Origin of the sequence: Nocardioides sp. NPDC127503, assembly GCF_040302165.1 — a bacterium.
Taxonomy (GTDB): Bacteria; Actinomycetota; Actinomycetes; order Propionibacteriales; family Nocardioidaceae; genus Nocardioides.
This window is the reverse complement of the sequence record NZ_JBEORH010000008.1, coordinates 1-326,031: the sequence shown is the minus strand read 5'-3', so window position 1 is coordinate 326,031 and position 326,031 is coordinate 1. Positions and strand designations below refer to the sequence as shown.

291 protein-coding genes, 1 tRNA gene and 1 pseudogene are annotated in these 326,031 nt (G+C 69.1%); 116 read left to right on the top strand and 177 right to left on the bottom strand.

The features are described from left to right. On the bottom strand, positions 1-264 hold a 264-nt coding region (locus tag ABTW65_RS19700), incomplete at its 3' end, for a hypothetical protein (protein ID WP_350663163.1). A gap of 67 nt (positions 265-331) precedes the next feature. Next, the gene (locus ABTW65_RS19695; protein ID WP_350663161.1) at positions 332-1,696 is read right to left on the bottom strand and encodes an RDD family protein; all 1,365 of its coding nucleotides are present in this window, start codon (positions 1,694-1,696) and stop codon (positions 332-334) included. Positions 1,697-1,809: 113 nt separating this feature from the next. Between ABTW65_RS19695 and ABTW65_RS19690 the strand changes: the two genes are divergently transcribed. Continuing rightward, on the top strand, positions 1,810-2,697 hold the full coding sequence (locus ABTW65_RS19690) for a spermidine synthase (RefSeq protein ID WP_350663159.1): 888 nt from the start codon (positions 1,810-1,812) through the stop codon (positions 2,695-2,697). 193 nt (positions 2,698-2,890) lie between these two features. Then, positions 2,891-3,061: a hypothetical protein gene (locus tag ABTW65_RS19685; protein ID WP_350663156.1), complete on the top strand. Its 171-nt coding sequence runs from the start codon at positions 2,891-2,893 to the stop codon at positions 3,059-3,061. 88 nt (positions 3,062-3,149) lie between these two features. On the opposite strand, the gene ABTW65_RS19680 is transcribed toward ABTW65_RS19685, so the two are convergent. Further along, the gene (locus ABTW65_RS19680) at positions 3,150-4,643 is read right to left on the bottom strand and encodes an amidohydrolase (RefSeq protein ID WP_350663154.1); all 1,494 of its coding nucleotides are present in this window, start codon (positions 4,641-4,643) and stop codon (positions 3,150-3,152) included. 54 nt (positions 4,644-4,697) lie between these two features. Further along, on the bottom strand, positions 4,698-6,248 hold the full coding sequence (locus ABTW65_RS19675; RefSeq protein ID WP_350663152.1) for a helicase HerA-like domain-containing protein: 1,551 nt from the start codon (positions 6,246-6,248) through the stop codon (positions 4,698-4,700). Positions 6,249-6,298: 50 nt separating this feature from the next. On the opposite strand from ABTW65_RS19675, the gene ABTW65_RS19670 reads away from it, so the two are divergent. Together ABTW65_RS19670 and ABTW65_RS19665 are read left to right on the top strand one after the other, a co-directional pair. Next, positions 6,299-6,592: a type II toxin-antitoxin system VapB family antitoxin gene (locus ABTW65_RS19670; RefSeq protein WP_045551249.1), complete on the top strand. Its 294-nt coding sequence runs from the start codon at positions 6,299-6,301 to the stop codon at positions 6,590-6,592. Between the two features lie 28 nt (positions 6,593-6,620). Further along, complete coding sequence (locus ABTW65_RS19665) at positions 6,621-7,136, top strand: LytR C-terminal domain-containing protein (protein WP_350663150.1); 516 nt, start codon at positions 6,621-6,623, stop codon at positions 7,134-7,136. A 123-nt stretch (positions 7,137-7,259) separates the two neighbouring features. On the opposite strand, the gene ABTW65_RS19660 is transcribed toward ABTW65_RS19665, so the two are convergent. Beyond that, positions 7,260-8,750: a potassium/proton antiporter gene (locus tag ABTW65_RS19660; protein WP_350663148.1), complete on the bottom strand. Its 1,491-nt coding sequence runs from the start codon at positions 8,748-8,750 to the stop codon at positions 7,260-7,262. A gap of 52 nt (positions 8,751-8,802) precedes the next feature. Between ABTW65_RS19660 and ABTW65_RS19655 the strand changes: the two genes are divergently transcribed. The 5 genes from ABTW65_RS19655 (at position 8,803) to ABTW65_RS19635 (ending at position 13,972) form a co-directional block, all read left to right on the top strand. Further along, the gene (locus tag ABTW65_RS19655; RefSeq protein WP_350663146.1) at positions 8,803-9,978 is read left to right on the top strand and encodes a pyridoxal phosphate-dependent aminotransferase; all 1,176 of its coding nucleotides are present in this window, start codon (positions 8,803-8,805) and stop codon (positions 9,976-9,978) included. A gap of 199 nt (positions 9,979-10,177) precedes the next feature. Next, a complete protein-coding gene (locus ABTW65_RS19650) occupies positions 10,178-10,540 on the top strand; it encodes a hypothetical protein (protein ID WP_350663144.1) in 363 nt (120 codons plus the stop codon). After that, the gene (locus ABTW65_RS19645; RefSeq protein WP_350663142.1) at positions 10,537-11,418 is read left to right on the top strand and encodes a hypothetical protein; all 882 of its coding nucleotides are present in this window, start codon (positions 10,537-10,539) and stop codon (positions 11,416-11,418) included. Before ABTW65_RS19650 ends, ABTW65_RS19645 begins: the two co-directional genes overlap by 4 nt. Continuing rightward, entirely contained in the window at positions 11,415-12,746 is a 1,332-nt protein-coding gene (locus ABTW65_RS19640; RefSeq protein WP_350663140.1) for a hypothetical protein, read from the top strand. The genes ABTW65_RS19645 and ABTW65_RS19640 overlap by 4 nt, the downstream gene beginning before the upstream one ends. A gap of 134 nt (positions 12,747-12,880) precedes the next feature. Then, positions 12,881-13,972 (top strand): hypothetical protein, encoded by a 1,092-nt coding sequence (locus tag ABTW65_RS19635; protein ID WP_350663138.1) that lies wholly within the window; start codon positions 12,881-12,883, stop codon positions 13,970-13,972. 90 nt (positions 13,973-14,062) lie between these two features. Here the strand turns inward: ABTW65_RS19635 and ABTW65_RS19630 are convergent, their stop codons facing one another. Then, positions 14,063-15,058: a MerR family transcriptional regulator gene (locus ABTW65_RS19630; protein WP_350663135.1), complete on the bottom strand. Its 996-nt coding sequence runs from the start codon at positions 15,056-15,058 to the stop codon at positions 14,063-14,065. 145 nt (positions 15,059-15,203) lie between these two features. Continuing rightward, positions 15,204-15,692 carry a MarR family winged helix-turn-helix transcriptional regulator gene (locus ABTW65_RS19625; RefSeq protein ID WP_350663133.1) on the bottom strand — a complete coding sequence of 163 codons (489 nt, stop codon included), beginning with the start codon at positions 15,690-15,692 and terminating at the stop codon, positions 15,204-15,206. 40 nt (positions 15,693-15,732) lie between these two features. Between ABTW65_RS19625 and ABTW65_RS19620 the strand changes: the two genes are divergently transcribed. The 3 genes from ABTW65_RS19620 to ABTW65_RS19610 all read left to right on the top strand — a co-directional run bounded on the left by ABTW65_RS19620 (position 15,733) and on the right by ABTW65_RS19610 (position 19,400). Continuing rightward, positions 15,733-16,644 carry an EamA family transporter gene (locus ABTW65_RS19620; RefSeq protein WP_350663131.1) on the top strand — a complete coding sequence of 304 codons (912 nt, stop codon included), beginning with the start codon at positions 15,733-15,735 and terminating at the stop codon, positions 16,642-16,644. Positions 16,645-16,654: 10 nt separating this feature from the next. Beyond that, entirely contained in the window at positions 16,655-18,163 is a 1,509-nt protein-coding gene (locus ABTW65_RS19615) for a spermidine synthase (protein ID WP_350663129.1), read from the top strand. 460 nt (positions 18,164-18,623) lie between these two features. After that, positions 18,624-19,400 carry a GntR family transcriptional regulator gene (locus ABTW65_RS19610; RefSeq protein ID WP_350663128.1) on the top strand — a complete coding sequence of 259 codons (777 nt, stop codon included), beginning with the start codon at positions 18,624-18,626 and terminating at the stop codon, positions 19,398-19,400. Between the two features lie 38 nt (positions 19,401-19,438). Here ABTW65_RS19610 and ABTW65_RS19605 read toward each other — a convergent pair whose 3' ends face one another. The 4 genes from ABTW65_RS19605 to ABTW65_RS19590 are packed head-to-tail and all read right to left on the bottom strand — an operon-like array spanning position 19,439 to position 22,548. Continuing rightward, positions 19,439-19,798 carry a hypothetical protein gene (locus ABTW65_RS19605; protein ID WP_350663126.1) on the bottom strand — a complete coding sequence of 120 codons (360 nt, stop codon included), beginning with the start codon at positions 19,796-19,798 and terminating at the stop codon, positions 19,439-19,441. 56 nt (positions 19,799-19,854) lie between these two features. Continuing rightward, positions 19,855-20,262 (bottom strand): hypothetical protein, encoded by a 408-nt coding sequence (locus ABTW65_RS19600; protein ID WP_350663123.1) that lies wholly within the window; start codon positions 20,260-20,262, stop codon positions 19,855-19,857. A 49-nt stretch (positions 20,263-20,311) separates the two neighbouring features. Further along, positions 20,312-21,673, bottom strand: a complete 1,362-nt coding sequence (locus ABTW65_RS19595) for a vWA domain-containing protein (RefSeq protein ID WP_350663121.1) — start codon at positions 21,671-21,673, stop codon at positions 20,312-20,314. Next, entirely contained in the window at positions 21,670-22,548 is an 879-nt protein-coding gene (locus tag ABTW65_RS19590; RefSeq protein ID WP_350663119.1) for an AAA family ATPase, read from the bottom strand. The genes ABTW65_RS19595 and ABTW65_RS19590 overlap by 4 nt, the downstream gene beginning before the upstream one ends. Before the next feature lie 157 nt (positions 22,549-22,705). Here ABTW65_RS19590 and ABTW65_RS19585 point away from each other — a divergent pair, with 157 nt between their 5' ends. After that, positions 22,706-22,993, top strand: coding sequence for a hypothetical protein (locus tag ABTW65_RS19585; protein WP_350663117.1), 288 nt, complete (start codon positions 22,706-22,708; stop codon positions 22,991-22,993). Between the two features lie 2 nt (positions 22,994-22,995). On the opposite strand, the gene ABTW65_RS19580 is transcribed toward ABTW65_RS19585, so the two are convergent. Together ABTW65_RS19580 and ABTW65_RS19575 are read right to left on the bottom strand one after the other, a co-directional pair. Continuing rightward, entirely contained in the window at positions 22,996-23,697 is a 702-nt protein-coding gene (locus ABTW65_RS19580) for a winged helix-turn-helix transcriptional regulator (RefSeq protein ID WP_350663116.1), read from the bottom strand. A 101-nt stretch (positions 23,698-23,798) separates the two neighbouring features. Beyond that, the gene (locus tag ABTW65_RS19575) at positions 23,799-24,473 is read right to left on the bottom strand and encodes a winged helix-turn-helix transcriptional regulator (protein WP_350663113.1); all 675 of its coding nucleotides are present in this window, start codon (positions 24,471-24,473) and stop codon (positions 23,799-23,801) included. Positions 24,474-24,526: 53 nt separating this feature from the next. Between ABTW65_RS19575 and ABTW65_RS19570 the strand changes: the two genes are divergently transcribed. The 8 genes from ABTW65_RS19570 (at position 24,527) to ABTW65_RS19535 (ending at position 31,204) form a co-directional block, all read left to right on the top strand. Then, positions 24,527-25,315 (top strand): DUF899 family protein, encoded by a 789-nt coding sequence (locus ABTW65_RS19570; RefSeq protein ID WP_350663111.1) that lies wholly within the window; start codon positions 24,527-24,529, stop codon positions 25,313-25,315. Positions 25,316-25,325: 10 nt separating this feature from the next. Beyond that, positions 25,326-25,739, top strand: a complete 414-nt coding sequence (locus ABTW65_RS19565; protein ID WP_350663109.1) for a VOC family protein — start codon at positions 25,326-25,328, stop codon at positions 25,737-25,739. Positions 25,740-25,770: 31 nt separating this feature from the next. Next, positions 25,771-26,412: a PadR family transcriptional regulator gene (locus ABTW65_RS19560; RefSeq protein WP_350663107.1), complete on the top strand. Its 642-nt coding sequence runs from the start codon at positions 25,771-25,773 to the stop codon at positions 26,410-26,412. A 149-nt stretch (positions 26,413-26,561) separates the two neighbouring features. Then, positions 26,562-27,569, top strand: coding sequence for an ATP-binding cassette domain-containing protein (locus tag ABTW65_RS19555; protein ID WP_350663106.1), 1,008 nt, complete (start codon positions 26,562-26,564; stop codon positions 27,567-27,569). Continuing rightward, on the top strand, positions 27,566-28,348 hold the full coding sequence (locus ABTW65_RS19550; protein ID WP_350663104.1) for an ABC transporter permease: 783 nt from the start codon (positions 27,566-27,568) through the stop codon (positions 28,346-28,348). The genes ABTW65_RS19555 and ABTW65_RS19550 overlap by 4 nt, the downstream gene beginning before the upstream one ends. Positions 28,349-28,515: 167 nt before the next feature. Further along, a complete protein-coding gene (locus tag ABTW65_RS19545; protein WP_502890618.1) occupies positions 28,516-29,238 on the top strand; it encodes a response regulator transcription factor in 723 nt (240 codons plus the stop codon). Continuing rightward, positions 29,235-30,656, top strand: a complete 1,422-nt coding sequence (locus ABTW65_RS19540) for a sensor histidine kinase (protein WP_350663101.1) — start codon at positions 29,235-29,237, stop codon at positions 30,654-30,656. Before ABTW65_RS19545 ends, ABTW65_RS19540 begins: the two co-directional genes overlap by 4 nt. Before the next feature lie 11 nt (positions 30,657-30,667). Beyond that, positions 30,668-31,204 (top strand): hypothetical protein, encoded by a 537-nt coding sequence (locus ABTW65_RS19535; RefSeq protein WP_350663099.1) that lies wholly within the window; start codon positions 30,668-30,670, stop codon positions 31,202-31,204. A 112-nt stretch (positions 31,205-31,316) separates the two neighbouring features. Here ABTW65_RS19535 and zwf read toward each other — a convergent pair whose 3' ends face one another. Continuing rightward, complete coding sequence (gene zwf, locus ABTW65_RS19530) at positions 31,317-32,774, bottom strand: glucose-6-phosphate dehydrogenase (protein WP_350663097.1); 1,458 nt, start codon at positions 32,772-32,774, stop codon at positions 31,317-31,319. Positions 32,775-33,152: 378 nt separating this feature from the next. Here zwf and ABTW65_RS19525 point away from each other — a divergent pair, with 378 nt between their 5' ends. After that, the gene (locus tag ABTW65_RS19525) at positions 33,153-33,440 is read left to right on the top strand and encodes a hypothetical protein (protein WP_350663095.1); all 288 of its coding nucleotides are present in this window, start codon (positions 33,153-33,155) and stop codon (positions 33,438-33,440) included. Positions 33,441-33,443: 3 nt separating this feature from the next. On the opposite strand, the gene ABTW65_RS19520 is transcribed toward ABTW65_RS19525, so the two are convergent. From ABTW65_RS19520 to ABTW65_RS19510, 3 genes are read right to left on the bottom strand one after another with little or no spacing between them, the layout of a single operon-like run. After that, a complete protein-coding gene (locus ABTW65_RS19520) occupies positions 33,444-34,697 on the bottom strand; it encodes an anthranilate synthase component I family protein (RefSeq protein ID WP_350663093.1) in 1,254 nt (417 codons plus the stop codon). Beyond that, a complete protein-coding gene (locus ABTW65_RS19515) occupies positions 34,694-35,266 on the bottom strand; it encodes an anthranilate synthase component II (RefSeq protein ID WP_350663091.1) in 573 nt (190 codons plus the stop codon). Before ABTW65_RS19515 ends, ABTW65_RS19520 begins: the two co-directional genes overlap by 4 nt. Further along, on the bottom strand, positions 35,263-37,203 hold the full coding sequence (locus ABTW65_RS19510; protein ID WP_350663089.1) for an anthranilate synthase family protein: 1,941 nt from the start codon (positions 37,201-37,203) through the stop codon (positions 35,263-35,265). Before ABTW65_RS19510 ends, ABTW65_RS19515 begins: the two co-directional genes overlap by 4 nt. A gap of 94 nt (positions 37,204-37,297) precedes the next feature. Between ABTW65_RS19510 and ABTW65_RS19505 the strand changes: the two genes are divergently transcribed. Together ABTW65_RS19505 and ABTW65_RS19500 are read left to right on the top strand one after the other, a co-directional pair. After that, positions 37,298-37,798 carry a SigE family RNA polymerase sigma factor gene (locus ABTW65_RS19505; protein WP_350663088.1) on the top strand — a complete coding sequence of 167 codons (501 nt, stop codon included), beginning with the start codon at positions 37,298-37,300 and terminating at the stop codon, positions 37,796-37,798. Continuing rightward, positions 37,795-38,415, top strand: a complete 621-nt coding sequence (locus ABTW65_RS19500) for a hypothetical protein (RefSeq protein WP_350663087.1) — start codon at positions 37,795-37,797, stop codon at positions 38,413-38,415. The genes ABTW65_RS19505 and ABTW65_RS19500 overlap by 4 nt, the downstream gene beginning before the upstream one ends. Positions 38,416-38,500: 85 nt before the next feature. On the opposite strand, the gene ABTW65_RS19495 is transcribed toward ABTW65_RS19500, so the two are convergent. The 3 genes from ABTW65_RS19495 to ABTW65_RS19485 all read right to left on the bottom strand — a co-directional run bounded on the left by ABTW65_RS19495 (position 38,501) and on the right by ABTW65_RS19485 (position 41,967). Then, a complete protein-coding gene (locus tag ABTW65_RS19495; RefSeq protein WP_350663086.1) occupies positions 38,501-40,690 on the bottom strand; it encodes a HelD family protein in 2,190 nt (729 codons plus the stop codon). Between the two features lie 133 nt (positions 40,691-40,823). Next, positions 40,824-41,096, bottom strand: a complete 273-nt coding sequence (locus ABTW65_RS19490) for a hypothetical protein (RefSeq protein ID WP_350663085.1) — start codon at positions 41,094-41,096, stop codon at positions 40,824-40,826. Between the two features lie 103 nt (positions 41,097-41,199). Further along, positions 41,200-41,967, bottom strand: coding sequence for an enoyl-CoA hydratase family protein (locus tag ABTW65_RS19485; protein ID WP_350663083.1), 768 nt, complete (start codon positions 41,965-41,967; stop codon positions 41,200-41,202). A 19-nt stretch (positions 41,968-41,986) separates the two neighbouring features. On the opposite strand from ABTW65_RS19485, the gene ABTW65_RS19480 reads away from it, so the two are divergent. Continuing rightward, complete coding sequence (locus ABTW65_RS19480) at positions 41,987-42,568, top strand: protein-L-isoaspartate O-methyltransferase family protein (protein ID WP_350663081.1); 582 nt, start codon at positions 41,987-41,989, stop codon at positions 42,566-42,568. On the opposite strand, the gene ABTW65_RS19475 is transcribed toward ABTW65_RS19480, so the two are convergent. Continuing rightward, positions 42,565-43,722, bottom strand: coding sequence for a YihY/virulence factor BrkB family protein (locus ABTW65_RS19475; protein WP_350663079.1), 1,158 nt, complete (start codon positions 43,720-43,722; stop codon positions 42,565-42,567). The genes ABTW65_RS19480 and ABTW65_RS19475 overlap by 4 nt on opposite strands. Positions 43,723-43,797: 75 nt before the next feature. On the opposite strand from ABTW65_RS19475, the gene ABTW65_RS19470 reads away from it, so the two are divergent. Then, the gene (locus tag ABTW65_RS19470; RefSeq protein WP_350663077.1) at positions 43,798-44,358 is read left to right on the top strand and encodes an RDD family protein; all 561 of its coding nucleotides are present in this window, start codon (positions 43,798-43,800) and stop codon (positions 44,356-44,358) included. 62 nt (positions 44,359-44,420) lie between these two features. Next, a complete protein-coding gene (locus ABTW65_RS19465; RefSeq protein ID WP_350663075.1) occupies positions 44,421-45,113 on the top strand; it encodes an RDD family protein in 693 nt (230 codons plus the stop codon). Positions 45,114-45,174: 61 nt separating this feature from the next. On the opposite strand, the gene ABTW65_RS19460 is transcribed toward ABTW65_RS19465, so the two are convergent. The 7 genes from ABTW65_RS19460 to ABTW65_RS19430 are packed head-to-tail and all read right to left on the bottom strand — an operon-like array spanning position 45,175 to position 54,125. Then, positions 45,175-46,344 (bottom strand): acyl-CoA dehydrogenase family protein, encoded by a 1,170-nt coding sequence (locus tag ABTW65_RS19460; RefSeq protein WP_350663073.1) that lies wholly within the window; start codon positions 46,342-46,344, stop codon positions 45,175-45,177. Next, a complete protein-coding gene (locus ABTW65_RS19455) occupies positions 46,341-48,257 on the bottom strand; it encodes an acetyl/propionyl/methylcrotonyl-CoA carboxylase subunit alpha (RefSeq protein WP_350663071.1) in 1,917 nt (638 codons plus the stop codon). Before ABTW65_RS19455 ends, ABTW65_RS19460 begins: the two co-directional genes overlap by 4 nt. A 5-nt stretch (positions 48,258-48,262) precedes the next feature. Beyond that, entirely contained in the window at positions 48,263-49,849 is a 1,587-nt protein-coding gene (locus tag ABTW65_RS19450; protein WP_350663069.1) for an acyl-CoA carboxylase subunit beta, read from the bottom strand. A 10-nt stretch (positions 49,850-49,859) separates the two neighbouring features. After that, positions 49,860-51,011, bottom strand: a complete 1,152-nt coding sequence (locus tag ABTW65_RS19445; protein WP_350663067.1) for an acyl-CoA dehydrogenase family protein — start codon at positions 51,009-51,011, stop codon at positions 49,860-49,862. Beyond that, complete coding sequence (locus tag ABTW65_RS19440; RefSeq protein ID WP_350663065.1) at positions 51,008-52,726, bottom strand: acyclic terpene utilization AtuA family protein; 1,719 nt, start codon at positions 52,724-52,726, stop codon at positions 51,008-51,010. Before ABTW65_RS19440 ends, ABTW65_RS19445 begins: the two co-directional genes overlap by 4 nt. Next, entirely contained in the window at positions 52,723-53,529 is an 807-nt protein-coding gene (locus ABTW65_RS19435) for a TIGR03084 family metal-binding protein (RefSeq protein ID WP_350663062.1), read from the bottom strand. The genes ABTW65_RS19440 and ABTW65_RS19435 overlap by 4 nt, the downstream gene beginning before the upstream one ends. Continuing rightward, positions 53,526-54,125: a TetR/AcrR family transcriptional regulator gene (locus ABTW65_RS19430; RefSeq protein WP_350663060.1), complete on the bottom strand. Its 600-nt coding sequence runs from the start codon at positions 54,123-54,125 to the stop codon at positions 53,526-53,528. The genes ABTW65_RS19435 and ABTW65_RS19430 overlap by 4 nt, the downstream gene beginning before the upstream one ends. 114 nt (positions 54,126-54,239) lie before the next feature. On the opposite strand from ABTW65_RS19430, the gene ABTW65_RS19425 reads away from it, so the two are divergent. Then, positions 54,240-54,599, top strand: coding sequence for a VOC family protein (locus ABTW65_RS19425; protein WP_350663058.1), 360 nt, complete (start codon positions 54,240-54,242; stop codon positions 54,597-54,599). A 97-nt stretch (positions 54,600-54,696) separates the two neighbouring features. On the opposite strand, the gene ABTW65_RS19420 is transcribed toward ABTW65_RS19425, so the two are convergent. The 4 genes from ABTW65_RS19420 to ABTW65_RS19405 are packed head-to-tail and all read right to left on the bottom strand — an operon-like array spanning position 54,697 to position 58,781. Then, positions 54,697-57,372, bottom strand: coding sequence for an ABC transporter permease (locus ABTW65_RS19420; protein ID WP_350663056.1), 2,676 nt, complete (start codon positions 57,370-57,372; stop codon positions 54,697-54,699). After that, complete coding sequence (locus ABTW65_RS19415; RefSeq protein WP_160025865.1) at positions 57,369-58,091, bottom strand: ABC transporter ATP-binding protein; 723 nt, start codon at positions 58,089-58,091, stop codon at positions 57,369-57,371. The genes ABTW65_RS19420 and ABTW65_RS19415 overlap by 4 nt, the downstream gene beginning before the upstream one ends. Next, positions 58,084-58,224, bottom strand: a complete 141-nt coding sequence (locus ABTW65_RS19410; RefSeq protein ID WP_350663053.1) for a hypothetical protein — start codon at positions 58,222-58,224, stop codon at positions 58,084-58,086. The genes ABTW65_RS19415 and ABTW65_RS19410 overlap by 8 nt, the downstream gene beginning before the upstream one ends. Continuing rightward, positions 58,221-58,781 carry a PadR family transcriptional regulator gene (locus tag ABTW65_RS19405; protein WP_350663051.1) on the bottom strand — a complete coding sequence of 187 codons (561 nt, stop codon included), beginning with the start codon at positions 58,779-58,781 and terminating at the stop codon, positions 58,221-58,223. Before ABTW65_RS19405 ends, ABTW65_RS19410 begins: the two co-directional genes overlap by 4 nt. A gap of 184 nt (positions 58,782-58,965) precedes the next feature. Between ABTW65_RS19405 and ABTW65_RS19400 the strand changes: the two genes are divergently transcribed. Next, a complete protein-coding gene (locus tag ABTW65_RS19400) occupies positions 58,966-61,788 on the top strand; it encodes a M4 family metallopeptidase (RefSeq protein ID WP_350663049.1) in 2,823 nt (940 codons plus the stop codon). A 45-nt stretch (positions 61,789-61,833) separates the two neighbouring features. On the opposite strand, the gene ABTW65_RS19395 is transcribed toward ABTW65_RS19400, so the two are convergent. The 4 genes from ABTW65_RS19395 to ABTW65_RS19380 all read right to left on the bottom strand — a co-directional run bounded on the left by ABTW65_RS19395 (position 61,834) and on the right by ABTW65_RS19380 (position 67,415). Next, positions 61,834-63,237, bottom strand: a complete 1,404-nt coding sequence (locus ABTW65_RS19395; protein ID WP_350663167.1) for a DUF4232 domain-containing protein — start codon at positions 63,235-63,237, stop codon at positions 61,834-61,836. A gap of 141 nt (positions 63,238-63,378) precedes the next feature. Next, positions 63,379-65,538: a 3-hydroxyacyl-CoA dehydrogenase NAD-binding domain-containing protein gene (locus ABTW65_RS19390; RefSeq protein ID WP_350663047.1), complete on the bottom strand. Its 2,160-nt coding sequence runs from the start codon at positions 65,536-65,538 to the stop codon at positions 63,379-63,381. 18 nt (positions 65,539-65,556) lie between these two features. Further along, positions 65,557-66,768 carry an acetyl-CoA C-acetyltransferase gene (locus ABTW65_RS19385; protein ID WP_350663045.1) on the bottom strand — a complete coding sequence of 404 codons (1,212 nt, stop codon included), beginning with the start codon at positions 66,766-66,768 and terminating at the stop codon, positions 65,557-65,559. 53 nt (positions 66,769-66,821) lie between these two features. Further along, positions 66,822-67,415 (bottom strand): MerR family transcriptional regulator, encoded by a 594-nt coding sequence (locus ABTW65_RS19380; protein WP_350663043.1) that lies wholly within the window; start codon positions 67,413-67,415, stop codon positions 66,822-66,824. 134 nt (positions 67,416-67,549) lie between these two features. On the opposite strand from ABTW65_RS19380, the gene ABTW65_RS19375 reads away from it, so the two are divergent. Beyond that, entirely contained in the window at positions 67,550-68,698 is a 1,149-nt protein-coding gene (locus ABTW65_RS19375; protein WP_350663040.1) for an acyl-CoA dehydrogenase family protein, read from the top strand. On the opposite strand, the gene proC is transcribed toward ABTW65_RS19375, so the two are convergent. The 3 genes from proC to ABTW65_RS19360 form a co-directional block, all read right to left on the bottom strand. Continuing rightward, positions 68,699-69,487: a pyrroline-5-carboxylate reductase gene (gene proC / locus ABTW65_RS19370; protein ID WP_350663038.1), complete on the bottom strand. Its 789-nt coding sequence runs from the start codon at positions 69,485-69,487 to the stop codon at positions 68,699-68,701. 66 nt (positions 69,488-69,553) lie between these two features. Then, complete coding sequence (locus ABTW65_RS19365) at positions 69,554-69,958, bottom strand: DoxX family protein (RefSeq protein ID WP_350663036.1); 405 nt, start codon at positions 69,956-69,958, stop codon at positions 69,554-69,556. A gap of 74 nt (positions 69,959-70,032) precedes the next feature. Continuing rightward, on the bottom strand, positions 70,033-73,449 hold the full coding sequence (locus tag ABTW65_RS19360; protein ID WP_350663034.1) for a bifunctional proline dehydrogenase/L-glutamate gamma-semialdehyde dehydrogenase: 3,417 nt from the start codon (positions 73,447-73,449) through the stop codon (positions 70,033-70,035). Positions 73,450-73,531: 82 nt separating this feature from the next. On the opposite strand from ABTW65_RS19360, the gene ABTW65_RS19355 reads away from it, so the two are divergent. Then, complete coding sequence (locus ABTW65_RS19355) at positions 73,532-74,449, top strand: LysR family transcriptional regulator (RefSeq protein WP_350663032.1); 918 nt, start codon at positions 73,532-73,534, stop codon at positions 74,447-74,449. Between the two features lie 10 nt (positions 74,450-74,459). Here the strand turns inward: ABTW65_RS19355 and ABTW65_RS19350 are convergent, their stop codons facing one another. Beyond that, positions 74,460-75,128, bottom strand: coding sequence for a TetR/AcrR family transcriptional regulator (locus ABTW65_RS19350; RefSeq protein WP_350663030.1), 669 nt, complete (start codon positions 75,126-75,128; stop codon positions 74,460-74,462). 95 nt (positions 75,129-75,223) lie between these two features. Next, on the bottom strand, positions 75,224-76,738 hold the full coding sequence (locus tag ABTW65_RS19345; protein ID WP_350663027.1) for a flavin-containing monooxygenase: 1,515 nt from the start codon (positions 76,736-76,738) through the stop codon (positions 75,224-75,226). Between the two features lie 273 nt (positions 76,739-77,011). On the opposite strand from ABTW65_RS19345, the gene ABTW65_RS19340 reads away from it, so the two are divergent. Then, positions 77,012-77,827, top strand: a complete 816-nt coding sequence (locus ABTW65_RS19340) for a hypothetical protein (protein ID WP_350663025.1) — start codon at positions 77,012-77,014, stop codon at positions 77,825-77,827. A gap of 75 nt (positions 77,828-77,902) precedes the next feature. On the opposite strand, the gene ABTW65_RS19335 is transcribed toward ABTW65_RS19340, so the two are convergent. Continuing rightward, positions 77,903-79,081, bottom strand: coding sequence for a CaiB/BaiF CoA transferase family protein (locus tag ABTW65_RS19335; protein ID WP_350663023.1), 1,179 nt, complete (start codon positions 79,079-79,081; stop codon positions 77,903-77,905). Between the two features lie 196 nt (positions 79,082-79,277). On the opposite strand from ABTW65_RS19335, the gene ABTW65_RS19330 reads away from it, so the two are divergent. Both ABTW65_RS19330 and ABTW65_RS19325 read left to right on the top strand, forming a co-directional pair. After that, entirely contained in the window at positions 79,278-80,663 is a 1,386-nt protein-coding gene (locus tag ABTW65_RS19330; protein ID WP_350663021.1) for a serine/threonine protein kinase, read from the top strand. Between the two features lie 168 nt (positions 80,664-80,831). After that, positions 80,832-82,280, top strand: a complete 1,449-nt coding sequence (locus ABTW65_RS19325) for a glyceraldehyde-3-phosphate dehydrogenase (RefSeq protein WP_350663019.1) — start codon at positions 80,832-80,834, stop codon at positions 82,278-82,280. A gap of 22 nt (positions 82,281-82,302) precedes the next feature. On the opposite strand, the gene ABTW65_RS19320 is transcribed toward ABTW65_RS19325, so the two are convergent. Then, positions 82,303-83,079: a hypothetical protein gene (locus ABTW65_RS19320; protein ID WP_350663017.1), complete on the bottom strand. Its 777-nt coding sequence runs from the start codon at positions 83,077-83,079 to the stop codon at positions 82,303-82,305. 275 nt (positions 83,080-83,354) lie between these two features. Between ABTW65_RS19320 and ABTW65_RS19315 the strand changes: the two genes are divergently transcribed. Both ABTW65_RS19315 and ABTW65_RS19310 read left to right on the top strand, forming a co-directional pair. After that, complete coding sequence (locus tag ABTW65_RS19315) at positions 83,355-85,355, top strand: NADPH-dependent 2,4-dienoyl-CoA reductase (protein ID WP_350663015.1); 2,001 nt, start codon at positions 83,355-83,357, stop codon at positions 85,353-85,355. Positions 85,356-85,372: 17 nt separating this feature from the next. Next, the gene (locus tag ABTW65_RS19310) at positions 85,373-85,792 is read left to right on the top strand and encodes an HIT family protein (protein WP_350663013.1); all 420 of its coding nucleotides are present in this window, start codon (positions 85,373-85,375) and stop codon (positions 85,790-85,792) included. Here ABTW65_RS19310 and ABTW65_RS19305 read toward each other — a convergent pair. Beyond that, on the bottom strand, positions 85,789-87,039 hold the full coding sequence (locus tag ABTW65_RS19305; RefSeq protein WP_350663012.1) for a glycoside hydrolase family 1 protein: 1,251 nt from the start codon (positions 87,037-87,039) through the stop codon (positions 85,789-85,791). The two genes, ABTW65_RS19310 and ABTW65_RS19305, sit on opposite strands and share 4 nt — an antisense overlap. A gap of 15 nt (positions 87,040-87,054) precedes the next feature. On the opposite strand from ABTW65_RS19305, the gene ABTW65_RS19300 reads away from it, so the two are divergent. From ABTW65_RS19300 to ABTW65_RS19285, 4 genes are all read left to right on the top strand, one after another. Next, positions 87,055-87,738, top strand: a complete 684-nt coding sequence (locus ABTW65_RS19300) for a pirin family protein (protein WP_350663010.1) — start codon at positions 87,055-87,057, stop codon at positions 87,736-87,738. 157 nt (positions 87,739-87,895) lie between these two features. Beyond that, positions 87,896-88,693: a hypothetical protein gene (locus tag ABTW65_RS19295; RefSeq protein ID WP_350663008.1), complete on the top strand. Its 798-nt coding sequence runs from the start codon at positions 87,896-87,898 to the stop codon at positions 88,691-88,693. Positions 88,694-88,885: 192 nt separating this feature from the next. Further along, positions 88,886-89,416: an NfeD C-terminal domain-containing protein gene (locus ABTW65_RS19290; protein WP_350663006.1), complete on the top strand. Its 531-nt coding sequence runs from the start codon at positions 88,886-88,888 to the stop codon at positions 89,414-89,416. Positions 89,417-89,430: 14 nt separating this feature from the next. After that, the gene (locus ABTW65_RS19285; protein WP_350663004.1) at positions 89,431-90,933 is read left to right on the top strand and encodes a flotillin family protein; all 1,503 of its coding nucleotides are present in this window, start codon (positions 89,431-89,433) and stop codon (positions 90,931-90,933) included. A 260-nt stretch (positions 90,934-91,193) separates the two neighbouring features. On the opposite strand, the gene ABTW65_RS19280 is transcribed toward ABTW65_RS19285, so the two are convergent. The 3 genes from ABTW65_RS19280 to ABTW65_RS19270 all read right to left on the bottom strand — a co-directional run bounded on the left by ABTW65_RS19280 (position 91,194) and on the right by ABTW65_RS19270 (position 96,458). Next, on the bottom strand, positions 91,194-92,993 hold the full coding sequence (locus ABTW65_RS19280) for a penicillin-binding transpeptidase domain-containing protein (protein WP_350663002.1): 1,800 nt from the start codon (positions 92,991-92,993) through the stop codon (positions 91,194-91,196). A gap of 196 nt (positions 92,994-93,189) precedes the next feature. Next, positions 93,190-94,242, bottom strand: a complete 1,053-nt coding sequence (locus ABTW65_RS19275; protein WP_350662999.1) for an SGNH/GDSL hydrolase family protein — start codon at positions 94,240-94,242, stop codon at positions 93,190-93,192. Between the two features lie 125 nt (positions 94,243-94,367). Further along, entirely contained in the window at positions 94,368-96,458 is a 2,091-nt protein-coding gene (locus tag ABTW65_RS19270) for an MMPL family transporter (RefSeq protein WP_350662997.1), read from the bottom strand. Between the two features lie 87 nt (positions 96,459-96,545). On the opposite strand from ABTW65_RS19270, the gene ABTW65_RS19265 reads away from it, so the two are divergent. Together ABTW65_RS19265 and ABTW65_RS19260 are read left to right on the top strand one after the other, a co-directional pair. Further along, on the top strand, positions 96,546-96,866 hold the full coding sequence (locus ABTW65_RS19265; RefSeq protein ID WP_008356007.1) for a PadR family transcriptional regulator: 321 nt from the start codon (positions 96,546-96,548) through the stop codon (positions 96,864-96,866). Positions 96,867-96,990: 124 nt separating this feature from the next. Further along, entirely contained in the window at positions 96,991-97,629 is a 639-nt protein-coding gene (locus ABTW65_RS19260) for a permease prefix domain 1-containing protein (RefSeq protein WP_350662995.1), read from the top strand. 193 nt (positions 97,630-97,822) lie between these two features. Here ABTW65_RS19260 and ABTW65_RS19255 read toward each other — a convergent pair whose 3' ends face one another. From ABTW65_RS19255 to ABTW65_RS19240, 4 genes are all read right to left on the bottom strand, one after another. After that, the gene (locus tag ABTW65_RS19255; protein WP_350662993.1) at positions 97,823-99,679 is read right to left on the bottom strand and encodes a DEAD/DEAH box helicase; all 1,857 of its coding nucleotides are present in this window, start codon (positions 99,677-99,679) and stop codon (positions 97,823-97,825) included. 82 nt (positions 99,680-99,761) lie between these two features. Next, a complete protein-coding gene (locus ABTW65_RS19250; RefSeq protein ID WP_350662991.1) occupies positions 99,762-100,574 on the bottom strand; it encodes an MOSC domain-containing protein in 813 nt (270 codons plus the stop codon). Positions 100,575-100,597: 23 nt separating this feature from the next. Continuing rightward, positions 100,598-102,421 (bottom strand): glutamine--fructose-6-phosphate transaminase (isomerizing), encoded by a 1,824-nt coding sequence (gene glmS / locus ABTW65_RS19245; protein WP_350662989.1) that lies wholly within the window; start codon positions 102,419-102,421, stop codon positions 100,598-100,600. Between the two features lie 26 nt (positions 102,422-102,447). Next, positions 102,448-102,711 (bottom strand): hypothetical protein, encoded by a 264-nt coding sequence (locus ABTW65_RS19240; RefSeq protein ID WP_350662987.1) that lies wholly within the window; start codon positions 102,709-102,711, stop codon positions 102,448-102,450. Positions 102,712-103,246: 535 nt separating this feature from the next. On the opposite strand from ABTW65_RS19240, the gene ABTW65_RS19235 reads away from it, so the two are divergent. After that, positions 103,247-103,861: a YceI family protein gene (locus tag ABTW65_RS19235; RefSeq protein ID WP_350662985.1), complete on the top strand. Its 615-nt coding sequence runs from the start codon at positions 103,247-103,249 to the stop codon at positions 103,859-103,861. Positions 103,862-103,942: 81 nt separating this feature from the next. Here the strand turns inward: ABTW65_RS19235 and ABTW65_RS19230 are convergent, their stop codons facing one another. The 3 genes from ABTW65_RS19230 to ABTW65_RS19220 form a co-directional block, all read right to left on the bottom strand. Continuing rightward, positions 103,943-104,431: a hypothetical protein gene (locus ABTW65_RS19230; RefSeq protein WP_350662983.1), complete on the bottom strand. Its 489-nt coding sequence runs from the start codon at positions 104,429-104,431 to the stop codon at positions 103,943-103,945. Positions 104,432-104,853: 422 nt separating this feature from the next. Continuing rightward, entirely contained in the window at positions 104,854-106,494 is a 1,641-nt protein-coding gene (mctP, locus tag ABTW65_RS19225) for a monocarboxylate uptake permease MctP (protein ID WP_350662981.1), read from the bottom strand. Next, on the bottom strand, positions 106,491-106,745 hold the full coding sequence (locus ABTW65_RS19220; protein WP_350662979.1) for a DUF3311 domain-containing protein: 255 nt from the start codon (positions 106,743-106,745) through the stop codon (positions 106,491-106,493). Before ABTW65_RS19220 ends, mctP begins: the two co-directional genes overlap by 4 nt. A 198-nt stretch (positions 106,746-106,943) precedes the next feature. On the opposite strand from ABTW65_RS19220, the gene ABTW65_RS19215 reads away from it, so the two are divergent. The 3 genes from ABTW65_RS19215 to ABTW65_RS19205 all read left to right on the top strand — a co-directional run bounded on the left by ABTW65_RS19215 (position 106,944) and on the right by ABTW65_RS19205 (position 111,171). Next, on the top strand, positions 106,944-108,755 hold the full coding sequence (locus ABTW65_RS19215; protein ID WP_350662977.1) for a flavin-containing monooxygenase: 1,812 nt from the start codon (positions 106,944-106,946) through the stop codon (positions 108,753-108,755). Continuing rightward, positions 108,752-109,768 (top strand): SMP-30/gluconolactonase/LRE family protein, encoded by a 1,017-nt coding sequence (locus ABTW65_RS19210; protein WP_350662975.1) that lies wholly within the window; start codon positions 108,752-108,754, stop codon positions 109,766-109,768. The genes ABTW65_RS19215 and ABTW65_RS19210 overlap by 4 nt, the downstream gene beginning before the upstream one ends. A gap of 89 nt (positions 109,769-109,857) precedes the next feature. Beyond that, positions 109,858-111,171, top strand: a complete 1,314-nt coding sequence (locus ABTW65_RS19205) for an exo-beta-N-acetylmuramidase NamZ family protein (RefSeq protein WP_350662973.1) — start codon at positions 109,858-109,860, stop codon at positions 111,169-111,171. A 29-nt stretch (positions 111,172-111,200) separates the two neighbouring features. On the opposite strand, the gene eda is transcribed toward ABTW65_RS19205, so the two are convergent. Together eda and edd are read right to left on the bottom strand one after the other, a co-directional pair. Next, complete coding sequence (gene eda, locus ABTW65_RS19200) at positions 111,201-111,830, bottom strand: bifunctional 4-hydroxy-2-oxoglutarate aldolase/2-dehydro-3-deoxy-phosphogluconate aldolase (RefSeq protein WP_350662970.1); 630 nt, start codon at positions 111,828-111,830, stop codon at positions 111,201-111,203. Then, complete coding sequence (edd, locus tag ABTW65_RS19195) at positions 111,823-113,703, bottom strand: phosphogluconate dehydratase (protein WP_350662968.1); 1,881 nt, start codon at positions 113,701-113,703, stop codon at positions 111,823-111,825. Before edd ends, eda begins: the two co-directional genes overlap by 8 nt. Before the next feature lie 107 nt (positions 113,704-113,810). Here edd and ABTW65_RS19190 point away from each other — a divergent pair, with 107 nt between their 5' ends. Then, complete coding sequence (locus ABTW65_RS19190; protein ID WP_350662966.1) at positions 113,811-114,974, top strand: ROK family transcriptional regulator; 1,164 nt, start codon at positions 113,811-113,813, stop codon at positions 114,972-114,974. 3 nt (positions 114,975-114,977) lie between these two features. On the opposite strand, the gene ABTW65_RS19185 is transcribed toward ABTW65_RS19190, so the two are convergent. Beyond that, on the bottom strand, positions 114,978-115,649 hold the full coding sequence (locus ABTW65_RS19185; RefSeq protein ID WP_350662964.1) for an SIMPL domain-containing protein: 672 nt from the start codon (positions 115,647-115,649) through the stop codon (positions 114,978-114,980). A 117-nt stretch (positions 115,650-115,766) separates the two neighbouring features. Between ABTW65_RS19185 and ABTW65_RS19180 the strand changes: the two genes are divergently transcribed. Beyond that, positions 115,767-116,999, top strand: coding sequence for a low temperature requirement protein A (locus ABTW65_RS19180; protein ID WP_350662962.1), 1,233 nt, complete (start codon positions 115,767-115,769; stop codon positions 116,997-116,999). A 64-nt stretch (positions 117,000-117,063) separates the two neighbouring features. Here the strand turns inward: ABTW65_RS19180 and ABTW65_RS19175 are convergent, their stop codons facing one another. The 6 genes from ABTW65_RS19175 to ABTW65_RS19150 form a co-directional block, all read right to left on the bottom strand. Further along, entirely contained in the window at positions 117,064-117,897 is an 834-nt protein-coding gene (locus ABTW65_RS19175; protein WP_350662960.1) for a PadR family transcriptional regulator, read from the bottom strand. Positions 117,898-118,051: 154 nt separating this feature from the next. After that, entirely contained in the window at positions 118,052-119,356 is a 1,305-nt protein-coding gene (locus ABTW65_RS19170) for a mechanosensitive ion channel (RefSeq protein ID WP_350662957.1), read from the bottom strand. Positions 119,357-119,594: 238 nt separating this feature from the next. Beyond that, complete coding sequence (locus ABTW65_RS19165) at positions 119,595-121,523, bottom strand: M3 family metallopeptidase (RefSeq protein ID WP_350662955.1); 1,929 nt, start codon at positions 121,521-121,523, stop codon at positions 119,595-119,597. A 72-nt stretch (positions 121,524-121,595) separates the two neighbouring features. Then, entirely contained in the window at positions 121,596-121,958 is a 363-nt protein-coding gene (locus ABTW65_RS19160; protein ID WP_350662953.1) for a YciI family protein, read from the bottom strand. 97 nt (positions 121,959-122,055) lie between these two features. Then, the gene (locus tag ABTW65_RS19155; RefSeq protein WP_350662951.1) at positions 122,056-123,294 is read right to left on the bottom strand and encodes an RNA polymerase sigma factor; all 1,239 of its coding nucleotides are present in this window, start codon (positions 123,292-123,294) and stop codon (positions 122,056-122,058) included. A gap of 7 nt (positions 123,295-123,301) precedes the next feature. After that, on the bottom strand, positions 123,302-123,676 hold the full coding sequence (locus ABTW65_RS19150; RefSeq protein ID WP_350662949.1) for a YciI family protein: 375 nt from the start codon (positions 123,674-123,676) through the stop codon (positions 123,302-123,304). Between the two features lie 150 nt (positions 123,677-123,826). Between ABTW65_RS19150 and ABTW65_RS19145 the strand changes: the two genes are divergently transcribed. Beyond that, complete coding sequence (locus ABTW65_RS19145; RefSeq protein ID WP_350662947.1) at positions 123,827-125,164, top strand: MFS transporter; 1,338 nt, start codon at positions 123,827-123,829, stop codon at positions 125,162-125,164. On the opposite strand, the gene ABTW65_RS19140 is transcribed toward ABTW65_RS19145, so the two are convergent. The 7 genes from ABTW65_RS19140 to ABTW65_RS19110 all read right to left on the bottom strand — a co-directional run bounded on the left by ABTW65_RS19140 (position 125,078) and on the right by ABTW65_RS19110 (position 132,624). Next, positions 125,078-125,974, bottom strand: coding sequence for an alpha/beta fold hydrolase (locus ABTW65_RS19140; RefSeq protein WP_350662945.1), 897 nt, complete (start codon positions 125,972-125,974; stop codon positions 125,078-125,080). The genes ABTW65_RS19145 and ABTW65_RS19140 overlap by 87 nt on opposite strands. Positions 125,975-126,159: 185 nt before the next feature. Continuing rightward, positions 126,160-127,227 carry a glycosyltransferase family 2 protein gene (locus tag ABTW65_RS19135; protein ID WP_350662943.1) on the bottom strand — a complete coding sequence of 356 codons (1,068 nt, stop codon included), beginning with the start codon at positions 127,225-127,227 and terminating at the stop codon, positions 126,160-126,162. 56 nt (positions 127,228-127,283) lie between these two features. After that, entirely contained in the window at positions 127,284-128,639 is a 1,356-nt protein-coding gene (locus tag ABTW65_RS19130) for a purple acid phosphatase family protein (RefSeq protein ID WP_350662941.1), read from the bottom strand. 110 nt (positions 128,640-128,749) lie between these two features. After that, on the bottom strand, positions 128,750-129,655 hold the full coding sequence (locus ABTW65_RS19125) for a pseudouridine-5'-phosphate glycosidase (RefSeq protein ID WP_350662939.1): 906 nt from the start codon (positions 129,653-129,655) through the stop codon (positions 128,750-128,752). Beyond that, entirely contained in the window at positions 129,652-130,590 is a 939-nt protein-coding gene (locus ABTW65_RS19120; RefSeq protein ID WP_350662937.1) for a carbohydrate kinase family protein, read from the bottom strand. The genes ABTW65_RS19125 and ABTW65_RS19120 overlap by 4 nt, the downstream gene beginning before the upstream one ends. A gap of 94 nt (positions 130,591-130,684) precedes the next feature. Then, positions 130,685-131,953, bottom strand: coding sequence for an alpha-hydroxy-acid oxidizing protein (locus ABTW65_RS19115; protein ID WP_350662935.1), 1,269 nt, complete (start codon positions 131,951-131,953; stop codon positions 130,685-130,687). Continuing rightward, a complete protein-coding gene (locus ABTW65_RS19110) occupies positions 131,950-132,624 on the bottom strand; it encodes a TetR/AcrR family transcriptional regulator (protein ID WP_350662932.1) in 675 nt (224 codons plus the stop codon). The genes ABTW65_RS19115 and ABTW65_RS19110 overlap by 4 nt, the downstream gene beginning before the upstream one ends. A 73-nt stretch (positions 132,625-132,697) precedes the next feature. Here ABTW65_RS19110 and ABTW65_RS19105 point away from each other — a divergent pair, with 73 nt between their 5' ends. Then, positions 132,698-133,585, top strand: a complete 888-nt coding sequence (locus ABTW65_RS19105) for a sterol desaturase family protein (protein WP_350662930.1) — start codon at positions 132,698-132,700, stop codon at positions 133,583-133,585. On the opposite strand, the gene ABTW65_RS19100 is transcribed toward ABTW65_RS19105, so the two are convergent. From ABTW65_RS19100 to ABTW65_RS19065, 8 genes are all read right to left on the bottom strand, one after another. Next, complete coding sequence (locus ABTW65_RS19100) at positions 133,548-134,162, bottom strand: hypothetical protein (protein WP_350662928.1); 615 nt, start codon at positions 134,160-134,162, stop codon at positions 133,548-133,550. The two genes, ABTW65_RS19105 and ABTW65_RS19100, sit on opposite strands and share 38 nt — an antisense overlap. Then, on the bottom strand, positions 134,159-134,959 hold the full coding sequence (locus tag ABTW65_RS19095; RefSeq protein ID WP_350662926.1) for an HAD family hydrolase: 801 nt from the start codon (positions 134,957-134,959) through the stop codon (positions 134,159-134,161). Before ABTW65_RS19095 ends, ABTW65_RS19100 begins: the two co-directional genes overlap by 4 nt. Further along, positions 134,956-135,468: a GNAT family N-acetyltransferase gene (locus ABTW65_RS19090; RefSeq protein ID WP_350662924.1), complete on the bottom strand. Its 513-nt coding sequence runs from the start codon at positions 135,466-135,468 to the stop codon at positions 134,956-134,958. Before ABTW65_RS19090 ends, ABTW65_RS19095 begins: the two co-directional genes overlap by 4 nt. A 14-nt stretch (positions 135,469-135,482) precedes the next feature. Next, positions 135,483-136,340 carry an HAD family hydrolase gene (locus ABTW65_RS19085; protein WP_350662922.1) on the bottom strand — a complete coding sequence of 286 codons (858 nt, stop codon included), beginning with the start codon at positions 136,338-136,340 and terminating at the stop codon, positions 135,483-135,485. Beyond that, entirely contained in the window at positions 136,337-137,608 is a 1,272-nt protein-coding gene (serS, locus tag ABTW65_RS19080) for a serine--tRNA ligase (protein ID WP_350662920.1), read from the bottom strand. The genes ABTW65_RS19085 and serS overlap by 4 nt, the downstream gene beginning before the upstream one ends. A gap of 53 nt (positions 137,609-137,661) precedes the next feature. Beyond that, positions 137,662-138,354, bottom strand: coding sequence for a peptidoglycan-binding domain-containing protein (locus ABTW65_RS19075; protein WP_350662918.1), 693 nt, complete (start codon positions 138,352-138,354; stop codon positions 137,662-137,664). A gap of 100 nt (positions 138,355-138,454) precedes the next feature. Next, the gene (locus ABTW65_RS19070; RefSeq protein WP_350662916.1) at positions 138,455-140,830 is read right to left on the bottom strand and encodes a calcium-binding protein; all 2,376 of its coding nucleotides are present in this window, start codon (positions 140,828-140,830) and stop codon (positions 138,455-138,457) included. 162 nt (positions 140,831-140,992) lie between these two features. Then, entirely contained in the window at positions 140,993-143,128 is a 2,136-nt protein-coding gene (locus ABTW65_RS19065; protein ID WP_350662914.1) for a calcium-binding protein, read from the bottom strand. A 372-nt stretch (positions 143,129-143,500) separates the two neighbouring features. Here ABTW65_RS19065 and ABTW65_RS19060 point away from each other — a divergent pair, with 372 nt between their 5' ends. Next, a complete protein-coding gene (locus ABTW65_RS19060) occupies positions 143,501-145,072 on the top strand; it encodes a bifunctional phosphatase PAP2/diacylglycerol kinase family protein (protein WP_350662912.1) in 1,572 nt (523 codons plus the stop codon). A gap of 408 nt (positions 145,073-145,480) precedes the next feature. Here the strand turns inward: ABTW65_RS19060 and ABTW65_RS19055 are convergent, their stop codons facing one another. Then, positions 145,481-145,891: a DUF4446 family protein gene (locus ABTW65_RS19055; protein ID WP_350662910.1), complete on the bottom strand. Its 411-nt coding sequence runs from the start codon at positions 145,889-145,891 to the stop codon at positions 145,481-145,483. 24 nt (positions 145,892-145,915) lie between these two features. Here ABTW65_RS19055 and ABTW65_RS19050 point away from each other — a divergent pair, with 24 nt between their 5' ends. The 8 genes from ABTW65_RS19050 (at position 145,916) to ABTW65_RS19015 (ending at position 153,053) form a co-directional block, all read left to right on the top strand. Beyond that, complete coding sequence (locus ABTW65_RS19050) at positions 145,916-146,755, top strand: prephenate dehydratase (protein ID WP_350662908.1); 840 nt, start codon at positions 145,916-145,918, stop codon at positions 146,753-146,755. Between the two features lie 3 nt (positions 146,756-146,758). Next, the gene (gene larB / locus ABTW65_RS19045) at positions 146,759-147,433 is read left to right on the top strand and encodes a nickel pincer cofactor biosynthesis protein LarB (RefSeq protein ID WP_350662905.1); all 675 of its coding nucleotides are present in this window, start codon (positions 146,759-146,761) and stop codon (positions 147,431-147,433) included. Beyond that, positions 147,430-148,653, top strand: coding sequence for a nickel pincer cofactor biosynthesis protein LarC (gene larC, locus ABTW65_RS19040; RefSeq protein WP_350662903.1), 1,224 nt, complete (start codon positions 147,430-147,432; stop codon positions 148,651-148,653). The genes larB and larC overlap by 4 nt, the downstream gene beginning before the upstream one ends. A 120-nt stretch (positions 148,654-148,773) precedes the next feature. Beyond that, positions 148,774-149,376 carry a TMEM165/GDT1 family protein gene (locus tag ABTW65_RS19035; RefSeq protein WP_350662901.1) on the top strand — a complete coding sequence of 201 codons (603 nt, stop codon included), beginning with the start codon at positions 148,774-148,776 and terminating at the stop codon, positions 149,374-149,376. A gap of 25 nt (positions 149,377-149,401) precedes the next feature. Continuing rightward, positions 149,402-150,604 carry an arginine deiminase gene (locus ABTW65_RS19030; RefSeq protein ID WP_350662899.1) on the top strand — a complete coding sequence of 401 codons (1,203 nt, stop codon included), beginning with the start codon at positions 149,402-149,404 and terminating at the stop codon, positions 150,602-150,604. A 104-nt stretch (positions 150,605-150,708) separates the two neighbouring features. Further along, positions 150,709-151,080 (top strand): Crp/Fnr family transcriptional regulator, encoded by a 372-nt coding sequence (locus tag ABTW65_RS19025; RefSeq protein ID WP_350662897.1) that lies wholly within the window; start codon positions 150,709-150,711, stop codon positions 151,078-151,080. An 80-nt stretch (positions 151,081-151,160) separates the two neighbouring features. Further along, a complete protein-coding gene (locus tag ABTW65_RS19020) occupies positions 151,161-152,099 on the top strand; it encodes an adenylate/guanylate cyclase domain-containing protein (RefSeq protein ID WP_350662895.1) in 939 nt (312 codons plus the stop codon). A 93-nt stretch (positions 152,100-152,192) separates the two neighbouring features. After that, on the top strand, positions 152,193-153,053 hold the full coding sequence (locus ABTW65_RS19015; protein ID WP_350662893.1) for an AraC family transcriptional regulator: 861 nt from the start codon (positions 152,193-152,195) through the stop codon (positions 153,051-153,053). A gap of 107 nt (positions 153,054-153,160) precedes the next feature. On the opposite strand, the gene ABTW65_RS19010 is transcribed toward ABTW65_RS19015, so the two are convergent. From ABTW65_RS19010 to ABTW65_RS18990, 5 genes are all read right to left on the bottom strand, one after another. Continuing rightward, complete coding sequence (locus tag ABTW65_RS19010) at positions 153,161-154,099, bottom strand: DUF5926 family protein (protein ID WP_350662891.1); 939 nt, start codon at positions 154,097-154,099, stop codon at positions 153,161-153,163. A 44-nt stretch (positions 154,100-154,143) separates the two neighbouring features. Continuing rightward, entirely contained in the window at positions 154,144-154,914 is a 771-nt protein-coding gene (locus ABTW65_RS19005) for a glycerophosphodiester phosphodiesterase family protein (RefSeq protein WP_350662889.1), read from the bottom strand. Positions 154,915-154,995: 81 nt separating this feature from the next. Further along, positions 154,996-155,355 carry a DoxX family protein gene (locus ABTW65_RS19000; RefSeq protein WP_350662887.1) on the bottom strand — a complete coding sequence of 120 codons (360 nt, stop codon included), beginning with the start codon at positions 155,353-155,355 and terminating at the stop codon, positions 154,996-154,998. A 56-nt stretch (positions 155,356-155,411) separates the two neighbouring features. Further along, a complete protein-coding gene (locus tag ABTW65_RS18995) occupies positions 155,412-156,128 on the bottom strand; it encodes an SDR family NAD(P)-dependent oxidoreductase (RefSeq protein ID WP_350662885.1) in 717 nt (238 codons plus the stop codon). Continuing rightward, positions 156,125-156,895 (bottom strand): hypothetical protein, encoded by a 771-nt coding sequence (locus ABTW65_RS18990; RefSeq protein ID WP_350662883.1) that lies wholly within the window; start codon positions 156,893-156,895, stop codon positions 156,125-156,127. Before ABTW65_RS18990 ends, ABTW65_RS18995 begins: the two co-directional genes overlap by 4 nt. 193 nt (positions 156,896-157,088) lie before the next feature. Here ABTW65_RS18990 and ABTW65_RS18985 point away from each other — a divergent pair, with 193 nt between their 5' ends. After that, a complete protein-coding gene (locus ABTW65_RS18985) occupies positions 157,089-158,489 on the top strand; it encodes a lytic transglycosylase domain-containing protein (protein WP_350662881.1) in 1,401 nt (466 codons plus the stop codon). A 9-nt stretch (positions 158,490-158,498) separates the two neighbouring features. Here ABTW65_RS18985 and curA read toward each other — a convergent pair whose 3' ends face one another. Further along, the gene (gene curA, locus ABTW65_RS18980; protein ID WP_350662879.1) at positions 158,499-159,515 is read right to left on the bottom strand and encodes an NADPH-dependent curcumin/dihydrocurcumin reductase; all 1,017 of its coding nucleotides are present in this window, start codon (positions 159,513-159,515) and stop codon (positions 158,499-158,501) included. 65 nt (positions 159,516-159,580) lie between these two features. On the opposite strand from curA, the gene ABTW65_RS18975 reads away from it, so the two are divergent. The 6 genes and pseudogenes from ABTW65_RS18975 (at position 159,581) to ABTW65_RS18950 (ending at position 164,583) form a co-directional block, all read left to right on the top strand. Further along, complete coding sequence (locus tag ABTW65_RS18975; RefSeq protein WP_350662876.1) at positions 159,581-160,471, top strand: amidohydrolase family protein; 891 nt, start codon at positions 159,581-159,583, stop codon at positions 160,469-160,471. Beyond that, a complete protein-coding gene (locus ABTW65_RS18970) occupies positions 160,468-161,001 on the top strand; it encodes a cysteine dioxygenase (protein ID WP_350662874.1) in 534 nt (177 codons plus the stop codon). The genes ABTW65_RS18975 and ABTW65_RS18970 overlap by 4 nt, the downstream gene beginning before the upstream one ends. 196 nt (positions 161,002-161,197) lie before the next feature. Then, a pseudogene (locus ABTW65_RS18965) lies at positions 161,198-161,920 on the top strand (ABC transporter ATP-binding protein); the annotation flags it as partial. A gap of 335 nt (positions 161,921-162,255) precedes the next feature. Next, entirely contained in the window at positions 162,256-162,912 is a 657-nt protein-coding gene (locus tag ABTW65_RS18960; RefSeq protein ID WP_350662870.1) for an ABC transporter permease, read from the top strand. Further along, entirely contained in the window at positions 162,909-163,628 is a 720-nt protein-coding gene (locus tag ABTW65_RS18955) for an ABC transporter permease (protein ID WP_350662868.1), read from the top strand. Before ABTW65_RS18960 ends, ABTW65_RS18955 begins: the two co-directional genes overlap by 4 nt. A 28-nt stretch (positions 163,629-163,656) precedes the next feature. Then, on the top strand, positions 163,657-164,583 hold the full coding sequence (locus tag ABTW65_RS18950; RefSeq protein WP_350662866.1) for an ABC transporter substrate-binding protein: 927 nt from the start codon (positions 163,657-163,659) through the stop codon (positions 164,581-164,583). Here ABTW65_RS18950 and ABTW65_RS18945 read toward each other — a convergent pair. Further along, positions 164,576-165,151 carry a TetR/AcrR family transcriptional regulator gene (locus tag ABTW65_RS18945; RefSeq protein WP_350662864.1) on the bottom strand — a complete coding sequence of 192 codons (576 nt, stop codon included), beginning with the start codon at positions 165,149-165,151 and terminating at the stop codon, positions 164,576-164,578. The genes ABTW65_RS18950 and ABTW65_RS18945 overlap by 8 nt on opposite strands. A gap of 141 nt (positions 165,152-165,292) precedes the next feature. Here ABTW65_RS18945 and ABTW65_RS18940 point away from each other — a divergent pair, with 141 nt between their 5' ends. From ABTW65_RS18940 to ABTW65_RS18930, 3 genes are all read left to right on the top strand, one after another. Continuing rightward, positions 165,293-165,865 carry a hypothetical protein gene (locus tag ABTW65_RS18940; protein ID WP_350662861.1) on the top strand — a complete coding sequence of 191 codons (573 nt, stop codon included), beginning with the start codon at positions 165,293-165,295 and terminating at the stop codon, positions 165,863-165,865. Position 165,866: 1 nt separating this feature from the next. After that, positions 165,867-167,321: a dihydrolipoyl dehydrogenase family protein gene (locus tag ABTW65_RS18935; protein WP_350662859.1), complete on the top strand. Its 1,455-nt coding sequence runs from the start codon at positions 165,867-165,869 to the stop codon at positions 167,319-167,321. A gap of 158 nt (positions 167,322-167,479) precedes the next feature. Continuing rightward, positions 167,480-167,716 (top strand): DUF7218 family protein, encoded by a 237-nt coding sequence (locus ABTW65_RS18930; protein ID WP_350662857.1) that lies wholly within the window; start codon positions 167,480-167,482, stop codon positions 167,714-167,716. A gap of 54 nt (positions 167,717-167,770) precedes the next feature. Here the strand turns inward: ABTW65_RS18930 and ABTW65_RS18925 are convergent, their stop codons facing one another. Continuing rightward, positions 167,771-170,062 (bottom strand): choice-of-anchor J domain-containing protein, encoded by a 2,292-nt coding sequence (locus tag ABTW65_RS18925; protein ID WP_350662855.1) that lies wholly within the window; start codon positions 170,060-170,062, stop codon positions 167,771-167,773. Between the two features lie 154 nt (positions 170,063-170,216). Beyond that, on the bottom strand, positions 170,217-171,413 hold the full coding sequence (locus tag ABTW65_RS18920; RefSeq protein WP_350662853.1) for a DUF8462 domain-containing protein: 1,197 nt from the start codon (positions 171,411-171,413) through the stop codon (positions 170,217-170,219). A gap of 205 nt (positions 171,414-171,618) precedes the next feature. On the opposite strand from ABTW65_RS18920, the gene ABTW65_RS18915 reads away from it, so the two are divergent. Further along, positions 171,619-172,482, top strand: a complete 864-nt coding sequence (locus ABTW65_RS18915; protein WP_350662851.1) for an Fpg/Nei family DNA glycosylase — start codon at positions 171,619-171,621, stop codon at positions 172,480-172,482. A 9-nt stretch (positions 172,483-172,491) separates the two neighbouring features. Continuing rightward, positions 172,492-172,818 carry a rhodanese-like domain-containing protein gene (locus ABTW65_RS18910; RefSeq protein ID WP_350662849.1) on the top strand — a complete coding sequence of 109 codons (327 nt, stop codon included), beginning with the start codon at positions 172,492-172,494 and terminating at the stop codon, positions 172,816-172,818. Here the strand turns inward: ABTW65_RS18910 and aat are convergent. Then, complete coding sequence (gene aat, locus ABTW65_RS18905; protein WP_350662847.1) at positions 172,815-173,543, bottom strand: leucyl/phenylalanyl-tRNA--protein transferase; 729 nt, start codon at positions 173,541-173,543, stop codon at positions 172,815-172,817. The two genes, ABTW65_RS18910 and aat, sit on opposite strands and share 4 nt — an antisense overlap. Positions 173,544-173,599: 56 nt before the next feature. Between aat and ABTW65_RS18900 the strand changes: the two genes are divergently transcribed. Together ABTW65_RS18900 and ABTW65_RS18895 are read left to right on the top strand one after the other, a co-directional pair. After that, a complete protein-coding gene (locus ABTW65_RS18900; protein WP_350662845.1) occupies positions 173,600-174,298 on the top strand; it encodes an EcsC family protein in 699 nt (232 codons plus the stop codon). Positions 174,299-174,384: 86 nt separating this feature from the next. Next, positions 174,385-174,987, top strand: a complete 603-nt coding sequence (locus tag ABTW65_RS18895; RefSeq protein WP_350662843.1) for an AAA family ATPase — start codon at positions 174,385-174,387, stop codon at positions 174,985-174,987. A 4-nt stretch (positions 174,988-174,991) separates the two neighbouring features. Here the strand turns inward: ABTW65_RS18895 and ABTW65_RS18890 are convergent, their stop codons facing one another. From ABTW65_RS18890 to ABTW65_RS18845, 10 genes are all read right to left on the bottom strand, one after another. After that, a complete protein-coding gene (locus ABTW65_RS18890; protein ID WP_350662841.1) occupies positions 174,992-176,188 on the bottom strand; it encodes a hypothetical protein in 1,197 nt (398 codons plus the stop codon). Between the two features lie 12 nt (positions 176,189-176,200). Beyond that, on the bottom strand, positions 176,201-177,328 hold the full coding sequence (locus ABTW65_RS18885; RefSeq protein ID WP_350662839.1) for a hypothetical protein: 1,128 nt from the start codon (positions 177,326-177,328) through the stop codon (positions 176,201-176,203). Beyond that, entirely contained in the window at positions 177,328-178,437 is a 1,110-nt protein-coding gene (locus ABTW65_RS18880; protein WP_350662837.1) for a hypothetical protein, read from the bottom strand. The genes ABTW65_RS18885 and ABTW65_RS18880 overlap by 1 nt, the downstream gene beginning before the upstream one ends. Positions 178,438-178,537: 100 nt before the next feature. Continuing rightward, positions 178,538-179,476: a hydroxymethylglutaryl-CoA lyase gene (locus tag ABTW65_RS18875; protein ID WP_350662835.1), complete on the bottom strand. Its 939-nt coding sequence runs from the start codon at positions 179,474-179,476 to the stop codon at positions 178,538-178,540. Between the two features lie 72 nt (positions 179,477-179,548). After that, on the bottom strand, positions 179,549-181,732 hold the full coding sequence (locus ABTW65_RS18870) for a carboxypeptidase regulatory-like domain-containing protein (RefSeq protein WP_350662832.1): 2,184 nt from the start codon (positions 181,730-181,732) through the stop codon (positions 179,549-179,551). A 360-nt stretch (positions 181,733-182,092) separates the two neighbouring features. Then, the gene (locus tag ABTW65_RS18865) at positions 182,093-183,958 is read right to left on the bottom strand and encodes an acetyl/propionyl/methylcrotonyl-CoA carboxylase subunit alpha (RefSeq protein WP_350662830.1); all 1,866 of its coding nucleotides are present in this window, start codon (positions 183,956-183,958) and stop codon (positions 182,093-182,095) included. 20 nt (positions 183,959-183,978) lie between these two features. Next, positions 183,979-185,508, bottom strand: coding sequence for a carboxyl transferase domain-containing protein (locus ABTW65_RS18860; RefSeq protein ID WP_350662828.1), 1,530 nt, complete (start codon positions 185,506-185,508; stop codon positions 183,979-183,981). 76 nt (positions 185,509-185,584) lie between these two features. After that, positions 185,585-186,148: an SACE_7040 family transcriptional regulator gene (locus tag ABTW65_RS18855; RefSeq protein WP_350662826.1), complete on the bottom strand. Its 564-nt coding sequence runs from the start codon at positions 186,146-186,148 to the stop codon at positions 185,585-185,587. A gap of 34 nt (positions 186,149-186,182) precedes the next feature. Then, a complete protein-coding gene (locus ABTW65_RS18850) occupies positions 186,183-186,869 on the bottom strand; it encodes an SWIM zinc finger family protein (RefSeq protein WP_350662824.1) in 687 nt (228 codons plus the stop codon). Further along, positions 186,866-189,568 (bottom strand): DEAD/DEAH box helicase, encoded by a 2,703-nt coding sequence (locus tag ABTW65_RS18845; RefSeq protein ID WP_350662822.1) that lies wholly within the window; start codon positions 189,566-189,568, stop codon positions 186,866-186,868. The genes ABTW65_RS18850 and ABTW65_RS18845 overlap by 4 nt, the downstream gene beginning before the upstream one ends. Before the next feature lie 108 nt (positions 189,569-189,676). On the opposite strand from ABTW65_RS18845, the gene ABTW65_RS18840 reads away from it, so the two are divergent. From ABTW65_RS18840 to ABTW65_RS18825, 4 genes are all read left to right on the top strand, one after another. Then, the gene (locus ABTW65_RS18840; protein WP_350662820.1) at positions 189,677-190,384 is read left to right on the top strand and encodes a molybdopterin-dependent oxidoreductase; all 708 of its coding nucleotides are present in this window, start codon (positions 189,677-189,679) and stop codon (positions 190,382-190,384) included. A 55-nt stretch (positions 190,385-190,439) separates the two neighbouring features. Beyond that, entirely contained in the window at positions 190,440-192,047 is a 1,608-nt protein-coding gene (locus tag ABTW65_RS18835; RefSeq protein WP_350662818.1) for a DHA2 family efflux MFS transporter permease subunit, read from the top strand. Positions 192,048-192,103: 56 nt separating this feature from the next. Then, complete coding sequence (locus ABTW65_RS18830; protein WP_350662815.1) at positions 192,104-192,880, top strand: endo alpha-1,4 polygalactosaminidase; 777 nt, start codon at positions 192,104-192,106, stop codon at positions 192,878-192,880. Between the two features lie 104 nt (positions 192,881-192,984). Continuing rightward, the gene (locus ABTW65_RS18825) at positions 192,985-193,527 is read left to right on the top strand and encodes a hypothetical protein (RefSeq protein ID WP_350662813.1); all 543 of its coding nucleotides are present in this window, start codon (positions 192,985-192,987) and stop codon (positions 193,525-193,527) included. An 81-nt stretch (positions 193,528-193,608) separates the two neighbouring features. Here ABTW65_RS18825 and ABTW65_RS18820 read toward each other — a convergent pair whose 3' ends face one another. The 5 genes from ABTW65_RS18820 to ABTW65_RS18800 form a co-directional block, all read right to left on the bottom strand. After that, on the bottom strand, positions 193,609-193,977 hold the full coding sequence (locus ABTW65_RS18820; protein WP_350662812.1) for a DUF3592 domain-containing protein: 369 nt from the start codon (positions 193,975-193,977) through the stop codon (positions 193,609-193,611). A gap of 8 nt (positions 193,978-193,985) precedes the next feature. Continuing rightward, positions 193,986-194,471 (bottom strand): hypothetical protein, encoded by a 486-nt coding sequence (locus tag ABTW65_RS18815; protein ID WP_350662810.1) that lies wholly within the window; start codon positions 194,469-194,471, stop codon positions 193,986-193,988. Next, entirely contained in the window at positions 194,468-196,081 is a 1,614-nt protein-coding gene (locus ABTW65_RS18810; RefSeq protein ID WP_350662808.1) for a hypothetical protein, read from the bottom strand. The genes ABTW65_RS18815 and ABTW65_RS18810 overlap by 4 nt, the downstream gene beginning before the upstream one ends. Then, the gene (locus tag ABTW65_RS18805) at positions 196,081-196,530 is read right to left on the bottom strand and encodes a hypothetical protein (RefSeq protein WP_350662806.1); all 450 of its coding nucleotides are present in this window, start codon (positions 196,528-196,530) and stop codon (positions 196,081-196,083) included. Before ABTW65_RS18805 ends, ABTW65_RS18810 begins: the two co-directional genes overlap by 1 nt. A gap of 477 nt (positions 196,531-197,007) precedes the next feature. Next, positions 197,008-198,351, bottom strand: a complete 1,344-nt coding sequence (locus ABTW65_RS18800) for a hypothetical protein (RefSeq protein ID WP_350662804.1) — start codon at positions 198,349-198,351, stop codon at positions 197,008-197,010. 137 nt (positions 198,352-198,488) lie between these two features. Between ABTW65_RS18800 and ABTW65_RS18795 the strand changes: the two genes are divergently transcribed. Next, positions 198,489-199,097: a hypothetical protein gene (locus ABTW65_RS18795; protein ID WP_350662802.1), complete on the top strand. Its 609-nt coding sequence runs from the start codon at positions 198,489-198,491 to the stop codon at positions 199,095-199,097. Between the two features lie 15 nt (positions 199,098-199,112). Here the strand turns inward: ABTW65_RS18795 and ABTW65_RS18790 are convergent, their stop codons facing one another. The 3 genes from ABTW65_RS18790 to ABTW65_RS18780 form a co-directional block, all read right to left on the bottom strand. Continuing rightward, positions 199,113-199,493 (bottom strand): hypothetical protein, encoded by a 381-nt coding sequence (locus ABTW65_RS18790; protein WP_350662800.1) that lies wholly within the window; start codon positions 199,491-199,493, stop codon positions 199,113-199,115. Positions 199,494-199,561: 68 nt separating this feature from the next. After that, positions 199,562-200,851: a cytochrome P450 gene (locus tag ABTW65_RS18785; protein WP_350662798.1), complete on the bottom strand. Its 1,290-nt coding sequence runs from the start codon at positions 200,849-200,851 to the stop codon at positions 199,562-199,564. After that, positions 200,838-201,143 carry a hypothetical protein gene (locus ABTW65_RS18780; protein ID WP_350662797.1) on the bottom strand — a complete coding sequence of 102 codons (306 nt, stop codon included), beginning with the start codon at positions 201,141-201,143 and terminating at the stop codon, positions 200,838-200,840. Before ABTW65_RS18780 ends, ABTW65_RS18785 begins: the two co-directional genes overlap by 14 nt. Before the next feature lie 164 nt (positions 201,144-201,307). Between ABTW65_RS18780 and ABTW65_RS18775 the strand changes: the two genes are divergently transcribed. Together ABTW65_RS18775 and ABTW65_RS18770 are read left to right on the top strand one after the other, a co-directional pair. Beyond that, positions 201,308-202,510 carry a sensor histidine kinase gene (locus ABTW65_RS18775; RefSeq protein ID WP_350662795.1) on the top strand — a complete coding sequence of 401 codons (1,203 nt, stop codon included), beginning with the start codon at positions 201,308-201,310 and terminating at the stop codon, positions 202,508-202,510. Then, positions 202,507-203,199, top strand: a complete 693-nt coding sequence (locus ABTW65_RS18770) for a response regulator transcription factor (RefSeq protein WP_350662793.1) — start codon at positions 202,507-202,509, stop codon at positions 203,197-203,199. The genes ABTW65_RS18775 and ABTW65_RS18770 overlap by 4 nt, the downstream gene beginning before the upstream one ends. A 9-nt stretch (positions 203,200-203,208) precedes the next feature. Here the strand turns inward: ABTW65_RS18770 and ABTW65_RS18765 are convergent, their stop codons facing one another. From ABTW65_RS18765 to ABTW65_RS18750, 4 genes are all read right to left on the bottom strand, one after another. Then, a complete protein-coding gene (locus ABTW65_RS18765; RefSeq protein WP_350662791.1) occupies positions 203,209-205,293 on the bottom strand; it encodes a RecQ family ATP-dependent DNA helicase in 2,085 nt (694 codons plus the stop codon). Positions 205,294-205,423: 130 nt separating this feature from the next. Beyond that, positions 205,424-207,061, bottom strand: a complete 1,638-nt coding sequence (locus ABTW65_RS18760) for an ABC-F family ATP-binding cassette domain-containing protein (protein ID WP_350662789.1) — start codon at positions 207,059-207,061, stop codon at positions 205,424-205,426. Positions 207,062-207,623: 562 nt separating this feature from the next. Beyond that, complete coding sequence (locus tag ABTW65_RS18755) at positions 207,624-209,309, bottom strand: M4 family metallopeptidase (protein WP_350662787.1); 1,686 nt, start codon at positions 209,307-209,309, stop codon at positions 207,624-207,626. Between the two features lie 162 nt (positions 209,310-209,471). Then, positions 209,472-211,424, bottom strand: coding sequence for a M13 family metallopeptidase (locus tag ABTW65_RS18750; protein WP_350662785.1), 1,953 nt, complete (start codon positions 211,422-211,424; stop codon positions 209,472-209,474). A 199-nt stretch (positions 211,425-211,623) separates the two neighbouring features. Between ABTW65_RS18750 and ABTW65_RS18745 the strand changes: the two genes are divergently transcribed. Then, positions 211,624-212,556, top strand: a complete 933-nt coding sequence (locus tag ABTW65_RS18745) for a DUF559 domain-containing protein (protein ID WP_350662783.1) — start codon at positions 211,624-211,626, stop codon at positions 212,554-212,556. A gap of 108 nt (positions 212,557-212,664) precedes the next feature. On the opposite strand, the gene ABTW65_RS18740 is transcribed toward ABTW65_RS18745, so the two are convergent. Then, the gene (locus ABTW65_RS18740) at positions 212,665-213,885 is read right to left on the bottom strand and encodes a M15 family metallopeptidase (protein WP_350662781.1); all 1,221 of its coding nucleotides are present in this window, start codon (positions 213,883-213,885) and stop codon (positions 212,665-212,667) included. 61 nt (positions 213,886-213,946) lie between these two features. Next, positions 213,947-214,519, bottom strand: a complete 573-nt coding sequence (locus tag ABTW65_RS18735; RefSeq protein ID WP_350662779.1) for a TetR/AcrR family transcriptional regulator — start codon at positions 214,517-214,519, stop codon at positions 213,947-213,949. 122 nt (positions 214,520-214,641) lie between these two features. On the opposite strand from ABTW65_RS18735, the gene ABTW65_RS18730 reads away from it, so the two are divergent. Continuing rightward, the gene (locus tag ABTW65_RS18730; RefSeq protein WP_350662777.1) at positions 214,642-215,208 is read left to right on the top strand and encodes a TetR/AcrR family transcriptional regulator; all 567 of its coding nucleotides are present in this window, start codon (positions 214,642-214,644) and stop codon (positions 215,206-215,208) included. Positions 215,209-215,233: 25 nt separating this feature from the next. Further along, on the top strand, positions 215,234-217,573 hold the full coding sequence (locus tag ABTW65_RS18725; protein ID WP_350662775.1) for an MMPL family transporter: 2,340 nt from the start codon (positions 215,234-215,236) through the stop codon (positions 217,571-217,573). Positions 217,574-217,597: 24 nt separating this feature from the next. On the opposite strand, the gene ABTW65_RS18720 is transcribed toward ABTW65_RS18725, so the two are convergent. Then, the gene (locus ABTW65_RS18720; protein ID WP_350662773.1) at positions 217,598-219,019 is read right to left on the bottom strand and encodes a fatty acid desaturase; all 1,422 of its coding nucleotides are present in this window, start codon (positions 219,017-219,019) and stop codon (positions 217,598-217,600) included. A gap of 88 nt (positions 219,020-219,107) precedes the next feature. Between ABTW65_RS18720 and ppgK the strand changes: the two genes are divergently transcribed. Beyond that, positions 219,108-219,863, top strand: coding sequence for a polyphosphate--glucose phosphotransferase (gene ppgK / locus ABTW65_RS18715; protein WP_160025998.1), 756 nt, complete (start codon positions 219,108-219,110; stop codon positions 219,861-219,863). Positions 219,864-222,026: 2,163 nt separating this feature from the next. Here ppgK and ABTW65_RS18710 read toward each other — a convergent pair. The 5 genes from ABTW65_RS18710 to ABTW65_RS18690 form a co-directional block, all read right to left on the bottom strand. Next, on the bottom strand, positions 222,027-222,641 hold the full coding sequence (locus ABTW65_RS18710) for a nitroreductase family protein (RefSeq protein ID WP_350662770.1): 615 nt from the start codon (positions 222,639-222,641) through the stop codon (positions 222,027-222,029). Positions 222,642-222,683: 42 nt separating this feature from the next. Further along, complete coding sequence (locus tag ABTW65_RS18705) at positions 222,684-223,319, bottom strand: YitT family protein (RefSeq protein ID WP_350662768.1); 636 nt, start codon at positions 223,317-223,319, stop codon at positions 222,684-222,686. A gap of 85 nt (positions 223,320-223,404) precedes the next feature. Then, positions 223,405-224,817 carry a Re/Si-specific NAD(P)(+) transhydrogenase subunit beta gene (gene pntB, locus ABTW65_RS18700; protein WP_350662766.1) on the bottom strand — a complete coding sequence of 471 codons (1,413 nt, stop codon included), beginning with the start codon at positions 224,815-224,817 and terminating at the stop codon, positions 223,405-223,407. A gap of 2 nt (positions 224,818-224,819) precedes the next feature. After that, positions 224,820-226,349: a Re/Si-specific NAD(P)(+) transhydrogenase subunit alpha gene (locus ABTW65_RS18695; protein ID WP_350662764.1), complete on the bottom strand. Its 1,530-nt coding sequence runs from the start codon at positions 226,347-226,349 to the stop codon at positions 224,820-224,822. A 212-nt stretch (positions 226,350-226,561) separates the two neighbouring features. Then, positions 226,562-227,551, bottom strand: a complete 990-nt coding sequence (locus ABTW65_RS18690; protein ID WP_350662762.1) for an aldo/keto reductase — start codon at positions 227,549-227,551, stop codon at positions 226,562-226,564. 102 nt (positions 227,552-227,653) lie between these two features. On the opposite strand from ABTW65_RS18690, the gene ABTW65_RS18685 reads away from it, so the two are divergent. Continuing rightward, positions 227,654-228,508 carry a helix-turn-helix transcriptional regulator gene (locus tag ABTW65_RS18685; protein ID WP_350662760.1) on the top strand — a complete coding sequence of 285 codons (855 nt, stop codon included), beginning with the start codon at positions 227,654-227,656 and terminating at the stop codon, positions 228,506-228,508. Here the strand turns inward: ABTW65_RS18685 and ABTW65_RS18680 are convergent. Both ABTW65_RS18680 and ABTW65_RS18675 read right to left on the bottom strand, forming a co-directional pair. Next, a complete protein-coding gene (locus ABTW65_RS18680) occupies positions 228,480-229,679 on the bottom strand; it encodes a glycosyltransferase (protein WP_350662758.1) in 1,200 nt (399 codons plus the stop codon). The two genes, ABTW65_RS18685 and ABTW65_RS18680, sit on opposite strands and share 29 nt — an antisense overlap. Next, positions 229,676-231,661, bottom strand: a complete 1,986-nt coding sequence (locus tag ABTW65_RS18675; protein ID WP_350662756.1) for an ArnT family glycosyltransferase — start codon at positions 231,659-231,661, stop codon at positions 229,676-229,678. Before ABTW65_RS18675 ends, ABTW65_RS18680 begins: the two co-directional genes overlap by 4 nt. A gap of 342 nt (positions 231,662-232,003) precedes the next feature. On the opposite strand from ABTW65_RS18675, the gene ABTW65_RS18670 reads away from it, so the two are divergent. The 4 genes from ABTW65_RS18670 (at position 232,004) to ABTW65_RS18655 (ending at position 237,429) form a co-directional block, all read left to right on the top strand. Beyond that, positions 232,004-233,278 carry an HNH endonuclease signature motif containing protein gene (locus tag ABTW65_RS18670; RefSeq protein ID WP_350662754.1) on the top strand — a complete coding sequence of 425 codons (1,275 nt, stop codon included), beginning with the start codon at positions 232,004-232,006 and terminating at the stop codon, positions 233,276-233,278. A gap of 842 nt (positions 233,279-234,120) precedes the next feature. Further along, positions 234,121-235,470 (top strand): FAD-dependent oxidoreductase, encoded by a 1,350-nt coding sequence (locus ABTW65_RS18665; protein ID WP_350662752.1) that lies wholly within the window; start codon positions 234,121-234,123, stop codon positions 235,468-235,470. Between the two features lie 125 nt (positions 235,471-235,595). Then, the gene (locus tag ABTW65_RS18660) at positions 235,596-236,357 is read left to right on the top strand and encodes a Clp protease N-terminal domain-containing protein (protein ID WP_350662749.1); all 762 of its coding nucleotides are present in this window, start codon (positions 235,596-235,598) and stop codon (positions 236,355-236,357) included. Positions 236,358-236,439: 82 nt separating this feature from the next. Beyond that, complete coding sequence (locus tag ABTW65_RS18655; protein WP_350662747.1) at positions 236,440-237,429, top strand: hypothetical protein; 990 nt, start codon at positions 236,440-236,442, stop codon at positions 237,427-237,429. Between the two features lie 57 nt (positions 237,430-237,486). Here ABTW65_RS18655 and ABTW65_RS18650 read toward each other — a convergent pair whose 3' ends face one another. The 10 genes from ABTW65_RS18650 to ABTW65_RS18605 form a co-directional block, all read right to left on the bottom strand. Beyond that, a complete protein-coding gene (locus tag ABTW65_RS18650) occupies positions 237,487-238,380 on the bottom strand; it encodes a hydroxyquinol 1,2-dioxygenase (RefSeq protein ID WP_350662745.1) in 894 nt (297 codons plus the stop codon). After that, entirely contained in the window at positions 238,380-239,432 is a 1,053-nt protein-coding gene (locus tag ABTW65_RS18645; RefSeq protein WP_350662743.1) for a maleylacetate reductase, read from the bottom strand. The genes ABTW65_RS18650 and ABTW65_RS18645 overlap by 1 nt, the downstream gene beginning before the upstream one ends. A gap of 26 nt (positions 239,433-239,458) precedes the next feature. Beyond that, a complete protein-coding gene (locus ABTW65_RS18640) occupies positions 239,459-241,249 on the bottom strand; it encodes an FAD-dependent oxidoreductase (RefSeq protein WP_350662741.1) in 1,791 nt (596 codons plus the stop codon). A 118-nt stretch (positions 241,250-241,367) separates the two neighbouring features. After that, positions 241,368-242,219, bottom strand: coding sequence for an alpha/beta hydrolase family protein (locus ABTW65_RS18635; protein ID WP_350662739.1), 852 nt, complete (start codon positions 242,217-242,219; stop codon positions 241,368-241,370). A gap of 193 nt (positions 242,220-242,412) precedes the next feature. Continuing rightward, positions 242,413-243,432 (bottom strand): branched-chain amino acid ABC transporter permease, encoded by a 1,020-nt coding sequence (locus ABTW65_RS18630; protein ID WP_350662737.1) that lies wholly within the window; start codon positions 243,430-243,432, stop codon positions 242,413-242,415. Next, positions 243,429-244,295, bottom strand: coding sequence for a branched-chain amino acid ABC transporter permease (locus ABTW65_RS18625; RefSeq protein ID WP_350662735.1), 867 nt, complete (start codon positions 244,293-244,295; stop codon positions 243,429-243,431). Before ABTW65_RS18625 ends, ABTW65_RS18630 begins: the two co-directional genes overlap by 4 nt. After that, complete coding sequence (locus ABTW65_RS18620) at positions 244,295-245,014, bottom strand: ABC transporter ATP-binding protein (protein WP_350662733.1); 720 nt, start codon at positions 245,012-245,014, stop codon at positions 244,295-244,297. Before ABTW65_RS18620 ends, ABTW65_RS18625 begins: the two co-directional genes overlap by 1 nt. Continuing rightward, on the bottom strand, positions 245,011-245,748 hold the full coding sequence (locus tag ABTW65_RS18615; protein ID WP_350662731.1) for an ABC transporter ATP-binding protein: 738 nt from the start codon (positions 245,746-245,748) through the stop codon (positions 245,011-245,013). The genes ABTW65_RS18620 and ABTW65_RS18615 overlap by 4 nt, the downstream gene beginning before the upstream one ends. Next, the gene (locus ABTW65_RS18610; RefSeq protein ID WP_350662729.1) at positions 245,745-247,037 is read right to left on the bottom strand and encodes an ABC transporter substrate-binding protein; all 1,293 of its coding nucleotides are present in this window, start codon (positions 247,035-247,037) and stop codon (positions 245,745-245,747) included. Before ABTW65_RS18610 ends, ABTW65_RS18615 begins: the two co-directional genes overlap by 4 nt. Positions 247,038-247,193: 156 nt before the next feature. After that, positions 247,194-248,168: a helix-turn-helix domain-containing protein gene (locus ABTW65_RS18605; RefSeq protein WP_350662727.1), complete on the bottom strand. Its 975-nt coding sequence runs from the start codon at positions 248,166-248,168 to the stop codon at positions 247,194-247,196. 138 nt (positions 248,169-248,306) lie between these two features. On the opposite strand from ABTW65_RS18605, the gene ABTW65_RS18600 reads away from it, so the two are divergent. Further along, entirely contained in the window at positions 248,307-248,837 is a 531-nt protein-coding gene (locus tag ABTW65_RS18600; protein WP_350662725.1) for a Dps family protein, read from the top strand. Positions 248,838-249,010: 173 nt separating this feature from the next. Here the strand turns inward: ABTW65_RS18600 and ABTW65_RS18595 are convergent, their stop codons facing one another. The 4 genes from ABTW65_RS18595 to ABTW65_RS18580 form a co-directional block, all read right to left on the bottom strand. Then, entirely contained in the window at positions 249,011-250,279 is a 1,269-nt protein-coding gene (locus tag ABTW65_RS18595; RefSeq protein ID WP_350662723.1) for an NAD(P)/FAD-dependent oxidoreductase, read from the bottom strand. Next, positions 250,276-250,638, bottom strand: a complete 363-nt coding sequence (locus ABTW65_RS18590; protein WP_350662721.1) for a non-heme iron oxygenase ferredoxin subunit — start codon at positions 250,636-250,638, stop codon at positions 250,276-250,278. Before ABTW65_RS18590 ends, ABTW65_RS18595 begins: the two co-directional genes overlap by 4 nt. Positions 250,639-250,724: 86 nt before the next feature. Beyond that, entirely contained in the window at positions 250,725-251,588 is an 864-nt protein-coding gene (locus tag ABTW65_RS18585; protein ID WP_350662719.1) for an alpha/beta hydrolase family protein, read from the bottom strand. Positions 251,589-251,779: 191 nt separating this feature from the next. Next, on the bottom strand, positions 251,780-252,949 hold the full coding sequence (locus ABTW65_RS18580) for a glycoside hydrolase family 19 protein (protein ID WP_350662717.1): 1,170 nt from the start codon (positions 252,947-252,949) through the stop codon (positions 251,780-251,782). Positions 252,950-253,115: 166 nt separating this feature from the next. On the opposite strand from ABTW65_RS18580, the gene ABTW65_RS18575 reads away from it, so the two are divergent. The 3 genes from ABTW65_RS18575 to ABTW65_RS18565 all read left to right on the top strand — a co-directional run bounded on the left by ABTW65_RS18575 (position 253,116) and on the right by ABTW65_RS18565 (position 256,313). Further along, positions 253,116-254,276, top strand: coding sequence for an ROK family transcriptional regulator (locus ABTW65_RS18575; RefSeq protein ID WP_350662714.1), 1,161 nt, complete (start codon positions 253,116-253,118; stop codon positions 254,274-254,276). Between the two features lie 73 nt (positions 254,277-254,349). Then, positions 254,350-254,760, top strand: coding sequence for a hypothetical protein (locus ABTW65_RS18570; protein WP_350662712.1), 411 nt, complete (start codon positions 254,350-254,352; stop codon positions 254,758-254,760). Beyond that, positions 254,757-256,313: a multicopper oxidase family protein gene (locus ABTW65_RS18565; protein ID WP_350662710.1), complete on the top strand. Its 1,557-nt coding sequence runs from the start codon at positions 254,757-254,759 to the stop codon at positions 256,311-256,313. Before ABTW65_RS18570 ends, ABTW65_RS18565 begins: the two co-directional genes overlap by 4 nt. Positions 256,314-256,333: 20 nt before the next feature. Here ABTW65_RS18565 and ABTW65_RS18560 read toward each other — a convergent pair whose 3' ends face one another. The 7 genes from ABTW65_RS18560 to ABTW65_RS18530 all read right to left on the bottom strand — a co-directional run bounded on the left by ABTW65_RS18560 (position 256,334) and on the right by ABTW65_RS18530 (position 263,593). Further along, the gene (locus ABTW65_RS18560; RefSeq protein ID WP_350662708.1) at positions 256,334-256,720 is read right to left on the bottom strand and encodes a DoxX family protein; all 387 of its coding nucleotides are present in this window, start codon (positions 256,718-256,720) and stop codon (positions 256,334-256,336) included. A gap of 87 nt (positions 256,721-256,807) precedes the next feature. Continuing rightward, the gene (locus ABTW65_RS18555; protein WP_350662706.1) at positions 256,808-257,278 is read right to left on the bottom strand and encodes a carboxymuconolactone decarboxylase family protein; all 471 of its coding nucleotides are present in this window, start codon (positions 257,276-257,278) and stop codon (positions 256,808-256,810) included. Between the two features lie 85 nt (positions 257,279-257,363). After that, complete coding sequence (locus tag ABTW65_RS18550) at positions 257,364-258,245, bottom strand: sigma-70 family RNA polymerase sigma factor (protein WP_350662704.1); 882 nt, start codon at positions 258,243-258,245, stop codon at positions 257,364-257,366. Between the two features lie 85 nt (positions 258,246-258,330). Next, positions 258,331-260,037 (bottom strand): cation:proton antiporter, encoded by a 1,707-nt coding sequence (locus ABTW65_RS18545; protein ID WP_350662701.1) that lies wholly within the window; start codon positions 260,035-260,037, stop codon positions 258,331-258,333. Positions 260,038-260,076: 39 nt separating this feature from the next. Then, positions 260,077-262,344 (bottom strand): heavy metal translocating P-type ATPase, encoded by a 2,268-nt coding sequence (locus ABTW65_RS18540; RefSeq protein WP_350662699.1) that lies wholly within the window; start codon positions 262,342-262,344, stop codon positions 260,077-260,079. Between the two features lie 75 nt (positions 262,345-262,419). Beyond that, the gene (locus ABTW65_RS18535) at positions 262,420-262,626 is read right to left on the bottom strand and encodes a heavy-metal-associated domain-containing protein (protein ID WP_350662697.1); all 207 of its coding nucleotides are present in this window, start codon (positions 262,624-262,626) and stop codon (positions 262,420-262,422) included. A gap of 55 nt (positions 262,627-262,681) precedes the next feature. Next, complete coding sequence (locus ABTW65_RS18530) at positions 262,682-263,593, bottom strand: DUF8832 domain-containing protein (RefSeq protein WP_350662695.1); 912 nt, start codon at positions 263,591-263,593, stop codon at positions 262,682-262,684. 146 nt (positions 263,594-263,739) lie between these two features. On the opposite strand from ABTW65_RS18530, the gene ABTW65_RS18525 reads away from it, so the two are divergent. The 4 genes from ABTW65_RS18525 to ABTW65_RS18510 all read left to right on the top strand — a co-directional run bounded on the left by ABTW65_RS18525 (position 263,740) and on the right by ABTW65_RS18510 (position 269,249). Continuing rightward, the gene (locus tag ABTW65_RS18525; protein ID WP_350662693.1) at positions 263,740-266,808 is read left to right on the top strand and encodes an AfsR/SARP family transcriptional regulator; all 3,069 of its coding nucleotides are present in this window, start codon (positions 263,740-263,742) and stop codon (positions 266,806-266,808) included. A gap of 57 nt (positions 266,809-266,865) precedes the next feature. Further along, the gene (locus ABTW65_RS18520; protein WP_350662691.1) at positions 266,866-268,305 is read left to right on the top strand and encodes an MFS transporter; all 1,440 of its coding nucleotides are present in this window, start codon (positions 266,866-266,868) and stop codon (positions 268,303-268,305) included. Between the two features lie 62 nt (positions 268,306-268,367). Then, entirely contained in the window at positions 268,368-268,589 is a 222-nt protein-coding gene (locus ABTW65_RS18515) for a heavy-metal-associated domain-containing protein (protein WP_350662689.1), read from the top strand. A gap of 318 nt (positions 268,590-268,907) precedes the next feature. Then, positions 268,908-269,249, top strand: coding sequence for a hypothetical protein (locus ABTW65_RS18510; protein ID WP_350662688.1), 342 nt, complete (start codon positions 268,908-268,910; stop codon positions 269,247-269,249). A 193-nt stretch (positions 269,250-269,442) separates the two neighbouring features. On the opposite strand, the gene ABTW65_RS18505 is transcribed toward ABTW65_RS18510, so the two are convergent. The 5 genes from ABTW65_RS18505 to exaC are packed head-to-tail and all read right to left on the bottom strand — an operon-like array spanning position 269,443 to position 273,751. Further along, on the bottom strand, positions 269,443-269,565 hold the full coding sequence (locus ABTW65_RS18505; protein ID WP_350662686.1) for a hypothetical protein: 123 nt from the start codon (positions 269,563-269,565) through the stop codon (positions 269,443-269,445). Positions 269,566-269,589: 24 nt separating this feature from the next. Further along, on the bottom strand, positions 269,590-269,862 hold the full coding sequence (locus ABTW65_RS18500) for a hypothetical protein (RefSeq protein ID WP_350662684.1): 273 nt from the start codon (positions 269,860-269,862) through the stop codon (positions 269,590-269,592). A 7-nt stretch (positions 269,863-269,869) separates the two neighbouring features. Continuing rightward, positions 269,870-271,843: an acetate--CoA ligase gene (acs, locus tag ABTW65_RS18495; RefSeq protein WP_350662682.1), complete on the bottom strand. Its 1,974-nt coding sequence runs from the start codon at positions 271,841-271,843 to the stop codon at positions 269,870-269,872. Beyond that, positions 271,818-272,228 (bottom strand): DUF779 domain-containing protein, encoded by a 411-nt coding sequence (locus ABTW65_RS18490; RefSeq protein WP_350662680.1) that lies wholly within the window; start codon positions 272,226-272,228, stop codon positions 271,818-271,820. The genes acs and ABTW65_RS18490 overlap by 26 nt, the downstream gene beginning before the upstream one ends. Next, positions 272,228-273,751, bottom strand: coding sequence for an acetaldehyde dehydrogenase ExaC (gene exaC, locus ABTW65_RS18485; RefSeq protein ID WP_350662678.1), 1,524 nt, complete (start codon positions 273,749-273,751; stop codon positions 272,228-272,230). The genes ABTW65_RS18490 and exaC overlap by 1 nt, the downstream gene beginning before the upstream one ends. Before the next feature lie 156 nt (positions 273,752-273,907). Here exaC and ABTW65_RS18480 point away from each other — a divergent pair, with 156 nt between their 5' ends. Genes ABTW65_RS18480 through ABTW65_RS18465 form a run of 4 tightly spaced genes read left to right on the top strand, consistent with a single transcriptional unit; the run spans position 273,908 to position 278,447 of the window. After that, entirely contained in the window at positions 273,908-275,119 is a 1,212-nt protein-coding gene (locus ABTW65_RS18480; protein ID WP_350662676.1) for a helix-turn-helix domain-containing protein, read from the top strand. Between the two features lies 1 nt (position 275,120). Next, positions 275,121-276,359 (top strand): iron-containing alcohol dehydrogenase, encoded by a 1,239-nt coding sequence (locus ABTW65_RS18475; RefSeq protein ID WP_350662674.1) that lies wholly within the window; start codon positions 275,121-275,123, stop codon positions 276,357-276,359. Positions 276,360-276,369: 10 nt separating this feature from the next. Continuing rightward, positions 276,370-277,737: a MadS family sensor histidine kinase gene (locus ABTW65_RS18470; protein WP_350662671.1), complete on the top strand. Its 1,368-nt coding sequence runs from the start codon at positions 276,370-276,372 to the stop codon at positions 277,735-277,737. 20 nt (positions 277,738-277,757) lie between these two features. After that, complete coding sequence (locus tag ABTW65_RS18465; RefSeq protein WP_350662669.1) at positions 277,758-278,447, top strand: MadR family response regulator transcription factor; 690 nt, start codon at positions 277,758-277,760, stop codon at positions 278,445-278,447. A 15-nt stretch (positions 278,448-278,462) separates the two neighbouring features. On the opposite strand, the gene ABTW65_RS18460 is transcribed toward ABTW65_RS18465, so the two are convergent. From ABTW65_RS18460 to ABTW65_RS18390, 15 genes are all read right to left on the bottom strand, one after another. Further along, a complete protein-coding gene (locus ABTW65_RS18460) occupies positions 278,463-279,065 on the bottom strand; it encodes an acetate uptake transporter (protein ID WP_350662667.1) in 603 nt (200 codons plus the stop codon). A 244-nt stretch (positions 279,066-279,309) separates the two neighbouring features. Beyond that, complete coding sequence (gene mftM / locus ABTW65_RS18455) at positions 279,310-280,230, bottom strand: mycofactocin oligosaccharide methyltransferase MftM (RefSeq protein ID WP_350662665.1); 921 nt, start codon at positions 280,228-280,230, stop codon at positions 279,310-279,312. Beyond that, positions 280,227-281,744 (bottom strand): VWA domain-containing protein, encoded by a 1,518-nt coding sequence (locus tag ABTW65_RS18450; RefSeq protein WP_350662663.1) that lies wholly within the window; start codon positions 281,742-281,744, stop codon positions 280,227-280,229. The genes mftM and ABTW65_RS18450 overlap by 4 nt, the downstream gene beginning before the upstream one ends. 18 nt (positions 281,745-281,762) lie before the next feature. Further along, positions 281,763-282,944, bottom strand: coding sequence for an AAA family ATPase (locus ABTW65_RS18445; RefSeq protein ID WP_350662661.1), 1,182 nt, complete (start codon positions 282,942-282,944; stop codon positions 281,763-281,765). A gap of 94 nt (positions 282,945-283,038) precedes the next feature. After that, positions 283,039-284,331 carry an NDMA-dependent methanol dehydrogenase gene (mdo, locus tag ABTW65_RS18440; protein ID WP_160026054.1) on the bottom strand — a complete coding sequence of 431 codons (1,293 nt, stop codon included), beginning with the start codon at positions 284,329-284,331 and terminating at the stop codon, positions 283,039-283,041. Between the two features lie 101 nt (positions 284,332-284,432). After that, complete coding sequence (mftF, locus tag ABTW65_RS18435; protein ID WP_350662658.1) at positions 284,433-285,851, bottom strand: mycofactocin biosynthesis glycosyltransferase MftF; 1,419 nt, start codon at positions 285,849-285,851, stop codon at positions 284,433-284,435. Further along, positions 285,848-286,543, bottom strand: coding sequence for a mycofactocin biosynthesis peptidyl-dipeptidase MftE (gene mftE, locus ABTW65_RS18430; protein ID WP_350662656.1), 696 nt, complete (start codon positions 286,541-286,543; stop codon positions 285,848-285,850). Before mftE ends, mftF begins: the two co-directional genes overlap by 4 nt. Continuing rightward, a complete protein-coding gene (gene mftD / locus ABTW65_RS18425; protein ID WP_350662654.1) occupies positions 286,527-287,729 on the bottom strand; it encodes a pre-mycofactocin synthase MftD in 1,203 nt (400 codons plus the stop codon). The genes mftE and mftD overlap by 17 nt, the downstream gene beginning before the upstream one ends. After that, a complete protein-coding gene (gene mftC, locus ABTW65_RS18420; protein WP_350662652.1) occupies positions 287,726-288,946 on the bottom strand; it encodes a mycofactocin radical SAM maturase in 1,221 nt (406 codons plus the stop codon). The genes mftD and mftC overlap by 4 nt, the downstream gene beginning before the upstream one ends. Further along, positions 288,943-289,227: a mycofactocin biosynthesis chaperone MftB gene (gene mftB, locus ABTW65_RS18415; protein ID WP_350662650.1), complete on the bottom strand. Its 285-nt coding sequence runs from the start codon at positions 289,225-289,227 to the stop codon at positions 288,943-288,945. The genes mftC and mftB overlap by 4 nt, the downstream gene beginning before the upstream one ends. Then, positions 289,227-289,319, bottom strand: coding sequence for a mycofactocin precursor MftA (mftA, locus tag ABTW65_RS18410; protein WP_141802062.1), 93 nt, complete (start codon positions 289,317-289,319; stop codon positions 289,227-289,229). The genes mftB and mftA overlap by 1 nt, the downstream gene beginning before the upstream one ends. Positions 289,320-289,408: 89 nt before the next feature. Beyond that, a complete protein-coding gene (locus ABTW65_RS18405; RefSeq protein WP_350662647.1) occupies positions 289,409-290,338 on the bottom strand; it encodes a 2-hydroxyacid dehydrogenase in 930 nt (309 codons plus the stop codon). A 32-nt stretch (positions 290,339-290,370) separates the two neighbouring features. Then, complete coding sequence (locus tag ABTW65_RS18400) at positions 290,371-291,330, bottom strand: sugar kinase (protein WP_350662645.1); 960 nt, start codon at positions 291,328-291,330, stop codon at positions 290,371-290,373. Then, positions 291,327-292,070 (bottom strand): fumarylacetoacetate hydrolase family protein, encoded by a 744-nt coding sequence (locus ABTW65_RS18395; RefSeq protein WP_350662643.1) that lies wholly within the window; start codon positions 292,068-292,070, stop codon positions 291,327-291,329. Before ABTW65_RS18395 ends, ABTW65_RS18400 begins: the two co-directional genes overlap by 4 nt. Continuing rightward, entirely contained in the window at positions 292,067-293,350 is a 1,284-nt protein-coding gene (locus tag ABTW65_RS18390; RefSeq protein ID WP_350662641.1) for an MFS transporter, read from the bottom strand. The genes ABTW65_RS18395 and ABTW65_RS18390 overlap by 4 nt, the downstream gene beginning before the upstream one ends. 146 nt (positions 293,351-293,496) lie before the next feature. Between ABTW65_RS18390 and ABTW65_RS18385 the strand changes: the two genes are divergently transcribed. Further along, positions 293,497-294,285, top strand: a complete 789-nt coding sequence (locus ABTW65_RS18385; protein ID WP_350662639.1) for an IclR family transcriptional regulator — start codon at positions 293,497-293,499, stop codon at positions 294,283-294,285. Here the strand turns inward: ABTW65_RS18385 and ABTW65_RS18380 are convergent. Continuing rightward, entirely contained in the window at positions 294,266-295,084 is an 819-nt protein-coding gene (locus tag ABTW65_RS18380) for an alpha/beta hydrolase (protein ID WP_350662638.1), read from the bottom strand. The genes ABTW65_RS18385 and ABTW65_RS18380 overlap by 20 nt on opposite strands. 31 nt (positions 295,085-295,115) lie before the next feature. Between ABTW65_RS18380 and ABTW65_RS18375 the strand changes: the two genes are divergently transcribed. Next, positions 295,116-295,673 carry a PadR family transcriptional regulator gene (locus tag ABTW65_RS18375; protein ID WP_350662636.1) on the top strand — a complete coding sequence of 186 codons (558 nt, stop codon included), beginning with the start codon at positions 295,116-295,118 and terminating at the stop codon, positions 295,671-295,673. Here the strand turns inward: ABTW65_RS18375 and ABTW65_RS18370 are convergent, their stop codons facing one another. The 4 genes from ABTW65_RS18370 to ABTW65_RS18355 form a co-directional block, all read right to left on the bottom strand. Beyond that, positions 295,674-296,282, bottom strand: coding sequence for an MBL fold metallo-hydrolase (locus tag ABTW65_RS18370; protein WP_350662634.1), 609 nt, complete (start codon positions 296,280-296,282; stop codon positions 295,674-295,676). It lies immediately after the preceding gene. Further along, complete coding sequence (locus tag ABTW65_RS18365) at positions 296,282-297,382, bottom strand: S-(hydroxymethyl)mycothiol dehydrogenase (RefSeq protein ID WP_350662632.1); 1,101 nt, start codon at positions 297,380-297,382, stop codon at positions 296,282-296,284. The genes ABTW65_RS18370 and ABTW65_RS18365 overlap by 1 nt, the downstream gene beginning before the upstream one ends. Before the next feature lie 107 nt (positions 297,383-297,489). Further along, positions 297,490-298,512 (bottom strand): 2Fe-2S iron-sulfur cluster-binding protein, encoded by a 1,023-nt coding sequence (locus tag ABTW65_RS18360; RefSeq protein ID WP_350662630.1) that lies wholly within the window; start codon positions 298,510-298,512, stop codon positions 297,490-297,492. 3 nt (positions 298,513-298,515) lie between these two features. Continuing rightward, positions 298,516-299,748 carry a cytochrome P450 gene (locus ABTW65_RS18355; protein WP_350662629.1) on the bottom strand — a complete coding sequence of 411 codons (1,233 nt, stop codon included), beginning with the start codon at positions 299,746-299,748 and terminating at the stop codon, positions 298,516-298,518. Positions 299,749-299,888: 140 nt separating this feature from the next. Here ABTW65_RS18355 and ABTW65_RS18350 point away from each other — a divergent pair, with 140 nt between their 5' ends. After that, positions 299,889-300,827, top strand: coding sequence for a helix-turn-helix transcriptional regulator (locus ABTW65_RS18350; protein WP_350662627.1), 939 nt, complete (start codon positions 299,889-299,891; stop codon positions 300,825-300,827). A gap of 5 nt (positions 300,828-300,832) precedes the next feature. On the opposite strand, the gene ABTW65_RS18345 is transcribed toward ABTW65_RS18350, so the two are convergent. Then, positions 300,833-301,378 (bottom strand): TetR/AcrR family transcriptional regulator, encoded by a 546-nt coding sequence (locus ABTW65_RS18345; protein ID WP_350662625.1) that lies wholly within the window; start codon positions 301,376-301,378, stop codon positions 300,833-300,835. Between the two features lie 79 nt (positions 301,379-301,457). Further along, positions 301,458-302,639 (bottom strand): cytochrome P450, encoded by a 1,182-nt coding sequence (locus tag ABTW65_RS18340; protein ID WP_350662623.1) that lies wholly within the window; start codon positions 302,637-302,639, stop codon positions 301,458-301,460. 196 nt (positions 302,640-302,835) lie between these two features. Between ABTW65_RS18340 and ABTW65_RS18335 the strand changes: the two genes are divergently transcribed. Both ABTW65_RS18335 and ABTW65_RS18330 read left to right on the top strand, forming a co-directional pair. Further along, the gene (locus ABTW65_RS18335; RefSeq protein ID WP_350662620.1) at positions 302,836-304,389 is read left to right on the top strand and encodes a sodium-dependent transporter; all 1,554 of its coding nucleotides are present in this window, start codon (positions 302,836-302,838) and stop codon (positions 304,387-304,389) included. Continuing rightward, a complete protein-coding gene (locus ABTW65_RS18330; RefSeq protein WP_160026071.1) occupies positions 304,386-304,517 on the top strand; it encodes a methionine/alanine import family NSS transporter small subunit in 132 nt (43 codons plus the stop codon). Before ABTW65_RS18335 ends, ABTW65_RS18330 begins: the two co-directional genes overlap by 4 nt. An 88-nt stretch (positions 304,518-304,605) precedes the next feature. Here the strand turns inward: ABTW65_RS18330 and ABTW65_RS18325 are convergent, their stop codons facing one another. The 3 genes from ABTW65_RS18325 to ABTW65_RS18315 form a co-directional block, all read right to left on the bottom strand. Beyond that, positions 304,606-305,052 (bottom strand): cupin domain-containing protein, encoded by a 447-nt coding sequence (locus ABTW65_RS18325; protein WP_350662618.1) that lies wholly within the window; start codon positions 305,050-305,052, stop codon positions 304,606-304,608. 65 nt (positions 305,053-305,117) lie between these two features. Beyond that, positions 305,118-307,667, bottom strand: coding sequence for a helix-turn-helix transcriptional regulator (locus ABTW65_RS18320; protein WP_350662616.1), 2,550 nt, complete (start codon positions 307,665-307,667; stop codon positions 305,118-305,120). A 55-nt stretch (positions 307,668-307,722) separates the two neighbouring features. Next, the gene (locus ABTW65_RS18315) at positions 307,723-308,094 is read right to left on the bottom strand and encodes a DoxX family protein (protein ID WP_350662614.1); all 372 of its coding nucleotides are present in this window, start codon (positions 308,092-308,094) and stop codon (positions 307,723-307,725) included. A 135-nt stretch (positions 308,095-308,229) separates the two neighbouring features. Between ABTW65_RS18315 and ABTW65_RS18310 the strand changes: the two genes are divergently transcribed. Next, entirely contained in the window at positions 308,230-309,030 is an 801-nt protein-coding gene (locus tag ABTW65_RS18310; protein ID WP_350663165.1) for a CPBP family intramembrane glutamic endopeptidase, read from the top strand. On the opposite strand, the gene ABTW65_RS18305 is transcribed toward ABTW65_RS18310, so the two are convergent. Next, complete coding sequence (locus tag ABTW65_RS18305; protein WP_350662612.1) at positions 309,005-311,344, bottom strand: sulfatase-like hydrolase/transferase; 2,340 nt, start codon at positions 311,342-311,344, stop codon at positions 309,005-309,007. The two genes, ABTW65_RS18310 and ABTW65_RS18305, sit on opposite strands and share 26 nt — an antisense overlap. Before the next feature lie 468 nt (positions 311,345-311,812). On the opposite strand from ABTW65_RS18305, the gene ABTW65_RS18300 reads away from it, so the two are divergent. Continuing rightward, positions 311,813-313,708: a hypothetical protein gene (locus ABTW65_RS18300; RefSeq protein ID WP_350662610.1), complete on the top strand. Its 1,896-nt coding sequence runs from the start codon at positions 311,813-311,815 to the stop codon at positions 313,706-313,708. Positions 313,709-314,061: 353 nt separating this feature from the next. Here ABTW65_RS18300 and ABTW65_RS18295 read toward each other — a convergent pair whose 3' ends face one another. Genes ABTW65_RS18295 through ABTW65_RS18285 form a run of 3 tightly spaced genes read right to left on the bottom strand, consistent with a single transcriptional unit; the run spans position 314,062 to position 315,402 of the window. Continuing rightward, complete coding sequence (locus ABTW65_RS18295) at positions 314,062-314,637, bottom strand: class IV adenylate cyclase (protein WP_350662608.1); 576 nt, start codon at positions 314,635-314,637, stop codon at positions 314,062-314,064. A gap of 49 nt (positions 314,638-314,686) precedes the next feature. Continuing rightward, the gene (locus ABTW65_RS18290; protein ID WP_350662606.1) at positions 314,687-314,980 is read right to left on the bottom strand and encodes a hypothetical protein; all 294 of its coding nucleotides are present in this window, start codon (positions 314,978-314,980) and stop codon (positions 314,687-314,689) included. After that, a complete protein-coding gene (locus ABTW65_RS18285) occupies positions 314,953-315,402 on the bottom strand; it encodes a helix-turn-helix domain-containing protein (RefSeq protein WP_350662604.1) in 450 nt (149 codons plus the stop codon). Before ABTW65_RS18285 ends, ABTW65_RS18290 begins: the two co-directional genes overlap by 28 nt. A 181-nt stretch (positions 315,403-315,583) precedes the next feature. On the opposite strand from ABTW65_RS18285, the gene ABTW65_RS18280 reads away from it, so the two are divergent. Next, entirely contained in the window at positions 315,584-316,708 is a 1,125-nt protein-coding gene (locus ABTW65_RS18280) for a hypothetical protein (protein ID WP_350662602.1), read from the top strand. 123 nt (positions 316,709-316,831) lie between these two features. Here ABTW65_RS18280 and ABTW65_RS18275 read toward each other — a convergent pair. Then, a tRNA-Leu gene (locus tag ABTW65_RS18275) sits at positions 316,832-316,915 on the bottom strand. A 243-nt stretch (positions 316,916-317,158) separates the two neighbouring features. Between ABTW65_RS18275 and ABTW65_RS18270 the strand changes: the two genes are divergently transcribed. The 7 genes from ABTW65_RS18270 to pknB are packed head-to-tail and all read left to right on the top strand — an operon-like array spanning position 317,159 to position 325,908. Further along, positions 317,159-317,866 carry an FHA domain-containing protein gene (locus ABTW65_RS18270; protein ID WP_350662600.1) on the top strand — a complete coding sequence of 236 codons (708 nt, stop codon included), beginning with the start codon at positions 317,159-317,161 and terminating at the stop codon, positions 317,864-317,866. Next, the gene (locus tag ABTW65_RS18265) at positions 317,863-318,345 is read left to right on the top strand and encodes an FHA domain-containing protein FhaB/FipA (RefSeq protein WP_141802030.1); all 483 of its coding nucleotides are present in this window, start codon (positions 317,863-317,865) and stop codon (positions 318,343-318,345) included. Before ABTW65_RS18270 ends, ABTW65_RS18265 begins: the two co-directional genes overlap by 4 nt. Continuing rightward, positions 318,342-319,676, top strand: coding sequence for a PP2C family protein-serine/threonine phosphatase (locus ABTW65_RS18260; RefSeq protein ID WP_350662598.1), 1,335 nt, complete (start codon positions 318,342-318,344; stop codon positions 319,674-319,676). The genes ABTW65_RS18265 and ABTW65_RS18260 overlap by 4 nt, the downstream gene beginning before the upstream one ends. Beyond that, positions 319,673-321,103, top strand: coding sequence for an FtsW/RodA/SpoVE family cell cycle protein (locus ABTW65_RS18255; protein ID WP_350662596.1), 1,431 nt, complete (start codon positions 319,673-319,675; stop codon positions 321,101-321,103). Before ABTW65_RS18260 ends, ABTW65_RS18255 begins: the two co-directional genes overlap by 4 nt. Next, positions 321,100-322,566, top strand: coding sequence for a peptidoglycan D,D-transpeptidase FtsI family protein (locus tag ABTW65_RS18250; protein WP_350662594.1), 1,467 nt, complete (start codon positions 321,100-321,102; stop codon positions 322,564-322,566). The genes ABTW65_RS18255 and ABTW65_RS18250 overlap by 4 nt, the downstream gene beginning before the upstream one ends. Next, positions 322,563-324,107: a protein kinase domain-containing protein gene (locus ABTW65_RS18245; RefSeq protein WP_350662591.1), complete on the top strand. Its 1,545-nt coding sequence runs from the start codon at positions 322,563-322,565 to the stop codon at positions 324,105-324,107. The genes ABTW65_RS18250 and ABTW65_RS18245 overlap by 4 nt, the downstream gene beginning before the upstream one ends. Next, positions 324,100-325,908 carry a Stk1 family PASTA domain-containing Ser/Thr kinase gene (pknB, locus tag ABTW65_RS18240; RefSeq protein WP_350662589.1) on the top strand — a complete coding sequence of 603 codons (1,809 nt, stop codon included), beginning with the start codon at positions 324,100-324,102 and terminating at the stop codon, positions 325,906-325,908. The genes ABTW65_RS18245 and pknB overlap by 8 nt, the downstream gene beginning before the upstream one ends. Positions 325,909-326,031 lie beyond the last annotated feature (123 nt).

Sequence of the window (326,031 nt, the reverse complement as noted above, 5' to 3'; positions counted from 1 at the left end):
CATGTTGACGACCGCGGCCGCGAAGCCCGACCCGATCGGCGCGTCACCGATGGGTACGTCGGGTTCGAGCGGCTCCATCCGGTCGGCGGTCGGCGGGGCGACGGCCAAGGTCAAGATGTCCTGCTCCCCGGCGATCACGGAGCGCGCCGGGTCCGCGTCGGCGATGTGCCGAGCGACGTCTCCCGCGGTGGCCGTGGAGTCAGCCGTGACGATCACATCCGCCGGCGCGACCCCGGGCCGGTGCAGTGTGAGCTTGACCTTCATCCTTCGTTCCCCTCGTCAACGTGCCAAAAGTCAATGCATCGAGATCGTGCGGCGGCCGGCGCGGCGGTCACCCGCGACGCACCAGGGCCGAGCGGTCGCCGAACCGGATCATTGCGCCGACCGGCGCCAGCACCGGCTCCCAGGCGTTGAGCCGTCGGGTGGCACCCTCGTGGATCACCACGGTGCCGTTGGTCGAGCCTCGGTCAGTGACCTCTACGCCATCGCCGCTGGGGCGCAGGGACAGGTGGGTCTTCGAGACCGACACGTCGATGATCGAGACGGTACGCGCCCCCAGCGTGTTCTCCGTCAGAGCCGGGTCACGACCGACCAGCACCAAGCCGGCCACCGGGATCCGCTCACCGGAGTCGACCTTGAGCATGATGCCCCGCTCGCGCGGCTGCGCCGGAGGCTGCTGGCCGCCGGACGTGGGCAGCGGCGTGGGAGCCGGGGTCGGAGCCGGCGTCGGGGTCGGGGTCGGGGCGGGCGCCGCCGGGTGCGGCGTGGGCTGCGGCGTCGGGTAAGGCGTGGGCGTCGGGGTGGGAGGCGGCGGGGGAACCGTCTGACCCTGGTTGGGGGTCACCGCGCGCGAGGGCGGGATCGACGGGGTCACCGGCTTCGGTGCCACCGGTCCCGACGGCGGTGTCGCGAGCGAGCCGCCCGCGGAAGCACCGGGCTCATCGTTCCTCGCCTTCGGACGGGAGACGCCGAGCACACCGGCGCTGACCCGCCCCGAGGGACGGTAGCTGCCGGTGTCGTGATCGTTGGGGGTGGTGAGCGAGGGCAGCGACTTCCGCTGCGCGACGGGCGCGGCCGCGACCGTCTTCCGGGCGATGCGCATCCGCTTCTCGTCGTACGGGTCCAGCCCCTCGCGGACGTCGACCATCCAGAACTCGGCGACCTTGTCGTGCCAGCCGCGGCTCCGCTGCTCCTTGTCGAACAGCGGCGAGGCGAGGAAGACGATCGGAGCGATCGGGATGATCCCGGAGCCCCAGAGCACCAGAGCGCGAAGGAAGGCGCGGCCGACGCCCGGTCGCTCGAGCGTCTTGACGTTGATCGAGCGGATCCCGGCGAGGGACTTGCCCAGCGTGACCCCGCGGCGGCCGTGGAAGACGATCTGGACGATGACGTAGATCAGGCTCAGCAGTACGGTCGCGCCGCCCGCGATCGCCGCGAGCATGAAGTCGGGGTGGCTCAGGAACCGGGCGAAGCCGAACTTGCCCTGGACCAGCTTCAGCAGCAGCGGGAGCGTGAAGACGAGATAGGGCACCTGCAGAAGCAGGTAGCAGACGATGTCGACGGCGGCCGCGACGGCACGGCGGCCCAGCGGCGCGTCCTTCAGCCCGAGCGAGGCGGCGTAGGCCGGGTCCGGCTTTCCGTCGGCGGTGAGACCCTCGATCCGGTCGTCATTTTCGGCGACCTCCCATATCTCCACCGCAAGAACTCCCTCACGCCCGATGTCCGAGTATTTTCGGCGCTGATCAACAACGCCAGAAGGCTACCGGAATGTCCCGGCTCGGGCGCGATGGTGTCTGGCAGGATCGACGTATGTCAACACCCTCCGGGCCATCAGGGAGCCTCGAGTGCATCGTCTTCTCGGACGGCAGCACCGCCGATCTCGTACGCAAGGATGACGGCTGGGCCATCCAGATCGACGGCGTCGCGCAGTCCCACCTCGGGGAGGACCCGGCGCAGCCGCCGAAGCTCGCCTCGATCCGGTGGATGCTGGCTGCGCTCGGGGATCAGGCGCCCCGCGGCGTCGCTCACCTGGGCGGGGCGCTGCTCGCCCTTCCCCGTGCGGTCGCCCACCGGTGGCCCGCGGCCACGCAGACGGTGGTGGAGCTGGAGCCCGCGCTGGTCGAGCTCATCAGGTCACGCTTCCCGCTTCCTTCCGGGATCACCATGGAGACCGCCGAGGCGCGCTCGTGGCTCGAGGCTCACCCTGGCTCGGAGTACGACGCCATCGTCATCGACATCTTCGCCGGCAACCGGATCCCGCCAGCGTTCACCTCGCTGGAGTGCATGACCGCGGCACGCGACGCGATGCGCGAGGAGGGTCGGCTGGTGCTGAACTCCGTCGCCGGCCCCGAGCTGCTCTTCACCCGTCGTGAGCTCGCTACGTTGCGTACGGTCTTCGGGCATGTCGCGATGATCGTGCAGGGGTCAGCGCTCGCGGGAGCGAGGTTCGGCAACGCCACGCTGATCGCCTCGGCGGTCCCGATCGACGGCGAGGCGATCCGCTCAGCGCTCGCCGGCGACCCGTCGAAGGGCGCGCTGGTGACCGACCTCGACCCGATCGTCGACGGAGCCGACCCGATCAGCGATGCCGACCAGATCTGGTCCCCGGAGCCGAACCTTCCCGACGCGAGCGCCGCGCTGCGGCTCCTCGAGCAGGCCCGCCAGGCCGTCGACACGCTCAGATCCGCCGCTGACTGAGGCTCCATCGCCTTTGTCTAGCGAGATTCGGCCCTATCGCTCGGCAGATACCGCGACAGGCATCGCCAGCCATTTCTTTTACCGAAACCGGCTTGTAACGTTCAAACAACCTGCTTGCGACTTGCGGGCGGGATGCTTGATGCGCAGGACAAACCACGATGCACACCATCTATCCGTTGTAGGGGGGACCTCGATGGAAACACTCACCGCCACCCAGCCTGAGGCCAACATTGCCGCGAAGCAGCACAGCCTCAAGTTCCGTCACGCCAGTGCCCTGACGAAGCTCATGGACGAGCGCCAGGACCTGCGCGGTGTTCACGTGTTCGCCGACTTCGTCGACGACTCGGTGCGCTGGTCTGCATGACCAGCAGCTAAATGGGGGGATCACCGATCCCGTTGCGCAAGGCCCGGCCGATGACGGCCGGGCCTTCGCTTGTCTTCAGGATCTGCGGCTAGGAGCTGCGGTGGACGATCCGGCCGCCGACCGTGGTCAGCACGACCCCGCCATGGGCGATCGCGGCTAGATCGCCGACCGAGGCCCGGAGCGGATCGATGTCGAGCACGGCCAGGTCGCCGCGAGACCCGGGAGCGACCGTGGGCTGACCGTCGACCGACGCCGCCAACGCCTCCTGGGCGGTGAGCGCCTGCTCCGGATGCCACGGCTCCTTGCCGTCACGCGAGCGACCGACGGCGGCCGCGATGGCCAGCCACGGGTCGAGCGGCGCGACCGGAGCATCCGACCCGAGCGCCACCCGCACGCCCTCGTCGAGCATCCAGCGGGTCGCGAAGCAGCGGTCCTCCCGTCCCGGCCAGACGTCCTCGGTCATCTCGCGGTCGTCGAGGATGTGCGCCGGCTGCACGGATGCGGTGATCCCGAGTCGAGCCATCAGCGGCAGATCCTCGCGACGTACGAGCTGGGCGTGCTCGATGCTGCCGCGCGCACCCGTCATCGCGTACGCCGCCAGTGCCTCCGACACCGCCCGGTCACCGATCGCGTGCGTGGCCACCTGGAGGCCGGCCGCGTGTGCCTTCCCCAGGAGCCCGTGCAGTTCGTCAGGTGCCTGGTTCGGCGCTCCACAGCTGTCCAGGTCGTCGGCGTACGGGTCGCAGCACCAAGCCGTCCGCGTGCCCAGCGAGCCGTCGCTGATGATCTTCAGCGGTCCCATCGTCAGCCGGTCCTCGCCCGGGAGCAGCCGGTCCCCCGTACGCAGCCCCTCGGCGATCGCCTCGTCGAGCTGGTCGGCATAGGTCGCGACCCGGACGCGGACCAGGTCGCAGCCGGCCGCCCATCGCGACCGCCAGTCGTCGAACCGGATGCCGACCTCGAAGTCGGTCACCCCGACCACCCCGAGCGCGGCGGTCCGGGTCAGCATCCGGCGGTAGGCCGCCGGCGTGCTCCCGTTGGACTCGAAGAGCTCCGCGACCCGCGGATACGTCTCGTACCACTCGGTCTCCTGCACCATGTCCTCGCGGCGCGGCAGGTCCACGGCGTCGAGCGCGGCGGTGTTCAGCCAGGCATGGTGGAAGTCGTGGTTGACCAGGATCGCGGGGATGCCGCCGGTGACCGAGTCGAGCTCGGAGACGGTGCCCCAGCGGTCCCAGGTGCCGGCCGAGTGGCCCATCCCGACGATCGCCTCACCGGGCTCGATCTCCCGTGCAGCTGCGGCCACCCGCGCCAGCGCCTCGGCAGGCGAACGGGTGCCGTGCAGGTCCAGCCTGCTGGCCCGCAGCGTCCACTGGCCGAGGTGGGTATGGGCGTCCCACAGACCCGGCACGAGCCAGCGGCCACCGGCGTCGTACGCCTCGACTCCCGCCGGTCGGGACAGGCCTTCTCCGACCGTCGACACGACACCGTCGGCGACGAGAACGTCAACCACCCCGGCGGGCGCGTTCGCCCGGGGTGAGAGCGGAACGATGCGTACGTTCCGGAGGAGAAGGTCGGGCATGAGCAGACGATAAGGATTCTGCCCATGCCCGAGCCAATCAGAAGGCCACCGGGCTCAGCGGCGCTTGAAGATTCCTCGGACGAGCTCCCTGGCGGCCGTGCGCGCGGCCTGCTTGAAGGCGGTCGACTTCACCACCGTCTCGATCATCGAGTCGTCGTCGTCACGCGACCGGGACCTCGATCCCGAGGACTTCTTCGGGGCGGCCTTCTTGGCCGCCTTCTCCTCCGCCTCGGCCGTGCGGGCGGCCTCCGCAGCGTCCGTCTTCGCCTTGAGTTGGTCGACGGCGGACTCGACCTCGACGGCCGCTGTGTACTTCGCCGCCAGCGTCGACGCCGCCACGGCAGCTTCCATCGCGGCGGCCTCCGCCGGGCCCATCAGCGACTCGGGGGCCCGCAGCCGCGTCCAGGCGACCGGCGTCGGCGCGCCGCGCTCGTTCATGACGGTCACGATCGCCTCGCCGATCCCGAGGGTCTGGATGACAGCGCCGAGGTCGTCGTAGGAGGAGGTCGGGTAGGTGTTGACGCTGGCCTTCAGGGCCTTGGCGTCGTTCGGCGTGGCGACCCGCAGCTGGTGCTGGATGCGCGAGCCGAGCTGGCCGAGCACATCGTCGGGGACATCGGTCGGCTTCTGGGTGACGAAGAAGACCCCGACGCCCTTGGAGCGGATCAGCCGGACCGTGTTGGTGATCTGGTCGAGGAACGCGTCGGAGGCGTCGTTGAAGAGCAGGTGCGCCTCGTCGAAGAAGAAGACCAGCTTGGGCTTGTCGACGTCACCGACCTCGGGCAGTGCCCGGAAGAGCTCGGCGAGCAACCACATCAGGAAGGTCGAGAAGATCGCCGGCCGGTCCTGGAGGTTGGGCAGCTCGAGCAGCGAGATGATCCCAGCGTCCCCGTCGTTGCGTACGAAATCCGTGACGGCGAAGGCCGGCTCACCGAAGAACTCGTCGGCGCCCTGGTCAGCGAAGGCGATGAGCGTACGCAGGATCACCCCTGTCGTCGCGGACGAGAGCCCGCCCAGGCCCTTGAGATCGGCCTTGCCCTCGTCGGAGACCAGCCACTGCAGCACCGCCCGCAGGTCGTCGAGCCCGACCAGCTTCAGGCCGGCCTTCTCGGCGTAGTGGAAGACGAGGCCGAGCGATGACTCCTGGGTCTCGTTGAGATCCAAGACCTTGGACAGCAGCGTCGGACCGAAGGCGTCGACCGTGACCCGGACCGGGATGCCGGTGCCCTCGCCACCGAGCGCGAAGAACTCGACCGGGAACCCGCGCGCCTGCCAGGCCTGTCCGACGGAGGCCGCCCGTGCGGTCAGCTTCTCGCTCGACTCGCCCGGCGCGGACAGACCGGAGAGGTCGCCCTTGATGTCGGCTGCGAACACCGGGACCCCCGCTGCGGAGAGCTGCTCGGCCAGCAGCTGCAGGGTCTTCGTCTTGCCCGTGCCGGTCGCGCCAGCGACCAGCCCATGCCGGTTCAACATCCCCAAAGGAATGCGAATCGGCGTCTCCAACAACGTCTCAGCGTCCGCCATCAGGCCCCCGAGCTCGAGGGCGGAACCCTCGAATTGGTAGCCGGGCCCGACCGCTTCTGAGAGAGCAGCAGCATCCGTCATGACCAGGACTCTATGTTGGGATTTGGTCAGGGGACGATACAGTCACGAGGGTGATCTTCAAGCGTGTCGGCGATTCTCGCCCCTACCCTGACCATGGTCTGACGACCAAGGGGTGGGCCGCGCTGCCTCCTCGAACGGTCCGTCTCGACGAGCTGGTGACGACGAAGGACACCCTTCAGCTGGTGGCTCTGCTCAACGAGGACTCGACGTTCTTCGGCGACCTCTTCGCCCATGTCGTGGAGTGGAACGGCGAGCTCTACCTCGAGGACGGGCTCCACCGGGCGCTCCGCGCGGCGCTCCAGCAGCGCAACGTGCTGCACGCCCGCGTGCACAGCCTCGGTTAGGGCGTGCCGAGCGGTTAGGCTCGGCTTCATGCTCGATTCGGCCCTCACGGGACTTCGTACGTTCATCATCCTCGCCGTCCTCGCGGCAGCGGTCGCTCTGGCCGGTGCCTGGGGATGGAAGGCGATGACCGCACCCTTCCCGCAGAAGGTCGAGGTCGGGCCGTGCGTGGACGCGCCGGTCAAGAAGGGCTCCGAGGTCTACCCGTCGCAGGTGGTCGTGACCGTGCTGAACGCGAGCACGCGCGCCGGGCTCGCCACCCGGGCGATGACCGACCTCGTCGACGCGGGCTTCGTCAAGGGGTCCACCGGCAACGCGCCCAGCGGCACCAAGCTGAAGACCGTCGAGGTCTGGACGCCCGACAAGAACGCTCCCTCCGCTGCGCTCGTCGCGAGCTGGCTCGGCGACGCGAAGATCGTCGAGAAGAAGTCCGACATCCCGGGCATCGTGGTCGTCACCGGCGAGAACTTCCCCGAGGTCACCGGCGGAGAAAAGACCGTCACCGCCAAGACGGACGCCACGATCTGCAGCCCTCCGGTCGAGTAGCCGCGCCCGCGGATCTGCGAGGTAGGAATACCCGGTTAACCGGGTATTCCTGCACTTCTCTGGCATTGCAACACCTGAGAAGTGCAGGTTTCACCGGTTAACCGGGTACTCCAACCCAACCCATCAGCGCAGCCAGCCGGCCAGCCGTCCCTTTCGGCTGACCATCTCGAGGCGCCGCTCCGCGAGCTCACGCTGGTGGCGGGGTACGACGACCAGGACGACGTCGCGAGCGCGGAGGACCGTGGTCTCCTCCGGAACCAGGGTCCGCCCGTCGCGAATCAGCAGCGACACCGACGATCCCGTGGGCAGCCGGAGCTCGCTGACCTCGACGCCGTGCAGGCGCGACTCGGGTGGGATCCGGAGCTGGATCAGGTCTGCCGCGATCTGCTCCAGCGGCGCGACGTCGAGGTCGAGCGAGCGCGGGTCGTTGGGGCGGGCGACGTCGAGCACCCGGGCGACCCACGGCAGCGTCGGGCCGGTCAGCAGCGTGTAGACGACGACCATCACGAAGACCAGGTCGAAGAGCTCCTCGGCGCCCTCGACGCCCGCGGCCAAGGGGATGGTGGTGAGTACGACCGGCACCGCGCCACGCAACCCTGCCCAGGAGACGAAAACGGTCTCCCGCCATGTCATCCGGGAGACCACCGTGCTGACCAGCACGGATGCGGGCCGGGCGATGAAGGTCAGGATCAGGCCGGCGGCAAGGGCGAGGCCGATCGTCTGGAGGTCGATACGCCCCGGGGAGAGGAGCAACCCGAGCATCACGAAGAGCCCGATCTGGGCCAGCCAGGCGACGCCCTCCGCGAAGGACTTGGTGGCGCCGCGGTGGGGCAGCTCGGAGTTGCCGAGCACGAGTGCGGCCACGTAGATCGCCGCGAACCCGGACCCGTGCAGCCATGCCGCTCCGCCGTAGGCCAGGAAGGCCAGCGTCATCACCGCCAGCGGATAGAGACCGGCGGAGGGCAGCGCGGCCCTCCGCATCAGCCATGCCCCACCGAACCCGACGAGCAGGCCGACCACGATGCCCAGCAACAGCTCGCCGACCACGATCCCGGCCACGACCACCGGATGGTGCTCAGCGATCGCACCACTCGCGATCAGCGTCACGATCACCACGGTCGGAGCGTCGTTGAGCCCCGACTCCGACTCGAGGACACCGGTCAGCCGCTTGGGCAACGGCACCACCCGCAGCACCGAGAACACCGCAGCCGCGTCGGTCGGCGAGGTCACCGCCCCCAGCAGGAACGCCAGCTGCCAGGAGAGTCCGAGCAGGTAGTGAGCACCCACCGCGACGATCCCGATCGAGACCACCACCCCGACCGTCGCCAGCATCAGCCCGAGACCGAAGGCTGGACGTACGTCCTTCCACGACGTCGTCAGACCACCTTCGGCCAGGATCAGCGCCAGCGCCCCGAAGCCGACCGCGTGCGCGAGCTGGGCGTCGTCGAACCGGATCCCGAGCACCGACTCACCGAGCAGGACGCCCATCAGCAGGTAGATCAGCAGCGACGGCAGCCCGGCCTTCGTCGACATCCGCACCGCGAGGATCGCCAGGAGCGTGACCAGGGAGCCGATCAGCACGAACAGGTCGAACTGATGGACGTCGAAACTCATGTACGCCGGGCCCCCCTCCGACCTATGGACCTGCATCCTAATGTTTGCCCCTATGGACCGCCTGACTGTCGCCCAACGCGCGAACGTGCCTCCTTTTCACGTGATGGACATGCTCGAGCGGGCGGCGCAGCGGCAGCGGACGTACGGCGATCTCATCTCGCTCACCTCGGGGCAGCCGTCCACGGGGGCGCCGCAGGCGGTCAGCGCCGAGGCGGTGCGGCTGCTGCAGAGCGGTGACCCGCTGGGCTATACGCCGGCGACCGGGATCCTGGAGCTGCGTCAGGCGATCGCGGGGCATCATCGGGCGTGGCACGGGATCGACGTCTCCCCCGACGACGTCGTCGTGACCACGGGCGCCAGCGGTGGCTTCCTGGCGACGTTCCTGGCGGCGTTCGACACCGGCGACCGGGTGGCGATGGCCCGGCCGTCCTATCCCTGCTACCGCAATGTGCTCGCGGCCCTCGGGTGCGAGGTCGTGGAGATCCCGACCGGTGCGGCCGAGCGGTTCCAGCCGACCGTGGAACAGGTGCGGGAGCTCCACGAGCGTGTCGGTCTGAAGGGGCTCGTGGTGGCCAGCCCTGCCAACCCGACCGGCACGATGCTGCTGCCCGAGGAGCTGGCCGCGCTGGCTCGCTACTGCGAGGAGGCCGGGATCCAGCTGATCTCCGACGAGATCTACCACGGGCTGACCTACGGCGGGGACGGCAGCCGTGGCCGCAGCGCCTGGGAGACCTCGCGCGACGCCGTCGTGTTCGGCTCGTTCTCCAAGTACTTCTCGATGACCGGGTGGCGCATCGGCTGGCTGCTCGCGCCCGCCCATCTGCGACGTGCGATCGACGTGCTGGTCGGCAACTTCACCATCTGTCCGCCGACGCTCGCCCAGCATGCCGCGGTCGCGGCGTTCACCCCGGACGCGTACGCCGAGCTCGACAGCCACGTGACCCGTTATTCGACCAACCGCGGGGTCCTCCTCGACGGCCTCCGCTCCCTCGGCGTCACCGAGATGGCGCCGGCCGACGGCGCCTTCTACGTCTACGCCGACGTCAGTCGCTGGACCGACGACACCATGGCCTGGTGCCACCAGATCCTCGACCGTACGGGCGTCGCGATGGCTCCCGGGATCGACTTCGACCCGGTCGACGGACACCGCTTCGTACGTCTTTCCTTCGCTGGGTCGTCGACCGAGATCGAGCAGGGGCTGAACCGCCTGTCCACGATCCTGACCTGACCTACGCAGCCGAGGCGTCAGTTTCTGAGCGCGAAGGGTCGATTTTTGACGTCGAGTGGGCCATTTCGACGTCAAAAATCGACGTCTCGGCGCCAAGAACTGACGTCTCGGCGGACGGGGTTTGAGAAAGTTCGGGATTTTACGTTTAGAAATCGCTCCAGCGGGTAGGACCATCACAGAGACCTGTCCAAGGAGGGATATGTACGGCGACAGCGACGTGATCCGCCGTCGGGTGAGCCGTCTGCGAGAGCAGGCGGACGACATCCGCGCGAGTGCCGACAAGCTGGTGGTGCAGTCCGAGGCCGTGCCGTGGCACGGCCGGGCTGCCGAGTCCCTCCGTGGGCGAATGAAGGAGCGGGCCACTGCGCTGCGGAGCTCGGCCGAGAAGCATGATCGTGCGGCCGACGCTCTGGCCAAGCACCTCAAGCAGGTCGACCTGTTCAAGGAGCAGATCGCCGAGGCCGAGGCGCGCGCTGAGGTGCTGACCACCGACGGCAAGCTTGATGGATTCGAGGCCCCTGAGCCGGGCCACAAGGACTGGCTGGAGGTCACCTTCCGATGACCACGATCGACCTGGGCCCCGCTCCGGCGGCGCCGACCGAGCCATGGGCAGGGGTGCCCCGGCGGGTCGGCCTGACCCTCCCCGAGCTCACCCACGCCTGCGAGACCATCGGGGCTCCGCTCCCGTTCGAGGTCGCGACGCACCGCGACGAGGGGCTCGACGCCCGGTTGGGGCGGACCCGCTCGGCAGCCGAGGCCGAGGCCCTGGCCCGCGCCGTCGCCGGCTTCGGTGAGGGCAGCACCTCGCTGCAGCGCCGCGACCTCCTCGACACCGACGGGACCCTCGACACCGGGATCGCCGGCGCGCTGGGGCTCCTGGCGACCCCCGAGGTGGTCATCGATCTCGATGTCGTCGTCGACGGCCTCCGCGGCCGCGCCTGGCATCGCCAGAAGGGTGAGGCAGCCGCCTCGCTCGCCACCGTGGACGGGCTCGTCTTCGAGCTCTCCTGGTATCCCTCCGCGGCCTGGGCGGCCGAGCTCGGCCGCACCGCGACGCTGCCGGGTGACACCGCCCGGCTGACCTCGACGGTGCCCGAGCAGCTGGAGGTCCCGTTCGCGACCGCCGACGCCGTCTTCGAGGCGCTGCGCACCGGACGCGGCGACCTGGTGCCGGTGCTGACCGAGGGCGACGTGGTGGTCTCGAGGGCCCTCGAGGCGCTGTCCACCGAGGCCCACGGCCGGCTGCGTGCCATCGTCGCGACCACCGCCGACCCGGAGAACCCGCTGATCGGCACGGTCTCCTGGACGCTGGTCAACGACGGCTGGCGTTCGATGCGTACGGTGTCGCTCGATGGAGAGCTGACACTGCTGATCACCAGCGTGGAGCCCTCCGAGCTCGCCGCAGACCTTGCCCCTGTTCTCGCGGAGGTGGCCCGATGAGCTCTTCTACGTCCAACGATCCGATCAACCGCCTGGGACCGATCCCGGGTGGCGCCCCCGACTCGGTGCCGCCGCCTGCGGGCCCGGAGGACAAGTACGAGCAGATCCTCGGCCTGGCCGGCTCCATCGGCGACGCCGGCGCGCAGTTGCGCGAGTGGGCCGAGCTCGGCGCTGAGATCCTGGCCGACGACGACGTCACCTCCTCCGCCGAGCTCTCGGCGAAGACCTGGGAGCCGGCCGAGGAGGAGATCCGGGCCGCGACCTCTGAGAAGAGTGGCGTCCTCGGGCTCGGCCAGGCACTCGAGGCCGACGCGCTCTCGGTCCGGGCGACGGTGCAGACCTACCGCTGGATCGATGAGCTCCAGGCCGCTGCCCGCAGCACGCTGGGCGCCATCGCGGCCAACGCGCTCGACTACCTCGCACCCGAGGTCGAGCTCGGCGGGTCGCTGCTCTCCGCCGGCCTGATCGAGACCGACGCGCTCGACCGTGAGGGCGTCACCGCCTACCTCGGCGAGCTCGCCCAGGGTCATCCCGAGCTGATGGACCACATCGCCACCGGCGGCGGGCTGCTCGAGTCGCTCGAGCTGCGCTCGCTGCTCACCGCCGACTTCCCGCGCGGTGACGACGCTGGGGCGGCCATCGCGGGCGCGCTTCGTGCCGCTGGCATCGACACGTTCGCGACCGACGCCGGGCACGCACTGCGTGACGTCGGCGGGGCCTTGGCCTCCACCGAGGAGGACACCCCGGCCGGCGACGTCACCGCCGCCACCCCGGCCACCATCGAGGAGCTGATCCGCACCCTCGAGGCCACCGAGACCGGTGTCGCGGTCCAGAAGACGGCGCCCGGTCGCTACATCGCCTATCTGCCGGGCCCGTACGCCGGCAGCCGGCGTCTGCGGCTCGTCTCCGGTGACCTCTCCGACTACATCGTCACCGCGTCACGGACCATCGAGGAGGCTGTCGAGGCCGGCTCGCACGTGATGCTCGTCGGTGCCGCGGCCGGGGGAACCGCCGCGGCCGCGCTCGCGGCGACAGCCGGGGCTGCGTACGTCGTGGACCAGGTGGTCACCGTGGGTGCTCCTGGCGCGGCAGCGCCGCGGGTTCCGGAGACCACGCGGGTGCTGTCGCTGGAGGACCGCTCCGACCCGGTCGCACTCCTCGGCGGGCTCATCAACGCGGGTGTCGGACACCGGTTCACGGTCGTCTACGACGGCACCGCGGCTGAGGAGAGTCACTACGTGGCCGGCGGTCGGGCTGCGGACAACGCCGCCCACGACGAGCTCCGTGACGAGATCGGACGGATCCGCAGTCTGGGATACCTCGGCTGACGCCGGGGGCTTGCCACGGGGACGTGAGTCGATACGGTGTAGGTCGCCCTCGGCTCCATCCCCGACCTCACCTGTGCTCGGTCACCGGCCAGTCGATCGCGGAGGGCACTCTGACGCCTACCTGATCGGTCCCTGTGAAGTCCATCGTCGTCCACGCCGGCCTCCCCAAGACGGGCACCTCCGCGGTCCAGGCGTTCTTCAGCACCCATACGGAGACGCTCGCGAAGGCCGGCATCTTCTACCCGCAGCACACCGTCGACCAGAACGGCATCAGCGCCGGCAATGCCGGGTCGCTCATGGAACGCTCGGGCCATCTCTTCGTGGCCTCGCCCCGCGAGGTCGCCAGGACGCTCGAGGAGTTCGAGGCCAGCGGCTGCCACACGCTGCTGCTCTCCTCCGAGGCGTTCCTCCCCGAGCTGCCCGGGATCGCCGAGCTGCTGCCGCCACAGACCCGGTTCGTCCTGTACGTCCGCGACCCCCTCGCCTTCCTTGAGTCCGACTACAACCAGCGGGTCAAGCGGATCGGTCATCTCGAACCGTTCGCGGCGGCACCTGATGCGTACGGCGGATGGCTGGGTCACGAGCACCTCTACAACGCGCTCGGCTCCGAGGCGGTGCGCTCCCGGCTCGTCCTGCGGCCCTACCTTCCCGAGCTCTTCGTCGGCGACAGCCTGCTCACCGACCTGCTCGACACCGCCGGGATCGACACCGCCGAGCTCGGCGACCTGTCCTTGAGGCGGGTCAACCTCTCCTACTCGCTGCACGCGCTCGAGATCAAGCGCGCCCTCAACGTCCTCCCGCTCGGGCCGCAGCTGCAGGAGCGCCTCGACATCCACCTCCAGTCCTGCCCCCTCGGGCCGACGACCTACACCCTCATGCCTCCGGCCGATCACGAGCGGCTCCGGAAGGTCGCCGACGACGAGCTGCGCGCGCTCGCACTGAGGTACGACATCGACTCCCTCGAGCCCATGCGGGAGCTGTTGCGCGAGAAGCCGCAGAAGCCCTTCCACCCGCAACAGCTCACCGACGACGAGGTCGACGCAGTCGTACGGCACATCGCCACCGTCGGCAAGCGGCTCACCCGCCGGATCGCCCAGACGCTCGCCGAGCACCCCGAGATCGAGCTCGTCTACCCCTCCCTGCGCGACTCGTTCGCCGCCGCTGCCGCCGAGCTGGGCGAGGAGCCCACTGCGCCGAAGCGGCGCTGGTGGCAGCGGCGGCCCTGAGCGGCGCGCGTTGGGATACCCGGTTAACCGGGTATCCCTGCACTTCTCAGGTGTTGCATTGCCAGAGAAGTGCAGGAAAACCCTGAGAAGTCAGGACAGATCGACGACCACGATCGTGTGGTTGTCCGGCTCCCCGGCGGCGACGACAGCAGCGGCGACCGCGTCGGCGACCGACTGCGGGCCGGCCTCGGCGGTGATCAGCGCACCCAGGTCGTCCACGTAGGAGTGGACGCCGTCGGTGGTCAGCACCAGCCGGTCGCCGGGCAACAGCTCGACGGACATCTCGTCGGCGACGACGCCGGGCACGAGGGCGCGGTTGAGCAGCGCCCGGTGCTCGTGGGCGCGAGCCTCGTCAGCGGTCAGCTGGCCGGCCTCGACCATCGCAGCGACGACCGTGTGGTCGTGGGTGACCTGGCGTACGTCTCCGTCTCGGACCAGGTAGACCCTCGCGTCGCCGATGTGGGTGATCCGCGCGGTCGAGCCGTGCAGGTCGACGGCGGTCAGGGTGGTGCCCGACTTCGGCACCTCCGCGAACACCTCCTGGATGGCCGCCCGCAGCCCGCCACCGGCGTACGCCGTCAGGGCCGCCCCGGCAAGATCGTCGCGCTCACCCGTGCCGTCGGCGACGGCGATGAGCTCGGGGGTTACCAGGACGGCATCCTGCTGGCTGGACCGGCGACCGGTCTCGTAGCTGACGCCGAACTCGGCGTGCAAAGTTTCGGTTGACGTAGTCATCTGACGTGCCTCGCTCCTCAATCGGTGGACGAGGACGGAGACCATCTTGCGGCGCGTGGCGGTGTCGGCCTCGACCTGGCGCCAGTAGGTCTCGACCTCGACCGCCGCGAGTGCGGCGGGCATGTCGATGACCTCCCGGATCCGGGCCAGCGGCATCCCGACCAGACGCAATGAGGCCACCAGGCGTGCGCGTTCCACCTGGTCAGGCCCGTAGCGGCGATAGCCGGAGACCGCGTCCACCTCGGCAGGAAGCAGCAGACCGAGGTCGTCGTACAACCTCAGTGCCTTCGGCGTCAGCCCGGTCTCCCGGGCGAAGTCGCCGATGTTCACAAGCCCTTCCAGCCCGCTCATGCGACCGCTCCCGTGGCGCAAGCGCCAGCATACGAGAGCGGTCGCCTGAGACTTGTGATCGCTCGCTGACGCTCGCTCATGTTCACCATCCTCCCCGGTGAAGGTCACCGGTGGAAGCAGATTGGTGCTTCCCCCTGGGTCAACCTCAAGCCCCCGTCTGCTCGGCCCACTTCTCGAGCAGCCGGGCAAGCGACCGCCGCTCGGCCGCGGTGAAGACGGCGAGCAGGCGGTGCTCGTTGGCGATGTGGTCGGTGAAGGCCGCGTCGATCAGCTCGCGACCGCGGTCGGTCAGCGCGATCCGGCGACCGCGACCGTCCTCGTCACGACGGTCCCGGCTGACCCAGCCCTGGGCCAGGCAGCGGTCGACCCGCTTGGTGACCGCCCCCGAGGAGACCATCGTCTGCTCGCCGAGCTCCTTCGGAGTCAGGGCGTACGGAGCGCCTTGCCGTCGCAGCGTCGCCAGCACGTCGAACTCGCCCTCGCCCAGTCCATGCTCGGCGTAGATGCTGACCAGCTCGTCGGTGAGACGCAGCGCGAGACGGTGCAGCCGGGCGATGACGGCCTGCGGAGTGACGTCGAGGTCGGGGCGCTCGCGCTCCCATTGCGCCATCACGGTCGAGACGTGGTCTGCCATGACCTGGAATATATCTCACGCGGAAACTATTATACTTTCCATGGAAAGTAGATTCGTGACCCTCGCGCTGACCGCGATCGCCCCGGTGGCATGGGGGTCGGGCTACTTCGTCACCGCGACGTTCCTGCCGCCCGACCGGCCGCTGTTCGGTGCCGTGGTCCGGGCGCTGCCCTTCGGCCTGCTGCTCCTGGCGCTCCGGCCGGGCCTGCTCCACGGCTCCTGGTGGTGGCGTACAGCAGCGCTCGGACTGCTCAACTTCGGGGCGTTCTTCGCCCTCGTCTTCGTCGCCGCCTACCGGCTCCCGGGCGGCCTCGCCGCGACCCTGACCGCGGTCTCGCCGATCGTGGTGATGCTGCTGGCCTGGGCCTTCGCCGGCGAGCGACCACGGGCCGGATCGCTCGCGGCCGGCGTCGTCGGCGCGATCGGCGTGGCCCTGCTGGTGCTTCGCGGCGGCGCGAGCCTCGACCTGATCGGCGTCCTGGCCGCCTTCGCCTCGGTCGCCGTCTTCTCCACCGGCTTCATCCTCGTCAAGGTCTGGCAGCCGCCGGTCGGACTGCTCACCTTCACCGCCTGGCAGCTCGTCCTCGGCGGCCTCATCCTCGCTCCAGTCGCCCTCCTCGTCGAAGGCCCGCCGCCCGCTCTCGACCTGCCGGCGATCGGCGGCTACGCCTACATCGGCATCGCCGGCACGGTGATCGCCTACGCGGTCTGGTTCCGTGGCGCCCGGCGGCTGCCCGCCGCCGCGGTGTCGCTGATCGGCCTGCTCAACCCGGTAGCCGGGATCCTGATCGGCCTCGCCTTCGCGGGCGAACACCTCACCCCGATCAGCGGGCTCGGGATGGCGCTGGTGCTCGGTGGCGTACTCCTCGGACAGCCTGCGGTGCTCGACCGGTTCAAGGCCAGACGCAGCCCGGAACCGGCCTCGTGTGCGGACGTTGGAGCAGCGGGATAGGTTCACCTCCATGAAACTGCGTGCACGTGCGCTCGAGCTTCTCGTCTTCACCGTCGGTGCCGGCACCCTGGGATCGGAGATGGCCGCGGCTCGGCTGCTCGCTCCGTGGTTCGGAGACTCGACGATCGTGTGGGCCAACACGATCGCGACGGTGCTGGTCGCGCTCGCGATCGGCTACTCCGTCGGCGGCAGGATCGCCGACCGGAACCCGCACCCCTCCGGCCTGGCCAAGATCGTGCTCGTCGCCGCGGCTCTCCTGGCCGCGGTGCCGTTCATCGCCGACCCGTTCCTCCCGCTCGCGGTCAGGGCGGTCGACCAGCTCAGCATCGCCACGTTCGCCGGCTCGCTGGTCGGGGTCGGCGTACTGCTCGCGATCCCGCTCTTCCTGCTCGGCATCGTCAGCCCGTACGCCGTCCGGCTGACCGTCGAAGCGGTCGAGGACGCCGGCCACGCGGCCGGGCGCCTCTACGCGATCTCGACGGTCGGCTCCCTGGTCGGCACCTTCGCCGCCTCGCTGCTGCTCATCCCGGTCGTCGGGACGCGGCGTACGTTCCTGATCTTCGCTCTCCTGATGGCGGTCTGCGCGATCCCGCACCTGGTCAAGCGCCGACTGCCGGCCGCGGTCGTGCCGGCGGTGATCCTCGCCCTGATCGCGCTGCCCACCGGGTCGATCAAGACGCTGACCAGCAACGGCGGCGAGGTGATCTGGGAGAAGGAGACGGAATACCAGTACGCCCGCGTGGTCGAGTACGACGACGGCAGCCGCTACCTCGAGCTCAACGAGGGCCACGCCGTGCACTCGGTCTACAACAAGGGTGAATGGCTCACCGGCGCCTACTGGGACGAGATGCTCTCGCTGTCGTACGCCGGCGCGGAGGCCCCGAAGTCGGTGGCGATCCTGGGCTCGGCCGCCGGGACGACCGCGCGCCAGTTCGGTCACTTCGCCCCCGAGACCCGGGTGGACGCCGTCGAGATCGACGAGGACGTCACCGAGGTCGGCCAGAAGCTCTTCGACCTCGAGGACCAGCCCAACCTCCACCTCCACACCGCCGACGCCCGCCCGTGGCTGCAGAAGCAGACCCGGAAGTACGACGCGATCATGGTCGACGCCTACCACCAGCCCTACATCCCGTTCTACCTGACCACGAAGGAGTTCTTCGCGCTGGCGAAGTCCCACCTGAACCCGGGCGGGGTGCTCGTCGTGAACTCAGCCCACCCGGAGGGCTCCACAGCGCTGGAGAAGGTCCTCACCGCAACGCTGCGAACCTCGTTCGGCGAGGCCGTGTGGCGGTCGGACTCCGGCCCGACCAACACCCACCTGATCGCGACCGTCGACCCGGATGCGGATCCCGAGGCCAACCTCATCGCCACCGCGAAGTCGCAGCCCGCCGACCTCGCCGGCACCCTCACCGACTCCGCCGCCCGGCTCGAGCCGGGCATCCGGGGCGGGACGGTCTACACCGATGACGTCGCGCCGGTCGAGTGGCTCACGGACCTCAGCCTGCTCGAGGTTGCCTGACCCGCTCGGGCGCTTCACCTCACCGATCGGCGTCTTGCGCAGGCAGCCGACGCAGACCTGATCGGGCGCGACCTTGCTGAGCCTGCGCGGCGGCAGCACGTGCCAGGTGCCGAGGCGGCGGCCGCACACGGTCTGCACGTACCCATGGCTCCTCTTGACCGAGCGAAGGTGCCAGAAGCTACCCCGGTCGGTCCGGTAGACCAGCGGGTCTTTGGCCAGGACCGGCGGCCGCTCGCTGGACCCCATGCTGAGTCTGTCGTCTACGAACACGAATTCCCCCCAAGGAATGTCGATGGTCTCGTCGTTGAGTGCCTCGAGACGCCGGGGTCACAGCCGGGCTGAACGCCCAACGTCCCGAGACACGTTCGACCATAAGTCCACTCATTGCAACGGGTCAAGGCGGAAAGGGTGGGGCTATGCGGCTATTCGGGATCTGTACGCCTTAGTAACGTGTTCTCCCATGAGCAATCCCCGTCCGCGCGGCCTGCCGAAATACCTCCACGTGGCCGACTATCTACGGGCCCAGATCGACGACGGCACCTACCAGCCCGGCGAGCGTCTACCGACCGAGCCCGAGCTGATGGACACCTTCCCCTACGACCGCGCCACGATCCGGCGAGGCCTGGCGGTGCTCCGCAACGAAGGCCTGATCACCAGCGAGCAGGGCCGTGGTGTGTTCGTACGCGACGCCACCAAGACCCGCTACGACCTGATGAGCATGCTGATCACGGACCCGAGCCACCCGGCGAAGCCGGACGCGGCCTACCACCAGCCGCCGCGCGGCCCGGACGACGGCATCTCGGTCGAGCACGCTTACGAGGTCATCGCGGCCGGCGAGAAGCTCGGGGAGGCCTTCGACCTCGACCCGCGCAGCGAGCTGCTCAGCACCACCTACACGTTCTTCATCAGCGGTGACACGGCCGAATACCGCACCACGGCCTACATCCCCTATCCGCTGGTCATCGACACCCCGCTGGCCACCCCGTCCGACGACTGGCCGCAGCCGCCGATCAAGGACCTGCTGGCCACGGTCGGGGTGAAGGTCACCACGGTCGCGATGGACATCGAGTCGCGGATGCCGACGCCGCAGGAGACGTACGACCTGCAGATCCCCGACGGCACCCCGGTCCTCTCCGACCGGCGCCGGTTCCTCGCCGACGACCGGGTCGTGTGCGTCACCGACTCTGTCGGGGTCGCCGACCGGATCGTCTACGGGCTCGACCTGAAGCTGCAGTGACAGCTGTTGGCAGCGGGCTTGCTGGTCGGCGAGGCCGACTATTCGTCGTCGAACTGCCAGCCCGCTCCCTCGAGAAGCATCCTGGCGTCACGAACATCCTGCGAGTCAGCAAGCCTCTCGTGTGCATCAATCGCCTCACGCAGGAGTTCATGCCTGTCGCCGCCGAGCACGTCCTCCAGCACGATCGCCAAGTTGCGGTCTGACATGTCGTCGTACACAGCGGCGAGCATCGCAGCACGTCGTCGCTGATCTGCTGTTGCTAGACCCTGACGACGGAGCAGGTTCGCCGGCACCCGCAGAGACGTCGGTAGCGCCATCCTCACCATCCACTCCAGAAGTCCGGATTCATGCTCTCCAACCGCACAGAATACGGAGGATCTGAAGAGTGCCAGGCGCACCAGGTACGCCTGGCACTCCCCAGGTCAGCGGTCGACACGCCTCCTCATCACCGAGTTCACGTGCGCCAGGCGATCCGGTAGCAGTTTGCTGCCGCGTCAAATGCCACGTCGACCTCATGGGCATTGATATCGAAAACACTCTCCGCCCACCGGCAGATCGCAACGGCAAGGCCTTCGATCTGGAAGTCGGTATCTACGAACGTGACATCTTCGATCGTCACCCGAATAGGCCTTCCAGTTGCCCGAAGGACGTCGAGGGCAATCCTCGCCCAGCCGGCCCGCAAAGCGTCTTGGTACTCCGTCGGCAGCTCGGCTGCCGTCCCCGCGAAGTCAAGAGTTGTCTTCAACAAGTCGCGGTATGCGCCCTCGGCGTCGGTGTGCCTCGCCACCGCCGTGATCGAGATCCAGATTCCCCACGCCGCCTCGAGCACCTTGTAGACGTACGTGCTCCGCGCCTCCTCCATCACGCCCAACTCTCGGTCTTGAACGATCCCGTCAACGGCACGGCCAGCGTTACGCCAGGTCGTGGACGAACTCGGAGAGCTGAGTGAGGTTGCGGCACTCCCGCATCTCGATGATCGAGCCGTAGCGCGTCGCCTCGGAGTCACCGGTGTCCCACTGCGTACGGACCTCGGGGTTGAGCCAGTGGGCGTGCCTGCTCGCGTCGGCCATCGCGCGCAGCGAGTCGACGGCGAGGTCGGAGTAGTTGGACCGGGCGTCGCCGAGGATCAGCAGCGACGACTTCGGGCCGAGGGCGTCGGCGTGGCGCTCCTGGAAGAGCGAGAAGGCGCGGCCGTAGTTGGTGCGTCCCATCCGGGCCGCGTGCTCGGTCGCCTTCGTCAGCTCGGTCATCGTGTCGACCAGGTCGGCGCCGGGCTTGAAGTAGGACGTGACCTCGTGGATCTCGTCGACGAAGGTGAACGCGCGCACCTTGCCGAACTGCTCGCGCAGCGCGAAGACGAGCATCAGCGTGAACGTCGCGAAGTTGGACACCGAACCCGACACGTCGCACAGGATCACCAGCTCGGTGCGATGCGGCCGCTTCGGCCTGAAGCGCAGGTCGACGGGAACCCCGCCGGTGGACATCGAGGACCGGAGCGTACGCCGCAGGTCCACCGCTCCTCGCCGGCGCGCGTGATGCTCCTGGGTGAGCCGGGTCGCCAGCCGGCGCGCCAAGGGGTAGATCTCGCGCCGGAGCGCCTCCAGGTCGGCCCGCCGCGCGTGCAGGAAGTCGAGCTTCTCGATGGTGGGGCGTACGGCGATCTTGGCGATCTGCTCGGGGCCCTTCTCCTCCGCTATCCGGCGGCGGGCGTCGGCCTCCACCAGGCCCGAGAAACGGTCCACCCGACGGGTGCCGACCCGGGCAGCCTCCTCATCGGTCCAGCCGCCCTGCTGGAGCCCCTCGATGAGCCTCGAGGTGAGCTCGTCGGTCGAGAGCCGGCGCAGCGCGGTGTAGGACGACCACGAGCTCAGCCCGGGGCCACGACCGGGCATCGCACCGAAGCGCGCCACCGCCTCGGCGGCCAGCTGACGGAGCATCTCGACGTCGTCGGCCTCCAGCGCCTCGCTCAGTCGCGAGGTGAACTCGGAGAGCGCCTCGGGCCCGTCCTTCGCCACTCCGGCGGCCTCGGCCTCGGCGTCCATCCCCGAGCCGACCATCCGCGGGAAGTAGAGCTCGAAGAGCCCGTCGAAGGTGGCTCGCTGGTTGGCGCGCTTGACCAGGGTCGCGGCGTACGCCTCCTTGACCTGGGTCCGGTCGTTCCAGCCGATCAGGCCGAGGGCGGTGACAGCGTCGAGGCCCTCGGAGAGCGACACCGGCAGCCCCGCTCCCCGAAGTGCTTCGAGGAACTCGATGTGCCGGTCGAGGAGAGTCACCTCTTCAACCGCAGCTCTCGGACCGCGCGGTCGACGTCGGAGGAGTGCTTGAGGACGACGCCGAGGGTGTCGGCGACGGCCTTGTCGGAGAGGTCGGTGATCTCCAGCGCGATCAGGGTGCGCGCCCAGTCGACCGACTCGGCGATCGAGGGCGACTTCTTGAGCTCGAGCTCGCGCAGCCTGCCGACCACGGAGACGAGCTGACGCGCCACCTTGTCGTCGAGCCCGGGCACCTGGGAGAGCACGATCTCGCGCTCCCGGTCGGCTTCGGGGTAGTCGAGGTGGAGGTAGAGGCAGCGTCGCTTGAGCGCCTCGGAGAGCTCGCGGGTGGCGTTGGAGGTGAGCACGACCAGCGGGCGGCGGGTCGAGGTCATCGTGCCGAGCTCGGGGATGGTCACCTGGAAGTCGGAGAGCACCTCGAGCAGCAGCCCCTCGACCTCGACGTCGGTCTTGTCGACCTCGTCGATGAGCAGCACCGTCGGCTCCTCACGGCGGATCGCGGTCAGCAGCGGCCTGGTCAGCAGGAACTCTTCGGAGAAGATGTCGTCGTGGGTCTCCTCCCACGCCTGGCCGTCGTTGGCGGCCTGGATGCGGAGCAGCTGCTTCTTGTAGTTCCACTCGTACAGCGCGCGGGCCTCGTCCAGGCCCTCGTAGCACTGCAGCCTGACCAGCTCGGCCCCCGTCGCGCGGGTGATCGCCTTGGCCAGCTCGGTCTTGCCCACACCGGCCGGTCCTTCGACGAGCACCGGCTTCTCGAGCGCCCCCGCGAGGTAGGTCGTCAGCGCGGTCGAGTCGTCCGCGAGGTAGCCGACGTCTCCCATACGGGTGACGGCCTCGGCGGGCGAGGAGAACCAGGAAGACGTACGCGAAGGCATGACGCGACACTAGCGACTCTGCCCCTGGTCTGCGCCCGGTGTCCGGATGGGACGTTCGTCATAGTGACCATCGGACCCGTTACCGTCGGGGCCATCTGTCGTTGTGGTAGGCGTGCACTCGGACACTCCGCGACATCTGACGCTGGTCGTCGTCGCCATGAAGGTATGCGCTCTGACCGCGCTGGCAGCCTTCTGTCTGGTTGCCATCACCACGCCGTCCGAGCCCCGGTCGCTGGCGAAGCGGGAGCAGCCCGAGCTCGCCGCGATGCTCGAGCAGCACCGCTGCGTGGCTCCGCCGACGATCGCGCCCTGGCGCCGGGAGAGCGCCATCATCCGCACCCCGCTCGGCGATCTGAAGCATGTCCCGCTCGACGTCGGTCAGCTGATCGAGGAGGGCAAGGCCCGGGGCGAGCTGATCGCCTTCTGCGCCGACCCCGCCCCCTAGGTTCAGCTGGCCTGGGCGAGTGTGTCCGCGAAGAGCCCGAGCACGCGGTCGAGCGCAGCGCGGTCACCCTCGACCTTGAGCCCGGCCTCGGCGATCGCCGCGTCCACGGGGAAACCCATGAACACGACGCCGGTCCAGGCCGTCGAGTCGCCCGCGATGGTGACGTCGGCGTCCTCGAGCGTGCCCTCGGCGAGGTCGAACTGGTTGCCCTTCCAGACGAGCCGGAACTGCTGCGGGTCGGCGTCCGGACGGCGGGCGTCGGTCAGCTCCCAGGCGACGCTGATCGGCTCGGGGGTCGTCGCGCTGCCGGGGGGCACCATCGTGCGCATCGCCACCATCACACCGCTGGGCGTCATCCCGGCGGACATGATCGGGAAGCGGGTCGAGCCGTGGGCCCAGCGACCGAGCGCTCCGAGGATCGTCTCGAGCTCGCGGCCCCACGGGGTGAGGGCGTAGGCCGTCGTCTTGGTGATGTAGCCGAGCTCGGTCTCGACCACGACGCCGGCGTGCTCCAAGAACAGCAGCCGGTCCTTGAGCTCGTCGGTGCTGACGCCGATCACGGAAGACTCCAGGTCACGTGCCGTACGCGGCCCGAACATCAGCTCGCGCACCACGATCAGGCTCCACCGGTCACCGATCAGGTCCAGTGCGTGCGCGGCCGCGCACGCGTCTCCCAGGTCCCCGTAAGTCAGGTTCAGGGTCACGTCGATCCTCTCCGAGTCATTCGATCGCATCGAGCGTAGTGAGCCCGAACTACGGGTCGTCAGAGCCAGAAGTCCCGGCGTGCCTGCTGAAAGTGCTGTGGCTAGGCGATGGCGGCGTACGCAGCAGCCACCCGCTCCACGGCCCGCTGGTCTCCCTCGACGGCCATCGAGCCGACCGAGCTCCCGGCGAAGACGACGTCGGCCCATGCCGACGAGTCGCCGGAGACGGTCGTCGCGGACTCGTCGTCCGCACCCTCGGTCAGCTCGAAACGGTCCTCGTCCCAGTGCAGCCGGTAGCGGCGTACGCCTGCGGCGGGACGCCGCTCGTCGTGCAGCTCGATCGCGATCTGGACGGGGCCGTCGCCCCACTCGGCCATCGTGGCGTAGGGGGCCATCGTGCGCATCGCGACGATCACCCCGTCGGGGGTCATGCTCCCGTCCACCGGGAAGCCGGGCGAGCACTGCGCCCAGTGACCGAGCGACCGCATCACGTCTTCCAGCCCCTGGCCCCACTCGGTGAGCCGGTAGACGCGGGTCTGGCCGAGATCGTCGAGCCGGGCCTGCTCGACGACACCGCTGTCCCGCAGCGCCTTCAGTCTGGAGGTGAGTACGGCAGGCGTGATCCCCACAACTGCCGAGGCCAGGTCGGCGAACCGGCGCGGACCGAGCAACAGCTCGCGGGCGATCACCATGCTCCACCGGTCCCCGATGACGTCCATGGCGTGCGCGGTCGCGCAGGCATCACCCAGGTCGGCGTACGTCTGCTTCTTCGGCATCGATCCTCCAAACTCTCTTCACAAGAGTATCAACTATGTTTAACGTAGTCAGCATGACCATCTCACTTCCGACCGTCGTCGACCGGACGACCTATCTGCACGAGCGCGATGCGCTCCTCGACCGCGAGAAGGCGCACACGCGTGAGGGCGACGCTCTCGCCGCTGCGCGCCGAAGGCTCCCGATGACCGAGGTCGACGCGGCCGCACCGCTCGCCGGCGCCGCCGGACGGGTCAGCCTGCTGGGCGCCTTCGAGGGGCGTACGCAGCTCTTCGCGAGCTACCACATGTGGCACAACGGCCATGCCGCCGCCGACCAGTGCGAGGGGTGCACGTTCTTCAGCGGCGGCGTGAGCGAGCTCGGCTACCTGCACGCGCGCGGGGTGACGTACGCAGTCTTCTGCCAGGGGCCCTACCTGGAGAGCTCTCGCTACCGGGACTTCATGGGGTGGGAGATGCCGTGGTACTCCGTGCCCGAGGAGTCGTGGGACGTCCTCGACGCCCGCGGGTTCTTCGGCGGCAAGGTCTGCTACCTGCGCGACGGCGACCGGGTCTTCGAGACGTACCGCACGACCGGTCGCGGCGTGGAGCCGATGTCGCCGTCATACGGGATCCTGGACATGACCGTCTACGGACGGCAGGAGACCTGGGAGGACTCACCGGAGGGCTGGCCGCGGCGTACCGGCATCGACGGCAGCCAGTTCCGCAGTGAGGAGGCCGCCACGACCAACCACCGCGCCGGCGTGAACGGTCGCCCGACGGCGCAGTGGTCGCGGCTCGCCGCCGGGCGCGACGACGATCTCGGATCGGACACCGCCCCAGCCGCCGACCACTGTTGTCACTGAGGAGATCGGGATGCGTACGACGATCGCACTGCCCACTCGGGACCGCGCCCGGTCCCATGTCTTCCTGCGTGACGGCCTCGGCCTCGAGACTCCGGGCGAGCTCGCCGACGACGGGGTCCCTGAGCCGTTGCGGGCGACCCTGTCGGACTCCTGCGAGGTGATGATGATCCCCACCGGTGGGTTCAAGTGGGTCACCGGCCAGCTCGACGACGAGCCGATGGACGCGGCGACGCTGCTTTCGGAAGGTCCGAAGCAGTGCCTGGTCACCATCGAGCTCGGCTCGCGCGACGACGTCGAGGCGCGCTATGCGGCCGCTGTGGCTCTCGGCCGCGGCATGATCGAGCCGGAGTCTGCACCGTGGGGTGAATACCGTGCGGTCGTCGCGGACCCCGACGGACACCTGTGGCAGCTGACGTCGCGCTGAGGCCCGGTCTTGCCGCCCCTAGAATCTCCCTATGGCCGGAGACGACACACGGATGCTGCTGCTGGGAGCAGTGGCGCTGTTCGAACCCGTCAACGGCTACCAGATCCGGCGCGAGCTGATGTCGTGGCAGGTCGACCAGTGGGCCAACATCAACCCGGGCTCGATCTACCACGCGCTGACCTCGCTGACCGAGAAGGGCCATCTGACCAGGCACGATCTGGTCGACAACGGGCGAGCGGTCGCGGTCTACGAGATCAGCGCCAGCGGTCGGGCAGAGCTCGAGCGCCTGGTCGCCCGCTCGCTGCAGGCCGTCGACGTCTACAACGGCGTCTCCTTCTACGCCGCGTTCTCGCTGGCGCCGCTGCTGGAGCGTCCCGCCGTCATCCAGCAGCTGAGTGTCCGCCTGCAGGCTCTGGAGCGCACCGACAAGGAGCTCGACGCCGCGATCCGGGCCAACACCCACGTGGCGCCGCCCCACACCGGTGCTGCGCTGCGCCTTCAGCTCGACAAGCTCCGCTCCGAGCGGGCGTGGCTGGTGGAGGTCCTGGACGACGTACGCAGCGGCAAGTTCGCCTTCGCCGGCGACGCTCCCGGCTGGACGCCGGCCGAGGACGACCCGGGATGGCAGATGGACGCCGACCGGAAGCGCTACCGGGAGATGCTGCGCGGCTGAGCCGTCGCGGGTCCCGCCGAATTGGTTTGACATCGCGGGATCAAAATTGAACACTCACGGCATTCAAGTTTGAACACCCAGGTAAAATCGGGTGATTGTTGTCGATGGTCCGTGCTTGTCTGGGACTTGCACGCACAAGGGAGTGACACATGATTCACGCACGCGGCCTGAGGCATACCTTCGCCTCCGGCCATGGCAAGCAGAAGAAAGAAGTCGTCGCGGTCGACGGAGTCGACGTCGAAGAGGGCGAGGTGGTCGGCTTCCTGGGTCCGAACGGCGCCGGCAAGACCACCACCCTGCGCATCCTCACCACCCTCCTCAAGCCCACGGCAGGCACCGCCACGGTGGCGGGCTTCGACGTGGCCAAGCAGTCCGTCGAGGTCCGGCGGAGCATCGGCTACTGCTCTCAGGTCGGATCGACCTTCTCTGGCGCCTACGCCGGCGACGAGGTCGTCGACCACGGCATGCTCTACGGGATGTCCAAGAAGGACGCGGTCGCCCACGGGCAGGCTCTCTTCGAGCGGCTTCAGCTCGACGGGCTCTGGCGCCGCAAGCCCCGCAACATGTCCGGCGGGCAGAAGCGCCGCCTCGACATCGCGATGGCGCTGATCCACGCCCCCAAGCTGGTCTTCCTCGATGAGCCCACCACCGGCCTCGACCCGCAGGCGCGGGCCAACCTGTGGGACCACATCGCCTCGCTGCGTACGGACCACGGGGCCACGGTCTTCCTGACCACCCACTACCTCGACGAGGCCGACACCCTCGCCGACCGGGTGATGGTCATCGACCAAGGCCGCATCGTCGCCAACGACACCCCGGAGAACCTCAAGGCCGCCGTCTCCGGCGACCTGGTCTCGCTGGAGGTCGCCACCGACGAGCAGGTCGCGATCGCGCGCGACAAGCTCGGCTCGATCTCGGAGACCGTCGAGGTCGACGAGCGACTGGTCAGCGGCCGTGTGCCGCGGGCCGGGAAAGCAGTCCCCGGGCTGCTGCGCGATCTGGAGTCCAACGGGGTCTCGCTGGAATCGATCGAGGTCGCCCGACCCACCCTGGACGACGTCTTCCTGACGCTGACCGGACGATCGCTGCGCGACGCCGACTCAGGCACACCCGAGGCCGAAGAGGCCGCCGACCAGACCCAGGAGGCCCGGTCATGACCGAGTTCCAACAGCCCGTCCTCAAGTCCGGCTTCTTCCGGGAGTCGATGGTCGTCTTCAACCGCCAGCTGCGGATGAACCTCCGCAACCCGGCCTGGGTGCTCATCGGTGTGATGCAGCCGATCCTCTACCTGGTGCTCTTCGGCCCGCTGCTCGAGCCGCTCATCGAGGAGCTCGGTGGCAATGCGTACAACTGGTTCGTCCCCGGCATGCTCGTCCAGCTCGGCATCTTCGGCGCCATGTTCGCCGGCTTCTCGCTGATCGGCGAGTGGCGTGAGGGCGTCATTGAGGCGGAGCGGGTCACCCCGGCGTCGCGTGGCGCGCTGCTGTTCGGGCGTCTCTACCGCGACCTGCTGCAGATCCTGGTGCAGGCGATCATCCTGGTCGCCCTCGGCCTGGTGATGGGCATGGACTTCAAGCCGGTGGGGATCCTCGTCGGGATCGCGATCACCGTAATGATCGGTGGCGCCGGTGCCGCCGCCTCCAACGCGTTCGCGCTGCTCGTGAAGAGCGAGGACGTGATGGCGCCGGTGACCAACATGCTGCTGATGCCGATCCTGCTGCTGTCGGGCATCTTCCTGCCGATGAGCTTCGGTGCCGCGTGGCTCGAGACGCTGGCCGACGTCATCCCGACCAAGCACATCGTCGACGCGGTGCGAGCCTCGTTCTTCGGTGACCTCGGAGTGGCCGACATCGGCTGGGGCGTCGGCTGGACCCTCGGCCTGTTCGCGCTCGCGGTCTGGTGGGGCATCTCCACCTTCCGCAAGGAGAACGCCTGACTTATCAGGTCTTTCCTGCACTTCTCGGGTGTTGCATTGCCTGAGAAGTGCAGGCCCGAAAAATTTGTAGAGGCCGGTTAACCGGGTATTCCGACACGCGGGCCGATCTCGCGGAAACACCAGCGTCCTCTCAGCGGTGACTCAGCGAGGGGTGGCAAGGTAGGAGTGTGAACAGCCCTGCCACCCCGAGCGACAGCCCCGGCGACAAGCCGCACGTGCTGGTCGTCGACGACGACAAGGCCGTGCGTGAGTCGCTGCGCCGGTCGTTGGAGTTCAACGGCTACGTGGTCGCCCTGGCCGGCGACGGCGCCGAGGCGCTCGCCGGCATCGCCAACCATGATCCCGACGTGGTCGTGATGGACGTGATGATGCCCCGCCTCGACGGCATCGAGGCCACCAAGGCGCTGCGAGCAGCCGGCAACGACGTACCGATCCTGGTGCTGACCGCCCGCGACGCCGTCGGCGACCGGGTCGACGGCCTGGACGCCGGGGCCGACGACTACCTCACCAAGCCGTTCGCGCTCGAGGAGCTGCTGGCCCGGCTGCGTGCGCTGCTGCGCCGGGCGGCCCCGATCGGCGAGGACGACGAGGAGACGCTGCACTTCGCCGACCTGTCCATGAACACCACCACCCGCGAGGTGACCCGGGGCGAACGCGCCATCGAGCTCACCCGCACCGAGTTCACGCTCCTGGAGATGTTCCTGCGTCGGCCCCGCCGCGTACTCGATCGGTCCTTCATCCTCGAAGAGGTGTGGGGCTACGACTTCCCGACGACGGCCAACTCACTGGAGGTCTACGTCGGCTACCTGCGCCGCAAGACCGAGGCCGAGGGTGAGGCCCGGCTGATCCACACCGTACGTGGCATCGGCTACGTCCTGAAGGAGTCGTGAGCAGCGCCGTGACCACGCCGGCAGCCAGCTCGCGCTACCGCGGCTCTCTGGCGGGCCGGGTCACCCTGCTGACGACTCTCGCGGTCGCCGGCTCGATCGCGCTGATCGCGATCGGGCTCTACTTCGTCGTACGCATCCAGCTGCAGGCCAACATGGACGAGTCGCTGCTGAAGCGAGCCACCTCCGCCGCAGCCAACACCGCGTCGATCCAGGACGCACGAACAGGGGCGGCCTTCCCGACCTGGGTGCTCAACGCCGGCGACATCCAGGTCGCCGAGGTCGACGACTCGCACAACTACTGGTCGCCGACGCTCGGCACGTTCCCGCGGCCCGGCGCGCCGGAGGAGGCGGTGGCCAAGCGCGAGGCCAAGCAGTCGGTCCGTACGGTCTCCACCAAGGTGGGCGTCTTCCGGGTCGTCACCGTCCCGATCCCCGAGAGCAACTCCGCGCTGATGCTGGCGCAGTCGCTGGGGCCACAGCAAGAGATGTACAAGCGACTCGGGCTCGTCGTGCTCTTCTTCGGCGCCGCCGGGGTGGTCGCCGCAGCGTTCGCGGGCTGGCTCGTGGCAGCGGGCGGACTGCGACCGGTGAGACGGCTCACTGCCTCGGTCGACCGGATCGCGACCACCGAGGACCTCACCCCGCTCCCGGTCGAGGGCGACGACGAGATCGCCCGGCTGGCCACATCGTTCAACCGGATGCTGTCCGCCGTCTCCGCCTCCCGGGACCGGCAGCGACAGCTGGTGGCCGACGCCTCGCACGAGCTGCGTACGCCGCTGACCTCGCTCCGCACCAACGTCGAGCTCCTCACCCAGGCCGATGCCTCGATATCGGGCGAGCAGCGAGCTGAGCTGCTCGGCGACATCCGTGCCCAGATCGAGGAGCTCACCAATCTGATCGGCGACCTCGTCGAGCTGGCCCGCGACGCGCCGGCCGAGCCCACGCTGGAGACGGTCGACCTCTCCGAGGTCGTGGACCGGGCGCTCTCGCGTGTCCGTCTGCGCGCACCGTCGGTGACCTTCTCCGAGGAGATGGCGCCATGGTGGGTCATGGGCGACACCAGCTCACTGGAGCGCGCGGTCACCAACCTCCTCGACAACGCCGCCAAGTGGTCGCCGGAGTCGGGCACGGTGCACGTCTCGCTCCACGATGGCGTGCTCAACGTCGACGACGAGGGGCCGGGTATCGCCGAGGACGACATCCCGTACGTCTTCGACCGGTTCTACCGCTCCACGGAGGCCCGCTCGATGCCTGGCTCGGGGCTCGGCCTCGCTATCGTCCGGCAGGTCGCCGAGCGTACCGGCGGGTCGGTCTCCGCAGCCCGCTCCCCGCACGGCGGTGCGCGGATGACCATGCGCCTGCCCGGCTCCGCCGCTCCCAAGCCGACAGAACCGCCCACGGCGGTGCTGAACAATTGAGGGTTGAACCTTTGAAGTACGCCGTTCTGGCGCCCAGTCTGGTGGCGCTGCTCTTCCTCGCTGCCTGCGGAGCCGAGGAGCCCGCCGCTCCGTCAGCGTCCGCCTCCGCATCATCCCCGGAGCATGCCTCCAAGGAGACGTTCAACCCCTGCGACGGGCTCGACATCGCCCCCGTGGAGAAGGCCCTCGGCGCCCAGCTCCGCGTCGAAAGGGGCACCTCGGCGGCACCCCGCTGTGCCTTGCTTCCCGAGAAGTCGGGCGGGACTGCGTACGAACTGAACTACCTGCCCTTCAAGGGCACCCTCGCGGAAGCGTGGAAGACCATGGACGTGAAGTCCGGGGACGTCAGCGAGCCCGACGTCAAGGGCGCCGATGACGCCCGGATGGTCAAGCAGCAGGGCGTCAACTCGTACGCCGTCACCGGCTTCGTCCAGAACGGCACCCTGATCCAGAGCTTCAACTCCGTCGACCTGGAGCCCTACGACGGCGACGCCATCGACCGCGCCGCCCAAGCCCTCCTCGAGCAGCTGAGCGCGAACGCCCCGTAGCCGAGACGTCGGCCCCGTCGTCCGAGACGTCGCGCGCGCCGGTCGAGACGTCACGCAGGTGCCAACTCGGCCGACCGGACTGACGTCTCGGCCGACGTACGCGCCGTTTCGGCTAGTGCTTCTTCGTCTCGCGCCAGGAGCGCTCGAAGGGGAGGCGCCAGGCGTGCGGGGCGATCAGCTGGTGGATCGAGTTGGGTCCCCAGGAGCCGGGGGCGTAGAGGCGCACGGGCGGAGGGTTCTCGAGGAGCGGCTGGGAGATCTCCCAGAGCGTCTCGATGCCCTCGGCGGTGGTGAAGAGCGTGTGGTCGCCACGCATGGCGTCGTGGATGAGGCGTTCGTACGCCTCGAGGACGCCGGTCGAGGAGGTCGTCTCCTGGGTGGCGAACTGCATGGAGAGCTTCTCCAGCTTCATGCCGGGCCCGGGGCGCTTGCCGTAGAACGACAGCGACATCTTCGACTGGTCGGCGAGGTCGAAGGTGAGGTGGTCGGGGCCCTGGGTGCCGGCGCCGGAGTTGGACGGGAACATCGTCAGCGGCGGCTCCTTGAACGCGATCGAGATGATCCGCGCGCCCTCGGCCAACTTCTTGCCGGTGCGCAGGAAGAACGGCACGCCGGCCCAGCGCCAGTTGTCGATGATCACCTTCATCGCGATGAACGTCTCGGTGTCGGAGTCGTCGGCGACCTCGTTCTTGCCGCGGTAGCCGGAGTACTGACCACGCACCACGTTGCGCGGGTCCAGCGGCTGGATCGACCGGAAGACCTTGTTCTTCTCCTCGCCGATCGGGTCGGGAGCAAGCGAGGTCGGCGGCTCCATCGCCATGAACGCCAGCACCTGCATCAGGTGGGTCACGACCATGTCGCGGTAGGCGCCGGTGCTCTCGTAGAACGCGGTCCGTCCCTCCAGACCCAGCGTCTCGGGGATGTCGATCTGGACGTGGTCGATGAAGTTGCGGTTCCAGATCGGCTCGAAGAGTCCGTTGGCGAAGCGGAAGGCCAGGATGTTCTGCGCGGCCTCCTTGCCGAGGAAGTGGTCGATCCGGAAGATCTGCTCCTCGGAGAAGACCTCGTGGATCTTGGCGTTGAGCTCCTTGGCCGACTCGAGGTCGGTGCCGAAGGGCTTCTCCATGATGATCCGGGCGCGCTCGACGAGGTCGGCCTCCTCGAGCTGACGGATCACGTCCTGAGCGGCCTTGGGCGGGACGCTGAGGTAGTGGAGGCGGCGTACGTCGCTGCCGAGCCCCTGGAGCTTCTTCTCGGCGAGCTTCACCGCGTCGGCGAGCGCGTGCGGGCCCTCCTTGGTCGAAACGTAGGAGAGCATCCCTCCGAACGCCTCCCAGCGCTCGTCGGTGATGTCGCCCTTGCCGAACTCCTCGCAAGCCTCACGAGCGAACTCCATGAACTGCTCGTCGGACAGATCCTCGAGTGACGTGCCGACGATCTGGGCATCCGTCATCAGCCCGGCCTCGTTGAGTCTGAGCAGGCCAGGCAGGAGTTTGCGGCGCGCCAAATCACCGGTCGCACCGAAGAGCACGATCACATGTGGCAGGGCTTTGTCGTCGATGGTCGCCATGATGGGTCCACGGTAGTCCTCGTTTTATGAACGATCCAATAGCTGGTGACCACGTCCACGATGTACGGCACAAAAATTTTCTTGTCTGCCACTCCGGACCCTCCTGGCGGACGCGCCACACCATGAACGGGTACGGGTTTTGTACGGGAGTCAGAGGAACGGCCCCTGGTCCATAGTCACGAGTTCACCAGTGCCATATCGATCCACCGTCCAAGAATTGAGGGCTCGTTGAATACCCACGTCCGTCGGAACCCTGGCCGCGCCTTGGCCGGCCTCCTCGTCTCGCTCATGATCGCGCTCGGGACGCTGGCCGCTTTGCCTCAGCCCGCTAGCGCATCGGGCTGGGGGACACTCAGAACCACGACGGTCGACAGGGCCTTGTCGTCGACCTCGTGGACCGCTCTCGGCTCGTCGTTCTCGACGAGGGCGGACATCCGCTACCGCTACTGCGTTCGCATCAAGGGCAACGGCACCGCCAACCTGCAGCCGCAGGCCTTCGGGACCACGGTCACGGTGAACAGCGACTCGTACGTGACCCGGTGCACCATCTCCCACAGCGGCGGCGCCAACACTTTCCAGGCCATGGCCTCCCGGATCGGCAGCGGCTCCGTCCGCATCTACTCGATCTCGTGGCAGCGCTGGTACAGCGGCGCCGTCCCGGTCTGATCGTCAGTCTGGAAGGCCGAGCGCGGCGCGTACGCGTTCGGCCTTCCAGCCAGCCTCGGCTGCTTCCTCGTCCGGATCGGATCTGACCGTGATCCCGCCACCGGTGCCGACCTGCCAGGTGGCGGTGTCGTACGTGGTAAGGGTGCGGATGATGACCCCGAGGTCGGCCGGGCCATCGCCCGAGATCCAGCCGAAGGCCCCCGAGTAGGCGGAGCGGGGGCCGCCGAGATGTTCTTCCGCTCGCGCGATGACCTCCATCGTGCGGAGCTTGGGGGCGCCGGTCATCGAGCCGGCGGGGAAGAGCCGTCGCAGCGCCTCGACCGTCGATATTTCGTCCCGGAGATGGCCGCGAACCGTCGTGACGAGCTGGTGCACGCTCGGGTAGGACTCGACCTTCATCAGGTCCGGCACCTCGACCGTCCCCGGCTCGCAGACCATCGCCAGGTCGTTGCGGAGCAGGTCGGTGATCATCAGGTTCTCGCTGCGGAGCTTGGGATCGGTACGCAGCAGCTCCGCGTTGGCCGCGTCCTCCGCGTCGTTCGCGCCCCTCGGGGTCGTGCCCTTGATCGGTCTCGTCTCGATCACGCGGTCGGCATCGATCAGGGCGTACCGCTCCGGGCTCGAGCTCAGCAGCCACGCGGCGTGGCCGGCCACGTCGTGCTGGAGGAAGCCGGCGTACGGCGCCGGGTTGATGCTCCTGAGTCGCAGGTAGGTCTCCACCGGGTCGGCCTCGGTGTGGACCGTGGTCCTGTAGGTCAGGTTCGCCTCGTAGGTGTCGCCGGCGTGCAGTGCTTCCTGGACCTGGTCGAAGGCGGCGGCATACGCCGTTGGTACGACGGGACGTTCTTGTCGGTCTACGTGTGGGTGGCCGACAAGATCGTCCCGTCGAACCGCTTGCTCGTGGTGGAACATCCGCACGTGGGACGGCCTCATCCAGACGGCATCCGGAACGTCGCCCGAGGGGGCGGCGGGGAGATCGGGCCGACAGGCGTAGCCGAGGTAGCCGAACCACTGCTCCCCCGGGCCGACCTCGCGCTCGAGAACCTGCCAGATGTCGTCGCCGATGACCTCGGAGCGGCCTCCGGCGTGGCGCAGCACCTCACGGCGCGCTGCCGAGTAGGTCAGCGAGACGTCGTCGTTCTCCAGCCAGCCGATGAGCGACCGGGTGCCCGACCACTCACGCGCGCCACCACCATCGAGCCACACACAGCGGGGGTGGGCCGCGGCGACCTCGGCGAAGAGATCCTCGACGCTCATCGTGGCCCCGGTCGACCCAAGAAGTTCGCGACCATCGCCGCACCGTGCTGCGAGAGCACCGACTCGGGGTGGAACTGGACGCCCTCCAGCGGCAGCAGCCGATGACGTACGCCCATCACGACCCCGTCCTCGGAACGGGCCGTCACCTTCAGGACGTCAGGCACGGAAACGGCCGCCAGCGAGTGGTAGCGGACCGCTTCGAGTGGCGACGGGATGCCTGCGAAGACCCCGCGACCGTCATGCGTCACCCGAGCGACCTCACCGTGGGCAGGCTCGATCCGGTCGACGACGCCGCCGTAGGCAGTCACCAGCCCCTGCATCCCCAGGCAGACGCCGAGGACGGGCCACCCCGCGTCCAGGAGTACGTCCCGCCCGACCGCGAAGTCCGCGGGGTCGGCCGGGTGGCCGGGCCCGGGCGAGAGGACCACATGGGTGTAGCCGGCGAGGTCCCCGAGCTTCACCTCGTCGTGCTCCACGACATCCGGAAGGGCCCCGGTGACCTGCGCGATCATGTGGACGAGGCTCCACACGTAGGAGTCGTGGTGGTCGACCACGACGACTCTGGTCATTGGGCGAGCAGATCGCTGACGACGTCGTGGATGAGGTCGTAGCCGCGCTCGGTGAGGACCGACTCCGCGTGGAACTGGATGCCGGCGTAGTGGGGCCCGGAGAGGGCGTGGATGTCACCCGTCTCGGGATCTGCATCCACCGACACCCCCGCGGGCAGCTCCGTGGAACCCACCCGTCCGACGAAGGTGTTGTAGAAGCCGACCCGCTCGCGGCGCGGCCGCCCACCGAACCCGAGACCGACGCGGGTCTGGGTGCCCTGGAAGACGATGTCCTTGTAGTGCAGCCCGATCCCGAGCTGGTGGCACAGCGCCTGATGGCCGAGGCACACCGCCAGGAACGGCTGCTCGGTCTCGAGCAGAGACGCAACGGCGGCGCGCAGCTTGGCCATCTTCGGGTCGGAGCCATCGCGCGGGTCGCCCGGGCCCGGCCCGACGATGACGAGATCAGCACCCTTGAAGGCACCGTCCTCGTAGTCCTCGTGCCGGACGACCGACGACGTCATGCCGAGCACCCGGAGGACGTGGCGCAGCATGCGTACGAAATCGTCCTCGCCGTCGAGGATCACCGCGTGCTTCCCGGCGAGGTGGGCCGAGGGCTCCTCGTCGCCCTGGTCGGTGAGCCAGAACGACGACAGTCGACGGTTGCGGGCGGCCAGGGTCAGCAGCAGGTCCTCGTCGTTGACCAGCTCGGAGACGTCCTGCGCGAGCGCGGGCGCGGCCGGCACCAGCCCGAAGGCCGACAGGATCCCGCCGGCCTTGGCGTGCGTCTCCGCCACCTCATATACAGGGTCGGAGTCGCGCACCAGCGTCGCGCCGGCGCTCACCTTCAGCCGGCCGTCGACAGACACGTCCGCGGTGCGGATCACGATCGGCGAATCGACCGTCGGCGCACCGGACTCGTCACGGCCGAGCAGCGCGAGAGCAGCGCCGTAGTAGCCACGGCCCTCCGGCTCGTACTTCTTGATCAGCCGGCACGCGTTCTCCACCGGCGAGCCGGTGACGGTGGCGGCGTACATCGTGTCGCGCAGGATCTCGCGCGGGTCGCGCGCCGAGCGGCCCGCCAACAGATACTCGGTGTGGATCAGCCGCGACATCGGCTTCAGGAACGGCCCGAGCACCTGGCCGCCTTGGTCGCAGATGTCGCACATCATCTTGAGCTCCTCGTCGACCACCATGAAGAGCTCGTAGACCTCCTTCTGATCCTTCAGGAAGTCGGTCAGCTGCCCCTTGAGGTCGTGGGCGATCTTCTCCGGGCTGCCCTCGAGGTCGCGCGGCAGCCGGAACGTACCGGAGATCGGGTTCATCCGGACGTCGCCGCCGTGGACGCTCACGTGCCGCTCGGGCGAGGCGCCGATGAGGTAGCGGTCGCCGGTGAAGAAGCAGTAGGTCCAGTACGCCCCGCGCTCGCGCTCCAGAAGGCGACGCAGCACGGTGAGCGCGCGCTCGTGGTTCCAGTCGTCGAGCTGGGCCCGGTAGTGGCGGCCGATCACGAAGTTGGCGCCCTCGCCCTGGCCGATCTCGTCCTCGATGACGGTCTTGACCAGGTCGGCGTAGGTGTCGTCGTCGACGTCGAACCCGCCGCGGTCCACGAACTCCACCGGGACGTCGGGAAGCGCCTCGATCACCTCGGCGACGGAGAACTCCCACTCGCGCTCCACGTCGACGACCACCAGCGGGGTGCCGTCGTCGTGGGCCTCGAAGCCCCGCTCGCTCACCTGCCGGAACGGCACCGCGAGCAGCCGGTCGGCGACCTTCCCCGGCTCCGGGGTGCCCTCCTCGAGAGGTACGTCGAGCAGCGACTCGACCACGGACCGGGTGCCCGCCAGCATGCCGACCGTGTCCCGGTCACCCGCCCGCGAGGAGCGACGGATGATCGCCCACGCCTCGTGCCCCGTGATCTCCTCGATCGCGGTCCGGGCGGGGCTGTTGGTCGTCATGGGATGAGCCTAATCCGCGCGCTGACGCGTGACCCATTCGATTCGGATGGTGGGCCCGTGCAACCCAACGGTGCCCCGAATCCGTTGACAGTGCGTGAGACGTTCCCAAGACGCCGAATTCGGGGCCTTCGTACGCCGCCACCGAGCGCCGCTCGTCGGCACTGCCCGGCTGCTGACCGCCGGCGACGCCCACTTGGCCGAGGATCTGGTCCAGTCGACCTTGGTCAAGGTCTATCTGGCCTGGGGGCGAGCGTCCCAGCATCCCGCTGCGTACGCTCGCCGCACCCTGATCAACTGCCTGACCGACCACCGCAGGCGCCCGTTCTTCCGGCGGGAGCAGGGCGCCGTCTCGCTGCCCGAGGCGCCGGTCGAGGATCCGGCGATGGTCGATCCCGAGTTGGTCGCGGCGCTGGCCGAGCTCCCGCCCCGCCAGCGCGCGGCTGTCGTGCTCCGCCATGTCCACGACCTCTCGGTCGAGGAGGTCGCCGACGCGCTCAGCTGCTCGACCGGAACCGTGAAGTCCCAGACCGCACGCGGCCTGGACAAGCTCCGGGCGCTGCTCAACCCCACCCAACTGACAGGAGACTCCCGATGAACGACGTGATCGACCGCCTCGCCCGCCTGACCCCGTCCCCGTCCGCCTCGACGGCTGACGATGCCGCGGCCGACCTTCGCCGTGGCCACAAGGCGCTCTCCCGGCGCCGGATCAAGCGCGCCGCTCTCGGCGGCGCCGCGCTGACTCTCGCGGTCGGCGGCGCCTTCAGCGGGATCGCCCTGACCTCCGGCAACGACGGCGTCCCGACGGTACAGGCCGCCGACAACGTACGTCTGGTCGACTACGACGGCACCCAGATGCCCGGTTTCACCGTGGCGAAGGTGCCCGAAGGATTCGTACTGCAGGGATCCGACCAGTACGTCCTCGCCGTCGCCCGCCCCGACGACGACACCACGGTCAGCGACTTCCGCGACAAGATCGTGGTGACTCTGGAGGCGAGCAGCTCCGAAACCGGGGGCTCGACCGACACCACAGTCAATGGCCAGCCCGCCACCCTCGTCACCACTCCCGACGGCGCGACGATGCTCAAGTACGCCTACCGCGACTTCACCGTCGTCATCCAGATGTGGAGCACCGTCCACCTCACCGACGAGCAGCTCGTCGAGTTCGCCGAGGGCGTCGAGGTCACCGCCGACGCCAAGCCGTCCCACGGCTGACCTTCCGTCGAGCGCTGCACTAGCCGATGACGCCTTGTGAATCCTTCACAAAGCGTCATCGGCTAGTGCAGTCAGGGCCGCTTGCTCAGGAGACGGTGGTCAGCAGCTGGGTCGCACGGGTGAGGACGACGTAGAGCGTGGCGCGGCCGGTGGCCGACTCGCGCTCGATCTCGTCGGGGCTGACCACGACGATGCCGTCGAACTCGAGGCCCTTGGTGTCCAGGCCGGTGAGGACGACGATGCGGTCCTCGCCGGAGGGCACGGAGGTCGGGTCGGCAGCAGAGGCGGCGGCGCTGGGGGCGTCGTCCGCGAACTCCGACCAGGACGCCAGCCACGCGTTGACGTCGGAGCGGCGCGCGACCGGGACCACGATGCCGACGGTGCCGCTGACCTGCGACGCGATCTCGCCGACCGCCTCCCGGGTGGCCTTCTCCAGGTCGACCGAGTGCTCGATGACCCGCGGCTCGACGCCGGTGGAGCGGACCGCGGTGGGAAGGTCGGCGTTGAGACCGACCCGCTCGGCGTAGGCCGCGGCGAAGTCGTAGATCTCGGCCGAGTTGCGGTAGTTCGTGGACAGGTGGAACGCGTGGACCGGCTTGCCCTCGAGCGCCTTGGCCCGGGCGGCGTCGGACTCCTCCGCCACCGGCCACGAGGACTGGGCGGGGTCACCGACGATGGTCCACGAGGCCGTACGTCCCCGGCGACCGACCATCCGCCACTGCATCGGGGTGAGGTCCTGGGCCTCGTCGATGAGGATGTGGGCGAACGGGTCGTCGTCGATCCGGTACGTCGGCGGGCGCCAGCCCCGCCCCGAGGAGAACTCACGGTCGGAGGCGGTCATCAGCTCGGCGATGTCGATGCCGCTCTGGTCGGCGTCCCGTTCGTCGGCGACCTGCTCGGGGATGTCGCCGATCGCGTATCGGAGCTCGTCGAGCAGCGGAATGTCCTCGATGGCCAGATCGGCGTCGGTCAGGCCGCGACCGGCCCACGACTTGAGGAGCAGCTGCTGCTCGTCGTACGTCAGGACTCCCTCGGAGACGCGAGCGAGGAACTCCGGCTCGCGGAGCCAGCCGAGCACCTCACGCGCCTCCAGCGCCGGCCACCAGGCGGCGGCGAACTCGAGGAAGGCGGGGTTGTCGAGCATCTCGTCGTTGAAGACCTCGCGACCTCGCTCGCGGCCTCGCTCGCCGCGTACCTGACGCCAGAGGATGTCGAGAAGCATCTGAGGTACGCGACGCAGCTGCTGGTTGCGGCGGCCCTGGCTCATCAGCTGTCGCCGCAGCTCACCGAGCCGCTTGCCGTCCAGTCGCAGCGAGTCGTCCCGGTAGAAGACCTTGAACTCGCGCGGGGAGCCCGGCGCCTGCTGGCGCGAGGCACGGCGCAGCACCTCGGCCATCCGGACCGAGCCCTTCACGTCGGCGACGGCGGGGTCGTTGTGCCAGGTCGCACGTACGCCGTCCACGACCTCACCCAGCGAGCGCAGCGCGACCGCGGTCTCACCGAGGCTCGGCAGGACGCGTTCGATGTAGCGCATGAAGACACCCGACGGCCCGACGATGAGCACGCCACCGGACTCGTAGCGGCGACGCTCGGTGTAGAGCAGGTAGGCGGCGCGGTGGAGAGCCACCACGGTCTTGCCCACGCCGGGACCACCGGAGATGGTCGTGACGCCCTTGCCCGGCGCGCGGATGGCCTTGTCCTGCTCGGCCTGGATGGTCGCGACGATGGAGTGCATCGTGCGGTCGCGGGCACGGCTGAGCTGGGCGATCAGCGCGCCCTCGCCGACGATCGGCAGGTCGGCACCGGTGCGCTCCAGCGCCTCGGCGTCGAGCAGCTCGTCCTCGACACCGATCACGCTCTGCCCCTCGGAACGGAGCACCCGCCGCCGGATCACCGACCGCGGCTCGACGGCCGTGGCCTGGTAGAACACCGCAGCCGCCGGCGCCCGCCAGTCGATCAGCAGCGAGTCACGCTCGGCGTCGCGCAGACCGATGCGGCCGACGTAGCGCGGCTCCGTGTCGACGGACGGGTCGAGGTCGAGGCGGCCGAAGACGAGCCCCTCGTGGGCAGCGTCGAGCTGCGCGATGCGTCGCGCAGCCTGGAAGGCGAACGCGTCGCGCTCCACCAGACCGCCCTCATGCCCCAGGGCCCCACGTTCGCGGCCCTCGTTGGCCAGCTCGTGCGCAGCGCGCGCCGACTCTCCCAGCTGGAGGTAGACACGATCTACGAACCCCTGCTCCTGAGCGATCTCGCGCTCAGCCAGCTTGTCGTTCAACTGGATGTTCCCCCGTCACAAAGATTCACACCCGCCGTGCGCCCCCCATGGCGCACGGCAAGGAGACAACTCTACCCCCGACGTGGTGCTACGGGGGCAGCGGTGCCGCCAGTCGACCACCGTGGCGAACCGACTAGCCGCCGACCCAGCCCTCGACGTGGTCGATGACCGCCAGGTTGATCTCGATCGTGCCGTCAGCGGGGACGTACGGCGATCCGTCCTTGTGCAGCGCCCGCAACGTGATCTTGTGTTTCCCTGGTCCGCCGAGCACGACCGACCCACTGCCGTTGCCGTGGTAGTTCGCCCGCGGCTCGGTGCACCATCCGGCGCTCTCCTGGTCCCAGCCATCGGCCGACATGTAGACGTGCAGATCGCCCGGAATCTCGAAGTCGCAACCCAACTCCACCCGAAAGTTGTCGAGCGTGGTGGTGAACTCGATCGTGTGGCCGGCCGGGTCGAGCAGCTCACGTGCGTCCGCGCTCTCCCAACGAGCGACGACCTCGCTGGCACTACTTCTTGCGCGACAAGAAGGCGGTCATCGCCTCGCGAGCCTCGTCGGAGCCGAAGAGGCGGGCGGAGAGGGCGGCCATCTCGTCGCCGCCGGCGTCGATGTGCTCGACCAGGCCGCGGACCATGAGGCGCTTGGTCTCGCGCAGGCCCTGGGGGGAGCCCTCGAGCAGGGAGGCGGTGATGGCGGCGACCTCGTCGTCGAGCGAGGCGGCGGGGACGGCGGCGGTCAGGATGCCGATGCGGGCGGCCTCGGCGGCGTCGAACTTGTCGCCGGTGAGGAAGTAGCGGGAGGCGGCGCGGGCGTCGATCCGGGGCAGGATCGAGAGGGAGATCGCGGCGGGTGCCAGGCCGAGCCGGACCTCGGTGAGCGCGAACGAGACGGTGTCGGCGGCGATCGCGATGTCGGCGGCGGCGACGAGCCCGAGACCACCGGCGCGTACGGGTCCCTGGACCTTCGCCACGACGGGCTTGGTCAGGGCGACGATGGTGCGCTGGAGACGTACGATCCCGCGGGTCCCCTCCTCCATCGGCACCGTCGCGGCCTCGGAGAGATCGGCGCCGGAGCAGAAGACGGTGCCCGTCGCCTGGAGCACGACCGCCTTGACGGAGGTGTCCTTGTCGGCCGCGTGCAGCGCCTCGAACAGCTCGGTGACCAACTGTCGGGAGAGCGCGTTGCGGTTGGCCGGCGAGTCGAGGGTGATGGTGGCGACACCATCGGTGACGTCGAGGTGGACGAGTTCAGCAGTGGTTTCAGGCGACTCAGTCATGGGGCAGACATTACGGTGCTTGACTGGAGGGGTGGACGCGGTCCTCGATGCGTTTTCCGCCATCCCCCGGGAGGGCTTCCTTCCTCCCGAGGAGCGGGGCTTCGCGGGCTTCGACGAGCCGCTTCCCATCGGCCACGGCCAGACCAACTCGCAGCCGCGGACGGTGGCGGACATGCTTCATCTTCTCGAGGTCGCACCGGGCGACAAGGTGCTCGACGTCGGCTCCGGCTCGGGCTGGACCACCGCGCTGCTGGCCCACCTGACGGGTCCCGAGGGCAGCGTCATCGGGGTCGAGCTGGAACCCTCCCTGGTCAGGTTCGGCCGCCGGAACCTGACCGCGACCGACCAGCCGTGGGCCCGCATCGAGAAGGCGAAGCCCGGGGTTCTCGGGTGGCCCCAGGAGGCTGCGTACGATCGCATCCTCGTCTCCGCCGAGGCCGAGGCCCTGCCGCGCGAGCTGATGGACCAGCTCGCCGCACCCGGGCGGATGGTGGTGCCGGTCGCCGGCCTGATGATGCTGGTGGAGCGGAACGCGACGGGCCCGGCGCGACTCAGCAGGCACGGCTGGTATCGCTTCGTGCCGCTGCGGAGGAAGCTTTAAGAACTCGTACGCCGCTTCGACTCGTCCTCATCGGGGTGCGGCACCGCGCGCAGCTGGCCCGGCGGCACCGGGGGCGGCGGCTTGGTCGGCGGCAGCGGCCGGCTGAACTCGTCGTGGCGACGGATCCGCCTCGCGGTCTTGCGGAGCCAGGAGGGGTCCATGACGATCTCGTGACTGTCGCCATCCGGACCGTCGAAGGTGACCGCGACCGTCTCGAAGCCCTTGTGACGCTGCATGAGGGCATAGCTCGCGTAGGCGCGGCGGTCGGCCTCGGTCAGCTCGACGTCGTCGGTGAAGAGAGTCAGCAGCGCTCGCGGCCACAGGTGACGGGCGAAGACGACGTTGACCTCGATCGAGATCACCACCATCAGCGCCGCGATGTAGAGGAAGGCGACCAGACCGAGGACCAGCGCGAAGGTCTGGTTCATGCCGCGGGTGGCGGCGAGCACGTGCTGGACGAACTCCGCGCCGGAGTACTGCAGCACCTGCCACAGCATCGCGAACGTGAACGCGCCCGGGAGGGCGTGCCCGAGGGCGTGGTCGCGGGTGGTGGCCATCCGGAAGACGACGCAGAGCATGCCGGTGACGATCACGACGGTGCCGAGGATCACCAGCCAGTAGCCGACGTCGACCGCCTTGAAACCGAGGAAGTCGGTGCGGCTCAGCAGCAGGGACAGCGCGGTCACCGAGAGGATGGCCAGTCCGCCGGCGGCAAGCATGAACAGCGCCCGCACCCGCAGAAGGATCGGGTTGGGGCGGCTGTTGCGCGGCACCGACCAGGCGGTGTTCACAGCGTTCTGCAGCGAGAGGCCCAGGCCGAGCGCACCGTAGAGGGCGGTGATACCACCGATGACGATCGCGCCGGTCGAGCCGGTGAGCTCCTTGCGGCCGAGCTGGTCGCCGATGATCGGGAATTGCGCCAGCGCCGTGTCGAGCACCGCCTCCTGCAGGCTCGGGTTGCCCTCCAGCACGAAACCGAGGATCGAGGAGGCGAGCAGCAGGATCGGGAAGACCGCCACGAAGGCGTAGTAGGTGATGATCGCGGCGAGGTTGTTGCCCTGGTCCTCGTAGAACTTGTAGACGACAGCCAGCGGGAACGCGACCGGCGGGAACCGGCGCTGAGCCCGATCCATTGCCGTCGCCGCTCCAGCCATAAGGGTCAGGCTAACCCCTGTTTGACCCGATAGATTGAACGTCGGCCAGGTCAGCAGGCCATCACACTCGAGGAGATGACCCACCAGATGTCGAACTTCGGCCCGCCGCCCGGGCCGCCGCCAGGCGCACCGCAGGACCCCACTCGTGGACCGGGCGAGCAGCCCCAGGCCCCGCCGTGGGCACAGCAGTCGTACGTTCCCACCGGCCCTCCGCTGGCGACCTGGGGCCGCCGGGCCGTCGCTGCGCTGATCGACGCGGCCCTGCTGATTCCGTTCTATCTGGTCGCTGGCGTGGGCGGCGGGTTGTCGCAGGAGTCCGGCTTCTTCGTCACCATCTTCGGCCTCCTGGTCACCCTGGTCGGCTGGTTCGGGTTCATCGGCTTCGCCGTCTGGAACCACGTCCTCAAGCAGGGCCGCACCGGCTACACCATCGGCAAAAGCGTCCTCGGGATCAAGCTGGTCCGCAAAGAGTCGCAGGCGACGATCGGCGTCCCGATGGCGCTGGCCCGGCAGCTGCTCCACGTCCTCGACGCGTTCTGTCTGATCGGCTATCTGTGGCCGCTGTGGGACAACAAGCGGCAGACCTTCGCCGACAAGCTCGTCAGCACGCTGGTCGTGGTGGAGCCTCGGTCTTAGCCGCAGCGGGCTCAGGGCGTGTGCGCTGACATTTACGTTGAGTTGTGGCCATACTCGGGCCCATGTCTAACTACGGCCCGCCTCCTGGCGCCCCGCAGGACCCCTCCGGCCAGCCCCTGCCGCCGACTCCGCCGCCCGCCCCGGCCTACGGTCAGCCCAGCGCTCCGCCGCCTCCGCCCGCGCAGGGCTACGGCGCTCCTGCCGCTCCCACCGGCTACGGCGCCGCCCCGGCCGGCTACGGCTATGGAGCCCCGACCCCGCCGTACGCCTCCTGGGGCGCACGCGCGGGCGCCTTCATCATCGACGGACTCGTCGGCGCGGTGGCGATGATCCCGTTCTGGATCGGCTACGGCCTGCTCATCGGCGGAGCCGCCGCGGGTGGTGTCGCGGAGTATGACCCGAACACCGGCATGTACACGGACGCCGGCGAGCCCAACGGGGCGCTCATGGCCATCGGCGGGCTCCTCATGTTCATCGGCTTCCTCGTGTCTCTCGCCTACCTGTTCTGGAACTACGGCCTGAAGCAGGGCAAGACCGGCTACTCGATCGGCAAGGGCGTCCTCGGGATCAAGGTCGTCAAGGAGGCCGACGGCCAGGTCCTCGGCACCTGGTTCTCGATCGGGCGCTTCTTCGTCCACTATCTCGACCAGCTCGCCTGCTACATCGGCTACCTGTGGCCGCTGTGGGACGACAAGCGTCAGACCTTCGCCGACAAGATCCTCAGCACCATCGTGATCATCGAGCCGAAGAAGTAGAGACAGACGTACGCAACAGGGCCGGTCGCTCGCGACCGGCCCTGTACTCATTTCGGCGTGCTCAGTAGGACTTCGGGAGTCCCAGGGTGTGCATGGCGATGTAGTTGAGGATCATCTCCCGGCTGACCGGGGCGATCCGGCCCAGGCGGGCGGCGACGAGTTGGTTGGCCAGGCCGTACTCGACCGTCAGGCCGTTGCCGCCGTGGGTGTGGACCGCGGCATCGGTGGCGTTGCAGGCGACCTCGCCAGCGGCGTACTTGGCCATGTTGGCGTACTCTCCGGCACCGGCGTCGTCGCCGGCGTCGTAGAGCGCGGCGGCCTTCTGCCACAGCAGGCGAGCCTGCTCCAGCTCGATCTTGACCTTCGCGAGCGGGTGGGCGATGCCCTGGTGGGAGCCGATCGGGGCGTCCTTCCAGACCGACCGCGACCCGGCGTACTCCACCGCCTTGGCGAGAGCGTAGCGCGCCATCCCGCAGGAGAGGGCGGCGCCCATGATGCGCTCGGGGTTGAGGCCGGCGAAGAGCTGCCAGATGCCGCCGTCCTCGTCGCCGACAAGGGCGTCGGCAGGGAGACGTACGTCGTCGATGAAGAGGGTGAACTGCTTCTCCGGCGCCTCCCAGGCCATCGGGATGACCTGCTTGGTGAAGCCCTCGGAGTCGGTCGGGACCACGAAGAGCGCGGGCTTGAGCTTGCCCGTCTTGGCGTCTTCCGTGCGGGCGACGATGAGGACCGAGTCGGCCTCGTCGACACCCGAGATGAAGGTCTTCTGCCCGTTCAGCACCCAGCTGTCGCCGTCACGCTTGGCGGTGGTGGTGATCTTGTGGGAGTTGGAGCCGGCGTCGGCCTCGGTGATCCCGAAGGCCATCAAGTGCGAGCCGTCGGCGATCGCCGGCAGCCAGCGCTTCTTCTGCTCGTCGGTGCCGCAGCGGCCGATGATGCTGCCGCAGATCGCCGGGCTGACGACCATCATCAGCAGCGGAGCGCCGGCGGTCGCGGCCTCCTCGAGCACGGCGGCCAGGTCGCTCATGCCACCGCCACCACCGCCGTACTCCTCGGCGATGTTGACGCCGAGGAACCCGTTGCGGCCCATCTCGAGCCACATCTCGGTCATCTTGCCGCCCTCGCGGGCCTGCTTGGCGACGAAGTCGTGGCCGTACTTCCCGGCCAGCTTCGCGACGGCCTCTCGCAGCGCCGCCCGTTCCTCGGGTTCAGTGAATGCGGTCGTGGTCATGCTGTCTCCTCTACGACGGCCAGCACCTCGCCGGCGGCGACCTGGGTTCCTGGTTTGACGTTGATCTGGGTGAGTACGCCGTCGGTGGGCGCGGTCACCGTGTGCTGCATCTTCATCGCCTCGAGGACCAGCAGCGGCTGGCCCTCCGTGACGCTGCTGCCGGACTCGGCGAGCACGCTGATGACCGACCCCGGCATCGGCGCCAGCAGGCTTCCGGGCTGGGTCTGGGTCGCGGGGTCGGTGAACCTCGGACGCTTCCGCAGCGCGGTGTGGCCGAACGAGGAGTCGACGTCGATCCGGTCGCCGTCGATCGAGACCTCGTACGTCGTGCGTAGGCCGTCCTTCTCGAGCACAACCCGCTCCCGACCTGCATCGATGACCTCGAAGCCGTCGATGCGGTAGCCGTCGCGGGTGCCGTACCACTCCACGACGAGGCCGTCCGCGGAGTCATCCTCGAAGACCGTCCGCTGGGGCTGGCTGGTGACGTTGCGCCAGGCGACCGGGAGCCCCGGGCGACGGGTCCCTTCGGCCAGCGCGACCGCCGCCGCGACAGCTGCACCAGGGTCGTCGACCGTTGAAAGAAAATTTTCTTTCGCGAGCAGAGCGGTCGTGACCTCGCCGCTGCGGAACGCATCGGAACCGAGGATCCCGATCAGCTGCTCCCGGTTGGTCACCAGGCCGTGGATCTTGGCCGTACGCAGCACCCCGACGAGCCGCCGGATCGCTGCCTCGCGCGTGGGCGCGTGCACGATCACCTTCGCCAGCATGGCGTCGTAGAAGGTGCTGACCTCCGAGCCTGACGCGTAGCCGGCGTCGATCCGGGCGTCGCCGGGGCGGTGTATCGAGCTTGTCGAGATGAACTCCAAGGTCGTCAACGTCCCCGACTGCGGCTGATAGTCCGCGGAAGGATCCTCGGCATACAGCCGCACCTCCACCGCATGCCCGTCCACGCTGGTGGTCGAGCTTGTCGAGACCTCTTCCAGCGACCCCTCGGCCACCGCAATCTGCAGCTCCACCAGATCCACCCCGTGCACCAGCTCGGTCACCGGATGCTCCACCTGAAGCCGCGTATTCATCTCCAGGAACCAGAACCGCTCCGTGGCGGCGTCGTAGAGGAACTCGACGGTCCCGGCGCCGCGGTAGTCGATCGCCGCGGCAGCGTTCCGGGCGGCCTCGTGGAGCGCCGCCCGGACGGTGTCCGGAAGCAGCGGAGCCGGGGACTCCTCGACGACCTTCTGGTGGCGACGCTGTACCGAGCAGTCGCGCTCGCCGAAGACCGCGACGTTGCCGGCGCCGTCACCGACGACCTGGACCTCGACATGGCGGCCGGCCTCGACGTACGGCTCCACGAAGACGGTCCCGTCCCCGAAGGCGGACGCGGCCTCGGCCTCGGCCTTGGCGATCTCGGCGCCGAGAGCGTCGAGGGAGCGGACGATCCGCATCCCGCGCCCACCCCCACCGGCGGAGGCCTTGACCAGCAAGGGCAGGTCGGACTCGACCGGTGAGGCCGGCGCCTCCAGCACCGGGACCCCGGCGGCAGCCATGATCTTCTTGGCCTCGATCTTGGAGCCCATCTGCTCGATCGACTCGGGCGCGGGCCCGATCCAGACCAGACCGGCCGCCTCGACGGCGCGGGCGAAGTCGGCGTTCTCCGACAGGAACCCGTAGCCCGGGTGAATCGCGTCGGCACCGGCCACCTTGGCCGCCTCGATGACGAGGTCAGCGCGGAGGTAGGTCTCGGCGGGGGCGTTGCCCGGGAGACGTATGGCATGGTCCGCCTCCGCCACGAACGGCAGGTCCGCGTCGGCGTCGGAGTGCACCGCGACGGTCCCGATGCCGAGCTTCCGGGCGGTGCGGAAGACGCGCGAGGCGATCTCGGCGCGGTTGGCGACCAGAATTCGACTGATGGTCATGGCTCTCACATCCTGAAGACGCCGAAGTTCATGGCGCCTTCGATCGGTCGGGTGGCGATGGCGGAGAGGCAGAGGCCGAGGACGGTACGGGTGTCGCGCGGGTCGATGACCCCGTCGTCATAGCCGAGTCCGCTCAAGAACATCGGCAGCGACTGCTCCTCGACCATCCCTTCGACCATCTCCTTGACGCCCTTGAAACCCTCGGCGTCGAAGATCTCGCCCTTCTTCTCCGCGGACTCGCGGGCGACGATCTCCATCACGCCGGCGAGCTGGGCCGGCCCCATGACCGCGGACTTGGCCGAGGGCCAGGTGAACAGGAAGCGGGGGTCGTACGCGCGCCCGTTCATGCCGTAGTTGCCGGCGCCGTAGCTCGCGCCCATGATCACGGTCAGGTGCGGGACGGTGGAGTTGGAGACCGCGTTGATCATCAGGGCGCCGTGCTTGATGATGCCGCCCTGCTCGTACTCCGTGCCGACCATGTAGCCGGTGGTGTTGTGCAGGAACAGCAGCGGGGTGTCCTTCTGGTTGGCGAGCTGGATGAACTGCGCCGCCTTCTGGGCCTCCTCGCTCATCAGTACGCCGCGGGCGTTGGCGAGGATGCCGATCTCGTAGCCGTGCAGCCGCGCCCAGCCGACGCAGAGGCTCGATCCGTAGAGGGGCTTGAACTCGTCGAACGCGCTGTCCTGACGGTCCTTGGCGTTGTCGGGCCCGGTGCCGTCCACGATCCGCAGGATCGCCTCGCGCGGGTCGAAGGGCTCCTTGAGGTCGGTCGGGATCAGATCGAGCAGGCCGTCCGGGTCGAGGTCGGGCTCGTAGCTCGCCTTCGGCTCGGGACCGCGCTTGCGCCAGTTGAGCCTGGCCACGACGCGTCGCGCCTGCCGGATGGCGTCGTGCTCGTCGACGGCGAGGAAGTCGGAGGAGCCAGAGATGCGCGAGTGCATCTCGGCGCCGCCCAGCGACTCGTCGTCGGTGTCCTCGCCGGTGGCCATCTTCACCAGCGGCGGGCCGGCCAGGAAGACCTTGGCGCCCTCCTTGACCATGATCACGTAGTCGCTCATGCCGGGGACGTACGCACCACCGGCCGTGGAGTTGCCGAAGACCACCGAGACGGTCGGCTGCTTGCGGGCGGAGGACCGGGTGAGGTCGCGGAAGCCCTTGCCGCCGGGGATGAAGATGTCCTTCTGGGTGGGCAGGTCGGCGCCGCCGGACTCGGTCAGGTTGATCGTCGGGAGACCGTTCTTCTCCGCGATCTCGGCCGCCCGGAAGGAGCGCTTGAGGGAGTAGGGGTTGAGCGCCCCGCCCTTCACCGTCGGGTCGTTGGCGACGATCATGCACTCGACGCCCTCGACCACACCGATGCCGGTGATGATCGAGCCACCGACCGGGAAGTCGCTGCCCCAGCCGATCAGCGGCTGGGTCTCCAGGAACGGGCTGCCCTCGTCCAGCAGCAGCTCGATCCGCTCGCGGGCGAGGAGCTTGCCGCGGGCCTTGTGGCGGGCGACGTACTTCTCGCCGCCTCCGGCGGCCGCCTTGGCGTGCTCCGCGTCGAGGGCCTCGATCTTCTCCAGGAGAGCCTCTCTGTTGCCGGTCATGCTGCCCACCTCATCGGTCCAGTCCCAACAGCTTGGCGGCCAGGTCGGTCATCACTTCGGTCGCTCCTCCTCCGATCGGCAGGATCCGGGCGTCGCGGTAGTGCCGCTCGACCTCGGTCCCGTGCATGTATCCCGTCCCGCCGTGAAGCTGGACGGCCTGGTCGACGACCCAGGTGCAGGCCTCGACCGCTGTCTGCTTGGCCAGCGCCGCCTCGGCGATCGTGGCCTGGGTCGACCCTTCGCGGTCGTAGCGCGCGACCACGGCGTGGGTGTAGGCCTTGGCGACCTCGACCTGCCGGTGCATCTCGACCAGCTTGTGGCGTACGACCTGACGCTTGATCAGGGGCTCGCCGAAGGTCTCGCGCTGGCGGCAGAAGTCGGCGGTGAGCGCCAGGCAGCGCGCGGCGGTGCCGTAGCCCTGCACGGCCAGCGCGATCCGCTCGGTCACGAACGCCTCAGCGATGTAGATGAAGCCGGCGTTCTCGTCGCCGACGAGGTTGGCGGCGGGGACGCGTACGTCCTCGAAGGCGAGCTCCGCGGTGTCGGAGCAGTGCCAGCCCATCTTGGCCAGCTTGCGCGTGACCGTGAATCCACCGGTGGTCGAGCCTGTCGAGACCTCCTTGTCGATCACGAGCAGGCTGATCCCGCCGGCACCCGGGCCACCGGTGCGGACCGCGGTGGTGACGAAGTCGGCGCGTACGCCGCTGGTGATGAACGTCTTGGCGCCGTTGACCACGAACTCGTCGCCGTCGCGAACGGCGGTGGTGCGCAGGTGGGAGACGTCGGAGCCGCCGTCGGGCTCGGTGATGGCGAGGCTGCCGATCTTCTCCCCGGCCAGCGTCGGCTTCACGTAGGTGTCGATCAGGTGGGGCGAGCCGTGCTTGGCGATGTGGGGCAGCGCGATCCCGTGGGTGAACAGGCCCGCGAGCAGCCCTGACGAGGCGCCCTCGGACATCATCCCCTCGGTCACCGCGACGGTGTCGGCCAGTCCGCCGCCCTCGCCGCCGGCCTCCTCGGGGAACCCGATCCCGAGAAGGCCCTGCTTGGCGGCGGCCTTGTGGACCTCGCGCGGAATCTCCTGGTTGTCCTCCCATTCCTGCAGGTCAGGGAAGACCTCACGGCGGACGAACTCGGCGCCCAGCTGGAACAGATCCTCGCTCACAGAAGCCCCTCCGGAATGTCTACAAATCGGCTTCGCGCCCACTCGCCCAAGCCCTTCGCCTGCGGGTCGAACCGCGTCGAGGCGGCCACGCCCTCGCCGAGCAGGTCGTGGATGACGATGTTCACCCCGCGCAGATGTGGCAGCGGCGTGATGTCGATGGCGAGATCCTCGGCCTCGGGCAGCAGCTGCCGCACCCACTCCGGGGTGACGGTGTCCAGCAGCCACTCGACGGCCGCATCCGACTTCCCCTGCGGCACCCAGAGCCCGAGGTTGGCATCGCCACCCTTGTCCCCGGATCGCGCATAGACCAGCTCCCCGAGCGCCCGCCGAGACGTCGCTCCGGTCGGCCGAGGCGTCGCTCCCGTCGGTCGAGAGGTCACCTTGTCCGACGTCCGTGACGTCTCGGCCGACGGGCGTGACGCCTCGGCATAGGCGAGGGGTGCAGGGACCTCGTAGGTCGAACCGTCGGGGAGGTGGACGGTCTCCGGGGCGCGGTCGCGCCGGACGTACGCAGCCTTGTAGATCCCGAACGGAGACGGCCGTCCCGGGGGCGCAGTGACATGGAAGCCCGGGTAGGAGGCGAGCGCCAGCTCGATGGCCGGTGCCGTCAACGCGCGGCCGACCGCGTCGGCGTCCGCCGCCCGCGCAGAGAGCCGCAGGATGCAGGCGGCTCCCTCCTCGGTCGGCGAGTCGGGCGCGGGTACGCGGTAGGTCGACCAGGTGTAGTCCGGCCCGATCGGGAGCTCGGCGTCGAGCTGGTCACGCAGCCAGGCGGCCTTGGCGTCGATGTCGAGCCCGGTGAGCACGAACTCGGTCGAGTTGCGGTAGCCCCCGAGCGAGTTGACCGCGACCTTGAGGGTCGCAGGCGGCGGGGTGCCGGTCACGCCCGTGATCGCGACCCGGTCGATCCCGACCTCCTGGAGCCGGATCGAGGTGAGGTCGGTGGTGACGTCGGGGCCGAGGTAGTGCGGACCCTGGATCTCGTAGAGCAGCTGCGCGGTGACCGTGTCGACCGTGACCGTACCGCCGGTCTCGTCCTGCTTGGTGATGATCGAGGAGCCGTCGACGGCGATCTCGGCCACCGGGAAGCCCAGCGGCCGCGCCCGAGCCTGCGGCGACATGGTCAGGAACCCGGAGAAGTTGCCGCCGGTGGCCTGGGTGCCGCACTCGATCACGTGCCCGGCGACCACGGCGCCCGCGAGCTCGTCGTAGGAGTCGCGCTTCCAGCCGTGGTGGGCGATCGCCGGCCCGACGACGACCGACGCGTCGGTCACCCGGCCGGTGACGACGATGTCGGCGCCGGAGTCGAGCGCATGCGCGATCCCGAAGGCGCCGAGATAGGCGTTGGCGGTCAAGGCGTCCGGGTGGGAGTCGAGCCGGCCGCGGAGATCGTCGCCGTCGACGTAGGCGACCTTCGCCCGGGTGCCGAGCGCCTCGATCGCCTTCGCCAGCCCCGCCGGGTTGAGACCGCCGGCGTTGGAAACGATCTTGACGTCTCGCTGCAGAGCGAGGTCGATGCTGTCGGCGACCTGACGCAGGAAGGTCTTGGCGTAGCCCGTCGACGGGTCCTTGAGGGCGTCCTTGCCGAGGATGAGCATGGTGAGCTCGGCGAGGTAGTCGCCGGTGAGTACGTCGAGCCGACCGCCCTCGAGCATGTCGCGCATCGCCGAGAACCGGTCCCCGTAGAAGCCGGAGCAGTTGCCGATCGTGATCATCGCGCGTCCCCTTCCGGGGTGCGTCCGGAGCCGGCGGGGCCGGCGAACGCCTGGGCGATGCTCAGCCACTTCTCGGCGTCGTCCCCGGTGGCCTCCAGCGCGGTGTCGTCGCGGTGGATGCGCTGGGTGACGAGGCGCGCGAAGTCGTACGCCGGGCCCTGGACGCTCTGCGCCGCATCCTCAGGCCCCCACTCCCAGACCTCACCGGACGGCGCGGTCAGCTCGATCCGGAACGGGTCGCTCGGCGGGGTCAGACCGTGGACGCCGTAGGAGAAGTCGCGGGTGCGGGTGCCGAGGTGGCAGACGTGCTTGATGCGGTCGCTGGGCTCGTAGGTCAGACCGAGCGCCTCACGTACGTCCAGGCCGTGGGCCCAGGTCTCCATGAACCGCGCGGTCGCCATCGAGGCCGGCGACATCGGCGGCCCGAACCAGGGCAGCTTCTTCCCCTCCGGGACGTCCGCGAGCGCCCCGGCGAGCTCGCCACGTACGCCGTCCCAGTGCTCCAACAGGTCCGTCGCCGGCATCGTGGCCATCGCCAGCGCAGCCTCGTCGACGTAGCCCTCGGGGTTCTTGAGCGCCTCGGTGACCAGCTCGTCCCACGCGGTCGCGTCACCCGCCACCCACTCGGTCGCGGCGAGCGCGGCCTCGTCGGTCCAGGCCAAGTGGGCGATCTGGGCGGCGACGTCCCAGCCCGCGGCCGGCGTCGGCTCGCGCCAGCCCGCCTCGCTCAGGCCCGCCACCACCTGGCGTAGCTCGAACCCCTCCATGGAGAGGTTCTCGAGAAGTGAATCCAGCAGGCTCATCGCAGCTCTCTTTCCAGAACCTCGGCCCAGTGGTCGAGGATCCGCTCGCGTCGGGCGGCGTCGTCGGTAATCGTGTCAGCCAGACCCAGGCCGCGGACGAGATCGAGCGTGGCCTGCACGAGCTCGCGCACGCCGGGCTTCTTCTCGTCCACGTCGAGCAGCTCGATCGTGGCCCGGTGGAGCTCGCGGCCGATCCGCTGCTCGAGCGGACCCACCGCCGCGGCCAGCTGCTCGTCGGTACGCGCCGCCACCCACAGCTCCAAGGCAGCGGCGAAGACCGGCGAGGTGACCTGCTCGGCGAGCATGGCGAGCACCTGTCGCGTACGCCGCCCGCCCTCCGGGAGCGCCCGGGCAGCCTCCTTCAGCGCCTCGCCACGGGCCTCGGTGATGTGCTCGACCGCCGCCACGACCAGGTCGTTCTTGGCCGGGAAGTGGTGCAGCTGCGCCCCGCGGGAGACCCCGGCGCGCTGGGAGACGAGCGTGGTCGAGGTGCCGGCGAAGCCACGCTCGACCAGCAGCTCGACGGTGGCGTCGAGGAGGCGGGCCCGCATCGCGCGGGTGCGCTCCTCCTGAGGTACGCGGGTGGCCTGACTCACAGACAGGCACTCTGCCGCGCCAGAAACAAACAGTCAACCCTGACTTTATATTTCTGAGACGACGTCACCACAGGCGGAAGCGGAACGTCCGGAACCGCTCGTAGCGTCGGCGCCATGGCTATCGCACGCAATCCTCAGTGGGTCATCGACTGTCCCGACACGGCAGCCCTGGCCGCCTTCTACGCACACCTCCTCGGATGGGAGTCCAAGGTCGACGACGACGGCGGCTGGGCCAGCGCCTGGGGCGACGGCGGATCGCTGGACTTCCAGCGCGTCGACAACTACCAGGCTCCGCAGTGGCCAGGCCAGGACGTACCTCAGCAGACGCATCTCGACGTCACCGTCGATGACCTCGACGAGGCCGAGGCAGCGACCCTCGCCCTCGGCGCCACCAAGCACGAGGTCCAGCCCGGCGAGTCCTTCCGCGTCTTCCTCGACCCCGCCGGCCACCCGTTCTGCCTCTGCAGGGCCTGACGCCGAAACGTCACCCGCACCGGCCGAGAAGTCACGTACGCGGATCGAGTCGGCACCAACGTGCCAACTCGATCCGCGGGAGTGACGCCTCGGCGGGCTATTCGACCCGGGCCACCATGGGCAGGCGACCGCGGGTGGTGACCGCGACGATGAGCGCGATCACCAGGGGTAGCCCGACGACCACGATGCCGACGAGGTCCCACGGGATCTCGAGGTAGTGCGCGGCGACGCTGTCGCGCTCCGGCCAGCCCTCGGTGGTGATCGGAAAGCTGATCGCGATCCCCGGAACGAACCCGATCAGCGCGCCCGGGACCGCCCCGAGGAGCGTCACCACCAGAGCGTACGAGGCAGCGACCCCTCGTCGCGTACGCGTCTTGGCTCCGACCGCTGACAGGGTCGCCAGGTCGGGGCGGGCGTCGTTGAGCGCCAGGTGCGTCGCGGTCAGCGCGCCACCGATCATCAGCACGGCCCCCAGGGTGACCAGGAGCAGCCAGACGATCACGGCAGTGTCCGTCTCCTGGTAGCCACGCTCGATCAGGATCGTCGTGGGAAACTGCGCGGCGGCCAGGGCCTCATCGAGGTCCGTCTCGGCGGCGGCGCTGATCCGGGCGTTCTCGATGTAGAGACCCAGGACCTGCGGTTCGACACCGAGCTTCTTCACCATCGCAGGCGTCACGACCGCGTACGCGGGCGCGGTCCGCTCGCCGACGTCGAGGTAGCTCGCCGGCACGTCGACCGTGACGGCGTCGCGATCCGTCTGCTCCTCCTCGGACCACTCCTTGATGACCAGGCGCGCGGACCGCTGCGAGGACACCAGCTTGTCGTCGGTCGTGAACACCACCGCACCGGAGGACCGCAGGGTCTCCACGGCAGCGGCGGACTCGCGCTCGGAGAGCGACCGCGCCACCGCTGCCGGCAGGGTCCCGTCGGCCCCGGCGACGACGAGGTCGCCGAACTCGCCGATGGCGGTGTCGATCGGGATCGCCCGACCATCACCGGTCTCGACGGCGACGTACCGTCCGTCGGCGTCCGATGTCGCGCCGGTCGTGAGTGATGCGGTCGCCCCGGGGATGGCCTTCTCGACCTGCGCGGCGATGTTCTCCCACCGCGATCTCGTCTCGTCCGGGTCGTCATCGCCCTCGGTGGAGCTGTGTCGCGGATGCACCACGGCGTCGCCGATCGAGAAGGAGGGAAGGTAGCTCTCCTGGTTCTGCTCCTGATCGCTGCTGAACGCGATCCCGAGCGTGACCACGCCGACCACCGTCACCGCGATCGCACCGGCAGCCGGCACCGTCCGGGTGCGGTGCCGATCGGCGTCGCGGGTCGCGAACCGGATCACCAGTGGCATCCGAGCACTGAACCGCGCGGCCGCGGACACCAGGGCGGGCAGGATGAACAGCACCCCGGCGACACAGAGCAGTACGCCGAGAGCGATCGGGATCCCGCTGAGAGCGTTCCGCGTGCCGAACGCCGCCAATGCGACTCCCGCCGCCACCAGCACGAGGCCGATGATCGGCGAGCGCCGCGAGGGCAGGCTCTCGGACCGCCGCCCGGACAGTACGCCCACGACGTTCTGCCGCGAGGCGATCCAGGCCGGCACGATCGCCGCGCAGATCGCGGCCGCGAAGCCGATGACGGCGACCGCCAGGACCTGCAGCCACGGCACCTCGAACGGGCCGAACCAGGCCGAGACCTGATCCTGAGCGAGCGGCTGGAGCAGTCGTGCCAGCCCGACCCCGAGGACCGCACCGACGACGGCTGCCACCGCACCGATGACGATCGCCATCCCGAGCAGGACGCGCCGGGACTGACGAGCGGTCCCTCCCGAGGCCGCGATCAGGGCCAGGTCGCGCGCCTGGCGGCGGGCCGCGACCGCGAACGCCGGCCCGGCCAGCAGGACCACCTCGAGGATCACCATGACCACGATGAGGACGAGGACCACGAGCTCGGACGGGTCCGGCGCGCCCATGGGCGGACGGATCTCCTCGTCGGCCGCGCGGGCCGCCGCCGGCGGGTCCATGACGACCGAGCGGGAGAGCACGAAGGCACCCGCCGCGTTCAGGTCCTCGATGTCGGACCAGGTCACCGGTCCGCCCCCGACGAGCCAGGTCGAACGGTCGCTGGTGTAGTCCACCGGCAGGTCCACTCCGGCGATGAAGGGGTCGTTGCGTACGTTCGCCGACTCGACGATCCCCACGACCTTGCGCGTCTCATCGATGTCGCCGTTCGGGATCAGCAGCTCCTCACCGACGCCCGGACCCCGGAACGCGAGGTTGGAGTTGACCACGACCTCGTCCGGGCCCTGCGGGAGCCGGCCCTCGGTCAGCCGGGCCAGCCCGGCGGCGAGCGGATCGTTCAGGTCGGTCTGCAGACCACTGGCCCAGGTGACACCCTTGTCGGTGCGTACGTCGAAGGTCCGGTCCTCGGCCTCGAGCAACGGGCGGTCCCCGATGACGGCCTTCACCCCGGCCGCGTCGAGCGGGTCGGCATCGGACTCATCGAGCCATTCGGACGCGTTATCGGGGTCGATGCCCTGCCGCACGACAGCGGAGCCCTGGACGTCGATGCTCGCCGCAGCCTCGGTGCCGAGCCGGCGGTCGAGGCCTTCCACGGTGTCGACGTCATAGGTCCGGTACGTCACCGCGACCGCGGTCACGCCCGCCACCGGCAGCGCGATCATCAAGATGACCAGCAGGCTGCGCCACTTCGCCCGGCGGGCCTCCCGCTGCCCGATGCGCAGGGCGAGACGCCAGCCGGCCAGACGCCCACTCATGCCTCGACCTCGTCCACGAGCGCCAGGTTCGGCGTCTCGCCGGCCTCGTCGACGACGAGCCCGTCGCGCACGTAGATCACCCGGTCGGCCCAGCTGGCGTAGCGCGGCTCGTGGGTGACGAGCACACCGGCCGCGCCCGCGTCGCAACGCGCACGGATCAGCTTGAGGATGTCCTCGCCGGTCTCGGTGTCGAGGGCCCCGGTCGGCTCGTCGGCCAGGATCAGGCGACGCTCGCCGACGATCGCACGGGCGATCGCGATCCGCTGGCGCTGCCCACCGGACATCTCGTCGGGGAACCGGTCGGCGAAGCCGTCGAGCCCGACCTCCTCGAGCGCCGTCCTCGCGGCGGCCTGAGCCGCGCGCCGACCGGCGCCGTCGAGCTCGAGCGGCAGGGCGACGTTCTCGGCGGCGGTCAGCGCCGGGATCAGGTTGAAGTCCTGGAAGACATAGCCGATCGACGTACGCCGCAGCTTGGCGCGCCCACTGACCCCGGCTTCACCGAGATCCTGGCCGTCGACCTCGACTGAGCCCGACGTCGGCGAGTCGAGACCGCCGGCGATGGTCAGCAGCGACGACTTCCCGGAGCCGCTCGGCCCCATGATGGCGACCAGCTCACCGGCGTACGCAGCGAGGCTGACGCCACGCAGGGCGTGCACCTCGGCGGCGCCGGTGCCGTGGACGCGGCTCACGTCGGTGAGCCGGAGGACGGGTTCACTCATCGGTGGACTCCTTGGTCGAGGTGTTGACGGGCGTGGCGTGGACGCGGCGGCTCAGCCGCTCGCGGGCGTCGGCGAGCCAGCGATCGCTGTCGTGGCTGAGGCGGCGCAGGTCGTGGGCGAGGGCGGCGTTCATCGCGCCCCTCCTTCGGTGGAGTCGGCGGGCTCCGGAGCGGTGCTCGTGGACGCCGCCCGGCGGAGCCGGGACTCGCAGTGGTCGAGCCAGCGGATCTCGGCCTCGGCCGCGAAGATCAGTCGATCGAGGACCAGTCCGCCGGCGAGGTCGTCACCGGCGCCGGACCGCGACTGGCGGCGGTATCCCTGAAGCGCCTGCATCGTCGCGTTGCGCTGCTGCTGGACGACCTTGCCGACGTCCACGCTCGGCACCGCGACCGCCACCGCGAGCTTGATCGCGAGCTCGTCGCGCTGCGGCTGCGTACGCTCCACCGGGGTGTCGAACCACCCCTTCACCTCGACCCTGCCGGCCTCGGTGAGCTGGTAGAGGGACCGTCCCTCCGCGTCGGTCCCTCCAGCCTCGACGAGGCCGTCACGCTCCAGTCGCGCCAGGGTCGTATAGACCTGCCCGACGTTCAGCGGCCAGCTCGCGCCGGTGCGCTGCTCGAACTCGGCGCGCAGCTCGTAGCCGTAGCGCGGCTTCTCCAGCAGCGCCAGCAGTGCGTGTTTCACGGACACTCGATCACCTCCCTTGATTACTTACTGAGTATGTATATACCGAGTATGTACCCCTTCGCAAGACACCGAATTGAGGGAGACGACACCCACGACTGCCTGGGAGACTTCTCCCGCTGGTTCGGGCCGGCGGTCTTGTCGGCCCGTGAATCTCCTCCGGGCCGCTCCCACTCCCGAAGGAGTCGAAGTGTCACCTCGTAGACGCGTCGTCGCCCTGACCGCGACCGCACTTGCCCTCGGCGGGCTCAGCGTCATTCCGATGGCCCCGCCCGCCTCCGCCGAACCCGACCCGATCACGTCCTACCAGGACCGCGCCGGCGTCCCGCTGAGCATCCATCGCACCACCGACGGCACGGCCGACTTCATCGGTTCGAAGTCGGAGGGCGCCGAGCCACTGGGCGTCACCGTCAAGCCCGCCAAGGCGGCCAGGACCCAGCTCGACCGCGCCGGCAAGGCGTTGGGCACCGACAAGACCGACCTGCGCGAGACGACGACCAGCAAGGCCGTCGGCGGCGGGTCGGTGACCAGGTTCGAGCAGTACGTCGACGACCTCCCGGTCCTCGGCGGCGAGGTCGTCATCGGCCTGGACAAGGACCGCGGCCTCACCTCCGCGACCACCAACCTCTCCGACGCCACGGTCGCCGAGGTCACGCAGCCGGACGAGTCCAAGCGCGCGAAGGCCAAGGCAGCAGCGAAGGCCGTGGTCGCCAAGTCCAACCACGGGGCCACCGGCCTCACCGTGAGCGACGAGGGCACCTGGCTCTACGACCACGACCTGGTCAGGGGACCGGAGATCGGCGAGACCAGCGTCTTCCGGTTCTCGGTGACCAACGGCTCCACCATCCGTGAGACCGTGCTCGTCCACGCCGGCACCGGCCGCGTACTCATGCACATCAACGAGATCGCCCACGCCAACCGCCGCATCTGCGACAACGCCAACGTCCGCGCCGCGGCGACCGGTTGCGCGGAGACGAGCACCACGGTCAAGCGGCGCGAGGGCGATGCGCCATCCGGGATCGCCGACGTCGACAAGACGTACGACATGCTCGGCGCGACCTCCGACTTCTACGCCTCCCTCGGGCTGGACCTGACCGACGAGATCGGCTGGTCCAGCGGCGCCACTGGCAAGGCGGTCACCGCCACGACCCGCTACTGCGAGCTGACAGAGCCGGGCTACACGCCACCGTGCCCGATGGACAACGCGTTCTGGAACGGTGAGCAGATCTACCTCGGCCAGGGCCTGGTGGTCGACGACATCGTCGGTCACGAGCTGACCCACGGCGTGATCGAGAACAGCTCGAACCTCTTCTACTGGTACGAGTCGGGTGCCATCAACGAGTCGATGGCCGACATCATGGGCGAGATCGTCGACCACCGCTACGCGACTCCGGGCGACTCCCCGACCGACTGGCGCGTCGGCGAGGACTCCTCCTTCGGCGCGATCCGCGACCTCGCGAACCCGACGACGCACAGCCAGCCCGACCGAATGACCAGCTCCCTGTGGGATGCCGACGACCTCACCTACTACGCCGACGGCGGCGGGGTGCACACCAACAGCGGCGTCGGCAACAAGACGGCGTACCTCATCTCCCAGGGCGGCACCTTCAACGGTCGCACCGTCACCGGCATCGACGGCGCCGACCCGACACTGCAGAAGACCGCGACGCTGTACCTCTACGCGATCCAGCACCTCGTCTCCGGAAGCCAGTACGCAGACCTGCGCCGTACGCTGGCCAACGGCTGTTCCGCGCTGGTGGCCGCCGGCACCGCCGGCTTCACCCTGGACGACTGCGCCCAGGTCAACCTCGCCACCGACGCGACCGAGCTGGCCAAGTCGCCCACCAAGGCGGGCGCGACGCGGCCCGCGGAAGCGCCGAACACCTGCCCCGCCGGGAGCACCGGCAAGGCCTCGATGGCGAACCCGTCGCTCAGCCGCGGTGTCCTGTGGAACCAGGCGCCCGACGCTGCGCAGGGTATCCCCGCCAACGACCGTGATGGCAACGGCTCCGACTTTGGCTGGGATCCCAACCCGGAGACCTACGGCGACCCGACGTCGAGCGGCCTGACGACGGCCGCGATCAACCTGCCAGCCGGCAAGCGGACCTATCTGCGGTTCAGCCACTGGTACCTCTTCGACTGGTACACCGGCAACGTCCCGGGCTATCCGGCGCCGGAGTACTACGACGGCGGCGAGGCGCGCCTGCTGGTCAACGGGGTCGCGACGGCGCTCCCGTCCACGGCCTGGGTGAACGGCCCGAAGCAGAAGCTGCTCCTCAACAACCCCGCCAAGCCGATGACCGGCTTCGGTGGCGACTCCAACGGGTGGATGAGCTCGCGGGTGGACCTGTCCGCCTTCGCCGGGAAGTCCGTCCAGTTCCAGTGGGTCGTCCGAGGAGACCAGACCGTGTCGCAGATCGGCTGGTTCATCGACGGGCTCGAGCTCTACACCTGCAACCCGCAGACGATCGTGAGCACCGCGCCGCCGACGATCAGCGGCTCCGCGCGGGTCGGCTACACCCTGACCGCGACGAAGGGCTCCTGGAGCCCGACCGCCACGACTGTGAAGTACCAGTGGCTGCGCAACGGCGTCGCCATCCCGGGCGCCACGGCGTCGACGTACAAGCTCACCGGCTCCGACCACACCAAGGAGATCCGGGTCCGGGTGACGGCGTACTCCTCGTCCTGGCCCGCCGCCAACCCAGGAGTCCGGGCGAGCGCCGCGACCGCGAGGATCGCGGCCGGCTATCTCACCGCGGCCACGCCGACCATCGGCGGCACCCGCAGGGTCGGCTATCTGCTCACCGCCTACCCCGGCAGCTGGAAGCCTTCGGGGATCACGTTCTCCTACCAGTGGCTGCGCAACGGTGTCGCCATCTCGGGTGCCACCGGGAAGACGTACCGCCTCCGGTCCGTCGACCGCAATGACCGCATCCGCGTCCGCGTGACCGGCCGCAAGGCCGGCTACTACACCAAGACCGCGACCTCAGCGGCGACCAGCACCATCCGCTGACCCGCTCCGACCCGGCGATGGCGGCGCTCAGCCGTCATCGCCGGGTCAGCCCGGAGTGCCCTGAGCCCAGGGACTGATCCGCACCTCGGCCCCGTCGAGGATGTCGAGATCGCTCGGCGCGCCCGGCCAGCTGACCGGGATCCTGACCGGCTTGCCGCCCGGTAGCGCGGTCACCCGGAGATCGGTGGTGACGTCGGGGTCGTTCGCGGTGGACATCGCCTGCCAGTCGATCACCGCCGTCACCGACTCCCCCGCGGGAACGACGACGCGCTCGGGCACCATCGACGGCTCGTACGGCTTGGTGGTCACCCCGGTCTGCGCAGCGCCTGCGGCATTCAGGAACTCGACCCCTGGTACGCCTTCGATCGCGCACGCCTGCCCGCCGGCGTTCCGCGCCCGGATCCACGCCTGCCGCGAACCCGCAGCGGCATCGTGTCCGCCGAAGGTGACCTCGAGATCCGGCACCCGGCACGACGGCGCCGCCGGGTCGGCGGGCCAGGGCTCGGCGTCGCCGAACGGCGGCATCGTCGTCCGCGGTGGGGTCGTGCCACCGACCCATCCTTCGACCTCGCCACCGCGCGTGCCTTGGACCGTGTACGCCAGCGGCTTCCCTGAACGCCCGGGATAGCCGTCGTAGGCGGTGAGCCACCGGCTGACGTCGTCGATCAGGCGGTCGCCCTCGGCGGCCTCGACCAGGACGATCAGCGGTTCGAAGGGAGCCGACAGCTGAGCGGAGGTCACCGACGGGCGCTCGGAGGCGTCCACCACCAGCCTCACCGCGACCGGATCGGGCAGCTCGTTCGACCGGTACCAGGCATGGCCGCCGAAAAGGTCCACCGGGCGCTGCGAGCTGCGTGCGACTGTGGCGAGGGCGGTCAGCGCGTCCTTCGGCGCCCGCACGTCGGCCTTGGCAGGGCTGCCGGCCCCCTCGCCGGAGACGCTCAACGACACTGATGTGGCCCCGGCTTCGCGCAGCGCGACGGCATCGGCGAGCGCGTCACCGACGGCGTCGAACGGGTCCCGCCCGCTCGCGCCCACTGAGCCCTCGGTCGTGCCCAACGTGAACACTGTGCTGATCCGATCAGCGGGTGCATCAGGCACGAGCCGAGCGATCTCGGGCTCCAGCAACCGGAGCACCTCCTGGCCGGCCGCGGCCGCCTCGGCCCCGGACAGGTCGTCCTCCAGGGTCACCTCGACGCGGACCGAGTGCTCCCAGCGGTCCTCCTCGCCGAAGTCCTCCCCTGGAACGCGACGCGACTCGTCGACAGCCACCACGTCGCGTACGCCGGAGACGGACCGCCATTCGTCGGAGAGCTCGAGCGCCGGCGCCTTGGACCCGCCGTCCCGATCCCAGACCATCACGGCCACACACCCGATCACGGCCAGCGGGACGACCGCGCCGATCACGCCCGCCACCCAGAACCCGCGCCTTCGCGTCCTGCCCGGCATCGCCACGTACGTCCTCCTCGGTCTCTGCGGAAGGTAAAGAGTGGCACGGGCCTAACCGCGACATCCCCGCAAATAGCGAACCGGCACGGTTCCTTCACAGGATCCGTGCCGGTTCACCACATTGCCGTGGCTGAGCTTGGGTCAGGCCGGGAAGCCTTCACCCTTCGCCGCGAGGTCGCGGAGGTACTGCGTCGGGCGGAACCGCTCGCCGTACGTCTCGGCCAGCTCGTCGGCACGAGCCAGGAAGGCCTCGATGCCGATCGAGCCGTCAGCGGCCTCGTAGCCTGTGATGAACTGGGCCGCACCACCGGTCTGCGGCGGGAAGCCGATGCCGAAGATGGAGCCGATGTTGGCGTGCGCGGCGGAGGTGATGACCCCCTCCTCGAAGCACTTCGCCGTCTCCAGGGCCTCGATGAAGAGCATCCGCTCCTCGGCGTCCTTGAGCGAGATCTGCTTCTCGGCGACCGGGAACACGCTGCCGAGGTCGGCCCAGATCGAGCCGCGCTTGCCGTCGGTGTAGTCGTAGAAGCCGGCGCCCTTGAGCTTGCCGGAACGACCCGCCTCGATGAGCGGCGTGAGCACCTTCTCGGTGGTGGTCAGCTCCTCGACGCCGGCGGCCTCGCGGGTCGTACGAGCGATTTTGACCATGAGCTCGTGGTTGAGCTCGTCGGCGATCTGCAGCGGCCCGACCGGGAACCCGGCCTGGGTCGCGGCGCGCTCGAGCGAGTAGGGCGCGAAGCCCTCGGCGAGCAGCTCCAGACCCTCCTGGATCTGGGTGCCGATGACGCGCGAGGTGTAGAAGCCGCGGCTGTCGTTGACGACGATCGGGGTCTTCTTGATCTGCTGGACGACGTCGTACGCCTTGGCCAGCGCGACGTCGTTCGTCTCGGCGCCCTTGATGATCTCGACCAGCGGCATCTTGTCGACGGGCGAGAAGAAGTGCAGACCGATGAAGTCGGCCGGGCGGTCGATCCCCTTGGCGAGCTCGGTGATCGGCAGCGTCGAGGTGTTGGAGCAGAGCACCGCGTCCTCGTTGACGAACGGGGCGATCTCGCTGAAGACCTTCTGCTTCAGCGCGACGTCCTCGAAGACCGCCTCGACGACGACGTCGACGCCGGCGAAGTCCTCCGGGGCGACCGTCGCGGTGATCCGGTTGAGGATCTCGTCGGCCTTCTCCTGGGTCAGCTTGCCGCGCGAGACCGCCTTCTCGTTGAGCTTGGCGGTGTAGGCCTTCCCCTTCTCGGCCGACTCGATGGCGACGTCCTTGAGGACGACCTCGGCACCGGCCCGGGCGAAGGAGTACGCGATGCCCGCACCCATCATCCCGGCGCCCAGCACGCCGACCTTCGTCGCGGTGAACTTCTCGACGCCGTCAGGACGCAGCGTGCCGGCGCCGATGGCGCCGAGGTCGAAGAAGAACGCCTGGATCATGTTCTTCGACTGCTGGCCGGTGACCAGCGAGGTGAAGTAGCGCGACTCGATCCGGGTGGCAGTGTCGAAGTCGACCATCGCACCCTCGACCGCGGCCGACAGGATCGCCTTCGGGGCGCGCATGTCGGACTGCTTGAGCTGCTTGCGCAGGATCGGCGGGAACGCGGGCAGGAAGCCAGCGAGCGCCGGCGAGGTCGGCTTGCCACCGGGCATCTTGTAGCCGGGCTTGTCCCACGGCTGGGCGATCTCGTCGGGGTTGGCCTTGATCCACGCCTTCGCGGCGGGAACGAGCTCCTCGGGGGAGGAGACGAGCTCGTCGACCAGACCCTTCTCCTTCGCGGCGGCCGGCTTGAACTTGGTGCCCTGACCCAGCACGTCCATCAGCCCGGTCATGATGCCCAGGAGGCGTACGACGCGGGTGACGCCACCGCCGCCCGGGAGCAGACCGAGGGAGACCTCGGGCAGGCCGATGTCGTAGCGGGCGTCCAGGGCGATGCGGTGCTGGCAGGCCAGCGCGATCTCCAGACCGCCACCGAGGGCGGCGCCGTTGATCGCCGCGACGACCGGCTTGGGGAAGGTCTCCAGCTTGCGGAGGGTCGCCTTGATCGACTCGACCTCCTCGAAGACCTGGGCGCCGTTCTCCGGCCGCACCTGGATCATGTTCTTGAGGTCACCACCGGCGAAGAAGGTCTTCTTCGCGGAGGCGATCACGACGCCGGTGACGCCGTCCGCCTCGGCGTACAGCTTCTCGACGGCCTCCGCCATCGAGGTCTTGTACAGCTCGTTCATGGTGTTGGCCGACTGGTTCGGGTCGTCCAGGGTCAGCGTGACGATGCCGTCGGCATCCTTGTCGTACTTGACTGCGCTCATAGTTGTTCAGATTCCCTTTCAGACCAGCTCGACGATCGTCGCGATACCCATGCCGCCACCGACACACAGCGTGGCGAGGCCGCGCTGCTTGCCCTGACGCTCGAGCTCGTCGACCAGGGTGCCGAGGATGATGGCACCGGTCGCGCCCAGCGGGTGACCCATGGCGATCGCGCCGCCGTTGACGTTGGTGATCGACTCGTCGATGCCCATGTCCTTCATGAACCGCATCGCGACCGCGGCGAACGCCTCGTTGATCTCGAACAGGTCGATGTCGTCGACGGTGAGACCGGCCTTGGCCAGCGCCTTGCGCGAGGCCGGAGCAGGACCGGTGAGCATGATCGTCGGGTCAGCGCCGGAGACGGCGGCCGAGATGATCCGGGCACGCGGGGTGAGCCCGTTGGCCTTGCCAGCCTCCTCGGAGCCGATCAGCATCAGCGCGGAGCCGTCGACGATGCCGGAGGAGTTTCCGGCGTGGTGGACGTGGTCGATCTTCTCGACCCAGTGGTACTTGGCCAGCGCGACGTCGTCGAACCCGGCCTCCTGGCCCTGCTGGAGGAAGGACGGCTTGAGGCCGGCCAGCGTCTCAGCGGTGGTGCCGGGACGGATCAGCTCGTCGTGGTCGAGCACGGTCAGACCGGTCTGGTCGACGACCGGGATGACGGCGTCCTTGAAGTAGCCGTTCTCCCAGGCGGCGGCCGCTCGGGCGTGCGACTGGGCGGCGTAGCGGTCGACGTCCGCGCGGCTGAAGCCCTCGATGGTCGCGATCAGGTCGGCGCCTATGCCCTGCGGGACGAAGCCGGTCTTGAGCGCGGTGTCGGGGTCCTGCGCCCAGGCGCCGCCGTCGCTGCCCATCGGCGCCTTGCTCATCGACTCGACGCCACCGGCGAGGATGAGGTCCTCGAACCCGCCGCGTACGCGGGAGGCGGCCTGGTTCACGGCCTCGAGGCCGGAGGCGCAGAAGCGGTTGAGCTGCACACCGGCGGTCGTCTCGGGGAGACCGGCCTTGATGGCGGCGGTCTTGGCGATGTCACCGCCCTGCTCGCCGACAGGGGTGACGACACCGAGGACGACGTCGTCGATCCGCTCGGGGTCGAGGTTGGGGTTCCGCTTGCGCGCCTCGTCGATCAGGCCGACCACCAGGTCGATCGGCTTGACCTCGTGGAGCGCTCCGGTCTTCTTACCCTTCCCGCGCGGCGTGCGCAGGTGGTCATAGATGAATGCTTCAGCCATGCGCCGATTGTGACACTAAAACTGTCACAGTCAACAGGGTGTTGCCCAAAGCTTCACGACAGATTGCGAGAAATCGTGCGGTTCACCGCGTCCTGGAAGCTCACCACGATGGCCTCCGTGGTCAGCTGCCGCAGCCGCGGGAGCACCTCCTCGAGATGCTCGGCCTCCTCGGGGCTGTGGTGGGTGCGCCGGAACGGGTCGACCACCTGGTCGCGCAGGATCTTGTTGAGCTCGTCCGCGAGCTCCGCCATGAGGCGTGAGGTCGCTGCGTACGCCGCCGCCAGCGCGTCGCGGGGCAGGCCGAGCGCGATCAACTCACGTCCGATCCGGGCCTGGATGTCCTCGGTCGGCTCCGTGGCCCAGGACGTGATCATGGCGCGCTGCATCGCGAGATCTTCCCGGGTGGTCTCAGCGGGGAGCCGGGCGAGGTAGCGCTCGATGGCCTGCAGGGTGAACCCGTGCTCCTGGAGCGCGGTGACCATGTCCAGGCGAGCGCGATGCTCGGGACCGTAGTAGGCCACCCGCCCGCGGCGGATCGGCGGCGGGATCAGCCCGAGGCTCGCGTAGTAGCGCGTCGTACGCACCGACAATCCCGTGGCGGTCGACAGCTCATCGATCGTCATCAGTTCCTCGGTCGTCTCGGTCATGTCAGGGACCGTAGACCAAACTGTTGCGACTTCGCCAGTGTTACTGTCACAGTTGCTCCGTCGCCGACCACGACAATGCGGTCTGCCTCACACTGGTGAGGCATCATTAACCGGTACGTCTACGGAGGAGTGTCATGCCCGAGAAGCCCACCATCTACGAAGCTGAGCACGAGGACTTCCGTGCCACGGCCAAGGCCTTCTTCGAGAAGGAGGTCGTGCCCTTCCACGACGAGTGGGAGAAGGCCGGCATCGTCCCGCGCGAGCTGTGGAAGAAGGCCGGCGACACCGGGCTGCTCTGCTTTGACGTCGACGAGGAGTACGGCGGTCCCGGCATCAAGGACTTCCGGTTCAACTCGGTCCTTCACGAGGAGATGGCGAAGATCGGCGCCAGCGGGCCCGGCTTCTTCGTCCACACCGACATCATCGTCCCCTACATCTCCCACCTCGGCACCCCCGAGCAGAAGGCCCGGTGGCTGCCCGGCTGCGTCTCCGGCGACATCATCACCGCCGTCGCGATGACCGAGCCGGGCGCGGGCTCGGACCTCCAGGGCGTACGCACCACCGCGGTCGACAAGGGTGACCACTACCTCCTCAACGGCTCGAAGACGTTCATCTCCAACGGCATCAACGCCGACCTCGTCATCGTGGTCGCCAAGACCAACCCCGAGGCCGGCGCCCACGGCATCTCGCTGCTCGTCGTCGAGCGCGGCATGGAGGGCTTCGAGCGCGGCCGCAACCTCGACAAGATGGGCATGAAGGCGCAGGACACCGCCGAGCTCTCCTTCACTGACGTGGTCGTACCGAAGGAGAACCTGCTCGGCGAGGAGGGCTCCGGCTTCGTCTCGCTGATGACCCTGCTGCCACAGGAGCGCATCTCGGTCGCCTCGATCGCGGTCGCCGCGGTCGAGCAGGTCCTCGAGCTCTCCCTCGACTACGCCCGCACCCGCGAGGCCTTCGGCCGCCCCATCGGCCGCTTCCAGAACACCGCGTTCACGCTCGCCGAGATGGCCACCGAGGCCTACCTCGCCCGCCTGTTCCTCAACGACGCCGTCACCCAGCTCAACGCCGGCACCGCCGACACCGTCCTGGCCAGCATGGCGAAGTGGTGGACCACCGAGCTGCAGAAGAAGTTCGTCGACCAGGGCGTCCAGATCCACGGCGGCTACGGCTACATGATGGAATACCCGATCGCCAAGGCGTTCGTCGACAGCCGCATCCAGACCATCTACGGCGGCACCACCGAGGTCCAGAAGCTGATCATCAGCCGCCACCTCGGGCTGTAGTCAGGACAGCTCTTTGGAGCGTACGTAGGCGGCGCGGGTGGCCTCGAGGAAGGCCGCCCGCAGGCCGTTCTGCTCCAGCGCACCCAGCGCGGCGGCGGTCGTGCCACCCGGGGAGGTGACCTGCTCGCGGAGGATCGCGGGGTGGGTCCCGCTCTCGAGCAGCTTGGCGGAGCCGGACAGCGTCTGGATGACCAGCGTGGTCGCGTCGTCCCTGGTCAGACCCAGGTGGACGCCGGCCTCGATCCAGGCCTCGGCGACCATGAAGACGTACGCCGGACCGGAGCCGCTGATCGCGGTGACGGCGTCGATCTGCGACTCGGGCACGGTGACGACCTTGCCGACAGCGCCCATCAGGTCGGCTGCGGCCTCGATGGCTTCCGGCGTGGCCTTCGCGCCACCGGCGACCGCGGACATCCCTTCGCCGACCAGCGCCGGAGTGTTGGGCATGACGCGTACGACCGAGACGCCGTCGGGCACGGCCGGCTCCATCGCCGAAGTCGGGACACCGGCGGCCAGCGACACCACCGTGGTGCCCGCGCGCAGCGCGGACGCGATCGACTCCAGCACCGGCACCACGCCATAGGGCTTCACGCCCAGCACCACCACGTCGGCCTCGGCCACAGCCTCGGTGGCCGGCAGCGTACGGATCCCGTGCTTCTCGCGGAGCGCCGCCGCCTGCTCCTCGCGCGCCTCCACGACGATCACGTTTTCTGGAGCGTGACCGGCATCGAGAAGTCCGGCGAGGACAGCCCCGCCCATGTTGCCTGCACCGATGATCGCGATGGTCATGCTCGCCAGTCTGTCAGAGCGGATGACCTGCGGAGATATGGCCCCAGACGCCCATCAACCGCGAGTTCAGTCGCCGTTTCTCGGACGTCTCCACCAGCCGCCGCCGAACAGGGCCCAGACGACGAGCAGGGGTTGGAAGAAGAGCCGGATCAACCGCTTGCCGTCGGTGTCGAGACCGAACGCGTCGACGCCTTCTACATATTGCGCGATGTTGCCGGGGAAGATCGCCACGAAGAACGCGGCAAGCAGCGCTCCGACGAGGCGTCGCTTGCTCGGCAGCAGGACGAAGGCCAGCCCGAGCCCGATCTCGACGACACCCGAGCCGACCACCGTCAGGTCCTCATCGACCGGGAACCAGTCGGGCACCTGCGCTCGGATCTCTTGTCGCTGAGTGGTCAGGTGCGCCACCCCGGCGCCCGCCATGATCACGCCCAGCAGGATGCGCGCTGTAGTCCGCGCGGTCGAGGTCATCGCACCACTGTAGGAGAACGCGCAGGAGCTCGACGGGGTCGACCACTGCTGGTCGACCCCGTCAAGGCTTCACTTCAGAAGAGGTTCTCCACCAGCGGGGTCGGGGAGCCGAAGCGGTGGGCGGTGATCGAGACGGCCTGCTCGTGCAGGAAGGTGAGCAGCTCGACCCGGCCGGCCTCGACGACGGGCTGGGCGTAGAGGGCGACATCGACGCGGCCCTGGCTCGCCTCGGCGAAGGCCTCGCGCGATTCACCCAGGAGACGTACGCGGCTGGGCGCGTGCGGCCCGGAGAGGAACGACGCCCACGCGGCCTCGTCCTCGACGACGTACGTCGCACCGGTCGCGCGGACCAGCGAGGCGGTCTCGTCGTCCAGCGCCGTGGCGACGGACACCGTGACCGGAGCGCCCGCGGCGACACCAGCGGCGAGAACCCGCAGCAGGTGAGCGACCGGTCCACCCTCGTACCGGATCGTCACCGGCACCGGCGAGTAGCGCAGCACGTTGACCTCGGCGGTCAGTCGCGAGACGTCCCGGGCGGCACCGAACTCGCGCTCCCAGGCGAGAGCGTCCGACCCGGCCGCACGCTTGAGCATCTCGATCTCGTCCAGCTGCAGCCGGCCGGCCCAGTCGACGAGCGACCGTACGGCAGGCGCCGGCGTCGCGAGCTCGGTGGCGGGAGCCGACGCCCAGTCGCTGAGGCCGACCAGGTAGTTGGGCCCACCGGCCTTCGTCCCGGCGCCCACTGCCGACTTCTTCCAGCCACCGAACGGCTGGCGGCGCACGATCGCCCCGGTGATGCCACGGTTGACGTAGACGTTGCCGGCTTCGACGGAGTCGAGCCAGTGCGAGATCTCGGCGCGGTCGAGGCTGTGGATGCCGGCGGTGAGGCCGTAGTCCACCTCGTTCTGGATCTCCAGTGCCTCGTCGAGCGAGGAGGCGGAGATCAGGCCGAGGACCGGACCGAAGTACTCGGTCAGGTGGAACTCGGAGCCACGCTTGACGCCGGTCTTCACACCCGGCGACCAGAGCCGCCCGGTGTCGTCGAGCTGACGCGGCTTCACCAGCCACGTCTCACCCGGAGCGAGCGTCGTCAGCGCCTTGAGCAGCTTGCCGGAGGCGGGCTCGATGACCGGGCCCACCTGCACCGTCGGGTCGGTCGGGTAACCCACGCGAAGCGAGGTCACCGCGTCGATCAGCTGGTCACGGAAGCGCCGCGAGGTCGCGACCGAACCGACCAGGATGCCCAGCGACGCCGCCGAGCACTTCTGCCCGGCGTGGCCGAAGGCGGAGTAGACGAGGTCCTTGACGGCCAGGTCGAGGTCAGCGTCCGGGGTGACCACCAGCGAGTTCTTGCCGGAGGTCTCGGCCAGCAGCGGCAGGTCCGGGCGGAACGAACGGAAGAGCTCGGCCGTGTCGAACGCACCGGTGAGCACCAGCCGGTCGACCAGCGGCGAGGCGATCAGGGCACGACCGACCTCGTTCTCCGGCACGTGGACCAGCCGCAGCACCTCCTTCGGCACCCCCGCTGCCCACAACGTCTCGACCAGCACCGAACCGCAGCGCTTCGCCTGCGGAGCCGGCTTGATCACCACGGCCGACCCGGCCGCGAGCGCCGCCGCAACGCCACCGGTCGGGATGGCGAGCGGGAAGTTCCACGGCGGGGTGACCAGGGTGAGGCGTACGGGCACCTGGCGCGCGCCGTCGACCGTGTCGAGCTCCTCGGCCAGGGTCGCGTAGTAGTTGAGGAAGTCGATCGCCTCGGAGACCTCGGGGTCGCCCTGGTCGAGCGTCTTGCCACATTCGGAGGCGCCGACCTCGAGCCACTCGGCCCGGCGCCGCTCGACCTCGACGGCGGCGGCCCGCAGCACGGCGGCCCGCTCGGCGCCGGTCTTTCGGCCCCAGTCGGCCTGGGCGCCGACGGCACCCTCGAGCACCGACTCCACGGCCTCGACCGAGTTCAGCGTGTGGTCGGCGACGAGCTGGTCGCCCAGCGTCGAGGAGCCAACCCGGGCGATGATCGCCTTGCCCCACTCCCGGTTGCCCGGCAGGTGCGGGTCGGTGTCGGGGGCGTTCTCGAACACCCGGGTCAGCGGCGCCGCATCGACGGGCTCACGCCGGTCCTGGATCCGGTTGGGCGCGGGCACGGACTCGTCGACGGCCGCCAGGGAGCGTACGAACCGGTCCTTCTCACGCTTGTAGAGAGCCTCGGAGGAGTTGAGGTCGAAGACGGCCGACATGAAGTTCTCGGTGCTGGCGCCCTCCTCGAGGCGACGCACGAGGTAGGCGATCGCGACGTCGAAGTCCTTGGGGTGCACGACCGGCACGTAGAGCAGCAGGCCACCCACGGTCTCGCGGACCGCCTCGGCCTGGCCCTCGGCCATACCCAGCAGCATCTCGAACTCGACCGAGTCGCGAACCCCGCGCTGACCAGCCAGGATCCAGGCGTACGCCACGTCGAACAGGTTGTGGCCGGCGACGCCGACGCGCACGTTGTCCATCCGCTCGGGCGTCAACGCCCAGGACAGCACCCGCTTGTAGTTGGTGTCGGAGTCCTGCTTGGTCGACCAGGTCGCGACGGGCCAGCCGTGCAGCGACGCCTCGACGTGCTCCATCGGCAGGTTGGCGCCCTTGACGAGCCGCACCTTGATCGGCGCGCCCCCACGCGCACGCCGAGCAGCCGACCACTCCTGGAGCCGCATCATCGCCGACATGGCGTCGGGCAGGTAGGCCTGCAGGACGATGCCCGCCTCGAGGTCGGCCAGCTCGGGCCGGTCGAGGAGCCGCGTGAAGACGTCGATGGTCATGTCGAGGTCGCGGTACTCCTCCATGTCCAGGTTGATGAACTTCTTCGTCCCGGCGGCCGAGGACGTCGCCGCGTAGTTGTAGAGCGGGAGGAGCCGCTCGACCACATGCGCGACCGCTTCGTCGTACGCCCAGACCGCGTGCGGCGCGACCGGCGAGGACACCTTCACCGAGACGTAGTCGACGTCGTCGCGGGCCAGCAGCTTGCGGATCCCGGCCAGGCGCCGATCGGCTTCCTTCTGACCGAGGACGGCCTCGCCGAGGAGGTTGATGTTCAGGTTGACGCCGCGCTCGCGGATCCGCTCGATCTGCTTGCCGAGCCGCGCGTCGGAGGCGTCGATCAGCAGGTGCCCCACCATCTGCCGCAGCGCACGGCGCGCCACCGGAATGACGAACCACGGTGCGACCAGCGACATCAGCGCGCCGAGCTTCACGCCCAGCTTCAGGTGCCAGGGCAGGAACGAAGGGACGTTCCCGGCCAGCTCACGCAGGCTGGCCGCGGCCACGCGTACGTCCTCAGGCCGGATCACCCGGTCGACGAAGCCGACGGTGAAGTCGAGGCCGGCCGGGTCCTTGAGGACATCGGCGAGGCGCTGCGCGGCCGGGGCGGCGGGCTTGGTCGAAGCCTTCGCCAGCCAGCCGCGAACGAGGTGGTCGACCTCGGAGATGAGCGCGTCATTGGTGGTCATAGAGCCGAGTATGCGACCGAAGTCACGTAAGATAAAGCGATGTTTCTTGGAGATTATTCATAAGCAAATCTGAAGGGAAGAGATGCTCGACGTCCGCCGCCTCCGACTGCTCGCCGAGCTCGCCGCGCGCGGGACCCTTGCCGAGGTCGCCGAGGCCCTCCACCAGAGCCCGTCATCGGTCTCCCAGCAGCTCGGCCAGCTCGAGCGCGAGGTAGGGGTGCCGCTGCTGCGCAAGGCCGGCCGACGGGTCCAGCTCACCGCCGCGGCCGAGGTCCTCGTCGAGCACACGACCGAGATCCTAGCCCGGCTCGAGGCGGCCGAGGCCGCGGTCACCTCGCTCAGCGACGAGACCGCCGGCACGGTCCGGGTCGCCGTCTTCCAGTCCGTGGCCCTCGCCTATATGCCGCAGGCTCTCGCCGACCTGACCCGGCGCCATCCCCGGCTGCGGGTCATGCTGTCCCAACGCGCGCCCGAGCAGGCGCTCAACGACCTCGCCCTGCGCGAGCTCGACCTGGTGGTCGCCGAGCACTATCCCGATCACGGCGCACCGCACTTCGACGGTCTCGACCGGCAGCCGCTCACCACCGACCGGCTCCGGCTCGCCGTCCCGCCCGAAGGCTCCGGAGAGATCTGGGACGACATCACCTCGCTGGCCGACGCCGGCCGCGTCCCGTGGGCGATGGAACCGCCAGGCACGGCGTCGCGCCACTGGATCGAGGAGCAGTGCCGGCGGGCAGGCTTCGAGCCCGAGGTCCGCTACGAGACCGACGACGTCGAGGCCCATGTCGCGCTCGTGGAATCCGGCAACGCCGTCGCCCTCCTCTCCGACCTGATGCGCGTACGCCACCGGACGGCCGTGCGGCTCATCGATCTGCCGGATTCGCCGCGCCGTACGGTCTTCACCGCGACCCGGACCGCGATCGCCGACTCCCCGGGGATCATCGCCTGCCGTGCCGCGCTGGCTCGCGTGGTGCCCGCGGACCTGACGCTGCCCGCCTGAGTCGGCTCGATCAGCCGAGGAGTTCCTCGAGCGGCTGGTCGTGGTCGATCGAGAGCCCGTACGCCGTCGTGCGGGTGTCGATCATCGCCAGGACCGCCTCGGTGACGACCGAGGTCAGGTGTTCGGCGTCGGGGATGCCCTCGCCGAGGTGGACCCAGCGGCGTACGGCACCGAAGACCATCCCGATCAGGCCGTAGATCAGGGGGTCGACGGCCTTCTTGTCGACCTCGGAGACCTCCACGCCGGTCAGCTCGAACGCGGCCAGGATCAGCTCCTTGATCCGCTCCGCGATCCGGTCGAGGCCCTGCTGCAGCGGACCGGTGCCGTTGGGCGCGGTGTCGACGTCGGCCACTTGGTGCAGGAGCGGGTGCTCGAGCGCCCAGTTGACGTACGCCCCGACGGTGCGGGAGATGATCTGCCGGATCGATCCGGTCAGCTCCATCGCCGGGAAGAGCTTGGCCCACAGTCCGTCGAGGATGTCGGCCTGGATGGCGAGGTCGAGCTCACGCCGGTCGGCGAAATGGCGGTAGACCACCGATCGGGAGAGCCCCGCGGCTTGGCCGATCGCCTGCAGGCTGACGTTGACGCCGTCGGTCTCGATCAGACCGATCGCGGCATCGACGATGCGCTTTCGTCGGTCGTCGTTGTGACGCTTCCAGCGAACTGCCCTGCCATCCATGGTGGGACCATCGTAGTCCCACGTACTTCACGCCGGGACCGGAACGCTTGTCACAGTAATCACAGGCCGGCGCCACAGCGCCGGCCTGCGGGGGCTCAGGCGAACCGGATGACGCCGTCGGCGACCGGCGACCCGAGCGCCTTCATGTCCACGAGATAGTTCTGCTTCGCGGTCCACGGCGACCGGTCACCGGCCTTCGGCATGAGGTCCAGCGAGCGCTGGATGTAGCCGGAGGCCAGGTCCATGAACGGCCGCTCCTCGACACTCGGGTCGCGGGTGACCGTGGCGACGTCGTAGCCGTTCTCCCCCATGAAGTCGAGCAGCCGGATCACGTAGTCGGTGACCAGGTCGGCCTTGAGCGTCCAGGAGGCGTTGGTGTAGCCGATCGTGTAGGCGAAGTTCGGGATCCCGGTGATCATCAGGCCCTTGTAGGCCATCTGCTCGGGCAGGCTGACCTGCTCACCGTCGACGGTGTAGTCGAGGCCGCCGAAGAGCCTGAGGTTGAGGCCGGTGGCGGAGATGACGATGTCGGCCTCGAGCGTCTCGCCCGACTCGAGCTCGATGCCCTTCGGCACGAACGTCTTGATCCGGTCGGTCACCACCGCGGCGTACCCCTCGCGGATCGACTTCATCATGTCGCCGTCGGGGACGAAGCAGATGCGCTGGTCCCACGGGTTATAAGGCGGGTTGAAGTGCTTGTCGACGTACGCGATCGCCTCGTCCTTGGTCATGCCAGGACGGCCGCCGCGGGCGGTGAGGCCGTTGATCCACTGGTCGCGGATCACCTTCTTGACGACACCGGGGGCCCGGCGGGCGAGCTGGTAGGTGCCGACGGTGAGGGCGATGTTCTCCCAGCGAACGGTCTCGTGGCCGAGCTTCTCGCGTACGCGCTTGAACGGCAGCTTGCTGAGCAGCTTGAACGGCGCCGTGTTCAGCAGCGAGGCGATCGCGTCCTGACCCGGGCGGGAGAGGATGTAGGTCGGCGTACGCTGCAGCATCGTCACCTTCTCGGCCCGGTCGCTGCCCTCGCCCGCCAGGTTGGGCAGGAGAGTGACGGCGGTCGCGCCGGAACCGATGATGACGACCTTCTTGCCCGCGTAGTCGAGGTCCTCGGGCCAGTGCTGTGGGTGTACGAAGGTGCCTTCGTAGTCGTCGAGACCGGCGAACTCCGGCTGGTAGCCGTTGGCGTAGTCGTAATACCCCGAGCAGTTCCACAGGAAGCCGGCGGTGATCTCGGTCGGGCCGTCGGAGGTCTCGACGGAGACCGTCCACTGCTTGTCCTCGGTGCTCCACGCGGCACCGGTGACCTTGTGGCCGTAGTGGATCAGCTTGTCGACGCCGTAGTCCTTCGCCGTCCGGCGGAGGTAGTCACGGATCTGGTGACCGTCGGCGAGCGCCTGCGCGCTCTCCCACGGTCGCCACTTGAAGGCGAAGGTGAACATGTCGGAGTCGGACCGGATCCCCGGATAGCGGAAGAGGTCCCAGGTGCCGCCACTGGCATCACGCTGCTCGAGGATCGCGAGCGTCTTTCCAGGAAGGCGCTCACGGAGCTGTGCGGCCGCTCCGATGCCGGAGACGCCGGCACCGATGATCAGTACGTCGACATGCATGTGGGCCAGGTTACCCGGGAGTACGTGTTTGCGACACCCTGTACCGCGAACTTTTGCAAGCATTTTGGATCTCCACCGCTGATCAACGGCACGAAAACAATCGCCACCCCGGCACCACATCCGCGCGCGTAGTCACTACGCTGCAGGCTGCAGCTGTGGGGGCGGCGAAGCATCCACAGCGATTTCGGGGTCACTCACCCATCGCTTTCGGTGGGCTGAGGCTGCATGCGGACCGCACGGTGCGGTCGATGGTCTTCGAAAGGTTTTCCAGTGTTGAGTTTCGTACGCGCCGGCGCGATCGTCGCTGGCGTCACCCTTGCCGGTCTCTCCGCAGCCCCGGCGTTCGCAACCGGTGACCCGGCTGGCAACAACGGCACCGTCAAGATCGAGGAGCACATCGCTCCCGACGACGCGCCCGACACCACGCCGGAGAACGACCCCCACCAGGAATGCACGTTCAACATCGAGTGGTACGGCTTCGACGAGGGCAAGGACATCATCTCGAAGGTCTCCTTCGACCTGCAGGCGCCGACCCTCGACGGTGAGCTCACGGTCGACGGCCCCGCAGAGGTCTTCGTCGGCGGCGACTCCGCCACCGGCGCCGGCACCGACGACGGCCTCGACGGCAGCGAGACCTACACCCTCAACTCGACCGGTGTCGCGCACCCGCAGCAGGGTTACCACGTGAAGGTCACCGTCCACACCCCGGGCAGCCAGGGCAACGACACCAAGTCCAAGGTCTTCTGGTTCGAGAACTGCGTCACGGAGACCGAGTCCCCCTCGCCGTCCCCGTCCGAGTCTCCTTCGGAGTCCCCGTCGGAGACCCCGACCGAGGAGCCTTCCGAGACGCCGACCGAGGCCACCCCGGTCTCCGACGAGACCGAGCCCGCTGACGAGGAGTCCTCCGAGGCGCCCGTCACCGACTCCGAGGTCCCGACCAACATCGACGCCGGTCTCGCCGGTGAGAGCGACTCCGCCGTACCCGCGATGTGGCCGCTGCTGGCCATGCTCGCCGGCGCTGCCGCTGCTGGCACCGCGCTCGTCGTGGTCCTGCGTCGCCGCGCTGCCGCTCTGGTCCACAAGGACTGATCGAACCCGCGCCACATAGAACGGCGCGGCGTATGACCTTCGGGTCGTACGCCGCGCCGTTTCTGCGTCCGGTCGTCAGTCCTGGAACGCGGCGCCCTTCTCGATCAGGGCGTCAGCGTCCTCGATGCCCCACGCGGCGAGGGCCTCGCGGGTGTGCTGACCCGCGCTGGCGGCCGGTCCCGCACCCAAGGTGGAGGTGGTCCGGCTGAACCGCGGAGCGGGGGCGGGCTGGGTGACGCCGTGGTGGGTGACGTACGTCTGGCGGGCCTGCAGGTGCGGATGCTCAGCAGCCTCGGAGGGGGTGAGGACGGGGGCGACGCAGGCGTCCGTGCCCTCGAAGATCTCGGCCCACTCGGCCATCGTCTTGGACCCGAAGGTCTTGGTGAAGAGGTCGCGCATCTCGTCGTAGCGCTCCATCTCGTACTGCCCCGGGCAGACCCCGTCGAGCCCGAGCCGAGTGACCATCTCAGCGAAGAACTTGCCCTCCAGCGCACCGACCGCGACCTGTCGGCCGTCGGAGGTGTCGTAGAGCGCGTAGAACGGCATCGCGCCGTCGAGCAGGTTGCTCTGCCGCTGCTCGTGCCAGGTGCCGGAGGCGAGCATCCCGGAGATCATCGTGGCGAGGTGGGCGGTGCCGTCCACGATCGCGGCGTCGACGACCTGCCCCTGGCCGGTGGTCTTGGCCTCGACGAGCGCGGCCAGGATGCCCATCACCAGGTAGGTCGATCCGCCACCGAAGTCGCCGAGCAGGTTGAGCGGGAAGTGCGGACGGGCCCGGTCCTGGCCGAGCCCGTTGAGCACGCCGGTGGTGGCGATGTAGGTGAGGTCGTGTCCGGCGGACTGGGCCAGCGGACCGTCCTGGCCCCAGCCGGTCATCCGGCCGTAGACGAGGCGCGGGTTGCGCTCCAGGCAGGTGTCGGGGCCCAGGCCGAGACGGTCGGTGACGCCGGGGCGCAGCCCTTCGATGAGTACGTCTGCGGTCTCCACCAGGCGCAGGACGGTCTCGACCGCATCCGGGTTCTTGAGGTCCAGCGCGATGCTCGGGCGGCCACGGGTGAGCAGGTCGCCGGCACCGCCGCCGAGCACGTTGCCGCCCGGCCGGTCGACCCGGATCACGTCCGCACCCATGTCCGCGAGGAGCGTGCAGGCGTGCGGCCCCGGCCCGATCCCCGCCAGCTCGACGACCTTGACCCCGCGGAGGGGACCGGTGCCCTGGCCCAATGTCACTGTGGATTTCTCCGTCGACTCAGTCATGAACTCGATCCTTCCAGAGTCCGGAACGCACCGCCCGGCGTGACCTGATCGCGGAGCCGAGTCCGATACGCTCCGAGACACACTCGCCGGTGCCACAGGAGCAGAGAAGTTGTCTCGGGAAATCCCCACATCCCCCCAGTCCGCAGCCCCCCAGGCCAGCACTGTCAGCCCGCTGACCGCGAACGATCCCCGCGAGATGGGTCCGTACGTGCTCACCGGCCGCCTCGGCCACGGCGGCATGGGCGTCGTCTATCTGGGCGAGGACGCGAACGGGATGATGGCAGCGGTGAAGGCGATCCTTCCCGAGCTCACCTCCGACCCGGGCTTCCGCGCTCGGTTCGAGCGGGAGATCCAGGCCGCCAAGAGGGTCGAGAGCCGGTTCACCGCGAGGGTTCTCGACGCCGACCCCGATGCCGAGCAGCCCTGGATGGCGAGCGAGTACGTCGCTGACCCGCCGCTCAACAAGCTGATCAGCTCCGGCCAGCGCCTGCCCGAGATCGACGTACGCCAGCTGGTCGCCGGTGTCGCCGAGGCCCTCGCCGCGGTGCACGCTGCCGGTCTGGTCCACCGCGACATCAAGCCGGGCAACATCCTCTACGGCGCCACCGACCCGTGCGTGATCGACATGGGCATCGCCCGCTCCGTCGACGGCACCGCGCTGACCCAGACCGGCAAGGCGGTCGGCACCTACGGCTACCAGGCGCCCGAGCAGGTGCAGACCGGCACCTTCTCCAGCGCCGTCGACATCTGGGCACTCGGTCTGGTCGCCTTCGTCGCCGCAACCGGCCGCTGGCCGTTCAGTGGCGAGATCGGCTCGATGGGACACCTCCTCAAGGGCGAGTCGCCCAACCTGAGCCTCTGCCCGGTCTACCTGCGGCCGCTCGTCGCCGCGTGCCTGGCCGAGGACCCGGCCGGACGCCCCTCCGCCGCGGACATCCTCGCCACCAACGGCGACTGGACCCTGCTGCCGGCCCCAGTCACCTCGGAGGAGGCGACCAGCGTCGGTACGCTGCCGCCGGCCTTCACCACCGGCGGGATCGCCCGCCCGCCGCACCCCGCCACGGCGTCGTCCAACACCGCCGACCTGCCGACGATGGCGCCCACGTTCGCCGAGCCTGCCCAGCCTTCCGGCCGGCGCTGGAAGGTCGCGGTGTTGGCCGCTGCCGCCGTCGTCCTGGTCTCCGCCGGAGTCGCCGTCGCCGCCAACCCCGGCCTCCTGCCCGGCCAGGACGACACACCGAAGGTCGGTGAGGTGACCCCGTCTGCCGAGCCGACCACCGGCGAGAGCAGCACGCCGCCGACCACGCCGGTCGGCGGCTCGGTCGAGACCGGGACGGACCCCGGGCTGAACGAGGAACCCGACGACGAGGGCGCGGAGAACGGCGGCGAGATCGCCCCCAGCGACGGTACGGAAACCGGCGACGCGACGCCTTCTGAAACACCGGACCCGAGCGCGACGGCCCCCAGCGACCCGGCCACCGACCCGGCCACCGAGACGCCGACGGCCGAGCCGACCGAGACCGCGACGGTCGAGCCGACCGAGGATCCCGTCGAGGATCCGACGGCGACCGCAACTCCCTGACGGACGTACCTGACTCGTTCTGAGGGGCCGCTCGCAGGGGTCGAAGAGACCCCGGTCACACCGTGTCCAAGGTTGGATCGATCAAGGTGGCCGGGGGTCCCGCCACGCCGATAATCGAGCCTGGCGGGGTGTGCCGTCCCTTCTTCCCGAGCAACCGAAAGTTGAGCTGTGAGCGACACCGACGAGACCTTCAACGACTGGCAGCACCGCGAGGAGCTCGCGGAGACGATGATCCCGATCATCGGCAAGCTCTACCGCGAGAAGGATGTCACCATCCTGGTCCACAGCCGTTCGCTGGTGAGCAAGTCCGACATCTCGATCCTCAAGGCGCACCGCTTCGCGCGCCAGATCGAGGGCGAGGAGCTCTCGGTCACCGAGACGTTCCCGCTGCTCCAAGCGGTCGCCAAGCTCGACCTCGGCCCCTCGAAGATCGACCTGGGCCTGCTCGCCGTCCAGTACGCCGAGGACGAGCGCGGTCTCTCCGTCGACGACTTCGTCGCCGAGAAGCTGTCCGGCGCCACGGGCGAGAACAAGCTCGAGCGCAACGGCGGCCAGGACGTCGTCCTCTACGGATTCGGCCGGATCGGCCGGCTCGTCGCCCGCCTCCTCGTCGAGAAGGCCGGCTCGCGCCACGGTCTGCGGCTGAAGGCCGTCGTTGTCCGCAAGGGCGGCGAGGACGATCTCATCAAGCGCGCCTCGCTGCTGCGTCGCGATTCGATCCACGGCCAGTTCGCCGGCACCATCACGGTGGACGAGAAGAACGGCGTGATCATCGCCAACGGCAACCCGATCCAGTTCATCTACTCCAACGACCCGACGACGGTCGACTACACGGCGTACGGCATCAAGGACGCCATCCTCATCGACAACACCGGCAAGTGGCGCGACCGCGAGGGCCTCTCGCAGCACCTGCGTCCGGGCGTCAAGAAGGTGCTGCTGACCGCGCCGGGCAAGGGCGACGTCCCCAACATCGTCCACGGCGTCAACCACCAGACCCTCACCGGCGACGAGAAGGTCATCTCCTGCGCCTCCTGCACGACCAACGCGATCGTGCCGCCGCTGAAGCTGATGGAGGACCGCTTCGGCATCGTCCGCGGTCACGTCGAGACGGTGCACTCGTTCACCAACGACCAGAACCTGCTGGACAACTATCACAAGGCCGACCGTCGTGGCCGCTCCGCACCGCTCAACCTGGTGCTGACCGAGACCGGTGCCGCTTCCGCCGTCGCCAAGGCGCTCCCGGACCTGAAGGCGAAGATCACCGGCAACTCGATCCGCATCCCCACCCCGGACGTCTCGATCGCGATCCTGTCGCTCTCGCTCAAGAGCGAGACCTCGAAGGAAGAGGTCGTCGACTATCTCCGCGAGGCCTCGCTCACCGGCGAGCTGCGCCGCCAGGTGGACTTCACCACCGCCCGCGACGCGGTCTCCTCCGACTTCATCGGCTCCCGTGCCGCCTCGATCGTCGACGGCAACGCGACCATCGTCGACGGCGACTCCGCCATCCTCTACGTCTGGTACGACAACGAGTTCGGCTACTCCTGCCAGGTCGTCCGCACCGTGCAGTCGATCTCCGGTGTCGAGTATCCGACCTTCCCGGCCCCGGCTGCTGTCTGAGTAACCCGGAACGGAACAGTTTCTACGCTGCCCCGTCTCGTCCGGTCTCCGGATGAGGCGGGGCAGCTTGGCCCCAAGCCCGAAGGATGGCGTCAGGGTCGGTCAGGCCGACCTGCGCCACCTCGCGCAGCGCCGGGGCGGACCGGAGCCACATCTCGTACTCGAGCTGCTCCTTCTGCTTCTCCGCATCGACCCTGAGCCAGTCGACCTCGCGCAACGGCCCGTTCGTCGGCGCACCCCAGACCGTCACCGTCGGTCCGTGCTCGAGGGGCAGCCAGGTCTCCTTCATCGCCTCGAACCAGTCGCCCGGCGGTTCGACCCGGAACGTACGCGGCGGGGTGCTGCGGTTCGCCGCTGATGGTGCACCTTCGTCGTAGGTGTGGCCTACCACCTCCGCTCCGAACACCACCCAGCTGGCGACGGTCGCGACCAACGGGAACCGGCCGCCGTCCAGGCAGCCCCACCGGTCCAGCATCGCGCCGAGGAAGAACGGCACGTACCAGTTGCGTCGCACGACCTCGGCCTGCTCCTCCCAGGTCCGCGAGAGGTCCAGCTTGCGATCACGACCGAGCCTGACGATGAGCGGCCGGACCGTGTCCAACGTCTGGTCCGTGCAGCGCGGTCGCGCCAGCAGCCCGGCGAGCTTGGCCACGTCATAGACGATCGAGCTGCCCACCTTCTGCCCAGGGCCGGCGAGGCCGGTGGTCAGGACCCTGTTCGCCTCGACCTTCCCGATCATGTGCAGCTCGCAGATCCGACGTATCGCCTCGCGCGTCGTGATTAGTGTGGTGGCCCCCATGTGCAGGGACGCTATGAAGGGATGCCGCCCCCGTGCGACCGAAATCAAGACCCTGTGGATAACCCTGTGGAAACCACCTGGGTGCGGCCAGCCAGGAGGCCGGATCCGCTCCTTTTACAAGACGATGACGCCTTGTGAATCATTCACAAAGCGTCATCGTCTTGTAAAAGGAGCACGCATCGACGTTGGGCTCAGGAACGGACCCGCGCAAGGAACACCGCCGTAAATGAAACGGGCACTGGCCGCTTCTTATTACTCATGAGTAGCATACGTCCATGGCGTACGAATCCCTGCTCTCACCGATCACCATCGGGTCGCTCACGCTGCGCAACCGAGTGGTGATGGGGTCGATGCACACCGGCCTCGAGGACCACGCGTGGGACATCCCGAAGCTGGCCGCGTACTTCGCCGAGCGGGCACGCGGCGGCACCGGGCTGATCATCACCGGCGGCTACGCACCGAACAAGCGCGGCTGGCTCAAGCCCTTCGCCAGCGAGATGAGTTCCCGACTGCACGCCGCCCAGCACCGCCGGGTCACCGGCGCGGTGCACGAGGAGGGCGGCGCGATCGCGATGCAGGTGCTGCACGCGGGTCGGTACGCCTACACGCCGTTCTCGGTCAGCGCCTCGGCCGTCCAGGCGCCGATCAACCCGTTCAAGCCCGCGGCCCTCTCCGACAAGGCCGTGGACGCGACCGTGAACGACTTCGCCAAGAGCATCTCGCTGGCGAAGAAGGCCGGCTACGACGCGGTCGAGATCATGGGGTCGGAGGGCTACCTGATCAACCAGTTCCTCGCCGAGCGGACCAACCAGCGCGAGGACCGCTGGGGCGGCACCGCGATCAACCGGATGCGGTTCCCGGTGGAGATCGTGCGGCGTTCGCGCGAGCTGGTCGGTGACGACTTCCCGATCATCTTCCGGCTCTCGATCCTCGACCTGGTCGAGGACGGCCAGACCTGGGAGGAGACGATCGAGCTCGCGTACGCGCTCCAGGACGCCGGCGTCTCGGTCTTCAACACCGGCATCGGCTGGCACGAGGCGCGGGTGCCGACCATCATCACCCAGGTCCCGCGTGGGGCGTGGCTGGACATGACCGCCCGGCTCAAGGCCGAGGTGTCGGTCCCGGTCTGCGCCTCCAACCGGATCAACACTCCCGAGCTCGCCGACGGAGCGATCGCCGAGGGCAAGGCCGACCTGGTCTCGATGGCACGCCCGCTGCTGGCCGACCCCGAGTTCGCCAAGAAGACCGCCGAGGGCCGCACCGACGAGATCAACACCTGCATCGCCTGCAACCAGGCCTGCCTGGACCACGCCTTTGCCAACAAGGCCGCCTCCTGCCTGGTCAACCCGCGCGCCGCGCGCGAGACCACGCTGGTACTCAAGCCGACCAAGCTCAAGCAGACCGTGGCCGTGGTCGGCGCCGGCCCGGCCGGCCTCGCCGCCGCCACCTCGGCCGCCGAGCGCGGCTTTGCGGTGACCCTCTTCGAGAAGTCCTCGCAGCTCGGAGGCCAGTTCCGCCTCGCGATGGCGGTGCCCGGCAAGGAGGACTTCAAGGACACCCTGCGCTACTTCACCCGGCGCCTTGAGGTGCTGGGCGTCGAGGTACGTCTCGACACCGAGGCCACCACCGCCGACCTGGAGCCCTTCGACCACGTCATCGTCTCCACCGGCGTCACGCCGCGCCTGCCGCAGATCGCCGGCTCCGAGGACGACCGGGTCGTGACGTACGCCGACGTGCTCGCCGGCCGGGTCGTCCCGGGCCGCCGCGTCGCGGTGATCGGCGCCGGCGGCATCGGCGTCGACGTCTCCGCCTGGCTGACCCATCAGCCTGAGAGCCTCGAGGAGTGGAAGGCCCGTTGGGGCGTCGGTGACCCGGCGACCTTCCGCGGCGGTCTGACCACGCCGGTCCTGGAGGCACCGGCTCGCCAGGTGACCCTGCTTCAGCGCAAGGCCACCCCGATCGGCATCGGCCTCGGCAAGACCTCCGGCTGGGCCCACCGTGCCCACCTGAAGCAGGACGGCGTCAAGCAGGTCAGGGGTGCGACGTACGACAAGATCGAGGCCGGCGACGACTCCCTCACCCTCCACTACGCCGTCGACGGCGAGCCCCGCACGCTCGAGGTCGACCACGTGATCCTCTGTGCGGGCCAGGAGTCGGTGCGCAACCTCTGGTCCGAGCGGGAGAACTGGCACCTCATCGGCGGCGCCGACGTCGCCGCCGAGCTCGACGCCAAGCGTGCGATCAGGCAGGGCACCGAGGTCGCCGCGGGCTTGTGACCCGATAGCCTCGGAATATGAGCGATCCCGACTGCCTGTTCTGCAACATCGTCGCGGGCAACATCCCGTCCACGAAGGTCTACGAGGACGAGGAGACGTACGCCTTCACCGACATCGCGCCGGCGGCCGAGGGCCACACGGTGGTGGTGCCGAAGACGCACACCAAGGACGTCCTGGAGGCCGACCCCGCGGTCTTCGCCGCGACCGCGAAGACCGCCCAGGCGGTCGCGAAGCGGGCGGTCGACGTGCTGCAGGCGGACGGGGTCAACGTACTCAACAACTGCGGGCCAGCCGCGTGGCAGACGGTGTTCCACCTGCACTTCCACGTGATCCCGCGCTACACCGACAAGACCAAGGACTCGCTCACGCTCCCCTGGGTGCCGCACCCGGGCGACATGGACGCGATCAGGGCCATCGGCGAGAAGCTCGCCTTCTAGCCCGTCGGGGCGCCCTCGGCGTGGGCGGCGACCAGGTCGGCGTACCAGCCGAAGGAGCGTTTGGGCGTACGCACCCCGGCGGCGTCGACGTGCACCAGGCCGTACTTCCCGCCCACGCCGTCCTCCCAGTCCTTGCCTGTGAAGGGTGCTTCCCAGCCATCACGGTCGAGCAGGGTGTAGGCGTAGAAGCCGCGGATGTCGACACCGCGCTCGATCGCGGCCGAGACCGCCTCCAGGTGGGCCTCGAGGTAGTCGATCCGGGCCTGGTCGTCGACCTCGCCGTCCACCATCGGAGCGTCGTACGCAGCACCGCACTCGGTCACCACGATCGGCGGCATCGCGGCGCGATAGCGGGATCGAGTGATGATCAGCCACTCCCGCAGGGCGGTGGGCACCACGCCCCAGCCGGTGTCGGTGGCGGGGTAGCCGACGAGCGGCACCATCCGGAACGGGATGTCGTCGCCCTCGGCCGAGGCGCCGATGCGCTGCGGCGCGAAGAAGTTGACCCCATAGAAGTCCAGGGGTGAGCGGATCACGGCCATGTCGCCCGGCATCGTGACCTCGTCGGCGAGACCGGCGATGTCACGGGGATAGCGGCCCATCAGCATCGCCTCGAGAGGCACCGCGTTCCAGGCCAGGTCGATCAGCTTGGCCGCACCGACGTCGGCAGGATCTTCGGAGAGCGGCCAGATCGGCTCGTGGTGGTTGGCGCACCCGACCGACTCGACCCCGGCGGCGCGCAGCACCTGGACGCCGCGGCCGTGGGCGAGGAGCAGGTGGTGCATCGCCGCGACGACTCCCCAGCCCGCGCGGCGGCCGGGCGCGATCGTGCCGAGGCCGTAGCCGAGGTAGCCGGCCACGTTGGGGTCCTGCACCGGCACCCACTCCGGGACCCGGTCGCCGATCAGGTCCGCTACCCCCTGGGCGTAGTCACCGAACGCGTCGACCGTGGCGCGGTTGAGCCAGCCACCGTCGGCGGCCAGCGTCTCCGGCAGCTCGCCGGCGTAGAGCGTGGCCGACGGGCGAAGACCAGCCTCGAGAAGCTCGTCGACCAGGCGGTCGTAACGAGCGCGGGCATCGGGATCGAAGGCACCGCGCCCACCCGGCTGAAGCTCACGCCAGGAGACCGCGAACCGGTATCCCGGCGCACCGAGACGTTGAAGCAGCGCAACATCCTGCTCGCCCCCCGGCCGGGTGGCGTCTGCAGTGCCGAACACGAAGCCAGTCGGGAACTTGGGAAACGCCACGGCACAATCATGACTGTGACTGCCCAGATCCGCCGAGGAAACGCCCGATTCACGGAACGTCCCCCCGGCCTCCGGCCAGGAAAAATTACCTGGCACACCTACTCATTCGGTTCCCACTACGACCCCCAGCGCGTCGGCTTCGGCCCGATCGTGACCTACGACGAGCACCTGCTGGGCAACGGTGAGGGGTTCGAGACCCATCACCACGCCGGCGTCACGATCGTGACCTGGCCGCTGTCCGGCGAGGTGACCCACACCGACTCGACCGGCGCCACCGGCACCGTCGCGCCCGGCCAGGTCGGCGTCTTCACCACCGGCGACGGTGTCGACCACTCCGAGTTCGCGTCGGCCGCCGGCACCCGGTTCATCCAGGTCTGGATCGCCGGCAGCACCGGCGCACCGGCCTACGCCGTCCACGACGTCGCCGCCGTGGAGGGCCAGTGGGCCGAGGCGGTCCGCATGGACCAGGGGACGCTGCGGGTCGGCCGCGTCGGCACCGACGGCCCCGGCGAGATCACCCTCCCGGAGGCCAGACTCCGCCATCTTCACGTCGCCTCCGGCGCCCTCCTGCGCAGCGGGATGGCCGAGCCGCTCACCGCCGGCGACGCCTTCGAGGTCACCGCCGGCGAGGATCTGCCGCCGGAATTCACGGTCAGCGCAGGCGTGCCGACCGAGCTTCTGCTCTGGTGCTTCGACTAGCGCGCGGATGCGCGCGTTGACGCTTCTCATACCCAGTTTGGGGGATCGGCACGAGAACGCGAGGTGCAGTTCTTTACCTTGCATGCAGGTTGTGCCGCAGGCCGGCTTCTCGAGGTATCTGGCCCCCTAGACATTCAAACGGGTTCAAAGGAGAGTCATGCTCAAGAAACTCATGGGACAGGTCCCCACCATCGTCATCGCAGCGACGACCGCGGCGATCTTCGGCGGTGGGGGTGCGTACGCAGCCGCGCAGATCACCTCGGCCCAGATCGCCGACCAGACCATCCAGTCGCGCGACATCGCCGCGGCGGGTGTCGGCACCTCCGAGGTCCGTGACCAGTCCCTCGTGTCCGGCGACATCGCCGAGAGCGGTGTCGGCACCTCGGAGATCCGCAACGGTTCCATCACCGGCGCCGACATCAACGACACCACCGAGAAGAGCCTCAAGGGCGCCAAGGGCGACCCCGGTGCACCTGGCGCACCCGGCGCACCGGGAGCTCCCGGCACCGACGGCGCGGATGGTGTCGTGGAGCCGATCTACTCGGCCAGCGCCCCCAAGGCCGTCACCAACGTCGGCGGTTCGTTCGGCAAAGCCCCGGACGTGCGCGCCACCGAGCTCGCCACCGTGAACCTCGCCGCTGGCAAGTACGTACTGACCGCAGAGGGCTTCTTCATCAACAACAAAGCCACGTCCGGCGACACCCGGATGCAGCTCGCCGTGCGGGTCCAGGACGGCTCGAACGCCGGCTGGGGCCAGGACCTCGGCACCTGCTTCACCGGCGCGATCAGCACGCTGGCCAACCGTGAGTCACACTGCTCGTCCACCCGCGTGGTCGAGCTGGACCAGGCCGCCGAGGTCAAGGTGTACGCCTTCGGCTACGCCGACGACCAGGGCAGCGCTGACAGCGGCGCTGTCGACGCCAAGTCGTTCGTGACGGTCCTGCCGGTTCAGTGACCTGATCCACCCTCGCCTGCCCGGCCTGTCCTCTGAGGAGGCGAGCCGGGCAGGCTGTTTCATGCAGCACCGACCGAGCTTCTGCACTGGTCCTCAGACCAAGGCGGATAAAGCGCGGACAGGCCGGGAAGCGACGGATAAAGTCCGCACCAGACTGCTGCTCAGTGTGGAGACTCTGCCGAAAGGTTTGGTGTGACGACGTTCCTGATCATCGGAGCCGTCGGGCTGGGCCTCCTGCTGGTGTCGCTGGTGATCGGCGACCTCCTCGACGGCTTCCTCGGCGGCCTGCTGGACTGGCTGGCGAGCGACTCGTACTCCACGGCCGCGCTGGCCGGATTCGTATCGGCGTTCGGGTTCGGCGGTGCCATCGCCCACGGGCCGCTGCACCTCGGCCTGGTGCCGTCCATCCTGACCGGCTCCGTCGTCGGAGCGCTCTTCGCCTGGTTCACGTTGTGGCTGACTCGCCTGCTGAAGGAGGACCAGACCGACGCGGCGCCCTCAGGGGAGGACGCCGTCGGCCTGGACGCTGCCGTGATCACCACGATCCCGGCGAACGGGTTCGGCGTGGTGCGGGTCGCCCTCGGGGGCCACACGGTGACCTACAACGCCAAGGCGCCCGGCACCGACGAGGCGATCACGCCCGGCACCGCCGTGCACGTGACCGGAGTCCTCTCACCGACGGCAGTCACCGTCGCGCCGACGTGGCGCGAGATCACCTCCTGACTGAAGGAATCCTCATGGAACTGCTGGTGCCGATCGCCGGCCTTGTCGTACTTCTCATCCTGCTTCTGCTGCTGGTAACCAGCCGCTACAAGGTCGCCGGTCCCAACCAGGCCTTCATCGTCACCGGCCGCAAGGGCAAGGCGGTGCTCAACCCTGAGACCGGCCAGCTCACCACCGACCTGTCCGGCCAGAAGGTCGTGCTCGGCGGCGGCGTCTTCGTGGTGCCGTTCGTCCAGAAGCTGGCGACGATGGACCTCTCCTCGCGCCGGATCTCGGTCCAGATCCGCGGCGCGGTCTCCGGGCAGGGCATCAAGCTCAACCTCGAGGGTGTCGCGATCGTGAAGGTGGGCGGCAACGCCGACCAGATCCGGCTGTCCGCACAGCGCTTCCTCTCCCAGCAGGAGGAGATCGAGCCCTTCACGCAGGAGGTGCTCGCCGGCGCGCTGCGTTCGATCGTCGGCGGTCTGACCGTCGAGCAGATCATCCGTGACCGGGCCGCGTTCGCCCAGCGGGTCGCCGACGAGTCCGAGTCGTCGCTCACCGGTCAGGGCCTGATCCTGGACACCTTCCAGATCCAGGACGTCACCGACGACGGCTCCTACCTCGCCAACCTGGGCCGCCCCGAGGCCGCCCGCATCACCCAGGCCGCCTCGATCGCCGAGGCCGAGGCCCGCCGTGCCGCCGAGCAGGCCCGGATCAAGGCCGAGGAGGAGATCGCGGTCGCCCAGCGCGCGCTCGCGCTCAAGCAGGCCGAGATCAAGGCCGAGACCGACGCGGCCACCGCCAACGCCGCCGCCTCCGGCCCGCTGGCCCAGGCCGACCGCGACCAGGCCATCCTCACCGAGCAGGAGAAGGTCGCCGTACGCCAGGCGGCGCTGACCGAGCGCCAGCTCGAGACGCAGGTTCGCAAGCCCGCCGACGCGGAGCGCTACCGCGTCGAGCAGGAGGCGGAGGGTCGCCGCAGCTCCGAGATCGCCGCCGCGGAGGCCCGCAAGGCGTCCACCATCGCCGCAGCCGAGGCCGACGCCGAGCAGGCCCGACTCTCCGGCGAGGCCGAGAAGGCCCGTCGTGCCGCTCTGGCCGAGGCCGAGGCCATCGAGGGCGCCCGGCGCGGTGACGCGCAGAAGTCGCTGCGTCTGGCCGGCGCCGAGGCCACCCGCGCCGAGGGTGAGGCGAGCGCTGCCGCCACCCTGGCCGTCGGTCACGCCGAGGCCGAGGCGATGGAGAAGCGCGCCGCGGCGTTCGCGTCCTACAACGACGCCGCCGTGCTGCAGATGCTCATCGAGGTCCTGCCGCAGGTCGCCAGGGAGGTCGCCGCGCCGATCAGCGCCATCGACAACCTCACCGTGCTCTCCACCGAGGGGGCCGGCGCCATCCCGAAGCAGGTCAACGACAACGTCGTCCAGACCCTCAACATGCTCAAGACCACGACCGGCGTCGACCTCGGCGCGATGCTCCGCAAGGCCGCCGACACGACCTCGGCGAACGGCACCGTGGAGATTCCGGCCGGTCAGTGACCGATCCACACCTTGCTAACACCCGGTCACAGATCCGGTAGAAAAGGGACATAAACGTGACAGCCAGGAACAAGTCTGGTTATGTATCCACGTCGACGTAGGGAGGGAGCACTCCAAACCTCGACCGGGCCTCGCGGCCGAAAGGCCGCCAGGCTCGCCCCTTGAGCTTTCTCTACTGTTCCCCCCGTCGGTAGAGAAGCACCGAGGGAAATTGATTGTGGCCCGGCCTCACGGCCGGGCCACATCTTATTTGCCGGTCTCTAACGCTCGTTGACCATGCGGAAGAAGGCCTCGACGAGCGGGCCCGAGGTGGCGGCACCGTTCTCGCCCTCGTCGACGTAGACGGCCACGGCCAGGTCGCCCTGAGCAGCGATCATCCAGGTGTGCGTCAGGCGCTTGCCGTTGCGGTCGAACTCGGCCGTGCCGGTCTTGGCGATCACCGGCTTGCCCGGCACGTCTGCCAGGCCGCTGCCCGTGCCGTCGGTGACCACACCCCGGAAGATCGTACGCAGCTGCTCGGCCTCGTCGGCGGCGAGCGGCTCGACACCAGACGGCTTGGCGACCTGGCCCTCGACGAGGGTCGGGATCACGGTGTGACCGGCCTGGATGGAGCCGATGACGGCGGCCATCACGAGCGGCGAGGCGAGCACCTTGCCCTGTCCGATCAGGTCGGCGGCGTGCTCGGTCTCGCCCGCGGGCTCGGGGATCTGGCCGAAGTAGGAGGTGAAGCCGGCGTCGCGGTCGATCCCGAAGCCCAGCGAGGCGGCGGCCGAGGCGATCTCGGCGTGGCCGACCTCGCCGGCCACGCCGACCATGGCGGTGTTGCAGGACTCGGCGACGGCGTGGGCGAGCGTGATCTCGCCGAGGGCCGACTTCGGGTACCACGAGTCGTTCTTGAAGGTCTTGCCGTCGACGGTGGTCTTGGCCGGGCACTTGACCTGGCTCGTGGCGTTGAGCCCCTTGCGCAGCAGGGCCAGCGTGGTCGCGGCCTTGAACGTCGAGCCCGGAGCCGCCTGGCCGTAGGTGGCCAGGTTCATCTTGTTGTCCTCGCCGTTGGCGGCGACCAGCACGGCACCGTCGCTGGGCCGGATCGCGACCAGGGCGCTCTCGGGCTTGACGCCCTTCAGGATCTTCTCGGCGTTCTTCTGCAGCCGCTCGTCGAGGGTGACGGTCAGCGACTTCCCATCGATCGGGTCGGTGCTGTAGAGCCTTTTGAGCACCTCGCCCTCGTCACCGAGAACCGCGACCTGCAGTCCGGGCTTGCCGCGCAGCTGCTCGTCGTAGCGCGCCTGCAGGCCAGAGAGCCCGGCGAGATCGCCCGGGAGGTAGGTCCCGGGCTTCTTCTTCATCATCTCCGCCGTCACCTCACCGACGATGCCGACGACCGGCGAAGCGAACTCCTTGGTCGGGCCGAGCGGGAGGGTCCGGTTGAGCATCGCGGCGCCCTTGATCTTGGCGATCTTCGCGGCCTTGGCCTTCGTCATCATCGGCTTGCGGATCGAGAGCGCCTCGACGAACGCCTTGTCCCCGGCAGCCTTGACGCGCTTGGCGTAGCGCTTCGGGTTGATGCCGACGATCGCGGCGACGTCGCGGGCGGCCGCGGGAGCCGCCACCGGGTCGATCAGGGTCTTGTCGATGCCGACCGTGACGACCGGCCGATCCGCGACCAGGGTCGCTCCCGACGTACTCAGGATCTCGCCGCGCTGCTGCTGGACGGTCTCGACGTGGAGGCTGCGTCCCTCGGCGAGCGTCGGGGCGACGACCGTCGGCTCCCAGACGAACTCCCACTTCTCATCGGTCTTGCGGAGCTCGACCTCCGACTCGTAGGTCCAGCGGCCGCCCGGCAGTCCCCACGCCCAGGTGAGCGTCGACGTCGCGCTGTCGGTGCCGTGGCCGGAGAAGACCGGCTTGGTCGCGGACACGTCGGGGGCGCCGAGCTTCCCGAACAGGTTGCCCGTCAGATTGCTGTAGTCGGTTGCGACGGCAGCGGGGTCGGTCTTCGCCACGAAGTCGACCTTCGTGAAGGTGCCGGACTCCAGCGCCGTGGTCAGGGTCGACATGCTCGGACCCGGTTCCTTGGCCCCACCACATGCGGCAAGCAGCGGTAAGGCAACAGCAAGGGCCGCTATGCCCCGGGAGACTCGCATGGAACGGTTCTATCAGCCTTGCCCCCAAGATTGGGTTACACCCGTCCAACGCGGAGGTTGTGAAGCCGAGAGTGACCGGCGGGTCGCTCCCGGCTTCACAACCGTCCGATCAGTGCGTCGCCAGCCAGGCGTCCAGGTCGACGCCGCGCTGGTCGGCGAGCTTCTCCAGGCGCTCACGAGTCGGCGGCTGGAACACCTTCGGCTCGATGTGGCGGTCGAGAGCGGCGTACTTCCTCTGCTTGGCGGCCTGTGCGGGACCGGTCGCCTCTGCCGCGGCGAGCACGGCCGGGGACACGGTGACCGCGGCGCCGGTGAGCGGCGAGCTCACCAGAGGGGTGTAGCCGTCACGATGGCCGGCGGTGTTGGCGTGGTAGGACTCCTCGATCGGGTTGGAGAGCCCGTTGACCCACTCCGGGTTGTCACAGACCGCGTGTCCGGTGAACCGGCTGATCGGGTTGACGTAGCCGAACCCGGCGGCACTCGCCCGCGAGGCCGTGGTGTTGTTGAGGAGCACCGCGGTGTCGTTGAGGATCGCCTCGTCCGACGGGCTGAACCAGGTGAACGCGTTGCAGTCCTCGCCCATGAACAGCTTCGGATAGCCCACGACCACCACCTTCGCGCTGGGTGCCGCCGTCCGGATCCTCGAGTAGAGCGTCCCGAGGCTGGCCGGAAGCGTGTTGCGGATGTAGTTCTGCGCACCCGCGACCGCTCCCGCGCAGTCGCTCGCCCAGGCGGGGAGAGCGCACTCGGTGATCACGTCGGCGAAGCCGGCGTCGTTGCCACCGACGGAGATGGTCACGTAACGGGTCGAGGTGGACAGTGCGCTGAGCTGGCTGTTGGTGACGTCGGCGACGACCGCGCCCGAGCAGGCGCGGAAGTTGAGGCTGTAGCTCTTCGCCGCGGCGACCAGGCTCGGGTACGCCAGGGTCGACCGCATGCATTGGCTGCCGTCGGCGATGTAGCTGCGGGTGCCTACTCCAGAGGAGTAGGAGTCACCCAGAGCGACGTAAGGCTCCCCGGCTGCTGAAGCGAAGCCCGAAGCAATGGGGTTCGCGGTGGCCGGGGAGCCTGGGGCGACGGCGAGGCCGGCGCCGAGAAGGGCGATGGATGTGAGGGAGACCGCGAGGCGGACTTTGGACAGGCGGAAGATCAAACCGTTCATGGCAACTCCCGAAAGCCGGGGACCGCTGGGGGCGGCCCTTCTATTCGGTTGTACGCGCCCTTACTTCCACCCGCAGGAAATTAGTTTCACGTCTTAGTAACTGTCCGGAACCCGCTTACCTGAGTTCATCCGACGTTCTGCAGGCGCGGCAGGAGCCGGTCGAGCCACCGCGGCAGCCACCAGGCGCCGGGACCGAGCAGCCGCATCACCGCCGGCACGACGAGGCACCGCACGAGGACCGCGTCCAGCAGCACCGCCACCGCCATCACGAAGCCCATCTCCTGCAGCATCCGGTCCGGGCTGAACCAGAAGGCGCCGAAGACCACGACCATGATCGCGGCGGCCGCGGTGATGACGCCGCCGGTGTGCGCCAGCCCCTCCCGGACGGCCTCCTGGGCATCGCCGCTGCGCAGCCACTCCTCGCGCATCCGCGAGATCAGGAAGACCTCGTAGTCCATCGAGAGCCCGAAGACGATCGCGAAGGTCATCACCGGCAGGAACGCCTCGATCGGACCAGGCTCGACCCCCAGCAGCCCCTCCTGGAAGACGTACGTCATCGCCCCCATCGAGGCGCCGATCGAGAGGAGGTTGAGGATCGCCGCCTTGATCGCCACCGCGACGGAGCGGAAGACGCACATCAGCAGCAGCGCGGAGAGCCCGACGACGAGCCCGATGAAGAGCGGCAGCTTCTCCCCGACCGCGTCGGAGTAGTCGATCAGCGCCGCGGTCGAGCCGCCGACCAGGACGTCGTCGCCGAGATCCGTGCGGAGGTCCTTGACCAGCTCGGTGGTCGCGGCATCCTGCGGGCCGGTCTCCGGGAAGGCGATGGAGGTGTACACCGCACCGTCGGCCGACGGCTGCGGCGGCGTCACGGCGGCCACACCGGCGTACCCCTGGACCTTCTCGTACGCAGCAGCCGCCCCCTCCTGGGAGCCCTCGGTCATGACGATGAGCGGGCCGTTCGCGCCGGGGCCGAACTTCTCGCTGACCAGGTCGTACGCCTTCCGCGTGGTCGAGGAGGTGTCGTCGTTGCCGGCGTCGGCGAAGCCGAGCTGGAGGCTGAGGACAGGGGCAGCCAGCGCGCCGAGCACGACCACGGAGACGACCAACGCGGCCCACGGGTGTCGCTGGACGCCGGAGGCCCAGGCGCGCCAGCGCTGGCCGGGCTCGCGCCGTGACCGGGCCGCGTGCTTGCGTACGGACTTCTCCAGGCGCTTGCCGAACAGGGTCAGCAGCGAGGGCAGCAGCGTGACCGCGGCGATCATGGTCATCAGCACGGTGAGCGCGACGCCGAGCACGACCCCCTGGATCGAGGTCAGCTGCAGCACATAGAGGCCGCAGAGCGCGAGGATCACGCTGACGCCGGCGAAGAGGACCGAGCGGCCGGCGGTGTCGATCGCGGTCGCGGTGGCGTCCTCGCGGGTGGCACCGCCGAGCAGCTCGCTGCGATAGCGCGAGAAGACCAGCAGCGCGTAGTCGATGCCCACGCCCAGCCCGACGATCATCAGCATCGGCGCGGTGTAGTCCGGGATCGTGGTCAGGTGCGAGAGCAGCGTGACCACGCCGAAGGTCGTGCCGACCGCGAAGATCGCGGTGATCAGCGGCAGGCTCGCCGCCAGGAACGAGCCGAACATGAACAGCATGATCACCAGCGCGGCGAGCATGCCCATCCCCTCGGAGCTGCCACCCTCGCCTTCGTTCACCTCGCGCATCGAGTCGCCGGCCATCTCGACCTGGAGGTCGTCGGTCGACGCCTCGGCCGACAGCTCTAGGAACGGCTCATAGGCGCTCACGGGGAGCTCGCCGGCCTCGGCGTCCATCACCACGGTGACCAGCGCGGTCGTACCGTCCTCGCTCACCGACCCGCGCTGCGGATCGGCCGCCTCGACGGACTCGACATGAGGCACCGCGGCCAGGTCCGCGAGCAGATCGTCGACGGCCTGCTGATCCGTGTTCCAGCCGCGCTCGTCGTGGATGACCGCGCGCACCTCGTCGCCGTTCGATCCGCCGTGCTCGGCCTGGAGGTCGGCCAACTCCTGTGACTGGGTGCCGGGGATGTCGAAGGAGTTGCGATAGTCGTCGCCGATGCTCTGCGCCGCCACCGTCACGCCCACCAGGACGACCACCCACAGCAGCAGCGCGGTCCAGTGATGGCGTTGGGAGAAGGACGCCAGTCGCCGCAGCGGACTGGGTCTCGTGATCGTCTGAGTGGTCATCATGTCTCCTGTCGTGTCTCGCCTGGCTATAGGTAGCCTGGCAACATGTATGGAGACAATGTACGACGGACTGTGTAGGCTGTCTACATGAAAGCCGACGCCCTCCGTGGCCACCTCGACTCGCTGATCCTGGCCGTCGTCGAGAAGCAGCCCCTCCACGGCTACGCGATCATCGAAGCCCTGAGCGCGCGCAGCGGTGGCGAGCTCGACCTCCCCACCGGCACCATCTACCCCGCGTTGCGCCGCCTGGAGAAGGCCGGCTACCTCGACAGCTCCTGGTCCGAGGTCGGCGGCCGCAAGCGCCGCACCTACGAGCTCTCCTCCGCCGGCCGCAACGCCCTCGCCGCCCACCGCCAGGAGTGGCGGACCTTCGCCAAGGTCGTCTCCGGCGTACTCGGCGAAGCCTGACCCTGCCGAGGCGTCACCCCCGCCGGCCGAGACGGCACTTACGTCGGCCGAGTCGGCACTTCTGGCGAGTCATTCAGGGAGTTCCCTGATGTGGCCGATACCGCCGAGGACGGAAGATGGGCACATGAGCGCCGTCGACGTCTACCTTGCGGACCTGCGCGCCGCGATCCCCGGCCCGAGCTGGACCAGGCGCGACCTCCTGCGCGAGGCCGGCGACCACCTCGAGGACGCCACCGACGCCTACACCGCAGCGGGCTACACACCCTCCGAGGCCGAGGCGCTCGCCCTGCGCGACTTCGGCTCCGTCGACGACATCGCTCCCGGCTTCCGCGACACCGTCGCAATCGGCGCCGCCCGACGTACGGCCATCCTGCTCGTCCTCGTCATGCTCCCCCAGGCCTTCCTGTGGGACGGCGGGATCGAGCTCGGCGCGAGCGCCCACTCAGCCGCTCCGGAGAGCGGCCTCTTCCACGTCCTCGACATCATCATCGGGTACGTCGGCACAGCAGGCGCCCTCGGCGCCCTGGTCGCCCTGGGAGTGACCGCGATCGGTCAACGTTGGCTCCGGATCGGGCGCCGTACGGCCCGGCTGACCGCCACCTGGTCCCTGGTCACGGCCATGATCGTGCCAACCATCGGCTTCACCATGCTGGCTCTGACCGGCGGCCTCACCGTGTCCCTGGCCCTCAGCGCGCTCGCTTTGATGGCCGCCCCGTTCGCCCTGGTCGCCCTCTCCGCCCAGCGCACCCTCGCCGCCTGCTGAAAACACAAGTGCCGCAGCCGCTCACGCAGCGGTCGGTGAGTCTACGGTCGCCAGCGGTCTGACGCGTGGGCGAACGCTCGTCGGGCCGTCCCTCTCGCCACTTCCGTCACGGTGTTCAGGCAACGCCTGCACTTCTCAGGCGTTGCAATGCCTGAGAAGTGCAGGGATACCCGGTTAACCGGGTATCCCAACGTCAGTCGAACTTGCGCTTCTGGCGCGGCTTGCGGGGGCGGTCGCCGAAGTCGGAGCTGCTGCTGCCCGGTCGGCCACCCTTGTCGAAGCGGCCGCCGGAGCGACGGACGGGGCCGCCGCCGGAGTCCTCGGAGAGCTCGATGAGCTTGCCGGAGATGCGGGTCGACTCGAGCGCCTTCCAGGTCTCGGGAGCCAGGTCCGCGGGGAGCTCGACGAGTGAGAAGTCGTTGCGGATGGAGATGTTGCCGAAGTCGGCGCGGCGCAGGCCGCCCTCGTTGGCGATGGCGCCGACGATCTGGCGCGGCTCGACACGGTGGCGCTTGCCCACCTGGATCTTGTAGGTGGCCAGCGGCTGACCCGTCTGACGCGACGTGCCCGTCTCACGGCGGGGGCCACGGTCGCTGCCGCGGTCATCGCGGCGTCCGCGCCGGTCCTCGTAGGCAGGCTTCTCGGGCTCCGGGTCGAGGAGCAGCGGCTCCTCGCCGTGGAGCACCGCGGCCAGAGCGGCGGCGACGTCGACCTCGGGGATGTCGTGCTCCTCGACGTAGTGACGCACCACGTCGCGGAAGAACTCGATGCGCTCGCCCTCCTGCAGCGCGGCGGTGATGCCGTCGTCGAAGCGGGAGAGGCGGGTCGCGTTGACCTCGTCGACCGAGGGCAGCTGCATCTGCGCCGGCTGCGCCTTGGTGTGCTTCTCGATCGCGCGCAGCAGCCACCGCTCACGCGGGGTGACGAACGAGATCGCGTCGCCGGTGCGGCCCGCACGCCCGGTGCGGCCGATGCGGTGGACGTACGCCTCGACATCGGTCGGCAGGTCGTAGTTGACCACGTGCGAGATCCGCTCGACATCGAGACCACGAGCCGCGACGTCGGTCGCGACCAGGATGTCCAGCGAGCCGTCCTTGAGCTGGTTGACGGTCTTCTCGCGCTGGGCCTGGGCGATGTCGCCGTTGATCGCGGTCGCGGCGAAGCCACGCGCGCGCAGCTTCTCGGCCAGCGACTCGGTCTCGGACTTGGTGCGCGTGAAGACGATCATGCCCTCGAAGTTCTCGACCTCGAGGATGCGGGTGAGCGCGTCGACCTTCTGGGGGTAGGACACCATCAGGTAGCGCTGGGTGATGTTGGTGGCGGTCTGGGTCTTCGCCTTGACCGAGATCTCCTTCGCATCGCGAAGGTACTTCTTCGACAGCCGGCGGATCTGCGCGGGCATCGTCGCCGAGAAGAGCGCGACCTGCTTGTCCTCGGGGGTGTCGGCGAGGATGGTCTCGACGTCCTCCGCGAAGCCCATGTTGAGCATCTCGTCGGCCTCGTCGAGCACCAGGAAGCGCAGCTGGGAGAGGTCGAGCGTGCCCTTCTCCAGGTGGTCCATGATCCGGCCGGGGGTGCCGACGACGACGTGGACGCCGCGACGCAGCGCGGTCAGCTGCGGACCGTAGCCCTGCCCGCCGTAGACCGGCAGGATGCGTACGCCGTCGAGGTTCGACGCGTAACGCTCGAACGCCTCGCACACCTGCAGGGCCAGCTCGCGCGTCGGCGCGAGCACCAGCGCCTGGGGCGCGTTCTGGTAGACGTCGAGGTTCGAGAGCACCGGCAGCGCGAACGCGGCGGTCTTTCCGGTGCCGGTCTGCGCGAGACCGACGACGTCGCGGCCCTCGAGCAGCGACGGGATCGTCGCCGCCTGGATCGCCGAAGGCGTCTCGTAGCCGAGCGCCTTCACGGCCTCGAGGACACCGGCGGAGAGACCGAGTGAGTCGAACGTCGGACCCTGCTCAGCCTCCACGCTGGACCCACCGCTGGGCGCACTCGGCTCCTCGGGCGCGGTAGTGGTGGATACGGCAGATTCAGGGTCGGTGCTCACCCTCCAACGGTAGGCCCATATAGCACGTTCTATGCATTTCTCGGCGCGGTGGGCCCCGTCACTTGCCCATCATTCGCAGCGCTCAGGAGACGATGACGTCGTCGCCGACCGCGATCTCGCCGGGATGGGCGACGGCGAGATGCACCGCCGCCCACACCTTGCCGTCCCAGCGGCGATGCTTGGCGAGAGCACGGAGCGGGTCCTTGCCCGACTCCAGCGTGTCGGCGTCGATGGTCGTCATCACGCACCGGTCGATCGGGGCTGCGACCCGGAATCGAGCCCCACCGATCGCGACCTCACTCCAGCCGTCCTCGGCGAACGCCTCCGGGGCACCCTCGATCAGCAGGTTGGCACGGAAGCGCCGCGCCGGGACCTCGCCCTCGGACCACTCCTCGATCTGGTCGGCCGAGGCCTGCGTGAGCAGCGACACCGGCGAGGAGTCCTGGAACGCGGCGAACTCGCCGGGCCGATACTTCGCCGGGTTCATCGGCCGCTTCGTCGGATCGGCACACCACATCAGCCTCAGGTCGTCGCGGCCGAGCGCCTTCCTCAACCACGCGTCGGCAGGCTCCCCGACGGCCTGCGCGGTGAGCGACTTCGCGAAGAAACGTACGCCGACGGCCGGCGCCTCGCGCTCGGGCGCCGCCACCTTCAGCGGGTCCATCTCGGGCGCATTCAGCAGCAGGTCCACCCCCGCCGGCCCGCCGGTCGAGGGCGTGTCCGCCACGACCTTGAACAACTCCCTCACCTCACGAGCCGTCACCAGTTTGCCGCTGCCGTCGACGACCAGCCACTCGCGGTCTCCCACGATCCCGGCCCTGCCGACGTACGCCTCCTCGACCGGTCTGATCGCCGTCGACTTCACCGGATGGATGTTGATGCCTGCGAGGCGCATGGGGCCCATTGAAGCGGACACCGCTACTCGACGGTGACTGATTTAGCGAGGTTGCGGGGCTTGTCGACGTCGTGGCCGAGGGCCTTGGCGGCGTGGAAGGCGATCAGCTGGAGCGGGATGGTCAGCAGGATGGGGTCGAGCTCGACCTCGTTCTTCGGTACGTCGACGCGCAGCGCGTCGAGCTCGCCGAGGTCGACGTCGGGGTGGGTGACGACGACCAGGGGCCCGCGGCGCGCGCTGATCTCGTGGAGGGCGGCGACGTTGCGGTCGGTCAGCTCGTCCTGGGGCACGATCGCCACGGTCGGAACAGACTCGGAGATCAGCGCGAGCGGACCGTGCTTGAGCTCGGAGGTCTGGTAGGCCTCCGCGTGCCGATAGGAGATCTCCTTCAGTTTCTGAGCGCCTTCGCGCGCAACCGGGTAGCCGCGTACGCGACCGACGAAGAACATCGACTCGGCCTCAGCCAGCCGTGCCGCGACCTCCTCGAGGTGGGACTCGCTCTTGAGGATCTCCTCGATCTGGGTCGGCAGCGCCTGCAGGCCGGCGATGAGCCGCTTCCCGTCGGCGATCGAGAGGTCGCGTACGCGGCCCAGCTGGAGCGCCAGGAGCGAGAACGCGACGAACATGTTGGTGAGCGCCTTGGTCGAGGCGACCGCGATCTCCGGGCCGGCGTGCAGGTAGATGCCGCCGTCGACCGCGCGCGCGATCGCCGAGCCGACGACGTTGACGACGCCGAGGACCCGGCCGCCCTTGCGCTTGATCTCCTGGACGGCGAGCAGGGTGTCGATCGTCTCGCCGGACTGGGACACCGCGACGTAGAGGGTGTCGGGCTCGATGATCGGGTTGCGGTAGCGGAACTCCGACGCCGCCTCGGCGTCGGCGGGGACCCGCGCCAGCTCCTCGATCAGCCCGGCGCCCATCTGGCCGACGTAGTAGGCGGAGCCGCAGCCGAGGATCTTCACCCGGCGGATCGCGCGCAGCTCGCGCGGGTCGAGGTTGAGCCCGCCGAGGTGGGCCGTCCCGAACCGCTCGTCGAGCCGGCCGCGGAGCGCCCGCTCGACCGAGGACGGCTGCTCCAGGATCTCGGTGAACATCCGCGGCTCGTCGGCGAGCTCGCCGTACTCGTACGCCGACGGATCCACGTCGACCTCGCGAGCCGTCGTGGTAGTCGTCGTCAGGTCCTGGCGGAAGGTCGTGAATCCGGTCGCGGTGATGGTCGCGAGCTCGCCGTCGTCGAGGTGGGCGACGGTGGTGGTGTGGCGTACGACCGCGGCCAGGTCCGAGGCGACGTACATCTCCCCGTCTCCGACGCCGACGATCAGCGGCGAGCCGTTGCGTGCAACGACCATGCGGTCGGGGAAGTCGGCGTGCACGACGGCGAGGCCCCAGGTGCCCTCGACCTGGGAGAGCGCGTCGACGACCTTGGCCTCCAGAGTGTCTGCGGTCGACGCTCCGATGAGGTGGGCGAAGACCTCGGTGTCGGTGTCGCTGACCAGCTCGACCCCCGCCTCGGTGAGCCGCTCCCGCAACGAGGCGGCGTTGTCGACGATCCCGTTGTGGACGACGGCCACGCGACCGTCGGCGGAGACGTGCGGGTGGGCGTTGGTGTCGTTGGCCGGGCCATGGGTCGCCCACCGGGTGTGGCCGATGCCGACCTTGCCGGCGAACCGCTTCGGCAGGGCATCGACCAGATCGCGTACGCGTCCGGCCTTCTTCACCACCTGGAGCCTGCTGCCCAGCACCGCGACACCCGCCGAGTCATAGCCGCGGTGCTCCAGCCGGGCCAGCCCCTCGGTGAGCAGGCCGGCGGCCTGCTGGGGTCCGATGTAGCCGACGATTCCGCACATGTGTCCCGTCCAATCTATCCGTCGTTCTATCCGTAGATGAGCCGTCGCAGCTGCCGTTCGGTCAGCTGCGGCGCGGCAACGACCCGCGCCCGAAGCTCCTCGGCGAGCTGCGCGAAGATCGCGTCGTTCTTCGCGCCGTAGGTCTTCAGCTGTGCATGCCGACGGCGTACGTAGGCCTCGACCGGTTCGTCGAAGTACGCCACCACGTCCTCGATCACGCGCGCCGCCTCCGCGGGCCGGAGCCCGGTGGTGGCGACCAGGTGGTCGATCAGCGCTTGCTCGGCATTCACCTCACCAACTGTGAGCCATTCACGGGACGACGTTCAAATTTCTGCCCGATTTCGGGCAGAACTCGTCTTTTCGCCCTAAGTGGAGCGCCACGCACTCTCATCCCACCTTTCGGGGTCGCGAAGTGGAGCGCCACACCCGATCTGGCGGACTACTTGGACATACGGGTGGGGGTGCGGTACCTTAGGTGAACACAAGGTGAACAGGAGGTGTCTGATGAACGGTAATAAAGTGACTGGCAAGCTCGAGCTCCGTTGGCTCCCCGTCGTCGACCGCCGCGGCCGTAAGCACATGGAGGCCCGCTGGGTCGAAGTCAGTGCTCCCGCGACCACTCGTCACGCTGCCTGACAACCGCTCAACGCTTCCGAGGCCCGCTCCCGACAGGGGAGCGGGCCTCGCGCGTTTAGGGATAGCGTTGTCACTGCAACCAAATTTTCCGCCGTCGTCAGGAAAGGCCACGCGAGCGGGAACATTGGGAGAGATTCCCCCGTTATGATGCTTGCAGTTTCAACCAATTCTTCCAGGAGCACATTCGCTATGGGCATTTTCAGCAAGAAGGACACGGCACCCGCCGAGACCGAGTTCGACACCCCGACCGCCGCCATCGAGGACATCGCGGGTGACTACACCCTCGACGTCGCCCACACCCGCCTGGGCTTCTCGGCTCGCCACGCGATGGTGACCACCGTCCGCGGCTCGTTCAAGGAGTTCGAGGGCACCGCGACGATCGACACCGCCGAGCCGGCCAAGTCCAAGGTCTCGCTGACGATCAAGGCTGCCTCCGTCGACACCGGCAACGCCGACCGCGACGGCCACCTGCTCTCGGGTGACTTCTTCGAGAACGAGGCTCACCCCAACATCACCTTCGAGTCGACCGAGGTCGAGTTCGACGGCGAGACCTGGAACATCACCGGCGACCTGACCATCAAGGGCACCACCAAGCCGGTCACCGTCCCCTTCGAGCAGACCGGCTCCGCCAAGGACCCGTTCGGCAACACCCGCGTCGGCTTCGAGGGTGCCGTCGCGATCAACCGCACCGACTGGGGCCTCTCCTTCAACGCCGCCCTCGAGACCGGTGGCGTGCTCGTCTCCGAGAAGATCAAGCTCGAGTTCGACATCTCCGCGATCAAGAACGCGGACGAGGCTGCCTGATCCTGAGGTCGATCTGACCACGATGCGTCGGGGCCACCGGGAATCTCCCGGTGGCCCCGACGCATGTCACGCGCGGATCGCTCAGCGAGCGTCCTGGACGTAGTAGTGCTTCTCCGCCCCGACCCGAGCGGTGCCGACGACGTCCGCGGACGAGGAGTCACCGGTCGCTCCCCCGGCGAAGCCGATCTGGTCCGTGCCGAGATCGACACCGCGACCGCCACCCAGCGACGAGCCGGTGTCATCGTCGTGGTGGACGACACCACCGCCGGCGGCGTTGTCGACCGGAGACTCGACGTGCGCGCGGCCACTGGTCACGACCGTCGTCCCATCGGTCGTGACCGTCACCCCCGCGTCGTTGCCGGCCATCGCTCCCGAGACCGTCACCGGACCAGCGGGTCCACGGTCCGGAGCCTTGATCGGCTGCTTGGCCACCGAGGCGGCCCCGCTGTCGGCGTGCTCAACGGACTGCGAGTCAGCACCGGCAACCGCGGCGCCGGCGACGATCAAGCCACCTGCCACAAGGGTCACCGCCACCGATCGCCGAAGTCCCCCGAGGATCTTCGAGTTCATCGCGTTCTCCTGATGTTTTCGGGTGTTGCGGGGAATGCGGGACCCCGTCAGTGCCTGCACCCGGCGCCCGAGCGCACGGGGATCGCGGCTGACACCGACGGGGTCCCGCAGAGCAGGGCGAGCGAGTTCCTGGTCACGCTCATAGCCCCACCCATCGAACCGGACGGATCGGCAGCCTCAGATGACTGGCCAGCTTCACGCCCGGTGGTAGATCCATGCAGGGCGACGCCCCCCGGCGTCCAATCGCCCACATGGATCCGTTGCTCAACATGGACACTCCCGAGTTTGGTCCGATTCAGAGCCTTCAGTACTTGTTACGTACGCCAATGTACTGTCGTTGCAGTTCTTGGAGAAATAAGGAAAAAGTCCCGCAAACACGTCGTAGAGGCGTGTTTGCGGGACTTTGTGTGGCTCAGGAGCCCTCAGCGCACCTCCGTCGTCGAGCTCAGCTCCTCGACGACACCCTCGTCACCGGCGTCGACCGAGTAGTCCGATGCCGAGGTGGCGTCCTCACCGTCGGGCACGTTGAGCGCCCTCAGGATCGGGGTCAGGACGACGACCACGATGAGGTTGAGCAGGAACGCGGTGAGCGCGATGTAGATGGGCGTCTCCGTTCCCGGGAACGGCGCCAACGGTCCACCGAAGTGCTCCTGCGTGGGCGAGGAGACGCCGTACGCGACGATCGTCCCGTACGCCATCCCGACCGCCCAGCCGGCCAGGACCGCCCACCGGTGGAACCACCGGGTGTAGAGCCCGACGACGATCGCCGGCAGCGTCTGCAGGATCCAGACACCGCCGAGCAGCTGCAGGTTGATGGCGTACGACTTCGAGAGCGCCAGCACGAAGATGAGCGCCCCGAACTTCACGACCAGGGACACGATCTTGGCCTGCTTGGCCTCGTCCTGCGGGGTCGCGTCGGGCTTCAGGTAAGCCTTGTAGATGTTGCGCGTCCACAGGTTCGCGGCCGCGATCGACATGATCGCCGCCGGCACCAGCGCACCGATGATGACGGCGGCGTACGCGACGCCCGCGAACCACGCCGGGAACTGGTCCTCGAAGAGCTGCGGGATCGCGAGCTGCGGGTTCGGCGGATCGCCGACCATGACCCCGGCCGCGAGGGCGACGAACCCGAGCAGCGCCAGGAGCCCCAGCAGGAACGAGTACGCCGGCAGCAGCGAGGCGTTGCGGCGGATCACGTTGCGGCTGCGCGTGGAGAGGACCCCGGTGATCGAGTGCGGGTACATGAACAGCGCCAGCGCCGACCCGAGGGCCAGGGAGGCGTAGGCCCACTGGCCCGCCGCCTGCGTCGGGAACAGCGCCTTCGGGGCAGCGTCGCCGGCGGCGATCGCGTCGGCGTTCTCGGTGTTGAAGGTGTCGAAGCTGGTCTGCACCGTCTCGAAGATGTTGCCCCAGCCACCGAGCTGCGACGGGATGTAGATGATCGCCACGATGATCACGATGTAGATCAGCGAGTCCTTCACGAACGCGATCAGCGCCGGCGCTCGCAACCCGGAGGAGTACGTGTAGGCGGCCAGCACCGCGAACGCGATGAAGAGCGGCAGGTCACGGATGAACCAGTTCGAGGAGTCGCTCTGCAGACCCATCACCTCGAGCACGACCTCCATGCCCACCAACTGCAGTGCGATGTAGGGCATGGTGGCCAGCAGGCCGGTGATCGCGACGGCCAGACCCAACGTCCTGGATCCGTAGCGGCCGACGACGAAGTCGGCCGGAGTGACGTACCCGTGCTTGTGCGAGACCGACCACAGCTTCGGCAGGAACGCGAAGATCAGCGGGTAGACGAGGATCGTGTAGGGCACCGCGAAGAAGCCGACCGCAGCGCCGGCGAACAGCGTCGCGGGGACCGCGATGAAGGTGTACGCCGTGTAGAGGTCGCCTCCGATGAGGAACCAGGCCACGAACGTACCGAAGCCACGGCCGCCCAGACCCCACTCGTCGAGGTTGTCCATCGACTTCGCCCTGCGCCAGCGCGCGGCGGAGAAGCCGAGGATCGTGACCAGCAGGAAGAGGAAGGCGAAGACGGAGACTGCTACCGCGTTCACTGGCCACCCTCCTTCCACGGGCGCCCGGCGGCGGCACGGTCACGCCGGAACGCGGCCTTGGCGACGAAGTAGGCGACGGTCGTGAACAGGACCGAACAGGGGATGAGGAAGAGCTGGAACCAGAAGTAGAACGGGAATCCGGCGAGCGTCGGATCCTCCTTCGCGTACAGCGGCACCGCGAGTGACGGTGCCGCCGCCGCGAACAGGAGGATCCCGACGAGGATCCACGAGCCCTTGGACGAGGACGGCATGGGTCACCTCCGAGAGATCTGTCGAAGTGGGGTTCGGACGATCTGTGACCTTGGTCACAATTACGTTCGGTGTCCAGTCCCATCGGACCGACACGACGACGAACGGTCGATCTGCCGCGACGAACGGTCGAACCGGACACCCTGACACCCGTGCGCTGCTAGTTTCCGGCCGTGACTTCCCCCCACTCGGGTGATGGCATGCCCGAATCACACGCACCGATCACGGCCTCGGAGCTCACCGCCGCCCGGGCCAAGTACGCCCACGAGCGCGAGCGCAGAGTGCGCCCGGACGGCCTCGGCCAATACCGTCGGCTCGCCTCCGACCCCGCGGCTGCCCCGCACGACCCGTTCACCGAACGTGTCGACCGGCCACCCCTCACCGACCACGTCGACGCCCTCGTCATCGGCGCGGGGCTCGGCGGGCTGCAGACCGCGATCCGGCTGCGCCAGGCCGGGCTCGAGCGGATCCGGCTGATCGACGACGGCGGCGACGTCGGCGGCACCTGGTACTGGAACCGCTACCCCGGCGTCCGCTGCGACATCGAGTCCTACCTCTACATGCCGATGCTGGAGGAGGTCGGGTACGTCCCGCGCTGGCGCTACGCGCCCGGCGAGGAGATCCGCCGGCACATGGTCGCGCTCGCGGAGAGGTTCGATCTCTACCGCGACGCCGCCTTCCACACCTCGGCGACCGAGCTGCGCTGGGACGAGGACGGCGCCAGGTGGCATGTCGGGACCGACCGTGACGACGCGTTCACGGCCACCTACGTCGTCGTCTCCTCGGGTTCGCTGTCGCTGGCCAAGCTGCCGGGGATCGAGGGGATCGAGAGCTTCCGCGGGCGGGCGTTCCACACCAGCCGGTGGGACTACGGCTACACCGGCGGCGACGCCTCCGGCGGGCTGGTGGGGCTCGCGGACAAGCGGGTCGCGGTGGTCGGGACCGGCGCCACCGGGATCCAGGTGATGCCGATGGTCGCGGAGCATGCTGCGCGGACGTACGTCTTCCAGCGGACGCCGGCGACCGTCGACGTGCGCGACAACCGGCCGACCGACCCGGAGTGGGCTGTCTCGCTGACGCCCGGGTGGCAGCAGCGGCGGATGGACAACTTCCTGGCGATCATGGCCGGTGATCCGGTCGCCGAGGACGTTGTCCAGGATTCGTGGACCGCCAACGCCGGGCTGCAGCGGAAGATGATCACCGGGCGGATCGACCGGTCCGTCGACCCCGCCGAGCGCGAGCTGGCCGAGGAGCTCCTCGATCTGGCGACGATGAACCGGCTCCGCGACCGGGTCGCTGCCACGGTCCGCGACCCGGAGACGGCGGAGGCGCTCAAGCCCTACTACCGCTACCAGTGCAAGCGGCCGGGCTTCAGCGACGACTACCTGGAGGCGTTCAACCGGCCCGAGGTGACGCTGGTCGACACCGCCGACACCCACGGCATCACCCGGATGACCGAGACCGGGATCGTCGTCGGCGACCAGGAGTACGAGGTCGACTGCGTCATCTTCGCGACCGGCTTCGAGACCGGAATCTCCGGTCTCCTCTCCGGATCGCTGATGGTCCACGGTCGCGGCGGGACCAGCTACTTCGAGTCGCTGATGAGCGGGTTCCGTACGCTGCACGGCTTCTACAGCCATGGCTTCCCGAACCTCTTCCAGCTCTCGCTGTTCCAGAACGCCAACTCGGTCAACTACTCCCACATCCTCAGCGAGCAGGCGCGCCACATCGGGCTGGTCGTATCCGCCGCGCGCTCGCGGGGAGCGGCCTATGTCGAGCCGTCGCACGACGCCACCGAGGCCTGGGCGCAGGTCATCGAGGAGTCGGCCAACGACAACCTCGACTTCCTGCGCACATGCACGCCCGGCTATTACAACAGCGAGGGCCAGCCCGCGGAGATGAAGATCTCCTACGGCCCCGGGCCGGTCGCGTTCCACCGGCTGCTCGAGGAGTGGCGCCGCACATCCATCGACGAGGTTCTCGTCGACCAACCCCTGAGGAGAATGAGTTGAACCGACGTACGTCCGTCTCTGCTGTCGCGCTCGCTGGCGCACTGTTTGCCGGCGGCCTGGCGGCTCCCTCCGGCGCGGTGGCGCACGCGCACTGGCCGCGGGACATCGTCGCCGAGCAGGTGGTCAAGGCGACCAGCCCGCACCCCGGGCTGAACATGACCCTGCTCGAGGGCCCGACGTTCGGCGCCGACGGCGACCTCTACTTCGTCGACGTCGTGGCCTCCTCGCCAGCGCCGAAGGTGCTGCGGCTCGACACCGCGTCGCGGGAGGTCTCGGCGTTCTTCACCGACGAGGCTGGTGCCTACACGTCGGCCCAGTGGAGCCCGGTCGACGGCCGGCTCTATCTGACCGACTACCAGGGCACGATCCGCAGCGTCGCCGCCGACGGCACCGACCCGCGCACGGTCTTCGCCGGTGCGGTCGAGGGTCGCCCGATGAACCCCGACGACCTGGCCTTCGACCCCGAGGGCAACATGTACGTCACCGACCTGACCGGCTACCTCGATCCGGCCAAGGAGCCGGTGGGCCGGGTCGTACGCATCTCGGCCGACGGTTCGAGCGCGACGGTGCTGGCCGACGAGCTGGCCGCCCCGAACGGCATCTCCTTCGACCGTCGCTACCGCGGGCTCTACGTGAGCACCCTGTGGGAGAACCGGATCAGCTATCTGGCCCTCGACCGGCCGCGCACCTCGGTCGTCGCGACCTCAATCGTCGCCGAGGTCGACGACGGGCCCGCTGAGACCGAGACCGACTCCAACGCCGTCGACGCGGCCGGCAACATCTATCAGGCCACCCACGGCGAGCCGGTCATCCGCGTCTTCTCCCGGCACGGCAGGCCGCTCGCGACCGTCCGCGTCCCGGCCGCCGACCGCGCTGGGCTCACCTCGGCGACCAACGTCGCGATCAGGCCCGGGACCAAGAAGGCGTACGTCACCGTCTCCGGCGACGCCGGCGGCTTCATCTACAGCTTCGACGCGCTGGCCAAGGGGATCCGGCAGTCGAATGGCGGCTAAGGCGGTCGCCCCCGGAAATCGCCTGCCGAGCGACGCCGTCAGGGCTAGCCTGCAAGGTGATCCGCATCCCTCGGCACAGGAGCGCCCCCATGAGCACTGAAGTCCCCAGGATCGACCGGCGCCGTCTGCTCGGCGCGGCCGCAGCCGGCGCCGTGGCGGCGCCGCTTCTCACCGGTTCGGCAGGAGCCGCGACCGAGCAGGTCTCCCCGCTCAGCGGCGGTGAGGCGGTCAGGACCGGCGCCGATCGAGCGGCCGGCGACGGCTGGTCGGTGCTGTCGGGCGACCGGGTCGGCATCATCACCAACCCCACCGGCGTGCTCGGCAACCTGCGCAACATCGTCGACGAGATGCACGAGTCGGGGGCGGTCCAGATCGCCGGTGTCTTCGGTCCGGAGCACGGCTTCCGCGGTACGGCTCAGGCGGGCGGCTCGGAGGGCACCTTCGTCGACGAGCGCACCGGACTGACCGTCTACGACTCCTACGGCGCCAACGTCGCGAAGATGACCGAGCTGTTCACGACCGCCGATGTCGAGACCGTCGTCTTCGACATCCAGGACGTCGGCTCCCGGTTCTACACCTACATCTGGACGATGTGGACGGCGATGCAGGCGGCCGTCGCGACCGGCAAGCGCTTCGTGGTCCTCGACCGCCCCAACCCCGTGGGCGGGACGGCCCGCGGACCGATGATGACCGCGGCGTACACCTCGGGCGTCGGCGCCCGCGAGATCGTCCAGCAGCACGGGATGTCGGTCGGCGAGCTGGCCCGGTTCTTCGACGGCGAGTTCCTCGAGGAGCACGCCGGCGGGCGGCTGGCGCAGCTCGACGTCGTCCAGGTCTCCGGGTGGCGGAGACGGACGTTGTACGCCGACACCGGGCTCGACTTCATCCTGCCGAGCCCCAACATGCCGACCTCCGACACCGCACTGTCCTACCCCGGCACCTGCATGTTCGAGGGCACCAACCTCTCCGAGGGGCGCGGCACCACCAAGCCGTTCGAGCTGATCGGGGCGCCGTTCGTCGACCACCGCTGGGCCGCGACGCTGGAGGAGGCGAACCTGCCGGGCGTGACCTTCCGGGAGGCGTACTTCAACCCCTCGGTCAACAAGTTCGCCGGCCAGGTCTGCGGCGGGGTGCAGGTCACGATCCAGGACCGCGACCGTTTCGACCCCGTCCGTACCGGTGTCGAGATGCTGGTCGCGGCCAAGGCCCTCTACCCGGAGTTCGCCTGGCGCCAGGACTCCTGGGACACCGCCCGGCCGTTCTGGATCGACAAGCTCACCGGATCGACGAGGCTGCGTACGCAGATCGACGCCGGCGCCAGCGGCGACGAGGTCGAGGCGGCCTGGCAAGACGAGCTGGCCGACTTCGACGCGACCCGTCGCCAGTACCTGCTGTACCGCTGACCTCGCCCACCCGGCGAGGTCAGCGGCGGTCAGCGGAGCGCGGCGGTGGCGGCTGCGAGCGCGGTGACGCGGTCCCAGTCGCCGGAGGCGAGCACGTCGGCGGGGGTGAGCCAGGAGCCGCCGACGCAGCCGACGTTGGCGAGAGCGAGATAGCTGGGAGCCGTGGCGAGCGAGATGCCGCCGGTCGGGCAGAAGCGCGCGCCGGGGAGCACGGACGGCAGCGAGCCGAGATACTTGGCGCCGCCGGAGGCCTCGGCCGGGAAGAACTTCATCGCGGTGTGGCCGGTCTCGAGCACCGCGATGGCCTCGGAGACGGTGGCCGTGCCGGGCAGGAACGGCAGGCCGGTGTCGCGCATCGCGCCGAGCAGCGTCGGGGTGGCACCCGGCGAGACCAGGAACTGGGCGCCGGCCGCGGCGGCCTCCTTGGCGAGCAAGGGAGTGGTCACGGTGCCGGCGCCGATCAGGACCTCCGGCACCTCCTCGGCGATCGCCCGGATCGCGTCGAGCGCCACCGGCGTACGCAGGGTCAGCTCGACCACGGGCACGCCACCCTCGGCGAGGGCGCGGGCCACGGGCACCGCCTGGTCGAGGGTGTCCACGACGACGACCGGGATCACCGGGGAGAGGTCGAGCAGGTCGGCGGAGGTGAGGTCAGACATGGACGGGGGTCTCCTGGGAGGACGGGCTCTGCTGAACGGGAGCGAAGGGGAAGACGGACGCGCCGGTGTCGGCGGAGCCGACGGTGGCACGGAAGGCGGAGAAGAGCTCGCGACCGGTGCCACGCCACTCGGCGTCGAGCGGTGCGCGACCGGTGGTGGGGCGGTGCGCGAACTCGTCGGCGTCGACCCCGATGCTCAGGGTGCCGGCGACGGCGTCGACAGTGATCAGGTCGCCGTCCTGCACGCGGGCGAGCGGGCCGCCGAGCGCGGCCTCGGGCGTGAGGTGGATCGCCGCGGGCACCTTCCCCGACGCGCCGGACATCCGGCCGTCGGTGACGATGGCGACGTGCTGCCCGCGGTCCTGCATCACCCCGAGAGCCGGGGTGAGCTTGTGCAGCTCGGGCATCCCGTTGGCTGCGGGGCCCTGATAGCGCAGCACCGCGACGAAGTCACGACCGTCGAGGCGCTTCTCGGAGAAGGCGGTGAGGAAGTCGGCCTGGTCGTCGAAGACGATCGCGGGAGCGGAGACCACCTGGTGCTCGGGCGCGACCGCCGAGGTCTTGATGACAGCGGTGCCGAGCTCGCCGGTCAGCACCCGCAGACCACCGTCGGGTGAGAACGGGTCGTCGGCCGGGCGCAGCACGTCGAGGTCGCCGGAGATCGGGGCGCCCTCGACGAACTCGATCTCGCCGTCGCGGGTGAGCCGCGACTCCTGGGTGTAGGCCGACAGGCCCGGGCCAAGAATCGTGGTCACGTCCTCGTGGAGCAGCCCGGCCTCGAGCAGCGTGCGGACCAGGAAGCTGACGCCGCCGGCCGCGTGGAAGTGGTTCACGTCGGCGGAGCCGTTGGGGTACATCCGGCTGATCGACGGGACCACCGGCGACAGGTCGGAGATGTCGGCCCAGGTCAGCTGGATCCCGGCGGCGCGGGCGATCGCGACCAGGTGAAGGGTGTGGTTGGTGCTCCCGCCGGAGGCGAGGAGGGCGACACACGCGTTGATGATCGACTTCTCGTCGATCATCTCGCCCACGCCCGGACCGCCGGTGAGCGCCAGCTCGGTGGCACGCGCGGCGGCGGCGCGGTTGAGCGCGGCCCGCAGCAGGGTGTCCGGCGAGGCGAACGAGGAGCCCGGCAGGTGCAGGCCGAGCACCTCCATCAGGAGCTGGTTGGAGTTGGCGGTGCCGTAGAAGGTGCAGGTGCCGCGGGAGTGGTAGCTGGCGGCCTCGGCCTCGAGCAGCTCCTCGCGGGTGGCCTCGCCCGCTGCGTACCGCTGCCGGACGCGGGCCTTCTCCTTGTTGGGAAGGCCTGAGGACATCGGGCCGGCCGGCACGAAGACGGTCGGCAGGTGACCGAACGAGAGGGCCCCGATCAGGAGGCCGGGCACGATCTTGTCGCACACGCCGAGCATCAGCGCGGCGTCGAACATGTCGTGCGAGAGGGCGATCCCGGCCGACATCGCGATCACGTCGCGGGAGAAGAGAGAGACCTGCATCCCGTCGCGGCCCTGGGTGATGCCGTCGCACATCGCGGGTACGCCACCGGCGACCTGCGCGAGTCCGCCCGCGCGCATGACCGCGGCCTTGAGGAGCGGCGGGTACGTCTCGTAGGGCGCGTGCGCCGAGAGCATGTCGTTGTAGGAGGTCACGATCGCGACATTGGGCTTCGCCGCCGGGGTGACCACCTTGAGCTCGGCCTTCGTCGGCGCGGTGGAGGCTGCGAAGCCGTGAGCCAGGTTGCTGCACGCGAGCCGGCCGCGGGCGGGACCGGTCGCGCGGGCGGACGCGATGCGGGCCAGGTAGTCGGCCCGCGTGGCTGCGGAACGCTCGATGAGACGTGCGGTGACGTCAGCGACGGTGGGGGAAACGGCAGTCACGGGTCCTCCAAAAGACAGTGTGCTTTCGCACACCCTGACACGATCTTTGGATCGATACAAGTAAATCTTTGGTACATGAAAGACATAAGGGGCGTACGCTTCACCCCATGCCCGAGATGACAACCGCCGCCGACGTCCTCGCTCTGGTGCGCTCCGGACGCGCCCTGACCCGCAGCGATCTGCAGAAGACGACCGGTCTGTCGCGTACGGCTGTGGTCTCCCGGGTCTCGGCTCTCGTCGACGCCGGACTGATCCTCACCGGGGAGGAGCTCGCCTCCACCGGTGGCCGGCCGCCGGGCTCGCTCACCTTCAACGCCGACGCCGGTGTGGTGCTGGCCGTGGCGATCGGGCGCTCACGCAGCCAGCTCGCCGTCTTCGACCTCGACGGCCGCGAGCTCGCCGGCGACACCCGTGACCACGAGGTCGGCATCGCCGCCGACGACCTCATGCCCGACGTGACCGACCGGCTCGAGCGGCTCCTGGAGGGCATCGAACCGCCCGTGCTCGGTGTCGGGATGAGCCTGCCCGGCGTCGTCGACCCCGTCCGCCTGGTCTCGGTCGACTCACCGGTGATGCGGGGCTGGGACGGCGTCGCGCTCGACCCCTACTTCGACCGGCTCACCGACGGCCCGCTGGTGCTCGTCAACGACACCGATGCCCTGGCCACGGCCGAGCTCTTCGGCAGCGGGCTGCACCCGAATGACGCGCTCGTCGTGAAGGCGTCGACCGGCCTCGGCCTGGCGGTCATCGCCGACGGCCGGGTGCTGCGCGGGCACGCCGGTGCCGTCGGCGAGATCGGGCACACCCGGGTCGAGTCCGCCGGCGAGCGCCCCTGCCGGTGCGGGGCAACCGGGTGCCTGGAGACGGTCGCGGCCGGCTGGGCGCTGACCCAGGGCCTGGTCGACTCCGGTGTCTCCGCCGGCCACATCCGCGACCTGGTCGCCGCCGCGCTCGCCGGCGACGCCATCGCCCGTGGCCTGCTGCGTGAGGCCGGTCGCCAGCTCGGCGAGGTGCTCGCGATCGCGATCAACCTGCTCAACCCCGAGGTCGTCGTGATCGGTGGCGACATGGCCGGCGCCTTCGACCTCTACACCGCCGGCGTACGCGAGACCGTCTACTCGCGCTCGACCGCCCTGGCCACCCGCGACCTGACCTTCGTCCCGTCCACCCACGCCGACTCCACCGGCATGGTCGGCTGTGCCGCGGTGGTCATCAACCACCTGCTCTCCCCCGAGCGCCTCGATGCCCACCTCGAAGCCGTCGCCAAATGACCCCTACTTCGCTCCGACGGTGAAGGCTGCTTCGACCTCGGCGTAGACCGAGATGTCGTCGGGATCGAAGGCCAGATCAGGTGCGCCCGAGCCCGCCTTCCGGGCTCCGGCGGGGGCCATCTGCATCTCCAACGCCGACGCGTACGTCACCTCGCGGCTGACGCCGACGTCGTTGATGCTCCGGACCGCGACCGGGCCGAGGTCGAGGGCATCGGCATAGTCCTGCGCGCGCACCTTGGCCTGCCGCACCGCCTCCTGGCGTACCTCACGCTCGACCTTCAGCCGGCTCTCCTTGGTCAGCTGCCACGAGACGTGGTCGACCCGGAGACCTTCGTTGCCCGCGGTGCGGCCGACCCATGTCGCCAGCGCCGTGAAGTCGACGAACTCCGCCCAGAGACCGACCGTGGCACGGTGCACCAACGGCAACTGCTTGCCGTCCTTGTGCCAGGGCCGCTCGGCCGAGGTGCGGGCCCTCTGGATGACGAGCCTCTTGATCGCGCCCTCCTGCTCGAGCCGCTCGAGCTCCGTACGGACGCCGTGCAGCCCACGCCGCAGCTGCTCCATCACCGGCTCCGGGGCAGGGCCGTCGAACCGGATCTCGGCGGACACCACCCCTCGCTCCGGCGCCACCTCGACACTGTGCGACCCGCGCACCTTGATCAGGACCTCGCTCATGCCGCCGCCTCCGTTCGGTAGATCAAAGAATACGGAACCGGCGGCCTGAGGCCCATTGACGCTCGCTGGCGCTCGCTCATGCCAAGAAACGTACGCCCGACGTCCTATCCTCACCACGTGAACGCAACCAGCCGCCTGCGCCAGATGACCGGACGCGACCCGCACGAGGAGCATCGGGCCGCGACTCCCTTGGAGCTGCTCTTCGACCTCACCTTCGTCGTAGCCTTCGGCATGAGTGGCAACGAGCTGGCCCATCAGCTCGCGGAGGGCCACGTCGTGGCGGGGATCGTGGCGTTCTGCTTCGCCTCGTTCGCGATCTGCTGGGCGTGGATCAACTACTCCTGGATGGCCTCGGCGTACGACACCGACGACTGGGCGTTCCGGCTGCTCACGATGCTGCAGATGGTCGGCGTGATCATCATGGCCCTCGGCCTGCCGGAGATGTTCGAGAGCGTCCACGAGGGCGACCAGCTCCACAACGAGATCATGATCGCCGGGTACGTCGTGATGCGGGTCGCACTCTGCGGCCAGTGGCTGCGCGCCTGGCGCCAGGACCCCGGCCGGCGCGGGGCACACCGGGTCTACCTCGTGTCCGTCCTCAGCTCGCAGGTGCTCTGGTGCATCATCGCCATCCTGCCGCTCGACGTGGCGACGGCGTTCGCCGCGATGATGGTGCCCCTGGTGATCGAGCTGGTCGGGCCGTTCATCGCCGAGCGCCGCTTCGGTGGCACTCCCTGGCACGCCGACCACATCGCCGAGCGCTATGGCCTGCTGACGATCATCACCCTCGGCGAGGGCGTGATCGGCACGGTCGCGGTGATGTCCGCGATCGTCCATGAGCCCGAGCTGGGCTGGAGCCTCGACGCGATCCTGCTGCTCGCCGCCGGTATCGGTTTGACCTTCGGCCAGTGGTGGACCTACTTCACGATCCCCTGGGCCACCATGCTCGAGCGACGCCGCGACCGCTCGTTCCTGTGGGGCTACGGCCACATCCTGCTCTTCGCCGCGATCGCCGCCACCGGAGCCGGCCTGCACGTGGCCGCCTACCTGCTCGAGCATGAATCCAAGCTCGGCGAGGTCGGCACGGTCCTCTCGGTCGCACTCCCGGTCGGGGTGTACGCGTTGGTCCTCTACCTCCTCTACAACATGTTCATGCACGTCATCGACCCGTTCCACATCCTCCTGGTCGCCCTCACCATGGCCGTGCTCGTCGCGAGCGTCGCGATGGCGATCGCGGGCGTGCCGGTGGCGTGGTGCCTCGTCGTCGTGGCTCTGGCGCCGGTGGTCACCATCGTCGGCTACGAGGTCGTCGGCCACCGCCACCTGGCCCAGCACCTCGACGCCCTCTGATTCACCCCTCACATGAGTAAGTGCCCCACGCTCGAGAGCGTGGGGCACTTACCGTTGAAGGACATCAGGGCTTCGGGTCGGGGCCGGGCTCGCCGTCCTCGGACTCCTCGACCTCGTCGACCTGCTCGGCGGTGACGGTGTGCTCGTCGTCGCCGGCCGCAAGGATGCCGTAGAGCTTGCGCCGGGTGTCGGCGAGGACGTCGGCGGCGGCCTGACGCTGGGCGTCGGTGCCGGAGGTGGCGAGCTGCCACACCGCCGGGAGGACCTGGGCGAGCTCGCCGCCGAGGACTCCGAAGCCGGCCAGGTCACCCAGACCACTGGGACCACCTCGGCCGCCGCGACCCTGGCCGCGGGCGTTGTCGACGGCCTTGTCGAACGGCGTCCAGACGGCTGCCAGCTCGTCGGCGTGCTCGGTGGCGTAGGTCTTGCCGGCCTCGGTCAGCCGTATCGCCCGGCGGCCGTGCTCGTCGTCGGACTCCACGAGACCCTCGTCCTCGAGCTGCTGGATGGTCGGGTAGACCGAGCCGGGGCTCGGCCGCCACTCACCCGAACTGCGCTCCGAGATCTGCTGGATCACCTGGTAGCCGTTGATCACCTGGGCCTGCTCGGCCGCTTCGGCCATCACGTAGATGATCGCGGAGCGTACGTCACCACGACGGACCCGGGGGCCGGGCCGCTGCGGGGGCTGGTTCTCGAAGCCAAGGAGCGCTGCGATCCACGGCGGCGGACCAGCGGGTCCACGACCGCGACCGTGGTGGCCGCCCTGCCAACCGGGACCGCCAGGTCCGCCCCAACCGGGACCCTGCCAGCCATGGGAGCGGCGCGGGCCGCCCTTGCCGAACTCTCGACCCATCTGGTCGATCCACTCACCCCAAGGGTTGCTGTTGTTGTACGTCATCAGGTTTCTCTCTTACTTTCGGAAGACTAGATCGCGTTCCTTCGCGATATATCGTGATCGTACGCCGGTGATCAGAGCGATTCAAGTCAAAAGCAAGGGAGCCCCCGAAGATCCGGGGGCTCCCTGAGTCAGACCCTGAGGGTCGTGAGTGCGATCAGACGCCGGGCGTCGGCGGCGGCGTCGGGTTCTGAGCGGTCGGCGCAGCAGGCGTACGCACGCCATCGCGCTCGGCCTGGAGCCGCTCGAGCTCCCGGGCGGCAGCCTCGCGACCACCGAGACCGAAGGCGAGTGCCGCGGCAAGGGCACCACCGACGACCACGGCACCGAAGCCGAGGTTGATGATCGAGTCGGCCAGGCCCATGAACTTCAGCCCGATCGCGACGAACAGCGCGATCGTGGCGTACTTCAGGATCTGCGAGGCCGCGCCGGAGACCAACCTGGCGATGGTCGTCGCGATGAAGAAGCCGGCAGCGATGATCGCCGCACCGAAGATGACCTTGCCGCCCAGTTCGAGCACCTCGCTGATGAAGGCGGTGATCTGCGGGAAGTCAAGCATCTGCGCGGCCATCACGGCGAAGAACAGCACGATGCCGATCTGCACGATCTTGGTGACCGCCGGGGTGGCGCTCCTGTCGGCGGGGAGCACGTCCATCGAGTGCAGCGCCCGGTCCAGGCCGAGACCATCGATGATGCCACCGAGCAGGTCGGCGGCGAAGCGAGCGATGAAGACGCCGATCGCGAGCAGGATGCCCGCGGCGATGATCTTCGGGATGGCCGCCAGGATCATGTCGAGCATGCCGGTCGCCGGGTCGGAGATCGACCGGATGCCGAGGATCTGCAGGGCGGCGATCGCGACCACGATCATGATCATCGAGTAGAGGACCAGGCCGATGACCTTGACGATCTGGTGACCCTGCGAGGCACCCGTGGGAGTCGCGGATCCCGGCGGAGCCGTCTCGGGCGCCTGACCCGACACTCGGGTGCGGTTCGGGTCGACCCCGACCGTGGCGTCCATCGTGTCGCTCGCCTTGCGAGCGCCGTCACCGAGCCAGCGGTCCCACGGCAGCGCCCCGAGTGCGGTCTCGACGAGCTGGCGCACCACCTTGGCGAGCAGCGCACCGACGATGAACACGAAGATGGCCCCGATGAGGTTCGGCAGGAACCCGAGGATCCCGTCGAGCAGACCCTGGATCGGCGCGAGCACCTGCGTGAGCCCAAAGAGCTGCAGCAACGCAATCAGACCGAATAGCCAGACGAGTAGGGCTGCCACCGAGCCGAGGCTCGCGCCGATGCTGTCACCGTCCGCGCCGGCCTTCTGGAGCGCTCCGATCTTCGAGGTCAGCTTCTTGAACGCCCACGCGACGATCTTGGCGATGATCCACGTGACGACGAGGATGGCGATGGCGGCAAGCACCTTGCCACCAAGACCCACCCAGTCGATGTCCTTCAAGGCATCCATGTATCTCTCCCCCTATGCGGGTATTGGATTCAGGGTGCCTGGGAATCGACGCGCAGTCCCGAGTGGCGCACGCAACAGGCACCTCTGCTCTAGAGACGTTTACCCAGCGAGGCTCAAGACGCAAGTTTGCCGCTCCAACGGACGCAAAATGGGTCAACCTTTACGAAAAGCCCACACCCAGAGCCTGCTACATCCCCGCAGCGGACGTACCCGTATTTACCGTTGCTTATGCGACGCGTCAGGCGACCAACCAGGCCGCGTACGCATCGAACGAGTAGGGCCGGCCGAGGAAGTCGGCGACCAGGTCGGCGGCGTCCTTCTCGCCACCGCGGGCGAGCACGAGATCGCGGTAGCGGCCGGCCACCTCGGGGTCGAACAGGTTGTCCCGGTCGAAGGCGCTGAAGAGGTCCTTCGCGATGACCAGCGACCACATGTAGGTGTAGTAGGCCGAGGAGTAACCGCCCAGGTGGCCGAAGTTGGCGAAGAAGTGGGTGCCCTCGAGGTAGGGGTAGGGAGAGTACGCCGCCTGGAGCTCCTCGAGCCGCTTGGTCAGGTCGTCGGGCTGCTCCTTGTGGAACCAGTAGGAGATCGCGGCGTAGAACATCTGCTGCCGTGCGTGGTAGCCCTTGCCGAAGTCGTCCGCGGCCCGCATCCGCGCGACCAGGTCGGCCGGGATCGGCTCGTCGGCCGCGTCGGTCGCGAAGGTCTGGAGTACGTCGGCGTCCCAGGCCCACTCCTCGAGCATCTGGCTCGGCGCCTCGACGAAGTCCCACTCCGTCGCGACCCCGGAGAAGCGCGCCCACTCGCCTTGTCCGCCCAGCACGTGGTGGATCAGGTGCCCGAACTCATGGAAGAGGGTCACCACGTGGTCGTGCTCCATCAGACCGCGGGAGAAGTTGCAGACCAGCACGCCCTCGGGAAGCTGCCGGCCCTTCACGCCGGGTGCCAGGTCGAACTGCGCGGCGTGCTTGTACTTGCCCTCGCGGGGGTGCAGGTCGAGGTAGATCCGGCCGAGGGGCTCGTCGCCGTCCTGCTGGTAGACGTCGAAGACGCTCACGTCCTCGTGCCAGGTGACGACGTCGGAGACCGGATCGTAGCGCAGCCCGAAGAGTCGCCCGGTGACGTCCAGCAGCCCCTGGTGCACCTTCGCGAAGTCGAAGAACGTACGCACCACCTGGCTGTCGACGTCGTACTTCTCCTGCCGCACCAGCTCCTCGTAGTAGAGCGCGTCGGCGGAGGAGACCGCGCTCGCCCCGGGAACGTCGCGGGCGTAGCGGTCGAGGAGCACCTCGAGGTCGCGCTTCATCCGCCCCTCGGAGGCACCGGCGATCTTGTCGATGAACTCCGGGATCGCCGGCCCCTCGCCGATCATCTTCACGGCGGCGTCGAAGGCGGGCCAGTCCTCGTAGCCGACCAGGTTGGCCAGCTCGTGACGTAGCGCGAACATCTCCTTCAGGACCGCTTCGTTGTGCGGCCAGCCGCGCTCGAGCCCGGCCACCGTGACGGCGCGACGGATCGCGGGATCCTTCACGAACATCCGCGCCGGAAGCGCGTCGGGGTAGTCGGTGGTGATCTCCACGAGCCCCTTGTCGTTGACCGGGTGCGCCTCCAGCCAGTCGGCCGGCATCCCGTCCAGCTGTTCGGGCGTGGCCGTGGTGATGCGTACGTCGTCCCGGGCCACCCGGGCGAACTCGAGGTTGAGCTCGGTGAGCCGTTCGTTGATCTCGGTGAGCCGGGCCCGGGTGGCGTCGTCACGGTCGACGCCCGCGCGGGTGAAGTCCAGCAGCGTCTTCTCCAGGAGCCGCTTGGCCAGTGGGTCGAGAGCGTCCGTCTGGTCCGTGGGAAGCTCCGCGAAGACGCGGTAGAGCGCCTGGTCTTGGGTGAGCTCGGTGCGCAGCCGGTCGACCTCGACCTCGGTGTCCTCGCACGCCGTACGGACCGCCTCGACAGGATGAACATTGGCGAGCAGGCCGGCCAGGCCACCGAGCGAGCCGAGCTCGAGGGACAGCTCGTCCCAGGCCTTCAGCACCTCGATCGCCTCGCTCGGCGGCGCGGTCCGCAGCTTCTCGGCCAGTTCCCGAACGTGGGTCAGCGTCGCGGACGTACGTTCCTTGACCCAGCTCTCCGCGGCTTCGGTCTCGGGCAGGGCAAGCGGCTCTGGCGTCATGCGGCAAGCCTGCCACGACCTGAAACGCTTCGCCGCCGAGATTCAGCGAAGCGTTGAATCAGGTCCGGATGCTCACTCCTCGAACCTACGCGGGTCCGGGAAGCGGTGGACCTCCTGCGGCCAGTCGAGGCAGACCGCCACCCGGCCGGCCCAGTAGCGGGCTGCCTCGTCATCGGCCACGTCGATGACGGTGAAGCCTCCGATGTGCTCCTTGGTCTCGACGTAGGGACCGTCGGTGAAGACGGCATCTCCGTGCTCCGCCTCCACGCTGAAGAGGGCGGTCGAGGCGTCGATCCCGCCGTTGGCGTAGACGAAGACTCCGGCGGCCTTCATCTCGTCGAGCACGGCCTTGGACGCGGCGCTCTTCTGCCGCAGCTGCTCCATGGTGTGCTCGGCAACCCACTCGTCGTTGAACGCGATCATGTACTCGGGCATTCGCTCAGTCTCCTCGTCTCCGGGCGGTCCGGTGACCGCCACTCACTCCTTCTACGAACGCAGCCATGCCGATCCGACAGGGTCAGGCGAAATATCTTCAGCTTCGTCCGAGCTGGTCCCTGCGCCTGGTCAGCAGCGCGACCTCGGCGGCGTTCTCGGCGAGCTCGATGGCCTTGTCGTACGCCGCACGCGACTCGCCGCTGCGGCCGAGGCGGCGCAGCAGATCGGCTCGGGTGGCATGGAAGGCGTGGTAGTCGTCCAGGCCGAGCCGGTCGATCTCGGCGAGCGCGACCTCCGGCCCGTCCAGCTCGGCGACGGCGATCGCGCGGTTGAGCCGGACGATCGGTGAGCCGTCGACCCGGATCATCTGGTCGTAGAGCGCGACGATCTGGGACCAATCGGTGTCGCGGGCGTCGCGCACCGAGGTGTGAACGGCGTTGATGGCGGCCAGGATCTGGTAGCGCCCGGGCCGCGGGCCACCGTTCGCGACGACTTCGAGCCGCTCGCGCACCAGCGCGTGGCCCTCGGCGATCAGCGTGAGATCCCACGAGCCGCGGTCCTGCTCGTCGAGCCGGACCAGCTCGCCGGTCGCCGAGATCCGAGCCGTACGCCGCGCCTCGATCAGCAGCATCAGGGCCAGCAGGCCGACGACCTCGCCGTCGTCGGGGAGCAGCGCGCGGACCAGGCGGGTCAGTCGGATGGCCTCGAGGGTCAGGTCGCCGCGTACGGGATTCTCGTGGTCGCCGGAGGAGAGATAGCCCTCGTTGAAGACCAGGAAGAGGACGGCCAGGACGCCCGTGACGCGCTCGGGGAGGTCGGCCGCCTCGGGGACCCGGTAAGGGATGTGGGCGGCCTTGATCTTGGTCTTCGCGCGGGTGATCCGCTGGCCCATCGTGGTCTCCTGGACCAGGAAGGCGTTCGCGATCTCGGGCACGGTCAGGCCGCCGACCATCCGCAGCGTCAGCGCGATCCGCGCCTCGGGCGCGAGCGCGGGGTGGCAGCAGGTGAACAGCAGCCGGAGCCGGTCGTCCTCGATGGCGCCGAGAGGCTCGTGCGGGGTGTCATCGTGCATCGCGACGGCCTCCTTCTGCTTGTCGTCACGTTTGGACTCGCGGCGGATCCGGTCGATCGCGCGGCGGTTGGCGGTGGTGGTGAGCCAGGCCCCGGGGTTCGGGGGTACGCCATCGAGCGGCCAGCGCTCGACTGCGACCGTGAACGCCTCGGCCGCGGCTTCCTCGGCGATGTCGAGGTCGCCGAAGCGCTTGGCGAGGCTGGCGACCACCCGTGCCCATTCCCCCTGGTGGGCTCGGGTGATCGCCTCGTCGATATCGGTCAACAGCGGTTCACGCCTCGGGGCCGGTCTGCATCGGGCGTACCTCGACCTTGCCGAGGCAGGCCGCGGACGCCTCGGCGGCGAGCTTGAGGGCGACATCGAGGTCGGGGACGTCGATGATCCAGAAGCCCGCCATGTACTCCTTGGCCTCTGCATAGGGGCCGTCGGTGATGACCGGCTTCTCGCCCTGACCGTCGACGACGGTCGCCGTCTTCGCGGCATCGAGGCCGTCGGCGAAGACGAAGTAGCCCTCCTGCTGGAGCTTGTCGTTGAACTTCCCGGTCGCCTCGAACGACTTCATCATCTCTTCCTCCGAGGCGTAGCCGTAGTTCTCCTTCTCGTAGTCCGAGTCGGGACCCCAGACGGACATCAGGTACTTGGCCATGGTGCTCACTCCTTTGTGTCGGACGGCCTCGGTGGCCGCCTCTCACCCTTGCTACGAACGTCTACACCCCGATCCGACACCTCACATCAGAATTTCTCCAGGTAAATTCATTCGCTTAGCATCGGTAACCATGTCGAAGACCGCACAGCGATGAGCATCAGCGCCAAGCTCAAGGGTGCCGTCGCGGACACCCGCCCCCTGCAGGAGCCGCACTTCCGGCGCCTGTGGATCGCCGGGATCATCACGATGGTCGGCGCCCAGCTCACCGTCGTCGCGGTGCCGGCCCAGATCTATGCGGACACCGGCTCCTCGGCGTACGTCGGGCTGACGGGTGTCTTCGGACTGGTCCCGCTGGTCGTCTTCGGCCTCTACGGCGGCGCGCTCGCGGACCACTTCGACCGGCGTACGATCCTGATGGTCTCGACCACCGGACTGATCGGCACCAGCGCGCTCTTCTGGCTCCAGTCCGCGCTCGGCAACACCAACGTCTGGTTGCTGCTGTGCCTCTTCTCGGTCCAGCAGGCCTTCTTCGCGGTCAACCAGCCGACCCGGAACTCGCTGCTTCCCAAGATCCTGCCCGCGCACCTGCTCCCGGCCGCCAACTCGCTCAGCATGACGGTCTTCCAGGCCGGCGCGATCGCGGGACCGCTTGTCGCCGGCGTGATGTTGCCGTTCACCGGGTTCACCTGGCTGTACGCCATCGACACCGTCACGCTGTTCGCGACCCTCTACGCGGTCGTGCTGCTGCCGAAGCTCCCCGTCGAGGGTGCCGGCGCGAAGGTCCCCGGGCTGCGCTCGGTGTGGGACGGCTTCGCGTACCTGCGCCATCAGCCGGTGCTGCTGATGAGCTTCGTCGTCGACCTGATCGCGATGGTCTTCGCGATGCCGCGGGCGCTGTTCCCGCAGATCGCCCACGAGTCCTTCGGCGGCCCCTCGGAGGGCGGGATCGCGTTCGCACTGCTCTTCGCGGCCATCCCGGCCGGCGCGGTGATCGGCGGGATCTTCTCCGGCTGGGTCTCGCGGATCGAGGCCCAGGGGCGCGTGGTCATCTACTGCATCGGCGTGTGGGCCCTCGGGATCACCCTGTTCGGGCTCACGGTCGCGTTCGCCGACCTCGCTGTTGACAAGCGCAGCACGAGCCTGATGCTGGGCCTCGCCGTGCTCTTCATGATCGTCGCCGGCGCCGCCGACGTGGCCTCCGCGGCAATCCGGATGTCGATCCTGCAGTCGGCGGCCGACGACAACGTACGCGGCCGGCTGCAGGGGGTCTTCACGGTCGTCGTCGCGGGCGGCCCGCGGGTGGCCGACGTCCTGCACGGAGGCGCGGCAGCCGTGGTCGGCACCGCGATCGCGACCACCGGAGGCGGCCTGCTCAACCTCCTCGGGATCGCGCTGTGTGCGCTACTCGTCCCGAGCTTCCTCGCGTACCGGGTCAACCGGACCGCCACCACCGAGCACGCTCTGCTCGATAACGAAGGCACGAAGTAGCCCGGCGAGCAGCTCGGGCTGGTCGATCGGCACCAGGGTGGAGGAGTCCTTGACGATCTCCAGCCGGGCGTCGGGATAGTGCGCGGCCAGGCGCGGACCGTGCTCGGCGGGCATCATCGTGTCCTGATCGGCCCAGACGACGAGCACCGGCTTGGTGAACTTCTGCTGGCCCTCGGCCAGCTCGAGCAGCTTGTCGCGACCAGGAGCACCGCCTGCGAACTTGATGAAGTCGCGGCGGATCGCCCGGTCGGTCAGCGCCGGCGCGAACCAGCCGTGAACGAGGTCGTCGTAGAGGTGGTAGCTCTTGTCGACCGACATCCCGCCGTAGCCGGAGCTCATCTGCCGGAAGCTCTCCATGCGGAGCAGTTGCAGCGCTGCGGTGAACAGCGGCGGCACCTTCGAGAGCACCGCCAGCGGCTTGGCCGCCTTGGGCGGGTAGTTGTCGAAGGCCTCGCACGCCACCAGCGCCAGCCGCGCGATGCGGTCGGTGCGGTCGGCGTTGATGAGGAACTGGCCACCGCCCCAGTCGTTGAGGACCAAGGTGACGTCGTGGAGGTCGAGCGCGTCGAGGAAGTCGCCGAGGATGCTCGCCACACCCTGCTGGCTCAGGTCCGCGTCGGGGCGCATCGGCTGCCGGTGACCACCCAACGGCAGCGTCGGCCGGATCACCCGGAAGCCACCCAGGTAGGGCAGCGCACGTCGCCACAGACGGCCGTCCATCGGCACTCCATGGAGGAGTACGAGGACAGGGCCGTCACCGCCGGTATCCTCGAAGTCGATCGGACCGGCCGACAGCTCGACGCTGGGCATTCAGTGGGCTCCTCGAAGCAATGACGTGGGGTGCCCACACCTTGCCCCCCGGGGGACACCCGTGCAACGGGAATCGCCCAATTGCCTGCGCATCTGGGCCTATCGCAGGTCTTAAGTCCCTGAGCCACTAGGGCCCTGTTATACACCCCAGGGCTTCCGGTGGAGGCCGAGGGATCCCGGTGCGCCTAGAGCCCGACGGGCAGGTCCTCCGCGGCGGCGAACGCCTCGATCCCCTTGGCCGGACCCCGCTCGTCGATCGTCTCGACGAGGGCGGCGAGGTCGTCGCGGCGGTCCTGCGCGACCAGCCAGGCCATCAGGCGCTGGCCACGCGGGACGGTGGTCTCCTCGAAGGGGACGCCGGCGTCGTACCAGAACTCGAGGACGGCGCCGCGCAGCAGCGACCAGTAGCGGTCGGGGTCCTCGGTGGTGGGATTGACCGACGCGCGGAAGTGCTCCCACATGTCGATCGGGAGGATCTCGGTGCGCAGCGTACGCATCAGCTTGGACGAGCCCGAGCCGGCCACGAGCTCGACGGTCTGGCGCTTGGTCGCGATCCGTTCGAGCAGGTTGGCGATCTGGGCGCGCTTCTGGGTCGCGGAGGAGAAGTCGGAGCGGACCCGCCAGTCGTAGACGACGTCGGTGAGGATGTCGAAGCTCCTGGCGGCCAGGAACGCCTGGGTCAGGGCCACCTGGTCCTGGTAGCGGGTGCGCTCGGGGAACGTGATGTCGTTGTCGGTCCAGAAGGAGCGCCGGAAGATCTTGTTCCACACGAACACGTCCGCGAGCATCAGCGGGGCGTCCTCGATCCGGCATCCGAGGCGGGTCCGGGTGTGGTTGCGGCGCATCAGCGGGGTGACGTACCTCCGCTCCTCGCCGTTCACGAGAGTGACGCGCTCGGCGGATCCGACCACGAAGTCGGAGCCCGTACGCCGCAGCGTCTTCACCATCGTGCTCCAGGCGTCACGGGGCAGGATGTCGTCGGGGTCGACGAAGGTGAGCAGGTCACCGCTGGTGGCGTCGATCCCGGTGTGACGGGCGATGGAGACACCGGAGTTGGGCTGGGTGATCAGCGTGACCCGAGGGTCCTTCGCGGCGATGCCCTTGACGATCTCGGCCGACCCGTCGGTGGAGCCGTCGTCGACGACGATCACCTCGATGGCACAGACCTCACGCAACGGCTGATGAAGGATGCTGTCGAGGCTCTCGGCGACGTAGTCGGCCACGTTGTAGACAGGCACGACGACGCTGAGCAACCTCGGCTTCCTCCTTCTGAATCCCCCCACGCGCATCAACTCTAATTGGGCGCGCATCAACGCGACCTAGCGATGGTGAGCGTGTCGACCTCGGACCCGTCGGTAGCGATGACTTCGAGGTCCAGCCTCGCCTGCCCGTGGGCGTCGCGCGGGTGCGCATCGAAGAACGCGACCGAGTGGGTCGCGTCGCCGACGGCGCGGTAGGTCGTCGGCTCGGGGATCTTCAGGCCGTTCTTGTCCGTGTAGTAGGAGAGCACCGGCAGGACGTCGGGATAGGTCGAACCGCCACCACCGCCGGCGGTGATGTAGATGGTCCCCTCGTTGGTGCTGACCGTGGAGCCGCGCGGCGCCTCCTGGACCGGCTTGCCGTCGCGCATCAGGTGGGTGCGCTCGTAGCAGTGGTTGTGGCCGTTGATCACGACATCGACCTGGTAGCGGTCGAAGAGCGGCTCCCAGCGGTCGCGGATGCCGCCGTCGGAGGCGTGCGCGATGTTGGTGCAGTAGGCGCACTGGTGGAAGCCGACCAGGATGAAGTCGATGTCGTTGCGGGCCCGGAAGGCGGCCAGCCGCTCCTCGAGCCAGCTGTCGAGCGTCTCGCCGAGGTAGCCCGCGTTCCGCGTGTATTCGTACGTCGCGTCGTTGCCGTCGAGGGCGATGAAGGCGACGTTGCCCCGGACGAAGGCGTAGGTCTCCTCTCCGCCGCCGGCACCGTTGCCGGGGTGGCGGAAACGGGCGCGGTAGCCGTCGTAGCCGAGCTCGCCGTTGCCGTTCTCCATCTCGTGGTTGCCGACGACGGTCATCCACGGGATCGCGTTGGCGCTGGGCTGGATCTGGGTCAGGAACTCGTCCCAGACACCGAAGTCCTGCTGCGTCTCCCCGCTCTTGCCCTGGCCGCCGGTGTCGGCGTACGCGATGTCGCCGACGACGAACGCGAACTCGGCGCCCTGCTGACGGATCAGGTTCACGTTGCGTGCCGCGTCCTCGGCCACGCCCATGTCGCCGAAGGCGGCGAACCGGAAGGACCCCGTGGTCTTCGGGGCGGTGGTGAACGAGCCCCTGGTCGGGGTGCCCCCGTCGTGACTGAGCCGGTAGTAGTAGCGCGTGCCCGGACGCAGGTCGCTCAGGTCCACGTGGTGGTAGACGCTGTCGACCCGGATCGAGGAGAGCGACTCGGGTCGGAGGGTGAGACCGTAGTCAGGCGTCATGCCCAGGTCGAGCCGCGGTGCCTGGACCGACCCGGCGGTCGACCAGGAGACGTTCATCTGCTTGACCGGGTTGGCGCCGTACGACAGATGTACGCCCGTGGCCGGTGCGGCCGACCTGGCCGCCTGCGTCCACAGCATCGGGCCGGCGACGACACCGGCACCACCGATCAGGCCGGCCTTGAGGAAGGTGCGCCTGGAAGGGGCCATCGTGGTCTGGCCAATGTGGGGGCTATCGGTCACGGGAGGATCAACGCATAGGTAGACGAGACGTTAGGCCACGTGCGGTGTCGCCCGGGTGAACGAGTGGTGATCGTTCGTCACGCGGCGGCATGGGATGCTGCCATTTGGGCGCCGAAGGCTGCGTTGTCGCGTACGAGAGCGATGTTGGTGGCCAGCGAGTCACCGCCGGTCAGCTCGACGATCCTGGCGAGCAGGAACGGGGTGATGTCCTTGCCGCGGATGTCGCGGGCCCCGGCGTCAGCAAGAGCCTGGTCGATGTGTTTCCCGATCACCTCGGCGGGGATCTCGTCAGCGACCGGGACCGGGTTGGCGATGACCAGGCCACTGGGGAGGCCGAGCTCCCAGGTGGCCTTCATGACCGCAGCGGCCTCGTCAGGGCCGTCGATGCGTAGCGGCGCCGCGAACCCGGAGCTGCGGGAGTAGAAGGCCGGGAACTCGTCGCTCCCGTTGACCAGCACCGGCACCCCGTACGTCTCCAGGGTCTCCAGGGTCAGGCCGATGTCGAGAATCGACTTCACGCCGGCGCTCACCACGGCGACCTGGGTGCGGGCCAGCTCGGTCAAGTCGGCGGAGATGTCGAAGGACGTCTCCGCACCCCGGTGTACGCCACCGAGCCCGCCGGTCACGAACGTCCTGATCCCGACCATGGCCGCCAAGCGCATCGTGGCCGCGACCGTGGTCGCGCCGTGGAGACCGCGGGCGACGACGTAGGGAAGGTCACGGACGCTGACCTTGCTGACGTCGGGGTCGGAGGCGAGGAGCTCGAGGTCGTCGGACGACAGTCCGGCACGCGGGATGCCGTCGAGCAGCGCGATCGTGGCCGGGACGGCGCCGTTGTCGCGCACGATCTGCTCGACCTCGGTGGCCATCTTGACGTTGTCGGGATAGGGCATGCCGTGGCTGATGATCGTCGACTCCAGCGCGACGACCGGCCGGCCCTCGGCGAGCGCGACCCCGACCTCTTCGGTGAGCCGCACCTTCACGCCAGCTCCCGTACGAGGCTCTCGTTGAGGTCCATCCGGACGGTGTCGTGGGTGCCGCAGGTCAGCGCCGCCGCGGCGTGCCCGAACCGCGCCGCCGCGACCAGGTCGACATCTCGGAGGAGCTCGTGGGTGAACGCGGCGAGCATCGCATCGCCCGCGCCGGTGACGTCGAGGACATCGGTCTGCACGGCGGGAAGGTCCTGGTAGACGTTGTCGTAGCTGATCACCGATCCGCGGGCGCCGAGGCGCACCCAGACGACGCCGACACCGCGGTCGTGCAGTGAGTGGATGGCCTTCTCGATCTCCGCGTCGGTGCCGGCGGGCAGGTCGGTCAGCGCGGCCAGCTCGGCCTGGTTGGGCGTGACCAGGTAGAGCTCGCGATCGGCCCGGATCAGGTCCCGCGCCCGCCTCGCCTTCGGCACCGAGACCGGGTCGAACCCGACGGGCACGTCGAACTCGCGGGCCAGGTCGATCGCCACGTCGGCCGTACGGACCGGGATGTTGCCCTCCACGAGCACGCCGCGAGCGTTCTTGATCAGGTCGCGGGCCGCCTCCACGACCAGCGGGGAGAACTCGTCGGTCGCGGCCATGTCGGCCACCGCGACCACCAGCTCACCGGAGGAGTCGAGCACGGCGTTGTAGGTGCCGGTGCGTACGTCTGCCCGGCGGCGGACGTAGGTGCAGTCGACGCCGACGTCCTCGGTGTAGGCGATCACCTCGTCGCCGATCGGGTCGTCGCCGACGACCGAGACCAGCGCCACCGAGTCACCCAGCCGAGCGAGGTTCTCCGCGACGTTGCGGCCCACCCCGCCGGGCGAGAGCCCGGCGGATCCGGACATGCTCGAACCCATGACCACCTGCTCGTGTGCACGAGCGTGGAGATCCATGTTGGAGCCGCCGATTACGACGATGTCTGGCGGAGATTGCGGGTTCATCACTTGAATCGTAAGTGGGGTGCACAGATCGCGCCCCCTCATAAAGTATGAACTTGGGACAGCCCAGGCGTGTCCCTGCTCTCATTGGCTGTTCTCAGCCGAGGAGCTCGCGGCCGATCTCTTCGACCGAGCGGCAGCCGACGAGGCCGAGGGAGAGGTCGAGCTCGGCGATCATGTGCTCCAGGACTGCCTGGACACCGGTGGCACCGGCGAGGGCGAGGCCGTAGACGTAGGGGCGGCCGAGGAGGACCGCGTCGGCCCCCAGGGCGAGCGCCTTGAGGATGTCGGCACCGGAGCGGATGCCGGAGTCGAAGAGGACCGGGATGCGGCCGTCGACCTCGTCGACGATGCTCGGCAGGGCGTCGATGGAGGCGATGGCGCCGTCGACCTGGCGGCCGCCGTGGTTGGAGACGATGATCCCGTCGACGCCGTGCTCAAGGGCGCACCGGGCGTCCTCGGGTGCCTGGAGCCCCTTCAGCACGATCGGCAGGTCGGTCATCTCCCGCAGCCGGTCGAGGTCGTCCCAGATCAGGTCGGAGCGGGAGAAGACGTCGAGGAAGGTCTCGACGGCCGCGCGGGCGTGACCGGAGCGAAGGTTGTCGACGAGCTTGCCGGGATGGTGCTGGGCCATCGAGGCGACCGCGGTGAGGGCCGAGGGGATCTCCCGGATCCCGGGTCGCACGCTCGTCCCGCTGCCGCCGGAGAGGCGCTTCTCGACGAGGGCACGGAAGGCCGGGTCGGAGGTGTACTGGGCGATCCCCAGCCCCCGCGCGAACGGCAGATAGCCCAGATCGAGATCACGCGTACGCCACCCGAGCATGTGCGTGTCGAGGGTGACGACCAGCGCGTCGGAGCCGATGGCCTCGGCGCGGCGTACGAAGGACTCGACGATCGACTCGTCCTTCGACCAGTAGAGCTGGTAGAGCCGTGGGGTGTCGCCCAGGTCCTCGGCGACCTCCTCCATCGGGACGGACGCCTGGGTGGAGATCACCATCGGGATGCCCGTCGCGCGGGCCGCCGCGGCGACCTCGTGCTCGGCGCGCGGGTGGGCGAGCTCGAGCACGCCGACCGGACCGAGCATCAGCGGCGCCGGCATGTCCACGCCGAACAGCGTGGTGCGCAGGTCGCGGCTCTCGACGTTGGTGAGCATGCGGGGCACCAGCCGGAAGTGGTCGAAGGCGGCGGTGTTGGCGGCGACGGTGCGCTGCTGGCCGGCTCCGCCGTCGACGTACGCCCAGGCCTCCTTGGTCATCGCCCGATGGGCGGCCTCGGCGAGCTCCGAGGGCTCGGTCGGCACCACGGGACGGTGGCCGAACAGGCCCTTGCGGAAGATCGCCGACTGGAGGTCTCTGCCGATGCTCACGCGCGTAGGCTACTGCGTTCCACCGGCCGCGGGGCCCCACCTTCGGCAGGGAGTTCTGCGGGCAGCGCGGCGCCGGAGATCGCGATGATCAGCCGGTGGCACCGCTCCGTCATCTGAGCGGGCGTGACCCCGGGATGGTCGAGCCACCAGGTGATCAGCGCGTCGACCGCACTCATCCAGACCGCGGTCAGCGCGGAGGCGTCGAGGGGATCGTCGTCGCCGACGAGCCTCATCAGCTCGCCGACGCCCTCGACGGCGAGACGAGTGATCCGGTCGGTGTAGACGGCGCGGGCGGCGGCCACCTCGCCGTCGTCGGGCGCTGACGGGTCGAAGAGGAGCCGCCACAGCCACGGCTGCGGTTCGAGCGTACGGAAGAGACCGTCGAGTGTATGCAGTCCACGCTCGACGCCGACCGAGTCGTCGGTGGCGACCCGCTCCATCTCGGCGGCGAGCGTCTCGGCGCCGTAGTTGAAGCTGGCCAGGAAGAGGCCCTCCTTGGAGCCGAAGTACTGGTAGACCAGCGGTTTCGAGATGCCGGCATCGGCGGCGATCCCGGCGACGGACGCCTTGGCGAACCCCATCGTGCCGAAGACCTCGCAGGCGGCCCGCAGGATCTGCAGCTCGCGGTCGGCGCGTGGGACGCCCTTGGTTCCAGCGTTGGCCCGTGACATGACGAAGAGTCTAGCGGCGCGATATGACCTTGAGGTAACTTACTCCAAGGTCATATCCACTGGGAGGTCCCCCATGAACGACATGCTCGACCCGTTGAAGAACCCGTTGACGTACGCCATCCCGTTCTTCGTGATCTCGATCCTCATCGAGCTGGCGGCGCTGAAGTGGCTCGATCACGACGACAATCTGGCCGGTTACGTCTTCAAGGACGCGCGCACCTCGATCCTGATGGGCCTCGGCTCGATCGTGTCGATGACCGTGTTCAAGGTGCTGACCTTCGCGGTCTACGCGGCGATCTTCGCCTACGCGTCGCTGTGGCAGGTCCCGGAGACGTGGTGGGGTCTGGCGATCTCGGTCGTGATCGTCGACCTGGCCTACTACTGGAACCACCGCTTCGTGCACCGGACGAGAGTCGGCTGGGCCGCCCACCAGGCACACCACTCCAGCGAGTACATGACGTTCGCGACCGCGCTGCGGCAGAAGTGGAACCCGTGGTTCGAGTTCTTCTTCTTCCTGCCGCTGCCGTTCCTCGGCATCTCACCGGCGGCGATCTACATCGCCTTCTCGATCAACCTGATCTACCAGTTCTTCGTGCACACCGAGACGATCGGCAAGCTCTGGCGACCGCTGGAGCTCGTGCTCAACACGCCCTCGCACCACCGCGTCCACCACGGCTCCGACCCGGAGTACCTGGACAAGAACTACGCCGGCATCCTGATCATCTGGGACCGCCTCTTCGGCACCTTCCAGCCTGAGCGACAGCGCCCGACGTACGGCCTGACCTACAAGGTCGACACCTACAACCTGCTCCGGCTGGAGTACGGCGCCTTCCGTGAGCTCTGGAACGACGTACGCAGCGCCGCCGGCTGGCGGCTCAAGCTGAGCTACGTCTTCCGGCCGCCGGGGTGGGTGCCGCCGGAGGCTACGAGACCTTCCGTCGCCCGAGAATCATCACGATGATCAGGCCGAGCAGGCCGACGACGATGAGTACGACGCCCGGAGCGGCGACCTCGACGAGCTTCTGACCCTCGGGAGATGCGGGCTCGCTGAAGCTCACCTGCTGAGGCTCGGGGGTGATCACCTCGGGGAACTCCTTGGCGATCTCGGCCTGGAGCTTGTCGGTGTATTCCTCGACGCGCGGCGCGCTGCCGGCGGCGAGGATCGTGTCGCCCTTTTTCTGCACGAAGAAGTAGTAGTCCTCGTTGGCGGTCAGCGACTTCTTCTGGCACACACCGGGGTTGAGCGCGACGTCGAGGTTGCTGCCGCCGGTCACGCCTTTGAGCGCCTTGACGACGGTCACCGGGTAGACCACCGGGCCGCCCTTCTTGGTGGCCTTGCCGGGGCCGGTCACCCGTGCGTGGAAGACCAGCGGCTCCTTGACCGCGTCGCTGAGCTTGAAGGCCGGGCACTTCGCGGGAGCCGTAACAGGGGCTGCCGAGGCGGGTGCGGGGCTCGTCGTGGCCACCGCTGTCACCGCAAGAGCGAGGGCAGCGAGGAACTGGGGGACGCGGCGCATGGCGAAGATCAAACCAGTCACAGGCCGAAGACTCCAGCCAGGACCCGCGCGACACCGTCTTCTTCATGCCCGGGCGCGAGATGCGACGCGCACGTGACCACGCTCGGATGGGCGTCTGCCATGGCGTACGAGGTCCCCGCCCAGGTCAGCATCGGCAGGTCGTTGGGCATGTCGCCGAAGGCGATCACGTCCGCCGCGGAGATGCCGAGCTCGGTGCAGACCAGCTCCAGCGTGGAGGCCTTGGTGACCCCGGGGGCGCTGATCTCGAGCAGCGGGAACGACGAGTGGGTGACGTTGACGCGATCGCCGACGACGGCCGCCGCGGCCGCGAGCAGCTCGTCGGCGTCGTCGTGGTCGTCGCGGCGGGCGAGCAGCTTGATCAGCGGCTCGTCGGCGAGCTCCTCGATCGGCGCGACGCGCCTGGCGGGCCGGAGGGCGTCGGACGTGTGGGTCGCGAACGCGGGCTCGCACGACCACCCTTCGAGCGACTCGGTCGCGAAGACCAGTCCGGGCACGTTCTCCTTCAGCGCCGCCGCCACCTCGGCGGTCAGGGCCGGCTCTATCAGCCGGGTGAGCCGGGGCTGATCGGCGGCGACGTCCCAGACCAGGGCTCCGTTGGAGACGATCGCCAGCCCGACGCTGCCGATGTGCTCGAAGAGCTCACGGGTCCAGCGCAGCGGCCGGCCGGTCACGAAGATGACCGGCACGCCGATCTCCTCGAGCTTCACGAGCACGCCACGGGTGAAGTCCGAGACCGAACCGTCCGCTCTGACCAGGGTGCCGTCGAGGTCGGTGGCGACGAGCTTCGGCGTCCTCATTCTTCCATTCTGCCACCGGGCACCGGCCTGGCCATCACCAGATGCCCGTCCTCGTCGGCGCCACGCAGCTCGGTGAACCCGCACTTGGCGAGCACTCGGAGGCTGGCCGCGTTGGCGGGCTCGACAGAGGCCCGGATGCGTACGCCCTCTTCGTCCGCGCACGCCAGCAGACCCTTGAGCGCCTCGGTGGCGAAACCCCACCCGCGCGCCTCTTCGATCAGGCCGTAGCCGACCTCGGTCTCCGGGGTGCCGTCGGGGGCGGCGTCGGGCGGCCCGAAGAAGCCGATCGAGCCGAGTACGGTGCCGTTGCGCATGATGTAGCGGGAGCTCCACCGGTCGCCCTCGACCCACATCGTCGCCGCGTCGCGGTCGTCCTCGCGCGGGAACTGCGGGTGCCAGCTCTGCGGCCGTCCGATCCCGCTGTCGGGATCGCGGATCGCCTCGACGTCGGCGCGGGTCCACAACGGGAGCGTCAGCCGCTCCGTCGTGACGGTGTTGGGAAGAGTCACGAGCGCTGAGACTTTCAGAACCAGCGGGAGAGTTCCAGCGCCGCGCCGTCGTCGGCGACGTGGGCGGTGACGGCGTCGGCGATCTCTTGGACGACGTCAGGGGCGTTGCCCATCGCCACCCCGCGGCCGGCCCATTCGAGCATCTCGACGTCGTTGCGGCCGTCACCGATGGCGAGCACGTCGGCCGGCTCGAGGTCGAGCTGGTCGCAGACGTAGGAGAGGCCCGATGCCTTGGAGACGCCGACCGGGGTGAGGTCGAGCCAGGCGGTGTAGCCGACCACGTAGTCGATGCCGTGCAGGCCGAGCTCGCGGCCGAGGGCGAGGAAGTCCTCAGGGGTCGCGTCGGGGTCCCGGATGATCACTCGGGAGACCGGCTCGGCGACCATCTCCTCGACCGGGGCGATCAGGTGCGCACCGTCGAGCTCGCCCTCGGGGAACGGTCGGTTGAACCGGTAGCCCAGGCCACGGTTCTCGACCGCAACCAGCACGTTCGGCCGTCGTTCCACGATCTTCTCCACCGCCGCGCGGGCGTCGAAGGTCTCCTCGTGCACCACCTCGACCGGCGGGTAGCGAAGCACCACCGCCCCGTTGGAGGCGACGATCCACAACCGCTCCGCGCCCTCGTCCGGGAGCCCGAGCAGGTCGGCGATCCCGGTCATCGAGTGGGCCGAGCGACCGGAGGAGAGCACCACATGGGCGCCGGAGTCGTACGCCCGGCGGACCGCCTCACGCACCTTGTCCGAGAGCGCCTCGGAGGTGGTGCCGGTGCCCTCGATCCAGCGCAGCAGGGTGCCGTCGATGTCGAGCGCGACGAGCTTCGGGTGCCAGGCGGCCTCACCGGGCCGGGCGGTGGTGCTCTCGGTCGTGCTCACTTCTGGATCGGCTCCAGAACCTCGCGGCCGAGCCATTTCTGCAGCGCCTTCGGCACTCGCACCGAGCCGTCGGCCTGCTGGTGGGTCTCCAGGACGGCGACGATGGCGCGGGTGATCGCGGTCAGCGTGCCGTTGAGCGTGGCGACCGGGGTGGTGCCGTTCTCCGTGCGTGCCCGGATGTCGAGGCGGCGAGCCTGGAAGGTGGTGCAGTTGGACGCCGAGGTGAGCTCGCGGTACTTCCCCTGGGTGGGGATCCACGCCTCGCAGTCGAACTTCCGCAGCGCGCTCGGACCGAGGTCGCCCGCGGCCACGTCGATCACCTGGTAGGCGAGCTCGAGCTTGTCCAGGAACGCCTTCTCCCACTCGAGGAGACGCTGGTGCTCGGCGTACGACTCCTCGAGGGTGGTGTAGACGAACATCTCCACCTTCTCGAACTGGTGGACCCGGATGATGCCCTTGGTGTCCTTGCCGGCCGAGCCGGCCTCCTTGCGGAAGCACGACGAGAAGGCGGCGTAGCGCCGCGGGAGCGTGTCGGGGTCGAGGATCTCGTTGGAGTGGTAGGCCGCCATGGGCACCTCCGAGGTGCCGACGAGGTAGAGGTCGTCGTCCTCGATCTTGTAGACGCCGTCGTCGACCTGGTCGAGGAAGCCGGTGCCCTCCATCGCCTCCGGGCGCACCAGCGCAGGGGCGATGACCTGGGTGAAGCCGGCCTCACGGGCCTGCTCCATCGCCAGGTTGATCAGCGCGAACTCGAGCTCCGCGCCGACCCCGGTCAGGAAGTAGAAGCGGCTGCCCGAGACCTTGGCGCCGCGCTCGAGGTCGATCGCGCCGAGCATCTTGCCGAGCTCGACGTGGTCACGCGGCTCGAAGCCCTCGGCCTCGAAGTCACGCGGCTTGCCGACCTTCTCGATCAGGACGAAGTCGTCCTCGCTGCCGGCCGGAGCGTCGTCGGCGAGGTTGGGGATGGCCTTGAGAGCCTTCTTCCACTCCTCCTCGGCAACACCCTGCGCCGCTTCGGCCTGCTTGACGGCGGCAGCGAGGTCTTTGACCTCGGCGAGCAGCTGCTGCTTCTCCTCGCCCTTGGCCTGGGCGACCTTCTTGCCCATCTGCTTCTGCTCGGCCCGCTTGGCCTCGAAGTCCGCGATCGCCGCGCGCCGGGCGCTGTCCGCGGACAGCGCCCGGTCCACCACGTCGGAGGACGCGCCACGGCGCTCTTGCGAGGCACGTACGCGGTCGGGGTCTTCGCGGAGGATGCGCGGGTCGATCATGCGGCAAGGCTAGTCGACCGGACCACCAGATCTCACTTCAGTAAATCGGCCGGTCACCAGTAGACCGGGCTGGTCTTGCCGCACGGGCGCAGCCACGAGCGGTAGACCGTCCGGTTGGGGAAGTCGTAGCCGTAGGAGTCGTTGGTGAAGTAGGTGCCGCCGGTGTAGGTGATGTAGGCGGCCGAGGTCGCGTAGTACTTCGGGAAGCCCGAGGGGTTCGATGCCGTCGAACGCGAGCCCTTGCTGGGGATCGAGCCACGGATCAGTGGGTTCGCCAGGGAGCCGCTGGTGGTGATCGTGGCCTGCTGCCACCCGGTGCTGCGCTTGTTGGTGACGGTGTAGCGGATCGACTGGCCGCCGCGGACGATGACGCAGGCGTACCAGTTCGCCGTCGCGGTCGAGGAGACGATCGTGCCGGCGCCGGACATGCCCGCCTTGATCTTCGACCAGGTGCGCGACCCGACGATGCCGTCGGCCGACAACCCCTTCGCGCTCTGGTAGTCCTTCACCCGCGCGGTCGTCGCGGACCCGAACGAACCGTCCGGCCTGAGCCCACCGAGCACCTTCTGCAGCAACGTCACGCAACTGCCGGTGTTGCCAGGACGTACGGTCTTCGGGCTGCTGATCGTGCAGCTGACCGCGGCCTCCGCAGGCGCCGTGCCCGCGTCCACGGCGACCAGTCCGCCCGTTGCCACAGCTGCCGCCGCGAGCAGGCCGCCCATGCGCAACCGCACCGATGTCTTCACTGTATGGATCCCTCTCGATTCATGTGCTCGGAACTCGAAAGGGGCAGTGTCGCGAATCGGTGATGCCGCCCGAACCCGTACCTCTCCCGTACCTCTGGGGCTACGGGATGCGTACGCGCCGCTCGACGGACGAGCTGCTGTCGCTACCCGTGCCACCGTCACCGTAGTCCCGGCCGTAGCCGCCATAGAGACGGTCGTTGCCCGAGTGGCCGTAGAGCGAGTCGTTGCCCGAGCCGCCTTCGATTCGGTCCGAGCCACCGAGGCCGACCAGCTTGTTGGCTCCGCTGTTGCCCCGCAGGACGTCGGCGTAGTTCGTGCCGGTCACACGCTCGAAGGTCAGCAAGCGATCCGCTCCCGCCCCGGTCGACTGCACCGAGGTCGTGTTGAGCGCGACCTTCACTCCGTTGCGTACGTTCGAGTACTCGACGGTGTCGGTGCCCGAGCCACCCTCCGCCCGGTCGTTTCCGAGGCCGGGCAGGATCGTGTCGTTACCGCCGCCGGCCAGGAGTACGTTGGCAGCACTGTCTCCAGTGAGGCGGTCGGAGTAGGGGCTGCCCGTCAAGTTCTGCATCCCGGCGAGAGTGTCGGTTCCACCGCCGCCGGTCGCCTTGGTGATGGTGACTGACACCGCGCTGGTTGCGCTCGCGTACGAGGCGGTGTCCACTCCCGCGCCCCCGTTCAACGAGTCGTTGCCCGCGTTGCCGGCCAGAAGATCGTTGCCGTCGTCTCCACGAAGGGTGTCCGTGCTGTCGCCGCCCTCCAACGTGTCGTTGCCGCTGCCACCCTCGATGTGATCGTTACTGGCCTCGCCCTTCAGGCGGTCGTTGCCGGCGCCACCGAGAAGGCGGTCCGACCCAGTTCCTCCGAGGACGTAGTCCACGCCCTCTCCCGCGTCAGCGGTGTCGTTGCCCGAGTCTCCGTAGACCGTATCGTCGCCAGCACCTCCGTTGAGGGTGTCGTTCTCCGAACCTCCGCGGATCTCGTCGCCGCCGCCGTTCCCGAGAATGGTGTCCACCCCAGCTTCTCCGAAGAGGTGGTCGTAGCCCGCTCCGCCAACCACCATGTCGTCCCCGTTGCCCCCACGAAGGGTGCCAGGCATCTCGGGGGAGCGCAGCGTGTCGTTGCCATCGCCGCCGTAGGCGATCGCGAGCCCGTCCTGGATCTCGATCGTGTCGTCGCCGGCACCGCCGACTACCGGCACGCTGGCGTTCCGCCCACCCACCAGTACGTCGTGACCTGCTCCACCGTCCGTGGTCCCCTTGTCGCCACCGTAGGAGGCGTGGATCGTGTCGTCACCGTCGTCGCCGTAGAGGCTGTTGCTCTCGATGGCGCCGCCGTGGGCACTCGCATCGATGGTGTCGTTGCCCGCATCACCGTGGACGACGTCATAGTCAGCACCGTCCCTGATCGTGTCGTTGCCGGTACCGCCGCCGACCGCGTCAGCGCCGTAACCAGCGTTGACCCAGTCATTGCCGCCTCCAGCCGAAATCTGGTCGTCGCCCGCCTCGCCCCAGATGGTGTCATCGCCGTCACCGGCGGCGAGGACGTCATCACCCTCACCGGCATCGATGGTCTCGGCCCCGGGGGTACCCGTGATCTTGTCGGCGTGGTCGGTGCCGTCGACCAACTCGAAACCGGCCATGGTGGCGCCACCCCAGCTCGTTGTCCCGGAAGCCATGTCGAGTTCGACGCCCGTCCCCGAAGAAGTGAGGTCGAGAGTGTCGACCGACGCATCGCCGGAACCCGCGTCGATGACATCACCGGCGGCATCCACGTCGCGCGCGATGACGTAGTCCGCTCCGCCTCCTCCGAGCACGGTGTCTGCATCCTTCCCACCGACGAGATGGTCGTCACCGGCGGAACCGTCGACGAGGTCGGCCCCGTCGTCGCCCCGCAGGACGTCACGGCTCTCGGCGCCGTAGATCCGATCATCTCCGGCACCGCCGTTGGCGAAGTCGGTGCCGGGGCCGCCGTAGAACGTGTCGGCGCCACTCTGTCCGTCGAAGATGCCGCGGCTGGGTCCTGCGTAGAACGTGTCGTTGCCATCGCCGCCGTTCGCGGGAAGGGATGTCTGCTTGCCGGCGCGGATGACGTCATTTCCACCGCCCGCGTCGAGCGTCGCGAAGTCGCCCTCGATCGTGTCGTTGCCCTCTCCGGCGTTCACCCGGTTGCTGAAACGGGGGTAGATGGTGTCGTCACCCAGTCCACCGACGATGTCTGCACTGCCCTCCCCCTGGACGCAGATCGTGTCGTTTCCGCTCAGCGCGTCCACGGAGATACTTGCCGGGATGACGATCACGTCGTCGCCCTCGGTCGGGACCTGCCCCTCGACGCTGAGGTCGACGGTGACCGTCTTGCCGCCACACTCACCTTCTGCCGCGGCCGCGGAGCCGGCGAGGAGGCCACCGACACCGAGGGCGACGGCGGGGACGGACAGGAGCCCGAGGAGGGCGTACGAGGAGGCGCGAGAGCGCATGAGAAAGACCTCACAACGACGAGGGACCGAGGGGTGCCGGCGCCGACCCGAATCATGCGCGGAAAGCGCACGATAGCGCTTTCCTTCGGCCACTGCCTCGGCTTTTGTCCAGCCCGTTCATCGACTGTGTGGAAGACGTTTCGCGCACAACGGACTCACGAATCACGGAAGGCTGACCTTGCGCTCGATCGACGTCCACGAGTCTCTGCCCAAGCCGCCATTGCCGTAGTCCGTCCCGAGGCCGCCGTGAAGGGCATCCGTGCCGAAGTTGCCGTAGAGCTTGTCGCTACCCCTGCCGCCGTAGATCTTGTCGGCCCCTTGACCGCCGGTGATCACATTGACCAGGGCGTTGCCGCTCAGGACGTCGGCGTACTCCGTTCCCACCAGGTTCTCGATGTTGCGGATGGCATCACTGCCAGCCCCGGTCGCCTGAGGAGCCGTCGTCGCGAGCGAGACCTTCACACGACTCCACTGATCTGCGTATGAGAGAGTGTCCGTCCCTGCGCCGCCGTCGACGCGGTCGTTGCCGCCCTTCGGGAGGATGGTGTCGGACCCGCCTCCGCCCAGAAGGACGTTGCCGCCGGCGTTTCCGCGGAGGCGATCTCCATACCGAGTTCCCGTGACGCTCTCGATCTGATCCATGGCATCTGTCCCAGCCGCCCCCGTCGCTCGGGCAGCCCCCGCGGCGAGCGAGACGTTGACCGCACCCGAGGCACTCGAGTACGAGGACGTGTCCGCACCTGATCCACCAGTGATCTGGTCGTTTCCGATCCCGCCGACGATCAGGTCGTTCCCGCTGTCGCCGCGGATCGTGTCATTGCTCGAGCCGCCATCGAGGGAGTCGTTGCCACTGCCACCCTCGAGGTGGTCGTAGCCCGAGTCACCCGCAATCACGTCATTTCCGGCATCCCCGCGGAGTTCGTCATCGCCGACGCCCCCGACGAGGCGATCAACGGCCGCATCTTCGGTCGTGCCGTCATGAGCGCCACCCGTCAGGAAGTCGTTGCCGGCATTCCCGTAGAGAGTGTCAGCGCCATGCCCGCCATAGACGATGTCGGTTCCCGAGCCACCCTCGATTCGGTCGTTACCGCCGAGCGCCGAGATCTCGTTGCGACCACCGCTGTCACGCACCAGATCATTGCCCTGCGAACCTACGATCCGGTCGTCGCCGAGACCACCGTCGATCGTTACCTTCGAGCCGCTGTTCCCGTTCAGGAAATCGTCGCCGGCGCCACCCAGGATCACGTTCGCGCCCAAGCCACCGTCGACCTCGTCCGTACCGGTGCCGCCGTCCAGACGATCATCACCACCCCACCCGTAGATGAGGTCGCCGCCACCAGCGCCGGTGACGGTGTCCGCACCGTCGCCTCCGTCCAGTTCGTCGTGACCTTCGCCGCCGTCGACAAGGTCGTTGCCGACGTACCCGCTCATCTCGTCGTCTCCAGGACCCCCGAACAAGAGGTCGTCGTCTCCCACGCCTGAGTCGTAGTTGTTCCCGCGCTCGCCGTAGACAAGGTCAGCGCCGTCTCCTGCCTCCACACGATCCTTGCCCTGCCCGCCTTCGAGGACATCACCACCAGCACCACCGAGAACGACGTCGGCGCCCTCGGATCCGTCTACCCGGTCGCCCCCGCCGGCCGCATCGATGGTGTCGTCAGCGTCGGTGCCGGTGATCACGTCGGCGTGATCGGTGCCGACCACCGACTCGAAGCCCGCCATGGTGACGCCCCAACTGCTCGTTCCGGACGCCATGTGGAGTTCGATGCCTGTGCCCGAGGGGACGAGACCCTGGTCGAGGTCGAGCTTGTCCACCGATGCGTCGTCGGGACCGGCGTCGATGACATCTCCCACCGCGTCGACGTCCGTTACGGACACATGGTCTGCGCCGCTTCCTCCGAGCACGGTGTCGGCGCCGCCGTCACCCCTGAGGTTGTCGTCACCGTCCGCACCGTAGATCCGGTCGTCTCCGGCGCCGCCGTAGCTTCTGTCGTTGTCCGGACCACCGTAGAAGGTGTCGGCGCCACCCTGTCCGTCGAAGGCGCCGCCGGTGGAACCCGCGTGGAACGTGTCGTCGCCATCACCTCCCTTGGCGGTGACAAACAGAAACTGCATCCCGCCGAAGATGACGTCGTGTCCGGCACCCGCGTCGAGCGTCAGGAAGTCGCCGTCGATCGTGTCGTTTCCCTCTCCGGCGTTCACGCGGTTGCTGTACCTGGGGTAGATCGTGTCATCACCCGGGCCACCGACGATGTCCGCGGCGCCCTCCCCCTGGACGCAGATCCAGTCGTTGCCACCCATGGCATCGACAGCGACGCCTGCCGGGACCGCGATGACGTCGTCACCCTCGGTCGGCGCCTGACCCCCGACGCCGAGGTCGACGGTGACGGGCTTGCCGCCGCACTCACCTTCTGCCGCGGCGGCGGAGCCGGCGAGGAGACCACCGACACCGAGGGCGACGGCGGGGACGGACAGGAGCCCGAGGAGGGCGTACGAGGAGGCGCGAGAGCGCATGAGAGAGACCTCACAACGACGAGGGACCGAGGGGTGCCGGCGCCGACCCGAATCATGCGCGGAGAGCGAACGATAGCGCTCTCAGACATGCCCTGCCCGCGGATTTGTCCAGCCCGTTCATTCACTGTGTGGAAGACGTATCGCGCATACTGACTCACCGTGCTTGACCTTTCGCGCCGTGCCCTGCTGCTCTGGGCGGCCTCGCTGTTCGCTCTGTGCGCCCTGATCGGGATCGCGGGGATCAACGGGTGGCCGCCGGTCTCGACGATCGACGAGCTCGGCTGGGATGCGACGGCGGTGACCGCGGAGCACGCCTGGATGCTCGACTTCTGGCACATCGTCGAGGTGGGCACCGAGTGGTATCTCGCTGTCGGCGTCGCCCTCCTGGTCGCCGCGGGACTGTTCCGGACCTACCTGCGCGCCGCGGTCTATGTGTTCGGCGTCGTGGTGGTCACGCTGGTCGTACGCCGCGCGGTGGTGGTGCTCGTCGACCGGGACCGGCCCGCGTGGCAGCTGGCGTCGTGGTTCCACGACTCACCGGCGTACCCGTCCGGTCACACGACCGGGATCGCGGTGCTGGCGGGCGTGATCGCGGTGGTCGTGACGATGTTCGTACGCCGCCGCGGCATCCGCCGCCTGGCCTACACCGGCCTCATCCTGCTGGTCGTGCTCGTCGCCGCCGACCGGGTCTTCCTCGGACGCCACTACCCCTCCGACGTGATCGGTGGGCTCCTCTTCGCCGCCGGTGCCGTCTTCCTCGGCATGGCGCTCTACACGCCGCTGCCCGCCTCGCACGCGATCGGGCGGCGGCCTCTGGTCGACTCGGTGCGCGGCAACCGGAAGATCGCGGTCGTCCTCAACCCGATCAAGGTCGAGTCGGTCGAGCATTTCAAGACGATGGTCACCACGATGGCCAAGGAGTCCGGCTGGAAGGCGCCGACCTGGTACCTGACCACGGTCGACGACCCGGGCAAGGGGATGGCGCTAGCGGCCCAGGAGGAGGGCGCCGACCTGGTCCTCGTCTGTGGCGGCGACGGCACCGTGCGCGAGGTCTGCTCCGCCCTGGCCGGCACCGGCATCGCGGTGGGAATCGTCCCCGGCGGCACCGGCAACCTGCTGGCCCGCAACCTGTCGATCCCGCTCTACATCCGCGCCGCGATCGACGTCGCCCTCACCGGGCAGGACCAGGCCATCGACCTGGTCGAGGTCTCCGGCGACAACATCGAGGACACCAACTTCCTCGTCATGGCCGGGATGGGCTTCGACGCCGCGATCATGAGCGGCGTCAACGAGGACATCAAGAAGCGGATCGGTTGGATGGCGTACGTCCTCTCCGCCTTCAAGAGCCTGATGTTCCCGGCGATGCGGCTGGAGATCTCCGTCGACGACGGCGAGTTCACCAGGCACCGGGCGCGCACGGTCGTGGTCGGCAACGTGGGCTACCTCCAGGCGAACATGCCGCTGCTGCCGGCAGCCGCGCTCGACGACGGCCTCATCGACGTCGTGCTGCTCTATCCGCAGCGGTTCTGGTCCTGGGTCCCGCTCGCGGTCCGGGTGATGAGCAAGCGGCCGCGCACCGACAATCTGGTCAACCGGATGACCGGTGCCAGCGTCGTGATCCGGACCAACCACGACCAGCCGCGCCAGCTCGACGGCGACACCATCTCCGATGGTCGCGAGCTGCGCATGCAGTGCCTTCCCGGGCGTCTGCTCGTGCGCGTGCCACGCTGATGACCGGTCCCGATTCGGTCCCGAATCTGGTCGACACGCGATGGAGCAAAAGGTCCCAAGAATCAGGGCCTAAGGTCCCGGATCAAGCGCAATTTCAGCGTGTTTGGCATCGATTTTCACGTCGCCCCGAGCCGACTCGCCGAGTCAGATGTCTTGTTGACAAGTAAATGTTCATAAGGTGTCTGACACGACTCGGCGTGAGCCGAGTCGTCGTCTTCGACCGGGCTCAAGCCTGACTCCGGCCGGCGACGTGGCAAGACCCACACACTGGTCGGAAATCCCCCGCGACCAGTGGTCGACTCCCGGGCCGTCCCACCCGCAGCCCGGGTTTGAAAACCGGCACGCTCGGAACGGTTCCCCCGCCACGCCCGAGCGTGCCGGCGTCGTTTTCCGCCCGGATCAGCCGGATCAGCTCTTGGGCTTCGCCTGCTGCACGGCCTCGGTCTCCTCGGGCGACATCAGCTGGGACGACTTCCAGGAGCTGATGCTCTTCGCGTACGACCTCGCCTCGGTGCGGCCGTGGATCGAGGTGAGCACGACCCCGTCGCCGTTGTCGTCGAGCAGCGCAAGACACCAGCTCAGGTGGCCGCCGGCGTCCCCGAAGGCGTCGAAGCGCACCACCGCGAGGTGGCGCAGGTTCATCGCCGACTCGGCGCGCAGGGCCGCGACCTCGGCGCGCAGACCGGCGACGTCGGTCGGCAGCGACTCGACGGCGGCAGGGTCGGGACGACGTACGTCCTTCGTCTTCTGCCAGGCCGCTCCGGCGAAGACCAGAGCGGCGATTGCTGTCAGCAGACTGAGAATTGCAAGAGCGACCACATCGGGCGAATCTAGACTGTCGCTGTGTCCGAGCCACATCGCATCGCCTATCAGGGCGAACCAGGGTCCAACTCACACATGGTGTGCCAGCGGCACTACCCCGAGCTGGAGTCGGTGCCGTGCGCCTCGTTCGAGGACGTGTTTGCGACCGTCGAGGCAGGTGAGGCGTCGCTGGCGATGATCCCGATCGACAACTCCCTGGCCGGGCGGGTGGCCGACATCCACCACTTCCTCCCCGAGTCCAACCTGCACATCATCGCCGAGCACTACCTGCGGATCCGGTTCCACCTGCTCGGCCTTCCGGGCGCCCATCTCGACGGCATCCGTACGGTCCACTCCCACGTCCACGCCCTCGGCCAGTGCCGAAACATCATCCGGGAGCACGGATTCACGCCGGTCGTCTCCGGTGACACCGCCGGTGCCGCGCGCGAGGTGATCGAGGCTGGCGACCCGTCGATGGCCGCGATCTCTCCGCCGCTGGCCGCCTCGATCTACGGGCTGGACGTGCTCGCCACCGACATCGAGGACGCCGACCACAACACCACCCGCTTCGTGGTGCTCTCGCCCGACTTCATCCAGGCTCCCGCCGACGCGGGTCCGGTGGTGACCTCGTTCATCTTCAACGTACGCAACCTCCCGGCGGCCCTCTACAAGGCGCTCGGCGGCTTCGCGACCAACGGCGTCAACATGACCAAGCTGGAGTCCTACATGGTGGATGGGAAGTTCACCGCGACCCAGTTCCTCGCCGAGGTCGACGGGCACCCGGACCAGCCGGGGCTGAAGCGGGCCCTGGAGGAGCTGGCCTTCTTCACCACCGACGTGAAGCTGCTCGGGGTCTACCCCGCCGACCCGGCACGGTTCTGAGCGATGTCGGACGAGCCGACCGCCGATCTCGGGTTCGCCCGCGTCGATCTCGACCGGGAGCGCCGCACCGGTGACCCCGAGGTCGTGTACGCCGACGGCAAGACCCCCGACCAGGTCGTCGCGATCCTTCGCCGACTGCACGAGGCGCATCCCTCGCGCGCGGTCCTGGCCACCCGGGTCTCCGCCGAGGCGGCCGCCCGGGTCGCGGCCGAGCTGCCAACGGCGGTCCACGATGCCGAGGCCCGCGCGGTCACGCTCGGGCCGCTGCCGGCCCCGCACGGCCGCGTGTGCGTCGTGGCCGCCGGGACCTCCGACGGGCCGGTCGCGGCCGAGGCCGCGCTCGCGGCCCGGGTCCACGGGGCCGGAGTCGAGCGGATCACCGACGTCGGTGTCGCCGGGATCCACCGCCTGATGGCCGTACGCGACCGGCTCGATGACGCCGACTGCCTGATCGTCGTCGCGGGCATGGAAGGCGCCTTGCCCTCCGTGGTCGGAGGGCTGGTCGGAGTACCGATGATCGGGGTGCCGACGTCGGTCGGCTACGGCGCCTCCTTCGGCGGGCTGGCCGCGCTGCTGGCGATGCTCAACTCGTGTGCCCCGGGCGTGACCGTGGTCAACATCGACAACGGCTACGGTGCCGGCGTCGCGGCGGCCCGGATCGCGCGGCGGGCTCGATGAGCGTCGTCTGGGTCGACGCCTCTGCCGGAGCCTCGGGAGACATGCTGCTCGGCGCGCTCATCGGTGCCGGCGTGCCTCTCTCGGTGATCGCCGCGTCGGTGGATGCCGTCGCTCCTGAGCCTGTGGATCTCGCTGCTTCGCAGGTGACCCGTGGCGCCTTGGCGGCGACCCGATGCCATGTCGAGATCGCCGACTCGGTCCATCACCGCACCTGGACCGACGTCCGCGCTCTGCTGACCGGCGCCGCTCTGGACGACGCCGTACGTGACCTGGCGCTGCGGGTCTTCGAGCGGCTGGCTGAGGCCGAGGGGGCCGTCCACGGGATCTCCCCCGAGTCGGTCCACTTCCATGAGGTCGGGGCGCTGGACGCGATCGCCGACGTGGTCGGGGTCTGTGCCGCCTTCGTGCATCTGGGCGCCGTCGAGGTCGTGGTCACGCCCGTCGCGGTCGGGTCGGGCTCGATCCGGGCCGCTCACGGCACCCTCCCGGTCCCGCCGCCGGCCGTGGCGCGGCTGCTCACCGGCGTACCTTCCTTCGCGGGGCCTCCCGGACATCCCGAGATGGAGTTGTGCACGCCGACCGGCGCCGCGCTGCTCACCACTCTCGCCACCTCGTGGGGCGACCAGCCGCCGATGACGACCCGAGCGATCGGCGTCGGCGCGGGCAGCAGGAACCCGGAGGGCTGGTCGAACACATTGCGCCTGCTGATCGGTGAGGCTGCGGTGCGGCCAGGGGAAAGTGCGCCGACCGAGCTCGTCATCGAGGCGAACATCGACGACCTCGAGCCGCGACTGATCCCCGGGGCTCTCGACGCGCTTCTGGCGGCTGGCGCGCAGGACGCCTGGGTCACGCCGATCCTGATGAAGAAGGGCCGACCCGCCTACACGCTCCACGCCCTCGCCCGTCCTGATGCCGCCGAGGCGGTCCGGCAGGCGTTCTTCCGGGAGACCTCGACGATCGGCGTACGCGAGCACGAGGTCGTCAAGCACGCCCTGCCCCGCGAGATGCTCACCGTCACCGTCGACGGCCACCCGATCGCGGTCAAGGCCGCCCGCCTCGATGGCGAGGTCGTCAACCTGCAGCCCGAGTGGGACGACGTCGCCCGCGCCGCCGCTGCGCTAGATCGCCCGGCTATCGACGTACTCGCCGCTGCCAAGGCCGCCGCCCTCGCCGAGAAGTCAGCCCCGTCGGCCGAGAAGTCGCGACCGTCGGCCGACTAGGCACCGCCGTGACGTCTCGGCCGACGCAAGCGACGTCTCGGCCGACGGCGGTGACGTCTCGGCTGGGCGGTCGGTGCGACGATATGAGCCGGACGTAAAGAAACTGGAACGGAATCACTGATGGACATCACCGTCGTCGCGCTGGCCTTCGCCGCGATCTTCGTCGTCGAGCTGCCGGACAAGACGTTCCTGGCGACGCTGGTGCTGTCGACGAAGTACCGGCCGATCTTCGTGTGGCTCGGTGTGGGCGCGGCGTTCGCGATCCAGACGCTCATCGCGGTGGCGATCGGTGGGGTGGCGACGCTCCTCCCGACCGACCTGATCCACATCGTCGCGGCGCTGCTCTTCCTGGGCGGCGCGGTGTTCCTGTTCATCGAGGGGCGCCGCCATCACGGCACCGCGTCCGAGGACGACGGCAGCGAGTTCGCCGAGAAGGCCAAGGACGTACGCGGCTTCCGCCAGGTCCTGGCCAGCTTCATGGTCCTCTTCGCGGCCGAGTGGGGAGACCTCTCCCAGCTGCTGAGCGTCTCGCTGGTGGCGCGCTACCACGACCCGGTGTCGGTCTTCATCGGCTCGTGGGCCGCGTTGCTGACGGTGTCGGGGCTCGCGGTGCTGCTGGGACGTACGTTGCTCCGGTTCATCAAGCTGCACGTCCTGCACTACGTCGGAGCCGTCGTCTGCCTCGTCCTGGGCATCCTGACGTTGGTCGAGGTGTTCGCCTGAGCGGGGTTCGCCTAGGCTGCCCGGCATGGTTGAACTTGGCGCCGACAGCGAGGTCGGACGACTGCGTACGGTAATGCTCCACCGGCCCGGCCGGGAGCTGACCCGGCTGACGCCGCGCAACAACGACAAGCTGCTCTTCGACGGCATCCCGTGGGTGAAGCGGGCACAGGACGAGCACGACGCCTTCGCGGCCGCGCTGCGGGATCGCGAGGTCGAGGTGCTCTACCTGACCGATCTGCTCACCGAGACCCTCGAGGTGCCCGAGGCGCGGAAGCTGGCGCTCGAGAACGTACTCGGCTCGCTGACCCTCGGCGACACCCTGCGCGACTACCTGAGCGGCGCCCTCGCCGACGCCGGACCGGCCGAGCTGACCGACCACCTGACCGCCGGCATCCGCAACGACGAGGTACGCGGCGGCCATGGTCTGGTCACCAGCCTGCTCGCTCACGACGACTTCCTGATCGACCCGCTCCCCAACCTGCTCTTCACCCGCGACTCGTCGGTGTGGATCCGCGACCGCGCGACCGTCACGAGCCTGGCGATGCCGGCTCGCAAGCGCGAGACCGCGCTCACCGAGCTGATCTACGAGTTCCACCCGCGCTTCCGGGCCAGCCCGCGGCTGCACGGCGCCCACTTGGAGCACGTCGAGGGTGGGGACGTACTCCTCCTGGCTCCCGGTGTCGTCGCAGTCGGGGTCGGCGAGCGCACCACCCCCGCCGGGGCCGAGCGGCTCGCCCGCCAGGTTTTCGCCGAGGAGCTCGCCCACACCGTGCTCGCGGTGCCGATCGCGCAGGAGCGCGCGACCATGCACCTGGACACCATCGCGACGCTGGTGAACACCGACAAGATGGTGATCTACCCGAACGCGGTCGACTCACTGGTGGCGTACGCCGTGACCCCCGCGGGCGACGACGGCCAGCTGAACATCGCGGCCCCGCGCCCGTTCCTCGAGGTCGCGGCCGAGGCGATGGGAATCAACAAGCTCCACCACATCGACACCGGGCTCGACCCGGTCGCCGCCGAGCGCGAGCAGTGGGACGACGGCAACAACACCCTGGCACTGGCGCCGGGCGTGGTCGTGGCGTACGAGCGCAACACGCAGACCAACGGGGCCCTGGAGGCCGCCGGCATCGAGGTCATCGCGATCGCCGGCTCCGAGCTGGGCTCCGGCCGCGGCGGCCCGCGATGCATGAGCTGCCCGATCGCCCGCGATCCGCTGCCCGCATAGGCAACTACACCGGCGGGTAACCCCTGTAGACGAACATCGTTGATCTCTGTAACTGCCGTCACATAGCGGCAGCCACCCCACAGCCGACCCCGAAGGAAACCCTCGTGACCGAGTCGTTCTTCTCCATGTTCACGCCCAAGGAGATCGCGCACATCAGCGCCACCGGCACCCGCGTGCACCTGCCGGAGGGCTGGTCGCCGATCTGGGAGGACACCCCGCCGGACAAGGCCTACATCATCCTCGACGGCACCGTCTCGGTCCGCCGGGACAAGGAGGAGATCGCCCAGTGCGGTCCCGGTGACATCATCGGCGAGGCCGCGATCATGAGGGGCTCGCTGCGCACCGCCTCCATCGTCGCCCTCACCCCGCTCGACCTGATCCACCTCAGCTCCGACAAGCTGCAGCAGCTGTCCGTCGAGATGCCGACGTTCGCGCGGGCGCTGGAGAAGGTCGCCAAGGATAGGTTCGGCTCCTGACGCTCGACGAACAGGCTGACGAGGGCCTCGGCCAGGGTCGTAGCCGCGAGGCCGACATCGAGCTGGCCGAGGCGCTCGCCGTGGTCGAGTCCTTCGTCCTCGGCCAGACGCCCACGCTGACCCGCGTCGAGGTGGCGGATGCCGCCGGCGTACCCATGTCGGTCACCGAGGACCTCTGGCACCACCTCGGGTTCCCGCATGCGGGCGAGGACGAGATCGCCTTCACCGACGCCGATGTCGAGGCGCTGCGGATGACGCAGGAGCTCGTACGCCTCGGGGTGCTCAGCGAGGACCGGCAGGCGGCGCTCGTGCGGACCTGGGGAAGGTCCTACGCGCGCCTGGCCGAGTGGCAGACGTCGCTGCTGGCAGAGGTCGCCCGGGAGCGGGGCGGCGACGAGGTCGACGACCTGGTCGCCCTGACCGCCCAGGTGCTGCCGCTGGTCGAGTCGCTGCAGGACTACGTCTGGCGCCGCCACCTGGTCAGCGCGGCCCGCCGGATGCTCACCGTCGCGGACGCCTCCGCGGTGCCGCTGGCCGTCGGCTTCCTCGACATCGTCGGCTACACCTCCCGCTCCAAGCGGCTCAGCGACAAGGAGCTCGTCGACTGGGTCGAGGAGTTCGAGGACACCTGCTCCGACGTCGTCGTCGAGCACGGCGGACGGGTGATCAAGTATCTCGGCGACGGGGTGTTCTTCACCTTCGAGGACGTCGCCGCCGCGGCCCGGACCGCGCTGGACCTGGCCGCCCTCGGGGAGGACCGCGACAGCGCGTTTCCGCACGTCAGAGCCGGGATCTCCTACGGCGACGTGGTGCTCCGGCTCGGCGACGTCTTCGGTCCGACGGTCAACATCGCCGCGCGCCTCACGACCGTGGCCCGGCCCTCGTCGGTGGTCATCGACGAGAACGCGGCCGCCGCGCTCGAGGACGTCGACGGCTTCCAGGTCGAGAAGATGCGGCGTACGAGCGTGAAGGGCTACTCCCGCCTCCAGGCGTTCCGGCTGCGCTCGCGGTCCGACTGAACCTGATCGAACCTGGCCAGACTGAATCTGACCAGAAAGGTCGGGCGCCGGAGGCTGCTCCCGGGCGAGGCTTGATGGCGAAAGGAGGACCACATGATCGGCACGCTCAACACTTTGGTCGACCTGGTCGAGGCAGAGCTGACCGGCGAGGTGGACGTGGCTCGGGTCGCACGCGACCACGGGACCACCGAATACCACCTGCGCCGGATGTTCTCGGCGCTGGCCGGGATGCCCCTGTCCGAGTACGTACGCCGCCGCCGGATGACCCTGGCAGCGGCCGACCTGGTGGCCGGCGCCCCCGACCTTCTCGAGGTCGCGGTGCGTTACGGCTACGGCTCGACCGAGGCGTTCGGGCGCGCATTCCGTGCGGTGCACGGTTCGGCTCCGGCCGACGTACGCCGATCCGGTGGTCCGCTACGCACACAACCCACGCTCAGGTTCCGCCTGAGCGTCGAAGGGAGCACCCCGATGGACGTCACCATCAACGACATGCCCGAGCTCCGGCTCGTCGGCCACGCCACCAAGGTCCCGCTGATCTACGAGGGCGTGAACCCGCACATCCAGGCACACATCGCCTCTCTCGCACCCGAGGAGCACGTCCGGCTCAAGGAGCTCAACGACACCGACCCGCGCGGCATCCTCGCCGTCACCGCGGACCAGTCCCCGGACGCGCCGGAGGGGTCGATGATCACCTATCTGCACGGGGTCGCGGTCACGCCGTCGGCCGCGGTGCCCGACAGGCTCGACAGCATCACCGTGCCAGCCGGCTCCTGGGCGGTCTTCGCCTCCAGCGGCCCGCACCCGGAGACGCTGCAGCGGCTCTGGGCGGCCACCGCCACCGACTGGTTCCCGTCGAACCCGTGGCGGCTCCGCCCCGGCCCGTCCATCCTGCGCTACCTCGAGCTCACCGAGACGTACGCCTCGTGCGAGCTCTGGTTGCCGGTCGAGCAGTAGTCACGGGGCCGAATGTTCACCGAGGTACCCCGGTGAACGGTCGCTTCCCTCGTGGAACTCCGCGAAGTAGGTGAGTGCTGACCGAGGTAACTCGGTCAGCATCCACCTCAGCGGATGGTGACCTGTCGGTTGGCGAGCCCGGCGCGAGCCGAGCGCACCTCGGGGGTGATCTCGGAGTCGTCGGCGAGAGCCTCGTCGAGCAGCTTCTTGAACGCCACCGCCGGCTCCTCGAGCGCCTCGGCGCCGGTGCCGACCGGCAGGTCCCAGACGGGGGCGAGCAGACCGTGGGCACGGAACATTCCGACGAAACGGGCGTCGGGGACGATCACGTCGTCGCCGGTCACGTGCAGCCGCGCGAGAGCAGTCAGCAGGGCGTCCTCGGGCTCGGGCATGACCCAGCGCAGGTGCTCCTTGGAGCCGACAGAGGTCCAGTACGCAGCCTCGACCGACGCCAGTCGCAGCGTCGGCAGCACCGACTCGTTGGCGTGCTCGAGCGCGTGCTCGAAGTCGCCCTTGTCCTCGACATCGGCGAGCCACCTGTCGAAGCCCTCGTGGACGGTCACGTCCAGGGTCGAGTTGGTCACCAGGTCCTGCAGCCGCGGCCCGGGACCGGGCGCGGTGGTCAGGCCGAAGATGCCGGACTCACCAGCGGCGCGGCTCTCCAGCGCCTGGAGCAGTGCGGCGGCCACGTCACGCGAGACGTCGCCGTAGTTGTGCTGCACCTGCAGCCCGGCCCAGACTTCGCCCGAGTCGCGCGACATCGCCGGCGCGGCGCCGGGCAGCAGGGTGCCCAGCGTGACGGGGGTCGACTCGAAGCCCTTCACCGTCAGCGACACCGTCGCCGACGGCACCAGCTCACGCAGCGCGACCAGGTCGCACTCGCCGGGCAGGCCCTCGAACGGGCGCCCCACGAACGCGCCGCCGGCGGCACCGTGGCACGCCTTGTAGCGCTTGCCGGACCCGCACGGGCACGCCGCGCGCGGGTTGGGACCGTCCGTCGGGGCCGCAGCCGCCTGACGGTTCTTGACTCGGGACTTCTTGGCCACGGCCAAACCCTAACCTGCCTGGCCCGCTCGCCAGGCAATGCGCCTCAGCGGCCGAGCACCTCCAGCATGAACCCCGGCCGGTCGGTGATGACCGCGTTGACCCCGAGGTCGAGGCAGAGCTTGAGCTGCTCCTCCGTGTTGACGGTGTAGACGTGCAGGTTGCGGCCCTTCGACGCCAACCGCCGCCCGAGCCTCGGGTGGGCGGTGAGCATCTCGATGCTGGCTCCGAGCCACCAGTCCTCGCCGATCGCGTGCCGCAGGAGCGACCAGTTGGCGGCGCGGTCGATGAGCTGGACCAGAGGTACGCCCGGCGCCAGCCGCTCCACCCGCTGCAACGCCGTGAACGAGAAGCTCATCACCCGCACCGGGCTGCCGGGACCCGCCCAGCCGAAGTCGTTGAGGACGTCGACCAGCCGGCCCTCGGTCAGCCCGCCGTAGCGCGTCGGATGCTTGGTCTCGATCGCCATCTCGACGTGCCGGCCGTAGTCCCGCACGACCCGCAGCAGCCGGTGCAGCGTGAGCACGCCCCGCATGTCCCGGTCCGGCGGCTCGTCCTCCCCTTCCCAGAACCCGTTCTTCCAGGCCGCGAAGTCGATCGCCTGCAGCTCGGCGAGGGTCATCTCCGAGACCAGCCCCCGCGCGCCGATACGGCGCAGGTGCCGGTCGTGGACGCAGACGAGATGCCCGTCCATGGTCAGGCGTACGTCGCACTCCAAGGCGTCCGCGCCCGCGTCCAGGGCCGCGACGTACGCAGCAAGGGTGTGCTCCGCGATCTCATGACTGGCGCCGCGATGCGCGACGACCTGGGGCCTCATGGGGAGATTGTTGTCCATCGGGCAACCGCGCGGGCGCACGACACGACACCGAAAACCGTTACTCCGCCGGCGTAAGCGGCCCTAGAACGGCACGACCTCGAGCCGGCCGAACGCGACGAAGGCCGCCAGCGACCAGAAGACCAGGTCGCCGGCGGCGGAGCCCCACTCCTTGCGGATGATGCGGGTGGTCGTCGCGCCGGTCATGAGCAGCACCAGCCCGAGCGCGGCGAGCGGCACCAGCCAGGTCGCGGTCCCGGTCACGGCGGGCAGGATCAGCCCGGCCGCGGCCAGCACCTTCATCACGCCGATGACCTTGAGGAAGCCGCCGGGGAAGTCGTCGGCGTAGTGCCACCCGTCGAAGGCGTTGCGAAAGCGCTCCTTCGACAGCAGCAGCATCGCCAGCCCACCGGCCAGGAAGCCGAGAGCCAGAAAGACAGTCACGATCCACAAAGTGATGTTCATGCCACCGAGACGACGTAGGTCGCCCGGCTGTGACATCACCTTCCGCCGGTCACCCGCAGCGTCGTCGCGGTGACGTACCCGGCCTTCTCGCTCATCAGCCAGGCGACGGCCTCGGCGACCTCATCGGGTGAGGACGCGCGGCCCAGCGGAATCTGGGGCGCCATCCGGGCGATCCGGCCGGGGTCGCCGGTGTTGGCGTGCATGTCGGTCTCGGTGAGCCCGGGGGCGACCGCGACGACCCGGATGCCGAGCGAGGCGACCTCGAGCCCGAGGCCCTTGGTGAGCGCGTCGATCCCGGCCTTCGCTGCGGCGTAGTGGACGTACTCCCCCGGTGATCCCAGAGTCGCGGCACCCGAGGAGATGTTGACGATCACGCCTCCCTCGGCGAGCGCCGACACGGCCGCGCGGGCGACCAGCGTGGGACCGACGAGGTTGACCGCGTACGTCTTCCGGATCTCGTCGGGCGGGGTATCGACGAGGGGCGCGTAGCGGTAGGTCGCGCCGGCGTTGTTGACCACGCCGGTGACCGGGCCGGCGGCCTCGAAGAGCGAGGCGATCCCGGCGTCGGTGGTGATGTCCGCGGCCACGATCTCGCAGGAGACCCCGAGGGTCCTGATCTTGTCGCGCGTCGCGACGGCAGCAGCTTCGTCGGACAGATATCCGAGCACGAGCGAGTGGCCGTCAGCAGCCAGCAGACGAGCGACAGCGGCACCGATCCCGCGGGTGCCTCCGGTGATGAGAGTCCGTTTCACACCCGAAGGGTGTCACGCAGCCTCCACGCCACCAGCGCCAGTGCCAGGACGCCGGCGAGCGCCCATCCGGCGGGGTAGTGCACCGCGGGTTCGTTCCAGCGCTCGTGGAAGTAGACCAGGTGTGAGGAGAGCAGCCCGGCATCGACCGAGCGGCCCTCCTGGATGAGTACGCCGATGGCCACCAGCACCGTAAGCAACGTCTGCATCGCCCAGCCCAGGATCCAGGCGGGCACCCAGGCGACGACATCGACAGCACGGCGTACGGACGTCACGAGAACGGTCACCAGGGCGGCCGCCAGCAGCGCGTCGATGACCGACGACGGCAGCTCGCCAGGGAGCATCCCGTCGAGCCACAGAGGTACGCAGACGGCCGGCGCGGCCAGCATCGGCGCGCGCAGCACGCACGGCCCGAGGCTCGCGGCGATCCCGGCGGCGAGACCGGCGGCCGTCGTGATCGCGGCGATGGCGATCAGATGGGTCAGCATCGACGCGTTGGTCGCAGCCGGTCCCGCGGCGAACATCAGCCCCAGGAAGGCCGCGGCCACGACACCGGCGCCGGCGAGCGCCGCACTGATCAGCCGGCGGTCCGGGCGCAGCCCGGCGGCGAGTCCACCGAGCGCAGCGGCGAGCAGCGTGAACGAGACCAGCTCGGCGACCATCGGGGCGAGCAGGAGCGGCTGCGGCCGGACGAGCTGGGGCAGGAAACCAACTCCCCAACCCGCGGCCGCGACCAGCGGAACCATCCACAGACGAGTCCGTTCAGTCATGTCGTCCACGGTGACAGGCGCAAGGTGAGACCAGGCGGCGAGCCGGGGAACACCAGCCCAACGTCAGGTGGCCCGACCGTTGCCGTTCTTCACCAACGTGGGGGGATTTCTAATTGCAGGGCGCCGATCGGGAATACCTGGGTAGGCTCATGGGACGGACACGTACCCCACGCGTGGAAGAGGTGAGACCGGCATGACCAAAGAACCCCGAAAATTCTGGGCCAGAAGCATCAGTACAGCGGCGCTGACCAGCATCGGGCCTCGGGCCGTTGCCGCCGTCGCGCTGACCGCTGCCTTCGCGGTCCTGGCCCCGAACGAGGCACGCCTCGACACCGGTCATCAGCAGCCTGAGCTGCCCGATCCGGGTGCTCTTCAGGACCCCCTCGGCATCTCCAATGGCCTGGGTGGCGTGAAGAACCTGACCCCGACCGACGCAGTGAGGCTCGCCTCCAACGCTGAGGAGCTGGCGATCCCGCCGGTCGCCCTCGCTGCCTACCAGCGCTCGGCCACCGTGCTCAACGACGCCGACGCCGCCTGCCGCATCGACTGGGCGCTGGTCGCCGCGATCGGCATGGTCGAGAGCAACCACGGCCGCTTCGGCGGCAGCGAGCTCAACTCCAACGGCCTCGCCCTCCCCGCGATCATCGGCCCGCAGCTCAACGGCGCCGGCAACTTCGCGGCGATCCGCGACACCGACAACGGCCTCTACGACCACGACACGGTCTACGACCACGCGGTCGGCCCGATGCAGTTCATCCCCTCCACCTGGACGGTCGTGGGCACCGACGGTGACGGCGACAACCGCCGCGACCCGCAGGACGTCGACGATGCTGCCATCGCCACCGCGGCCTACCTGTGCGCCGGCACCGATGACGTCAGCACCGACTCCGGCGCCCAGTCCGCGGTCTACCGCTACAACCAGAGCGACACGTACGTCGAGGCAGTGCTGAAGATCGCCGACCAGTACCGCAACGGGGAGTTCCCGGGCTCACCGAGCGTGGACGGTGGGTCCCCCTCCTCGATGAGGACCACCGTGTCCGCGCTCCCGCGCACCTCGAACACCGTCGCGCCGAAGTCGGACAACAAGTCCGACGGCGCCACCAAGACTCCAGTTCCTCCCGACTCGGGCGACAACGAGCCCGACCCGTCGACGGAACCCACCACGGGCCCGAGCACGGACCCGACCTCCGAGCCCAGTACGGATCCCGGCGACGGCCAGACCAGCGAGCCGGTCGACCCCACCCCGACGCCCACCCCGACTCCCACGCCGACTCCGACCCCAACGCCCACCCCGACTCCCACCGACGCCGCAACGGAGGCGACGCTCGCGGAGCCCTGCAAGGTGGCGACGCTCGCGGTCTACGGAGAGACGTTCGAGGTGGATGACAAGGTCACCTACGACGCCGTGATCGCCAACTGCATCGCCACGTTCGAGCCTGGGACCACCATGCCCGAGGGCCTCACAATCAGGGACCACCTCCGCACCCTCTACGGCACCCCGGAGTTCCCCAACCTCAAGGCGCCCACAGCGGAGGACGGAACCACGGCGCCCGACGAGACGGTCGCGGAGTCCCCGACCGCCTCGTCGTCGTAGCGATCCGGGTCAGCTGACCTTGATCACCGTCTTGCCGAAGTTCTGACCCCGGAGCATCCGGTTGAACGCGGCGGGCGCGTTCTCGAGCCCCTCGGTGATGTCCTCGCGGTAGCGGAGCTTGCCCTCGGCCAGCCAGCCGGTCGCCTCGGCGAGGAAGGTCTGCTCGTGGTCACGGGCGAACTCGGTCTGGATGAAACCCCTGATCAGCAGGGACTTGTTGAGCACGTGCCGCATCAGGCCGGGCGCCCGGTCGGGCCCCTCGGGAGCGGCGGTGTCGTTGTAGTGGGCGACGATCCCGCAGACCGGCACCCGGGCGTACTTGTTGAGGCACGGCAGGACCGCGTTCCACACGTGGCCGCCGACGTTCTCGAAGTAGACGTCGATGCCGTCGGGGACCGCCGCCTTCAGCTGCTCCTTGAAGTCGGGCGCGCGGTGGTCGAGGGCGGCGTCGAAGCCGAGCTCGTTCAGATGCGCGACCTTCTCCGGGCCGCCGGCGATCCCCACCGCGCGGCAGCCGAGGATCTTCGCGATCTGTCCGACCGTGGCGCCGACGGGACCGGTCGCCGCCGCCACCACGACGGTCTCGCCCGGCTTCGGCTGCCCGATCTGGGTCAGCCCCGCGTACGCCGTGAACCCGGGCATCCCCAGCACGCCCAGTGCGGTGGAGACCGGCGCGAGGGACGGGTCGAGGCGGCGGGTGTGCTTGGCCGGCGCGACGGAGAACGCCTGCCAGCCTCCGTACGCCAGCACCACGTCGCCCACCTGCCGCGACGGGTCCCGCGACTCCACCACCTCGGCGACTGTGGCGCCGGGCAGCACGTCGCCCAGAGCGGTCGGCTCGGCGTACGACGGCGCATCGCTCATCCGGCCGCGCATGTAGGGGTCGAGCGAGAGGAATTTCGTACGCAGCAGCACCTCGCCCTCCGCGGGCGTCGGCACCTCGGAGGTGACGATCGAGAAGTCTTCAGCGGTCGGCTCGCCGACCGGGCGAGTGCGGAGCAGGATCTGGGTGTTCGTGTCGGTCATCCCGCAATCGTGCCTCACCGGCGGGCAGGCTTGCTTAATCACGACTAAAACTATTGACTTAGCCCATGAAGCGCCAGGTCGACGTCCACCAGCACCTGTGGCCGCCTGGGCTGGTCGACGAGCTGCGCCGCCGGCGGCAGCGTCCGTACCTCGACGGCTGGGTGCTCCACCTCGACGGAGAGCCGCCCTACGCCGTCGACCCCGGAGATCACGACCTCGCCCGCCGCGCGGCGCAGGAGGACGGGCTCGTCCTGCTGTCACTCTCCAGCCCGCTGGGGATCGAGTCGCTCGCCCCGGCCGAGGCGCACGGACTGCTCGACGCCTGGCACGGCTTCGCCGACGATCTGCCTGACGACTACGGGCTGTGGGCCGCACCCGCGCTCGTCGAACCGGACCTCGACGGCCTCGCCAAGACGCTGGCGCATGACCGCGTCCACGGCCTCCAGGTCCCGGCGACCGCCCTGGCCACCCCGTCCGCGCTCGAGAGCCTGGCTCCGGTCCTCGCCACCGCCCAGCACGCCGACCTGCCGGTCCTCGTGCACCCCGGACCCGCGACGGATCCCGCGACAGGCGGACCCGGCTGGTGGCCCGCCCTCACCTCGTACGTCGCCCAGCAGAGCGCCGCGTGGCACTCCTGGCACATCGCGGGCCGGTCGCTGCTGCCGACGCTGCGGATCGCGTTCGTCGGCCTGGCCGGCCTCGCGCCGCTCCACCACGAGCGCCTCGCGCAACGCGGCGGGGAGCTCGGCGCGATCGACCGGCACATCTACTACGAGACCTCGTCCTACGGCACCCAGGCGATCGACGCGATGTCGCGCGTGGTCGGCGTGGATCCGCTGGTGAACGGCTCGGACCGCCCATATGCCGAGCCGACCGACCCCGGCCTCGGCGAGGCCCTGAGCCACGCGATCTTCGTCGCCAACCCGCACCACCTGCTCACCGGAGGAGACCGATGACCATCACCGAACCGACCGTCGACACCGTTCTGAGCGCCGCGAACCTGCCCGAGCTGCCGGGACGTACGCTCACTCCCGGCGAGCTCCGTGCCTGGGTCGACGAGCTCGCCGCGCACCCCGAGCGGTGGGCGCACCTCGTGCGCCACGACACCGGTGGTCGCCACTACGTCTCGCTCTACCGGGACAAGGACATCGACGTCTGGCTGCTGTGCTGGAACACCGTCGACGACACCGGCTGGCACGACCACGACATCTCCTCGGGCGCGGTCGCGGTGACCCACGGATCGGTCTTCGAGCAGCAACCGAGGTTCGGCGGCGAGCCCGTGCAACGGGAGGTCGGCGCGGGCCGCAGCTTCGGCTTCGGCCCCGACCACATCCACCGGATGAGCGGTGCGATCGACGGCTCGGTCTCGATCCACGCCTACTCGCCGCCGCTGTGGCGGATGGGGCAGTACGCGATCAGCGACGACGGCGTGATGCGCCGCGTCTCGGTCTCCTACGCCGACGAGCTGCGCCCGCTGGAGGACTGAACCACCTGCAGGGCCCGGTTGACCGGCAGACCCGGACGGATGTGGCACATTTCAAGCATCGAGAACCGATGCTCGGACACCGAACCCGACTTTCCTTTTCTGTTTAACATCTTCGGTTCCGTCCCCTGATCTGGCAGGCTGAGGATCTTGTGCAACGGCGTCCGCAGATGAAGAACGACAGACAGGAGCGGTGGCTGTGATCGAGTTCGAGGGCGTGACCAAACGCTATCCGGACGGCACCGTTGCGGTGGAGGACCTCTCCTTGACGGTCGAGACCGGGCAGATCACCGTGTTCGTCGGGCCGTCGGGATGTGGCAAGACGACCGCGCTGCGGATGATCAACCGGATGATCGAGCCGACCTCCGGCCGGATCCTGATCGACGGTGACGACGTCACCAGCCGCCCGGAGGCGCAGCTGCGGCGTGAGATCGGCTACGTGATCCAGGGCGCCGGGCTCTTCCCGCACCGGACGGTGCTCGACAACGTCGCGACCGTCCCGATCCTGCAGGGCATCTCCCGCCGGGAGGCCCGCACCAGCGCCCTCGACCTGCTCGAGCGCGTCGGGCTCGCCGCCAACCTCGGCGAGCGCTACCCGGCCCAGCTCTCGGGCGGCCAGCAGCAGCGCGTCGGCGTCGCCCGGGCGCTCGCGGCCGACCCGCCGGTGCTGCTGATGGACGAGCCGTTCTCGGCCGTCGACCCGGTCGTACGCGACGACCTCCAGCAGGAGCTGCTCAGGCTCCAGGGCGAGCTCGGCAAGACGATCGTCCTGGTCACCCACGACATCGACGAGGCGATCCGCCTCGGCGACAAGGTCGCCGTCTTCGCCCAGGGCGCCCGCCTGGCCCAGTACGCCCCGCCTGCCGACCTCCTCGCCGCCCCGGCCGACGACTTCGTCGCCTCGCTCGTCGGCCGCGACCGCGGCTTCCGGGGCCTCGGCTTCGCCGAAGGGAGCTCGGTCGCGCTCAAGCCCATCGACCACGGCGTCAACGGGCTCACCCTCGAGGTCGACCACGACGGCCGGCCACTGGGCTGGCGCGGTTCCGACGGGCTGCTGCCGACCGAGGGCACCTTCAGCGACGGCGCCAACCTGCGTACGGTCACCGACCTGGTCATCCTCTCGCCCGCCGGTGCCGCGATCCGGGTCGACACCGAGGGTCGAGCCGATGGGCTGGTCCTGCTGGAGGACCTCGCCGGCAGCGTACGTTCGCAGCAGCGGGAGCGACTGGCGGCCCTGGCTTCCGCGGAGGAGGCTGGGTGAGCGACATCTGGCGCTATCTCGAGACCAACATGGACGAGGTCCTCACCGCGCTCGTCCAGCACATCTGGCTCGCTCTGATTCCGGTGGCGATCGCCTTCGTCCTCGCCCTGCCGCTGGGCGCCCTGGTCCATCGCTACGTCCCGGCACGCCACATCGCGCTCACCGCCGGCAGCGTGATCTACACCGTCCCGTCGCTGGCCCTGCTCCTGCTGCTCCCGGGCATCCTCGGCACCAGCGTCCTCGACCCGATCAACGTGGTCATCGCGCTCACCCTCTACTCGCTCGCCCTGCTCGTCCGCACGACCGCCGACGGTCTCGACGCGGTCGACACCACCGTCCTGCAGGCCGCCACCGCGATGGGCTATCGGCCCGTACGCCGCTGGTTCACGGTCCAGCTGCCGCTGGCGATGCCGGTGATCCTGACCGGTCTGCGGGTGGCGACCGTGGCCAACGTGAGCATGGTCAGCATCGCGGCCCTGATCGGCATCGGTGGTCTCGGGCAGCTCTTCACCCGTGGCTTCCAGCTCGGCTTCTATCTGCCGCCGATCATCATCGGACTGGTCCTCTCGGTCGCCCTCGCGGTCATCGCCGACGTCCTCATCGTCGCCCTCCAGCGCGGGCTCACCCCGTGGGCAAGGGCGGGTGCGCGATGAGTCTCGACTACCTGCTCGACGCCGCCAACTGGTCGCTGACCAGCCCCGACGGCTTCCCACAGCGCATCCTCGAGCACCTCGGCTACACCGTCCTCGCCCTGGCGATCGCGGCCGTGATCGCGTTCCCGATCGGCCTGCTGATCGGCCACACCGGCCGTGGCGCGCTGATCGCCATCAACCTCGGCAACGCCGGTCGCGCGCTGCCGACCCTCGGCGTACTCATGCTCGCGCTCGGCCTGGTCGGGATCGGTCTGGTCCCGGTCACGATCGCCCTGGTCGTGCTCGCCATCCCGCCCATCCTGGCCACGACGTACGCAGGCATCCAGTCCGTCGCCGACGAGACCGTCGACGCGGCGCGAGGTGTCGGCATGACCGAGGCCCAGATCGCCTGGCGCGTCGAGGTCCCGATCGCCCTGCCGATCATCATCGGCGGCCTGCGCAACGCGTCGCTCCAGGTGGTCTCGACCGCGACCATCGCTGCGTACGCCGGTCTCGGCGGCCTCGGCCGCTATCTCTTCGACGGTCTGGCCACGCTCCAGTACGACCAGGTGGTCGCCGGCGCGATCGTGCTCGCCGTGCTCGCGGTCGCGATCGACCTGGCGCTCGCGGGTGCGCAGCGACTCCTCGTCTCGCCCGGTGTCGACGGCCGCGAAGCCGGCAACCGTCCGACCACCCTCCGCCCCGAACCCGCCGGCCAGCCCGCTGCCGCCGGCTGATCAATCCAGTAACCCGAGAGGTATCTCAATGTCCCGCCGAATCCGCACCACCGCGTACCTGTTCGCGACGCTCGCCGTGGCAGGCACCCTGACCGCCTGCGGCGGTGACCCGCTCGACTCCGGATCGGACTCCGACTCCGGCGGCGGCACGATCGTCGTCGGCTCGGCCAACTTCCCCGAGAGCGAGCTGCTCATGGAGATGTACGCCCAGGCTCTCGAGGCCGAGGGCGTCAAGGTCGAGACCAAGCCCAACATCGGGTCCCGCGAGGTCTACATGGAGGCCTTCAAGAGCGGCGACATCGACCTGCTGCCGGAGTACAACGGCGCCCTGCTGGCCTACCTGAAGCCCGACGGCGTCCCGGAGAACGTCTCGGCCCCCGAGGACGTCTACGAGGCGCTCCAGGACGTACTGCCGGAGGGTAGCGAGACCCTGCCGCAGTCGGAGGCCGAGGACAAGGACACCCTCACCGTCTCCAAGGAGACCGCCGACAAGTACTCCCTGAAGAGCATCGAGGACCTGGCTCCGGTCGCGAAGGACCTCTCGCTCGGCGGCGCCCCGGAGTTCAAGGAGCGCCACCAGGGGCTGGTCGGTCTCGAGGAGGTCTACGGGGTCACGTTCAAGGAGTTCAAGCCGCTCGACGCCGGCGGCCCGCTGACGACCAGCGCGCTGGCAAAGGGCGACATCGACGTCGCCAACGTCTTCTCCACCGACTCGTCGATCCCCACCAACGGCTGGGTCGTCCTCGAGGACCCGGAGAACCTCTTCCTCTCCCAGAACGTCGTCCCGCTGATCCGCTCCGAGGCGCTCAGCAGCGACGCCGAGACCGCGCTCAACTCGGTCTCCGAGGCGCTGACCACCGCCAACCTCACCGAGGCGCTCGCCAAGGTCCAGGTCGACAAGGCCTCCCCGGCCACGGTCGCCAAGGAGTTCCTCGCCGAGAACGGCGTCAGCTGAGCGCTGACCCCAGGTTGCTCCGGTAGGTGAGAAGTCCCTCGAGCCCTCGTAGGAACGTCTCACCGACCGGGGCGGGATCGGTCAGACAGCCGGCCGCCATCGCACCGTCTCGCAACATGACGAAGTGGCGGCCGGCAAACTCCGAATCAGGCTTCCCGGTCGCCGCGAAGAGCTCGGTCATCGTGGCCAGGAACCACTGGCGGTGCTTCAGCACCGCCTGATGGACCACGTGTTCCGGGTCCGGGTATTCGGCCGCGGCGTTGAGGAACGCGCAGCCTCGGAACCCCTCGCCCTGGATGTCCTCGGCGATCGACCGGCCGACGGTCCGAATGAGGTCGTCGGGGTCCTCGACCTCCGACCGGGCGGCATCCACGCGCGCCCGGATCGCCTCGTCGGCCTGCGTCAGGTACGCCACGACGAGCTCGTCCTTGCTCCGAAAGTGCCGATAGAGCGTCGCCCGCGTGACCTGCGCCTCGGCGATCACGCGATCCACTCCGACCGAGTGCAGGCCCTCGGCGTAGAAGAGCCGACTCGCCGTGCTGAGCAGTCGGTCCCGGGCCTCAGACATCCGTCACTTCCTCTCGTTCTCGTTGGCTCGACGGTAGCAGACAGAACGATCGGTCTTGCATTGACAGACGAGCTGGTGCAGACTCTCGATGCAGGTAGAACGATCGTTCTGTCTCTCAGCTTGATCCATGAAAGGGATCTGATGTCCACCTCCGTCGAGACCGGTCATTCCGGCACACTGAGCGCCCCGACCAACGCGCTGCCGAAGCTCTACTTCGCCCGCTTCGGGTTCGCGATCGTCTGGGCCGTACTCGTCGCCCTCACCGCGACGACCCTCAACGCCGCGAGCATCGCGCTGCTGGTGATCTACCCGCTGTTCGACGTGGCGGCCGCCGTGATCGACCACCGCACCTCGGGCGCCAACGGCCCGCGCGTCCTGCTCTACGTCAACATGGCGCTCAGCCTGCTCACCGCTGTCGGCGTCGCCGTCGCCGCCACCTCCGGGATCCCGGGCATCCTGCGGGTGTGGGGTGCCTGGGCGATCACCGCCGGGCTGGTCCAGCTGTTCGTCGCGGTGCGGCGCTACCGACTCGGTGGCCAGTGGGCGATGATCCTCAGCGGCGGGATCTCGACGTTCGCCGGAACCGGTTTCATCCTGATGGCCGCCGGCCCGAAGGCGTCGCTCACCGGCCTCGCGGGCTACGCGACATTGGGCGGCATCTTCTTCCTCATTTCTGCCCTCCGCCTGCGCCAGCGCGCAGGTAAGGTCAACTGACATGACGAGCACCAGCCAGGACCTGACCGTCGACGTCATCATCATCGGCGGCGGTCCGACCGGCGAGAACGTCGCCGACCGCGTCGTCCAAGGCGGCCTGACCGCAGCGCTTGTCGAGCGCGAGCTCGTCGGCGGGGAGTGCTCCTACTGGGCCTGCATGCCGACGAAGGCCCTCCTTCGGGACGCGGCGGCGCTGCGTGCCGCCCAAGCGCTCCCGGCCGCCGGCCAAGCGGTCACGGGCAAGCTCGACCCCTCCGCCGTGTTCGCCCGGCGTGACGAGTTCGCGTCCCACTGGAAGGACACCGGCCAGGTCGAGTGGCTGACTGGAGCCGGGATCACCCTGGTCCGCGGCCGCGGGCGCATCACCGGCACCCGCTCGGTCACGGTCACCGCCGACGACGGCACGACCACCAACCTTCAGGCTCGCCACGCCGTGGTCGTCTCCACAGGCAGTTCCTCCCTCATCCCGCCGATCCCCGGGCTGGAGGAGGCCAAGCCCTGGACGAACCGCGAGGCCGCCGGCGCCCAGTCCGTCCCCGATCGCCTGGCGATCATCGGCGGCGGGGTGGTCGGCGCCGAGATGGCGACCGCCTTCAGCGCCCTCGGGTCGCAGGTGACCATGATCTCCCGCACCCGGCTTCTGCCGAGCGTAGAGAAGTTCGCGGGTGAGCAGGTAGCCGAGGCGCTCCGGACGTACGGAGTCACGATTCACCTCGACGCCGGCGCGACCGAGGCTCGGCGTGATGATGGCGGCGAGGTGCGGGTGACCCTCTCGGACGGCACCGAGGTGACCGCCGACGAGGTCCTCGTGGCCACCGGTCGGATTCCCAACACCAAGGACCTCGGGCTCGAGCACGTCGGTCTCGAGCCGGGCAGCTGGCTGAAGGTCGACGACGCCTTGGCCGTGGTCGACGACAGCGGGCAGCTCGAGGACGGCTGGCTCTATGCCGCGGGCGACGTCAACCATCGAGCGCTGCTGACCCACCACGGGAAATACCAGGCTCGCTCGCTCGGCGATCTCATCGCGGCACGCGCTCGCGGTGAGGAGCCCGACCTGAGCGCCTGGGGGCGTCACGCCGCCACCGCCGACGAGCGCGCCACCACCCAGGTGATCTTCACCGACCCCGAGGTCGTCGCCGTCGGACACACCGCCGAATCGGCCGAGGCGGCCGGCATCGAGGTCGGCGTCGTCGACTACGACCTCGGCTCGATCGCCGGAGCGTCGCTCCACGCCGACGGCTACCGTGGCCAGGCGCGGATGGTCATCGACGAGCAGCGCAAGACCCTGGTCGGCTTCACCGCCGTCGGCCCGGACATCTCCGAACTCCTGCACGCGGCCACGATCGCCGTCGTCGGCGAGGTCCCGCTGGACCGCCTGTGGCACGCGGTCCCCGCCTACCCGACGATCAGCGAGATCTGGCTGCGCCTGCTCGAGACGGCGGGACGCGATCGGTAGTGACGAGAACTCCAGCTCGCAATCGCGTGCCGGAGAGCCTCACCGGCTGGCGTCCGGCTCTACTCGACGTCGACCTAGTCCGGGGCCATCCCCGGGAAGTGCATGCCGTCCGAAACCGCGGGTACCGCCGTTGGCAGACCACGGACGATGGAGGAGCCATGCCCAGCAAGTCCGCCAACGTGAAGAACGAAGAGCAGTATGAGGCGCTCAAGGACAAGGGGATGTCCAAGCAGCGCGCCGCCAAGATCGCTAACACTCCTGACGCCTCCAAGAAGGGCGGCAAGACGAGCGGCAGCGGAAAGAAGAACAACGACGGTAGCCAGGGCGGCACCACCGCCCAGAAGAAGAAGGCGGGTAGCAAAGGCGGCAAAGCGACCGCCAAGAAGAAGAGCTGACGTACGGGCCGCGGCCGTCCTCCGACGGCCGCGGCCCGCTCATCAGCTGGGCGGTCAGCCGCCCGGCTGGGTGACCCCGTCGACCGTCAGGGTGTAGCGCGCCGGGTCGGCCACGCTCTCCGTCGGATCGTCGAACATCACGATCGCCGCCACGGTGTCGGCAGTGTCACCGATCGCGGCGTCGAGCGCGGCACCGCTGAGGGTGCCGTCGAACGACTCGTCCAGCGCGAGCGTGTGCACCCACGCAGGCGAGCCCGCCGGGCCGTACGCCACCAGCTGGACGGTCCAGCCCTCGACCGGAGTCGGGTTGACCTGCGACATCGACTGCCAGCCGGCCAGGGTGTCGCTGGGCAGCGCGGTGCCGCCCACGGCGATGTCACGCACCCAGAAGCCGGACTCGTCGACCCCGGAGTCGGTGATGTAGCGGAACGCCACCAGCACGCTCTGCCCGCCGTACGTCGACAGGTCGGCACTCTGCTGCCGCCAGCCTCCGGAGTCGCCGGAGAAGCCGGGCAGGTTGTCGACCACGGTCGGGATGGCACCCGGGTCGTGCTCGCTGGTCGTGTCGGCGGTGGCCAGGCTCTGCCAGGTCTCACCGCCGTCGGTGGAGACCTGGACGTAGCCGAAGTCCCAGCCGACCTCCGCGTCCCACAGGGCGTCGAAGGTCAGCGACGCTCCGCCGGCCGGCACGTCGACCGCCCGCACGACCGACCGGTCGAGGTTCGGCCCACAACCGGCGTAGAGGGCCGCCGCTCCGGTGCCGTCGGCAGGCGGCGAGCCACAGCTGCTGTCGGCCGTCGTGGCGTCCGGCGGGGTGGTGTCGACCGTCCACTCGACCGGCTTGGGCTCCAACGCCGACGCCCCGTCGAAGCTGAGCGACTCGATCTCGCCCGCCGAGAGGTAGGCCCCGGCGCCGTCGCGCAGGCGTACGTAGTCCGAGCCGTTCGGCGGTGCGCCGTTCTCGTTCCACGCCTCGGGGTTGTCCCAATTGACCTTCGCGGACAGCGAGTCGGCCTGGAAGGTCGCCGCGTCACCGCCGTTCAGGTTGCCGCCGTTGGCGTCCAGTGCCGCGTCGAGAGCCACCATGGCGGCCCAGTCGTGGATCGTCTGCTGGGCGGAGATCCCGGCGTCGAACTGGTCCAGCACGATCTGGAGCCCCTCGATACCACCGGCGTCCTCACGGTGCAGCGCGCTGAGGAAGTCGGGGCCGTAGTGGCTGGCCAGATACTGCATGAACGAATAGACCGCGCCGTAGTCGCACAGCGTCTCCGGCCCGCCCTGGTCGCCCCAGCCGGTCAGCGAGTTCTCCGAGCCACCGAATGCCGGATCGAGATAGCCCATGAAGCACGCCAGGTGCGAGTCCGCGCCGGGATCGTCAGGTGGGGTGCTCGGGTCGACGTAACCGACCAGGGTCTGGGCGTAGTCAGACAGGCCCTCGTTGATCCAGGAGACCTCGTCGGCATCCTCGTAGTACTCCAGCAGGTGCTGGTACTCGTGCGCGAAGGTGCCCTCGTACAGCAGCGGCCGAGATGCGCCGACCAGCCGTCCGGGAGCGCTGTTCAGCTCCTCGTTGCAGGCGACGTACGCCGGATCGGTGCTGTCGTCGGGCGGGTTGGTGCCGGTGCGGTGCAGCCAGTCGAAGACATCGATGCTCATCACGTTGCGGTCGAAGTACTCGTTGAAGACCGAGTAGAAGAAGCCCGCGATGTAGGTCTGCCCATCAGGAGTGGCGGGCTCGTAGAAGTTGGCGTCCCGGACGTTGTCGACCAGGACCACGATGTTGTCGCCATCGCCCTTGTACTCCGAGGAGGGCAGGTTCGGGATCAGCCCCGGCAGCGTGGCCTGCTTGCCGTCCCGGTCGGGCGGCACCGAGAACTCCTCCGACTCGATCGGGTAGATGGTGTTGTCGAACTCCGAGATGAAGTTCGAGACCTGGGCGTCGGTGACCTCGGTCAGCCCGAGGGCGTTGCGGCAGTCACCGTCCGGGAACGCCCGGTCATCGGCGACCCACACCTCGATGTTGTCGCCGACGCCGCGCAGTGTGTAGTCCTTGAGGTAGATGCTTCCCTGGGCGTCGTCGAGCCCCAGCCAGGTGCGGCTCTGACCGACCTTCGCGGGTCCCTTCGGCGGCTGTTTGCCGGCCAGGTCACCCCGCTTCCGGTCGATGCCGACCTTCTTGCCGTTGTTGTAGTCGGACCCGGTCTGCTTGAGCTCCTTGGCGGCCCGACCTCGATCATCGTCCGCCGGAGGTGCACTACCGGCGGGTGCGCCGGGCAGCGTCAGGCCGAGGACGAGCGCTCCTGCGGCTCCGATGGTGAGGAGCCGCGTTCTTTTCCAACCACGCATGCGTGGTTCTCCCTCCACTCGTTCGTGCTGCGCCCGAGCTCGCTGCGGGAATGCGGCCGATGTGATGTACGTCACTGGCCACCGCCAAAGTCAAGCACCGTGCCTACGCCAAGGGAAGAGGGAATTACGCCCTGTTTGCGGAGCTGGCGGCGAATTACCCCTGTTGGCGTAAGTAGCGGCCGAAATGAGGGACGGTGAAGGCGATCCGACCGCGCTCGCCGGAGTAGATCAGGCCCTTCTTCATCAGCGCGTCACGCGCCGGGGAGAGCGACTGCGGCTTCTTGTTGAGGAACGCGGCGACGTCCGCGGTGGCGACGGTGCCGATGTCGTCGGCACCGAGCTCGACGGCGGCGTCGGCCATCGCGCGCAGGTAGTCCCGCTCGGCTGGGGTGGCCCGCTCGTAGCGGGAACCGAAGAAGCCGACCGCCAGCTCGCGCTCGGCCTCGGGGGCCGCGACCTTCACGTCCTCGAGGGTGATCGGCGAGCGGGGCGCCTGGTCCCACACGGTCTTGCCGTAGGCCTGGATGAAGTAGGGATAACCGCCGGTGGCGGCGTACATCTCCGCGAGTGCGGCTGCTTCGAACTCGGCCTCCTCCTCACCCGCGGGAGCGGCGAGGGCGCGGTCGGCCGCGTCGCGCTGCAGACGGTCGATGCGCTGGTAGGAGAAGAGCCGCTCGGAGTAGGACTTGCTCGCCGAGAGCACGGCCGGCAGGTGCGGCAGGCCTGCGCCGACGACGATCACCGGCAGCCCCGACTGGCTGATCTCGTGGCAGGCGGCACACATCGCCGAGACGTCGTCGGGACCGAGGTCCTGCATCTCGTCGATGAAGACGCCGACACCCTTGCCCACGTCAGCGGCGAGCCCGCCGACGTCGGTGAGCAGCTCGACCAGGTCGATCTCTATGTCACCAGAGTCGGCCCGGCCTCGCACCGCGGGAGCCTCGATGCCCGGCGACCACTGCTCGCGCAGCTTTGCGTTGGGACCGGCCTCCCGCTGGGCGAAGGAGCGGATCACGCCGAGCACGTGGTCGACGTCGTCGGAGCTCGGATGACCCAGTTCGCGCACCGCCTGGTGCAGGGCGCTCGACAGCGGCCGGCGCAGCGACTGGTCGGGGCGCGCCTCCATCTTCCCGGTGCCCCAGCCCTTGCGGACCGCCGCCGACCGCAGCGTGTTGAGCAGGACGGTCTTACCGACGCCGCGGAGCCCGGTCAGCACCAGCGACCGCTCCGGGCGACCGCGCGCCACCCGCTCCAACACCACGTCGAACTGCCCGAGCTGCTCGTTGCGACCTGCGAGCTCCGGGGGCCGCTGACCGGCGCCGGGAGCGTACGGATTGCGGATGGGGTCCATGATCAGACGATATCCACATCTCTAGGACGCGTCTTAGATTTCGCTAGCGATCCACATCTTTCACGAGCGTAGGTCTCTATTCATCTTTCTAGGATTGATCTTAGAAAGGCGCAGACGCCCGTATCGACCGTTAGTCTCGAACGTGTGTTCGATGATAGCCAGATTCTTCTCCCCTGCGCAAGCCTGACGATCTAGACTCGCGACCATGCCGGAACTCCCCGAGGTGGAAGCGCTCGCCGACGACCTGCGCGGGCGCCTCGACGGCCGTGCGATCACGAAGGTGCACGTCGCGCAGTTCAGCGCGCTGAAGACGTACGATCCGCCGTTGAGCGCGGTCGAGGGCACGCTCGTCGACAACGTGACCCGCCATGGCAAGTTCATCGACATCGAGGCGAGCGGCGTCCATCTCGTGCTGCACCTGGCCCGCGGTGGCTGGATCAGGTGGCGTGACGAGATCCCGGCGGCACCGCCTCGTCCGGGATCGAAGTCGGGGCTGGCGATCCGGGTCGTGCTCGACGACGACACCGGGCTGGACATCACCGAGGGCGGCACCAAGAAGCGCTTGGCGCTCTACGTCGTCCACGACCCGCAGGACGTCCCGGGCGTCGCCTCGCTGGGTCCCGACCCGCTCGCCGATGACTTCACGCTGGCCCGCTTCCGCGAGATCCTCGCAGGTCAGGGCCGCAAGCAGATCAAGGGCGTGCTGCGGATGCAGTCGATCATCGCGGGCATCGGCAACGCCTACTCCGACGAGATCCTGTGGGCAGCGAAGATGTCGCCGTTCAAGCCTGCCGAGATGACCGAGGAGGAGTCGGAGAGCCTCTACAACGCGCTGCGGACGACCCTCAAAGAGGCCGTCGAGCGCGACTCCGGCCTGGCGATGAGCGAGCTGAAGGGCGAGAAGAAGTCCAACCTCGCCGTGCACGGCAAGGCCGGCAAGAAGTGTCCGGTCTGCGGTGACACGGTCCTCGAGGTCAGTTTCGCCGACTCGAGCCTGCAGTACTGCCCCACCTGCCAGACCGGGGGGAAGCCGCTTGCCGATCGCCGGATGTCTCGGCTTCTCAAGTAGGCTTGACGGGTGACCATCCCCACCGTCGAGATCGCCGGAGTGCCCGATCCCCTGCCTGTGGCAGTCCTGGATGTCCGCGAGGCCGACGAGTGGGCAGCGGGCCACATCGAGGGCGCGACCCACATCCCGCTCCAGGAGCTCCCGGCACGCCTCGGTGACCTTCCCGAGGGTCAGACCCTGGTGGTCTGCAAGGTCGGCGGACGCAGCGCCCAGGCGGTCAACTACCTCGCCCAGCAGGGCTTCGAGGTCGTCAACCTCGCCGGCGGGATGCTCGACTGGGCCGCCGCCGGGCGGCCGATGGTCAGCGAGACCGGCGCCGAGGCATACGTCCTCTAGGCAGCCGGCGGAGGACCGCCGAACGCCTCCGGGAGCGGCAGCCTGAGCGCCTTCTCCAGGCGGTCGAGGTAGTCGTTACGACCCATCTCGACGACGCCGAGCGAGGCCAGATGGTCGGTGCGCCACTGCACGTCCAGGATCCGCTGGTCGATCGACCCCGCCTCGCGCAGCGCCGAGACCAGCCCGACCAGGGCGACCTTGGACGCATCGCGGACCCGGTGGAACATCGACTCCCCGGCGAAGAGACCGCCGATGGCCACCCCGTAGAGCCCACCGACCAGGCGGTCGTCCTGCCAGGCCTCGACCGAGTGCGCCCAGCCCAGCTCGTGCAGGTTGCCGTAGGCCCGGCGGATCCGCTTGTCGATCCAGCCGTGGGGCCGGCGCGGGTCGGCGCACGATGCCACCACCTCGTCGAAGCTGGTGTCGATCCGGATCTCGAAGTCCCGCACGGACCTGCGCAAGGACCGCGAGACGACGAGCCCGTCCAGCGGAAGTACGCCGCGCCTGACCGGCGAGAACCACATCATCGGATCGCGCTGGGACTCTCCGGGCATCGGGAAGATCCCGTGCCGGTACGCAGCCAGGAGTGTCCCGGGCGCGACGTCCGCGCCCATGCCCACCAGGTCGTCCAGCTCAGCCCCGCCATGGCCCGCGCCTGGGTCCCGGAGGTCGGCAAAGGCCCACGGCGAGGGCTCGGGTTCGATCGGTCCCCCAAGATTCGCCACGACGAAACGTTATCGCCCCGCGCGGCCCCAACCACCACACACTTAAGATTTGCCTCATGATCGGTCCCAAGGCAGTGCTCACCAGTGCGGCTGGCCGGCTCGCACCCAAGGTCATCGAGTCCGCTCCCGGCGTGACCACCACCGTGGTCAGGCAGTCGCTGCACCATGCCATCGTCGGTGTCGGCCCGCTCCCGGGTGCGGCCGCGGCCGCCGAGAAGCACCTCAAGGACCACGACGGCGACGTCGAGCTCGCGGTGAAGCACGTCATCGACAACCACGTCCGGCTGGCCGGTGTGGGCGGCTTCGCGACCAACATCGGCGGCGTCGTCACCACGGCCATCACCCTCCCCGCCAACATCACCGGGATGGCGATCATCCAGTGCCGCATGGTGGCCGCGATCGCTCACCTTCGTGGCTACGACCTGACCGATCCCCGGGTGCGTAACGCCATCCTGCTCACCCTCCTGAGCGAGGAGAAGGTCGGCAAGCAGATCCAGGAGAAGAAGATCCCTGCACCGCCGATGGCCATAGCAACCGCTCCGACCTACGACCGCGCGATCGATGCCATCGTCGCCTCGGAGGTGGCCCAGGAGCTGCTCAGTCGGGTCACCGGGAGGGGCATGATCTCCATGGCCGCCAAGCGGATCCCGCTCGTTGGCGGTGTCGTCGGCGCGGGGGCCGACGGGTGGATGACCTACCAGATCGGTCGCTACGCCTCGCGCGAGCTGCTGCCGCGTCACCCCGACAACCGCTGAGGCTCACAGGAACTTCACAGCTCCTTCCAACGTTCCTCAGAGCACAGAACTCCACACTGTTGGTGTCCGCCTGGGAGGAGCAGCAGATGACCCTCGACTCGACGTACGCCCCGATCAGCCCTCCCCGCGCTGTAGGGGTCGAGGAGAGAGCTCACCTGCTCCTCCTGGGCGGCGTACCCGGCGCCGGCAAGAGCACGCTGATCCGCGACGTGGCTTCCCGGCGTCATGACGTACGCACCCTCGACTCCGAGACGCCGGGGCGCTGGCTAGCGGCACGGCTGCCGGAGGTGCCCTACCGCCTCTACCGGCCGCTGGTGCACCTGTGGCACGCGCTCGCGACCCTGGTTCTCGTCCTGCTCGGCTCGACCGCCGATCGCCCCACGCTCCTCGTCCACGACCCGGCGACCCGGCCCGGCCGGCGCGAGCTGCTCGGGCGGATCGCCCACGCCCGCGGCTGGCGTACGTCACTGGTCATGATCGACGTGCCGCGCGTCGCTGCGATCGACGGCCAGTACGAGCGCGGGCGGCTGGTCCGGACGGACGCCTTCGAGCGTCACTGGGACCGCTGGACCGACGACCAGCCGCGGCTCCTGACCGCGGCGACCTTCGGCGACGCCGACGGCTCCTGGGACAAGGTCCACGTCTTCGACCGTGCCCGCGCCGCGGGACGGCTCGAGGCGATCCTCTGACGAGCTAGCGGCGGACGAGGCGGTAGAGCTTCAGGACCGCCCGGCCCCACCAGCGACGCTCGAGACCCTCGCGGGCCCGCTGCTTCGGCACCAGCGACCGGGTGTGCTCCAGCTCGGCGCGCAGCTCACCGACTTCGTCCTCCAGCCGGGCCTCGGACTTGCGCAGCCGGATGGCCTCCTGGAGCAGCGCGTCGATGGTGGCGACGCCGGCGTCGAGGACCTCGCGCGAGGAGATGGTGTCCGGGTCGATGAACGGCTTGTCCGCCAGGTCAGCGGGGACCAGCAGCTCCTCCAGCCCACCGACCACGTCGTAGCCACGCCCCGTCAGCGCCTTGACCCAGCTCTCGGAGAGCGACTCGACCCACGGCAGGATCGAAGGGGAGAGTGCCAGGCGCGCGGAGTCGCGGCGCTTGGCCAGCGTGCGGTGGGCCAGGAACTCGCGTACGAAAGGCCGGTAGTCGGCCGGCTCGAGCACGGGCACCACCGCGAGGTTGATCTCGCGGAGCAGGGCCGCCTCGGGTACGCCGAGGGACGGGTTGCCGCGGTCGATCCCCTCGAAGTCGATGGTCAGGTCGTCGAGGCCGAAGGCGGTGGAGAACCGCTCCCACAGCAACGACGAGGACGACCCCGGCGGCGGGACGGTGATCAGGTGGACGCGCTCTGGCGCGATGCCCTGGGTCCACCGGTCGAGGATGTCGGGCAGCTCCTGGACGCCCCAGAACCAGGATCCGATCCGTCCCTCGCGCGCGGGGTCGCGGATCTCCTCGAGGAACTCGGCGTAGGTCACGACCGAGCGGTGCTTGACGTTCTCCTGCCACTCGGCGGGGATCTGGCGGGCCAGGTCGCGCGCGGAGAGCATGATGTGGATCTCGGAGTCGCCCAGCGAGTCCAGGGCGTGCTTGGCCTGCTGCCAGGACGCGCTCGCCAGGATCTCGTGGGAGATGATCACGGTGCCGTTCTCGACGGCACGCACCTTCTCCGCGAGTGCGTCCCAGGCGCCGGTCGCCTCCTCCTCGATGCCGCCCCAGGGCAGGTCCATCAGGTCGAGGGCCGCCAGGAAGTGAGCGTCGAAGCGGTCGGCGAAGTAGTGGACTCCCTGCTCGGCAAGGGTCTCCCGGTTGTGGAAGAGGACGTCTTGCAGATAGGACGTGCCCGTCTTGGGGGTGCCGACATGAAGCAGCACGCGCCGCCCAGTCTCCAACGTTCTACTCCTCTAGGAACGCCCCGCCAGCAATGACAACGCGAGCGCCAAAGCCCGGCACTCGTCGGGACCCTGGGTCGCCGTCCCCGAAGGGAGCAGCCGGTCAGGGTCTCCGTGGAGAGCGTATCCGGCTTCGACCAATGCATCACGTTGGGCCCGCGCCTGTGTTTCGACCCATTTCAAACTTTGCGGAGGGACGCCGACCTCCCGGGCGTCCGGAACGAGCGGTTCGAGCTTCTCCAACCGTGGTCGCAGCCGGTCGACCAGCAGCGTCCGCTGGGTCTCGAGATCAGTTCGTACGCTGAGAACCTGCCCGATCACGCGCGCGACCTCGTTGCCCTCGGCCGAGATCGACCAGGGGCCGGGGACACTGTCCACGCCGAGCAGGCCGGGCAGCAGAGCGGGATCGGTGACGATCTCGACGCGGCCCTTCCCGACCCGGCCGGCCCACCAGCGGGCGATCCTGGGCAGGTCGGCACGGGGGCCGAGCCAACCGCGCCACTGCGCGTCACGGATCCAGATGTGCCAGGGATTGACCCGGTTGGTGAAGGTGCGGAACCTCCACGCGCCGGCGGCGATCTCGTCCAGCGGGCCGCCGAGGACGTAGACGGTGTAGCCGTCGCCGCCGGGAAGCCTTCCCTGCCGCTCCAGCTCCTCGCGGATGGGCAGCGTGAGCCACGGCGAGCCGACCAGGCGATAGGGGAACCTCTGCTGGTCAGGCTCGGATTTCTTGGGGCGGCGAGCCCACGGTCGTCGGCGCGGACGGGGCGCATTCTCCCGGGTGGCGAGCAGGTCCTCGGCGAGCAGCACGCTCGCCGCTCTCAGCAGCTCTCGCTCCGACAGCGTCGCCGGATCGACGGGCAGCGGGCCGTACGTCTTCGTCTCGGTGTCCCCGACCAGCGGCAGGTCGCGGCGGCCGCGGCCGGGCGGGCTCGTGCGCAGCAGCGCGTCGACCCGATCAGGCTCCGACGGTCCTACCTCGTTGAGCCGCCGCAGCAGCTCGAGCATCTCGGCACCCGGCAGGTGAGCGGTCGTGAAGGGCGTGGCGGGCTCCGACCAGGATGTCCACGGAGTCGTACCGCCCCCGCGCAGGTGCGCGGCCCAACCCCAACCCCTGGTGGGTGGCGGCGTGCCTGGCATCAGGAGCGTCGCCCCTTGACCCGCCGCATCAGGCTGGCGGCACGGGAGGCGACCGGGCGCTGGGGCGGGTCGGTGCGGGCGGCCTCGACGACGACCGCGACCAGGGCGTCGATCGCCGCGTCGGCGACGTCCTTGGTGCGCGGCGCGTCCGGGTCGATCCACTCGACGTCGGCGTCGGGCCGCTGCGGGTGGAGGTCGGCGAGGTCACCGGCGATGTCGACCTTGGCCAGCTCGGCCCACTCGATCCACGAGTCGGCGACCTGGTCGGCCCAGTCGAAGGCGGTCGGCGGCATGGTGACCCGTTCGCGACCGTCGCGGTGGGCGAGGGTGCGCTTCGCGATCACCTCGGTGACCATGTGGCGGTAGTCCTCGCGCGGGAGTTCCTGCGACTCGAGCCGCGCGTTGAGCCGGCGCAGCAGCGTCGCCTCGGCGCGGCCGAGCGATTGGTTGTGGCGGTCGCTGTCGATCGGGGTCCAGGACTCCTCGATCCCGACGACCTCGCAGAACCGGCGCCAGAGCACCTCGCTCGGCGCCCCGTCGTGCGGCACGGTGACCAGGTGCACGCGCTCTGGCGGCAGGTTGCGACCCCACCGGCTGAGCACGTCGGGCAGGCCGTGCGTACGCCAGAACCAGGCGGCCGAGCGCGACTGCTTCGCGGTCTGCATCCGCTCGAGGTAGCGCGCGAAGGTGACCTTACGCTCGCGCTGCACCTGGTCCTGCCACTCCGCCGCCAGCACGCGCGCGATGTCGCGGGCGGTGTAGACGACGTGCACCTCGGTGCGTCCGCCCTCACCGAGATCGGTCATCGCCTTCTCGACCCGGTCGGGCCGGGCGCCGGCGAAGAGGTGGTGGCTGATCAGGATCGTCTCGGACTCGTCGCGGCGCACCCGCTTGACCAGCGCGTCCCACTCACCGTGGACGGTCTTCCGCATCCCGCCCCACGGACGGTCGATCAGGTCGAGCGCCGGCCGGAAGAAGTCAGGCTGGCCGCCGACCGGGTAGAAGACGCCATGCTTCTCCAGGGACACCCGGTTGTGGAACAACCTGTCCTGGAGGTACGTCGTGCCCGTCTTGGGAGCGCCGACGTGGAGGAAGACTTTGCGCGCCATGATCCCGCTATTCTGCACCAAGTTAGTAGAGATTGTCGCGGCGGTCCGTCTTTTGTCACCCGGCCGTCACTCTTGGATGCAGTCTAGGGCGTGTCGCCAGCTAGGACCGCAAGGCACGTACGACGGCCGAGGGGCTCGGCCTGCCGAGGTGTCCGGAGAGCCAGCTGCTCGTGTCGGCGACCTTGTCGAGATCGACACCGTGCTCGATCCCCAGGCCGTCGAGCATCCAGAGCAGGTCCTCGGTGGCCAGGTTGCCGGTGGCTGACTTGGCATAGGGGCAGCCGCCCAGGCCGCCGGCGCTGGCGTCGTAGGTGGTCACGCCGGACTGAAGTCCGGCCAGGGTGTTGGCCAGAGCCTGGCCGTACGTGTCGTGGAAGTGCAGCGCGAGCCGGTCGGTCGTGACTCCCGCGTCGCCGAACGCCTGGATCAGCGCCTTCACGTGGCCGGCGGTCGCGACGCCGATCGTGTCCCCGAGACTGAGCTCGTCGGCGCCGAGATCCACGAGCCGCTTGCCCGCCTCGACCACCTTCGCGATCTCCACCTGGCCCTCCCAGGGGTCTCCGAAGCACATCGACAGATAGCCCCTGACGGTCATCCCGGCGTCCTTGGCCCGCACCGTCGTCGGCTCGAACATCGCCCACTGGCCGTCGAAGGTCTGGTTGAGGTTCTTGTTGGCGAACGTCTCCGTCGCGCTGCCGAAGATCGCGATGTGACGCAGCCCCAGCTCGAGCGCCCGGTCGAGCCCCTTCTCGTTGGGAACGAGCACCGGAAGCTCTCTGGCTTCCTCGCCGAGGCGGTCGACCAGCTCTTCCATGAGCTGTTTCGCGTCGGCCAGCTGCGGCACCCACTTCGGGTGCACGAAGCTCGTCGCCTCCACCGGACTCAGCCCGGCGTCGAGCAGCCGGGTGATCAGCTCGGCCTTGACGCCGGTGTCGATCGCCGTCTTCTCGTTCTGGAGGCCGTCACGCGCACCGACCTCGTAGATCGTGACCCTGCTGGGCAGGTCGTCGTGGCGTACGACTGCGGGGAGATCAGTCATGGTCGGCTCCTATCCGTTGAGAGTGTCGGTGCCCGGGGCCGAAAACGCACCCCGGGCACCATCTGACACCAGCTAACGCAACTGCTCGCTGATGTCGACCGTCGCGGCCGCGTCGTTGTAGCCGGTCGCGGCGACCGTCACCACCAACCGCAGCGCATAGTTCTTGTAGCGATCAGCCAGCGTGAAACTCGAAGCCGTGCCGACCTGTTTGAACGTGTCCGAGCTCGACCCCGAGGCAGGCGAACGAACCTGCCACGAGTAGCTCACGTTGGCGCCTGCCGGTGCGTTCACCGATGCGGTGAGCGTCTTCCCGATACGTACGTCACCGGTGACCGACGGCGCCAGGACGAGGTCACCGCGCTGGACGTCGACCGACGACGACACCGCCTTGCCCGATGCCCAGGTGTCCTTGCTGGCCGTAACCTCCGCCGAGATCGCGTGTCCGGAGTCACCGGGAACCAGTTCGTACGTGGCGTTGGTGGCGCCATCGATGGCGGTTCCGTCGCGCAGCCATTGATAACCGAAGGTCACACCGTCCGTGCCCCACGCACCCGGGTCGACGCCGAGCGTCTCGCCCACCTTCGGCGTCCCGGTCACGGCCGGCGGCTGTGAGTTCACCAACTGCCCTTGCGTCACAGTCAGAGGCTCTGTCGTCGCAACCCCGTCGATGTAGCCGTACCACCGGCTCGCGGTCACCCGCGCACTGATCTCGTGGCCAGCGTCAGCCTCCGTGAGGCGATACGTCTCGCCGATCTCCCCGTACCCACCTCCAATCGGCTGGCCATCGCGCAACCACTGAATCTCCAAGTGGTCGTAGGTGCTCCAGTTGCCTGTGGAGACCAGGATCTCCTGGCCGACGGTTCCGGTGCCGAGGATGGCGGGAGCCTCGGTGTTCACGATGGCAATGGGCTGCCAGTCGAGATGTACGTCGCGGACGATGTCCTGAGCCGCGTCAGTCACGGTGAACTCGCCGGAGTATGTGGGGACGCCGTCGTCAGGTGACCGAACCTTGATTCGGAAGGTTCCGAAGCCGAGCACGCCGGTGGTGTATCGACCCTGCTCGTCGGTCCAATAGTCGGCGTAGTTCTCCCAGCCGGAATCGCCCTGACGCTCCACCCACACGTACTCCGAAGCGAGCGGACTACCGTCGGAGTACGTGACGACGCCGGTGGCGCTCACCTCCGCAGCGAGCCCCTCGTCAACGGTTGTCGTCTCGCCCGCTCGCACAGAGACGGTGTCAAGGTCGTAACTCGGGGACCACCAGTGATCGTGGTACCACTCGTCGCGGTAACCATCCGCGGTGAATGCCATTTCGTAGTCGCCAACCGGGAGGCCATTGATGACATAGTGACCGTTCTCGTCGGTGCGTGCACTGCCCCCTCCGGAGCCGCTAACAGAATTTGCATTGACGCTGGCGTTCGCGATCGGCTGGCCATTGGCATCCTCGATCGTCCCAGCGATCTGGCCGCCCACGTACGCCGACAGGTCGGCGACTGCACCGGCACCCATGACCACCTGCACATCACGGGCAAGATGGCCCTGATAGGCCCAGAGGTACGGGTCGTTGAGCGTGAAGTTGATGCGGTGCTCGCCGGGATCCAGGCCGCTGATGACGTACGTGCCGTCCTCGCCGCTGGTGGTGGAGCCCGCCGGCTCCCAGTAGTCGGTGCGCATCGCATTCACCGAGACGCCCGCCACCGGATTCCCCGCATCATCGGTGATCGTTCCACGGATGCTTTCTCCAGGATCCCGGGCGAGGACGGCATCAACCGGACCCGACTCGCCTGCGACCACGTCCGTAGCGAGGTCGAGGGAGTCGACATCGTTGTAGAACTCACCGAGGAAGCGCTGGTAGTAGTCACTGAACTCGATGCGGTAGACCTCGCCCGGCACGAGACCACGGGTGGTGTAGGCGCCACTGCGATCGGTAGTTTCCGCGGCCGACCAATCCCAGGATCGCGACCCGTCTGCGGCAAGTCCGGCTTTGTAGAAGTTCACGTTGACGTCATCTGCAGGCGCGCCGGACTCGTCCGTCAAGGTTCCGCTGATGGTGGTCGCTCGGGTCAATGCAACATCGACTGGGGTTGCCGGAGCCGAATCGACGACTGTGACATCTGCGGCCGAATCCACACTGTCGGCGTTGTCGTAGTACTCACGCACAAAGGTCTGATCGGGATGTACGTAGAGCAATCGGTAGACGCCAGGCGACAGCGAGAGTTCATATGTGCCATCGGCAGATGTGGTGGTCCTGATCACATCCCCTGCGGGGTCGGCTGGGTCGACGAGGCATGGACCCCAATAGGCGTAACTCTCATCCCCGGACTCTCCTTGAAGGCAGTACGGAGAGACGCTGACCCCGCTGATCGGCGCTCCTGTGTCCGCGTCAGTCACTCGTCCGGTGACGCCCGGTCCTTCTAGCGCGGCCGCAGGGGACACGCCTCCCAAGACCGTCACCATGCCAGCAGCCAGTAGAACAGCCAACGCTCCCGCGAGCGCTCTCAGTGATTTCATCTCGTCTCCCTTGATCGATGCCCTGGAGGGCATGGATCACTATGGCCGACGTCGCGATGGCCGTCGCGCTGTTTCTGCCCTCGATCAGATGGGCCAGAAGGTCGGTCAAGCCTCCACAACGAACAGCTCGGAGCCGAGGGGAACCTGGGATCCCGCGGACGCACCGACCACGGTGATCGTGCCGGCGAACGGGGCCTTGAGGGAGACCTCCATCTTCATCGCCTCCATGACCCCGAGGACCTGGCCCTCTTCGACCTGGTCGCCGACCTGGACGCGTACGTCGATGACGGTGCCGGGCATCTTGGCCTCGACTGCACCGTCGCTGTGGTGGGCGGCGGCGCCGGCGACGCGGTCGGGCGGGGAGAAGTCGAAGCGGTGTCCTTGGTGGACGATCTCTGCGAGGCCGGGCTGGACGTTGATGGCCGCCCAGTGACGTACGCCGTCGACGATGGCCACGAGGACGTGGTCGGCCGCGCTGATCTGCCGGACGAGGTGGTCATCCACGCGGCCGGAGGGGCGGTCGACGGTGACGCTGCGGTCGAGGTCGACGATGGTCGGCGCCGGTGAGCCGGCGAGGCGCCAGCCGTCGGCACGGAACGGCGTCGTGGTGTCCGAGATCGCCGAGAGCATCGCGCTGACCCAGGCGACGAGCGCGCGCGGGACCTCGGTGTCGGGTGCGGGGACCTCGTTGCGATCGAGCCAGGCGGTGTCGATCTCCGCGTCGCGGAAGGCGTCGGAGGCGGCCAGCACGCGCAGGAAGCCGGTGTTGGTGGTCAGTCCGAGGACGGCGGTCGCGTCGAGCGCCTTGACCATCGCAGCCCGGGCCTCCTCGCGGTCGGCGCCGCGCACGATCACCTTGGCGAGCATCGGGTCGTAGGCGGTGCTGACCACCTGCTCGCTCTCCAGAGCATGCTCCACGCGAGCGCTCTCGGGCCAGCGCACGATCGAGGTCCGGCCGGCCTGCGGCAGGAAGCCCTCGAAGGCGTCCTCGGCATAGACCCGGACCTCGATGGCGTGGCCGTCGATGCGTACGTCGTCCTGAGCGATGCCCAGGGGCTCACCGGCAGCGACCCGGAGCTGAAGTGCGACGAGATCGGCGGCGGCGCCGTCGATGCGTACCGCCTCCTCGGTGACCGGGTGCTCGACCTGGAGGCGAGTGTTCATCTCCAGGAAGTACGCCTCGCCGGACGCCTCGTCGAGGAGGAACTCGACCGTCCCGGCACCGGTGTAGTCGACCTGGCGAGCAAGTGCGACGGCGCTGGTCAGGACCAGGTTTCGCTGCTCGTCGGTCAGCGTCGGGGCGGGCGCCTCCTCGATCACCTTCTGGTGGCGACGCTGGACGGAGCAGTCACGCTCGAAGAGGTGGATGACGTTGCCGTGGGTGTCGCCGAAGACCTGCACCTCGATGTGGCGGCCACGCTCGACGTACTTCTCGATCAAGAGAGTCTCGTCGCCGAACGCGCTCAGCGCCTCGCGGGCGGCCGCGGCGCGGGCCTCGTCCAGCTCCTCCGGCGAGCGGACGATGCGCATGCCCTTGCCGCCACCACCCGCCGCGGCCTTGACCAGCAGCGGATAGGGGCTGTCCTCGCCGCGCGGAACCACAGGTACGCCGGCGGCGACCGCGATCTCCCGGGCCGCGTCCTTGCGGCCCATCTGCTCGATCACCTCGGGCGTCGGACCGACCCAGGTCAGCCCGGCCTTCGCCACCGCCCGCGCGAACTCGGCCCGCTCGGAGAGGAACCCGTAACCCGGGTGGACGGCCTCGGCACCTGCCTCGGCGGCGGCCGTGACCACCGCGTCGGCGTCGAGGTAGGACGTGACCTCGACGGCCTCGTCGGCGTCGCGTACGTGGGGCGCGTCCGCGTCGAGCGCGGTGTAGATCGCGACCGTCCGGATCCCCAGCTCACGACAGGTGCGGAAGACGCGTCGTGCGATCTCGCCGCGGTTGGCGACCAGAACACTGTCGAACATCGCAGACTCAAACATCCCAGTCACATCCTGAAGATTCCGTAGCGGGGTTCGGGGGTCGGCGCGTTCGCCGCCACCGCGAGCCCCATCGCCAGCACCCGTCGGGTGTCGGCGGGGTCGATGATGCCGTCATCCCACAGGCGCGCGGTGGCGTAGTAGGGAGAGCCCTGGGTCTCGTACTGGTCCCGGATCGGCGCCTTGAACTCCTCGTCGTCCGGCTTGCCTGCGACGGTGGCGAGCACCGATGCGGCCTGCTCGCCGCCCATGACCGAGATCCGCGCGTTGGGCCACATCCACAGGAACCGCGGGTCGTACGCACGCCCGCACATGCCGTAGTTGCCGGCGCCGTAGGACCCGCCGATGACGACGGTGAACTTCGGGACGACCGAGCAGGCGACGGCGGTGACGAGCTTGGCGCCGTCGCGGGCGATGCCCTTGTTCTCGTACTCCTTGCCGACCATGAACCCGGTGATGTTCTGCAGGAACACCAGCGGGATGCCGCGCTGGTTGCACAGCTCGACGAAGTGGGCGCCCTTGAGCGCCGACTCGGAGAAGAGGATGCCGTTGTTGGCGACGATGCCGACCGGCTGCCCCTCGATGTGGGCGAACCCGCAGACCAGCGTCTCGCCGTAGAGCGCCTTGAACTCCTGCAGCTTGGACCCGTCGACGATGCGGCGGATCACCTCGCGTACGTCGTAGGGGGTCTTCGTGTCGGCGGGCACCACGTCGGCGAGGGTCTCGGGGGACTCGGCCGGCTCGTCGTAGGCCTCGACGGGGCGCGCGTCCTGCGCCGGGAGGGTCGAGACGATGCCGCGGACGATCTCGAGCGCGTGCTTGTCGTCGTCGGCGAGGTGGTCGACGACGCCCGACTTGGTCGCGTGGACGAGCCCACCGCCGAGCTCCTCAGCGGTGACCTCCTCGCCCGTCGCCGCCTTCACCAGCGGCGGACCGCCAAGGAAGATCGTGCCCTGGTCGCGCACGATCACGGTCTCGTCACTCATCGCCGGGACGTAGGCGCCGCCGGCGGTGCACGAGCCCATCACGGAGGCGATCTGCGGGATGCCGCGCGCGGACATGTTGGCCTGGTTGAAGAATATCCGCCCGAAGTGCTCGCGGTCGGGGAAGACCTCGTCCTGCTTCGGCAGGAACGCACCGCCGGAGTCGACGAGGTAGATGCACGGGAGGTTGTTCTCGGCCGCGATCGTCTGGGCCCGCAGGTGCTTCTTGACCGTCAGCGGGTAGTAGGTGCCGCCCTTCACGGTCGCGTCGTTGGCCACGATCATGCACTTGCGGCCACTAACCATCCCGATCCCGGCGACCACGCCCGCCGACGGCACCGCCCACTCGTCGCCGTCGTCGTACATCCCGTACGCCGCCAGCGGACTCACCTCCAGGAACGGTGATCCGGGGTCGAGGAGACCGTCCACCCGGTCGCGCGGGAGCAGCTTCCCGCGGTCGGTGTGCCGTTGCCGGGAGCGTTCGCTCCCCCCTTGCCGTACGCGCTCGAGCCGCTCTCGCAGCTCGAGCGTCAGCTCGCGCAGATTCGACGCCATGGACCGAGGTTAACGTTCATTAACCTCAGGTGACAAGCCCCACACCGAAGTCACCCGTGCTTGGGCGCCTCAGCGGCTACTCCGCGAGGGCTCCGCGGGCCATCTTGGTGAGCACCGCGCGGGTCGCTTCCTCGGGGAGGACCCGGTTGTGAGGGGTCGAGTTGATGAGACCGAAGACGGCGTGAGCCATGGCGCGGGCGCTGTCGAGAGCCAGCGCCGGGTTGCGGTCGCGGAGCTGGTCGGCCCAGAGGTCGACGTACTTCCGCTGCAGGGTGCGCACCTGCTCGCGCGCCTCGTGCGGGAGCGACTCCCAGTCGCGCTCCTGGACGACGATCAGAGCCCGATCGCGCAACGCGAAGTCGACGTGCCAGTCGATCAGCGCCTCGATGGCCTCCGCGGTGCCCGAAGCGCCCTTCACGCGCGCACGCCCTTCGCGGAGCAGCTCCTGGGAGATCGAGACGAGCATCTCGGCGAGCATCGCGTCCTTGCTCGGGAAGTGCTTGTAGAGCGCCGGGCCGGAGATGCCGCACGCCGCGCCGAGCTCGGAGACGGAGACTCCGTGGAAGCCGCGGGCCGCGAAGAGCTCGGCCGCGGTGTCCAGGATCTGCTCGCGCCTGGTCTTCGTCGGGGCCGATGTCATCGCACGAGGTTATCGCGTGGGCTCCAGAGGTATCTCACTCCTCGAGCAGGTGGCGTGCGCGGAGCACCGCGTCGAGCGCGATCTCGACGTCGTCGACCTGGTCACGGGTGGACTCGCCGGGCGCAGCGACGTCGGTCGCCGCCGGCCCTGCCGGACGATCCTGACGCAGCCCTCTCCGCAGCCGCCCCAGCAGCTCGTCGCGCTCCGCGCCACGCAGATGAAGCAGCGCGGATGCGTCGCGATCGACGATCCAGCAGAGCTGGTGCAGCACCGCGAGCGAGTGGCCGCACACCGCATGCCAGTGCCCGCACGTGCAGGTCACCGCGAGCTCGTCGCCATAGGGCACCAGCTCGACCCCGGCCTCCTCGGCGTGCTCGGCCACGTCCAGCGGCAGCTCGCCGACCAGGAGCGCCTCGGCTCGCGCGGACGCGGCGCCGAGGACCTCCAAGAGCGCGGCGACGGACTCTGCGCCCAGCACCGGCACCATGCCGGTCACCGTCCACAACCCGCGCTCGTCATCGACCGCCGCGGCGAACCGACCGGGCTCGACCACCAGGCCTCCGATCCGCCCCGAGCGGGCGAGCGACCGAGCGCCGGAGAGCTGGTTGTCGTCGTACGCCAGCTCCTCGATCGCCCGCAGGAAGGCTCGACCCCACCACGACTCGACCCGCACCATCCCGCGCCGGTGCGGCTCGCGGGCGAAGGTCAACGCCTTGCTCATGAAGCGATCCGGCGACGCTTGCGGCGCTTCTGGGGGCCGAGCTTGACCAGCTCACGAAGCTCGGCGTTGGACAGCTCGGTGAAGGCGGCCTCGCCGCCTCCGAGGACCGCGTCCGCCAGGACCCGTTTGCGCTGCAGCAGCTCCGCGACGCGCTCCTCGACGGTGCCTTGGGTGATGAGCCGGTGCACCTGGACCGTACGCGTCTGGCCGATGCGGTGGGCCCGGTCGGTGGCCTGGTCCTCGACGGCAGGGTTCCACCAGCGGTCGACGTGGATCACATGGTCGGCGCGGGTCAGGTTGAGCCCGACCCCGCCGGCCTTGAGCGAGAGCAGGAAGACCGGCACCTCGCCGTCCTGGAAGCGCGAGACCATCCGCGATCGCTCCGCCACCGGGGTGCCGCCGTGCAGGAACTGATGGGCGACGACACCGGCGGAGGCCCAATGCGCCTCGAGGAGACGGGCCATCGCGACGTACTGCGTGAAGATCAGAACCGCCCCCGACTCGGCCAGCACGGTCGAGACCAGCTCGTCGAGCAGGTCGATCTTCTGCGACCGCCCCGCGATCCGCCCGCCCTCCTGCTTCAAGAACTGCGCCGGATGGTTGCAGATCTGCTTGAGCCCGGTGAGCAGGCTGAGCACCAGCCCGCGCCGCTGCGGGTCATCGGCGTCGAGCCGCTCGATCCGCGCCATCGCGTCGCGTACGTAGGCCTCATAGAGCACCGTCTGCTCCCGCGTCAGCGCCAGCAGGTGGTCGGTCTCGGTCTTGGGCGGCAGCTCGGGAGCGACCCCGGGGTCCGACTTGCGGCGGCGCAGCATGAACGGTCCGACCAGCGACGCGAACTCCTTCGCCTTGCCGACGTCGGCACCGGCCTCGATCTGGCTCGCCCAGGCGCGACGGAAGGCCAGCCGGCTGCCCAGCAGACCCGGCACGCACCAGTCGAGCAGCGCCCACAGCTCGGTGAGGTTGTTCTCCACCGGGGTGCCGGTCAGGGCGACCCGGGCGTGTGAAGGGATCTCGCGGAGTGCCTTCGCGGTCGCGGAGGCGGCGTTCTTCACGTGCTGCGCCTCGTCGGCGACGACGAGCCCCCACGACACGGCCGAGAGCAGCTCGGTGTCACGCCGCATCGTCCCGTACGTCGTCAGCACCACGCCGTTCGCGCCCTCGACGTCGCGCTCGGTGCCATGGTGGCGTCGCACCTCCACCTCGGGCGCGAACCGGGCGAGCTCGGCCTCCCAGTTGCCCAACAGGCTCGCCGGGCAGACCACCAGGGTCGGGCCGGAATGCTCCTTCTGGCGATGGAGGTGGAGCGCGATCGTCATCAGCGTCTTCCCGAGCCCCATGTCATCGGCCAGACAGCCACCGAGCCCGAGCGAGGTGATCCCAGCCAGCCAGGTCAGCCCCTCGACCTGATAGCCACGCATCGTGGCCTGCAGCCCGGCGGGCACGTCGACAGCGGGCCCCGAGGTCGCCGCGATCACCTCGTCGCGAAGGCGTGCGATCGAGGCCCCGATGATCACCTTCTCGCCCGGCGCCGCCTCGGCGACCTCCTTCGGCACCTGTCCGGTCAGGGCGACGGCCAGCGCCTCCCCACCGCTGATCCGCTTGAGCAGCCGCTTGCGCGCCCGTCGCAGCACCGAAGGATGGACGACCGCCCATGCCCCTCTCAGCCGCAGCACCGGACCCGCGGCCGCGGCCAGGGCGTCCATCTCGGCAGCATCGAGCGGCTCGCCGCCGAGCGCCAGCTGCCACTGGAAGGCGAAGAGTCCCTTCTCCCCGAGCGGCGACTCGCGCATCAGATCCTCGCGCGCGTCGGTCGACGAGGACGCCACCCGGTCCACCGCCACCGACGTCGTCAGATCCCGCGACAGCGAGCGGGGCCAGAGCACGTCGACACCGCGCTCCTTGAGCCACTCGACCCCGTCCTCGAGCAGGCCGACGACCTCATCGCTCGCCAGGGTCAGGGACGACGGCACCGGCAGGTCGAGCAGCCGGTCGAGCACCGGCCACGCCTCTGCTGCACCGCGGAGAGCGACCTGTGCATGCGTACGCGCCCGGGGTCCGAACCCGTGGTCGTCGGCCTCGTCCCACAGCCGAGCGGCGTCGGCCACGTGTAGGGGGTCGGCCTCGTCGTGCACCTGCGGTACCAACGTCAGCGACCCAATGAGCAGATCCTCCTCCGGTGCCTCGACGCGGAACGAGAGCCGCACCAACGACGGCAACGAGGCCGTCACCGGCCCCTCATCGGTCCGATAGCGCGACAGCCGGGTCTGCAAGGACTCCCGGAACGCATTCGACCCGGATGCCTTCGGCGCGGAGGTCGGCACCGCGTCCGCGACCGCTGCCACGATCTCGCGCACCAGGAGCTCGGCCGCCTCGCCGTCGAGGTCGTCATAGGCCCGGGAGGTGGCCAGCAGTCGCACCCGCTCCTCGTCCTCCGGGGTGTAGCGCACGGCCCAGGAGCCACCGTCGGGCTCCAGCTGTCCCGCGGCCACGAACCGGAGTCCGAGATGGGCCGCCGACGCGACCAGAGCGACCGAGGGATGCAGGTCGGTGGCTGCGTACGCCTTCTTCAGGACCGGCAGCGCGGCCCGCATCGGCAACGACACCGACCGCCGGGAGTCCACGAACTCCACGGCCGAGTCCCGCGGCGGCTGCGCCGGGCGGAAGACCGCGCGGCCGGTCACGGGTACGAAGGACATGGACACGACCGTAGCCGCCACCACCGACTGTTTCTCATCCTCGAGGATGAGGGGGTCGCCCCCAAAGGTTGAGGTGCACCGTGGCCGGGCTCTGCGACGGTGGCTGACATGACCGAGACCACCCACGCACGCGCCGCCCTCCCGCCCGGACAGCGGCAGATCGACTTCTTCCCGCGCTTCGGGCGACGTGTCGACCAGCCCCCACCGACCGTGCCCGCACATCCGACAGTGGTCTTCGGCGGCGCGCTCACGGCGCCGATCGAGATCGCCGTGGACGAGCTCGTCGGCACTGATCCTCGCGAGCTCCACGCCGACTTCCACTGCGTCGCCGGCTGGTCGGTGACCGGCCTTCGGTGGGAGGGCGTCGCCTTCGCCGAGGTCTATCAGCGGTACGTCGCACCGGCCCTCGCACCAGGCACGCTCGTGACTCACGTCCTCGTGCGCGGCCTCGACGGCGAACACTTCGTGGCCGAGCTGGGAGATCTCTTGGCCGACGACGTCCTGCTCGCCGATCGACTCGGCGGCCGGCCGCTCGACGGCGATCACGGCGCCCCGCTGCGACTGGTCAACCCAGCGCAGTACGGGTACGCCAACATCAAGCACGTGTGCCGCATCGACGTGCTCACCGGCGCGCCACAGGCCGGCTCACCGGCGCTCGCCGACCGGCTGCTGCAGTCCCACCCGCGGGCGCGGGTCTGGGAGGAGGAGCGCCACGGCACGCTGCCCGGCTGGCTGATCCGGCCGATCTACCGAGTGATCAAGACCGTCATGCTCGCCTCCGCTCGCCGCAGGACGGCGGGTGAGTCAGGTCACTAGTCAAAAGTAAATAATGGCTAGGGGACCTATCAACCCACACGTAGGCTGTCAACCTGTGACAGACATTTCTGCCAAGCCTGAGAAGGCGCCCGACGACCACCTCGACAAGAGCGTGCTCATCGTCGCAGGCGTCGTCGTACTCGGATCGATCATGTCGATCCTCGACATCACCGTTGTCTCCGTCGCGCTGGAGACCTTCCAGCGCGAGTTCGACGCCACCTCTGCCGAGGTCGCCTGGACGATGACCGGCTACACCCTCGCCCTGGCGACGGTGATCCCGCTGACCGGTTGGGCCGCCGACCGGTTCGGCACCAAACGCCTCTACATGACCGCGATCGTGCTCTTCGCGCTCGGCTCCGCGCTGTGCGCGCTGGCCACCACGCTGCCGATGCTGGTCGGCTTCCGGGTGCTCCAGGGCCTCGGCGGCGGCATGCTGATGCCGCTCGGCATGACGATCCTGACCCGTGCCGCCGGCCCCGAGCGGGTCGGTCGCGTGATGGCGATCCTGGGCGTACCCATGCTCCTCGGCCCGATCCTCGGCCCCATCATCGGTGGCGCGCTGATCGACTCGGCCTCGTGGCACTGGATCTTCCTGATCAACATCCCGATCGGCGTCGTCGCCCTGGTGTACGCCTGGCGCGCGCTGCCCAAGGACCACGTCGAGCCGTCGCAGTCCTTCGACTTCCTCGGCATGGTGCTGCTGTCCCCGGGTCTGGCGCTGTTCCTCTACGGCGTCTCCTCGATCCCCGAGGCCGGCACGCTGCTGGACACCAAGGTGCTCTCCTTCATGGTCGTGGGCCTGGTGCTGATCGCCGCGTTCATCCCGTGGGCGCTGTCGTCTCGCAACGACCACCCGCTGATCGACATCCGTCTCTTCGGCAACAAGGAGCTCACCGTCGCGGTGATCACCCTGTCGATCTTCGCGATGGCGTTCTTCGGTGCCTCGCTGCTCTTCCCGCTCTACTACCAGCAGGTACGCGGCGAGGACGCCCTCCACGCCGGCCTGCTGCTGGCTCCGCAGGGTCTGGGCGCGATGGTCACGATGCCGATCGCCGGCATGCTCGCGGACCGCACCGGCCCGGGCAAGGTCGTCCTCAGCGGTCTCACCACGATCGCAGTGGGCATGTTCATGTTCTCGCGCCTCGACGAGGCCACGCCCTACTGGTACCTCCTCCTGTCGCTGTTCATCATGGGCCTCGGCATGGGCGCGACGATGATGCCGACCTTCGCCGCCGCCCAGGCGACGCTGCGCGAGCACACCATCGCCCGAGGTACGACTCTGGTGAACATCGTCCAGCAGGTTGCCGCCTCCGCCGGCACCGCGCTCTTCTCGGTGCTGCTCACCAACGCCTTGGCCAGCAAGGACTCGATCTCCGCCGCGGATGACCTCGCCGACAAGCTCGGCGTCTCGGCCGGCGGTCTGGAGAAGTTCATGGCCGACCCAGCCAACCAGCAGAAGGTCGGCGAGGCTGCCGCTTCGCTGGGTCTCGACCCGGCCAAGCTGCCCGACGTCTTCAAGGCCATCCCGGCCGAGATGGCCGAGGCGTTCTCGACCACCTTCGTGATCGCCGCGATCCTGGTGCTGGTCACGCTCATCCCCGCGTGGTTCCTGCCCAAGAGCAAGGCCGAGCACGGAGCCGCCGCTCCGACGGTCCTCCACTGATCCGCTCACGTAAGCGGGGCCGGGCTGCCATCGGCATCCCGGCCCTCGCTGCTCTCGTGGGGTTGTTCGCCCTGGTCGGCTGCGGCTCCCCTTCGACTGCCCTCCCACCAACCGAAGGCGCCTTCGACTACCAGCTCGGAGCTACTGCCGATCAGCTGCCCGACGGCACGCCTCTCGACGTAGTGGTACGCGACGCCACCGCCGCTCCTCTCGAGGACGCCTACAACGTCTGCTACGTCAACGGCTTCCAGACCCAGCCCGGCTCCGACTGGTCGGATCACCGGTCGGCACTGCTGCGCGACGCCTCCGGCGATCCCGTACGCGACCCCGACTGGCCCGACGAGATCATCCTCGACCCCTCCACCGAGTCTGCTCGCGCTGCGATCCTCGAGGTGGTCGAGCCGGTCATCGAAGGCTGCGCGGACGACGGCTTCGACGCCGTCGAGATCGACAACCTCGACACATGGACCCGCTTCGACGCGATCTCGAAGGACGGCGCCCTCGCCCTGGCCTCGGCATATGTCACGGCCGCGCACGACCTCGGTCTAGCGATCGCCCAGAAGAACGCCGCCGAAGCCGCCCGCCTCGCCCACGACGACCTAGGCTTCGACTTCGCCGTCGTCGAAGAGTGCGGCGCCTACTCCGAATGCGCCGCCTACACCGACGTCTACGGCGACCACGTCCTCCAGATCGAATACCCCGACTCGTTGGCCGACGCCGATCTCGCCTTCGAAGCCGTCTGCGCCGATCCCGCCCGTGCCCCGCTCACCATCGTCCGCGACCGCGACCTTGTAGGACAGGACGACTCCGCGTACGCCTACGCCGCCTGCTGACCGCAGCAAGGATGCGCGCCGTCCGTTCACGGGGCGTGCCCAAGCGGAAGTCCGCCGAACGTGAAACGATACCCATGTTCGCGACGTTAACTCGAGGAGACGTCATGTCAGATCAGCAACGCTTCGACCAAGCACAGGCGACAAGCACCCGGTCGTCAGTCGATGTACCCGAGCGACCGCTGACCATCAGGCTGGCAGTCGCTGGCATGTGTATCGGCGCCGCATTGGCAGCGCTCGGCGTCATCGTCGCCTACGTCGAGAAGATCGCTGCGAACCAGGTCATCTATGCGGACTACGGAGACAACGAGGTCCTCATGGACCGGCTCGTGCAGACAGGTGTATGGCAAACGGTCGGCATTTCCGCCGCGCTTGCAATCGCTGAGATCGCGTTGTGGCTCACAATGGCGGTCGCGAACTGGCACGGCAAGAACTGGGCAAGGCTGGTCGCGACATCTCTCGGAATCGTTGGGTTCCTGTTCGGCGTCGGCGACCTCGTGACGTCGCTCATCTATGAACCAGTGATTGTTGCGTCCGTTGCCCACAGCATCGTGACGCAGTTGGTCTCGGTAGCAGTCCTCGTCCTGCTATGGCTGCCGAAATCATCTTATTATTACCGGTCTCAGGTTTCCGAAACGGATCGCCCATAGCGACGGTGCAGGTGTCGTCTGCAATCCAGGTATGGCCGTGCCCAACTAGAGTTTGAGGGACCCGGAGACCGATTGGTGCCCTCAGAGCTCCGGCTTCGTCTTGAGGCCCTCGTGCGGGTTCGTCGGACCGTCAGACCCGCAGTTGGTCTTGGTCTGTGCATGCTGCGCGGGATCATCAGGGTCGACGCAGACAATAAAGGTGCTCCCCACGTCCATACTACGGCTCTGAATAGAAGTACTGCTATAAAATATCTCGCCGTCGTATACGTACTTGTACACGACGTTGTACGCGCTTCCCGTATCCAGCAGTTCAAGGACCTCTGCGCTTTGGGCTTCGGTGAGATGACTCGTGTCCGGACCCTCACGAGTGAACAGGAACCAAACCACTCCTATAAAAAGGGCGATCATCGCAACAAACAGCCCAACTGCGCCCAGAATCCACTTCTGCATTAACTTCCCTAACCAGCAAGTCGAAGGCTCGATGCCACCGACGAGGCTTGTTCGTGGCCGGCCTGTGTATCCGGCACCAGGACGTGAAGGAAATAGGTCCGCTCGTACGTCGCGGCCGCCGTGACGAGGTTGCGGACAGGAACACCCTCGCGGATACCGTCAACATGCGCGACGAACGCAGCCCTCGCACCAGCGACAATAGCGATCTCAGTCCGAACAGTTTCATCCTCGCACGGCACAATCGGCTTGCTGATCCGTTCGACCTCGGCGAGCAGTCGATGACGGACGCCCGTAGTTGACTCTTCGCCGTCGCAGCGTGCCACTAGGAGCAGGCTGAACAGACTGCGTCCGTCTCCGATCCATTGCCACATCTCCCCGTACGTGCCTTGGGTGTGGCTCGGCGGTCTGAGCGGAGCAGTAAGAGCGGCGTGTCCGACATTGATGGTTGCTGCCGCCGGCCACAGCTTCATCGGCCCCGAGGCATCCGCAGTCATCGCTTGGCCACACTGTCGTCCGCGGCCGGTCGCGTGGTGTCTGGGTCGAAGCTCACAAACTCGTTGGTGTTCGGCGGGCGCATCCAGGTGTGCTGCGAGGATGTTCGTTCGACGCCGCCTTCGATCGAACTGATGTCCTGGTCGTTAGTAGTCACAGTGGTGGCTCGCACGACGACTGACCCATGGTCCATGGCGATTTCTGTGGCCCGGGACATGTCACCTTTCCCCAGCGCCTCGTTCATTTCGTGCCACATGACGTTGTCGTTGTCCATCTTGAGTTCGACGTCACCGCCGCCACCGGATCCCACGCCGGGCAGGTTCAGACCAAACTTGTTGTTCGCCATCTCACCTGTCAGTGCGCCCTTCAGAGTGATCTCCTTTGGCGTGCCCTGCTTGTCGGTCTTTACCTCGCCAGAGAAGTCCGCGGACCCTCCGCTCTTGGCCCCCGAATCGCCAACTGCGACGTTGGCGTTCAGCGATGCCTCAACCTTGATCCCGAACTCGCCACCGTCCTTCTTTCCGTCGTACCAACCCTCGGCACGCCCGCTGCTGCCGCCGTCTGCATACGGGGTTTCGAAGCCGATCTCGCCCTTGCCATATACGCCTACCTTGGCGCTGGTCACATCATGCTCGTTGATGTACGCCAGGATTGCTGCTTGGCGGGCGCCTTGACCGCCTAGGAGCCCCTTCACCGCAGCATCATCGAGACCGTCCAGGAACTTCTCTGCTTCCTCCTGAGACTTGAACGTGAGCTCGTACTCGGTGAACGCGCCGGCACCAATCTTTCCTTCTACTTCTTTGCCGTCCTCCCCGAGACCGAGGCCAACCGCAGTTTTCAATGACATCTTCACGTCGCCGTTCTGCATCACGCTGTACTGGGCCTCCCCACCGAAGTCGAGGTTGATCGCCTTGTAGATCGGGATACCCACCTCGAGTTGAGCCATCATCGTGTCAATAGCGATCTCGTTGCCGAACTTCTCGGCGATCTCTTGCGGGGTCATACCGTCGAGCGACGGCGGCAACTGTGATGCGGAAGCTTCCTGAAGGCTCCCCGAGCCACCCCGAGTCTCATTGGTCGCGACATCCGCCATCGACTTTGCCAGTCCGACATCGGCGGTCTCGGCTCGCTTGATCGCCTTCTCGATGAGGCCGACGAAATCTGCTTTCCGGAGTTGTTGTTCCGCCATCTCCTCCTCATAGAGACGTTGATCTTCCTGGAAATGAGAAGTCGGCCGCATCGGATTTTTTGGCGGCTCAAGGTGGGGTGGCTCGACCTCGCCCGTTTGATGATTCACCTTGTAGCCCTCCCCAGACGCCTGGTCTAGGACGGTGTGCAGATCGTTCTGCGCACCCTCGATCTCCTTGCCCGCCTCCTTCGCAGCGAGGGCAAGATCGGAGAGTTGAGCAGCAAGGTCGTTGAGAAGCAGCCGCTTGTCCTCGTACGCTTTCAACGCGTCATCTCGGGCGGGCGCAACCCACGACTCGGGCGGCTTCGCATCGTTGATCTCGTCTTGAAGCCTGACCACGATCGTTCGCTTGTCGTAGAAGTACTCCGCCAAACTGTCGATGACACTTGGCTTCCAAGCCAACACTTCAGCGATGGTCACCATCAGAGGTCACGACCGCTCATACGCCGGTCGAGGTTTGCACTGCGCTCACTGGGTGGCGCGCTCGGGTCGATAACTGCCGGACCGCGGCTCACCGTGATCTCGGACGGGCCATTCCCGAACCCGTGACCGATGACCGACTCCTGCCTTCGGCCCTCGTCGGCGCTTTGCTGGTCCGCGGTCACATACTCCCTTGTCGCCTTCCGCAGGGCCTCGCCCTGTCCGGTTGCCCCGTCGCACCAGACCTTGAACCGACCGTTGAGACCAACCACAAGTGGGTTCACCTGCTGGGGCGCAGCACCGCCCTGCAGGGCGGTCGAAATCTCCGAAACTCGGTCTGCGGGGTTTGCGTTCTCGACCTGATCTCTAGCCTCGTCCCATGCCGCCGCCGCCGATCTCATGTCCGACGGCGTCACCTTGATTGTCGCTGCCGGATTGCTGTCGATCAGCACGGCTTGCTCCGCGGTGTGACGCCGAGAGCTTCAGAGCCGACAACTTCCATCCCGTTGCCAGCCTTCTCTAGAACCTTCGCACCCGCTTGGACGCTCACCAGCGACCACCAGAGTCACCGGTCGGCTCAACCAACTCCGATACGAACGTTGTCTTGGTCTTGGTGCGCATAGAACCCCCGAGATTTAGCCGCCTTGACACTTGGGTCTTACCCCGCTCCCGAAAGTCTAAACGTAAAATTTCGACATTGTCAGCGTCAGATTGTCACCCGGACGAGGATGTGCGGCCGCCATGGCCAAGCGGCAGGAGCCAGCTCAGGCGGGACGGTTCCGGACCCACCCGAGCCGTCCTCTTGTCCGTAGCGCGACTCGTCGCCGATGTCGACGCGTTCGCCCGGTCGTGCTGCCCAGGGGCGCCGCAGGCCTGTGATGGCATCCGCGACGGGATACTCGCAGCACCGCGTCAGCGGTCTCTGCGTATCAGTTGCGGCCGCTCTTGTCGTCGCCGGTCTCATCAACCTGCGACGTGTTCGGGACCCAGCCGCGGGATGCGCCGGGGTCCAGGACGTCGCTTGCGGTCTCGGTCCAGTCGTCGGTGTAGTCGGCTTCCCACTCTTGGTTCTGGCTGCCGTTCTGGTCCCGCTTCTTGGCACCGCGACCACCCGCTGCGCCGGCTCCGCCACGGCCACCCGCACCGCCCCGGCCGCCGGCGCCACGTCCTCCGGCCCCGGTGCCGCGCGCACCGGCTCCGGTGCCACGAGCACCAGCGCCACGAGCGCCTGCACCAGCGCCGGCTCCCGCGCGGGCACCGGCAGTGCCGGCCCTGGCTGCTGCGGACCGGGCAGCGGCTGACCTCGACGTTGCGCCGGCGGCTGCTGCCTTCGCGGACGCGCCAGCGGAGAGCTTGCTGGCGATCGCCTTGGCCACGCCAGCACCGAGCAGGGCTCCGCCGCCGGCGATCGCGAGGGCGGACATGCCGCCCGTTCCGCCAGCAAGCGGCGCTAGGCCGTCAGCGGTCTCGACCATCGCGTATGACGTCGAGGGCGCCGGGGTGCCATCGGCGTTGATCCACTCGGTGCCGTTCCACTCGGGCTTGTTCTCGGCCTTGTGCGCCTCGATGTTGGCCTTCTCCTGAGCGATCAGCTCGTGGCCCCACCCGTCGGGGTAAAGGGTGCCGGAGTTGTACTTCGCCATGCGGGCCTCTGCGGCCGCTACCTGACTCGCCGACCCGGGGGAACCCGAACTGCCGGCAGGAACCGGATCAGAACCGCTGCCATCGTCATAGAGAGCCCGGACCTTCGGCTCAGCATCGTCAACCGAAGTGTCGACGTCCTGCACCTGCTGCGCAGCGGCCCGCTCCGCATCGGCGATCGCAGCCTCCCGCGCGGCGTGGGCGGCACGATCAGCCTGGAGGGCCTTCTGGTTCTCCGTCGCCTGAACTGCGTCTACTCCTGTCCCAGACTGGGCGTACTTCGGATCGGATGCACTCGGCGCGGCACCATGGGTCGCAGGCAGGGTTGCCTCGAGCCTGGCGTACTCGCGCATCGCGGTGGTGATCTTTGCTCGTACGTCCTGCATCGCCTCGACGGCTGCTTTGATCACTTCGCTCTTGTCAGTCGTCTTGTTGCCCGAAGCCTCCATGTTGCGACGAGCGGCTTGACCTGACATCGACGCCGCCGAGAAACCGTCCTCTGCAGCCTTCCCGCTCTGGACGAGCACCGATCCAGACGTGCGGAACTGGCGCTCCGCCTCTCTCCAACTATCGATCAGCATGTCGATCGTGGACGGGTCCGCTCCGGAGACGTAGGTCCGAAGACGTTCCATCCATGGGCCTCGTGTTGACACGCGCTTTCCTCCCCGAGCGTTCGAGACAAGGGGCCCGATCGCCCCGCGATCCCATTAGACAACACATCCGACCAGGTCGTCACCGTCGTTCATCAGTTGCCCTAGAGTGCGGTCACATGAGGACGTCTCGGGCGATCGCGATCGCCGCTCTGACCCTGGTCACCGCGACTGGTATCGCCGGGTGCGGAAATGACACGCCCATCACAGAGCCGACCACTGACGTATCGGGGTCGGCGACGACAGAGCCGTCCGGGTCAAGCGGTCCGGAGGTTCCGGCTGATTGGCAGGTCGCATCGGTAGAGGTAGCGCAACTGCAGGTTCCCGCGAACTGGAACATCAGGTCCAGCGGTGATCTTTCGTTGAGCATGCGTGCGCCGGAGGATGCCATCGGCATCTCGCCTGGCGCAGCAATCTTCCAGGGCGGTGTACATGCGGGCGACGGAGACGACGAAGCGGCTGTTGACGCTCTTGCGGCCCTTGAGGGGAAGGCCCTGGCAGATGACGTTCAGAATCTGAAGCGCCTGCCGAATGAGGCGATCAACGGGTCGACCTTCTATCACTTCCAAGGCGACACCGGACACGAGTGGGAGGATCACTACGGAACAGTGGTTCCCGGCGGCGATCACAGCGTGACAGTCACCTGGCGATTCACGAAGTCGGACATCGACCGCAAGGGCGCCGAGGCTCTGATCGCCGAGATCATGCCGACATACAAGGCTCTTTGAGCCAGGCTGATCTCGTCAGATCATCGGGATCTTCCCACCGAATTCCTTGCTGAAGATCACGAGCGGGTTGCTCATCACGGCCAGTGCCTCAGCCATCTTCTTCGCGACGATGGCTGCGCCCTCGTCCGTCGCAGCAATGTCGTGGATGGCGTCGTCGACGGCGCTGGCGTACTTCTCCAGACCCTCGACGGTCTCCTTCTTCGCCTTGCCGATGTTCTCGTGACCCTTGATCACCGCGTTGGCGAGCCACTCGCCCTTGGCTGAACCACCGAACGCGCTCGCTGCCGGGGCGCGCCCGAGGTCGAGGCTCTGAACCAGACCCTTCTGCTCCTCGAGGTCCCGATGGACCTTGTTCAGATTGTCGTAGTCAACGGTGAGCTCGTCGCCGTTACCCATGGTCCGCCCTCCCGAGGCTTCCGTACGCACCCCCGGCGGGTGCCTCAGTAGGAGTAGTACACCACGGCTCACAGGGCGACGGGCAGGGACGCGTAGCCGCGGAGGATGCGGGTGGGGCGGCGTACGGCTTGGCCTGTGACGTGCAGGTCGGGGAAGCGCTCGAACAGCATGCGGAGGCCTACGCGGGTCTCGAGGCGGGCGAGGCTGGCGCCTAGGCAGAAGTGGGCGCCGGCAGAGAAGGAGAGGTGCTGGTCGGCGTTGGGGCGGGTGATGTCGTACGTGTCGGGGTCCTCGAACACCGACGGGTCGCGGTTGGCGCCGCCGAGGACGACGGCGACAGCGGTGCCCTTGGCGACGTCCACGCCCGCGACGCTCGTGGCGACATAGGACTCGCGGACGGTGGCCATGACGGGCGGGTCCCAGCGCAGGGTCTCCTCGATGACGCCGTCGATCAGGGACGGATCGTCGAGGAGAAGCGCGCGCTGGGACGGGTGGGCGTCCAAGGCTGCGACCACGTTGCCGAGCAGGTTGACGGTGGTCTCGAAGCCGGCGGCCAGGAGCAGGAGACCGAGGGCGTGGAGCTCGATGTCGTCGAGGTCGCCTGCGATCACGAGCGCGCTGAGGAGATCGTCGCCGGGGTCGGAGCGGAGGCGGCGTACGTGGTCCTCGAACCAGTGGTGCAGGGACCTCATCGCGGTCTCGACCTGGGAGTAGTCGCGCCACGACAACCCCGGATCGAGGATGGCGGCGGCCTGGTCGCCCCAACGCAGGATGTCGGCACGATCCGCGGCGGGCACCCCCAACAGCTCGGCGATGACGGCGATCGGGAGCTTCGCGGCGTACTCCTCGATGAGGTCGACCGGCCCCTCGCGCGGGTCGATCTCGTCGAGCAGGTCGCCGGCGACCGCGGTGACCATCTCCGCCATCGAGCTGATTCGGCGGGCGGTGAACGCCTTCGAGACGTGCTTGCGGTAGCGGGTGTGCAGCGGTGGGTCGACGGCGAGCATCGACGGCGGGTCGACCGGCCCCAGGGCGTCCGGCGCGCTCACCTTGCCGAGCAGCCACCGCAGCGGGACGGGCAGCTCGCCCTGGCCGTCGCCGACGCCGAAGTCGCTGCTGCGCAGGATCTCGTTGGCGGCGGCGTACGACACCGTGCCGGCCATGAACGGGTTGATGTGGATCGGGCCGCGCGCTCGCAGGCGGCCGTAGTCCGGTACGTCCCGCGACCACATCAGCTCGGCGAGCGGGTCGCCGCGCCTCGACGCGAAGCTCAGCACCGCTCGGTTGATGCCCTGGGAGAGAGCCCAACGGGCGTACGACCTCGACCGATCGATCGGTGACAGCTCAGGCCGAGGCATCGGCCAGCTCCTCGCGGAACTCGTGGGTGCCGATCCGGCCCATCAGCGGGGCCAGGTCGGCCAGCAGGTCGGCGAAGGTCGCCTCGTACTCCTCCTGCGACAGCGTCGGATCGAGCTGCGCCTGGAACCGGATCCGCCACCGGTGCCGGAGGGCCTGAGCCAGACGCTCCTGGGTGCCGAAGGCCTCGGCGTAGGCCGGTGACCACGGCAGGCGGCGGGCGAAGCCGGATCGCAGCTCCGCCTCTGCCTCGTTCAGCAGCCGGTAGCGCTCATGGGTCTGCGTCCACGTCATGGTCCTCACCGTCTCCGTTGTCGTCGGGATGGTTCGACGCTACGGATCGGCGACGCCTCGGCGCATCGGCCGCTGGCAGGCACCTGCGTTCCTACCGTGGTAGGAGAGCGGTCGCATGCCGTGGTCGGATGCGACGCGGCGTCTGCGTTTCTAGACTGAACGGCATGAGTGTCCAGGACTCGGCTCGCGATGTGCGTGACTTCCTGGAACGGCGCTGCCGCAGCAAGGGTCTCGACATCCCCTGGTGGGCGCCGCTGCTGTCGGCCTTCGGGCTCCTCGCGATGGTCACCGTGGCGGTGCTCCAGCGCGAGGCGGCCGGCGACATGGTCGTCGCGGGGTTGGTCATCGTCGTCCCGTCGCTGAGCATCTTCTTCATCCCGAACACCGGCGAGTGGCTCAAGAACCACATGTGGGCCGTCGACCTCGTGCCGACCCTGGCCGGGTCGGCCTGGCTGATGTCGCAACCCGCCTCCGCGTTCTGGCCGCAGCACGACTTCGCACCCGCGGTGCTGGTCCCGCTGACTCTCGAGATGGTCGTCCGGGAGGGTTTCCGGACCGGGACCCTCTATGCGATCGCCTCAGCCGTGGTGATGGGGATCTTCGCCTCCGACACACCAAGCGGCGTGGGGGTCCACTTCCTGCTGCTCTTCGTCGGCTGGATCCTCGGCCTGTTGATACTCGCCCAGATGCGGGCGCTGCGCGCCGAACGGCAGGCGCGGTCGCAGGAGCACGCGCGAGCGACCGAGGCCGAGCGCATCCGGATCGCCCGCGAGATCCATGACCTGGTGGGGCACTCGCTGTCGATCACCCTGCTGCATCTGACCGCGGCACGGCGCTCTGTCGCCGAAGGCGACGAGCCGGACGAGGCGGTGTCCGCGCTCACCGAGGCAGAGGCCGTCGGGCGCCGGGCGATGGCCGAGATCCGGCGTACGATCGGGGCGCTGTCCACCACCGGCGCCGGCACCGCGCCGCTCCCGGGCGCCGCGGACGTGGTCCGGCTCGTGGAGGAGGGCCGCAGCGCGGGGCAGGCGATCACGTTCTCGTCCTCCGGCGACCTCTCCCGCATCGACGCCGGGGTCGGGCTTGGCATCTACCGGATCCTGCAGGAGTCGCTCGCCAACGCAATCCGGCACGCTCCCGGCGCACCGGTCTCGGTCTCGTTGGCGGTCGCCGACGGCGTACGTCTCTCCGTGCAGAACCCGCTCGTCGGCACGCGTCGCGGGGTCGGCGAGGGGTCCGGACTGGCCGGCATGGCGGCCCGCGCCGAGCAGCTCCGCGGCCGGTTGTCGGCGGGGGCCGAGGAGTCGATGTGGAAGGTTGACCTGGTGATCCCGTCGCACTGTCTCGTACGCAAGGCCCTCGCATGACGCCGGTCAACCCCGCCGCCAGCAACACAGCATCGCCGATCCGGGTGGTCGTGGTCGACGACCAGGAGCTCGTACGCAGCGGCCTGCGCCGCATCCTGCGACGGCGCGACGGGCTGGAGATCGTCGCCGAGTGCGGCGACGGCTCGGAGGTGGTCGCGGCTCTCGAGGCCAACCCGGCCGATGTCGTGGTCATGGATCTCCGGATGCGGCAGGTCGACGGGATCACCGCCACCGGCCTGGTGCGGGCGCTTCCGTCGGCGCCACCTGTGCTGGTGCTGACCACGTTCGACGAGGACGAGCTCGTCTCCGGCGCCCTCCGTGCCGGCGCCGCCGGCTTCATCCTCAAGGACTCGCCCGCCGAGGAGCTGGTCATGGCCGTACGCTCCGTCGCACTCGGCGACGCCTGGCTCGACCCCGCCATCACCGGTCGCGTCCTGGCCACCTACCGCTCCGCCGTCGCGCCCGCGTCGAGCGCCGTCGAGGTCTCCGAGCTCACTGACCGCGAGCTCGAGGTCCTCCGCGGCCTCGCCTCCGGCTGGACCAACTCCGAGATCGCCGAGCGGCTCGTCATCTCCGAGCTCACCGTCAAGTCCCACATCGGCCGCATCTTCGCCAAGCTCGACCTCCGCGACCGCGCCGCCGCCATCGTCTTCGCCTACGACCACGGCATCGTCCGGCCGGCGACCTGAGGGGCGGCCCTACGTCGTCGTCGCCAGCACCAACGGACTCACCGAGCCGGCGCCGGCATCGAGGAGGGCTCGGGCGGCGAGGGTGACGGTCCAGCCGGTGGCGATGCGGTCGTCGATGAGGAGTACGTCGGCGCCGGGCGGCACATCCGCTTGGAGTGAGAAGCGGCGGCCGATGGCGGCGACGCGCTGGGCAGAGTTGGAGGCACCCTGGCCGGGAGCGACGTCGGGGTCGACGATTGCCCACGAGCCGAAGACGGGGACGCGGAGATAGCGCGAGAGCCCTTCGGCGAAGTCGCGGGTCAGGGTGGGCCGGGTGGCCGACTCGACGTAGACGATGCCGCCGACGCGAGGACGCCAGTCGCCCAGGACCTCAACGACGGCCTTCACCAGCGGCACCGGGACCGGGCCGTCCTGCGCGGGTTCGCGGAAGAGGTCGCGCAACGCCTGGCCGTAGCCGAGGTCGGTCAGGCGAGCGACTGCGCGCCCCTCGAGCGGACCGTCCTTGATCTTGCCCTTGAGCGAGATGCCGAGCCGGTCGAGGCCGGTGGGCCACATCTTCTTCGGCTCCACGACCACCCCGGGACGCGACAGCCGGGCCGAGGCCTCCTCGACCGCTCCCTCGGACACCGAGGACGTCACCGCGAAGCCACCGCAGTTGTCGCACCGACCGCAGTCGACGGCACCGGGATCGTCTAGCTGCTCGCGCAGGAACCGCATCCGGCACTGGTCGGTCGAGATGTAGGCGAGCATCGCGTCCTGCTCGCGGCGCCGGGCCTCGGCGACCCGCGCATACCGCTCCGCGTCGTAGTCCCACGGGACACCGGTCGCCTCCCAGCCACCACCGACCCGGCGGGCGGCGCCGTCGACGTCGAGCACCTTGAGCATCTGCTCCAGGCGTGACCGCGACAGATCGACGTACGTCTCCAAGGCCTGTGTCGACAGGGCCCGGCCCGCCTCCGACAGAACCCCCAGGGTCTGGCGCACCTGCTCTTCACGAGGGAACGCCAACGAGGCGAAGTAGGCCCAGATGTCTCGGTCCTCGATGCCCGGGAGCAGCACGACGGAGGCGTCGGAGGTGCCACGCCCGGCACGGCCGACCTGCTGGTAGTAGGAGACGGGCGAGGAGGGCGCGCCCATGTTGACCACGAACCCGAGAGTCGCGTCGAAGCCCATCCCGAGCGCCGAGGTCGCCACCAGCGCCTTGACCTTCCCGGCGGCCAGCGACTCCTCCAGCTCGGCCCGCTCGGCCGCCTCCGTGCGCCCCGAGTAGGCGGCCACGTCATGACCGCGCGAGCGCAGATAGTCGGCGATCTCCTCGGTCGCGGCCACGGTCAGGCAGTAGACGATGCCCGACCCGGGCTGCTCGGAGAGGTGGTCGGAGAGCCAGGCCAGCCGCTGCTCGGGGGTCTTCAAAGTGACCACCCCGAGCCGCAGCGACTCCCGGTCCAGCGAGCCGCGCAGCACCAGGACGCCCTCGCCCATCTGCTCGGCAACGTCCGAGGTCACCCGAGAGTTGGCGGTCGCGGTGGTCGCGAGCACCGGGATCCCGTCGGGGAGGTCGGCCAGCAGCGTACGGATCCGGCGGTAGTCGGGCCGGAAGTCATGCCCCCAGTCGGAGATGCAGTGGGCTTCGTCGACCACCAGCAGGCCACATTCGGCAGCCAGCCGAGGCAGCACCGCATCGCGGAACTTCGGGTTGTTGAGCCGCTCGGGGGAGACCAGCAGGACATCCACCTCACCGGCGTGGATGGCCTCCTCGATCGAGACCCAGTCCTCGGGGTTGGTCGAGTTGATCGTCACCGCCCGGATCCCGGCCCGCTGCGCCGCCGCGATCTGGTTGCGCATCAGCGCGAGCAGCGGCGAGACGATCACGGTCGGCCCGAGACCGGCCTCCCGGAGCAGCAGGGTCGCCACGAAGTAGACCGCCGACTTCCCCCAACCGGTCTTCTGTACGACCAGTGCCCGGCGACGCTCGACGGCGAGCGCCGAGATCGCCGACCACTGGTCCTCCCGCAGCGTGGCGTCATCCCGGCCCACGAGGGCCTGCAAATGCGCCTCGGCACGGGCACGTACGTCGGTGGCCGGATCAGTCATGCCCACAGGTCTATCAGGCACCTCCGACATCCGAGCCCTGCTCGGCGCTTGCGCCGAGCAAACGGGAGGAGGTCGAGCGAGCGCAGCGGGTGAGCCTGCGAACCCGCGAAGCGGGTCGAGACCCAGTCACCTACGAGTCGGCATCACCCAGCGCCAATCTTGGCCAGTCGGCGAGGTCATCCAGCATCTGCCGGTCGTGCGTGGCCACCACCACCGCGGCGGGCGTCGCGCGCAACGCCACCGTCAGCTCGTCGACCAGCCCGGCCGAGAGATGGTTGGTGGGCTCGTCCAGGATCAGCAGCTGCGGGAGCGAAGCCAGCCGCAGCGCCAGCTCGAGCCGCCGCTGCTGGCCTTGGGACAGCAGCGACGCAGGCGTACGCCGCGCCTCGGCGTCGACCAGTCCGGTCGACCGGAGCGAGGGGATCGCCCGCTCCGGTACCACCCCGGCGGCGACCACCTGCCCACAGTGCTGGGAGTAGACCTCCGCCGCCGTCAAACCAGGCGTCCACTCGGGCTCCTCCTGACCGACCAGCTCGACCCGCGCCCCCGACGATGTCCACACCGACCCCTCGGACGGCGGAAGTACGCCGCCCAGCATCTGCAGCAACGTCGACTTGCCCGCTCCGTTCGGACCGGTGACGACGAGCCGCTCGCCGCCGTCGAGGGCGAACGAGACGGGTCCGGACAGCCGTCCGGGCACGCGTACGCCTTCACATCGCAGCAGCGTGCCCCCGGCATCCGAAGAGAGCACCGGAAACCGCAACGACATCGGCGGCTCCGGCACGGAGATGCGGTGCGCCTCGAGCGCCGCGAGGTCGCGGTTGAAGGAGCGCACCAGACCGGGCGCCCTGGTCTGTCGCTGGTGCTTCCCGGTGCCCTTCGGCGGGCGCCAGCCGGTGCTCAGCCGATCCCGCGCTGCCGAGACCGAGTCCTGCAGCCGCCGGTGCTCCTCCTGCTGAGCCGCGTAGTCCTGCTCCCAGCGCTCCCGGTCGCGCCGCCGGGCGTCCTGCCAGCCCTGGTAGCCACCGGCGTACGTCGTGGGCCGGCCGTCCTCGCTCGGGTCCAGGTCGAGGAACTCCTCGCCGACCTCGCGCAGCAGCGCGCGGTCGTGGGAGACGAGCACGACGCCGCCGGCATAGGCCCGGACCCGCTCGGTCAGGAATGCCAGCCCCGACGCGTCCAGGTGGTTGGTCGGCTCATCGAGCACGAGGAGGTCGTGGTGCGCGCCCAGCAGGCAGGCCAGCCGCACCCGGTAGCGCTGACCGACCGACAGCGTCGCCAGCTCCCGTCCGTGATCGGTGCACGCACCGAGCGCCTCCAGGGCGATCTGGACCCGGCGATCGGCGTCCCAGGCGTCCAGCGTGGTCGCGCGCTCCAGCGCCGCGGCGTACGTCCCGCCGGAGTCCGACGGGTCGTCCGACAAGGCCGCGGCCGCCTCGTCAAGGGCACGGATGGCGGAGTGCGACTCGGCCAACGCAGCGGAGGTGAGAGTGCCGACGGTGTCCCCAGGACGTACGTCCAGGGCTTGCTGCGCGATCCCCAGACTGCCGTGCCGCTGAACTCGGCCGGAGTCGGGATCGAGCAGTCCGGCGAGGACGTGGAGCAGCGTGGTCTTGCCCCGGCCGTTCTCGCCGACGATGGCCAACCGGGACCGGTTGGCGGCGGAGACGGTCAGAGAGACGCCACGCAGGACGGGGCGACCGCCGCGGGTGACGGAGATGTCCTCGGCGCGCAGATGGGCAGAGGTGTGGTGGGTCTGTACAGACACGAAAGTGAACTTCCAGCTCGCGAACGGGAGCCGGGAAAGCGAGAGCAGCTACCCGGCTAGGAGGCAGCTGAACGATCGCGCCGTCGCGAGCGTCGCGAGGCGAGTGCGCCGGCAAGGCACCAGCGCGAAGGCAGGCTGGACGCCTGTTGAGCGCTGGCAACGCCGCCGGCGTGCCGCATCGCGGCGCGCAGCAGGCGGGATCGTTCGGCTGTCTCCGTAGGGCCGGACAGCGGCGTGAGTATGCCTCGCAGCGCCGCCGTCAGACGACGGGGCGCAGGCGCATGAAGGCGATACCGGGGTACATGCCTCCAGGGTAGACAGCGGCGACCCGTCCAAGCGAACCGTTATTCACCCGAGCACAAAAGCAACGCCGAGCCGGCGCTGTTGGTCCTCCCCCACGGGGACCCGCAGAACCGGCCCGGCGTCTCCAGTATGCGTCCAATCGCCGCACCGGCATAACCACACGCCCGAATTCGTACTTTAGTTACCCAAAGCGGTCGACGGCGCCGCCTCCGATAGGAAAACGACGCCGTCGGACGACTCTGTTGTCAGTGTGGCGAGATCAGCTCACCGAGACCGCGGTCCATGCCGCCTCGACAGCAGTGACCTCGGCGCTGGAGGCGCCGTAGAGGTCCGAGGCCGCCTTCACGGTGGCGTCGCGAGCGCCCGCGTAGTCGGTGGTCGAGGTGAAGTAGGTCGAGTTGGCCCGGAACCAGATCTTCTCGGCCTTGTCGCGACCGATGCCGGTGATCGTCGAGCCGTCACACGTCGTGCTCGAGTGCTCGACCCCACCGATCGTCTTCGTGCCCGAGCCCTCGGAGAGCAGGTAGAAGAAGTGGTTGCCGACACCGCTGGAGTAGTGGACGTCGAGGTCACCGGTCGAGGACGACCAGCAGTTGACCGAGTTGCCGTCGAAGGACGGGTTGTCCATCCGGCGCAGCGGGTCGCCACCGTCGAGGATGAACGACTCGCCGATCAGGTAGTCGCCCTGGTCCTCGGCGTTGTCGGCGTAGAACTCGACCGCCGTGCCGAAGATGTCCGAGGTCGACTCGTTGAGCCCACCGGACTCGCCGGAGTACTCCAGGCCCGAGGTGTTCTCGGTGACACCGTGCGTCATCTCGTGGCCCGCGACGTCGAGCGAGACCAGCGGTCCGTAGCCGACGCCGTCGCCGTCGCCGTACGTCATCTTCTCGCCGTCCCAGAAGGCGTTGACGTAGTTCTTGCCGTAGTGGACCCGGTTGTGGGAGCCCGAGCCGTCGCCGAAGATGCCGTCGCGGGCGTGGACGTTCTTGAAGTAGTCCCAGGTGACGTTGGTGCCGTACTGCGCGTCGGCCGCCGCGGTCGCCCGGTCGTCGTTGGAGCCGTTGCCGAAGGTCGTGGTCGGGCTGGTGACCACCGTCCCGGCCGCGCACCCGAACCCGAGGAGCTGGCACAGCAGGGTGTCCTCGGCGTTGTTCATGTCGGTCGTGTAGGTGCCGCCACGGGTCTCGTCACGCAGCTCGTACGTCGAGCCGTTCTGCTTCACCTGCAGCGGGATGGTGCCGGAGTAGAGGGTGTTGCCCTCGCCGTCGATGGTGTGGATGCCCTCGACCCGGCGCAGCACCTTGCCGCTCTCCGCGTCGACGTAGGTCGCGAGGCGCGAGGGGGTGCCGTCGGCCTGCTTGCCCTTGGTGGTCACCCGCCAGGCCAGCGTCGGGGTGCCGTCGACCGCGTCGACGACGAGCTCGGGCGCATACTTCTTGTCGGCCTGGAGCTTGGTGATCGTCTTGGTGACGGCGTCCAGGGTCAGCGCGGCCTTGGTGGCCGCCGTCTCGGTGATGGCCGGCTTGACCGAGAGGTCGAGCACCTTGTTCAGCCCCTGGGAGACCGAGGTCAGGGTGCCGGCCTTGCTCTGGTGGGCGACCAGGTCGCCGCCGACGACCTCGAGGCCCTCGTACGTCCGGTTCATCCGGACGTGGGTGGCACCGCTCGCGTCCTTCAGGGTCACCACCGGCTCGAGCTCCTGGCCCGCGCCGACCTTCCAGGTCGACGGCTTGCTCGTCAGGGCGCTGATGGCCTTGTCTGCGATCGACTCGTCGTCGATGACCTGCTGGGCTGCCAGGCCCGTCTGCGTGATGCTCGTCGGGGTGATTGCGGCGGCGGAACCGGCAGGGGTGGCGCCGGCTGGGCTTCCGAAGGAGGCGATGAAAGCAGTTCCTGCAACAGCGGCAGCGGTGGTTGCGCCCGCCGCTCGAACGAATCTACGCATGGGGGTACTCCTCGAGATCAGGACCAGGATGGGACCGGATCCTGCCACCCGAATCGGGTGCGCGACCGAACAATTTCCTGCAATGCAGCTTTATGAAGTGGTCGCCCCGCGTAACTCGTTTACGTCGTTATCAAGAATTAACCAAACGCACCCGGGGGCATATCACCAGATGCGCACTCGGTCCTCCGGATCGAGCCACAGTCCATCACCAGGAGCGGTGCCGAAAACCTCGTGGAACTCGTCCAGGTTCCGCGCGATGTTGGCACGGAACTCGGGCGGGCTGTGCGGGTCGATCGTGAGGTACTGCTGCGCCTGCTCCTTGCGTCGCACCGTACGCCATACATAGGCCCAGTTGAGGAAGAGCCGCTGCCGGTCACCGACGCCCGCGGAACCGTCGGTCGCGAGCATGTAGGCGGTGTGCGCGATCGTCAGGCCGCCCAGGTCGCCGATGTTCTCCCCGACGGTCAGCGCACCGTTGACGAACTCACCCGGCAGGTCGCGCGGCGTGAGCCCCGAGTACTGCGCGATCAGCGCCTTGGTCTTCACCTCGAAGGCTGCCTTGTCCTCCGGCGACCACCAGTCCTGCATGTTGCCGTCGCCGTCGAACTGCGCGCCCTGGTCGTCGAAGCCGTGCCCGACCTCGTGACCGATGACCGCACCGATGCCGCCGTAGTTCTCCGCCGGGTGTGCGTCCTTGTCGAAGAACGGGCGCTGGAGGATGCCGGCCGGGAAGCAGATCTCGTTGGTGCCGGGGTTGTAGTAGGCGTTGACCGTCTGCGGCAGCATGAACCACTCGTCGCGGTCCACCGGGCTGCCGAGCTTGCCGAGCTGCCGGTCGGTCTCGAAGACCGAGGCCGCCGAGACGTTGCCGATCAGGTCGTCCTTGGAGATGGTCAGCGCCGAGTAGTCGCGCCACTTCGACGGGTAGCCGATCTTCGGCGTGAACTTGTCGAGCTTCTCGTACGCCTTCTCCTTGGTCTCCTCGCCCATCCAGTCGAGCTCGGAGATCGACTTGCGGTAGGCCTCGAGGAGGTTGTGGACCAACTCGTCCATCTGCGCCTTCGCCTCAGGCGGGAAGTGACGCGCGGCGTACTCCTTGCCGACCGCCTCCCCGATCGCGCCCTCGACGATCGCGACCCCGCGCTTCCAGCGCTCGCGCAGCTCAGGGGTGCCGTTGAGGGTGCGCCCGTAGAAGTCGAAGTTGGTCTCGACGAAGTCGTCGGTCAGGTAGGGCGCCGCCCAGCGCAGCACGTGGAAGTAGAGCCACGACTTCCAGTCGTCGATGTCGACCTCGCCGAGCACGGTCGAGAGGTGGGCGAAGAACGACGGCTGCCGCACGACCACCTCCCCGAGCACCGCCTCGGTGGTCAGCTTCGAGCCGGAGAGGTTGCGGATGTACGCATCCCAGTTGAAGTTGGGGGCGAGCTCGCGCAGCTCGGCGAGGGTCAGCAGGTTGTAGGTCTTCTGCTTGTCGCGGGTTTCCTCGCGCGCCCAGTGGCCCTCGGCCAGGCGGGTGTCGATCCGGATGATCGTCTCGGCGGCCGCACGCGGGTCGGGGTGCTCGGCGAGCTCGTAGAGGCGGGTCAGGTAGTCGGCGTACTTCCCCAGCACCTCGGCGAACTTCTCGTCGAAGTAGTAGTCCTTGTCGGGCAGCCCGAGGCCGCCCTGGAGCAGGTTGAAGATGTAGCGGTCGGACTGCTTGTCGTCGTTGTCGACGTAGGACCCGAACAGCCCGTGACCGCCGATCCGCTCGACCTCGCCCAGGAACGCCGCCAGGTCGTCCGCGTCGCGGAGCCCGTCCACGGCGGCCCTCAGACCGTCAAGAGGACGTACGCCGCGCGCGGCCACCCCCTCTACGTCCATGAAGCTCGCGAAGAGGTCGCCGATCTTCTGGGCGTCGCTGCCTGGCTCGCCGCCGGAGGCCGCAAGCTCCTCGATGATCGCGCGTACGTCCTTCTCGGCCTGGTCGGCGAGCATCACGAACGGCCCCCAGCTGGACCGGTCGGACGGAATCTCGACCTCCCGGAGCCAGGTGCCGTTGACGAACCCGAACAGGTCGTCCTGCGGCCGAATGCTGTCGTCCATGCCCGGGCGGGCGTCATCGAGGATCGTCACGCCCCCCAGCGTAGATGCGAGGTCCCAAGCAGGTCAGCAACAACCCCACACATGTGGGGAAGTGGCACGGCCTTGGGCACGGTTGGACGTGAGAACCCCGCACGTGTGGGGTTCTTGATCTCCCACCTGAACATCGCGTTATCCACAGGGCTGTGGATAACGCGTCGCGGGTTCGGCTGAGGTGTCGCATCGTTGCGCCATGACTGTTGACCAGGACTCAGCGGTGGCGTTCGACCCCACCCGGCCGTTCCTCCGCGCATCGGCGGTTGCGACGGGGATCGGGAAGGAGCTGCGTACGCCGGCCTACAAGCGACTCCTGCACGGCATCTACGTCTCCGCCTCGGTCGAGGTGACGCCGACGCTCATCGCCGAGGCCGCGCTGCTGCCGTTCGGCGAGAAGGCGTGGGCCAGCCACGCCACGGCCGCGCGAGTGCTCGGCCTGCCGATCCCGGCGCTCCCCGGCGAACATGTGACCGTCGTCGAGCGCCAGCGCCGCCGTGGTCGCAAGGACGTCACCTGCCATCTGACGAAGAAGGGTTGGGTCCAGCTGGTCCGCGGCGTACGGGTGTCGGCTCCGAAGCAGGTCTTCGTGGAGCTCGCCACCACCTTGACGCTGGTCGATCTCGTCGTTGTCGGCGACCACATGGTTCGCAAGGGGATGCTCGAGCTGGACGACCTGAGGAGGTTCTGCGCCGATGCTTCCGGCCCTGGCGCTGCGCTCGCACGGACGGCCGCAGGCTACGTACGCAACGGGGTCGACTCCCCGATGGAGACCCGGTTGCGTCTGCTGATCGTCCTGGCCGGGCTTCCGGAACCCGAGGTCAACCTGCTCGTCGGAAACGAGCTCGAGCGCCGCAAGTACGACCTCTCCTATCGACGGTCGAAGACGATCATCGAGTACGACGGTCGTCAGCACGTGGAACGGATCGAGCAGTGGGAAGCCGATCTCGAGCGGCGCGAGGCCATCGACGACGACCAATGGCGCATCCTGGTCTTCGTCGCCAAGGACATCTACAGGTCGCCGGGGCGGACTCTGGAGCGGATTCACCGCGTACTGCTACTCAGCGGCGAACCAGGTGTGCCGAAGTCGCTCTCCGACGCCTGGCAAGCACACTTCCCCGGTTGGACCTGACACCACGATGCAAGATCCGCGCATGTGCGGGGTTCTCACCGAGGAGACGCGGCCGGGCGACGCAAGAATCCCGCATGCGCGCGGAAGTTGCGTTGCCCGCGGAGTGGATCAGCCCGGTTTGACGATGCGGTTCATCTCGAAGTGCATGGGGTCGGTCCACTTCCAGTTGCCGCCCCAGGTGAAGCCCCAGCGCTCGAAGATGGCGACGACGGTGCGGTCCATCTCGCCGACGGTGCCGCGCTGGTTGCCGGCGGTGTTGAGGTCGACGGCGGTGCCGAAGGCGTGGTTGGAGAGCTGGGTGGTGTTGGCGATGAAGCGGGGGTAGTAGCAGCCGGCGTACTGCGACGGATTGATCTTCCTGGCCAGGCCGCGGTCGACGACCTCCTGCAGGGCGGCGCGCAGCTGCGGGATCATCACCTTGTTGCAGGTCACCGAGCCGAGGATCGGCACTTGGGCGGTGACGATGTGGGAGCTGACCCAGCTCGAGGCCGGGGTGATGGTGCCGTCGCCGTTGGCCCGATAGGTGTAGTTGCCGACGGCTTCGGCGACGGTGCCGACGACGTACGCCTTCTGCGGAGCGTTGGGGTCGAGGCCCGCGCGGGCGACGACGTCGAGGCGCTGGACCGAGGCGTCGGAGCCGACGACCTTCTGGATCGGCTCGACGACCCGGTTGGGGGCGATGGCGGCGGTGGAGACGATGAGCGCGTTGCCCTTCTCCATGCCCATCTCCTCGCCCCACTTGTGGTTGACGACGGCGGCGGCGAGGCCCGGCGGCTGGGGAGCGTAGGCGCCGACGTGGACCGAGGTGGCGTCCTTCTTGGAGCCCAGCCTCACGAACCCGTCCTTGTCGGCCGGGAGTTCGTCCTGGCGCTCGGGGTCGATCGCCACCTCACCGCCGGCGACGCGCTGCCAGACCTCGTCGGAGTCGGCGCTCTGGAAGGGGGCGAAGTTGCGGTAGGTCGACGGGTCGACGGCGACCACCTTGACCAGCCGTCCCTCGACGCTGACCTGGGCCATCGAGATCTGCTCGACGCCGGAGACCCCGTCGAGACCGCGGATCTTCTTGACGTCGCCGGAGGAGAGGGTGTCTTCGGAGAGGATCAGCAGGTCGGTGGAGTGCAGCGTGCCCTCGCGCTTGCCGGGGATGTCGACGGCGTGCGACGGGTCGGCGACCGGACTCTCGTCCTTCGCGGCGCCGCTGGCGCTCGGACTGCCGCTGCCGCTGCCGCTCGGCGAGGCCGGCTTCGACGGCTCACCCGCACAGGCGGCCAGGGTCACCACGAGCACCACGCCGATTGCCGCAGCCGCTCTCCACGAGACCTTACGCATCCATCTACCTCCCCGCAGGAAGGTTAGGCGAGGCCTGGTAAGCACCCAACTCGCTGGTAACTCAGCCGTTCAGGACCCGCGAGATCAGCCAGGCGATGTCGTCGGCGGTCTCGTCGGGTGACTTGGTGGGCTGCATGACGTGGCTGAGGACCACGCGCACGGTCATCTCGATGGCGGTGTCCGCCTGGTCGTCGGTCAGCCCGTGCTCGAACTTCTCGACGTGCTCGTGGATGAGCTCGGTCGCATAGCCCAGCAGTCCCTCGCTGTGGCTGGTGAGGTAGGGCAGCAGCTCGGTGTCGGCACCGTGGGTCGCCGAGACGACCGCATGCAGCAGCTTGTTGTCCTGGGCGCGGTCGAGGACGCCGTACGTCGCCTGGCGGATCGCCCGGATGAAGTCGTCCTCCTGGTCGAAGGCCGTGCTCACGACCGCGAGGAACTGCTCCAGCTCACGCAGGATCAGCGACTTCGCCAGGGCCGGCTTGGCGCCGATGTCGTTGTAGACCGTCTGCCGGCTGACTCCGCACCGCTGGGCGATGCGGGACATCGTCACGCTCGCCCACCCGGTCTCGGTGGTCATCTCGACGGCGGCATCGAGGATCCGCTGTCGGGTGGTTTCAGGTACGCCGGCCGCCATGAAGGCAAAGTCTACGGCTTCGCTTCCGCGTGGATGACGGCGCAGGTGAACCCGGCCACATTGTTTTGCACCCAATACCCCCGTAGTGCAAGAATGCACTCTGTGAGAGAAAGTGCAACGTCATGATGCGGGGCCTCAACAAGACCGCGGCGGCGATCCACCGGGCCGCGCTCGAGATGACCGACGAGTTCGGCTTCGACGGCTGGACCATGGAGCATCTCGCCGACCGCGTCGGTGTCTCGCGGCGTACGTTGTTCAACCACGTCCCGAGCAAGATGGACGCCGTCCTCGGCCCGGAGCAGGAGCCCGACCCGGAGCTGCTCGAGGCCTTCCTCAGCGGCGGCCCCACCGGCCATGTCGGCCGCGATCTCGGCGCGCTGGTGCGTACGGTGCTCGACGCCGAGCCCATCGACCACGACGAGCTCGTGCTCATCCGCCACATCCTCGCCACCGACAGGCAGGTGCTCGATGCGGCACGCACTCGCTTCGAGCAGATAGCCGTTCACTTCTCAGAGGTCATCTCCGAGCGCGAGGGCGACCAGATGACTCCCGAGCTCGCGGGCGTCGTCCTGCATCTCGTGATCGTGGTCTTCAACGCCTCGCTCGACGCCTACCTCGCCAATCCTTCGGCCGGCACCGTCGCCGACCACTTCACCCGGATCTTCGACGACCTCGTCGATCTGTTCTGAACCACTGACCAGGGGGACCCCCGAAATGGCCAAGCTGCTCTATCGACTCGGAAAGACCGCCTACCGGCGGTGGCCGGTCTTCGTCGCCGTCTGGATGATCGCCATCATCGGTATCGGCGCCGTGGCGACCACGATGTCCAAGCCCATGACCACCACCTTCACCATGCCCGGCCTCGAGTCGGTCGAGGCTGCCGAGGACCTGCCCGAGATCATGGGCACCGAGGGCGGGTCGGTGCTCGACGCCGCCTCCATCGAGGTCGTCGTCGCCGCTCCCGAGGGCGAGACGCTCACGACACCCGAGAACCAGAAGGCCGTCGCCGAGCTCGCCCAGAACCTCGCCGCGCTCGATGACGTACCCGACCAGATCTCCTACATCTGGACCCCGGAACAGGCCGAGGCAGCCGCCCCTGGATACGCGAAGGCGATGTCTGCCGAGAGCGGGCAGCCGGTGACGACCCAGCAGGCGCAGCAGATGCTGCTCGGCCAGCTCCAGGCTCAGCCGACGCTGTCCGAGGACGGCCGGATCGGTCTGATCTCGACCGAGTTCGAGGACGTCGACGCGACCGAGGTGACGCCTGAGATGCAGGAGGAGGTCACCGACGTCATCGAGGACGCGAACAAGGACGGCCTTCAGGTCGAGGCACGCGGCCAGGGCATGCAGGTCCAGGAGATGGGCAGTGCGAGCGCCGAGCTGTTCGGCATCATCATCGCCTTGTTCATCCTGGTGATCACCTTCGGCTCCTTCGTGGCCGCCGGCCTTCCGATCATCACCGCCGGCGTCGGCGTCGCGATCGGAACGCTGGGGATCACCGCATTGACCGCGTTCACCGATGTCTCCTCGACCACGCCGATGCTCGCCACGATGATCGGCCTGGCGGTCGGGATCGACTACGCGCTGTTCATCCTGTCCCGCTACCGCAGCGAGCTCGACCACACCGACGATCGGGAGGAGGCCATCGGCGTCGCCGTGGGCACCGCCGGCTCGGCGGTCGTCTTCGCAGGCCTGACGGTCGTGATCGCCCTCGCCGCGCTCAGCGTCGTCGGGATCCCGTTCCTGACGGCCATGGGCCTGGGCGCAGCCGTCACCGTCGTCGTCGCCGTCCTGGTCGCGCTGACCCTGCTCCCGGCGATCCTCGGCCTGCTCAAGTCGAAGGCCTTCGGCCTGAACGTACGTCGCTACAACCCCAAGCGCGAGGCCAACGGTCGCATCCTCAACAACGGTGTCCGTTGGGCCCGGTTCATCGGCAAGGCACCGATCCTCTGGGTGCTGATCGCGGTCATCGGCCTCGGGGCCCTGGCGATCCCGTTCAAGGACCTTCACCTCGGCATGCCAAGCGACAGCACCGCGCCCGAGGACAGCTCGCGCCGCCAGGCGGTCGAGCTGGTCGTCGAGGGGTTCGGCCCCGGGCGCCTCGACCCGATGATGCTCGTCGTCGACGCGCGTGACATGTCCGGTGACACCGCGGCCAAGCAGAAGGCCTACGCCGACGTCGCCGAGTGGGCCGCGGGCCTCGACGGGGTGGCCAAGGTCATCCCGCCCCAGGGCAACGACAACGGCGCGGTCATCCTGATCGAACCGGAGACGTCCCCGGAGGACGAGAAGACCGAGGAGCTGCTCGGCGAGCTGCGCGATGGCGAGGGCGCCGTCGAGGAGCAGACCGGCACCGACCTCGCGGTCACCGGAACGTCGGCGATCATGTCCGACATTTCCGAGAAGCTCAACGACGCGCTGCTGCCCTACCTGGCGATCGTGATCGGGCTGGCGTTCATCCTGCTGATGCTCGTCTTCCGCTCGATCCTGGTGCCGCTGACCGCGACCCTCGGCTTCCTGCTGTCGGTCCTGGCGACCCTCGGCGCGACCGTGGCGATCTTCCAGGAGGGCGCCTTCGGCATCTTCGAGGGCCAGCCGATCGTCAGCTTCATCCCGATCTTCCTGATCGGGCTCGTGTTCGGGCTGGCGATGGACTACCAGGTCTTCCTGGTGACCCGGATCCGCGAGGCGCACGTCCACGGCGCCTCCTACAAGGAGGCCGTCGTCGACGGGTTCCGCAACTCGGCCCGGGTCGTCACGGCCGCCGCGCTGATCATGACCGCCGTCTTCTCGGGCTTCATCCTGATGGACGACCCGATCATCAAGTCGATGGGCTTCGCGCTCTCGGCCGCGGTCATCTTCGACGCCTTCGTGGTCCGGATGCTCCTGATCCCGACCCTCATGTACCTCATGAAGGAGAAGGCCTGGTGGCTGCCGAAGTGGCTCGACCGGATCCTCCCGAACGTCGATGTCGAGGGCGAGAGCCTGGAGCGGCACTACCTCGCCGACCACTACGCGGAGAAGCCGCGTGAGCCGGAGCTCGTCAAGAGCTGACGCTCTTCGTCTCGTGCCGCTGGCCTAGGACTCGACCGAGTCCGAGGCCAGCGGCACGAAGTCGACCTTCTCTCGTACGCCGCAGTCAGGGCAGCACCAGTCGTCGGGTACGTCGGCCCACGCGGTCCCGGCGGCGAAGCCCTCGGCCTCGTTGCCCTCCTCGACGCGGTAGGTGTAGCCACAGCCGGGGCAGCGGGCGGCCAGCACCTCGGCCGCGACGACCTGGGCGACGGTGTCGTCGCCGGCCTCGGCCTGGTCGGCGGCGAGCGGCGGATACTTCGCCAGGATCCGGTCCCGCTTGCGCGGCAGGATGTTGGCCCGCGACATGTCGCCGTCGAAGTGCGCCAGCACCCTGGGGTCCATCACCCGGCGCCAGACCGGAGGCAGGATCGCGAGCAGGATCATCCCGGCATAGCCGGTCGGCAGCACCGGAGACTCCTTGTAGTCACGCAGGGTCTGGTAGCGGCGTACGGGGTTGGCGTGGTGGTCGCTGTGGCGCTGCAGGTGGTAGAGCAGAACGTTGGTGGCGATGTTGTTGGAGTTCCAGGAGTGGCTGGGGTCGACGCGCTCGTAGCGTCGGCCGACCTTCTGGCGCAGCATCCCGTAGTGCTCCATGTAGTTGATCACCTCGAGTAGCGAGAACCCGACGACGGCCTGGATCAGCAGGAACGGGATCACCACCGGCCCGAGCCACACGATCAGTCCGCCCCAGAGCACCGCGGACATCAGCCAGGCGTTGAGTACGTCGTTGCCGATCCGGAACGGGTGCTGGTCGCGGCGGGCGTACCTCTTCTTCTCCAGCCGCCAGGCGCTCTTCAGCGATCCCGCGACCGTGCGGGGCCAGAAGGTGTAGAAGGACTCGCCGACCTTGGCCGAGGCCGGGTCCTCGGGAGTCGCGACGCGGACGTGGTGGCCCCGGTTGTGCTCGATGTAGAAGTGGCCGTAGAAGCTCTGTGCGAGCGCGACCTTGGAGAGCCAGCGCTCGACGTCCTCGCGCTTGTGGCCGAGCTCGTGCGCGGTGTTGATGCCGATGCCGCCGATGCAGCCGACCGAGATCGCCAGCCCGACCCGGTCGATGATGCTCAGGGTGTGACCGTCCAGAGCGCCGTGGGCGGCCATGGCCATGCCGCCGATGAAGACGGCGTACTGCAGCGGGAGGTAGGAGTAGACGATCCAGCGGTAGTACCTGTCGTTCTCCAGCGCCTCGATCATGTCGTCCGGCGGGTTGGACTGGTCGAGCCCCGCGAACAGGTCGATCGCCGGGACGACGATCAGGATGATGATCGGTCCGGTCCACAGGAAGGCGCCGACGTCGGTGAGATGCCAGCCGCCGATCGCGATGAACCCGAGGAGCGGCACCACCAGGCCCAGCAGCCACAGGTAGCGCTTCTTGTCGCGCCACTGTTCGGTCGAGCCGTCGGGCACCGTGCTGTTGGCGATATCCATCGTCGTCCCCCTTGACACCTGATTGACAAACAGGTCGTATCTGTCAAGTGTCGTACGTCACGTCGAGGGTTGTAAATAGGATGGGGTCATGACGACGAGCCTGCCCTTTGGCATCGACTTCGGCGGCACGGGCATCAAGGGTGCCCCGATCGATCTCGCGACCGGCGAGTTCGCCGAGGAACGCGTACGCATCCCGACACCCGAACGCTCCACCCCCGACGCCATCGCCGAGATCTTCGTGGACCTGCTCTCCCAGTTCCCGGACTACGACGGGAAGGTCGGCGTGACCGTTCCCGGCGTCGTACGTCACGGGGTGGTCCACTCCGCTGCCAACATCGACAAGTCCTGGATCGGCGCCGACGCGGACGCGATCTTCACCGCGGCCACCGGGCGCGACGTCCACGTGGTCAACGACGCCGACGCCGCCGGCCTGGCGGAGGTCCGCTACGGCGCCGCGAAGGGCCGCCGCGGGTTGGTCATCATGACCACGCTCGGCACCGGGATCGGCTCAGCGCTCCTCTACGACGGCGTGCTCGTGCCCAACTCCGAGCTCGGTCACCTCGAGCTCGACGGGCACGACGCCGAGACCCGCGCCTCAAACATCGCCCGCAAGCGCGAGGATCTCTCCTGGAAGCACTGGGCCAAGCGGCTGCAGAGGTACTACCAGCACCTGGAGATGCTCTTCTCGCCCGACCTATTCCTTGTCGGCGGAGGGGTCTCGAAGGAGGCGGCGGAATTCCTGCCGCTGCTCGACCTGGACACCGAGATCATCCCGGCGAAACTGCTCAACACCGCGGGGGCCGTCGGGGCCGCGCTGTACGCCGAAGAGCTCGCCACCGACTGACCGCTGCGAACCGGCGGGCGGCGAACCGCCTGGTGGTGGGCCGACTGGTGGCGGAGGCGGAGCCGGTCGATCCCACGGAGCGCCCGCCCTCTTCGTCTGCTTGACCTGGGCGAGGAACGCCTTGCGGTTCGCCCGCCGCAGCCGGCGAGCCTCGCGCCGGCGTCGCGCCCACGGGCTGCGAAGCACCCGGAACGCTGCGTACGCCCCGGCAACGAGCACGATCAGCGCGACGAGTCCGACGGCCAGCGCCCAGTCCGCCCGGGCGCGTACGCCGGCCGCGGTGGCCGAGGCGTCTTCGAGATAGCCGTTGTTCAGGTCGGCTCGCGCGCTGGCCGCGCCCACGTCGAGGAACAGCACCAACTCACCGAGCTCGGTCAGCGGGTTCTGCATCCCCTCGACGTCGGCCGTCGCCTCACCGACCTCGGTGATCACCTCGGCGGTGCGGGGAAGCGTGGTGGCGAGCTCGCGATAGCGGTCGTCCTCGTTGGCGCCCTCGTAGGCCTCCTTCGCCGCGGCCGGCACCGGCAGATCGGCCTTCTCGGCCGCCTCCTGGACGGCAGCGGCATCGGCGTTCGCCTCACCTATCAGGCCCACGACGCCGTCCACGTCCTCGAAGGTCCATGCCGCCATGACGTCGCGGAGTCCCAGCGGCGGCAGCCACTCGCCGTTGACGCGGTCGATCTCGGCGTACGTCTTGCGGGCCTCGGCCCTGGGCTCGAGCTGCTTGGACTCGGCGCGGGTGAGCACCCAGTTCTTCAGCGGCTTCTCCGGGGAGGCGTCGGTGTCGTACTTCTGCACGATGTCGAGGAAGAGGCGCCAGTCGACCGGACCGCTGGTGATCTCGTCATCGGCGGCGTCGTAACCGGTGCGGCCGTCGTAGACGTCGTCGACCACATGGGTCAGGTCCTCTTCGGAGAGGTCCGAGAGCATGGCTGAGACGGCTGTGTAGGCGGCCGGATAGCCGTACTCGTCCTTCTCCTGGCTCCAGCCTTCGGCATCCCAGGTCAGGAGGGGGAACGCGGCCTTGCTGCGACGCTTCACCTTGCCGTACTTCTGCCCCTTGGCGCCGACCTGCTTCGTCGCGTGCTGGGCGACGAGCTCGGTCAGGCCCTCGCTCAGCCAGCGGCCCTCGACGATGTCGGGGTTGATCCAGGCGTGGGTCATCTCGTGGTAGAGGATCGCCGTGTCCAGGTCCTCGGAGACGACGATCTCGTCGGCGTCGGAGTCGAACCAGGCGTAGCCGACCGCCTCCGCAGAACCGTCCTCACGAATCGTCTCCAGCCCACCGGGCCACTCGTTGCCGGTCAGCTCCTCCAGCACCGGCATGCCCTCGGTGACCCGCTTCTCGGCAAAGTCGATCCACTCCTTGTCCTTGGGAAAGCTCTGCAGTGACAGCTTCGTGTCGCCGATCTTGATCTTCTTCTCGTCGAAGGCCTTCGGGTCGCGGGCGGAGACGCCGGCGTCGACGAAGTCGCCCTCGGAGTGCCAGGTCGTCGTCTTGCCCTTGGTCCGCTTGGTGAAGTCGCCCGAGGAGGCGGTGAACGTCATCGACTTCGGCAGCACGACGTCAACGCTCACCTGCCCGTCGTCACCGAGGCCGATCACGGGGAAGACGGCGTACCCCTCGCCGATCCGGGTGTGGTTCTTCTTCGCCCGGATCGGGGCGCCCTTCAGCTCGTACGTCCAGGTGATCGTGCGCGACTTGCCGTAGTAGAGGTTTGGGAAGGACACGGTCACCACCGCGAGACCGGTGCCCTTGATCTTCTCGCTGCTCACCGGCAGCGTCGCGCCGTTGCTGGTCGCCCTGACCTTCGTCGCCCCGGCCGGGATCGGGATCGCGTGACCGGTCAGGAAGTAGTAGGTCGTGGCCGTGCTCGGCTGCTGGTTGGTGACCGTGACCTCGGCCTTCACCTTGACGGTCTGGGCCTTCTCGTCGAGCACGTAGCGGGTGCGCGAGGACTCACCGACACCGTCGTTGGGCGCCGCGACGGCGGCCGGCGCGGTCGTCACCAGCCCAGCACCCAGCATCCCCAGCACGAACAGACCTGCCGTCACGCGCCGGAGCCGACCTGCTCCCTGACCGTTCTCCACCCACGAACCTTAGACCGATGCCCCGTCGGGTACGTCCTTTTTAATGGCCTTCTGGGACGCACGCACGGGGCATCACGCCCAGGGCGTACCCCATTTGTCAGCGAAGGCCGTCTCCTCGAGCGGCCGCCGGATGCGCTCGCGCTCCTCCCGCTCGGCGTCGCGCGGGTCGACCTCCGTGGGGTCGCCGTGGCGCCCGACCGCGATCCCGGTCATCACCTTCCACCAGTCCGGTACGCCGAAGGTCGCGGCCACGGCATCGTGGTCGAACCCGGCGAACTGGTGGGAGGAGAGGCCGAGGGAGGCAGCCTGGACGGTCAGGTGCGCGGCCGCCTGACCGAGGTCGTAGTGGGAGTAGTCCGACCACTTCGGGCCGTTGCCGTCCGGGCCCACGCCGACCTGGGAGACCGCGACGAACACCGCCGAGGCCCGCGGCACCCAACCGGAGTTGCCGCGCGAGAGATGGCTCACGAACGTCGCGTGCCCGGCCGATCCTCGGGGCAGGACCAGGAACGACCACGGCTGGCTGTTGCCCGCGCTCGGCGCCCACCGGGCCGCCTCGAGAAGCAGCCTGATCTCGGCGTCGGCGAGCTCGTGGGCCGGGTCGAAGACACTCACCGACCAGCGGTCACGCAGGTGCTCGGTCAGGTCCTCGGCGCCGGCCTGGGGTGCGCGCTTCGCGGCAGTCATGCCTCTATTCTGCAATGTCTACCGACTTGGCAGACAAACGTCTCAGGCGAGGTAGCGGCCGGGCCGGTGGTTGAAGGCCAGGATGATGTTGAGGACGACCGCGCCGAGCGCGGAGAGGAGGACGGTCGCGGGCGAGACGAGGAAGAGCGCGAGCAGGATGACGCTGACATCGAGGCCCATCTGGACGTACCCGGCCCGGATGTTGAGCCGCTCCTGCAGGAGCAGGGCGAGTACGTTGAACCCGCCCAGCGAGGCGCCGTGCCGGAAGATCACCAGGAGCCCGAGGCCGACGAGGAGGTTGCCGGCCACGACGCCGTAGACGGTGTCGAGGCCGTCGAGCGGAAGCAGGTCGGCGTGGACCCGGGTCATCGCCGAGACCGCGATGACGCAGCCCAGCGACCGGAGGGTGAACCCGATGCCCTTCTTGGAGAGCGCGAGTCCGAAGAAGGGCAGGTTGACCAGGACGAACAGCACCTCGAACGGCAGCCCGGTCCAGTAGCTCACCAGCAGGCTCAGGCCGGCGGTGCCGCCGGTCACCGCGCCGACCGACTGGATCAGGTAGAGGCCCAGCGAGGTCACCACGATGCTGGTCACGTAGCCGAGCGCGTCCTCCAGCAACGTATGGGGGACGCGGATCGACTCGAGGGAGTCTGCAAACGGCTCGGACACGACACTCATTCTGTGTGTCGTGCCCGGGCCGTGCAGAATTCACCAGGGCGAGACTTGCGTCACGTTTCCGCTGGTCAGGTGCAGTTTGTCCAGGTCAGGCGGGCACCCGGGCGAGAGCGTTGACGATCTCGTCGACCTTGGCCTTGGCGTCGCCGAAGAGCATCTGCGAGTTCTCCCGGAAGAAGAGCGGGTTCTGCACACCGGCATAGCCCGCAGCCATCGACCGCTTGAAGACGACCACGTTCTTGGCCTCCCAGACCCGCAGGACGGGCATGCCGGCGATCGGGCTGGTGGGGTCCTCGGCGGCGGCCGGGTTCACGGTGTCGTTGGCACCGATGACCAGGACGACGTCGGTCTCGGCCAGGTCGTCGTTGACCTCGTCCATCTCCAGGACGATGTCGTAGGGCACCTTGGCTTCGGCCAGCAGCACGTTCATGTGGCCCGGGAGACGGCCGGCGACCGGGTGGATGCCGAAACGTACGTCCACGCCCTTGTCCCGCAGGATGCGGGTGAGCTCGGCGACCGGGTACTGCGCCTGGGCGACGGCCATGCCGTAGCCCGGGGTGATCACGACGGAGGAGGCGCCGGCGAGGAGTTCGGCGGTGTCCTCGGCGTTGATCTCGCGGTGCTCGCCGTAGTCGACGTCGCCGGACGGACCGGCCTCGATGCCGAACCCACCGGCGATGACCGAGATGAACGAGCGGTTCATCGCCTTGCACATGATGTAGGAGAGGTACGCACCCGAGGAGCCGACCAGGGCACCGGTGACGATCAGCAGGTCGTTGCCCAGGAGGAAGCCGGAGGCGGCCGCGGCCCATCCGGAGTAGCTGTTCAGCATCGAGACCACGACCGGCATGTCACCGCCGCCGATGGAGGCGACCAGGTGCCAGCCGAGCGCCAGCGCCACGACGGTGACCGCGATCAGCAGCGGGAGCGTCGGGTTGATGACGTACACGACCGTCAGGATCACGAAGACGACCAGGGCGCCGATGTTGATGACGTTCTTGCCCGGCAGCATCAGCGGGGCCGACTTCATCCGCGCGGAGAGCTTGAGGAAGGCGACGATCGAGCCGGTGAAGGTGACCGCACCGATGAAGACACCGATGAAGACCTCGGCGGAGTGGATGGCGCCACCCGATCCAGCAGCAGGGCCGTGGCCGGCGGCCGCCTCGAGGTGGCCGTTCCAGCCGATCAGGACGGCGGCCAGACCCACGAAGGAGTGCAGCAGCGCGATCAGCTCGGGCATGCCGGTCATCTCGACGACCTTGGCGCGCCACAGGCCGATGACCGCGCCGACCGCGACAGCAGCGACCAGGACGATCACCGCGGTGGTGGTGCCGCCGTCGACGACCTGGATGACTGTCGCGACCAGCGCCAGCGCCATGCCGGCGACGCCGTAGAGCCAGCCCTGCGAGGCGGTCTCGTGCTTGGACAGTCCTGCCAGCGACAGGATGAAGAGGAGGGCGGCGACGAGGTAGGCCGCACCAGCGATCGAGAAGATATCCATGATCAGGCCTTCCGGAACATCGAGAGCATGCGGCGGGTCACGGCGAAGCCACCGAAGATGTTGATGCTCGCCAGCAGCGTGGCGATGCCCGCGAGCACGAGCACCACGTTGTCAGCGACGGTGAGCTGCAGCAGGGCGCCCACGACGACGATGCCGGAGATCGCGTTGGTCACCGACATCAGCGGGGTGTGCAGCGCGTGGTGCACGTGGCCGATGACGTAGAACCCGATCACGATCGACAGCGTCAGCACGGTGAAGTGGCGGGTGATCTCGGCCGGAGCGACCGCGTTGAGCAGGAAGAGGGCGAGCGCACCGGTGCCGACCAGAGCGAGCTTGGCGGACGCGGAGAGCGGCTTCTTCTCCTCCTTGACCGCGACCTCGGCGGGAGCGGCGACGGCCGGAGCCGCGGAGACCTGCACCGGCGGGGGCGGCCAGAGCACGCCGCCGTCGTGCACGACGGTCAGGCCGCGCTGGACCTGGTCCTCGAGATCGAGGGCGAGTACGCCGTCCTTCTCGGGAGTCACCAGCTTCATCAGGTTCACCAGGTTGGTGCCGTAGAGCTGGCTGGACTGCGCGGGAAGACGCGCGGGGAGGTCGGTGTAGCCGATGATCGTGACGCCGTTGGGCGTGGTGACGACCTCGTCCTTCACGGTGCCCTCGACGTTTCCGCCCATCGCGGCCGCCATGTCGACGATGACCGAACCGGGCTTCATGCTCGCCACGTCGGCCGCCGTGATCAGCTTCGGCGCCGGACGGCCCGGGATCAGCGCGGTCGTCACGATGATGTCGACGTCCTCGGCCTGCTCGGAGTAGATCTCCGCGGCGCGCTGGTCGTACGCCTCCGACGTCGCCTTCGCGTAGCCGTCGGTCGACTTCTCGACCTCGACTTCGACCTTCAGGTATTCGCCGCCGAGCGACTTGACCTGGTCGGCGACCTCCGGGCGGGGGTCGGTGGCGCGCACGATCGCGCCCAGCGAGCTCGCTGCGCCGATGGCGGCCAGACCGGCCACACCGGCCCCGGCCACGAGGACCTTCGCCGGCGGCACCTTGCCCGCCGCGGTCACCTGGCCGGTGAAGAAGCGGCCGAAGTGGTGGGCCGCCTCGACCACGGCGCGGTAGCCCGCGATGTTGGCCTGGCTGGAGAGGATGTCCATCGACTGCGCACGCGAGATACGCGGCACCGCGTCCATCGCGAAGGCGTCGACCTTGCGGGCGGCCAAGGCGTCGAGGAGCTCGGCGCTCTGCGCCGGCGCCAGCGGGGCGACCAGCGTGGCGCCGCTCTTCAGCAGCTCGACCTCGCCGACCGAGGGGGCGTTGATCCGGAAGACCAGATCGGCACCCCACGCGTCGGCGGCCGTGCCGATGCGGGCGCCGGCCTCGGCGTACGCCTCGTCCTTGAAGCTGGACGCCTCTCCGGCTCCACCCTCGATGACGACGTCATAGCCCAGACCGGTCAGTTGTTTGACGGTCGCGGGGGTGGCCGCCACCCGGGTCTCCCCGGGCTTCGTCTCTCGGGTCACTCCGATGAGCATCCTCGACTCCTTGGGTCTAGCTGCGCAGTGTCTTCAGTCTCCAGCATGGTGGGATCCCGGTCAGCCGATCAGCGCGTGACCGATTCATGACCGGCGCGGGTCCGGAACCCCACCGTGCTGGTTACTGGCCGGTAACGGTAGGGCAGATCAGCAGGTGGACACCAGGTTTGTCCGGTTGTATCGGTCCAATACCTGTGGTCTTCCTCACGTCCTCACAGCTCGCTGTCGAGCTGCGCCATGAACTGGGTCGGGTAGCGGTCACCGCGGGCGGCACCGACGGGAACGGCGGCGTCGATGCGGGCGAGGTCGGCGTCGTCCAGCACGACCGCGTTCGCCTCGGCCATCGACTCGACCTGGCTGACCCGGCGGGATCCGATGACGGGGACGATGTGCTCGCCGCGGGCGGCGACCCAGGCGATCGCGAGCTGCGCCAGGGTGATGCCCTTGGCCTCGGCGATCTCCTCCAGGGTGATCAGCAGCGCGCGGTTGTGGTCGAGGTTGTCGCCCTGGAAGCGGGGCATGAGAGCGAGCGAGCCGCCGAGGGCGCCGCTGCCGCCGATCAGGCCGCGGCCGAGGACGCTGTACGCGGTGATGCCGATGCCCAGCTCACGGCAGGTGTCGAGGATGCCGTTGGTCTCGATCCCCCTGCTGAGCAGGGAGTACTCGATCTGCAGGTCGCTGATCGGGGCCACCGCGGCGGCGCGGCGGATCGTGTCGGCGCTGACCTCGCTCAGCCCGATGTGGCGTACGTATCCGGCCTCCACCAGCTCCTGGACCGCGCCCACGGTCTCCTCGATCGGCACCTGCGGGTCGAGCCGTGCGGGGCGGTAGATGTCGATGTGGTCGGTGCCGAGCCGCTGGAGGGAGTAGGTCAGCGAGGACCTGACCGCCTCGGGGCGGGCGTCGAAGCCGGCCGGCATCCCGACCGGGGTGAGCAGTGCGCCGAACTTCACCGAGAGCACCACGTCGTCGCGGTCGCGCTCGCGCAGCGCCCGGGCGATCAGCATCTCGTTGTGGCCGGCGCCGTAGAAGTCGCCGGTGTCGATCAGGGTGCCGCCGGCGTCGATATAGGCGTGGATGACGCGTACGCCTTCCTCGTCGTCGACCGCGCCGTAGACGCCGGAGAGGCTCATCCCGCCGAGCGCGGGGGAGGTGACCGTGGGACCGTTCTTGCCGAGCTGTCGGCTGCTGAATGTCGTCATGACGTCCAGCCTGCGGCGCTCGAAGAGTGCTCGGGAGGCACGGCACATCCAGGGACGACCCGTCCCTGGATAACCGGACACCACCGACGGAGGATGAAGAGCGTGACCGACCGCCGTGAGCTCGCCGACTTCCTTCGCCGTCGCCGGGAGCTGCTCCGGCCCTCAGATGTCGGTCTCCCGGACGGGTTGCGGCGGCGTACGCCCGGACTTCGGCGGGAGGAGGTCGCCTCGCTCGCCGGCGTCTCGACCGACCACTACACGCGACTGGAGCAGGCGCGCGGGTCGGCGCCCTCGGAGTCGGTGCTCTCCGCGATCGCGCGGGCGCTGCAGTGCGATCTCGACGAGCGCGACCACCTCTTCTACCTCGCCGGGATGACGCCGCCGGCGCGACGGGCGGGGAATTACGTACGTCCCGGCCTGATCGCCCTCGCCCGGCGTCTGACCGACATCCCCGTCGTGATCTACACCGACATCGGTGAGATCGCCTGGCTCAACCCGCTCGCCACCGCGCTACTGCCGCCGCTGCCCGACGGCCCCGGCCGGGGCCGCAACATGATGTGGCGCTGGTTCACCGAGCCCGACCGCCGGCCGGCGCCGCGGGAGGACTGGGACCGGATGTCGGCGAGCCATGTGATGGATCTGCGGGCGACGTACGCCCGGCGGGCCGGTGACTCCGACATCACCTCGCTGGTGCACGACCTCCTCGCGGCGAGCGAGGAGTTCCGCGGGCTCTGGGAGCGCCACCAGGTCGGCGTACGGCGTGCCGACCTGAAGACGTTCATCCATCCGGAGGTCGGCACGGTCGCCGTACGCTGCGAGGTCCTGCTCACCGAGGAGGCCGACGTGAAGCTGCTCGCCTACTTCCCGGCCGAGGGCACCGATGCCGCGGAGAAGCTGGAGCTGCTCCGCGTCATCGGCACCCAGCGGCTCACGAGCGCGGACTCATCACCCACCTGAGGGCGATGAAGCGGATCAGCGTGGCGGCGGCGTTGGCGGCGACGAGCACGACGATCTCGAACGCTCGCGCGGGGGTCGGCGCGGCCAGGTGGAGGAGCCCGAGCGATCCCGAGGTCAGGGTCAGCCCGACCCCGAACGCGGCCAGCCCGGCGACGTGATGCTTCACCGCGCCCTGCCGCGCGGTGATCCCGAAGGTCAGCCGGCGGTTGGCCGCGGTGTTGGCGACCGCGGTCAGCAGGAGCGCGATCAGGTTCGCCGCCTGCGCTCCGACGGCGGTGCGGAGGAGGACGTAGAGGAGCAGGTACGCCAGTGTGCTCAACACCCCGATGGCGCCGAACCGGATCACCTGAGCCGCCAGGCTCGGGCTCCGGACGGGCCCGGGAGGACGTACGCCGCTGAGGTCGATCCGGCCGCTGACCAGCCCGAACAGCAGCCGACGGATCCCGACGAGATCCTCCTTGATCGTCGTGAAGACGTCGACGCGCGAGTCGGGATCGTCGACCCAGTCCACCGGCACCTCGTGCACGCGCAGCCCGGCCTCGGAGGCGAGGACGAGGAGCTCGGTGTCGAAGAACCAGCTGTCGTCCTCGATCAGCGGCAGCAGCTTCTCAGCGACGTCGCGGCGGATCGCCTTGAAGCCGCACTGGGCGTCGGTGAACTCTGCGGACAGGATCCCGCGCAGCAGCAGGTTGTAGCCCTTGGAGAGGAAGTCGCGCTTCGGACCTCGTTCGATCCGGCTGCCACGGGCCAGCCGCGACCCGATCGCGACATCGGAGTGGCCGGAGAGCAGCGGGGCGAGCAGGGGCGGCAGGGCACGCAGATCTGTGGAGAGGTCGACGTCCATGTAGCCGACCACCTCCGCTCGGGATGTCGACCAGGCCGACTTGAGCGCTCGTCCGCGGCCCTTCTCCTCGAGGTGGATCGCGCGGACCCGGGTGATCTCGCCCGCGAGACGCTCCGCGATCTCCCAGGTGCCGTCGGTGCTGGCGTTGTCCGCGATCGTGATCGTCGTGGAGTAGGGGAGGGTGCGCAGGTAGCCGTCGAGGTGGCGTACGGACTCCTCCAGGCCGTTCTCCTCATTGTGGACCGGGATCACCAGGTCGATCGTCGTCAGCAGTCGCTTCTCGTCGACGACCCGCAGGCCGTTCGAGAGTGTCGTGTCCGCGGTCATGCGGTCGCCTCGGTCAGGTCGTAGACCGTGGAGCTGCCGATCGTGGTCTCGGTGAAGTTCTCCGTCACCCAGGCGCTGATCTCGGAGGCGCTGGAGGTCTCGTCGCTGGCGCCTCCGCCTCTCATGCCGCCCATCCCGCCGCCGGCGATGAAGTAGTGGATCTCGCCGTTGGCGACGTTCTCCTGGAACTGCTCGAGCGTGATGCTGTTCGAGGTGCCGTTGAAGCCACCGATCGCCATCACGGCCTCGCCGGTCTCGAGCTGGAGGCCGGCCGCGGTCTGGGAACCGATCGCCGCGGCCACCCAGGTGTAGTGGCCGGCGTTGGTGCTCACTGCCGCGGCGAGCTCCTCGTCGACCGCGCCGCCGCCCATCATTCCGCCGCCGCGCATACCGCCGGGATTGCCGCCGGGCATGCCGTCGGGCATCTGCTGGGGCTGGCCGGTCGGCGGAGTGCCGTTCTGGGTCTGAGCACCGGGGCCGCCGGCGGCACCACCAGGGCGACCACCGCGCATCCCGCCCATGCCGCCGCCCTCGTACGGCCCGGCCGTCACGATCGAGCCGGTGTGAGCGGTGCCGATCGTCTGGATCGCGTACGCCGCGGGCCCGAGGCCCACGGTCACGGCTGCCGCCGCGAGGACCGCCGCCACAGCCCTGCGGGTGAGCCTGTCCGCGAAGACGAACGCGGCGGCGACGCCGAGACCGATGATCAGGACGGGCCAGCGCAGAGCGTCGTACGGCTGCTCGCCCGACTGCCCGAGGAGCACCCAACCCCACACGGCGCTGCCGGCCATCGCGACCGCGAGGGTGATCCGGGCGAAGAGGCTGTCGCGGTCACGCCACATGATCACTGCGCCGACGACGGCGGTGATCGCGATCCACGGAGCCAGCGCGACCACGTAGTAGTCGTGGTAGATGCCCTCCATGAAGGAGAAGACCAGCCCGGTGACGAGCATCGAGGCGCCGCTGAGCATCAGCACCGCGCGGGTCAGGTCGGTACGCGGAGTCTTGCGCAGCGGGACGAGCCCGGTGACGAGGAGGAGCAGCGCGGCGGGGAGCAGCCAGGAGACCATGCCGCCGGAGACGCCCTGGAAGAGGCGCAGGATCCCGGCGGCGCTGGAGAAGCCGGCGTTGCCGAGGCCGCCGTAGTCGCCGCCGTTGAGCCGGCCGACGCCGTTGTAGCCGAGCGTCAGCTCGAGGAGCGAGTTACTGGTCGAGCCGTCGATGTAGGGCCGCCACGACTCCGGGATGAGCTCGACGATCGCGATGTACCAGCCCGCGCTGACGACCATCGCCACGAAGCAGGCGATGCCGTGTCCGACCCTCCTGCCGAACGAGCCCTTGCCCGCGATCAGGTAGACGACCGCGATCGCCGGGATGATCAGGAACGCCTGCAGCATCTTGGTCAGGAATCCGAAGCCGAGCAGCGCCCCGGCCAGCACCATCCACCGGCCCTTGCCCGTCTCGATCGCCTTCAGCGTCGAGAACCCGGCACCGACCAGCAGCAGGAGCAGCAGCGCGTCCGGGTTGTTGAACCGGAACATCAGCGCCGCCGCCGGCGTCAGTGCGGTCAACGCCCCCGCCGCGATCGCCGCCTGCCACGGCGCGACCTTCTTCACCATGGCGAAGACGAGCCCCACGGTCCCGACACCCATCAGCGCCTGCGGAACCAGGATGCTCCACGAGGACAGCCCGAAGAGGCGTACGGACAGGCCCATCACCCACAACGAAGCCGGCGGCTTGTCGACCGTGATCGAGCTGCTCGCGTCGAGCGCCCCGAAGAACCACGCCTTCCAGCTCTCGCCGCCGGCCTGTGCGGCGGCGGAGTAGTACTGATTGGCGTATCCGGACTCCGAGAGCGTCCAGAGGTACGCCGCTGCTGTGAGGGTCAGCAGAACGATGAGCGACGCGCGCTCGGGGGTGGGGCGCCAGCTTCTTGTCTTCGTCGGCGATGTTGCCGTTGGTGGGTCGAGGAGTTGGGTCATGGCGACCACGCTTCGGGGTGGGGCTGTGGTGGTCGTTTTTTGTGGCTGTGAGCGGCCTATGGGGAGTGGATGCCCGCCGTTTCTTCGGGGTTGGGGTGGGCCGCCGACCCGTTCTTGGAGGGTCTTCTCGATCTGGCCCGGGTGTGGCGCAGCGGATTCTTGTTTGGGACAGATGGTGTTGATGGGGTGAAGGGGTGGCCCTTCGGGCCACTTATTATCCACAGGTGCGAGGGCGTTCGCTCACTGCGAAACTGGGTTTGACCTGCGAAAATAGATGGCCGATGTAGAGGTGAAGGCGTAGAATCAGACCATCACAATACCCGTTTGAAGGGAGGGCACGCGATGAGTCTTGAACGCGACATGAACCGCCGAGACACTGACGCCGACGATGCGATCGACGCTGAGATGGACACCATCGAGTCCTCCCTCGACAAGCTGTTGACCAGGGATCCCGCCTACTGGCGCACCGGCCAGAAGAAGGATCGGCTGCAACGGCTGGAAAGGGCCCAGGCGCGGTTGGCCGCGTTGAAGCTCCGAGTACTCGCCACCGCCGGCGACATCGCCGAAGAGACCGGCTCCAAAGACGCCTCCGCATGGATGCGCGCCGAACTGCTGGTCGACAAAGCCTCGGCACGCTCGCAGATCAAGCTCGCCGCCGGGATCGCGAAGTACGACCTCGTCGCTGCCGGTCTCGCCGAGGGCGTCGTGTCCCAGGACAAAGCCCGGGTGATCACCAAGGCACTCGACAAGATCGAGACCAACCCGGAAGCCAGCGCTGAGGACCTGACCCTCGCTGAGGAGCTCTTGGTCGACTACGCCACCCGCCTGACCGCCAACGAGCTCCACATCGTCGGCAAGCGCATCCTGGTCGAGGTCGACCCGGTCCGGTTCGAGGACGCCGAAGCCAAAGCCCTCCTCGCTGAAGAAGAACGTGCCCAGCAAAAGACCGCGCTACGGGTCTGGGACAACCACGACGGCACCATCGGCTTCGACGGCGTCCTGCCGACCTCGATCGGGATGAGATTCAAGCGACTGGTCGAGGCCTACGCCCAACCCCGCAGACAACAACTCGTCGCCAAGGGCGCGCCCCTGCCGCCGTGGGAAAGGCTCATGGGCCAGGGCTTCGCCCGCCTCCTCGAGACCATCGATCCCGCCGCGCTGCCCCGCCACGGCGGTGACGCCACCACCATCAATGTGGTGATCTCCCTCGAGGAGCTCCGCAAAGACCTCGGCATCGCGACCCTGGGCTACGACGACACCAACGGTGCCACCATCTCGGCGGCGGAGGCGCGGCGGATGGCGTGCAACGCGACCATCATCCCGTGGGTCCTCGGCGGTGACGGTGAGGTCCTCGATGCCGGTCGAGGCAGCAGGTTCTTCCAGCCGATCCAGCGCAAGGCGATGCGGTTGCAGCAGAAGTGCTGCCAGGCCGAGGGCTGTGACATGCCACCGGAGTGGTGCGACGCCCACCATCTAGAGCCCTGGGCTGTCGGCGGGAAGACAGATCTCAAGGACGGGGCGTTGTTGTGCCCGCATCATCACCGCATGGCGCACAACCATGCCTACGTTCACGAGCGATTACCGGATGGCACCATCCGGTTCACCCGCCGCCCCTAATCGGCCGGGCGAGGAATCACTTGACCGCGACCCTGCCAGCCAGGCCTTGCGGCACCCCGTCGACCGGGCTCAGCCCTCGCTGAAGCCGTCCGTCCCGGCGCCCAAATGAGCGTGCCGGCCAACTCTCGACTTCACACACGCCGTTTCCCCACTGGCGGAGACACTTCCCCACTGCGGCGGAGGTTCCCCACGCTCCGGAGGGTGGGGAACCTCCGCGCCCGTGGGGAGCTCTTCGGATCAGTGGTGAACTCATGACCTACCAGGCACCGAACCGGGTCCAGCCAAGGCGACGGCCCGCTTGTGAACGGTTCACAAGGTCCGGCCCACTGCCATAGGCGCCCACGAGGCACCGAGCCGCCCGCACACGACCAGCCACAGCCCCAAACCCGTACCCAACTGAATCCGCTGCACCACACCCTCGCCGCCGACCCGATACAGGCCAAATCTTTCTCGATCGCGCGCCGGGTCAAGGATGGCCGAAGGCCACTGCGAAGCGGCGGGCGAAGCCCGTCCTTGACGCGGCGCGCGATCGAGAAACAATCAAACCAAGGGTCGGCGGCGAAACACTGAACGAAGCCACGGCCACTTCAGCGCGACTTCCCGAGACCAAACCAGGACTCGACAAGGCTTGACCGCTAGAGCCAGCACCCGGAACAGCAACCCCCGACGCGCCGTACGTGTCCGAGATCACGTTCCCAGACATACCCAAAACAAGAACACGTTCTAGGATTGAGCGTGAAACCCACGCACGACCGCGTAACCACCTGGTGGAACGGATTCGGAGGGTTACACGACCCCCTTTAGGCTTGCCTTAGTACATCCACGGAAGGTTGAACTCCCTTATGCGTGACATCCGCGTTGCGATCGTCGGTGCCGGCCCGGCCGGCATCTACGCTGCCGACATCCTCACGAAGGAGCACCCTGGTGCGCGCGTCGACGTCATCGAGCGTCTGCCTGCTCCCTATGGCCTGGTTCGCTACGGCGTGGCTCCTGACCACCCGCGAATCAAGGAGATCATCAAGGCGCTCAAGCGCGTCCTGAACCAGGACAGCATCCGCTTCATCGGCAACGTCGACTTCGGCACCGACCTCAAGCTCGACGACCTGCACCGGTTCTACGACGCTGTCATCTTCGCCACCGGCGCGATGGCCGACCGAGAGCTCGACATCCCGGGGATCGACCTGCCGCAGTCCTTCGGCGCGGCCGACTTCGTCAGCTGGTACGCCGGCCACCCCGACGTCTCGCGCGAGTGGCCCCTCGACGCCGAGGAGGTCGCCGTCCTGGGCGCCGGTAACGTCGCGCTTGACGTCGCCCGCATGCTGGCCAAGCCCGCCGACGAGCAGCTGGTCACCGAGATCTCCGACAACGTCTACCAGGGCCTGAAGAAGAACCCGGCCAAGACGGTCCACGTCTACGCCCGCCGCGGCCCTGCGCACATCAAGTTCAGCCCGATGGAGCTGCGCGAGCTCTCCCACTCCCCTTCGGTCGACGTCGTCGTCGAGGAGGAGGGCTTCGAGATCGACGAGGCCGGGGAAAAGGCGATCCAGAGTCACAAGGCGACCAAGCTGGTGGCCGACATCCTCCTGAAGTACATGGAGGCGCCCGCTGGCGACAAGCCCCACAAGATCGTCATCCACATGATGCAGAACCCCGTCGAGATCCTCGGCGAGGACGGTCAGGTGGTCGCGCTGCGCAGCGAGAAGACCGAGTACAACGGCGACGGCACCGTCACCGGCACCGGCGAGTTCACCGACACCCCGGTCCAGGCCGTCTACCGCGCCGTCGGCTACCTCTCCGAGGCGCTCCCCGACGTGCCCTTCGACAGCGAGAACGGCGTCATCCCCAACGCCGGCGGCCGAGTGCTCGACCTCAACGGCGAGCACATCAACGGGACGTACGTCACCGGGTGGGTCAAGCGCGGACCGGTCGGCCTCATCGGCCACACAAAGTCCGACGCCAAGGAGACCATCGACAACCTCCTCCACGACCTCGACAAGCTCAAGCCCGCCGAGCACGGCTCGCCGGCGGCGGTCCTCGAGCACCTGTCCGGCAAGGGCGTCGAGTTCACCACCATCGAGGGCTGGGAGCGGCTCGACAACCACGAGCGCTCGCTCGGCGAGGCCCAGGGCCGCGAGCGGATCAAGGTCGTCCCGCGCGACGAGATGATCCAGATCTCCAACCACTGCCACTGACACACGCCGTACGCAGCGGGCCGGTCATCCACAGGGATGACCGGCCCGCTGGCATTTCCGCCACAGCCACCCGGCCCCGTCAACCAAAGGTTGACGCCGTCGCTCCGTCAACCTAGAGTTGACGCATGACGACTCCCCGCGATGCAGACCCTGCCCTCAAGGCCGTACGCCTCGACACCCTGATCGACTCGATCAAGAAGGCTCGGACCGAGCCCCTGGACCAGCTGGCCGACGCGATGATGGTCGGTGAGCACCTGGGCGAGGTGGCCGACCATCTGATCGGGCACTTCGTCGACCAGGCTCGCCGCTCCGGCGCCTCCTGGACCGAGATCGGCACCCGGATGGGGGTGACGAAGCAGGCGGCCCAGAAGAAGTACGTCCCCAAGGCCGGCGACCAGTCGCTCGACCCGAACGCCGGGTTCGCGAAGTTCACCCCGCGTGCCCGCACGGTGGTCGTCGCCGCCCAGGGGGAGGCACGGAAAGCCGCGAACGCGGAGACCGGCGTACCTCACCTGGTGCTCGGTCTCCTCGCCGAGCCGGAGGGCGTCGCGGGGCACGCGATCAAGGCTCAGGACGTGACCCTCGACGCCGTGCGCGCGGCGGCGACGGCCGCCACCCCGGACCCCTACGGCGAGGTCGGCGAGATGATCCCGTTCACCGCCGACGCCAAGAAGGTGCTCGAGCTGACCTTCCGCGAGGCCCTGCGGCTCGAGCATTCCTACGTCGGCACCGAGCACATCCTGCTCGCCCTGCTCGAGTACGAGGACGGCGCCGGGATCCTCCACGAGGCTGGGATCGAGAAGGCGAGCACCGAGCAGACCATCGCCTCGATCCTGGAATCGCTCCAGGTCGACTTCGCCCAGGCCGACGCCGACGCGCAGCAGTAGCCCGGCCGGGAGGGCTACCTGATCTGAGGGACCGCCGGTACGTGCGCGCAGCACGTACCGGCGGTCCCGCTACGTTCCGAAGATGTCCCGCCGTCTCGCCCGACTCGTCCTCGGCATCGCGCTGGCCGTCGCGGCGCTCAACGTGCCTGCCGCGGTGACGGCGCCGTCAGCGGAGGCGGCCTGCCGGCCGGCGCTCAAGTCGCTGACCCTCGCCAGGAGCACCGTGGCCGGAGGCGCGTCGACGACCGCAACGATCAGGCTCACCTGCCGGACTCCCCGGCGCGCCAAGGTGCAGCTGTGGGCCAGCACGGGCATCCGGGTCCCGGCGTACGTCTATGTCGCCGGCGGCCGGAGCACGCGCGTGGTCACCGTCCGGACCTCACCCACGACGGTGCGCAGCAGCGGCAGGGTCAAGGCGGTCTACCGGCAGGTCGTACGCCGAGCGACACTCGTCCGCACGGTCACCCCGTGCTACCCGACGCCAGTGCCCACCGCGGTGGCGTTGCCCGCGTACGTCCACGCCGGCCAGAGGGCCACCGGGACGGTCACGCTCGACTGCGTCGCCAAGACGTCCCTGGCCGTGAGCCTCACCTCGAGCTCGACCTGGGTCACGGTCCCGGGCACGCTCAGGGTCCTGGCCGGGCGGCGTACGGCGTCGTTCACGGCGGTCACGAAGGCGCCGGCGGTCGGGACGCTGCCCGCGTTCAACGTGACGATCAGGGCTACCCGGAACGGTAAGAGCGCCGCGCGGACGATGCAGGTCCGACCTGAGATCCGGCCCTTTCGGGCCGGCGACAAGTTCGCCGTCAACGAGCCGATCCTGACGCCCGAGGGGACGGACGGCTGGGTGCGCGGAACCCTCCGGATCACCCTGGACCATCCGGCGCCGCCGGGCGGGCTCGACGTGAACGGCTTGACCGTTCCTGAGGGCGCGACCTGGACCGAGACGACGATCTATCACAACCCGTACCCACCCGACTCCCGCGTGACCGACCACCTCACGATCGCCGACTCAGCCGGCAACGTCCTGGTCCACGAGGACTTCACCTACATCGTCCATCCAGCTCCGTGAGGGGATCCCTGGCGTGCCGGGGCAACACCCCTGTGCCCGAAGCACGCCAGGGACGTTTCAGGCGCCGGCGGGCGCGAGGACGATGTCGAAACGCACCTTCGACCAAGTGCCGTCGACGACCCGGCCGTCCGGGGTCGGCGTGCCGGTGGCCTGCCGCTCGAACCTCTTGATCAGCGACTCCTTGACCCCGAAGACGGTGTCCTTCCAGCCGATCGGGTCGCCCTCCGGGAAGATGTGGGTGACCAGCGTGCGGCAGCCCTCGTGGGTGACCATGAAGTGCAGGTGTGAGGCGCGCAGCGGCGAGCGCCCGACCGCAGCCAGCATCTTGCCGACGGGGCCGTCGTCGGGGATCGGGTACGGCGTGGGCGTCAGCCCCCAGAACCGGTAGCCGCCCTCGCTGTCGGTGAACAGGTGCGCCCGAGCGGCCCTCGCGCCCGCATCGCGCTGGACGTCGTAGAGCCCGTCCTCGTCTGCCTCCCAGACCTCGATCTTGGCTCCGACCAGCGGTTTCCCGTCGGTTCCGGTCACCGTCCCGGTGACCCAGCACGGCTCACCCGGAGCACCGAACGCCATGTCGCCGCCCAGCTCGATCGCCGGGGAGTCCTCCACGAAGAACGGTCCGAAGACCGTGGCCTCGGTCGCGTCGGCGTACGCCTGGTTGTTGATGTTGATCGTCTGCATCGAGGCGCCGAGGGTGTCGGAGAGGAGGATGAACTCCTGGCGTACGTCGTCGGTGATGTGGCCGGCCTTGGTCAGGAACTCGATGGCCGCGCCCCACTCGTCCTCGGTGAGGCGTACGTCGCGGATGAAGGCGTGCAGGTGACGCGTCAGCGAGACCATGACCTCCTTCAGGCGCGGGTCCTCGCAGGCGTCGAAGGACGCGACGACGGTGTCGACCAGGGTCTGCTCGACCGCCTGCTGTTCCGGCGATACGCCAGGTACGTCGCTCATCAGCTCTCCTCTCCTGCCCACGCCGCGGTCAGCAGCGCGGTCAGGTTCTCCTCGGTGACCGGGGTCGGGTTGTTGTCGGGGATCGCGGCCAGGATCGGCTCGACCGCCTTGGCGATGCCGTCCTCGGGCATGCCGTAGTCCTTGAGCGCCTTCGGCGCCGAGAGCGTCGTACGCAACTCCGCCAGGCCCGCGACCGCGCTCGGCGCCCCGAAGGCCGCCGCGATCCGCGCCTCCGCCTCGGGGGCGGACGGCGCGTTGAAGGCGAGCACGTGCGGGAGCACGACCGCGTGGGTCTGGGCGTGCGGCAGGTTGAACATGCCGCCGAGCACGTGGCAGATCTTGTGGTGCATCCCCGAGCCGGCGGACGTGAACGAGACCGCCGCCAGGTAGGCGCCGTAGAGGGTCTGCTCGATCCCCTCGATGCTTTCGGAGTTCGCCGCGACCAGCGGCAGTCCGGTGGCGAGCCCCCGGATCCCCTCGGCCGCGTTGACCCGGTCGATGGGGTCCACCCGCGGACCCCACATCGCGTCGACGCAGTGCGCGAGCGCGTTCAGGCCGCTGGCGACGGTCATCTCTCCGGGCAGGGTGGTCAGCAGCGAGGCGTCGTAGACGACCGCGCGCGGCAGGACGCGGGCGTCGATGCCGGTCGTCTTGGTCTCGCCCGAGGTCAGGCCCCAGACGTTGGTCGCCTCGGACCCGGCGTACGTCGTCGGGATCGCCACTATCGGCAGCCCCGTAGTGAGCGCGACGGCCTTGGCCAAGCCGGTGGTCGAGCCACCGCCGACGCACACCAGCGCGTCGACGGCGGATTCCGTCGCCCGCTCACGAGCCCGCTCGGCGACTTCGACCGGTACGTGCATCACGACCTCGTCGTGGTGCAGCGCGACCGGTACGTCGGCGGTCACCCGGGCGGCGAGCTCGGCCTCGCGCGCGCCGGCGATGACCATCACTCGCCGGGCGCCGAGCTCGTCGATCTCAGCTGCCACCGCAGCGGGCGCCTCGCCTGTGGCGAAGCGGACCCGCTGCGGCAGCGACTCATGCGTGAACTTCATCGAATCCCCCCGCTCGACCGGAACGATCAGGCCTTGCCCAGCAGCGTCGCGACCGCCTCGCCCAGCGCGGCGCCGGGGTCCTCGGGAAGCGACATGGAGCGCCAGGCGATGTGCTTGTCAGGACGGACCAGGAGGGCGCCCGACTCCTCGACCTCGCGGAGCTTGGCCCAGTCGAAGTAGAGGTCGGTGACCGGCCGGCCCGGGCCGATGACGACGGTCTGGAGCGGGATCCCGAACTTCGTCCGGGCCGCCTCCGCCGCGTCCTCCCACGCCTCGCCGGCGACGCCGGTGATCAGCGTCCACTTCGTGTAGGGGGCGAGGTCGAGCATCGCGTGCTTCTCGACGTTGTCGCCGACCCAGGCGTGCGGCAGGTGAGCACCCGGCGAGGTCGACATCCGGTGGTAGAGGTCCTCGTCGTCGGTCGGCGCGGGCCGGGTGCCGTCGGAGACGATCGCGTTGGACTCGTAGAACTGGCCGAGCTCGACGCCGTGGGCGTTGAACTCGTAGTTCTTGCGCTCCATCGCGGTCACCAGCGCCGCGCGCTTGGCGGCACCCTCGGGGGTGTTGGCCTTGCGCTCCTCGATGGCCTTGGCCATCTCCTCGCCCTCGAGGCCGACCACGCCGAGCGCCTCGAAGAGCTCACCGAACTCGCGCGCGGACTGGTTGGCGCGGGTGACGATGCGCTTGGCGACGGGGGCACGCTCGGCGGAGTAGGACTCCAGCAGCGAGGTCTCCGCGTAGCCCTGCAGCACCGCGGCGAGCTTCCAGGCCAGGTTGTACGAGTCCTGGATCGAGGTGTTCGAGCCGAGACCGTTCGACGGCGGGTGCCGGTGGATGGCGTCGCCGGCGCAGAAGACGCGGCCCTTCTGAGCGTGGGTCGCGTACATCTCGTTCACGCCCCACAGCGAGTATCCGGTCACGTCCGGCTCCAGGTCGGGCATCCCGAGCAGGTCGCGGATGACCTTGACCGCGTACTCCTCGGTCAGCTCCGGCGGCGGCTGGTTGATGTCGTAGCCCCACACGATCAGCCACTCGTCCCAGGGGCGGACCATGCGGACCAGGCCGGTGCCGATGCCGCCGACGTTCGAGCCCGGCTGGATGACCCAGTAGAGGACCGACGGGCGGTGGTCGACGAGCTCGGAGAGGTCGGCCCTGAAGGTGATGTTCATCGACCCGGCGATGTCCATCGCGCCCTCGAGCGGCAGGTCGATGTCGGCGCCGACCTGGGTGCGGGCGCCGTCGGCGCCGATGAGGAACTTCGACCGGATCTTGTACTCGTGGCCGGTCAGCCGGTCGCGGGCGATCGTGGTGACGCCCTCGTCGTCCTGGGTGTGGCTGAGGTATTCGGTGGAGAACCGCGTCTGGGTGCCGCGCTCGGTCGCGTTGCGGACCAGGATCGGCTCGAGGTACGTCTGCGGGATGTCGACGGTCAGGCACGGCGAGGCGAGCTGGTAGTCGGCCTCGCGGTCGGGACGGGTGCCCCAGGTGCGGATGCGGCCGATCTCCTCGCCGGCGATGCTCGTGCAGAAGACGGTGTCACCGACGAGCTCGTGCGGCGTCGCGTCGGCCAGCACCTGCTCCTCGATGCCCAGGTCGCGGAAGATCTCCATCGCGCGCTGGTTGGTGATGTGCGCCCGCGGGGTGTTCGCGGTCCAGCGGTACTTCGTGATCATGATGTTGTCGACACCGAGCTCACTCAGGAAGAGCGCGGCGGAGGCGCCGGCCGGGCCGGATCCCACGACGAGGACGTCGGTGGTCACGACATCCTCGGTCTCGGGGACCTCGGTCTCTTGCTGGCCGTCGTCGAAGACTGGCATGTTCCTCACCTTTCCGAGACCGCGGCGGGGTGTGGGATCGCAGCCTCAGGGCGAGTCTTGCGGCCCGCTCGGGCCGCATCAAAGGTGGGGTCGCTGGTTGGCGGAAATGCGTACGCGACTAGCGCGCGAGCCACTCCTGGACGGCGGCGATCGTCGAGTCCGGCTTCCGGGCCCACTTGAAGTGGTCGATGCCGGGCTCGTCCAGGTGGACCCGGGCGACCTCGAGCCCCGGCATCCGGCGGTGGATCTCGTCGACTGTCGCGCTCGGGGCCAGCCAGTCGCCCTCGATGGAGACGATCAGCGCGGGCTTCTCGAGCGTGCGCATCGCCGAGGTGATGTCACGGGCCGGGCTGCCGAAGCGGAGCCTGCCGGTGCGGGCGTACCTGGCCCATTCCCTCATCAGGGTGCGGGCCTCGCGCCCGGCGAACTTGAGCTGCTTGCCGGGGAAGTGGCCGACGACCCGGCCGACGAGACCCATCGCCTGGCTGGCGACCAGGAAGCCCGGGCCGTAGTTGCGCCAGTAGGGCGTCTGCGAGGCGACGTAGATCAGGCCGGCGACCCGGTCGGGGTGCAGCGCGGCGTAGGCGCTGGCGGCCTGGCCGCCGAGGCTGTGCCCGAGGACGTACGCCGCACCGGCCGAGGCCGGGATCAGCTCGCCGAGGCGGTCGACGGCAGCGGCGATGTCGTCGACCAGGTCGGCGTAGCCGAAGTCGTAGGACCAGCTGGCGACGCGCCCGCCGAGCTCCTCGTGGCCACGCTGCTCCATCCGGCCGACGTTGATCCCCGCCTCCGCGAAGGCCGCGATCAGCTTGTCGTAGTAGCCCGCCGGCATGCCCATCGCGGGCACAACTAGCACCGTCGGCGCCTCGGGGTCCGCCGCACGGACCACCGTCAGCGTGAAGCTGGTGCCCTCGGCACGCTCGATTCCGTACGCCTCGGGGGTGGTCGTGGGGGTGCTCGTCTCGGTCACCCGACCAATGTTACTCGCGAGTAGCGCCCTCAGGTAGTTCAGGCCGCCCACCGATGGCTCAGCAGCCGGCATCCTGCGATCCACAACAATCCCCCGCCTGTGCACAACCCTGTGGATAACTCTGGAGAGCGGTGGATAGTCGGGGATGAATCGGTCGGTTACTTGCGAGTAGAGCGACCCGTTTGATCCCCGACTATCGGCTGAGGACCGTGTGACCGACCGGGAAGACCTCATAGCGACCACGCGCCATCAGGCCCCACAACCCACGCGGAGCCAGCAGTACGACGGCGATCGCGACCACGCCGAGCGCGACGAGATACCAGGTGCCGTAGGAGTCCAGGAGCTGCTGGAGCGCGAAGAAGATCACCGCGCCCAGGATCGGACCCTCGATCGTCCCCAACCCGCCGATGACCACGATGAAGATCATGAAGGCGGTGTACTGAACCGAGAACATCGAGTCCGACGAGACCCGCAGCCCGTTGACCGCGATCAGCGCGCCCGCCAGGCCGGCGCCACCGGAGGCGGCGACGTAGACCACGCGCTGCGAGCGCCGCACCGCGACGCCGAGCGATGCCGCCGCCACCGAGTCGTCACGGATCGCGGTCAGGCCGAGCCCGACGCGCGAGCGCATCAGGGCGTACGTCGCGAGCACGACGAGCACAGCCAGCGCGAGCGCCAGGTAGTAGACGGTCGCGATCCGCGTGATTCGGTCGACGCCCTGGAAGGCGGTGAGCGAGAGGCCGGAGCCGCCACCGAAGCCCGGAAGCTCCTGGGTGACCAGCTTGAAGACCTCGGCCACCACCCAGGTGCCGATCGCGAAGTAGCCTCCGACCAGCCGGAACAGCAGGAACGAGGTGGGGATGGCCAGGGCGGCGCAGACCACGCCGGCCGCTACGACGGCCACCGGGATCGGCAGCCCGATGACGTCGGCGAGCTTGATCACGCCGTAGCCGCCGGCACCGATGTACGCCTGCTGACCGATCGAGACGAGCCCGCCGTAGCCGGCCATCAGGTTCCAGGTCGTGCCGAGGATGATCAGCGCGAAGAGGGTGACCAGGTTGGTCACGTCGCCCGGGCTGAACACGAACCACGGCGCCGCAGCCAGGAACACCACGATCGCGGCTAGGACGCCGCCACCTGCGAGCGAGGGCCAGCCGCCGCGTACGACCTTCAGGTCATTTCTGGCGAGGTCCTGGGTGGCGAGAGTGCTCATGCGACGACTGCCTTCGGGAGCAGGCCCTGGGGCCGGAACAGGAGTACGACCAGGAAGACCAGGTGACCGGCGAGAACGCCGTAGGCCGGGTCGATCTGGGCGCCGACGGTCTGCGCGACGCCGAGCACGAGGCCGCCGAGGAGTGTGCCCCACAGCGAGCCGAGGCCACCGATGATGACCGCCTCGAAGGCGAAGATCAGGACCAGATCCCCGTACGTCGGGCTGAACTGCGTCGACATGCCGAGGAAGACACCGGCCAGGGCGACGGTGCCGATCGCGATCGCGGTGGCCAGGGCGTACATGTGCCTCTCGTCGATCCCCATGAGCGTGGCCGCCTCGGGGTCGTCCTTGGTCGCGCGCATGGCGCGGCCGATGCGGGTGTGGGAGAGGTAGAGCTGCAGGCCGACGATGACGCCGACCGCCACCACGAGCGTGATCAGCGAGAAGACACCGAGCCGCAGGCCGCCGAGCTCGACGGACGCGGTCGACAGAGTGCCGATCGAGATCTTGCGGGAGTCGGCGGTGAAGATCTCTTGGAGCAGGTTGGCGCCGATGACGGCCAGGCCGAACGAGACCAGCAGCGGCGACAGCTCGCCGTGGCGCAGCGCCGGGTTGAAGAGACCGCGCTGGATGGCGTAGCCGACCGCGGCGAGCACCGGGATCACGATGACGATGGTGAGGAACGCCGGCATCCCGGTCTGCTGGACGAGCCAGTAGGCGAGGTAGGCCGAGGCGACCGCGAGGACGCCGTGGGCGAGGTTGACGATCCGCATCACCCCGAAGATGAGGCTCAGACCGCAGGCGAGGAGTGCGTACTGCCCGCCGAGCAGGACTCCCTGGAGGACCGCGTTGATCCAGTCCATCAGCCGACCTCCTGCTCGCCGACGCCGAAGTACGCCGCCTGCACCTGCTCCCGGGTGACGTCGGCCGCCGCGCCCTCGAGGACGGTGCGCCCCTCGAGCAGGCACTGGACCCGATCGGCGACGGTGAGCGCCTGGGTGAGGTCCTGCTCGACCACGAGCACGGTCGTTCCCTTCGCGGCGATCGTGGGGAGCGCCTTGTAGATGTCGGCGATCACGACGGGCGCGAGGCCGAGCGAGACCTCGTCGAGCAGGATCAGCTTCGGGTTGGACATCAGCGCCCTGCCGATGGCGGTCGCCTGCTGCTCGCCACCGGAGAGGTGGGCTCCGCGGCGCGTTCGCTTCTCCGCGAGCAGCGGGAACGCGTCGTACACGGTCTGGAGGTTCCACGGGCCGGGTCGGCGTCCGTGCGCGCCGACCTTGAGGTTCTCCTCGACGGTGAGGGAGGCGAAGATCCGGCGTCCTTCCGGCGTGAGCGCGATGCCCTCGCGGACCCGCCGGTGGGCGGGGGTGTGGGAGACGTTGTGGCCGTCGAAGCGGATCTGGCCGGCGCTCGGGCGGAGCAGGCCGGCGATCGTCTTCAGCAGCGTCGACTTGCCGGCGCCGTTGGCGCCGATCACGGCCAGCGTCTCACCCTCGGCGACCCGGAGCGTGATGCCGTGCAGGGCGCGGAAGTCGCCGTAGGCGACGTCGATCGCGTCGACCTCGAGCAAAGTGGTCACGGGGCGTCGCTTTCCAGGTCGGGGGAGCCGAGATAGACGGCGGCGACCGTGTCCGAGGCCATCACCTCGCGTGGGTCGCCGGTGGCGACGACGTCGCCCTGAGCCAGGCACATCAACCGGTCCACGACCTGCAACAACGCGTGCACGATGTGCTCGATCCAGACGACCCCGGTGCCGCCGTCACGGATCGCGGAGATGGTCTCGATCAGCGCGGGCAGCTCGTGCTCGGTGAGGCCGCCGGCGATCTCGTCGAGGAGCAGCAGCCGCGGCTGGGTGGCCAGTGCGCGGGCGAGCTCGAGCCGTTTGCGGTCGAGGAGCCGCAGCGAGCCGGCGCGGGTGTTGGCCAGGTGGGTCAGGTCGGCGGTCTCCAGCGCCTCCCAGGCCAGCGCGTTGGCCTCCTTCCGGCGCGTGCCCGCGCCGAAGGTGGACCCGACCAGCACGTTCTCGAAGACGGTGAGCCCCTCGAAGGGGCGGGGGACCTGGAACGTACGCCCGATCCCCAGGGCCGTACGCCGGGCGGCCGGCATCCGGGTGACGTCGGTGTCGTCGAAGCGGATGGTGCCCGCGTCGGCCGGGAGGGTGCCGGTCACCAGGTTGAGCAGCGTGGACTTGCCGGCGCCGTTGGGCCCGACGATGCCGAGCGCCTCGCCGGCGGCGACATGGAAGGAGACCGAGCGGGCCGTGACGACCTGGCCAAAGGACTTGGCCAGGTCGTCAACGTGAAGCAAGGTCACTTGAGCGCCTCGGGCTCGCCCCCGAGAGGTACGTCGGGAGCCAGCGAGTTCTGCACGACGACCAGCTCGAACGGGTGCTCCCCGCCCTCGACCTGGCGCCACTGACCGCCCGCGAGGGAGGTCTTGGCGACGTACGGCGGGACGTTCGCGTCCTTGCCCCAGGCGACGTCACCGACGACCGTGGAGACCTCGAGCCCGGCCAGCGCCTTGGTGATCGCGCCGGCGTCGGTCGAGCCGGCCTCGGTCACCGCCGCGGTCGCGACCTCGAAGAGCGCGTGCGCGAAGCCCAGCGGCTGGGTCCACTGCTTGCCGGTCTTCTCCTCGTACGCATCCGCCAGCTCCTGCGCGGACTGGCCCGTCAGCGAGGACTTGTAGGGAGCGGTCGGGGTCCACCACACCTCGGTGGAGAGGTTGTGGGCGATCGGGCCCAGCGCCTCGACGCTGCTGGGGAACAGCAGCGCCTTGCCGATGGTCGCGACCTTCGGGTTGTAGCCCTGCTGCTTCGCCTGCTGCCAGAACGTGGTGAAGTCCGGCGGGATCGGGACGCCGACCAGGACGTCGTGACCCTTGTAGGCGCTGATCTGGGCGGAGAAGTCCTTGGTGCCGTTGGGGTAGTTGCCCGGGTTGTCGATCTTGACGCCCGACGCCTCGGTCAGCGCCGGGAAGTTGGCGCCCCAGGCCTCGCCGTCGGGGTCCTTCGGGAACAGGCCGCCGGCCTTCTTGTTGTTCGGAACCTTGCCCCAGATGTCGGCGTAGACGGTCGAGACGTCCTCGAGACCCCAGAAGAAGTGGTAGCTGTACTTCAGCTCGGCGGGCTTGTCGCCGCTGCGGATCGCGAACGGCTGCCATGGGGCGACCGTGGTGATGCACGGGATCGAGTTGGCCTCGCACTGCTCCGAGACCGGATTGACGATGTCGGGCGTCGAGGAGGCGACGATGATGTCGGCGCCGTCCTTGTTGATCAGGTCGCCGGCCACCGCCCCGGCCTTCGTCGTGTCGCTCTGCGCGTCGCGCACCACGATCTCGACGTCGAGCTCCTTGTCGCCGGCCTTGACCGGGTTGTCCTTGAAGTAGGTCTCCAGCTCGTCGACGACGAAGCTGTTCGCCTCGCCGAACGGCGCCGAAGAGCCCGTCTCGGTCGAGACGAACCCGATGGTGAGCGTGTCCTCGCCGCCACCGCCTTCGTCGTCGATGCCGCCTGACCCGCAGGCGGTCAAGGTCAGCGCCATCGCTGCGACACCGGCGGCGGCCATGCTCAGGCCGCGTCCAGTGGTGAGTCCGTTGCGCACGTACGTCTCCTTAGAGAGTGTGGGGTGTTCGAGAGTGTCGTCCGCCGCCGCCCCTACTGGTGGGAAGCAAGGTCCGGTTGGCGGAAAATCGCATGGAAGACCTATCGGACTTTTGGTGGACTTGTCACCCTTTCGCGCCGAGAAGTGAGCGGAGGCTCAAGCGCGGGCGGCGCGGCGTACGTCTCCGGCGGCGACGCCGAAGCGCTTGCGGAAGGCCTGGGAGAAGTACGAGGCCGAGGTGAAACCGCACTTCTCGGCGACGTCGACGGTGCGGATGGCCGGGTCCGAGCCGGTGGCGAGCATCGCGTAGGCGAGCTCGAGGCGGCGGCCGAGGATGTGGCGCGGGACGCTGGTGCCGGCGTCGGCGAAGAGCCGGGACAGGTGCCGCTCGGAGATGCCGGCGCCCGCGGCGACGGTGGTGGCGGAGAGGCCGGGGTCGGCGAGATGGTCCTCGATGAACGCCTTCGCCGCCGCCCGATGGGCCGTGGCCAGCGAGACCTTCCCGGCGGTGGCGATCACCGAGATCAGGTCGAGCACGGCACCCTCGTCGGCCGGGACCGGGTCGTGGGGCCGGAGGGCGCGGCCGACCATCTGCACGAGCGCTCGGCCGTGCGGGTCCTGGTCGCGGCCGGCGTCGAGGACGAGCGGCGACGGCATCGACGCCATCCCGGTGCGGGCCGCGAAGGCGTCCACCGGGACCTTGACGGCAAGCTCCTCGAGCCCGTGCCCGAAGCCGCGCAGGAACGGCGCGTCGACGTCGCACACGATCAGCTGCCCGGGCCGGATGAGCTTGCGGCGGCCGGCGTACTCCAGGATCGCCTCGCCGCGGAGGCTGGCGTAGACGGCGATCGACCGGGCGGGGATCTCCTTCACGAGACTGGCCGGCCGCTCGACGACGTGGCGAGTGGCTCGAACGCGCGCCAGATGGATCTCGTCGAGCTGCAGGTTGACCTCCTGCGCGTCGAACGCGTGTCCGTCGATGGGCCGGCAGGAGAGAGCGACCAGGGCGCTGGCGTTGTGGCGTTCCCAGGCCTCGACCTGCGCGTCCTCGCTCAGCCGGCTGGTCTCGAAGACCTCCGGGCGGCGAACCCGCGCGACGAGAGGGGCTGGGTCGTCTCCGGCTGGCGGCACGACCCGACTCTACGGCGTGCCGAGAGCCATCCGCGATGACTTAGGGAAGACTAACCTTTCTGGAATGGTTCAAGAAAAGGTGGCACAGTTGGTGTCACCACGAAAGACCAACACTTCAATCTGGGGGACCCACCGAACATGGCTACGAAGACCGACACGAGCAGCGCCACCCACACCTCGCACCCCGCGTTCATCCCGAGCCCGGCGTTCGCGACCCAGATGCAGCGTCTGCTCGTCGATCTGACCGAGCTCAGCCTGCAGGGCAAGCAGCTGCACTGGAACGTCGTGGGCAAGAACTTCCGCGACATGCACCTCGTCCTCGACGAGGTCGTCGACGCTGCCCGCGACTTCACCGACGAGGTCGCCGAGCGCATGCGTGCGCTCTACATCCTCCCCGACGGCCGCACCGGCACCGTCTCCGAGGACACCACCCTCGCGCCGCTCCCGGCGACCGAGGTCGACACCGCGACCGCCGCCGACCTCGCTGCCGCCGCGCTCTACGCCACCTCGAAGACCGCTCGTGACATCCACGACGACATCGACTCCGAGGACCCGACCACCGCTGACCTGCTGCACGCGATCATCACCCGCGTCGAGCAGCTCGCCTGGTTCATCGACTCCGAGAACCGAGTCGCCAACCAGTCGAAGCCGGCTCAGCTGACCGTCTGATCTTTCCCTTAGGACGGCGTCCCGCGAGTTGCTCGCGGGGCGCCGTTCTTCGCTTTTGCGGGTGGCGCGCGGGCTGGGGCATTTTCCCGCCATGGCGGGATTGTGCGGGTGTGTTGTCGCAGGGCAGTCGCCATTTTCCCGCCATGGGGGGAATTTGGCGCGCCCTGCGCTCGCTACCTGGATCCCCGCAAGAGCTTTCGGAGGTCGGTCTGGGGATCGGCGAGGTCGGAGGCGCGTACGTCGACCCCTCGGTCGATCATCCGGCGCGCCGCGCGCACGGCGTTGGGGTCGTCGACAGCGACCGCGCCGATGACGCGCTCGCCGCGGAGAGTGAACACCGAGAAGGGCGGCTCGCCGAGGGCGCCGCGTACGACGTTCTCGTGCTCTGAATCTGGGTCATGCATCTCACCGACGACCTCGACATGCAGGTCGTAGCGGTCGGTCCAGAACCACGGCGCGGTCTCCGCGCCGGCGTCGACACCGAGGATCGTCGTCGCTGCCCGTTGACCGTCGTGCAGCGCCGCCTCCCAGTGCTCCGCACGGCGACGGCCGCGGCGCCGGGCGCAGTCACCGACGGCGAGGACGTTCGGGTGCGAGGTGACCTGATGGTCGTCGACGAGGACGCCGTTGTCGACCTCCAGGCCAGCTGCCTTCGCCAGGGCGGTGTCCGGCCCCATGCCCACGGCCAGAAGGACGGCATCGAACGTACGTGGCTCCACCTCGCCTGCGATGTGTGCCACGACTCCGACTCTTGTCGACTCGAGCTTCTCGACCGTGGCGGTCACCGTCTCCACGCCGTGGACCGCGTGCAGGGAGTGAAGCCATGCAGCGACCCGGGTGCCGACTGCCACCGCGATCGGCGGGTCAGCGGGATCCACGAGCACGACCTCGCAGCCGAGCTTCCGAGCGGTCGAGGCGACCTCGGCCCCGATCAGGCCGGCACCGACCACCAGCAGCCGGGCGCGCGCGAGCAGCACGTGCTGCAGCGCATCGGCGTCCTCGGCACTTCGCAACGTGTGGATTCCGGTGGTCGAGATCGGGATTCCCTCACCGGCTGGCGGAAAATCAAGCCGCTCCCCGACGACGCGTTCGAAGTCGGGCCACCGCGAGTTCCCGCCCGTCGCCAGGACGATCCGGTCGGCGGACAGCTGTCGACCGCCCATCAGCACCACTGTGCCGGCCGCGGGGTCCAGCGACTCCACCAACGCGGGCGCGACCAGGTCGATCCGCTGCTCGGCGTACCACCCGGCAGCCTGCAGCGCGATCGAGCCCAGGTCCTTCGCGCCTGCCAGATACTCCTTGGACAGCGGCGGACGGTCGTACGGGAACGGGTCGACGGTGAGGAGGGTGAGCTCACCGACGTACCCCTGCTTTCGCAGCTCCGCGGCCGTGGAGACGCCGGCGATCCCGCCACCGACGACGAGGACCGAGGAGACCGTCACGGCCTCTCGCCGGGGAACAGATACACCTCACCGTCGCGCACCTCGACGCGGTGCGGGACGGTGTCGCGGGTGGCCGGGAGCCCGTCGACCTTGCCGGTCTTGAGGTTGAACCGCGAGGAGTGCAGGGGGCATTCGACGTCGCCGTCCTCGACCCAGCCCTCGGCCAGCGAGGCGGTCTCGTGGGTGCAGGTGTCGTTGAGGGCCCAGCAGGTGCCGTCGTCGTCGCGCAGGATGGCGATGTCGTCCTCGGTGCCGGTGATGTCGGAGGAGATGGCGATCCCCTCACCCTCCGGGATGTCGTCGACGGACGCGACGCGGATGCCTGTGCTGGTTCCGCCGTTTCCACTGTTTCCGGTCATGCCCCCATCTTCCAACGTGGGGGTAGAAGAACCGGCCACCTCCCCCCGAGGTGGCCGGTTCGATTTCGTACGTCAGGACCGAAGGATCAGTCCGGGCAGGTGTTGCGGAAGTCGGACAGGTTGATCGAGGACGGCGCCGGGCAGAGGAACTGCGAGTAGCGGGTGTCGTCGTCGACGTACCTCTTCAGCCAGGTGACGAACAGGCGTCCTTGCCAGTCGTCGTCGGTGTTGGCGATGAAGTGGTCGCCGTTGTTGATCTCGCCGTACGCCTTCTCCCGAGCCCCGGTGGCCGAGGTGTAGAACGGGATGGAGTGCGAGCTGACCGGCGCGACGCTGTCGTTCTCCGCGCCGATGATCATGGTCGGGATCTGGATGCCGGGCCAGGTCTTGTCGGTGTGCCAGGGCTGCAGCGCGACCGCGGCCTTGATCGAGGAGTCCTGGTTTGCCGCCGCGAGCGTGCCGCCGCCGCCCATGGAGTGGCCGGAGACCGCGATCCGGGACTCGTCCAGGCGCGAGGCGACCGTTGAGGAGGCGTTGTTCTTCAGGTAGGAGACCGCTGCCAGGATCTGCGAGCCGCGGCTGTCGGGCTGGTCGTAGCGGGAGTTCGTGTCGATCGCGAAGACCACGAACCCGTGCGAGGCCACCCGGCGCGCGACGGCGGAGTAGGACGACGAGGAGGCCGTGTAGCCAGGGGCGAGCACGACACCGCCGTACGTCCCCGCAGTGGTGGAGGTGGGGTAGTAGATCGTCCCGCCGCCGAAGCCGGTCACCAGTGAGGAGACCGAGGCGGTGGAGAGGGAGAACGTGCCGTTGTCCAGGACGCTGGCCGACGTCGGGTCCGGTCCGCGCTCGTAGGGGCTCTCCGCATCGGCCGGCGCGACCAGGCCGAAGAGGGGGAGAGTGACAGCCGCGGCGACCGCGGCGATTCGGAGAGAGAGTGATCTGAGCACCGAGCATGCTCCTTTGTCCGTCCGGCCCCGGGCTGTCCGGGGTTCCGGTTGCTACTCGAAGGTAGGGGCGCGGCCGGGCGACCGACACCGGCACGGAGGCAGAACCTCGTTGGGCGCTTGTCACAAAACGGAAACACGGCGGCGTACGCAGGTGGGGCTGCGTACACCGCCGGTTTCTGTGCGGGATGTCCTCAGCAGTAGAGGTTCCCGCCCGGGTCCACCCCGAGCAGCGAGGTGATCTCGGTGTAGTTGTCGACGCGGCTCTGCACCTGGGCCGGGTTGCCGCCGTTGCACTCGATGGCGCCGTTGATGGACCGGATGGTCTCGCCGAAGCCGGCACCGTTGACCATTGCCGCGTGCGGGGTCATGGTGCCCGGGCCGTTCTGGGTGTTCCAGTACCAGAGCCCGGTCTTCCAGGCGACCGCCGGATCGGTGGCGACCAGGTTGGGGTTGTTGAGCAGGTCGATCCCGAGCGCGTCCCCGGCGGCCTTGTAGTTGAAGTTCCAGCTCAGCTGGACCGGACCGCGGCCGTAGTACTGGTCGTTGCCCGCGGGACAGCCGTAGGACTGGTTGGGATCGCAGTAGTGCGGGTAGTTGGCCTCGTTCTGCTCGACGACGTAGAGCAGGTCACCGGTCTCGTGGGCGACGTTGGCGATGAACGCCGCGGCCTCCCGCTTCTGCACCGCCTCGTCCCCAGCATTGGTGAACTCCGGGTAGGCGCTGAGCGCCTCGACAAGGCCTGCGTACGTGTAGAAGGGGTTGCGGTTGGGGAAGAGTTGGTTGAACTGCTCCTCGCTGACCGGGAACTCACCGGCCTCCGGCGCCGGGGACTCCGGGTCGGTGGCGGTGCCGCCGATGTTCACGTCGATGCAGGCGTAGAAGGCGTTGGTCGTGTCGGCGACGTTCCAGACCGCGAGGACCTTCTGCCGGCCGGTGAACGACCCGAAGTCGACCTGGTGCTCGACGGTGGCCGGCGGCTGCGCGCCACCGTCGTCGAACTCGGCGATCTTGGTGCCGCCGATGAAGTACTGCCAGGTGCTGGTGCTGTGTCGGGCGCTCAGTGACCAGGTGAACGTCTGGGACCGGCCGACCGGTGTGGCCTGCCAGTTCTTCGAGTCGTCGTCGAGCTCGGCGAACCTCGAGTTGCCGCCGGAGCAGCTGGTCAGGCCCTTCGGGCCCTCGACACTCTGCGGTTCGTACTTGATGTCCCCGCACTCGACGGTGCCGGCAGCACACTGGGCCTGCCTGCTCGGGGGGTTCGAGATGTAGCCGTGCGCACTTGCGGGGCTCGTCGGCAACAGGGCCAGGACGGGCGCCAGCAAGATCCCGCCGAGAACGGCGATCTTCGTGGTAGTACGCATTCCAAACTCCTTGATGGGGGTTGAGAAGGATGGCGATCGAAGCCCTACTGTAAGGTTCCTTTACAGTTACCGTCTAGACCCTGCGTGGACAAACACCGGCTCGGGCCCTGCAATTGTTAGGTTGGCGTTCCGTACGCCACCCCTACCCGTGAAAGGAGCGCCGCCGATGTCGAGACCACCCAAGACACACCTGATCCGCGACACCAACGACCGCGCGGCGCTCGACCTGATGCTCTCGAACGGGCCGGTGACGAAGACCCGGCTCGGCGAGCTCGTCGGCCTCTCGAAGGTGACCGCGGGTCAGCTGCTGACGCGCTTGGGCGAGCGTGGCCTGGTCGAGGTCGTCGGTGTGCAACAGGGCGGTCGCGGCCCCAACGCGGCGCTCTACGGCGTGGTCCCGTCGGCAGGCTATGTCGCGGCCCTCCACATCGGCCCCGACCAGATCACCGCGTCGGTCGCCGACATCACCGGCACCGAGCTGGCCACCGGCGCGCTCGACCCCCACGAGGCCTCCGACCCGGTCGAGGCGGTGCGGGCCACCGTCGCCGACGCCACCCGGAGCGCCGGCATCACGATGTCGCAGCTCCGCTGCCTCTCGATCGGTACGCCGGGCATGATCGACCCGCGCACCGGTGACATCCGCTTCGCCAACGACCTGCCGGACTGGCGCGCGGGCGTCCTCGCGGACCTCCGCCGCACCTTCCAGCGGCCGATACTGATCGAGAACGACGTCAACCTGGCCGGGCTCGCCGAGCAGTCCGCCGGAGCCTCCCACGGCGTCAAGGACTCGGTGCTCGCCTGGATCGACCGTGGCCTCGGCCTCGCGGTGATCGTCGACGGCCGCCTCCACCGCGGCGCGGGCGGCGGTGCCGGCGAGATCGGCTATCTGGCGGTCCCCGGCGCCTCCACGCCACACGGCACCGACAGCCCACAGCACGCGGCCTTCCAGTCGTTGGTCAGCGTCGAGGCCATGGACACCCTCTCCCGCGCGTTCGGGCTGAGCGGCAGCGGCGTGGACTGCGTACGCGCCGCCGCCGACGGCAACCCCGACGCCGAGCCGTTCCTGGAGGAGCTGGCCAGGAGGCTCGCCCTCGGCCTGGCGGGGATCTGCGTGGTGCTCGATCCCGAGCTGTGCGTGCTCGCGGGCGAGGTCGGGCGCGCCGGCGGATCGGTCCTGGCCGCACGCGTACAGAAGGCGATCGCCGCCCTCGGCCCCAACGTCCCGACCGTCGTCCCCACCGAGATCTCCGGCGACCCGGTGCTCCGCGGCGCCCTCCAGATCGGGCTCGACACGGCCCGCGACGAGGTCTTCACCCACCAGGGCTGACCCCGACGAGGATCCGCCGGCGGTCAGGGGAACGCCCGATGTCATAGGTACCTTGGCTACCTATTGTCGAGGTGTGACCACACAGATACGCGAGCGCCGACCACGCGTCAGCCTCTTCTGCTTCCGAGCCGTCGCGGTGGCGACCGCGCTCTTCGCGATCGGGCAGCCGATCTTCATCGGCTCCTACTTCGCCGGCACCTTCGAGGCGCTCGGCCTCCACTCCGCCGGCGCGGTAGCGCTGCAGGGCCTCGGCCTGCTGCTGCCGATCGCCGCGGGCGCCGTCGTCGCGATGCGGGGGCGCTGGTGGTTCCTCATCTGGTCGGTCGCGCTCTTCTTCCTCATCCACGTCCAGGCGATCCTCGGCTACACCCGGGTCCTCCAGCTGCACGTTCCGCTCGGTGTCCTCACCGTCGGCATCGCGGTAGCCGTGGCCATCGCCGCCCTGCGCCGCGGCGCCGGCAGCCCGCGGGAGGTCCAGCGATGAAGATCGGGCGACGCACCCTTCTGGGCGCCGGACTTGCCGCGCCAGTCGCCGGATCACTGGCCGCGTGCGGCGAGGCCCCAGAGCAGACCGGACGGATCCTGCGCAGCGCGGCACGGCTGCCGAAGGCGTACGAAGTTCCGTTGCCGTTGCCGCCGGTCAAGCGCCCTTCGGGCGACCTGATCGAGATCGCCCAGCGCACCGCGTCGGTGGAGATCCTGCCCGGGCTGCGGACCGAGATGATGACGTACGACGGGGTCTTTCCCGGGCCAACGCTGGAGACCCGCCGGGGCGAGGCGGTGACCGTACGCCACACCAACTCCCTCACGCTGCCCACCGCGACGCATCTCCATGGCGGGCACACCCCGGCGAAGAGCGACGGCTGGCCGACGGATCTGCTGGTGCCGCCGGGCTTCGAGGCGCATCCCGGCCACCATGCCGGTCACGGCGGCGGTCACGAGGCCATGGCCGACCCGAAGGCGCTGGTCACGACAGGAAAACGGGACTACCGCTATCCGCTCGAGCAGCCGGCGACGACGCTCTGGTACCACGACCATCGGATGGACTTCACCGCCCCGCAGGTGTGGCGTGGGCTGGCCGGCTTCCACATCATCCGCGACGACGAGGAGGACGCGCTCTCGCTGCCACGGGGCGAGCGGGAGATGCCGCTGATGATCGCCGACCGGGCCTTCGACGAGGACGGCGCGCTGCGCTATCCGGCGCTCGACCCGGAGCTTCTCGGCGAGCCCGGGGTCGAGGACCGCTACATGGCCGGCGTGCTCGGCGACGTCATCCTGGTCAACGGCGCCCCCTGGCCGGAGGCGGAGGTCGAGGCGGCGCAGTATCGGCTGCGGCTGCTCAACGCCTCCAACGCGCGCCGCTACGCACTGAGCCTTCGCAGCTCCGACGGGCAGCCGGTGAAGTTCACCCAGATCGGCTCCGACGGCGGGCTGCTCGCCGCCCCGGCCGAGCACGGCGAGATCACGATGGCCTCCGGCGAGAGGTTCGACGTCGTCGTCGACTTCCGCTCGCTCGCCCCCGGGACGACGGTCGAGATGCGCAACCGTCTCGGCACCGGCCGGACCGCTCAGGTGATGCGGTTCCGCATTGCCCGGCGCGCGGCCGACGACGTCCGGATCCCAGCGAGGCTGGCCGACGTACCCGAGCCCGAGAAGCCCGAGGGAGCCGTCGTCCGCAGGTGGCACTTCCGTCGTGCGGACGTGCACGGCCGCAGGGGTTGGGGGATCAACGGCAAGCCGTTCGACCCGGCGGTCCCGCAGGCCAAGGTGCCGCTCGAGTCCACCGAGATCTGGGAGTTCTTCACCGACGCGCACCACCCGGTCCACGTGCACCTCTCGCCCTTCCAGGTCCTGCGGCGCGGCAACCACGGACCAGGCCCGATGGACCTCGGCTGGAAGGACACTGTCGACGTACGCCCCTACGAGGCCGTCCGGGTCAGGGTGAAGTTCGAGCGGTACGCCGGCAGGTTCCTCATCCACTGCCACAACCTGGAGCACGAGGACATGGCGATGATGGCCGGCTTCGAGACGGTCTGACCCTCCGGGAGCCGGTCTGATCAGCCGGTGAAGGGAACCCATGCGAAGCGCCCGATCGCCACGAAAGCGATCAAGGCGAGGTAGGTCGCGTCCACCAGCGCGGCCTTCGTCTCGCCACGGCGGATCCGCAGGATCACGGCACCGACCATGATCAGCGTCAGGCCGCTTGCCGCCAGCGGCACCAGGATCGGCGCGATGTCGAGCAGGGCGGGCAGGATCAGGCCGACGGCGCCGAGGATCTCGAGTGCTCCGATGGCCTTGAGGGTGCCGGGCCGGAAGTCGAGGACCCAGCGCGAGGCGTCGCCCATCGTGGCCATCCTCTCCCTGGGGACGAACAGCTTCCCGAAACCGGAGAGCAGGTAGATGGCGGCCATCGGGCCGGCGACGATCCACAGTGCGATGTTCATGAGTCTTCTCCTGGGCAGAATCGATGAGGTCGGTGGCCGCGGCGGACCCAGGACCGGGTCCGCCGCGAGCCTGAGGCGAATTGGGTGTCAGGCGTACTGCCCGGGCTGGTACTCGCCGCCGGGAGTCCGGGTGATCACGTTGAGGCGGTTGAAGGCGTTGATCAGGCAGATCAGGCCGACCAGGGCCATCAGCTGGTCTTCGTCGAAGTGCTTCGCCGCGTTCGCCCACGCCTCATCGGTGACACCGCTGGAGTCGGCGAGGCGAGTGCCCTGATCGGTGAGCTCCAGCGCCGCCCGCTCCGCTTCGGTGTAGACGGTCGTCTCCCGCCATGCCCCGACCAGGTTGATCCGCAGCGCGCTCTCACCGGCGGCCGCGGCGTCCTTGATGTGCATGTCGAGGCAGCCGCCACAGCCGTTGATCTGGCTGGCACGGATCTTCACCAGCTCCTGCACGGCCTTCGGCAGTGTCGAGCCGGCGATGATCTTGTTCGACGAGATGATGTGCTTCGCCCACGCGGCCCCGACCTCGTTGCCCATCGGGTTGATCCGGCTTTCCATCTTGAATCTCCTTCGTCTTCGGATGCTTGCACCACTACGACGAAGGCGTTCTCCAAGAGGTAACAAACCCGGGGCGACGGACGCCCTACTCGGGCCGCGGGGGTAGATCCATGGCGTCGAGGCGTTTGCGATCGCTGACGGTCACCAGCTCGACGATCCGGCCCTCGACCACGGTGCACGCCACCAGGCCGAGCACCTTGCCGTTGGCGCCCCAGGCCACGAACCCGGGCTCGCCGTTGACGCGGACCGGGAGCGCCGAGGTCATCGAGCGGGCGCCGCGAATCACCGGTTCGGCCACCTCGGCCGCGCCGACCGTGGTCAGCACGCCCTTCGGGTGGTACGTCCGCCAGGTCACGTTCGGATCGAGCAGGGTGACGAGCCCTTCGAAGTCCCCGTTCCGTGCCGCGGCCAGAAAGGCGTCGACCACAGCGCGCTGGCGCCGCGGCTCCTCCTGCGGCTGGGGTGTGCCCTGGACCTTCCGGCGGGCCCGGCTGGCGAGCATCTTGGTGGCGTCGGTGGATCGGCCGATGATCTCGCCGATCTCGGCGAAGGGCACCGCGAACATGTCGTGCAGGACGAACGCCAGCCGCTCGGTGGGCGTGAGGGAGTCGAGCACCACGAGCAGTGCCAGCCCGACCGACTCGGCGAGCATCGCGTCGTCCTCGGGCGCCGCCCCGCCATCGACGGCCACCACGAGCTCCGGCAGCCGGTCCTCGTACGACAGCTCCGGCCGGGTCTTGCGCGAGCGGAGCACGTCGATGCAGACCCGCCCCACCACGGTGGTCAGCCAGCCGGCCAGGTTGTCGATCGAGGCATCGTCCTGCCGCGCCAGTCGGATCCACGCCTCCTGCACCGCATCCTCGGCGTCCGCCCTGGACCCGAGCATCCGGTAGGCGACCGCCACCAGGCGCTCGCGCTGCTGCTCGAAAGCCTCCGCCGTCGCTTCGTGTGGCCCTGATCCGGTCATGTCGTTACCTTCCTCGCGCGAGCTCCGTCATGGTGATGACGGGCCAGCAGGCGCCAAGGTAACCGTCCGGCGCCCATCCGCGGTCTCAGTTCGCGTCGAGCCGCTTCTCCATGTCGTCGAGGATCGCCTCGACCTTCCGGTAGGTGTGGGAGCCGTAGGCACCGATGCTGCGCTCGGCGGCGAGCGCGTCGCGCATCGCGTCCAGGTAGCGCAGCTGCAGGATCACCGTCTGCTCCATCACGTCCGGCCTGATGCTGGGCACGTCTCGTACGCCGGCGAGCACCCGCGGCAGGATGCGGTCCTTGAGCTTCGTCACCAACTGGGGGTCGATCGGCTCCCCGTCGATGGTCTGCGACTCCAGCGGTCCGAGGTTGTCGATCGCATCCTCACCGACCTGGCGCAGCAGCGCCCGGAACGCGTCGTGACGGTCCGCCGACGACTCACCCGGGAAGCGCATCTTGCGGATGACCGCCGGGAGCGTGAGGCCGAAGAGCACGAGCGTGATGAGCGCGACCAGGAAGGCGGCGAGCACGACGGTCGCCCGATGGGAGGTGCCGACCGGGATGGTGTGGGCGGCGGCGACCGTGACGACGCCACGCATCCCGGCCCAGCCGATGATCAGGAAGCCACGCCTGGTGATCGGCTCGCGCTCCTCGAAGTCGATGTCTGCCCGGCCCCGGGCCAGCCGCCGCCGGGCCGACGTGATCCGGGCGTCCTCCCGGTCATCGGCGGGAGTCAGCGAGTCGAGCTTCTCCTCGAACTGGTCGAGGCGGGTGCGTACCTCTTCCTTGCTCTCCTCCCGGTCCCGGAGCGCGGGCCCGGCGAGCCCGAGGAAGCGGAGCGCGACCAGCAGGCCGACCACGATCAGGACCAGCCCGGCCATCTCGCCCAGCGTGGTCTCGCCGCGGGCGGCGTCGACGAGCCCGGGCAGCTGGTAGCCCATCCCCAGGAAGACGCCGCTCTCCAGGATGAAGTTGAACGTCGTCCAGGTGGTGGCCTGGGTCTGCCGGTCGCGGGCGCTGAACCGGCGGCTGCCGAGCCCGCCGGTGACCAGCCCGGCGACGACGACGGCGAGCACTCCTGACGCGTCCAGCTCCTCGGCGGGGAAGTAGGCGATGAACGGCACCGCGAACGAGATTGTCGTGTTGAGCACCGGGTCGTCCAGGCGCTGGCGGAGCAGCACGGTGAGCCATCCGACGACGGCGCCGATCACGAGCGCACCCAGCACCGCCCAGCCGAACTCCAGAGCCGTACGTCCCAGCGAGAACGAGCTGGCCGCCGCGATCCCCGCGACGGCCGTCCGGAGGACGACGAGGGCGGAGGCGTCGTTGACCAGGCTCTCGCCCTCCAGCACCGTCATCACCCGCGGCGGCAGCCCGACCCGGCGCCCGATCGCCGTCGCCGCCACCGCGTCGGTGGGACTGACGACCGCGCCGAGTGCGACCGCGAGCGGGAACGAGATCTCCGGGAACAGCCAGTGGACGACCGCCCCGATCACCAGCGCCGAGACGATCACCATCACGACCGAGAGCCAGCTGATCAGCCGGAGGTTCCGCCGGAAGTCGATGACCGGCAGGTTGACCGCGGAGGAGTAGAGCAACGGCGGCAGTACGCCGGCCAGGATCAGCTCCGGATCGATCTCGATCTCCGGCGCCCCCGGCAGATAGCTCGCCCCGATCCCGAGCCCCACGAGCAGCAGCGGCGCCGCCACTCCCGTACGCCGTGCGAAGACCGACGCCGCGATCATGATCGCCAGCGCCGCCCCGACGATCAGCAACACCCGATGGTCCATGCTCAGGAGCCTAAGAGATCGTGCGGGGCGGCGCTGGGATCAGCGGAAGCGGCGCAGCCGGAGGCTGTTGCTCACCACGAACACCGACGAGAAGGCCATCGCGGCACCGGCGAGCATCGGGTTGAGCAGTCCGGCGACGGCCAGCGGGATGGCCGCGACGTTGTAGGCGAACGCCCAGAACAGGTTGCCCTTGATGGTCGCCAGCGTCCGCCGCGAGAGCCGGATCGCGTCAGCCGCGACCCGTAGGTCGCCACGGACCAGGGTCAGGTCGCTGGCCTGGATGGCGACGTCGGTGCCGGTGCCCATGGAGAGGCCGAGGTCGGCCTGGGCCAGCGCCGGCGCGTCGTTGACGCCGTCTCCGACCATCGCGACCACGCGGCCCTCCTCCTGCAGCCGGCGGACCACCGCGACCTTGTCCTCGGGGAGCACCTCGGCGATGACGGTGTCCGCGGAGACCGGGATGCCGACCTCGGCGGCGACCGAGCGGGCCACCGTCTCGTTGTCGCCGGTGAGCAGGACCGGGGTCAGGCCGAGACGCTGGAACTCGGCGATCGCCGCGGCGGAGGTCGGCTTGACCACGTCGTTGACGACCAGGACCCCGCGCGCCTGTCCGTCCCAGCCGACGGCGACGGCGGTGCGGCCCTCGCTCTCGGCCCCGGCCATCGCGAGGGCGAGGTCGCCGGGCAGGTACTGGCTCCACTCCTCGAGCAGGCGGACCCGGCCCACGAGGACGGCGTGACCGTCGACGATGCCCTGGACGCCCAGGCCCGGGACGTTGGCGAAGTCCTCGGCCGCCGGCAGGGTGCCGACGCGGGCCTCGGCTCCGGCGGCGATCGCGCGGGCGATCGGGTGCTCCGAGGCGTACTCGAGGGCGCCGGCCAGCCGTGCGATCTCGTCGGCGTCCTCGCCGGGCACGGCGATCACCTCGGTCAGGGTCATGCTGCCTGTGGTGACCGTGCCGGTCTTGTCGAGCACAATGGTGTCGATCCTGCGGGTGCTCTCGAGCACCTCTGGTCCCTTGATCAGGATGCCCAGCTGGGCGCCGCGCCCGGTACCGACCATCAGCGCTGTGGGCGTGGCCAGACCGAGCGCGCACGGGCAGGCGATGATCAGCACCGCGACCGCCGCGGTGAACGCGGTGGCGGTCCCCGCGCCGGCGCCGAGCCAGAACCCGAGGGTGATGGCCGAGAGGGCGATCACGATGGGTACGAAGACCCCCGAGATGCGGTCGGCCAGCCGCTGAGCCGCCGCCTTCCCGGTCTGCGCCTCCTCAACCAGGCGCGCCATCTGGGCGAGCTGGGTGTCCGCGCCGACCCGGGTCGCCCGGACGACGATGCGCCCGCCGGCGTTCACGGTGGCGCCGGTGACGCCGTCACCGGGTCCGACCTCGACCGGCACCGACTCGCCGGTCAGCATCGCCGCGTCGATCGCGGAGGACCCGTCCTCGACGATGCCGTCGGTGGCGACCTTCTCCCCGGGACGTACGACGAACAGGTCGCCGACGGCGAGCTCGCCGATCGGGATCCGGGTCTCCACGTCGTCCCGCAGGACGGCGACCTCCTTCGCGCCGAGCTCGAGGAGCGCGGTCAGGGCGGCACCGGCGCGCCGCTTCGACCTGGCCTCGAAGTAGCGGCCGGCGAGGATGAACGTCGTGACCCCGGCTGCCGCCTCGAGATAGATGTTGCCGAGACCATCGGTGCGCTCGATGGCGAAGCTGAACGCGTGGGTCATGCCGGGCTCGCCGGCGGTGCCGAGGAAGAGGGCGTACAGGGACCAGCCGAAGGCTGCCAGGGTGCCGATCGAGACCAGCGTGTCCATGGTCGCGGCGCCGTGGCGCGCATTCGTCCAGGCGGCGCGGTGGAACGGCGCCGCGCCCCAGACGACGACCGGCGCGGCGAGCGTGAGCGAGAGCCACTGCCAGCTCTCGAACTGCAGGGCCGGCACCATCGCCAGGACCACCACCGGGACGGTGAGCAGGGCCGAGACCAGCAGCCGCTGCTTGAGGAGGGCGACCGGGTCCGTGGCGTCGGCGTCGGCGGATCCACTCGACGGAGCCGACTCGTGGCGGGGCTCCTTGGCGCCGTACCCGGCGCTCTCGACGGTCGCGATCAGCACGCTCGCGTCGATGTCTGTGCTCTCCGCGGCGACGGAGATCTTCGCCTTCTCGGTCGCGTAGTTGACGGTGGCGGCGACACCGTCGAGCTTGTTGAGCTTGCGCTCGATGCGGTTCGCGCACGATGCGCAGGTCATGCCGTCGATCTCGAGCTCGAAGTCGGTCGTGGGTGCAGAGGTTCCGGAGACGGTCATCACTGGTGTCCTTCGGGTGGCGTGGATCGTGGTGCGCGCCGGCTCCCCGGGTGACGGGGAGCCGACGCGGGTGGCTCAGCCGGCCAGCTGGTAGCCGGCCTCCTCGACCGCGCGCTGAACCTGCACGCGGTCGAGCTCGTTCGCGGAGGCGACGGTCACCTGGCCGGTGGCCAGGTCGACGTCGACCGAGGAGACGCCCGCGATCTGGGCGACCTCCTCCGTCACGGAGCTGACGCAGTGGCCGCAAGTCATCCCGGAAACGGTGTAGGTGGTGCTGCACATGGTGCTTTCCTTTCTCTGTGATGGACCCTGCTGAAGCAGGGAGTCAGTGGGCCGGTCAGTGGGCGTCGGCGACGGCGGTGAAGGCCGCGGTACACACCTCGCCGGCGTGCTTGAAGTCGAGGAACAGCCGGTACGTCCCGGCCGAGGGCACCTCGGCGGAGAAGGTGATCTCCGGGCCGGGGTCCGTGCGCCCGTCGTCGGGCGCCCCTTCGGGGTGGACGTGGAGGTAGGCGAGGTCGCCGTCGCGGAGCGCGACCAGGTGCCCGTACGCCTCGAGGTAGGGCTCGAGGTCGGTGACCGGTTCGCCGTCGCGGGTCACGGTCAGGGTGAGGCGCGAGGTCTGCCCGGCCACCAGATGACCGTCCAGATTCACCGCGTACGGGCTGACCGTGCTGGTGGCCGCAGCCGCCGGCAGCGGCTGGGGCTCGTAGGGGCCGCCGACGAAGAGGTCCTGACCGAGCGTCAGGCCCTCGGCCTCGGCCGCCGGCCGGAAGTCGGCGAAGACGCGGTAGGTCCCGGCCGCGGCCAGGTCGGCGGTGACCGACCAGGTGCCGTCGTCGGCCATCACCGGGTGCAGGTGCTCGTAGGTGGCCAGGTCGCGGCGTACGACGATCAGGTGGAGCAGCTTGCCGTGGGCGGTCTCGAACCGGGTGACGGGCTCGTGGTCGCTGCCGAGGATCCGGAACCGCAGTGTGGCGGATGCCGAGCGCTGGGGACGGTCCTCGACGAGGTCGAGCGTGTAGCCCGCCTGGCTGACGTTGAGCCCGGTGGCCTCGGGCGCCTTCTTCGCGCCGTGTCCGGCGTGGCCGCCTTGGCGGCCGTGGCCGCTGTTGCCGGCCTCGTGCTTCTGGTGGGTCGGGCGCTCCGGCTCGCCGATGGGGCCGACGGAGGCACCCACGGCGGAACCCAGGCCGCCGAGGGCAACGACGGCTCCGGCGAACGCACCGACCTTGGCAATGGCGTTCATGTGATCACTCCTGGCTCGAATCTCGATGACTCTCGATGACATGCCAGAGGTTGCTCGGCGAATCTGTCCGCGGACTGTCCCGGCATTGTCGGCACCCGGACAGATATCCGATCGGCGCCTGCGCCCGGTCTGACTACGATCTCGATGTGCTGCCGACCCCGACCTCGCGTGACATCCGGTTCGGGCTGCTCGGCCCCTTCGAGTCCACGATCGACGGCGACATCGTCAAGGTCCCCGGGTCTGCGGAGCGGGCCCTGCTCGCGGTGCTGCTCCTGGCGCGCGGCCGGATCGTGCCCGCCTCGGCGCTGATCGACCGGCTCTGGGCCGACTCGTCGCTGCCGGCCGATCCGTTGAACGCCCTCCAGCTCCGCGTGTCCAAGCTGCGGCGGGTGTTCAAGAACGCCGGTCTCGACCTGGTGCAGCGCGACGGCGGTGGCTACCGGGCAGCGGTCGATCCGGTCACGATCGACGCCGAGGACTTCGAGCGCCGGATCCGCCGCGTCCGCGCGTCGGTCGCTGGCGCCGGGAGCCCGACCGACGACGATCTCGATGCCTACGACGCGGCGCTTGGGCTCTGGCGCGGCGACGCGCTCGCCGACTTCGCCACCGAGCCCTGGGCGGTGCCCGAGTCCGTACGGCTGGAGGACCTCCGCCGGACGGCGTACGCCGAGCGTGCTCAGATCGCGCTGTCGCTGGGCCGGCACGCGGAGGTCGTCACCGACCTCGAGCCGCTGCTGCGTACCGACCCGACCCATGAGGCCATGGCCGGCCTGCTGATGGTCGCGCTCTATCGAGCCGGCCGGCAGGCCGACGCGCTCGAGGTCTTCACCCGCACCCGGACGACCCTGGATGCCGACCTCGGGCTGGAACCGTCGGCCTCCCTCCGCTCGCTCCACGAGCGGGTGCTCCGACAGGACCCGTCACTCGGCTCCTCCGGCGAGGTCACCCTGTCCACCCCCGCGACCGGGCCCCACCGCCCCAGCGCCGGACTCTCCAACCTGCCGACCGACCTGACGCCGCTCGTCGGGCGCGAGGAGCTGCTCACGTCCCTGAGCGAGCGAGTCGGTACGTCCAGGCTCACCACCCTCGTCGGCCCCGGCGGGTCCGGGAAGACCGTCCTCGGCCTGCAGGTCGCACAGCGTGTCGCCGACCGGTTCCCGGACGGCACCTTCCTGGTCCGCCTCGCCGCGATCCGCAGCCGGGAGCACATCGTGCCGGCCGTCGCCGCAGCCGTGGCGATGCCGCAGGACGGCTCGGCGGTCGACCTCCAGGAACGACTGGCCGACTTCCTCGCCGACAAGCACCTGCTCCTCGTCATCGACAACTGCGAGCATCTCGTCGACCCCGTCGCGACCCTGGTCGAGCAGCTCCTGACGCACTGCCCCCGGCTCACCGTCATCGCCACCAGCCGCGAACCGCTCGCCCTGCCGAGCGAGGTCCAGACCCTCGTCGGACCGCTCCCGACACCGCTCGAGGACGACGACGCCGAGGCGATCGCCGCGACCGCCTCCGTACAGCTGCTGATCCGCCGGATCGCGACGGTCCTGCCCGGGATCGAGACCGACCAAGAGGCGTACGCCCCGCTCGGCCGCATCGCCCGCGCACTCGACGGCATGCCGCTGGCGCTGGAACTGGCCGCGGCCCGCGCGGCCACGCTGTCCCCTAGCGACCTCGCCGACCGGCTCGACCAGCGGTTCACGCTTCTCACCTCGGGAGCCCGGACGGCCGAGGACCGCCAGCGAACGCTCCGCGCGACCGTGGACTGGAGCTACGACCTGCTCGACGACCTCGAGAAGCGCGTCTTCGAAGGGCTCGCGGTGTTCCACGGCGGCTGGACCCTGACCGCCGCCGAGCAGATCCTCGCCGACGACGAGACCGACTCGAACCAGATCATCCACGCCGTCGGCAGGCTGGTCGAGCAGTCCCTGATCGTCGCCGAGCGCGGACCGGTCACCCGCTATCGCATGCTCGAGACGCTGCGTGAGTACGCCGCCGACCGGCTGTCCCAGACGGGCCGGAACGACGCCCTGGCCACCCGGCACGCGCACTACTTCGGCCAGGTCGCCGAGCGGTCGGCGCACGCCCTGCGCGGGCAGGGTGACGCCCGAGCGAGGCACCTCGTCGCCGACGAGCAGGCCAACGTACGCTCGGCCATCGCCTGGCTGGAAGGCCCGGCCGGCGACATCGACGCGGCGCTTCGGCTGGCCGGTCATCTGGGCCTCTTCTGGCATCAGGGCCGCCATCTCGAGGGCCGCCGGATCCTGCGTCGGCTCCTCGAGCAGGACCGCGGATCGGCGTCGGCGCGGGCGGCTGCCCTCCAGGCGGTGTCGCTGGTCGAGCGTCCCCGGGCCTGCGTCGTCCACCCCCATCCGCGCTGCGCCGATGCGGCCCGCGAGAGCCTCGCGATCTTCATCGAGGATGGCGACACCGACGGGGCCGCGATCTCGCGGGTACTGCTCGCCGTCGAAGGGGTCAACGGAGGGGACCCGGAGGCCGCCGCGCTCCTGGACGACGCCGAGGTTTGGTTCCGGGAGCGAGGGGACCGATGGGGTCTAGCCGTCGCCGCCTTCGTCCGGCTCGAGACGGCGCTCAAGGCCAGGGACGAGCCGTCGGCGATACGCCTCGGACGGGCCACCGCGGCCGAGTTCGGTCACCTCGACGACCCGTGGGGTCAGAGCGCGGTCCTGTACCACCTCGGCTGCGGCCTGCGGGACTTCGGACGACTGCGGGAGTCGGCCAGGACGCTCGAGCAGGCGATCGACGTCGCCGCGTCCGCAGGCATCCACAACAACGTGCAGTGGGCCCTCGCCGACCTCGGCATCACCCATCTCGAGCTGGGGGACGAGGAGGCGGCCCGAGACGCCTTCCGTCGCGCGGAGCTGGCGTCCCGTCACGTCGGTGACCGAGCCGGGTCGGTCCTCGCGACGTACGGACGGGGCCGGCTCGCCGAGCGTCAGCAGGACTGGTCGAGCGCCATCTCGCTGCTGTCGAGCGCGATCCAGGGCTTCGAGACGCTGGAGACGCCCGCGATGACGGCCAAGGCCACGCTCGCGCTGGCCCGGTGCCATGAGCAGGTCTCCGAGACAGAGGCGGCCGCGGAGCGCTACGACGAGGCCCGCGCGCTCGGCCTCGCCGCCGGCGAGACCGCCGTCGCCACAAGGGCGGAGGAGGCGCTGGCCCGGCTGAACAACGGCCGGACAGTCCAGGGACAGTGACGCGGGACAGGTTCTCCTCACGCGGTCGGAAGGCCGCCCTGACGAAAAGAGAGAACCATGTCTTCCACAGCATCCCCGGCGGCGGGTGCCAACAGCCGCCGCTGGCTCGCCCTCGGCCTCATCGCCGCCGCCCAGTTCATGGTCATCATGGACACCTCCATCATCGGAGTCGCCCTCCCCGAGATACAACGCGACCTCGGATTCGCCCCGCAGGACCTCAGCTGGGTGTTCAACGCCTACGTGGTCGCCTTCGGTGGCCTCCTCCTGCTCGGCGGCCGGCTGTCCGACCTGCTCGGCGCGCGGCGGATCTTCGCCATCGGGTGGCTGGTCCTCGGAGTCGGCTCGCTCGTCGCCGGTCTCGCTGACGGCGTCGCCGTCGAGATCGCCGGCCGCGCCATCCAGGGCGCCGGATCCGCGCTCATCGCACCGTCGGCACTGACGCTCCTGTTCATGACGTTCGGGTCGAACCCGAAGGAGCTGACCAAGGCCCTGGCGCTGTACGGCGCGGCCGCCCCGGCCGGCGGAACGGCCGGCGTCTTCCTCGGTGGCGTACTGACCGAATACCTGTCCTGGCCGTGGGTCTTCTTCATCAACCTGCCGATCGCCATCGGCGTACTCCTCCTGACGCCCGGCGTGATGCCTGCGGGCGTGGCGCAGCGCGGCCGGATCGACGTCCTCGGCGCGCTCACCGTCACCCTGGGTCTTGCCGCGGTGGTGTTCGCCGTCGTACGTGCCCCCGAGCAGGGCTGGGGATCGCCCAGCACGCTCATCGCCGGTCTCGTCGGCATCGCCCTGCTCGTCGCCTTCGTGGCCCTGCAGGCCGGCTCGGCGGAGCCGCTGATGCGCCTGGGAATCTTCCGGGCGCCGAACCTCGCCGCCGCCAACATCGCCCAGCTCCTGCTCGGCGCGGCCTGGATCCCGATGTTCTTCTTCATCAACCTCTACCTCCAGCAGGTGCTCGGGCTCGGTGCCTTCGAGTCCGGCGCCGCCCTGCTGCCGATGACGGTGACGATCATGCTCGGCATGGTCGCCGTCGCCCCGCGCCTGACCGCCGCGTTCGGACCGAAGGCGATGACCGTCGGCGGCCTCGTCGTCCTCGGGATCGGCCTGGTCTGGCTCTCCCGGATCGACGCCGACGGCAGCTTCGCCGTCGACGTGCTCCCGGCGACGCTGGTCACCGCGGCGGGCATGGCGCTGGCGTTCATCCCGTCCCTGAGCACCGCGCTCGGCGCGGCCGCACCCGAGGAGGGCGGTCTCGCCGCCGGGATCGTCAACACCAGCTACCAGGTCGGCTCCGCGCTCGGGCTGGCGGCGATGACCGTCGTCGCCTCCGCGTACGGCTCAGACCAGGTCGGCGACCTGGCCGCCATGACCGACGGCTTCTCGGCCGGCTTCCTCGGCGCCGCCAGCATCGCTCTCGCCGGTGCCGTCGTCACCGGGATCGGCTGGAAGTCAGTCCGCGCCGCGACCCCCGAGTCGGTTCCCGCCGGCCGCTAGCAGTCCAACCCTCTTCGTGGCCTCGGATCCTTCCGGGGCCACGAAGGCACAAGGAGACCGCCATGCAGACCATTCAGCTGTACGTCGAGGGCATGCGTTGCCCTCGATGCGTCCGTGAGGCCACGGCCCGCCTCCGGGACCTCCCCGGCGTCGCCACCCTCACCGCCGACCGCGACACCGGCCAGATCACCGTCACCGGAGACATCTCCGCCACCCACCTGCTCTCCGCACTTGCCGGCAGCAGCTTCACGGCCGAGGTGCGTTCCGTGACGCCCGTGCGTTGAGGCCGTCGTCACTCCCTCATCTCGCCGTCGGTGTCCTGCGCCGCCACGACACTCCGCCACCTTCGAACACACTGTCGGTGCTGTCCTCGACAATGGACCGGTGACCTTTCGACGCGCAGACGATCTCAATCGCTACCTGCGCGGTCACGTCTTCGTCGACGAGACAAAGACGAGGGATTACGTCGTCGCTGCGGCCACATTGCCAGCAGCCAAAGTCACGCAAGCCCGCAAGGCGCTCCGTGGACCGCTTCTGCCCCGACAGGACCGCATCCATTTCGCCAAGGAGAAGGACGCCTATCGTGACCGAGTTCTTCACGTATGCGTGGGCTCGAGGTCCAGGTCACCCTCTACGTCGCGAAGACCAAGGACCAACGCGCTGGACGTGCAGCCTGCCTGATCGCTGTGGTCGAAGATGTTCTCAAGGATCGAGCTTCCCACTTGGTCATCGAGCGCGACGAGAGCCTCATGCGCTCAGATCTCGAACTGATCTCCGACCTGCTCTACCCGGTGACCAACAAGCCGTCGTACCGCCTCGACGTCCCTCGCAGCGAACCGCTCCTGTGGATCAGCGACGCAGTGTGCTGGTGCTACCAGCGCGGCGGCCGTTGGACCGACGCGGCTTCGCCACTGGTCGTGGATGTCCGCCACATCATGGTCTGACCGCTCCGAGTGGGCGGAAACCTGACAGCCTCAGAAATGGCGCGAGCCCGGCTCATCCACCGTCCGGAAGACTGCCGGGCTTACTTCGCAGGCCTACAAGGCCGTTGCGATCCCTACTTTACAGGGTCAGCCTGCATTGGAGTAGGGCCGAGCGTTGCCGGCAAGACCCGGACGGTACGTACCTTCGTCGCCGTCAACGCAGCAGCTGTGCCAGCAACTGCAGCCAGCGCGGGCCTCGCAGCACGCCCTCCCGGGTGTGCAGCCCGAGATCGTGGAACACCTCCGGGCATCGGCAGGTGCGGATCACGGTCTTCACGGATCGTCCTCCTCTCGGTTGGGGTCACTTGGTGCTCAGTGAGCCTGACACGGTGCGGGTCGGGCGTGCTGCGACCGAGCAGGAGGCGCACCACCGGCGGATGTCCTCGGAGCGCAGATGCCAGAACGCGTGCCACCCCTGGGTCGGCGCACCGCAGAGGGTCACTTGGGTGCCGATTCTCTTGAGATGCGCCTCGCCCCACGGCGCAGGAGCCTGTGTCCCGGCGGGCTGGCGGTGTCTGGCCACGATGATCCAGATGCGCCCGACCGTCCTGGGATCGACGCCTGTGACGGGCACAGCCATCTCATCCCCCCGCCGCTACGGAGTCTTCGGTGTCGCGGTTCGCGATCAGGGCCATGACGCTCGGGTCGCTGAGGGTGGTGGTGTCGCCGATGTCTCGGCCCTCGGCGACGTCGCGGAGGAGGCGGCGCATGATCTTGCCGGAGCGCGTCTTGGGCAGCTCCGGGACGATCGTGATCTGCCGCGGCTTGGCGATGGCCCCGATCTCCTTGGCCACATGGTTGCGTAGCTCCTGGATCAGTGCCTCCCCGGTGTTGCCGTCTCCCGAGCGCAGGATCACGTAGGCGACGACCGCCTGGCCGGTGGTCTCGTCGGCGGCGCCGACGACAGCTGCCTCGGCGATCCGCGGGTGGGAGACCAGGGCGGACTCGATCTCGCTCGTGGAGAGACGGTGGCCGGACACGTTCATCACGTCGTCGACGCGGCCCAGGATCCAGATGTCGCCGTCCTCGTCCTTCTTGGCCCCATCGCCGGCGAAGTAGTAGCCGAAGTCCGCGAAGCGAGTCCAGTACGTCTCGACGAAGCGGTCGTCGTCCTGCCACAACGTACGCAGCATGGCCGGCCACGGCTTGGTGAGAACCAGGTAGCCGCTCGACCCGTTCGGCACCGAGCGACCCTCCTCGTCGACCACGTCGGCGCCGATGCCGGGCAGCGGCCGCATCGCCGAGCCGGGCTTGCCGGCGGTGACCCCGGGGAGGGGACTGATCATCATCTGACCGGTCTCGGTCTGCCACCACGTGTCGACGACGGGGCAGCGGTCGCCGCCGATGACGTTGCGGTACCAGAGGTACGCCTCGGGGTTGATCGGCTCGCCGACCGATCCGAGGAGCCGCAGCGAGGTGAGGTCGTACCTGTCCGGGATCTCGCGTCCCCACTTCATGAACGTCCGGACCGCCGTCGGGGCGGTGTAGAAGAGGGTCACGCCGTACCGCTCGATGATCTCCCACCAGCGACCGCGGTGCGGGCTGTCAGGAGTGCCCTCGTAGAGCACCTGGGTGGCGCCGTTGGCGAGCGGGCCGTAGACGATGTAGCTGTGCCCGGTGACCCAACCGATGTCGGCGGTGCACCAGTAGACGTCCGTGTCCGGCTTGAGGTCGAAGACGGCATGGTGCGTGTAGGCCGCGCCCGTCAGGTAGCCGCCAGTCGTGTGCAGGATGCCCTTGGGCTTCCCGGTCGTGCCCGAGGAGTACATGACGTACAGCGGGTGCTCGGCATCGAACGCCTCGGGTGTGTGTTCGGGCGAGGCGCTGTCGACGACGTCGTGCCACCACAGATCGGTGGCGTCGTCGAAGGGCACGTACTCCCCGGTGCGGCGTACGACGAGGACGTGGTCGACCGGGCTCTGGCCGCCCAGCCGCGCGAGGGCGGCATCGACGGCCGGCTTCAGCGGCGACGGAGCCCCGCGACGGTAGCCGCCGTCGGAGGTGATGACCAGCTTGGCTCGGCAGTCCTCGATCCTCGAGGCGAGGGCCTCGGCCGAGAACCCACCGAAGACCACGGTGTGGGTGGCCCCGATGCGGGCACAGGCCAGCATCGCGACGATGGCCTCGGGGATCATCGGCAGGTAGATGGCGACCAGGTCGCCACTGTCCACACCGAGGTCGGTCAGCGCGTTGGCAGCCCGCGAGACCTCGTCCTTGAGATCGGCGTAGGTGATGTCTCGGGTATCACCGGGCTCGCCGACGAAGTGGAAGGCCACCTTGTCTCCGCGACCGGCCTCGACGTGACGGTCGACGCAGTTGTACGCCGCGTTGAGCTTCCCGTCCGCGAACCACCGCGCGTTGGGTGCGTTCGACCAGTCCAGCACCTCGGTGAACGGCTCGGCCCAGGTCAGACGCTCTGCCTGCTCGGCCCAGAAGCCCTCGAGGTCGGACTCGGCCCGGGCGTACGCCTCTTCGGTGACATTGGCGGCAGCAGCCAGGTCGGCCGGTGGCTCGAAGCGGGTCGGATGGTCAGTGCTGAGCAGTTTCTCGGTCAAGGCGCTGTGCCTCCTCGTCTGTGAACAGTCGCGACCGGATCAGGAACCGCACGCCCTCGGGCGCCTCCAGGGAGAACCCGGCGCCGCGTCCGGGGACGACGTCGATGGTGAGATGGGTGTGCGACCAGTACTCGAACTGCGAGCGCGACATCCAGACCGGCACCTGCTGGTCCAGCCCGATGTCCAGGTCGCCCAAGCGGATGTCGGCGTCGCCGAGCATGAAGTCGCCGCTCGGGTAGCACATCGGGGCGGAGCCGTCGCAGCATCCACCGGACTGGTGGAACATGACCGGCCCGTGGATACCGACGAGGCGGCGGAGAAGGTCCGCCGCCCCGTCGGTCACGGCGACCCGCGCCGGAAGGGAGGAGGCGTGGGTCGCGCTCATCAGAAGAACCCGAGTGCGTCGGGGCTGTAGCTGACGAGCAGGTTCTTGGTCTGCTGGTAGTGGTCCAGCATCATCTTGTGGGTCTCGCGGCCGATGCCGGACTGCTTGTAGCCGCCGAAGGCCGCGTGGGCCGGGTAGGCGTGGTAGCAGTTCGTCCAGACCCGGCCGGCCTTGATCTCCTTGCCGGCTCGGAAGGCCTGCGATCCGTCGCGCGACCAGACGCCGGCGCCGAGGCCGTACAGGGTGTCGTTGGCGACCTTGAGGGCGTCGGCCTCGTCGTCGAAGCTGGTCAGCGACACGACCGGTCCGAAGATCTCCTCCTGGAAGATCCGCATCGAGTTGTCGCCCTCGAAGACGGTCGGCTGCACGTAGTAGCCCTCGGCGAGGTCGCCCTCGAGGATGTTCCGCTCGCCACCGGTGAGGACCTTGGCGCCCTCGTCCTTGCCGATCTCGATGTAGGACAGGATCTTCTCGAGCTGGTCGTTGCTGGCCTGGGCGCCGATCATCGTGGTGTCGTCGAGCGGGTTGCCCTGCTTGATCTTCTCGACCCGCGCGATGGCGTCGCCGACGAAGTCGGAGTACATCGAGCTCTGGACGAGCGCGCGCGACGGGCAGGTGCAGACCTCGCCCTGGTTCAGGGCGAACATCGTGAAGCCCTCGAGCGCCTTGTCGTAGAAGGCGTCCTTCTCGGCGGCGACGGAGTCGAAGAAGATGTTCGGGCTCTTGCCGCCGAGCTCCAGCGTCACCGGGATGATGTTCTGGCTGGCGTACTGCATGATCAGGCGGCCGGTGGTGGTCTCGCCGGTGAAGGCGACCTTGGCGACGCGCGGCGAGGAGGCGAGCGGCTTGCCGGCCTCGACGCCGAAACCGTTGACGACGTTGAGCACTCCGGCGGGCAGCAGGTCGCCGATCAGCTCCATCACCTTGAGGATCGACCACGGGGTCTGCTCGGCGGGCTTGAGGACGACCGCGTTGCCGGCGGCCAGAGCGGGAGCGAGCTTCCAGACCGCCATCAGGATCGGGAAGTTCCACGGGATGATCTGGCCGACGACGCCCAGCGGCTCGTGGAAGTGGTACGCCACGGTGTTCTCGTCGATCTCACCGATCGTGCCCTCCTGGGCACGCAGCACGCCGGCGAAGTAGCGGAAGTGGTCGATCGCGAGCGGGATGTCGGCGGCGAGCGTCTCGCGGACCGGCTTGCCGTTCTCCCACGTCTCGGCGACGGCGATGGCGGTGAGGTTCTCCTCCATCACGTCGGCGATCTTGAGCAGGATGTTGGCCCGCTCCGTCGTCGAGGTCTTCCCCCACGACGGAGCGGCAGCATGTGCGGCGTCCAGAGCGGCCTCGATGTCCTCGGCCGTGCCCCGGGCGATCTCGGTGAAGGGCTTGCCGTTCACCGGCGAGATGTTCTCGAAGTAGGCACCCTTGACCGGGTCGACCCAGGCGCCGCCGATGTAGTGGCCGTAGCGGCCTTGGACGGTGACCAGCGAGTCGGGCTGGCCGGGAGCTGTGTATACGGTCATCGGGATTTCTCCTCAGGCAGTTCAGGCATTGGGGCGTGATCGTGGTCACAGACGCTAGGAACGCCGAGGTTGCAGCAACGTTGCGTCCACCGCAGGAGACCGATGCAACGTGAATGCAACCTTCAAATGTGACCCTCATCACTTGAGGAGGTCCGGATGAACGATACGAAGCAGAACCCCTCCATGCGCGCAGCCGTGGCGGACTCGTGGCACCGGTCAGCTGCCGCCGGGGTGACCGCAGACGACGCGCACGCGCCGATCACCCTCCCCGAGGACGAGCTCCGGGACGTACGCGCCGCCCATCCGCTGGCACGCGTCTTCCCGCTCCTCGACGACGTGCTCGGGCAGGCGGCGCGCGACTGCGACGCGATCATGGCCGTCTCGGACGAGGCGGGTCAGCTGCTCTGGGTGTGCGGTGCTCCCGCGGCGCTCCGGCGCGCGGAGCGGATCGGCTTCGTCGAGGGGAGCAACTGGGACGAGCGCCTCGCCGGCACGAACGCCCCCGGGCTCGCGCTGCGGCTCGAGCGGCCGACCAGCGTCGTCGCCGCCGAGCACTTCCGGCGCTCGGTGCAGCAGTGGAGCTGCGCCGCCACCCCAATCCACGACCCGGGCGACTCGCGTCTGCTGGGTGTCCTCGACATCACTGGCGGTGACTCCATCGTCGTACCCCAGACGATGGCGATGGTGCGCGCCACCGCGAGGCTCGCGGAGTCCGAGCTCGCCCGCGAGCAGCTGCTGCCGCGGCAGCCCGAGACCCGGCCCGGCTGGGCGCGCATCGCCGTGGAGACCCTGGGCCGTCAGGACCTGCTGCTGTCGATCGACGACGGCCGTGGGCATCGCGCACAGCTGCGGCTATCCCCACGCCACAGCGAGATCTTCCTGCTCCTCGCCAGCGCCCCGCGCGGGCTCTCCGGCGACGAACTCGCGGTCCTGCTGTACGAGGACGACGGCGGCTCCTCGACGCTCCGCGCCGAGCTGAACCGGCTGCGCAACCTGCTCGGCGAGGAGTTCCTCGCCTCCCGGCCCTACCGGCTCACGACCGAGGTGACCGGGGACTGGCTGGGTGTGGAGGCACGGCTCGCGGTCGGCGACGTCGCGGGCGCCCTCCGCTGCTACCGCGGCCCGATCCTGCCGCGCTCGGTCGCGCCGGGCGTGGTCCGGCTCCGTGAGACGCTGGCCCAGCAGCTGCGCGCGGCGGTGCTGCAGTCGGGGCAGCCCGACCTGGTCTCGACGTGGACCCGGTCGGCGTGGGGCGCCGACGACTACGAGATGTGGCTCCGGCTCCAGGCCCTGCTGCCCTCCGGCTCCCCGTTGCTGGCCCTCGCCGACGGCCAGCTCGCCCGGCTGGACCGCGAGATCGGTCTCTGAGATGACCGCTGGAGTGGCGCCCACGACGGCGGTGATGGCGCGCAGCTGGGAGTCGGCTCCTCGGGAGGTCCCGCCGACCGGTGCCCCGCTCGACCAGGTGGTGAAGTTCCAGGCTCCCGAGGTGGTCTTCGGGCACAACTCGCTGGAAGAGGCGGGCTACTCCGCCGCCCGGCTCGGGGCCCGGCGACCGTTCGTCGTCACCGATCCCGGCATCGTCGAGGCCGGCTGGGTCGACGCGCTCCTCCGGCTGCTGCGCGCCGAAGGGCTCGTCCCGGTGCTGTGGACCGATGTCACGCCGAACCCCAAGGACCACGAGGTACGCCGCGCCTACGAGCGTTATGTCGAGGCCGAGGCCGATGTCATCGTGGCCATCGGCGGCGGCTCCTGCATGGATGCGGCGAAGGGCGTCGCGGTGCTCTCGGGCAACGGCGGCGACATCCTCGACTACGCCGGGATCGACCAGATCGCCCGCCCGATCCCGCCGATGCTGATGATCCCGAGCACCTCGGGGACCGGGGCCGACGTCTCCCAGTTCTGCATCGTCACCGACACCGACCGCCGGGTGAAGATCACCATCATGGGTCGCGCCCTGGTGCCGGACGTCTCGATCACCGACCCGCGGCTGCTGACCACGATGCCGGAGGCGCTCAACGCCGCGACCGGCCTGGACGCGCTGACCCACGGCATCGAGTCGTACGTCTCGCTGGCCCACAACCCGCTGGCCGACGGGCACGCGATGAGCTCGGTCGCGCTCGTCTGCCGACACCTGCGCTCGACCGTCACCCACCCGGCCGCGATGGAGCACCGCGCGATGATGGCGCAGGCGAGCCTGCAGGCGGGCCTGGCCTTCACCAACGCGATCCTCGGCGCGACCCACGCGATGAGCCACCAGGTCGGTGGGCTGCTCGACGCCCCGCACGGGGTGGTCAACGGTGTCCTGCTCCCGCACGTCATCCGCTACAACGCGCGCTCGGTCCCCGAACGGTTCGTGGGCCTGGCCCGCGCCGCCGGCCTGCCGGTCGACGGCGTCCCCGGAGATGTCGCGGCCGAGATGCTGGCCGACCACGTGCGGCGCCTGGCCGACGACGTCGGCGTTCCCCGTCGACTGCGGGACTTGGGCGTGACCGACACCGATCTCGACACCCTGTCGGTGACCACCCTCGACGACGCCTGCCTGACGACGAACCCGCGACCGGCGAGCCGCGCCGAGATCCACGCGCTCTTCCGGGAAGCCCTATGAAGGCAATCCAGTGAGCGCACCCGATCTGGCGGCCCTGACCGGCGTACGTTCCGGCAAGCGCTCCTACTACCGCGCCTTCCTGCGCTCCGACGAGCGCATGCAGCAGGCCGTACGCGCGATGGACTCGATCTCGCGTGCGCTGGTGCGCACGGTCGAGGGTCCGCGGGCGCTCCTGGAGGAGGTCGCCCGCGCCGCCGCGGTGCACCTCGCCGCGGAGTGGACGATCCTCGCGCTGGCCGACGGCCACCTGACCGGGGCGAGACCGAGGTTCATCGTCGTCGGCCACGACGGCCAGGTGGTCGGTGACGAGGACGAGCTCCCCGGAGTCGTACGTCGCGAGCTCGGCGCGATCCGGGCCGGGCATGCGACCGGGGCGCCCGGGCCGGCTCGCTGGGTGAGAGTGCCGATGACGCTGGAGAGCGTCATGATCGGCAGCCTGGTCGGTCTCCACGGGCTCGCCGACGATCCGGAGCCCGGGGACCTGTCGGTGCTGCGGATCCTGGCCAACGAGGCCGCGGTGGCGCTGCACACCTCCGAGCAGTACCAGGCCGGGCTCGCCCAGCACCGCCGCGCCCAGCGCCTCTACGACGAGGTCGGCGCCCGGGAGCGGGACCTCGAGCAGCGAACCCGCGAGCTGCGCCAGGCCGAGGAGCGGCTGCTGGTGGCGCACCAGCGTGAGCTGGTCGACCACGAGCGCCACCGCATCGCGCGCGAGCTACACGACAGCGTCACCCAGTTCGTGCTCTCGGCGGGGATGTCGGTCGAGATCGCCCGGGGCGAGACGGAGGACCTGGGCCCGGCAGGTGAGCGGATCGGTGAGCTCCTCAGCACCGCCAAGCAGCTCACCCAGGACGCCGTCGAACAGCTCCGCCGGGCGATCTACGCCCTGCACCAGCCACATCGCGACACGGTCTCCTCGCTACCCGAGCTGCTGCACGAGGTCGCCGAGCACCACCGTCCCCACTTGGACGTGTCGGTGCGGGTGGAGGGCGAGGTGTGCCCGATGCCCGCGGAGGCCAAGCACGACATCGCCCGCGCGGTCGGTGAGGCACTCTTCAACGTCGCGATCCATGCCGAGGCGACCCAGGCGGTGCTCCGGCTCCGCTACCGCAAGCACGAGCTCTACGTCGGGGTCGCCGACGACGGCCGTGGGGATCCGGGCCTGCTCGCCCGGAAGCTGCGGCTCGAGCGCGGCGCCTCGATCGACGGCAGACACCGGGGCCTGGCGAACATCGAGACCCGGATCGGCGAGCTCGGTGGCACCGTCGCGTTCCGGCGCTCGCGTCTCGGCGGGGTCCGGGTGGAGCTCCGGGTGCCGCTGCCGGTCGTGGACCGCGGCCGAGGAACGATCTGCGGGCTCATCGAGGACCCGCAGTAGCCGCTTCGAGGAGGAACCCGATGAACACGCTCAGTCCACCCCAGATGGCCCCGGCCCAGACCGAGGCCACGGCCGGCATCGACGTACTGCTGGTCGATGATCACGCGATCGTCCGCCAGGGTCTGCGGTCGATCCTCGAGCGCGAGCCGGGCCTCCGGGTCGTCGCGGAGGCGGCGACGGCTGCCGAGGCGCTGGCCCGGGTCAACAGCGCTCGCCCGGACATCGTGCTGCTCGACCTGAAGCTCTCCTCGTCCTCGGACGCCGAGGGGCTCGAGCTGTGTGCCGCGCTGACCCAGCGGCACCCGGAGGCGCTGATCCTCGTGCTGACGACGTTCCTGGACGAGCAGCTGGTGATGCAGGCGATCCGTGCCGGCGCCCGTGGCTATGTCGTCAAGGACGTCGACACCACCGGGCTGGTCCGGGCGATCCGGGACGTCGCGAGCGGTGGGAGCGCCTTCGACGCGCGCTCCGCGGCGGCGATGATCCGGGGCGTCAACATGCCGGTGACCAGCGACGACTCCGAGCTCACCGCGCGCGAGCTCGAGGTGCTGGAGCTGCTCGCGCACGGGCTGTCAAACCGTGCCATCGGCCACCGGCTCTACATCTCCGACACCACCGCCAAGTTCCACGTGGGCAACATCCTGCGGAAGCTGGGCGTCAGCCGCCGGGCCGAGGCGGTGTACGAGGCGTCCAAGCTCGGCCTCCTCTGACCCGGCGGCCGATGGCTACGGGACAGGTAGGACGGTGCGGTCCCAGGTCGTGTTCACGATGATCGCGGCGGAGGCGTAGAGCGCGACCAGGGCGTCGAGGATCAGCACGTAGCCGGCGGTCTGGCCGAGAGCGGCGCTGCCGAGGAACGACCCGAAGGCCGCCAGGTAGAAGACCCCGGCCAGGAGCACGAAGATCACGATCGTCGTGGTGTTGGTGCGGAGCGCGGCGAGCAGCATATACGTGGTGAACACCGCCCACGCCAGCAGGAACATCCCGGTGATCGCGGCCCCACCCGAGGTCACCATCGGGCCGTAGAACTGCACGAGCAGGGCGTAGGAGAGCCAGAACCCGGCGTACGCGGTGAAGACCAGGGCCGGGAACGTCTCGCCCCGCCGGAAGTGGACCAGGCCCGCCACGAACTCGGTCGCGAAGCCCAGCGCCAGCGCGAGCGGCAGGACGGCCGGCAGGGCAGCCGCGTCCACGATCCCCGACATCACGGTGGCCAGGACGAGCGCCGAGATCCCGAAGCTGGCCAACCCGAGCGGGAACGGGTCGCCCCACGTCGTCGGCGCGGCCACCTGCGTGGTCTCTAATGCATCGATGGATGTGTTCGTCATCGGTTCCTCCAAGGGTTCAACCGTCGTCCGGCTGGGCCACGGTTCTCACAAAGTAGTGACGTACGACACACCGACGGACCCGCCGAGTGGGCGGTAGCGCACCTGCCCTCGGGTAGCCCTCCAGCGCGGCTGCGTGCGACCGACGGACAGGTGAGACCGGGCGTTGACCAGGACTAACGCGGCGCCGGGAGGACAAGCATCCGTCCGCGTCGCCGACGGACAGGTCGCCGCCGGAGAGGCGCGATCAGCGGTCGGTGTCGATGACGAGCCAGCCGCCGTGGTGCTCGACGACCCGGTGCGGGTGTCCCGAGGCAGCGCCCCAGGCGGCGAGGTCGTCCAGCGAGACCGTCCGGACGTGTCCCCAGGTCTCGTCGGGCTCGTCCTCGAGGGGTACGGCGATCACCACCCGGCGTCGCGCAACCCGGATCGCCTCCGCGACCGCGCGATCGCCGAGGCCTGGCTCGATGTGCTCGAGAAGATGGATCAGCAGCACGTTGTCGGCGGCCGAGTCCGACCACGGCAGCCGGGTTGCGTCGGCGGCCCGGGTGGCCAGCGGCACCTCCAGCCGGGCCGCCGCGGCCCTGAGCAGCGTGACGGTGCCGGCGGAGAGGTCGGAGGCGGTCACCTGCCGCCCCGCGCAGGCCAGCCGCAGCGAGAGGAACCCGAAGCAGCAGCCGACCTCGAGGACCGAACCGGGTGCCAGCTGCTGCTCGACGAAGCGGTAGACGGGGGCGTACTCGGCGACGGTTCCGTGAGCCGGGGCGTCAGGACCGGGCCGGTGCAGCGCCTGCTCCACGCGGCGCAGCGTGTTGCGGTAGAACGCCGCCCAGGCCTGCTCCGGTTCCGGAGCGCTGCTGACCACGACCCCGGTGAAGAGCCGCTCGAAGAGGTCCGGGCCGCGCAGCCAGCCGGGCTGGAACAGCTCCTCGGCCAGCAGGCCGGAGAGGTCGTCGTCGATCTGGTCCGTACGCAGGCAGTGGATGAGATGGACCTGGTGGCCTTCGCGGTGCACGTCGAAGTGGCGGGTACGGATCGTGCCGAGATGGCGCCGCGGGCGCGGACCGTGCCAGGCCCGGACGCTGACGACCTCGTCGCGGTAGACCCCGGCCTCGGGACCGGGTCGCAGCGCGTCGATCACGTCCAGGTCGCCGGGCGGTGTGGTCATCGGCCGACCGACATCGTCTGGGTGACGTTGTCGAGCCCGCGCAGGTTGCGTACGACCTGGACCTTGTCGCACCACTCCGCGTACTCCGGCAGATCGCAGCCGCCGAGCGCCCAGGAGTAGCGCGGCTCGGGGGTGAGCCAGATCGTCGACCGGGCCCGCCGGGTGAGCTCCTCGAAGGCGGCGAAGCCCGGATCCTTGCCGTTGCCGCGGCCGTCGCCGAGGATCACCAGCGTGGTCCGCCGGTTCACGGCCGAGCCGAACTGCTCGAGGAACTGCTCGAAGCTGGCGCCGTAGTTCGAGTCGGCGTCCACGTCGAGCACCCCGCCGGCCGGCAGGCCCGCCAGCACCAGGGACAGCGCGTCCTCGATCCGGTGCTCGGCGAAGAGATCGGTGATCTCCACCAAGTCCTTCACGAACGCGAAGGACCGGACGGACGTGGCGACCGACTGTAGGCTGTGCAGCAGGTGCAGCGTGAAGCGGGCGGTGGAGCGTACGGACAGGGAGACGTCGCAGAGGACGAGCAGGCGCGGCCGGTCGTGCGCCTTGGCGACGGTGACCGGCCGGAACGGCACCCCGTCGTACTTCATGTTGGTGCGCATCGTCCGCCGGCCGTCGACGATGCCGCGGGCGGCGACCGTACGCCGCGGGCGTGGCGCTCCGTGGAGCTTCCTGAGCAGCCTCCGCAGCGACTCCTCCAGTGCGGCCCGGTCGTGCTCGGCCACGGTCTCGGCCTGCGCCGCCTGGATCTCCCGCGACTCGATCTCGCGCTCCATGCTCATCAGCCGCTCGAGGTGGTCCCGGATCCGCTCGGGGAGCGAGGCAAGCCAGGGGGAGAGCGCCTTCCGCAGCTCCGCGAGATCATCGTCGTCGATGCCGCTCTCGGGTTCGCGCTCCTCGAGCCAGCTCAGCAGCGCGATCTCCTCCTGCACGGACAGCTCGGTGTCGAGCTGCATCCCGCCGTCCCGGATCAGCTCGCCCGGGTTGCCGGGGTTGTGCATCCGGCTGGTCGAGAGCTGGACCCGCGCGGCCTCTCCGGGGCTGGACTTGGGGTCGTTGGAGAGGACGATCTCGTCGGTGAGCGCGGCGATGTCGATCTTGTTCGCCTCCTGGTGGAGGTTGTAGCGCTGCGCCATGTCCTCGGGCTTGAAGTACTCCTTGATGTCGTCCGGCTTGCCGTGGCTGTGCCCGTCCTCGGGCACCTCGCCCGGCTCCTCGGAGAGCGTGAAGTCGGTGAGCTCGCCATCGTCGGAGAGGTCGTCGTGGGTGTGGCCGTGGTCGTCCTGCTCGTCGACGACCGGTCGCAGCCCGAAGAACCGGTCGAAGACCAGGTCGAACGTGGCCAGGTCGCGGCGGTCCTTGACCAGGCTCGCGGTCAGCGCGGCGTGGAGCACGTGGCGCTGCTCGAGCACCCCCGGTTGGGCGACCGCGTGCATCGCGTCGATCACCTCGGCGGTGCTGACACGTACGCCGTAGAGCCGGAGCAGCCGGATGAAGCGGTGGAGTGCGGTCTCCATGTCGGGCCCGATCCCGGCTCAGACCGGACGCTTGCGGGCCGACGGGAACGCCCGGCTGCCCTGGCTGGTGGACACCGAGGGAGCCGTACGCGGCCCGGTGCCGCCGGCACCGCCGTAGTAGCCCGCGTTGTGCCGGCCTGGCTGGTCCTTCGCCTTCCGCTCGGCGCGGCCGTCGACGTCGTCGTGATCCTCGGCAGCCGGAGCATGGGAGTGGCCGTGACCATGCCCGTGTCCGTGGCCGTGCAGGTGGTCGGGGACCTCGGCGTTCGGGTCGACCAGCCGCGGCAGCGCCTCCATCACCCGCTTCAGGTCGCGCTCGTACTTCACCACCACGTTGAGGGTGGTCGAGAGCACGTCGGCGGTGAGCTCCTCGACGCCGAGCACCGCCAGCGTCCTGGCCCAGTCGACGGTCTCGGAGATGCTGGGTGCCTTGCGCAGCTCGAGCTCGCGGATGCCCCGGACGATGTCGACGAGGCGCGCGGCGAGGGAGTCGGCGAGCCCGGTCTCCTTGGATCGGATGATCTCCAGCTCACGGGCCGCGTCGGGGTAGTCGAGGAACAGGTGCAGGCACCGGCGCTTGAGCGCGGCGGAGAGGTCGCGGGTGTTGTTCGAGGTCAGGACGACGTACGGCATGGTCCTGGCGGTCACGGTGCCGATCTCGGGGATGGAGATCTGGAACTCGGCGAGCAGCTCGAGCAGCACCGCCTCCAGGGCCTCGTCGGCCCGGTCGACCTCGTCGATGAGGAGCACCACCGGGGTGTCGGAGTCGATCGCCTCGAGCAGCGGCCGCGCGGCCAGGAACCGCTGCGAGAAGAAGACCGAGTCCTGCTTGGCGATCCGCTCGACGGCCTCGTTCAGGTCGGCGGCGTCCTCGACGACCTGGCCGATCTTCTCGCGCAGGATCTGGGTGTAGAGCATCTGCTTGCCGTAGTCCCACTCGTAGAGCGCCTTGGTCTCGTCCTGGCCCTCGTAGCACTGCAGCCGGATCAGGCGCCGGCCGGTCGCGGCGGCGAGGCTCTCGGCCAGCTGGGTCTTGCCGACGCCCGCCGGGCCCTCGAGCAGGACCGGCTTCTCCAGCCGCGTCTGCAGGAAGACCGTGGTGGCGAGCCGGTCGTCGGCGAGGTAGCCGCACGTCGCCAGCTGGGCGCGCGTGTCCTCGACGTCGGTGAAGCCCTGGATCGGTTCGGTGGTGGTCGACACGTGCACTCCTCGAGGTGATGGATGGGGCCGAGGTGGCGGGTCCGGCTGGTGTTCTCAGCGGCCGGACCCGCCACGGATCGATCGGCAGGGACGATCAGCCGAGCAGGTCGTCCAAGTCGCCGTTGAGGCAGTGGTCGACCACCGGACGTACGGTCTCGAACGTGCACTCCTTGGCGTTGCCCGGCGTGCAGGCGTCGCCCAGTACGTGGTTGGTGATCCGGTCGACGTCCGTGTCGTCGCCGACGATCTCCTTGGCGTTCTCGTAGTAGGCGGTCGGCCCCTGGCCGAGCCGGTTCTTCGAGTACGTGTCCTGCTTGACGTCCACGAACCGCTCGGTGATGCCGACGTCGCGCAGCAGCCGGATGGCCGCGGCGAGCGCCGCGTCGGCGGCCTGCACGTCGGTCATGCCGTGGGTGTCGACGCCCATCGCGCGGGCGATGTCGGCGAACCGCTTGTAGTGCGTGGGCATGTTGAACGCCCACACCCGCGGCAGCGCGATCGCGTTGTTGAGGCCGTGGTGGGTGTCGTAGAACGCACTGATGGCGTGGCTGATCGAGTGGATGATGCCGAGGCCGCCGGAGTTGAACGCCTGAGCGGCGATGTACTGGGCGTACATCATCCCTTCGCGGCCGCCAAGGTCCTGGCCGTTCCAGACCGCCTGCCGCAGGTTCTCCGAGGTCAGCTTGATCGCGTGCAGCGCGTTGCCGAGCGAGGGCTGGAAGTTGATCCGGGAGACGTACGGCTCGCTGGCGTGCGCCAGGACGTCGAAGCCGCACTGCGCGGTGTAGTCGACCGGGCAGTCGAAGTAGAGCACCGGGTCGTCGATCGCCAGGCTGGCCACCGAGGCGTCGTCGAAGGCGACGTACTTGTGCGGGTTGTCCGGGTCCGTGGTGGTGTCGGTGATGACGTACGCCCAGGACGTCTCGGACCCGGTGCCGGCCGTCGTCGAGACGGCGATGTGCGGCGGGTTCTTCGGGTTCTCGGACATGTTGAAGCCCTCGAACTCGTTGACGTTACGGCCGTCGTGGGCGACCGAGATGCGCGCGCCCTTGCAGGCGTCGTGCGACGAGCCGCCGCCGATGGAGACGAACGAGTCGCACTCGTTCTCCTGGTAGAGCTTCACCGAGTCCATGACGTTGTAGTCCTTGGGGTTGGACTCGACCTTGTCGTACACGACGACCTCGAGGCCGTGGTACTTCATCGACTCGACGATCTTGGTGACGATGTCCGTGCCGCGGAGGCCGGACGTCATGACCAGGGTCTTGCGGAAGCCCATCTTCAGAGCCTCGGGCCCGATCATCTCGTGAGCGCCGGGGCCCATGAGGGCGCGAGGGAAGGGGTGGAACTCCTTGATGGGGAAGGGCTTGAGTAGTTCGTCGACCTGCATGGCAAACCTCCGTTGGTGTGTGACGCTCAGCACATTAGGTACGCCGACAGAGCCGCGAACAGGCGAGGAACGGGAAACAGCCCGGCTCGGGAGGGGCCTACCTACCCGTTGGGAGAGGTGCCTCCCTGGCCGGTCTTCTGGCCGGTCTTCTGGCCGGGTCGGCGCGGCAGCAGACAGGTCATCGAACGTGCTCTGATCGCGCCGGCCCACAGGCCTGCGCCGTACGCCATGTCGTCGAGGCGACGGGCCAGCGGCCGGTATCTCGTGCCGGGGTTGTCGACCTGGGCGACGACCACGTCGACGACCAGCGAGGCCGCCAGGGCGCGCCTCAGCAGAGCGCTGTGCGGGGCGAGGAGCGCGGTCAGCGGCCACCAGTGCCGCAGCAGCAGTGCGGCCTCCTGGCGGACCGTCCAGCCGAGGCCCTGGGCACAGAGCTGGACCGCGAGCCGGTCCCGTCCGGGGCTCTCCGGCAGCCGTCTTCGCAGCGAGAGGACGCCATAGGCGATCCCGGCCGCGGCGACCGGCAGGGACCACCGGCGGTGCACCATGAGCGCGGCCGCGGTGGCCGCCATGCTCACGGTCATCACCGCCGGAGCGCCCTTGCGGCCGTGCCGCACGGCGAGGTCGGCGCCGCCGGTCCCGTAGAGGTACTTGCGGCCCAGCCAGCCGCGGATCGTGGTGCGGGTGTCGTGCCAGGCCACCTGGTCCGGGTCGTAGCGGACGACCTCGCCCGCGTCGACCAGCCGCCACACCAGGTCGACGTCCTCGCCCACCCGCATCGACTCCTCGAAGCCCGATCCGAGCCGCTCCGTACGTCCCACGAGGCAGGCGCTCGGCAGCCAGCCCACCGCGGCCCCGGGGCGTACGACGCAGGCACGGGTGCCGAGGGCGAGCGAGGAGTCGTCCTCGTCGAAGCGCTCGAACCACCGCGGTGCCCGGCTGCGGGCACGGCTGCGGACCAGCGGCGCCACCAGCGCGACGCGTCCGTCGGCGAAGTGGCGGGAGAGCCCCAGCAGCGTGCTCGCCTCGACGGTGACGTCGGAGTCGACGAAGGCGACGTAAGGGGTGGCGACGGCCCGCAGGCCGGCGTTGCGAGCGCCGGCGGGGCCGAGGTTCTGCCGCAGCCGCACGAGACGGGCGCCGTGGCGGCGAGCGACGTCCGCGACCGCGTCGGGATCGTGGGAGTCGTCGTCGACGACGATGCAGCCGAGACCGGCCAACGGGGCCAGCGCACGGTCGAGCTGGTCTGGCCGGTCACGGACGGGGATCACGACGGTGAGCTCGGCCGGATCCACGCCCGGGCCGTTGAGCACGGGATCAGCCAGGTTGCCGTCGACGAGCCTCGCGGCGAGCGCCTCGGTGGCCGCGTCGACCACCGTGATCTCGCCGTCGTCGAGTCGGGCCAGCGCGGCGTCGGTGAGCCGGACGGCGCGCAGCGGCGAGCCACCGACCAGCAGACGCCGGTCGATGCGGCGTATGTCCTCCCGGACTCGGACCCGGAAGCCGTTCGGGAATCTCACCCCACTGCCACGCCGCCGGGAGCCATCACGTCCATCGTGGTCTGCTCGATCATCGTGGTGAGCGCCTCCGCTCCCTCCTTCGCCGTGGCGCCGGTCGGATCGCCGAGGACGCCGTTGGCCGAGACCGCCGCGACCCCGCCCGCCCGCATCGCCGGGAGGATCTCCGCGAGCGGCCGGGTGTCACCGGGCTCGGCCAGGTCCATGCGTACGGCCTCGGGTCGCAGATGCAGCATCAGGGACGTCTCGGTGCGGCCGGCGTGCAGGTCGAACTCCTCGGTGCGGCACGGCAGCCAGCACGCGGACTGCCGCTCGAAGGCGAGCTGGTTGACCGCGCTGGTCAGCGCGGCGGCGTTGCCGCCGTGGCCGTTGACGAGCACGACCCGTTCGGCCCAGGTGCGGGCCGAACGGACGAGCTCGACGACGACCAGATGGAGCGCATCGCTGCCGATCGACACGGTGCCGGGGAAGGACTGGTGCTCGCCGCTCGAGCCGATCGCGATCGGCGGCGCCGTCCAGCTCTCGACACCCTGCTCCGCGAGCCGTTCGGCCACCCCCTGCGTGACCGCGGTCGCGATGGTCGTGTCGGTGTCGAAGGGCAGATGCGGTCCGTGCTGCTCCAGAGAGCCGACGGGCACCAGCAGGACGGAGCCCCGCTGCACCTGCGGCCAGGTGGCGTCACCGAGTGCGGACATGGAAGCCGTCCGGGACGATCAGGTGATCCGGGCTCAGCTCGGAGACCGACCCGACCGCGAGCCCGCGCAGCGCCGAGTCGATGCCACCGCTGAGCACGTCGAGGACGTTCTCGACGCCGACCTGGCCGTTGGCGGCCAGTCCCCACAGATAGGCCCGCCCGATCAGCACCGCCTTCGCCCCGAGCGCGAGCGCCTTGACGACGTCGGAGCCGCGGCGTACGCCTCCGTCCATCACGACGTCGACCTGGGCGCCGACACGGTCGGCGATCGGCTTGAGCATCCGGATCGCGGCCGGGGTGCCGTCGAGGTTGTTCCCGCCGTGGTTGGACACGGAGATGCCCGCGACCCCGGCATCGACGGCGCGGAGCGCGTCGTCGACCCGGCACACACCCTTCAGCACGAACGGGGTGCCGCTGATCTGGTGCCATTGCTCGCGCATCCAGGCGACGTCCTCCCAGTTCGGCGGCGGGGTGGTCATCCACTCGTAGTAGGCGCCGAAGAACGTCGGCGCGCTCCCGCCCGGCGGGGCGAGGTTCGGGGCGGTGAGATCGGGGAAGGAGCCCGTACGCCCGAACTGCCACGCCCATCGGGGCCGGGCCGCCACCTGCGGTGCCAGCCGCATCATCGTCCGCAGGTCGACCTTCTCCGGGATCTCTGGACTGCCCCAGTCGCGGCCCATCGAGAAGGACCAGTCGAGCGTGGCGATCAGGCCCTGGGCGCCGGCGGCGTGCGCCCGCTGCATGCGCTGGACGATCGTGTCGCGGTCGCCGGTCCAGTACATCTGGAAGAACGTGGTCGCGCCGGTCGCCGTCACCTCCTCCACCGACCTCGAGGCGAAGTTGGAGAGCCCGATGATGGTGCCCCGGGCCGCGGCCGCCCGGGCGACCGCGACCTCGCCGTCCGGATGTACGGCCTGGACCCCAGTCGGGCTGATCAGGACCGGCAGCGGGATCGAGTGGCCGAAGACGGTCGTGCCCAGGTCGCGCTTGGCGTGCTGTCCGACGACGTGGGGCGCCCAGCCGAGCTCGGCGAAGGCGGCCTGGTTGTCGGTCATGCTCTGGCCGCGCTCGGAGCCGGCGACCAGCGCGCCGTAGACCGGTTTGGGCAGCCGGCGCCGGGCTCGTTCCTGAGCCACCGCGACCGACTCGAACCACGGGTTCCGCTTCCAGGGGTTCTCGAGCTTCACAACAGGTCACCTCCGGCGAGCGGGTCCTCGTTGCAGGCGGAGACGGGGCGCCGCCTGGTGGCACCGAGGTTGAGCAGCACCGGGGCGTTGCGGCTCGCCTGGCTGCGCGAGTGGTCCTGGCTCGCCGTCGGCACCGAGCGATCGCCGGCGAGCGCCGCCTCGCCGTAGCCCTGGACGCACTCCGGGTCCGGGCCGTCCAGCGGCAGCCCGGTGAAGAACTTGGCGGCCATGCAGCCACCGCGGCACGCATCGAAGTGCTGACACTTCGTGCAGGCTCCGCCGGTCTGCGGCGAGCGCAGCTCGGTGAACAGCGGCGAGGACTGCCACACCTCCTGGAAGCCACCCTCACCGAGCAGGTTGCCGGCCAGGAACTGGTCGTGGATCGCGAACGGGCAGGCATAGACGTCGCCGATCGGGTCGATCAGGCACACCACCCGCCCGGCGCCGCACAGGTTGAGCCCCGGCAGGGACTCGCCGTAGGCGGCCAGGTGGAAGAAGGAGTCGCCGGTGAGGACGTCCTCGCCATGAGCCATCAGCCAGTCGTAGAGCTCGCGCTGCTGCTCGGGCAGCGGGTGCAGCTCGTCCCAGACGTCGGCGCCGCGGCCCGACGGGCGCAGCCGGGTGAGGCGCAGGGTGGCGCCGTATTCGTCGGCGATGGCCTTGAAGTCGTCGAGCTGGCCGATGTTCTCCCGGGTGCAGACGACGGAGATCTTGGCGTCCGAGAACCCGGCGTCGCGAAGGTTCGCCAGCGCCTTGAGCGCGGTGTCGTACGAGCCGGCTCCGCGCACGCGGTCGTTGACCTCCGCCGTCGCGCCGTCCAAGGAGATCTGGACGTCGACGTAGTCGGTCGAGGCCAGGAAGGCGGCACGCTCGGGGGTGATCCGGAAGCCGTTGGTGGAGAACTTCACGCCGACCTGGTGGTCGACGGCGTACTCCACGAGCTCCCAGAAGTCGGGGCGGATCGTCGGCTCGCCGCCGCCGATGTTGACGTAGAAGATCTGCATGCGCTGCAGCTCGTCGATGACGGCCTTGCACTGCTCGGTGCTGAGCTCGCGCGGGTCGCGCCGGCCCGAGCTCGACAGGCAATGGGCGCACTCGAGGTTGCAGGCGTACGTCAGCTCCCAGGTCAGGCAGATCGGGGCGTCGAGGCCGAACTCGAACTGCTCGACGAGGCTGCCGCCTGCGGGACGGCTGGGGCGTTCTGGTGCGAGGGTCACACTGCCTCCTGGTGGCGGGGGCGGATCATGTCGGTCTCGGCGAGGGCGCGGAGCGCCACTGCGTACGCGTCGTGCTGCTCCGGCGGGATGCCGGCAGCGTCGAGCGCGCTGCCGAGACGGGGGTGATGCTCGAGGAGCCGGACCACCTCGACCAGCTCCGGCCGCTTGAGGAAGGTCAGCTTCCGGTTGCCGAAGTGGTAGGCGAGGGCCCCGAAGGGCTCAGGACGCAGCGCCACCGAGGGCGAGAGAGTCCACGGCTCCTCGAGCATGCGATCGGGCATCAGTAGACGCCGCACATTCCGTCGATCGAGACCTCCTCGATGAGGTCCTCGGTGGCGACGTCGGTCGGGTTCGACTCGTTCTGGGGTTCCATCTGCTGCTCCTCTCACGGGGTGACCGTTCGCACGTTAATCACGGCGTGAGCGGAGCAACCTCCCCGATCGGAGAGTCTTGCGGGCAGGATCAGCGAGGTGTGGCCGCACCCGGGCGGGGCACCACGTTGAGCAGCGGGCGGCCCTCGGCGAAGCGTCGCAGCTGCTCGGCCACCAGGCGCTCGGCGCGCGGGTAGAAGGTCGCCGCGCCACCTCCGACGTGCGGGGTCACGATCGCGCCGGCCATCGACCACAGCGGGTGATCGGCGGGGAGCGGCTCGGGGTCCACGACGTCGAGCGCTGCCCGCAGCCGCCCGGTGGTGAGCTCTGCGAGGAGCGCGCCGGTGTCGAGGGTGCGGCCCCGGCCGATGTTCACCACGAGCGCGTCGTCGGGCAGCAGCGCCAGCTGCTCGGCGCCGATCAGGCCGATGGTGCCGGGCTTCTCCGGGAGCGTGAGCACCACGATGTCGGCGGTGGGCAGCAGGCCGGGCAGCTCGTCGACGCCGTGCACGTCGAGGTCCGGGTCCGCCGTGGACGCGATCCGCACCACCTCGGCCTCGCAGGCGACCAGCCGCTGCTCGAGCGCGGCGCCGATCGAGCCGTACCCGACGATCACCACCCGCGAGTCGGCCAGCGACCTGGTGTGCTCCGGCTGCCAGCGGCCGGCGTCCTGGTCACGCACCCAGCGGGGCAGCTCCCGCTGCGCGGCGAGGATCAGGCCGAGGCCGTGCTCGGCAGCGCTGGCGTCGTGCAGGCCGCGCCCGTTGCACAGCGTGACCTCGGGACCGATGAGCGGGAGCACCTTCTCCACACCTGCGCTCAGGCTCTGTACGGCACGGAGCGCAGGCATCCGCGGCAGCAGGTCGCGCCCCGCGCTGCGGCCGTACGGCAGGACGTAGAACGCCACGTCGGAGACGTCGGCCGGCGGGGATCCGGTGCCGTCGAACGCCTCCACCTCCAGCCCGTCGGGCCAGCCGCCCATCTGGCCCTCCAGGTGGGCCCACGGGACGAGTGCGCGCATCGAGTCGCTTCCTTTCACTGGTGTCTTCGTGCTCACTGCAGCATCAGGCTGGCACCGGTCGCGAGGAACCGCTCCAGTCGCTCCCTGTCCGGCAGGCCGTCCTTGTCGCCGGCCGAGGTCGTGGCCAGCGCGCCCACGGCGGCGGCCCGCTCGAGTGCGGGTCCGATCCCCAGACCGTCGAGATGGGCACTGATCAGCCCGGCGGCGAAGCCGTCGCCGGCACCGACGGTGTCCACCGCCTCGACCTGGAACGCGGGCTGCCGGACCGTGCCTTCCGGGCCGAACGCGATGGCACCGGCACAGCCGTTCTTGACGACCACGCGCGTGACGCCCGCGGCGAGATAGTGCTCGGCGATGCTTTCGGGGTCGCTGTGGCCGGTCAGCACCCGCCCCTCCTCGACCCCCGGGAGCACCCAGTCGGCGAGCGCCGCGACCTCGTTCACGACCGAGACCATCTCCTGCTCGCTCGCCCACAGTGACGGCCGCAGGTTCGGGTCGAACGACACGCTCGCACCGCCCGCCCGGGCTGCCGCCACGGCCTGGAACGCGAAGTCCCGCGCCGTCTCCGAGATCGCCAGCGGGATGCCGGTCAGGTGGAGATGACGGGCAGTGGAGACGTACGTCCTCATCTGCTCGCTCCACGCCAGCCGGCTGCCCGCGGAGTCGCGGCGGAAGTAGACCACCTCCGGGTCGCCACCGTCGGCCCGCGACTTCAGCTGGAAGCCGGTCGGCGCTTCACGGTCGATCTCGACCCGCGACAGGTCGATGCCGCAGCGGCCGAGCTCCTCCTCGATGAACAGGCCCAGCGGGTCGTCTCCCAGGCGGCCGACCCAGCCGGAGCGATGCCCCAGCCGGGCCAGCCCGGTCGCCACGTTGGTCTCGGCGCCGGCGGTCGCCTGCACGAAGGTCGCCGCCTTGTGCAGCGGTCCGCTCTCCTGGGCGACGAACATGGCCATCGCCTCGCCGAAGGTGACCGCGTCGATGCCGGTCATGCCGCACCCCTCTCGGTACGCCGTTCCCGCATGCCATCGGCTACCGGGTTGACCAGCTCGCCGATGCCGGCGACGCTCGCGGTGACCTGCTGTCCCGGCCGGATCGGAAGGCTGGCACCCGGCGCGCCGGTCAGGATCACGTCACCCGGGCCGAGCGGGAGGAACTCGCTGACCCAGGCGACCACCTCGGTGACGCTTCGGGCCAGCTGGTCCGTGCCGGCCCGCGGCGCGGTCGCGTCGTCGACCGCGAGTCCGACCATCGCACGGGCCGGGTCGAGATCGGTCTCGATCCAGGGCCCGAGCGGGGTGAACCCGCGCTGCCCCTTGGCCCGGGTCCACAGCGGGTCCTCGGCCTGCAGGTCGCGCCCGGTCACGTCGTTGGCGACCGTGTAGCCCAGCACCGTGCCCGAGTGCCCGATCACGACCGCGAGCTCGGCCTCCGCGTGGACCAGTCCGAGCTCGGCCGGCACCGGCACCGGGTCACCGGGACCGATCACGGACCGGGCCGGCTTGAGAAAAGCCTGCGGTCGCAGCAGCCGGTCACCCGGCCCGGTGTTGTGGGCCATCCCGACCACCGTGCGCGGCTCGACCGGAGCCAGCAGGCGGACATCGGCGAGCGGCACCCACCGGTCCTGACACCGGATCTCCTCCGCGAACACGTCCTCGATCAGCCGGTAGCCGTGGGCCTCGACCACCGCATGGTCGATCCCGTGGGGATGCTCGATCCGGGCGATCCTCATCGAACCGTCTCCGCAGCCGGCGCCTTGACCAGCAGCATCACCAATGCGGCCAGCGCCAGGCAGCCCGCCATCAGCAGGAACGACGCGTCGGTGCTCCCGGTGGTGCCGTTCAGCCAGCCGACGAGGTAGCTGCCCGCGAACCCGCCGAGCGCCCCGAAGGAGTTGATCAGCGCGATCGCCGCTCCGGCCACGTTGCGCGGTAGGAACTCCGGGATCTGCGCGAAGTACGGCCCGTACGGCGCGTACATCGCACCGCCGGCGATGGCGAGCAGGAGGAAGGAGAGCCAGAACTGGTCGGGCCCGAGCAGGTAGGAGCCGTAGAACGCCACCGCGCCGAGCAGCAGCCACGGCCACACGAACCGGCCACGCGTCCCGGCGCGGTCGGAGGCTCGGCTGTTGAGGATCATCAGCACGACCGCGAGGACGTACGGGATCCCCGAGATGAGCCCCGACATCCCGATGCCCTGGCCCGAGGCCGCCTTCACCATCGAGGGAAGCCAGAACACGAAGCCGTAGACCCCGACGCTCCACAGGAAGTACTGCAGCGAGAGCAGGATGACGTTAGGCGAGCGGAACGCCTCGCCGTAGCCCTTCATCGGGGTCAGCGCGCGCTGCTCCTGGTTGAGCTGGTCGACGACCGCGTCGCGCTCGGCCGGGTTGAGCCACTTCGCCTGCTCGGGGTGGTCGCTGACCATCGCCCGGAACACGAACGCCCAGGCGACCGCGGGCAGACCCTCGATGATGAACATCCACCGCCAGCTGGTGGCCTCGATGAGGAAGCCGGAGACGACCGTCAGCCACAGCACCGTGACCGGGTTGCCGAGGATGAGGAAGGTGTTGGCACGGCCGCGCTCGCGGCTGGTGAACCAGTGGCTGAGGAAGATCACCATCGCCGGCAGCACCGCCGCCTCGACGACGCCGATCAGGAAGCGTACGACGATCAGCGCGGTCGCCGAGCTGAGCAACCCCTGAACCGAGGCGAGCACGCCCCAGGCGATGAGGCTCCAGAAGATCAGCGACCGTACGCTGCGCCGCTCGGCGTAGATCGCTCCCGGGATCTGAAAGGCGAAGTAGCCCAGGAAGAACGCCGCGCCGATGAGCGCGGAGACCGCCGGCGTGATGGCGAGCTCCTCCTCCATGCCGCCGGCGATGCCGATGGAGAAGTTGGAGCGGTCGAGGTAGGCGAGGCTGTAGGTGATGAAGACGATCGGCAGCAGGCGCGCCCAGCGCTGCGTGCCGATCGTCGCGCCGGAGTCGGCGCGGGTGTCGGAGGTGGTCATCGGGTTCCTTTCGCTCCACTCCCGCGTGGCGGAAGTCACTTTCACCATGCGAGTGTGGCGGCGGCCACATCGGCCCGTCAACGAGTTCCTTCCATCTTTCAGATATCGCTTCCACGATATGGAAGGATCTGTGGAAGAATGGCGTCATGGATGACACGACGGATGCGGCAGAAAAGCGCGACATGGTCGGCAAGGCGCTGCTCCTGCTGGACCGGCTCGCCGCCTACCCCTCCGGCGTACCGCTCTCCGCCCTCAGCCGGGAGACCGGCTTCCCGCTCAGCACCTGCCACCGGCTCGCAGCGGCGCTGATCCGCGACGGCTTCGCGACCTTCGACGAGGACAGCAAGCGCTACTCCCTCGGGCTCAAGGTCTTCTCGCTGGCCCAGTACGTCGCGCACCGCCGCGGCTTCGCCGGCTCGGCGCTGCCCGCACTGGAGGAGCTCACCGAGCAGACCCGCGAGACCTCACTGATGTCGGTCCGCTCGGCCCACAACCAGCTCTACGTCCACCACGTCCAGGGACCTCAGCAGGTCAGCGTGATCGGCACCCCGGGCGGCCTCGGGCCGCTGCACTGCACCTCGATGGGCAAGGTGCTGGTCGCGTTCGCCCCCGACACCGAGCGGAAGCAGCTGGTCGACGAGCTCGACCTGGTCGCGAAGACACCCCGCACGATCTCCGACCGCGCCGCGTTCGCGGAGATGATCGACCAGGTGCGCGAGCAGGGGTACGCCGTCGCCGACGAGGAGCACGAGATCGGCATCCGCGCGCTCGGCGTCCCGGTTCTCAGCCCTGACGGCCATGCCGTCGCCGCCGTCTCGATCGCCGCCCCGTCCTACCGGATGGAGATGGCCCGGATGGTCGAGCTGCTCCCGCACCTCCAGGCTGCCGCCGAGCGGCTCTCGATCGTCCTGCCGATCACCTCGCGGCGTACGTGAGGACCTGCTGACCGAGCGGCGTGAGCCGGCCCTCCTCGATCACCAGCTCCCAGCCGTGCCCTGCCTCGGCGGGCACGAACTCCGAGGACGTTGCCTGCGCCAATGCCTGGGCGGCGTCCGCCTCCTCGGCACCGTCGGTCTCCTCGGCGACGGCGATCAGGCCCGGCGTCCTGATCGAGTCGGCGACCGAGGCCAGGTCGACGCCGGCCCAGTTCGACGGCCCCGACAGGTCGACCCAGCCGTCGACGTCCACACCGGCAGCGACGGCCCGCACGGTCTGGCTGCCTCCCATCGAGGCACCGACCAGCACGACTGGCGCATCCGGCCACTGCTTCTCGACCTCACTCAGCGCGGCCCGCACCTGCGGCACCGGGTCGTCGGGATCCTTGATCCCGCACTCAGCGGCGCCATAGCCGCACAGGTCGAACGAGAGGCCGGCGACGCCCTCGAGAGCCGCCAAGGTCGCGAAGTCACCCCAGCCGCAGCGGTCGCCGTCGGTCTGGTGGAGCATCACCAGCACCGCCGACGGGTCCTGGGCGTCCGGAGGGGAGAAGCGGATGGCCGGCAGCTCGAGGCCCTTGCCGGTGACCTGCATCGGCTCCACCCCGGCGTCGGTCTCCGGCAGGAAACAGCCGCCGAGCTCACCCTTGATGTACGGCCCGTCCGTCGGGAGCACGGGACCCGACTCCTTCGCCTTGCCCGGTCCACCGTCCCCTTCGGCACCGTTCTCCGCACCGCACCCGGCCAGCGCGATGCCGAGGATCGCCGCCCCGGCCACTACGCCTTTCACGCTCCGCATATGTCAATATTGACATATGCATGATCCCGGGGTGACCACTTCCAACCTCGGCTTCGCGATCCTCGGCCTGCTGGCACGGCGGGCGAGCACCGGCTACGAGGTCGCGCAGCGGATGCGCCAGCCGATCGGCTACTTCTGGACCGCCCGCCACTCCCAGATCTACCCGGAGCTGAACCGGCTCGACGCCGCCGGACTGGTCGAGCACGAGGTCATCGAGGGAGCCGGTCCGCGACCGACGAAGCGCTACCGGATCACCGAGACCGGTCGGGACGCTCTGGCCGCATGGGTCGTCGGCGATCTCGAGCCCCAGCCGGTCCGTGACCTGGAGATTCTCCGGCTGTGGTCGATCTGGACCGTCGAGCCCGACGCCGCCACCGAGCTGGTCGGCCGGCTCGAGGCGGTCCACCAGGGCGTCCTCGACCGCTACCTCGAGGAGCTGGCCGAGATCTCCGATCGCCCTGACGTCCGCGATCCGTCGAACCCGTTGTTCGCCACGCGGATCACGCTCGAAGGAGGCGTCCGGTCACGACGTACGGCCTTGGAGTGGTGCGCCTGGATGCGCGCCGAGTTCGCGGCCGCCGAGCGCTGATCACCCGAGGCCGGAGGCCTCGGCGGCGATCGTGGTGTCGTCGCCGTGCCCGGTGTGGACGACCGTCTCGCCGGGGAGCGTGAACAGCTTGGCCCGGATCGACGCCTCGATGGTGGGTCGGTCGCTGAAGGAGCGCCCGGTCGCCCCGGGACCACCCTGGAACAGGGTGTCACCGGTGAAGACGCAGCCCAGCGAAGGCACCGAGAGACAGACCGCCCCGGGCGCGTGACCCGGCGTGTGCAGGACGGTCACCTCGGTGTCGCCGATCTCGATCACCTGTCCGTCGGACAGGTCCGCGTCCCACAGCTCGTCGGTGTGGGTGAGCTCCCACAGCGGCCGGTCGTCGGGATGCAGCAGGATCGGGGCCCGGACGGCCTCCCGCAACGCCGGCGCCACGCGTACGTGGTCATCGTGGGCGTGGGTGCAGACGATCGCCTTCACGCGGCGACCGTCCACCACCGCCAAGATGTCCTCCACCGAGTGCGGTGCGTCGATGACCAGGCACTCCTCGTCGTCGCCGACCACCCAGACGTTGTTGTCCACCTGGTGCGTCTCGCCGTCGAGACTGAAGGTGCCGCTGGTGACGCCGTGGTCCACACGTACGGCCATCAGAGCACCACCACCGAGCGCAGGACCTCGCCATGGTGCATCTTCTCGAAGGCGGCCTCGATGTCGCCGATCCCGATCTCCTCGCTCACGAAGGCGTCCAGGTCGAGACGCCCCTGGCGATAGAGGTCGACCAGCATCGGGAAGTCGCGGCTGGGGAGACAGTCGCCGTACCAACTGGACTTGAGGGCGCCACCGCGACCGAATACGTCGATGAGCGGGATCTCGGGCACGGTCATGTCGGGCGTGGGCACGCCGACGAGGACGACGGTGCCGGCCAGGTCGCGGGCGTAGAAGGCCTGCTTCCAGGTCTCCGGGCGTCCGACCGCCTCGATGACGATGTCGGCGCCCTCGGCACCTTCGTACGTCTCCGAGCAGATCCGCCGGATCTCCTCGATCGGGTCGGTCTGCGACGAGTCCACGGTGTGCGTCGCTCCCATGGCCGCGGCGCGCTCGAGCTTCTTGGCGTCGATGTCGACGGCGATGACCGGGCTCGACCCTGCCAGCGCCGCACCGGCGATCGCCGCCACCCCGACACCGCCGCAGCCGATGACCGCCACCGACCTCCCGCGGGTCGCCCCGCCGGTGTTGATGGCGGCACCGATGCCGGCCATCACGCCACAGCCGAGCAGGCCGACAGCGGCGGGCCGGGCCTCCGGGTCGACCTTCGTGCACTGACCCGCCGCGACCAGGGTCTTCTCCGCGAAGGCGCCGATGCCCAGCGCGGGCGAGAGCTCGGTGCCATCCTCGAGCGTCATCTTCTGGGTGGCGTTGAAGGTGGCGAAGCAGTACCGCGGCTCACCGCGCTTGCAGGCTCGGCAGCTGCCGCAGACCGCGCGCCAGTTGAGCACCACGAAGTCGCCCGGCGCCACGTCGGTCACGTCAGGACCCACCGCCTCGACGACCCCGGCGGCCTCGTGACCCAGCAGGAACGGGAACTCGTCGTTGATCCCGCCCTCGCGGTAGTGCAGGTCGGTGTGGCACACCCCGCACGACTGGATCTTCACCACCGCCTCGCCCGGCCCTGGCTCGGGGACGTTGATCGTGACGAGCTCGACGGGCGCACCCTTGGCACGGGCGATGACGGCCTTGACCTGCTGCATGTGTCTCCTCTCAAGGCACCGGAGGCATCCGGTTACTCGTGATTCATCCTGGGGGTTCGTGATATATCTCAGCAAGGGCCGATCTCGGCACCCGAGGTTTCCCCGGGTCAGGAGCCCGGCCCACGCCGGTCAGCCGGCTCGAACTTCTCCCGGTGGATGAGCCGGGGCGCCATCCGGCGCCGCTTGAACGCCTTGACCCCGGCCTCGACCAGCGCCGACGAGCCGCACAGCCACCCGGACCAGCGACGGGCGCTGGCGACGTCCTCGACGAAGGCGTCGGGTGCGTAGCCGCTGCGGTGACCGGGCCGCGTCTCCCGGGAGAGCACGGTGACGAAGCTGAAGCTGCGGTGCCTCTCGGCCAGCTCCGCGAGACGGTCGGTGTCGTAGAGGTCCGCCTCCGTGCGTACGCCGTGGTAGAGCACCATCATCCGGTTCGGGTGGCGTTCGAGCGCGGTGCGAGCGATGCCGAGCAGGGGCGCCAGCCCGGTGCCGCCGCCGATGAGCACCATCGGCTCACCGTCGTCCTGGTCCGCGTCCGGGACGTGGAAGTCGCCGAGCGGGCCGCGTACCTCGACCCGGTCGCCGACCGCGACCGACCCGAAGAGCCAGTCGCTGGCCACGCCGCCGGGGATGCGGCGTACGTGGAGTTCGAGGACCTTGTCCTCCTGGGCCGTGTTGGCGAGCGAGTACTGGCGCCGCTCGGACGTCCCGGGGACCAGCACCTCGACGTACTGTCCCGCCGAGAACGCGAGCGGCTCCTCGAGGCCGAGCCGGACCCGCCGGGTGTCGCGGGCGACGTCCTCGACGTCGACGACGGTGGCGGTGAGGTCACGAAGCACGTGGGTGGCGCGGCCCATCTCCGTGCCCCGCAGCGCGACCTCGGTGTCCTCGAGCGGCCGCGCCTGGCACGCCAGGGCCAGACCGCTCGCGCGCTCGTCCGCGGTCAGCGTCTCGAGCGGCGAGTCGCGGTGGTCGACCTCGCCGCACAGGACCTGCAGCTTGCAGGTGCCGCAGGTGCCCTGGTTGCAGGAGTTAGGCATCCACACGCCGGCGCGGAGGAACGCCTCCAGGATCGACTGGTCCTCGGCACACTCGACGCGGCGGCCGGAGACACTGATCGCGGCGGACATCGCTCAGACCTCCCAGCTGCATTGCAGGCTGGTCGGGCCGCGGAATCCCCAGCCCCAGAACTCGACGCCCTCGCCGGTGTCGCGCTCCAGGTTCGGGATCGCCTCGAAGAGCTCCTCGAGCCCGATCCGCATCACCTGGTTGGCGTAGTAGATGCCGGCACACGCGTGGTTCCCGGCACCGAAGGCGAGGTGCGGCAGCGGTGGCCGGTGGAGGTCGTACGCCGTGGGCGCATCGTATTTCCCGGAGTCGTGGTTCGCGGAGCCGTAGGAGAGGATCACCGGGGTCCCGGCGGGTAGGTCGACACCGGCGACGGTGACCGGCTTGGTGCTGATCCGCGCGGTGGCCGACCAGATCGGGGAGGTCCAGCGCATGCCCTCGGAGATGGCCCGCGGCAGCAGCGACGGGTCGTCGACGACCTCCTCCAGCTGCTCGGGGCGGCTGAAGAGCCCCACCAGCGTCGAGGCCATCCCGTGGCCGGGCTCCTGCATCGCGCCCAGCAGGTAGACGTAGATGGTGGGGTAGATGTAGGCGCGATCGCGGGTCTTCCCCGGCGGCATGCCGTCGTGGAGCCAGTGGGAGATCGCGGTGTTCTCGGGGTGCTCGATCCACCGGTCGATCAGCGGGTCGACGACCGCCTGGATCTCGGCCCTGGCCTCGTCGCCCGGGGTGAACCCGTCGGGGTTGGTGAACTCCCCGTTCTCGTCGACCGCGGCGTTGGTGAACGAGACGCTCAGCTTGTGGAACCACTCGCGGAGCTTGTCGGAGGAGACCGACTGCAGCCCGAGCAGATCGCCGAGCGAGCGTACGGAGACGGGCTCGCAGTACTCCGCGACCAGCTCGGCGCGGCCGCGGTCCTCGAACTGCTCGACATAGTCCCGGGCGATCGGGCGGACCAGGTCGTCCACCCAGCTGTCGACCTCGGCCGGCTGGAGCTGGGGCTCGACCATGCCGCGCAGGTCGGCGTGGATGTCGCCGTTGACGCCGATGATCGCCGGGTGGCCGAACGTACGTCCGCCGGCCGGAGTGATCACCGCCTCGAAGTCGGGGCTGGTAGCGACCTCGCGGCAGATCTCCGCGGTGGAGGCGACATAGGAGCCGAGGACCGGGACGAAGGCGAGCGGCGCCTCGCGGCGCAGGCGCTCGTAGGTCGGGTAGGGGTTCCGCTCCAGCTCGGTCATCGCCACGTCGTCGAGCCAGGAGAGGTCCTGCGTGCCGGGTTGCTGCGTGGTCGTCATGGGTGCTCCTCGAGAGTTGGGAGGTTCCGAACAGGACTCGAAAGTAGGTCGGTCCGCGCGCCCGGGCGACACGGATTGCGCGGGTTCGGCACCCGGAACGCGACCAATTTGTGACGCTCGTCTCAGGTACGCTCTGCGGCATGGCCGGTCGTATGCGAGCCGCTCCCAGGGACTGGGGGCAGGCCTCGCGCGTCGTGGCCCAGGCATACTTCCCGCACGAGCTCCGGCCGGTCGGCGGCGCTCACGAGCCGCGGCTCACGCTGCGTACGCTGGATCTCGGGCCGGTCCTGATCGGCCACGTCGGCTGGGGTGCGGACGTCGCGATCGAGTGCGACTACCCGAGCGCGTACGAGGTGAACATGCCGATCACCGGCCACCTGGAGAGCCGCGGCCGGTTCGGAGATCTCACCTCGGTGGTCGGCCAGGGCACCGTCTTCCGGGCCGACACCCCGTCCCTGATCAGCCACTGGGACGCGACCTGCACGGTGCTCGGCGTGAAGTTCGACAGCGACTGGCTGGAGGTCGAGACCGAGCGGATCCTGGGCACCGACCGCGTCAACGCCCGCGCCCTCCTCCCGGAGCAGCTCTCGCTGGAGCGCGGCCGCGGACGCGCCTGGCACCACCTGATCACCAGCCTGGCCACCAACCTGCACGACCCGGACATCTTCGCCGACAGCGAGCTCGTACGCCGCCAGCTCGCCGGCGCGGTGGCCGCGGGCCTGCTGGAGCTGTGCTCCCCCGACGGCGGCGTCACCGCGGCCGCACAGCCGCGGACGATCCGCCGCGTGGTCGAGGCCCTCCACGACGACCCGGCCCGGGCCTGGACCGCCGCCGACATGGCTGCCCTCGCCGGCACCAGCGTCCGCCGCCTGCAGGAGGGATTTCAGCAGTGGCTGGGAAGCGCGCCCTCCCGCTATCTCCTCGACATCAGGCTCCAGCGCGCCCATGCCGACCTCACCAGCGACCCGACCCTGAGCGTCGGCGACGTCGCGGCGCGTTGGGGCTTCTCCTCCGCGAGCCGCTTCGCCGCCGCCCACCGGCGCAAGTACGGCACCGCTCCGTCGGCAGTCCGGCGCTGACGGGTCTAGCTGCGCGGCGGCACCACGAGGAACCGCTCCAGCAGGCGGCGCTCTGCTGCTTCGTCGTCGCCCGGGTTGGAGAGGAACGACAAGATGATCCGCAGGATCCAGTCGGCGAGGTCGGGATCGGTGGCGTCTGCGTCGGAGGCGAGGTAGCTCTGGGCGACGCCGCGGATGACCGGGGAGTCGTGGAGGACCTCGCGCAGCAGGGTGCTGTCACCGGCGTACCAGGCGGCGAGGTGGGGGCGCTCGCGCACGGCGGCGAGGCAGGCGAGGACGGCCTCGACCACGCGCCGGCGCGGGTCGGACACCTCGGTCGCGACCTGGGCGACCTGCTTGGTGATGAGCCGTGCTTCGCGGTGGGCGAAGGCGTAGATCAGCGCCTGCCGGTTCTCGAAGTAGCGATACAGGGTCGCCCGCGAGCAGCCGGCCGCGCGGGCCACCTCGTCCATGCCCGGCTTGTCGACGCCTCGCTCCACGAAGAGCGCGCCCGCGGCGTCCAGGATCCGCTCGGCAGCGAGCTCCGTCCGCTCCGCCTCGAGCCAGCTCATCGGGCCACCTCCGTAGCGCGAGCGCCAGAATACGGACGCGGCCCGATGAAATACCTACAGGTCACTCGCTGGCGCTCGTTCATCGGGCCACCTCGACACGGAGGCTCACGGGCCTGCGTACGTAGCTCCCCGGCGCCCATCGCAGAGAGTCGTGGTCGACGGTGAAGGGCGGCATCCGAGTGAGTATCTCGGTGAGCGTCACCCGGCCCATCATCCGGGCGGCCGCGGCGCCCAGGCAGTGATGCGCCCCCTGGGCGAAGGTCAGGATCTGGCGCGGCCGGCGGGTGACGTCGAGCTCCTCGGCGTCGGCGCCGAAGGCGCGCGGGTCCCGGTTGGCGGCCGCGTAGCAGAGGAGGACCTTCTTCCCCTCGGGGATGGTGACGTCGTGGATCGTGACGTCGCGGGTGGTGGTCCGGGCGAGCCCCTGCACGGGCGAGGTGAGCCGCAGCAGCTCTTCGACGGCGGCCGGGACGTCCTGCAGGGCGAGCTCGCGCTGGTCGGGGCGGTCCGCCAGCAGCGGCAGTCCGCCGCCCAGCAGCCCGGTCGTCGTGTCGTTGCCGCCGGCGACCATCGTGAACGCGAACGCGAGCACCCGCAGCAGGCCGGCGTCGTCGTCGGCCTCCCCGGCCGCGACGAGATGGGAGACGGTGTCGTCACCGGGCTCCAGTCGGCGCCGCTCGATGAGCTCGGCGAAGTAGCCCATCAGCTCGGCGGCGGCACCGGCTCCGATGCTCTCGTCCTGAGCCGCGTTGGCCGTCACGATCGCGTCGGTCCACACGTCGAAGCGGCCCCAGTCCACCTCGGGAACGCCGAGGTAGTGAGCCACCACCATGCTCGGTAGCGGCTTGAAGAGCTCCGCCACGATGTCGCCCCCACCGGCCGCCTTGATCTGCTCGACCCTCTCGACCACGAACCGGGTGACCCGAGGAGTCACGTCCTCGACCTGCTTCGGGGTGAACCCGCGGTTCACCAGCTTCCGGAACGCCGTGTGCGCCGGCGGATCGGTCATCACCATCGGCGGATTGTCGGTCAGCCCGATCCGCTCGAGCTCGTCATGAGCCGTCGTCAGTCCTCCGGTCGAGCTGTACGTCTCGTGGTCACGCACCGCCGCGTAGACGTCGTCGTGCCTGGTCAGGACCCAGTAGTCACCCCGAGCGACGTGGTGGACCGGGTCGTGCTCGCGCAGCGCGGCGTACATCGGCCACGGGTCGGCCCACGACTCCCCGGTCAACGGGGTGTACGCCGCCAGGCTGTGAGACACATCTGATTCCATGTCTCATACGATCAACAAATGGCTCGGACTTGTCAATGGGTCGCCGCTACTGCTGACAGTCGCCGAAACCCCGGAGTCGACCGCCGACAGCCGGATGACTATTGTCTGTGATCGGCGTCACAAGCGCCCTAGCACTACATTTGGCGCCACAAGCGCCACGCACATATCGAGCAAGGAGGCGGATATGAGCACGACACCTGACGGCGTGCAGGAAGCAGCCGCGGCAAAACGCGGAGCGTTCTCATCGCGACAGGTCTTCATCTTCGCGGCGATCGGCTCCGCGGTGGGCCTGGGAAACATCTGGCGTTTCCCCTACGTCGCCTACGACAACGGAGGTGGCGCGTTCGTCATCCCCTACATCGTCGCGTTGCTGACGGCCGGGATCCCGTTCCTGTTCCTCGACTACGCACTGGGCCACCGCTACCGGGGCTCTGCGCCGCTGTCGTTCGCGCGCCTGCGCCGCGGCACCGAGGGCCTGGGCTGGTGGCAGGTCGGCATCTGCTTCATGATCGCGATCTACTACGCAGCCGTGATGGCCTGGGCGGTGCGCTACACGATCTTCAGCGTCAACAAGGCCTGGGGTGACGACCCGGAGGGCTTCTTCTTCGGCGAGTTCCTCAAGGCAGGCGATCCGGGCATCGACGCCACCCCGGTGTGGGGCGTGCTGATCCCGCTGCTGCTGGTGTGGGTCGCGATCCTGGCCGTCATGCTGCTCGGCGTCCAGAAGGGCGTCGGCGCGACCTCGGCCATCTTCATCCCGATCCTCGTCGTCGCCTTCGCGATCCTCGTGGTGCGCTCCCTCTTCCTGCCCGGTGCGGCCGAGGGCCTGGACGCGCTCTTCACCCCGAACTGGGGAGCGCTGACCGACGCAACGGTGTGGGCGGCGGCGTACGGACAGATCTTCTTCTCGCTGTCCATCGGCTTCGGCATCATGATCACCTACTCCTCCTACGTCCACAAGCACACCGACATGCCGGCCTCGGGGCTCGTGGTCGGATTCGCCAACTCCAGCTTCGAGCTGCTCGCCGGCATCGGTGTCTTCGCCGCGCTCGGCTTCATGGCGCAGGCCAACGGAGTGGCTGTCGGCGAGGTCGCCACCTCTGGCATCGGGCTGGCGTTCGTCGCCTTCCCCGCGATCATCAGCGAGGCGCCCGCAGGTGCCCTGATCGGGGTGCTCTTCTTCTTCTCCCTGGTCATCGCCGGTTTCACCTCGATGGTGTCCATCGTCGAGGTCGTGATCTCGGCGGTGCGTGACAAGTTCGAGATGACGCGCACCACCGCCACGATCGCGGTCACCGTGCCGATGGCCGTGCTCAGCCTGGTGTTCTTCGCCACGACGAGCGGGATCTACGTGCTCGACATCATCGACCACTTCATCAACCAGTTCGGCATCCTGCTGGTCGCCGTGATCTCGATGCTGGTCATGAGCTGGGGGCTGCGCGTACTGCCGACCTTCAGCGACCACCTGTCCGACGGCAGCTCGATCGTCGTCGGCGCCTGGTGGCGGATCCTGGTCAGCATCGTCGCTCCGATCGGCCTGGTCCTCGTGCTCGGGCTCTCCTTCTGGGAGGACGTCAAGACCCCCTACGAGGGCTACCCTGGCTGGATGCTCGCCGTCTTCGGCTGGGGCGCGGCAGGCGCCGTCATCGTCTTCGGGTTCCTGGCCGCTCAGGCCAAGTGGCGAGACCCCGAGGCTCTGTCCACGGTTCACTTCAACGAGAAGGGAGCACAGTCATGAGCGGCTCCGCCATCGTCATGATGCTCGTCGCGATGCTGGTCATCTGGGGAGGCCTGGCGCTGGCCGTCGTCAACCTGCGACGCAGCCCCGACCTTCCGCGTGAGGACGAGATCCGGCGCGACCTCTGACGGGTCACCGACCCGAACGCACAAGGGCCTGTTTCGGAACGCGGCGAGAGTCGCGTTCCGAGACAGGCCCCTGTCGTTGAGCCGCGGATCATCCGCCCGCAAGGGCGACACCATGGCGCTCGGCGACCGACAGGATCGCGGGCATCGAGTCCGCGGCCGGCTGGCCCGCCGGAACGGAGCTGGCGAAGTCGGCGAAGAACCGGCCGGCACCGTCGCCGGTGGTGATCGCGAGAGCCCGGGCGGAGTCGCCGACGACCTCGAAGGTGCCAGGCGTGCCGGCCGGGAAGACGACCAGTCCGCCGGGCTCGACGTCGTAGGACCTACCGTCGACGTACGCCGTGATCCGGCCCTCGAGCAGGTACAGCACCCCGCTCCAGGGCGAGACGTGCGGCGGCGTCATCGGGGCGGCGGGTGCGATCACCTCGAAGACCTCGAAGGCCCCTTGGGCGTCCTTCACGGCGGCCTTGGCGACATGGTCCCCGTCGATCATCGGGCTGTGCTGGCCCTCGTGGGGCCGTACGTAGGTGGTGCTCATGACTCCTCCTCGGTTGGGTGCTTGTCAGCATCCGCCGCTGGAGCCCGAGCGGTGCGAGTAGTGCGCTACTCGACTCCGAGAGGATCCGCCAGCCCGGCCCGCTCGGAGACGCCGAGCTTGTGGCCGGCCCGGTAGAGGTGACCCTCGACGGTACGCACCGACAGGGTCAGTCGCGCCGCGATGTCCTTGTTCGACAGCCCTCGGGCGGCCAGTGCGGCGATCTCGCGCTCGCGGGCGGTCAGCGGCAGCGGCCGGGCGGCGACCACCAGCGCCGGGGTACGGGCACCCGATCTCTCCGCCAGTTTCGCGGCGACGGCCGCCGCGGTCAGGGCCGACCCCTGCCGTCCCGCGCGGCGGTGTACGTCGGCGGCCTGCGCGGCCGCGTCGCCCGCGGCGACGAGGTCACCGAGCCGGGCCCAGGCATGCGCCACCCGGAGCAGTGCGTCGCCGTCCTCGTCGGTCCAGGCGCGGGCGTGGGCCAGGGCCGCCTCGGCGCGGGGGCCCAGCCCGGCGAGCGGGGCGAGACGGCGGGCCGGCGCGACGGTCGTGTCGCCAAGCTGGACCGCGGTCTGCCAGGCGAGGACCTCGTACGCGGGTGAACCCGCCTCACGGGCGAGGTGCGCGGTGGCGACGGCGTGGCCGATCGCCTCCGTCGTCCACCCCTCCGCCGCGGCACCCCACGCCAGCGCGAGACGGTCGTCGGGCAGATAGAGCCGGTACGCCGGATGGTGCCCGGCAGCGACGCCGGCCAGCAGCGGCGCGGCGTGCTCGGGTTGGCCGGCCTGTGCGAGGGCGGTCGCCAGCAACGTACGACACCGGAACCGGAACTCGTGGCCGGAGCCCTCCAGCGCGGCCCAGGCCTCGCGCAGCGAGAGCAGCGCATCGAGCAGGCGGCCCTCGGCAAGGGCCGCGTGACCTGCGACGACGAGGCCCATGAGCCTGGCCGGGCCAGGGAGGTCGGCCGACGCCGCCCGCATCCTCCGGGCCAGGTCGGCGCCCCGGTCCGGCGTGCCGGCGAGGCGGTGCCCGAGCACCTGGAAGTCGGCGAGCCCGAAGCCGGGGATGACGGTCGGCACCCGGTCGGCGGTGAGCCCACCCACGACGGCGGCCTCGTCGAGGAGCTCGCGGTCGCCGGTGACGGCCGCCGCCGCGGACGCGGAGGTGGCGACGAGGATGCTGGCCAAGTCGTCGGGGAGCTCGCTCCGCAGCAGCTGCGGCGCCCGGGCGAGCACGCCCGAGATCTCGCCGTCCACCAGATCCAGGACGAGTGCCATGGCCGCGGCGTGTGCTGGGGCTGCCCCGGTGGCCTCGGCGGCGGCCAGCGCCTGATGGGCCTCGTCGGGCCGGGCCATCGTGAAGAGCAGGTTGCCGGCGCGGTGCAGCTGCACCATCGCGACCAGCCCCGGGTCGGGCGCAGCGGCGGCGACGTCCACCTGGATCGCCTCGGCCTCCTCCCCGCGGCTGAGCCAGGAGAGCGCGGCGCCGTGCACGACCCTGGCGGCGAGGTCGCCGGTCGCGGCGGCCGCGCGCGCGAGCCGCTCGGCCAGCGGCAGGTCGTACATCCGGGTCGCGGCCTCGGCTGCCCGCAGGAACAGCGCCGGCTCCGGCGGCAGGTCGGAGTCGAGGGTCAGTACGGCCCGCGGGATCGGGTCCGGCTCCGGGTCCAGGGTCTGCGCCACCCGGCCGCGGAGGCGGCGGGCGCGCAGCGTGCCCATCGCGGCGCGGCGTACCTCGCCGTAGAGGGGGTGCGCCAGCCGGGCGACCACGCCATCGGTACGCACCAGCCCCCGGCTCTCCGCCTCCTCGAGGTCCGCGGCCGAGGTCAGTGCGGACAGGGTCGGGACCGCCACCGGCTCGGCCAGGGCGACCAGGTCGACGACGTCTCGCACCCCCGGTGCGAGGTCCCCGATCTCCCGCTCCAGGAGACCGGCGAGCTCCGGCGAGATCGCAGGCTCGCTGGTCCAGCGCCAGATCCCGGAGGCCGCGGTGAACCGGCCCGCCGACACCTCACCGGCCAGCAGATGCCGGAGGAACAGCGGGCTGCCCTCGGTCATCGTCCACAACCGGTGCGCGGAGTCCGTGTCGACCGGACCACCGAGCACCCCGGCGATCAGCCGGGTGCTCTCCTCGGCATCCAGCGGCGCCAGGTCCAGGCGCGGCAGGTGGTCGTCCTTCCACAGGGACGTCACGATGTCGGGGGCGGGCTCGCCGGTGCGGAGCGTGATCAGCACCGGGGCCATCCGCCGGGCCACCACCCGATGGACCACGATCGCGGAGTGCTCGTCGAGCAGATGAGCGTCGTCGACGGTCAGTACGAGCGGCAGCTTCCGGGTGATCTGGTCCAGCGCCCGGCCGATGGTATCGGCGGCCTCGCCGGGCGAGACGTCGAGCAGCCCGGCGAACGCACCGAGCGGGAACGGACGGGCGGCCGTGCTCCCTTGGGCGAAGACGACGGATCCGTTGTGCCCGGCGGCCGCCAACGCCTCGCGGGCGAGCCGGGTCTTCCCCACGCCCGCCGGACCCGCAACGATGACGCCCGCCGCACCGGGCCGGATCGCCGCCGCCACCCTGCGCAGCTCATCGTCCCGGCCGGTCAGCGGCCACGGCCGCTCCATGGCGTCAGGCTAGCGACCCGGTTTCGCCCGCGCATCACTCAAAAGTGGGCTCCGCTCAGAACGGCTCGACCGCGAAGCGTCCCCACGCGATGAAGACCATCGCCGCGAGGAAGAGCAGGTCACCGAGGAGCTCCTTGTACTCGGCGCGCCGGATCCGCTCGGTGATCGCGCCAGCCATGTAGAGCGCCATGCACGACGCCGCGACCGGCACCAGGATCGGCGCAACACCGACCAGTCCCGGCAGGACCAAGCCGATGCCACCAAGGATCTCCACGACTCCCATGAACCTCACGTTGCCAGGCGTGAAGTCCCCGGGCCAACCCAGCTTCGCTGCGTACTTCTCGTACGGCATCGTCAGCTTGACGATGCCGCCGGCGACGTAGCCGAAGCCGAATACGCAGGCGACGATCCACAGGGCGATGTTCATGTTGTCTCCAGGTGTCCAGTTGGTTCCCGATGTTCAACCCCTCAGACGGGGCAGGCGGTGAATCTGTGACATCGGTACGCCGCCGCTTCATCTCCCGCGGAGACCGGCTCCGACCGCTAGGCTCCCGACGTGAGCATGACGGAGCAGGTGAGCGCGGAGCACACTCCGCGAAAGTTGTCCTACATCGGCTTCGCGGTCATCGTCGTCGCCTACCTCGCGATCATCCAGATCGGCGGTCGCGTGGCGCAGGCCGTCTTCGACTCCGGCGACGGGTTCACCACCACCCGCGACGTGATAGTCAACATGTGGATCCCGCTCGGCGCCGCCGTGGTGTTCACCTACGCCGTCATCGCGTGGCTCGGCTGGGGGCGCCCGGTCCTCCGCGAGGAGCGGCGCCTGCGCCGGTGGACCTGGGCCGTCCCGATCATCCTGGCCGTCTGCATCCTGATCGCCATCAACTACGCCGGGCTGGCTGACAAGGGCATCGGCTTCGTCCTCGCGCTCCTCGTCGCCACCCAGTTCGTCGGGTGGGGCGAGGAGGGCATGTTCCGCGGCGTCGGCGTCAACATCCTGCGCGAGCACGGCCTCACCGAGGGCAAGGTGGCTCTGTGGTCCAGCATCGTGTTCGGCTCGGTCCACCTGACCAACGCGCTCGCGGCGGGCGGCCAGGCCATCGCACAGGCAGTCGTGGTCAGCTTCGCCGGCTACTTCTTCTACCTGATCCGCCGCGCCTCCGGCGGCAACGCCGCCAACTCCGTGCTCCACGGCCTGTTCGACTTCTCCCTGATCAGCTGCACCGCGATCGTCGTCGACCAGGAGCTCTACCTCGGCGCCATCGCTGGCATGCTCGCGTACGTCATCATCGCGATCGTCGTGATCATCGGTCGCAAGCGACTCGAGCCCGCCGTCGCTACTGGCGTGCCATCGCGATCCTGAACCGCTCCTCTGGGTCGATGTAGTGGTCGTGTACGTCGTCCCCGAGGTCGATCTGGACCCACGCGATCTTGCCGCTGAACCGGCTGGTCCGGCTCGTGTAGTCCGAGGAGACCGACGTACCTGACTCGTAGCCGATGTCGGTGGTCTCGTCGGCGGAGAAGACCATCGGCTGGGTCGCCTCCACCCGGCCCGACCCGACCGGCTTGCCGTCGTCGTAGAGCGTGACGTCGCCGCCCTTGGCGAGGCCACCGCCGTCGTACGCGAACTCCACTCGGACCTGGCGGGTCCCGGCCGCGAGCAGGGAGTCCGCCACGACGGGGAACTCCTGGATGCCGAGCACGTTGTAGACGAACTTGAGCCGTCCGTCGCGGGCGAAGAACGTCCAGCCTCCGAACCGGCCGCCCTGGGCGATGATCACGCCCTCGGCGCCGGTGTCGGGGATCGTCACCTCGGCGGTGACGGAGAACGACTTGTTCTTGATGCTCACCACGCTGTTCTCCGAGAGCCGGCCCATGCCCGGGAAGAAGAGCTGGGTCGTCCCGCGGACGAGCGTCGGCCTGCCGGCCATCGTGGGTTCGAGCCGCTCGCTGGTGCGGTCGTCCATCGGCAGCACCCCGTACTTCACGGCCTCGATCAGCCAGAGCCGCTGCAGCTCGGCGAGCTTCCCGGGGTGCTCCGCCGAGAGATCCCTCGCCTGGCTGAAGTCCGTGTTGCCGTCGTACAGCTCCCACACGTCGTCGTCGAACGCCGGCAGGTCTCCGCCGACCATCACCCACGGGGTGCGGTGCTTGGTGACCGCGCTCCAGCCCTTGTGGTAGACGCCGCGGTTGGCGAACATCTCGAAGTACTGCAGGTCGTGCCGCTCCGGCTCGCTCGCGCCCCGGAAGGTGTAGAGCATGCTCGTCCCCTCCATCGGCGACTGCTGGACGCCGTTGACCATGGCGGGCTCGGGCAGTCCGGCCGCCTCGAGGATGGTCGGCGCGAGGTCGATCACGTGGGCGAACTGGCCGCGCACCGAGCCCGGGTCGTCGATCCCGTCCGGCCAGTGCACGATGGTGCCGTTGCGGGTGCCGCCCCAGTGCGACGCGACCTGCTTGGTCCACTGCAGCGGCGAGTTCATCGCCCACGCCCAGCCGACCGAGTAGTGGTTGTAGGAGCTGGGTGAGCCGAACTCGTCCATCTTCGCCCGCATGAACTCGGGCGTCTCCAACGCGGCCATGCCGTTGAAGTTGGCCATCTCGTTGAAGGCGCCGTTGACGGTTCCCTCGGCGGAGGCGCCGTTGTCGCCGATGATGTAGTAGACGATGGTGTTGTCGAGTACGCCGAGGTCGGCGATGGTGTCGATCACGCGGCCGACGTGGTGGTCGGTGTGCTCGAGGAAGCCGGCGTACACCTCCATCTGACGGGCGAGCACGGGCTTGAGGTCGTCCGGCATGTCGTCCCACGCGGGGATCTCGTCGTGGCGGGCGGTCAGCTCAGCGTCGGCGGGGATGACCCCGAGCTCCTTCTGCCGGGCGAAGGTGCGCTCCCGGTGGGCGTCCCAGCCGTCGTCGAACTTCCCGGCGTACTTGTCGATCCACTCCTTGGGGACGTGGTGGGGAGCGTGGGTCGCGCCCGGCGCGAAATAGGCGAAGAACGGCCGGTCGGGCATCAGCGCCTTCTGCTGGCGGATCCAGGCGCACGCGTGGTCGGCCAGGTCCTCGGTGAGGTGATACCCCTCCTCGGCGGTGGCTGGCGGCTCGATCGGGGTGGTGCCTTCATAGAGCGCGGGGTCCCACTGGTTGTTCTCGCCGCCGATGAAGCCGTAGAACGCCTCGAACCCTCCGCCTGCCGACGGCCAGGCGTCGAAGGGGCCGACCGGCGAGGTCTGCCAGACCGGGACCTCGTGGCACTTCCCGAACTGCGCCGTCGAGTAGCCGTTGAGCTTGAGCGTCATCGCCAGCGGAGCCTTGGTGTTGGGCCGCACCGAGCTGTTGCCGGGCGCAGAGGTCGCCGTCTCGGTGATGCTGCCCATCCCGACGGAGTGGTGGTTGCGGCCGGTCAGCAGCGCCTGCCGCGTCGGCGCGCACAGCGCGGTGGTGTGGAACCGGTTGTAGCGCAGCCCGTTGCCCGCCAGCCGCTCGGCGACCGGCGTGGCGCAGGGACCTCCGAACGCGCTCGACGCTCCGAAGCCGACGTCGTCGAGGAGTACGACGAGCACGTTGGGCGCGCCGTCCGGCGGGAGCAGCGGCTCGATCGGCGGGTACTTGGTGTCTGGATCCTTGGCGTCGTACGTCGTGTGCCCCGAGGCAGGACGGTCCGGAATCGGCAACATGGTCCGGGCGTGAAGGTCGGGACGGTTCGACATCGCGGGGTGCTCCAGTCATCGGTGAGGTGTTCACCGAGCGTCGCAATCGACTGCGTGCGCGTCGTCACCCTTACAGGGTGATCATCTTTGCCTCAACGCTCTGAAATGCACGAAGCCCCAGGGATTCCCTGGGGCTTCGGTGGTGGTGCGCGAGGGGGGAGTTGAACCCCACGTCTGTGCATGCAACGTCTGATGTCCTCGTTCATCATCCTGTGTGCCTTCTGCTGGACGCTCTAAACCCCGCTTCACCGACTCGGCCCGTCCCGCACATTCGGTAAAGCGATGCATGCCATGGGCAACGCCCCATGTACACAGCTGGTCCCGTCTAGCCTCAGACGGGTGCCTCTGCCACATGACGCGCGGCGTCGCCTCGCTCAGCCTCTCCGTGAACTCAAGCCTGTTTTTCCCCCTCCTCGCGCTTACCACACGATCCCTGTGACGCAGTCTGCGTGGGATCGCTACGTTGTTGCTCTCGCGCATCCGTTGACCGAGATCGGCTTCACGCCCTCGCCGTCGCCTGACGACTTCGTCAGAACTCGTGAATGGATCGAATGGCTTCTCGAAGCGCGGCGACAGGTCCACTCACTGCTTTGGTCGATGGAACCCTTCACCCCTTTCAATGGCCTCCAAGCGGCACACCTGCAATCGGTCACCGATGGGCTCCTCGAAGCCGCTGCCGATGCCGTCGAGAGCGGGGCTCCTCCCGAGGTTCGACTCGATCAGTTCCAGGATGCGGCCGCGTGGTGGAGTGAACGCAAGGCGCACAGCAACGCCGAAGAGGCGCTGCAGTCAGCATTCGGCGTCGACGGACCTGTCGTGGACGAGATCGGCGAGTTCCGCCCCGACTGGGTCTTGAACGCCTACGCATACCGGCACAACGAGCTGCTCCGGCTCCTACTGCCGCATCTTGCGTCTCTCGGCCTTCCCAACATCACAGACCTCCTGGTCGGTACCAGCGTCGTGGGATCAATCCTCAACTGCCATGACCCAATCTCGGCCTATACGGACATGGACGTCTTCGTCACCTTCTTTCTCTCGGCACAACCGGGCATCGCGACGAAAGTGCGGAACCACTTGGAGAGGCTCGAGCCCTCGATGCGACGAGCCAGACGAAGCTCCGCGGAGGCGTGGATCCAGGTCGCAGAGGACTCCGAGACGCTCGAACGTCGTGCGCTCGCCTTGGCAACGTCGTACAAACGCCTGGTTGAGGGACCGTTCCGACAGTTCATTTGGGCACGACATTGCCTTCTAAACGGCAAGTGGGAGGTACCACCGACGCTCACAAGCCTGCGCGAGCGCCTTATCTCGAGCAGCGACAACCGTGACGTGGCAGCGGCACACGTCGTGATCCCCGAAGTGCGCAACAGCGAGGCTCACGAGACTCTGCACTGGGACGGGATCCGCGAGACGTACGTGACAGAGAACGGCGATGTCAGTGCTCATGACGTCTACGCTGCACGACTGGCCGCAGACAGTATGGCGCGTGGATACGAAGCGGCGTTCACTGCGATGCGCAGCATCATCACGCCGAGCGTCGGGGTCGATAACCCTCTGCCGGCGGCGAACGACGTCGGCAGGATGCCTGCCTGGCAACGTGTCCAGGCATTCTTCGGCACGAATCGGTTGCGGCTGCTTGAGGCCGAGCTAAACACGCGCCACCCGACGTTCCGAGTCGAACATCTCGGCTACGTCAACATAAACCCTTGCTTCCAGGCCCTCGTCTTGGCGCATCGTCTCCTTCCTGACGCCGAGACCTATTCAGTGAGCGCACCCTCGCTCAGAGAACCGTTGGTCGTGTCAGCAGAGGCACTGACAGCCACTGGGCTTGTCTGGGAGTACGCGGTCTCGAACCTCGACCAGATGCCCTTGTCTACCTTCCTTCCCGCCAACCTCGACTCTCGTGTGCACGTCGAGGCGTCTGACCTGGCCATACGATCAGCAGCATGGATCGCTGCAGACGATGCCGTAGGCGTCATCGACGGCAGCAACTCGCTCTGGGACGGGGCGACAAGGCAACTGCTCGATGTCCGACTTCAGGTTGTTGAGCTCGCCGTTGCCCAAGCAATCGGCAGCCTAGAGGCCACCACCGGTCGCCTCGCGAGCGTGCGCGCCTCGGTGGAGGAACTTCGGCGCTGGCTTACGTCGAGTCATCCCAACAAAGCAAGGTTGGCAGAGACTCAGCCAGCGATGAAGCGATTGCGTACCCAATGGGAGCGCTGGGGACCCGTGTCGCGTCACCCGTTGCTCCTGGAGCAAGAGCCCGATGCGCAGCCCGAACGACAGCCGCGCCTACGCGAGCCGTACGACTCCATGGCGTACCGAATCATCTAGTTCGGTTGAAGGGCCTCGGCACACCTTCAAAGCGCCAGATGCCCCAGCCATCGGGATGTGTGCATTGACTCGCGAAGTTTGCACCGTCACCGAGACTGGTTCGCTCGCCGGTGGCGTGGAAACGCAGGTGCATCTTGGTGCCCTCACCGGTGGATTAGACCTAGCGAAGCATCGGAAATGCGTTAACTGCCTTCTGCCCAATCAGAAGGCAGTTCTCTCGGCGGTGGTGCGCGAGGGGACGGACATCGTGCGCAACCCACCCTCCGCCGCCGCAACTGTCGCCCCAGACCGGTTGTACGCGTCGTCACGTGGGCTGAACGCGGCGAACCATGACCCCACGGCGCTCCTACGAACTATTCGCCTTCAGGCTGCCTAGCAGCGGCGACGGCTCCGGTATAGGTCTCTTTAGTGAGGTCGCCATCGCCGATCCCGAGCCTTGCGAGGACGGTCCGGATCGTGCTCAGGCCCGCTTCGACCTCGTCGTCGGGCGACAGTGTCTCGACCTCCAGATAGGTGCCTTCGATCTCCGGCACCTCGACGAGCGTCGCCAGAACCTCACGACCCTCGGCATTGAACCGGTGATTGCGGCAAAGCTTGCGGAACGCGATCACCTCCACCGCCCCCAGAGCCTTCAGGACGGTGTCAGCGACGGCCGGGTCGGCAAGCTCGGTCTCGTGCTCGGGCCGTGAACCCGAAGCCTCCTCGACTGGCGAGGTCTTGAACGTCAACAGCGAGCGACTGCCGGCATCGTTGGTCACAGTCCGGACCCGAAGCTCCTGGTCGCGGGCGGTGAGGGTCTCATCGGCAAGGTCGTAGTAGGTGTCGTGGTAGGTCTCATCGACCCCAGGAGCAAGGCGTTCGAGCTCGGTCCGAATGTGCTCCACTTCGCCGACCTTGGCCTTTAGTTCGACCTCGACGAGTCCGCTCACAGTTCCGCCTTTCCTTGATCTGCTGACTGGGTCGCGATGGGCCGCAACGTCAGGGCCTCGATGTGCCGCAGGAGGCCGTGGAAGAGGGGCCCCGTGGGGTGGCGATGACCTTGTACATCGCTGACTCGTGTCCTTCCCAGGTGCCGAAGGTGGATACGAACATGACGGTATCGAGCCGGATCACGCGCCACACGGGCATCTGGTCGTAAAGGTAGACCTGCACTCCGGGCAGTCCCTCCAGCCGAGACATCGTCATCCGGATGCCCGCTGCGAACTCCTGCGGAGTCTCGCCCACCTCGACCGCTCTGGCCGCTGTCACGTCGCTGTCAGGATCGAGGAGCATGATGCGTACGTTGGTCTCGGCGCCACCGGTAAGTCGCGAGCGTAGTAGCGAATCCTTGAGTCCAAGCAAACCAAGGCCGCGGATCGCAAGCACATCGATGCTCGAGGCAATCTGCAGCTGCGCCGCGATCTCCTCTCGTGCGAAGCCCTGGTCGCGGTAGACATTGACGACTTCCGGATAGGCCGAGAGGTCGGCAGGGTCGCGTGCCCCGATGTGCGGGCAGGTGCGAGCCCGAGGATGCGTCGGCTCTCGGCCGGAATCCCCAACCCGTCGGCAACTCGCTCGAACACGTCGAGCTTGGTGATCTCGCGGCGGCCGTTGATGACCTCGTTGACCCTCGAATGCGACAGGCCCGTCGCCGCCGCGATCCGCGCCTGGCTCAACCCGGCGTACTGCTGCATCGCCCGGAACACGCCGCCCATGTCGCGACTGACCAGCGCTTCGCGTACCTCGGGGCGCTCCCATGCCCACGGGGTCCGTACCCACAATCGGTGGTGCCCCTCAACGTAACGAGTGGACTCCAGTGAAGTGCCGGAGCAACGCACTAGGCTCGCCCCTGAACGAGTGCCCCACCAGCGGCGGAGAAAGAAGCACCAGCAGAGAATGAGTGAGAACTCGTCGGAGCGTTCACAGCAGGTTCTGCTGTACCCCGAGCAGGAACTTAAGACGGCCCTCGGCCGCCTAGATGTCGACTCCGTCGACGGTCAAGAAGGGTGGGTTCTTGGAAAGCTATACGAGCTCACGATTGAGATCGGTACGTGTGGTGGGCAGATGCCGATGCCTGCTGGAGCGATGCCTACGCCGGCGGAGTTAGAAAGGGCCGAGAGCCGCACGCTAACTCACTTTCTACGCGAGCAGACTGCTTGCGATGAGGCTCGTAAGACGCTGGAAAACTTCGACCTTCAGGGCCCGCCGGCCGAGGTCCGCTCGCGGATTCGGTCGATCGTCCCGAAAGCAGCAGATGCTTATCGGGCGGCTCTTCATGACGCCCGCCGAGTTCATGGCGAATACCGGGACCACGTGATCTTCAGCGCCGGGGGGATCACGCTGCCGTTCGAAGAGGCAATGAACTGGTGGGATCACCGGCTCACGGCAATACGGGAAGCGATTGTGCACCTCTCGCTTCTGGATCACCTCGCCGAGACCAAGTCGAGTTTGCTCGACGACGTACAGAAGGCTCTGAGGGATGTGAAGGAGGCATCCACCGACCTTGAGACTCAAAGGGCGAGTCTCAAGGACCTTAGGGCCCAAGAGGCGAGTCGAAATCTCTCGACGCACTTCGAGACCCTGGCGCGCAACGAGCGCTGGAAAGGGGCGGCGCTCCGTGTACTCTCGGTAGCTGCTCTTGCCGCCGCGATGGCCATCGCATGGACGGCCGGAGTATCGAAGGAATCACTCGCTTCTTGGACGGAACTGTCCCGGCACCTGGCCCTCACGTTGCTGCTAGCTGGAGGCGCCGCCTACGGCGCGAAGCTCGCCTCGTCGCACTACACATTTGGGCAGTGGGCTAGGTCGATCCAGGTCCAGCTCGACTCCTTCGAAGGCTTCATCGGCGTTGTCGAAGAACAGGGCGCAAGGGACCGCATGCGCGAGGAGTTCGGACGCCGGGTCCTAGGGGCGCCGCCGCAGGCGACAGATGACGGAAGCACTGGACTCACGGCGGGCGAACTGTTGCAAGTCCTAGCCTCCACGCGAGCGCCTTCGTCTCCCGCCAGCAAGGGATCCTGACGCTGCCGCCTGAAACAAGACCCCACAGGCACGGTTCGGCGACGCAACGGCCAAGGTGGCGCAACGGGATAGGAACGCTGAGAGGCCCCGGGTCATCGACCCGGGGCCTCTCAGTTACCCACGTGCGCGAGGGGGGAGTTGAACCCCCACGTCCTTTCGGACACACGGACCTGAACCGTGCGCGTCTGCCTATTCCGCCACTCGCGCGTGCAGCACAGGAAACGTTAGCCCACGGGCGCCCACCGACCCAAAACGACGGCACCCCGCTCGCCTTGACGCTGGTGGTCACCCGATCGTGGGAGGATCGAAACCACGCAGAATGCGGGAAGTGGCAGATCCCCTAGGGTGCACCGATACGATCGGGCCGAATCCCGGGGACCACTATGCCCGTACGCGACTGACCACCCACCCCGACCGGCCCACCCCGGCACCTGAGAGGAGCGCAACAACGTGAGCGGCCTGCAGAAGTTCGAGCAGAAGTTGGAGCAGCTCATCTCAGGCGCTTTCGCGAAGGCGTTCCGGTCCGAGGTGAAGTCGGTGGAGATCGTCGCCGCGCTCCAGCGCGAGATCGACAACAACGCCCAGGTGCTCAGCCGCCAGCGGCGCCTGGTGCCCAACGACTTCTTCGTGGAGCTGTCCTCCAGCGACCTCGGCAAGCTGGAGTCGTACGGACCCCACCTCAAGGAAGAGCTGAAGCGCCAGCTGATGGACCACGCCGAGGCGCAGGGGTTCGTCTTCCCGGGCCCCGTGAGCATCGAGTTCGGCGAGGCGAAGGACCTGACGATCGGCCGGTTCCGGGTGCGCAGCCGCGCCCAGGCTGCCGTCTCCGGCGCCGACATGAGCGACACCCAGGTGAGCCGTGCGCAGGCTTACCTGGAGATCAACGGCACCCGGCACCCGCTCCACGGCAACCTCGTCGTGGGACGGGGCACCGACGCGGACCTGCGCATCAACGACCCTGGCATCAGCCGCCGCCACATCGAGTTCCGCTCGAAGCAGGCCGGCGACCGTGTGCGCGTCGAGGTCTATGACCTCGGCTCGACCAACGGCATGCTGGTCAACGGGCAGAAGATGGCGAGTGCCACCTTGGACGACGGCTCTCAGGTGCGCATCGGCACCACCGTCATCACCGCGCATATCGTGGAGGAGCGCCGTTGAGCGAGCTGACCCTTTTCCTCATCCGGGTCGCCTATCTGGCGATCCTGTGGATCTTCGTGCTGGCCGCGTTGTCGGTGATCCGCTCCGACATGTTCGGCGCGCGGGTCACCAACGCCTCCGCCGGCGGCCAGCCCGCGGCCCCGCCGGCTCGCGGCAAGGCTGCCGCAGCGAGGGCACCGCGGCGCGGCGTACCCACGCATGTCGCCGTCACCACCGGCTCCAACGCCGGTGTGACCGTGCCTCTCTCGCAGGCACCCATCGTCATCGGCCGCGGCAGCGATGCCGCGATCATCCTCGATGACGACTACGCCTCCACCCGCCACGCCCGGATCGCCGTCTCCGGCGACCAGTGGTTCGTGGAGGACCTCGGATCGACCAATGGCACCTACATCGGGTCCGTCCGGATCAATCAGCCGACCGCCATCTCTCTCGGGACCCAGGTGCGGATCGGTAAAACAATCCTGGAGCTGCGCAAGTGACCGCTGCGACCGACCCCACCCCCGACCCCGCACCCAGTCCCGGCTCTGCCGACGGACGACCCTTCCGCCTCGAGTTCGCGGCGGTCTCGGACGTCGGCCGGGTGCGCAAGGACAACCAGGACAGCGGGTACGCCGGACCCTGGCTGCTGACCGTCTGCGACGGTGTCGGCGGCGCTGCCCGTGGCGACATCGCCTCCAGCACCGCCGTCCAGCAGCTGCGCAAGCTCGACGAGGAGCCGGCCCTCGGGCTGGTCGACGACGACCTGATCGGCCTCGTCTCCCACGCGCTGCACATGGCCCACGACGAGATCGGCCACCTGGTCGACCACGACCCGACGCTCAACGGCACCAGCACGACCTCGACCGTGGGCCTCTTCGACGGCTCCAAGCTGACCGTCGGCCACGTCGGCGACAGCCGCGCCTATCTGCTCCGCAACGGCGCGATCCACCAGGTCACCCACGACCACACCTTCGTGCAGACGCTTCTCGACGAGGGGAGGATCACGGAGGAGGAGGCCAAGACCCACCCCCACCGCAACCTGATCCTCAAGGCCCTCGACGGCACCCGGGAGCTCGAGCCCGACCTGTTCATCGTCGACCTCGCCGCCGGCGACCGGCTGATGTTCTGCAGCGACGGTGTCTGCGGCTATGTCGACGACCCGCGGATCGCCGACATCCTGGCCACCGGCACGCCCGAGTACGCAGCGGTCGAGCTGGTCCGGGTCTCCCTCGACTCCGGCAGCACCGACAACGTGACCTGCGTGGTCGCCGACGTGGTGCCCAGCGACACCATCCCGTCCCCGGGCCTCGAGGCCCAGATGGTGGGTGCGGCGGCCGAGCTCAAGCGGAGGACCACCAAGACCGGTCAGATGACCGCGCTGTTCCGTGGTCACCGGATGGGCGACACCGGCGAGCTCGAACCGATCGACGAGGAGATCCCCGACGGCGCGATCGCCGCCGATCCGGAGGAGATGCGCTACGCACTCCAGGCGCCGGCCAAGTATCTGAAGCTGCGCTGGGCCTTCGGGCTGCTGACCCTCATCGGTGTCATCTGGGTCGCCGCCGCGACGGCGTTCGTCTGGTCCCAGAACCAGTGGTACATCGGCGAGCAGGAGGGCAACGTCACGATCTTCCGTGGCGTCCCCACCACGATGATCGGCCTCGACCTCTCCGAGCCCTACCAGACCTCGAACCTGAAGGTCGACGACCTGGCCGAGACCTACCAGAACCAGCTCGAGGACGGCATCCACAGCAAGGACCTGGCCGGCGCCCAGGAGAAGGTGCAGTCTCTCGCGGACCAGAGCGCCGCGGACGCGGGAAGCGGGTCATGAGCGGGTTCACTCCGGCAAGCTCGATGCCCGTTTTCGTCCACCGGTCGCGGCGGGGAGCGGAGCTGGTCCTGATGATCCTGGCCCTGGCGGTCGGGATCGGCGCGTACGCCGCGGTCGGTCTGGGGGTGAAGGAGGAGATCCCGGTCGACATCGTCGGCTACGGCACCTGGCTGGTCGCGCTCCTGGTGGCGGCCCACATCGGCGTACGTCTGCTGGCTCCGTACGCCGACCCCGTGCTGCTTCCGCTGGTGGCGATGCTCAACGGGTTCGGTCTGGCCGTGATCCACCGGCTCGACCTGTCGCGCCCGGCGGCTGAGAATGCGGACTTCGCTGGCCAGCAGCTGACCTGGATGACGATCGGCGTGGCGCTGTTCCTGATCACGCTCTTCTTCGTGCCCGACCACCGGATGCTGCAGCGGTTCACCTACACCGCCGGCCTCGGCGCGGTGGTCATGCTGATCCTGCCGATGCTGCCGATCATCGGCAAGGAGATCAACGGCGCCCGGATCTGGATCAACGTCGGTCCGGTGGGCTTCCAGCCCGGTGAGGTCGCCAAGGTGCTGCTGGTGATCTGCTTCGCCGGCTATCTGGCGGTCCATCGCGACGCGCTCGCCCTGGCGGGGCGCCGATTCGCCGGCATCGACCTGCCCCGCGGCCGCGACCTCGGGCCGCTGCTGATGATGTGGGCGATCAGCCTCGCGATCCTGGTGCTGCAGCGCGACCTCGGCTCAAGCCTGCTGTTCTACGGCCTCTTCGTGGTGACGCTGTACGTCGCGACCGAGCGCAAGGGCTGGATCGTCGTCGGCGGCCTGCTCTTCGCAGGCGGGGTTTTCGCCGCGCTCAGCCTGTTCAGCCACGTCCGCGTCCGCGTGCTGACCTGGCTGAACCCGTTCGAGTACTACCCGGAGGCCGTCAACGGCACCTCCTCGGAGCAGCTGGTCCAGGGCCTGTTCGGGATGGCCTGGGGCGGCATGATCGGTCGCGGCTTCGGCTCCGGCCAGCCCTGGCGGATCCCCTACGCCAACTCCGACTTCATCATCCCGGCGATCGGCGAGGAGCTCGGTCTGACCGCGCTCCTGGCGCTGCTGCTCTGCTACGGCCTGATCGTGGAGCGCGGCCTGCGTACGGCGATCGTGGCCCGCGACGACTTCGGCAAGCTGCTCTCCGTCGGCCTCGCCACCTCGATCGCGCTGCAGACCTTCGTGGTCGTCGGCGGCGTGACCGGGCTCATCCCGCTGACTGGTCTGACCACACCGTTCCTCTCGTATGGTGGGTCTTCGCTGGTCGCCAACTGGGTGATCGTGGCCCTGCTGTTGCGCGTCTCGGACCAGTCCCGCCGTCCACTGCCGACGGCGCCGTCCGATGAAGACCTCGCCGCTGAGGAGACCCAGATCGTCAAGCTCGACAAAGGGGCGATGAGCAAGTGAACCGCCCCATCCGCACGCTCAGCGTCGGCTGCCTGATCCTGTTCGTGGCGCTGATGCTGAACGTGACCTACGTCCAGTTCTTCAAGGCCAGCTGGTACAACAACCGAGCCGACAACCGACGGGTCACCGAAGAGGCCTACTCGCAGCAGCGAGGCGACATCCTGGTCGGCAAGAGGGCGATCGCCACCAGCAAGCCGAGCGACGACACCTTCGAGTGGCAGCGCACCTATCCCGGCGGCAAGAAGTACGCCCCGATCACGGGTTTCATGTCCTTCTCCTACGGCCAGACCGGGATCGAGCGATCCCAGGACTCGGTGCTGTCGGGCAAGGACAACAAGCTCTTCACCAACCGCCTGGTCGACCTGGTCACCAACTCCGAACCGGCCGGCGGCAACGTCGAGCTCACCATCGACCCCAAGGTCCAGGACGCTGCGTACGAGGGCCTGACCGCGCTCGGCGAGGACGTCCAGGCGGCCGCCGTCGCGATCGAGCCGAGTTCCGGTCGAATCCTGGCGATGGCCTCCACCCCGACCTACAACCCGGACCGGGTGGCGACCAACGACCAGAGCGCCGCGCAGAAGTCCTACAACCAGCTCTCGAAGGACGACAACGAGCCGCTGCTCAACCGCTCCATCCAGACCGCGCTGCCGCCGGGATCGACCTTCAAGCTCGTCACCGCCGCGGCCGCGATCGAGAACCTCGGCATGGACGGCGACAGCATGGTCTACGGCGGCGCGTCGCTCGACCTCCCCGGCACCACGACCGATCTGCCCAACCTCAACGGCACCAGCTGCGGCGGCGAGCAGATCACCCTCACCCGTGCTCTCGAGGTCTCCTGCAACACCGCGTTCGGTTCACTCGGGATGGAGCTCTCCGACGAGGAGATGCAGGACCAGGCCGAGGGGTTCGGCTTCGGCCAGGACTACCTCGACGACATCGGCCCGCTGGCCAAGAGCCAGTACCCGCCCAACGACGGCAAGGCCGAGCAGGCCCGTGCCGCGATCGGTCAGCAGAGCGTGATCGCGACCCCGCTGCAGATGGCGATGGTCTCGGCAGGGATCGCGAACGGGGGCGAGGTCATGAAGCCCTACCTCGTCGACCGGGTCACCTCCTCCTCGCTCGACGTCATCGACCAGGGCAACCCGACCGCGATCGACAACCAGCCCGCGGTCTCGCAGGACACCGCCGAGATCCTGACCCAGATGATGGTCAGCACCGTCGACAACGGCACCGCCGAGGCGGCGGCCATCGACGGCGTGAGCGTCGCCGGCAAGACCGGCACCGCACAGACCACGCCGGACAAGCCGCCGTACGCCTGGTTCACCTCGTTCGCCCCGGCGGAGAACCCGTCCATCGCGGTCGCCGTGATGGTCCAGAAGAGCGGCACCGAACGCAGCGAAATCGCCGGCGGACGGCTGGGCGGACCTATCGCGAAGGCCATGATGGAGGCAGCGATCTCATGAGTCGTTACGTATTCCACGAGCTCATCGGCACCGGCGGGATGGGCGAGGTGTGGCGAGCGACCGACACGACCCTCAACCGCGAGGTCGCGATCAAGCTCCTCAAGCCCGAGCACGCCGAGGACCCGATCGGCCGCTCCCGTTTCGAGTCCGAGGCGAAGCATGCCGCGGCGCTCCACCACCCCAACGTGGTGGCCGTCTACGACGTCGGCGAGATGCCGACCGCCTCCGGCCTGATGCGGCCGTTCCTGGTGATGGAGCTCGTCGACCACAAGCCGCTCTCGGAGCTCATCCGTGACGGGCGGCCCCTGGCCCCCGAGGTCGTACGCGACCTCCTCGGTCAGGCCGGCGACGCCCTGGCCGCCGCGCACCGGGCCGGCATCGTCCACCGTGATGTGAAGCCCGCCAACCTCCTGATCACCCCGCAGCGCAAGGTGAAGGTCACCGACTTCGGCATCGCCCGAGCGCAGGCCTCGACCGGCATCACCGGCACCGGCCAGGTGATGGGCACACCTCAATACCTCAGCCCGGAGCAGGCGCGCGGTGAGAAGGCCACCCCGGCCTCCGACGTCTACTCCCTCGGCGTGGTCGCCTTCGAGTGTCTGGCCGGCTACCGGCCGTTCCAGAAGGAGACCCCGGTCGCGACCGCGATCGCCCACCTGCACGACCCGGTCCCGCCGCTGCCCGACCACGTCCCGGCCGATCTGGCCGCGATCGTGATGCGGAGCCTGCAGAAGGACCCGACCCTCCGCTACGCCGACGCAGCCGCGTTCACCAGCGCGATGATCGGTCACGGCGCCGCTGACCAGGACGCCGATGCCACCACCGTCGTCGCCGCGGCGCCCGGCGACGCGACCGCGACGTCGGTCATGGACCCGGTGCCTTCACCCACTCAGAACTACGTCGGCATGCAGGGCGCCGCGGGCGGTCCCGAGGGCCCGCCGCCGCCTCGCTACCAGGACCCGTACGACCGTTACGACGAGGACGACGAGCAGAAGCCCTGGTACAAGAAACCGTTCAACATCATCGTCATCCTGATGCTCGTGGCCGTCATCGTCGCGATCATCTGGATCATCTCGACCCTGGCCGCGGATCCGAAGACCCCTCCGGCCAACGACACGTCCACCACCCCTTCGGCCACCCCCACTCCCACCCCGTCGGAGGAGCCCGAGGAGGAGCCGAAGGCCGTCGAGATCGACGAGGACGCCTACATCGGCCGCAACGTCGATGAGGTGCGCTCCGAGCTGGACAACCTCGGTCTGAAGGTCAAGGTGGCGGTCCAGGACAACGACGGCAGCTACGAGCCCGACACGGTCGCCGGCCTCGACCCGACCCGCAACCTCTATGAGGGCGACCCGATCACCATCCGCTACTACGGCGAGCGCCCCGTGGTCGAGCCCCCTCCCGCCGACGAGGAGCCCGACGAGGAAGAGAGCGACGAGGAGGAGCCGACCGACGGAGAATCCTCCGACTGGGGCATCCCGGAGCTCCCCGGCGACGAGACTGGCGGCGGCGGCAACGGCAACGGGGGCGGCAATGGCTGAGGGAGCTCTCCTGGCCGGTCGCTACGAGGTCGGCGAGCTGCTCGGCCGCGGCGGCATGGCGGAGGTCCGCAAGGGCACCGACCACCGGCTCGGTCGGGTGGTCGCGATCAAGCGCCTGCGGGTCGATCTCGCCAGCGACGCGACCTTCCAGGCGCGTTTCCGGCGCGAGGCGCAGTCCTCGGCGAAACTCAACCACCCCTCGATCGTGTCGGTCTACGACACCGGCGAGGAGAAGTCCGACGACGGCGTCGCCCAGCCCTACATCGTGATGGAGTACGTCGCCGGCCGCACGCTGCGCGACGTACTCCGTGAGGGTCGCAAGATCCTGCCCGAGCGGGCGCTGGAGATCAGCTCCGACGTACTCAATGCTCTCGACTACAGCCACCGCAACGGGATCATCCACCGCGACATCAAGCCGGGCAACGTCATGCTGACGCCCGCCGGTGACGTGAAGGTGATGGACTTCGGCATCGCCCGGGCACTCAACGACGCCCAGTCCACGATGACCCAGACCGCGGCCGTCGTGGGCACCGCCCAATACCTCAGCCCCGAGCAGGCCCGTGGCGAGCAGGTCGACGCCCGCTCTGACGTCTACTCGGCCGGCTGCCTCCTCTACGAGCTGCTCACCGGCCGTCCTCCGTTCGTCGGCGACTCTCCGGTCTCGGTGGCCTATCAGCACGTACGCGAGCAGGCCCAGCCTCCCTCGGCCCACGACCCGACGCTGACCCGTGAGCTCGACGCGATCGTGATGAAGTCGCTGGCCAAGCGGGTCGAGGATCGTTACCAGTCCGCGCAGGCGATGCGCACCGACATCGAGCGCTACCTCGCCGGACGTCCGGTCCAGGCGACCGTGCCGCCGAGCATGGACCAGACTCAGGTCGCCCAGAACCGCGCTGTTGGCCCGTACGGTGGCGACCCCACCAACGGTGGCTACTACCCGCCTCAGGACGACCGCCCCGAGGGCCCGCGCCCGTGGGTGCTCATCCTGCTCGGCCTGGTCATCATCGGCCTCATCGGGCTGGGTGCCTACTTCCTGCCTGCGGCCCTCGGCCCGCAGACCACGCCGGCACCCGACGTCACCGGCCTGACCGAGGAAAAGGCGAGGGCCGAGCTGAGCACGGCCAAGCTGAAGGGTGAGGTCAAGCGGGAGGCGAGTGACACGGTTGCGGTCGGCGTCGTGATCTCTCAGGACCCGCCCGCCGGCCAGGACGTCGAAGAGGGCAGCACGGTCACCCTGACGGTCTCCACCGGTCCACCCAACCGGGAGATGCCCAACGTGATCGGGTCGCCACAGAAGACGGCCAAGGAGCTCCTCGAGGGCGATCCCTACAACTTCACGGTGAAGATCGAGACGGCCGAATCCGACAAGGACAAGGGAATCGTGATCGAGTCCGACCCGGTCGACGGAGAGAGCGTCACCACCGGCAAGTCGACCGTCGTGACCCTCACCGTCTCCAAGGGCCCGAACAAGGTCCCGAACGTCGTCGGCAAGACGGCCGAGCAGGCGGAGGAGATCCTCCGCAACGCCGGCTTCACGCCCGTACGCAAGGACGAGCCCAACACCGAGGAGCCCAAGGGCACCGTCGTCGAGCAGACCCCGGCCAAGGGCACTCCGCTCGCGCAGGACGGCGAGGTGATCATCTTCGTCTCGACGAAGGAGGAGGCCCTGCCGAGCTGTCAGACACTGGTGCCTGGGACAGACCCGGCCAACCCGTCGGCCTCGGCCACCCAGACTGCCGAGCCGGGTGACCCGCCGACGTGTGACCCGGCGCTCCCGCCGAGCAGCCCGGCAGCGCCGTAGCCCCCGCTGGTCGAGCCCGGAGCGCCAGCGAGCGGTGTCGAGACCAACACAGTCCCATCGAGCGCGGAGGGACCGTGTTGGTCTCGACACGCCTCCGCCTAGCGGCTCCGGCGGCTCGACCAG

Bases quoted from the DNA above. Each gene is read 5' to 3' on its own strand.
- ABTW65_RS19260 (WP_350662995.1), top strand. From the start codon at position 96,991: ATGAGCGCCGTCGACGTCTACCTTGCGGACCTGCGCGCCGCGATCCCC.
- ABTW65_RS18735 (WP_350662779.1), bottom strand. From the start codon at position 214,519: ATGGCGGCCGGCGTACCTGAAACCACCCGACAGCGGATCCTCGATGCC.
- ABTW65_RS19465 (WP_350663075.1), top strand. From the start codon at position 44,421: ATGTCTAACTACGGCCCGCCTCCTGGCGCCCCGCAGGACCCCTCCGGC.
- ABTW65_RS19295 (WP_350663008.1), top strand. From the start codon at position 87,896: ATGCTCAAGAAACTCATGGGACAGGTCCCCACCATCGTCATCGCAGCG.
- ABTW65_RS19390 (WP_350663047.1), bottom strand. From the start codon at position 65,538: ATGAGCGCAGTCAAGTACGACAAGGATGCCGACGGCATCGTCACGCTG.
- ABTW65_RS19570 (WP_350663111.1), top strand. From the start codon at position 24,527: ATGACCATCTCACTTCCGACCGTCGTCGACCGGACGACCTATCTGCAC.
- ABTW65_RS19585 (WP_350663117.1), top strand. From the start codon at position 22,706: ATGAAGGTATGCGCTCTGACCGCGCTGGCAGCCTTCTGTCTGGTTGCC.
- ABTW65_RS19345 (WP_350663027.1), bottom strand. From the start codon at position 76,738: ATGCATGTCGACGTACTGATCATCGGTGCCGGCGTCTCCGGCATCGGA.
- ABTW65_RS19500 (WP_350663087.1), top strand. From the start codon at position 37,795: ATGAACGACGTGATCGACCGCCTCGCCCGCCTGACCCCGTCCCCGTCC.
- ABTW65_RS18650 (WP_350662745.1), bottom strand. From the start codon at position 238,380: ATGAGCGACGTACCTGGCGTATCGCCGGAACAGCAGGCGGTCGAGCAG.
- ABTW65_RS18785 (WP_350662798.1), bottom strand. From the start codon at position 200,851: ATGCCTCGGCCTGAGCTGTCACCGATCGATCGGTCGAGGTCGTACGCC.
- ABTW65_RS19320 (WP_350663017.1), bottom strand. From the start codon at position 83,079: ATGGGGGCCACCACACTAATCACGACGCGCGAGGCGATACGTCGGATC.
- ABTW65_RS19560 (WP_350663107.1), top strand. From the start codon at position 25,771: ATGGCCGGAGACGACACACGGATGCTGCTGCTGGGAGCAGTGGCGCTG.
- ABTW65_RS19475 (WP_350663079.1), bottom strand. From the start codon at position 43,722: ATGGCTGGAGCGGCGACGGCAATGGATCGGGCTCAGCGCCGGTTCCCG.
- ABTW65_RS18390 (WP_350662641.1), bottom strand. From the start codon at position 293,350: ATGACCACCTCCGACACCCGCGCCGACTCCGGCGCGACGATCGGCACG.
- mftA (WP_141802062.1), bottom strand. From the start codon at position 289,319: ATGGAACCCCAGAACGAGTCGAACCCGACCGACGTCGCCACCGAGGAC.
- ABTW65_RS19385 (WP_350663045.1), bottom strand. From the start codon at position 66,768: ATGGCTGAAGCATTCATCTATGACCACCTGCGCACGCCGCGCGGGAAG.
- ABTW65_RS19335 (WP_350663023.1), bottom strand. From the start codon at position 79,081: ATGACTGAGTCGACGGAGAAATCCACAGTGACATTGGGCCAGGGCACC.
- ABTW65_RS19160 (WP_350662953.1), bottom strand. From the start codon at position 121,958: ATGCCCGAGTACATGATCGCGTTCAACGACGAGTGGGTTGCCGAGCAC.
- pknB (WP_350662589.1), top strand. From the start codon at position 324,100: ATGGCTGAGGGAGCTCTCCTGGCCGGTCGCTACGAGGTCGGCGAGCTG.
- ABTW65_RS18580 (WP_350662717.1), bottom strand. From the start codon at position 252,949: ATGCGTACTACCACGAAGATCGCCGTTCTCGGCGGGATCTTGCTGGCG.
- ABTW65_RS19420 (WP_350663056.1), bottom strand. From the start codon at position 57,372: ATGAGTGGGCGTCTGGCCGGCTGGCGTCTCGCCCTGCGCATCGGGCAG.
- ABTW65_RS18370 (WP_350662634.1), bottom strand. From the start codon at position 296,282: ATGGCCGTACGTGTGGACCACGGCGTCACCAGCGGCACCTTCAGTCTC.
- pntB (WP_350662766.1), bottom strand. From the start codon at position 224,817: ATGGATATCTTCTCGATCGCTGGTGCGGCCTACCTCGTCGCCGCCCTC.
- ABTW65_RS19070 (WP_350662916.1), bottom strand. From the start codon at position 140,830: ATGCGCTCTCGCGCCTCCTCGTACGCCCTCCTCGGGCTCCTGTCCGTC.
- ABTW65_RS19120 (WP_350662937.1), bottom strand. From the start codon at position 130,590: ATGAACCCGCAATCTCCGCCAGACATCGTCGTAATCGGCGGCTCCAAC.
- ABTW65_RS18795 (WP_350662802.1), top strand. From the start codon at position 198,489: ATGAGGACGTCTCGGGCGATCGCGATCGCCGCTCTGACCCTGGTCACC.
- ABTW65_RS18875 (WP_350662835.1), bottom strand. From the start codon at position 179,476: ATGACTGATCTCCCCGCAGTCGTACGCCACGACGACCTGCCCAGCAGG.
- ABTW65_RS18465 (WP_350662669.1), top strand. From the start codon at position 277,758: ATGAACACGCTCAGTCCACCCCAGATGGCCCCGGCCCAGACCGAGGCC.
- ABTW65_RS19235 (WP_350662985.1), top strand. From the start codon at position 103,247: ATGGGCATTTTCAGCAAGAAGGACACGGCACCCGCCGAGACCGAGTTC.
- larC (WP_350662903.1), top strand. From the start codon at position 147,430: ATGAGCGTCGTCTGGGTCGACGCCTCTGCCGGAGCCTCGGGAGACATG.
- ABTW65_RS19175 (WP_350662960.1), bottom strand. From the start codon at position 117,897: ATGACGTACAACAACAGCAACCCTTGGGGTGAGTGGATCGACCAGATG.
- ABTW65_RS18335 (WP_350662620.1), top strand. From the start codon at position 302,836: ATGAGCACGACACCTGACGGCGTGCAGGAAGCAGCCGCGGCAAAACGC.
- ABTW65_RS18655 (WP_350662747.1), top strand. From the start codon at position 236,440: ATGTCCCGCCGTCTCGCCCGACTCGTCCTCGGCATCGCGCTGGCCGTC.
- ABTW65_RS18395 (WP_350662643.1), bottom strand. From the start codon at position 292,070: ATGAGGATCGCCCGGATCGAGCATCCCCACGGGATCGACCATGCGGTG.
- ABTW65_RS18860 (WP_350662828.1), bottom strand. From the start codon at position 185,508: ATGGCGTCGAATCTGCGCGAGCTGACGCTCGAGCTGCGAGAGCGGCTC.
- ABTW65_RS18310 (WP_350663165.1), top strand. From the start codon at position 308,230: ATGACGGAGCAGGTGAGCGCGGAGCACACTCCGCGAAAGTTGTCCTAC.
- ABTW65_RS18775 (WP_350662795.1), top strand. From the start codon at position 201,308: ATGAGTGTCCAGGACTCGGCTCGCGATGTGCGTGACTTCCTGGAACGG.
- ABTW65_RS18515 (WP_350662689.1), top strand. From the start codon at position 268,368: ATGCAGACCATTCAGCTGTACGTCGAGGGCATGCGTTGCCCTCGATGC.
- mftM (WP_350662665.1), bottom strand. From the start codon at position 280,230: ATGACCACACCGCCCGGCGACCTGGACGTGATCGACGCGCTGCGACCC.
- ABTW65_RS18985 (WP_350662881.1), top strand. From the start codon at position 157,089: ATGACCAAAGAACCCCGAAAATTCTGGGCCAGAAGCATCAGTACAGCG.
- ABTW65_RS18405 (WP_350662647.1), bottom strand. From the start codon at position 290,338: ATGCGCGCACTCGTCCCGTGGGCCCACCTGGAGGGCCAGATGGGCGGC.
- ABTW65_RS19510 (WP_350663089.1), bottom strand. From the start codon at position 37,203: ATGACGACCAACAGCCCCGCCCGGACCGCGATCGAGGAGATCACGGGG.
- ABTW65_RS18305 (WP_350662612.1), bottom strand. From the start codon at position 311,344: ATGTTGCCGATTCCGGACCGTCCTGCCTCGGGGCACACGACGTACGAC.
- mftE (WP_350662656.1), bottom strand. From the start codon at position 286,543: ATGTCCGCACTCGGTGACGCCACCTGGCCGCAGGTGCAGCGGGGCTCC.
- ABTW65_RS18885 (WP_350662839.1), bottom strand. From the start codon at position 177,328: ATGCCAGGCACGCCGCCACCCACCAGGGGTTGGGGTTGGGCCGCGCAC.
- ABTW65_RS18345 (WP_350662625.1), bottom strand. From the start codon at position 301,378: ATGAGCTGGCTCGAGGCGGAGCGGACGGAGCTCGCTGCCGAGCGGATC.
- ABTW65_RS18945 (WP_350662864.1), bottom strand. From the start codon at position 165,151: ATGTCTGAGGCCCGGGACCGACTGCTCAGCACGGCGAGTCGGCTCTTC.
- ABTW65_RS18840 (WP_350662820.1), top strand. From the start codon at position 189,677: ATGACCGAGACCACCCACGCACGCGCCGCCCTCCCGCCCGGACAGCGG.
- ABTW65_RS18675 (WP_350662756.1), bottom strand. From the start codon at position 231,661: ATGACCCAACTCCTCGACCCACCAACGGCAACATCGCCGACGAAGACA.
- ABTW65_RS19250 (WP_350662991.1), bottom strand. From the start codon at position 100,574: ATGCGCCTCGCAGGCATCAACATCCATCCGGTGAAGTCGACGGCGATC.
- ABTW65_RS19355 (WP_350663032.1), top strand. From the start codon at position 73,532: ATGCTCGACGTCCGCCGCCTCCGACTGCTCGCCGAGCTCGCCGCGCGC.
- ABTW65_RS19350 (WP_350663030.1), bottom strand. From the start codon at position 75,128: ATGGATGGCAGGGCAGTTCGCTGGAAGCGTCACAACGACGACCGACGA.
- ABTW65_RS19575 (WP_350663113.1), bottom strand. From the start codon at position 24,473: ATGCCGAAGAAGCAGACGTACGCCGACCTGGGTGATGCCTGCGCGACC.
- glmS (WP_350662989.1), bottom strand. From the start codon at position 102,421: ATGTGCGGAATCGTCGGCTACATCGGACCCCAGCAGGCCGCCGGCCTG.
- ABTW65_RS18825 (WP_350662813.1), top strand. From the start codon at position 192,985: ATGTCAGATCAGCAACGCTTCGACCAAGCACAGGCGACAAGCACCCGG.
- ABTW65_RS19515 (WP_350663091.1), bottom strand. From the start codon at position 35,266: ATGACCAGAGTCGTCGTGGTCGACCACCACGACTCCTACGTGTGGAGC.
- ABTW65_RS18955 (WP_350662868.1), top strand. From the start codon at position 162,909: ATGAGTCTCGACTACCTGCTCGACGCCGCCAACTGGTCGCTGACCAGC.
- zwf (WP_350663097.1), bottom strand. From the start codon at position 32,774: ATGGCGACCATCGACGACAAAGCCCTGCCACATGTGATCGTGCTCTTC.
- ABTW65_RS19435 (WP_350663062.1), bottom strand. From the start codon at position 53,529: ATGAGCCTGCTGGATTCACTTCTCGAGAACCTCTCCATGGAGGGGTTC.
- ABTW65_RS18865 (WP_350662830.1), bottom strand. From the start codon at position 183,958: ATGTTCGACAGTGTTCTGGTCGCCAACCGCGGCGAGATCGCACGACGC.
- ABTW65_RS18555 (WP_350662706.1), bottom strand. From the start codon at position 257,278: ATGGAAAGCCGGATCAACCCGATGGGCAACGAGGTCGGGGCCGCGTGG.
- ABTW65_RS19140 (WP_350662945.1), bottom strand. From the start codon at position 125,974: ATGCCCAGCGTCGAGCTGTCGGCCGGTCCGATCGACTTCGAGGATACC.
- ABTW65_RS18810 (WP_350662808.1), bottom strand. From the start codon at position 196,081: ATGGTGACCATCGCTGAAGTGTTGGCTTGGAAGCCAAGTGTCATCGAC.
- ABTW65_RS18400 (WP_350662645.1), bottom strand. From the start codon at position 291,330: ATGACCGGCATCGACGCGGTCACCTTCGGCGAGGCGATGGCCATGTTC.
- ABTW65_RS19650 (WP_350663144.1), top strand. From the start codon at position 10,178: ATGTACGGCGACAGCGACGTGATCCGCCGTCGGGTGAGCCGTCTGCGA.
- ABTW65_RS19130 (WP_350662941.1), bottom strand. From the start codon at position 128,639: ATGGCCCCTTCCAGGCGCACCTTCCTCAAGGCCGGCCTGATCGGTGGT.
- ABTW65_RS18880 (WP_350662837.1), bottom strand. From the start codon at position 178,437: ATGGCGCGCAAAGTCTTCCTCCACGTCGGCGCTCCCAAGACGGGCACG.
- ABTW65_RS19450 (WP_350663069.1), bottom strand. From the start codon at position 49,849: ATGACCGGCAACAGAGAGGCTCTCCTGGAGAAGATCGAGGCCCTCGAC.
- ABTW65_RS19380 (WP_350663043.1), bottom strand. From the start codon at position 67,415: ATGACCGAGACGACCGAGGAACTGATGACGATCGATGAGCTGTCGACC.
- ABTW65_RS18315 (WP_350662614.1), bottom strand. From the start codon at position 308,094: ATGAACATCGCCCTGTGGATCGTCGCCTGCGTATTCGGCTTCGGCTAC.
- ABTW65_RS18565 (WP_350662710.1), top strand. From the start codon at position 254,757: ATGAAGATCGGGCGACGCACCCTTCTGGGCGCCGGACTTGCCGCGCCA.
- ABTW65_RS19645 (WP_350663142.1), top strand. From the start codon at position 10,537: ATGACCACGATCGACCTGGGCCCCGCTCCGGCGGCGCCGACCGAGCCA.
- ABTW65_RS19150 (WP_350662949.1), bottom strand. From the start codon at position 123,676: ATGGCCAAGTACCTGATGTCCGTCTGGGGTCCCGACTCGGACTACGAG.
- ABTW65_RS18535 (WP_350662697.1), bottom strand. From the start codon at position 262,626: ATGTGCAGCACCACCTACACCGTTTCCGGGATGACTTGCGGCCACTGC.
- ABTW65_RS18475 (WP_350662674.1), top strand. From the start codon at position 275,121: ATGACCGCTGGAGTGGCGCCCACGACGGCGGTGATGGCGCGCAGCTGG.
- ABTW65_RS18935 (WP_350662859.1), top strand. From the start codon at position 165,867: ATGACGAGCACCAGCCAGGACCTGACCGTCGACGTCATCATCATCGGC.
- ABTW65_RS19415 (WP_160025865.1), bottom strand. From the start codon at position 58,091: ATGAGTGAACCCGTCCTCCGGCTCACCGACGTGAGCCGCGTCCACGGC.
- ABTW65_RS19265 (WP_008356007.1), top strand. From the start codon at position 96,546: ATGAAAGCCGACGCCCTCCGTGGCCACCTCGACTCGCTGATCCTGGCC.
- ABTW65_RS19555 (WP_350663106.1), top strand. From the start codon at position 26,562: ATGATTCACGCACGCGGCCTGAGGCATACCTTCGCCTCCGGCCATGGC.
- ABTW65_RS18545 (WP_350662701.1), bottom strand. From the start codon at position 260,037: ATGGACCATCGGGTGTTGCTGATCGTCGGGGCGGCGCTGGCGATCATG.
- ABTW65_RS19620 (WP_350663131.1), top strand. From the start codon at position 15,733: ATGGAAAGTAGATTCGTGACCCTCGCGCTGACCGCGATCGCCCCGGTG.
- ABTW65_RS19680 (WP_350663154.1), bottom strand. From the start codon at position 4,643: ATGCCCGACCTTCTCCTCCGGAACGTACGCATCGTTCCGCTCTCACCC.
- ABTW65_RS19205 (WP_350662973.1), top strand. From the start codon at position 109,858: ATGAGCACTGAAGTCCCCAGGATCGACCGGCGCCGTCTGCTCGGCGCG.
- ABTW65_RS19675 (WP_350663152.1), bottom strand. From the start codon at position 6,248: ATGACGGATGCTGCTGCTCTCTCAGAAGCGGTCGGGCCCGGCTACCAA.
- ABTW65_RS18950 (WP_350662866.1), top strand. From the start codon at position 163,657: ATGTCCCGCCGAATCCGCACCACCGCGTACCTGTTCGCGACGCTCGCC.
- ABTW65_RS18790 (WP_350662800.1), bottom strand. From the start codon at position 199,493: ATGGGTAACGGCGACGAGCTCACCGTTGACTACGACAATCTGAACAAG.
- ABTW65_RS19600 (WP_350663123.1), bottom strand. From the start codon at position 20,262: ATGGAGGAGGCGCGGAGCACGTACGTCTACAAGGTGCTCGAGGCGGCG.
- ABTW65_RS18255 (WP_350662596.1), top strand. From the start codon at position 319,673: ATGAGCGGGTTCACTCCGGCAAGCTCGATGCCCGTTTTCGTCCACCGG.
- ABTW65_RS18625 (WP_350662735.1), bottom strand. From the start codon at position 244,295: ATGGACTGGATCAACGCGGTCCTCCAGGGAGTCCTGCTCGGCGGGCAG.
- ABTW65_RS19395 (WP_350663167.1), bottom strand. From the start codon at position 63,237: ATGCCGGGCAGGACGCGAAGGCGCGGGTTCTGGGTGGCGGGCGTGATC.
- ABTW65_RS19015 (WP_350662893.1), top strand. From the start codon at position 152,193: ATGATCGGCACGCTCAACACTTTGGTCGACCTGGTCGAGGCAGAGCTG.
- ABTW65_RS19270 (WP_350662997.1), bottom strand. From the start codon at position 96,458: ATGACCACTCAGACGATCACGAGACCCAGTCCGCTGCGGCGACTGGCG.
- ABTW65_RS18670 (WP_350662754.1), top strand. From the start codon at position 232,004: ATGAGTCTTGAACGCGACATGAACCGCCGAGACACTGACGCCGACGAT.
- ABTW65_RS18765 (WP_350662791.1), bottom strand. From the start codon at position 205,293: ATGACTGATCCGGCCACCGACGTACGTGCCCGTGCCGAGGCGCATTTG.
- ABTW65_RS18815 (WP_350662810.1), bottom strand. From the start codon at position 194,471: ATGACTGCGGATGCCTCGGGGCCGATGAAGCTGTGGCCGGCGGCAGCA.
- ppgK (WP_160025998.1), top strand. From the start codon at position 219,108: ATGACGACGAGCCTGCCCTTTGGCATCGACTTCGGCGGCACGGGCATC.
- ABTW65_RS19410 (WP_350663053.1), bottom strand. From the start codon at position 58,224: ATGAACGCCGCCCTCGCCCACGACCTGCGCCGCCTCAGCCACGACAGC.
- ABTW65_RS18630 (WP_350662737.1), bottom strand. From the start codon at position 243,432: ATGAGCACTCTCGCCACCCAGGACCTCGCCAGAAATGACCTGAAGGTC.
- ABTW65_RS19165 (WP_350662955.1), bottom strand. From the start codon at position 121,523: ATGACGCCAGAGCCGCTTGCCCTGCCCGAGACCGAAGCCGCGGAGAGC.
- ABTW65_RS19550 (WP_350663104.1), top strand. From the start codon at position 27,566: ATGACCGAGTTCCAACAGCCCGTCCTCAAGTCCGGCTTCTTCCGGGAG.
- ABTW65_RS18915 (WP_350662851.1), top strand. From the start codon at position 171,619: ATGCCGGAACTCCCCGAGGTGGAAGCGCTCGCCGACGACCTGCGCGGG.
- eda (WP_350662970.1), bottom strand. From the start codon at position 111,830: ATGTCTGACCTCACCTCCGCCGACCTGCTCGACCTCTCCCCGGTGATC.
- ABTW65_RS19615 (WP_350663129.1), top strand. From the start codon at position 16,655: ATGAAACTGCGTGCACGTGCGCTCGAGCTTCTCGTCTTCACCGTCGGT.
- ABTW65_RS18895 (WP_350662843.1), top strand. From the start codon at position 174,385: ATGACCCTCGACTCGACGTACGCCCCGATCAGCCCTCCCCGCGCTGTA.
- ABTW65_RS19630 (WP_350663135.1), bottom strand. From the start codon at position 15,058: ATGAGCGGGCTGGAAGGGCTTGTGAACATCGGCGACTTCGCCCGGGAG.
- ABTW65_RS18600 (WP_350662725.1), top strand. From the start codon at position 248,307: ATGGCTACGAAGACCGACACGAGCAGCGCCACCCACACCTCGCACCCC.
- ABTW65_RS18660 (WP_350662749.1), top strand. From the start codon at position 235,596: ATGACGACTCCCCGCGATGCAGACCCTGCCCTCAAGGCCGTACGCCTC.
- ABTW65_RS19285 (WP_350663004.1), top strand. From the start codon at position 89,431: ATGGAACTGCTGGTGCCGATCGCCGGCCTTGTCGTACTTCTCATCCTG.
- ABTW65_RS19190 (WP_350662966.1), top strand. From the start codon at position 113,811: ATGCCCGAGATGACAACCGCCGCCGACGTCCTCGCTCTGGTGCGCTCC.
- ABTW65_RS19485 (WP_350663083.1), bottom strand. From the start codon at position 41,967: ATGACTGAGTCGCCTGAAACCACTGCTGAACTCGTCCACCTCGACGTC.
- ABTW65_RS18365 (WP_350662632.1), bottom strand. From the start codon at position 297,382: ATGCAGCAGGTCAAGGCCGTCATCGCCCGTGCCAAGGGTGCGCCCGTC.
- ABTW65_RS19565 (WP_350663109.1), top strand. From the start codon at position 25,326: ATGCGTACGACGATCGCACTGCCCACTCGGGACCGCGCCCGGTCCCAT.
- ABTW65_RS19610 (WP_350663128.1), top strand. From the start codon at position 18,624: ATGAGCAATCCCCGTCCGCGCGGCCTGCCGAAATACCTCCACGTGGCC.
- ABTW65_RS19145 (WP_350662947.1), top strand. From the start codon at position 123,827: ATGAGCATCAGCGCCAAGCTCAAGGGTGCCGTCGCGGACACCCGCCCC.
- ABTW65_RS19310 (WP_350663013.1), top strand. From the start codon at position 85,373: ATGAGCGATCCCGACTGCCTGTTCTGCAACATCGTCGCGGGCAACATC.
- ABTW65_RS18320 (WP_350662616.1), bottom strand. From the start codon at position 307,667: ATGGAGCGGCCGTGGCCGCTGACCGGCCGGGACGATGAGCTGCGCAGG.
- ABTW65_RS19660 (WP_350663148.1), bottom strand. From the start codon at position 8,750: ATGAGTTTCGACGTCCATCAGTTCGACCTGTTCGTGCTGATCGGCTCC.
- ABTW65_RS19170 (WP_350662957.1), bottom strand. From the start codon at position 119,356: ATGGATGCCTTGAAGGACATCGACTGGGTGGGTCTTGGTGGCAAGGTG.
- ABTW65_RS19625 (WP_350663133.1), bottom strand. From the start codon at position 15,692: ATGGCAGACCACGTCTCGACCGTGATGGCGCAATGGGAGCGCGAGCGC.
- exaC (WP_350662678.1), bottom strand. From the start codon at position 273,751: ATGACCGTATACACAGCTCCCGGCCAGCCCGACTCGCTGGTCACCGTC.
- ABTW65_RS18665 (WP_350662752.1), top strand. From the start codon at position 234,121: ATGCGTGACATCCGCGTTGCGATCGTCGGTGCCGGCCCGGCCGGCATC.
- ABTW65_RS19455 (WP_350663071.1), bottom strand. From the start codon at position 48,257: ATGACCATCAGTCGAATTCTGGTCGCCAACCGCGCCGAGATCGCCTCG.
- ABTW65_RS18695 (WP_350662764.1), bottom strand. From the start codon at position 226,349: ATGCTCATCGGAGTGACCCGAGAGACGAAGCCCGGGGAGACCCGGGTG.
- ABTW65_RS18740 (WP_350662781.1), bottom strand. From the start codon at position 213,885: ATGCGTAAGGTCTCGTGGAGAGCGGCTGCGGCAATCGGCGTGGTGCTC.
- proC (WP_350663038.1), bottom strand. From the start codon at position 69,487: ATGACCATCGCGATCATCGGTGCAGGCAACATGGGCGGGGCTGTCCTC.
- ABTW65_RS19440 (WP_350663065.1), bottom strand. From the start codon at position 52,726: ATGATCACGATCGGCAACTGCTCCGGCTTCTACGGGGACCGGTTCTCG.
- ABTW65_RS18380 (WP_350662638.1), bottom strand. From the start codon at position 295,084: ATGCGGAGCGTGAAAGGCGTAGTGGCCGGGGCGGCGATCCTCGGCATC.
- ABTW65_RS18540 (WP_350662699.1), bottom strand. From the start codon at position 262,344: ATGACCGTCTCCGGAACCTCTGCACCCACGACCGACTTCGAGCTCGAG.
- ABTW65_RS18510 (WP_350662688.1), top strand. From the start codon at position 268,908: ATGCGTGGGCTCGAGGTCCAGGTCACCCTCTACGTCGCGAAGACCAAG.
- ABTW65_RS19655 (WP_350663146.1), top strand. From the start codon at position 8,803: ATGGACCGCCTGACTGTCGCCCAACGCGCGAACGTGCCTCCTTTTCAC.
- ABTW65_RS18245 (WP_350662591.1), top strand. From the start codon at position 322,563: ATGAGTCGTTACGTATTCCACGAGCTCATCGGCACCGGCGGGATGGGC.
- ABTW65_RS18325 (WP_350662618.1), bottom strand. From the start codon at position 305,052: ATGAGCACCACCTACGTACGGCCCCACGAGGGCCAGCACAGCCCGATG.
- serS (WP_350662920.1), bottom strand. From the start codon at position 137,608: ATGATCGACCCGCGCATCCTCCGCGAAGACCCCGACCGCGTACGTGCC.
- ABTW65_RS19330 (WP_350663021.1), top strand. From the start codon at position 79,278: ATGGGTCCGTACGTGCTCACCGGCCGCCTCGGCCACGGCGGCATGGGC.
- ABTW65_RS19005 (WP_350662889.1), bottom strand. From the start codon at position 154,914: ATGAGGCCCCAGGTCGTCGCGCATCGCGGCGCCAGTCATGAGATCGCG.
- ABTW65_RS18850 (WP_350662824.1), bottom strand. From the start codon at position 186,869: ATGAGCAAGGCGTTGACCTTCGCCCGCGAGCCGCACCGGCGCGGGATG.
- ABTW65_RS18530 (WP_350662695.1), bottom strand. From the start codon at position 263,593: ATGAACGCCATTGCCAAGGTCGGTGCGTTCGCCGGAGCCGTCGTTGCC.
- ABTW65_RS18705 (WP_350662768.1), bottom strand. From the start codon at position 223,319: ATGAGTGTCGTGTCCGAGCCGTTTGCAGACTCCCTCGAGTCGATCCGC.
- ABTW65_RS18770 (WP_350662793.1), top strand. From the start codon at position 202,507: ATGACGCCGGTCAACCCCGCCGCCAGCAACACAGCATCGCCGATCCGG.
- ABTW65_RS19590 (WP_350663119.1), bottom strand. From the start codon at position 22,548: ATGCCTTCGCGTACGTCTTCCTGGTTCTCCTCGCCCGCCGAGGCCGTC.
- ABTW65_RS19360 (WP_350663034.1), bottom strand. From the start codon at position 73,449: ATGACCACCAATGACGCGCTCATCTCCGAGGTCGACCACCTCGTTCGC.
- ABTW65_RS18745 (WP_350662783.1), top strand. From the start codon at position 211,624: ATGACTGTTGACCAGGACTCAGCGGTGGCGTTCGACCCCACCCGGCCG.
- ABTW65_RS18385 (WP_350662639.1), top strand. From the start codon at position 293,497: ATGGATGACACGACGGATGCGGCAGAAAAGCGCGACATGGTCGGCAAG.
- ABTW65_RS18780 (WP_350662797.1), bottom strand. From the start codon at position 201,143: ATGACGTGGACGCAGACCCATGAGCGCTACCGGCTGCTGAACGAGGCA.
- ABTW65_RS18975 (WP_350662876.1), top strand. From the start codon at position 159,581: ATGAAGCGCCAGGTCGACGTCCACCAGCACCTGTGGCCGCCTGGGCTG.
- ABTW65_RS18460 (WP_350662667.1), bottom strand. From the start codon at position 279,065: ATGACGAACACATCCATCGATGCATTAGAGACCACGCAGGTGGCCGCG.
- ABTW65_RS19110 (WP_350662932.1), bottom strand. From the start codon at position 132,624: ATGTCACGGGCCAACGCTGGAACCAAGGGCGTCCCACGCGCCGACCGC.
- ABTW65_RS18725 (WP_350662775.1), top strand. From the start codon at position 215,234: ATGGCCAAGCTGCTCTATCGACTCGGAAAGACCGCCTACCGGCGGTGG.
- ABTW65_RS18350 (WP_350662627.1), top strand. From the start codon at position 299,889: ATGGCCGGTCGTATGCGAGCCGCTCCCAGGGACTGGGGGCAGGCCTCG.
- ABTW65_RS19375 (WP_350663040.1), top strand. From the start codon at position 67,550: ATGCCCGAGAAGCCCACCATCTACGAAGCTGAGCACGAGGACTTCCGT.
- ABTW65_RS18480 (WP_350662676.1), top strand. From the start codon at position 273,908: ATGAACGATACGAAGCAGAACCCCTCCATGCGCGCAGCCGTGGCGGAC.
- ABTW65_RS18560 (WP_350662708.1), bottom strand. From the start codon at position 256,720: ATGAACATCGCACTGTGGATCGTCGCCGGCCCGATGGCCGCCATCTAC.
- ABTW65_RS18930 (WP_350662857.1), top strand. From the start codon at position 167,480: ATGCCCAGCAAGTCCGCCAACGTGAAGAACGAAGAGCAGTATGAGGCG.
- ABTW65_RS19035 (WP_350662901.1), top strand. From the start codon at position 148,774: ATGGACATCACCGTCGTCGCGCTGGCCTTCGCCGCGATCTTCGTCGTC.
- ABTW65_RS19275 (WP_350662999.1), bottom strand. From the start codon at position 94,242: ATGAACGGTTTGATCTTCCGCCTGTCCAAAGTCCGCCTCGCGGTCTCC.
- mdo (WP_160026054.1), bottom strand. From the start codon at position 284,331: ATGCAGGTCGACGAACTACTCAAGCCCTTCCCCATCAAGGAGTTCCAC.
- ABTW65_RS19640 (WP_350663140.1), top strand. From the start codon at position 11,415: ATGAGCTCTTCTACGTCCAACGATCCGATCAACCGCCTGGGACCGATC.
- ABTW65_RS18970 (WP_350662874.1), top strand. From the start codon at position 160,468: ATGACCATCACCGAACCGACCGTCGACACCGTTCTGAGCGCCGCGAAC.
- ABTW65_RS19690 (WP_350663159.1), top strand. From the start codon at position 1,810: ATGTCAACACCCTCCGGGCCATCAGGGAGCCTCGAGTGCATCGTCTTC.
- ABTW65_RS18450 (WP_350662663.1), bottom strand. From the start codon at position 281,744: ATGGAGACCGCACTCCACCGCTTCATCCGGCTGCTCCGGCTCTACGGC.
- larB (WP_350662905.1), top strand. From the start codon at position 146,759: ATGTCGGACGAGCCGACCGCCGATCTCGGGTTCGCCCGCGTCGATCTC.
- ABTW65_RS18680 (WP_350662758.1), bottom strand. From the start codon at position 229,679: ATGACCGCGGACACGACACTCTCGAACGGCCTGCGGGTCGTCGACGAG.
- ABTW65_RS19215 (WP_350662977.1), top strand. From the start codon at position 106,944: ATGCCCGAATCACACGCACCGATCACGGCCTCGGAGCTCACCGCCGCC.
- ABTW65_RS19470 (WP_350663077.1), top strand. From the start codon at position 43,798: ATGACCCACCAGATGTCGAACTTCGGCCCGCCGCCCGGGCCGCCGCCA.
- ABTW65_RS18330 (WP_160026071.1), top strand. From the start codon at position 304,386: ATGAGCGGCTCCGCCATCGTCATGATGCTCGTCGCGATGCTGGTCATC.
- ABTW65_RS18800 (WP_350662804.1), bottom strand. From the start codon at position 198,351: ATGGAACGTCTTCGGACCTACGTCTCCGGAGCGGACCCGTCCACGATC.
- ABTW65_RS18640 (WP_350662741.1), bottom strand. From the start codon at position 241,249: ATGCCAGTCTTCGACGACGGCCAGCAAGAGACCGAGGTCCCCGAGACC.
- ABTW65_RS18690 (WP_350662762.1), bottom strand. From the start codon at position 227,551: ATGACGACATTCAGCAGCCGACAGCTCGGCAAGAACGGTCCCACGGTC.
- ABTW65_RS18990 (WP_350662883.1), bottom strand. From the start codon at position 156,895: ATGACTGAACGGACTCGTCTGTGGATGGTTCCGCTGGTCGCGGCCGCG.
- ABTW65_RS19230 (WP_350662983.1), bottom strand. From the start codon at position 104,431: ATGAACTCGAAGATCCTCGGGGGACTTCGGCGATCGGTGGCGGTGACC.
- mftB (WP_350662650.1), bottom strand. From the start codon at position 289,227: ATGCCCGATCGCATGCTCGAGGAGCCGTGGACTCTCTCGCCCTCGGTG.
- ABTW65_RS18575 (WP_350662714.1), top strand. From the start codon at position 253,116: ATGTCGAGACCACCCAAGACACACCTGATCCGCGACACCAACGACCGC.
- ABTW65_RS18290 (WP_350662606.1), bottom strand. From the start codon at position 314,980: ATGCTCCTCGATCCTGACAGCGACGTGACAGCGGCCAGAGCGGTCGAG.
- ABTW65_RS19220 (WP_350662979.1), bottom strand. From the start codon at position 106,745: ATGCCGTCCTCGTCCAAGGGCTCGTGGATCCTCGTCGGGATCCTCCTG.
- ABTW65_RS18920 (WP_350662853.1), bottom strand. From the start codon at position 171,413: ATGGACCCCATCCGCAATCCGTACGCTCCCGGCGCCGGTCAGCGGCCC.
- ABTW65_RS18720 (WP_350662773.1), bottom strand. From the start codon at position 219,019: ATGGATATCGCCAACAGCACGGTGCCCGACGGCTCGACCGAACAGTGG.
- ABTW65_RS18855 (WP_350662826.1), bottom strand. From the start codon at position 186,148: ATGACATCGGCCCCGACGAAGACCAGGCGCGAGCAGATCCTGGACACC.
- ABTW65_RS19065 (WP_350662914.1), bottom strand. From the start codon at position 143,128: ATGGGTGGCAACGACTGGATCTGCGTCCAGGGGGAGGGCGCCGCGGAC.
- ABTW65_RS18280 (WP_350662602.1), top strand. From the start codon at position 315,584: ATGAGTGAGAACTCGTCGGAGCGTTCACAGCAGGTTCTGCTGTACCCC.
- ABTW65_RS18710 (WP_350662770.1), bottom strand. From the start codon at position 222,641: ATGACTGCCGCGAAGCGCGCACCCCAGGCCGGCGCCGAGGACCTGACC.
- ABTW65_RS18755 (WP_350662787.1), bottom strand. From the start codon at position 209,309: ATGCGTAGATTCGTTCGAGCGGCGGGCGCAACCACCGCTGCCGCTGTT.
- ABTW65_RS19315 (WP_350663015.1), top strand. From the start codon at position 83,355: ATGGCGTACGAATCCCTGCTCTCACCGATCACCATCGGGTCGCTCACG.
- ABTW65_RS19095 (WP_350662926.1), bottom strand. From the start codon at position 134,959: ATGAGGACGCCGAAGCTCGTCGCCACCGACCTCGACGGCACCCTGGTC.
- ABTW65_RS18355 (WP_350662629.1), bottom strand. From the start codon at position 299,748: ATGACGACCACGCAGCAACCCGGCACGCAGGACCTCTCCTGGCTCGAC.
- ABTW65_RS19280 (WP_350663002.1), bottom strand. From the start codon at position 92,993: ATGTCGACCCTGACCACGGCGCTGGAGTCCGGCACCTTCACGAAGGTC.
- ABTW65_RS18360 (WP_350662630.1), bottom strand. From the start codon at position 298,512: ATGTCCGCCGCGATCAGTGTCTCCGGCCGCCGCGTCGAGTGTGCCGAG.
- ABTW65_RS18490 (WP_350662680.1), bottom strand. From the start codon at position 272,228: ATGAGCGCGACCCACGCCTCCTCCCTTCCGGCGCGGGTCGCCGTGACC.
- ABTW65_RS18590 (WP_350662721.1), bottom strand. From the start codon at position 250,638: ATGACCGGAAACAGTGGAAACGGCGGAACCAGCACAGGCATCCGCGTC.
- ABTW65_RS18940 (WP_350662861.1), top strand. From the start codon at position 165,293: ATGTCCACCTCCGTCGAGACCGGTCATTCCGGCACACTGAGCGCCCCG.
- ABTW65_RS18820 (WP_350662812.1), bottom strand. From the start codon at position 193,977: ATGCAGAAGTGGATTCTGGGCGCAGTTGGGCTGTTTGTTGCGATGATC.
- ABTW65_RS18550 (WP_350662704.1), bottom strand. From the start codon at position 258,245: ATGACCGGATCAGGGCCACACGAAGCGACGGCGGAGGCTTTCGAGCAG.
- ABTW65_RS18285 (WP_350662604.1), bottom strand. From the start codon at position 315,402: ATGGGCGGCGTGTTCCGGGCGATGCAGCAGTACGCCGGGTTGAGCCAG.
- ABTW65_RS19665 (WP_350663150.1), top strand. From the start codon at position 6,621: ATGCTCGATTCGGCCCTCACGGGACTTCGTACGTTCATCATCCTCGCC.
- ABTW65_RS18845 (WP_350662822.1), bottom strand. From the start codon at position 189,568: ATGTCCTTCGTACCCGTGACCGGCCGCGCGGTCTTCCGCCCGGCGCAG.
- ABTW65_RS18520 (WP_350662691.1), top strand. From the start codon at position 266,866: ATGTCTTCCACAGCATCCCCGGCGGCGGGTGCCAACAGCCGCCGCTGG.
- ABTW65_RS19030 (WP_350662899.1), top strand. From the start codon at position 149,402: ATGGTTGAACTTGGCGCCGACAGCGAGGTCGGACGACTGCGTACGGTA.
- ABTW65_RS18900 (WP_350662845.1), top strand. From the start codon at position 173,600: ATGATCGGTCCCAAGGCAGTGCTCACCAGTGCGGCTGGCCGGCTCGCA.
- ABTW65_RS19185 (WP_350662964.1), bottom strand. From the start codon at position 115,649: ATGAGCGAGGTCCTGATCAAGGTGCGCGGGTCGCACAGTGTCGAGGTG.
- ABTW65_RS19460 (WP_350663073.1), bottom strand. From the start codon at position 46,344: ATGACCACGACCGCATTCACTGAACCCGAGGAACGGGCGGCGCTGCGA.
- ABTW65_RS19365 (WP_350663036.1), bottom strand. From the start codon at position 69,958: ATGACCTCGACCGCGCGGACTACAGCGCGCATCCTGCTGGGCGTGATC.
- ABTW65_RS18730 (WP_350662777.1), top strand. From the start codon at position 214,642: ATGATGCGGGGCCTCAACAAGACCGCGGCGGCGATCCACCGGGCCGCG.
- ABTW65_RS18645 (WP_350662743.1), bottom strand. From the start codon at position 239,432: ATGAAGTTCACGCATGAGTCGCTGCCGCAGCGGGTCCGCTTCGCCACA.
- ABTW65_RS19105 (WP_350662930.1), top strand. From the start codon at position 132,698: ATGAACGACATGCTCGACCCGTTGAAGAACCCGTTGACGTACGCCATC.
- ABTW65_RS19685 (WP_350663156.1), top strand. From the start codon at position 2,891: ATGGAAACACTCACCGCCACCCAGCCTGAGGCCAACATTGCCGCGAAG.
- ABTW65_RS19520 (WP_350663093.1), bottom strand. From the start codon at position 34,697: ATGAGCGTCGAGGATCTCTTCGCCGAGGTCGCCGCGGCCCACCCCCGC.
- curA (WP_350662879.1), bottom strand. From the start codon at position 159,515: ATGACCGACACGAACACCCAGATCCTGCTCCGCACTCGCCCGGTCGGC.
- ABTW65_RS19425 (WP_350663058.1), top strand. From the start codon at position 54,240: ATGGCTATCGCACGCAATCCTCAGTGGGTCATCGACTGTCCCGACACG.
- ABTW65_RS18925 (WP_350662855.1), bottom strand. From the start codon at position 170,062: ATGCGTGGTTGGAAAAGAACGCGGCTCCTCACCATCGGAGCCGCAGGA.